The organism is Mesorhizobium sp. M1A.F.Ca.IN.022.06.1.1, from assembly GCF_003952605.1.
Lineage (GTDB): Bacteria > Pseudomonadota > Alphaproteobacteria > Rhizobiales > Rhizobiaceae > Mesorhizobium.
Genome location: NZ_CP034455.1, coordinates 5,527,635 through 5,980,576 on the forward strand (window position 1 = coordinate 5,527,635; position 452,942 = coordinate 5,980,576).

General features: G+C 63.4%; 411 protein-coding genes, 10 tRNA genes, 20 pseudogenes and 2 riboswitches (2 of these 443 cut by a window edge). Of the genes and pseudogenes, 229 read left to right on the forward strand and 212 right to left on the reverse strand.

The window, feature by feature from the left end:
- On the reverse strand, positions 1-643 hold the 5' portion of the coding sequence (gene lipB, locus EJ078_RS26260) for a lipoyl(octanoyl) transferase LipB (protein ID WP_095780840.1). Its footprint begins 101 nt before the window's first position; 643 of the gene's 744 nt are visible here — the first part of the coding sequence; its start codon is at positions 641-643; the stop codon falls past the left edge of the window.
- A gap of 240 nt (positions 644-883) precedes the next feature.
- On the opposite strand from lipB, the gene EJ078_RS26265 reads away from it, so the two are divergent.
- Positions 884-968 (forward strand) — tRNA-Leu (locus EJ078_RS26265).
- A 146-nt stretch (positions 969-1,114) separates the two neighbouring features.
- Here EJ078_RS26265 and EJ078_RS26270 read toward each other — a convergent pair.
- The 8 genes from EJ078_RS26270 to EJ078_RS26300 form a co-directional block, all read right to left on the reverse strand.
- On the reverse strand, positions 1,115-3,436 hold the full coding sequence (locus EJ078_RS26270) for a phosphoenolpyruvate carboxylase (RefSeq protein WP_245458951.1): 2,322 nt from the start codon (positions 3,434-3,436) through the stop codon (positions 1,115-1,117).
- Entirely contained in the window at positions 3,433-3,798 is a 366-nt protein-coding gene (locus EJ078_RS30565) for a hypothetical protein (RefSeq protein WP_245458953.1), read from the reverse strand. The genes EJ078_RS26270 and EJ078_RS30565 overlap by 4 nt, the downstream gene beginning before the upstream one ends.
- Positions 3,799-3,864: 66 nt before the next feature.
- Positions 3,865-4,833 (reverse strand): D-glycerate dehydrogenase, encoded by a 969-nt coding sequence (locus EJ078_RS26275; RefSeq protein ID WP_127216998.1) that lies wholly within the window; start codon positions 4,831-4,833, stop codon positions 3,865-3,867.
- 88 nt (positions 4,834-4,921) lie between these two features.
- Positions 4,922-5,821 carry a succinate--CoA ligase subunit alpha gene (sucD, locus tag EJ078_RS26280; protein ID WP_067001220.1) on the reverse strand — a complete coding sequence of 300 codons (900 nt, stop codon included), beginning with the start codon at positions 5,819-5,821 and terminating at the stop codon, positions 4,922-4,924.
- Between the two features lie 13 nt (positions 5,822-5,834).
- Positions 5,835-7,022, reverse strand: coding sequence for a malate--CoA ligase subunit beta (locus tag EJ078_RS26285; RefSeq protein WP_127403341.1), 1,188 nt, complete (start codon positions 7,020-7,022; stop codon positions 5,835-5,837).
- Positions 7,023-7,039: 17 nt separating this feature from the next.
- Positions 7,040-8,002, reverse strand: coding sequence for a CoA ester lyase (locus tag EJ078_RS26290; protein ID WP_127403342.1), 963 nt, complete (start codon positions 8,000-8,002; stop codon positions 7,040-7,042).
- Between the two features lie 10 nt (positions 8,003-8,012).
- On the reverse strand, positions 8,013-9,203 hold the full coding sequence (locus tag EJ078_RS26295) for an aminotransferase class V-fold PLP-dependent enzyme (protein ID WP_127215868.1): 1,191 nt from the start codon (positions 9,201-9,203) through the stop codon (positions 8,013-8,015).
- A 122-nt stretch (positions 9,204-9,325) separates the two neighbouring features.
- Positions 9,326-9,949, reverse strand: a complete 624-nt coding sequence (locus EJ078_RS26300) for a response regulator transcription factor (RefSeq protein ID WP_067329607.1) — start codon at positions 9,947-9,949, stop codon at positions 9,326-9,328.
- A 385-nt stretch (positions 9,950-10,334) separates the two neighbouring features.
- Here EJ078_RS26300 and mgtE point away from each other — a divergent pair, with 385 nt between their 5' ends.
- Positions 10,335-11,753 (forward strand): magnesium transporter, encoded by a 1,419-nt coding sequence (gene mgtE / locus EJ078_RS26305; RefSeq protein WP_067329211.1) that lies wholly within the window; start codon positions 10,335-10,337, stop codon positions 11,751-11,753.
- Between the two features lie 143 nt (positions 11,754-11,896).
- A complete protein-coding gene (locus EJ078_RS26310) occupies positions 11,897-12,283 on the forward strand; it encodes a MerR family DNA-binding transcriptional regulator (protein ID WP_040969921.1) in 387 nt (128 codons plus the stop codon).
- Between the two features lie 204 nt (positions 12,284-12,487).
- Here EJ078_RS26310 and EJ078_RS26315 read toward each other — a convergent pair whose 3' ends face one another.
- Together EJ078_RS26315 and EJ078_RS26320 are read right to left on the reverse strand one after the other, a co-directional pair.
- Positions 12,488-12,967: an isoprenylcysteine carboxylmethyltransferase family protein gene (locus tag EJ078_RS26315; RefSeq protein ID WP_067329213.1), complete on the reverse strand. Its 480-nt coding sequence runs from the start codon at positions 12,965-12,967 to the stop codon at positions 12,488-12,490.
- Positions 12,964-13,965, reverse strand: coding sequence for a DUF1624 domain-containing protein (locus EJ078_RS26320; RefSeq protein WP_095825698.1), 1,002 nt, complete (start codon positions 13,963-13,965; stop codon positions 12,964-12,966). Before EJ078_RS26320 ends, EJ078_RS26315 begins: the two co-directional genes overlap by 4 nt.
- 226 nt (positions 13,966-14,191) lie before the next feature.
- Between EJ078_RS26320 and EJ078_RS26325 the strand changes: the two genes are divergently transcribed.
- Complete coding sequence (locus EJ078_RS26325) at positions 14,192-15,391, forward strand: MFS transporter (RefSeq protein ID WP_127403343.1); 1,200 nt, start codon at positions 14,192-14,194, stop codon at positions 15,389-15,391.
- On the opposite strand, the gene EJ078_RS26330 is transcribed toward EJ078_RS26325, so the two are convergent.
- Positions 15,360-16,559, reverse strand: a complete 1,200-nt coding sequence (locus tag EJ078_RS26330) for an aromatic ring-hydroxylating dioxygenase subunit alpha (protein WP_127215867.1) — start codon at positions 16,557-16,559, stop codon at positions 15,360-15,362. The two genes, EJ078_RS26325 and EJ078_RS26330, sit on opposite strands and share 32 nt — an antisense overlap.
- A gap of 141 nt (positions 16,560-16,700) precedes the next feature.
- Between EJ078_RS26330 and EJ078_RS26335 the strand changes: the two genes are divergently transcribed.
- The 5 genes from EJ078_RS26335 (at position 16,701) to cobO (ending at position 19,830) form a co-directional block, all read left to right on the forward strand.
- On the forward strand, positions 16,701-17,387 hold the full coding sequence (locus EJ078_RS26335; RefSeq protein WP_095825697.1) for a gamma-glutamylcyclotransferase: 687 nt from the start codon (positions 16,701-16,703) through the stop codon (positions 17,385-17,387).
- Between the two features lie 70 nt (positions 17,388-17,457).
- Positions 17,458-17,656: riboswitch (cobalamin riboswitch) on the forward strand.
- Positions 17,657-17,692: 36 nt separating this feature from the next.
- The gene (locus tag EJ078_RS26340; protein WP_067329221.1) at positions 17,693-17,872 is read left to right on the forward strand and encodes a CbtB domain-containing protein; all 180 of its coding nucleotides are present in this window, start codon (positions 17,693-17,695) and stop codon (positions 17,870-17,872) included.
- A 15-nt stretch (positions 17,873-17,887) separates the two neighbouring features.
- On the forward strand, positions 17,888-18,685 hold the full coding sequence (locus tag EJ078_RS26345) for a CbtA family protein (RefSeq protein ID WP_127215866.1): 798 nt from the start codon (positions 17,888-17,890) through the stop codon (positions 18,683-18,685).
- Positions 18,678-19,199: a bifunctional adenosylcobinamide kinase/adenosylcobinamide-phosphate guanylyltransferase gene (gene cobU / locus EJ078_RS26350; RefSeq protein WP_095829790.1), complete on the forward strand. Its 522-nt coding sequence runs from the start codon at positions 18,678-18,680 to the stop codon at positions 19,197-19,199. Before EJ078_RS26345 ends, cobU begins: the two co-directional genes overlap by 8 nt.
- Position 19,200: 1 nt before the next feature.
- Positions 19,201-19,830, forward strand: coding sequence for a cob(I)yrinic acid a,c-diamide adenosyltransferase (gene cobO, locus EJ078_RS26355; protein WP_066999565.1), 630 nt, complete (start codon positions 19,201-19,203; stop codon positions 19,828-19,830).
- Positions 19,831-19,836: 6 nt separating this feature from the next.
- Here cobO and cbiB read toward each other — a convergent pair.
- A pseudogene (cbiB, locus tag EJ078_RS26360) lies at positions 19,837-20,825 on the reverse strand (adenosylcobinamide-phosphate synthase CbiB).
- Here cbiB and cobD point away from each other — a divergent pair.
- The gene (gene cobD / locus EJ078_RS26365) at positions 20,824-21,873 is read left to right on the forward strand and encodes a threonine-phosphate decarboxylase CobD (RefSeq protein ID WP_127323702.1); all 1,050 of its coding nucleotides are present in this window, start codon (positions 20,824-20,826) and stop codon (positions 21,871-21,873) included. The pseudogene cbiB and the gene cobD overlap by 2 nt on opposite strands.
- 2 nt (positions 21,874-21,875) lie before the next feature.
- Positions 21,876-22,385 carry a tyrosine phosphatase family protein gene (locus EJ078_RS26370; protein ID WP_067329232.1) on the forward strand — a complete coding sequence of 170 codons (510 nt, stop codon included), beginning with the start codon at positions 21,876-21,878 and terminating at the stop codon, positions 22,383-22,385.
- Positions 22,386-22,400: 15 nt separating this feature from the next.
- Here EJ078_RS26370 and EJ078_RS26375 read toward each other — a convergent pair whose 3' ends face one another.
- Positions 22,401-23,198 (reverse strand): creatininase family protein, encoded by a 798-nt coding sequence (locus EJ078_RS26375; protein ID WP_127216887.1) that lies wholly within the window; start codon positions 23,196-23,198, stop codon positions 22,401-22,403.
- Positions 23,199-23,264: 66 nt separating this feature from the next.
- Positions 23,265-23,648, reverse strand: coding sequence for a RidA family protein (locus EJ078_RS26380; RefSeq protein ID WP_067329236.1), 384 nt, complete (start codon positions 23,646-23,648; stop codon positions 23,265-23,267).
- A 254-nt stretch (positions 23,649-23,902) separates the two neighbouring features.
- Between EJ078_RS26380 and EJ078_RS26385 the strand changes: the two genes are divergently transcribed.
- From EJ078_RS26385 to EJ078_RS26415, 7 genes and pseudogenes are all read left to right on the forward strand, one after another.
- Positions 23,903-24,898: an ABC transporter substrate-binding protein gene (locus EJ078_RS26385; RefSeq protein WP_208720950.1), complete on the forward strand. Its 996-nt coding sequence runs from the start codon at positions 23,903-23,905 to the stop codon at positions 24,896-24,898.
- A gap of 23 nt (positions 24,899-24,921) precedes the next feature.
- Positions 24,922-25,740 (forward strand): ABC transporter ATP-binding protein, encoded by an 819-nt coding sequence (locus EJ078_RS26390; protein WP_095801964.1) that lies wholly within the window; start codon positions 24,922-24,924, stop codon positions 25,738-25,740.
- The gene (locus EJ078_RS26395; RefSeq protein ID WP_127216888.1) at positions 25,727-26,578 is read left to right on the forward strand and encodes an ABC transporter permease; all 852 of its coding nucleotides are present in this window, start codon (positions 25,727-25,729) and stop codon (positions 26,576-26,578) included. The genes EJ078_RS26390 and EJ078_RS26395 overlap by 14 nt, the downstream gene beginning before the upstream one ends.
- 12 nt (positions 26,579-26,590) lie before the next feature.
- Positions 26,591-27,889 carry a cytosine deaminase gene (locus EJ078_RS26400; RefSeq protein ID WP_127403346.1) on the forward strand — a complete coding sequence of 433 codons (1,299 nt, stop codon included), beginning with the start codon at positions 26,591-26,593 and terminating at the stop codon, positions 27,887-27,889.
- A gap of 2 nt (positions 27,890-27,891) precedes the next feature.
- A complete protein-coding gene (locus EJ078_RS26405; RefSeq protein WP_095780824.1) occupies positions 27,892-29,289 on the forward strand; it encodes an FAD-binding oxidoreductase in 1,398 nt (465 codons plus the stop codon).
- Between the two features lie 127 nt (positions 29,290-29,416).
- Complete coding sequence (locus tag EJ078_RS26410) at positions 29,417-29,998, forward strand: NAD(P)H-dependent oxidoreductase (RefSeq protein WP_067329247.1); 582 nt, start codon at positions 29,417-29,419, stop codon at positions 29,996-29,998.
- Positions 29,998-30,584: pseudogene (locus tag EJ078_RS26415) on the forward strand (NAD(P)H-dependent oxidoreductase). Before EJ078_RS26410 ends, EJ078_RS26415 begins: the two are co-directional and overlap by 1 nt.
- A 139-nt stretch (positions 30,585-30,723) precedes the next feature.
- Here the strand turns inward: EJ078_RS26415 and EJ078_RS26420 are convergent.
- From EJ078_RS26420 to EJ078_RS26440, 5 genes are all read right to left on the reverse strand, one after another.
- Complete coding sequence (locus EJ078_RS26420) at positions 30,724-33,171, reverse strand: FAD-dependent oxidoreductase (RefSeq protein ID WP_208720952.1); 2,448 nt, start codon at positions 33,169-33,171, stop codon at positions 30,724-30,726.
- Positions 33,168-34,349, reverse strand: a complete 1,182-nt coding sequence (locus tag EJ078_RS26425; protein WP_095801960.1) for a pyridoxal phosphate-dependent aminotransferase — start codon at positions 34,347-34,349, stop codon at positions 33,168-33,170. Before EJ078_RS26425 ends, EJ078_RS26420 begins: the two co-directional genes overlap by 4 nt.
- Positions 34,349-35,248 carry a homocysteine S-methyltransferase family protein gene (locus EJ078_RS26430; RefSeq protein ID WP_127215423.1) on the reverse strand — a complete coding sequence of 300 codons (900 nt, stop codon included), beginning with the start codon at positions 35,246-35,248 and terminating at the stop codon, positions 34,349-34,351. The genes EJ078_RS26425 and EJ078_RS26430 overlap by 1 nt, the downstream gene beginning before the upstream one ends.
- Positions 35,245-37,698, reverse strand: coding sequence for an FAD-dependent oxidoreductase (locus EJ078_RS26435; protein ID WP_127215424.1), 2,454 nt, complete (start codon positions 37,696-37,698; stop codon positions 35,245-35,247). The genes EJ078_RS26430 and EJ078_RS26435 overlap by 4 nt, the downstream gene beginning before the upstream one ends.
- A gap of 106 nt (positions 37,699-37,804) precedes the next feature.
- Positions 37,805-38,392 carry an XRE family transcriptional regulator gene (locus EJ078_RS26440; RefSeq protein WP_189413671.1) on the reverse strand — a complete coding sequence of 196 codons (588 nt, stop codon included), beginning with the start codon at positions 38,390-38,392 and terminating at the stop codon, positions 37,805-37,807.
- Positions 38,393-38,627: 235 nt separating this feature from the next.
- Between EJ078_RS26440 and EJ078_RS26445 the strand changes: the two genes are divergently transcribed.
- The gene (locus EJ078_RS26445; protein ID WP_095801957.1) at positions 38,628-39,332 is read left to right on the forward strand and encodes a nitroreductase; all 705 of its coding nucleotides are present in this window, start codon (positions 38,628-38,630) and stop codon (positions 39,330-39,332) included.
- Between the two features lie 29 nt (positions 39,333-39,361).
- On the opposite strand, the gene EJ078_RS26450 is transcribed toward EJ078_RS26445, so the two are convergent.
- From EJ078_RS26450 to EJ078_RS26470, 5 genes are all read right to left on the reverse strand, one after another.
- Positions 39,362-40,804 (reverse strand): MFS transporter, encoded by a 1,443-nt coding sequence (locus EJ078_RS26450; protein WP_127215425.1) that lies wholly within the window; start codon positions 40,802-40,804, stop codon positions 39,362-39,364.
- Between the two features lie 197 nt (positions 40,805-41,001).
- Positions 41,002-41,589: a sarcosine oxidase subunit gamma gene (locus EJ078_RS26455; protein WP_127215429.1), complete on the reverse strand. Its 588-nt coding sequence runs from the start codon at positions 41,587-41,589 to the stop codon at positions 41,002-41,004.
- A gap of 22 nt (positions 41,590-41,611) precedes the next feature.
- A complete protein-coding gene (locus tag EJ078_RS26460) occupies positions 41,612-44,605 on the reverse strand; it encodes a sarcosine oxidase subunit alpha (RefSeq protein ID WP_127215426.1) in 2,994 nt (997 codons plus the stop codon).
- Entirely contained in the window at positions 44,602-44,895 is a 294-nt protein-coding gene (locus tag EJ078_RS26465; protein ID WP_067329272.1) for a sarcosine oxidase subunit delta, read from the reverse strand. Before EJ078_RS26465 ends, EJ078_RS26460 begins: the two co-directional genes overlap by 4 nt.
- Positions 44,896-44,907: 12 nt before the next feature.
- The gene (locus EJ078_RS26470; protein ID WP_067329275.1) at positions 44,908-46,167 is read right to left on the reverse strand and encodes a sarcosine oxidase subunit beta; all 1,260 of its coding nucleotides are present in this window, start codon (positions 46,165-46,167) and stop codon (positions 44,908-44,910) included.
- A 205-nt stretch (positions 46,168-46,372) separates the two neighbouring features.
- On the opposite strand from EJ078_RS26470, the gene EJ078_RS26475 reads away from it, so the two are divergent.
- From EJ078_RS26475 to EJ078_RS26495, 5 genes are all read left to right on the forward strand, one after another.
- Complete coding sequence (locus EJ078_RS26475; protein ID WP_095801953.1) at positions 46,373-48,862, forward strand: mechanosensitive ion channel family protein; 2,490 nt, start codon at positions 46,373-46,375, stop codon at positions 48,860-48,862.
- Positions 48,863-49,004: 142 nt separating this feature from the next.
- Positions 49,005-49,268 carry a hypothetical protein gene (locus EJ078_RS26480; RefSeq protein WP_066999629.1) on the forward strand — a complete coding sequence of 88 codons (264 nt, stop codon included), beginning with the start codon at positions 49,005-49,007 and terminating at the stop codon, positions 49,266-49,268.
- Positions 49,269-49,589: 321 nt separating this feature from the next.
- The gene (locus tag EJ078_RS26485) at positions 49,590-52,151 is read left to right on the forward strand and encodes an FAD-dependent oxidoreductase (protein ID WP_127403345.1); all 2,562 of its coding nucleotides are present in this window, start codon (positions 49,590-49,592) and stop codon (positions 52,149-52,151) included.
- Between the two features lie 92 nt (positions 52,152-52,243).
- A complete protein-coding gene (locus tag EJ078_RS26490; RefSeq protein WP_067329284.1) occupies positions 52,244-53,092 on the forward strand; it encodes a DUF1194 domain-containing protein in 849 nt (282 codons plus the stop codon).
- Positions 53,093-53,206: 114 nt separating this feature from the next.
- Positions 53,207-53,548: a peptidase inhibitor family I36 protein gene (locus EJ078_RS26495; RefSeq protein ID WP_067000849.1), complete on the forward strand. Its 342-nt coding sequence runs from the start codon at positions 53,207-53,209 to the stop codon at positions 53,546-53,548.
- 143 nt (positions 53,549-53,691) lie between these two features.
- On the opposite strand, the gene EJ078_RS26500 is transcribed toward EJ078_RS26495, so the two are convergent.
- Positions 53,692-54,630: a GlxA family transcriptional regulator gene (locus tag EJ078_RS26500; RefSeq protein ID WP_348626902.1), complete on the reverse strand. Its 939-nt coding sequence runs from the start codon at positions 54,628-54,630 to the stop codon at positions 53,692-53,694.
- Positions 54,631-54,918: 288 nt separating this feature from the next.
- On the opposite strand from EJ078_RS26500, the gene EJ078_RS26505 reads away from it, so the two are divergent.
- Positions 54,919-55,185 carry a hypothetical protein gene (locus EJ078_RS26505; RefSeq protein WP_164746637.1) on the forward strand — a complete coding sequence of 89 codons (267 nt, stop codon included), beginning with the start codon at positions 54,919-54,921 and terminating at the stop codon, positions 55,183-55,185.
- A 254-nt stretch (positions 55,186-55,439) separates the two neighbouring features.
- Here EJ078_RS26505 and EJ078_RS26510 read toward each other — a convergent pair whose 3' ends face one another.
- Positions 55,440-55,625, reverse strand: coding sequence for a hypothetical protein (locus EJ078_RS26510; RefSeq protein WP_066999640.1), 186 nt, complete (start codon positions 55,623-55,625; stop codon positions 55,440-55,442).
- Between the two features lie 220 nt (positions 55,626-55,845).
- Between EJ078_RS26510 and EJ078_RS26515 the strand changes: the two genes are divergently transcribed.
- Positions 55,846-56,745 carry a LysR substrate-binding domain-containing protein gene (locus EJ078_RS26515; RefSeq protein WP_127217173.1) on the forward strand — a complete coding sequence of 300 codons (900 nt, stop codon included), beginning with the start codon at positions 55,846-55,848 and terminating at the stop codon, positions 56,743-56,745.
- A gap of 1 nt (position 56,746) precedes the next feature.
- Here EJ078_RS26515 and EJ078_RS26520 read toward each other — a convergent pair whose 3' ends face one another.
- The 3 genes and pseudogenes from EJ078_RS26520 to EJ078_RS26530 form a co-directional block, all read right to left on the reverse strand.
- Positions 56,747-57,706, reverse strand: coding sequence for an alpha/beta hydrolase (locus EJ078_RS26520; protein WP_127403619.1), 960 nt, complete (start codon positions 57,704-57,706; stop codon positions 56,747-56,749).
- Between the two features lie 231 nt (positions 57,707-57,937).
- Entirely contained in the window at positions 57,938-58,123 is a 186-nt protein-coding gene (locus tag EJ078_RS26525; protein ID WP_067329623.1) for a hypothetical protein, read from the reverse strand.
- Between the two features lie 185 nt (positions 58,124-58,308).
- A pseudogene (locus EJ078_RS26530) lies at positions 58,309-60,371 on the reverse strand (ASKHA domain-containing protein).
- Between the two features lie 89 nt (positions 60,372-60,460).
- On the opposite strand from EJ078_RS26530, the gene EJ078_RS26535 reads away from it, so the two are divergent.
- Positions 60,461-60,676 carry a hypothetical protein gene (locus EJ078_RS26535; RefSeq protein ID WP_245458965.1) on the forward strand — a complete coding sequence of 72 codons (216 nt, stop codon included), beginning with the start codon at positions 60,461-60,463 and terminating at the stop codon, positions 60,674-60,676.
- Between the two features lie 106 nt (positions 60,677-60,782).
- On the opposite strand, the pseudogene EJ078_RS26540 reads toward EJ078_RS26535, so the two are convergent.
- From EJ078_RS26540 to EJ078_RS26570, 7 genes and pseudogenes are all read right to left on the reverse strand, one after another.
- Positions 60,783-61,735: pseudogene (locus tag EJ078_RS26540) on the reverse strand (dihydropteroate synthase).
- A gap of 140 nt (positions 61,736-61,875) precedes the next feature.
- Positions 61,876-62,970 (reverse strand): methylenetetrahydrofolate reductase, encoded by a 1,095-nt coding sequence (locus EJ078_RS26545; protein ID WP_066999665.1) that lies wholly within the window; start codon positions 62,968-62,970, stop codon positions 61,876-61,878.
- Complete coding sequence (locus EJ078_RS26550; protein ID WP_066999668.1) at positions 62,967-63,566, reverse strand: methylenetetrahydrofolate reductase C-terminal domain-containing protein; 600 nt, start codon at positions 63,564-63,566, stop codon at positions 62,967-62,969. Before EJ078_RS26550 ends, EJ078_RS26545 begins: the two co-directional genes overlap by 4 nt.
- Complete coding sequence (locus tag EJ078_RS26555) at positions 63,559-63,861, reverse strand: virulence factor (RefSeq protein ID WP_066999671.1); 303 nt, start codon at positions 63,859-63,861, stop codon at positions 63,559-63,561. Before EJ078_RS26555 ends, EJ078_RS26550 begins: the two co-directional genes overlap by 8 nt.
- A 135-nt stretch (positions 63,862-63,996) precedes the next feature.
- Positions 63,997-64,779: a formyl transferase gene (locus EJ078_RS26560; protein WP_127217432.1), complete on the reverse strand. Its 783-nt coding sequence runs from the start codon at positions 64,777-64,779 to the stop codon at positions 63,997-63,999.
- A gap of 115 nt (positions 64,780-64,894) precedes the next feature.
- Entirely contained in the window at positions 64,895-65,470 is a 576-nt protein-coding gene (locus tag EJ078_RS26565) for a DUF4893 domain-containing protein (RefSeq protein WP_127217431.1), read from the reverse strand.
- 167 nt (positions 65,471-65,637) lie between these two features.
- The gene (locus EJ078_RS26570) at positions 65,638-66,267 is read right to left on the reverse strand and encodes a DUF1638 domain-containing protein (protein ID WP_127217470.1); all 630 of its coding nucleotides are present in this window, start codon (positions 66,265-66,267) and stop codon (positions 65,638-65,640) included.
- Between the two features lie 56 nt (positions 66,268-66,323).
- Here EJ078_RS26570 and EJ078_RS26575 point away from each other — a divergent pair, with 56 nt between their 5' ends.
- Positions 66,324-66,464 (forward strand): entericidin A/B family lipoprotein, encoded by a 141-nt coding sequence (locus EJ078_RS26575; RefSeq protein ID WP_127217471.1) that lies wholly within the window; start codon positions 66,324-66,326, stop codon positions 66,462-66,464.
- A gap of 83 nt (positions 66,465-66,547) precedes the next feature.
- Here the strand turns inward: EJ078_RS26575 and EJ078_RS26580 are convergent, their stop codons facing one another.
- Positions 66,548-67,246 (reverse strand): B12-binding domain-containing protein, encoded by a 699-nt coding sequence (locus EJ078_RS26580; protein ID WP_066999684.1) that lies wholly within the window; start codon positions 67,244-67,246, stop codon positions 66,548-66,550.
- 281 nt (positions 67,247-67,527) lie between these two features.
- Between EJ078_RS26580 and EJ078_RS26585 the strand changes: the two genes are divergently transcribed.
- From EJ078_RS26585 to EJ078_RS26610, 6 genes are all read left to right on the forward strand, one after another.
- A complete protein-coding gene (locus EJ078_RS26585) occupies positions 67,528-69,102 on the forward strand; it encodes a trimethylamine methyltransferase family protein (RefSeq protein WP_067329317.1) in 1,575 nt (524 codons plus the stop codon).
- 89 nt (positions 69,103-69,191) lie between these two features.
- Positions 69,192-69,881 carry a hypothetical protein gene (locus EJ078_RS26590; RefSeq protein ID WP_127214060.1) on the forward strand — a complete coding sequence of 230 codons (690 nt, stop codon included), beginning with the start codon at positions 69,192-69,194 and terminating at the stop codon, positions 69,879-69,881.
- A 104-nt stretch (positions 69,882-69,985) separates the two neighbouring features.
- The gene (locus EJ078_RS26595) at positions 69,986-70,717 is read left to right on the forward strand and encodes a dienelactone hydrolase family protein (RefSeq protein ID WP_127214062.1); all 732 of its coding nucleotides are present in this window, start codon (positions 69,986-69,988) and stop codon (positions 70,715-70,717) included.
- Between the two features lie 73 nt (positions 70,718-70,790).
- A complete protein-coding gene (locus EJ078_RS26600) occupies positions 70,791-71,354 on the forward strand; it encodes an RNA polymerase sigma factor (protein ID WP_067329326.1) in 564 nt (187 codons plus the stop codon).
- A gap of 2 nt (positions 71,355-71,356) precedes the next feature.
- A complete protein-coding gene (locus tag EJ078_RS26605; protein ID WP_127214064.1) occupies positions 71,357-73,525 on the forward strand; it encodes a VWA domain-containing protein in 2,169 nt (722 codons plus the stop codon).
- 14 nt (positions 73,526-73,539) lie between these two features.
- Positions 73,540-73,941 carry a hypothetical protein gene (locus EJ078_RS26610; RefSeq protein WP_245433184.1) on the forward strand — a complete coding sequence of 134 codons (402 nt, stop codon included), beginning with the start codon at positions 73,540-73,542 and terminating at the stop codon, positions 73,939-73,941.
- A 12-nt stretch (positions 73,942-73,953) separates the two neighbouring features.
- Here EJ078_RS26610 and bmt read toward each other — a convergent pair whose 3' ends face one another.
- Together bmt and EJ078_RS26620 are read right to left on the reverse strand one after the other, a co-directional pair.
- Positions 73,954-74,970 carry a betaine--homocysteine S-methyltransferase gene (gene bmt, locus EJ078_RS26615; protein WP_066999705.1) on the reverse strand — a complete coding sequence of 339 codons (1,017 nt, stop codon included), beginning with the start codon at positions 74,968-74,970 and terminating at the stop codon, positions 73,954-73,956.
- A 152-nt stretch (positions 74,971-75,122) separates the two neighbouring features.
- The gene (locus EJ078_RS26620; RefSeq protein WP_067329332.1) at positions 75,123-75,980 is read right to left on the reverse strand and encodes a helix-turn-helix transcriptional regulator; all 858 of its coding nucleotides are present in this window, start codon (positions 75,978-75,980) and stop codon (positions 75,123-75,125) included.
- A gap of 228 nt (positions 75,981-76,208) precedes the next feature.
- Between EJ078_RS26620 and EJ078_RS26625 the strand changes: the two genes are divergently transcribed.
- Both EJ078_RS26625 and EJ078_RS26630 read left to right on the forward strand, forming a co-directional pair.
- Positions 76,209-77,219, forward strand: coding sequence for a fatty acid desaturase (locus EJ078_RS26625; protein ID WP_067329335.1), 1,011 nt, complete (start codon positions 76,209-76,211; stop codon positions 77,217-77,219).
- Between the two features lie 75 nt (positions 77,220-77,294).
- The gene (locus EJ078_RS26630; RefSeq protein WP_067329338.1) at positions 77,295-78,140 is read left to right on the forward strand and encodes a PhnD/SsuA/transferrin family substrate-binding protein; all 846 of its coding nucleotides are present in this window, start codon (positions 77,295-77,297) and stop codon (positions 78,138-78,140) included.
- On the opposite strand, the gene EJ078_RS26635 is transcribed toward EJ078_RS26630, so the two are convergent.
- The 4 genes from EJ078_RS26635 to EJ078_RS26650 all read right to left on the reverse strand — a co-directional run bounded on the left by EJ078_RS26635 (position 78,102) and on the right by EJ078_RS26650 (position 85,268).
- Positions 78,102-79,448: a Xaa-Pro peptidase family protein gene (locus tag EJ078_RS26635; protein ID WP_095825668.1), complete on the reverse strand. Its 1,347-nt coding sequence runs from the start codon at positions 79,446-79,448 to the stop codon at positions 78,102-78,104. The two genes, EJ078_RS26630 and EJ078_RS26635, sit on opposite strands and share 39 nt — an antisense overlap.
- 17 nt (positions 79,449-79,465) lie before the next feature.
- A complete protein-coding gene (locus tag EJ078_RS26640; RefSeq protein ID WP_189413673.1) occupies positions 79,466-80,974 on the reverse strand; it encodes a glycosyltransferase family 39 protein in 1,509 nt (502 codons plus the stop codon).
- A 92-nt stretch (positions 80,975-81,066) separates the two neighbouring features.
- Positions 81,067-83,637: an FAD-dependent oxidoreductase gene (locus tag EJ078_RS26645; RefSeq protein WP_208720954.1), complete on the reverse strand. Its 2,571-nt coding sequence runs from the start codon at positions 83,635-83,637 to the stop codon at positions 81,067-81,069.
- Positions 83,638-83,690: 53 nt separating this feature from the next.
- The gene (locus EJ078_RS26650) at positions 83,691-85,268 is read right to left on the reverse strand and encodes a trimethylamine methyltransferase family protein (protein WP_127214070.1); all 1,578 of its coding nucleotides are present in this window, start codon (positions 85,266-85,268) and stop codon (positions 83,691-83,693) included.
- A gap of 255 nt (positions 85,269-85,523) precedes the next feature.
- On the opposite strand from EJ078_RS26650, the pseudogene EJ078_RS26655 reads away from it, so the two are divergent.
- The 4 genes and pseudogenes from EJ078_RS26655 (at position 85,524) to EJ078_RS26670 (ending at position 90,428) form a co-directional block, all read left to right on the forward strand.
- A pseudogene (locus EJ078_RS26655) lies at positions 85,524-86,684 on the forward strand (MFS transporter).
- Positions 86,685-86,773: 89 nt separating this feature from the next.
- Complete coding sequence (locus tag EJ078_RS26660) at positions 86,774-88,843, forward strand: prolyl oligopeptidase family protein (RefSeq protein WP_208720956.1); 2,070 nt, start codon at positions 86,774-86,776, stop codon at positions 88,841-88,843.
- A 32-nt stretch (positions 88,844-88,875) separates the two neighbouring features.
- A complete protein-coding gene (locus EJ078_RS26665) occupies positions 88,876-88,998 on the forward strand; it encodes a capsid protein (RefSeq protein WP_066999731.1) in 123 nt (40 codons plus the stop codon).
- 50 nt (positions 88,999-89,048) lie between these two features.
- Positions 89,049-90,428, forward strand: a complete 1,380-nt coding sequence (locus EJ078_RS26670) for an aspartate aminotransferase family protein (RefSeq protein WP_127214076.1) — start codon at positions 89,049-89,051, stop codon at positions 90,426-90,428.
- Positions 90,429-90,749: 321 nt separating this feature from the next.
- Here EJ078_RS26670 and mmsB read toward each other — a convergent pair whose 3' ends face one another.
- Positions 90,750-91,634 carry a 3-hydroxyisobutyrate dehydrogenase gene (gene mmsB / locus EJ078_RS26675; RefSeq protein WP_095778484.1) on the reverse strand — a complete coding sequence of 295 codons (885 nt, stop codon included), beginning with the start codon at positions 91,632-91,634 and terminating at the stop codon, positions 90,750-90,752.
- Positions 91,635-91,658: 24 nt separating this feature from the next.
- Positions 91,659-92,825 carry an isobutyryl-CoA dehydrogenase gene (locus EJ078_RS26680; RefSeq protein WP_095825662.1) on the reverse strand — a complete coding sequence of 389 codons (1,167 nt, stop codon included), beginning with the start codon at positions 92,823-92,825 and terminating at the stop codon, positions 91,659-91,661.
- Positions 92,826-92,963: 138 nt separating this feature from the next.
- Here EJ078_RS26680 and EJ078_RS26685 point away from each other — a divergent pair, with 138 nt between their 5' ends.
- A complete protein-coding gene (locus EJ078_RS26685) occupies positions 92,964-93,569 on the forward strand; it encodes a dimethylsulfonioproprionate lyase family protein (protein ID WP_095825661.1) in 606 nt (201 codons plus the stop codon).
- Positions 93,569-95,044, forward strand: coding sequence for a cobyric acid synthase (locus tag EJ078_RS26690; protein WP_127214078.1), 1,476 nt, complete (start codon positions 93,569-93,571; stop codon positions 95,042-95,044). Before EJ078_RS26685 ends, EJ078_RS26690 begins: the two co-directional genes overlap by 1 nt.
- Before the next feature lie 278 nt (positions 95,045-95,322).
- Here EJ078_RS26690 and EJ078_RS26695 read toward each other — a convergent pair.
- The 4 genes and pseudogenes from EJ078_RS26695 to EJ078_RS26710 form a co-directional block, all read right to left on the reverse strand.
- Positions 95,323-95,678: pseudogene (locus EJ078_RS26695) on the reverse strand (VOC family protein).
- A 150-nt stretch (positions 95,679-95,828) separates the two neighbouring features.
- Positions 95,829-96,662: a helix-turn-helix transcriptional regulator gene (locus EJ078_RS26700; RefSeq protein WP_127214080.1), complete on the reverse strand. Its 834-nt coding sequence runs from the start codon at positions 96,660-96,662 to the stop codon at positions 95,829-95,831.
- Between the two features lie 91 nt (positions 96,663-96,753).
- Positions 96,754-96,924 carry a hypothetical protein gene (locus EJ078_RS26705; RefSeq protein WP_082954093.1) on the reverse strand — a complete coding sequence of 57 codons (171 nt, stop codon included), beginning with the start codon at positions 96,922-96,924 and terminating at the stop codon, positions 96,754-96,756.
- A gap of 52 nt (positions 96,925-96,976) precedes the next feature.
- Positions 96,977-97,762 (reverse strand): TSUP family transporter, encoded by a 786-nt coding sequence (locus EJ078_RS26710; protein WP_127214082.1) that lies wholly within the window; start codon positions 97,760-97,762, stop codon positions 96,977-96,979.
- A 112-nt stretch (positions 97,763-97,874) separates the two neighbouring features.
- Between EJ078_RS26710 and EJ078_RS26715 the strand changes: the two genes are divergently transcribed.
- Positions 97,875-98,300, forward strand: coding sequence for a TerB family tellurite resistance protein (locus EJ078_RS26715; protein WP_066999766.1), 426 nt, complete (start codon positions 97,875-97,877; stop codon positions 98,298-98,300).
- Positions 98,301-98,315: 15 nt separating this feature from the next.
- Here the strand turns inward: EJ078_RS26715 and EJ078_RS26720 are convergent, their stop codons facing one another.
- The 5 genes from EJ078_RS26720 to EJ078_RS26740 all read right to left on the reverse strand — a co-directional run bounded on the left by EJ078_RS26720 (position 98,316) and on the right by EJ078_RS26740 (position 104,648).
- Positions 98,316-99,938, reverse strand: coding sequence for a dipeptide ABC transporter ATP-binding protein (locus tag EJ078_RS26720; protein WP_127214084.1), 1,623 nt, complete (start codon positions 99,936-99,938; stop codon positions 98,316-98,318).
- Positions 99,935-100,804 (reverse strand): ABC transporter permease, encoded by an 870-nt coding sequence (locus tag EJ078_RS26725; protein WP_127214086.1) that lies wholly within the window; start codon positions 100,802-100,804, stop codon positions 99,935-99,937. The genes EJ078_RS26720 and EJ078_RS26725 overlap by 4 nt, the downstream gene beginning before the upstream one ends.
- Positions 100,801-101,748: an ABC transporter permease gene (locus EJ078_RS26730; RefSeq protein WP_127214088.1), complete on the reverse strand. Its 948-nt coding sequence runs from the start codon at positions 101,746-101,748 to the stop codon at positions 100,801-100,803. Before EJ078_RS26730 ends, EJ078_RS26725 begins: the two co-directional genes overlap by 4 nt.
- Before the next feature lie 28 nt (positions 101,749-101,776).
- Positions 101,777-103,255 carry an ABC transporter substrate-binding protein gene (locus EJ078_RS26735; protein ID WP_127214090.1) on the reverse strand — a complete coding sequence of 493 codons (1,479 nt, stop codon included), beginning with the start codon at positions 103,253-103,255 and terminating at the stop codon, positions 101,777-101,779.
- Positions 103,256-103,370: 115 nt separating this feature from the next.
- Positions 103,371-104,648 carry an acetylornithine deacetylase/succinyl-diaminopimelate desuccinylase family protein gene (locus EJ078_RS26740; protein WP_095830143.1) on the reverse strand — a complete coding sequence of 426 codons (1,278 nt, stop codon included), beginning with the start codon at positions 104,646-104,648 and terminating at the stop codon, positions 103,371-103,373.
- 255 nt (positions 104,649-104,903) lie between these two features.
- On the opposite strand from EJ078_RS26740, the gene EJ078_RS26745 reads away from it, so the two are divergent.
- Together EJ078_RS26745 and EJ078_RS26750 are read left to right on the forward strand one after the other, a co-directional pair.
- A complete protein-coding gene (locus EJ078_RS26745; RefSeq protein ID WP_066999783.1) occupies positions 104,904-105,335 on the forward strand; it encodes a L,D-transpeptidase in 432 nt (143 codons plus the stop codon).
- A gap of 188 nt (positions 105,336-105,523) precedes the next feature.
- Positions 105,524-106,369: a hypothetical protein gene (locus EJ078_RS26750; protein ID WP_127403574.1), complete on the forward strand. Its 846-nt coding sequence runs from the start codon at positions 105,524-105,526 to the stop codon at positions 106,367-106,369.
- Between the two features lie 141 nt (positions 106,370-106,510).
- Here the strand turns inward: EJ078_RS26750 and EJ078_RS26755 are convergent, their stop codons facing one another.
- From EJ078_RS26755 to EJ078_RS26795, 9 genes are all read right to left on the reverse strand, one after another.
- A complete protein-coding gene (locus EJ078_RS26755; protein WP_127403575.1) occupies positions 106,511-107,497 on the reverse strand; it encodes a lipid A biosynthesis lauroyl acyltransferase in 987 nt (328 codons plus the stop codon).
- Positions 107,498-107,503: 6 nt separating this feature from the next.
- Positions 107,504-108,532: a zinc-binding dehydrogenase gene (locus EJ078_RS26760; protein WP_127217055.1), complete on the reverse strand. Its 1,029-nt coding sequence runs from the start codon at positions 108,530-108,532 to the stop codon at positions 107,504-107,506.
- 38 nt (positions 108,533-108,570) lie between these two features.
- Positions 108,571-109,842, reverse strand: a complete 1,272-nt coding sequence (locus EJ078_RS26765) for a beta-ketoacyl-ACP synthase (protein WP_066999795.1) — start codon at positions 109,840-109,842, stop codon at positions 108,571-108,573.
- Positions 109,843-109,859: 17 nt separating this feature from the next.
- Positions 109,860-111,050: a beta-ketoacyl-ACP synthase gene (locus EJ078_RS26770; protein WP_127217056.1), complete on the reverse strand. Its 1,191-nt coding sequence runs from the start codon at positions 111,048-111,050 to the stop codon at positions 109,860-109,862.
- Positions 111,051-111,096: 46 nt separating this feature from the next.
- Positions 111,097-111,378, reverse strand: coding sequence for an acyl carrier protein (locus EJ078_RS26775; RefSeq protein ID WP_066999801.1), 282 nt, complete (start codon positions 111,376-111,378; stop codon positions 111,097-111,099).
- A gap of 177 nt (positions 111,379-111,555) precedes the next feature.
- Positions 111,556-112,701, reverse strand: coding sequence for a slipin family protein (locus EJ078_RS26780; RefSeq protein WP_127241313.1), 1,146 nt, complete (start codon positions 112,699-112,701; stop codon positions 111,556-111,558).
- 351 nt (positions 112,702-113,052) lie between these two features.
- Positions 113,053-113,121: transfer RNA gene (locus tag EJ078_RS26785), tRNA-Met, on the reverse strand.
- Positions 113,122-113,195: transfer RNA gene (locus EJ078_RS26790), tRNA-OTHER, on the reverse strand.
- Between the two features lie 221 nt (positions 113,196-113,416).
- Positions 113,417-113,965, reverse strand: coding sequence for a histidine phosphatase family protein (locus EJ078_RS26795; RefSeq protein ID WP_127216877.1), 549 nt, complete (start codon positions 113,963-113,965; stop codon positions 113,417-113,419).
- 163 nt (positions 113,966-114,128) lie between these two features.
- Between EJ078_RS26795 and EJ078_RS26800 the strand changes: the two genes are divergently transcribed.
- The 3 genes and pseudogenes from EJ078_RS26800 (at position 114,129) to EJ078_RS26810 (ending at position 117,794) form a co-directional block, all read left to right on the forward strand.
- A complete protein-coding gene (locus tag EJ078_RS26800; RefSeq protein WP_127216878.1) occupies positions 114,129-115,079 on the forward strand; it encodes an AEC family transporter in 951 nt (316 codons plus the stop codon).
- Positions 115,080-115,231: 152 nt separating this feature from the next.
- The gene (locus EJ078_RS26805) at positions 115,232-116,689 is read left to right on the forward strand and encodes an NAD-dependent succinate-semialdehyde dehydrogenase (protein ID WP_127216879.1); all 1,458 of its coding nucleotides are present in this window, start codon (positions 115,232-115,234) and stop codon (positions 116,687-116,689) included.
- Positions 116,690-116,785: 96 nt separating this feature from the next.
- Positions 116,786-117,794: pseudogene (locus EJ078_RS26810) on the forward strand (aldose epimerase family protein).
- Here the strand turns inward: EJ078_RS26810 and EJ078_RS26815 are convergent.
- Positions 117,791-118,711: a sugar kinase gene (locus EJ078_RS26815; RefSeq protein WP_067329424.1), complete on the reverse strand. Its 921-nt coding sequence runs from the start codon at positions 118,709-118,711 to the stop codon at positions 117,791-117,793. The pseudogene EJ078_RS26810 and the gene EJ078_RS26815 overlap by 4 nt on opposite strands.
- Before the next feature lie 154 nt (positions 118,712-118,865).
- Between EJ078_RS26815 and EJ078_RS26820 the strand changes: the two genes are divergently transcribed.
- Both EJ078_RS26820 and EJ078_RS26825 read left to right on the forward strand, forming a co-directional pair.
- The gene (locus EJ078_RS26820) at positions 118,866-119,309 is read left to right on the forward strand and encodes a FixH family protein (RefSeq protein WP_067329635.1); all 444 of its coding nucleotides are present in this window, start codon (positions 118,866-118,868) and stop codon (positions 119,307-119,309) included.
- Between the two features lie 7 nt (positions 119,310-119,316).
- A pseudogene (locus tag EJ078_RS26825) lies at positions 119,317-120,524 on the forward strand (cytochrome c peroxidase).
- 59 nt (positions 120,525-120,583) lie between these two features.
- On the opposite strand, the gene EJ078_RS26830 reads toward EJ078_RS26825, so the two are convergent.
- Positions 120,584-121,036 carry an Lrp/AsnC ligand binding domain-containing protein gene (locus tag EJ078_RS26830; protein ID WP_095778463.1) on the reverse strand — a complete coding sequence of 151 codons (453 nt, stop codon included), beginning with the start codon at positions 121,034-121,036 and terminating at the stop codon, positions 120,584-120,586.
- A 165-nt stretch (positions 121,037-121,201) separates the two neighbouring features.
- Between EJ078_RS26830 and putA the strand changes: the two genes are divergently transcribed.
- Positions 121,202-124,810: a bifunctional proline dehydrogenase/L-glutamate gamma-semialdehyde dehydrogenase PutA gene (gene putA / locus EJ078_RS26835; protein WP_127217018.1), complete on the forward strand. Its 3,609-nt coding sequence runs from the start codon at positions 121,202-121,204 to the stop codon at positions 124,808-124,810.
- Between the two features lie 33 nt (positions 124,811-124,843).
- On the opposite strand, the pseudogene EJ078_RS26840 reads toward putA, so the two are convergent.
- The 4 genes and pseudogenes from EJ078_RS26840 to EJ078_RS26855 all read right to left on the reverse strand — a co-directional run.
- Positions 124,844-124,966 (reverse strand): annotated as a pseudogene (locus tag EJ078_RS26840) (antibiotic biosynthesis monooxygenase); the annotation flags it as partial.
- A 9-nt stretch (positions 124,967-124,975) separates the two neighbouring features.
- The gene (locus EJ078_RS26845) at positions 124,976-125,836 is read right to left on the reverse strand and encodes a TonB family protein (RefSeq protein WP_245458968.1); all 861 of its coding nucleotides are present in this window, start codon (positions 125,834-125,836) and stop codon (positions 124,976-124,978) included.
- Between the two features lie 216 nt (positions 125,837-126,052).
- Positions 126,053-126,446, reverse strand: a pseudogene (locus EJ078_RS26850) (hypothetical protein).
- Positions 126,447-126,496: 50 nt separating this feature from the next.
- Positions 126,497-128,686, reverse strand: a complete 2,190-nt coding sequence (locus EJ078_RS26855; RefSeq protein WP_127404261.1) for a TonB-dependent hemoglobin/transferrin/lactoferrin family receptor — start codon at positions 128,684-128,686, stop codon at positions 126,497-126,499.
- A 203-nt stretch (positions 128,687-128,889) separates the two neighbouring features.
- Between EJ078_RS26855 and hemP the strand changes: the two genes are divergently transcribed.
- Genes hemP through EJ078_RS26880 form a run of 5 tightly spaced genes read left to right on the forward strand, consistent with a single transcriptional unit; the run spans position 128,890 to position 133,016 of the window.
- Positions 128,890-129,096, forward strand: a complete 207-nt coding sequence (hemP, locus tag EJ078_RS26860) for a hemin uptake protein HemP (RefSeq protein ID WP_066999851.1) — start codon at positions 128,890-128,892, stop codon at positions 129,094-129,096.
- A gap of 50 nt (positions 129,097-129,146) precedes the next feature.
- On the forward strand, positions 129,147-130,208 hold the full coding sequence (locus EJ078_RS26865) for a hemin-degrading factor (RefSeq protein ID WP_127216710.1): 1,062 nt from the start codon (positions 129,147-129,149) through the stop codon (positions 130,206-130,208).
- Between the two features lie 11 nt (positions 130,209-130,219).
- The gene (locus EJ078_RS26870) at positions 130,220-131,113 is read left to right on the forward strand and encodes a hemin ABC transporter substrate-binding protein (protein WP_127216711.1); all 894 of its coding nucleotides are present in this window, start codon (positions 130,220-130,222) and stop codon (positions 131,111-131,113) included.
- A 6-nt stretch (positions 131,114-131,119) separates the two neighbouring features.
- Positions 131,120-132,220, forward strand: coding sequence for an iron ABC transporter permease (locus EJ078_RS26875; RefSeq protein WP_127216712.1), 1,101 nt, complete (start codon positions 131,120-131,122; stop codon positions 132,218-132,220).
- A 7-nt stretch (positions 132,221-132,227) separates the two neighbouring features.
- A complete protein-coding gene (locus EJ078_RS26880) occupies positions 132,228-133,016 on the forward strand; it encodes a heme ABC transporter ATP-binding protein (protein ID WP_095801905.1) in 789 nt (262 codons plus the stop codon).
- On the opposite strand, the gene rirA is transcribed toward EJ078_RS26880, so the two are convergent.
- Complete coding sequence (gene rirA, locus EJ078_RS26885; RefSeq protein ID WP_066999863.1) at positions 133,013-133,474, reverse strand: iron-responsive transcriptional regulator RirA; 462 nt, start codon at positions 133,472-133,474, stop codon at positions 133,013-133,015. The two genes, EJ078_RS26880 and rirA, sit on opposite strands and share 4 nt — an antisense overlap.
- A 195-nt stretch (positions 133,475-133,669) precedes the next feature.
- On the opposite strand from rirA, the gene EJ078_RS26890 reads away from it, so the two are divergent.
- The 3 genes from EJ078_RS26890 (at position 133,670) to EJ078_RS26900 (ending at position 136,147) form a co-directional block, all read left to right on the forward strand.
- The gene (locus EJ078_RS26890) at positions 133,670-134,965 is read left to right on the forward strand and encodes a DUF445 domain-containing protein (RefSeq protein ID WP_127216713.1); all 1,296 of its coding nucleotides are present in this window, start codon (positions 133,670-133,672) and stop codon (positions 134,963-134,965) included.
- Between the two features lie 67 nt (positions 134,966-135,032).
- The gene (gene phaP, locus EJ078_RS26895; protein ID WP_066999869.1) at positions 135,033-135,461 is read left to right on the forward strand and encodes a TIGR01841 family phasin; all 429 of its coding nucleotides are present in this window, start codon (positions 135,033-135,035) and stop codon (positions 135,459-135,461) included.
- 188 nt (positions 135,462-135,649) lie between these two features.
- Positions 135,650-136,147, forward strand: coding sequence for a MaoC family dehydratase (locus tag EJ078_RS26900; protein WP_066999871.1), 498 nt, complete (start codon positions 135,650-135,652; stop codon positions 136,145-136,147).
- Here EJ078_RS26900 and EJ078_RS26905 read toward each other — a convergent pair.
- Positions 136,144-137,589 carry a PLP-dependent aminotransferase family protein gene (locus EJ078_RS26905; RefSeq protein ID WP_127217132.1) on the reverse strand — a complete coding sequence of 482 codons (1,446 nt, stop codon included), beginning with the start codon at positions 137,587-137,589 and terminating at the stop codon, positions 136,144-136,146. The two genes, EJ078_RS26900 and EJ078_RS26905, sit on opposite strands and share 4 nt — an antisense overlap.
- 102 nt (positions 137,590-137,691) lie before the next feature.
- Here EJ078_RS26905 and EJ078_RS26910 point away from each other — a divergent pair, with 102 nt between their 5' ends.
- Positions 137,692-138,555: a DMT family transporter gene (locus EJ078_RS26910; protein ID WP_127217133.1), complete on the forward strand. Its 864-nt coding sequence runs from the start codon at positions 137,692-137,694 to the stop codon at positions 138,553-138,555.
- 9 nt (positions 138,556-138,564) lie between these two features.
- Here the strand turns inward: EJ078_RS26910 and EJ078_RS26915 are convergent, their stop codons facing one another.
- Genes EJ078_RS26915 through EJ078_RS26930 form a run of 4 tightly spaced genes read right to left on the reverse strand, consistent with a single transcriptional unit; the run spans position 138,565 to position 141,477 of the window.
- A complete protein-coding gene (locus EJ078_RS26915) occupies positions 138,565-139,605 on the reverse strand; it encodes a zinc-dependent alcohol dehydrogenase family protein (protein ID WP_067329463.1) in 1,041 nt (346 codons plus the stop codon).
- 57 nt (positions 139,606-139,662) lie between these two features.
- On the reverse strand, positions 139,663-140,142 hold the full coding sequence (locus EJ078_RS26920) for a DUF4262 domain-containing protein (RefSeq protein ID WP_127217135.1): 480 nt from the start codon (positions 140,140-140,142) through the stop codon (positions 139,663-139,665).
- Positions 140,132-140,782 (reverse strand): maleylacetoacetate isomerase, encoded by a 651-nt coding sequence (gene maiA / locus EJ078_RS26925; RefSeq protein ID WP_127404049.1) that lies wholly within the window; start codon positions 140,780-140,782, stop codon positions 140,132-140,134. Before maiA ends, EJ078_RS26920 begins: the two co-directional genes overlap by 11 nt.
- Entirely contained in the window at positions 140,779-141,477 is a 699-nt protein-coding gene (locus EJ078_RS26930; protein WP_095825631.1) for a fumarylacetoacetate hydrolase family protein, read from the reverse strand. The genes maiA and EJ078_RS26930 overlap by 4 nt, the downstream gene beginning before the upstream one ends.
- 292 nt (positions 141,478-141,769) lie before the next feature.
- On the opposite strand from EJ078_RS26930, the gene EJ078_RS26935 reads away from it, so the two are divergent.
- A complete protein-coding gene (locus EJ078_RS26935) occupies positions 141,770-142,792 on the forward strand; it encodes an acyltransferase (protein WP_127217542.1) in 1,023 nt (340 codons plus the stop codon).
- Positions 142,793-142,797: 5 nt separating this feature from the next.
- Here EJ078_RS26935 and EJ078_RS26940 read toward each other — a convergent pair whose 3' ends face one another.
- From EJ078_RS26940 to EJ078_RS26955, 4 genes are all read right to left on the reverse strand, one after another.
- Positions 142,798-143,283 (reverse strand): SRPBCC family protein, encoded by a 486-nt coding sequence (locus tag EJ078_RS26940; RefSeq protein ID WP_127404048.1) that lies wholly within the window; start codon positions 143,281-143,283, stop codon positions 142,798-142,800.
- 126 nt (positions 143,284-143,409) lie between these two features.
- Positions 143,410-143,904, reverse strand: a complete 495-nt coding sequence (locus tag EJ078_RS26945; protein ID WP_127217352.1) for a GNAT family N-acetyltransferase — start codon at positions 143,902-143,904, stop codon at positions 143,410-143,412.
- Positions 143,905-143,918: 14 nt separating this feature from the next.
- Positions 143,919-144,680, reverse strand: coding sequence for a copper homeostasis protein CutC (locus EJ078_RS26950; RefSeq protein WP_127217353.1), 762 nt, complete (start codon positions 144,678-144,680; stop codon positions 143,919-143,921).
- A gap of 183 nt (positions 144,681-144,863) precedes the next feature.
- Positions 144,864-145,295: a cupin domain-containing protein gene (locus tag EJ078_RS26955; RefSeq protein ID WP_127217354.1), complete on the reverse strand. Its 432-nt coding sequence runs from the start codon at positions 145,293-145,295 to the stop codon at positions 144,864-144,866.
- A gap of 546 nt (positions 145,296-145,841) precedes the next feature.
- On the opposite strand from EJ078_RS26955, the gene EJ078_RS26960 reads away from it, so the two are divergent.
- Entirely contained in the window at positions 145,842-146,201 is a 360-nt protein-coding gene (locus tag EJ078_RS26960; RefSeq protein WP_127403954.1) for a hypothetical protein, read from the forward strand.
- Between the two features lie 76 nt (positions 146,202-146,277).
- On the opposite strand, the gene EJ078_RS26965 is transcribed toward EJ078_RS26960, so the two are convergent.
- Positions 146,278-148,203: a hypothetical protein gene (locus EJ078_RS26965; RefSeq protein WP_127216447.1), complete on the reverse strand. Its 1,926-nt coding sequence runs from the start codon at positions 148,201-148,203 to the stop codon at positions 146,278-146,280.
- A gap of 728 nt (positions 148,204-148,931) precedes the next feature.
- Positions 148,932-150,020, reverse strand: coding sequence for an isoprenylcysteine carboxylmethyltransferase family protein (locus EJ078_RS30570; RefSeq protein ID WP_245458971.1), 1,089 nt, complete (start codon positions 150,018-150,020; stop codon positions 148,932-148,934).
- Between the two features lie 738 nt (positions 150,021-150,758).
- Between EJ078_RS30570 and EJ078_RS26975 the strand changes: the two genes are divergently transcribed.
- Positions 150,759-151,223, forward strand: coding sequence for a hypothetical protein (locus EJ078_RS26975; protein WP_127403953.1), 465 nt, complete (start codon positions 150,759-150,761; stop codon positions 151,221-151,223).
- A gap of 153 nt (positions 151,224-151,376) precedes the next feature.
- Here EJ078_RS26975 and EJ078_RS26980 read toward each other — a convergent pair whose 3' ends face one another.
- Positions 151,377-152,681, reverse strand: a complete 1,305-nt coding sequence (locus EJ078_RS26980; RefSeq protein WP_245457128.1) for a hypothetical protein — start codon at positions 152,679-152,681, stop codon at positions 151,377-151,379.
- A 442-nt stretch (positions 152,682-153,123) separates the two neighbouring features.
- On the opposite strand from EJ078_RS26980, the gene EJ078_RS26985 reads away from it, so the two are divergent.
- The 4 genes from EJ078_RS26985 (at position 153,124) to EJ078_RS27000 (ending at position 162,101) form a co-directional block, all read left to right on the forward strand.
- Positions 153,124-156,228: an efflux RND transporter permease subunit gene (locus EJ078_RS26985; protein ID WP_127403952.1), complete on the forward strand. Its 3,105-nt coding sequence runs from the start codon at positions 153,124-153,126 to the stop codon at positions 156,226-156,228.
- Positions 156,215-157,093, forward strand: coding sequence for a hypothetical protein (locus EJ078_RS26990; protein WP_127214972.1), 879 nt, complete (start codon positions 156,215-156,217; stop codon positions 157,091-157,093). Before EJ078_RS26985 ends, EJ078_RS26990 begins: the two co-directional genes overlap by 14 nt.
- A 78-nt stretch (positions 157,094-157,171) precedes the next feature.
- On the forward strand, positions 157,172-160,318 hold the full coding sequence (locus EJ078_RS26995) for an efflux RND transporter permease subunit (RefSeq protein ID WP_127403951.1): 3,147 nt from the start codon (positions 157,172-157,174) through the stop codon (positions 160,316-160,318).
- Positions 160,319-161,210: 892 nt separating this feature from the next.
- Positions 161,211-162,101, forward strand: a complete 891-nt coding sequence (locus EJ078_RS27000) for an FHA domain-containing protein (protein ID WP_164757357.1) — start codon at positions 161,211-161,213, stop codon at positions 162,099-162,101.
- Between the two features lie 92 nt (positions 162,102-162,193).
- On the opposite strand, the gene EJ078_RS27005 is transcribed toward EJ078_RS27000, so the two are convergent.
- Positions 162,194-162,268: transfer RNA gene (locus EJ078_RS27005), tRNA-Asn, on the reverse strand.
- Between the two features lie 14 nt (positions 162,269-162,282).
- On the opposite strand from EJ078_RS27005, the gene EJ078_RS27010 reads away from it, so the two are divergent.
- From EJ078_RS27010 to EJ078_RS27060, 11 genes and pseudogenes are all read left to right on the forward strand, one after another.
- Entirely contained in the window at positions 162,283-162,483 is a 201-nt protein-coding gene (locus tag EJ078_RS27010; protein ID WP_127214986.1) for a hypothetical protein, read from the forward strand.
- Complete coding sequence (locus tag EJ078_RS27015) at positions 162,484-162,744, forward strand: hypothetical protein (RefSeq protein WP_066999931.1); 261 nt, start codon at positions 162,484-162,486, stop codon at positions 162,742-162,744.
- 177 nt (positions 162,745-162,921) lie between these two features.
- Positions 162,922-162,995: transfer RNA gene (locus tag EJ078_RS27020), tRNA-Cys, on the forward strand.
- A gap of 126 nt (positions 162,996-163,121) precedes the next feature.
- A complete protein-coding gene (locus EJ078_RS27025; RefSeq protein WP_127847180.1) occupies positions 163,122-163,796 on the forward strand; it encodes a protein-L-isoaspartate O-methyltransferase in 675 nt (224 codons plus the stop codon).
- A 181-nt stretch (positions 163,797-163,977) separates the two neighbouring features.
- Positions 163,978-165,372, forward strand: coding sequence for a TolC family outer membrane protein (locus tag EJ078_RS27030; protein ID WP_127214988.1), 1,395 nt, complete (start codon positions 163,978-163,980; stop codon positions 165,370-165,372).
- A gap of 269 nt (positions 165,373-165,641) precedes the next feature.
- A complete protein-coding gene (locus tag EJ078_RS27035) occupies positions 165,642-166,412 on the forward strand; it encodes a PopZ family protein (protein ID WP_245458973.1) in 771 nt (256 codons plus the stop codon).
- Between the two features lie 220 nt (positions 166,413-166,632).
- Entirely contained in the window at positions 166,633-169,416 is a 2,784-nt protein-coding gene (locus EJ078_RS27040; protein WP_127404196.1) for a valine--tRNA ligase, read from the forward strand.
- Between the two features lie 362 nt (positions 169,417-169,778).
- Positions 169,779-171,026 (forward strand): OmpP1/FadL family transporter, encoded by a 1,248-nt coding sequence (locus EJ078_RS27045; protein WP_127245645.1) that lies wholly within the window; start codon positions 169,779-169,781, stop codon positions 171,024-171,026.
- Between the two features lie 180 nt (positions 171,027-171,206).
- A pseudogene (locus tag EJ078_RS27050) lies at positions 171,207-171,353 on the forward strand (IS5/IS1182 family transposase); the annotation flags it as partial.
- Between the two features lie 368 nt (positions 171,354-171,721).
- Positions 171,722-173,446: a dihydroxy-acid dehydratase gene (ilvD, locus tag EJ078_RS27055; RefSeq protein ID WP_127403805.1), complete on the forward strand. Its 1,725-nt coding sequence runs from the start codon at positions 171,722-171,724 to the stop codon at positions 173,444-173,446.
- The gene (locus EJ078_RS27060; RefSeq protein ID WP_066999951.1) at positions 173,433-174,260 is read left to right on the forward strand and encodes a tetratricopeptide repeat protein; all 828 of its coding nucleotides are present in this window, start codon (positions 173,433-173,435) and stop codon (positions 174,258-174,260) included. Before ilvD ends, EJ078_RS27060 begins: the two co-directional genes overlap by 14 nt.
- 369 nt (positions 174,261-174,629) lie before the next feature.
- Here EJ078_RS27060 and xth read toward each other — a convergent pair whose 3' ends face one another.
- From xth to erpA, 3 genes are read right to left on the reverse strand one after another with little or no spacing between them, the layout of a single operon-like run.
- Positions 174,630-175,424, reverse strand: a complete 795-nt coding sequence (xth, locus tag EJ078_RS27065) for an exodeoxyribonuclease III (protein WP_095825616.1) — start codon at positions 175,422-175,424, stop codon at positions 174,630-174,632.
- 7 nt (positions 175,425-175,431) lie between these two features.
- A complete protein-coding gene (locus EJ078_RS27070; protein ID WP_095778431.1) occupies positions 175,432-175,824 on the reverse strand; it encodes a VOC family protein in 393 nt (130 codons plus the stop codon).
- Between the two features lie 9 nt (positions 175,825-175,833).
- Positions 175,834-176,181: an iron-sulfur cluster insertion protein ErpA gene (gene erpA, locus EJ078_RS27075; RefSeq protein WP_066999964.1), complete on the reverse strand. Its 348-nt coding sequence runs from the start codon at positions 176,179-176,181 to the stop codon at positions 175,834-175,836.
- Between the two features lie 70 nt (positions 176,182-176,251).
- Between erpA and EJ078_RS27080 the strand changes: the two genes are divergently transcribed.
- The 12 genes and pseudogenes from EJ078_RS27080 (at position 176,252) to EJ078_RS27135 (ending at position 191,002) form a co-directional block, all read left to right on the forward strand.
- Positions 176,252-177,469, forward strand: a complete 1,218-nt coding sequence (locus EJ078_RS27080) for a deoxyguanosinetriphosphate triphosphohydrolase (protein ID WP_067329538.1) — start codon at positions 176,252-176,254, stop codon at positions 177,467-177,469.
- A gap of 60 nt (positions 177,470-177,529) precedes the next feature.
- Entirely contained in the window at positions 177,530-179,287 is a 1,758-nt protein-coding gene (argS, locus tag EJ078_RS27085) for an arginine--tRNA ligase (protein ID WP_127216626.1), read from the forward strand.
- Positions 179,288-179,390: 103 nt separating this feature from the next.
- A complete protein-coding gene (locus EJ078_RS27090; RefSeq protein ID WP_208720959.1) occupies positions 179,391-183,218 on the forward strand; it encodes an SPOR domain-containing protein in 3,828 nt (1,275 codons plus the stop codon).
- Between the two features lie 235 nt (positions 183,219-183,453).
- The gene (gene nagZ / locus EJ078_RS27095) at positions 183,454-184,473 is read left to right on the forward strand and encodes a beta-N-acetylhexosaminidase (RefSeq protein ID WP_127216655.1); all 1,020 of its coding nucleotides are present in this window, start codon (positions 183,454-183,456) and stop codon (positions 184,471-184,473) included.
- 63 nt (positions 184,474-184,536) lie between these two features.
- A complete protein-coding gene (locus tag EJ078_RS27100; protein ID WP_127216660.1) occupies positions 184,537-185,337 on the forward strand; it encodes a ScpA family protein in 801 nt (266 codons plus the stop codon).
- A pseudogene (scpB, locus tag EJ078_RS27105) lies at positions 185,334-186,088 on the forward strand (SMC-Scp complex subunit ScpB). Before EJ078_RS27100 ends, scpB begins: the two are co-directional and overlap by 4 nt.
- 179 nt (positions 186,089-186,267) lie before the next feature.
- Positions 186,268-186,486 (forward strand): twin-arginine translocase TatA/TatE family subunit, encoded by a 219-nt coding sequence (locus tag EJ078_RS27110; RefSeq protein WP_066999984.1) that lies wholly within the window; start codon positions 186,268-186,270, stop codon positions 186,484-186,486.
- 83 nt (positions 186,487-186,569) lie between these two features.
- Positions 186,570-187,313 carry a Sec-independent protein translocase protein TatB gene (gene tatB / locus EJ078_RS27115; protein WP_127216657.1) on the forward strand — a complete coding sequence of 248 codons (744 nt, stop codon included), beginning with the start codon at positions 186,570-186,572 and terminating at the stop codon, positions 187,311-187,313.
- Positions 187,310-188,176: a twin-arginine translocase subunit TatC gene (gene tatC / locus EJ078_RS27120; protein ID WP_095801862.1), complete on the forward strand. Its 867-nt coding sequence runs from the start codon at positions 187,310-187,312 to the stop codon at positions 188,174-188,176. The genes tatB and tatC overlap by 4 nt, the downstream gene beginning before the upstream one ends.
- A 108-nt stretch (positions 188,177-188,284) precedes the next feature.
- On the forward strand, positions 188,285-189,589 hold the full coding sequence (gene serS / locus EJ078_RS27125) for a serine--tRNA ligase (protein WP_127216658.1): 1,305 nt from the start codon (positions 188,285-188,287) through the stop codon (positions 189,587-189,589).
- 4 nt (positions 189,590-189,593) lie between these two features.
- Positions 189,594-190,352, forward strand: coding sequence for a 5'/3'-nucleotidase SurE (gene surE, locus EJ078_RS27130; RefSeq protein ID WP_095825609.1), 759 nt, complete (start codon positions 189,594-189,596; stop codon positions 190,350-190,352).
- Entirely contained in the window at positions 190,349-191,002 is a 654-nt protein-coding gene (locus EJ078_RS27135; RefSeq protein WP_127403803.1) for a protein-L-isoaspartate(D-aspartate) O-methyltransferase, read from the forward strand. The genes surE and EJ078_RS27135 overlap by 4 nt, the downstream gene beginning before the upstream one ends.
- 61 nt (positions 191,003-191,063) lie before the next feature.
- Here the strand turns inward: EJ078_RS27135 and EJ078_RS27140 are convergent, their stop codons facing one another.
- Positions 191,064-191,405, reverse strand: a complete 342-nt coding sequence (locus EJ078_RS27140) for an outer membrane beta-barrel protein (protein WP_164750374.1) — start codon at positions 191,403-191,405, stop codon at positions 191,064-191,066.
- Between the two features lie 246 nt (positions 191,406-191,651).
- Here EJ078_RS27140 and EJ078_RS27145 point away from each other — a divergent pair, with 246 nt between their 5' ends.
- Positions 191,652-193,178: a LysM peptidoglycan-binding domain-containing M23 family metallopeptidase gene (locus tag EJ078_RS27145; RefSeq protein ID WP_208720960.1), complete on the forward strand. Its 1,527-nt coding sequence runs from the start codon at positions 191,652-191,654 to the stop codon at positions 193,176-193,178.
- A gap of 103 nt (positions 193,179-193,281) precedes the next feature.
- Here EJ078_RS27145 and EJ078_RS27150 read toward each other — a convergent pair whose 3' ends face one another.
- Positions 193,282-194,154 carry an ATP-binding protein gene (locus EJ078_RS27150; RefSeq protein WP_127214235.1) on the reverse strand — a complete coding sequence of 291 codons (873 nt, stop codon included), beginning with the start codon at positions 194,152-194,154 and terminating at the stop codon, positions 193,282-193,284.
- A gap of 267 nt (positions 194,155-194,421) precedes the next feature.
- On the opposite strand from EJ078_RS27150, the gene yajC reads away from it, so the two are divergent.
- From yajC to EJ078_RS27180, 6 genes are all read left to right on the forward strand, one after another.
- Entirely contained in the window at positions 194,422-194,760 is a 339-nt protein-coding gene (gene yajC / locus EJ078_RS27155) for a preprotein translocase subunit YajC (protein WP_067000009.1), read from the forward strand.
- Positions 194,761-194,815: 55 nt separating this feature from the next.
- Complete coding sequence (gene secDF / locus EJ078_RS27160; RefSeq protein WP_095801856.1) at positions 194,816-197,371, forward strand: protein translocase subunit SecDF; 2,556 nt, start codon at positions 194,816-194,818, stop codon at positions 197,369-197,371.
- Between the two features lie 126 nt (positions 197,372-197,497).
- Positions 197,498-197,887 carry an Mth938-like domain-containing protein gene (locus EJ078_RS27165; RefSeq protein ID WP_067329577.1) on the forward strand — a complete coding sequence of 130 codons (390 nt, stop codon included), beginning with the start codon at positions 197,498-197,500 and terminating at the stop codon, positions 197,885-197,887.
- The gene (locus EJ078_RS27170; protein WP_164750373.1) at positions 197,887-198,735 is read left to right on the forward strand and encodes a phytoene/squalene synthase family protein; all 849 of its coding nucleotides are present in this window, start codon (positions 197,887-197,889) and stop codon (positions 198,733-198,735) included. Before EJ078_RS27165 ends, EJ078_RS27170 begins: the two co-directional genes overlap by 1 nt.
- Before the next feature lie 74 nt (positions 198,736-198,809).
- The gene (locus EJ078_RS27175) at positions 198,810-199,235 is read left to right on the forward strand and encodes a hypothetical protein (protein ID WP_127214234.1); all 426 of its coding nucleotides are present in this window, start codon (positions 198,810-198,812) and stop codon (positions 199,233-199,235) included.
- Positions 199,235-200,185, forward strand: a complete 951-nt coding sequence (locus tag EJ078_RS27180) for a sterol desaturase family protein (protein ID WP_189413676.1) — start codon at positions 199,235-199,237, stop codon at positions 200,183-200,185. The genes EJ078_RS27175 and EJ078_RS27180 overlap by 1 nt, the downstream gene beginning before the upstream one ends.
- Here the strand turns inward: EJ078_RS27180 and trmFO are convergent, their stop codons facing one another.
- The 3 genes from trmFO to EJ078_RS27195 form a co-directional block, all read right to left on the reverse strand.
- Entirely contained in the window at positions 200,186-201,595 is a 1,410-nt protein-coding gene (gene trmFO / locus EJ078_RS27185; RefSeq protein ID WP_127404016.1) for a methylenetetrahydrofolate--tRNA-(uracil(54)-C(5))-methyltransferase (FADH(2)-oxidizing) TrmFO, read from the reverse strand.
- A gap of 348 nt (positions 201,596-201,943) precedes the next feature.
- A complete protein-coding gene (locus EJ078_RS27190) occupies positions 201,944-202,084 on the reverse strand; it encodes a DUF1127 domain-containing protein (protein ID WP_067000031.1) in 141 nt (46 codons plus the stop codon).
- Positions 202,085-202,135: 51 nt separating this feature from the next.
- Entirely contained in the window at positions 202,136-202,276 is a 141-nt protein-coding gene (locus EJ078_RS27195; protein ID WP_006335194.1) for a DUF1127 domain-containing protein, read from the reverse strand.
- A 233-nt stretch (positions 202,277-202,509) separates the two neighbouring features.
- Here EJ078_RS27195 and EJ078_RS27200 point away from each other — a divergent pair, with 233 nt between their 5' ends.
- Complete coding sequence (locus EJ078_RS27200; protein WP_127214228.1) at positions 202,510-203,625, forward strand: DUF2157 domain-containing protein; 1,116 nt, start codon at positions 202,510-202,512, stop codon at positions 203,623-203,625.
- Entirely contained in the window at positions 203,622-204,203 is a 582-nt protein-coding gene (locus EJ078_RS27205; protein ID WP_127404017.1) for a GDYXXLXY domain-containing protein, read from the forward strand. Before EJ078_RS27200 ends, EJ078_RS27205 begins: the two co-directional genes overlap by 4 nt.
- A 52-nt stretch (positions 204,204-204,255) precedes the next feature.
- Here the strand turns inward: EJ078_RS27205 and EJ078_RS27210 are convergent, their stop codons facing one another.
- Together EJ078_RS27210 and EJ078_RS27215 are read right to left on the reverse strand one after the other, a co-directional pair.
- Positions 204,256-205,107 carry a hypothetical protein gene (locus EJ078_RS27210; protein WP_127214224.1) on the reverse strand — a complete coding sequence of 284 codons (852 nt, stop codon included), beginning with the start codon at positions 205,105-205,107 and terminating at the stop codon, positions 204,256-204,258.
- Between the two features lie 406 nt (positions 205,108-205,513).
- Positions 205,514-205,598: transfer RNA gene (locus tag EJ078_RS27215), tRNA-Leu, on the reverse strand.
- 342 nt (positions 205,599-205,940) lie between these two features.
- Here EJ078_RS27215 and tig point away from each other — a divergent pair.
- The 4 genes from tig (at position 205,941) to EJ078_RS27235 (ending at position 210,105) form a co-directional block, all read left to right on the forward strand.
- Complete coding sequence (tig, locus tag EJ078_RS27220; protein ID WP_067329599.1) at positions 205,941-207,425, forward strand: trigger factor; 1,485 nt, start codon at positions 205,941-205,943, stop codon at positions 207,423-207,425.
- A 196-nt stretch (positions 207,426-207,621) separates the two neighbouring features.
- Complete coding sequence (locus tag EJ078_RS27225) at positions 207,622-208,128, forward strand: hypothetical protein (RefSeq protein WP_127214245.1); 507 nt, start codon at positions 207,622-207,624, stop codon at positions 208,126-208,128.
- A gap of 289 nt (positions 208,129-208,417) precedes the next feature.
- Complete coding sequence (locus EJ078_RS27230) at positions 208,418-208,798, forward strand: cytochrome c family protein (RefSeq protein WP_067000047.1); 381 nt, start codon at positions 208,418-208,420, stop codon at positions 208,796-208,798.
- Between the two features lie 485 nt (positions 208,799-209,283).
- Positions 209,284-210,105, forward strand: coding sequence for a DUF2189 domain-containing protein (locus EJ078_RS27235; protein ID WP_067325381.1), 822 nt, complete (start codon positions 209,284-209,286; stop codon positions 210,103-210,105).
- 37 nt (positions 210,106-210,142) lie between these two features.
- Here EJ078_RS27235 and EJ078_RS27240 read toward each other — a convergent pair whose 3' ends face one another.
- From EJ078_RS27240 to EJ078_RS27275, 8 genes and pseudogenes are all read right to left on the reverse strand, one after another.
- Positions 210,143-210,616, reverse strand: coding sequence for an aminoacyl-tRNA deacylase (locus EJ078_RS27240; protein WP_067325364.1), 474 nt, complete (start codon positions 210,614-210,616; stop codon positions 210,143-210,145).
- Between the two features lie 111 nt (positions 210,617-210,727).
- Complete coding sequence (locus EJ078_RS27245) at positions 210,728-211,120, reverse strand: cytochrome C oxidase subunit IV family protein (protein WP_082980618.1); 393 nt, start codon at positions 211,118-211,120, stop codon at positions 210,728-210,730.
- Positions 211,121-211,146: 26 nt separating this feature from the next.
- Positions 211,147-211,866: a heme-copper oxidase subunit III family protein gene (locus EJ078_RS27250; protein ID WP_067000053.1), complete on the reverse strand. Its 720-nt coding sequence runs from the start codon at positions 211,864-211,866 to the stop codon at positions 211,147-211,149.
- A gap of 10 nt (positions 211,867-211,876) precedes the next feature.
- Positions 211,877-212,581, reverse strand: a complete 705-nt coding sequence (locus tag EJ078_RS27255; protein ID WP_127214222.1) for a cytochrome c oxidase subunit 3 — start codon at positions 212,579-212,581, stop codon at positions 211,877-211,879.
- Positions 212,578-214,346 (reverse strand): annotated as a pseudogene (locus EJ078_RS27260) (cbb3-type cytochrome c oxidase subunit I). The gene EJ078_RS27255 and the pseudogene EJ078_RS27260 overlap by 4 nt, the downstream one beginning before the upstream one ends.
- Before the next feature lie 16 nt (positions 214,347-214,362).
- Positions 214,363-215,247, reverse strand: a complete 885-nt coding sequence (locus EJ078_RS27265) for a cytochrome c oxidase subunit II (RefSeq protein ID WP_067000063.1) — start codon at positions 215,245-215,247, stop codon at positions 214,363-214,365.
- 240 nt (positions 215,248-215,487) lie between these two features.
- The gene (locus EJ078_RS27270) at positions 215,488-215,733 is read right to left on the reverse strand and encodes a hypothetical protein (RefSeq protein WP_067000066.1); all 246 of its coding nucleotides are present in this window, start codon (positions 215,731-215,733) and stop codon (positions 215,488-215,490) included.
- Positions 215,734-215,826: 93 nt separating this feature from the next.
- Positions 215,827-216,129, reverse strand: a complete 303-nt coding sequence (locus EJ078_RS27275) for a hypothetical protein (RefSeq protein WP_127214219.1) — start codon at positions 216,127-216,129, stop codon at positions 215,827-215,829.
- 204 nt (positions 216,130-216,333) lie between these two features.
- Between EJ078_RS27275 and EJ078_RS27280 the strand changes: the two genes are divergently transcribed.
- From EJ078_RS27280 to EJ078_RS27315, 8 genes are all read left to right on the forward strand, one after another.
- The gene (locus EJ078_RS27280) at positions 216,334-217,491 is read left to right on the forward strand and encodes a helix-turn-helix domain-containing protein (protein ID WP_245456891.1); all 1,158 of its coding nucleotides are present in this window, start codon (positions 216,334-216,336) and stop codon (positions 217,489-217,491) included.
- Between the two features lie 647 nt (positions 217,492-218,138).
- Positions 218,139-218,753: a DNA ligase gene (locus tag EJ078_RS27285; RefSeq protein WP_127214216.1), complete on the forward strand. Its 615-nt coding sequence runs from the start codon at positions 218,139-218,141 to the stop codon at positions 218,751-218,753.
- A 376-nt stretch (positions 218,754-219,129) separates the two neighbouring features.
- On the forward strand, positions 219,130-220,779 hold the full coding sequence (locus EJ078_RS27290) for an EAL domain-containing protein (protein WP_127214241.1): 1,650 nt from the start codon (positions 219,130-219,132) through the stop codon (positions 220,777-220,779).
- A 155-nt stretch (positions 220,780-220,934) separates the two neighbouring features.
- Positions 220,935-221,456 (forward strand): ubiquinone biosynthesis methyltransferase UbiE, encoded by a 522-nt coding sequence (locus tag EJ078_RS27295; protein WP_095829875.1) that lies wholly within the window; start codon positions 220,935-220,937, stop codon positions 221,454-221,456.
- The gene (locus tag EJ078_RS27300; RefSeq protein WP_127214214.1) at positions 221,453-222,631 is read left to right on the forward strand and encodes a class I SAM-dependent methyltransferase; all 1,179 of its coding nucleotides are present in this window, start codon (positions 221,453-221,455) and stop codon (positions 222,629-222,631) included. Before EJ078_RS27295 ends, EJ078_RS27300 begins: the two co-directional genes overlap by 4 nt.
- Complete coding sequence (locus tag EJ078_RS27305; protein ID WP_127214212.1) at positions 222,628-224,994, forward strand: SpoIIE family protein phosphatase; 2,367 nt, start codon at positions 222,628-222,630, stop codon at positions 224,992-224,994. Before EJ078_RS27300 ends, EJ078_RS27305 begins: the two co-directional genes overlap by 4 nt.
- Before the next feature lies 1 nt (position 224,995).
- Positions 224,996-225,556 (forward strand): ATP-binding protein, encoded by a 561-nt coding sequence (locus EJ078_RS27310; RefSeq protein ID WP_170950193.1) that lies wholly within the window; start codon positions 224,996-224,998, stop codon positions 225,554-225,556.
- Positions 225,557-225,573: 17 nt separating this feature from the next.
- Positions 225,574-225,912, forward strand: a complete 339-nt coding sequence (locus EJ078_RS27315) for a hypothetical protein (RefSeq protein ID WP_067000080.1) — start codon at positions 225,574-225,576, stop codon at positions 225,910-225,912.
- Between the two features lie 76 nt (positions 225,913-225,988).
- Here the strand turns inward: EJ078_RS27315 and radC are convergent, their stop codons facing one another.
- From radC to EJ078_RS27330, 3 genes are all read right to left on the reverse strand, one after another.
- Complete coding sequence (gene radC / locus EJ078_RS27320; protein ID WP_095826131.1) at positions 225,989-226,741, reverse strand: DNA repair protein RadC; 753 nt, start codon at positions 226,739-226,741, stop codon at positions 225,989-225,991.
- Between the two features lie 163 nt (positions 226,742-226,904).
- Positions 226,905-227,795, reverse strand: a complete 891-nt coding sequence (locus EJ078_RS27325; RefSeq protein ID WP_208720962.1) for a DMT family transporter — start codon at positions 227,793-227,795, stop codon at positions 226,905-226,907.
- 36 nt (positions 227,796-227,831) lie between these two features.
- Positions 227,832-228,404 (reverse strand): NAD(P)H-dependent oxidoreductase, encoded by a 573-nt coding sequence (locus EJ078_RS27330; RefSeq protein WP_095826136.1) that lies wholly within the window; start codon positions 228,402-228,404, stop codon positions 227,832-227,834.
- 95 nt (positions 228,405-228,499) lie between these two features.
- Between EJ078_RS27330 and EJ078_RS30575 the strand changes: the two genes are divergently transcribed.
- On the forward strand, positions 228,500-228,889 hold the full coding sequence (locus tag EJ078_RS30575; RefSeq protein ID WP_245457142.1) for a LysR family transcriptional regulator: 390 nt from the start codon (positions 228,500-228,502) through the stop codon (positions 228,887-228,889).
- Positions 228,880-229,428, forward strand: coding sequence for a substrate-binding domain-containing protein (locus tag EJ078_RS30580; RefSeq protein ID WP_245457144.1), 549 nt, complete (start codon positions 228,880-228,882; stop codon positions 229,426-229,428). The genes EJ078_RS30575 and EJ078_RS30580 overlap by 10 nt, the downstream gene beginning before the upstream one ends.
- Before the next feature lie 53 nt (positions 229,429-229,481).
- Here the strand turns inward: EJ078_RS30580 and map are convergent, their stop codons facing one another.
- Positions 229,482-230,309 (reverse strand): type I methionyl aminopeptidase, encoded by an 828-nt coding sequence (gene map / locus EJ078_RS27340; protein WP_127216540.1) that lies wholly within the window; start codon positions 230,307-230,309, stop codon positions 229,482-229,484.
- Between the two features lie 260 nt (positions 230,310-230,569).
- Between map and EJ078_RS27345 the strand changes: the two genes are divergently transcribed.
- Positions 230,570-230,827, forward strand: a complete 258-nt coding sequence (locus tag EJ078_RS27345; RefSeq protein WP_127216541.1) for a hypothetical protein — start codon at positions 230,570-230,572, stop codon at positions 230,825-230,827.
- A 186-nt stretch (positions 230,828-231,013) separates the two neighbouring features.
- Positions 231,014-231,319 (forward strand): DUF982 domain-containing protein, encoded by a 306-nt coding sequence (locus EJ078_RS27350; protein WP_067325334.1) that lies wholly within the window; start codon positions 231,014-231,016, stop codon positions 231,317-231,319.
- A 4-nt stretch (positions 231,320-231,323) separates the two neighbouring features.
- On the opposite strand, the gene EJ078_RS27355 is transcribed toward EJ078_RS27350, so the two are convergent.
- Positions 231,324-232,010 (reverse strand): aspartyl/asparaginyl beta-hydroxylase domain-containing protein, encoded by a 687-nt coding sequence (locus EJ078_RS27355; protein WP_067325331.1) that lies wholly within the window; start codon positions 232,008-232,010, stop codon positions 231,324-231,326.
- A gap of 144 nt (positions 232,011-232,154) precedes the next feature.
- On the opposite strand from EJ078_RS27355, the gene EJ078_RS27360 reads away from it, so the two are divergent.
- The 3 genes from EJ078_RS27360 (at position 232,155) to EJ078_RS27370 (ending at position 234,065) form a co-directional block, all read left to right on the forward strand.
- A complete protein-coding gene (locus tag EJ078_RS27360; protein WP_127216542.1) occupies positions 232,155-232,709 on the forward strand; it encodes a hypothetical protein in 555 nt (184 codons plus the stop codon).
- A gap of 161 nt (positions 232,710-232,870) precedes the next feature.
- On the forward strand, positions 232,871-233,044 hold the full coding sequence (locus tag EJ078_RS27365; protein ID WP_164750586.1) for a hypothetical protein: 174 nt from the start codon (positions 232,871-232,873) through the stop codon (positions 233,042-233,044).
- Between the two features lie 739 nt (positions 233,045-233,783).
- Complete coding sequence (locus EJ078_RS27370; RefSeq protein WP_127216544.1) at positions 233,784-234,065, forward strand: hypothetical protein; 282 nt, start codon at positions 233,784-233,786, stop codon at positions 234,063-234,065.
- A gap of 180 nt (positions 234,066-234,245) precedes the next feature.
- Here the strand turns inward: EJ078_RS27370 and EJ078_RS27375 are convergent.
- The 3 genes from EJ078_RS27375 to phaC form a co-directional block, all read right to left on the reverse strand.
- Positions 234,246-234,320 (reverse strand) — tRNA-Glu (locus EJ078_RS27375).
- A 137-nt stretch (positions 234,321-234,457) separates the two neighbouring features.
- The gene (locus EJ078_RS27380; protein WP_245458975.1) at positions 234,458-235,684 is read right to left on the reverse strand and encodes a YcbK family protein; all 1,227 of its coding nucleotides are present in this window, start codon (positions 235,682-235,684) and stop codon (positions 234,458-234,460) included.
- Positions 235,685-235,949: 265 nt separating this feature from the next.
- Complete coding sequence (gene phaC / locus EJ078_RS27385; protein WP_127240968.1) at positions 235,950-237,791, reverse strand: class I poly(R)-hydroxyalkanoic acid synthase; 1,842 nt, start codon at positions 237,789-237,791, stop codon at positions 235,950-235,952.
- A 97-nt stretch (positions 237,792-237,888) separates the two neighbouring features.
- Between phaC and EJ078_RS27390 the strand changes: the two genes are divergently transcribed.
- The 5 genes from EJ078_RS27390 to recJ all read left to right on the forward strand — a co-directional run bounded on the left by EJ078_RS27390 (position 237,889) and on the right by recJ (position 243,984).
- Positions 237,889-238,299, forward strand: a complete 411-nt coding sequence (locus tag EJ078_RS27390; protein ID WP_164750703.1) for a hypothetical protein — start codon at positions 237,889-237,891, stop codon at positions 238,297-238,299.
- Between the two features lie 49 nt (positions 238,300-238,348).
- Positions 238,349-239,566, forward strand: a complete 1,218-nt coding sequence (locus tag EJ078_RS27395; protein WP_067000132.1) for an LL-diaminopimelate aminotransferase — start codon at positions 238,349-238,351, stop codon at positions 239,564-239,566.
- Positions 239,567-239,613: 47 nt separating this feature from the next.
- Positions 239,614-240,927: a homoserine dehydrogenase gene (locus tag EJ078_RS27400; protein WP_095802163.1), complete on the forward strand. Its 1,314-nt coding sequence runs from the start codon at positions 239,614-239,616 to the stop codon at positions 240,925-240,927.
- A 148-nt stretch (positions 240,928-241,075) separates the two neighbouring features.
- Positions 241,076-242,059, forward strand: a complete 984-nt coding sequence (gene glpX / locus EJ078_RS27405; RefSeq protein WP_127403509.1) for a class II fructose-bisphosphatase — start codon at positions 241,076-241,078, stop codon at positions 242,057-242,059.
- A gap of 140 nt (positions 242,060-242,199) precedes the next feature.
- Positions 242,200-243,984 (forward strand): single-stranded-DNA-specific exonuclease RecJ, encoded by a 1,785-nt coding sequence (gene recJ, locus EJ078_RS27410; RefSeq protein WP_127403508.1) that lies wholly within the window; start codon positions 242,200-242,202, stop codon positions 243,982-243,984.
- Positions 243,985-243,997: 13 nt separating this feature from the next.
- Here the strand turns inward: recJ and EJ078_RS27415 are convergent, their stop codons facing one another.
- From EJ078_RS27415 to folE, 3 genes are all read right to left on the reverse strand, one after another.
- Entirely contained in the window at positions 243,998-244,969 is a 972-nt protein-coding gene (locus EJ078_RS27415; protein WP_067000906.1) for a patatin family protein, read from the reverse strand.
- Between the two features lie 84 nt (positions 244,970-245,053).
- Complete coding sequence (hisI, locus tag EJ078_RS27420; RefSeq protein WP_127217026.1) at positions 245,054-245,512, reverse strand: phosphoribosyl-AMP cyclohydrolase; 459 nt, start codon at positions 245,510-245,512, stop codon at positions 245,054-245,056.
- A 93-nt stretch (positions 245,513-245,605) separates the two neighbouring features.
- Complete coding sequence (gene folE, locus EJ078_RS27425; protein ID WP_067328045.1) at positions 245,606-246,232, reverse strand: GTP cyclohydrolase I FolE; 627 nt, start codon at positions 246,230-246,232, stop codon at positions 245,606-245,608.
- A gap of 236 nt (positions 246,233-246,468) precedes the next feature.
- Here folE and EJ078_RS27430 point away from each other — a divergent pair, with 236 nt between their 5' ends.
- The 5 genes and pseudogenes from EJ078_RS27430 to EJ078_RS27450 all read left to right on the forward strand — a co-directional run bounded on the left by EJ078_RS27430 (position 246,469) and on the right by EJ078_RS27450 (position 251,045).
- On the forward strand, positions 246,469-246,915 hold the full coding sequence (locus EJ078_RS27430; RefSeq protein WP_127403507.1) for an iron-sulfur cluster assembly scaffold protein: 447 nt from the start codon (positions 246,469-246,471) through the stop codon (positions 246,913-246,915).
- A 179-nt stretch (positions 246,916-247,094) separates the two neighbouring features.
- The gene (gene yidD / locus EJ078_RS27435) at positions 247,095-247,469 is read left to right on the forward strand and encodes a membrane protein insertion efficiency factor YidD (protein ID WP_127324127.1); all 375 of its coding nucleotides are present in this window, start codon (positions 247,095-247,097) and stop codon (positions 247,467-247,469) included.
- A gap of 142 nt (positions 247,470-247,611) precedes the next feature.
- A pseudogene (locus EJ078_RS27440) lies at positions 247,612-247,803 on the forward strand (class D beta-lactamase); the annotation flags it as partial.
- 231 nt (positions 247,804-248,034) lie between these two features.
- The gene (gene thrS / locus EJ078_RS27445; protein WP_208721680.1) at positions 248,035-250,008 is read left to right on the forward strand and encodes a threonine--tRNA ligase; all 1,974 of its coding nucleotides are present in this window, start codon (positions 248,035-248,037) and stop codon (positions 250,006-250,008) included.
- A 95-nt stretch (positions 250,009-250,103) separates the two neighbouring features.
- Positions 250,104-251,045 carry a 1-acyl-sn-glycerol-3-phosphate acyltransferase gene (locus tag EJ078_RS27450; protein WP_067328050.1) on the forward strand — a complete coding sequence of 314 codons (942 nt, stop codon included), beginning with the start codon at positions 250,104-250,106 and terminating at the stop codon, positions 251,043-251,045.
- A 5-nt stretch (positions 251,046-251,050) separates the two neighbouring features.
- Here EJ078_RS27450 and EJ078_RS27455 read toward each other — a convergent pair whose 3' ends face one another.
- Entirely contained in the window at positions 251,051-252,016 is a 966-nt protein-coding gene (locus EJ078_RS27455; RefSeq protein ID WP_095802168.1) for a hypothetical protein, read from the reverse strand.
- 162 nt (positions 252,017-252,178) lie between these two features.
- Here EJ078_RS27455 and EJ078_RS27460 point away from each other — a divergent pair, with 162 nt between their 5' ends.
- Positions 252,179-252,763 (forward strand): nitroreductase, encoded by a 585-nt coding sequence (locus tag EJ078_RS27460; RefSeq protein WP_095802169.1) that lies wholly within the window; start codon positions 252,179-252,181, stop codon positions 252,761-252,763.
- 1 nt (position 252,764) lies between these two features.
- Positions 252,765-253,373 carry a flavin reductase family protein gene (locus tag EJ078_RS27465; protein WP_067328053.1) on the forward strand — a complete coding sequence of 203 codons (609 nt, stop codon included), beginning with the start codon at positions 252,765-252,767 and terminating at the stop codon, positions 253,371-253,373.
- A gap of 63 nt (positions 253,374-253,436) precedes the next feature.
- On the opposite strand, the gene EJ078_RS27470 is transcribed toward EJ078_RS27465, so the two are convergent.
- Positions 253,437-254,318: a CoA ester lyase gene (locus tag EJ078_RS27470; RefSeq protein ID WP_127324125.1), complete on the reverse strand. Its 882-nt coding sequence runs from the start codon at positions 254,316-254,318 to the stop codon at positions 253,437-253,439.
- Complete coding sequence (locus tag EJ078_RS27475; protein ID WP_095826116.1) at positions 254,318-254,770, reverse strand: MaoC family dehydratase; 453 nt, start codon at positions 254,768-254,770, stop codon at positions 254,318-254,320. Before EJ078_RS27475 ends, EJ078_RS27470 begins: the two co-directional genes overlap by 1 nt.
- 150 nt (positions 254,771-254,920) lie before the next feature.
- Here EJ078_RS27475 and EJ078_RS27480 point away from each other — a divergent pair, with 150 nt between their 5' ends.
- On the forward strand, positions 254,921-256,042 hold the full coding sequence (locus tag EJ078_RS27480; protein ID WP_127324124.1) for a DUF2336 domain-containing protein: 1,122 nt from the start codon (positions 254,921-254,923) through the stop codon (positions 256,040-256,042).
- Between the two features lie 78 nt (positions 256,043-256,120).
- On the opposite strand, the gene EJ078_RS27485 is transcribed toward EJ078_RS27480, so the two are convergent.
- Together EJ078_RS27485 and parE are read right to left on the reverse strand one after the other, a co-directional pair.
- Positions 256,121-258,187, reverse strand: a complete 2,067-nt coding sequence (locus EJ078_RS27485) for an FUSC family protein (RefSeq protein ID WP_127403506.1) — start codon at positions 258,185-258,187, stop codon at positions 256,121-256,123.
- 43 nt (positions 258,188-258,230) lie between these two features.
- On the reverse strand, positions 258,231-260,285 hold the full coding sequence (parE, locus tag EJ078_RS27490) for a DNA topoisomerase IV subunit B (protein WP_128294529.1): 2,055 nt from the start codon (positions 260,283-260,285) through the stop codon (positions 258,231-258,233).
- Positions 260,286-260,539: 254 nt separating this feature from the next.
- On the opposite strand from parE, the gene cpaB reads away from it, so the two are divergent.
- From cpaB to EJ078_RS27535, 9 genes are all read left to right on the forward strand, one after another.
- The gene (gene cpaB / locus EJ078_RS27495; protein WP_127404309.1) at positions 260,540-261,478 is read left to right on the forward strand and encodes a Flp pilus assembly protein CpaB; all 939 of its coding nucleotides are present in this window, start codon (positions 260,540-260,542) and stop codon (positions 261,476-261,478) included.
- Between the two features lie 81 nt (positions 261,479-261,559).
- Entirely contained in the window at positions 261,560-262,954 is a 1,395-nt protein-coding gene (locus EJ078_RS27500; RefSeq protein ID WP_245322498.1) for a type II and III secretion system protein family protein, read from the forward strand.
- 4 nt (positions 262,955-262,958) lie between these two features.
- Entirely contained in the window at positions 262,959-263,234 is a 276-nt protein-coding gene (locus EJ078_RS27505; protein WP_245457308.1) for a hypothetical protein, read from the forward strand.
- Between the two features lie 13 nt (positions 263,235-263,247).
- Entirely contained in the window at positions 263,248-264,462 is a 1,215-nt protein-coding gene (locus EJ078_RS27510) for a response regulator/pilus assembly protein (RefSeq protein ID WP_095826111.1), read from the forward strand.
- Positions 264,459-265,880: a CpaF family protein gene (locus EJ078_RS27515; protein ID WP_127216319.1), complete on the forward strand. Its 1,422-nt coding sequence runs from the start codon at positions 264,459-264,461 to the stop codon at positions 265,878-265,880. Before EJ078_RS27510 ends, EJ078_RS27515 begins: the two co-directional genes overlap by 4 nt.
- A gap of 3 nt (positions 265,881-265,883) precedes the next feature.
- Positions 265,884-266,849 (forward strand): type II secretion system F family protein, encoded by a 966-nt coding sequence (locus EJ078_RS27520; protein WP_127216320.1) that lies wholly within the window; start codon positions 265,884-265,886, stop codon positions 266,847-266,849.
- A gap of 1 nt (position 266,850) precedes the next feature.
- Positions 266,851-267,813: a type II secretion system F family protein gene (locus EJ078_RS27525; protein WP_127216321.1), complete on the forward strand. Its 963-nt coding sequence runs from the start codon at positions 266,851-266,853 to the stop codon at positions 267,811-267,813.
- 133 nt (positions 267,814-267,946) lie between these two features.
- A complete protein-coding gene (locus tag EJ078_RS27530; RefSeq protein ID WP_127216322.1) occupies positions 267,947-268,420 on the forward strand; it encodes a hypothetical protein in 474 nt (157 codons plus the stop codon).
- Between the two features lie 174 nt (positions 268,421-268,594).
- Complete coding sequence (locus EJ078_RS27535; RefSeq protein ID WP_127216323.1) at positions 268,595-269,767, forward strand: GGDEF domain-containing protein; 1,173 nt, start codon at positions 268,595-268,597, stop codon at positions 269,765-269,767.
- 14 nt (positions 269,768-269,781) lie between these two features.
- Here EJ078_RS27535 and gcvP read toward each other — a convergent pair whose 3' ends face one another.
- The 10 genes from gcvP to EJ078_RS27580 all read right to left on the reverse strand — a co-directional run bounded on the left by gcvP (position 269,782) and on the right by EJ078_RS27580 (position 279,363).
- Positions 269,782-272,592 carry an aminomethyl-transferring glycine dehydrogenase gene (gene gcvP / locus EJ078_RS27540; protein WP_127403558.1) on the reverse strand — a complete coding sequence of 937 codons (2,811 nt, stop codon included), beginning with the start codon at positions 272,590-272,592 and terminating at the stop codon, positions 269,782-269,784.
- 16 nt (positions 272,593-272,608) lie between these two features.
- Complete coding sequence (gene gcvH / locus EJ078_RS27545) at positions 272,609-272,977, reverse strand: glycine cleavage system protein GcvH (protein WP_067000208.1); 369 nt, start codon at positions 272,975-272,977, stop codon at positions 272,609-272,611.
- A 7-nt stretch (positions 272,978-272,984) separates the two neighbouring features.
- Positions 272,985-274,085 (reverse strand): glycine cleavage system aminomethyltransferase GcvT, encoded by a 1,101-nt coding sequence (gcvT, locus tag EJ078_RS27550; protein WP_127216325.1) that lies wholly within the window; start codon positions 274,083-274,085, stop codon positions 272,985-272,987.
- A gap of 149 nt (positions 274,086-274,234) precedes the next feature.
- Positions 274,235-274,321, reverse strand: a riboswitch (glycine riboswitch).
- 139 nt (positions 274,322-274,460) lie between these two features.
- A complete protein-coding gene (locus EJ078_RS30780; RefSeq protein ID WP_259979720.1) occupies positions 274,461-274,589 on the reverse strand; it encodes a hypothetical protein in 129 nt (42 codons plus the stop codon).
- Positions 274,589-275,380, reverse strand: coding sequence for a molybdopterin-binding protein (locus tag EJ078_RS27555; RefSeq protein WP_127324094.1), 792 nt, complete (start codon positions 275,378-275,380; stop codon positions 274,589-274,591). Before EJ078_RS27555 ends, EJ078_RS30780 begins: the two co-directional genes overlap by 1 nt.
- Position 275,381: 1 nt before the next feature.
- Complete coding sequence (locus EJ078_RS27560; protein ID WP_127217568.1) at positions 275,382-276,263, reverse strand: cytochrome b/b6 domain-containing protein; 882 nt, start codon at positions 276,261-276,263, stop codon at positions 275,382-275,384.
- A gap of 103 nt (positions 276,264-276,366) precedes the next feature.
- Entirely contained in the window at positions 276,367-277,044 is a 678-nt protein-coding gene (locus EJ078_RS27565) for a DUF1345 domain-containing protein (protein WP_067000220.1), read from the reverse strand.
- A gap of 24 nt (positions 277,045-277,068) precedes the next feature.
- Positions 277,069-277,536: a YaiI/YqxD family protein gene (locus EJ078_RS27570; RefSeq protein ID WP_127217010.1), complete on the reverse strand. Its 468-nt coding sequence runs from the start codon at positions 277,534-277,536 to the stop codon at positions 277,069-277,071.
- Between the two features lie 62 nt (positions 277,537-277,598).
- Positions 277,599-278,168, reverse strand: a complete 570-nt coding sequence (gene gfa, locus EJ078_RS27575) for an S-(hydroxymethyl)glutathione synthase (protein ID WP_208720963.1) — start codon at positions 278,166-278,168, stop codon at positions 277,599-277,601.
- A gap of 67 nt (positions 278,169-278,235) precedes the next feature.
- Positions 278,236-279,363, reverse strand: a complete 1,128-nt coding sequence (locus tag EJ078_RS27580; RefSeq protein ID WP_127217011.1) for an S-(hydroxymethyl)glutathione dehydrogenase/class III alcohol dehydrogenase — start codon at positions 279,361-279,363, stop codon at positions 278,236-278,238.
- A 266-nt stretch (positions 279,364-279,629) separates the two neighbouring features.
- On the opposite strand from EJ078_RS27580, the gene EJ078_RS27585 reads away from it, so the two are divergent.
- From EJ078_RS27585 to EJ078_RS27610, 6 genes are all read left to right on the forward strand, one after another.
- Positions 279,630-281,642: an acetyl/propionyl/methylcrotonyl-CoA carboxylase subunit alpha gene (locus EJ078_RS27585; RefSeq protein WP_127217012.1), complete on the forward strand. Its 2,013-nt coding sequence runs from the start codon at positions 279,630-279,632 to the stop codon at positions 281,640-281,642.
- Positions 281,643-281,758: 116 nt separating this feature from the next.
- On the forward strand, positions 281,759-285,286 hold the full coding sequence (gene dnaE / locus EJ078_RS27590; RefSeq protein ID WP_127403559.1) for a DNA polymerase III subunit alpha: 3,528 nt from the start codon (positions 281,759-281,761) through the stop codon (positions 285,284-285,286).
- A 339-nt stretch (positions 285,287-285,625) separates the two neighbouring features.
- A complete protein-coding gene (locus EJ078_RS27595; protein WP_245458977.1) occupies positions 285,626-286,585 on the forward strand; it encodes a glycosyltransferase family 2 protein in 960 nt (319 codons plus the stop codon).
- Entirely contained in the window at positions 286,585-288,273 is a 1,689-nt protein-coding gene (locus EJ078_RS27600) for a hypothetical protein (RefSeq protein ID WP_127216758.1), read from the forward strand. The genes EJ078_RS27595 and EJ078_RS27600 overlap by 1 nt, the downstream gene beginning before the upstream one ends.
- 22 nt (positions 288,274-288,295) lie before the next feature.
- Complete coding sequence (locus EJ078_RS27605) at positions 288,296-289,516, forward strand: glycosyltransferase (protein ID WP_245457177.1); 1,221 nt, start codon at positions 288,296-288,298, stop codon at positions 289,514-289,516.
- 41 nt (positions 289,517-289,557) lie between these two features.
- A complete protein-coding gene (locus EJ078_RS27610) occupies positions 289,558-290,235 on the forward strand; it encodes a class I SAM-dependent methyltransferase (RefSeq protein WP_206518437.1) in 678 nt (225 codons plus the stop codon).
- On the opposite strand, the gene EJ078_RS27615 is transcribed toward EJ078_RS27610, so the two are convergent.
- The 4 genes from EJ078_RS27615 to EJ078_RS27630 form a co-directional block, all read right to left on the reverse strand.
- Positions 290,232-291,038 (reverse strand): hypothetical protein, encoded by an 807-nt coding sequence (locus tag EJ078_RS27615; protein ID WP_095802188.1) that lies wholly within the window; start codon positions 291,036-291,038, stop codon positions 290,232-290,234. The genes EJ078_RS27610 and EJ078_RS27615 overlap by 4 nt on opposite strands.
- 107 nt (positions 291,039-291,145) lie before the next feature.
- Positions 291,146-291,964, reverse strand: coding sequence for an FkbM family methyltransferase (locus EJ078_RS27620; RefSeq protein ID WP_095802189.1), 819 nt, complete (start codon positions 291,962-291,964; stop codon positions 291,146-291,148).
- 331 nt (positions 291,965-292,295) lie between these two features.
- Positions 292,296-293,177, reverse strand: coding sequence for a DMT family transporter (locus EJ078_RS27625; RefSeq protein ID WP_127217273.1), 882 nt, complete (start codon positions 293,175-293,177; stop codon positions 292,296-292,298).
- A gap of 80 nt (positions 293,178-293,257) precedes the next feature.
- Positions 293,258-294,058 (reverse strand): IclR family transcriptional regulator, encoded by an 801-nt coding sequence (locus EJ078_RS27630; protein ID WP_127248450.1) that lies wholly within the window; start codon positions 294,056-294,058, stop codon positions 293,258-293,260.
- A gap of 239 nt (positions 294,059-294,297) precedes the next feature.
- Here EJ078_RS27630 and EJ078_RS27635 point away from each other — a divergent pair, with 239 nt between their 5' ends.
- Genes EJ078_RS27635 through EJ078_RS27650 form a run of 4 tightly spaced genes read left to right on the forward strand, consistent with a single transcriptional unit; the run spans position 294,298 to position 298,802 of the window.
- The gene (locus tag EJ078_RS27635) at positions 294,298-295,350 is read left to right on the forward strand and encodes an ABC transporter substrate-binding protein (protein WP_127403560.1); all 1,053 of its coding nucleotides are present in this window, start codon (positions 294,298-294,300) and stop codon (positions 295,348-295,350) included.
- Positions 295,351-295,372: 22 nt separating this feature from the next.
- The gene (locus EJ078_RS27640) at positions 295,373-296,872 is read left to right on the forward strand and encodes a sugar ABC transporter ATP-binding protein (protein WP_127403561.1); all 1,500 of its coding nucleotides are present in this window, start codon (positions 295,373-295,375) and stop codon (positions 296,870-296,872) included.
- Entirely contained in the window at positions 296,869-297,834 is a 966-nt protein-coding gene (locus tag EJ078_RS27645; protein ID WP_127243358.1) for an ABC transporter permease, read from the forward strand. Before EJ078_RS27640 ends, EJ078_RS27645 begins: the two co-directional genes overlap by 4 nt.
- A complete protein-coding gene (locus EJ078_RS27650; RefSeq protein ID WP_127217188.1) occupies positions 297,831-298,802 on the forward strand; it encodes an ABC transporter permease in 972 nt (323 codons plus the stop codon). The genes EJ078_RS27645 and EJ078_RS27650 overlap by 4 nt, the downstream gene beginning before the upstream one ends.
- Here EJ078_RS27650 and EJ078_RS27655 read toward each other — a convergent pair.
- Complete coding sequence (locus EJ078_RS27655; RefSeq protein WP_127217187.1) at positions 298,776-299,717, reverse strand: amidohydrolase family protein; 942 nt, start codon at positions 299,715-299,717, stop codon at positions 298,776-298,778. The two genes, EJ078_RS27650 and EJ078_RS27655, sit on opposite strands and share 27 nt — an antisense overlap.
- Positions 299,718-299,785: 68 nt before the next feature.
- Between EJ078_RS27655 and EJ078_RS27660 the strand changes: the two genes are divergently transcribed.
- From EJ078_RS27660 to EJ078_RS27680, 5 genes are all read left to right on the forward strand, one after another.
- Positions 299,786-301,111: an alanine racemase gene (locus EJ078_RS27660; RefSeq protein WP_127217186.1), complete on the forward strand. Its 1,326-nt coding sequence runs from the start codon at positions 299,786-299,788 to the stop codon at positions 301,109-301,111.
- A 34-nt stretch (positions 301,112-301,145) separates the two neighbouring features.
- A complete protein-coding gene (locus EJ078_RS27665; protein WP_067000282.1) occupies positions 301,146-301,490 on the forward strand; it encodes a RidA family protein in 345 nt (114 codons plus the stop codon).
- A 9-nt stretch (positions 301,491-301,499) separates the two neighbouring features.
- A complete protein-coding gene (locus tag EJ078_RS27670; protein WP_127847169.1) occupies positions 301,500-302,510 on the forward strand; it encodes a succinylglutamate desuccinylase/aspartoacylase family protein in 1,011 nt (336 codons plus the stop codon).
- 36 nt (positions 302,511-302,546) lie between these two features.
- The gene (locus EJ078_RS27675) at positions 302,547-303,725 is read left to right on the forward strand and encodes a hypothetical protein (RefSeq protein WP_127217428.1); all 1,179 of its coding nucleotides are present in this window, start codon (positions 302,547-302,549) and stop codon (positions 303,723-303,725) included.
- Between the two features lie 155 nt (positions 303,726-303,880).
- Complete coding sequence (locus EJ078_RS27680) at positions 303,881-304,384, forward strand: hypothetical protein (protein WP_127404286.1); 504 nt, start codon at positions 303,881-303,883, stop codon at positions 304,382-304,384.
- 28 nt (positions 304,385-304,412) lie between these two features.
- On the opposite strand, the gene EJ078_RS27685 is transcribed toward EJ078_RS27680, so the two are convergent.
- A complete protein-coding gene (locus tag EJ078_RS27685) occupies positions 304,413-305,741 on the reverse strand; it encodes a DNA polymerase IV (RefSeq protein WP_127404287.1) in 1,329 nt (442 codons plus the stop codon).
- 65 nt (positions 305,742-305,806) lie between these two features.
- On the opposite strand from EJ078_RS27685, the gene EJ078_RS27690 reads away from it, so the two are divergent.
- Together EJ078_RS27690 and EJ078_RS27695 are read left to right on the forward strand one after the other, a co-directional pair.
- Positions 305,807-306,382, forward strand: coding sequence for a GNAT family N-acetyltransferase (locus EJ078_RS27690; RefSeq protein ID WP_067328128.1), 576 nt, complete (start codon positions 305,807-305,809; stop codon positions 306,380-306,382).
- A gap of 101 nt (positions 306,383-306,483) precedes the next feature.
- Positions 306,484-308,067, forward strand: a complete 1,584-nt coding sequence (locus EJ078_RS27695; RefSeq protein ID WP_067328131.1) for a DUF2125 domain-containing protein — start codon at positions 306,484-306,486, stop codon at positions 308,065-308,067.
- Positions 308,068-308,076: 9 nt separating this feature from the next.
- On the opposite strand, the gene EJ078_RS27700 is transcribed toward EJ078_RS27695, so the two are convergent.
- Positions 308,077-308,730, reverse strand: a complete 654-nt coding sequence (locus EJ078_RS27700; protein WP_127215993.1) for a hypothetical protein — start codon at positions 308,728-308,730, stop codon at positions 308,077-308,079.
- A complete protein-coding gene (locus EJ078_RS27705; protein WP_067000920.1) occupies positions 308,727-309,026 on the reverse strand; it encodes a DUF3572 domain-containing protein in 300 nt (99 codons plus the stop codon). The genes EJ078_RS27700 and EJ078_RS27705 overlap by 4 nt, the downstream gene beginning before the upstream one ends.
- A 238-nt stretch (positions 309,027-309,264) precedes the next feature.
- On the opposite strand from EJ078_RS27705, the gene EJ078_RS27710 reads away from it, so the two are divergent.
- Positions 309,265-309,636, forward strand: coding sequence for a response regulator (locus EJ078_RS27710; protein WP_208720964.1), 372 nt, complete (start codon positions 309,265-309,267; stop codon positions 309,634-309,636).
- Positions 309,637-309,651: 15 nt separating this feature from the next.
- Positions 309,652-311,025 carry a PleD family two-component system response regulator gene (locus tag EJ078_RS27715; protein ID WP_095802204.1) on the forward strand — a complete coding sequence of 458 codons (1,374 nt, stop codon included), beginning with the start codon at positions 309,652-309,654 and terminating at the stop codon, positions 311,023-311,025.
- Positions 311,026-311,532: 507 nt separating this feature from the next.
- Here the strand turns inward: EJ078_RS27715 and rpmG are convergent.
- The 7 genes from rpmG to topA all read right to left on the reverse strand — a co-directional run bounded on the left by rpmG (position 311,533) and on the right by topA (position 319,856).
- On the reverse strand, positions 311,533-311,700 hold the full coding sequence (gene rpmG, locus EJ078_RS27720; RefSeq protein WP_040995604.1) for a 50S ribosomal protein L33: 168 nt from the start codon (positions 311,698-311,700) through the stop codon (positions 311,533-311,535).
- Between the two features lie 155 nt (positions 311,701-311,855).
- Positions 311,856-312,314, reverse strand: coding sequence for a hypothetical protein (locus EJ078_RS27725; RefSeq protein ID WP_067328140.1), 459 nt, complete (start codon positions 312,312-312,314; stop codon positions 311,856-311,858).
- Positions 312,315-312,412: 98 nt separating this feature from the next.
- Complete coding sequence (locus tag EJ078_RS27730) at positions 312,413-313,588, reverse strand: MFS transporter (protein WP_067328142.1); 1,176 nt, start codon at positions 313,586-313,588, stop codon at positions 312,413-312,415.
- Positions 313,589-313,607: 19 nt separating this feature from the next.
- Positions 313,608-314,348, reverse strand: a complete 741-nt coding sequence (locus tag EJ078_RS27735; RefSeq protein ID WP_127404201.1) for an NUDIX domain-containing protein — start codon at positions 314,346-314,348, stop codon at positions 313,608-313,610.
- Positions 314,349-314,532: 184 nt separating this feature from the next.
- Positions 314,533-314,973 carry a DUF983 domain-containing protein gene (locus EJ078_RS27740; RefSeq protein ID WP_127215995.1) on the reverse strand — a complete coding sequence of 147 codons (441 nt, stop codon included), beginning with the start codon at positions 314,971-314,973 and terminating at the stop codon, positions 314,533-314,535.
- Positions 314,973-317,282 carry a ribonuclease R gene (rnr, locus tag EJ078_RS27745; protein WP_127847168.1) on the reverse strand — a complete coding sequence of 770 codons (2,310 nt, stop codon included), beginning with the start codon at positions 317,280-317,282 and terminating at the stop codon, positions 314,973-314,975. Before rnr ends, EJ078_RS27740 begins: the two co-directional genes overlap by 1 nt.
- 6 nt (positions 317,283-317,288) lie before the next feature.
- Entirely contained in the window at positions 317,289-319,856 is a 2,568-nt protein-coding gene (topA, locus tag EJ078_RS27750; RefSeq protein WP_127215997.1) for a type I DNA topoisomerase, read from the reverse strand.
- Positions 319,857-320,262: 406 nt separating this feature from the next.
- Here topA and EJ078_RS27755 point away from each other — a divergent pair, with 406 nt between their 5' ends.
- The 4 genes from EJ078_RS27755 (at position 320,263) to EJ078_RS27770 (ending at position 325,626) form a co-directional block, all read left to right on the forward strand.
- A complete protein-coding gene (locus EJ078_RS27755) occupies positions 320,263-321,009 on the forward strand; it encodes a cytochrome c biogenesis CcdA family protein (protein ID WP_067000319.1) in 747 nt (248 codons plus the stop codon).
- Between the two features lie 147 nt (positions 321,010-321,156).
- Positions 321,157-322,524, forward strand: a complete 1,368-nt coding sequence (glmU, locus tag EJ078_RS27760; protein ID WP_127847166.1) for a bifunctional UDP-N-acetylglucosamine diphosphorylase/glucosamine-1-phosphate N-acetyltransferase GlmU — start codon at positions 321,157-321,159, stop codon at positions 322,522-322,524.
- Between the two features lie 232 nt (positions 322,525-322,756).
- The gene (gene glmS, locus EJ078_RS27765; RefSeq protein WP_067000325.1) at positions 322,757-324,580 is read left to right on the forward strand and encodes a glutamine--fructose-6-phosphate transaminase (isomerizing); all 1,824 of its coding nucleotides are present in this window, start codon (positions 322,757-322,759) and stop codon (positions 324,578-324,580) included.
- Between the two features lie 290 nt (positions 324,581-324,870).
- Complete coding sequence (locus EJ078_RS27770) at positions 324,871-325,626, forward strand: DUF502 domain-containing protein (RefSeq protein WP_067000327.1); 756 nt, start codon at positions 324,871-324,873, stop codon at positions 325,624-325,626.
- On the opposite strand, the gene recG is transcribed toward EJ078_RS27770, so the two are convergent.
- A complete protein-coding gene (gene recG / locus EJ078_RS27775) occupies positions 325,578-327,686 on the reverse strand; it encodes an ATP-dependent DNA helicase RecG (RefSeq protein WP_067328157.1) in 2,109 nt (702 codons plus the stop codon). The genes EJ078_RS27770 and recG overlap by 49 nt on opposite strands.
- 93 nt (positions 327,687-327,779) lie before the next feature.
- Here recG and EJ078_RS27780 point away from each other — a divergent pair, with 93 nt between their 5' ends.
- From EJ078_RS27780 to EJ078_RS27795, 4 genes are all read left to right on the forward strand, one after another.
- Positions 327,780-328,067 (forward strand): succinate dehydrogenase assembly factor 2, encoded by a 288-nt coding sequence (locus tag EJ078_RS27780; RefSeq protein ID WP_067328436.1) that lies wholly within the window; start codon positions 327,780-327,782, stop codon positions 328,065-328,067.
- Positions 328,068-328,074: 7 nt separating this feature from the next.
- Positions 328,075-331,572 (forward strand): transcription-repair coupling factor, encoded by a 3,498-nt coding sequence (gene mfd / locus EJ078_RS27785; RefSeq protein ID WP_067328159.1) that lies wholly within the window; start codon positions 328,075-328,077, stop codon positions 331,570-331,572.
- A gap of 211 nt (positions 331,573-331,783) precedes the next feature.
- Positions 331,784-333,157 (forward strand): 3-deoxy-7-phosphoheptulonate synthase class II, encoded by a 1,374-nt coding sequence (locus EJ078_RS27790; RefSeq protein ID WP_067328161.1) that lies wholly within the window; start codon positions 331,784-331,786, stop codon positions 333,155-333,157.
- A 187-nt stretch (positions 333,158-333,344) separates the two neighbouring features.
- Entirely contained in the window at positions 333,345-334,049 is a 705-nt protein-coding gene (locus EJ078_RS27795; protein ID WP_127217342.1) for a hypothetical protein, read from the forward strand.
- On the opposite strand, the gene EJ078_RS27800 is transcribed toward EJ078_RS27795, so the two are convergent.
- The 3 genes and pseudogenes from EJ078_RS27800 to EJ078_RS27810 form a co-directional block, all read right to left on the reverse strand.
- Complete coding sequence (locus EJ078_RS27800) at positions 334,050-334,817, reverse strand: RES family NAD+ phosphorylase (protein ID WP_066998946.1); 768 nt, start codon at positions 334,815-334,817, stop codon at positions 334,050-334,052. It abuts the gene before it with no gap.
- Positions 334,777-335,153, reverse strand: a pseudogene (locus EJ078_RS27805) (MbcA/ParS/Xre antitoxin family protein). Before EJ078_RS27805 ends, EJ078_RS27800 begins: the two are co-directional and overlap by 41 nt.
- 72 nt (positions 335,154-335,225) lie before the next feature.
- A complete protein-coding gene (locus EJ078_RS27810; RefSeq protein WP_127404115.1) occupies positions 335,226-336,296 on the reverse strand; it encodes a diguanylate cyclase in 1,071 nt (356 codons plus the stop codon).
- Between the two features lie 322 nt (positions 336,297-336,618).
- On the opposite strand from EJ078_RS27810, the gene EJ078_RS27815 reads away from it, so the two are divergent.
- Entirely contained in the window at positions 336,619-337,038 is a 420-nt protein-coding gene (locus EJ078_RS27815) for a GFA family protein (RefSeq protein WP_127215167.1), read from the forward strand.
- A 76-nt stretch (positions 337,039-337,114) separates the two neighbouring features.
- Positions 337,115-337,474 (forward strand): diacylglycerol kinase, encoded by a 360-nt coding sequence (locus tag EJ078_RS27820; RefSeq protein WP_067328170.1) that lies wholly within the window; start codon positions 337,115-337,117, stop codon positions 337,472-337,474.
- Between the two features lie 23 nt (positions 337,475-337,497).
- On the opposite strand, the gene EJ078_RS27825 is transcribed toward EJ078_RS27820, so the two are convergent.
- A complete protein-coding gene (locus EJ078_RS27825) occupies positions 337,498-338,106 on the reverse strand; it encodes a DedA family protein (RefSeq protein WP_127215168.1) in 609 nt (202 codons plus the stop codon).
- Positions 338,106-338,666 (reverse strand): DUF1003 domain-containing protein, encoded by a 561-nt coding sequence (locus tag EJ078_RS27830; protein ID WP_127215169.1) that lies wholly within the window; start codon positions 338,664-338,666, stop codon positions 338,106-338,108. Before EJ078_RS27830 ends, EJ078_RS27825 begins: the two co-directional genes overlap by 1 nt.
- Positions 338,667-338,863: 197 nt before the next feature.
- On the opposite strand from EJ078_RS27830, the gene EJ078_RS27835 reads away from it, so the two are divergent.
- The 3 genes from EJ078_RS27835 (at position 338,864) to EJ078_RS27845 (ending at position 343,089) form a co-directional block, all read left to right on the forward strand.
- Positions 338,864-339,583: a DNA-3-methyladenine glycosylase I gene (locus EJ078_RS27835; protein ID WP_127215170.1), complete on the forward strand. Its 720-nt coding sequence runs from the start codon at positions 338,864-338,866 to the stop codon at positions 339,581-339,583.
- Between the two features lie 104 nt (positions 339,584-339,687).
- Positions 339,688-341,367, forward strand: a complete 1,680-nt coding sequence (locus tag EJ078_RS27840) for an NAD+ synthase (RefSeq protein ID WP_127215171.1) — start codon at positions 339,688-339,690, stop codon at positions 341,365-341,367.
- 408 nt (positions 341,368-341,775) lie between these two features.
- On the forward strand, positions 341,776-343,089 hold the full coding sequence (locus tag EJ078_RS27845) for an ABC transporter ATP-binding protein/permease (protein WP_164750421.1): 1,314 nt from the start codon (positions 341,776-341,778) through the stop codon (positions 343,087-343,089).
- Positions 343,090-343,140: 51 nt separating this feature from the next.
- Here the strand turns inward: EJ078_RS27845 and EJ078_RS27850 are convergent, their stop codons facing one another.
- From EJ078_RS27850 to EJ078_RS27870, 5 genes are all read right to left on the reverse strand, one after another.
- The gene (locus EJ078_RS27850) at positions 343,141-343,452 is read right to left on the reverse strand and encodes a PilZ domain-containing protein (protein ID WP_127404194.1); all 312 of its coding nucleotides are present in this window, start codon (positions 343,450-343,452) and stop codon (positions 343,141-343,143) included.
- A gap of 115 nt (positions 343,453-343,567) precedes the next feature.
- Positions 343,568-344,056 carry an NUDIX hydrolase gene (locus EJ078_RS27855; RefSeq protein ID WP_127215173.1) on the reverse strand — a complete coding sequence of 163 codons (489 nt, stop codon included), beginning with the start codon at positions 344,054-344,056 and terminating at the stop codon, positions 343,568-343,570.
- Positions 344,057-344,276: 220 nt separating this feature from the next.
- Entirely contained in the window at positions 344,277-344,777 is a 501-nt protein-coding gene (gene gpt / locus EJ078_RS27860) for a xanthine phosphoribosyltransferase (RefSeq protein WP_066998919.1), read from the reverse strand.
- Between the two features lie 211 nt (positions 344,778-344,988).
- Positions 344,989-345,822: a universal stress protein gene (locus tag EJ078_RS27865; RefSeq protein ID WP_067328185.1), complete on the reverse strand. Its 834-nt coding sequence runs from the start codon at positions 345,820-345,822 to the stop codon at positions 344,989-344,991.
- Between the two features lie 103 nt (positions 345,823-345,925).
- Positions 345,926-346,666, reverse strand: coding sequence for a competence/damage-inducible protein A (locus EJ078_RS27870; RefSeq protein ID WP_127215174.1), 741 nt, complete (start codon positions 346,664-346,666; stop codon positions 345,926-345,928).
- Positions 346,667-346,763: 97 nt separating this feature from the next.
- Between EJ078_RS27870 and EJ078_RS27875 the strand changes: the two genes are divergently transcribed.
- Entirely contained in the window at positions 346,764-347,732 is a 969-nt protein-coding gene (locus EJ078_RS27875; protein ID WP_095825227.1) for an alpha/beta fold hydrolase, read from the forward strand.
- 188 nt (positions 347,733-347,920) lie between these two features.
- Positions 347,921-348,202 carry a hypothetical protein gene (locus tag EJ078_RS27880; RefSeq protein WP_127215180.1) on the forward strand — a complete coding sequence of 94 codons (282 nt, stop codon included), beginning with the start codon at positions 347,921-347,923 and terminating at the stop codon, positions 348,200-348,202.
- 70 nt (positions 348,203-348,272) lie between these two features.
- Here the strand turns inward: EJ078_RS27880 and EJ078_RS27885 are convergent, their stop codons facing one another.
- The 3 genes from EJ078_RS27885 to EJ078_RS27895 all read right to left on the reverse strand — a co-directional run bounded on the left by EJ078_RS27885 (position 348,273) and on the right by EJ078_RS27895 (position 350,017).
- A complete protein-coding gene (locus EJ078_RS27885; protein WP_067328195.1) occupies positions 348,273-348,512 on the reverse strand; it encodes a DUF2188 domain-containing protein in 240 nt (79 codons plus the stop codon).
- A 32-nt stretch (positions 348,513-348,544) separates the two neighbouring features.
- Complete coding sequence (locus EJ078_RS27890; protein WP_066998903.1) at positions 348,545-348,823, reverse strand: DUF982 domain-containing protein; 279 nt, start codon at positions 348,821-348,823, stop codon at positions 348,545-348,547.
- Between the two features lie 90 nt (positions 348,824-348,913).
- Positions 348,914-350,017, reverse strand: coding sequence for an NADH:flavin oxidoreductase/NADH oxidase (locus EJ078_RS27895; protein WP_095825228.1), 1,104 nt, complete (start codon positions 350,015-350,017; stop codon positions 348,914-348,916).
- 153 nt (positions 350,018-350,170) lie between these two features.
- Between EJ078_RS27895 and EJ078_RS27900 the strand changes: the two genes are divergently transcribed.
- The gene (locus EJ078_RS27900) at positions 350,171-350,749 is read left to right on the forward strand and encodes an NUDIX domain-containing protein (protein ID WP_095802227.1); all 579 of its coding nucleotides are present in this window, start codon (positions 350,171-350,173) and stop codon (positions 350,747-350,749) included.
- Between the two features lie 32 nt (positions 350,750-350,781).
- On the opposite strand, the gene EJ078_RS27905 is transcribed toward EJ078_RS27900, so the two are convergent.
- The 4 genes from EJ078_RS27905 to EJ078_RS27920 all read right to left on the reverse strand — a co-directional run bounded on the left by EJ078_RS27905 (position 350,782) and on the right by EJ078_RS27920 (position 352,932).
- A tRNA-Leu gene (locus EJ078_RS27905) sits at positions 350,782-350,867 on the reverse strand.
- Between the two features lie 161 nt (positions 350,868-351,028).
- Positions 351,029-351,685: a class I SAM-dependent methyltransferase gene (locus EJ078_RS27910; RefSeq protein WP_067328201.1), complete on the reverse strand. Its 657-nt coding sequence runs from the start codon at positions 351,683-351,685 to the stop codon at positions 351,029-351,031.
- Positions 351,686-351,960: 275 nt separating this feature from the next.
- Positions 351,961-352,629: an outer membrane protein gene (locus EJ078_RS27915; protein ID WP_127215175.1), complete on the reverse strand. Its 669-nt coding sequence runs from the start codon at positions 352,627-352,629 to the stop codon at positions 351,961-351,963.
- 90 nt (positions 352,630-352,719) lie between these two features.
- Complete coding sequence (locus EJ078_RS27920; protein WP_067328203.1) at positions 352,720-352,932, reverse strand: hypothetical protein; 213 nt, start codon at positions 352,930-352,932, stop codon at positions 352,720-352,722.
- A 162-nt stretch (positions 352,933-353,094) separates the two neighbouring features.
- Between EJ078_RS27920 and ade the strand changes: the two genes are divergently transcribed.
- On the forward strand, positions 353,095-354,906 hold the full coding sequence (gene ade, locus EJ078_RS27925; protein WP_127215176.1) for an adenine deaminase: 1,812 nt from the start codon (positions 353,095-353,097) through the stop codon (positions 354,904-354,906).
- A gap of 60 nt (positions 354,907-354,966) precedes the next feature.
- Here ade and EJ078_RS27930 read toward each other — a convergent pair whose 3' ends face one another.
- Complete coding sequence (locus tag EJ078_RS27930; RefSeq protein ID WP_127215177.1) at positions 354,967-356,130, reverse strand: alpha/beta hydrolase; 1,164 nt, start codon at positions 356,128-356,130, stop codon at positions 354,967-354,969.
- A 106-nt stretch (positions 356,131-356,236) separates the two neighbouring features.
- The gene (locus tag EJ078_RS27935; protein WP_179294602.1) at positions 356,237-357,346 is read right to left on the reverse strand and encodes an alpha/beta hydrolase; all 1,110 of its coding nucleotides are present in this window, start codon (positions 357,344-357,346) and stop codon (positions 356,237-356,239) included.
- Positions 357,347-357,562: 216 nt separating this feature from the next.
- Here EJ078_RS27935 and ilvA point away from each other — a divergent pair, with 216 nt between their 5' ends.
- Positions 357,563-358,819 carry a threonine ammonia-lyase IlvA gene (gene ilvA, locus EJ078_RS27940; RefSeq protein WP_127403861.1) on the forward strand — a complete coding sequence of 419 codons (1,257 nt, stop codon included), beginning with the start codon at positions 357,563-357,565 and terminating at the stop codon, positions 358,817-358,819.
- Positions 358,816-359,388 carry a DUF1697 domain-containing protein gene (locus tag EJ078_RS27945; RefSeq protein ID WP_067328214.1) on the forward strand — a complete coding sequence of 191 codons (573 nt, stop codon included), beginning with the start codon at positions 358,816-358,818 and terminating at the stop codon, positions 359,386-359,388. The genes ilvA and EJ078_RS27945 overlap by 4 nt, the downstream gene beginning before the upstream one ends.
- A gap of 12 nt (positions 359,389-359,400) precedes the next feature.
- Here EJ078_RS27945 and EJ078_RS27950 read toward each other — a convergent pair whose 3' ends face one another.
- Complete coding sequence (locus EJ078_RS27950) at positions 359,401-359,688, reverse strand: DUF2218 domain-containing protein (RefSeq protein ID WP_067328442.1); 288 nt, start codon at positions 359,686-359,688, stop codon at positions 359,401-359,403.
- 124 nt (positions 359,689-359,812) lie between these two features.
- A complete protein-coding gene (gloA, locus tag EJ078_RS27955; protein WP_127215139.1) occupies positions 359,813-360,253 on the reverse strand; it encodes a lactoylglutathione lyase in 441 nt (146 codons plus the stop codon).
- A 259-nt stretch (positions 360,254-360,512) separates the two neighbouring features.
- Here gloA and EJ078_RS27960 point away from each other — a divergent pair, with 259 nt between their 5' ends.
- The 3 genes from EJ078_RS27960 to EJ078_RS27970 all read left to right on the forward strand — a co-directional run bounded on the left by EJ078_RS27960 (position 360,513) and on the right by EJ078_RS27970 (position 362,593).
- Complete coding sequence (locus EJ078_RS27960) at positions 360,513-361,106, forward strand: cold-shock protein (RefSeq protein WP_066998870.1); 594 nt, start codon at positions 360,513-360,515, stop codon at positions 361,104-361,106.
- Positions 361,107-361,297: 191 nt separating this feature from the next.
- Positions 361,298-361,810 carry a DUF192 domain-containing protein gene (locus tag EJ078_RS27965; RefSeq protein WP_127215140.1) on the forward strand — a complete coding sequence of 171 codons (513 nt, stop codon included), beginning with the start codon at positions 361,298-361,300 and terminating at the stop codon, positions 361,808-361,810.
- A 15-nt stretch (positions 361,811-361,825) separates the two neighbouring features.
- Positions 361,826-362,593, forward strand: coding sequence for an alpha/beta fold hydrolase (locus EJ078_RS27970; RefSeq protein ID WP_127215141.1), 768 nt, complete (start codon positions 361,826-361,828; stop codon positions 362,591-362,593).
- A 117-nt stretch (positions 362,594-362,710) separates the two neighbouring features.
- Here the strand turns inward: EJ078_RS27970 and speB are convergent, their stop codons facing one another.
- Together speB and EJ078_RS27980 are read right to left on the reverse strand one after the other, a co-directional pair.
- On the reverse strand, positions 362,711-363,676 hold the full coding sequence (gene speB, locus EJ078_RS27975; protein WP_127215142.1) for an agmatinase: 966 nt from the start codon (positions 363,674-363,676) through the stop codon (positions 362,711-362,713).
- A gap of 41 nt (positions 363,677-363,717) precedes the next feature.
- Complete coding sequence (locus EJ078_RS27980) at positions 363,718-364,332, reverse strand: hypothetical protein (protein WP_208720965.1); 615 nt, start codon at positions 364,330-364,332, stop codon at positions 363,718-363,720.
- Between the two features lie 121 nt (positions 364,333-364,453).
- Between EJ078_RS27980 and cysE the strand changes: the two genes are divergently transcribed.
- Positions 364,454-365,302 carry a serine O-acetyltransferase gene (cysE, locus tag EJ078_RS27985; RefSeq protein ID WP_067328223.1) on the forward strand — a complete coding sequence of 283 codons (849 nt, stop codon included), beginning with the start codon at positions 364,454-364,456 and terminating at the stop codon, positions 365,300-365,302.
- 137 nt (positions 365,303-365,439) lie between these two features.
- Positions 365,440-365,643 (forward strand): DUF3126 family protein, encoded by a 204-nt coding sequence (locus tag EJ078_RS27990; RefSeq protein ID WP_040969488.1) that lies wholly within the window; start codon positions 365,440-365,442, stop codon positions 365,641-365,643.
- 64 nt (positions 365,644-365,707) lie between these two features.
- Here the strand turns inward: EJ078_RS27990 and EJ078_RS27995 are convergent, their stop codons facing one another.
- The gene (locus EJ078_RS27995; protein ID WP_127215144.1) at positions 365,708-366,256 is read right to left on the reverse strand and encodes a hypothetical protein; all 549 of its coding nucleotides are present in this window, start codon (positions 366,254-366,256) and stop codon (positions 365,708-365,710) included.
- 432 nt (positions 366,257-366,688) lie between these two features.
- Here EJ078_RS27995 and clpP point away from each other — a divergent pair, with 432 nt between their 5' ends.
- The 4 genes from clpP (at position 366,689) to hupB (ending at position 372,042) form a co-directional block, all read left to right on the forward strand.
- Positions 366,689-367,318, forward strand: a complete 630-nt coding sequence (clpP, locus tag EJ078_RS28000) for an ATP-dependent Clp endopeptidase proteolytic subunit ClpP (protein ID WP_066998854.1) — start codon at positions 366,689-366,691, stop codon at positions 367,316-367,318.
- Positions 367,319-367,613: 295 nt separating this feature from the next.
- Positions 367,614-368,888: an ATP-dependent Clp protease ATP-binding subunit ClpX gene (gene clpX / locus EJ078_RS28005; protein WP_059185169.1), complete on the forward strand. Its 1,275-nt coding sequence runs from the start codon at positions 367,614-367,616 to the stop codon at positions 368,886-368,888.
- Positions 368,889-369,162: 274 nt separating this feature from the next.
- The gene (lon, locus tag EJ078_RS28010; protein ID WP_066998851.1) at positions 369,163-371,574 is read left to right on the forward strand and encodes an endopeptidase La; all 2,412 of its coding nucleotides are present in this window, start codon (positions 369,163-369,165) and stop codon (positions 371,572-371,574) included.
- 195 nt (positions 371,575-371,769) lie between these two features.
- Positions 371,770-372,042, forward strand: coding sequence for a DNA-binding protein HupB (hupB, locus tag EJ078_RS28015; RefSeq protein ID WP_027166452.1), 273 nt, complete (start codon positions 371,770-371,772; stop codon positions 372,040-372,042).
- An 82-nt stretch (positions 372,043-372,124) separates the two neighbouring features.
- Here hupB and EJ078_RS28020 read toward each other — a convergent pair whose 3' ends face one another.
- Positions 372,125-373,147: an aldo/keto reductase gene (locus EJ078_RS28020; protein ID WP_127215145.1), complete on the reverse strand. Its 1,023-nt coding sequence runs from the start codon at positions 373,145-373,147 to the stop codon at positions 372,125-372,127.
- A 186-nt stretch (positions 373,148-373,333) separates the two neighbouring features.
- Here EJ078_RS28020 and EJ078_RS28025 point away from each other — a divergent pair, with 186 nt between their 5' ends.
- On the forward strand, positions 373,334-373,900 hold the full coding sequence (locus tag EJ078_RS28025; protein WP_067328228.1) for an SIS domain-containing protein: 567 nt from the start codon (positions 373,334-373,336) through the stop codon (positions 373,898-373,900).
- A 4-nt stretch (positions 373,901-373,904) separates the two neighbouring features.
- Positions 373,905-374,648: a creatininase family protein gene (locus EJ078_RS28030; protein ID WP_067328230.1), complete on the forward strand. Its 744-nt coding sequence runs from the start codon at positions 373,905-373,907 to the stop codon at positions 374,646-374,648.
- Positions 374,649-374,687: 39 nt separating this feature from the next.
- Here EJ078_RS28030 and EJ078_RS28035 read toward each other — a convergent pair whose 3' ends face one another.
- The 3 genes from EJ078_RS28035 to EJ078_RS28045 all read right to left on the reverse strand — a co-directional run bounded on the left by EJ078_RS28035 (position 374,688) and on the right by EJ078_RS28045 (position 378,552).
- On the reverse strand, positions 374,688-375,605 hold the full coding sequence (locus tag EJ078_RS28035) for a carbohydrate ABC transporter permease (RefSeq protein ID WP_067328232.1): 918 nt from the start codon (positions 375,603-375,605) through the stop codon (positions 374,688-374,690).
- Between the two features lie 8 nt (positions 375,606-375,613).
- Positions 375,614-376,735 carry a sugar ABC transporter permease gene (locus EJ078_RS28040; RefSeq protein ID WP_095802242.1) on the reverse strand — a complete coding sequence of 374 codons (1,122 nt, stop codon included), beginning with the start codon at positions 376,733-376,735 and terminating at the stop codon, positions 375,614-375,616.
- Positions 376,736-376,887: 152 nt separating this feature from the next.
- Complete coding sequence (locus EJ078_RS28045; protein ID WP_067328234.1) at positions 376,888-378,552, reverse strand: sugar ABC transporter substrate-binding protein; 1,665 nt, start codon at positions 378,550-378,552, stop codon at positions 376,888-376,890.
- Positions 378,553-378,830: 278 nt separating this feature from the next.
- Here EJ078_RS28045 and ugpC point away from each other — a divergent pair, with 278 nt between their 5' ends.
- From ugpC to EJ078_RS28065, 4 genes are all read left to right on the forward strand, one after another.
- The gene (ugpC, locus tag EJ078_RS28050; RefSeq protein ID WP_067328236.1) at positions 378,831-379,889 is read left to right on the forward strand and encodes a sn-glycerol-3-phosphate ABC transporter ATP-binding protein UgpC; all 1,059 of its coding nucleotides are present in this window, start codon (positions 378,831-378,833) and stop codon (positions 379,887-379,889) included.
- Between the two features lie 24 nt (positions 379,890-379,913).
- Positions 379,914-380,366 carry an RbsD/FucU family protein gene (locus EJ078_RS28055; RefSeq protein ID WP_066998829.1) on the forward strand — a complete coding sequence of 151 codons (453 nt, stop codon included), beginning with the start codon at positions 379,914-379,916 and terminating at the stop codon, positions 380,364-380,366.
- A gap of 4 nt (positions 380,367-380,370) precedes the next feature.
- On the forward strand, positions 380,371-381,300 hold the full coding sequence (gene rbsK, locus EJ078_RS28060) for a ribokinase (RefSeq protein ID WP_067328238.1): 930 nt from the start codon (positions 380,371-380,373) through the stop codon (positions 381,298-381,300).
- A 293-nt stretch (positions 381,301-381,593) separates the two neighbouring features.
- Positions 381,594-381,845: a hypothetical protein gene (locus EJ078_RS28065; RefSeq protein WP_245322422.1), complete on the forward strand. Its 252-nt coding sequence runs from the start codon at positions 381,594-381,596 to the stop codon at positions 381,843-381,845.
- Positions 381,846-382,297: 452 nt separating this feature from the next.
- On the opposite strand, the gene EJ078_RS28070 is transcribed toward EJ078_RS28065, so the two are convergent.
- Together EJ078_RS28070 and EJ078_RS28075 are read right to left on the reverse strand one after the other, a co-directional pair.
- Positions 382,298-383,644, reverse strand: coding sequence for an FAD-binding oxidoreductase (locus EJ078_RS28070; protein WP_127404191.1), 1,347 nt, complete (start codon positions 383,642-383,644; stop codon positions 382,298-382,300).
- 229 nt (positions 383,645-383,873) lie between these two features.
- Positions 383,874-383,950 (reverse strand) — tRNA-Asp (locus EJ078_RS28075).
- Between the two features lie 219 nt (positions 383,951-384,169).
- Here EJ078_RS28075 and EJ078_RS28080 point away from each other — a divergent pair.
- A tRNA-Val gene (locus EJ078_RS28080) sits at positions 384,170-384,245 on the forward strand.
- A gap of 22 nt (positions 384,246-384,267) precedes the next feature.
- On the opposite strand, the gene EJ078_RS28085 is transcribed toward EJ078_RS28080, so the two are convergent.
- From EJ078_RS28085 to EJ078_RS28145, 14 genes and pseudogenes are all read right to left on the reverse strand, one after another.
- Positions 384,268-385,038 carry an SDR family oxidoreductase gene (locus EJ078_RS28085; RefSeq protein ID WP_127216150.1) on the reverse strand — a complete coding sequence of 257 codons (771 nt, stop codon included), beginning with the start codon at positions 385,036-385,038 and terminating at the stop codon, positions 384,268-384,270.
- 13 nt (positions 385,039-385,051) lie between these two features.
- On the reverse strand, positions 385,052-386,047 hold the full coding sequence (locus EJ078_RS28090; protein WP_127216149.1) for an ABC transporter permease: 996 nt from the start codon (positions 386,045-386,047) through the stop codon (positions 385,052-385,054).
- 97 nt (positions 386,048-386,144) lie between these two features.
- Entirely contained in the window at positions 386,145-387,185 is a 1,041-nt protein-coding gene (locus EJ078_RS28095; protein ID WP_066995049.1) for a sugar ABC transporter substrate-binding protein, read from the reverse strand.
- Positions 387,186-387,225: 40 nt separating this feature from the next.
- A complete protein-coding gene (locus EJ078_RS28100) occupies positions 387,226-387,990 on the reverse strand; it encodes an ATP-binding cassette domain-containing protein (protein ID WP_127216148.1) in 765 nt (254 codons plus the stop codon).
- The gene (locus EJ078_RS28105; RefSeq protein WP_095802248.1) at positions 387,987-389,153 is read right to left on the reverse strand and encodes an ROK family transcriptional regulator; all 1,167 of its coding nucleotides are present in this window, start codon (positions 389,151-389,153) and stop codon (positions 387,987-387,989) included. The genes EJ078_RS28100 and EJ078_RS28105 overlap by 4 nt, the downstream gene beginning before the upstream one ends.
- 139 nt (positions 389,154-389,292) lie before the next feature.
- Positions 389,293-390,048: an ABC transporter permease gene (locus tag EJ078_RS28110; protein ID WP_127216147.1), complete on the reverse strand. Its 756-nt coding sequence runs from the start codon at positions 390,046-390,048 to the stop codon at positions 389,293-389,295.
- Positions 390,045-390,818, reverse strand: coding sequence for an ABC transporter ATP-binding protein (locus EJ078_RS28115; protein WP_127216146.1), 774 nt, complete (start codon positions 390,816-390,818; stop codon positions 390,045-390,047). The genes EJ078_RS28110 and EJ078_RS28115 overlap by 4 nt, the downstream gene beginning before the upstream one ends.
- Positions 390,818-391,870: an ABC transporter substrate-binding protein gene (locus EJ078_RS28120; protein WP_179293649.1), complete on the reverse strand. Its 1,053-nt coding sequence runs from the start codon at positions 391,868-391,870 to the stop codon at positions 390,818-390,820. Before EJ078_RS28120 ends, EJ078_RS28115 begins: the two co-directional genes overlap by 1 nt.
- A 65-nt stretch (positions 391,871-391,935) precedes the next feature.
- Positions 391,936-392,370 carry a VOC family protein gene (locus EJ078_RS28125; protein ID WP_067328264.1) on the reverse strand — a complete coding sequence of 145 codons (435 nt, stop codon included), beginning with the start codon at positions 392,368-392,370 and terminating at the stop codon, positions 391,936-391,938.
- 2 nt (positions 392,371-392,372) lie between these two features.
- Positions 392,373-393,107 (reverse strand): FadR/GntR family transcriptional regulator, encoded by a 735-nt coding sequence (locus EJ078_RS28130; protein ID WP_067328267.1) that lies wholly within the window; start codon positions 393,105-393,107, stop codon positions 392,373-392,375.
- Positions 393,104-393,898: an FAD-binding oxidoreductase gene (locus tag EJ078_RS30585; protein ID WP_245457240.1), complete on the reverse strand. Its 795-nt coding sequence runs from the start codon at positions 393,896-393,898 to the stop codon at positions 393,104-393,106. Before EJ078_RS30585 ends, EJ078_RS28130 begins: the two co-directional genes overlap by 4 nt.
- A 91-nt stretch (positions 393,899-393,989) precedes the next feature.
- Positions 393,990-394,352, reverse strand: a pseudogene (locus tag EJ078_RS30910) (FAD-binding oxidoreductase); the annotation flags it as partial.
- Between the two features lie 135 nt (positions 394,353-394,487).
- Positions 394,488-395,771, reverse strand: coding sequence for a M23 family metallopeptidase (locus EJ078_RS28140; RefSeq protein WP_127217100.1), 1,284 nt, complete (start codon positions 395,769-395,771; stop codon positions 394,488-394,490).
- 165 nt (positions 395,772-395,936) lie between these two features.
- Positions 395,937-396,404: a peroxiredoxin gene (locus EJ078_RS28145; protein ID WP_067328452.1), complete on the reverse strand. Its 468-nt coding sequence runs from the start codon at positions 396,402-396,404 to the stop codon at positions 395,937-395,939.
- Positions 396,405-396,501: 97 nt separating this feature from the next.
- Here EJ078_RS28145 and EJ078_RS28150 point away from each other — a divergent pair, with 97 nt between their 5' ends.
- Positions 396,502-399,912 (forward strand): DUF3971 domain-containing protein, encoded by a 3,411-nt coding sequence (locus EJ078_RS28150; protein ID WP_208720966.1) that lies wholly within the window; start codon positions 396,502-396,504, stop codon positions 399,910-399,912.
- A 9-nt stretch (positions 399,913-399,921) separates the two neighbouring features.
- Here EJ078_RS28150 and tyrS read toward each other — a convergent pair whose 3' ends face one another.
- The gene (gene tyrS, locus EJ078_RS28155; RefSeq protein WP_067328454.1) at positions 399,922-401,175 is read right to left on the reverse strand and encodes a tyrosine--tRNA ligase; all 1,254 of its coding nucleotides are present in this window, start codon (positions 401,173-401,175) and stop codon (positions 399,922-399,924) included.
- Positions 401,176-401,513: 338 nt separating this feature from the next.
- On the opposite strand from tyrS, the pseudogene EJ078_RS30915 reads away from it, so the two are divergent.
- Together EJ078_RS30915 and EJ078_RS28165 are read left to right on the forward strand one after the other, a co-directional pair.
- A pseudogene (locus tag EJ078_RS30915) lies at positions 401,514-403,156 on the forward strand (glycosyltransferase family 39 protein).
- Between the two features lie 6 nt (positions 403,157-403,162).
- On the forward strand, positions 403,163-404,044 hold the full coding sequence (locus EJ078_RS28165; RefSeq protein WP_189413822.1) for a phosphatase PAP2 family protein: 882 nt from the start codon (positions 403,163-403,165) through the stop codon (positions 404,042-404,044).
- Between the two features lie 29 nt (positions 404,045-404,073).
- Here the strand turns inward: EJ078_RS28165 and EJ078_RS28170 are convergent, their stop codons facing one another.
- The gene (locus EJ078_RS28170; RefSeq protein ID WP_066995082.1) at positions 404,074-404,748 is read right to left on the reverse strand and encodes an alpha/beta hydrolase; all 675 of its coding nucleotides are present in this window, start codon (positions 404,746-404,748) and stop codon (positions 404,074-404,076) included.
- Between the two features lie 247 nt (positions 404,749-404,995).
- Between EJ078_RS28170 and EJ078_RS28175 the strand changes: the two genes are divergently transcribed.
- From EJ078_RS28175 to EJ078_RS28210, 8 genes are all read left to right on the forward strand, one after another.
- Positions 404,996-406,156 (forward strand): cysteine desulfurase family protein, encoded by a 1,161-nt coding sequence (locus tag EJ078_RS28175; RefSeq protein WP_127403311.1) that lies wholly within the window; start codon positions 404,996-404,998, stop codon positions 406,154-406,156.
- Between the two features lie 237 nt (positions 406,157-406,393).
- A complete protein-coding gene (gene sufB / locus EJ078_RS28180; protein ID WP_067328280.1) occupies positions 406,394-407,911 on the forward strand; it encodes a Fe-S cluster assembly protein SufB in 1,518 nt (505 codons plus the stop codon).
- Positions 407,912-407,937: 26 nt separating this feature from the next.
- Complete coding sequence (gene sufC, locus EJ078_RS28185; protein ID WP_066995090.1) at positions 407,938-408,693, forward strand: Fe-S cluster assembly ATPase SufC; 756 nt, start codon at positions 407,938-407,940, stop codon at positions 408,691-408,693.
- Between the two features lie 25 nt (positions 408,694-408,718).
- Positions 408,719-409,993, forward strand: coding sequence for a Fe-S cluster assembly protein SufD (gene sufD / locus EJ078_RS28190; protein WP_127216979.1), 1,275 nt, complete (start codon positions 408,719-408,721; stop codon positions 409,991-409,993).
- A gap of 103 nt (positions 409,994-410,096) precedes the next feature.
- Positions 410,097-411,338, forward strand: a complete 1,242-nt coding sequence (locus EJ078_RS28195) for a cysteine desulfurase (protein ID WP_127216980.1) — start codon at positions 410,097-410,099, stop codon at positions 411,336-411,338.
- Positions 411,339-411,343: 5 nt separating this feature from the next.
- Positions 411,344-411,736 carry an SUF system Fe-S cluster assembly protein gene (locus EJ078_RS28200; protein WP_095779637.1) on the forward strand — a complete coding sequence of 131 codons (393 nt, stop codon included), beginning with the start codon at positions 411,344-411,346 and terminating at the stop codon, positions 411,734-411,736.
- 108 nt (positions 411,737-411,844) lie between these two features.
- Positions 411,845-412,231 carry a Fe-S cluster assembly scaffold SufA gene (sufA, locus tag EJ078_RS28205; RefSeq protein ID WP_127403312.1) on the forward strand — a complete coding sequence of 129 codons (387 nt, stop codon included), beginning with the start codon at positions 411,845-411,847 and terminating at the stop codon, positions 412,229-412,231.
- Complete coding sequence (locus EJ078_RS28210; protein WP_127217537.1) at positions 412,232-412,750, forward strand: DUF2199 domain-containing protein; 519 nt, start codon at positions 412,232-412,234, stop codon at positions 412,748-412,750.
- A gap of 8 nt (positions 412,751-412,758) precedes the next feature.
- Here EJ078_RS28210 and EJ078_RS28215 read toward each other — a convergent pair whose 3' ends face one another.
- The gene (locus tag EJ078_RS28215; RefSeq protein WP_127217536.1) at positions 412,759-413,256 is read right to left on the reverse strand and encodes a GFA family protein; all 498 of its coding nucleotides are present in this window, start codon (positions 413,254-413,256) and stop codon (positions 412,759-412,761) included.
- Between the two features lie 89 nt (positions 413,257-413,345).
- On the opposite strand from EJ078_RS28215, the gene EJ078_RS28220 reads away from it, so the two are divergent.
- Entirely contained in the window at positions 413,346-413,669 is a 324-nt protein-coding gene (locus EJ078_RS28220; RefSeq protein WP_127217535.1) for a TfoX/Sxy family protein, read from the forward strand.
- A gap of 3 nt (positions 413,670-413,672) precedes the next feature.
- Here EJ078_RS28220 and EJ078_RS28225 read toward each other — a convergent pair whose 3' ends face one another.
- Complete coding sequence (locus tag EJ078_RS28225) at positions 413,673-414,590, reverse strand: pseudouridine-5'-phosphate glycosidase (RefSeq protein ID WP_127403313.1); 918 nt, start codon at positions 414,588-414,590, stop codon at positions 413,673-413,675.
- Positions 414,591-414,639: 49 nt separating this feature from the next.
- Positions 414,640-415,578 carry a carbohydrate kinase family protein gene (locus tag EJ078_RS28230; protein ID WP_127215727.1) on the reverse strand — a complete coding sequence of 313 codons (939 nt, stop codon included), beginning with the start codon at positions 415,576-415,578 and terminating at the stop codon, positions 414,640-414,642.
- Positions 415,579-415,857: 279 nt separating this feature from the next.
- On the opposite strand from EJ078_RS28230, the gene recA reads away from it, so the two are divergent.
- Both recA and alaS read left to right on the forward strand, forming a co-directional pair.
- Positions 415,858-416,955, forward strand: coding sequence for a recombinase RecA (gene recA, locus EJ078_RS28235; RefSeq protein WP_059185132.1), 1,098 nt, complete (start codon positions 415,858-415,860; stop codon positions 416,953-416,955).
- 270 nt (positions 416,956-417,225) lie between these two features.
- Positions 417,226-419,895: an alanine--tRNA ligase gene (gene alaS / locus EJ078_RS28240; RefSeq protein WP_127215728.1), complete on the forward strand. Its 2,670-nt coding sequence runs from the start codon at positions 417,226-417,228 to the stop codon at positions 419,893-419,895.
- A 236-nt stretch (positions 419,896-420,131) separates the two neighbouring features.
- Here alaS and EJ078_RS28245 read toward each other — a convergent pair whose 3' ends face one another.
- Genes EJ078_RS28245 through EJ078_RS28255 form a run of 3 tightly spaced genes read right to left on the reverse strand, consistent with a single transcriptional unit; the run spans position 420,132 to position 422,712 of the window.
- Positions 420,132-420,758, reverse strand: coding sequence for a glutathione S-transferase family protein (locus tag EJ078_RS28245; RefSeq protein ID WP_127215729.1), 627 nt, complete (start codon positions 420,756-420,758; stop codon positions 420,132-420,134).
- 1 nt (position 420,759) lies between these two features.
- Positions 420,760-421,497 (reverse strand): hypothetical protein, encoded by a 738-nt coding sequence (locus EJ078_RS28250; protein WP_127215730.1) that lies wholly within the window; start codon positions 421,495-421,497, stop codon positions 420,760-420,762.
- 3 nt (positions 421,498-421,500) lie between these two features.
- Positions 421,501-422,712 carry an NADP-dependent isocitrate dehydrogenase gene (locus EJ078_RS28255; protein ID WP_095800849.1) on the reverse strand — a complete coding sequence of 404 codons (1,212 nt, stop codon included), beginning with the start codon at positions 422,710-422,712 and terminating at the stop codon, positions 421,501-421,503.
- 203 nt (positions 422,713-422,915) lie between these two features.
- Between EJ078_RS28255 and EJ078_RS28260 the strand changes: the two genes are divergently transcribed.
- The 8 genes from EJ078_RS28260 to EJ078_RS28295 all read left to right on the forward strand — a co-directional run bounded on the left by EJ078_RS28260 (position 422,916) and on the right by EJ078_RS28295 (position 429,005).
- On the forward strand, positions 422,916-423,755 hold the full coding sequence (locus EJ078_RS28260) for an RNA methyltransferase (protein ID WP_127403314.1): 840 nt from the start codon (positions 422,916-422,918) through the stop codon (positions 423,753-423,755).
- A gap of 79 nt (positions 423,756-423,834) precedes the next feature.
- The gene (locus EJ078_RS28265; protein ID WP_127215732.1) at positions 423,835-424,443 is read left to right on the forward strand and encodes a DUF805 domain-containing protein; all 609 of its coding nucleotides are present in this window, start codon (positions 423,835-423,837) and stop codon (positions 424,441-424,443) included.
- Between the two features lie 106 nt (positions 424,444-424,549).
- Positions 424,550-425,350, forward strand: coding sequence for a glutamate racemase (murI, locus tag EJ078_RS28270; protein WP_127215733.1), 801 nt, complete (start codon positions 424,550-424,552; stop codon positions 425,348-425,350).
- Positions 425,351-425,409: 59 nt separating this feature from the next.
- On the forward strand, positions 425,410-425,592 hold the full coding sequence (locus EJ078_RS28275; RefSeq protein ID WP_066995133.1) for a DUF3008 family protein: 183 nt from the start codon (positions 425,410-425,412) through the stop codon (positions 425,590-425,592).
- Between the two features lie 405 nt (positions 425,593-425,997).
- The gene (rpsD, locus tag EJ078_RS28280; protein ID WP_095825263.1) at positions 425,998-426,615 is read left to right on the forward strand and encodes a 30S ribosomal protein S4; all 618 of its coding nucleotides are present in this window, start codon (positions 425,998-426,000) and stop codon (positions 426,613-426,615) included.
- Positions 426,616-426,802: 187 nt separating this feature from the next.
- Positions 426,803-427,699 carry a tRNA 2-thiocytidine(32) synthetase TtcA gene (ttcA, locus tag EJ078_RS28285; protein ID WP_127215734.1) on the forward strand — a complete coding sequence of 299 codons (897 nt, stop codon included), beginning with the start codon at positions 426,803-426,805 and terminating at the stop codon, positions 427,697-427,699.
- Complete coding sequence (locus EJ078_RS28290) at positions 427,689-428,516, forward strand: inositol monophosphatase family protein (protein WP_127215735.1); 828 nt, start codon at positions 427,689-427,691, stop codon at positions 428,514-428,516. The genes ttcA and EJ078_RS28290 overlap by 11 nt, the downstream gene beginning before the upstream one ends.
- 78 nt (positions 428,517-428,594) lie before the next feature.
- Positions 428,595-429,005 carry a hypothetical protein gene (locus EJ078_RS28295; RefSeq protein ID WP_208720967.1) on the forward strand — a complete coding sequence of 137 codons (411 nt, stop codon included), beginning with the start codon at positions 428,595-428,597 and terminating at the stop codon, positions 429,003-429,005.
- A 23-nt stretch (positions 429,006-429,028) separates the two neighbouring features.
- Here the strand turns inward: EJ078_RS28295 and EJ078_RS28300 are convergent, their stop codons facing one another.
- The gene (locus tag EJ078_RS28300; protein ID WP_164757258.1) at positions 429,029-430,228 is read right to left on the reverse strand and encodes a multidrug effflux MFS transporter; all 1,200 of its coding nucleotides are present in this window, start codon (positions 430,226-430,228) and stop codon (positions 429,029-429,031) included.
- Positions 430,229-430,420: 192 nt separating this feature from the next.
- Complete coding sequence (grxD, locus tag EJ078_RS28305; RefSeq protein ID WP_066995148.1) at positions 430,421-430,756, reverse strand: Grx4 family monothiol glutaredoxin; 336 nt, start codon at positions 430,754-430,756, stop codon at positions 430,421-430,423.
- Between the two features lie 292 nt (positions 430,757-431,048).
- Here grxD and EJ078_RS28310 point away from each other — a divergent pair, with 292 nt between their 5' ends.
- Together EJ078_RS28310 and EJ078_RS28315 are read left to right on the forward strand one after the other, a co-directional pair.
- A complete protein-coding gene (locus EJ078_RS28310) occupies positions 431,049-432,170 on the forward strand; it encodes a multicopper oxidase domain-containing protein (protein ID WP_127403316.1) in 1,122 nt (373 codons plus the stop codon).
- A pseudogene (locus EJ078_RS28315) lies at positions 432,167-433,364 on the forward strand (ZIP family metal transporter). Before EJ078_RS28310 ends, EJ078_RS28315 begins: the two are co-directional and overlap by 4 nt.
- A gap of 19 nt (positions 433,365-433,383) precedes the next feature.
- On the opposite strand, the gene EJ078_RS28320 reads toward EJ078_RS28315, so the two are convergent.
- The 4 genes from EJ078_RS28320 to EJ078_RS28335 form a co-directional block, all read right to left on the reverse strand.
- Positions 433,384-433,617: a BolA family transcriptional regulator gene (locus EJ078_RS28320; RefSeq protein ID WP_023674714.1), complete on the reverse strand. Its 234-nt coding sequence runs from the start codon at positions 433,615-433,617 to the stop codon at positions 433,384-433,386.
- A gap of 107 nt (positions 433,618-433,724) precedes the next feature.
- Positions 433,725-434,249: a hypothetical protein gene (locus EJ078_RS28325; RefSeq protein WP_095825268.1), complete on the reverse strand. Its 525-nt coding sequence runs from the start codon at positions 434,247-434,249 to the stop codon at positions 433,725-433,727.
- The gene (gene purL / locus EJ078_RS28330) at positions 434,246-436,477 is read right to left on the reverse strand and encodes a phosphoribosylformylglycinamidine synthase subunit PurL (protein ID WP_127403318.1); all 2,232 of its coding nucleotides are present in this window, start codon (positions 436,475-436,477) and stop codon (positions 434,246-434,248) included. Before purL ends, EJ078_RS28325 begins: the two co-directional genes overlap by 4 nt.
- Positions 436,478-436,630: 153 nt before the next feature.
- Positions 436,631-438,040 carry a PLP-dependent aminotransferase family protein gene (locus tag EJ078_RS28335; protein ID WP_127403319.1) on the reverse strand — a complete coding sequence of 470 codons (1,410 nt, stop codon included), beginning with the start codon at positions 438,038-438,040 and terminating at the stop codon, positions 436,631-436,633.
- Positions 438,041-438,133: 93 nt separating this feature from the next.
- On the opposite strand from EJ078_RS28335, the gene EJ078_RS28340 reads away from it, so the two are divergent.
- Positions 438,134-438,376, forward strand: coding sequence for a DUF1127 domain-containing protein (locus EJ078_RS28340; RefSeq protein WP_067328464.1), 243 nt, complete (start codon positions 438,134-438,136; stop codon positions 438,374-438,376).
- A 157-nt stretch (positions 438,377-438,533) separates the two neighbouring features.
- Here the strand turns inward: EJ078_RS28340 and EJ078_RS28345 are convergent.
- The 4 genes and pseudogenes from EJ078_RS28345 to purC form a co-directional block, all read right to left on the reverse strand.
- A pseudogene (locus EJ078_RS28345) lies at positions 438,534-438,943 on the reverse strand (hypothetical protein).
- A 55-nt stretch (positions 438,944-438,998) separates the two neighbouring features.
- Positions 438,999-439,667: a phosphoribosylformylglycinamidine synthase subunit PurQ gene (gene purQ / locus EJ078_RS28350; protein ID WP_067328327.1), complete on the reverse strand. Its 669-nt coding sequence runs from the start codon at positions 439,665-439,667 to the stop codon at positions 438,999-439,001.
- 109 nt (positions 439,668-439,776) lie between these two features.
- Positions 439,777-440,016, reverse strand: coding sequence for a phosphoribosylformylglycinamidine synthase subunit PurS (gene purS, locus EJ078_RS28355; RefSeq protein WP_066995172.1), 240 nt, complete (start codon positions 440,014-440,016; stop codon positions 439,777-439,779).
- A gap of 67 nt (positions 440,017-440,083) precedes the next feature.
- Entirely contained in the window at positions 440,084-440,878 is a 795-nt protein-coding gene (purC, locus tag EJ078_RS28360) for a phosphoribosylaminoimidazolesuccinocarboxamide synthase (RefSeq protein ID WP_040969563.1), read from the reverse strand.
- Positions 440,879-441,153: 275 nt separating this feature from the next.
- Between purC and EJ078_RS28365 the strand changes: the two genes are divergently transcribed.
- Both EJ078_RS28365 and EJ078_RS28370 read left to right on the forward strand, forming a co-directional pair.
- The gene (locus tag EJ078_RS28365; protein WP_066995175.1) at positions 441,154-441,474 is read left to right on the forward strand and encodes a DUF1476 domain-containing protein; all 321 of its coding nucleotides are present in this window, start codon (positions 441,154-441,156) and stop codon (positions 441,472-441,474) included.
- Between the two features lie 100 nt (positions 441,475-441,574).
- Positions 441,575-442,348: an HpcH/HpaI aldolase/citrate lyase family protein gene (locus tag EJ078_RS28370; RefSeq protein WP_095779612.1), complete on the forward strand. Its 774-nt coding sequence runs from the start codon at positions 441,575-441,577 to the stop codon at positions 442,346-442,348.
- Positions 442,349-442,360: 12 nt separating this feature from the next.
- On the opposite strand, the gene EJ078_RS28375 is transcribed toward EJ078_RS28370, so the two are convergent.
- Complete coding sequence (locus EJ078_RS28375) at positions 442,361-442,918, reverse strand: alpha/beta hydrolase (RefSeq protein ID WP_067328331.1); 558 nt, start codon at positions 442,916-442,918, stop codon at positions 442,361-442,363.
- A gap of 198 nt (positions 442,919-443,116) precedes the next feature.
- Between EJ078_RS28375 and EJ078_RS28380 the strand changes: the two genes are divergently transcribed.
- Positions 443,117-443,929, forward strand: a complete 813-nt coding sequence (locus EJ078_RS28380; protein WP_095780610.1) for a VOC family protein — start codon at positions 443,117-443,119, stop codon at positions 443,927-443,929.
- Positions 443,930-443,965: 36 nt separating this feature from the next.
- Here the strand turns inward: EJ078_RS28380 and purB are convergent, their stop codons facing one another.
- Together purB and EJ078_RS28390 are read right to left on the reverse strand one after the other, a co-directional pair.
- Complete coding sequence (gene purB / locus EJ078_RS28385; protein ID WP_127216065.1) at positions 443,966-445,273, reverse strand: adenylosuccinate lyase; 1,308 nt, start codon at positions 445,271-445,273, stop codon at positions 443,966-443,968.
- A gap of 60 nt (positions 445,274-445,333) precedes the next feature.
- Positions 445,334-445,753, reverse strand: coding sequence for a hypothetical protein (locus EJ078_RS28390; protein WP_306462671.1), 420 nt, complete (start codon positions 445,751-445,753; stop codon positions 445,334-445,336).
- A gap of 290 nt (positions 445,754-446,043) precedes the next feature.
- On the opposite strand from EJ078_RS28390, the gene EJ078_RS28395 reads away from it, so the two are divergent.
- On the forward strand, positions 446,044-446,301 hold the full coding sequence (locus EJ078_RS28395) for a DUF2171 domain-containing protein (protein WP_095800838.1): 258 nt from the start codon (positions 446,044-446,046) through the stop codon (positions 446,299-446,301).
- Between the two features lie 15 nt (positions 446,302-446,316).
- Here EJ078_RS28395 and EJ078_RS28400 read toward each other — a convergent pair whose 3' ends face one another.
- Positions 446,317-447,333 (reverse strand): P1 family peptidase, encoded by a 1,017-nt coding sequence (locus EJ078_RS28400; RefSeq protein ID WP_127216064.1) that lies wholly within the window; start codon positions 447,331-447,333, stop codon positions 446,317-446,319.
- Complete coding sequence (locus EJ078_RS28405) at positions 447,333-448,397, reverse strand: ABC transporter substrate-binding protein (protein ID WP_127404264.1); 1,065 nt, start codon at positions 448,395-448,397, stop codon at positions 447,333-447,335. Before EJ078_RS28405 ends, EJ078_RS28400 begins: the two co-directional genes overlap by 1 nt.
- 179 nt (positions 448,398-448,576) lie before the next feature.
- On the opposite strand from EJ078_RS28405, the gene EJ078_RS28410 reads away from it, so the two are divergent.
- From EJ078_RS28410 to EJ078_RS28435, 6 genes and pseudogenes are all read left to right on the forward strand, one after another.
- Positions 448,577-449,071, forward strand: coding sequence for a flavin reductase (locus EJ078_RS28410; protein WP_067328468.1), 495 nt, complete (start codon positions 448,577-448,579; stop codon positions 449,069-449,071).
- Positions 449,072-449,074: 3 nt separating this feature from the next.
- Positions 449,075-449,265 (forward strand): annotated as a pseudogene (locus EJ078_RS28415) (VWA domain-containing protein); the annotation flags it as partial.
- 69 nt (positions 449,266-449,334) lie between these two features.
- Positions 449,335-449,673 carry an XdhC family protein gene (locus EJ078_RS28420; RefSeq protein WP_127216063.1) on the forward strand — a complete coding sequence of 113 codons (339 nt, stop codon included), beginning with the start codon at positions 449,335-449,337 and terminating at the stop codon, positions 449,671-449,673.
- A 6-nt stretch (positions 449,674-449,679) separates the two neighbouring features.
- Positions 449,680-450,384 (forward strand): XdhC family protein, encoded by a 705-nt coding sequence (locus tag EJ078_RS28425; RefSeq protein WP_127216062.1) that lies wholly within the window; start codon positions 449,680-449,682, stop codon positions 450,382-450,384.
- Entirely contained in the window at positions 450,381-452,000 is a 1,620-nt protein-coding gene (locus EJ078_RS28430; RefSeq protein ID WP_127216061.1) for a molybdopterin-binding/glycosyltransferase family 2 protein, read from the forward strand. The genes EJ078_RS28425 and EJ078_RS28430 overlap by 4 nt, the downstream gene beginning before the upstream one ends.
- A 32-nt stretch (positions 452,001-452,032) precedes the next feature.
- Complete coding sequence (locus EJ078_RS28435) at positions 452,033-452,923, forward strand: alpha/beta fold hydrolase (protein WP_095800833.1); 891 nt, start codon at positions 452,033-452,035, stop codon at positions 452,921-452,923.
- On the opposite strand, the gene EJ078_RS28440 is transcribed toward EJ078_RS28435, so the two are convergent.
- Positions 452,924-452,942, reverse strand: the end of a protein-coding gene (locus EJ078_RS28440) for a DUF1176 domain-containing protein (RefSeq protein WP_127216060.1). It continues 1,031 nt past the right edge of the window; only the last 19 of its 1,050 coding nucleotides appear in the window; the start codon falls outside the window, past its right edge — the gene reads right to left on this strand; its stop codon occupies positions 452,924-452,926. It abuts the gene before it with no gap.

A 452,942-nucleotide genomic window follows, 5' to 3' on the forward strand; every position in this document is an offset into this window, starting at 1 on the left:
CCGGAAGGCCGAGATCGACGAGGCTGGTCACGCCATGGTCCGAAACGCCGCAGGGCACGATGCCGCCGAAGTGGGAAAGCTCCGGCTCGACATTGATGGCAATGCCGTGAAAGCTCACCCAGCGCCTGAGCCTGATACCGATTGCGGCGATCTTGTCCTCGGCGGGCGTGCCGTCAGGCAGGGCAGGGCGATCCGGCCGCACCACCCAGACGCCGACGCGATCCTCGCGGCGCTCGCCGCGCACGTTGAAGGCGGCAAGCGTGCCGATGATCCACTCTTCGAGCGCGGCAACGAAGGCGCGAACATCCTCGCGCCGGCGCTTCAAGTCGAGCATGACATAGGCGACGCGCTGGCCGGGGCCGTGATAGGTGTATTCGCCGCCGCGTCCCGCGGCAAAGACCGGAAAGCGGTCAGGGTCGATGAGGTCCTCGATACGGGCGCTGGTGCCGGCGGTGTAGAGCGGCGGATGCTCGACCAGCCAGACCATCTCGCCGGCAGCGCCATTGCGGATGGCCTCGGCGCGCGATTCCATGAAGGCGAGCGCGTCGGGATAAGACGTCAGGCCGGGCTCGATGACCCACTCGACCGGCGCCGAACCGGGAAGGGGCAGGAACGACGTGGCGATCTGGCTGCGTTCTGTCATGGAACTTTCTCGATGCTCCCCTCATATGGCGGCAATTGGCTGAAACGTCCAGTTTCGCCCTGCCCGTGTCGAGGCTGTGGAGCATTGCGCCAGGAGCTTTGTCTGAGCATGTCGTTCTCCCAAAAACCGCCACGCACTTTTGGGCGACATGCATTAGCGAATATTCCGCACGGCACCCTTGTTTCGCCGGAAACGATTTGCTACAGGCCCCGGGCCGGACGGTTCCGGCTCCTACCACGTGCGGTCGTGGCGGAATTGGTAGACGCGCAGCGTTGAGGTCGCTGTGGGGCAACCCGTGGAAGTTCGAGTCTTCTCGACCGCACCATTCTCCCCCAAAAAGGCATTGCTTGGATGAGCCCGTGAGGTGGCGCGTCCGACGTCCTGCGGGCCAAAACAAAAGCGGCGCCAGATCCTGAGGACCGCACCGCCGCTTTGGGTTTCAAGCCCTTCAGTTCTGACAAAAAACCGGGCCTATCCCGTCCAGCCAAGGCCCGCCGAGATGCAATTGATCGAGACGAGCAGGGCGTCGGTCGTCCGCCTTCGATCCGCCGTGCCGGGACTGGTCCGAACCTCGCGCAGCAGATCGACCTGCAGGCGGTGGATGTCGTCCATCTGTCGCCGCAGATTGTCGAAACGCCGCTTGAACATCGGAAAGCGCGCGGAAAGATCGCCGCCGGTGAGGTCACCGATCAGGCGTCGCGTCAGCTCGTATTCGGCTCCGATGCGGCCGTAGATTCGCCAAGCTGCATCGGCGTCGGCTACCAGGCCGGCGTAGAGCTGCGCGATCTCCATGTCGGACTGGTAGAGCGTCTTCTCGGCCTCGTCGACGATCAGACGGAAGAAGCGCGAGCGCTCGAACATGCGGGCCAGAAGCTCGCGCCCGGCCTCGCCGCGCACCGTGACGAAGGCGTTCAGCGCGCTGCCGATGCCATACCAGCCGGTCAACAGATGACGGTTCTGGCTCCAGGCGAACACCCATGGAATGGCGCGCAGGTCGGCAATGCCGCTGGCGCCGAAACGGCGATCCGGCCGTGAGCCCATCTTCAGCAGCGCCAGTTCCGCAACGGGGCTCGCCTGGTTGAAATAATCGAGGAAGCCAGGCTCGGCCATCAACCGGGCATAGGATGCCTGCGACATGCCCGCCAGAGCCTCGAGCGCTTCGTCGAACTCCGGCGTTTCCTTCGGCCCGACATCAGCGGGCGATCCGACACTGTGGGCCAGAACGCCGGCGGCGAGAACCTCGAGCTGGTTGAGGCCGGTGCCGCGATTGGCGAATTTCGAAGATACGACCTCGCCCTGCTCGGTTACCCGCATCCTGCCGGCGACAGTGCCCGCCGGCTGCGCCGCGATCGCCCGGCCGGTCGGCGCGCCGCCACGGCTGACGGAGCCGCCGCGACCGTGAAAGAAACTGATCCTGACCTTGTGCTTGCGCCCGATCGCGGCAAGGCGCTTTTGCGCTTTCGCCAGTTCCCAATTGGAGGCGAGGAAGCCGCCGTCCTTGTTGGAATCCGAATAGCCAAGCATGATTTCCTGGCGCGCGCCAAAATCGCGCACAGTCCGCCGCACCAGCGAAACGCCGAGCAAATCATTCAGGACGGCAGGAGCGGCCTGCAGATCGGCGATGGTCTCGAACAATGGCACGATGCGCAGCCTGATCGTGCCGCTACTACCAGGGGCGGTCGAAAGTCCGCAATATTGCGCCAGCAGATAGACCGCGAGCAGGTCGTCGGCCGAGCGGGTCATGCTGAGCACGAACGAGCCAACGGCGTTGGCATCCGCGCCCGAATTGTGCTTGGCGATGACAGAGAATGTCGAAAGCAGTTCGGCCGCCTCAGGCGAGAGCCGGCCTGCGTCGATCTCCGGTTGCTCGCCCTGGCTGAGGCTTGAGCGGAGGTGCGCCGACCATCGCGGCGTGCCGGGTGCGACCGGGTCGGCGGGATCTAGCAGCGCAAGCAGCTCGGCCAGCACCCGGTTGACGACCGTGGAGTTCTGCCGGATGTCGAGCGAGACCGTACGGAAGCCGAAGCTTCCGGCTTGCCAGATGAGAGGCTGGACGAAGCGCCTGGCGACCGCGCGCCCACCGATCGCTTCGAGAACGGAAGACAGTGCGTTGAGATCGGCACGAAACGCTTCCGCCGAGAGATATGCCGCCGTGCCGCCGTCGCGCGTCGCCGCCAGCCGGGCAAGCATGGCCGAAGCGAATTGGCGAAGCGGTTCATCGAGGTTGCGGGCGGCAATCGCTTGCGCCTGCCCGCTTTTGTCAAGCGCGGCTTGCAGCACCGGCTTGAAGCTCGGCGGCAGGTCGATGACGTTGGAGCTGGCGCTGAGCACCGTCACCAGCCGCTGCACCTGCGTCAGATACCAGCCCACGGCAGTATTGCGGTATGCGGCCAGGGCATGAGCGGTGACTGCGGCCGTCACATTCGGATTGCCGTCGCGGTCGCCGCCGATCCACGAGGCATAGCGCATGAAGGACGGGATTCTGATCGGCTCTCCCGGATAGTGGCGCTCGAACGCGCCTTGAAGCTTGCCGTAGAGCTGCGGCGTTGCCTCGAAGATGACCTCGCGAAAGAAGTGCAGGCCCCAGGCGATTTCGCCCTCGACCGTCGGGCGCTCAAGTCGCAGCTCGCCCGTCATCCACAGAAGCTCGATCTCGCTTTCCAGATCGGCGACCAACAGGTCGCGTTCGCGCGGCGCCCAGCGCGGCTGGTCGAGCTCGGTCAACTTGCGATATATGCGGCGATGGATCTCCAGCACCGTGACGCGCTTGGCCTCCGTGGGGTGCGCGGTCATGGTCGGCCCGACACATAGCTCATCGAGCGTGGCCTGGACTTCCCCGCCGAGCGGCCGTTCGCCGCCATCTGCGCGACCACGCTGGCGAAAGACCCGGGCACCTCGTCGGCGCCCGCGCCTTGTTCGAGTTCGCGCCGCGCCCGCATGGCAAGCAACTCGTCGGCAATCGTCAGCAACTGGAACCACACGCCGCTCGCCTGAAGCGCCGGGATGCGCTGTTCCGCGGCGAGAGAGACAAGCGACCGACGCCCGCTCAGAACGGCGGCGACCTCGGGCTCACGAGCGCTTGCGACCTGAAGCAGCAGGCGCAACAGGAGGCTGCGCTCGTCCTCGCGAAATTTGATGCGTCTGCTCTGTTCCAAACCGCTTTCCTCGGCTGCATCGATTGCAACTGCAGCAGCGCCTTGAATGGAGGGCGGCGCCGGCTGTCAGGCGACCCGATCGGGGACGGGGCGGCCCTCGAAGAAGGCGGTCAGGTTCTCCACCACCTTCATGCCCATCGCCACCCGCGTTTCCTCGGTCGCGCTGCCGAGATGCGGCAACAGCACGACGTTCTCCAACTGCTTCAGCGCTTCCGGAACGGCGGGCTCGTCGGCAAAGACGTCGAGACCTGCACCTGCGATCTCGCGCCGTTGCAGTGCACCGATCAGGGCATCCTGGTCGACGACGTCGCCGCGCGCGGTGTTGATCAGGAAGGCGCCGCGTTTCATCAACCCCAGGCTTCGAGCATCGATGAGATGGCGGTTTTCCGCGCCGCCCGGACAGTGCAGCGAGACGAAATCGGATGCCGTAAGCACATCGTCCAAAGTCGGCAACTGCTCCGCGCCCATAGCGCGCGTCTCGTCATCATCGACCGGCGACCGGTTGAAGAATACGATCTTCATGCCGAAGCCGAAATGCGCGCGCCTGGCCGTCGCTTTGCCGATGCGCCCCATGCCGACAATACCCAAGGTCTTGCCCGACACTTTTGCCCCGGCCATGTGGGTCGGCGACCAGCCTCGCCACTCTCCGGCTCGCAGCTGCCGCTCGCCTTCGCCGGTGCGGCGCGCGACGGCCAGCATCAGGCTAAGCGCAAGGTCGGCGGTGCAATCCGTCAGCACGTCAGGCGTGTTGGTCACCACGATGTCGCGGTCGCGGGCTGCCGCGACATCGATATGGCTGAAGCCGACGCCGAAATTGGCGATGATGCGGGTGCGGGCGGCGTTCTCGGGAAATACCGCAACCGGCAAGCGGTCGCTGACCGTCGCCAGGATCGCGTCGAAATGCGCGAAGGCGCAAGTCATTGCGGCAGGGCTCAGCGGCTCGTCGCTGTCGTTGAACGTCGTGTCGAAGCGTTCGGCGAGGATCGCTTCGACGGCCGCCGGCCATCTGCGGGTGACAATCAAACGCGGTTTCATCGAGTTTCCTGCTGATCGACGGGCCGCCGCGACGTTTGCGGCGGCCCAGACTTCACATTTTGTGGACTATGCGGCCGTGGCCCGGCCGTCACGCCGCCTTCTTGGTCCGCGCCAGCGTGTCGGCCACGACCTCGCCGAAGGAGGCAGGCGTCGGCACGATGACGACGCCGGCGTCCTTCAGGATCTCGACCTTTTCCTGCGCCGACTCGCCGAAGGCGGAGATGATGGCGCCGGCATGGCCCATGCGGCGGCCCTTCGGCGCCGAGAGCCCGGCGATGTAGGCGATCAGCGGCTTTCGCATGTTGTCGCGCGCCCAGATCGCGGCCTCGGCTTCCTGTGGTCCGCCGATCTCGCCGATCATCACCACGGCGTCGGTGTCCTCGTCGCGCTCGAAGAGCTGAAGGATATCCTTGAAGGACGAACCATTGATCGGATCGCCGCCGATACCGACGCTGGTCGACACACCGATCCCCAACGCCTTCATCTGCGAGGCGGCCTCGTAGCCCAGCGTGCCCGAGCGCCCGACGATGCCGACGCGTCCGGGGAGATAGATGCTGCCGGGCATGATGCCCATCAGCGCCTGTCCGGGCGTGATGACGCCGGCGCAGTTCGGGCCGACGAGCCGCATGCGGTCTTCGAAGCGGTATCGGCGCATGTAGCGCTTCACCTGCATCATGTCCTGGGAGGGGATGCCGTCGGTGATGCAGACGCAAAGCTTAATGCCGGCGTCCGCCGCCTCCATGATCGAATCGGCGGCGAAGGGCGGCGGCACGAAGACGATGCTCGCCTCGGCGCGGGTCTCGCGCACAGCACCCTTGACGGTGTTGAAGACGGGCAGGCCGAGATGCGTCTGGCCGCCTTTGCCGGGGGTGACGCCGCCGACCAGCTTGGTGCCGTAGCGCTTCATGTCGTCGGCGTGGAAGCTGCCGATCTTGCCGGTGAAACCCTGGACGATGACGCGCGTGCTGCGGTTGAGCAGGATTGCCATTTCTCGACCTCCCTCAGGCTGCTTTCTTGTTCTTGGTGGCTTCGCGCCAGGCGGCGACGGCCTTTTCGGCGGCTTCGGCCAGCGTGTCGGCGACGATCACCGCCTCGCCGGAGTCGGCCAGGATCTTGCGTCCTTCCTCGACCTTGGTGCCGGAGAGGCGCACCACCAGCGGCACGTCGACGCCGACCTCGCGGATCGCCTTGATGACCCCTTCGGCGACCCAGTCACAGCGGTTGATGCCGGCGAAGATGTTGACCAGGATGGTCTCGACATTCTTGTCGCCGAGCACGGCGCGGAAGGATTTCGCCACCCGCTCGGGCGAAGCGCCGCCGCCGATGTCGAGGAAATTGGCCGGTTCGCCGCCGGCGATCTTGATCATGTCCATCGTCGCCATGGCAAGGCCTGCGCCGTTGATGATGCAGCCGATAACGCCGTCCAGCCCGACATAGGAGAGACCGCGATCGCTCGCAAAAGTCTCGCGCGGGTCTTCCTGGCTCTTGTCGCGCAGTTCCGAAATCTCCGGGCGACGGAACAGCGCGTTCTCGTCGAATGACATTTTGGCGTCGAGCGCGACGAGGCTGCCGTCGCGGGTCACCACCAGCGGATTGATCTCCAGCATCGAGGCGTCGTAGTCGCGGAACACCTGATAGCAGCCGAGGATGGTCTCGGTGGCCTTGCCGATCAGGTTGCTTTCAAGTCCGAGGCCGAAGGCGATCTCGCGCGCCTGGAAGCCCTGCATGCCGACGCCCGGATCGACGGCGGCGCGGATGATGGAATCCGGCTTCTTTTCGGAGATGTCCTCGATCTCCATGCCGCCGGCGGCCGATGCCACGATCATGACGCGCTCTTCCTTGCGGTCGAGCACGAAGCCGAGATAGAGCTCCTGCGCGATGTCGACGGCTTCCTCAAGATAGAGGCGCGAGATCAGCTTGCCGCGCGGGCCGGTCTGCTGGGTGACCAGCTTGCGGCCGAGCATTCCCTCAGCGGCGTTGGAGATCTCCTCGTCGTTGGAGCAGAGCTTGATGCCGCCGGCTTTGCCGCGCGCGCCGGAATGGACCTGCGCCTTCAGCACCCATTTCGAGCCGCCGATCTCGCGCGCCCGGTAGGTCGCCTGCTCGGGGCTGTAGGCAAGGCCGCCGCGCGGGACATGCACGCCGTGGCGGGCGAGCAGTTCCTTGGCCTGGTATTCGTGAATGTCCATCTTGTCCTCCCGGTAATCTAATGCGCTGCGCTATGCGCCTGGCTGGCGCGCTCGATCGCCTCGCTCACCACCAGAACATTGCGTGCCATGCGTTCCGAGGCAGCGTCGATCATCTTGCCGTCGAGCGCCGCCGCGCCCTTGCCGAGCGCCTCCGCTTCCTTGAGCACTTCAAGGATGCGGCGAGCGCGGGTGACCTCCTTTTCCGGCGGCGAGAACACGTCGTTGGCCAGAGCGATTTGCGACGGATGGATCGCCCATTTGCCTTCGATGCCGAGTGCGGCGGCGCGCCTGGCGGCTGCTGTGAAACCTTCGGGGTCGGAGAAATCGCCGAACGGTCCGTCGATGCCGCGCAAGCCATAGGCGCGGCAGGCGACAGTCATGCGCGACAGGGCGAAATGCCACTGATCGCCGGGATAGTCAGGGTTGAGGCCGCCGATGTTGACGGTGCGCGCCTTGTTGCTGGCGGCGTAATCGGCGACGCCGAAATGCATCGCTTCGAGCCGGCCGGGCGTGGCGGCGATCGCCTCGACATTGGCCATGCCGAGCGCGGTTTCGATCAGCGCTTCGAGACCGACCCGGGTCTTGAAACCCTTGGCCATCTCGATCTGGTTGACCATGGCCTCGACCATATAGAGGTCCGCCGGCACGCCGACCTTCGGCACTAGGATAGTGTCCAGCCGGTCGCCGGCCTGTTCCATGACGTCGACCACGTCGCGGTACATGTAGTGGGTGTCGAGGCCGTTGATGCGCACCGACACGGTCTTGCCCTTGGCGCGCCAATCGATGTCGTTCAGCGCCTGGATGATGTTCTTGCGCGCGCGCTCCTTGTCGGGCGGCGCCACCGCGTCCTCGATGTCGAGGAAGACGAAGTCGGCGGCGCTGTTCGCCGCCTTGTCGATCATTTCCGGGCTGGAGCCGGGAACCGCCAGCTCGCTGCGCTGGAGCCTGAGCTTCTTGAGGTGGTTGATGGTGTGGCTCATCGTCCGTTCCTCACGCCGCCTCGGCGACCGGCATTGCGGCCGTGCGCCGGAAATGCTCGATCGCAGCCGCCACGCCCGAGCCCGGCGCCAGGCGCACGCCGCAATCAAGCAGCGCCATTTCGGCCGCCGACAGCGAGGCGCAGACCATCACCTCGTTCAGCCAGCCGAGATGGCCGATGCGGAAGACCTTGCCGAAGACCTTGTTGAGGCCGCCGCCGAGCGATGTCTGATAGGTGCGGTAGGCACGCTTGACCACGTCGCCGCTGTCGATGCCTTCCGGCACCAGGATCGCGCTCACCGTATCGGAGTGCCATTGCGGCGCCTTGGCGCACAGCTTCAACCCCCAAGCGTCGACCGCCTTGCGCACGCCTTCGGCGAGGCGATGGTGGCGGGCGAAGATGTTGTCTAGCCCTTCCTCGGCGATCAGGTCGAGCGAGGCGCGCAGGCCGCGCAGCAGCTGCGTGGCGGGTGTGTAGGGGAAATAGCCGGCGTCGTTGGCGCGGATCATGTCATCGAAGGAGAAGTAGCAGCGCCGGTGGGTCGCGACTCGCGACGCCGCCAGCGCCTTCTTGCTGACCGACAGGAAGCCGAGGCCGGCGGGCAGCATGAAACCTTTCTGCGAGCCGCTTACCGCGCAGTCGACGCGCCATTCCTCCTGACGGAAGTCGATCGAGCCGATCGACGAGACGCCGTCGACGAAGAGGAGCGCTGGGTGGTTCACTGCATCGAGCACCGCGCGACAGCCGGCGACGTCGCTGGTAACGCCGGTGGCGGTCTCGTTTTGCGTGCAGAAGACCCCCTTGATCTGGTGCGCCTTGTCCGCCCGCAGCCTTTCGGCATAGAGGTCGAGCGGGACGCCGGTTCCCCATTCACAATCGATGACGTCGACGTCGAAGCCGAGGCGCTCGGCCATGTCGACCCACAGATGCGAGAACTGGCCGAAGCGCGACATAAGCACCCGGTCGCCCGGGTTGAGCACGTTGGTCATCGCCGCCTCCCAGGCGCCGGTGCCGGACGACGGATAGATGAAGACGCGGCCGGTCTCGTTCTTGAAAACCTTCTTGATGTCCTCGAACAGCGGGAGCGTGAGATTGGGGAAGGAGGCGGCGCGCATGTCTTCCATCGGCAGGTTCATCGCCTGCCGGACCTCTTCAGGAATGTTGGTGGGTCCAGGGATGAAAAGATGGGTAAACCCGGCCATGCGCAAACTCCTCCTGCGTTTTTGGGATGCTGGAGGAAGTTTCATGTCGATGGCGCCGAGCGACAACACCTTGCCGGGTAAGTTGTCGCCACGCGTGGGTAGGTCGAGCCTACCCGATCCGCCTACCCGAAAGGCGATTTGGAGCCGCGTCGCTTCTCGTTGGCATAGAGCGCGACAGCCATGGCGCGGTTGCGCACGTCAAGCTTGTCGTAAAGATTTTTGAGATGGTACTTCACCGTGTTCTCGGAGATCCCGGTGCGGGTCGCGATCTGGAGATTGGTCCAGCCATCGGAAAGCACCGCAAGCAATTCGCGCTCGCGCACGGTGAGTTGCGACAGCGGCGTATCGTTGACCTTGTTGATGTCGATGTAAGGGATGCAGATCCGCCCATGCGCGACCGCCAGGATCGTCTCGAATATGATCGAAGGATCGTCGAACTGAAAGCAATAGCCCTGGGCGCCGAGCCGCACGCACTGCTTCAGGATGCCGATGTCATGATCATTGGAAAAGACCGTGATGCGCAGGTCGAGCTTGCGGTTCTGGATTTCCGCCAGGACATCGGCGCCATCCATGTCGGCGAGCTTCCAGCCGATGACGGCGACGTCGAACCTGGTGTTCGCCGCCAATTCCAGGAATTGCTTGCCGCTCGGCACGGAGCTCAACAGCTCGAAACGCCCGTCGCATTCCAGCATCTCGCGAAGCGCAGACACGACAAGCGGATTGCGCTCGGCGACGATAACACGCACGCGCTGCTCGCCAACTGCTTCGTTCGTTTTCCGGGACTTGAGGTTCAAGGCCTGCCGATTGTCCTGTCGATCTTGCCGATCCACCTGGACCTGCATCATGGCAATTCTGCCCCAACAGCAAAAGGGCGCTCTTTCCGCAGCGACATGCGCTGTCGCGGCGGCTGAACCCGCAAATGCGGCGCGACCCGCCTTTACCGGGAGGCGTCGCGGGGACATTTCTCTGAGTATTCCGCGCGCTACGGCTATATTTTCTCAGGACGAATCGTGTCTCGACCCTATCTGCCGCATAAGCATCGGATTTCCCGAAATGCGGTTTCCACTTTTCGGGCTCATGCTCTAGACCTGATTCACACCCTTTCCGGATTGCTGTTGGCGGGAGGCGCTGGTGGAAGGCCAGGACAGAGAGACGACCGGCGCCAGAACCGTCGAGGAAGGCGGCGCCGACATCTATGGCGAGGACGGCGCCGTCCGTTCTGCCTTCCTTGCGCAGATCGGCGCGGCCATCGCCGATCGCGACACGCTCATCTTAAAACGCGAAGTCGACGACCTGCATCAGTCGGAACTCGGCGATCTGCTGGAAGCACTCCATCCCGAGCAGCGCCGCGCGCTGGTCGAATTGCTTGGCTCGGATTTCGACTTTTCGGCGCTGACCGAGGTCGACGAGGCGATCCGGCTCGACATCGTCGACAATTTGCCCAACGAGCAGATCGCGCAGGCGGTGCAGGAACTTGATTCCGACGACGCCGTCTACATCCTGGAAGACCTCGACCAGGAGGACCAGGACGAGATCCTGTCGCAACTGCCGTTCACCGAGCGCATCCGGCTGCGGCGCGCGCTCGACTATCCGGAAGAGACGGCCGGCCGGCGCATGCAGACCGAGTTCGTCGCCGTGCCGCCGTTCTGGACCATCGGCCAGACGATCGACTACATGCGCGAGGACAAGAACCTTCCCGATCGCTTCAGCCAGATCTTCGTCATCGACCCGAGCTTCAAACTGCTCGGTGCCATCGATCTCGATCAGATCCTGCGCACCAAGCGCGCGGTGAAGGTCGAGGAGGTGATGCATGAGACGCGCCATGCCATCCCCGCCACCATGGACCAGGAAGAGGCGGCGCGGGAATTCGAGCAATACGACCTGCTCTCGGCCGCCGTGGTCGACGAGAACGAGCGTCTGGTCGGCGTGCTCACCATCGACGACGTGGTCGACGTCATCCAGCAGGAGGCCGAGGAGGACCTTCTGCGCATGGGCGGTGTCGGCGACGAAGAGCTATCCGACACCGTGCTTGCGACCTCGCGATCGCGCGTGCCGTGGCTGCTCGTCAATCTGGTCACGGCGTTCCTCGCGGCCTCGGTGATTGGCCTGTTCGACCAGACCATCGAGCATATCGTTGCGCTCGCTGTGCTGATGCCGATCGTCGCCGGCATGGGCGGCAATGCCGGCTCCCAGACGATGACCGTCACCGTGCGGGCGCTGGCGACCAGGGATCTGGACATCTACAACGCCGCCCGGATCATCCGCCGTGAGGTGGGAGTGGGCTTCATCAACGGCATCGTCTTTGCGGTGCTGATCGGCATGGTTGCTGGACTGTGGTTCCATGACCCCAACCTGGGGGGAATTATCGCGGCGGCGATGATCATCAACATGTTCGCGGCGGCCCTGGCAGGCATTCTCATCCCGCTGCTGCTCGACCGCTTCAAGATCGACCCGGCGGTAGCCTCCGCCGTCTTCGTCACGACGGTCACCGACTGCGTCGGCTTCTTTGCCTTCCTCGGATTGGCCACGTGGTGGTTTGGCGTTCCCTGAGACAGTGCTATAATTGACTTTTACGTAAATGCCGTGCGAGGTTGCCCTGGGGCCACGTGCCGAATCTGGCATAGACGGGGTTGATTAGAGAAGGGCGACGCTTCTGCGTGGCGATGCCTGGACGTTTGGGCGTGGGAGCGAGAATGCGGGAATATTACACGATCACCGAGCTGACGCGCGAATTCGACGTGTCGACCCGGACGTTGCGGTTCTATGAGGACGAGGGGCTGGTGCAGCCGATCCGGCGCGGGCGCACGCGGCTGTTTCGCCCGTCCGACCGGCATCTGATCCGCCAGATCATGCGCGGCAAGCGGCTCGGCTTCTCGATCGCCGAGATCCGCGAAATCATCCAGATGTACAAGGAACCGCCCGGCGAGGTCGGCCAGCTCAAGCTGATGATCAAGCGCATCGAGGAAAAGCGCGAGGACCTGCGCCAGAAACGGCGCGACCTCGAGGAGACGCTTGCCGAGCTCGACCAGGCCGAGGAGTCCTGCGTGGAGCGGTTGGCGGAGCTGGGCGTGAACACGTAGCCCGCTGACAGCCAAAGAATTCAGCTAGGCTAACCGTCGCAGACGTTCGAGATTGGCCGGAGCTTTCGAACTTCGTCATCCCACGGCGGAGCAGCCGCGAAGCGGCGTCGCGGCTTGCTTCGCCCTAGGATGTCACGGATGCTTCTGCTAATCGCCGAGGTGCGGGCCTGCTCGCACCCAGCAACCTTCATTGTCGATACAGCCTCAGATCCAGCGCCGGACCCGCTTGGCGTAATCGCGGTATTTCTTGCCGAACTTTGCCGCCAGTATCTTTTCCTCCTTTTCGATCGCCATTTTCTGCGTCGCGAAGGCAGCGAGGAAGGCAAACAGCAGGAACCATACGATACCGGTGATGAAGGAGACGCCGATCAACAGCAGCGTATTGGCGAGATACATTGGGTTGCGGGTGATGCCGAAGGGCCCCGATGTCACCAGATGGTCGGGCTCGGCATTGGGATTGAGCGTCGTCCTGGCGCGCACCATCGCGCGGATCGCGGTAACCCAGAGCGCTGCCACGCCAAAGAGCGCTACCCAGCCGGCGCCGACGAGGATAGCGCCGAATATGTCCCCGATCCAGGGCAGCGGGTAGAGCATGCCGAGCACGACGCTCAGTGCGATCGCCACGACATAGATCACAGGTGGCCAGGGGATGATCCCGTGTCCGGGCTTTGCGATGCCTGTCATTGCTGCCCTCCTTCCATCTCGTCCTCGGTCGCGGCGGTACAAGTGCTCGCCAGATCGGCCAGATGCGATTTCCAGGCGCTGGACTGGTCGTTGCTGTAGAGCTTGTCGAGAGACCCTTCGCCCTTCAGCGTGTCCAGCATGCAGCCACAATAGCTGGAACAGAACTTGCTGTCCCGTTGCTGTTCGCACTGCGCCTGGCAAGCCGACAGGAAACCAGCGTCCTTGTCTTGTGGCGCGGCCGGCATGGCCTGCGAGAACAGCCACACCGCGCCGAACAGAAGCGGCTGGTGGATGAGATAGAAGGCGAGGCTGTGCCGGCCGATGAAAGTCAGCGGGGTCGACCAGCGGCCGGGCATCCAGGTCGCCAGCCGGGCGAGAAGCCCGGATGCCGAAGCGAGCTTGACGACCGCGATGCCGGCAAGCACTGCGCCGAACCAGGGAAACAGCGGCACATAGTCGTTCGAGCGCGGGTTGGTCGGCGACAGCCCGACCCACCACAGCGCCGGATGGTCGAAGACTTCCGACCGCAGATAATAAGGCGCCGCAATCACGGCCGCGGCGACGATCGCCGTCAGCAATGTCGGCAGCCTGAGAAAAGCCAGGCCGAGCAGGCTTGCCAGCGCGATCTCGTGCAGGATGCCGAAGAAGATGAAGCCGTCCGGCGTGGCGATATAGGTGACGACCGAGATGGCGATCGCCGCACCCGCAACCATCGCAAAGCGCTTCCAGAAGCCAGGCCAACGGATATGGCGGCCATGTGCGAGGAACAGGCTGACACCGACCAGGAACAGAAAAGTCGAGGCGATGCAGCGGGCGTAGAGCTTCCACCAACCGAAGGCGGTGAGGCCCGGCGAGGTGTAGCCGAAGTTTTCGAGATCCCAGGTGAAATGATAGCTCGCCATCGCGATCAGCGCGATGCCGCGCAGGACGTCGATGGCGACGATGCGGCCGTGTTTCGGCGCGTCTTGAACGGCGACGCCGGTCGTCTGAAGGGTCATTGATCTCGCAATCCGATTCAGTCGTGCCAAACGACTATCACGGTTCGGGCGAACAACAGAGGGTGGATCGGCTGCTGCCATTCAGGCGGCATGGCAAGCCGCTTTAGGCCAGCGGCGGAAAGCCTCTGGCCGGCTTCGCTTTTCGGCCTCTCGGAGTCGGTTTCCTGCTACCGGTCCGCGACTGGTCCGGCCAGATTTGGCGAGCGATTCACTTTTCGGAGGGCCGATGTCCACCCATGTGCGCCATCCGATCTGGCTTCCGGCTCTCAGGCCCGCCGATGCGCGCACCTTCGCTTCGCTCTATGCGGTCGAATCCTTTGCTCGCGCCACCATCTCCAGCGTCATCCCGATCCAGGCCTACGAAATCCTGCACAACGAGCAGATCGTCTCGATCCTCTACACCATCGTGTCGCTGCTCGGGCTGTCGGTGACGCTGTTCATGCCGATGCTGATCCGCCGCTTCGCGCGGCGCTGGGTCTACACGGCCGGCTGCCTGATGCTGGCGATCGGCTCGGTGTTCTTCGTTACCCACACGCTGCCGGGACAACTCGCCGGGATGCTGTGCCGTGTCATGGGGGCGAGCGCGCTGTCCATCACGCTTAACCTCTACATCATGGACCATATCCGCAAGACCGACTTCATGCAGGCGGAATCGCTGCGCATGGCTTGGTCGATGTTCGCCTGGACCGGCGGGCCGACGCTCGGCATTTTCCTCTATACGCGCTTCGGGATTTATGCCGCAAACGGCGCGGTCGTGGCTTTCGCGCTGGCGCTGCTGGCGTTGTTCTGGACCTATCGGCTGGGCGACAACCCTTCGATCCGTCCCGGCAAGAGCCGTCCGATCAACCCGCTCGCCAATATCGGCCGCTTCGTCGCGCAGCCGCGGTTGCGCCTCGCGTGGCTGATCGCCTTCGGGCGCTCGTGTTTCTGGACGACCTTCTTCGTCTATGGCCCGCTGTTCATGGTGATCACGGGCGAGGGCAAGCTTGCCGGCGGGCTGCTGGTTTCGGCCGGCAATGCGCTTCTGTTCATGGCGATCTTCTGGGTCAGGGCGGGAAAGCGCTTCGGCGGCCGTCGGACCATGGCTTTCGCCTATTTCGCCATGGCGGCGATGCTCTTCGTGGCCGGCGGCGTCGGCGCCGCCGCGCCGCTGCTCACCGCCGCCTTCCTGCTCGGCGGCGCCTTGTTCACCATTGCGCTCGACGCGCTGGGCTCGACAGCCTTCATGCGCTCAGTGCGTTCCTATGAACGAGCGCAGATGGCGGCTGTCTACCGAACCTATCTCGATTTCTCCGAGCTGACGCCGCCGCTGGTCTATTCGGTGGTGCTCTCCTTCTTCGGTCTCGGCTCGGTGTTCGTCACGCTCGGCCTGTTGGCCGCCTTCTGTGGCTTCTTCACCTGGCGCTATCTGCCGAAGTCGTTTTGACCGGCTGCAACGCGGCATGGCGCCCACGCACCCACTCGTGGAAGCGGCGCAAATCGTACTCCTCGGGCATCAGCACGCCGGCCTGGTGGCGGATCGAGTGCATGCCCTTCTGGTTGATCTCGCAGATCGCGGCGTCCTCCTCCAGCACCTGCGCGCCGAAGGCGACGATGTTGTCGATATCGGTTTGTGCCAGGGCATCGGGCGCGAACAGCCATTCGGCGGTGAGTTCCGTCTGCTCCGGCCCGAGCGGGGCGAGACGCACCGTGCGGACATAGTCGACATGGCCGACGACGAACATCGAGGGCAGCGAGGTAGCGTAGGTCTGGCCGGCGGCTCGCTCGGCCGGCGTCAGCCCGGCAAAGACCGGCCCATGGACGCGTCCGTCGCGCGACCAGGTCTCGGCGCCGGCGCGTAGGCCGCCGGAAAACTCCGGAGCATCATTATCCGCATAGCGCGCCCATTCCGGATCGTCATGCCTCGCCATCAGGCCGCGCCCATAGATCGGCACCAGCCGCGACAGGTCCTTGTGCACGCCCGGGCAATGCAGGCATTCGTTGAAGTTCTCCCAGAAGATTTTCCAGTTGCAGTTCATCACCTTGGTGAGCCGGTGCCCGGGGACGAGCGTCTCCAGCGGCCAGTTCGAAAGATCGCGGGAGGCGGAGTCGAAGGAGGCTTCCCCCGAGCCATCGGGATCCTCTGCGAGATTGATGAAGACGAAGCCGCGCCACACTGACAGCGCCACCCGGTAGAGCGGATAATTTTCCTTGTCGAAGCCTTCGGGCAGCGATTTCGATGGGACACGGACGAGATCGCCGCGCAGCGAATAGGACCAGGCGTGGTAGGGGCAGGTGAGCAGCCTTGCCTTCAGCCGCCCTTCGCTTTCCAGGCAGAGCTGCGAGCCGCGATGCCGGCAGGTGTTGTGGAAGGCGCGCAAGCTCCCGGCCTCGTCGCGCAGCACGACGACCTCCTGCGAGCCGATACGCGCGGTTCGAAAGGCAAGAGGTTCCGCGAGATCGGCTTCGCGGCAAACCATGAGCCAGCTCCGATACCAGATCGCTTCGAGATCGAGCCGGTAAGCGTCGGCTTCCCGATAGGCGCTTGCAGGCAACGTCGGCTCGAGGCTGGTGAGGCCATTGTAGCGGCTGTGTTCGCTAGGATTTGGCTGCATGAGCGGCTCCCCTTGGCTGATGACAGCCGACACCCGGGCAGGACCGTTGTCAATTGCGCGGCCATTGTCGCTTCCGGGTGCTGCCCTTAAGGTCACTTCGTAATCGCCTGCGGTTTCGCCGGCTGCCCAGGATTGCAAAGTATGCCTGCAAGAACGATGTCGCTGACCGTGGAACTGGTCGCCCGCTGTTTTCGCGCGGTCGATGACCCGGGGCCCGACCCGGATGCCGAGCATCTCGTGGACAGCGACTATGAAGCCATGCTGGATGCATTCGAGGCCGAGCTACCTGCAACCGAGCCTCTCTGGCTGTTCGGCTACGGCTCGCTGATCTGGAAACCGGAAATCGAGCATTTTGAGGAGCGCGTCGCCGTGGCTCGCGGCTGGCATCGCTCCTTCTGCATGAAGATGACGCGCTGGCGCGGCACCAAGCAAAGCCCCGGCCTGATGATGGCGCTGGATCGTGGCGGCCAATGCAAGGGCGTTGCTTTCCGCCTGAACGGTGGTGACCGCCGGCAGGCGCTGGACAGGCTTTTTCGCCGCGAGATGACGCTGAAGCCGACCAGCTACCGGCCGCGCCTGCTGCAACTCGCAACCGACAAGGGGCCGTTGAGAGCGCTTGCCTTCGTCATCAATCGCAAAGGCACGACCTATGCCGGCCCACTCAACGAAGACGAGGTGGTCGAAAGGCTGGCGACCTCGTGCGGCCACTGGGGTTCAGGCGCCGACTATCTCTACAACACGGTGAAGAACCTCGAACAGCGCGGTATTCACGACCGCCATTTGTGGCGATTGCAGAAGCTCGTCGCCGAGCGGATCGCCGGATCTTAGTCCGAAACCGGTGCCGCAATCACGCTGCGGCGTGACGGAATTTGGTTTGCCGGTCGCGACGATTCTGCCTATAGTCGCTGGCGTCGTCGGTTCCGTTTTTGGAGCCAAGAGGGAATGCGGTGAGGGTGGAGTCTTTGCCCTAAGCCGTGGCTGCCCCCGCAACTGTGTGCGGTAGTCCTCTCCATAGACCACTGAGGTTTGTCCTCGGGAAGGTGGGGAAGGGTGCGAATCCGCGAGCCAGGAGACCTGCCGGCGACAGGAAAGTTGACTTCGATGCCCTCGGGTGGAGGGCGAAAGGACAAGACATGAATACCGCTTCCGTCGCCCTCGGCGCCTCCGTCTCCTCGCAGTCGCGCATCATGCAGCTGGCTCTCGCCGCGCTGCTCGGCATTTTCGTCGTCGGTTTCGTCGGCTTCTCGCACATCGATGCGATCCACAACGCTGCCCACGACTATCGTCACTCGATGGCTTTTCCCTGCCACTGACGAAGGCCCGATATCATGAATCTGTTTCGCAACGTCGTGTTCGTCGCGGCGATCGCAGGGCTCGTGGCGGGCATCGCGCTTGCCTGCATGCAGGCCTATGCGACAGTGCCGCTGATCCTCAAAGCGGAAGTCTATGAAAAGGCGGGCGGCGGTCATCACCACGACCATGCCGCCAACACTGGAACTGGCACTGCCATGAGCTCGGCCGAACCGGCGGGCAATGCGATGAGCAGCGCCGCTCCTGCGTCGACGGAAGCGGCGGCTCCGACCGAGGACGAGGGCTGGGCTCCGGCCGACGGCTTCGAGCGCTTCGCCTTCAACGTTGTCGCAAACATCGTCACCGGCATCGGCTTCGCACTGATCCTGGTCGCGGTGTCGGAATTCGCCGGTGGCATCGGCAGCTGGCGCCAGGGCGTGTTCTGGGGCCTTGCCGGTTTTGCGGTTTTCACGCTCGCGCCCGGCCTCGGCCTGCCGCCGGAACTGCCGGCCATGCCGGCGGCGGAACTTCTGCCGCGCCAGATCTGGTGGATTTCGACGGTGGCCGCAACCGCGGTCGGCCTTGGATTGATCGCCTTTCGCAAGTCGCTGCCCTTGGCAATTCTGGCGGTCGTGCTGATCGTCGCTCCGCACGTAGTCGGCGCGCCGCAGCCCGTCAGCTTCGAGACGGCGATTCCCGAGGGGCTGCACCATCAGTTCGTGGTGGCGGTGACCCTCACCGATCTGGTCTTCTGGCTGGTGCTCGGTGCGGCCGTCGGTGTGGTGCGCGGGCGCATCACCGGTACATCGACCAGCCTGCGCGACAGCTTTGCCTGATCGCGCGGACGGCCATCTGACCTTCATCATCGGCGGTGCGCGCTCCGGCAAGAGCGCGCATGCCGAGTGCCTGGTGGCGGCAAGCCCGTCGCCTTGGGCCTATATCGCCACCGCGCAGGCCTATGACGAGGAGATGCGCGAGCGCATCGCGCTGCATCGCTCGCGCCGCGGCAAAGGCTGGGTCACCGTCGATGCGCCGCTCGACCTGGTCGGCGCGCTCGACGCCTTGCCCGATCACCAGCCGGTGCTTATCGATTGCCTGACATTGTGGCTGAGCAATCATATGCTGGCGGACCACGATATCGAGGCCGAGTGCCGGCGGCTCTCGGATGTGCTTTCGCAGCCGCGCGGACCGTGGTTTGTGGTGTCTAACGAAGTCGGGCTCGGCATCGTGCCGGACAATGCGCTGGCGCGCCGGTTCCGCGACGCCGCCGGGCGGCTCAATCAGCAGGTCGCGGCTGTCGCCGACAGCGTGCTGATGATGGTGGCGGGGCTGCCGCTCAAGGTGAAGTGACATGGGCGAGATCAAAGACACGATCATCGACGACAAGGATGCCGAACGCCATCGAGCCAAGATGGCCAAGCGCAAGGCGGTGCAGGATGCCGAGGTGGCCGGCAAGACGATCGAGAAGGGACTGCTGATCGTCAATACGGGGCCGGGCAAGGGCAAGACCACGGCTGCGTTCGGCCTGGCGCTGAGGATGCTCGGCTACGGCAAGCGCGTCGGCGTCGTCCAGTTCATCAAAGGCAAATGGCACACGGGCGAGAAGGATGCCTTCGCCGCCTTTGGCGATCGCGTCGTCTGGCACGCGATGGGCGAGGGCTTCACCTGGGAGACGCAGGACCTGAAGCGCGACATTGCCGCCGCCGAGGCTGCCTGGGCGAGGGCGCTCGAGCTGATTGCCGACCCGTCGATCAGCCTCGTGGTCCTCGACGAGCTCAACATCGCTCTGCGCTACGACTATCTCGAGCTGGAAAAGGTGGTCGCGGCGCTGAAGGCGCGTCGCGAGGGCCTGCATGTCGTCGTCACCGGCCGCAATGCTAAGCCGTTGCTTGTGGAGGCCGCCGATCTCGTCACCGAGATGGGGCTGACCAAGCACCATTTCGCGGCCGGTGTGAAGGCGCAGCAGGGGATTGAATTCTGAGGCGCCTTAGCCGCCGATCAAAATGGTCAGGTAGATCACCGTCGCCGACAGAATCGCGAACAGGCCGATCAGCAGCCCGTCGGCGACGCGATAGAGTTCCAGCGCCTGCCTTATGTCGGTGCTTTCGGCCTCGCGCCTGCCGCCTTCGCCCATGAAGGCATCCTCGACGACCTCGCCGCCATAAGTGCGCGGTCCGGCCAGGGCGAGCCCCAGCGCGCCGGCCATGGCGGCTTCCGGCCAGCCGGCATTGGGCGAACGGTGCTTCTTCGCGTCACGCCGCATGACCTGCCAGGCATTGCGGGGGTCGGCGCCCTTGACGATGAAGGCCGCCAGCACAATCAGCAGGCCGGTGAGCCGCGATGCCGGCAGGTTGACCAGGTCGTCGAAGCGAGCGGCCGCCCGGCCGAAGGCCTCGTATTTCGGCGTGCGGTGGCCGATCATGGAATCGGCGGTGTTGGCGGCCTTGTAGGCAGCACCCCGGCCAAACCACCGACACCGGTCCATATGGCGGGCGCGACGATGCCATCGGAGAAATTCTCGGCCAGGCTTTCGATCGCGGCGCGGGCAACGCCCGCCCTGTCGAGCTTGTCCGGATCGCGGCCGACGATGCGCGAAACGGCGATGCGGCCGAGCGTCAGGCCACCGGTCTCCAGCGCATCGGCGACATCCTCGACATGCTCGGCGAGGCTCTTCTGCGACAGAAGCGAGGAGCTGAGGATGGCCGCGATGACCAGGCCGGACGGAAAGATCAGCCAGAGCAGGACATGCAGCGTCAGGCCGATGGCCGCCGGCACCAGCAGGATGACCAGAAGCGCCTGGACGCCGCGGCGGCGACGCAATTCGTCGGAATCGGTGGCGCGGTTGAGCCTGCGATCGAGAAAGGATATCAGCCTGCCGATCCAGGTTACCGGATGACCGATGGCGTTGAACAGCCAGTCCGGATAGCCAACGGCACGTTCGATGGCGAGTGACAGGAAAGCGATCAGGATCGACATGAAGCTTCTAAGCGGCGCGATTGCAGCGGTTGATCACGGCGGCAGCCTTGGCCGGGCAAGCGCGCTCTTTCCTCATGCGCCGCAGCCTTTCCTTGACCTCTCGACAGGTATCAATCCGCACTCCTATCCGCTTTTCGATCTGCCCGCCACCGCCCTGTCACGATTGCCCGAGCCAGGACGACTGCGCGAATTGGCCGAAATTGCGGCCAAGGCGTATGGCGCGCGGTCGGCGGCGCATGTCGTGGCCGCGCCCGGCACGCAGATTTTGTTGCCGCGGGTCGCTTCGCTGGTGAAGCCAGGCAAGGCACTGGTGCTGGGTCCAACCTATGCCGAGCACGCCAGGGTGGCCGCGATTGCAGGCCACGCGGTTGTGGAGGTGGGCGATTTCGACGCCTTGGCGGACGCGGACCTTGCCGTGCTGGTCAACCCGAACAATCCGGATGGGCGAGTGATCGAAAGGGACCGCCTGGTCGGCCTTGCTGCGCGGCTTCGCGCGAAGGGCGGCCTGCTGGTGGTCGACGAAGCCTTCATGGATGTCGGCCCGGTCCAACACAGTCTGGCCGGCGATGTGGGCCAGGGTGGTATGGTGGTGCTGCGCTCCTTCGGCAAATTCTTCGGCCTTGCCGGCGTCAGGCTTGGTTTCGCGCTGGCCGACCAACTGACCGCCGAGCGGTTGGAGGCGCAGCTTGGGCCATGGGCTGTCGCCGGTCCTGCACTTGAATACGGAATCCGCGCATTGGCGGACGCCGAGTGGCAGGATGACATGCGACAGGGCCTGGCAGCCGATGCCAAGCGCCTCGACGCGCTGCTCAGCCGATTCGGTATCGCGGTCGCCGGCGGCACCAGTTTGTTCCGCTATTTGTCGTTCTCCGATGCTGCCTCCCTGTTCTCCGCTCTTGGCGAACGCGGTATCTTGGTCCGCCATTTTGCCGATCGTCCGCACGCCTTGCGCGTCGGTCTGCCCGGCAGCGAAGAGGAGTGGCAGCGGCTCGAGAGCGCGCTTGCAGCGTGGGCCTCGCGGCGCGACGATGCGCCGAAGGAGTGCTGACGATGATCCATGTCTGTTCGCTGTCGAAGGTGGAGGAGACCGTTGCGAGAACCGGCGCGGAGCGCTTGCTGTCGCTGCTCGCCGACGGCACCGGGATGATCCGTCCGGCCTCGATACTGGCCGAAAACCATCTGCATCTCGTCATGCACGACATCGTCGCCGCGCAGGAAGGCATGACCATGCCGGGCGAGGAGCATGTGCGCGCGCTGCTCGACTTCGCCTATCGCTGGGACAGGGCCAAACCGATGGTCGTGCACTGCTATGCCGGTATCAGCCGATCCACGGCGTCGGCTTATATTATCGCGGCGGCACTGGCGCCCAAACGCGACGAGGCGGAGCTGGCGAAGACGCTGCGCTTTCTCTCGCCGTCAGCGACGCCCAATCCAAGGCTGATTGCCGTTGCGGATATGTTGCTTGGGCGAGAAGGCCGGATGATCGCGGCAGTCGAAGCAATCGGGCGCGGTGCAGATGCCTTTGAAGGGATTCCGTTCGAACTCAGCATTAGAGATTGAGCTCGCACTGTTCCGCTACGCCAGCCAGTCGGCAAGCCTCGCCTTACGCACATCCCTGGCCAGGGTGATGAAGCCATCGGCCTGATGCTCGGCGGTGAGCCGGCCTTTTTCGGCGGTGGCGATGCTGGCGTCGCCGACCACGCCGTTCGGATTGAGGTCGCTGGCGATCCAGGCGAAGGCGTGCGTTCCGGTGTGCCGCAGCAGGGCGAATTCCTTTTCGGCGCGACCGACATTGGAGACGAAGTTGTCGGCCTTGCCCATATCGACGAGATCTGGCCGGAAATGCAGCATCAACGAGGTCTCGACATCGCCGCCATGGATGCCGTGACGGTCCTCGAGCTCGGTATACATGCCGGAGGGACGGCCGAAGCGCTGCCAGCTCGTCTTCACCGCCAGCATCTTTGCGCGCACGCGCAATTCGCGCGTGACAATGCCCATGATCTCCTCGTTGCCGCCATGCGAGTTGACGACGATCAACTTTCTGACCCCGGCGCGGGCGACCGAGAGGCCAAGCTCGGTCCAGGCGTCGACCAGGGTGGTGGCCGGCAAGGTGAGCGTTCCCGGCGCATGCAAATGCTCGTTCGACTTGCCCACCGCCTGCACCGGCAGGATGCGGATGTCGATGTCCTCGGGCAGGCGCGCAATCACCGTCTCCAGCATGCCCATCATGATCGAGGTGTCGGTCGAGACGGGAAGGTGAGGGCCATGCTGCTCGACCGCCGCCACCGGCAGAACGGCAATCGTCGCTTCCGCGTCGATCGAGGCGTATTCGGTCGTCCGATAGTCGCCCCACCACACACGTCTTGTCGTCACTGTCGTCTCCCGATGGTCTGCTGTTCGGCCCGAAGGTCTAAAGCGCCTGGGCATTCCGGGCAACAGCTAGCCTGCTGCCAGAACCTCCACCTCGACCTTGAATTCCGGGCGGGCAAAACCTGAAACGATCATCAGCGTCGAAGCGGGCGCCGGATCGGAAAACAGGCGATTGCGAACGTCCATATAGGCCTGCAGATGCGCGCGATCGGTGACGAAGGCGTTGATGCGCACGACATCGTTCAGCGTCAGCCCGGCTTCGCTTAAGATTGCGGCAATATTCTTGAAGCAAAGCTCGGTCTGCGCGCCGGCATCCTCCGGGACGGCGTCATCCGGCGCGATGCCCAACTGACCCGAACATAGCACAAGGCGCTTTCCCGCTGGAATTTCAACGCCATGGCTATAACGGGCAAAGGGCGGCTTGATCGACTTGGGGGCGAGATAATTGAGCATGGCATTCTCCTGTCGGCAGGCAGACTAAGGCCGGATTCATGAAAGCTTCAAGATGCGGTGCATGCCGCCCGGGCGATTATGGACAGGCGTCCAAAAAATGGGCACGATGCCATTTGTACAGCATGACCCGTCCGGTCTCGGCAATGACTGCCGCGCAAGCAGGCGGCCCAAGGCGGTGGCATGTGTCTTGCTTCTTGAACCAATGGAGTGGAGCCCAGCGCGCAGCGCGCCGGAGCCAAGAGAGGGTGATGTTTATGTACGGAAAAGAAAAAATCCTGGCGGGTGCGATCGCGCTGCTTGCTGCCAGCACGCTGGGCGCTGCGGCCAACGAGAAGGTCACCTTTGGCACCAACTGGCTGGCCGAGCCGGAACATGGCGGCTACTACCAGGCGATCGCCGACGGAACCTACGCCGCCTGCGGCCTCGACGTCACCATCATGCAGGGCGGCCCGCAGGTCAGCGGCCGGCCGATGCTGCTGGCCGGCAAGATCGATTTCTACATGGGCGGCAACCTGCTCTCGGCCTTCGACGCCGTGCAGCAGGGGATTCCGATGCGCGTCGTCGCCGCCGACTTCCAGAAGGACCCGCAGGTCATCATGTCCCATCCGGGCGAAGGGCTGGACAAGTGGGAGGACCTGAAGAACGCCGACCAGTATATCCTCGGCGACGAGGGCGCACAGACCTTCTTCCAGTGGATGGTGACCGATCTCGGCTTCGATGCCGCCAAGCGCGTGCCATACACCTTCAATCCGGCGCCCTTCATCGCCAACAAGAAGTCGATCCAGCAGGGCTATGTCACGTCGGAGCCCTACGCGGTGCAGAAACAGGGCGGCTTCGTGCCGAACCAGTTCCTGCTCGCCGACAATGGCTGGGATACTTATGCCACGACCATCGAAGTGATGCAGGACACCATCGACAAGCGGCCGGAGGTGGTGCAGTGCTTCGTCGATGGCTCGGCCAAGGGCTGGTACAACTACCTCTACGGCGACAACAAGGCCGCCAACGAGATGATCAAGAAGGACAATCCGGACATGACGGATGAGCAGATCGCCTTCTCGATCGAACAGCTGAAGAAGTTCGGCATTGTCGATTCCGGCGATACGGAAAAGCTCGGTATCGGCGGCATGACCGAAGCGCGCATCCAGAGCTTCTACGACAAGATGGTCAAGGCCAAGGTCGCGCAGCCGGGCATCGACATCAAGAAGGCCTATACGCTCGCCTTCATCAACAAGGGGTCGGGCGGGAGCTGAAGAAGTAAGGCGGCCTGCCTGAGATGATCCAGGAGAAAGTGGCGCAGGCAACGGCATCGGGTGAGAGCCCGATGCTGCTTTCCTTACGCAATGTCGGCAAGGTCTTTTCCAACGGCGTCACGGCGCTGAGCAAGGTCGACCTGGCGATCCGCGAAGGCGATTTCCTAAGCCTGCTCGGGCCCTCGGGCTGCGGCAAGTCGACGGCGCTCAGGTTGATCGCCGGCCTGTCGACGCCGACCTCCGGTCAGCTCGACTGGCGCGGCTCGATCGACCGCTCGAATATCGGCTTCGTCTTCCAGGAGCCGACGCTGCTGCCATGGGCCAGCGTCTTCGACAATGTCTGGCTGCCGCTCAGGCTGAAAGGCGTATCGCGCGCGGAGGCCAAGCCCGCGGTGATGGAAATGCTGTCGCGCGTGCACCTCACCGGTTTCGAGAATGCCGTGCCGCGCGAGCTTTCCGGCGGCATGAAGATGCGTGTCTCGATCGCACGGGCTATGGTGACCAAGCCGCGCATTCTTCTGATGGACGAGCCCTTCGCGGCGCTCGACGAGATTACCCGCTTCAAGCTCAACAACGATCTTCTCGAGCTTTGGCAGGACGAGCGGTTTACCGTCGTCTTCGTCACCCACAGCGTCTTCGAAAGCGTGTTCCTCTCCAGCCGTGTCGTCGTCATGGCGGCACGACCGGGCCGCGTCCACGGCGAGCTTGCAATCGAAGCGCCTTACCCGCGCGACGAGGCATTCCGGACTTCGCCCGACTATGCGGCGCTCTGCCGGCAGGCCTCGGACGTGCTGGTCAATGCCATCAACTCAACCGCCGGACCTCATCATGACGGCCATTGAAAACAATGCCCTGAAGCTCGACCCGGAAGAGGCGCGCCGCGTCCGCCAGGAGCGGCTGGAGCGGATCGGCAAATGGGTACTGCCGCTGGCGATCATGGTGCTTGCGATCTGGCTGTGGGATCGCATCTGCGTCTGGAACGGGATCCCGCAATACATCCTGCCGCGCCCGGGCGTGGTCCTGCAGACGCTGCATGACGATGCCGGGCTGTTGTTCTCTTCGCTGCTGGTGACGCTCAGGATCACCTTCCTCAGCCTGCTGCTTGCCGTCATCGGCGGCGTCGGGCTGGCGGTGCTGTTCGCGCAGTCGAAATGGGTGGAGATGTCGTTCTTCCCCTTCGCCATCGTGCTGCAGGTGACGCCGACCGTGGCGATCTTCCCGCTGATCAACATCTACATCAACAACCAGACGACCAAACTCCTGCTCTGTGCCTGGATCGTCGCCTTCTTCCCGATCCTCTCCAACACCACGCTCGGGCTGAACTCGGTCGACCGCAACCTGCGCGATTTGTTCAAGCTCAACGGCGCGACCCGCTGGCAGCAATTGCGCTATCTGCGCCTGCCGGCGGCGATGCCCTATTTCCTCGGTGGGCTGAAGATCGCCGGCGGCCTGTCGCTGATCGGCGCCGTGGTGGCCGAGTTCGTCGCCGGCGCGCAGGGGCAATCGTCCGGGCTTGCCTCGCGCATCATCGAGGCGGGCTACCGGCTCAATGCTCCCAGGCTGTTCGCGGCGCTGATCCTGATCTCGCTCACCGGCATCCTGATCTTCCTCGTGCTGTCGCTGGTGTCGCATCTCATCCTGCGCCGCTGGCACGAGAGCGCGCTGAAGCAGGAGCGCTAGGGTGCCTGAATGTTGATCCCAGCCTCTGGTCGTTACCAACTCGCCAACGTCCGCGTTCATCAATGGCTGACGCCCGGTCTTGCCGCAAGCTTCGATGCCGATGGTTTTGCGCTCGCCGACATTGCCGTCGCCGACGGCAAGATTGCTAGCATCATTGCGCACGGCAAAGCCGAGCCGCCATTCGACGCAATCGACCTTGGCGGCCGCATCGTGCTGCCCTGCTTCGTCGACTGCCATACGCATATCGACAAGGGCCATATCTGGCCGCGCAAGCCAAATCCCGACGGCACCTTCATAGGCGCGCTCAACGCAACTGCCGCCGATCGCACCGCTCGCTGGAGCGCGGAGGACGTGGCGAGGCGCATGGATTTCTCGCTGCGCTCAGCTTACGCGCACGGTACCAGGGCCTTGCGCACGCATCTCGACAGCGTGGCGCCGCAGGAGGAAATTTCCTGGCCGGTGTTCGAGACGATGCGGGAAAAATGGCGAGGCCGGATCGAGCTGCAGGCCGCCTGTCTGCTTGGCATCGAAGGCGTGCGCGACAAGGCCTGGTTCGAGCGTCTGGCAAAACGCGTCGCCGCGGCCAAGGGCGTGCTCGGCGTTGTCACTTACATGGTGCCCGACCTCGAGGAACTGCTCGACAAGGTGTTCGCTGAAGCCCTCAAGCATGGGCTCGACCTCGATTTCCATGCCGACGAGACCGACGATGTCGCGGCGATCTCGCTGAAGAAGATCGCCGAAGCTTCGCTGTGGAACGGTTTTGACGGCAACATCCTGGTCGGCCATTGCTGCTCGCTGGCGCGCCAGCCCGACCTCGAAGTTTTCGACACGCTGGACAAGGTGGCGAAGGCCGGACTGGCGGTCGTGTCGCTGCCGATGTGCAACCTCTATCTGCAGGACCGGCGCAACAACCACACCACGCCGCGCTGGCGCGGCGTGACGCTGCTGCACGAGATGAAGGCACGCGGCATCAAGGTGGCTGTCGCTTCTGACAACACGCGCGACCCGTTCTACGCCTATGGCGACCTCGATATGTTGGAGGTCTACCGCATGTCGACACGCATCCTGCATTTCGATCACCCTGTCGGTGACTGGCCGAAAGCGATAGCGGCGACGCCGGCCGAGGTGATGCGGCTGGAAGGTGTCGGCACTCTCGCCGCCGGCGGCAGCGCGGACTTCATCGTCTTCAAGGGACGCAGCTGGACCGAATTGCTGTCGCGGCCCGAATCGGATCGCATCGTGGTGCGCGAGGGCAGGGCGATCGAGCGCCGGCTGCCCGACTATGCTGAACTCGATGAATTGATGGTGTGATGATGGATATCGCAGCGCTGAAGCGCGATCTCGAAGGCCTCAAGATCGACGACCATCCGGCCATCGTCCAGCAGAAGAGCCGCGACTTCTACTGGTACAGCCCCGTCCTCAAACAACAGCTCGACCACGTCACCGGTGACCTGATCGTGACGCCGAAGAACGAGGACGAGGTGATCCGCGTTTTGGCTGCCTGCCACCGGCACGGCGTTCCAGTCACACCGCGCGGCAGCGGCACCGGGAATTACGGACAGGCGATGCCGCTGTCAGGAGGCGTGGTGCTCAACCTCGCCGAAATGAATGAAGTGAAGGCGATCGCGCCGGGCCGCGTGGTGACCGGGCCCGGAGCGGTTCTGGCCGACATCGATCGCGCCGCGCGGGCGCATTCCGCGCAGGAACTGCGCATGTCGCCCTCCACCTACAACACCGCCTCCATCGGCGGCTTCGTCGCAGGCGGCTCTGGCGGCGTCGGCTCGATCCGCTGGGGCGGATTGCGCGATCTCGGCAATGTCATCCGGCTGCGGACCGTGACGATGGAGGCGGAGCCGCGCGTCATGGACCTCTCGGGCGAGGACGTGCTCAAGGTCATGCATGCCTATGGCACCAACGGCATTATCACCGAGGTTGAGATGCCGCTGACGGCGTCCTACGATTGGGTCGATGTCATCGTCGGCTTCGACGATTTTATGGGTGCCGCGGGCTTCGGCAACGACCTCGCCGAGCAGGACGGCATATTGGCGAAGCTGATCACGCCGATCGCGGCACCCATTCCTTACGATTATTTCAAGCGACACCAGAAGTTCTTCCGGCGCGAGCAGAGCATCGTGGTGTGCATGATCGCGCCGCACGCGATGGATGGGTTCCTCGCGTTCGTCCGGGCCAGCAAAGGCGAAATCGTCTTCCGGGCCGACCAGGAGACCGACCTCAAGGGATTGCCGCCGGCCTACGAGCTGACCTGGAACCACACGACGCTGCGCGCCATCAGGGTCGATCCGACGATCACCTATCTGCAGGCGCGCTATCCGTCGCCGGACCATCTCGCGCACGTCAAGGCGATGGTCGACCGTTTCGGCGACGAGGTGCCGGCGCATCTCGAATTCATCCGCTTCGACGGCGCGATCGGCGCCGCCGGGCTGCCGCTGGTCCGCTTCACCACGGAAGAAAGGCTCGACGAGATCATCCGTATCCACGAAGACAATGGCTGCTGGATCTTCAACCCGCATCGCTACACGCTGGAAGAGGGCGGCATGAAGCAGACCGACGAGGTCCAGCTTGCCTTCAAGCGCGAGACCGATCCGCAAGGATTGCTCAACCCAGGCAAGATGATTGCCTGGGAAAATCCGGGCTACGACTATCGCTCCGGCAAGCCGTTCCTGTTCAAGGGGCTGCAAAGGGCGAGGTGATCGCGATGAGCGCCCGGCGCTGCACCCTCCTCTGGCCTGTCGCCTTTGGCGACATCTCCCGCACAAGGGAGGAGATGTGGCATGGGACAACAGGGATTTGTCGAGCTGACCTGCGGGATCCACTCCCGTGAACATCCTCGTGCTCTACGCACATCCGGTGGAGACCAGCTTCAACGCCGGACTGCATCGGACGATCGTCGAGCGGCTCGGCGCGGCGGGCCACACGATCGACGACTGCGACCTCTATGCCGAGGATTTCGATCCGCGGATGACCCGCGCAGAGCGGCTCGGCTACCACGATCAGCGCGGGCCGAACGAGGCGGTCGCCGGTTACATCGCAAGGCTTCAGAAGGCGGAAGCGTTGGTGCTGTCGTTTCCGGTCTGGAATTACGGCTATCCAGCTATCCTGAAGGGCTTCTTCGATCGCGTCTTCCTGCCCGGCGTATCGTTCAAACTGGTCGACGGCAAGGTTCGGCCGACGCTGCACAACATCCGCAAGCTCGCGGCCATCACCACCTACGGCGGCAGTCGTTTTCGCGCCATGCTGATGGGCGATCCGCCGCGCAAAATGGTGAAGCGCACGCTGCGGGCCACCATCAAGCCAGGCGCCTCCGTCTCTTACCTCGCACACTATTCGATGAACCTTTCGACGGATCAGACGCGCAAGGCCTTCATGGCGAAGGTGGCCGCCAGCATGGATCAATTCTAATGCGCGTGCTGGTGGTATATTGCCATCCGGTGCCGGAGAGCTATTGCGCCGCGATCCGCGACATGGCGATAGAGGTGCTGACGCGACGAGGCTGGGACGTGCGGCTGCTCGATCTCTATGCCGAGAAGTTCAATCCGGTGATGAGCTGCGAAGAGCGGCGCTCCTACAACGAGCGCGCGCCTGAGGATCCCGAGCTCAGGCCGCATTTCGAGCATCTGCAATGGGCCGAGGCGATCCTCTTCATCTACCCCACCTGGTGGTACGGATTGCCGGCGATGCTGAAGGGCTGGTTCGATCGCGTGTGGGCGACCGACATCGCCTTCAAGCTGCCGCGCGGCAGAGGCCGGATCCAATCGCTGATGACCCATGTGACCAAGGTCGGCGTCATCACCACCTGTGGCGCGCCGACGTGGTGGAGCGTCGTTGTCGGCCAGCCCGGCCGCAAGACGATCCTGCGCGGCATGCGCGCCATCTGCGCCCCCGCTGCAAGACATTCTTCCTGGCGCACTACCTGATGGATTCCTCAACGCCGAAGAGCCGGACGGCGTTTCTGGCGAAGGTAAGGGCGAGGCTGGAAAGCTTTTGAGGATAGCTCTCTTCTCCCTGTTAAATGAGGAGAAGACGGCGGCAGCAGATGAGGGGCGGCGTCGCAAAGGTGTGGCGCTGCCCCTCATCCGCCCTTCGGGCACCTTCTCCCCGTTGAACGGGGAGAAGGGAACACTGCGCTACATCCGCACCCGTTCAGCCTTCGGGTCGTACATTGGCCTCAACGATGCTTCCGCGGCGAAACGCTCGCCTGCGATCTCGACCTCGTAGGATGAGCCCAGCACATCAGCCTCGCTCTCGCCCTCGCAGGGCACATAGCCGAGCCCGATCGCGCCGCCGATATGGTGGCCGTAATTGCCCGAGGTGATCGGACCGACGATCATGCCGTCGCGCAGGATTGCTTCGTTGTGGAATAACAGGGGCTGCGGGTCCTTGAGGCGGAACTGCACCAGCCTGCGGCTCAACCCGGCTTCCTTCTTCCTGAGCACCGCGTCACGACCGATGAAGTCGCTCTTGGCCGTCTTCACCGCGAAGCCAAGGCCTGCCTCCAGCACATGGTCCTCGTCGGTGATGTCGTGGCCGAAATGGCGGAAGGCCTTTTCGATGCGGCAGGAATCCAGAGTATGCAGGCCGCAGAGCTTCAGCCCGACATCGGCGCCGGCTTCAATGATCGCCTCGAAGACATGGGCGGCCTGATCGGTCGAGACATAGAGTTCCCAGCCGAGCTCGCCGACATAGGTAACGCGATGGGCACGGGCCAACCCCATGCCGATCTCGATCTCCTGGAAGGTGCCGAACGGATTGGCCTGGTTGGAAAAATCGTTGGGGCTCACCTTCTGGATCAGCTTTCGCGAATCGGGGCCCATCAGGCAGATGACGGCTTCGGCAGCGGTTACGTCGGTAATGACGACGAATTCGTCGGCGACGTGCCGCCTCAGCCAGGCGAGGTCACGCTGCAAGGTGGCGCCCGGCACGACGAGGAAATAGGCGGTCTCGGACAGCCGCGTCACGGTGAGGTCGCTCTCGATGCCGCCTTTGGCGTTGAGCATCTGCGTGTAGACGATCTTGCCCGGTTCCACGTCCATGTCGTTGGCGCAGAGCCGCTGCAGGAAGGCACAAGCGTCGCGGCCTTCAACGCGGATCTTGCCGAACGAGGTCATGTCGAACAGGCCGACGCCGTTGCGCACGGCGAGGTGTTCCTCGCGCTGGTTGTCGAACCAGTTCTGCCGCTTCCAGGAATAGCGGTATTCGCGCTCCTGTCCTTCGCGGGCAAACCAGTTGGCGCGCTCCCAGCCGGCCACCTCGCCGAAGACGGCGCCACGAGCCTTCAGATGCTCGTGCAGAGGCGAGCGGCGCACGCCGCGCGAGGTAGCCATCTGGCGATAGGGGAAATGATCGGCGTAGAGCAGGCCGAGCGTTTCGGAGACGCGTTCCTTGAGGTAGCGACGGTTCTTCTGGAAGGGCTGGGCGCGGCGGATGTCGACCTCCCAGAGGTCGAAAGGCGCCTCGCCGTCATTGATCCACTGCGCCAGGGCCATGCCGGCGCCGCCGGAGGAAACGATGCCGATCGAATTGTAGCCGGTCGCCATCCAGTAGCCGGAGAGTTCCGGCGCCTCGCCGAGATAGTAGCGGTCGTCGGGAGTAAAACTCTCGGGGCCGTTGAAGAAGGTGTGGATGCCGGCCGTGCCCAGCATCGGCATACGGTTGACGCCCATTTCGAGGATCGGCTCGAAATGGTCCATGTCCTCGGGCAACTGGTCGAAGCAGAAATCCTCGCGGATGCCGTCCATGCCCCAGGGTTTCGCCACCGGCTCGAAGGCGCCGAGCATCATCTTGCCGGCGTCTTCCTTGTAGTAGGCGCACTCGTCCGGCACGCGCAGCACCGGCAGGCGGGTGAGGCCGGGGATGGGCTCGGTGACGAGGTAGAAATGCTCGCAGGCGTGCAGCGGGATGGTGACGCCGTTCTGCCGGCCGAGCTCGCGCGCCCAGATACCGGCGCAGTTGACGACGATGTCGGTCTCGATCGTGCCCTGGTCCTCGCCCTGAGCCCAGGAGACACCGGAGACGCGGCCGTTCCTGGTGTGGACCTTGATGACCTTCACGTTTTCGATAACCGTCGCTCCGCGTTGCCGCGCGCCCTTGGCCAGCGCCATGGCGATATTGGCGGGGTCGCACTGGCCGTCGAGAGGCAAATGCACCGCGCCGACCACATCGGAGACGTTGAGATGCGGGTACATCTCCTTGACTTCGGTTGGCGAAATCTCGCGCACGTCGACATCGAAGGCGCGGGCTAGCGAGGCCTGCCTATAAATTTCATGCTTGCGTTCCTCGGTCAGCGCCACGGTGATCGAGCCGACCTGGCGCATGCCGGTGCCGACGTCGGTCTCCGCCTCGAGCTTGACGTAGAGGTCGGCCGAGTATTTCGCCAGCCGGGTCATGTTCTGCGAGCCGCGCAACTGGCCGATCAGGCCGGCGGCGTGCCAGGTCGTGCCGCAGGTGAGCTGCTTGCGCTCAAGCAGCACGATGTCGGTCCAGCCGAGCTTGGCCAGATGATAGGCGACCGAGCAGCCGGAGACGCCGCCGCCGATAATGACCGCGCGAGCTTTGGTTGGAATGGTTCTGGTCATGCGGCCTCGCGGCGGTAGTCGGAAGCGAAGCGGCGCACGCGAAGCGCTGCTTCCTGAAGGACAGGTTCAGGCTGGCAGAGGCTGATGCGGATGTGGCCGGCGGCGGCCTCGCCGAAGCTCGAGCCAGGCATGACGCCGATCTTCTCCTTGTCGAGCAGCGCCCAGGCGAATTTCTCGTCGTCGGGCTCGATGGCCGATATGTCGAGCATGACATACATGCCTCCTTCGGAGCCGCGCACGGTGACTTCATTTGCGCCGCGAATGGCGTCGAGGAAGACGGCGCGGCGCCCGGCGTAACGCTCGGCTATCTCGTCCACGCCGTAGTGGTTTTCAAGCGCCTCGGCGCAAGCGATCGAGATGAAGGCCGGCAGGCCATAGGTGGTCACCAGGTTGAGATCGGTCATCAGCGCGATCATCGCCTTCGGGCCGGTGAGCCAGCCCATGCGCCAGCCGGTCATGCCGTGGCTTTTCGACATGGAATTGATGACCAGCGTGCGCTCGGACATGCCGGGCAGCAAGCGCGGCGAGATGTGCTCGCCGCCGCCGAGCGTCCAGTAGACCTCGTCGGACAGCAGCCAGAGATCGTGCTCCTTGCAGATTTCGGCCAATTGCTCGAGCCGTTCGCGCGAATAGACTGCGCCTGTCGGGTTGTTCGGGGTGTTGATCAGGATGGCGCGCGTGTTGGGCCTGAGCGCCGCGCGGATTCTGTCGGCGCGCGGCTGGAAGCCGTCCTCGGCCGGCGTCTCGACCACGGTGAAGCCGGCGCCGGCGGCGCTGAAGGTGTTGGGGTAGGTGGCATAATAAGGCGCGACGACGATCGCGTGATCGCCAGGGTCGAGCACGCCCTGCACGGCGGCGTAGAGCGCGCCCTGACCTCCGGCCGTGGCGATGACCTCGTCGGGCTCCGTCAGGACGCCGGTGCAGGCGGAGGAGGCCGCCGCCATCGCCTTGCGCAGGCGCGGCAGGCCGGGAAGCGGCGTGTAGTGGTGGTTGCTGCCGCGGACGGCGTTGACGCAGGCCTCGATCGTTTGCGACGGCGTGTCGAAATCATGGTCGCCGACCGAGAGCACGATGATGTCCTCGCCGGCTGCCCTGCGGGTCCAGGCGGCGAAATGGACTTCCCAGCCGTCCTTGCCCGATGGCACGATGCCGGTAATGCGCTTCGATGGTTTTGGCATCAGGCTGCTCCCGAGATGTGATGGCCGGCCTGAATGAGCCGGTCGCGTAGCGCAGCGATGTGCGCCGGCCCGACTTCGCAACAGCCGCCTACAATGCTGGCGCCAGTCTCGACCCAGCCCATCGCCTGGTCGGCATAGGCGTTCGGATCGAGATCATGGCGCGCGTGCAGCACGTCGACCGTGCCGCCATGCTTGAGCGCCTCGACCGAGGTGAAGCCATTGGCATAGGCGCCAACCGGACCGCCGAGGGCCAGCAGTTCCGGCAATGCGGCGGCAATGGCTTCGGGCCGGCAGCAGTTGAGCAGCCGTGCCGCCACCGGCAGATCGCCGAGGGCGCTAGCCGCGGCGGCAACGCTCTCGCCGCTGCGCAGGCGGGGCGTCCCGTGGTCGGCGAGAGTCCAGGATACCCAGACCGGCTTGCCGCTCTCGCATGCCGCGGTAACCGCCGCGCGGGCTTCTTCGGCGGAAGCCATGGTCTCGCACAGGAATAGATCGACGCCTTCTGCCTGCTCGGCGACGATGCGGCGGTAGATGCCGAGCGTCTCCTCGAAGGAGATGGTCAGCGCCGGCGCGTAGCTGCCGAACAGAGGCGAGAGGCAGCCGGCGATGGCGGCTTCACCCGCTTCGTCGCGCGCCTGCCGGGCGAGCTCGATGCCGCGCTTCTGCAGAGGCTTAAACAGCTCTTCCGCGCCCTCGCGCGCCAGGCGCTCGGGCGTGGCCGAATAGGTGTTGATGGTAATGACGCGGGCGCCGGCACGGATGAATTCCGCATGCAGGTCGCGCACCAGTTCCGGTTCGTCGATCAGCACTCTGGCCGACCACAAAGGCGTCGGTTCGGACTGACTGCGACGGACCAGCTCCTGGCCCATGCCGCCATCGGTAAGAATGACGGATGTCATGCTCTCAACCTTTCGTTCTTCGGATCCCACAACGGCTCGTCCTTCTGCACCACCGCCTTGAAACGGTCGCCGAAGATTTCGACCTCGACCGCCGTGCCGGGCTCGGTCAGGTCGGAACGCAGCATGCCGAGCGCGATCGACTTATCGACGCGATGGCCCCAGCCGCCCGACGTCGTCTCGCCGACAATCTTGCCGTCATGCCAGAGCGTCGACATATAGGGCGCGTCGCAATCGCTGGGGCTTTCTACGACCAGCGTGACGAAGCGCTTCTTCACGCCCTGCTGCCTTTCGTTGAGCAGCGCCGCCTTGCCGCGGAAGTCGGGCTTGTCCCATTTGACGAAGCGTTCGAGCCCGCCCTGCAGGATCGAATAGTCGGTCGAGAGGTCGCCTTTCCAGGCGCGGTAGCCTTTTTCCAGCCGAAGCGAATCCAGCGCGTACATGCCGAAGGGCTTTAGGCCATGCCTCTGGCCGGCGGCCCAGACCGCGTCGAAGACGGTAGCCGTGTCCGCGACCTTGGTGTGGATCTCCCAACCGAGCTCGCCGGCGAAGGAGACGCGCACCAGCTTCGCCCAGCGGCCGGCGATGGTCGTCTCCTGATGCGTCAGCCAAGGCAGGGAAAGATCGGCGTCGCAGACGTCAGCAAGAATAGCGCGCGAGTTCGGGCCGGCGAGAATCTGGGTTGAGTATTCCTCCGTGCGATCGGTCAGCCTGAAGGCCGCATCGGCCGGCATGCGCGACTTCAACCATTCGAAGTCGTGCCACTGCGCGACGGCCGCGGTGATTAGCGTCATCTGGTCCTCGCCATGGCGCACGACCGACATTTCGGTAACGATGCGGCCCTTATCGTCCGCGAAATAAACCAGGCCGATGCGGCCGGGCTTCGGCACGAGGCCGGTGACCTGCAGGGCCAGCCATTCGGCGGCGCCCGGACCTTCGAGGTTGAAACGCGAGAAGCCGGGCAGGTCGAGGATGCCGGCTGCATCGCGCACAGCCAGGCATTCCTCGCGAACGCGCTGCTGCCATGGCCCGTCGCGGCGGAAAGTCAGCGTTGATTCTTCCGAAATGTCGTCGCCCGGTTGCGCGTACCAGGTGGCGCGCTCCCAGCCGTTATAAGCGTCGAACTGGCCACCCCGCGCTTTGACGCGCTCATGCAGCGGCGAGTGCTTGCGGTCGCGGCCGGCCGGCCAGGCGTGGCGCGGGAACTGGATGGCGTATTCGTTGCCGTAGATCTCCATGCCCTTGGCAACGCAATAGTCGGGTGCCGAAGCAAAGGCGGTGAAGCGGCGCGGATCGCAGGACCACATGTCCCATTCGGTCTGGCCCTCGGTCACCCATTCGGCCAGCACCTTGCCGGCGCCGCCACCTTGCGCAATGCCGAAGGTGAAGACGCAGGCCTCGAAAGCATTCGGCACGCCGGGCATCGGACCGATCAGCGGATTGCCATCCGGCGCGTAAGGTATCGGCCCGTTGATCACCTTGGAAAGGCCTGCGGTGCCGAGGATCGGCACACGGGCAACGGCGTCGGCAAGGTAATGCTCGAGACGGTCGAGATCGTCCGGGAAAAGCTGGAAGGAAAAATCCTCCGGCATCGGATCGTTGTGGCCGACCCAATGCGCGCGGCAATTGCGCTCATAGGGACCGAGATTCATGCCGGTCTTTTCCTGGCGCAGGTAGTAGGAGGTGTCGACGTCGCGCAGCAACGGCAGTTTCTTGCCCTGTTCCTTGGTCCATGCGGCCAGCTCGGGGATTTCCTCGAACAGGATATATTGATGGCTCATCACCATCATCGGCACTTCGCGGCCGAACATTTTTCCAACTTCGGCGGCGCGATAGCCGGCGGCATTGATCACGATCTCGCAGCGGATCTCGCCCTGCGGCGTCGCCACCACCCATTCGCCGTTTTCGCGGCGAACGCCGGTGACCGGGCAGAAGCGGATGATTTTCGCGCCCATGTCGCGCGCACCCTTGGCAAGCGCCTGCGTCAATTGCGCGGGATCGATGTCGCCGTCGCTCGGGTCGTAGAGCGCGCCTTTCAGCTCATGCGTCTCGATGAAGGGGTAACGGCGCTTGATCTCGTCGAGGCCGACGAGGTCGATGTCCATGCCTTGATAGCGGCCCATGCCTTTGGCGCGCTGGAACTCCTGCATGCGCTCCTTGGTGTGGGCGAGCCGCAACGAGCCGGTGACATGGTAGTTCATCGGATAGTCGACCGCGTCGGCGAGGCCCCGGTAGAGCTCGGTAGAATAGCGCTGCATGTTCATCAGCGACCAGGACGACGAGAAGGTCGGCACGTTGCCGGCCGCGTGCCAAGTCGAGCCGGAGGTCAGCTCGTTCTTTTCCAAGAGCACGCAGTCGGTCCAGCCCGCCTTGCAAAGGTGGTAAAGTGAGGAGGCGCCAACGACGCCGCCTCCGATGATCACCACGCGTGCCGTGGTCGGCAAACCGGCCATGTTCTCCTCCAACGTCCAAAGCGCGTCAGGACGCGCTTTTGATTCTTTGTTTCATGCAGGCCTTGTCCCAAAAACCGCGGCACAGTTTTGGGCGGCATGCATTGGTTCAGTACACCGGTGGCGAAACCACCCAGATGACGACCGCCGGGTCGGCGCCAGGATTGCGCCAGCGGAACGGCTTGCCTTCGAAGCGGAACGAGTCGCCTTCGCTGAGCCGATGCCAGACGCCGCCGATCTCGAGCTCGAAAGTGCCCGACGCGACGTAGCCCGCTTCCTCGGTCGGGCGGCGCCCTTCGGTCTTCAATTCCGCGCCCGGCGCGAAGACCGAGCGCAGCATCTCGAAGCTACCGCCAAGATCGGGCGACAGAAGCTCCTCCACGAGGCCCGATTCGCTTGTGCCAAGCGAGCGGCGGCTGCCGGCGCGCACAACCACGCCGCGCTCCTCTTCGGCAGGCACGTCATGGCTGAAGAACAGGCTGAGCGGCACGCCGAAGAGTTCGGCGAAGGCCCGCAGGTCACCAAGCGAAGGGATCGACAAGCCGCGCTCGACCTGGCTGACCCAGCCTACCGAGCGGTCGAGCTTCAGAGCAATCTCGGCAAGCGTCAACCCGCGGGCCTTGCGCAGCGCACGAATGTCGCCGGCCAGCAGCCGCTCGCCATTGTCCTGCTCCGATCTGATGGCGGTCGAGGTCACCCGCTCCTCGTGAAAAAATCTGCTCAAATTTCATGAGAAAGCAAGTGCATGAAAAAATCAAGTGAATTTTCATGCAACGCAAGATTTGCTTGCGCCATTTTGGCGGTTGATGCAAAGCCTCGCCATCGAATCGCGAGTGGGGCGTCCGGTCGAGGACCAGTTAGTTATTTGTGTCTGCCTATGGTCGTTGCGGGAATCGGGTTGCCGGGTCCAGCCGTGCGTGAAGGGACGGCCCATGCTGGAGAAGAATGACCGGAGCACGCTCGACGCAGCGATCGTCGATGAGGCGATCATGTCGCGCCGGTCGGTGCGCGCGTTTTTGCCCGACATGGTCGACGACAGCACAATCCGCGCCATCCTGACGGTCGCGGCAAGGGCACCCTCGGGCACCAACATGCAGCCCTGGCGTGTCTATGTGACCAAGGGCGAGGTGAAGCGGCGCATCAGCGACGCCATCCTCAATTCGGGCATCCGCGCCGAAAAGGCCGAATGGGACGAGTACCGTTACTATCCCGACCAGTTCTTCGAGCCCTATCTCAGCCGGCGTCGCGCCAACGGTTTCGGTCTCTACGGCGCGATCGGCATCGGCCGGCGCGAAGTCGACAGGATGCGGGCGCAGCACGACCGCAACTTCGTCTTCTTCGACGCGCCGGTCGGCCTGATCTTCACGGTCGACCGGCGGCTGAACAAGGGCTCGTGGATCGACTACGGCATGTTTCTGCAGAACATCATGGTCGCGGCACGGGGCAGGGGCCTGCATACCTGTCCGCAGGCGGCTTTCGCGCCCTATCACCGGCAGATCCGCCCGGTGCTCGACATACCAGACGAGGAGATCGTGGTCTGCGGCATGGCGCTTGGTTATGAGGACACGTCCAAGCCCGAGAACGAATTCCGCACCGACCGCGCGCCGCTCGAAGACTGGGTGACGTTCGCGACATAGCTCTCCGGCGCGGATCGCAGCCCGATGTGCTAATCCGTGCCGATATGCCCGCCATGGCCGCTGACATGGGCACCGTCCTGCGGGGTGAGCCTGAAATAGGCGAGCAGCGCGCAAAGCGTGATCAAGCCTTCGACGACGAACAGGAGCCGGTAGTCGTTGACGCTCGCCTGGCCGCCGCCGGCGAGCAGCGAGAGCATGGCAGCGGCCAGACCGACGCTGATTGCCACCGCCAGCTGCCAAAGGATGTAGTACAGGGCGCTGAAGCGCGAGAGCTGCTCGGGCGCGATGTCCGAGTAGGCGAGGTTGCCGGTCGAGGCCCACTGCACCGAACGGAAAAGGCCGAAGGCGAAGATGTAGGCAAGCACGATGCAGGTAGGCGTGCTTTCCTGCATCAAGGCAAAACCGGCGACCAGCAGGGCGGCGATCGGCGTGTTGACGATCAGAACCCGCTTGAAGCCGAAGCGGTTCAAGATGCGCGGCATGAAGAAGCGCATCAGCAGCGAGCCGATCGCCGCGACGAAGGTCAGCGATCCGGCCTGCACCGCGCTCATGCCGAAGCCGAGCTGGAACATCAGCGGCAGCAGGAAGACAACGGAGCTTAGCCCTATCGTGTCGAGCCCGCCGCCGGTCAGAAAGCTGATGCGGAAGGTGCGGATGCGCAGCAGATTGAGGTCGAGCAACGGATTGCGGGCCCCCAGACAATAGAAGGCCGCGACAGTGAGGATGGCGATTGCCAGGCCGAGCTCGACGCCGATGATGCTGGCGGCGACGTCCTTCGCGGCAAGCGAATCCATGCCGAAGACGAGCAGCGCCATGCCGCCGCCGACTAGCAGGAAGCCGGGAAAATCGAAGGGCGTGCGGACCGGCTTGGTGGTCGTGGGGAACAGCGAGGCCGCGAGCAACGCGGCCGTCAGCGCGATCGGTATGTTGATGTAGAAGATCCACCGCCACGAGACGTAAGTGGTCAGCGCGCCACCGACGAGGGGCCCGACCAGCGGGCCGGACTGGCCGGCGAGCGAAATATACATGTTGATCCTGAGCGTGCGGTCGCGCGGAAAGCTCGACAGGATTACGACCTGACCGAGGGTGCCCATCAGCGCACCGCCGAAGCCCTGCAGCGCGCGCGAGCCGACCAGCATCCAGATGTTTTCCGACAGGCCGCACAGGGCCGAGGCGCTGGCGAAGACCAGCAGCGCAAAGCAATAGACGTTGCGCAGGCCGAAGCGGTCGGCCAGCCAGCCGCCGAGCGGCATCGTGACGATGAGGCTCGCGACATAGACGGTGATCAAAAGCCCGAGCTGGCTCGGCGGGCGGCCCAGGCTTTCGCCGATGCCGGGCAGCGCGGTCACAATGACATTCTGGTCGAGGCTGGTCATGAACACGCCGAAGGCGACGGTCGCCGGCAACAGCAGCGACGGGTCACCCGCCGGAGCAAAGCGGGTCGTGGCTGTCGCCGTAGTCTCTGCGGTCATGGAAGGATGTTGTCGAACCGGTTGCCTGAGGGCTCCGAGAGCCGCGTTCCTTATCTATCGTCTTCGCTGGCCCAAGGCTCAAGCGGCAGTTGTGGCCGTCGATAGTGCCACGCGCCGGCTGAACCAATCCCCGAGTGCTGCCTGCTTAGAGGCAAATTCGGCACGGAAAACCGCCGCGCAGTTTCCTGGAATTGCGCTTAGTGCACCTCGTAGCCGACTTCCTCGCTCGCGTGGCACAAGGCCTTCCAAAAGGAGCGCGCGAAGGAGCGGAACACATAGATGTCGAATTGGTCGCCACCGGTGCGCTGGATCTGTGCAAAGACATCGTGGTGGTTGGTCGAGCGGCCGGCGCCGAGCGGGAAGGCCGGCAAGGCGAAGTCGATAGCGAAGAGTTTCGCCATCACCCACTCCGCTTTGGGCCCAGAAATGCGAATCGCGGTACGGCCATGCGAGAGATCGGTAATCGTGCCGATGGAGGGCGTGATGAGGCCCGTGAACGCGGAAGCCAAGCCCTCGGCCTCGTCAACCACCGTGAATTTGCCCGGCGCGAATCCGAACGCGGCTTTCGCGCCGTTGACGACGCCGCCGCCGGCTCCATCCGGCAGGGCAAGGCCTGTCACCTTGTATATGCCGGACATCAGCCGCTTCTCCTCGCCCGGCCATGCTGCGAGCTGCAGGATCGAGCCCGGCCGCGTTTCGGACAGGATAACGTCAACGCCATGCTCGAAATGGCCGTGCGAGCCTGGATGATAGACCGGTTCAAGCGGCGACAGGCGCTCAGGCAATTGCCGCTCGGGAAGTTGTCGTTCAACCATGCATGCGGCTCCCGTCCGGATCGTAGAAATGGTTGGAGACGATCTCGACCGGCCCGAACCGGTTGCGCAGCGGATCGGAGACGAAGGCGCGCGTGCCGTGGCGCCCCTTGCCGCCTTTGACCAGCGCAAGCGCTATGTATTTGCCGAGCGCCGGCGAATAGCAGCAGGCGGTGATATGGCCGATCGAATCGTGCGGGTTCGCTTCGTCGAGTTCCTCGACGATATGTCCGCCACCGTTGAGCGCGCGGTTGTCGAGAGCGATCAAGCCGACAAGTTCCAGCCGGTCCGGGGCGATCAGGCCTTCGCGATCCATCATGGCGGAACCGATGAAGGGCTTCTTCTTCGACAGCATCCAGTCGAGATGCAGGTCGCGCGCCGTGGTGCGGCCGTCGATCTCCGCGCCGGTGACGTGGCCCTTCTCGATGCGCATGGTGCCAAGCGCCTCGAGCCCGTAGGCGACCAGGCCGAAAGGCTTGCCGGCCTCGATGAGAGCCTCCCAAACGCGCGTTCCATAGCCGGCGCCGGAATAGACTTCGAAAGCCATCTCGCCGGAGAAGGAGAGGCGGCAGATCATCACCGGCACGCCGGCGATCTCACCGTGCACAATGCCCATGAAGGGAATCGCGGCGTTGTCGACGGCCGTGCCCTTCACGCAGGCAGCGAGGATCGCCCTGGCTTTCGGTCCGCCGATCGCGGCCCCCGCCCACTCGTCGGTGACGGAGGTGACGGTGACCTTCAGTTCCGGCCAGATCACGTCGAGGAAATACTCCAGATGCTGCATCACCTTGCCGGCATTGGCGGTGGTGGTGGTCATCAGGAAATCCTGTTCGCCAAGCCGCCATGTGGTGCCGTCGTCGAAGGCAAGCCCATCCTCGCGCAGCATCAGACCGTAGCGGGCCTTGCCGACCGCGAGGGTGGAAAACATGTTCGTGTAAACGCGGTCGAGGAATTCCGCCGCATCCGGGCCCTGAACGGCGATCTTCCCAAGCGTCGAGACATCGACGATGCCGGCGCTCTCACGCGTTGCCGCGGCCTCGCGGACATAGGCCTGCTCGACCGTCTCGCCGGCGAGACCGTAGATCATCGGGCGGTACCAGAGACCGGCCGCATACATGGTCGCGCCGTTGTCGATGTGCCAGTCGTGCATCGGCGTCAGCCGCTCGGGCTTCAGGTCGCCGAAGCGCTCGGCCGCCAGCGAGCCGATCGACACGGCCGTGTAGGGCGGCCGGAACCGCGTCGTACCGACTTCGGGGATCGGCTTGCCCAGCGCCTCGGCCATGATGGCGAGGCCCGGCACGTTGGAGTTTTTGCCCTGGTCGGTCGCCATGCCGAGCGTGGTGTAGCGCTTCAGATGCTCGACCGAGACGAAGCCCTCGCGGTGCGCGAGCCGCACATCCTCGGCGGTCACGTCGTGCTGGAAATCGACGAAGCTTTTGCCCTTGGCCTTGATCTCGAAGACCGGTGCCGGATCCGGTTCGCCGGGGACGGCCTCCACGACGAGTAGCGGAGCGGAGGACGCGCTTCCGCCGGCGGCCTGAAGGCCAGCCGCGCGGCCTTCGGCAATGGCTTCCGCGGTCGTGAAACTGCCGGTGAAGGCGCCGGCGCCGATCCAGCGCTGCGTCGGCTGCGGCGGCAGGAAGGCCTGCCTGGCAGGGTTCCATATGGCCCTGGCTCCAGCCTGGCTGGCGAGATGGATCGTCGGTGACCAGCCGCCCGACATCAACAGGCAGTCGGCATGGATGCTGCGCTCATCGCCGCTCAGCGCGCCGTTCATCAATTCGAAGCGCCGCACCTTGAGACCGGTGAGCGCCTTGCCGCCTTCGGTCGCAACCACGGCATGGCCGGCAAGCAGCTCTGCTTCGGCCTGGCTCGCCAGCCTGCTCATCTCGTTCGACACGTCGCTGCGGACATCGACGATGGCGACGACGGCGGCCCCGGCCTTCTTCAGTGCAACGGCGGAACGATAGGCGCTGTCATTGTTGGTGAACAGTGCGATGCGTTCACCGGGCAGCACGCCATATTCATTGGCGTAGCGTTCGGCCGCATGCGCCAGCATGACGCCCGGACGATCGTTGCCGGGGAATACCAGCGGACGCTCGAAGGAGCCGGTGGCGAGAACCACCGTTTTGGCGCGGATCGCCCAGTAGCGCTGGCGCGGCTCGCCCTTGGCCGGAACTTCCTTGTGGTCCGTCACCCGTTCGAGCGCGGCCAGCGTGTTGCCGTCGTAATAGCCCCACACCGTCGTGCGCGGCAGAAGGCGGACATTGTCATTGCCTTCGAGCTGGCCGACGATGCGCGCCGCCCAGTCGGCTGCCGACGCCCCGTCGATGGTTTCGCCCGACCAGTTGGCGGAGCCGCCGAACTTTGCCTCGAGCTCGGCCAGGATCACGCGGGCGCCCTGGTCGGCCGCGGCCTTCGCCGCCATCAGCCCGGCCGGGCCGGAACCGACGACCAGCACGTCGCAGAAGGCGTTCATGCGCTCGTAGCGCGAGGTATCGGGCGCGGTGCCGGCTCTGCCGAGGCCGGCGGCGCGGCGGATGAAATGCTCGCAGAACATCCAGAAGCGCGTGCCTTTCAACGGGCCGATCACCGGTCCCATGAAGGTCTTGTAATAGAAGCCGGCCGACAGGAGCTTGCCGCCGAGCTGGTTGAGCGCGCCGATATCCCAGGCGAGCGAGGGGGAGCGGTTCTGGCTGACCGCGACGAGCCCGTCATAGATCTCGACCATGGTGGCGGGAATGTTGGGCTCGCGCACCTCGCCGCGCAGCACCGTCACCAGAGCGTTCGGTTCCTCGACGCCGGCGGCGAGCAGGCCGCGCGGGCGATGGTATTTGAACGAACGGCCGAACAGCGTCACGCCGTTGGCGAGCAGCGCCGAAGCGAGCGTGTCGCCGGCGTGTCCGGTATAGCGCGCGCCGTCGAAGGTGAAGCGGATGGTGCGCAGCCGGTCGATGCGGCCGCCGGTTTCTGTGCGGCGAGGGCTCACTGGTGGCCTCCCGCTTTGTGGCCCGCGGACTTGTGTCCGCCACGGGCAAAGGCAGTGCTCAAGATTTCATGGGTTAAGGTGTTTCGCACCACCCGCAGATGCGCGCGGCAGCCGCCGGAATGCTGCCAGATCTCATTGTGGTCGCCGGCCGGGTTCAGCCGGTCGTAGACATAGGCATTCCAGGCGTCGAGATCCTGCGAGGCAGGCTGCGGCCGCTCGCGGTTGCCGTCGCCCTGGTAGGTGAACTCAATGACATCGCGCGGGCCGCAATAGGGACAAGTGATCAGCATATGATTCGAAACCTAATGCAGCCGCGGCGTCGCGCCCTGGCCTTTGTCGTCGATGATGAGGCCGCGATAGAAACGGTCGAGCGTGAAGGGCGCGTTGAACTCGTGCGGCTCGTCCTTGGCGATGGTCCAGGCAAAGCACCATCCTGAGGCTGGCGTTGCCTTGAAGCCGCCATAACACCAGCCGCAATTGAGATACATGCCGGGCAGCGGGCCGGTGGTGATGATCGGCGAACCGTCCATCGTCATGTCACAAAGCCCGCCCCAGGAGCGCAGCATGCGCACCCGCGCCAGGCCCGGGAAGAGTGCCAGCATCTCGCTCATCACCTCGTCGACGACGGGCAGGCTGCCGCGCTGGGCATAGCTGTTGTAGCCGTCGAGGTCCCCACCATAGACGAGGCCGCCCTTGTCGGATTGCGAGATGTAGAAGTGGCCCATGCCGAAGGTGAGAACGGTGCCGATGATCGGCTTCAGCGATTCCGAGACGAAGGCCTGCAGAACGTGGCTTTCGATCGGCATATGCGAAATGCCGGCAAGCTGCATGACTTGGCCGGTGCTGCCGGCCACCGCAAGCGCCACCTTCTTGGCGCGGATATCGCCGCGCGTCGTCGTCACACCGGTGATGCGGTCGCCGTCGCGCAGGAAGCCGGTTACCTCGCAATTCTCGATGATGTCGACGCCGCGCCGGTCGGCGCCGCGCGCATAGCCCCAGGCGACGGCGTCGTGGCGCGCGGTTCCGGCACGCGGCTGCATCAGCCCGCCAAGGATTGGAAATCGCGCCGAGCCCGAAACGTCCAGGGCCGGAACAAGGCGCTTGATCTCTTTGACGCTCATCAGTTCGGCGTCGACGCCGAGATGGCGCATGGCATTGCCGCGCCTTGCGTAGTCGTCGACCTGAGCCGGTGTGTGCGCGAGGTTAAGGCAGCCCCGCTGCGAAAACATGACGTTGTAGTTGAGGTCATGCGACAGGTTCTCCCACAGCTTCATCGAATGCTCGTAGAAGCGGGTGTTCTGCGGCAAAAGATAGTTGGAGCGCACTGCCGTGGTGTTGCGGCCGACATTGCCCGAGCCCAGCCAGCCTTTTTCCAGCACAGCGACATTGGTGATGCCGTGCTCCTTGGCGAGGTAATAGGCGGTCGAGAGCCCATGGCCGCCGCCGCCGATGACGATCACATCATAGGACGCCTTGGGGTCCGGCTTGCGCCAGGCCGGTTTCCAGTCCTGGTTGCCGTTGAGCGCGTTCTTGAGGAGCGAAAAGGCTGAGTATTCCGCCATTCTTCCTGTCGTCCTTTTGGTGCGAGCCGGCAGACTATAGAGCAGGCGAGAAGCGCAAAGCCAAGATTGCGCCATCGCTTTTCGACAGGCCGACTTCGATCCGCGCCGAGGCCCGCGGATGGAGACGTCTTGCCGCCTGATAGGCCGGTCTTTATCAAGGGCAGGATTTTCGAAGATTTTTCGGCCGTGAGTCGCCCGTCACGTCATGATTTTCCGACTGCTCCGCCTGATCCTGATCGCCATTGTCGCCGTCGCGGCGCAGCCCTCGCCCGGCGCGATGGCGCAGGCGATCGGCCAGGGCTCCACGCAGCTCATCGCCGACCAGACCAAGGCCATCCAGGATCTGACGGCCAAGACCGACGGACTGGAGAAGAAGTTAAGCGCCCCAGACCAGGACGACGCCGGCCTTGTCGATATCCGCTTGCAGCTCGAGGATATTTCACGGGCGGCGCTGAACAGCGCGCTCGCGTTCCGTTCACGCCTCAACGACATCAACGCGCGCATCGCGGTATTAGGGCCGCCGCCGGCCCAGGGGCAGCCGCCGGAGCCGGCGATCGTCGCCAACGAGCGCGCGGCGCTTACGGCCGAGAAGGCCGAGATCAATGCCGTGGTCGCCAGCGCGCAGAACCTGTCCATCCGCATCAGCGGGCTGGTCGACAGGATCGCCACGCTACGCAGTCAGCTTTTCCGCAGCGTTCTGACGAAACGCTACGAGTTGAGCGATGCGCTGAGCCCGCAGGCCTTTTCCGACGCGCACGACCAGTTCACCGGCCTCTATAAGGCGGTGGCGTCCTGGCTCACCTTCGCATTGAAGTTCAAGTTCCAGGCGATGCTTGCGGCGACGCTGATGGCGCTGGCGCTGGCGGCCGTGCTGCTGATCGGGGGCAGGCGTCTCTTCGGCCGCATCTTCGAGGCCGATCCTTCGGTCGAAGAGCCGTCGTACCTGAGCCGGCTTTCGGTGGCGTTCTGGTCGACGCTGCTGCCGACCGTGGCGCTCGGCGCGTTCCTCGCCTCGACCGTGTTCTTCTTCAACTATTACAACGTCCTGCGCGGCGACATCGGCGAATTCCTCAACGCGCTGCTCTCGGTCGTCGCGGTGGCGTTCTGCGTCAACCGGCTGACCAATGCCGCCCTAGAGCCGCGGCTGCCGAACTGGCGGCTTATTCCAGTCGCAACCGGACCAGCGCGTTGGCTGGTGCGGCTGGCCACCGCCATGGCCGTGGTCCTCGGCTTCAACTACTTCCTGTCCGTCGTCAACGAGAAGATGGGCTCGCCGCTGTCGCTGACGATCGCCAGGAGCTTCGTTGCCACCGTCATCGTGGGCGTCATCCTGATCCTGATGGGTGTGCTGAAGCCCTTCAGGGCGAAGGACGGCTCGTGGCGTCCGTGGCCGGCTTGGCTTCGCTTCATTGCCATCGGGCTCGGCGTCTCCACAATCGCCGCGGCACTGCTCGGCTATATCGGTCTTGCGCTTTTCGTCTCTATTCAGGTCGTCGTCACCGGCACCACGCTGATCACCGCCTATATCGGCTTTCTGTCGGCGCGGGCGATCGGCGAGGAGGGCGGCTTCGCCGACACTTCGGTCGGGCGCTGGCTGTCAGCCAATTCCAGCTATGAGGACACCGCGCTCGACCAGCTCGGCCTGGTGGTCAGCATCGCCATCAACCTGATGATCGTGCTGGTGTTCCTGCCGCTGATCCTCTTGATGTGGGGCTTCCAGCCCGGCGATATCGAAACCTGGGCCTTTAAGCTCGCAACGGGCGTGACCATCGGGTCGGTGACCATCTCGGTGCTCGGCATCCTCACCGGCATCGTCGTTTTCGCCATCGGCTATTTTCTCACGCGTTGGTTCCAGGGTTGGCTCGACGGCTCGGTCATGGCGCGCGGCAAGGTCGACACCGGCGTGCGCAATTCGATCCGGCTGGCGGTTGGCTATGCCGGCGTCGCGCTTGCAGCGCTGGTCGGCATATCGGCGGCGGGCATCGATCTTTCCAATCTGGCGCTGGTCGCCGGCGCACTTTCGCTGGGTATCGGCTTCGGCTTGCAGAACGTCGTCTCGAACTTCGTCTCCGGGCTGATCCTGCTTGCCGAGCGACCGTTCAAAGTCGGGGACTGGATCGTCGCCGGCGACATCAGCGGCACGGTCAGAAAGATAAGCGTGCGCGCCACCGAGATCGAGACGTTCCAGCGCCAGTCGGTGATCCTGCCGAACTCGAACCTCATCAACAATGCGGTCGGCAACTGGACGCACCGCAACAAGCTTGGCCGCGTCGACATCAAGGTGGGCGTCGCCTATGGCAGCGACGTCAAGCGCGTCCACGCCGTCCTGCTCGGCATTGCCCGCGCCCATCCGATGGTGCTCAAGAACCCCGAGCCCTTTGTGCTATTTGCCAATTTCGGCCCGGCTGCACTGGAATTCGAGATCCGCGTGTTCGTGGCCGACGTGTTGAACGGCAGCATCGTCCAGAACGACATCCGATTCGCGATCTTCGACATCTTCGAAGACGAGCACATCGAGATCCCGTCGGCGCCCCGCGCCGTGGTCGAGAGCAAGAAGCATGAGCCATGGCCGATCGACGACGACAAGATCGAGGCCGAATTCGCCGAACGCGAGCGGCTGGAAGCGGAGGCCGCGGCCGAGCAGGCGCGTCTGGCTAAAACCAAGAGAAGAGGCCGCAAGCCCGACCCCGACTAGCTTTGGCGGCCGCCGAAGCCGATTGTGGCATGAATGCGGCATTCAGTTGCGGTTCACGTTCCATCTCATATAAGCTCTCACGCAAAGTGCGAGAATGCCTTGCGAAATTGAACAGAGGCGGTGTGGAAACACCGGAATTGCAATGTGGAAGTCTGTCGTTGCCGCCGTCGCTTTCCTGGCCCTTAGCGGTTCGGCTTTTGCCGCCAGCGCGGTCAACAAGGACGCCCAGACGCGGACGTTGATCGTGACCGAAGGCGGCGGCAAGACCGAGCTGGCGCTGGCCGCCGGCGAGACGGTGGAGTTCTGCCCGAATGGCTGCTTCGTCACTCTGCCCAATGGTGATCTCGAAGCGCTGACCGGTTCGGAAACGGTCGAGATCTCCGGCGGCGTCGCGCGGATCAAGTAAGAACTCCTTGAATATGATCGGCAAGGCCGGGCGTTTGTCCGGCCTTTTATCGTTCCGGTAGCCGCTGCTTAACGGTAACGCCGGAAGTGTTCCCGTCGTGGTTAAGCTCAAGACTGCCAGCTGCCAGGTCGGCTTCCAGGCCGAGGACTTCGGGGCTTTCGCCTGAGCGAAATCGCATGTGGAGCCGAGCTGGCGCGCCGGGTCGCGCGGCATCCGCGACGTGTCGCAAACAGGCGGTAGCTCAATCCGCGTCCTCTGCATATTGTGGCGCAATTCGTACGGGCGCCGGCGCGCCCGCTTTAGCACTTTGGAGTCGCGGGCATGGCAGAGTTTCCGAAAAAGGCGAAGGTCGTCATCGTCGGTCTTGGCGGTATTGTCGGCGCGTCGGTCGCCCATCACCTAATCGAGCGCGGCTGGGACGACATCGTGGGCATCGACAAGTCCGGCATCCCAACCGATATCGGCTCAACCGCGCATGCCTCGGACTTCTGCTACACGACCAGCCACGATTTTCTCTCCTGCTGGACGACGCTCTATTCCATCGATTTCTACGAGAAGATGGGGCATTACGCGCGCATCGGCGGCCTCGAAGTCGCGCGCGTCGGCGACGACGGCCGCATGGACGAGATCAAGCGCAAGATTGCTTCCGCCAAGGCATTCGGCACCCGCGCGCGCCTGATCGAGCCGGCCGAGATCAAGCAGAAGTTCCCGCTGATCGAGGAGCATCTTGTGCAGGGCGGGTTGTGGGACCCCGACGCCGGTCTCGTCATCCCGCGCTCGCAGACGGTGGCCGGCAAGCTCGTCGACCAGGGTGTCGCTTCCGGCAAACTCCAGGCTTTCGCCAACACCTCGGCCAAGGACCTGATCGTCGAGAACGGCCGCATCAAGGGCGTCGCGACCGAGCGCGGCACGATCGAAGCCGATTATGTGGTCGTCTGCACCGGCATCTGGGGCCGGCTGACCGCGGCACTGGTCGGCGAAGACCTGCCGGTCATGCCGATCGACCACCCGCTGACCTTCTTCGGCCCGTATAACGAGTTCGCCGGCACCGGCAAGGAGATCGGCTGGCCGCTGCTGCGCGACCAGGGCAACTCGGCCTATATGCGCGACACCGGGGATCCCAAGACCGCGGAGGGCGGGCAGATCGAATGGGGCTATTACGAGGAGACCAATCCGCGCCTTTGCCATCCGCGCGACCTGCTGGAAAAAGACCAGGCGCGGCTCTCGCCCTCGCAGCGTGACCTCGACATGGAGCAGATCATGGCGCCACTGGAGCGCGCCATGGAACTGACGCCGATCCTCGGCGAGCTCGGTTACAATGAAGGCCATTCCTTCAACGGCCTGCTGCAGGTCACCACCGACGGCGGCCCGTCCATGGGCGAAAGCCAGAAGGTGAGGGGCCTCTGGTACGCCGTCGCCATCTGGGTCAAGGACGGCCCGGGCATGGGCAAGCTGATCGCCGACTGGATGACCGACGGCCGCACCGCGATCGATCATCACGCCATCGACTATGCGCGCTTCTACCCGCACCAGACGAAGGAAGAGTTCATCTGGGATCGCTGCACCGAGACGGCGATGAAGGTCTACAATCCGGCGGTGCATCCGCGCGAGCCGTTCTCCAAGGGCCGCAACATCCGCCGCTCGCCGTTCTGGGAGCGCGAGAAGGAACTCGGCGGCTACTTCATGGAGCTGGGCGGCTGGGAGCGCGCCCATGGCTATGCCGCCAACGAGCATCTCCTGGAAAAATACGCCAACCGCGTCCCGGTGCGCGAGAATGAGTGGGACAACCGCCATTTCTGGCGCGTCTCCAATGCCGAGCATCTGGCGATGAGCGAGGATTGCGGCATCGTCAACCTCTCGCATTTTTCGATGTACGACGTGGAGGGGCCGGACCATGTCGCGCTGCTGGAATGGCTGTGCGCGGCCAAGATCGGCGGCGACAACAATATCGGCAAGGGCATCTACACCCACTTCCTCGACGAGGAGGGCATGGTGCGCGCCGACTTCACCGTGATCCGCATGGCCGATCGCTGCCGCGTCATCGACGGCGCCGACGCCGGGCCGCGCGACTTCCGCTACATGCAGCGCACCGCGCAGGACAAAGGTTTCGATGTCACTGTCACCGATGTCACCGAAAAATACGTCACCATCGGCATCTGGGGACCTAATGCTCGCACGACGCTGCAGAAGGTGGTCGAGGACCCGAACGGGCTGACGCCGGACAATTTCCCGTTCGCGGCGATCAAGCCGATCAGGATCGGCGGAAAGGACGTCATGGCCTTCCGCATCTCCTATGTCGGCGAGCAGGGCTGGGAACTGCATATGCGCTATGAGGACGGGCTCGCCGTCTGGGACGCGCTGCGCTCGACCGGTGTGATGCCGTTCGGCGTCGAGACCTACGCCAACACGCGCCGCATGGAGAAGAGCCTGCGGCTGCAGAACGCCGACCTCTTGACCGAATACAATCTGCTCGAGGCAGATCTTGCCCGCCCGAAGGTCAAGGAGAACGACTTCTGCGGCAAGGCCAAGCACCTGGAATATCGCGCCCGCGAGCATCAGCCGGCTATGCTCTGCACGCTGGTGATGACCGAGAACACCGATTCCAAGGGCGTCGCGCGCTATCCGGTCGGCATCATGCCGGTGCAGGATCCCGCGACCGGCGAGACGCTGGTCGACGAGCTCGGCCGGCGCTCCTTCACCACGTCGGTCGCCTACGGCCCGACCATCGGCAAGAACATCGCGCTCGCCTATCTGCCCTGGGCCTACTGCCAGGAAGGTCGCAAGCTGCAGGTGGAGTATTTCGGCGAGACCTATCCGGTCGAGGTGGCCGGCGTCGGCTACAAGCCGCTTTACGACCCGGAGAATCTCAAGCCGCGCAGCTAAGCGAGCGCGCGTTCGTCCGGATTGGTGGAAGGCCCGGTCGACGCCGGGCCTTTTTGCTTTGTTCATGCGCGATTATCGCTTACCGTTGCGTCATGTCCGCTTTGGGCCGAACAAGGCATTGGCTTTCCGGCGCCGCCGCGCTGGCGCTGCTCCTCGGCCCGCCCACGCGATCGAGTGCGATAGAGCCGGTAGATGTCGAGCTGGTGCTCGCAGTCGATGTTTCGCTCTCCATGTCGCCGGCCGAACTCGAGATCCAGCGCCGTGGCTATGCGGCGGCACTGACGGATGACAACGTGCTCAAGGCCATCGCCGACGGCGTCCACGGCAAGATCGCGGTCACCTATGTCGAGTGGGCCGGCACCAGATGGCAGCGGGTCGTCGTACCGTGGACAGCGATTGCCAATCGCGCCGACGCCGAACGGGTGGTTGCGCAGATGAACGCGCGTCCGCCGGACAGCGCGCGACGTACTTCGATCTCCGGCGCACTTGCCTTCGGCAGCGACCTTTTCGCCGAAAGCGGCTTTCAGGGGACCAAGCGCGTCATCGACGTTTCGGGCGACGGACCCAACAACCAGGGCGCGCCGGTCGACATCACGCGCGACGAGGTGGTGAGGCAGGGCATCACCATCAACGGACTGCCGCTGATGACAAGGGGCGGGTACGGCGGCGCCTTCGACGTCGCCAATCTCGACCGCTACTACAGCGACTGCGTGATCGGCGGGCCGGGCGCCTTCATGATCCCGGTCAACGACTGGACGCAATTCCCGGAAGCGATCCGCCGCAAGCTGGTGCTCGAGCTCGCCGGCCCGGCCTCGCGGCAATGGGCGGCAGAAGAGGCGGCTCACCCGCCGGTCGTGCTTGCCGACGACAGGCCGGCCGCCGATTGCCTGGCCGGTGAGAAGATGTGGCGCAACCGCGGCTGGATGATGGATAGCCGGTGACGGTCGGCAAGCTCCGCCGGAGCGGGGTTCGGACTTGCTTCCTCGTGTGGCACAATGGCAAAATGTGATCGGGCCCGCGCCATCGCGCAACGCGATGAAATGAGGAAATATTGCATGAAACGTTTGGTCATCCTGGCGGCGCTTGCGTCGACAATATTTGCCGGAAGCGCCAGCGCCCAATTTTACGGCGAGGCCGCCTGCGTGCTGTTCGAGAATGCGAACTTCCGCGGACGCTCGCTTGCAATGGGTCCTGACGACGCCGTCAATTTCCGGGGCGGCTTCTGGAACGACCGCGTTTCCTCGGTGCTGGTGCGGCGGGGCTGTACGCTCGTCGCCTATGAGAATGCAGGAAGGCGCGGCCGCTCGATCGAGCTCAACCGCAGGGTCCGCGATTTCGGAGGTTCCGGCTGGAACGACCGCATCTCGTCCGCGGAGTGCTATTGCGACCGATATTGAGCTGGTCGAACCTGCCAGCGGTCATAACGCAACGCTCAAAAACAGCCCGGAATTCTCGGCGCTGAAGGCGCAGTTGACCGAAGACATCCGCATTGAGGCGATACGGACCGCACAGCCGCCGTAGGTTTTCGTAGCCTTGTCGCTTAGGCGGCCAGCAACTGCTTGCGGTCTACGCGCTCCTGCTGCGGCGAGCGGGCATAGAGCTCGCGGTAGCATTTGGAGAAGTGCGAGGCCGAGACGAAACCGCAGGCGACAGCCACTTCCACCACGGGCAGCGACGACTGGATGAGCAAATGCCTGGCGCGGTCGAGCCGGATCTCGAGATAATAGCGGGCAGGCGAGCGGCCCATCTCGGTGCGGAAGAGGCGCTCGATCTGCCGGCGCGACAGATCGACATGGTCGGCGATCTCGATCAGCGACAGCGGCTCGGAGAGGTTCGCCTCCATCAATTCAATGATGGTCAGCACCTTGGAATTCTGCACACCGAGACGGGCGCGCAGCGGCAGGCGCTGGCGATCCGTCGGGCTGCGCACGCGGTCGGTCAGCACCTGCTCGCAGACGCGGTTGACGAGGCTTTCGTCGAAGTCGTCGCCGATCAGCTTCAGCATCATGTCGAGCGCCGCGGTGCCGCCTGCGCAGGTGTAGACATTCTGGTCGATCTCGAAGAGGTCGGCGAAGACATTGGCCTTGGGAAAGGCCTCCGAGAAGCCCGGCAGGTTTTCCCAATGGATGGCGCAGCGCTTGTTGGAGAGCAGGCCCGCAGCCGCCAGGATGTGCGCGCCGGTGCACAGGCCGCCCACGGCGACGCCACGGTTGTATTCCTCGCGCAGCCAGGCGAAGGCCGACTTGTTATGATAGCGCTCGACATTCATGCCGCTGCAAACGATCGCCATGTTCGGGCGGTCCGGCCCGGCCATCTTCCTGCGCTCTTCCTCGAGCGAGGTGTTGACGGCGCATTCGACGCCGTTCGAGGCGCGCACGGGCTTGCCGTCGATACTGGTCAGGCGCCAGCTATAGGCCTCGTAGCCGAGCATCCGGTTGGCCGAGCGGAGCGGGTCGAGCGCCGTTGCGAAGGCGATCATGGTGAAGTCGGGGATGAGGAAGAACACAAACGATCTCTTGATCGGGTGCTTGACGGCATTCACGGGAAACCTCACGCGGCCATGACGCGAACAGAATGTCGCTAATAGCATAGCGACATCAGGAAAAATCATTCCTGTCAATCGGCTAGACGGCTAAGCGACGATTAAATTTGCGACACGGGTCGCAAATGGGCAATCGTCGATGGCGCGAGACCGAAGGTTGCTACTTCAGGTTCCAACGAATGCGCCGTCAGAAGAAAAACGCCGCCACGGCGGAGCCGGGCGACGTTGAATTTCATTCAGCGCGACGGCAACCAGGTGCCGTTCGAAACTGCTGTGTCAGGCAACGAAGCCGAGGCGAGCGGCAGCCATGGCGCCGGTCTGGCCGGGCATGGTCTTGGCAAGACGCTGACGCTCAAGAGCGGTCGTCATGTTCATTTCGCGACGGGGGAACAGGCGGGCAAACAGCTTCATCATCATCTCCATTTGGTTGCTCAGACGGGTCGCCTTCGCTTAATGGAGTGGGGCAGCTCGTTTTTGCTGGCGGTGATATAAGCCTGCTCCAGCCAAAACTAAATCGCAAAAACGAAGCGCTTGTTATGAAAAGCGACATCCCATGCGACTTTTTTGAGCTCTGCGCTCGAAATTTACTATTAGTTACAGCGCTTTAATTCGAAACGGACGTCGCTATGCGAGTGCTTCATATGCGTCATGCGACGGCCGCATGGCTGGAAAAGTCATTTGAGTACAAACAAAAGGGCCTGCCGGTCTGACACGCGGCAGGCCCTTAGCACGTGATGCACACTTATTTACTTGGCTCCGGCCCAGGTTCCCACGCCGTAGCGCAATCCAGTCTTGGCATCGGCGGCTTCCGGCCAGCCGATATCCTTCTGCAGTTCGATCGGCAGCGCATGGATTGCGCGTTCGGTCTGGTAGCGAGCGCGGGCGGCACTGAATTCGGTCGCGAGCCGACCGATAGACGACAGGATAGACATTTTCTTTCTCCTCGATTCGGGCAGGGAGGCGCCCGGCAATTGGTTACGTCAGGTCTGTTTCAGCTTCATTTCATGTCGAGTGCAGGCCTGTATCATGGTCGTTCGATGGCTGCTTTTGGCAGCATCCTGCATCGATCGAGTTGACTATGCGCTCGAAGTGATGTTCAATCAAACGAAATGGAATGATCATTTGCATCAGAAAAATTGAAGGCAAGCTCCGATGAACGCCCCACTCAACCATCCTTTGCCGCTGCTCGATCTCGACGTGCTGCGCACCTTCGTGGCGATCGCCGAGACCGGTAGCTTCACCACCGCCGCGAATGCGGTCTTCCGCACCCCCTCGGCCGTCTCCATGCAGATCAAGAAGCTCGAAGACGTTCTCGGCCGTTCCGTCTTCGCGCGCGACGCGCGCTCGGTGACGCTGACCACGGACGGCGAGATGCTTCTCGGCTATGCCCGGCGGCTTTTGTCGATCAACCGCGAAGTGGTGTCGAAGTTCATCATTCCCGACATTGTCGGTGTGGTCAGGCTTGGCTCCCCGGACGACTATGGCGAGCGCGTGCTGCCCCACGTGTTGAAGCGCTTCGCGCAATCGCATCCGTCGATCGCCGTCGACGTCACCATCGACCAGAGCGTCAATCTGCGCCGCCGCATGGACGACCGTGCGCTCGACATCACGTTGCTCACCAATTCCTACAAGACCAGCGCGGTCGGCGCCGAGGTGCTGCTAACCGAGCCGATCGTCTGGGCCGGCGCCAAGGGCGGCTGCGCGCATCTGCGCGAACCGCTGCCGGTTTCGCTTTGGGAAGAAGGCTGCGCCTGGCGGGCCGGCGCCCTGGAAGCGCTCGGCCGGGAAGGCCGCAACTACCGCATCGCCTATATGAGCGCTCATACCGCCGGCCAGCGCGCCGCCATCATGGCCGACCTTGCCGTCGCGCCGCTGCCGAAGTCCTTCCTCGGCGACGAGATGGTTTCGCTGGGCGCGAAGGACGGCATGCCCGATATCGGCACCTACAATCTCGCCATGGTGGTGGCACCCGATGCCAGCGCGCCGGTGAAGGCGGTTGCCGACCACATCCGCGCGACCTTCGAACTGTTCCGGGAAACCGGCAAGTTCTGAGCTATTCGGCCGCCGGCGCAGGTCGCGCCGCATAAGTGGTTCGGCGTGATGCATGGGCTCGCTGCGGTAGGATCTCGGCTGTGAGGAAGTCGACGATGCTGTCACGTGCGCGCCGCGCTTCCGGCATATCGATCAGCGGCCAGACGTGGAACATGCCTTCCTCGTAGACGACCTCGACCTCGATTCCTGCGGCGCGCGCCCGTTCGGCGAAGATCAGATTGTCGGGGCTGAGCAGGTCGCGCGAGCCGGTGAGCAGCAGCGTCTTCGGCAGCACCGAGAGATCGCCGTAGAGCGGGCTGATGTGCCAGTCGGAGCGGTCGATGCCGGCGCTGTAGAGCCGGATCGCCTCGAGCCCGCCGGGGATGCCCAGCCAGGGGTCGTTGCGTTCGGCTTCGAACACTTCCGGATTGGACAAGGACATATCGAGGCCGGGCGAGATCAGCACGTGGCGCGCCGGCGAGGGCAGGCCTTCCTCGGCGGCTATCATGGTGAGCACGACTGCCATGTTGCCGCCGGCGGAATCGCCCATGAAGACGATGTTCTCGGCATTGGTCTCTTGCAGCATGCGCCGGTATACGTCGCCGACCATGCCGAACATGTCATGGAAATTGTACTCCGGCGCGATCGGATAGATCGGCACGGTGATGCCGAAGCCCAGCCGCTCCGCCATCTCGGCAATCAGCACCCAGTGATAGGACGTGATCTGAAAGACGAAGGCGCCGCCATGCAAATAGAGGATACGCCGGCGCTCGCCCGATTTCGGTGCGATTTCATAGACGGGGAAACCATCGACGCTGGTCTCGGCGATATCCAGCCGAGCCTTCAGAAGAGCCGGCGGATGATAGTCTTCGGTCTTGCGGGCGTAGGCGATCCAGCGCTGCAGATTCTCGGGACTGGAAAAGGCCTTCTTGCGGCTGTGCCTGAGAATGAACGAAACGACGTGGCTTTTCAAACTGGGCATACGGAACACGGATCGGTCGAGCCGACTAAGAGAAATTCCCCCTGCTATGCGAAGATTGTAGTTAGGTTGAAAATGTCAAGGTTCGCAGCGGGCACATCGGCGTGATGCGACGGCGGTCGCGTCAACGGCGCCCTGGCAGCAGCGCGGCGCGCAACTTGTTGTCGCCGATCGCCGAGGCCGCTTGCCGGCCTCGGCGCTTGCCGAGCAGCTTACATTTGTCGGCGAAGGTCATCAGCGGGCGGTTCCCAGGAGCAGCGCGTGCAGGGCTGCCTGCGGGTCGCTCGGCGGCGAAGCCGGCCAGCCGATATCCTTCTGCACATGCACGGGCAGGTCGTTGAGCGCGCGGATCGCCTTGCTCCGGGCATGAGCCTGCCTGATGGTCACGCCGAAGCGGCCGAGGTTATCGAACATCGACATAGTGGGTTCCTCCGGAAGGTCGCGCCAGCTCGAAGACATTTCGCGCCAGCCCTTCGATGGCGGGCTAAATGCGCCCGGCATGTTTCCGGCGGATTTCACGAAAACAGCGTTCCGGTTTCCGGATCGATGGATCCGGAAACATTTGCATGCATACGAACTAAAGAGAGGCGTCGGGCGAAGGGGACCTATTCGCGCCCACGCCGCCGCCCTTCGCGCGAGCGCCGGCGCGGGTGGCGTCGCCTGCGGCGCCGTCCTCGCCGACCGTCTTGCGCGGCGGCAGCTTCACTGCGGCCGCGAGCTTCGGGAAAGGGTCGACCTTGTTCGGCAGCGCCATGGCGTAGACGAAGTGCTCCTGGAATTTTGGCTCCAGCGCGGTTTCGATCTTTTCGATCCTGCTCACCGTCTCCTCGATCTCACGGCGGTAGCCGCGATTGAGGAGCGCCATGCGCGCGCCGGCGCCGGCGGCGTTGCCGACGGCCAAGACCTTGTCGAGATCGCAATCGGGAATGAGCCCCAGCACCATGGCGTATTTCGGGTCGATGAAAGAACCGAAGGCACCGGCGAAATGGATGCGGTCGACATGGTCGGTGTGCTGCTTTTCCATCAATAGCTTGGTGCCGGCGTAGAGCGCCGCCTTGGCGAGCTGGATGGCGCGCACGTCGTTCTGGGTGATGGTGATCTTCGGCTCGCCGTCCTTCAGCACATAGGAGAAGGTGCGGCCGTTGGCGACGATGCGCGGCGAGCGCGCGCCAAGCGATCCGTCGACGACGCCGTCCTCGGAGATTATACCGGCGAGATACATCTCGGCCACCACTTCGATGATGCCGGACCCGCAAATGCCAGTGACGCCGGTCGCCTGCACGCTTTCGGCAAAGCCCGGCTGATCCGACCAGAGTTCCGAACCGATGACCCGGTAGCGCGGCTCAAGCGTGTCGGGATCGATGCGCACGCGCTCGATGGCGCCGGGCGCCGCGCGCTGGCCGCCGGAAATCTCGGCGCCCTCGAAGGCCGGGCCGGTGGGAGAGGAGGCCGCAACGACGCGCGTGCTGTTGCCGAGCACGATCTCGGCATTGGTGCCGACGTCGACGATCAGCATCATCTCGTCCTGGCGGTGCGGACCCTCGGAGAGCGTGACCGCGGCTGCGTCGGCGCCGACATGGCCGGCGATACAAGGGAGCATATAAAGGCGCGCGCCCTGGTTCAGTTTCAAGCCGAGATCGGAGGCCTTGATGCGCACGGCGCCGGAAACGGCGAGCGCGAACGGCGCGCCACCGAGCTCGGTCGGATCGATGCCGAGAAACAGATGATGCATTATCGGATTGCCGACGAACACCGCGTCGAGGATGTCGTTGCGCTGGACATTGCCTTCCGCACAGACCTTGTCGACCAGGCCGGAAACGGCCTCGCGCACGGCGACCGTCATGCCCTCGCGGCCGTCCGGGTTCATCATCACGTAGGAGACGCGGCTCATCAGATCCTCGCCGAAGCGGATCTGCGGATTGGAGGTGCCGGAAGAGGCGGCGACGCGGCCCGACAGCAGCGACACGAGATGCATGGCAATGGTCGTCGAGCCGATGTCGCAGGCGAGCCCGTAGGCCTCGTTCTTCAGGCCCGGCCACAGCGCGATGACGCGCGCGATGTCGCTGTCCGCATCCTTGTGGATGGCGGCGGTGGCGGTCCAATTGCCCTTGCGCAGAATGCCCTGCACCTGCGGCATGAGATAGAAGTCGAACTCGACATTCTTGAACCCCCAGTCCTTCATCAAGGCGATCTTGAGTCGGTCGAGGTCGCCGAGCGGCTTGTGCATGTCGGGCTCTTCAATCTCGACATAGCACATGCGGATTGCCGTATCGCGAGCGATCACCCTGGTGTCGGCTGCCTTGCGGATGGTCTGGGCGTTGATGACCGTGTCCTGCGGCACGTCAATGACGAGGTCGCCGAGTACCTGCGCTGAGCAGGAGAGGCGGCGGCGCTCGGGCAGGCCGCGCACGCGCTCGTAGCGCTCTTCCTTGGCGCCCTTGGGCGAGATGTGGTCGTTGGCAGAGACGATCTTGTGCTTGGCGAAATTGCCTTCCTGCACCTCGATCTGGCAGCGCCCGCAAGTGGCGCGGCCGCCGCACACGCTCTCGACATAGACGCCGAGCTGGCGCGCGGCGTCCAGCACCGGCGTGCCAACGGGAAACCGCCCGCGCTTGCCTGACGGCATGAACAGCACAAGCGGATCGGTGATGTTGGGCGGGGGATTCATGCTGGCACGCGTCTCGATGGCAATTGCCGATACCGTTTAACGGATCGTTTTACTGTTGGGTGGAGTGTACGTTGGTCCAGGGGCCAAACATGTCGGATATTCTGCTGCCCGCCATCTTCACCGCTTTCACCATGGTGCGCGTGCTCAAAGGCCCATGGCTGCGCAATCCGCAATATCTGGCCTCCGGAATTCTCGGCGCGATCGTCGGAGCGCTCCTGCTCTACGCATTCTGGCCCGCCTACGACGATGATGTCATCGTCGGCGGCGGCACAGGCATCTTCGGATCCTGGGCTGGAATGGCGTAGTTCGACGCCATATTGGGCGTCGCCTGACCGCAAAGCAGACTTCTCCGACCGCATCGACGATGCGACCGGATCAGGGCTGTTTGCAATGCGGCTCACGATTGCGCGCTTACCCCCTGGCCATGCGGGCTTCACGACCGCCGCGGCGACGCCCGCCGGCAGCGGCGGCGCCATCGCCGGGGGCGGTGACCGCGACCGGAGACGCGACCGCATGGCCGCCTTCGGCCGGCTTGTAGTCCTTGTAGGTGCGGATCCAGTTGGTGCAGTTCTCGTCGGTGCCGTTCAGCACGTTGGCGCCGCGCACGGCCTCCATCTCCTGCGGGCGGACCGGGTTCATGATGGCGCTCGTCATGCCGGCGCCGATCACCATCGGGATGAAGGCGGCGTTGATGCCGTGGCGATGCGGCAGGCCAAACGAGATGTTGGAAAGGCCGCAAGTGGTGTTGACCTTGAGTTCCTCGCGCAGCCGGCGCAGCAGTGCGAACACCTGGCGGCCGGCATCGCCCAGCGCGCCGATCGGCATCACCAGCGGATCGACGACGACGTCATGCGCGGGAATGCCGTGATCGGCGCAGCGCTCGACGATCTTCTTGGCCACCGCGAAGCGGACGTCCGGATCCATCGAGATGCCGGTCTCGTCATTGGAGATGGCGACGACCGGAACGTTGTATTTCTTGACCAGCGGCAGGATGGCTTCGAGCTTCTCTTCCTCCCCGGTGACGGAGTTGACCAGCGGGCGCCCCTTGGCGACCTTCAGCGCCGCCTCGATCGCGGCGGTCACCGAAGAGTCGATAGACAGCGGCAGATCGACCAAGTTCTGCACGATCTCCAGCGTCTGCACCAAAAGCGCCGGCCGTCGCATCGACCGTGACGGCATTGACGTCGGCTGTCCGCCGCAGCGCTGTTCCAGCGCATCCTGATGACGGTCTCGAGTGCCGGCCACCATCTCGGCGGCCAGCTTCTTGCGGCCCGTCGGGTTGATGCGCTCGCCGATCACGCAGAAGGCTGATCGAAGCCGATGACGATTTCTCGGGTCGCCGAGGCGACGATGGTGCGGGTCATGCAATCTCTCCGTCGGGATATAAAGAGTTCTTTATATCGTTATCTGGTCTTGTTCAAGCGGACGGGTGCCGGCCGCGCGTTGGATTTTAAGTTCATGTATGTCGTTGTCCCAAACCGGTTCCCACTTTGGGCGACATACATCAATGCGCGGTCTTCACCATGTCGACCTGGGTTTCGGTAATCTCGTCGTGCAGTATGTGGTCGAGCCGCTCGGCCACGATCTGGTCGTCGCGGCGGATCTCCCGCTTCCAGGGTTGGCGGCCTTTCAGCACGCCGGATTCATCGACGATCTCGGCGACATACTCTTCCTGGCGGTAGGCCATCACATGGACGCCGGCGACGCCCGGAATTTCCTTCACCTCGTTGATGATGTCGATGCAGAGCTGCTTGCCTTCCTTCTTCTGGTCCTGCGCGCCTTCGAGCCGCTTGATCACCGCATCGGGGATATGGATGCCCGGCACGTTGGAGCGGATCCATTTGGCGGTCTTGGCAGAGGCGAGCGGCCCGACGCCGCACAGGATGAAGACTTTTTCGGTGTGGCCGAGGTCGCGCGCCTTTTGCATGAAGGTTCGGAACATCGGCACATCGAAGCAATATTGCGTCTGCACGAATTGCGCGCCGGCGGCGATCTTCTTGCCGAGATGGATGGGACGGAAATCGTAAGGCGGCGCGAAGGGGTTTACGGCAGCACCGAGGAAGATCTGCGGCGGCGTCGTCAGCTTGCGGCCGGACAGGAACTTGCCGTTGTCGCGCATGATGCGGATGGTTTCGAGCAGCGACATGGAATCGAGGTCGAAGACCGGCTTGGCGCCCGGCTGATCGCCGGCCTGCACGCCGTCGCCGGTGAGGCAGAGCATGTTGGCGACGCCCATTGCCGCCCCGCCCAGCACGTCGCCCTGAATGGCGATGCGGTTCTTGTCGCGGCACGCGATCTGCATGATCGGGGCGTAGCCCATGCGGGTCAAAAGCGCGCAGATGCCGACCGACGACATGTGGCAGTTGGCGCCGGAGGCGTCGACCGCGTTGATGGCGTCGACCCAACCGTCGAAGATCTTGGCTCGGTTGTAGACGTCTTCAGGGTCGGCGCTGTCGGGCGGGTTGAGCTCGGTCGTCACCGCGAACTCGCCGCGGCGCAGCACGCGCTCCAACCGACCGCGCGACGAATGGCCGGGCAGGGGATCGAGCGGCAGGTGAACGCCGGCCGGGTTCTCGTCGCGCTGGTGGCGGATGCTCATGCTGAAGCTCCGGGGTTCTGCGGGTTCTGGGCGGCTTCACGCGCCGCGGCCGCCTGTGCGGTCACCCTGAGCCAGGCCGAGGTTTCGCGCAGCGACTGATCGACCGGCTTCTGCACGGTGAGGATTTTGTCGCCATGCTTCATGTTGCGGGAGCCTTCCCAGGCCTTGACCCAGACGCAGGGCATGTCCGGCTCGACCTCGCAATTGCCGTTGGCGCGCACGCCGCCGCAGGGGCCGTTGCGCAGCTGCTTCGGGCAGTTCATCGGGCACGACATGCCAGTGGAGGAGAGCACGCACTGGCCGCACATACGGCAGTCGAACATGAAGCCCTTGACGCGTTTCTCGACGAATTTCACCGGCGCTTCGACGCGGCCGTAGCCGATGCCCTTCCACAAAGGATGCAAGAGCAGGAAGACATCGGCGAACCTGCCATAAAACCATTCGAGCAGTCGCGAATGGCGGATGGACCACAACCTCACGGCAAAAGTGCGCTGAACGCGGCGTTGCGGCGACACGTCCGCAGGCTTGTAGTCGGACTTCGGCGCCGCCTTCTTGACCAGGGTGGCCTGGGTGACCGCCGGCTGCTTCTCAGACATTTTCTTTCCCGCCAGCCTTGACCAGAGCGACCAGCCGCTCGCGGTCATATTTCGTATCGAGTTCCTGGTAGGCCTTCTCGACCTCGGCTTCGATGTCGTCGCCGACCGGAACCGGATCGGCCTTACGCCATTCGGCGAGGTAATCGTCGGTGCCGCCGGCGCCCGTGCGCATGGCGCACATGTCGATCGCCTCGGTGAAGCGCAGCGGCAGCTCGCGCTTGGCGTTCTGCCGGCCTTTCTTGACGATGACCTGCGCAGGGATATCGCGCCAATAGACGACGATCAGATCGGCCATGAATTCTCAACTCCTCGATGTTGGGAGCATTGCCGCATGCGCCCTTGTGCCGCTTGTTATGGGACGACGCGCGCGCCTTCAAAAGCGACGCTGGCGATGACGCAAAGCGAGTGCTGAATTTCCGACGCCGGCAGATTACCAGACGCGCTTCGTCAGGCCGGTCCAGAGGTAGGACCAAATCGTCGGGTGAAACCACTGTTTCGAGGGCAGGCCGGGATCGATCGTCGTAAGTTTTCCCGCCAGCGCCTCGGCCACTGCCTGGACGCAGATGTCGCGGGAAAATGCCGCCTGCCGCAGCGCGTAGCTGGCGATGGTGTCGCCGCGTTTCGACTTGCCGCGCGCCTGCTTCAGCACTCCGCCGGTGTCGACGCCGGCATCGACCAGATGCACAGTGGTGCCGAAATTCCCTCGATCACCGGAGGCCAGCGCCCAGTAGCCGCCATTCATGCCACGATATTTCGGGGCAATGCCGGCGTGATAGTTGAGCACCGGGCAACGCATCTTCGCGAGCATATTCCTCGACAGCAGCCGGCAGCCGGCGAGGAGCACGACGCCCGGCCCGATCTTCTCAATCGCCTGAAGGCATTCCGGACCGTTGGCGGAAGGCACATGGATGATCGTCTGGGTCGGGCGAGGTTCTGTCTCGAGCTTTTCCTCGGCAATCAGCCGTGCAGCATGGCCGGCAAAGAACCGCTTGCCAAGCCTGGTCAGCAGCATCGTGCCGAGCTGGCCAATGGCCGAGGTCCAGCCCTGGCGGCGGGCGCGGCCGAGCAGCAAACGCTTTTTTGATTCAGGGGTTTCGAGGATGACACTGACAGGGCCGACGCGATCGGCGATGGCGTTGACGATGGCCCAGATATGCGGACCGCCTTCGGTGACGACCACAATCCGTCGCGGACTGGATTCCGACGTTGCCATGGCAAGCACCCGCTCTCAAAGTCGGGCGCATGCTAGGGCGAGCGGGTTAACCCTTAGTGAGCCGATGGTCGACGCATGATCCTGGTCCGAAAACTCTGCAACTTTTCGGGCTCAGTCAGCGCTTGAATTCCATGATGTCGAGCTTCGATTCATAATAGGGCGCGGGGAATTCGATGCGCCACTCGGTGGCACTGTTGCGGAAGGCATAGCCCACTTGGTCGCTTTCGGCGCCGCTGCCATAGGGCTTGGCCTTGTCGTCATTGACCGAAAACGAGCCGAGATAGATGGCCCGCTTCTCACCGTCGTCGAAGAACCGACCGGTGGTGCGCTGGGAGCCGCTGATCTTCTGCAGCCGCCAGCCCGAGCCGTCCTCGGTGACCTTGCATTTGAACCAGCCATAGATGACGAGCGGGCTCAAGCCGCCGGCCTTGATGGTGCGACATTTCCAATTGCCGGTCAGATCCTTGTCGGAGAAAGCGACCAGCGGCTTGGCGACCAGCGCATCGAGTTGCTTGACCTCGGCCGGATCGCCGGCCTTTGCCTCTTCGAGAGCCGCCTTGCGCGTTTCGCCATATTTATCCAGTCGCGCCTTGTCTGCGGCGGTGATCAGCTTCTGCAACTCGCCGTCGGCATAGGCGGGCAGGGCGAAGCCGATAAGGCAAAGGGCGGCAAGCAGCAGGCGAGGGATCATGGGCGTTTCCCGAGTCGGTGGCTGGAATAGCTGTTTGGTCTGCTTGGGGCACAACTTACCCGTTCGCAGGCCGCTGTCATCCGGCTTGCCAGCGGCGGCGAGGGGGCTTCGTCTGCAAGTCGATCGTCCGACCCGCTGGCCGCCGTTGAAGCAGCCCTGCTCGAGCCTCAAGCGTTGGCTGCCGCCCGCGCCAGGTCGCTCGTGAGATCGCCATAGCCGGTCGAGCGGCGCTCGTAGGCGAGGCCGAGCATGGCGGCGGCTTTCTCGGCAACCTTGTCGAGATCCGGATCGTCGGTTTGCGCGAGATAGATCAGCTTCTCGTAATTGCCGAAATAGTCCTTGATAAGCTCGGGATGCCTGTCGAGCCCGAGCGGCTTGATGAAGAAGGCGTCGAACTGGCGACAGAGGAAGTCGGTCATGTAGAACGACATCATGTCGCCGTCGGCGACCTTCGCATAGGCGTCCATGCCCTGGTAGAAGGCGAAGCAATGCGGGCCGGCCATGCGCTCCACGCCATGCTTCTCGATCACGTGGTCGAGCATGCCGCCGGTGCCGCAATCGGCATAGCCGACGAAGATGTGGTTGTAGCCTTCCGCTTTGGCCTTTTCGATGGCCTTGTCCATGGCCGGCGCGATGCGGTCCGGATAGAAGTGGAACTCGGCCGGCAGGCAGGTCAACTCAAGGTGATCGAGCTTTAGCTGTTGCTTGACGGCCAAAACTTCGCGCGCAATCATCCCGCAGGCGATGACGAGCAGCCTGTCTGTTTGATTCGGTTTCGTTTTTTGCGTTTTGACCATGAACCAGTCGAGCCGGTTTTCGCTGCGGGGCTAATTATCTGTTGAGGGAGACACCCATGAAACTGCTGCTACGCATCGCGCCGATTGCCATCCTTGCCTGCGCGCTTGCACTCACCGCCTGCGCCAACACCATTCGAGGCGTCGGCAAGGACGTCAAATCGACGGCGAGGGCGGTCAAAGACACTGTCGCCAACTGATCGTTCAGCCTCATCATCATCTGGGAACAAAAAAGCCGCGCTGCAAGGCGCGGCTTTTTTCGATCCATCCTGATGCCCTGGGATCAGGCGGAAGCGCGAACGTTGTGCTTGCGCTTCATGAAGTCCTTGGCGGTCTCGACCGCCACCGCGGCATCGCGGCAATAAGCGTCGGCGCCGACGGCCTTGCCGAATTCCTCGTTGAGCGGCGCACCGCCGACCAGCACGACGTAATCGTCGCGAATGCCCTTTTCCTTCATCGTGTCGATGACGACCTTCATATAGGGCATGGTCGTGGTGAGCAGCGCCGACATGCCGATGATGTCAGGCTGATGCTGCTCGATCGCTTCCAGATATTTCTCGACCGCATTGTTGATGCCGAGGTCGATGACATCGAAGCCGGCGCCTTCCATCATCATGCCGACGAGGTTCTTGCCGATGTCGTGGATGTCGCCCTTGACGGTGCCGATCACCATCTTGCCCTGCTTGGGCGCGCCGGTGGCGGCAAGCAGCGGGCGCAGGATGGCCATGCCGGCCTTCATGGCATTGGCCGAGAGCAGCACTTCCGGCACGAACAGGATGCCGTCGCGGAAATCTTCGCCGACGATGCGCATGCCTTCGACCAGCGCCTCGGTCAGCACCGTGTAGGGCTGCCAGCCGCGCTCAAGAAGGATATGCGTGCCTTCCTCGATCTCTTCCTTCAGCCCGTCATAAAGGTCGTCATGCATCTGCTGCACGAGTTCCTCGTCGGAAAGCTCGGAAAGGATGATCTCGTCGTCGGACATTTTTTCCTCGGGCTCCTTGCTGCTCGGAATGCTTGCTGCAGCTCAAAAATCGATGCGCCAATACCTAACCCGCGAGGGCAAGGTAGCCATAGCTGATTTGCGACTTCCCGCAAAAGGAAAGCGACTGAAAAGTTGGCGGTTTTCTTGTCGATTTTGCGACAGGCGTTGGCGCTGGCGGGCCGTTTCCAATAGGGTGCATGGCTACGATCCGGAAAGAAGCGGCGGCGAACCGGCCGCCAGCCAATTCAGGCCCAAATCTAAAATCTATAGGAAGAACGATCATGAGCGATAACGCGGCAGTCGAGCAGGAAGCGTCGGGCGGACGACGCGGACGCGGCGCCAGCGGCGGCGCGGCGGCCAGGCGCGCGGCGCGCGCAGGCGGCGGTCCGGGCACCCAGCTCACCTATATCAAGCGCAAGATCAACGTCTACGAGGTCCTCGACGAGGAAGGCCTGGCGCTGATCGAGAAGAACACAGACACGGTGCTGGAAGAGATCGGCATCATCTTCCGCGACGACGCCGAGGCGCTCGCGCTGTGGAAAGAGGCCGGCGCCGATGTGAAAGGCGAGCGCGTGCATTTTCCCAAGGGGCTTTGCCGCTCGCTGCTCAAGACCGCGCCTTCGATCTACACCCAGCATGCGCGCAATCCGGAGCGTTCGGTGCAGATCGGGGGCAAGGGAACAGTGTTCGCGCCGGTCTACGGCCCGCCCTTCGTGCGCGACCTCGACGGCAACCGCCGCTACGCAACGCTTGAGGATTTCCAGAATTTCGTGAAGCTCGCCTATATGGCGCCGTCGATCCACCATTCGGGCGGCACGGTATGCGAGCCGGTCGACGTGCCGGTCAATAAGCGCCATCTGGACATGATCTATTCGCATATCCGCTATTCGGACAAACCGTTCATGGGCTCGGTGACGGCGCCGGAGCGGGCCGAGGACACGGTGGCGATGGCCAAGATCGTGTTCGGCGAGGATTTCGTCGAGAACAACACGGTGCTGACCAGCCTGATCAACGCCAACTCGCCGATGGTGTTCGACGAGACCATGCTCGGTGCGCTGAAAGTCTATTCGCGCCACAACCAGGCCTGCATTGTCACGCCGTTCATCCTGGCCGGCGCGATGAGCCCGGTGACGGTTGCCGGAACGCTGACGCAGATCCTGGCCGAGGTGCTTGCCGGCGCCTCGTTCACGCAGCTGATCAGGCCCGGCGCGCCGGTGCTGTTCGGCACTTTCGCTTCGTCGATCTCGATGCAGTCGGGCGCGCCGACTTTCGGCACGCCGGAACCGTCGCTGGTCTCCTATGGCGCAGCGCAGCTCGCTCGCCGGCTAGGCCTGCCGTTCCGCACCGGCGGCTCGCTCTGCGCCTCGAAGGTCCCGGATGCGCAGGCGGCCTATGAGAGCGCCAACACGCTGAACTCGACCATCCTTGCCGGCACCAACTTCGTGCTGCATTCGGCCGGCTGGCTCGAGGGCGGACTGGCGTCCTGCTACGAGAAATTCATGATGGACATCGACCAGCTCGGCATGACTCAGAAATTCGCCGAGGGCGTCGACCTGTCGGAGAACGGCCAGGCGATGGACGCCATCCGCCAGGTCGGTCCGGGCAGCCACTATCTCGGCTGCGACCACACGCAGGCGAATTTCCAGACCGCCTTCTACCGCTCCAACATCGCCGACAACAATTCCTACGAGCAGTGGCTGGCCGAAGGCGAAAAGACAGCGCCGCAGCGCGCCAACGAGCTCGCCCGCCGCTGGCTGGAAAGCTACGAAGCACCGCATCTCGATCCGGCGATCGACGAGGCACTGAAGGATTTCATCGACAGGAAGAAGGCCTCGATGGCCGACGCCTTCACTTGAAAGGAGCCCGAGTCAGGCCGGGCTAAAGTCGCCAACATCATCCATAAGGAAGTCTGGCGGAGCGCGTTCTCCGACCCGGACAAGAAGGGATGATCTTTTCGCGCGGCACGATCGAAGGGACCGCGGCCGCGCTTGCCGCCCACGGCCTGATCCTTCGGGGCGGCTTTCGCTTCGCCAGTGATGAAACGGCGCCTGCGGGGCTTTCAGGCGCGCCTGCCAAGTCCGCCCTCCTGGTCGGGCAGGCCGGCGTCGCACTCTGGCCGCACTTCCAGCGCTGGCTCGGGCAGCGGGCCAGCGGGATCGTCAACCCGCTCGACACCTGGTCGCGGGAGGTGATCGGCGCGGTGGCGCAAGCGTTCGGCGCTCGCGCCGTGTCGCCCTCCGACAGGCCCTATCTGCCGTTCCAGCAATGGGCGATGCGGGCGGAAGGGTTGAAGCCGTCGCCGCTCGGCATCCTCATGCATCCGCAGTATGGGTTGTGGCATGCCTATCGCGGCGCGCTGCTGTTCGAGGAAGAGATTTTCCTCCCCGAACCTCGAGAAGCGATTCATCTCTGCGACACGTGCGTCGAAAAACCCTGCATGAATTCCTGTCCGGTCGATGCCTATTCCGAGCAGGGTTTTGCCCATGAAGCCTGTCTTGGGCATGTGCGCGGCCCCGGAGGCGGCCTGTGCCGCACGAGCGGCTGCCTCGACCGCAACGCATGTCCCTACGGGGCGGACTATCGCTATCCGCCAGAGGTGCAGGCCTTTCATATGGCGGCCTTTGCTCGGCTGTAAGATGAAGGCCAACCGCACGAAATCTTGAACGCCAGGCTCCGGGATTGTCTTGCCGGGCCGCTCCAGCCGGATATCTATCGCGCGGACAGACGACGGAGAGCAGCATGGCCAAGCAAGAGATCGAGATCGAAACCCGGGACGGGAAGGCCAAGGCCGGGCTGTTCCGACCGGCGGCGGCGGCCAGGGCCGGCGTCATCCTCTACATGGATATTTTCGGCCCGCGGCCGACGCTCGACCAGATGGCCGAACGCCTCGCAGGGCATGGCTATGCCGTGCTGTTGCCCGATCTGTTCTATCGCAGCGTGCCCTATGGACCGTTCGACCCTAAGACTGCGTTTGCTGAGGATAAGACCAGGGCTCAACTGACGGCGCTGAGCGGTGGCACCACGCAAGAGATGACCATCCGCGACAGCGCGGCCTTCCTCGATGCGCTCACTGCCGAAGGCCTGGACGGGCCGGTCGGCGTCGTCGGCTATTGCATGGGCGGCGCTCGGGCTCTCAATGCCGCCGCGGCCTATCCCGACCGCATTGCTGCCGCGGCCAGCTTCCACGGCGGCAATCTGGCAAGCGATGCGCCCGACAGCCCGCACCGGAAGGCGGCGTCGATGAAGGCACGCATCTACGTCGGGGTCGCCGGCGTGGACCGCAGCTTTCCGCCGGAGCAATCAGCCCGGCTGGCAGAGGCGCTCAGGGTCGCCGAAGTCGACCACACGATCGAGAACTATGTCGGCGTCGGTCATGGCTGGTGCGTCAAGGACCACAGCGTCTATGACGAAGCGGGCGCCGAGCGCCATTGGAAGCGGCTCATCACGCTGTTCGCCGAAACCTTGGGGTAGGGTGCGGAGGCTGCCGCAAAAAAATCTTTCCATCGCCCCAAGGAATCGCCATTAGCCTTCGTCCAACAGGCAAATGACGGCGATGATGCTGGACGACAGCGAAGCCTCCGATGCCGAATTGATCGGGCGGGCGAGGGGCGGAGACCGGGGGGCTTTCGGCAAACTGCTCGAAAGGCACTATGGCTTCGTCTATCGCGCCGCCTATCGCTGGTGCGGCCGCAAGGCCGATGCCGAAGACATCGCCCAGGATGTCTGCGTGCGGCTCGGCCGGGCAATCCGCGACTATCAGGGCAATGGCGCGTTCACGACCTGGCTCTACGCCATGACACTGAACGCTTCGCGCGACATGATGCGCAAGCGCGCCCGCGACAGCGCCAAGACCGAGGCCTTCGGCACGTATGCGCTGATCGCGGGGGAGGGCTCGGCGGAAGCCCAGGACCCGGCCGAGGCGCTGTGGGCGGCGGTGCGCATGCTGCCGGACAAGCAGCGCGACGCGGTGCTGCTCGTCTATGGCGAAGGGTTGAGCCACGCGGCTGCGGCCGAGGTGATGGCGATCTCGGAGGCGACGGTTTCCTGGCACATCCATGAAGCGAAGAAACGGCTGAAGCTGCTCATGCGCTCAGCCGGGGAAGTGTGACCATGGTCGACGACAACGAACTCGAAAGGCTGCGCAATCTGGCAGTTCCGGCGCCGGACAGCGAAGCGCAAACGCGTGCGTTGGCCGCCGCGATGCACGCCTTCGACTTGAACGAAAAAATTTCGACCGCCCCCCAAGGATCGCCGGCAGGTCTTCGTCTCACGGAGCGAGCACAAAGGCTCTGGAGAGAGATCATGCAACGGAAACTCATTGCCACCCCGGCCCTGACCGCGCTGGTCGCGCTGCCTATCGCCGGCTATGCCGCTTTTGAGATGCTGAGGGAGCAGCCGCCCGTTATTTCAAGCGGGAAGGTCACCGAAACGGTGGCCGACAAGCCGGTTGCGCAGAAGCCGATACCCAACCAGCCCGCGATCAGCGAGCCGCTGGCCGCCGCGCCTGCCAAGGAGAAGAAGACCGGCGCCGACAGCGAGAGGCGTGTCGAAGACGAGGCGCAGGTCGCACCGGCATCGCCGCCGAAAACTGAATTGAGCCGATCCGATGATCGGACCAGGCAGGAATACGGGGCGTTGAAGGACTTTGCCAAGCAAGTACCACAGGCGCTGCCTGCGCCGCCGCCTGCACCTGCGGAGGTTGACCAGCTGGCCGCCGGCGGACGCGCGAATGCCCAGGCGCCGGCAACCGCCATGCAGCCTGCAGAGATGCCGGCTGGCGCCGTCGCTGGTTTCGGGCCGATGGTTCAGCCGGCGCCCATGCCGGCCGATCAAATGCAGCCGCAAGAGCAAAACCGCGACCGCATCGAGACCTTCAAGACCAATCCGGTGCACCAAGCTGCCCAGGATCCGGTGTCGACCTTCTCGATCGATGTCGACACGGCGTCCTATTCCTTCGTCCGCCGCTCGCTAAAGGAAGGTATTCTGCCCGACCCAGGCACGGTCCGGGTCGAAGAGATGATCAACTACTTCCCTTATGACTGGAAGGGGCCAGACTCGGCCGCGACGCCGTTCAATTCGACTGTCACCGTCATGCCGACGCCCTGGAACGAGCGCACCAAGCTGATGCATGTTGCGATCAAGGGTTTTGACGTGAAGCCGGTCGAGGCGCCGAAGGCAAACCTGGTGTTCCTGATCGATGTTTCGGGTTCGATGGACGAGCCGGACAAGCTGCCGCTCTTGAAGTCGGCGTTCCGGTTGCTGGTCAGCAAGCTCAAGGCCGACGACACCGTCTCCATCGTCACCTATGCCGGCAATGCCGGCACGGTGCTGATGCCGACAAAGGCCGCGGAAAGGCAGAAGATTCTTGCAGCGATAGACAATCTGGAGCCAGGCGGTTCGACCGCCGGCGAGGCAGGCATCAAGGAAGCCTACAAACTTGCGCAGCAGTCTTTCGTCAAGGACGGCATCAACCGCGTGATGCTTGCCACCGACGGCGATTTCAACGTCGGCCAGACCGATGACGACGACCTCAAACGGTTGATCGAGAAGGAGCGCAAGACCGGCGTGTTTCTCTCGGTGTTCGGCTTCGGCCGCGGAAATCTCAACGACCAGATGATGCAGACCATCGCCCAGAACGGCAATGGCACGGCCGCCTATATCGACACGCTTGCCGAGGCCGAGAAGGTGCTGGTCGAGGACGCGTCCTCGACGCTGTTCACCATTGCCAAGGATGTGAAAATCCAAGTCGAGTTCAACCCGGCCAAGATCTCGGAATACCGGCTGGTCGGCTATGAGACGCGGGCGCTCAAGCGCGAGGATTTCAACAATGACCGCGTCGACGCCGGCGATATCGGTTCCGGCCATTCGGTGACGGCGATCTACGAGGTCACGCCCAAGGGAAGCGGCGCCGAGCAGGTCGATCCGTTGCGCTATGGCGAGGCGAAGGTCGACAATGGCGGCGTTGCCAATGCGGGCGAATATGCCTTCGTAAAAATCCGCTACAAGCTGCCGAACGAGAATGTCTCGAAACTGATCACGACACCGGTGACCGCGGCCAACGAGGTGCCGTCCTTCGATGAAGCCGGCGTCGACCAGCGCTTTTCGGTCGCGGTCGCGGCTTTCGGGCAGAAGCTGCGCGACGCGGATCAGACGGCGAATTTCGGCTACGACCGGATCCTGGAGATCGCCAACGCCGCGCGCGGCGCTGATCCGTTCGGCTACAGGGCGGAATTCCTGTCGCTGGTGCGGCTAGCCTCGTCGCTGGGCACCAACAGATAGGGCGGGTGCCGTCCATGGAACAAAAAGCCGGCGGAGGACCTGCCGGCTTTTGCCGATCGTTAAATTGCGCGGCTTTTCCGGAACTTGATCGCAATGCCCTCCTGTTAGTCAAAGCTGATAGAAGTGAGGGGCTGGAATTGCATATCACCGGCAACGTGACGCCGACTGCGGGCAATCTTCAGACGCGAGCACCGTCCGCTCCGTCGGCGGAATCCGCGCGGATCAGGAATAATGTCGATGCGGCCCGCGACACGGCGCTCTCTGCGCTCAACAACGACCGCTTTCGCGTGATGCTGGAGCAGATCAGCGACCCGCGCGCGTCCGGCGCGTTGATGACGATGGGCGGCGACGGCAAGAACAGCGCCGCCACCGATCTCGGTACGGCGCTGTCGCGCTACGCTGAAAACAGCGAATAGAGCAGGCCAACTTCAGGCGCGGCTGCGCCGGCGTTCGCGACGGCCTTCGCCTGCCTCGGCAGCGCTCGCTATCTTGTTGCGCATCGGCCCGATGCGCTCGACGATGGACTCGACCGTCGGACGCGCCGACTTGGTGTGCGCGTCGAGCGCCTTGCGCATCGCGGCAAGGTGAGCGAACGAGGTGCCGCAGCAGCCGCCGACGATCTTGGCGCCCGCATCGACTGCCAGCCGGACATAGTCGGCCATCAGTTCGGGCGTGCCGGAATAGTGGATCTCGCTGCCGCGGAATTCCGGAATGCCGCAATTGCCCTTGACGATCACGGTGGCTTCCGGCTTCGCGTCGGTCATGTCGAGCAGCGAGGCCAGGATGTCGGCTGCGCCGACGCCGCAATTGGCGCCCACCCCAAGCGGAGCCTGCGACAGTCCATCCGCAACGCCGTGGATATCCTTGGGCAACAGCCCCATCATGGTGCGGCCGGCCGTATCGAAGGAACCGGTATAGGTGTAGGGCAGGCCGACGCGGATCGCGGCTTCGGCCGCGGCGCGGATCTCATCCGGCGCCGACATGGTCTCGATCCATGCGACTTCGGCTCCGCCGGCCTTCAAGCCCTCGATCTGCTCGGCAAAGGCATCGACCGCTTCCTCATAGGACATAGCGCCGAGCGGCACCAAAAGCTCGCCGGTCGGGCCGACGGAGCCGGCAACGATCACCTTGCGGCCTGCCTTGTCGGACACCGAACGGGCAATTTCGGCGGCGCGCTTGTTCAAGTCATGCACGCGGTCCTGAGCGTGATGCAGCTTCAGCCGATGACGGGTGCCGCCGAACGAATTGGTCAGGATGATGTCGGCGCCGGCATCGACAAAATTCTGATGCAGCGCGGCGATGGTGTCGGGCGCCGTCTCGTTGAGCAGCTCGGGGGCTTCGCCGGCCTCAAGTCCCATCGCGAATAAATTGGTGCCGGTGGCGCCGTCGGCCAGCAGCACGCCTTTTTCGGCAAGCAATGCGTCGATCGGATTGGTGGCGGTCATGGCTCTGGCTTTCGTATCCTGAATTCAAATAACGATATAAAGAAGTCTTTATATCTAGTCAACGAATATGAGGCCCGCTCTTGCGTGAGTTTCCTAAAACGACGGTCGGCCAGGTTGGTCGCCGCATGCCAGCATTGCGATAGCGGCCGCGTTCAGACAAAGCCTGAGGTGAAGGAGATGCCGGCCAGTTTCTGCGTGAAGCTCGCAGCCTCATGCGCGTTGACATCGGCGGCTCGGATCAGATTGTCGAAGTGGCTGGTCAGGGTACGGACCGGCTGGGTGGCGTTCAACACCAGATACATATCGCCGACATAGATTGCGGCGCGGTACGGCCCGAAGATCGTATAAGGGATCGAATAGCGCATGCGGCCGTCATAGAGGAACAGGCGGAAGGTCGGGTAAAGGTCGTCGAGGAGCGTTGCCATGTGCAGCAATTGCCGGCGGCGCTCGGCTTCCGGGAACCGGTCCCAGACGCCGAGCCCGCGTGCGAAAATCTCCAGCGTATGGCGCGGCATGCAGACCTCCATGTCGGTCTCGGGCCGCCTGTTGTAGTCGATGCGGTATTGCGTTTCGCCGGCCTGCGCCTCGCGGCTCTTGTTGGTAATGCCGGCCTCGTATTCGACAAGGGCCTCGGTGCGCAGGAGGTCCGGAATGCCCGCCGGCACGTAGCGGATCTTGGTGCCGACCGCCTCGGCGTGCCATTTGGCAAGTAGCGTGCGGTCAAAGCCGTCCGGCGCCTCCTCGATCTCGAGGCTTTCGCGAATCTCGCCGGTGACGCCTTCGTCCTGGCTAAGGCCCAGCAGCCAGTCGAGCGATACCTTGAACTCGGCGGCAATGTTGAGAAGCGTCTCGGCGCGGGGCAGGCGCGTCGAGGCGCCCGACAGGAGTTGCGACAGCGCCGAACGATCGATGCCGACGGCGCTCGCGAAGGCCGACTGGTTCAAGTCCGAGCGTGTCAAGAGCAATTTCAGGCGCTCTCGGAAGACCGTCGACAGATCACGCTTGTCCATCACGCCGCTCCTTTCCAGTGGAGGAAAAATTTGCGCCCAGGCCTGCTGGTTAGGTGCTCAGGCGCAAATGAATCCCCAAATCTGTTTACAATATATAACATCTGCAGCTAAAAATGCGCATTCGCAACAGATTGTTCACTTTGTCGCGTTGCGACAACGACAGGCTCCTGACACAATGCTGTCAGGAATCAAAGTGGTTCCGGCGACTGGAAGGCAGTGGTCGATAGCATGACTGGCATACGCAAGAGACATAGCAGCACACCGGCCGTGGAATGGCCGACAGTATTCCTCACACTGTTCTGTTATGGCGCCTGGCTTGCCACCGGCTTCCTGCTTTGGCCTTCCTATCCGCTGCTGGCCCTTGTCGCCTTGGCCTTGATACTGGCCCTGCAATCCTCGCTGATGCACGAAGTGCTGCATGGCCATCCGACCCGCAACGCCAACATCAACGAGGCCTTCGTCATCCTGCCGATCGGGCTGGTCTGGCCGTTCCGCCGTTTCAAGGCGATCCATCTTCGCCACCACGCCGACGAGCGGCTGACCGACCCGCTCGACGATCCGGAAAGCTATTACCAGGCGCTCTGGATGCATGCGGAAATGCCGCCAGCGATGAAGGTCCTGCTCAAGATCAACAACACAATGGTCGGCCGCTTCGTTCTCGGACCTTGGCTGTCGTCGATCGGCTTCTTCCTCGAAGACGCCAGACAGATGGCCGCCGGGGACAAGGCGATCCGCAAAGCCTGGCTGCTGCATGCGGTCGGACTTGCAGTGGTCGTGCCGATCGTGACCTTCGGCTTCGGCATCCCGCTCTGGCTCTACATACTGGGGCCGGTGTGGCTCGGCCAGTCCCTGATTTCGGTGCGCACCTATGCCGAGCATCAGTGGTCGGAACACCCGGAGGGCCGCACGATCATCGTCGAGCGGTCGCCGCTCTCCTTCCTGTTCCTCAACAACAACCTGCATTTCGTGCACCACAAGAGCCCGACCGTCGCCTGGTACAGACTGCCGAAGATGTTTCGCGATCGCCGCGAAGAATGGCTGCGGATGAACAACGGCTACGTCTATCCGAATTATTTCGCGCTGATCAAATCATTTGCCTTCAAGGCCAAGGAGCCGGTGGTGCATCCGGTGCTGCGCCGCGCGCCCGAACCCGGCCGTGCCTTCAAGCCGCGCATCAGAGCGCGTAATGTGAGTGGACTTGGCACGGCTCCGGTGCCGGCTGAGCCGCCGAAAGAGTAATTTCGAACTTTCGCGACTGCTTTATCGCCGCGGAATTCAGGCGCCGATGACCGCCTGTTTTGAAAGCTGTTCGTCATGAGCAAGTTGATTGCGGCTCTGCCGATGTATGACTGGCCGGAAGTTCGCGGCGAGATCGACGCGCAATGGGCGCAGCTCCGCGACGCTTTTCGACGGAGGGGTATCGACGCGCCGGAAAGAATGGCGCGCAGCAATCGCGACCTGCCGCCGGTGTCCGGCGGCATCCAAGACGGCGCCGGGAAGCTGATAGCTCCCGACCCCGCGACATTGCCCCCGGACGAGTTCGATTTTCACCAGCTCTGGCTGAGCCCGGCGCTGCTTTTCGGACAGACCTGCTGGGGGCCGATGGAGCTCGGCCTTGCCAGGCATGTGCAGGTGGTCGCTCAGCCAAGCTATGACGCCTTCGAGGGCGGGCAGGGCGAGCTCTATTCCAGCGCGCTGGTGATGCCGGCTGATGGCGGGACGTCGGTTGGCTCGCCCGAGGATGGCAAGGCCGTCATCCCGCTCGATCTCATCCGCGGCAAGCGCTTCATCTTCAACAATCCGGATTCGATGTCCGGGCTGCTCGGGCTGACGCGCGACCTGGAGGCGATCGGCGAAAGTCTGGGCGTCTTCGCCTCGTGCGGCGAAAGCGGCGGCCACCGGTCGTCGATCGTCGCCATCGCCGAGGGCAGGGCCGATATCGCCGCCATCGACTGCCAGAGCTGGGCATTGGCGCAGCGATTCGAGCCGGCGGCGCGGCGCGTGAAAGTGGTCGGCTGGACGACCAGGCGGAAGGGATTGCCGTTTATCTCGGCCAGGGCCACATCGGCGGACGTCGTTGCGTCCATGCGCGAGGCCATCGCCGAGCTTGGCTTGGACGGGTCAGTTGCCAAGCAGCTTTTCGTCGAGCGGGTAGGCTGAGAGTTTTTCGTTGCCGGTCTCGGTGATGAGGATCTGCTCCTCGATCTTGACGCCCTCGCGGCCGCCGAGCCTGCCGATATAGCTTTCCACGCACAGCACCATACCGGGTTCCAGGACGCCATCCGGCGTGTCGTCCGTCCAGTCGCTGGCATGCGGCAGGGTCGGATATTCGTCCGCCAGACCGACGCCGTGGTAGAGCACGCCGTAGCGCGCCGGGAAGCAGTCTCCCGGCGGCACGGCGGAGCGTTCGACGAGATCGCGAAAGGAAATGCCCGGCCGCATCAATACCGTGTTGTGGGCGATCTGGTCGGCGGCGATGCGGAACAGGTCATGCTGCTCGTCGGAGGGCCGGCCATCGCCGCAGAGCCAGGTGCGCGAGAGGTCGGCGCAAAATCCATAGGGACCGATGAGGTCGGTGTCGAAGGCGACGAGATCGCCGTCCTCGACGATGCGCGACGAGCATTCCTGGAACCAGGGGTTGGTGCGCGGCCCGGACGACAGAAGCCGGGTCTCGATCCATTCGCCCCCGCGCGCGATGTTGCCGCGATGCAGTTCCGCCCAGAGCTCGTTCTCGGAAATGCCAGGCTTCAGCGCCCCTTCCATCTCGCCCATCGCCGCCTCGCAGGCGACAATGGCGCGGCGCATGGCGAGGATCTCGTCGGGCGACTTTATGAGGCGCGCATTCTCCATCACCGCCTCGCCATTGCCGACCGTGATGCCGCGGCGGGCAAGCTCTTCGACACCTTCCGGATTAATGTGGTCGACGGCGATCCGCCTACTGCCGCCGCCGTGCTCGGCAAGGAGCTCGGCGATGCCGGCTGCCCAGCGACGGACCTTCTTGTCGGTCAGCTCGCCGCTATAAAGATACATCCACGACACCGCCGGTCGCACCTCGTCGACGACGCCGGCGTGATCCGACAAATGCTCGCAGGAGAAATAGTCGAACAGCACCACAGGGCCTTCTGTGGCGACGAAACAGTGGCGGGTCGGGTTGTGCGCGACCCAGAGCTGCATGTTGGTCGAATCCGTCGCGTAGCGGATGTTGACCGGGTCGTAGAGCAGGGCGCCGGCATAGTCGCGGCGCCTGAGCTCGGCGCGGATGCGCTCGAGCCGATAGCTTCGCATGGCAGGCAGGTCTGGAGCGGCGATGCCTGCCGCCGCCCATTCGGCTTCGGCTACCGCGCCATAGCCCAGAGCGTGCTGGTTGAGCGCGGCAGCCTTCTCGCGGGAGGCGGCGCGCAGCGCCTCGACGGAGCCGGGTTCGAACGGCATGATCTTGCGGTGGCGGCCGAAACGTTGTGTGTCCATGCGGTCCCCCTGGCTGTCTATTGCGGCGTCATCTTGTGCAGCCTGGTGATCGTGACCTGGCGCGGGGCGTTCCCCAACTGCGGCACCGCGATGCGCCGATGGACGGTGTCCATCACATAGCCGGCCTCGGTGATCCTCTTGAAGATGACGGAAGCCGGCTCCTCGTCATCCGCGAGCACAAGCACCGCGGGCTCGCGGATCGATTTGGCGAAATCGGGTATCTCGTCGTCGAGCACGATGAGATCGGGATCGACGAGGCGGAGATTGCCGATCCAGAACCAGCTTGAGACCACAGTGCCGACCGGTCCGTCGACTGTCAGCTGACGATGGAGCGAAGCGTAGTCCATGCGCACGATGCTGCCGCGGTTGTCGCCGCCGTGGACCTGCATGTACCAGCTTACCGGAAGCACCAGGATGGCCATCACGGCGCCGACGAAGACGATTGTAGCCTGCGTCTTCCTGCCCCTTTCCCCCATCGCGTCCAGCTGCATGGCAATGGCGACCGGCAACAGCACGAATACGGGCAGCATCCAGCGATCGCGAAACTGTGTGATGCCTCCCGCCAGCACCACCACGAGCGTGATCAGCAAGGCGAAGCCTATCGCTCGCCAGACCAGCGTCTCTGGCCACGGTGCGGCCTCGGGCGGTGGTGCGGATTGCTTGCGCGCCAGGAAAAACGCGACAGCAAAGATCGTGGCCGGCAGCCCGGCGAAATTGAGTATCGCATTGCCCAAGCCGCGGATGCCGCGAGACAGGGTCTTTGCCGCGCTGCCCCCCTCGGCGACGCCCAGGCCACCGCTGTGCGCCAGCAGGTCTCCCAGATGCGTGAGGCTCCAGTAGAATGTGGGCAGGCAGGCGAGGATCGCCACAACCACACTGATCAGGAAACGGCGATCGAAGATCGCCTCACGTGTTTCGCGGACGGACAGCGCCGCAAGGAACAGCGCAGCGAGAAAGATCACCTCATTGTATTTCGACAGCATTGCGGCGGCGGTCGCCAAGCCAAGCAGCACATACGCGGTAGTCGAGCGCCGTTTCTGCAACTCGGCGACTGCCAGGAGCAGCAGCGATGAAAAGCAAAAAACCGCGACCGAGTGGGTGAGGGCATGCTGCATCTCCCATACGATCTGTGGAAACAGCAGCAGGCCGAACATGGCGGCGGTCGCCGCGCGGGCTGAGTAGCCCAGGCGGCGCACTGTGGCGAAGGACGCGACCAATCCACCGGCCAGCAGCGTGTATTTGACGATCTTGAGCGCGAGAATGCTGGTTCCAACCAGCGAGGCCGTGAGGATGCCGAACCAGGTGTATAAAGGCGGCTGCGAGCCGCCATAGCCGGCCGCGAGGAAGCGCATCGCCATCAACTGTTCGGCGTCGTCGACGCCGACGCCGGTGCCCACGAAATGGGACGAGAGCGGCATAACCACGATCTGGACCAGGCAATAGGCAAGTGCAAACGCGATTGCGGCACTGAAAGGGCCGACCCGTTCATCGCAGAGCCAGTCGGTCCATTTCTCCAGCTGCCGCAAGGGTCGTCTTCTCATCTGATGCGTTGGTGGCCGGTTGCTATATAGCCGGCCACCAACACGATCCGAAAGCGGTACATTGCGGCTTCCTGGAATCAGGTGCGCATCTTCTCGCCGCTCGGGTCGAAGGGCGGTTCGACGTTGATGCGGGCCGGGCGGCGGTGGCCGAGGATCTCGATCTCGAACAGGCCGGCGCTCTCGTCCTCGGCAAGGGCCGCCGGCACATAGCCCTGCGCCATCGACTTTTGCACGTAGTGCGCATAGCCGCCCGAGGTCACCCAGCCGACAACGCGCCACTCGCCATCGACGATGCCGCGCACGGCCGAAGCGCCTTCGGCGGCTTCGGAGCCGCGCACTTCCTTGCCCGTCTCGTCGAAGCGCGGCGCGCCGTAGCCATGCGGTTTCTCCACCGTGCCATAATCCTTGCTGACCTTGGCCCAGATCGGCTCGTCGCCCATCACGTCGGCGTCCGCAGCATCGACGATGAAGGAGACGCGGCGCAGCTTCGGCCCTTGCGCCTGCTCCCTGGCAGCCGCCTCGCGGCCAATGAAGTCGTTCTTCTCCAGCCTGATGAAGCGGTCCATCGAGCCTTCGAACGGCCCGTAGATCGGACGCAACTCGCGGAACCAGGTTGGGAAGTTCTTTTCGAGACGCATCGACAGCAGCGCGCGCATGCCGAAATCGACGAGGCCGAATTCCTCGCCTGCTTCCTTGATCGCCTTGTAGACGAGGCGCTGATAGGCGGGGGCCATCCAGATCTCGTAGCCGAGGTCGCCGGTATAGGTGATGCGGTTGACCATGCAGGGCGCGCCGCCGACCGCCATCTCGCGGAAGTCCATGAAGCGGAAGGCCTTGGTCGAGACGTCGACGTCCACGAGTTTCTGCAGCAAATCCCGCGCGCTCGGTCCGGCGATGGACAGGCCGACCAGCGTCTGGTCGAAGCGGTGGATGCGCACAGAACCATCCTTGGGCAGGTGCTTCTCGAACCAGCGCATATGGTATTTCTGCGCGGCCGAAGAGCCCCAGATCATGAAACGGTCCTCACCGGTCTTGGCGATGGTGAAGTCGCCGATCAGCCTGCCGAACTCGTTGACCATCGGGGTGAGCACAATGCGGCCGGTCTTCGGCATCCGGTTGGTCATCAGCCGGTTGAGGAAATCCTCGGCGCCCGGCCCGGAAACTTCGTACTTGGCAAAGTTGGCGATCTCGGTGACGCCGACCCGTTCGCGCGTCGCGCGAACTTCCTCGCCGATCGGGCCGAAATCGTTGGAGCGGTGGAAGGAGACGATGTCCTTTGGCTCGGTGCCCTTTGGCGCGAACCAGAGCGGGGTTTCCAGTCCCCACGAGTCGCCCATGACCGCATTGTTGGCGAGCATCGTGTCGTAGAGCGGCGTCGTCTGCGCCGGCCGGGCGGCCGGCAGTTCCTCGTTCGGGAAGCGGATCGAGAAGCGCCGCGAATAATTCTCGCGCACCTTGGCGTTGGTGTAGCGCAGCGTCGCCCATTCGCCGAAGCGGGCGACATCCATGCCCCAGACGTCGAAGCCCGGATCGCCGTGCACCATCCAGTTGGACAGCGCCAGGCCGACGCCGCCGCCCTGGCTGAAGCCGGCCATGACGGCGCAGGCACACCAGAAGTTGGTCAGGCCCTGGACTGGGCCGACCAGCGGGTTGCCGTCGAGCGCGAAGGTGAAGGGGCCGTTGATGATCTGTTTGACGCCGGCCTTCTCGATGCCGGGGAAATGCTTGAAGCCGATCTCCAGCGACGGCGCGATGCGGTCGATGTCGGGTGGCAGGAGTTCATGACCGAAATCCCAGGGCGTGTTGACCGGCGACCATGGCTTGCAGGCTTTTTCATAGGTGCCGAGCAGGATGCCGTTGCGCTCCTGGCGGGTGTAAATCTCGCCCTTGAAGTCGAGCACGCCGATCATCTCGCGGCCGGTCGATCTGTTGAATTCCTCGACCTCCGGCATCGGCTCGGTGAGCAGGTACATGTGCTCCATCGCCAGCACCGGCAGCTCGACGCCGACCATGCGGCCGATCTCGCGCGCCCACAGCCCGCCGCAATTGACGACATGCTCGGCTTTCACCGTGCCTTGCTCGGTGACGACGTTCCAGGTGCCGTCGGCTTCCTGCGTCAGCTCGACGACGCGGTTGCGCAGCACGATCTCAGCGCCGAGTTTTCGCGCGGCCTTGGCGTAGGCGTGGGTCGTGCCGGAGGGGTCGAGATGGCCTTCGACGGGATCCCACATGGCGCCGACGAAATTCTTCTCGTCCATCAGCGGGAACATCGCCTTGGCTTCGGACGGCGTGATCAGCTCGGTATCCATGCCGAGATAGCGGCCCTTGGCGTGGGCGAGCCGCAGGAAATCCATGCGCTCGGGGGTATCGGCCATCATCACGCCGCCGGTCAGATGCAGCGAGCAGGACTGGCCGGAAAGCTCCTCGATCTCCTTGTAGAGCTGGACGGTATAAGCCTGCAGCTTGGCGACGTTCGGGTCGCCGTTCAGGGTGTGGAAGCCGCCCGCCGCGTGCCAGGACGAGCCGGAGGTCAGCTCCGAGCGCTCGATCAGCATGATGTCGGTCCAGCCGGCCTTGGCGAGGTGGTAGAGCACCGAGCAGCCGACGACACCGCCGCCGATGACAACCGCTTTAACATGGGATTTCATGAAGATAGGTCCGTTTTTGCAGAGACTGAATCGAGTGAGCGGGGCGTGAAAGATCAAAAATCGGTCGGCGCGCCGCCTTCGGCGCGGCGCTTCTCGACGAAGTCGTTGAGCTCCTCGCGGATGGCCGGGTCCATATACGGCTCTTCGTAGGCTGCGAGGCGCTCCTTCCATACCTTGTTGGTGCGTTCCAGCGCCGTCGGCGAACCCGCCTCGGTCCAGGTCTCGAAATTGCGCCAGTCGGAGACGATCGGCGAGTAGAAGGCTGTCTTGTAGCGCTCCTGCGTGTGCTGGGTGCCGAAGAAATGGCCGCCCGGGCCGACCGACTGGATGGCGTCGAAGCCGAGCGCGTCTTCGGAGAGATCGAGCGGGGTGAGAAATTCGGCCACCATCTGCAGGAGGTCGATGTCGAGGATGGTCTTTTCGTAGGAGCAGCGCAGGCCGCCTTCCAGCCAGCCGGCGCCGTGCATCATCAGATTGCCGCCGCCCTGGATGGCGCCCCACAGCGAAAAGACGCTTTCATAGGCGGCCTGCGCGTCGACCGTGTTGGCGGCGCAGGTGTTTGAGGTGCGGTAGGGGATATTGTAACGGCGGGCGAGCTGGCCGCCGGCGAGCTGCGCCTTCATGTATTCGGGCGTGCCGAAGGCCGGTGCGCCCGACTTCATGTCGACATTGGAGGTGAAGCCGCCATAGCCGACCGGCGCGCCCTTCTTCACCATCTGGGCAAAGGCGATGCCGGAGAGCGCCTCGGCATTCTGCTGCACCAGCGCGCCGGCGATGGTGACGGGCGCCATGGCGCCGGAGAGCGTGAACGGCGTGACGATCACCGCCTGGCCCATGCTGGCCATTTGGATGATGCCTTCCATCATCGGCACGTCGAGCTTGAGCGGCGAATTGGTGTTGATGATGGTGAAGACCGACGGCTCCTCCATCAGCTGCTCGCGGCTGACGCCGCGCGCGATGCGGGCGATCTCGATGCCGTCGACATTGCGTTCCTTGCCGAGCGAATAGATGTGGAAGACCTTGTCGGTCAGCGTGGCGAGGTCGCGGATGCATTCGAGATGCCGGACCGAGGGATGGATGTCGATCGGCTCGACCGGATAGCCGCCGGTGCACTGCAGGATGTTGTGCATCTGCGCCAGGCGCAGGAAATTGCGGTAGTCGACCTGGTTGCCGGGGCGGCGGCCGCGGTCGAGGTCGGAGCAGTTCGGCGCCGAGGCCATCATCGACAGGATGACGTTGTTGCCGCCGAAGTGCAGATTGTGCGCCGGGTTGCGGGCGTGCAGCGTGAACTCCGGCGGACAGTACGCGATGAGCTCGAGGATCATGTCGCTGTCGAAGCGAACGCGCTCGCTGCCTTCGCGAACGTCGGCGCCATGCGCCTTCATGATGCGGCGGGCTTCGTCATGCAGCACGTCGATGCCGATCTCCTTCAAAACGCGCAGCGAGGCGAGGTGGATCGATTCCAGTTCGTCGTCGGACACCAGCCTGGTGGGCACCAGCGGGTTCTTAAGCTGCCGGAACGGCGGCTGCTCGAAGGCTGCCGATCCGCCGGCGCGTTTGCCAGCACGGCCGCCGCGGCGGGCGCGATCTGTTGCCAATGCCGGTTCGGCGGGATGAAGGGCGGCAGTCATGAGAGGCCTCGTGGGGATGCGAAAGTGGTCGGCATAATGGACCGGCGGCAATGCTGCCGGTAAGGAGGCGGCGACCACTAGGGCGAGGGAAGCGACATGACGGAAGGGCAGATTGGCCCGCCGAATTGCCGCCGCCAAAGCATTCCCTGCCGGCGTCCCTGACAAGGATTGGCTGGAACATGCGCCCTTGCCGTCAGTTGGCCCTTACGGCTGTCGCCGGCAGCGGCTAAGCCTCCGTTGAATGGAGCAGGAATGATGGCTCTGGTGAAATCGGAGACCGGCGAGACGGTGCAGTGGGCCGCGATTACCGGCGTGATCGCGACCGTGTCGGTGTTCGCCATCGCGCAGGGGCTTTCCTATCCGCTGCTGAGCTTCATCCTGCAGCGTCAGGGCGTGTCGCCGGCGGTGATCGGCCTGTCGGCCGCGATGACGCCGGTCGGTTTCATCCTGTCCTCGCCGCTGATCCCGGGGCTGGCGCGCCGGTTCGGAGCGGGGCGGACTGCGCTCATCTGCGCCGGGCTCTCGGCCCTGGTGCTGGCGCTGATCGGCTGGACCCAGGACGTCTATTTGTGGTTCCCACTGCGCTTCCTGGTCGGCGCGGTCACCAATCCGCTTTATGTGCTCAGCGAAATCTGGGTGATCGCGCTGGCGCCGCCGTCGCGGCGCGGGCGCGTCATGGGCATCTATTCGACCATCATCTCGGCTGGGTTCGCGGCCGGACCGCTCTGCCTGCTGGCGGTCGGCACGGAGGGTTGGCCGCCTTTTCTGGTCGGCATCTTTGCTTTTCTTTTCTGCGGCGCCTGCCTGGCGGTCGTGGTGAAACGTCTGCCTAGGGTCGACGAGGCAGGTGAAAAAGTTTCTGTGCTGGGCTTCATGCCGCTCGCCTGGCTGCTCCTGTCGGCGGTCGTCGCCGCCGCCGGTTTCGAGCAGTCGGTGCTGGCGCTGCTTCCCGTCTATGGCACCCACTTCGACATTCCCGAGACGCGCATGTCGGCGCTGCTGTCGACGATGATCGCCGGCAACATCGCCATGTAGGTGCCGCTCGGCCTGCTCGCCGAAAGACTGACGGCGCGCCTCGTGCGATTCGGCTGTGTCTCGGTGACGGTTCTTGGCTGCGCGCTCTTGCCGGCGCTCATCGAGACGCCGCTGATCTGGCCTTGCGTCTTCATCTGGGGCGCGGTGTCCTACGGGATCTATACGATGTCGATCATCGAGCTCGGCGAGCGTTTTACCGGCTCGGCGCTGGTCGCGGGCAATGCCTCCTTCTCCTTGATGTGGGGCGTCGGTGGCATCCTCGTGCCGCCGCTGACCGGCGGTGTGATGGACCTGATCGGCGCCGCAGGGCTTCCGGTGACGCTCGGCGCGATCTGCGCGGCGCTGGCTGTAGCCACCGTCATTCGCCGGCGGGTGATGTAGGGCCGGCTGGCTGAGCGCAGGCAGCGCTGCTCTTGAATGTTGGCACGGCGAACGCGATGTAGGCAGGGCCGCCAGACCCGGAGACCAGCATGACCAGCCCGATGACCCAAACCCAGCCTGAATTGCCGGTCGTGGATCCTTTCCTGTGGCTGGAGGATCGCAACGGCAAGGAAGCGCTTGAGTGGGTCCATCGCCAGAATGCGACGACTGTCGCCGAACTGCAGGGCGATCCATCCTATCAGGCGGCATTCGAGACCGCGCTCGACCTGATGACGGCCGAGGACAATATCCCGGTCGGATCGGCGCTCGCCGGTTACGTCTACAATTTTTGGCAGGACAAGACCAACGCGCTGGGCTTGTGGCGCCGCGCGACAGTCGCCTCCTACAAGACCGACAAGCCGGATTGGGAAACGATCCTCGATTTCGATCAGCTCTCGGCCAAGGAAGGCGTGAAATGGGTGTTCGGCGGCGCGAGCCGGCTCTATCCCGATTTCGACCGCTGCCTGCTGTTCATGTCGCCGGACGGCGGCGACGCCAGCGAGATGCGCGAGTTCGACATTGCGAAGAAATCCTTCGTCGAGGACGGGTTTCGGGCACCGGCTTCGAAGTCGGGGTTTTCCTGGCTGGACAGGGATACGGTGATCGTCTCGGCGGCTTTCGAGGACGAGGACAAAACTCAGTCAGGCTATCCGCGGGTGATCAAGCTCTGGCGGCGTGGCACGAAGCTGGAGGAGGCGACGCCGATCTTCGAGGGCGAAAAAAATCATCTCGCGGTCGGCGGCGGCGTGGAGTTCGATGGCGACAAGAAACATGTCATGCTCGGCAAGACCATCGACTTCTTCACCTCGCACAGTTTCCTTCGGCTGGCTTCGGGCGAGAACCGGCGCATCCCGCTGCCCGACGACGCGACCGACACCGCGATCTTCAAGGGACAGCTGGTCTTTGGCGTCCGCAGTCCGTGGACGGCGCCGGACGGCACGCGCTGCCTGCCGGATGGGCTCTATTCCGTGGATTTCGACCGCTGGATTGAAACCGGTTCGTTCGAACCGGTCGAGACGCTGCTCAAACCGGAGCCCCGCGTTTCAATCGCAGGTCTCGCGAGGACGCAGGACCGGCTGTTCATCAACCTGATGGACAATGTGCGCGGCAAGGTCGTCGTTTGCGACCGCACCGGCAATGGCTGGTCGGTGAAGCCGGTCGACCTGCCCGACAAGGGCAATGTCGGCATCAGCCATGCCGAGCATTTCGGCTCCAGCGTCTCCTTCTCCTTCACCGATTTCCTGACGCCGAGCTCGATCATATGGTCGGACGACAATGGCGACACACTTCAAACCGTGAAATCGCAGCCGGCGCGCTTCGATGCATCGCCCTATACTTCGGAGCAGTTCGAGGCGCGCTCGAAGGACGGCACGATGATCCCGTATTTCGTCGTCAGGCGGCGCGACCAGACGGGACCGGTGCCGGCGCTGCTCTATGGCTATGGCGGCTTCGAAGTACCGCTCTTGCCCGGCTATGCCGGTATCCGCGGCAGGCTCTGGCTGGACAAGGGCAATGCCTATGTGCAGGCCAATATCCGCGGCGGCGGCGAGTTCGGCCCGGCGTGGCATCAGGCGGCGCTCAAGGGCAAGCGCCAGAAAGCGTTCGATGATTTCGCCGCGGTCGCCGAGGATGTGGTCAGGCGCGGCATCACCACGGCGGCACAACTCGGCATCCAGGGCGGCTCGAATGGCGGCCTGCTGACCGGCGTCTCGCTGACGCAGCGTCCGGAGCTGTTCGGCGCCGTCATCATCGACGTGCCGCTGCTCGACATGCTGCGCTACACCGAACTGCCGCCCGGTGCCTCGTGGATGGCGGAATATGGCGATCCGTCAAAGCCGGAGGAGGCTGCATGGCTCGCCGCCTATTCACCCTATCAGCGTGTGGCGACCAGTGCCGTTTATCCGCCGGTGCTGCTGATGACCTCGACCGCGGACGACCGCGTCCATCCGGGGCATGCGCGCAAGATGGCGGCGCGGCTCCAGGCCGCCGGTCACGGCAAGACGCTGTTCTTCGAGGAGACCGAAGGCGGCCATGGCGGGCGCGGCGATCGCCGGCCCCAGGCCGCGCAAACGGCGATGCGCTACGTCTTTCTGCAGCGCACGCTTGCCGGTCCAGCTTGAATTGCTGGCCGTTGGCGGCTTAAGGTGCCGCCATGGTCCGCATCAGCACATCAGGCGCCTTCGGGGTCGCGGTGACGCCGTCACCGCGCACGCTGCGCGCCGAGCTTTTGCGGCTGTGCGCCCGCATCGGCTATTCGCCGCCCCGTTTCCTCTGACGAATCCGCCCCGGCCACCGCCGGATTGATTCAAGAGGAAAGACTAACCCATGACCTATCAGAACTATTCGCTGAAGCAGCTTCAGCAGATCGATGCCGCGCATCACCTTCATCCCTTCACCGACCATAAGGAATTGCGTGAAGCGGGCTCTCGCATCATCACCCACGCCAAAGGGCCGTTCATCTATGATTCCGACGGAACGGAAATCCTCGACGGCATGGCGGGCCTCTGGTGCGTCAATGTCGGCTACGGCCGCGACGAACTGGCGGAGGCCGCCTACGCCCAGATGAAGGAGCTGCCCTACTACAACTCCTTCTTCAAGTGTTCGACGCCTACACCGGTGCTGCTGTCGCAGAAGCTGGCGGAACTGGCGCCGGAGCATGTCGGTCAGGTCTTCTACGGCTCGTCCGGCTCCGAGGCCAACGACACAGCGCTGCGGCTCGTGCGCCACTATTGGGCGCTCGAAGGCAAGCCTGAGAAGAACCGGATCATCTCGCGCAAGATGGCCTATCACGGCTCGACGATCGCCGGCACCTCGCTCGGCGGCATGGAGCCCATGCACAAGCAGCTCGGCGGCGCGGTGCCGAACATCGTCCATGTGATGATGCCCTATGCCTATGAGCTCGCGCTGCCCGGCGAAAGCGACCACGATTTCGGCCTGCGCGCCGCCAAGGCCGTCGAGGACGCCATCCTCGAAGTCGGCGCCGACAAGGTCGCCGCCTTTATCGGCGAGCCGGTGATGGGTGCGGGCGGTGTGAAAATCCCGCCGATCAGCTACTGGCCGGAGGTGCAGCGCATCTGCCGCAAATACGATGTGCTCTTGATGCTCGACGAGGTGATTACCGGCTATGGCCGCACCGGCGAATGGTTCGCGGCGCAGACCTTTGACGTCCAGCCCGACACCATCACCACCGCCAAGGCGCTGACCTCCGGCTACCAGCCGCTGTCGGCGCTCCTGGTCGGCGACCGCATCAGCAGGACGCTCGTCGAAAAGGGCGGCGAGTTCTACCACGGCTACACCTATTCCGGTCACCCGGTCGCGTGCGCGGTGGCCCTGAAGAACCTCGAGATCATTGAACGGGAAGGTCTGGTCGAGCGCGTCAGGACCGACACCGGTCCCTATTTCGCGCAAGCGCTGCAGGAGCGCATCGCCGGCCACAGGCTGGTCGGCGAGGTGCGCTCGATCGGTCTTATGGGTGCGATAGAGATCGTCAAGGACAAGGCGACCAAGGAACGATACCTGCCGTCGGGAAGTGCGGCGGTCGTCGTGCGCGATCACGCGATCTCGCAGGGCATGATGCTGCGCGCCACCGGCGACACGATGATACTGTCGCCGCCGCTGATCTGGACGCGCGACACCATCGACATGGCCTGCGAGCGCATCGCCAAGGCGCTCGACCTTGCGGAGGCGGATTTGCGGAAGCGCTGAGAAAACACAGCCGGGCGCCCTTGCTGGAGGGTGCCCGGCGACCCGAATCTGCAGCGAAGCCTTGCCCAGACGCAAAAACCGCGTCCCAGAAGGGAACGCGGCTTTGCCAGATACGCATGGCGTTTCGCTACTCGAGACCTGCGAAACTTACGGGCTCCGGTACGCGAGACCTGATCCGGAGCGCCGGGCGGTTGCGATGTCCGCCTCGCAGTCCGTTTTAAAGGCACATCGTTACCGGTGAGTTAGCGAGACCTTAAGCAAATCTAAATTTGCCGGATTTCTGTCGAAAAAATTTGCTAATAACCCTTTGCAAGCAGCTGCTTAGGTTTGATCGCCGCGCAGGAAATTTATGATGCCGGAAAAGTCGGCGCCTGCGTTGCCCTGCGCATTGAACAGAGCGTAGAGCTGCGTCGCCTCGGCGCCCAGGGGCGTCACGGCGCCGGCGCTTTGCGCGGCTTCCTGCGACAATTTCAGGTCCTTGAGCATGAGGGCGGCAGCAAAACCCGGCTTGTAGTCGCGGTTGGCGGGCGACGCCGGAACAGGGCCGGGCACCGGGCAGTAAGTGGTCAGTGACCAGCACTGGCCGGAGGAGGTGGAGGCGACGTCGAACAGCGCCTGGTGCGACAGGCCGAGTTTCTCGGCGAGCACAAAGGCTTCGGCGACGCCGATCATCGAAATGCCGAGAATCATGTTGTTGCAGATCTTGGCGGCCTGGCCGGCGCCGTCACCGCCGCAATGAACGATGCGGCCGGCCATCGGCTTCAGGATCGGCTCGGCAGAGGCGAATGCTGCATCCGACCCGCCGGCCATGAAAGTGAGCGTGCCGGCGGTGGCGCCGCCGGTGCCGCCGGACACAGGCGCGTCGATCGAAGGCAAGCCGTGCCTGGCGGCAATGGCGTGAGCCTTGCGTGCCGATTCGACATCGATGGTCGAGGAATCGATCAGCAAGGCACCTTTCTTCGCCTTGGGCGCGATGTCCTCGTAGACCGACAACACATGCTTGCCGGCGGGAAGCATGGTGATCACCACGTCGGCGTCCTTCACCGCGGCGACGGCATTGGCCATGACGGTGACGCCATGCTCTTTTGCGATCGTGAGGTTCTCCGGCACGAGGTCGAAGCCTTGCACCGCATACCCCGCCTTTACGAGGTTGGCAGCCATTGGGTTGCCCATATTGCCAAGGCCGATGAAGGCGATCGTTGCCATCGTTGTCTCCCGAAATTTGCTGCTTCAGCGGCCGATCAGCGTTCGCGCGATGATGACGCGCATGATCTCGTTGGTGCCTTCGAGGATCTGGTGGACGCGCAGATCACGCACCAGCTTCTCGATGCCGTAATCGTGCAGATAGCCGTAGCCGCCATGCAACTGCAGCGCCTCGTTGGCGATGTCGAAGCCGATGTCGGTGACGAAGCGCTTGGCCATCGCCGACCATTTGCCGGCATCCGGCGCCTTGCGATCGAGCTTCGAGGCGGCGGCATAGAGGAAGATGCGGGCCGCCTGCAGCTCCGTCTCCATGTCGGCCAGCCTGAACTGCAGGGCCTGGAACTGGTTGATCTTCGATCCGAAGGCCTTGCGCTCGCTCGTGTAGGCGAGCGCCTTGTCGAGCGCCGACTGCGCGCCGCCCAGCGAGCAGGCGGCGATGTTGAGCCGGCCGCCGTCGAGCCCGGCCATGGCGATGCCGAAGCCCGCGCCTTCGGTGGCAAGCAGGTTCTCGGCCGGCACCTTGCAATCCTCGAAGATGACCTGGCGGGTCGACTGCATATGCCAACCCATCTTGTGCTCATTGGCGCCGAAGGAGAGGCCGGGCGCATCCTTGGGCACCACCAGGGTCGAAATGCCTTTGGGCCCGTCGCCGCCGGTGCGCGCCATGACGACATAGACGTCGCTGTCGCCAGCGCCGGAGATGAACTGCTTGGCGCCGTTCAAGACATAGTCGCCGCCGCTCCTCACCGCTCTCGTCTTCAAGGCGGCGGCATCGGAGCCGGAGCCGGGCTCGGTCAGGCAATAGCTCGCCAGCCATTCCATGGAGGTCAGCTTCGGCAGGAAGCGCCGGCGTTGCTCGTCGCTGCCGAAGCGGTCGATCATTGATGCCGCCATGTTGTGGATGGAGATGAAGGAGGAGAAGGCCGGATCGGCATGCGCCAGCGCCTCGAAGATCAGCACCGCATCCAGCCGACCTAGCGCCGAGCCGCCGACATCGTCGCGGACATAGATGCCGCCCAGGCCGAGCGGTCCGGTCTCGCGGATCACGTCGGCCGGAAAGTGCTTTGCCCGGTCCCAGTCGAGCGCGTTCGGCGCGACCCGATCGGCCGCGAAGGCCTCAGCCATCTCCTTCATGGCGCGCTGTTGCTCGGTGAGTTCGAATTGGCCAGTGCCCGCATCGACTGCCGCGTCCATGGCGTGCTCCCTGTCGTTTCAGGCCTTGTGGCCTGTCGTTTTTGGCTTTGCGCAGCGATCAATCTAGACCAATGATGCCGCCGCGCAACCCAGCCCGCCGCGGACCGGCTGTGCATGGATTGATCAACGGAGTCTTGCGTGCCGACAATTTTCGATCAGCTGCTGGACAGGTTCCACTTCTATCTCGCCGGCATCGACAGCGATCTGGTTGCGGACGCCGTCGCGCGCATCGATTGGCACATGCCCTCTCGTTCGCGCGAACCACGTGCGCTTCGTTGCCTTCGCCATCTCGATCGGATTGCGGAGCTTGCGCCGCGGGACGCCGGGCCGCTGACGCGGTTCATCGCGGACCATCGCAATGAGCTGTGCTGGGGCCAGACTTATACCGCTGCCGATTTCGGACAGCTCTTCATCGACAATTACGGCTGGCTGGAGGTGTTCGGCACGCGGGGGCATTTCGCCAATGACGAGGTCGCGGGCGGCCTGCTGATCCTCGGGCCCGACAGTGTCTACCCAGACCACCACCACACCGCCGAGGAGATCTACATTCCGCTGACCGGCAGCACCGAGTGGCGCATGGGCGGGGCCGGCTTTCGGGTTCGAGCGGCGGGCGAAATCATCCACCATGCGTCCAACGTCAATCACGCCATGCGTACCGGCAAGGAGCCACTGATGGCGCTCTATATCTGGCGAGGTGGACCGCTCGCGCAGAAATCGATCATCGGCGCGGAGGGCAGGGGCTGATGGCCAGGGCGATCATGCTGCAAGGCACCGGCTCGGATGTCGGCAAGACGGTGCTGGTGGCGGGGCTCTGCCGGGCAGCAAAAAAACGCGGACTGAAGGTCAGGCCGTTCAAGCCGCAGAACATGTCCAACAACGCCGCCGTCGCCGACATCCCCGGCAACAACAAGACCGGCGGCGGCGAGATCGGCCGCGGGCAGTGGCTGCAGGCGCTGGCCTGCGGGGTGAGGCCGACCGTGCACATGAACCCGGTGCTGCTCAAGCCGCAAAGCGACATCGGCTCGCAAGTGGTGGTGCAGGGCAAGGTTTTTGGCGAGGCGCGGGCGCGCGACTATCAGGCGATGAAGGCCAGGCTGATGGATGCGGTGCTCGATTCCTGGGCGAAGGTCGGCGAGGACGCCGACCTCGTCATCGTCGAGGGCGCCGGCTCGCCGGCCGAGATCAACCTTAGAAGCCGCGACATCGCCAATATGGGCTTTGCCACGCGTACCAACGTCCCGGTGGTGCTTATCGGCGACATCGACCGCGGCGGCGTCATTGCTTCCGTCGCCGGCACGCATCTGATCCTGCCGGAGGAAGACCGGCGCATGATCGCCGGCTATCTCATCAACAAGTTCCGCGGCGATGTCTCGCTGTTCGACGATGGGGTCAGCGCCATCGGCAAGTTTACCGGCTGGCGCTGTTTCGGCCTCGTGCCCTGGCTGAAGTCCGCGGCAAGGCTGCCGTCCGAAGATTCGGTTGTGCTCGAGCGACTTGCCTCGGGCGAAAGGCGGGCGCTGAAGGTGGCGGTGCCCATGCTGGCGCGGATCGCCAACTTCGACGATCTCGATCCGCTCAAGGCCGAGCCGCAGGTCGAGGTGGTGTTCGTGCCGCCGGGAAAGCCGCTCCCGGAAGATGCCGGGCTGGTGGTCATTCCGGGCTCGAAATCGACCATCGGCGATCTGATAAAATTCCGCGAGAATGGCTGGGATCGCGACCTTGCCGCGCACCGCAAACGCGGCGGCCATGTCGTCGGCATCTGCGGCGGATATCAGATGCTCGGCCGCAAGGTTCGCGACCCCGATGGCATCGAAGGCAGCGTCATCGAGACGGAGGGCCTTGGCCTGCTCGACATCGAGACGGTGATGGAACCGGAAAAGACGGTGCGCAACTCCAGCGCTCATTCGGTGCAATTCGGCCTGCCGCTCGAAGGCTACGAGATCCATCTCGGCCGCACCACCGGCCCGGACGCCGCGCGGCCTTCGGCGATCATCAACGGCCTCGAGGACGGCGCGGTCTCCGCCGATGGCAAGGTTATCGGTACCTATCTGCATGGGCTGTTTGCAGCGGACGCTTTTCGCGCGGCCTACCTTGCGAGCCTCGGGGTCAAGGATGGGGGCATCGACTATCGCGCCGAGGTCGAGAAGGCGCTGGACGAGGTCGCGGCCGAGCTGGAGAAGCATCTCGACTGCGATGCGATTTTCGGGCTGGCGCGGTAGGTCCTCCCCTCGATGCGCATACGCTTGCCATTAGCGAAAGCTTCCGCCGCATCGTCATCCACGGGCGGAGCAAGGAGCGAAGCGACGCGGCGCAGACCCGAGGATCCATTCCGTGACGGTAAGGCGTTGCTACCGTGCAGAATTCTGCTCCTCTGCGCCCTTCGATCGAGGTCACGGAATGGATCCTCGGGTCTTCGCGTCCGCTTCGCTCCCGCTCCGCCCGTGGATGACGAAGTTCAGGCGTTTTCGCCAGCCGCAAATGCCGGCGCGGATAGCAACTACGCCTTCTCGCCCGCCTTCGGCCAGTAGGTGCCGAAGGACCAGAATTGCCTTCGGGGTCGAGGCAGATGAACTCGCGACTGCCATAGTCGCGGTCGACCAGTTCCTGGGTGATCCTGGCGCCGGCCTTCTTCGCCTTGGCATAGGCGGCATCGGCGTCATCGACGGCAATGTAGATGGACTTGCCGCCGCCACCGCCGGGCTCGCCGACCATCTTGCCGTAATCGTCGTCGCGCGCGGTGCCCAGCATGATCATCGAGGACCGAAAGGTCAGTTCCGCGTGGTGAACGATGTCGCCATCGCCATAACGGGCGCGCAGTTCGAAGCCGAAGGCCTCGCTGAGCCAGTCGATCATCCTAGCGGCGTTCCTGTATCGCAGGGCTGGATAGAGACGGGGGTGCTTCGTTTGTTGCTGGCATGACAATATCCCTGTGCTGGTTGAATGGATGCCAGTCTGTGCGAAGGCGGTTTCCACGTCTTGAAGAAATGTTACCTCGCCTGAAGCTTAGATCCACGTGGCGAGCCCGGATGGCGTTTCGCCGGCAAGCTGACGGAATTCGCGCACCAGATGCGCCTGGTCGGCGTAGCCGCAATCGGCGGCAATGCCGGCCCAGTTGTCGTCCTGCCGCTTCGACAGCGACAGCGCGCGGTTGAAGCGCACGATGCGTGACAATGTCTTCGGGCCGATGCCGGTCGCGTCGGTGAATTTCGCCGCCAGATGCTTGCGGCTCCAGCCGATCTCCCTGGCGAGCGCCGAAATGCGGGTGCGGCCGCCCGATGCGATGACCGTCCGGTAGGCCCAGGCGATTTCGGGCGAAAGCGCATGCGCGTCCGCGAGTCGGCCTGCGATGAAACCCTCGGCAATGTCGAAGCGCTTGTCCCAATCCGACGCTTCGCCGAGCTGTTCGCGCAGCGCGATGCCATCAAAGCCCATCGCATCGTCCAACCCGACCATGCGGTCGCGCAACTCACTCATCGGCAGGCCGAAGAATTGCCTGGCGCCAAGCGGCGTGAAATTGACCTGGACACAGCAGGCGGCGCCGAAGGATTCGATCATGACCGGGCCGGCATAGAGACCGGCGGCGAAGCTGGCGTAGCGATCGTTGTCGCCCGGGCTGCGGCCGAGCCCGATGGCGAAGGCTTCGGCGAAGCTGATCACCAGGGGTACGGTCAGCGAGGCATATTCGACCATGCGGAAATGGCCGGGCAATATTTCCCGATAGCCGCAGATATCCGTGACGATGCCTGCGAGCGGGGCGGCGGGTTTGCGCCGCACCATCTCGGAATGGAGGGCGGGAGAGCGAGTATCCTCCCGATGGCGCTCCGTCTCGTCGGACATGCCGCGAGCCTAGCAGAACACGCTCGCAAAAATCAAAAGCGCCCGGCAGGGCCGGGCGCTCCGAGTTGCTCCACACTTTTCCTGGATTGCTTTAGGCGCCGCGCATCAGGCAGCCGCCGGCGAGCACGACATAGGCGATGAGCATGATCCACACCGACGCGAGAGGAATGAACGCAAGAAGGCCGAGAGCGGCGAGAAGGCCGATGGCGGCGATGACCAACGAAATAATGAACACGATCTGCGTGGGCGCACTAAGATTCATGTCTGGTCCCTCCAACATGATTCGCAACACCCGAATTCTACCAGCAGGACAGTCACACACCAATGAGTTGGCGTAGGGGATTGGCCGGGTCGGCAAGCAGCTTCACCGCCAGCGCTACACACACGATCACCAGCAGCGGCTTGATCAGTCTTGCGCCGATTTTGATGGCGAGGCCTGCGCCGAGGCGGGCGCCCAGAAACTGGGCGACACCCATCATCAGACCGATCTTCCAGTCGATGACGCCGACGGCGGCGAAGACGACGAAGCCGCCGATGTTAGAGGCGAAATTGAGCAGCTTGGTGTGCGCGGTCGCCTTGAGCAGACCATAGCCGGCAAGGCTGACGAAGGCGAGCATAAGGAACGAGCCCGTGCCTGGGCCGAACAGACCGTCGTACAAGCCGATGGCAGGCACAATCGTTAGGCCGAAGAGGAGCGGCGACAGACGTTCTGCGCGGTCAACGTCGTTCATGTTGGGTTTGAACGCGAAGTAGAGAGCGATCGCGATCAGGAGAACCGGCAAAAGGGCACGCAGGAAGTCGCCGGGCACGATCGTCGCCAGCAGGGCGCCGATGGCGCCGCCAACAAGGGCCAGCAGCGCGGAAGGCAATTGTCGGCGCAGATCGACCTGGCCGTTCGCGGCATAGTGGATCGTGGCCGAGCCGGACCCGAACATGCCCTGCAGCTTGTTGGTGCCGAGCGCTGCCACCGGAGAGAAGCCCGCCAGAAGCAGCGCCGGGATGGTGATCAGGCCGCCGCCGCCGGCGATCGAATCGACGAAGCCCGCCGCGAAGGCGGCAGCGGTGAGCATGAAGACAGTCTGCAAGGTAAGGTCGATCATCGGGCTGTGGGTCAAGGTGGGGGACGGCTGCTTCCATCATGCTTACACAGTTTGCGCAAGACCGATTCCACGCTAACAATTTCAACGGAATTGCAAGGGGAGGCTTACGGCGATGGCGCTGCTCGACCAGATACGCTCGATCTTCGACGGCGACCCCGGCGTGCGCAAGGTAGCGGACGATCCGGTGCTGTCGGCCGAGCTTCTGATGCTGTTCCGGATGATCCTGGCCGACGGCGCGGTGTCGGAGAGCGAGATGGTCGCCTTCCGGCACATCTGCAAGGAAGCCTTCGGCATTCCCGAAGCCTCGATCGACAGCGTCGTCGAATATCTCAACGACTACGGCTACGAGACCAACGGCTCGCAAGCGATCGCGCTGTTCCGCGACCTCGATGTCGAGCGGCGAAAGCTGCTTGCGCGTCACATGGCCGAGATCGCGAAGGCGGATTCCAAGCTTGCCGAGAGCGAGGTGAAGCTGCTGCGTCGCACGCTCGACCTACTCGACATCAGCCCGGTGGATTTGGTCAAACCGGAGGGCTGAGCTCGGGCTCGCCGCTTACCCTTGTTCCTGCATGCGTCGCGCGATCGCACGGTGAAGGTCCGGCGCCGCCGCGACCAGCGCCTGCGCGGCTTCCGAGCGCGGGCTGTCGAGCACATCGGCCGTCCTGCCGCGCTCGACTATCTTGCCCTCATGCATGACCAGCACCTCGTCCGACATGGCGCGGGCAACCGTCAGGTCATGGGTGATGAACAGATAGGCGATGCCGAGCTTCTGGTTAAGCTCGGCGAAGAGGTCGAGGATCTGGGCGCGGATCGACACATCCAGCGCCGAGACCGGCTCGTCGGCGACGACCAGTTTCGGGCGGGTGATAATGGCGCGGGCGATCGACAGGCGCTGGCGCTGGCCGCCCGAGAATTCATGCGGGTATTTGTCCATGTCGCGCGGGCCGAGTCCGACCTCATGCAGCGCATGCGCGACCATCTCGCGCCGCTCGGCTTTCAACGGCTGGGTCTCCAGGAGATGCAACGGCTCGGCGACCAGCTTCTCGACCTTCTGGCGTGGATCGAAGGAGCCGTAAGGGTCCTGGAAGACCACCTGCATGTCGCGCCTGGCCGGCTTCAGCTCGGCCTCTGACTTGCCGGTGATGGTCTCGCCGCGAAAGCGGATTGAGCCCGCCGTCGACTTGTCCAATGCCAGGATCATGCGGGCGAGCGTGGATTTGCCGCAGCCGGAACGGCCAACGAGGGCTACCGACTGGGCCGGCTCGATGGTTAGCGATACATCGTCGACGGCGCGGATCGGCTCTGCCGCCCGGAACAGGGATTTGCGCCGACCCGGATAGTCGCGGCTCAGGCCTTCGACTTCGAGCAGCGGCTTTGCCGAACCGGCAAGGTGTTTTTTGGGCCGCGCCGGCACATGCATGGAAGCCAGCGCCAGCTCGCGCGTGTAGGGGTGGTGTTGTGCCGACAGCGTGCGCGCGGTGTCGCCGGCTTCCATCACTTCGCCACCGCGCAGGATGGTCAGGCGGTCGGCCATCTCGGTCACTACCGCAAGGTCGTGCGAGATGAGCAGCAGGCCCATGCGGTTTTCGCTGACCAGATCGCGCAGCAGGTCGAGGATCTGCGCCTGCAGCACCACATCGAGCGCCGTGGTCGGCTCGTCGGCAATCAGCAGTTTTGGCTTCAGCGCGCAGGCGATGGCGATGACGACGCGCTGGCGCTGCCCGCCGGAGAGCTCATGCGGGTAGCGCGACAGTGGGAACTTGGCTTCTGGAAGGCCGACACGGTCGAGCATTTTTCGCGCGCGATCCTCGGCCTCGGCGCGGCCCGCCCTGGTGTGCCAGCGAATGCCCTCGGCCACCTGCTCGCCGATGGTCTTGACTGGATTGAGCGCCGTCATCGGCTCCTGGAAAACCATGCCGATGTCGTCGCCGCGCAGCGCGCACATCTGGTCCTCGCTCGCTGCAAGGAGGTCGATGCCGTCGAAAGTGACGCGTCCGCGGGCTTGAGCTAGATGCGGCAGCAGGCTCATGATCGTCAGCGCCGTCATCGATTTGCCGGAACCGGATTCGCCGACCAGGCCGACCACCTCGCCGGGCGCAATCGCAAGCTCGACCTCCTTCAGGATCGGCGTTCCGCCGATGACAAGCGACAGGTTCTCGATCTGGAGCAGGCTCATCGCCGCCGCCGCGATTTCGGATCGAGGATGTCGGCGATGCCGTCGCCGAGCAGGTTGAGCCCAAGCACGGTCACGATGATCGCCATGCCGGGAAAGATCGCCATCCACGGCGCCGTCACCATCCGTGTCTGCGCGTCGAACAGCATGCGGCCCCAACTCGGCATTGGCGGCTGCGCGCCCAGTCCCACATAGGAAAGCCCCGCTTCGGCGAGGATGCCCAGCGCAAACTGGATCGTGCCCTGTACCAGCAGCAGCGTGGCGATGTTGGGCAGGATGTGCTCGACAGAAATCTGCGTCATGCCCTTGCCGGCAGCCCGTGCGGCGAGGATGAATTCGCGCGGCCAGATCGCCAAGGCGCCGGCGCGGGCGACGCGCGCGAAGACCGGGATGTTGAAGATGCCGATGGCGATGATGGCGTTGACGGCGCCCGGGCCGAAAATGGCCGTGATCATGATCGCCGACAGCAGCGCCGGGAAGGCGAAGACGAGATCGTTGATGCGCATCAGCGCCTCGTCCGCAAGGCCGCCCCGCGCCGCCGCGAAGGCGCCAAGCGGCACGCCGATGCACATGCCGATGCCGACAGCCACCAGCGCCACCGCGATCGAGTTGCGTGCGCCGACCATGATCATCGACAGGATGTCGCGACCGAAATGGTCGGTGCCGAACCAATGCGTCAACGAGGGCGCCTGCGTCTTGTCTGCGATTACCAGTTTGGTGACGTCGTAGGGCGTCCATACAAAGGAGAGCAGCGCGATCGCGGCCACCAGCAGCGTGATGGCGAAGCCGATCAGAAATGAGCGGTTGCCGAAGGCTTTGGCCAAAACCCCGGCAAGCGTTTCCTCGGGCAGGTCGACGCGCACCGTCATTGCCGGCCCCTGAGCCGCGGATCGACAACGGCGTAGGAGAAGTCGACCAGCAGATTGACGGCGATCACGGCGGCGACCAGCAGCATGACGACGCTCTCGACGACGATCAGGTCGCGCTGGGTGATGGCTTGGAAAACCAGCCGTCCAAGCCCCGGCAGATAGAAGACATTCTCGATGATGATGGTGCCGGCAAGCAGGAACGCGAATTGCAGGCCGAGAATGGTGAGCACCGGGATCATGGCGTTGCGCAGCGCGTGGCGCCAGAGCACGGCGCGGTAGGGCAGGCCTTTGGCGCGGGCGGTGCGGATATAGTCTTCGTTGAGCACCTCGATCAGCGCCGAGCGGGCGACGCGCGCCAGGATCGCTGCCTGCGGCAGCGCCAGCGCGATGGCCGGTAGCAGCAGCGATTTCACCGCCGGCCAGATCCCGGCGCCCCAGCCAGGAAACCCACCCGCCGGCACCAGCCGCAGCCAGACGGCGAAGAGATAGATCAGCATCAGCGCGAACCAGAAATTCGGCACGGCAACGCCGAGTTGGGCAGCGCCCATGGCGAATGTGTCGCCGGCCCGGCCCTGGCGGCCGGCGGAAAACACCCCGACCGGAATGGCTATGACGGTCGACAGCGCCAGCGCGATTAGCGCCAGCGGCAGGGAAACGACGACGCGCTCACCCACGAGGTCTATGACGGGAACCGAATAGGTGTAGGAGCGACCGAAATCGAGGCTGAGCAACCCGCCCGCCCAGTGCAGGTAGCGCAGGACAAGCGGCGCGTTCAGGCCCATCTGGTTGCGCAACAGCTCGACCTGATCGGCGCTGGCGTTGAAGCCCAGCATCAGGCGCGCCGGGTCGCCAGGCAGGATTTCCATCACCGCAAACACCACCATCGAGGCCAGCACCAGCGTGATGGTCGCGATGATGAGGCGCTTGAGGAGATAGGTGGCCATGGGAGGCGATCAGGCGACCGCGCCGGCGTCAATCCGTCCACTTCACCTTGGTAAGGTCATTGGCCTGAATCGGTGCATTCTCCCACAGGCCCTGCAGCTTCGCGTCCCAGACCCCGACCTTCGGCAGCTCGTAAAGGAAGCCGACCACGGCGTCGTCGGCGAGGATCTTCTGCGCCTCTGCCAGCAGTTCCTTCCGCTTCGCCTCGTCCGAGGTCAGGTTGAGCTTGGCGATGATGGCATCGAAGGCCGGGTTGTCGTAGTTGAAGTAATAGTCCTTGCGCGAATAGATATCGATGTCGTTCGGCTCGGTGTGGGAGACGATGGTGAGGTCGTAGTCCTTCTTGGTGAAGACCTGATCCAGCCATTGCGCCCATTCGACGGGGATGATCTCCAGATCGATGCCGACATCGCGCAGATCGGACGCGATGATCTCGCCGCCAAGCCGCGCATAGGACGGCGGCGGCAGCTTCAGCGTCGCCTTGAAGCCTTTTTCTAGGCCGGCTTCCTTCAGCAGTTCCTTGGCCTTGTCGACATTGTGCGGATAGAGGCCGGTGAGGTCGACATAGTCTTTGTTGGCGGGCGACATATGCGAGCCGATCGGCACTCCCAGGCCCGCCGAGGCGCCGTCGATGATCGCCTTGCGGTCGAGCGCGAAGGAGATGGCCTGGCGCACCTGGAGCTTGTCGAAGGGCGGCTTCTTGTTGTTTATCGAAAGAATCGTCTCGCCTTCGGTGGAGCCGATCACCACCTTGAAACGCGGGTCGTCCTTGATCTGAGAGACGCTGTCGGGATCGAAGAAGGGGAAGGCCTGGATGTCGCCGGAAAGCAGCGCCGGCACGGCGGCGGCGGCGTCGGGTACGATGCGGAACTCGACCTTGTCGAGCGCAACCGGGGCGCCCCAGTAATTATCCGACTTCACAAGCGTGATCGACGAGCCCTTGGCCCAGTTCTGGAACTTGAAGGGGCCGGTGCCGACCGGCTTTTCCTTGTTGGTGTCGGCCGATTTCGGCGACACCATCACCGCGTCGCCCCAGCCCATATTGTACAGGAAGGAGCCTTGCGGGTTTTTCAGCGTGACCTTCACCGTCGCCGGATCGACGACATCGACCTTGTCGATCTGCGCGAACAGCCCCTTTTGGGCGTTGACCGAATTGTCGGCCCGCGCACGGTCGAGAGAGAATTTCACGTCGTCGGCGCTGAAATCGCTGCCGTCGTGGAATTTCACGCCGGTGTGCAGCTTGAAAGTGTAGATCTTGCCGTCATCCGAGATGGTCCAGCTTTCGGCAAGGTCGGGGATCACCTCGCCGTTCGGACCGATGCGGGTGAGACCTTCGAAGACATTGGCGTAGAGCACCTCGTCGATGGCGGCGGCGGCGCCCGCGGTCGGATCGAGATGCGGGGGTTCGAGCGGAATGCCGATGACGAGGTCGGTGCGGGCCGAAAATGCCGACGTGGCGGCCGCGAAAGTAAGCACAGCGGCGGCCAAAATGGTCTTCCACAATCTCATTGCCGAACTCCCATGCGGTCAAACGGACAAGCCCAGCGGATAGAAGCGTGATTTGGCCTGTGAGTAAATTGCGTTTCGTGCTGCCGGGTGGCGCCAAGCGAAATGTTTTTCCCGATCAGCCGGTCGTACCGCGCAGCAGCACGTCGAGGCCGATCGCCATCACCTTGGCCGCGTCCACCATGTCGGCGATGCCCACCCATTCGTCCGGCCGATGCGCGAGATCGAGGATGCCGGGGCCATAAGCGATGCAGTCGTAGATCTGGCCAATGCGGGCAACATGCTTCTGGTCGTAGGTACCGGGCGAAATGACGTATTCCGGCTCGCGGTCGAAGATTTCCATGATGCCCTTGGCGACGGCTTTCACCACCGGCGCGTCGCGCTCGGTCATCAGCGGCAGCACCTCCATCAGGTCGCGGATCTCGTAGTCGAACTTTTCTCGCTCGCGCTTCAGCCGGTCGAGGATGCCGGTGACTTCACCCTTGACGGTGGTGAGGTCTTCCTCGAGCAGGAAGCGGCGGTCGATGGTCAGCCGGCAGGAATCCGGCACGTTGGGCGAGGGCAGTCCCGGCCGGAAATCCTCGGTCTGGCCGCCATGGACGGAATTGATGTTCATGGTCGAGCGCCGGGCGCCCTCGGGCACCACCGGCATGCGCGTCACCTTGCGGTCGAGCGCCGGGAAAAGCTCGTCCTCGAAGGCCTGCACGACGGCACCCATATGGCGCACCGCGTTGTCGCCGAGGAACGGCATCGAGCCATGCGCGATCTCGCCCTTGGTCTCGATCTCGGCCCACCAGACCCCGCGATGGCCAAGGCAGATGCGGTCCTTGTTCAGCGGCTCGGGGATGATGACGTGGTCGACCTTCGGCTTCGAGAAATAGCCGAGCTTCGCCAGATGGGCGACGCCGCCGAACCCGCCGGATTCCTCGTCGACCGTGCCGGATATCTCTATGGCGCCGGGAAAGTCGGGATAGACCTCCATGAAGGCTTCGGCGGCAATGACAGAAGCCGCCAGCCCGCCTTTCATGTCGCAGGCGCCGCGGCCGTAGACCCTACCTTCCTTCACCAGGCCGGCGAAAGGATCGACGGTCCAGCCTTCGCCGGCCTCGACCACGTCGATATGCGAGTTGAAATGGACGCAGGCACCGGGCGAGCGGCCGTCGAAGCGGGCGACGACATTGACGCGCGGGTAGCGGTCGGTGTCGCCGGGCGTGCCTTCTGCGCGAATGAATTCGGTTTCGAAGCCGAGCTTCTTGAGGCGTGCGCCAAGATACTCGGCACATGGCCGGTAGGCCTCGCCGGGCGGATTGACGGTCGGAAAGCGGATGAGCTCGGCGGTCAGCGCGATCAGGTCGTCGACCCGGTCATCGACGGCCCGGAGGAGTCGTTCATTCATCCTGCTGATTGAAGAAGCAACGCGGCGCTTTTGCAAGCTGCCTTTCGCGGTTGCCGGACAATGATTGAGGGCAGGCTCGCGCTTAAACCGTTGAGAGTGGGTGGCGGCCCAGCAACTATGACGGGAAATCATTCAAATTCGCGAAATCGAATTGGCGAATTTGTCAAGGAGTGTGTGGTACTTAACGCACCTGCCGGCGAAAATGATGGAAAAGAGACCACGTGATGGCAGGGGGCAATCGAAGGGGTTCATCGCATGAAAAAATCCAGCCTCATGGCGGCCGTGCTGGCAACCACGTTGCTCGGCACGTCGATCGCAAGCCGGGCGGCTTCGCTGGTCGCCAATATCGACGTCTCGACGCAGACAATGACCGTCAGCAGATACGGCCAGGTGCTGTATCGCTGGAATGTATCGACGGCCCGAAGGGGCTACTTCACACCGCGCGGCAGCTACCGGCCGCAATGGACCGCGCGGATGTGGTACTCGCGCAAGTATGACAATTCGCCGATGCCGTATTCGGTGTTCTTCCGCGGCGGCTACGCCATTCACGGCACCGGCGCCGTGAAGTATCTCGGGCGTCCGGCCTCGCATGGCTGCGTGCGCCTGCATACGGCCAATGCCGCGACTTTCTATTCGATGGTGAAGGAAGCCGGCTACGGCAACACGCGAATCGTCGTCACCGATTGAAACGGGCCGGAGAGGGCTGCCTAGGCCGCAGGCAGCATTTGATGGCTGCGCCTGCTCGGAGCGTTGCAGCAATGCCGCACATGCTTCGAAAACAAACAGCTTATACTAGCGTGAGCATCGCCGAAGCTGGTTTGCATGACGGCGCAGTGGTAAGTACGAAGCGTTGTTCTGGCTGCTTGGAGACTTTAATGTATCGATTTCTATTGAGCGCTGCGATCGCGGCAACCGCAACCTCGGCTTTTGCTGCCGATGCACCCGTTCTTCTGGACCAGGAACTCGCGCAGCCGCATATATCAGGTTATGGCGAAATCTATCTCGGAGGTCTCTATTTCGCGACCCCCGGGGACGACTCGGATGGCACGACTGCCGGCGGCGCCGTTCGGGTGAATTTCCCGATCGACGCCCGCTGGAACATCCAGACCGACGCGGTGATCGATTCGCTTTGGGTCGAAGGCACGAACATCTACAGCTACGGCGGTGCGATCCACGGTTACTGGCGCGATCCGAGCTCATATGCGCTGGGTGGATTTGCTACGATAAACGGATTTGGCGGCGATAACGGCATCGGTGACGCAGACCTTTACACTTTCACCGTCGGCCCGGAGGCACAGGCCTATTTCGGCAACGTGACGATCTACGGCCAAATTTATTATGGCCAGTTGCGGGCCAGCGGCTTTTCGGAGCATTTGGACAACTGGGGCGGCCGTGGAGTGGTGCGCTTCTTCGCCCAGGACAATCTCCGTTTCGATGGCGAACTCGGGTTCTCGAGGCTTTCCGCGGATGGTGGCCACCTCGATACTGTCACAGCCGCCTTGCAGGCTACATACAGGTTCGATGGGACGCCGTGGTCGGTATTCGGGCGCTACCAGTTGGATCACCTGACCATCTCGGAGGCTTCAGGCAGCGTGAACATCCACAAATACGTGGTTGGCCTGCGGGCAAGCTTCGGCTCGGACACACTGCTTTCCGAGGATCGCAACGGTGCCACGATGGATACGTTCCGGCCGAACTTCACCATCCCCGCTCCGCTTTGAGACAGCAGAACCTGGAGCCGCGTGGACTTAGTCCTCGCGGCCCTTCGTTGCGCATGGCACGCAACACGGCTAGCAGAAAGTTATCTCCTAGCGGTTTAGCGTTTGATCCAGACGAAAGCGATCTGAACGTTCTGGGCCGCTTTAGCTGATCTTGGCCCGCTCACGCCGCTTACGTCGCCGGCCGCTCATCTCCCAGCGCTTGTGGAACCACATCCACTGTCCGGGATCCTCGCGCACCCAGCGCTCAACGACGTCGGCGAGCAGCTGCGTGGTGGCGTGAACATCGACGCTGCCGGTTTCGGTGCGCGGCAAGTCGAGCTTGTCTTCGATTTCCAATCGGAAACGGTTTCCCGGCAGCCTGACGCATCGCGCCGGATAGACATCGCAGTCATAGTGGCGGGCGAGCATCCCCAGCACGGGATTGCTCTGGCAGGGGCGACCAAAGAAGGTCGTCTCGACGCCGTTCGTGAATTTCTGATCGACCAGCACGCCGATATTGCCGCCGTTTTCCAGGATGGCGGCAAGGGCGAACGATGCGCCGGTCGAGGACGGCAGCAGGCCTCCCATGCTCGAGCGGCGTGTCGAGTGGATGTAGTCGGCAAGGTAGGGATTGTTGGGCGGGCGGAACAGTGCCGTGATGTTCATGCCGAAGGTGGCGGCGGCGACCGGCAAAAGCTCGAAATTGCCGAGATGGCCGGTGAACAGGATGTGCGGCTTCTTTTCGCCTGCGATTTCGACGAAATGCTCGATGCCGCTGACCTCGACCCGGCCCGGCTTGGCGGCATTCGGGTCGAAATCGAAGAGGGCATCGAGGAAGATGTATTCGGCGGCAAGCCGGGCCATGTTGCCCCACATGTCGGACGCGATGGCCTCGATTTCGGCATCGCTCTTTTGCGGATAGGCAAGGCGCAGATTGTTGACGGCCACCCGGTGCCGTCCGACCATCGGCCCGATGCGGCGGGCGACGCGGTCGGCGAAGTTGAGCGCGCTGTCAGGCGGCAAAAGGCGCAGCAGGCCGATGACCGCCATGGCAAGCCGCGCCACCAGCCAGTGCTCCATTTGGCGTAGCCGCCGGCCATAGCGGAACATGAAGTCCCGGCGGGCTTTCTTGAGCACCTTGCCGACCATCTTGTCTTAGGAAACGCGAAGAATGATCTTGCCGAAGACGTCGCGGCCTTCCATGCGCTTCAGCGCGGCGTCGATGTCGTCGAAGCCGACTTCGGTGTCGATCACGGGCGCGACGAGACCGGCCGCCATCTTCTGCATGGCATCGGCCATGTTCTCCATGCGGCAGCCGAAGGAGCCGAGCAGCTTCAGCTGTTGCTGGAAAAGCTGCATCAGGTTGACCTGCGTCGAGACGCCGGAGGTCGAGCCGCAGGTGACGAGGCGGCCGCCGCGCCTCAGGCATAGCATCGAACCTGCAAAAGTGTCGGCGCCGACATGTTCGAACACGACATCGACGCCCTTTTTCTTCGTCAGCTTGCGCACCACGCCTTCGAAGCGATCCTCGCGATAGTTGATGACATGGTCGGCGCCAAGCGCCTTCGCCTTGTCGATCTTGTCGTTCGAGCCGACCGTAGTGATGACCGTGCAGCCCATGCGCTTCGCCAATTGGATGGCTGCGGTGCCGATGCCGGAGCCGCCGGCATGGACGAGGATGGTTTCACCGGGCTCCAGTTTCGCGTTGTCGAACAGCATATGCTCGACCGTGCCGAAGGTGACGGGTGCGACGGCAGCGCCGATCTCTGAGACACCGGGCGGCGCAGGCACCAGGAGACGGGCAGGCAGGTTGATCTTTTCCTGCGCGAAGCCGTCGAGATGAAAACCGTGGACGCCGGAGACGTGCTCGCAAAGATTGTCGCGGCCCTCGCGGCAGGCACGGCAGAGCCCGCAGGTTCGCGCGCCGTAGATCGACACCAGTTGCCCCGGCAGGAGGGTGGAGACGCCTGGCCCGACAGCCTCGACCTCGCCCGAGGCTTCGGCGCCGACGACCAGCGGCAGCTTGCGCTTGGCGAAGGCCATGCCGCGCCAGCCCCAGACGTCGATATGGTTGAGCGCCACCGCCTTGATGCGGAGCGTCACTTCACCTTGCGAAGGCGGCGGGGGAGGCGGAAGGTCCACCGTTTCAAGGCGGCGGTCCTCGATAAGTTGCAATGCGCGCATTTGGCCTGTCGGTACTTTGGAAGCGGGAAAACGTCCGCTTAGACCGGTTCCCGCGCCATGACAAGGCAGGTGTTCTGGCCGCCGAAGCCGAAGGAATTCGACAGAACCGTGCCGACCTCTGCGTTGCGCTTCTTGTTTGGCACCACGTCGAGCACGATTGCCGGATCAGGATTGTCGTAATTGATGGTCGGCGGGATGACGCTTTCGCGCATGGTCATCAGCGAGAACGCGGCCTCGACCGCGCCGGCGGCGGACAGCGTGTGGCCGATCATCGACTTGTTCGACGAGATCGGCATCGAGCCGATCCGCTCGCCGAACACGGTCGACAGCGACAGATGCTCCATCTTGTCGTTTTCCGGCGTCGAGGTGCCGTGCGCGTTGACGTAGTCGATCTCGTCCTCGCTCAAGCCGGCATCCGCAAGGGCGGCGCGTACCGCGGCGATGGCCGGCGAACCGTCAGGCTTGGAGCGGGTGCGGTGGAAGTCGTCGGCGCGCTCGCCGCAGCCGCGCATGATGCCGAGGATGGTGGCTCCCCGGGTAAGTGCCGCCTCCAGCGATTCCAGCACCAGCGCGCCGGAACCTTCGGCAAGGACAAAACCGTCGCGGTCCTTGGAGAAGGGTTTCGAGGCCTTTTCGGGAATGTCGTTGTGGGTGGAAAGCGCCGAGAGCAGCGAGAAGCGGATCAGGGCTTCGGCCGTGGCGGAGCCGTCGGCGCCGATCGACAGCGCCTTGTCGCATTCGCCGCGGCGGATCGCCTCGACACCGAGCTGGATGGCGGTGGCGCCTGACGCGCAGGCTGTCGACAGCGTGATCGGCAGGCCGCGCGTGCCAAAACGATCGGCCAGGCGATCGGCGATCGAGCCGAACTGGGTGGTCTCGAAAATGCCGAGCTCCTTCAGTCCGCGCGCCACGCGCAGCAATCTCTCGGAACCGCTTTCCTTCTTGTCGGAATTGTAGAGCGAGAAGCGGTCGGCCCAATCGAGCTCGACCGGCGGCGAGGCGAGAAAGAGCGGGCCGCCGAAATCGCCGGAATCGAGGCCGGCCTCCGACACCGCTTCCTGGGCGGCCGTCTCGGCCAGCTCGTAGGTGAGGGGACTGGCACCCTTGGAGCTCGACGGCAGGAAATCGACCATGCCGGAGATGCGGGTGTTCAGATGATCGACGGGAAAACGGGTGATCGGATGGATGCCGGATTTGCCTGAGGTCAGCGCCGCCCAGTTGTCGGCCTTGCCGACGCCAAGCGAAGTCACCACGCCGATGCCGGTCACGGCGACGATAGGCCTGCCCATGTGATCGCGGAGATTGGCCATGTTCTGTCTGTCTCGCTCTAAGCGGCCTTGATCAGCCCCAGGCCCTCGAATTGGTGATAGCCGATCGCCGTTGCAAGGACGGAGCTGGGGGCGCCTTCGAATGGTTGCTCCACTGTGGCATCGAAGACAGGGTAGGGGGCCTTGCGGTCGACGGCGAGCGCGGCAAGCGCCACGGCGAAGGGGAACTGCGCTTCTTTCATGTGGCCGGTGAGCGTCGAGAAGGCGCGCACTGCAAGCGCCGGGTTGGCATCGAGTGCCGCCTTTTCGGCCGCCGTGGCGGCATGGGCGCCGGAGGCACCGGAAATGGTCAGCAATTCGCCGGCGGGCAGCGCCGCCTGCTTCAGCAAAGCGGCGATTTCGGCATTCAGCTCGCCGCGCCGGCGCCTCGCCCGGCCGGAAACCACAGGACCGAGCTCAGCATAGATCTTGCGCCCCCGGCTCTGCGCATGCTCGCGCTGTTCGAGCACCAAGAAAGCGCCGCCCGAGCCCGTCACCACGCCGCCGCCTTCCGCGCCCTGTCTTTGCCAGACCGGTCTCCACGGGCCGCGATGCAGATAACCGGCGAGCTCATAGCCGAGCAGCATGTCTGAGTGCTCGGTCTGGAAGGCGCCGCCGACCAGCACATGGGTCGACTGCCCGGAGCGGATGCGCGCGGCGGCCGTCTCAACAGCCGAGACGCCGGCGCCTTCCTCGCCCATGAAGGTGCGAGACGAGCCGGTGACCTTGTGCACGATGGAGATGTTGCCGGCGAGCAGATTGGAAAGCTGGGCGAGGAAAAGCGTCGGCCGCAACTCCGTGGTCAGCTTCTCGTTGAGCAGCACGTCGCGGTCGTTGCGGCTCTCGGATGCTGCGAGTATCGCGCTGTCCACGGCCTCGTCGCGCTCGCCGCCGCCGGCCGCCACAACCATGTCCATGGTCGCGCAAAGCTCGTCATTGCCCTTGATGCCGGCGTCGTCCAGCGCCAGGCCGGCGACATAGGTGCCGAGCCGCTGCCAGGTCTCCATCTGGCGCTGGTCGCCGCGCTTGGCGATCTGCAGGTTCCAGTCGATCTCGGGCAGGGGATGAATTGTGTAGGGCGCAAAGCGCGTCGCATCGAGCACCGGCTCAACGCCCGGCCGGGTCAGCTTCTGCCAATGCGCGTCCGGTCCTTCTCCCAGCGAAGAGACAAGGCCGATGCCGGTGATGACGACGTCGCGCGGGCTGCTCATGAGCGGCTTTGCTGGTCAGGCTGGAGGCGGGGCAAGGTCGCGCTCGTCAGGCGGCCTTGGCCGCGACCAGCGCGTCGATCTTGGCGCACAGGTTCTGCATGACGAAGTAGTCGTCGGTCGAAGCCTTGCCGTCATTGACCTCTTGCGTCCACTTCTCGAGCGGCACCTTGATGCCGAATTCCTTGTCGATGGCAAAGACGATGTCGAGGAAATCGAGGCTGTCGATGCCGAGATCGTCGATGGTATGGCTTTCGGGCGTGATGGTGTCGATATCGATCTCGCTGGTGTCGGCAATGATCTTGGCGACTTTCTCGAACGTGGTGGACAAGGGCTCTTCCTTCGGTTGCGGGCGGAATCTGTCCGCATCTTGTTTTGGCGCTGTCTAATCGGTTTTTCCGGGCAGGAAAAGGCCTGACACGCCGGGCGCAGATGGGATGCCGGCTTTGTGGACGCAAGAAGGGCCGCCGGGCAACCGGCGGCCCTTCCCATTTTACGTGGCGTAAGCTCAGCCTTCGCGGAGCTTGACCAGATCGTTGAGCAGCCCGCCCGTCCCGTTGTGGACAGTCAGGCGCTCGACCTTGCCGGCGATGGCCTCGAGAGCCTCGAGTTCCTTCAGCCGCAGCATCACCGGATTCTCGGCCATCACCTTGGCCGTGTTGAGCAGCGAACGCGTGGCGTTCGTCTCCTCGCGGCGGCGGATGACGTTGGCCTCGGCCTGCTTCTCGGCCGAAACCACCTGGTTGAGGATCTCGCGCATCTCGCCCGGCAGGATCACATCCTTAAGCGCGATATCGCTGACCTCGAGGCCGATCGCGGCCATGTCGGAACGCACCTTGGCGGCTGCCTCCTCATCGACCGTGATCTTCTTGTCGAGGATCTGGTCGAGGGTGAGCGCGCCGAGCGTCTTGCGGAAGGCGTACTGCAGGGCGCGGTAGAGGGCTTCCGAGAAGTCCTTCACCGTGCTCACCGCCGTCACCGGATCGACGACCCGGTATTCGACGGCGATGTTGACGCGGATCGTCACGCGATCCTTGGTCAGCACTTCCTGACCGGCGACATCAAGCGACTGCCGCTTGAGGTCGACGACCTTCACCTGGACCATGCGCCCGACATTCCAGAAGGCGTGCACCCCCGCGGCAAGCGTGCGGGTGTAGACGCCGTCCACGAACAGCAGACCGACCTGACCGTCCACGACCGGATGCAGGAACATGTGTTCCGTCTTTCGGGCCTGGCCGATCCGGCGCATCAAGGCCGGATCGACGGCCAGATCGGCCGCCGTGTCGACGGAGGTCACCGCCCACGGGCCGGCATCCGTCCACAGCACGAGCTTGCGATCCGGAGCGAGAACGGCATGAAGGGCGCCGTCGCGCTCGATCACGGCAATGTCGGTGCGCCCGGTGCGAACCACGGTGAAGTGACGCGCGGCCACATCCGGGAGCTTGTCGAACAATGCCTTCTCGTAGGCCGAAACGAATTCCGGGTTCTTCAGGTCGTGCCTGGAGATTTCCAGGTTTCCGCGCCGGTTGTCGAGCCAATGTTCGCCCGGCATCAGGACAGCCTGGATCTCGCCCTTGTAGAGGGCAACGGCACGTTCATTTTCCTTCACGAGGACGCGCTGGCGTCCCAGAACCTTTTCGAGAATGGTCTTCATTGTCTTTGCTCCTGTCGGGCATGGCCCCATGTGAGGCGTCACGTCATGCGTCGATCGTCCTTTCGTTTCTCGTTTCGTTTCCCGGCACGAATGATCCGGAGACCGGTGGCATCGCCAGGCGGCGGGCCTTCGGGAGCGGATCGCGGGGCGGCAAGGCGGGCGCCGGCGCCCGAAGGCTCCTTTGCCGGCATTGCCGCGCCTTGATCGTCACCGCGAGCCTGGCCGCGACCCGATGGCATCGGACCGTTCGATACGGCCTCGGCCGAAGGCTTAGCCGTCCGTCAGGTCTTCTGCATTCCGGTCCCCGGACCGTTTTGGATAACACCACCCGGAGGTCGGCTTAACAGGCCGTTGGAGAAGGAATCGAACCTTCGACAATCAGATTATGAGTCTGACGCTCTAACCAAACTGAGCTATCCGTGGTGCTGATGAAGGGACTCGAACCCCTGACCTCCGGACCCAAATCCGGCGCTCTTCCTCTGAGCTACATCGGCGATCCCAACGCTCCGAAACGGCGCCGTACACAGCGCGGCAAAGCCGGCTGCGCGGGCGGAGACGAAAGCTCCAACCGTTGTGCTCGCTTCGGTTTTCGTGACCGGGAGCGCGCCTATAGACCCTGCGACGGCTTGTCGCAAGCGGCATTATCGCGGGCGCTTGCGGCTTCTTGCGGCTGTGGCATTTCGGCCACAGTGCTGAGCTGGACAGACCTATGCCGTCAGAAGGTGACGCGGCCGAGCACTTTGAGGCCGTCTCCATTAGGCGCCACGACCACGGCCTCGCCCTCGCGCGGCGAGACGCCGGTGAGCGCCTGGATGTTTTCCAGATGCGTGACCAGCACCAGATTGTCAGAGCCGGAATAGCCCCGGATCTCCTTCATCACCGCCTCCATCTGAGCGGCCTTCTCAGCCGAATCGGTCTTGAGCAAGTCGAGCGGCGCAAATGGTTTCGGTTCGGCCTCGAAAGCGATGCGGGCGGTGTCAAGGCAGCGGCAGTAGCGGCTGGAGAGCACACGCTCGATGGGCGCTGCGCGCGCCGCAAACAGCGCCCCGATGCGGCTTGACTGCTGCTTGCCGCGCTCGGACAGGTTGAGCTGGGTGGCGCAATTGCCGATGTCGAAATTCGCCGGATCGGTGGTCCCGGTGACGAAGGCATGCCTAAGCAGGACGATATGGCCGCCATCGCGCAGCAGCGCCCAGCCGGCGTCGGTTGCGTGGGCGAGGATGGGAACGGCAAGCAGGAAAAGCGCCAGGGCAAGTCGCAGCATGTGAAGTCCTTATGGCGGCCGGAGAGGCCGGGGCCATGATCGGCATATAGGGACCGCAAAGCCGGCTGAAAAACAAGCAGAGGACCAACGGTCGGCCGGAGAACGGCCGATTGCACGGCGCTCGGGGCTTGCCTATCACGGGAAAGATGTCTCCGCCCGAACAATGACGCCGCTCACCGAAACCGTCCTCTTCGTCTTCAGTCTCGTTGCGCTCGGCTATTTCGCCGGCCTTACCGGCTATCTGAAGCCGGTGAGTGGTGAGGGCATATCCGAGTTCGCCGTCAACGTGGCTATGCCGCTGCTCTTGTTCCAGACGATGGTGAACTCCGATTTCCATGGCGTGGCGCCGTGGTCGCTGTGGAGCGCCTATTTTGCGGCGGTTGCCGTCACCTGGTCCGCCGGGCACCTGGTCATGACGCGCCTCTTCGGCCGCGATGCCCGCGCCGGCATCGTCGGCGGCGTGTCCTCGGCCTATTCCAATGTCGTGCTGCTTGGCGCGCCCTTCATCCTCGGCATATTCGGCACCAGCGGCTTCGAGGTGCTGTCGCTGCTGGTCTCGATTCACCTGCCTGTCATGATGATGGCGTCAATCGTGCTGTTCGAGATGTTCGGCCGTCACGGCGAAGAGTCCGTGCATCCGCTGCGCGTCATCCGGAATTTCCTCAGGCGGCTGTTCGTCAACCCGCTCATCATTGGCATTCTCGCGGGGCTCGCCTGGCGCTTCACCGGCGCGCCGCTGCCGCCGCTGATCGAGCGGCTGGTCGACGCGCTGGCCGATACGGCCGGGCCGGTGGCGCTGTTTGCGATGGGGCTCAGCCTGCGCCGCTTCGGCATTTCCGGGAACGTGCGCCCAGCGCTCGCGCTGTCGGCGCTGAAACTTTTCCTGATGCCGGCCTTGGTGCTGCTCGCGGTCTGGCTGCTCGGCCTGCCGCCGCTGACGGCAAAGGTCGCCGTGGTCGTGGCGGCGCTGCCTTCCGGCATCAATTCCTATCTCATCGCCGTTCAGTTCAACACCGGCCAGGCGCTGGCGTCCAACCAGATGACGATCGCCACGGCCAGCGCGGTGCTCACCACATCCTTCTGGCTGACGGTGGTCCTGCACGTGTTCGGCTAGCGCTCGTTTTTACTGGCCCAACCCCTATATGCCATCTTGTGATTGCTTGCCGGGCTTTCCCTAGGTAAGAGCAATGCGCCGGCGTGCAGCCTTGCACGCCCCCGAATATCCAGAAAAACGGCCGATCAGCGCGCCGAAACGGAGGCCAGACCATGCTTCAGAAAACCAGTCATTTCATGCGCCAGGCCAATCTCATCAACGGCGAATGGGTGCAGGCCGACAGCGGCCAGACCATCGACGTCAACAATCCGGCGACCGGCCTGAAGATCGGCACTGTGCCGAAGGCCGGCAAGGCCGAAACCCGCCGCGCCATCGAGGCCGCCGATGAAGCCTTCAAGAGCTGGCGCAAGACCACCGCGCTCGAGCGCTCGAAGCTTCTGCGCAAGCTGCACGACGCAATGATGGACAATCAGGACGTGCTGGCCGAGTTGCTCACCATCGAGCAGGGCAAGTCGCTGTTCGAATCCAAGGGCGAGATCGGCTCGGCCGCGAGCTATATCCTCTGGTTCGCCGAGGAAGGCCGCCGCACCTATGGCGACATCGTGCCGTCGCCCTGGGGCGACCGCCGCATCCTGGTGACGAAGGAGCCGGTCGGCGTCATTGCCGCCATCACGCCATGGAACTTCCCGTCCTCGATGCTCGCCCGCAAGCTTGGACCGGCGCTGGCCGCGGGCTGCACCGCCGTGGTCAAACCGGCCTCGCAGACGCCCTATTCGGGCCTCGCCTGGGGCGCGCTCGCCGAAGAGGTCGGCTTCCCCAAGGGCGTCATCAACATCCTGACCGGTTCGGCCGGCGAGATCGGCGACGAGATCTGCGCCAACCCGCTGGTCAAGAAGATAACCTTCACCGGCTCGACCGAGGTCGGCAAGATCCTGATTCAGAAGTCGTCGACGACGGTCAAGAAAGTGTCGATGGAACTCGGCGGCAATGCTCCGTTCCTGGTCTTCGACGATGCCGACATCGATCGCGCCGTCACCGGCGCCATCACCGCGAAGTACCGCAATTCCGGCCAGACCTGCGTCTGCACCAACCGCTTCCTCGTCCAGGCGGGTATCTATGACAAGTTCGTCGAGAAGCTCGCCGCTGCCAGCAACAATCTGAAGGTCGGCTCCGGCCTGGAAGAAGGCGTGCAGCAGGGGCCGCTGATCGACGAGAAAGCGGTCGAGAAGGTCGAGGAACTGATCGCCGATGCCACCTCGAAGGGCGGCAAGGTCGTTGCCGGCGGCAATCGCCATGCGCTCGGCGGCTCGTTCTTCCAGCCGACGGTCATCGCCGACGCCACGCCCAAGATGCGCTTCATGAAGGAAGAGATCTTCGGGCCGGTCGCCCCCGTGTTCAAGTTCGAGACCGAGGAAGAAGCAATCGCATTGGCCAACGACACCGAGTTCGGCCTCGCCTGCTATTTCTACACCGGCGATCTCGGCCGCGCCTTCCGCGTCATGGAAGGGCTGAAATACGGCATGGTCGGCGTCAATGAAGGCCTGATCACCACGCCCGAGGCGCCGTTCGGCGGCGTCAAGGAATCGGGCCTCGGCAAGGAAGGCGGACATCAGGGCATCGAGGACTATCTCGACACCAAATATGTCTGCCTCGGCGGCCTCGGCCTCTGACACCGCTCGACTGGTGAGGCAGGCATCAGGCCTGCCCTTGCCGGAGACGGCCGGCGTAGTCCACAGATCAATGAACTGACGTTTTCGGGCACAGCGATGAAGGACGGCGAGGTCTTCGGCACGACGCAGGCGGGCGAGGCTGTTCGCCGCTTCACCATCCGTGGCGGTGGTCTCACGGCCAACATCATCGGGCTTGGCGCGATCATCCAGGATCTGCGGCTCGCCGGCCATGATGCGCCGCTGGTGTTGGGCTACGACCAGTTCGAGCCCTATGAGACCGACCGCGCCTATTTCGGCGCCGTCGTCGGCCGCTTCGCCGAGGTCGCTTCACCATCGCCGGCAAGCGCTACCAGACCGAGCGCAATTTTCTAGGGAACACACGCTGCATGGCGGCTCGCAGGGCTATTTCCACCGGCCATGGTCGGTCTCGCTGCACGGGCGCGATTTCGTGACGCTGACACTGCACGATCCCGACGGCACGATGGGCTTTCCAGGCGCGCTGGACGTCACCTGCACCTATCGGCTGAAGATCCCCGGCACGCTCAGCATGGAACTGACCGCCACATGCGAGGAGCCGACGCTCTGTAATCTTGCGCAGCACTCCTACTTCAATCTCGACGACGGGGGCGCGGGCGACACTCTCGACCACCGGCTGATGCTCAATGCCGGCGCTTATACGCCCGTCGACGCAGAGATGATCCCGACCGGCGCGGTGAAGCCCGTCGACGGCACGCCCTATGACTTCCGCCAGGCGCGGCCGCTGCGCATGGAATCGGAAGGCGAGCAGCTTCCCTACGATCTGAATTACTGCCTCGCCTCCAGCCGTGGACCGCTGCACCAGGCAGCCTGGGTGCAGGGCGCCAGTTCCGGCGTCGAAATGGAAGTCTGGACCACCGAGCCCGGCCTGCAGCTCTATATCGGCCAGTATGTCGCGCCGTCCTCCCCTGGGCTGGACGGGCGCGGCTACAAAGCCTTTTCAGGCTTCTGCCTCGAAGCTCAGACCTGGCCCGACGCGCCGAACCGGCCCTATTTCCCACAGGCCACGCTTTGGCCGGGCCAGATCTACCATCAGGTGACGGAATACAGGTTCCGGCTCCCTAGCTAGATCCCAAAGGCTGTTCTTAGAATCTCGAACGGCGCGAGCGCGCCGCGCACCTGTACGACGGCCGCAGCCACCCGATGCGCGCGCCGAACCGCGTCGACTGGGGCGTGACCGGCAAGCCGGGCGGCGAGATAGCCGCCGTTGAAGGAATCGCCGGCGCCGGTTGTATCGACAGGCGAGGCGACATGCACTGCCTCGATTGTTTCCGAGGCGCCGTCCATGGCAATCAATGCCGGCTGCTCGCCGTTCTTGACGACAACCTCGCCGACCACTCCTCCGAGACGCCTGGCAGTTGTTTCCGGCGCCTCATCGCCAAACAGCATCTGCTCATCCGGAAAAGTGGGCAATGCGATATCCGCGACGGCGAGCGCTTCCAAGATCGCAGCCTGCGCGGTTTCACGGCTCGGCCACAGCCTGGGACGGTAATTCGGGTCAAAGGCGACCAGCGAACCCGCCGCGCGTGCTGTCGCGACGGCCGAAAGCAGGGTTTTGCGCGCGGCATCATCCAGAATTGCCAAAGTGATTCCGGAAAAATAGACAAGCGCCTGGTTTTCAAGACTTTTCGCCAGTGCCGCTGCATCGGAGGCAAGCTGGCGCGCGGCAGCATCGCTTCGCCAGTAAGTGAAGGCGCGCTCGGCTCCAGTGAGCGTGATGGCGTAAAGGCCCGGTCTTGCGCCGGCAATGACCGGGCTGCTGCCGATACCGATGCCGTTCTGGGCTAAGAACGCGATCTGATCGCGGGAAAAAGGGTCGTCGCCGAAGGCCGAGACATAGGTCGCGGGCCGGCCGGGGCTGAGCGCATGCAGCGCCCATAGCGTATTGAAGGTGTCGCCGGCAAAGCCCATACGCCAGTTCGGTCCTGCCTGGCCCGACAGTTCGAGCATGCATTCGCCGATCGACGCGACACCATTGGCTTCCATATGACTTGTCCTCCTAAAGCTTTGGTGCTGTAGCTTTTTGCAGCCAGCAGCGCCATGCTTGGCGCAGGCCGATTTTTGCGCCAGAAGCGATTTCCCACAGGCGGGAGGGATGCTGCGCGCAGCCCGTGACGTTATCAGCCGAAAAGGAGCCGGTTTGGCATCGATATGGCGTTACATTCTTGCGGGTCTCGGTCTTGCTGCCCTGCTGGTCGGCATTCTGACTGTCGTCTACCTGACGGCGCCGCATTCGGCACCGGGCCCCGATACGTCGCGTTCGAAAAAGACGGCGAGCGGCCTGTTCGTTGCGAGCTTCGAGCCGGAGCGCGGCGTCATCCGGCAGGGCGAGCTGCAATCCTGGCTGCTGACGCTGAAGACCTCCGCCGGCGCTCCGGTGGAGGGGGCCGCGATCACCGTTTCCGGCGGCATGCCGCAGCACAATCACGGCCTGCCGACCAGCCCGCAGGCGACCGACTATATGGGGGCGGGACGCTACCGCATCGACGGCGTGAAATTCACCATGACCGGGTGGTGGCAATTGCGCTTCGCGATCTCGGCGGCGGCGGGTTCCGATTCCGTCGTCTTCAACATCGTGTTGTGAGCGGCCGATGAAGCGTCTTCTCCGCCTCGCAAACCTGTCCGCTCTGGCTGCGCTCGCTTGGCTTGGCGGTTGCGGCGAGCCCGAGTTCAGCGACGCCGAGAAGAAGACCGTCGCCTCGCTGGCGTTGAACACGCTGCCGGCGCTCAAAGCGGACATGACGAACCAGTATGCCGATGTGCCGGCCGCTGCGGCGCTCGGATCGACGCTGTTCTTCGATGTCGGCATGAGCCGCGACGGCACGGTGTCCTGCTCGACCTGCCACAAGATCGACCGTCAGTTCCAGGACGACCTGCCGCGGGCGGTCGGCGTCGGCCACACCAATCGCCGAACCATGCCGCTGGCCGGCGTGGCGCGCGATCCTTGGTTCTTCTGGGACGGACGGCGCGACAGTTTGTGGGCGCAAGCGCTGACGCCGCTCGAAAACCCGCTGGAGCAGGCCGGCAACCGCGCGGCCTTCGCGCATTACATCAAGGACCGGTTCGGCGAGCGCTATGAGCGCATTTTCGGGCCGCTGCCCGATCTTTCCACCGTGCCGGCCAATGCCAGCCCGCTCGGCACCGAGGCCGAAAAGGCGGCATGGAACGCCATGCCCGCCAGGCAGGCCGAAGACGTCAACCGCGTCTTTGCCAATATCGGCAAGGCAATCGCGGCCTTCGAGCGCTCGATCGAACCTGGGCAGACGCGTTTCGACCGCTTCGCGATCGACCTCGCGACCGGCACCAAGCCGCAAGGCGATGCTGCCTTCTCGCCGGAAGAGATCCTCGGGCTGAAGCTGTTCATCGGCAAGGCCAATTGCGTGACCTGCCATAACGGGCCGCGCTTCACCGACAGTTCGTTCCACAACACCGGCGTGCCGCCGGTCAAAGATCTGCCACCCGACCGCGGCCGGGTCGATGCCGTGGCTCAAGTGCAGGCGGACCCGTTCAACTGCTTCGGCAAGTTCCGCGACGGCGATGAAAGCGCCTGCCGCGAATTGCGCTTCATGGTGAAGGACGGGCAGCAACTCGTGCGCGCCTACAAGACGCCGTCGCTCAGGGGGCAGCTACGCGTGCGCCCTACATGCATGCCGGGCAGTTCTCGACCCTCGACGAGGTGGTGGCGCATTATTCGAAAGCGGCGTCCAGCGTTGAAGGCGTTTCGGAGATCCACCCGCTCGAGCTCTCCGATCGCGAGCGCGCCGCTCTGGTGGCGTTTCTGAAGACTCTGTCGGAGTAGAGTCTTAATTTTGCGCGATTCCGGACGGAAAACGGCTGCGCACCTTTCCTGGAATTGCGCTAGCGATCCTTCACCGTTTCCATCGCCACGAAGGTGGAAGTCTGTGCCACGTGGGGAAGGGCCGAAATGCGCTCGCCGAGCACGCGGCGGTAGGCGGCGATATCGGTGGTGCGGACCTTCAGGAGATAGTCGAAGCTCGACGCCATCATATGGCACTGCTCGATCTCCGGCACGCCCTGCACCGCGCGGTTGAACGCGTCGAGCGCCGCCGAGCGCGTATCCGACAGCTTCACCTGGACGAAGGCGACATGTCCTTCGCCCATGCGCTCCCGGTCGATAATCGCGCGATAGCCTCTGATGTAGCCCTCCTTCTCAAGACGCTTCACACGGGCCTGCACCGGGGTCTTCGACAGCCCGACCTTCAAAGCCAGCTCGGACATTGAAAGCCGGCCGTCGCGCCCGAGCGCGGCCAGGATGTTGCGGTCAATGCGGTCCAATTGGTCTTCGCTCATCGGTCTTACGGTCAAAATGGCGGGAGCTAAGCCTATACGATAGCTCGAATGGACTGTCTCGTCGATTTCTTTGGACCGACCTGGGCTCCCAGCTGTGCTAGCTTGCGCCAATCGGTCCGGCGACCGCCAGACCTGCTCGCTAACGCTTGCTCTCATGGATCCGACATGCCGCTCGATGCCATCCGCCAGCAGATCCGCGCCAACTATTTGCCCGACGAAGACGAGGCGGTGAGGCGACTGTCCGCGGCTGCCGGGCTTTCGGCGGAAGAGCGCAAGGCGATCTCGGCGCGTGCGGCCGATCTGGTGCGCGCGGTGCGCGGCTCGAGCGACCCTCGGCTGATGGAGGTTTTTCTTTCGGCTTATGGCCTGTCGACCAAGGAAGGCGTGGCGCTGATGTGCCTCGCCGAGGCGCTGCTGCGCGTTCCCGATGCCGAGACGATGGACGATCTCATCGCCGACAAGATCGCGCCCCATGACTGGTCGGCGCATTCGGGCAGCTCGAGTTCCATTTTCGTCAACGCCTCGACCTGGGCGCTGATGCTGACGGGCCGCGTGCTCGATGAAGGCGAGGGCGGTATCGAAGGCACGCTGCGCGCCATGGTGCGCAGGCTCGGCGAGCCGGTCATCCGCAAGGCCGTGGCGGCGGCGATGCGCGAAATGGGCGAGCAGTTCGTGCTCGGCCGCACCATCGCCGAAGCGGTCAAGCGCGGCCGTCCGATGACGCAGAAGGGCTATCTCTATTCCTTCGACATGCTGGGTGAGGCGGCCCGCACCGAGGCTGATGCGCTGCGCTATCACCGCGCCTATGCGGATGCGATTTCCTCGCTCGACGCGGGGTCCAATGGCCCGGACATTCGCTACAACCACGGCATTTCGGTCAAGCTTTCGGCACTGCATCCGCGCTATGAGGTGGCGCAGAAGGAGAAGATGCTGCCGGTAATGGCCGAGCGGCTGTTGTCGCTGGCGCTTGCCGCGCGGCATTCGCGCATGGGCCTCAACATCGATGCCGAAGAGGCCGACCGGCTCGATCTGTCGCTCGACGTCATCGAACGCGTGCTCGCCGAACCGGAGCTTGCCGGTTGGGATGGTTTCGGCGTCGTCGTCCAGGCCTATGGCCCGCGCGCGGCCTTCGTCATCGACTGGCTCTATGCGCTTGCCAAAAAATACGACCGCAAGATCATGGTGCGGCTGGTGAAGGGCGCCTATTGGGACACCGAGATCAAGCGGGCACAGACGCTTGGGCTTGCCGGCTATCCGGTCTTCACCCGCAAGACCAACACCGACGTCTCGTATCTGGCCTGCGCGCGAAAACTGCTGTCGATGACCGACCGCATCTACCCGCAATTCGCCACCCACAACGCGCACACGGTGGCTGCCATCCTGTCGATGGCGAAGGATCGCGACTCCTTCGAATTCCAGCGTCTGCACGGCATGGGCGAATCGCTGCACGAGACGGTGCGCAAGGCCGAAAGGACGCGCTGCCGCATCTACGCGCCGGTCGGTGCGCATTCCGACCTGCTCGCCTATCTGGTGCGGCGGCTCTTGGAAAACGGCGCCAACTCCTCTTTCGTCCACCAGTTGACCGACGAGGAGGTCGAGCCGGAAGAAATCGCCCGCGACCCGCTGGAGGCTGTAGAGAAACAAGGCCCCGCCGCCAATCCGGCGATCGCGCGGCCCGCCGCGATCTTCGGCGCCCACCGGCGCAATTCAAAAGGGTTCGACATCAGTGATGCGGTGACTCTTGCAGCCATCGACAGGGCACGGGCGGAATTCGCGGGAGCGGATCGCTGGCATGCCAAGCCGATCACGCCCGCCGCCGGCTACGGCAAGCCGCGCCAGATCGTCAACCCGGCCAAGCCCGATGAGGTCGTCGGCACAGTGCATGAGGCGGCGGCCAAGCAGGTCGCGACCGCCGTGCGTATCGCTGTGGAGGCGCAGCCGGCCTGGGCAAAACGCCCGGTTGCCGAGCGCGCCGCGATCCTCAACCGCGCCGCCGACCTCTACGAGGCCAATGCCGCCGAGTTCTTCGCTTTGGCCACTCGAGAGGCCGGCAAGTCGTTGGCCGACGGCGTCGCCGAAGTGCGCGAGGCGGTCGATTTCCTGCGTTACTATGCGGCCGAGGCGGCGAATGCCGAAGCGGGCACTGAAGCCCGTGGCGCAATCGTCTGCATCTCGCCGTGGAATTTCCCGCTGGCCATCTTCACCGGCCAGATCGCGGCGGCGCTCGTCACCGGCAATTCGGTGATCGCGAAGCCCGCCGAGCAGACGCCGCTGATCGCCTTCCGCGCCGTCGAGATGCTGCGCGAGGCCGGCGTGCCGGAGGATATCATCCAGCTTCTGCCGGGTGACGGTGCGTCGGTCGGAGCGCCGCTCACCGCCGACCCGCGCATCGCAGGTGTCTGCTTTACCGGCTCGACCGAGGTCGCCAAGCTGATCGAAAAACAGCTGGCCGAAACGGCGGCGCCCGATGCCATGCTGATTGCCGAGACGGGTGGGCTGAACGCCATGATCGTCGATTCCACGGCGCTTCCCGAGCAGGCGGTGCGCGACATCCTCGCCTCCGCCTTCCAGAGCGCCGGGCAGCGCTGCTCGGCGCTGCGCGTGCTCTACGTGCAGAAGGATGTCGAGAAGAAGATGCTGGCCATGCTGAAGGGCGCGATGGAAGCCCTCAATGTCGGCGATCCGTGGCTGATCTCGACCGATGTCGGCCCGGTCATCGACGATGAGGCGCAGGCCTCGATCGGCGACTACTGCAAGAAAAAGGGGCTGGAGGGGCGCCTCATCGCCAAGCTCGAAGCGCCGGCTGCCGGCCGCTTCGTCGCGCCGCATGTCTTTCGGGTCAAAGGCATCGAGGAGATGGAGCGCGAAGTGTTCGGTCCGGTGCTGCATGTCGCCACCTTCGACGCCGACGACATCGACGCGGTGATTGCCGGCATCAACCGCAAGGGCTACGGCCTGACCTTCGGCCTGCACACCCGCATCGAGGGCCGCGTCCAGCATTTCGTCGACGGCATCCATGCCGGCAACATCTATGTCAACCGAAACCAGATCGGCGCCGTCGTCGGCTCGCAGCCCTTCGGCGGCGAGGGTCTGTCCGGCACCGGGCCGAAGGCCGGCGGGCCACATTATCTGCGCCGCTTCCGCAAGGGCCCGCAAGCCGGAACGGAAGTCGGCGACGGCCACAAGGTGACGGCGACGGAACTCGCGGACAATCTGCCGGACCCGACGCTTGGCGGTTGGTCGACGCGACCCGATCGCGTGGCGATTCTGAGAAAACATCTGCGCGGCAAGGGGGCTGCGGCCATCGCCGCCGCAGCGGGCCTCGATTTCGGGCAGGTCGACCTGCCGGGCCCGACCGGCGAGGCCAACACGCTGTCGCTGGCGCCGCGCGGACGGGTGCTCTGCCTCGGGCCGGATGCCGAGACGCTGCTTGCGCAGACAATCCAGGCTTTAGCCGCCGGCAATGCCGTTCTGGCAGTGGCGCCAGGCGCGCCGGCGGCGCTGTCGGCGCTGACCGGCAAGGGCCTGCCACTGGCGGCGATCGACGGTCGGCCGGACCCGGTCGAGGCGCGCTCGCTGCGCGTCGACGTCGTTGCCTTCTCCGGCACGCCGGAAGCGGCGCGCATCGTGCGCAAGGTGGTTGCCGAGCGCGCCGGGCCGATCGTGCCGCTGGTCAGCGAAGTGCTTAATCCGGCGGCTTATGCGCATGAGCGCGCGGTCTGCGTTGACACGACGGCGGCCGGCGGCAATGCCAGCCTGCTCGCGGCAGCCTAATCAGGTGCGGGAAGGCCGCCGCGTTAGCGGCGGTCAGGCGCCCTCGACGACCAAAAACCCTTCGAACTCGGGGTGGCCAAGATAATGCACCTTGGCGGTGCCGGCGTTGCGATGGGCGGCGCGGAAGTTCTCCGACTTCGTCCAGGCGATGAAATCGCGGAGGCTTTAAAAAGGGCCGATCCGCGCCTTGAACACCCAACTTGATTTGCCGGTCTCGGGTGGAATGGGAGGGAACGGGGCTTGCTTGCGCACTAGCGTCAAAGCGAACTGATCGAGCTCGGCGGACCCTGAACTTTCAGTGAGCTGCAGGTCGCTGACGCTGCCGTCGGCCGCGACGACGAAAACCACCCTGGCGTTGTTGCGAGCCTTGGCCTGGATCGATTTCGAAACGCGACGGTTGGCGCGCGCAAGTTTCTTCTGGATTTCACCGCTGTAGTGGGATTCCAGGGCATTGCCGGCAGCGACCTGTTTCTTGCCTTTGCTGGCGGCAACAGGCGCGTCGCGTGTATCGCCATCCGCCGTGCCGCCGGTTGCATTGGTCTGGTCTGCCGCTGCCGATGGGGCTGGGCCGCTCGATGTCGCACTGGGGACCGGTGGCTGTTGAGGCTCGGCAAGGGGCGCTTCAGCGCTTTGCAGTTCGGTCGCGGGCGTAGGTTTGCTGTCGTCGGGGACAGTCTGGTCATCCTGGCGTGGGCTGGTGGCCGCCACGATATCCGGCGCGGAAGCGGCTTCCTTGACGGCTTGCGGCGGAAGCTGAGGCGTCGAGGGTTCGCTTGCTGGTTCCTGCGCTTCGACCGGCGGTGCGGGCTGCGCGGCCTGGCGTTTCACCGGCTGCAGTTCGGGCACCAAGGTGACATCCACGGCGCCGGACGACTGGTCGTCCAGGGCGCTGCCGGTGACGTTGGCGCCGGACTGATCTGTGCCCTCGGCCCGAATCGCGTCCATGGAGTCGAATATCCCGGCAGGCGCGAACAGGAACGCGGCCGCCGCAGCGCCATGGAGCAGGCCGGAAGCGATGATCGCCACCGGCCATTTGCGATGCCCGGCCGAGTGCCGCGGCTGCATGAGCGGCTCGGCCGGCGTGATCGCCGGTTCGCTGCCTGCATCGGAGGAGTGATTGATGTCCTGCATGTCTCGCGCCGAGACCTGCTGTACGCGATAAGAAATTGTCAAATCAAGATCGGTTGCCGCCTATGGCCCACGCCATGGCATCTCCTGGCGGGCCGGATGCAATCCCCACCTCTATACGCCGAAGGCGATGGCGGTTTTAGTCGAGGTCTTCAGGTCGCGCATGCAGGCCGTCGGCTCGACGCCGGTTCCAGCGCATTCCGTCGCGCTGTTGATCAGCACGCGGCCGAGCTTGCCGCAGTCGGCGCCCGCGAAATCGAAGCGCGTGACTTTCGTCTTGCCGACCGGCAGGTCCTTGAAATCGAGCACGGTGAGGCGGTCGACAACGCCGGACTCATTGAACAGCGCGATTTCGAAAGCGGACTTCGACAGGTCGGCGCCGAGCGCGTTGTTGACGACGAAGGTCAGCCGGCAGCCCTTGTCCGAAGGCTGCACGGCGTTGAGTTCGAGATTAAGGGCCGGCGCTGGCGCGGACTGGCCGCGCGCCGGCACCGGGCCGAGCCGACATCGCCAGCGCCGAGGTCAAGAGACAGAGCGATGTCGTCAAGTTCATGGTTCTCAGCCTCCAAAGCGCATGGTTGCCGCAAGCTTCAGCGTGACGCCCGGTTCATAGAGGACGGCAGTCGTGCTTGCGTTGAGCGGATTGGTGTATTTGACATCGAACAGATTGTCGGCGCGGACGTCGAGCTTGAGGTTGTCGGTCGCCTGGTAACTGGCAAAGGCATTGACCAGCGTATAGTCCTTGGCCACCGGATTGCCCTTGGGCTTGCCGTTATATTGCACTTCACCGCCGACGGTGAGCCTGTCCTCGAGGAAGCGAAGGCCGAGCTGCGCCGTCACCTGCGAGGAGGGAATGGTGGCAAGGTCGGCCCGCTCGCCCTCATACGAGATGGTGTGGCCGTTGATGATCGAGGCCGAGAAGCCCGCATAGCCCCAGCCGGCGTCATAGACGCTTTCCAGTTCAAAACCGTTGATCTTGGCCTTGGCGAAGTTCTGATACTGGAAGCAGATCGGGATGCCGGGGCCGAACGGGCAGCCGCTGGTCGGGTCGAAGGCCGACAGCGTGACGCCGTCGATATAGTCTTCGACATTGTTGTTGAAATAGGCGGCCTTGAGCCGCAGAGCGTCGCCGCCTTCGAAAATGTCGTTCTGCTTGTAGTTGACGCCGAACTCGACGGTCTTGCCGGTCTCAGGCTTGAGATTTGGATTGGGCAGGAAGGGGAAGGTGACGCCGGCCGGATGGTTACCGCTGATCAGCGTCTCCGTCAGCGAGGGTGAGCGGTAGCCTTCCGCATAGGTGCCGTAAAACTGCAGGCCGGCGAGGTCAGCGCTTTCGAAGGGCGATACGCCGACGGTGATGCGCGGCGACAGCCGGTCGCCTGATGTCTCGTGCTCGGAGTCCTTCAGGCTGTACCTGTCGTAGCGCAGGCCGGTGATGACCTCCAGCCATTCCCAGGTCAGCTTGTCCTGGACATAGGCGCCGGAGACGTTGCGCTTACCTGACGGCGTGTAGAAGCTGTCGCCGCCGGCTGTGCCCCCGGTTTCGACGTCGTCGCCGACCCAGTCACCGCCGTAAGTCAACTCATGCGCAATGCCGGCGGTCTCGAATCGCGACGTGTTCCATATGTCGATGCCGGTCGTCCCGACATCGAAAGTCGAGAGCGACCCGGCGGGCAGCACCACGGGCAGGCCGGTCGTCGGATCGAAACGGTTCTGCGGGACGAGCGTCGTCAGATCGAGAAGCGTCTTGTTGTAAGAGGCGTTGATGTGGAGATCGAGCCAGCTTTTGGCATCGTCGGTGATGTTGTAGCGGGCGGTGAAGGTATTCGATTTCAGATCGACATCGTTGGCCGGAATGCCGCCACTGGTCTCTGTCCACCCGTCCTTCGAGCCGACCCAGCCGAGCTTCAACTCGCTGTTCTCGGTCGGGCGAATGGTGGTCTTGAGCAGGCCGCTCAGCACGTCGAAGCCGGTGCCGGCAACGGTGTCGCCGCCACCGTTCTTGTAGTCGCCGTAGTCGCGGTAGACGATGTTACCCAAAACGTCCCAGTTCTCGTTGAAGCGATAGGCGCCGCTAGCGCTGGTGGTCCAGCCCTTGCCATTCGTTTCATAGCGACCGGTGGCGGAAGCCGCCCAGCTTTCCTCCGGCTTGAGGAAATCTCCGGCGTCCTTGGTTTCGAAGAACACCACTCCGCCGATGGCGCCGGAGCCATAGGTGTTGGCGACCGGGCCGCGGATCACGTCGACGGATTTGATGAGCTCGGGATCGACATAGAAGGTCGACTGCGTGCCGTGGTCGGAGCGCTGGAAATCCTGCCTGGCGCCGTCGACGATCACCGCCACGCGGCCGAAATCCTGCAGGCCGCGGATGTTGATGCTGGAGCTGACGCGTCGCGCGTCGGCCTGCACTGCAACTCCCGGCACGCCAAGCAGCATCTCGTTCGGCGTCGTCGCCATGCGGCGCTCAAGCTGTTCCTTGTCGACATGGCTGGCCGAGGCCAGCGACTGGATCGCCGTCTCGCCGGTGCGGCTGATGACGAGGATCTTGTCGAGCAGCGTCGAGTCGCCTGCACTTTTCTGGTCAGTCTTCTTTGTCTGGTCGCTCTGCTGGTCAGCCGCCGGCTGGGTGGCCTGTTGCGCTTTGGCCGCCGGCATACAGAGCGCGATTGCCGCCGCGCCAGCCAGCAAGGCCGCCATTTCCTTCGCCATCGGCCGATCTGTCGGCCGTCCCCAATTCACCAACCCCATGCCCCAACTCCAGATTCTCAGGCTCGATGCTGGCTGGCGCGGGGCTCGCTCGCATTTTTGATCGCGTCCGGCGTCTTAAATGTTGACTCATTTAGTCCGGTAATGCACGACTAGTAAACATGAGAAATCGAGTCAAGAATTTAATCGGCATTTGACGAGGCGACCGGCCCGGTGGCCGGCACAGGAAAAAGGGACCGAATGAGATGAACAGCCATAACCCAAGCGACTTTCGCTACCGCGGCCGCCGCTCCGACGACGTGCCCGCGCGTTTTGACCGCGTGGCGATGTCAGTGCGCACGCTCTCCAGCAACGCGCTGTTCCAGGGCGAGCATGAGATCGGCATCGAACATCATGGTGCTCTCTACCGTCTGAAGATCACCCGCCAGGGCAAGCTGATCCTCAACAAGTAAGCACGATCGGCAGACGAACAGGGCAGACAAAAAGTGGGCAGGTGGACGATATGGACCAACGCGTGAAGCCGTCGCCGGACGAGATCCGGGGTTCGCGGGAAGACAATCCGAAGATGCGCGAGCGCGATTTGGCGGCCCAACTCGGCATTTCGGAAGCAGAGCTGGTCGCGGCACATTGCGGCCATGGCGCCGTGCGCGTCGAGCCGCGCGTCAATGACTTGCTGAGCGGCCTCGAAGCGGTCGGCGAAGTGATGGCGCTGACCCGCAACGAAAGCGCCGTGCACGAAAAGATCGGCGTCTACGACAAGGTCGTCACTGGCAATCACAACGCCATGGTGCTCGGCGAGAACATCGACCTGCGCATCTTCCCGAAAGTGTGGGCACATGGCTTTGCCGTCGAGAAACGCGACGGGGGCGAGATCCGCCGCAGCCTGCAGTTCTTCGATGCGGCCGGCGAGGCCGTTCACAAGGTGCATCTGCGGGCAGCCTCGAACCTCTATGCTTACCAGAAGCTGATGGCGAGCCTTGAATCGTCGAACCAGGAGCCGACGATCGCAATCGCCTCAAGCGCGCCGGAGGACGAAGTGGAGGTGCAAGCCTTGGTAGCCAGCATCGACGACCTCCGCGACCGCTGGAGCCGGATGACCGACGTGCATCAGTTCTTCGGCATGCTGAAGACCCTGAAGCTCAGCCGCCGTGAGGCGGTGCGCATGGTCGGCCAGGACTATGCATGGCTGCTCGACAATGATGCCGTCAGCGCCATGTTTCACCACGCGGCGGAAGGCGAGATGCCGATCATGTGCTTCGTCGGCAACCGCGGCTGCATCCAGATCCATTCCGGCCCGATCAAGTCGGTCAAGCCGATGGGACCATGGATTAACGTGCTCGACGAGACCTTCCACCTGCATCTGAGGACCGATCACATCCATGAAGTCTGGGCGGTGCGCAAGCCGACCAAGGATGGCCATGTCACCTCGCTCGAGGCTTACGACGCCAAGGGGGGCATGATCATCCAGTTCTTCGGCAAGCGCCATGAAGGCGAGGGCGAGCGCGACGACTGGCGCTTCCTGGCCGAGAACCTGCCCCGCATCCCCAGCCCGACCGCTGCATGAGGCGAGACTCGATGCGTGTCGTTCACCGTTTCCGCTCTGGGCTTGCGCTGCTGGTCGCCGTTCTGCTTGCCGCCGCCGCTATGCCTGCCGGAGCCGATGAAGGTAGGGCCGTCTTCTCCGACACCTCGCGGATTGCCGCCATCGGCGGCTCGATCACCGAGATCGTCTATGCGCTCGGCGAGGAAGGTCATCTCGTCGCCCGTGATTCGACCAGCTCTTTCCCGCAAGCCGCGCAGAAATTGCCTGATGTTGGCTATATGCGCGCGCTGTCGCCGGAGGGCGTTCTGTCGGTCAATCCATCGGGGATTCTAGCCCTGCATGGCAGCGGCCCGAAGGAAACCGTCGACGTGTTGAAGAAATCGAGCGTGCCCTTTGTCGAGGTGCCGGAGCGCTACAGCCATGAAGGCATCCTCGAAAAGATCCGCACCGTCGGGAGGGCGCTGGGGGTCGAGGCTAAGGCGGAGCAGCTCGCTGCGGAGACGGACGCGAAGCTGAAGTCGGCCGAAAAGCAGACGGCCGCGATCAAGGAGCGCAAGCGCGTGCTGTTCGTGCTGTCGATGCAGGGCGGCAAGATCCTGGCCGCGGGCAGCGATACGGCCGGCGACGGCATCATCAGGCTTGCCGGCGCCGTCAACGCGGTCGAGGGTTTTTCGGGCTACAAGCAGCTGTCCGACGAGGCGATCGTCACCGCAAGGCCGGATGTGCTCCTGACCATGAAAAACGCCGGTCCACCGATCTCGGAAGATGAGCTGTTCGCCAATCCATCGATCGCTTCGACGCCCGCGGGAGCTGCCCGCAAGCTGATCAGCATGGATGGCGGCTACCTGCTGGGCTTCGGGCCGCGCACGGCCGCGGCCATCCACGACCTCGCCGTCTCGCTTTACGGCAATCAGGTCACGGACTGAGCGGTGATGGCCGAACAGTCGATTGCGGGGCCGGCGGGCAGGGTGAGGGCATCCGATGGCGACCGCTCGGCGCGGGCAAGGATCGTCATCCTGCTTTTGTCTGTCGCGCTTGCGCTGTCCATATTCCTGTCGCTGACCTCGGGCGCTTCGGACGCGTCCGCCGTTCGCGTCCTCCGCGACTGGCTGACCGGAGGCGTGCCGGCCGATACGGCGCTCGCCGCGCGCCACCGGCTGATCGTCTATGACATCCGCATGCCGCGCGTGCTGCTCGGCGTGCTGATCGGCGCCGCGCTCGCCGTCTCCGGCGCGGTGATGCAAGGACTGTTCCGCAACCCGCTCGCCGATCCCGGCCTGATCGGCGTTTCGGCCGGCTCGAGCCTTGGCGCGGTGGCAATCATCGTGCTCGGCACAACCTGGCTTGCGCCTGTCACGCTCGCCCTTGGCACGCTCGCCCTGCCGCTGGCAGCCTTCCTCGGCGGCCTGGCGGTGACGCTGCTGCTCTATGCCATTGCGACGCGCCACGGCCGGACGTCAGTCGCCACGATGCTGCTCGCCGGCCTGGCGATCGCCGCCCTTGCCATGGCGCTGACCGGCATACTGGTCTTCGTGGCCGACGACAGGCAATTGCGCGACCTCACCTTCTGGCAGCTCGGCTCGCTTGGCGGCGCCACTTGGCCGAAAATCGGCACGGTCGGACCGGTGATCTTGCTGGCACTGGCGACGATGCCGTTTCTGTCGCGCGGCCTCGATGCGCTGGCGCTCGGCGAGGCGACCGCCGGCCATCTCGGCATTCCGGTCCAGCGGCTGAAATACACGGCCATCGTCGGCGTGTCGGCGGCGGTCGGTGCGTCGGTCGCCGTCAGCGGAGGCATCGGCTTCATCGGCATCGTCGTGCCGCATCTGTTGCGCCTCGCCATCGGTCCGGAAAACCGCTACCTGTTGCCGGCCTCGGCCTTGCTCGGCGCCTCGCTGCTTCTGCTTGCCGACGCGGTCGCCCGCACCATCGTCGCTCCGGCCGAACTGCCGATCGGCATCGTCACGGCAGTGGCCGGCGCGCCGTTCTTCCTGTGGATCCTGCTGCGCAAGCGCGGCGTCATTGATCTGTGAGCAGCCGATGATCGAAGCCCGGGACATCTCCGTAGCGATCGGCTCCAGGCGCATCGTGTCGCATGTCGATTTCACGGCGCGGCCGGGCGAGGTAACGGCAATCGTCGGGCCCAATGGCTCGGGCAAGACGACGCTGCTCAAGGCGCTGACGGGCGAGCTCTCCTATACCGGCACTGTCATCCTCAATGGCCGAGACCTGGTTTCCATGAAGCCGGTGGAGGCAGCGACGCATCGCGCCGTGCTGCCGCAGTCCACCACGCTGTCCTTTCCCTTCACGGTGCTAGAGGTCGTTCGTCTCGGCCTGATCGGCGGGCGTTCCGGGGTGCTGCCCGGCGAGGATGCGCGCTTGCCCGAGCGGGCGCTGGCGCGTGTCGATCTCGACGGCTTTGCCGGCCGCTTCTACCAGGAGCTTTCAGGCGGCGAGCAGCAGCGCGTCCAGCTTGCCCGCGTGCTTTGCCAGGTCTGGGCGCCGGTGCTCGAGGGCAGGCCGCGCTACCTCTTCCTCGACGAGCCTGTCTCCAGCCTCGACGTCAAGCACCAACTGATCATCATGAATATTGCGCGCGATTTCGCCCGGCGCGGCGGCGGCGTGGTGGCGATCCTGCACGACCTCAATTTGACGGCCATGTATGCCGACCGGATTTTCGTGCTCTCTCGTGGCCAGCTGGCTGCCGCCGGCTCGCCGCAAGACGTGCTCAATGACGAGCTGATCGAAAAGGTGTTCGACTGCCGGCTCAAGGTCGGCGCACTGCCTGCTGGAAGCGTTCCGTTCGTGTTGCCGCAATCGGCAGCTTAGGCAGCCGGGGCGCGCTGCTCCAGGAGATCGATGCCAAGCAGGTGGCGCACATTCGGGCGCGCGGCGACGAGGTCGGCGATCGTGTAGCGGGAGAGCACGGCGAAGAAGGCATTGAGCGCTTCGCGCAGTGCCGAATTCAAGGCGCAGCTGTCGACCAGCGGGCATTCGGCGGCGTCGTTCTCGAAGCACTCGGCCATGGCGAAGCTCTCTTCGGTGACGCGCACGACGTCGAACAGGCTGATCTGCTCCGCCGGGCGGCCGAGCCTGACGCCGCCATTGCGGCCGCGCACCGTCTCGACCAGGCCGGCCTCGACCAGCGGCTGCAGGATCTTGAACAAAAACAGCTCCGAAACCGAATAGGCGGTGGCGATCTCGGGGATGCGGCTCAGCCGGTCGCTGTTCGCGGCGCAATACATCAGTATGCGCATCGCATAGTTCGTCTGGCGCGTGAGCCGCATGGTATCCTCGCGAAATGAGCTTGGGCCGAATATGGCCCATAGTTTGGAACAATTCCAGACTGGACCGCTACATAGCTGAATAAACTTATCAACTTTTTGTGCGTGTCCGCCGCATCGCGCCGCAATGCGCTTTGAGCGAGCGTTTCCCCGGCGCAGGCCCTAGATAAGTCCGGGTGCAATAGGGAAGGCCTTTCCATGTCACAATCAGCTCAGGCCCTCGCGCCGGTTCGATTCGACGCCGATGCGCAGGCAAAGCTCTCGGCATTGCGGCGGACCAAGTTCGTCGCCGCCGCAGCGCTTGGCCTGTGCATCCTTGTCTTCGCGCTCGCCAAGTCTTTAGAGATCACCCATCCGTGGCTCGGCTTTGTTGCCGCGTTCGCCGAGGCGGCGATCATTGGCGGGCTGGCCGACTGGTATGCGGTCGTGGCGTTGTTCAGGCGCCCGCTCGGCCTGCCGATCCCGCACACTGCCATCATTCCTGAGAACCAGCACCGCATCGCCGACAATCTCGGCCGGTTCATCGAGGCCAATTTCCTTGCGCCGGAGCCCGTGCGGGAAAAGCTCGCCGAGGTCGACTTTGCCGCCCTCGTCGCCGACTGGCTGGCCGACGCCGAACGCGCCGCCGACCTGTCGCGATTCGTCGCCCGCCTGGTGCCGCAGACGCTGACCGCCGTGGAGCAGTCCGGGCTGCGCGACTTCGTCACCAGCCGCTTGCTGGAGCAGATCGAAAAAGTGCCGCTGGCGCCTTTAGCCGCGGAGCTGTTGTCGGCGCTCACCGACGACCGGCGCCACCAGAAACTGTTCGACGAGTTCACCAGGGTGGTCGGGCGCTTCCTGAACGACGAGAAGGCGCTGGCGACGATGCGCGAAAAGATCCGTGAGGAACTGCCGTCGCTGTTCAACCTGTTTCGCGCCGACGCCTATCTGCTCAAGAAGATTGTCGCTTCCGCCGGGTTGCTGCTGGAGGAGGTGCGGGCCGATCCCGATCATCCGGCGCGCGCTGAGTTCGACCGTTTCGTACTTGGCTTCGTCGAGCGGCTCAGGACCTCGAAGCAATATGCAAGACGCGCCGAAAGGCTGAAGCGCGATTTCCTGGGCCGTCCGGAAGTCAGGGCTCTCGCCGGCGAGACTTGGGCAAGCCTGCGCTTGTTCATCGAGCAGGACGCCAACGCGGCCAATTCGACGATCCGCGAGCACCTCGCCAACCTGTTCGTCGAGGTCGGCCGGCATTTGGCCGACGATGCCCAGATCAGGGCCGACATGAACCAGGGTTTTGTTGTGGCGCTCGCCTCCTTCGTCGAAAGCCAGAAGAGCGGCGTGTCGAAATTCATCGCCGATCAGGTCAAGCGCTGGGATCTGGCCCAGCTGACGCGGCTGATCGAGATCAATATCGGCAAGGACCTGCAGTATATCCGCTTCAACGGCATGGTAATCGGCGGTCTGGCCGGCTTGGCACTCTATTCGGCGGAGCGGCTGCTTCTCCTCAATTGACGCGGACCGGGCGCGCACTATTCTCCCTAGTGGGCGCTGTAAGAGCGGCAGATCGGGAGGCGACGACATGGCAAGACAACCGGAATCCGACTCTTTTCTGGACATCTTCAGCAGGTTCGGCCGCGACTTGAAGCTGCCGAAGGTCGACATCCAGGCGATCCTCGATCACCACCGCAGGAATCTCGAGGCTCTGGAGAAGTCGGCCAGGGCAAGCGCCGCCGGCGCGTCATCCATTCTGTCGAGACAGCACGAAATGGTGCAGGAGGCGCTCGGCGAAATTACCCGGATGGCACGCAACTACCAGCCTCCGGGCAATCCGCAGGAGTTGATGACGAAGCAGGTGGATTTCGCCAGGAAATCCTTCGAGACAACGCTGAAGAATGCCGGCGAGGTCGCCGACCTGGTTCGGAAATCCGGCACCGAATCGGTCGAAATCCTGCGCGACAGGATCAAGGACGCGATGGCGGAAATCCGGGCCGGCTACGACGGGAAGTGAGCAATCCAGGGCGCCTATTCGGGTTTTCCGGATCGGGTTCAGGCGGCTGAGCAATCGGCGCGTGCGGCTGCGCGTTCGCGGCTTGCCGTAAAACCGTCAAGTCTGAGGGTGAAATCGAGGCGCCGCGAATTGACAGGAGCCGCCGGTTCATGGTCGGGAGATTGGCAGAAGCCAGCAGGAAAGCAGGAATGACGGAAAATCGGCCGAGGACGCCGCCGACCTTCGAACAGTTGCGGACAATGGCCGGCCAGGAGATCGGCGTGTCGGACTGGACGACGGTCGACCAGCAGCGCATCGACCAGTTCGCCCAATGCACGGGCGACCACCAGTGGATACATGTCGATCCGGAGCGCGCGAAGCGGCAGAGCCCGTTCCGCACTACGATCGCGCATGGCTATCTGACGCTGTCGATCATCGGCGCGCTGGCGCTGGAGATGGGCATCGTGCCGGAAAACACGCAAGCCGCCTTCAACTATGGCTTCGACAAAGTGCGCTTCCTGGCGCCGGTGAAGTCCGGCGCACGTATCCGGCTGCGCACGACGCTGCTCACCATGGAAGACCGCGGCCCCGGCCAATATCTGATGAAGGCCGCGAACACCGTCGAGATCGAGGGCGAGCAGAAGCCGGCGCTGACTGCCGAGACGCTGGTGATGATGTATGAGCGCCGCAAGCGGGCAGGCGCCTAAGCTCTGCCGCTGCCGGGCTGCGACGCGCCTTTGCGGCGGGACGCGGCCATTGCCCTTTCAAGCACTCTGAAGTTGCGCTTATCGGCGCATTGGGCGACGTTGAAACGCATGAAGCGGCCGGCGGAGTGCGACAGGCTGAAGGCGTTGCCGGGCGCCAGCACGACATTATCCGCCAGCGCATGGCGGGCGACATCGGCGGCGTCGATGGCGTCGGGCAGGCGGCACCACAGGAACATGCCGGCCCCCTGATCGATCCAGGGCATAACGTCCATTGCTTTCAGCCTGCCGGCTGTTTCGGCCATTGCGCGCGACAGGCGGGTGCGCAACTGCTCGACATGCTTGCGGTAGCTGCCGTCCTTCAGCAGAGTCAGCACCAGTTCCGAGGAGAGCCTCCCGCCGCCGAAAGTCGTGGCGATCTTGAGGTCAATCAGCCGTTCCATCCAGTCGCGGGGCGCGGCGATGAAGCCGCATCGCACCGAAGCCGACAGCGTCTTGGAGAAGGAACCGATCTGGACGACGCGGCCGAGGCCATCGAAGGCCGCCAGCCGCGGCGCCGGCGCGTGCTCGAAATCGGCGAAGATGTCATCCTCGACGATGGCGAGATCCGATTGATCGGCAAGCTTGAGCAGCCGGTGCGCTATAACCGGCGAGAGCACCGCGCCGGTCGGGTTGTGAAGCGCGGAATTGGTGATGTAGAGGCGCGGCTTGTGCTCGGCGAGCGCTTGCGCGAAGAGGTCGATATCGGGCCCCGAGGGTGTCATCGCGACACCGACCACTTTGGCGCGATGCGCGCGCAGCAGCGCATGGAAGTTGAAATAGCAGGGATCGTCGACCAGCACCGCATCGCCCGGCTCGAGGAGCAAGCGGCACAGCAGGTCGATCGCCTGCGTCCCGGACTCGGTGAGCATGATCTGGTCCGGCGAAGCCTCGACGCCGTGCGCCGACAGGCGGCGGGCAAGCAGCTGCCGCAGTGCCGGCAGGCCAAGCGGCGTGCCGTAGTCGGCAAGCGTCGCATCGTCGGCTCGGGCGGCGCCGCGCAGTGCTTGCCGCAACGCGGCCTGAGGCATCCAGGAAGCCGGCAGCCAGCCGCAGCCCGGTTTCAGCATATCGTCGCCTGCCTCCAGCGCTTGCCGCGAGACCCAGAGCGGGTCGACGGCGCGGTCGAGCCGCGGGCCGATCTCGGCCAGCGACAGCGGCGCAAGCGGACCGGCAGCAAAGAAGCCGGAGCCCGGCCGCGAGCGGATCGTGCCTTCCGCCGCAAGCCGCTCATAGGCCTCGACCACGGTAGACTTCGACACCTGCATCGTGCCGGCGAAGGCGCGGATCGAAGGCAAGCGCGCGCCCGGCGTCAGGATGCGCGCGGCGATCCGCTGCCGGATTGCCGACATGACGGCTTCGACGAGCGTTCCGGCATTCGTCGCCTTCGGGTCGGGCGTGTCCATCTGTACTTCCCTGTCGACCAATACAGTTTTGCGGAATTGTACCCCATTGTCTCTGGCAATGCCATGCGCTCTGCCGGTACAGAAGCGCAAACGGAGCGGATGATGGATAAGAGTTTCAACGGCTGGCTCAACGGCTTCATCGGCGTGCTGATCTTCAGCGGCTCGCTGCCGGCGACGCGCGTGGCCGTGGTCGATTTCGACCCGACCTTCCTGACGTCGGCCCGTGCGGCGATCGCCGGCCTGCTCGGCATCGCGGTGCTGTTCCTGTTCCGCGAGAAGCGCCCGGATCGCGGCGATCTGGTCTCGCTGGTCGTCGTTGCGCTAGGCGTCGTGGTCGGCTTTCCCCTGCTGACGGCGCTGGCGCTCAAACATGTCACGGCGGCGCATTCCATCATCTTTGTCGGCCTGCTGCCGCTGGCGACGGCGATCTTCGGTGTGCTGCGCGGCGGCGACCGTCCGCGCCCGGCCTTCTGGCTGTTTTCCTGCCTGGGCAGCACGCTAGTCGCGGGTTTCTCGCTGTCGCAAGGCGTGACCGCCTCACCGGTCGGCGACGGCTTGATGCTCGCCGCCATCATCGCTTGCGGGCTGGGCTATGCGGAAGGTGCGGCGCTGTCGCGCAAGCTCGGCGGCTGGCAGGTGATCTGCTGGGCCTTGGCGCTGTCGCTGCCGGTCATGTTAGCGCTGAGCTTTGCGACCCTGCCGCCGTCTTTTGCCGCTGTCGGCTCCGGCGCATGGATCGGCCTCGGCTATGTCTCGCTGTTCAGCATGCTGATCGGCTTCGTGTTCTGGTATCGCGGCCTGGCGCAGGGCGGCATCGCCGCGGTCGGGCAATTGCAACTGCTGCAGCCCTTCTTCGGCCTGGCGCTCGCGGCGAGTCTGCTGCACGAGCAGGTCAGCCCGCTGATGGTGGTGGTCACGCTCGGCGTGGTGGCCTGCGTGTTCGGGGCGAAGAAGTTCGCCAGGTAGGGAGCCTACTCAAAACTTCGTCACCACGCCGATGCCGATGCCCTCGAAGCCGCCCATCGCCATCAATGCGGCTGGCGCCTCATCGAGGCTGATCCTTTTGCCGACCAACAGTTCGGGCTTCAGCTTGCCGGTGCGAATCATGTCCATCATGGCGGAATAGCGGTAGGCCTGCATGCCGTGGCTGCCGAGGATTTCGAGCTCGAAGGCGATGACCTTGTCCATCGGCACTTGCGGGCGGGCATGGTCGCCCAGCATCAGCCCGACCTGAACATGGCGACCGCGCCGGCGCAGATTGGCGATCGAGTTGAAGCACGTGGTTGGATGGCCGAGCGCGTCCATCGACATATGCGCGCCGCCGTTGGTGATCTGCTTGACGGCCTTGACGACATTGGGCGTGGTCGAAGCGTTGATGGTCGCGACCGCCCCGATCCTTTTCGCAAACTCCAGCTTCTCGTCGGTGAGGTCGATGGCGATGACATTGGCGCCCATGGCGCTGGCGATCATGATCGCCGAGAGACCGACACCGCCGCAGCCATGCACCGCCACCCACTCGCCGGGCGTCACCCGGCCCTGGTCGACGATGGCGCGGAAGGAGGTGACGAAGCGGCAGCCGAGGCTGGCGGCAGTGGCGAACTCCATCTCGTCCGGCAGGCGTACGAGATTGGTGTCGGCATGCTCGATGCCGACATATTCGGCGAACGAGCCCCAGCCCGTGAAGCCAGGTTGGGTCTGGTGCTCGCAGACCTGATGGTTGCCGGAGTTGCATTCGAAGCAGCGGCCGCAGCCGACGGCGAAAGGCACGGTGACGCGGTCGCCGGCCTTCCAGCGGCTCACCTGCTTGCCGGCGGCGACGACGACGCCCGCCAGTTCATGGCCGGGGACATGCGGCAGCGTGATGCCGTCGTCATGACCCATCCAGCCATGCCAGTCGCTGCGGCAAAGACCGGTCGCCTCGACCTTGATGACGACGCCATCCCCCGCCGGCTTGGGGTCAGGCACGGTCTGGATCGTGGGAGCTTCGCCGAATTTTTCGAAGACGACAGCTTTCATGGGAGTGCTTTCTATCCAGTTCAAAGGGCAGGGCGATTTTGGGTAATAGGTCCCAAGCTAAGTCGGCCATGGTGGTTGGTCGAGCAATGGTTGCCGCTTGCAAAACCACTCGGCGGCTTCGGCATCCCAGGGCCAAACACCGGAGGTTGTCGGAAAGATAAGCTGCAGAATCCGGAAAACGGGCCCGTTGTAAAACCATAGGTCCCAACCGAAATATTCAGGGTAGTGGGCGGGATGGACCGCAACGAATTGACAGTCGAAGCCACCTCCCAGGAAACCCGACGCCCGCTCTCCAACCTTGAACCTCTCGCCGCTGCGCACTCGTCGGCAATACTCGTTGATGATGGTCTGCGAAAGCTCCGGCTTGAGCCCGATGACGACCAGCTCAGGGGCTTTGAAATTGTACTCTATCCCCACCGAGTAAGCGAATGGCGGGTGCTCGTCGTCCTCCAGCACGTAGAGAATATGACAGCCATACTCCTCGATATCGGCGAGCGTCTTAGCCTCGTCGGGATCCCTTGCTTCCCTATTCGGCATCGATCTGGTTCTGCGGCGCAGCCTTCTGGAACGCCGGCAGCGCCATGCAGGCGGCGTGGATGCGCGAGATCACCGGATAGGCCGCCATGTCGACGCCGAAGCGGGCATTGTTGGTGACCTGCGCGGCGAGGCAGATATCGGCGAGCCCCGGTGTATCGCCATGGCAGAACCTGCCGGTCTCGGGCGAGGCGGCCAGAATCTTTTCAAGCGGCTGGAAACCTTCATTCACCCAATGCCGGAACCAGTTGACGACATCCTCGTCGCCGGCGCCGAACAAGGTGCGCAGCGAGGTGAGCACGCGCAGATTGTTCACCGGATGGATGTCGCAGGCGATCATCTGCGCCAGCATCCGGACCCTGGCGCGTCCCAGCGCATCCTTGGGCAACAACGGCGGCTCGGGCTCGATCTCGTCGAGATATTCGATGATCGCCAGCGACTGGGTTAAAAGCGTTCCGTCGTCGAGCACCAGCGCCGGCACCAACCCTTGCGGATTGACCGCGAGATAGGCGGGCTCGAGATGCTCGCCATGGCGCAGATGGTGGGGCACATAGGTGTAGGCACGCCCCTTCATCTCCAGCGCGATCCGCACCCGGTATGAGGTGGAGGATCGATAATAGTTATGGAGGATGAGGTCGCTCATCGCCTCGGCTGCCCGATGGTGACCTCGACGGCGCCGATGCCGTCGACGCCACCAGTGATCTTGTCGCCCGCCTGAACCGCGCCAACGCCGGCCGGCGTGCCGGTGAAGATCAGGTCGCCGGGCTGGAGCTCGACCGACTCGCTGCAGATCGAGACGACATCGGCGACGGGCCAGATCAGCTCGGCGAGGTCGCCGTCCTGTTTTACGTCACCGTTTACAGCGAGCCAGATGCGACCCGTTTCGGGATGGCCAGACCTTGCGACCGGAAGCAGCGGGCCGCAAGGCGCGGAGAAGTCGAAGGCCTTCGACCAGTCCCAGGGGCGGGCCGCTTTCTTCGCTTGGTCCTGCAGGTCGCGGCGAGTGAGGTCCACGCCGACGCCATAGCCCCAGACATGCGCGAGCGCCTCGGTGCGAGGGATGCGGAAGCCGGCCTTGCCGATCGCCACGACCAGCTCGATCTCGTGGTGGAGATTGCCAGTCAGCGGCGGGTAGGGGATCTCGGCGCCGCTGTCGACCACGGCGTCGGCCGGCTTGGTGAAGAAGAAGGGCGGATCGCGCTCGTCATTGCCGAGTTCTCGCGCATGCGCCGCGTAGTTGCGGCCAACGCAGAAGATGCGGCGCACGGCAAACCGTTCCGCCGAGCCGGTCACCGCGACCGAAGCGATCGCCGGCGGAGGGAGGACGAAGTCTGCCATAGGCGGTCTCTGCGTTGGAAATGAATCTATCCGCACATTCGGCCGATTTCGGCAGGCGGGCAAGGCATGAGGCCACGAAACATTGCCGACCATGGCGGGTTCACCAAGCGGCGGCAGGACCCGCCGCGGCCCCTTTTTCTTTTGTGTTCGCAATCGGTTGGCAGGAACTGCCTGTGAATTCGCTGCTTCGCACTTGCACAAGATTATCCCGCACTGCAAAATAACTGCGGCGGGGAAAACGAAGCGGTTCCAGGCACGGCTATGCCGGGACCTCGAGTTGCGAGGGACGGGCATGACCGACATCTCCGCGACGGCCGGCGTCCTGCCGCGGGCCGCAGCCGACAAGGCGGCACGGGCAAGGCTGGCCTATCTCGACGGCTGGCGCGGCCTGTCGATCGCCTTCGTGCTGATCGGCCATTTCTTTCCGATTCGCGGCATCAATCTCGGCGTGCTCGGCGTCGAGTTCTTCTTCGTGCTGAGCGGCCGGCTGATGGGGGAAATCCTGTTCGTCGAGCGCTTTCCGCTGAAGAAGTTCTTCAAGCGCCGGTTCGCCCGCGTCTATCCAGCCCTGCTGGTGTTCGTGGTTGCCGTCATGATCGGGCTCTCCGGCACCTTCATTGCCTTCAAATGGAAGGCGGCGCTTACCGCGCTGACATTCACCTACAACTATGCCGGCATTCTCATCAATCGCGCGGGCGCGCTCGACCATATCTGGTCGCTTGCCATCGAGGAGCATTCTTATGTCATCCTGGCGCTGATCAGCGTGGCGGTTTCCAGGCGCGCGAATGTCGTGCGCCTGCTTGTCATGCTGTCGCTGCTCGCTATGGCCAACGGCGCTATTTCCTACTGGGCCTTCGGCATGGACTACGAAACCAGCTATTGGCGAACCGACGTGCATATCGCCTCGATCCTGCTGTCGGCGGCGATCTGCCTGCTCAAGGCCGATGGACACCTGCCGGCATTCCTCAGGAACCGGCATCTGGCGCTGGGGGCCGCGGTCGGGGGAATCTTGCTGTTCCTCGATCCGGTGCCGACGCCCTTGCACTATCTGCTGGGCGTGCCGCTGGTGGCGCTCGCCGTCAACACGCTCGACTTCGCCGGCGGCTATCTGACCGGTCTACTGTCATCGCGGCCGATGGTGATGCTGGGGCTGTGGTCCTACTCGCTCTATCTGTGGCAGCAGCCCTTCTACAAATTCGTCCATGACCGCGACGTGGCGCCGATCCCGATGCTGGCCGCGGTCTTCGCCTGCGCCCTGGCGAGCTACTACATCGTCGAGAAACCGACGCGCGGCTGGCTCAACCGCAATTGGTGAGGAGGTCAGGCCTTGCCGGTTTTTTGTGCGGCGAGATAGCGTCGAAGCCCGGCTTCGCCGCGAGGTGTGGTCCAGCGGTGATTCCACGCAAAAGCCGGTCTGAGCAAGGGTGCCAGGAGTTTGAGGATCGGCCTCTCCACGATGACCTGCCAAGTGAGCTTCACATGCGTTCCGCTTCCGGCTGGCGACAGTTCGGCCCGCCACAGGCCGTCGAAATCGCCGAAGGTCTTGACCACCACCAGCCGGCCAGGCTCGAGCTCCGCCGCCTCGATGATGAAGTTCAGCTCGTAGGGCAGGGCGCCTCGCGCCCTGGCTCTTGCCCGTGACCCGACGACGGCCTTGCCTTTCTTGTCGAGCGGCTCGACTTCCTTGTAGACGTCGCCCCACCAGAGCGGCAGCAACTCGGCGTCGGACAGAACATCCCACACTTCCTGCGGCGTGGCATCGGGAATGTTCCAACTCTCGTCGAAGCGGAAGACGTTGCTCGGCATGATGTCACGCCCCCGGCACGCGAAGACGATACATTAGCTGCAGCTTCTGTTTGTGGCCAGTGCGGCGGGCCGCATGAGACCTTGTTTGGCTCATGGTTGAAAGCCTCTGGCTTCCAGGGCCATGCGCTAGTCGATCGGCTTGGCGTAGTAGCGCACCGACTTCCTGCCGCCGTGGATCACGGCATCGCCGACCTCGCCAAAGCCGAGCGCCGCGTGAAAGGCATCCGATGTGGGGTTCGGGGGATCGGCATTGACCTCGCAGGTTACGATCGTGTGGCATGCGCGCCTGACATGCTCGAACAGATCCTCGTAGAGACGGCGGGCATGGCCGCGGCCGCGCGCTTCGGCCGCGACCACCACCCGGTCGACATAGACGAAGCGGGGGTAGCGCTCACTAAACCAGAGGAAGTTCGGGCTTTCGTAGCTGGCATCCTGATCGAAGCACATGATGAAGGCTTCGAGCGCCCCGATGCGGCGCGTGTAGAAAGCCTGCCCGATCAGGAATGACAGGCGCTCCGGCTCAAGCCAGGACAACTCGGCGGCATGCTCGTTGTTGAGAGCGAGAATGGCGGCCTCGTCGGCAGGCGAAACGCGTTCGATCGGCGAGCGATCTTTCGACATCGTCACTTCCCGCATCAGACCCTCGCGGCCGCGATCGTTGCCGCCGCCAAGTCCTGGTCGGTCACCGTGTTGCGGTACTCGCGATCGAGATCGGTGCCGCCCATGCCGACATGCGGGTTGCGGTGGCGCATGGCGCTCGGCACGTCGGCAAGCGCGGCGAAATGCATCTCGGTCAGTCCGGTTTGCCGGCGAACCTCGCCGATATTGTCGGGCGCCAGCCCGCCGCAGCCGAGGATGATGATGCGTGCGCCGGCCTGGCGAACCAAGCGCGCGAGCAGATCGACGCCCTCCAGCGCCGTGTCGCGTTGCCCGCTGGTCAGCACGCGGCCGACCTTGCAGCGGATCAGCGCTTCGAGCGCCTCGGCCGGGTCACGCGTCATGTCGAAGGCGCGGTGGCAGGTGACATTGAGGGGACCGGCGGCGCGCACCAGTTCGCTCATTCTCGCTTCATCGATTGCGCCGTCAGCGGTCAGGCAGCCGACGACGATGCCGGCCACGCCGAGATCGCGCAGCGCGCCGATATCGGCCAGCATCGATTGGTATTCCGCCTCGCTGTAGAGAAAATCGCCGCCGCGCGGGCGCACGATAACATGAAACGGGATGGTCGCACGTTCGAGGGCTACGCGCACCGTGCCGAGGCTCGGCGTAATGCCGCCTTCGACGAGGCTGGCGCAAAGCTCGACCCGGTCGGCGCCGGCGGCCTGCGCGGCAAGCAGCCCGTCAATGCCTTCGACGCAGAGTTCGATCAGGGGCCTTTGAGCGTCGGTCACCATCATCCATCCATGTTGAAGAGAAAGCGCAGCCCTAGCATCGTGGCGATCGAGGCGAAAGCCGCATCAATCGGTCCAGCAAGCGAAAGCGTCACTTTGCACTTTCGGTTTTGTTCGGCGCAAAGTTATTGATTGCTCAAGCCTTGGAGCGCCGCCCCGACCGCGTAACAGCTGAGCCCCGTTGCCTCGCTACTGCTGCAGGATTGTGTTCTTGGCGCCTTGTTCGACCTGGTCGATCACCAGCAGCTTCACCGGGTCGCTGCCGATATTAGTCGCCTGATGCCACTGGCCGATCATCTCGACGATGAAATCGCCGGTCTTGTAGGTGTTGCTGTTGCCGGTCTCGACGTTGGTGACCTTGAGGGTGCCTGCCTCGACATAGGCATAGCGCGGGAAGGGATGTTTGTGCACCGGCAGCGTCGCGCCGGGCGCGATCTGATAGGCCGAGACCTGGACCTCGACATTCTTCTGCGGCAGCTTGATCGGCTGGCCGGATGCCGTGGTCGTCTTCGACGCCAATGGCGTCACGACAACAGGTGTGGCCGAACTGTCCAGAGCGTCGGCGGTGGTTGCATAAAAAGCGGCCGCCAGCAGCAGCGCCGATGCCGGAATGTTTCGCACGATTTCCTCCCGAAATGATCGGCAAAATCGCCTAAGCGCTGTCGACTCGCAAGGAGAAAGGATTTTGGGGCTTCCCGGGCTGTATGAACTATCAGCTGCCAGGTCCTTCAAATCTGCCCCGCACTTGGGTGCTGCCGCACCCAGTCCCTTGATAGACCGGAATCATCCCCTAGTTAGTTTCCCTGGCGTAGTCGCGAGTTGCCTGGGGGTGCTGCGCCGTTCTGACGGCATGCGGCGGAAGGACGGCCGGCCGAAGCGCCTTTGGAGGGTGCCGTGCGTCAATATCTGGGATCCAGCTTGGCCCATCTCGCGTTCGCGTGCTCTGTCGCGATAGCTTGCGCGGGAGCCGCGGCCGGCGGCGAGCGCGGCCAAGGTCATAACGCTGGTGGCGATCACGGGAATAGCGGCGGTCATGGCGCTGGCAGCAACAACGGTCAGCACAACGGAACTAGCGGCGATCCCGGTGGCTCCGGCGGCAGTCCGCCGTCTGACCCACCGTCCCCACCGTCTAACGATGACGGAAGCAGCCCCACCACAACCGGGTCAGTGACGTCAAGGGCGGGCGTAGCCGGCAACGGCGGAAGGTCGCTCGACCTTCCGCCCGCCCTGCTGCCCTTCGAAGACAGCGCTATTCCACTGGCAGTCCATCCAATTGAAGTGCTGCCGGGTGTCCCGGACAACATCGTTCGTGCCTGCCGTGAGGCAATCGAGCAGGCCGCAGCTCAGTTTGGCGCGACCAGTGTGCGCGTCAGCAGTGCAGGTTCCGTACGGCGGGTGAGCCGACAGAGGATATCGGCTCCCGTCCAGGTCAGCATCGACTACGGATATCAAGGCGGCGTCGAGACGCGCCAGGCGCCGGTCGGCTGCGAATTGAACGCGAAAGGCAGCGTGATCGGGCTGACATAGCGCACAGTGGGAGCCCTCGCCGTAGACGTCGAGTTCAGGCTGCCCAGCCCCGATTTTCCAGGGCAGTCGTTCCAGCTCAGTCCAACGTCGAATGGCTTGGCCGGAGGGAAAACGGAAGCGTGATGGCACGCACACGGATTTCGCGCGACGGTTTGCGAACCTTGCTGGACGTAGTCTTCTTTTGGCTGACAGCTTTCGTCTGGCCTGCGCCGGCCGATGCGCGGCCAGTGCGCGGCTTCAGCGGCGGCTCTATCTGAGCGTCGCGGCGCTGAGCCCGAAGCTTATCATTATCGGCACGCGCGGCGGCCAGCTCGCGGGCGAAAGAAACCGTCGCTTCACGTTGCTTGTCCAGAGCCTCCTTCAGCCTCATGGCGGCCTGTCCCAAAAGTTGGCGGGCTGTGTCACGCTCGAGGCGGGCTTTGTTGAGGTTCTCTCCGACCGACACTGCTGAAGCGCGTTCTCGTTGCAGAGCCTGCGCCGTCTCGGCAGCACTCTGCTCCGCGCGCTCTTTCGCTGCGACCGCCTTGGTGCGCTCCTGTAACGCCGCGTCGCGCTCCAACCGGGCCTTGTCAAGGCCCTCCCGGGTCGCGACTGCCGAAGCGCGTTCGCGCTCCAGCGCCTGCGCCGTCTCGCTAGCAGTCTGCTCCGCACGTTCTCTCGCCGCGACAGCCCTGTCTCGCTCCTGCAACGCCGCGTCGCGCTCCAGCCGGGCTTTGTCGAGGTCCTCACGGGCCGCGACTGCCGAAGCGCGTTCGCGCTCCAGCGCCTGCGCTGTTTCAGTGGCAGCCTGCTCGGCATGCACTTTCGCCGAGACAGCCTTCGCTCGCTCCTGCTCAGCCGCGTCGCGCTCGAGGCGGGCTCTGGTGACGTCCTCTTGGGCCGATATTGCTGAAGCGCGTTCGCGTTCCAGAGCCTGCGCCGTCTCGGCGGCAGTCCGCTCGGCACGCTCTTTTGCTAAGACGGCCTTGACTCGCTCCTGTTCGGCCGCGTCGCGCTCGAGCCGGGCTTTGTCGAGGTCCGCACGGTTCGCGACTGCTGAAGCCTGTTCCCGTGCCAATGCCTGCGCCGTCTCGGCGGCAGTCTGCTCAACCCTTGCTCGCGTCGCAGCGGCACCGGTCCGTTCCCGCTCAGCCGTGTCCGCGATCGCGGCCTTGGACTGCTCCATTTCAGCGATGTCGCCACGAAGGTCCTCCGACTTCCGGCGCTCCTCGTCAAGCATTCCGCTCGCTTGCGCCAGCGAAGCCTCGGCTTTGGCGCGATCCCCGGCGGCTTTGGCTTCCAGCTGTTCAATTTGCGCTCGCGCTTGCGCTAGGTCGCGCGCCATCCGTTCGGTTCGCTCCCGTTCGAGGCGAGCAGCGGGCATCTGTATAAAGACATGGTCGATGGTTTCGCTGATCCGCGCGCGGACATCTTGCGCAATCCACCGCAATGCCTCGAGCGTGCGGGCTGCCACACGTTCGTTGCGCAAACGCTCCTCGCTGGCGTCGGCGGCGGCTGCCATGCTTGTCTTCAGCACCTCGATCTGCTTGCGCGTCTCAGCGAGCGCACTCTCCAGAGAGGCACTCCTGGCGCGCTCCTCCTCCATCGCTCGGTGCTCTTGGCCAGCCAATTCCGTTGCAGCTGCTGCCTGAGCACGAGCTGCCTCGACCTGTGCTTCGGCAGCGTTGAGATCCGGTTTGGGCAATTCGCCGTTCGTGGGTGCGTCGGTTGATGCCGTGCTGGCAGGAATCTCCAAAGGGCGTGAAAGATCGGGAAGGGAGTAGCTATCGGCCCGCGAAACAGCGGGGGCGCTTTCGACCGGCTTTTGTTTCGTCAACGCATAGCCAAGCGGCACGGCCAGACAAATTGCGGCGACGCTCAAGCGTAACAAGGGGCTCGTCGGCCTGCGAACACGGGGAGGTAAGGCCATGGCGAAGCTTGTCGCCGGAGCGAAAGCATCGGGCAGGTCCTCGCGCGAGTTCTCGCCCGCTTCGGGCGTCGTGTTGAGATAATCCTTTCGCACCCCGGACTTACCGGAGTTTAGACCCTGAACATCCGGGGCCGGGGGCACGGCGGCCCGGGAAGAAGCCGCCTTGGCTGCAAGATTGCGTGGGCGATCCCAGGCCCAAGAAGCCTCATCGAGGGGAATAGGCGTGCTTTCGCTCAGGTAGCCATACTGGTGACGCCGTCTCGCTGCGATGAGGATACGCCGGACCACAAGAAAGAAGCCTACCAACACAAATATTGTCATCCCGCCCAGGAGAGCGAGACCTGTGTCGTCTGCGTAAAACCCGGCAAGATCTGACATCGCCGTACCTGCGCGGTTTCCGATGTAACTTTAAGCTCGTGAAGCGGTGTGTGGCTCCTCGCCCTGGCTAACTTTGCTGCCTGCCTTCGAAGCTGTCACCGCTTCGGCCCCAGTACTGGGGGAATTTTGTCGATGCATGGCTGGGCGCCGGTCGAAAGCCAGCTCGCGCCTCTCCATCCTCAACGTCCCGGGGAGTTCTCCCACGGTGCGCGCCATGCCACCATTTCGGAGTCTGGACGCTCCATCGTAAAGCTAGGTCACAGACCTCGGTGGTCAACCATCCTGGGCGACAGTTCGGCCATGCAAAATGGCCATCGCGGTGCCCGGCACGAGCGCCAAGACTCCCGCGGCTACTTCATCAAACTCGACGAACTGGTGACGATGCCGAAATCGGCAGGCCATTTGGTCCTGCTGCCGAGAGAGGATCTGGCACTTGGCGGATCTCAGTAGATCGTCATGAGGATCGGGAGGTAACTGCCTGCTCGCAATTGTTCGATTGCTTCAATGGCGGGATAGGCTGCGGGGAAGTACAGTCCATCCTGGAAGTTGCGTTTGAGCGCTTTCGGGGAGAAGACAACTTCGGCAGAGTCCGTATATTGGGACAGTTTCGGCCAGAACAGCGGCGTACAGCGCGCATAGGAATCGTATTGCGAGCCGAAGATCGTCTTCAGGTGTTCGGCCTCCTTGGCTGCCGTGATGACCAAGATCCAATAGCTGAAAAATCCCAGCGCCAGAGCGACGGCGATCGATCCATGGATCAATCCGATCCCAGCTGCTCCAAGCGTAGAAAAGAGATAGAGCGGGTTTCTGGTCAACGAGTAGGGGCCGGAGGTAATCAACTCCAGATTCTTCTTTGAACCGATATAGAGAATGCTCCACATCCTGCCAATGAAGCAGGTGAGGACCAGGCCGAGACCCGCCATCTGGATCAGTTCATGTACGCGCCCACCCAATCCGGGGTGCGAAAACAGGATAACAGTTGCAGCAACCAGCCCCGCTGCCCGAGCGGCGTTTATTCGCATCCTTTGATTGACTGGTTGAACTCTCATCGAGGCCCCCTTGAATGAAGGGGCCGCGTTTCTGGGCTCCGCATTTTGAGCGCACCCCCCGATATGCGGCTCGCCTGCGCTTGCCAGGCTTTGCTGGCCGTGCGGTTGAACAGGAGGGGTATCGATCATTGGATCGTCTCCTCGGTAAGCTGAACGCAGACGTCTTGGAGCTGCCCCCCCTTCGGCCTCGAAGGCGAGGATGGGCATCTCGGCGCGGATCAGGACATTCGGGATCTCATTGTTGAGACGGCGGCTTGGAGGTGTTTTCGTCGGATCAAGAAGCTCGACGCGCAGCCGGCCCGTGTCTCCGTTGACGAAATGTCCCGTGCTAGGCTGCAGAATGGTCGTCGGGATGCTGATGGAGGTCGCTTCTGTGTCGATCGTTCCCCCTGCGGGCTGGCCAGGTTCTTGGCTTTCTCGGCCCAAATGGCCTGGGCAGAACGCCTTTCGTGACCCGTAGGACTTGTTAAGGTCTTCGGCCACCAGGACGTGAGCAGATGAGCTGGGCGCTACGGCGACACTTCCGCGAGACATTCAGTGCAGGCTCCCTCGTGCCTGCGAGCACGTTTCAGGTTGACGCGCATATGTATTGCAGCAGTCGTCAGGCTTTACGATTCGGCAGTTGAGCTGACTCGCTTGCGACGGGATTACCCCTTTTTTGCGAAGGGTTTCTTCCGTGTTGTCCGAAATCAACGCCAGAGTGGGCTTAACTGAGAGAGCGGGATTTCGGCTCATTGTAGCGCTTGAAGGAAGTCGTCGCCGAGCAGGCGCCGGAGCTGCGGCTGCAAAAGAGCATGCTCGCGACGGGAGCGACGACCGGAACGGCGCCACCTCCCGCTGGGGGCGTCCGGAACCTCGGGTGAGCCGCTACGGCTTTCGGTTAGGCCGGCAAAGCCGTTTTGGGCTATCGGTCCGCCGGCGCGCTTTGTCCTATCTTGGGTTTCCAACGTCGGGCAACGGTCGCGCTGGGTCCCTTAGCCAAGCCTACGGTCCGCTGGCTAGCGCGGCGGGTCGGTTGCGCAACACTTGTCAACTTGGTGGGTCGCATTGCTGCAGGCGAAGCTCGCGCAAGTACGTACAGCCGCACACCGCCGCAGAGCCATTAGGAGTAAGCGAACTCGGCGCCGCGGCAGAGGCGGCAAAGCGGCACTGCGTGCTTGTCTGGTCGAGTCCAGTGTTGGTGCTCCGAAAGCCGATGAAATCATATGAAGGAGGTCCCCCATGAAACCTGTTCGTTACTGCCTGGCGCCCGGCGCGTTCGTCCTCGTGCTTGCCGGGGCGACCGGCGCGTCGGCCGCGGAACAGCCGATAGCCTGCAAGAAGGTGCCGTTGGTGGTGCGGGACATGTTCCACAAGGATTTCCCCGTCGCCAAGGTCAAGGCATGCGCCCGCGAGGTCGAGAACGGAGAACTGGTTTTCGAGATAGCAAGCGTCGAGGGCGCAATGACGCGCGATGTGCTCTACCATAAAGACGGCAAGGTCATCGTCGTCGAGGAATCAATTCCGATGGAAGCGGTGCCTCAATCGGTGCGTGCGGCCGTTGATACGAAATTCGCAGGTGGAAAGATCAAGCTTGCGGAGAAGCTGATGCGCGACGGCAAGGTGAGTTACGAGTTCCAGATAAGCTACAAGGGCAAGAACGTTCAGCCCGTCTTCGATCCGGATGGAAAGGAAGTGAAGGGCTGATGGGCGAAACTCTTGCACTGAAGGGTCGCTGACATAGCTTCAATCAGCCTGAGAGAAGAAACAAGTCCGGCGCAGGCAGACGGGCTTGCGGACCTCACTCGAGTTCAGCAGAAGGCAGCCGTCAACAAGCGCCGGACATCCGGGCGATCGAACCTACCTGCCTAACTTCACGTGTCCGCCGAATTGGAGCGTCGCGCGCACACTGAAGGTGTGCGTTCTCTCGTCCTCAGCATTCTCCGCGAATGTGTAGGCGGCGCCGAGGTTCCATTTCGCCGCGCCGGACGGCGCGTCTTCTTCTTCCCCAGACGCATAAATCACTTCGAAATCCGCCAATTGCTCGCGGGTGTCCGGACCGTCGGCGACAAAGTTCCGCTGATGCGTGTAGGTGGCTATGTAGGTCATAGGTTGCACTTCCAGCGCGACAGATCCGGTGAGAAGCAGAGCGTCGTCCGGACCGCCATCGAAATGCTTAAGGTAGGCCGATTCGCCGAGAAGCCTCAGTGTGTTCCCGTTGAGGTCGAAGCTTCCAGTGGCGGCAGCAAGGTAGGCCAATTCATTGCCGGTCCCCGGCAGCGGTTCCTCTTCTTCTTCCTCCTCCTCCCCTGTGTCGGCGGAGAGCCCGGGCTTCTGGTATCGGATGCCAAGGCGATAGCCAAATTCACCGTCCTTGTAACAATCGCCCTTTTCTGCGCCTTTGCAGCCATCAAGGGTAACCGAGAATGAGGATAAACCGGTGGTGTTGCCGGCACCGCCATCCGCCAGCGTGAGCCGTCCACGGTTGGTAAAGAGCGACTCGCTGAGGAACGTCCGGTCGGTCGTGAATACCGTCGCGGCCAGGGCATGGTTCAGCCCAAAGCCCTCGAAGCCAACAACAGCTTCGCCACCCAGACGTTCGTCAGCGTCAAAAACAGACGCCAGATCCGGGGCGTGTATCCCCGGCAGGGCTTCGCTGGCCAGGCTGAACACCGTGTCGAACTTTCCGGCCCTCACGGTCAGGGGATCGACCTTAGCGAGGGCGTAGAGCTCACCGACATAGGTGCCGATCCCTTGAAAGGCCGCATCCTCCCCGGGTTCCGGGTCGACCACGGGCTCGGTAATGATGGCGCTCACGAACCGAAGATAATCCGTCGGCGCGTAGAAAAGATCGAGCTCCAACTTCGGAAAGAACACATCGGATCTCAGGAAAGACGGATGTGCGCCAAATATCCAGTCGTTCTGCAGCTCCGCGGTAGCCTCGTACCCCGCGCAGGGCGCAGCGCATTCTTCGGCCAGAGCCGGTATCGTTTCTTCGGCCAGAGCCCGCTCGTGCTCCTCCGCCAGTGCCGAAGCCGAAGAGTACAGCAGCCCTATGCCACTAAGTGCTAAGATAAAAAGGCGAATGACCGGCGAGCCCCCATGAGATGCACCACGCGTCGATGATATCCGATGGTTCCACTGTGGCAACTGCGATTTCGTCATTTTGTCCCTTACAAACGCGACTTGTCTCATACAAACGCAAACGTGTCGCATCTCTACAACACTGCTTCGCTGTTCCGCGCCCGGTACGCTCCCCCGAGGACCGCCGGCGCAGCAAATTGGCGGTCCCGCTTCGCCTTCCTCGAATCAATATTCGGGCACTCCCCGACCGAGGCAAATTGCGCCAGAGCACGTCCAGCCTTTCGCTGGAAACAGACACACGCGCATGCAACCGACGCGAGCACTCACGGCGTGAGTGGCTATCCTAATAAATTTGTATGAACTATTTCTCTACTCCAAAAGTTAGAGACCCGCCGGATATACGGTAATAGCGCCTTGCAATATTGATTAATTATGCGGCGCCCTCCCGCATGATACGCTTTGGGACTGTCTCTGATCTGTCGCAGGCGCGCTTTCGCGCGCCGCGGAATCGCGGGGGGTTGCCGTGCTGCAAACGCTCGTCAAGCTGAGTCTCGAATTTCGGCATCTGGTCCTAGCAGCCGCGCTACTCTTGGTAGCGGCGGGTGCCGTTCTGCTTCCCAAAGCCAAAACCGATGCTCTTCCCGAGTTCGGGGCGCCGGTCGTGGAGGTGCAGACCGAGGCGCTCGGCTTGTCGACAGGCGAAGTGGAAAGCCTGGTGACCATCAATCTCGAAGAGATTCTGACCGCGACGCCGTTCCTCAAATCAATTCATTCCAAGTCGGTGCCGGGGATGGCTTCGGTGTTGCTCACCTTCGAGCCCGACATGGATCCGATGAAAGCCCGACAAATGGTGCAGGAGCGTCTTACGATGGCTTGGGCCCTGCCCAATGTCTCGAAGCCGCCCACCATGCTGCAGCCGAAGTCGGCGGCAGGCCGCGCCATGATCGTCGGACTGTCGTCCAAGACCGTGTCGCTGATCGACATGTCGGTGCTGGCCCGGTGGACGATGACGCCGAAGCTGCTCAGCGTGCCGGGCGTCGCCAACGTCGCGATCTGGGGCCAGCGCGCTCGCCAGCTTCAGGTGCAAATCGAACCTCAGCGCCTCGAATCGGCAGGCGTCTCGCTCGATGAAGCCGTAGAGAGCGCCGGGGATTCGCTCTGGGTCTCGCCGCTCAGTTATCTGGAAGCGTCAGTACTCGGAAGCGGAGGCTGGATCGACACGCCGAACCAGAGGCTCGGCATCCAGCATGTGCAACCGATCAGCAAGGCCAGCGACCTGACGAAGGTTGCTGTCCCGTCTTCCGCGCTCAGGCTAGGAGACGTGGCCGAGGTCGTCGAAGGCCATCCGCCGCTGATCGGCGATGCGATGATCAACGGACAGCCTGGCCTCATCCTCGTCGTCGAGAAGCTTCCCAACGTCGACACCAAAGCGGTCGTAGCGGGGGTCGAAGCTGCGCTCGCGGAGTTGAGCCAAGGCATGCCGGGCATCGACATCGACGCCTCCCTCTACCGCGCCTCCGACTATGTCGACAGCGCCTTGGCCAATCTGGTCCGGATGGTGATCGCCGCCATGGTGGTCGTGTCCGTAGCCCTCTTCCTGTCCTTGACGCCGGTCGGCACGGCGAGCGTCGCCGTCGTCGCGATCGTCCTGTCGTATGTCGCGGCACTTGTCGCTCTCTATTTCAGCAGCCCGATCTTCAACCTGATCCACCTGGCCGGCCTCGCGGCCGCGCTTTCCCTCGTGGTCGACACTGCGGTAGTGGCTGCCGAGGCCCTCGGGCGACGCCTTCGTGCCGGTGGCGGCCGTCCGCTCGCCGCGCCTCTATTCGATGCGATCGGCGAAATCGGCAAGCCAATGATCTATGCAGCGGTGATCGGTCTGCTGGCGGTCGCTCCGATACTCGGACTCGACGGCGAAACCGCGGCATTCTTCCGGCCGCTGGCTCAGGCCTATGGCGTCACGGTGGCCGCTGCCATGGTCGTCGTGCTCTTGGCGGCGCCCGCCCTCGCGATGGTTTTTTTCCGTTCGGGCAGCGCAGCAGGAAACAGGTCCGAACCTGTGGTGGCGCGGCTGTTCGGTGCGGCCTATGGGCGGCTGCTGGGGAGGTTCTCGGCGACGACCGGTCCTGCCTATGCGATCGTGGGTCTCGGAGTGTTGGCGCTACTCGCGGCGACGCCCGCCCTGAAGTGGTCGCCGTCGCCGTCCTTTGACGAAGGCACCGTCCGCGTTTCGTTCAAGGCCGCGCCGGGTGCATCCTTGCCCGCCATGATCCGCACGATGGCGCGACTGGAATCCGAAGTCCGCGCAATCGATGGAGTCAGCTCTGTCGCTGGCCATCTCGGCAGGGCCATCACGGGCGACCAGGTCACCGGCATCGAATCCGGGCAGCTCTGGATTGGGCTCGACGAGCGGGGGAACCGAGCCGCCGCACTGTCGCAAATTCGCGACACGATGGAAGGCTTCGCGGACCTCGAGGTGAAGGTTGAAGGCTATCTGGCCAGTACGGCCGGGCGGATCTTCGCCGACGCCGGCGAACCAGTGGTGGTCCGCATCGAAGGGGCCGAGACGGCCGTGCTTGAAGAGCAGGCAAAGCTCGTCGCGGCGAGAATCGCCGCCGTTGACGGCATCAACTCCGTACGCATCGACAAGAACGCTTTCTCGCCCGAAATCGAGGTCAAGGTCGACGTTGCGGAGGCTGCCGCACGTGGACTGAAACCGGGAGACATCCGGCGCGCGGCAGCGACGGTCTTCGCCGGGCTCGAGGTTGGCAATCTGTTCGAGCAGCAAAAGGTCTTCGAAGTGGTCGTTTGGGGGGCTCCCAACGCACGAAGCAGCATCGCCGACGTCGAGAATCTTCTGATCGAAACGCCTGATCGCCCGCATACACGCCTTGGCGATATCGCCGAGGTGCGGATGGTGCCGCAGTTGAGCACCATCGAGCGTGACGGCGTCACGCGCAGCATGGACGTTCACGCCAGCGTCGCAGGCCGCAGCGTCACGGCAGTGGCGGAAGACGTGGCGGCAGAGCTCAAGAAGGTGCAGCTCCCCTTCGAATACCATGCCTACGTTCGGGGCGAGTATGCCGAGAGCCGTGCAGCCATGCTGCAGGTGACGCTCTTCGCAGCGTCGGCGGCAGTGCTGATCTTCTTCCTGCTGCAGGCGGCGCTGCAAAGCTGGCGACTGGCGACCGGCATGTTCCTTTCGCTGGTGGCAGTGTCGGGTGGCGTCGCGGCGATCCTCGTGGCGGTAACGGGCACCGTTTCGGTTGGGGCGCTTGCCGGACTTCTCGCCGTCCTCGGGCTTGCACTCCGCAACGGTCTGGTTCTGGCCAGCCGCGTCGATCAGACCGGGGAGGATGACGAATCCTGGCCGGACCGTGTCGCGGCGGCCGCGCGCGAGCGCTTTGCGCCTATGCTGACGAGCACGCTGGTCACCTGCCTCGCCTTCCTTCCCGCAGTGGTCATGGGCAGCGCCGCCGGTCTGGAGATTTTGCATCCAATGGGATGGGTCGTGATCGCAGGCGCAGTCATTTCAGTCCTGATCAATCTGTTCGTCCTACCGGCCATGATGCTCCATTCCGGCCCGGTTTCACGACGCCTTGGAGGAGTTGCACATGCTTCGCAATAGGCTTTTTCTTAAGTCATCCCTCGTCGCCGGTGTGGCTTTCGTCGTGGTTGCCACGGGACCCCTCGCGGTCGCGGAGTCGCCCGCAGGCGCGCCTGCCAAGCTGGTAGAGGTCGCAGGTTCGCCATTTCCACGCGTGGTTCTGACCGAACAGGCTGCCAAACGACTGAGCATCCAGACCGAAGCGCTGCGGGAGGAGACGGCCAAGCGGTGGATGATGATGAACGCCCAGGTCGAGATTGCGAGCGGTGAACCGTCGGTGAATGCAATTACGGAGACGGCTTCCATCGCGCCGGCCGGTGAAAGCGGCCAAGCACGGCAATCCCTGATCAAGGTGCCTGTGGACGCGGCGAGCCAGATGTTGATCGCGGTTGTCGACGACGAGGATGACGAGGACGAGACCGGCGACCACGACGAGTTTGCCGAGATTTTCGGCGTCGCCAACCCGGCGGACGAGGATAAGGACGGTCTAGTGGTCGTGCTGCTGACCGGCCAAGGCCGCTCCGGTAAATATTACACGGCGCGGCCGGTGGCGGTGAAGGACCGGGACGACGGGCGGTTCTTTGAATTCCTCGAGGCAAGCAGCGGCGTCAAGCCAGGCGATCATGCGTTCGTGGCGATGAAGGCGCCGGAGAGCGGCAGCATGGCGAAGATCGTGCCCTACTCGTCGGTTGTCTATGACGAGCACGGGGACAGCTGGCTCTACTCCAATCCGGAGCCGCTCGTCTTCGTCCGCCAAAAAGTGGCTGTCGAGCGCGTCCTTGGCGACATAGCAGTGCTGTCGGACGGACCAGCGCGCGGCACGCCGGTCGTGTCGGTCGGCGCGGTCGAGCTGATGGGGGTTGAATTGAAGTTTGGCGGCCACTGAGCGGGCGTGAAAGACATTCCGTCGCTTGCGAACGCCTGAGTTAGCCGGCGTCCAATCATCCGAACAAAGGACAGGGCCATGTTCCGCTGGATCATCGGCACGAATCTGAAATACCGGTATCTGGTACTGGCCGCGGCAGCGCTGATGGTGCTGCTGGGTCTGGACGTGTTCCGCAAGATGCCCGTGGACGTCTTCCCCGAATTCTCCCCGCCGCTGGTGGAGATTCAGACCGAGGGTATCGGCATGTCGACCGCCGAGGTCGAGGAGCTGATCACCATTCCCCTCGAGGATGCACTGCGCGGCACACCGGAACTCGACGTCATCCGCTCGAAGAGCGTGATGTCGCTGTCCTCCATTGTCATGATCTTCAAGCGGGGAACCGACATCATGCACGCCCGGCAGCTCGTCCAGGAGCGAGTGCAGCTTGCGTCGGCCAGACTGCCGTTCGGCTCGAGCCCGCCCGTCATGCTGCAGCCCTTGTCGTCGACCAGCAGGACCATGAAGATCGGCCTTTCGTCGAAGGAGCTCACTCAGCTCGACCTGTCGATGACCGCCTATTGGAAGATTCGCTTCCGCCTGCTGCGCGTGCCCGGCGTCGCCAACGTGGCGATGTGGGGCGAAAAGCTCAAACAGCTGCAGATCCAGGTCGATCCCGCACGCATGCTGAAACACGGCGTGACGCTGAACGAGGTCATGGAGGCTTCGGCCGATGCGCTGGACTTCGGCCTGCTGCCGATGTCGAGCTCAGCCAAGAGCCAGACCGTAGGCTTCATCGACACCGACAACCAGCGATTGTATGTCGGCGCCGACATAGCGTCCAGCGTGAAGCTGGAGGACGTCAAGAGAATTCCGGTCGAGTCAAAAGCCGGCGAGCGACTGGTACTGGCGGACTTTGCCGACGTCACCTGGGGGGAACCGCTGCCGATCGGCGACGCTGTGATCAATGACGGTCCCGGCATGATGCTGATCGTCGAGAAGTTCCCGTGGGCGAATACGCTGGAGGTCACGCGCGGCGTCGAGGCCGCCTTCGCCGAAATGAGGGACGGCCTCAAGGGCATCGACGTCGACCTGCAGATCTTCCGCCCGGCGACGTTCATCGAGCTCTCGATCCATAATCTGACAATGGCCTTGCTGGTGGGATCGGTCCTGGTGGTCTGCGTTCTCGGCGCCTTCCTTTTCGAGTGGCGGGTGGCGCTCATCAGCCTGCTGGCGATTCCGCTCTCCCTGGTCGCGGCGGGACTTGTTCTCTACTGGCTCGGAACGACCATCAACACGATGGTGCTGGCCGGCTTCGTCGTGGCGGTGGGATCGGTGGTGGACGACGCTATCATCGACGTTGAAAACATCACGCGGCGATTGCGCGAGAATCGCCGCAGCGGCGCTGGCAAATCGGTGGCATCAGTTATCCTGGAAGCATCGCTCGAGATCCGCAGCCCGATCGTCGCCGCGACCCTCATCATCGTCATCTCGGTCGTCCCTGTGTTCTTCATGGGTGGTCTGTCGGGCACTTTCTTCGTACCGCTGGCGACGTCCTATTCCATCGCGCTCCTCGCTTCGATGGCCGTGGCGCTGACGGTGACGCCGGCACTCTGCCTTATCCTGCTTCAAGGAGCGCCGATCGAGCGCGTCTCGCCGCTTGTCGGGCGGTTGCAGCGAGGCTATGCCGCCATGCTGTCGCGGATCATCGCGGCTCCTCGCACGATCTTTGGGATCACCGCGTTCGTCGTGGTCGCGGGATTGGGCGTTTGGCCGCTGCTCGGAACCTCGCTCCTGCCCTCCTTCAAGGAACGTGACTTCCTCATGCACTGGCTGACGCCGCCCGGGACATCGCATGCAGAGATGTACCGGATGACGGTGGCTGCCAGCAAAGAACTGAGATCCATTCCCGGGGTGCGCAACTTCGGCGCTCACATCGGCCGGGCGCTGGTGGCCGACGAGGTGGTGGGCATCGACTTCACGGAGAACTGGATCAGCGTCGATCCGAAGGTCGATTATGACGAGACCCTGAAAGCGGTTCAGGACACGGTCGGCGGCTATCCCGGTATCTATCGCGACGTCCAGACCTACCTTCGCGAGCGCGTGAAGGAAGTGCTCACCGGGTCGGGCGAGTCGATAGTGGTTCGGATTTTCGGGCCTGACGCGGCGATGTTGCGCGAGCAGGCGGTGAGGGTCCGCGACGCCCTGACCGGCATCGAGGGCCTGATTGACCTACACGAGGAGCCGCAGAAGACGGTACCGCAAATTCAGGTCACCGTGGATATCGCCAAGGCGGCTTCCAGGGGTCTCAAGCCCGGCGATGTTCGTCGCGCTGCTGCCGTGATCTTCGCCGGTCACGAGGTGAGCGACGTTCATCGCATCGGCAAGGTGTATGACGTCATGGTATGGTCGACGCCCAAATCGCGGCGCGGCCTTGACGACGTACAGAACGTTCTCCTGGATACCCCCGACGGCGGTCAGGTCCGCCTCGGCGACGTTGCCGAAGTCAAGATTGCCCCGGTGGCCAGCACCATAAAACGTGAGAACGCCTCGCGCCGCCATGACGTGCATGCCAACGTGCGCGACCGCGACCTGGGCTCGGTCGTCCATGAGGTTGAGGAGCGCCTGGCCAAGTTCGAGTTTCCGCTCGGCTATCATGCCCAGCTGCTGGGCGAGGCGGCGGAACGCAGGGCTGCGCAAAGCAGGCTCGTCTATGCCTCTGTCGTCGCCGCGGTCGTAATCTTCATGCTGCTGCAGGCCTCCTTGAGAAGCTGGAGGCTCGCTGCCCTGGTTTTCCTGTCACTGCCGGCCGCTATGGTCGGCGGGGTCATCGCCGCGTATCTGGGCGACGGCATCATCTCGCTAGGCGGCCTCGTGGGGTTCCTGACGGTGTTGGGCATCGCGGCCCGCAACGGGGTGCTTCTGATCCACCATTTCCTGCATCTGGAGCGCGAGGAGGGCGAGCCCTTCGGACCGGAACTTGTCCTGCGCGGCGCGCGTGAACGCCTTTCGCCCATTCTCATGACGACGCTGGCGACCGGTCTTGCGCTCGTCCCCCTGGTTGTCACCGGCAACATTCCCGGGCAGGAAATCGAACATCCGATGGCCATCATCATTCTGGGCGGGCTGATCACGTCAACGCTTCTGAACCTCTTCGTCGTGCCTGCCATCTATCTCAGACTCGGTTCGCTGCAGGCGCGATCGCCGGCGCGGACCACAGGTCTCGGCCTGGAACCATCTCCCCTTTGATACAAGGCCCGAGACCTAGAGCAGAACGTTCGTGACTCTACCGCATCCAATCCACCGGCTATACCGTTGGCGATCTCGATCGCGCAGCGAAACAGCATGACAACTTACAAAACTCGGAGGACTTGAAGCAGCAAGGAACGCGTCCGTGATTTCGTCTTCACAAAGCGGGCAGGCCAACAGGGCTGGGCCTAGCCGGCGGGCCTAGGAAACGAAATACGGCACCGGCTATACGCTCCTGCCGCTATGATGGGGCACGCATCCATAAGTGAAGCAACGTCGCTAATTCCCGCGCGGTCTGGGTTTTGGTCCTGGAAGGCTTTCGCACGGATTTGCGGCCAATCTGGCCATTCGCGGATCTCTTAGCCAGAGAGTCTTCTTTCTTCTTTCTAGAATCTCGTTGCGGCCCACATCGACGGCCGATTGGCCTTTCGCGGCAAAGGCATAGTCGGCTCGGTTCGTGCGATAGTCTTCCTTTTGGATGGACATCTTTTTCCTCCCGGTCCGCGGCTCCCTCCACTAGCCTGGACGGAGAACACTAGCTGCCGATGCATGGCAGGAGTCTACAAATTGAGGATTGTATTAAAATGATACACTCCACCCGCTCGTCTCACGGGCGCCGCTCAGCATTACCCTGAACCGGCCCGTATGCCGCGCCTATTCGTCGCTATCCTCTCGTCGCTTTCGGAATGCTGTTCCGGACCGCATCGTCCGCTTGCGCTTCAACGTGCGCTTGGCAGCCTTGGTCATAGCCGTGGAAAGTCTTGTGCAGTTGCCAGGGCGGCAACAAGGCCGGGTTGTCCGTGCAAGGTGGTCTCGCCACAGCACCCGGCTCCCAGGCGGGCAAGGAGGGCGACTTATGCTATACGTTGCGTTCTTGGTCGGATACGAGCCGATGGATCAGGAAAGACTTCTGGCCGCAGTCCTCCTAGCTGATGTCGTGGGCAGCACGCCGCTCTATGAGCGCATCGGCGATGATGCAGCTCTGCAGCAGATCTCGGATTGCCTCGACGCGATACGCGAGATCGTCGCCCGGCACGGCGGTGACTTCATTTACTCGAAGGGCGATGACGTGCTCAGCCTGTTCGACAGTTCGGAGGCGGCGCTGAGGGCCGTCTTCCAAATCAGCAGCGAACTGACGAAAGGGCCGTTGCACGCCCGGATCGGATTGCATTTCGGGGCGGTCATTCGCGCGCGGGGCGCGGTATTCGGAGACGTTATCAATGTCACCGCAAGGTTGTCCACCACGGCCAACCCCGGGGAGGTGCTGATCAGCCAGAGCTTCTTCGAAGCCCTTTGCGCGGATAGCCGCAGTGCCCTGCGGCTCCTCGACAAAATGGCTTTCAAGGGAAAGCAAGAACTCTTCGATGTCTATACCCTGGGGAGCGAGGATCGGGCCCTCAGTACGCAAATCGTCAGCCGGGGCACGGTTATCGAGAGACGCTCCGCCCCGCCGCGGCAGATCAATCTGGTCATCCGCTATGGAGATCAGTTGCGATCCTGCCGAAACAACGAGTTGGTGACGATCGGCCGATCCCCGGAATGCAACATCGTCATCCAGCGGCCCTGGGTCTCAAGGCACCACGCGACCTTCACCATTTCGAATGGCAAGGCCGTGCTTATCGAGCGAAGCTCGTCGGGCACCTTTGTGTCGATGGGACCCGACCATGAGGTATTCGTGCGCCGCGAAGATATTCTTCTCTTCGGCTCCGGCGTCATCTCGCCTGGACGGAGATCGTCCCTCGGCGACGCCGAAATCCTTCACTACGAAATTATCTCAGACTGACCCGGCCGGGCTTGACCGTTGCCGCATGCTGCCGGATCCAGCGCCGCGCGCTTGTAGAATCGGAAGTTTATTCAGTGAAATTCAATGGCGATTGGCTCCCCGGGCCGGATTCGAACCAGCGACCAACCGGTTAACAGCCGGTTGCTCTACCACTGAGCTACCGGGGAACGGAGGCTCTGACGTGAGTGGCGCAGCCTATAGCAAACACCTTTCGGCTTTGCAAAGCAGCAATTCGCAATTTTTCTGCAGTTTTTCGTGCGGCGATTTGTGGCATCGTCTCGGCGTGCCCACATATGAGCGGCTTGACACCGGCATGGAACAATGCGGCTGGTCGTCCTTTGGTATTTATGACATCGGCCGCGCAGATGGGATCTGGCTTTGAATGACGGCAACTGACGACGATAACCCACCGGCGCGCAAGATCACGGTCTTCGGCCGCGACTTCTCCATGCCGCGCTCGCGGGGATTGCGGATCGCGATCGGCGTGCTGCTCACAATCGGCGGGATTCTGGGCTTTCTGCCGATTCTCGGTTTCTGGATGGTTCCGATCGGCCTGCTGGTCCTGTCCTACGAATTCGCATTGGTGCGTCGTCACAGGCGCCGCTTCGTCGTCTGGTGGGAACGCCGCCGCCGGCCGGATTGAGCGCTTTGCAGGTAGAAGGTCCGGCAGGTGCCGGCGACGCCATCGGGATCGGCCGCAAGCAATCGGCAACCACTGCCTTCGATGACGGATGGGAAAGCATCGGGAATGACTTGCCGGTGCTTGACGACCTTTCACCGCCAACATATTGAGTTGCCCCGGAACGCCGGGAGCATGGAAGGCCTCGTGGCGGAGTGGTTACGCAGAGGACTGCAAATCCTTGCACCCCGGTTCGATTCCGGGCGAGGCCTCCAATGCCCGGGCTCCGGCGCTGTCGCGCCGGGGCGCTAGGTTCCGGTCGAATTGGCCCGCGTCATTTGCCTGGAAATCGGATCGGGCGCGGGCAGCGAATTGGGCGCGGGAAGCGGGTTGGTTGGGACATGAACGCTGATTTCTCCGAACGCCGCGTGAAGATGGTCGATGGCCAGATCCGCACCACCGATGTGACCAGCGCGCCGCTGATCGAAGCGATGCTTTCCGTGCCGCGCGAGGCTTTTGTCGGCGCCGGGCAGCGGGACCTAGCCTATATCGACGAGGACATCCGCATCACCGATGGCGTCAGTGGCGGCGGTGCCCGCTATCTGATGGAACCGTCACCGCTCGCCAAGCTTTTGCAACTGGCCGAAATCAGCGACACCGATTCGGTGCTCGATGTCGGCTGCGGCACCGGCTATTCGGCCGCGCTGCTTTCCCGAATCGCAAAATCGGTGGTTGCGCTCGAAAGCGACCCGGCGCTTGCCGAAGCCGCGAAGTCGACCCTTTCGGCACTGAATTGCCAGAACACCACAGTAGTGACCGGGCCGTTACCGGAGGGTCATGCCGCCGCGGCGCCCTATGACGTAATCTTCATCGGCGGCAGCGTCGAGGAGGTGCCCGCGGCATTGCTCGGCCAACTCGCCGAGGACGGCCGGCTGGTTGTGGTCGAGGGGCAGGGCAACTCCGGCGTTGCGCGTCTTTTTGTCAAGGCCGGGGGGGTTGTAACCGGCAGACGCGCATTTAATGCGGCAATTAAGCCACTACCGGGGTTCGAACGTGCTCATGCGTTCGAATTTTGAGCGGTTTTGCCTTGCAGCGAAGGCGCTGTCATGATCGCTTGCGCTTGAACAATCGTTGCTGATTTGCTTCACGTGCATTTTCGGGGGCTGTCAGCGGGGGACGATAAACACGCGGCGCTAGCTGATCCGGAAGGAAAAGGTGCGCGGCGTGGTTCCCATGCAAACGAATGAGGGATAATACGTGCCGCCCCTACACAAGACTTTTCTATCAGCCATACTTGTTTCGGCGACCGCGCTTTCGCCGCTGGCAGCATCCGCCGAAACCATCACCGGCGCGCTCGCCAAAGCCTATCAATACAATTCCCAGCTGAATTCCGCCCGCGCGGGCACCCGTGTCACCGACGAGGGCGTGGCCATCGCCAAGTCCGGCTACCGCCCGACGATCAGGGGATCGGCTAGCATCGACTACACGAGCAGCCGCAACAACAACCTTGGTCAAACCTTAAATATCACTACGGGCAATTTCGGGGTTGAGATCGACCAGACGCTGTTCGACGGCTTTCAAACCAAGAACAATGTCGCCGCCGCCGAAGCGCAGGTCAGGGCCTCGCAAGAAAGTCTCCGCAACACCGAAGAGAACATCCTGTTCAACGCGGCAAGCGCCTACATGGATGTGATCCGCGATCGCCAGATCGCGGTCCTGACCGCACAGAACCTGCAATTCCTGACCGAGCAGGCGCGCGCCGCGCGGTCGCGCTTCGAGGTCGGAGAGGGCACCCGCACCGACGTCGCACAGGCCGATGCCTCGCGGGCGACCGCGGTGGCGCAACTCGCCAGCGCTCGCGCGACGGCGCTGGCAAGCGCTGCGACCTACCACCAGATCATCGGCGACGAGCCGGGCAAGCTCAGGGCTGCCGCGCCGGTTGGAAAGCTGCTGCCGGGAAGCCTCGATTCGGCCTTCGCCATCGCCGCCGCGGAGCATCCGGCCATCCTTGCCACCGAGCATCTCGTCGACGCCGCGGCCTTTTCGGTTAAGTCGGCCGAAGGGGCGCTATTGCCGCAACTTTCCGCCAGTGCCGGGATTTCGAGCCAGTATCGCAACACCTCGCCCGGCGTTTTTGCATCGGCGGGTTCCGAAGGAACGACCAATTCGGCCAATATCGGTGCAACGCTTACCGTGCCGATCTATTCGGGCGGGCGCACCTCTGCGCTGGTCCGCCAATCGAAGGAATCGCTCAGCCAGGCCCGCATCGAGGTCGACGTCAGTCGCGACCAGGTGCGCCAGGCCGTGGCTTCGGCGTGGACGCAATACACCGCCGCGCGCGAAAGCGTGGATGCCAACAGGCAGGTGATCGCCGCCGCGCAACTGGCGCTCAACGGCGTCATCGAGGAACGCAATGTCGGCCAGCGCACCACGCTCGACGTGCTCAACGCGCAGAACGCCGTCATCACCGCCAAGATCAACCAGGCGAGCTCCGAGCGCGATGTCGTCGTGGCGAGCTACGCCATCCTGTCGGCGATCGGCCGCCTGTCCGCCGGCCAACTCGGCCTGGCGGTCACGAAATACAACCCGGAAGAGCACTACAACGCCGTCAAGGACAAGTGGATCGGGCTGCGCACGCCGGACGGCCGCTGAACCTTTGGCATTTCCAGAAGCGCCGCGTGTCCAATGGATGCGCGGCGCTTTTGCATTGGAACCAGACGGTCGGCTGCCGGCGGCGTAGCGAGCTAATCTGTTGAAATCCAACGTCTCCTCAGATTGGGGATTCTCGGATGACGATCGGTCGGTTACGCTGTTCGCATTGATTCGAATTCCGGTCTTGCCGGAATGGAAATCTTGAACAAGTCACAAAGGCGGCGGATGTGACGATGGCGACAGCGAGCAGCGCGCAGCGAGAACCTTCCATGGAAGAGATACTTGCTTCCATCCGAAGGATCATCGAGGACAGCGATACCGGCCGCAAGCAACCGGCGGCGGACAACGGTGACGTTCGCCAGGACCTCCGGCCGACGCCGGCGGCGCAGACGGCCGACCTTGATGCCTTCCGTTCCGAGCTCAACGTCGGATCCGCTCCCAGCAAGCCGGTGAGTCTGGCGGAAATACAGGCCCAGCTTGCGGCGTCCGATCCGACGATCGCCGAGACGAGCCCTGAACCGGTGAAGACCGCGCCTGCTCCCTCCACCCTGGCGGAAGTCGGGGCCAGGGTAGCCGCGGAGCCGGACACCCCGGCGGTTGCGGGGAGCGCGGCGAGCGTGCCGCAAAGTGCCGATACCATCGTCGCCGATTGGCGGCGCGAGATCGCCGCCGTTGGCGGAAGTTCCGTCAAGGCGAAGGTAGCAACTCCGGAAGTGGCGCCCGAAGTCGAGATCGACGAGGAGGATCTTGCGGCGCCAACGGCCGAAACCGCGGCGCCTGGCAACGTTCCGGCGCCATCCTCGTCCGACCTGCCGCCAGCCCGGCCGGCAATCCTGTCCGAGCATGCGGGCCGTCAGGTCGCGGCGGCCTTCGGCGAGCTTTCCGATGCCTTCGCCAGCCGCAGCAAGAAGAGCTTCGACGAGATGGCCGAGGAGATGCTGCGACCGATGCTGCAGGACTGGCTCGACAACAACCTGCCGACACTGGTCGAACGGCTGGTGCGCGAGGAAATCGAGCGCGTGGCGCGCGGCGCGCAGTGATTTCGTCTGAGCTTTCAGTGTAAAAGGGGCCGCCGTCGGGCGGTGCTTTTTATTTCCGCGAAAATGCGGCCGCGCGATTTGTCTTGCGATGAGTAATGGGCTTGCCGCTGATCGCCGCAAGCCTATCTGGGCAAGGCGGGCTCATCCTTCTCGCGGTTGACTCGGCCAAGAGCTTCCGATTTACACCGGACGCTTGTTCCCGACAGTTCGGACTTCCTCCATGCTTGATAAAACCTACGACGCCAAGACCGTCGAGCCGAAGATCGCCAAAATCTGGGAAGAGGCCGATGCGTTCCGCGCCGGCGCCGGCGCGGAGGAAGGGGCGGAAGCCTTCACCATCGTCATCCCGCCGCCGAACGTTACGGGCTCGCTGCATATGGGGCACGCGCTCAACAACACGCTGCAGGATATCCTGGTGCGGTTCGAGCGCATGCGTGGCAAGAATGTGCTGTGGCAGCCGGGCATGGATCATGCCGGCATCGCCACGCAGATGGTGGTCGAGCGGCAGCTGATGGAGAGGCAGATCCATCGCCGCGACCTGTCGCGCGAGGAGTTCATCGAAAAGGTCTGGGAGTGGAAAGCCGAATCCGGCGGCGCCATCTTCAATCAACTGAGGCGGCTCGGTGCCTCGGCCGACTGGAGCCGAGAGCGCTTCACTATGGACGAGGGTCTGTCCAAGGCGGTGCTGGAGGTGTTCGTCACCCTCTACAAACAGGGGCTGATCTACAAGGACAAGCGCCTTGTGAACTGGGATCCGAAGCTGTTGACGGCTATTTCCGACCTCGAGGTCGAACAGCATGAGGTCAACGGCAATCTCTGGCATTTCCGCTACCCGGTCGAAGGCCTCGCGTTCGATCCCGAGAATCCGAAGACGTTCATCACCGTCGCCACGACACGCCCGGAAACCATGCTGGGCGACACGGCGGTGGCGGTTCACCCCGACGACGAGCGGTTTCGCGACCTGGTCGGCGGGAACGTCATCCTGCCGATCGTCGGCCGCAGGATACCGGTTGTTGCGGATGAGTATTCGGATCCGGAAAAGGGTTCCGGCGCGGTCAAGATCACCCCGGCGCATGACTTCAACGACTTTGAGGTCGGCAAGCGCCACAAGCTGCCGGCGATCAACATCCTGACCGTCGAAGCCTACATCAAGCTCAAGGATAACGAGGAGTTCCTTGCAGGTCTTGAAGTGACGCCGCAGCGCCAGGCCGTCTGGGATGAGCTCGACGGGCTGGATCGCTTCGTGGCGCGCAAGAAGATCGTCGAGCTGATGGAAGCGGGCGGCTTCCTGGAAAAGGTCGAGCCGCATCGCCACACCGTGCCGCATGGCGATCGCGGCGGCGTGCCGATCGAGCCGTTCCTCACCGACCAGTGGTACGTCAACGCGGCGGAGCTCGCCAAGCCGGCCATTGCCTCTGTGCGCGAGGGCCGCACGAACTTCGTGCCGAAGAACTGGGAGAAGACCTATTACGACTGGATGGAGAACATCCAGCCCTGGTGCATCTCGCGGCAGCTGTGGTGGGGGCACCAGATTCCGGCCTGGTACGGACCGGACGGACGCGTCTTCGTCGAGAAGACCGAAGAGGAGGCGCTGGCTGCGGCGGTCGAATATTATTTGGCGCTGGAAGGCCCGTGGAAGGCCTGGGTCGAGGACAAGCTTGAAAATTTCAAGCCGGGCGAGATCCTGACGCGCGACGAGGACGTTCTCGACACCTGGTTCTCCTCGGCGCTGTGGCCGTTCTCGACGCTCGGGTGGCCTGACCAGACGCCGGAGCTGAAGACCTACTACCAGACCGACGTGCTGGTGACCGGCTTCGACATCATCTTCTTCTGGGTGGCCCGGATGATGATGATGGGCCTGCATTTCATGAACGAGGAGCCGTTTCACACGGTCTATGTTCATGCGCTGGTGCGCGACAAGAACGGGCAGAAGATGTCGAAGTCGAAAGGCAACGTCATCGACCCGCTCGACCTGATCGACGAGTATGGCGCCGACGCGCTGCGCTTCACCTTGACGGTGATGGCGGCGCAGGGGCGCGACGTGAAGCTCGACCCGGCGCGTATCGCCGGATACCGCAATTTCGGGACCAAGCTCTGGAACGCCACGCGCTTCGCCGAAATGAACGAGGTCGCCAGGAACGACGATTTCTGGCTGCACGACGCCAAGCTCGCGGTCAACCGCTGGATCCTGACCGAGCTGACGCGGGCGGCGCGGGCGATCACGGAGGGCATCACCATCTACCGCTTCAACGAGGCGGCCGGCGCCGCCTATCGCTTCGTCTGGAACTTGTTCTGCGACTGGTATCTCGAACTGCTCAAGCCGGTGTTCATGGGCACGGACGAGGCGGCCAAGGCGGAGAGCCGGGCCTGTGTCGCCTTCGTGCTGGACGAGATCTACAAGCTGCTGCACCCGATGATGCCGTTCATGACCGAGGAGCTGTGGGCGCAGACCGCGGGCGAGGGGAAGGTACGCACCTCCCTGCTTTGCCACGCCGCCTGGCCCGCGCCCGATTTCGAGGATGACGAGGCTGCCGCCGACATCAACTGGCTGGTCGAGCTCGTCTCCGGTATTCGCTCGGTGCGCTCGGAAATGAACGTCCCGCCGGCGGCGATCGCGCCGCTGACGGTGATCGGCGCCAATGCCCTTACGCAGGAAAGGCTGGAGCGCCACGCCCAGGCCATTAAGCGGCTGGCGCGCGTCGGCGACATCGCGCTGGTCGATGCGCCGCCGAAAGGCTCGGCCCAGATTGTTCTCGACGAAGCGACCGTGTGTTTGCCGCTCGGCAGCCTGATCGACCTTCAGGCCGAAGCAACGCGGCTGCAGAAGGAACTGGCCAAGGTGACCGAGGAGATCGCGCGCCTGCACAAGAAGCTTTCCAACGAGAAGTTCGTCGCCAACGCGCCGCAGGAGGTGGTCGAGGCAGAGCGCGAAAAGCTCGCCGAATATCGCGAGGCGCAGGAGAAGCTTTCAGTCGCCTTGACCAGGGTCCGAGACGCCGGGTGAACGGCAAGATTCGGCTCCGCTGGAGGGCGCTTTACGAAGCGTCACTACACTCGGATACGGGCCTGCCGTTGGGTTAATTTTGACGTAAACGGAAAGTTTTGGCCTCATTGTTGCCGTAATGTAACAATGGGGGCCCAGTCCGATCAAAATGGCCCGTTTTTGAGCTGTTTCGGACCGTTTTTGCAATTTTTGCTCTCAGTCCGATGCCGAGTGGGCCGCTTTTAAGGCTCAATGGGCGGTCGATGACCATGGCGAAAATACGAGCTGTCAAGGTGTACATGTACAGCTCACGAATTCGTTGTTGCGCCGTTAACCTGAATTGGTTCTAGCTTGCCCCACTTCGTGTTTCGGGAGAGATTTCCATGAACGTTTTGCGGCTCAAAGCACTGCTGGGGGCAGGGTGCTTTTCGCTGGCTTTGATCGGATCGGCGATGCACCCGGCGCATGCCGGCGGCATCGAGCGCGGCGGCTATGACATCGACCTGCTGTTCGATCCGGCGCCGTTCGCGACGGAAGCGGAAGCAACTTATGTAATGCCCAACCGCAAGCTCAAGAACGCGGTGGATACCGACCCGAGCGACGGCAATGTGACCGCGCTTGGCAGTACTGCGAAGGACAGCGAGGACTATTGGGTGCCGCGCATCGGCGTCAAGGCACAGCTTGTCCCTGGCGTCGACTGCATGGTCGACTATTCGCAGCCGTGGGGAGCGCATACCGCTCCGGGCCTCTGGGCTGGTGCCCAATCCAACATGGAAACCGACATCAAGAGCAACAACTACGCGGGTACGTGCTCTTACAAGATGGACGTCGGTAAGGGCCAGCTTCGCTTCATTGGCGGCGTCTTTTACCAGGAAGTCTATGGCTTCAAAGAGAGCTTGGTGTCGCCACTGGTTCCCGATTTCCAGGGCACCGGCCGTGTTGATCTGGATAGCAGCGGCTGGGGTTGGCGCGCCGGTATCGCTTACGAAATTCCGGAAATCGCCCTACGCGCCAGCCTCGTCTACAATTCCAAGGTCAAGCTCGACAATATCTCGGGTACGCTTGACCTGACCAATCTCGGGCAGGGCACCACAGCAATCTATGCCCCCACGCAATACATGCCGGATACGGTGGAATTGAAGTTGCAATCGGGCATTGCACCCGGTTGGCTGGCCTTCGGCTCGATCAAGTGGGTCAACTGGAGCCTACTGCAGAGCATTCCGATCTGTTCGCAAGCCTCGCAGGGACTTGCCGCCTGCACCACTGTTTCGCCGTTTCCGATCCGGCTGACGTCTCTTGACCTTATGTATCGCGACGGCTGGACAATTTCTGGGGGTATCGGTCACAAGTTCAACGATCAGTGGGCCGCGGCCGGCCAACTGACCTGGGACCGTGGCACCTCCCACGGCTACGGCTCGCAGACCGACACCTGGACCCTTGGCGGCGGCGTTGCCTATACCCCGAAGCCGAACATCGAGATTCGCCTGGCAGGTGCTATCGGCGTCATGACGAGCGGTCACTCCGGTACGTTGACCGATGAGAATGGCTATGTGGCCGGTACGGACGTCAGCTACGACTTCGGCAACGATCTGGTCACAGCGATCTCGGGTGGCATAAAGATCAAGTTCTAAGTCGCTCCCGCAATTCCGCGAAGAAGGCCGGGCACCGCCGGGTCAGACTGCTGACAAACCCCTGGCGTTTGCCGGGGGTTTTTGATTCACTGGGTCATGTTGAAGCGACCCGCCCCTGAACAGACCGCGCTTGAGATGGTGACGTTGGATCAGCTGGTTCCGGCCGATCATCTGTTGCGCGGTCAGAAGCCGCTGAAGCAGAAAGAGCGCAAGCCGCCGGTCAAGCAGACCAAGGTCTCGCGCGCCGATCCGGAGGCCGGCTACATGGTGCGCGAGGGCAAGCCCAAGGGCTTCTTCTATCTCGATCACCGCACGGTGGACGGTCGTTGCGGCATTGACATCCGCTCCCGCCACCAATTTCCCAAGCGCAATCAATCTGCAAAACAAAACCCCGCCGAAAATCGACGGGGTTCGTCAGCAGTCTGAGGCCGGGCACCGCCCGGCCTTTCTCTATCGGGCAATCAACGGCCTGGGCTGGTTGGCCGATCCTGTGTTGCAAATTAGCTGCACAGCCGGCGCTTCAGACGATTGTGACGTTTCAGCAACAGTTTATGAACAACCCCGAAGCTAAAAGGCTAGCCGAGGGAACTGCCCATTTCCCGCCATAAACCCGGAGCAACTCGAATAGATCTCGGGATGCGTGCCAGGTTGGCTCGGCGATGGGACCGGCCGCGGGGTGTGCGGCAAGGACGACGATGGACGCCAAGGCAATCTCCAAGGCCAAGCTGCCCAGCCGCTACGTGACCGAAGGTCCGGCGCGCGCACCACATCGTTCATACCTTTACGCCATGGGACTGTCGGCGGCCGAGATCGCGCAGCCGCTGGTCGGCGTCGCCAGCTGCTGGAACGAGGCCGCTCCCTGCAACATCTCCCTGATGCGCCAGGCGCAGGTGGTGAAGAAGGGCGTCGCGGCCGCCAATGGCACGCCGCGCGAATTCTGCACCATCACCGTCACGGACGGTATCGCCATGGGCCACCAGGGCATGAAGTCGTCCCTGGTGTCGCGCGAGGTGATCGCCGATTCAGTCGAGCTCACCATGCGCGGCCATTGCTATGACGCGCTGGTCGGGCTTGCCGGCTGCGACAAATCGCTGCCCGGCATGATGATGGCGATGGTGCGGCTCAACGTGCCGTCGATCTTCATTTATGGCGGTTCGATTCTGCCCGGCAGCTACCGCGGAAGGCAGATCACCGTGCAGGATGTGTTCGAGGCGGTCGGGCAGCATTCGGTCGGCACGATCTCCGATGCCGAGCTGCTCGAGATCGAGCAGGCAGCCTGTCCGTCGGCAGGGTCGTGCGGCGCCCAGTTCACCGCCAACACCATGGCGACGGTCGCCGAGGCGATCGGGCTGGCCTTGCCCTATTCCTGCGGCGCGCCTGCGCCCTACGAAATGCGCGACCGGTTCAATTTCGCCTCCGGCGAAAAGGTCATGGAGCTGATCGCGAAAAACATCCGGCCGCGCGACATCGTTACCCGCAAGGCGTTGGAGAATGCTGCGACGGTCGTGTCGGCCACCGGCGGCTCGACCAATGCGGCGCTGCATCTGCCGGCGATCGCGCATGAGGCGGGTCTCAAGTTCGACCTCTTCGACGTGGCGGCGATCTTCGAAAAGACGCCCTATATCGCCGACCTCAAGCCCGGCGGCAAATATGTCGCCAAGGACATGTTCGAGGCCGGCGGCATTCCGCTCTTGATGAAGACGCTGCTCGACCACGGCTATCTGCATGGCGACTGCATGACGGTCACTGGCCGCACTTTGGCCGAAAACATGGAGCACGTTGCCTGGAATGAGAGCCAGGAAGTTGTGCGTCCCGCCAATCGGCCAATCACCAAGACAGGCGGCGTTGTGGGCTTGAAGGGCAACCTCGCCCCCGAAGGCGCGATCGTGAAGATCGCCGGCATGTCGGAGCTGAAATTCTCAGGCCCGGCGCGCTGCTTCGATTCGGAAGAGGAGTGCTTCGAAGCGGTCACGCAGCGCAATTACCGGGAGGGCGAGGTCCTCGTCATCCGCTACGAGGGGCCGCGCGGCGGTCCGGGCATGCGCGAGATGCTGTCGACGACGGCAGCGCTCTACGGCCAGGGCATGGGCGGCAAAGTGGCGCTGATCACCGACGGGCGTTTTTCCGGTGCTACACGTGGTTTCTGCATCGGCCATGTCGGGCCGGAGGCGGCGGTCGGCGGGCCGATCGGGCTCATCAAGAATGGCGACGTGATCTCTATCGACGCCGTGAGTGGCACGATCGAGGTGGCGCTGTCGGATGCCGAGCTGGCGGCCCGGGCAAAGAAATGGAAGGCGCGCAAGACCGACTATCAGTCCGGCGCGATCTGGAAATATGCGCAGACCGTAGGGTCGGCCCGCGACGGCGCGGTCACCCATCCGGGCGGTGCAAAAGAAACACACTGCTATGCGGACATTTGAGGTGTTGAGGTCATTTGTCTTGCCGGCACTGGTCGCGGTGGCGACCTTGGGCGCCGTCGGGCAGGTCATGGCCTTCGACGACAAGGTGTTCGACGACAAGACCGGGGTCAAGCCGCAGTCGAGCCCGTGGGCGGTGTTCCAGTTCGGCTTCTCCGCCTACAAGAACGGCCACAAGGATCAAGCGGTCGAGGCCTATAAATATGCCGCCGAGAACGGCCAGATCGGGGCCACCTGGAAACTTGCGCGCATGTATGCCCAGGGCGACGGCGTGGCCCGCGACGACTATGCGGCCTTCAAGTTCTTCTCGGAGATCGTCGACCAGGATGTCGAGCCCGGCTCGCCCGAGGAAAGCTATGTCTCCGACGCGCTTGTCGCGCTCGGCGACTATCTGCGCAAAGGTATCCCCGGCAGCCCGGTCGAGGAGAACGAGGTTGCGGCGCAGGAATACTACATGCGCGCCGCCGCCAACTACCGCAACCCGAACGCCCAGTTCGAGATCGGTCAGATGTTCCTCAAAGGCGAGGGCGGCGTGAAGGCCAGCGTCAAACAGGCTGGGCGCTGGCTGCAACTCGCGGCCGAAAAAGGCCATGCCGGTGCGCAGGCGACGCTCGGCAACCTGTTGTTCCAGAGCGGCAAGATCGTGCGCGGCCTGGCGATGATGACGGCTGCCTTGGAGCGTGCCCCGCCGGCGGATCAGCCCTGGATCCGCAGCATGCAGGAAGAGGCCTTCGCCGCGGCGGGCGAAGCCGACCGTCGCACGGCGATTTCGCTCGCCGACGACATCCTGACCAAGGGCAACAACGGCGACCAGTAGGCCGCAGCTTCGGCTTCAATTTTCGGTAGGTTCCGTCGGCGCCGTGATCGAGGTCGGGTGCAGTTTCGGCGCCTGATTCTCGCCGGGGCAGTCGTCCTGGACGAAGTCCAGGACGTGTTGTTGAGAACCATGTCGCAGCGGGCGAGGTGACTTTCGCCGGCAATGGTCAGGCAGGCCGTCTCACCGAGCTTGAACGATTTGCCGTTGGCAAGACACTCCGGGGCCGCGAGCGCCGGCGCGGCAAATGCCAGCGCAAGGCCGACCGGGCAAAGAACAAATCGGATCGCCATCGAACCCCGCAACAATCCCGCATCAGACACACGATTTGTGGCGACATCAGGGTTCGGCAAGAGTCCGCAAGCAGCGCCTTCAGGCCGGCTGCAAGCGCAGATCGATGGCCACCGGCACGTGGTCGGAAGGTTTTTCCCAGGCGCGGACGTGCTTTTCCACCGAGGCCGACGAGAAGCGGTTGGCGGCTTCGGGAGACAGCAATAGATGGTCGATGCGGATGCCGTTGTTCTTCTGCCAGGCCCCGGCCTGATAGTCCCAGAAAGTATAGACATCGGGCGAATCGGTCACGGCGCGCACGGCTTCCGTGAACCCGAGATTCTTCAGGCGCCGGAAGGCCTGCCGCGTCTGAGGCTGGAATAGCGCGTCACTACGCCAGTTTTCGGGGAACCTGGCGTCGGCGGGCTCGGGGATGACGTTGTAGTCCCCGGCCAGCACCAGCGCTTCCTCGAGCCTCAGCCGCTCTTCCGCCCAGCGCTCTAGCCTCGCCATCCATGACAGCTTGTAGGAAAACTTCCGCTCGTCCTCGACTGGGTTGCCGTTTGGCAGATAGAGGGAGGCGACCCGCAGCGCGCCCTTATCGGTCGAGAAGACGCCTTCGATGAAGCGCGCGTGGTCGTCGGCATCGTCGCCAGGCAAACCGCGATTGACCTCGTCGAAGGGCAGCTTCGACAGGAGAGCGACGCCGTTGAAGCTCTTCTGCCCGTTGGTCTCGACATTATAGCCCAGCGCCTCGATCTCGGCGCGCGGGAACTGGTCGTCGACCGTCTTGATCTCCTGCAGGCACACGATGTCCGGCGCGCTCTCGGTCAGCCAGTGGGTGAGGTTGCCGATGCGGGCGCGAACGCCGTTGATGTTCCAGGTGACGATCTTCATGCGGACCTCAATGTTCTTCCGGCGCAAGGCGCTCGACGAGGCCGATCGTATTGCCTGCCGGATCCTTTAGAAAGGCCATCCATTCGCTTTCCCCCGCCGGACCGAACCGGCCCTCGGTGTCGCGATGGACCAGCGCCGGCGACGCGGTGAAAGGAACACCGGCGGCTTTCGCCTCAGCATGGAAGGCCTCGAGGCCGGCAATATCGAGATAGACGGTGCCGGGGGGCACGCCGTCGCCAAAAAACAGCCGCACGCCGCCCGCGATGATGAAGGCGATGCCCGGCGGATCGTAGCGCGCATGCACGCTCATGCCGAGCACATCGTGCCAGAAAGCCAGCGTTCTATCGAGATCGCGCCCGGCCGACAGCGCGACCTGACGGACCGCGCCGACCGTGGGCATGGCGGCCCGCTAGACGGAGAAGCTGGTGCCGCAGCCGCAGGAGGCGACGGCGTTCGGGTTTCGGATCTGGAAAGACTGACCCATAAGGTCATCGACGAAATCGATCACCGAGCCGCCCATATAGACCAGCGAGAGGTCGTCGATAAGGATCGTGGCGCCATCCTTCTCGATGGCTACGTCGTCGTCGTTGCGACTATCGACGAGATCGAACTTGTAGGAGAAGCCGGAGCAGCCGCCGCCTTCGACGGAAACGCGCAAGGCATTCTTGCCCGGCTCGCCGGCCAGAATCCTGGCGATCCGCTTCGCGGCCGCTTCGGTCATTTCGACCTTCATGGCAGTCTTGGCATCCGCGCCCATCGGCGTCACCTTGCTTTCGGTTTCCCATGATAGGTATGAAGCGGACGGGGGCAAGTCAACTGGTGGGCGAATGGGCAAGGATGCTCTCGGTGAGATCGGTTTCGGCTACCGGCCGCGCGCCGTTTACGCGAGCGATCCGGCGCGCTCGCGCGGCCGCCTGTTCGATGAGCCGGAAAGTCCGACCCGGACGCCATTCCAGCGTGACCGCGACCGCATCATCCATTCCACCGCCTTCCGCCGGCTGAAGCACAAGACGCAGGTGTTCATTGCGCATGAGGGCGATCACTACCGCACCCGGCTGACGCATTCGATCGAGGTGGCGCAGATTGCCCGCGCCCTGGCACGCGCGCTGCGCGGCGACGAGGATCTGGCGGAGGCAGTGGCCTTGGTGCACGATTTCGGTCACACGCCTTTCGGCCATACCGGCGAGGAGGCGCTGAACGAAAAGATGGCCGGCTGGGGCGGCTTCGACCATAACGCGCAGTCGTTGCGCGTCGTCACCCGGCTCGAGCGGCGCTACGCCGAGTTCGACGGGTTGAACCTCAGCTGGGAGACGCTGGAAGGGCTGGTCAAGCATAACGGGCCGCTTACCGATGCAAGCGGGAAGGGGCTCAAGGGCCCCGTGCCGCAGGCGATCCGCGACTATTCCGCACTGCACGACCTCGAGCTCGACCGCTTCGCCGGCATCGAGGCGCAGTGCGCCGCGATCGCCGACGATATCGCCTACAACACGCATGACATCGACGACGGCCTGCGTGCCGGCCTGCTGACGCTGGACATGCTGGAAGACATCGGCCTGCCGGGCTCGATCCTGAGTGGCGTGCGCGCCCGCTACCCACAACTCGACGACGTTCGCACCGGCCACGAGCTGATGCGGCGGCAGATCACGCTGATGGTGGAGGATGTTATTGCTGCCGCTACCGACAATATCGAGCGCCTCAAGCCGGACAGCGCCGATGCGGTGAGGGCCGCGGGTGAGACGATGGTCACCTTCTCGGCCGAAATGGCGGCAGCCGAAAAGGAGCTGAAGGCCTTTCTTTACAAGCATCTCTACCGGCATGCCGAAGTGATGCGCGTGCGGGCCGACGCCGAGCAGATCGTCCGCGACCTGTTCGATGTCTATTTCGCCGACCCGCGCGCCATGCCGGACGGCTGGCGCGAAGGGCTCGACAGGGCGCAGGATCGCATCAAGGCGCGCAGCGTCGCCGATTTCCTGGCCGGAATGACCGATACCTATGCGCTCAAGGAGCACAGGCGATTGTTTGACCATACGCCGGATTTGGGCTAGGGCGAGCCACGATTTTGTCGGCCAAGCAGCCGGTCCCTCTTAAAGCCCAGAGCATACCCGATGAATATCTTCGCCGATTTCAACGCGCGGATCGTAAGAGCCGTCGAAGCCCTTGATCTGAAGGACAAGGATGGCGGAGCGCTGGATCTGTCGCGCATCGCGGTCGAGCCGCCGCGCGACGCCAGTCATGGCGACCTTGCCACCAATGCGGCGATGGTGCTGGCAAAGCCCACCGGCCAGAACCCGCGCGCGCTGGCCGAGCAGCTGACCGCAGCGCTGCGCAGCGATGCCGACATCGCTTCCGCCGATGTTGCCGGCCCGGGCTTCGTCAATCTCCGGCTGAAGGACGGCTTCTGGCAGGCGCATTTGGCAGTGCTGCTCGGCGAGGGCCGCAACTATGGCCGCTCCAAAATCGGCGGCGGCCGCAAGGCCAACGTCGAGTATGTCTCGGCCAATCCGACCGGCCCGATGCATGTCGGCCATTGCCGGGGCGCCGTCGTCGGCGACACTTTAGCCAACCTGATGGCCTTCGCCGGCTACGATGTGACCAAGGAATATGTCATCAACGATGCCGGCTCGCAGATCGACGTGCTTGGACGCTCGACCATGCTGCGCTATCGCGAGGCGCTCGGCGAAGCAGTCGGCGAGATTCCGCCAGGCCTTTATCCAGGCGACTATCTGATACCCGTCGGGCAGGCGCTGGCCGAACAGTTCGGCCTCGGCCTGCTGGAGATGCCGGAAGACGAGGCGCTGGCGATCGTCAAGGATCGCACGGTCGACGCGATGATGGCGATGATCCGCGAGGATCTGGCGCTGCTCAACGTGCATCATGACGTGTTCTTCTCCGAACGCACGCTGCATGCCGACAACGCCAAGAAGATCCGCGCGGCAATCGCCGACCTGACGCTGAAGGGTCATATCTACAAGGGCAAGCTGCCGCCGCCCAAGGGCGAGAAGCCGGACGACTGGGAAGACCGCGAGCAGACGCTGTTCCGCTCGACCGCGGTCGGCGACGACATGGACCGGGCGCTGGTGAAGTCGGATGGCTCGTTCACCTATTTCGCCGCCGACGTCGCCTATCTCAAGGACAAGGTCGAGCGCGGCTTCGTCGATCTCATCTATGTACTCGGCGCCGACCATGGCGGTTACGTCAAGCGGCTCGAAGCGCTGGCGCGCGCGGTCGCCGGCGACACGGTCAAGCTCACGGTGCTGCTCTGCCAACTGGTGAAGCTGTTCCGCGACGGCGAGCCGGTCCGGATGTCGAAGCGGTCAGGGGATTTCGTCACGCTGCGCGACGTGGTGGAGGAGGTCGGCCGCGACCCGATCCGCTTCATGATGCTCTACCGCAAGAATGATGCGCCGCTCGATTTCGACTTCGCCAAGGTCACCGAGCAGTCCAAGGACAATCCGGTGTTCTACGTGCAATACGCTTCGGCGCGCTGCCACTCGGTGTTCCGGCAGGCGAGCGAGCAATTGGGCGAAGCGAATTTCGACCGCGACCGGCTTGTGGCCTCGGTTGCGTCGCTGACGGACGAGGGCGAAATCGGCCTGATCCGGAAACTGGCTGAATATCCACGGCTAATCGAATCCGCGGCGCTTGCGCTGGAGCCGCACCGGCTGGCATTCTACCTCTACGATCTGGCGTCGAGCTTCCACGCACACTGGAATCGGGGCACCGACAACCCAGACTTACGTTTTGTTAAGGTTAACGACCCACAATTGACGTATGCCAGACTGGGGCTGGTGCAGGCTGTTTTGGATGTTTTGACCTCCGGCCTGACGCTGATAGGAGCTGATGCGCCTACCGAAATGCGTTAGGTTTGACTAAAAAGCCTGTCACCTTTTGCCCACATTGCGCTGGTAAGGGCCAACCCTGCGCGACGTCCATGGCGTCCGACTGTGTGCGAGTTCGGGAACAATAATGGCAGACAGAACCCAGCTGAAAGTAGCCGCAAGCAATCACATCGCCGACGACGATCCGTTCGCCGAACTGACCCGCATCATGGGTTTCGATCCGCGTCAGCCGGTCAGGCCGCAGTCGCCGGCGGCCGCAAAGGCTGCGTCCGCGAACCAGGCTGCCGATGGGGCCGACTTCGACATCGACCTCGAAAAGGAGCTGATGGGCGACTTCGACATTGCCGAGGAAAGCGAGCCGGTGGCGCAGCAGGCTGCCCAGGCTGCGCCGGCTTACTGGGCTGCCACTCTCAGCGACGACGAGCTCGCCGCTTCTCTCGAACGGGAATTCGTCTTTGACGATGCGGCGGATCACGCCCATTTTGCCACGCCCGCTGTTGCCACGCCCCCTGCGCCGGAGCCGGCCGCCGACACGGCATTCGACGATGATTTCGACAAGGCGGTCGCGCGTTCGTTGGAAGTCTCGCCCGTGCAGGACGACCTTTCCGTCGACCAGGAAATGGCGGCCTCGCTGGATGAGGGCTTCTGGATCGACGACCAGCCTGACACGGACGAGAGCGCCGCCGCGGCCGCCGAGCCTGCGGCTGTCGAGCCTGCTGTCCTTGAGCCTGCGGACGAGACGGCGTTCGACGCCGATTTCGACACTGCGGTCCAGATGTCGCTCGAGGACGAGTTGGCCTTCGATGACCGTGATATTGAGCCCGAAGGCGCCGACGTGCAGCCGATCGAGGCTCACGCCGCTGTCGACCAGCCGATCGCCGCTGAAGACTACGAGAGTGGGTCCGATCAGGCCGAGTTCGTTCGGGCCGCAGTTGATCAGGCCCATTTCGATCAGGCCCAATCTGATCAGGCCCAATTTGAGCAGGCGACGGCTGATATCGCCATGGATATCGATCAGCCGCAGCACCTGATCCTGGAGCAGGAACTGTCGGTCGATGGCGAGCCATCGCCGGCTCTCGAGGCGCCTGTTGAGGCCGAGCATTTCGCCGCCGATCCCGAGCCCGCCTTCGATCCCCAACCCGATCACGGAGCTGTAGCCGATCAGGTCTTCGAAGACGATTTCGAGCTCAGCTTCCGTGACGCGCTTGCCGAGGAGCCGGAAGGCCCGGCTGTCGATCCTGAACCGGTCGCCGGTCACGAGGCTGCGGCTGAAGAGGTCTTCGGAGACGATTTCGAACTCAATTTCGACAACGTGCCGTCTGGGGAATCGGAAGCGCCGGCTGCCGAGCCCGTCGCCGCGGCGGAGCCGCCATTTGCCGAGCCTGCTCCTTCTGCATCGGCACCGGTTCCGCCGATTGCGGCAGTCGACCCGGCTAAGCCGGCCGCAGGCGAGCGCAGCCTGGAAGACGAACTCAATGCGCTGCTTGGCGCCATGACGGCGCGGCCAATTCCGGTTGCGCCGGTCCCGGTTGCTCCTGTTCCGGCCGCCGCATCGGCACCGCGGTCGGTCGTTCAGCCGGCTGGCGACACCGACCAGAAGGCTGGCGTGGGCGATGAGCTCGATTGGGACCTCGACGCACGCAACGAGCCCGCCTACGGCACGCAGATCGCCCAGTCCGCCGATGCCGATCTCGATAGGCTGCTCGCCGGCGAACTCGACCGGCAGGGCTTCGAAGGCGCGGCTTCCGAACAGGATGCCGAACCCAGCATAGATTTCGATGACGAGGCTTTCGACGCCGCCTTCGCCAAGGGCATCGAGATGGACGCGCCTGTCGCGCCTGCCGGACCGCCAAAGTCGTGGAGCCGCGTGACCCCGGTCGCAGCGCCGGTGCACGCCTCTTATGCCACGCAGCCTGCGGCTACGGCGCCGCAAACCGCGGCCCCTGCCTACGAACCGGTGAAGGATTATTCCGCATACGCCAAGCCGGCGCCGCAGATGCCGACGCCTGCCTATCGTGCGGAGCCGGCGAAGGACTATGCCGGTTACGCCACGCCGGCCCCGGCGCCGCAGATGTCGGCGCCTGCCGATCGTGAGGAGCCGGCGAAGGACTATGCCGGTTACGCCACGCCGGCCCCGGCGCCGCAGATGTCGGCGCCTGCCTATCGTGAGGAGCCGGCGAGGGACTATTCCGCTTACGCCAAGCCAGCCGCGGCGCCGCAGTCTCGCCAGCAGGAGGAAATGCCCGATGTCGAGACGGTCGACGTGCCGGAGCGCGTGGTGGCGTTGGCCGACGACCTCGACATTCCGGAGCTCAGCTTCGAGGAGGATCAGCCTGCGGCGCCTGCCTATGACGATCTCGATGCCGAGTTTGCCGGCCTGCTTAGCGAGATGAACGCAACCGAGATCGCTCAGGCGCCTGTGCAGAGCCGGGGCTATGAGGACGACTCCCACAATGCCGGACTCAAGACCGGCTACGACCGCCGCGAGTTGCGGGCCGAGACGGCCGCTGCACCGGCGACCCTGTCCTATGCCGCAGCTGCAAGCCAATTCGATGCAGACGATTTGCCCGGCAGCCGGCCGGTCTCGCAGGCGGACGACTTCGCCGTCGACGAACTTGACTACGATCCTGAGCTCGACGAAGCGATGACTGTGCCCGGCTTTGCCGAGCGCGAAGCCGCGAAGCCGCGAAGCCGTGGCATGATGCTTGCCGCGCTCGTCGGCGCCGTTGTGGTCGCGGGCGGTCTCGGCGCTCTCGCCTTCTCCTTTGGCGGCAAGGGCGGCAGCGAAGCGCCCGTGATCGTGAAGGCGGACAATTCGCCGATCAAGGTCAAGCCGCAAAACCCGGGCGGCACCGTGGTGCCGAACCAGGACAACAAAGTCTATGACGCCGTGGCCAAGGGTGGGGCGGCCAAGCCCGCCGAACCGGCGCAGCAGAAACTGGTGACCAACACCGAGGAACCTATCGACGTGGCGTCGAAGGAACCCCCGCAGAGCCGGATCGTCGACCTTTCGCCTGACGACACCGACGCCGCGCCTGCCACCAACTCAGCCGGCAATGCGGCCGCGGCAGCGCCGGTTCCGGACACAGCAGCTCCGGCCGCAGCCGCGCCGGCACCGGCCGAAGCAGCGCCGGCTCCGGAAGCCGCAGCGCCGGCACCGGAGGCCGCAGCGCCCGCACCGGACGCAGCAGCGCCGGCTGACGCCCAGGCCGCCGCCCCCGCAACCCCACAGCAGGCCGCTCCGGCGCCGAAATCGGAAGACCGCATCGCCCAGGTTCTGCAGGAGGCAGACAAGGGGACCAACAACGATGTCGTCGCCGTGGCGCCGCGCAAGGTGAAGACCATGATGGTGAAGCCTGACGGCTCGCTGGTTCCGCGCGAGGATCCGGCTCCCGCGCCGCAGGTCGCGGCAACCGAACCGACCGATCCGGCGCCGCAGCACGTCGCTTCCGCCGGGCAGGGCGATGCCCAGCCGACAGGCGCCGTCACGCCGGCAACCGATCAGGCTGCCGACCAGGGCGGTGATGACCAAAGCGCTGCCGCCGCGGTGAAGCCAGCCGCCGCGGCGAAGACCGAAGCCAGGGTCCAGTCCGCCAACACGCCGGCGAAGGTGCCGGTGGCGCCGCCGCGTCCGTCCGATCAGCCGGTCGATATCGTCGGCGAGGTCAAGCCCGACCAGGTCGCCTCCATCGATCCGGCGGCGGCAGGCGGCGGCTCGTGGTCGATGCAGATCGCTTCGCAGCCGACGGTTGAAAGCGCCCAGTCCACCTACCAGGACCTGCAGCGCCGTTACGGAAGTGTGCTCGCCGGACGCACAGCCAACATCGTCAAGGCGCAGATCGCCGGCAAGGGCACTTTCTACCGAGTCCGGGTCCCGGCCCAGTCGCGCAACGACGCGATCAATCTGTGCACCAACTACAAGGCGGCCGGCGGCACCTGCTTCGTGTCGCGCTGATCATTTACCACCGTTCAGAGCCGGCGTCGCCGCGAGGCCGCGCCGGCTTTTTCGTTGTGGACGGCTGTCGTCATTCATGCGGCACCGGTCAGGGGTGATTCCCCTTTGGTTCGCAAAATCTTAGAGCGGTTCAGCGCCGGCAGAATCACCGAACCCGCATAACTCCTTGTTTTTACGGAATTCCGGACGCAAAACCGTTACACACTTTTCCTGGAATTGCTCTAAGCTTCGATCCATGACCGAATCAAAATCCATGATCCTCGGCTGCGCCGGGAAATCCCTCACTGAAGATGAAATCCGCTTCTACGGCGACGAACGTCCTTGGGGCTTCATCCTGTTCGCGCGCAATGTCGGCGAGACCGAGCAGATCCGCGACCTGGTCGCCTCGATGCGCGAGAGCGTCGGACGCCCGGATGCCCCGGTCTTCATCGACCAGGAGGGCGGCAGGGTGCAGCGCCTGCGACCGCCGCTGGCGCCGAACTATCCTGCAGGCGGAGCGCTCGGCGCGCTTTGGCGCGACGATCGCGAGGCCGGCCGCCGTGCCGCGTGGCTGCTCGCGCGGCTTCACGCCTTCGATCTGCTGCGCCACGGCATCACCGCCGACTGCCTGCCGGTGCTCGACGTCCCCATTGCGGGCGCCAGCGATGTCATCGGCGCGCGCGCGTATGGTATGGAGCCCAATGCCGTGATCGAGCTTGGCCGGGCTTCGGCCGAGGGTCTGATGTCGGGTGGCGTCCTGCCGGTCATGAAGCATATTCCCGGCCACGGCCGCGCCTTTGCCGATACGCATTTCGCGCTGCCGACGGTCGACACGCCCCTCGCCGAGTTGCGGCAACATGATTTCGCCCCGTTCAAGGCGCTCAACCACCTGCCGATGGCGATGACGGCGCATGTCGTCTACAGCGCGATCGACCCGGACAATCCGGCGACGACCTCGGCCAAGGTCGTCAACGAGGTGATCCGTGGCGAGATCGGCTTCGACGGGCTCCTGATGAGCGACGACACCTCGATGAAGGCACTTTCTGGGGATTTCCCGACAAAGGCGGCCGCGATCCTTGCGGCGGGCTGCGATCTCGTCCTTCACTGCAACGGCGTTTTCGAGGAAATGTCGGGGATCGCGTCGCGTACGACGATGCTCGAAGGCAAGTCCTTGGCGAGAGCGGAGCGGGCGCTGGCCTATATAAAGGACCGCGACGTCGCGGACGAAAGCACCATACGCGCGGAATTCGCCACCTATTTCGACGCGGTGGCCTGAACCGAAGGGAAAGCAAGGCAAGTGGCGGAAACATTGGACAGCAAGGCCGCGAAGGCCGCACCGATGGACCGTCTGTGGGCCGAGAACGACAAGTCACGTCTGACCAGCGACCCGTCGCTGGTGGTCGATGTCGCCGGCTTCGAGGGCCCGCTCGATCTTCTGCTGCATCTGGCGCGCAACCAGAAGGTCGATCTCGCCCGCATCTCGATCCTGGCGCTCGCCGAGCAATATCTGGCCTTCATCGAGAAGGTGAGGGCGCTGAGATTGGAACTCGCGGCCGACTATCTGGTCATGGCGGCATGGCTTGCCTTCCTCAAGTCGAAGCTGTTGATCCCGAAACAGCCGGGCGAAGAGGGCGAGAGCGGCGAGGAACTGGCAGCGGTGCTGCAGTTCCGGCTGAAGCGGCTGGAGGCGATGCGTGATGCCGCTGCGCGGCTGGTCAACCGCAACCGGCTCGGCCGCGACGTCTTCGCGCGCGGCATGCCGGAAATGGTGATCGTCGAGAAGCGCAATGCCTATTCGGCCTCGCTCTACGATCTGCTGACCGCCTATGCGCAGCAGCGCCAGCGGCAGGCGATCAGCAACGTGACGATCGCCAGGCGCGCCGTATGGTCGCTGAAGGACGCACGCGACGTGCTGGCACGGCTGGTCGGAACAATTGGCGACTGGACGGCGCTCGACAGCTTCCTGATCCAGTATCTGGCTGCGCCGGAAGAAAGGCGCACGGCAGTCGCCAGTTCGTTCGCCGCGACACTCGAAATGGTGCGCGAGGGCAGGCTGGAAGTGCGGCAGGATCAGGTCTTCGCGCCGATCTATCTGCGCGGCCGTGCACAAGGGGTCAAGGCAGTCGAGGTGGCATCATGAGTGAACGCGCCAACGCTTCGGTCATCCCGTTCAAGGTCGAGGACGAACCGGAAGACGAGATGGCCGAACAGGGTTCTATCGAGAACCCCGCCGAGCGGCTGCAATTGTCGGAAGCCGTCCGCATGGCCGAGGCGATCATCTTCGCCAGTGCCGAGCCGGTTAGCGAAAGGCAACTGGCGGCGCGTTTGCCCGAGGGCGTGAACATCGCGGCGGCAATGGCCGATCTGCAGGAAATCTACGCCAAGCGCGGGGTCAACCTGGTGCGGGTCGGAGACGCCTGGGCGTTCCGCACCGCCGGCGATCTGGCTTTCCTGATGAGCCGGGACTCGGTCCAGCAGAGAAAGCTCTCCCGCGCGGCGCTCGAAGTGCTGGCGATCATCGCCTATCATCAGCCGGTCACCCGCGCCGAGATCGAGGATATCAGGGGGTCGAGACCTCGAAGGGCACGCTGGACACGCTGCTGGAGACGGAGTGGGTCAGGATGCGCGGCCGCCGCCGCACGCCCGGCCGTCCCGTGACCTACGGCACGACCGACGCTTTCCTCGATCACTTCGCGCTGGAGGAGATCCGCGACCTGCCCGGCATGGAAGAGCTGAAGGGCGCCGGATTGCTTTCGACGCGCATGCCGTCCAATTTCTCGATGCCGGTGCCACCGGCCGATCCGGACGCGCTGGCCGAGGACGAGGATGCGCTGACCGATATCGACCTCGAGGAGCTCGGATTGCTCACGCCGCGCGTTACCGAAGAGTGAGTGCGAAACCGACGCGAATGGTCTATTAGCAGGGGCTGCGCGGATTCGTAGCAAGGCGCTCACGCCGAAAGTGCGTGACATCCGCTAGCCATTTTACCAACTTCATTGCGGTTGTGTTTGAATCCCCGAGCGAAAACGCATAGATCATCGCCGAGGGAAAACATTCGAGAGAGATTGTTATGGGTTCACTATCGATATGGCACTGGCTGATCGTTCTAGTCATCGTGCTGCTCCTGTTCGGCCGCGGCAAGCTGCCGGAGCTGATGGGCGACATGGCCAAGGGCATCAAGAGCTTCAAGAAGGGCATGGCTGAGGACGATACCGACGACAAGCGGACCGTCGAGCACCGCGCCGACGAGACCGTATCGCCGGGCAAGGAAAAGGTCAGCAAGAGCTGAGTCCGGTAGTTGCTTTGAGCATGTCGTTGTCCCAGAACCGTTTCGTGTTTTTGGGCGACAGGCTCTCGTTGGAATAGTTTGCCATGTTCGAAGTCGGCTGGAGCGAACTGCTGGTGATCGCGGTCGTCATGATCGTGGTCGTCGGGCCGAAGGATTTGCCCAATATGCTGCGCACGTTTGGCCGCACCGCGGCCAAATTGCGCGCCATGGCGGGCGACTTCCAGAAGCAGTTCAACGACGCCCTGAAGGAAGCCGAGCTTGACGATGTCAAGAACTCGGTCGACAGCCTTCGTGGCCTCAGCCCGATCAACGAAATCCGCAAGCAGCTCAATCCGTTCGAGCAGGCGGCGGCCGACGTGCGGGCCGGCGTCGATACGATGATGAAGCCCAAGCCGGCTTCCGATCAGGCGTCCTCGGATGCAACGACCCCGCAGCCTGCCGAGCCGCTGAAGAACGGCGCGACGGAGATCCCAGGCATCAACGGAACTGAGGTCGCCCCGGCCGTGCCGATGTCCCCGCCAGCTGCGCCGATCTCCCCGGCCTTGACTGAGGCCTCTGTGACCACGCCCATTGCGGAGACCGCCGGGTCCGCCCAGCCGGCGAAAAAAGTGGCCGCGTCGAAGGCGAAAGCCGCCGGTGCAGCGGCGAAAGCCGCATCGGCCAAGGCTCCGGCGACTAAAGCCCCGGCGAAATCTGCGCCGGCGGCGGCAAAGGTCGCAGCGCCTGCTAAGGAAGCGGCATCCAAGGTTGAGGCCAATCCCGCGGCGAAGAAGCCGGCCGTGAAAAAGGCCGCCGATGCCAAGAAGACGGCAGGAGCCGCCAAGTGAGCGTCTCGGACAAGGAGAGGGAAGAGATCGAGAAATCCTCGGCGCCGCTGATCGAGCACCTTGTCGAGCTGCGCCGGCGGCTGATCTGGTCGCTGGGCGGCTTCTTCATCGCCTTCCTCGCCTGCTTCTTCTTCGCCAAGCGCCTGTTCAACCTTCTGGTCGTCCCGTTCAAATGGGCGACGCAATGGGCTGGGCTCGACCCGCACAAGGTCGAGCTGATCTACACGGCGCCGCAGGAGTTCTTCTTCACCCAGGTGAAGCTCGCCATGTTCGGCGGCATGGTCATCGCTTTCCCGCTGATCGCCACGCAGATCTATAAATTCATCGCGCCGGGTCTCTACAAGAACGAACGCAGCGCCTTCCTGCCGTTCCTGATTGCGTCGCCCATCCTGTTCCTGATGGGCGCCTCGCTGGTCTATTTCTTCTTCACCCCGATGGTGATGTGGTTCTTCCTCGCCATGCAGCAGGTCGGCACCAACGACCAGGTGCAGATCTCCTTGCTGCCGAAGGTGTCGGAATATCTCAGCCTGATCATGACGCTGATCTTCTCCTTCGGCCTGGTGTTCCAACTGCCGGTGGTGACCAGCCTGCTGACGCGCGTCGGCCTTCTGTCGTCGCAAGCGCTGGCCGAGAAGCGCAAATGGGCGATCGTCATTGCCTTCGTCGTCGCCGCGGTGTTGACCCCGCCAGATCCGATGAGCCAGATCGGCCTCGCTCTTCCGACCATCGTGCTCTACGAGGTCGCGATCTTCACTTCGCGCCTGATCGAGCGCAGCCGGGAGCGCGACCGTCTGGCGCGCGACAGGCAGGAAGAGGCAGACAGCACTGTCGCCGGAAAGACGCCGGACGCGCCGTCAACCTAGCGCTAAACCTGGTCCCAGGCCTGAAAAACACGGCTGCCGGCTGCTGCTGTCTTGCATCGATCAGGGATGCGGTTTACGCCCTCGAACCTTACTCGAGGACGGAAAGCCATGCTTGACATCAAATGGATTCGCGACAACCCGAAGGCCCTTATCGAAGCGCTGGTGAAGCGCTCGTGGTCGGCTGAAGACGCCCAGTCCGCCGTCGAGGATCTGATCGCCAGGGACGAGGAGCGCCGCACCCATCTCAGCGAATTGCAGGTCAAGCAGGAGCGCCGCAATGCCGCTTCGAAGGAAATCGGCAATGCCATGCGCTCGGGCGAGGCCGTACTTGCTGAAAAGCTCAAGGCCGAGGTCGGCGAGATCAAGGCGTTCATCCAGAACGGCGAGGCGCGCGAGCGCGAGCTCGACCAGGCGCTGAACGACGCGCTTGCGGTCCTGCCCAACGTGCCGCTCGACGACGTGCCGGTCGGCAAGGACGAGCACGACAATGTTGTCAAGCGCGTCGTCGGCGATGTGCCGACCCGCCCGAACTGGGTGAAGGAGCATTTCGAGATCGGCGAAGCGCTCGGCATGATGGATTTCGAGCGTGCGGCGAAGCTGTCCGGCTCGCGCTTCACGGTGCTGAAGAGCCAACTGGCGCGCATGGAGCGCGCGCTCGGCCAGTTCATGATAGACCTGCACACGACAGAGCACGGTTATGAGGAGATCCAGCCGCCGCTGATGGTGCGCGACGAGGTTCTCTTCGGCACCAACCAGCTGCCGAAATTCGAACTGGACCTGTTCTTCACCCCGCATGGGGACGGACGGCTGGGCCTGATCCCTACGGCGGAAGTGCCGCTCACCAACCTAGTGCGCGAGGAGATCACGCCGCATGAGAAGCTGCCGCTGCGCTACACGGCGCTGACGCCGTGCTTCCGCTCGGAAGCGGGCTCGGCCGGCCGCGACACACGCGGCATGCTCCGCCAGCATCAGTTCTACAAGGTCGAGCTGGTGTCGATCACCGACCAGGAAAGCTCGCTCGCCGAGCATGAGCGCATGACGCAATGCGCCGAGGAGGTGCTGAAGCGGCTCGGCCTGCCGTTCCGCACGGTGACGCTCTGCACCGGCGACATGGGCTTTGGCGCACGCAAGACCTACGACATCGAGGTCTGGCTGCCGGGCCAGAACGCCTATCGCGAAATCTCGTCGTGCTCGGTCTGCGGCGACTTCCAGGCGAGGCGCATGGATGCCCGCTACAAGGACAAGGACGGCAAGGGCAACCGGTTCGTGCACACGTTGAACGGCTCCGGCACTGCGGTCGGCCGCGCTCTCATCGCCGTCATCGAAAACTACCAGAATGAGGACGGCAGCGTAACCATTCCTGAAGTGCTGCGGCCTTACATGGGTGGTCTCGCCAAGATCGAATCGAAATGAGTTCATGCGCATCCTGCTGACCAATGATGACGGCATCCACGCCGAAGGCCTTGCGTCGCTCGAGCGCATCGCCCGAACGCTCTCGGATGACGTCTGGGTGGTGGCGCCCGAGCAGGACCAGTCCGGCTACGCGCATTCGCTTTCGATTTCGGAACCGCTCAGGCTGAGGAAGGTCGGCGAGAAGCATTTCGCAGTGCGCGGCACCCCCACCGACTGCGTCATCATGGGCACGAAAAAGATCCTCCCCGGGCCGCCTGACCTCATCCTTTCGGGGGTCAACTCCGGCGCCAACATCGCCGACGACGTTACTTATTCGGGCACGGTGGCCGGCGCAATGGAGGGGGCGCTGCTCGGTATCCGTTCGATCGCGGTCAGCCAGGCCTATTCCTATCTCGGCGAGGACCGCGTCGTCCCTTACGAGACGACCGAAGCGCTGGCGCCGGCGCTGCTCGAAAGGCTGATCGCAACGCCGCTGCCGGAAGGCGTGCTGCTCAACGTCAATTTCCCGAACTGCGCACCCGACGAAATCGAGGGCACGGTCGTCACCGCGCAGGGCAAGCTCGTGCATAGTCTTTGGGTCGACGAGCGCCGCGACGGCCGCGGTCTGCCTTATTACTGGCTGCGCTTCGGCCGAGAGCCGGTCGAAGGCAAAAAGGGCACCGATCTTTACGCGTTGCGCAACCGGCTGGTGTCGGTGACGCCGCTGCAGCTCGACCTGACCGCCCATGAACTCCGCGACCAGCTGACCAAGGCGCTGTCATGACCATGGCTATCGACGACCGTGAAGGTTTCGCCGCTTTCCTGCTGCGGCTGCGCGGCAGAGGCACGGCGCCGAAGGCACTGGTCGCTGCTTTCGAGGCGACTCCGCGGCGCGGCTTCCTATCCGCGCAGTTCCATTCGATGGCCTGGTCGGAAGGCATGCTGCCGATCGAATGCGGCGAGGCGATCGAGGGCGCGGACCTTCAGGCGGCGGTGATTGCGGCTTTGGCCATCGAGCCGGGCAACCGCGTGCTCGAGATCGGCACCGGGTCGGGTTATACGGCAGCCGTGATGTCCAGGCTCGCCGCGCGCGTCGTCAGCGTCGACCGCTACAAAACCTTGACCGAGCAGGCAAAGCAGCGTTTCGAGGCGCTCGGCATCAGCAATGTCATCGTACGCCAGGCCGACGGCTCCAACGGCCTGCCCAACGAAGGGCCGTTCGACCGCATCATCGCCTGGGCGGCCTTCGACAGTCTTCCGCGCTTCCTGCTCGATCAATTGTCGAGCGGTGGCGTCGTCATCGCGCCGATCGGCCCGGAGGAGGGCGAGCAGGTGCTGGCCAAGCTCACCAAGGTCGGCAGCCGTTTCGAGCGCGAGGACATCGGCCTGGTCAGGCTGCAGCCGGTCCTGCGCAGCGTCGCCGCGGTGATCTAGCGCGCCAGCCCTGCGATCGACGGCTAACCACGCCGAACGCGCCTGCAGACCATCACTCCAGTCAGCCGCCGCAGCGGTAGTTCAGGTGCAAACCAACGAGATCGACATCCTGATCGATGCGCTCGGTGCTGAAGAGGCCTCCCGGCGCGCCAACGACCGTGAAGGTGGTGGTCTTGTCGGGCATGAACAGGTGATCGTATTCGATCGCGAGTGACCAATTCGGAGCAAAGCCATATTTAAGACCGGCACCCAAGGCACCGCCCCAGCGGGTCTGATCGTCTGTCTCGCCGGCGGGCGTGTCGGGGGAAAAGAGAACATCGAAACGGTCGTGAGTCACGGCCGCGCCTCCCTTGACGTAGAAGAGGGCGTTGTCGACGCTGTACCCGACTTGGGCGGTCAGCAAGCCAAACCAAGCGAAGGCGTGGTCGTGTGAGGGTGGTGCCGCTGCTCGCCCGGTCTCATTTCGTGCGATTCGCCGGTTCCCGAGACGTCCGTCTCGTCTCGGCCGGCACGATCTGTCCGGACTTCGTCGCGCCTGTCGAAAAATGTTTTAAGAAAATTTCGGCGGATTCTAATGGGTTAACCGGCCAGTAACATTAACGCGCTTTAATCATGACCAGTTTGTACCGGGTCTGTGCGGGTTAGTGCGATGCAATTCAATGGTTTGAAGGCAAACGGACGCAATCTGGCGCGCGGCTGCGCCGTCCTCATGATCGCCGGTGCCGCGGCAGGCTGCAGCTCCCAGGCGATGCGCTTCAATGGTGTCGACGACGTCTTCACATCGTCCACCAACAATCAGCGCGCCATCATCAACAAGCAGAATGTCGACCAGCCCTATCCGGGCGATACGGTCGCGCCGGCCCCAGTCGACGGCAGTCACACCCAGTCGGTGAGCCGCTCCAGTCTCGAACCGGTGACGTCCCAGCAATTGCCGCCGCCCTCGGCGCCGGCCGCCGCCAAGCCGATGCGCACCGCCTCGGCCCCGGCACTCGCGCCGGCCCCCGCCGCGCCGCATCTGGACAGGACGGCCACCAACACAGTCGCCCCGGCCGCGAAGCCGTTCAAGACCGCCGAGCCCGACGCGGTGCGCAACGCAAGCGCGGCGCCGCACGCGACCGAGATCGTGGTGAGGGAAGGCGAGACGATTTCCGGTCTCGCTCGGCAATATCATGTGCCGGCCGATGCGATCATCAAGGTCAACGGGCTCGATGCCAACAAGGGCATCAGAACCGGCCAGAAGATCGTCATTCCGGCCTATGCCTATTCGAGCAAGGGCGGGCCGAAGGTTGCCGACAGCACCAAGCCCGCCAACACACCGAAGCAGCCCGCCGGCGCGCCGGAGAAGGTTGCCGTGCTGCCGCAGCAGCCAAAACTCAAGGACGGCAAATCCGCCGCGCAGGTCGATGCATCGGCGGCGGCCAGCGGTTCGAAGAGCGCCACGCCCGCCCAGATGGCCGAGGCAAAGCCGGCCGGCGCCGGCGGTACCTACACCGTTCAGCAGGGCGATTCCCTGTCTTCGATCGCCCGCAAGACCGGCGTCGGCGTCACGGCGCTCAAGCAGGCCAACGGCATGAAGGACGGCCTCTTGAAGATCGGCCAGACGCTCAAGGTTCCGGCCGGCGGCACCGTTGCCGTCGCTGCCGCGAAGCCTGTCGCGACCAAGGCGACCGTCGATCCGGTGACGACGGCAACCACGCAGCCGCCGGCAAAGACCACACCGTCGGAGACGCTCGCCTCCTACACGCCGCCGAAGAAGGACGCCAAGGTCATCCAGCAGGCCGAGGACGACGATGCAGTGGCGCCGGATGCGACCGGCATCGGCAAGATGCGCTGGCCGGTGCGCGGCCGCGTCATCTCCGGCTTCGGCTCCGGCAAGGACGGCGTCGACATCGCGGTGCCGGAAGGGACGCCGATCAAGGCGGCCGAAAACGGTGTCGTCATCTATGCCGGCGACGGCCTCAAGGAGTTCGGCAACACGGTGCTGGTGCGCCACGAGAACGGCCTGGTCACCGTCTACGGCCACGCCAGCTCGATCGAGGTGCAGCGCGGCCAGAAGGTCAAGCGCGGCCAGGAGATCGCGCTGTCCGGCATGAGCGGCACCACGGACTCGCCGAAGCTGCACTTCGAGGTGCGCAAGAACTCTGCCCCGGTCGATCCGAGCGGCTATCTCGAATAGAACAAGAACAAATTGCGGGCCGCCTGACCTCCAGTCCGGCCCGCCGGCTTCAGCCCGCTCCGCCAGGAGCGGGCTTTTTCAGTGCAGCCGGTGATATGGGCTATCAGTCCTTGAGCGGCTTGCCGAGCCGTCCGGCAAGATCCTGGGTGAACTGCCAGGCGACGCGGCCGGAGCGGCTGCCGCGCGTCGTTGCCCATTCCAAGGCTTCCGCGCGCAACGTCTCGGGATCAATCGCGAGGGCATGGTAACGGACATAGCCGTCGATCATGTCGAGATATTCGTCCTGCGAGCATTTGTGGAAGCCGAGCCATAGGCCGAAGCGGTCGGAGAGCGAGACTTTCTCCTCCACCGCTTCCGACGGGTTGATCGCGGTCGAGCGCTCATTGTCGATCATATCGCGCGGCAACAGATGGCGCCGGTTCGACGTGGCGTAGAAGATGACATTGGCCGGGCGGCCCTCGACGCCGCCTTCGAGCGCTGCCTTGAGCGACTTGTAGGAAGTGTCGTCATGGTCGAAGGAAAGATCGTCGCAAAACAGGATGAAGTGGTAGGGCGCCGCCTTCAAAAGGCTCATCAGCTTGGGCAGGGTGTCGATGTCCTCGCGATGGATCTCGATCAGCTTCAGCGGCCGGTCGAGCTTGTCCGAGGCATTGACCTTGGCGTGCACGGCCTTGACCAGCGACGACTTGCCCATGCCGCGCGCGCCCCAGAGCAGCACATTGTTGGCGGCGAAGCCGGACGCGAAGCGCTCGGTGTTGTCGAGCAGGATGTCGCGGACCCGGTCGACGCCGCGGATCAGGCCGATGTCGACGCGATTGACCTTGTGGACCGGCTCCAGGTAGCCGGGATCGGCCTGCCAGACGAAGCAATCGGCCACGCCGAGGTCGGTCTCGGGAACCGGTGGCGGGGCGAGACGGGAGACCGCGTCGATCAGGCGGTCGAGCTTTTTGTTCAGGGCATCCAGGCTATCGGTCATTTCCGGTCTTTTTAACTTGGCAGTCACGGAACGTGAAACGGATCCGCGGCTGCGCACCAAGAACCAACTGCAAGCTTCTGTTGTAGCACGATCTTTTCGGCCGGCTCCAACCGGCTTCCGGCTGCGACGCTCTAGCACGCGCCAAACGGCTGGAAAAGCAACGGATTCGGCGGGTCGCGCAGTTGCATTGGCAACTTTACCGACTATATTCCGGCCAAAATTTCGCGGGGCCGTCCCGGCGGTATTTCACCATCCAGGAGTTTCTTGATGTTCGTCACACCGGCATACGCCCAAGGCGTCGGCACCTCGCCCGATATGTTCATCAGCATTTTGCCGTTTGTCCTGATTTTCGTGATCATGTATTTTCTGATCATCAGGCCGCAGCGCACGCAGCTGAAGAAGCGCCAGGAAATGCTGGCCGCAGTGCGCCGCGGCGATACGGTGGTGACCGGCGGCGGTTTCGTCGGCAAGGTGACCAAGGTGATCGACGACAATGAACTGGAGATCGACCTTGGCGGCGGGACCAAGGTGACGGCGCTGCGCTCGACGATCTCCGACGTGCGCGTCAAGGGCGAGCCGGTGGCGAACCAGAACGCCAAGAAGTAATCACCACCTCGATGGCGGAACGCTGCCGCTTGTACGCCTGAACGGATAAGAACTAATGCTTTATTTCTCGCGCCTGAAGATGATCCTGATCTGGCTGGCCGTGGCCGTGACAGTGGTCCTCGCCGCGCCCAACCTGTTTCCGGCAAGCATGCTGGCGCAACTGCCGAGCTGGGTGCCGAAGCGGCAGATGACGCTCGGCCTCGACCTTCAGGGCGGCTCGCACATCCTGCTTGAAATGAATCAGAACGATCTGATCAAGGATAGGATGGAGACGACGCGCGACGAGATCAGGACGCTGCTGCGCGAGGCCAATCCCAAGATCAACTACACCGGCCTTTCCGGTTCCGGCCGCACCGTGCAGGTTCGCATCACGGACCAGGCTCAACTCGACCAGGCCAAGAAGGTCCTGAAACCGCTGACCGATCCGGTGGCGGCGGGACTGTTCAGCGGCGGCTCCATCCAGGAAATGTCGCTGGATGACTCCGAGCCCGGCCTGCTCAAATTCACGGTCACCGACGCCGGCCTGAAATACCGCACCTCAACGGCTCTGTCGCAGTCGATCGAAGTGGTCGAGCGCCGCGTCAACGAGCTCGGCACGACCGAGCCGATCGTGCAGCGGCAGGGCGACGACCGCATCCTTGTCCAGGTGCCGGGCCTGCAGGATCCGCAGCGGCTGAAGGAGATCCTCGGACAGACCGCCAAGCTGACCTTCCAGATGGTCGACCAGTCGATGCCTGTGCAGGATGCGCTGAAGGGCCGTCCGCCCGCAGGCTCTTCCGTCCTCTACTCGCAAGACGATCCGCCGGTCCCCTATCTCATCGAAAACCGCGTCATCGTTTCCGGCGAAAATCTGGTCGACGCGCAGGCGACCTACAATTCGCAGACCAACGAGCCGGTGGTTTCATTCCGTTTCGATTCCAAGGGAGCGACACGGTTCGGCCAGGCGACGGCGCAGAATGTCGGCAAGCTGTTCGCCATCGTCCTCGACAACCAAGTGATTTCGGCGCCGCAGATCCGTGAGCCGATCCTGGGCGGTACCGGGCAGATTTCCGGCAATTTCACCCCGCAGAGCGCCAATGACCTTGCCGTGCTGCTGCGCGCCGGCGCGCTGCCGGCAACGCTGACGGTCATCGAAGAGCGAACGGTCGGTCCAGGCCTCGGCCAGGATTCCATCCATGCCGGCAAGGTGGCGGGCGTGATCGGTTCGATCCTCGTCGTCGCCTTCATGTTCGTCGCATACGGCTTCCTCGGCTTCCTCGCCAACATCGCGCTGGCCGTCCACGTGGCGATGATCGTTGCGCTGCTGTCGCTGCTGGGCGCCACGCTCACTTTGCCCGGCATCGCCGGCATCGTGCTCACCATCGGCATGGCGGTGGACTCCAACGTTCTGATCTATGAACGCATTCGAGAGGAGCGGCGACTTGGCCGCTCGGTGATCCAGTCGATCGACACCGGCTTCGCCAAGGCGCTGGCAACGATCGTCGACTCCAATGTCACGTCGCTGATTGCCACCGTGGTGCTGTTCTGGCTGGGCACAGGACCGGTCAAGGGTTTCGCCATCACCTATGCGATCGGCATTCTGACCACCGTTTTCACCGCCTTCACCTTCACCCGCATGCTGGTGTCGATCTGGCTGCGCCGCGCCCGTCCGAAGGAATTGCCGCGCGCGCCGGTCACCTTCATTCCGCCCGGCACCAGGATCCCGTTCATGGGTATCCGCCGCTGGACGTTCGCTTTGTCCAGCATCTTGTCGATCCTGTCAGTTGTCGGGTTCCTCACCATCGACATCAATTACGGCATCGACTTCAAGGGCGGCTCGATGATCGAGGTGCAGTCCAAGCAGGGCGACGCCGATCTCGGTGACATCCGCAACAGGCTCTCCGAGCTCAACATCGGCGAGATCCAGGTGCAGCAGTTCGGCGCGCCGAACGACGTTCTGATCCGCGTCGGCACGCAGGACGCCGGCGAGAATGCCGAGCAGACCGTCATCGACAAGGTGCGCGGCGAACTGCAGGACCAGTATGACTTCCGCCGCGTGGAGGTGGTCGGACCGACGGTCTCCGGCGAGCTCGCCAAGCAAGGCACGATCGCCATGCTCATCGCGCTGGTCGGCATCCTGCTCTATGTGTGGTTCCGCTTCGAGTGGCAGTTCGCCGTCGGCGCCATCATCGCCACGGTGCACGATGTGGTGATGACCATCGGCTTCTTCGTCATAACCGGACTGGAATTCAACCAGTCGTCGCTCGCGGCGATCCTGACCATCATCGGCTACTCACTCAACGACACCATCGTCGTCTATGACCGCGTCCGCGAAGACTTAAGAAAATACAAAAAGATGCCGTTGCCGCAGCTGTTGAACAACGCCATCAACGAGACGCTGTCCAGAACCACGCTGACCTCGGTGACCACCATCCTTGCGCTGTTGGCACTGGTGCTGTTCGGCGGCGAGGTGATCCGCTCCTTCACGCTGGCGATGCTGTTCGGCGTGGTGTTCGGCACCTATTCGTCGATCTTCATCGCCGCGCCGCTGCTGATCCTCTTCAAGCTCAGGCCGCAGGCCGCAGCCGCCGAAGAGACCAAGCCGGCGAACGGCAAGGCCGTGGCGACCTGAAGCCGTCAGAGCCGGATGATCTCAGGTCGAGTCGAACTGAGATCTGAATCCGCTCTAAATCAAAGAGATAGAGCATAATGTCGTCCGAAAACCGCTCCACCCTTTTCGGCATCATGCTCTAGCCCCATGGCCAAAGGCATCGTCATCCGAGAGGCGCATTTCCCGGGCAGGGCGCCGGTCGAGGCCTATGGCAATGGCGGGTTCCGCTTTGCCGACATGTCGCATCGAGGCTCGCTGCTGTGCCTGCCGTCCGGTATCCATGGCTGGGAGCCGGCCGATCCGCTGGCGCTAAAAGCTTCGGACTTCGACAAGCTGTTCGCCCAGGCCGACAAGGTAGAAATCCTGCTGGTCGGCACCGGCAAGGATCTGCGGCCGCTGCCGGCTGCACTCCGCTCCGCGCTGAAAGAGGCCGGCATTTCGGCCGACCCGATGTCGACGGGCGCGGCCGTGCGCACCTACAACGTGCTGCTGGCCGAGGACCGTGCCGTGGCCGCAGCGCTCATTGCCGTCGATTGATGGCCGACATGTCCAACATCGTCATGGATGCGGTGCGTGCCGCAGACCATGATCGCTATCTGTCCGCGCTTTACGCGCCCGCCGAGAGGCGTGACGCGTTGCTTGCGCTCTATGCCTTCAATGCCGAGGTCGCCAGCGTTCGCGACCGCATCCACGAGCCGCTGCCGGGCGAGGTCCGGCTGCAATGGTGGCGCGATGTCATCTTGGCCGAGGGCGAGGCGGAGACAGGTCATCCTACCGCCGACGCGCTGAGGGGGGCGATCGCCGCCAACCATCTACCGAAGGCCGCTTTCGAGAACATGCTCGAAGCGCGTATCTTCGATCTCTACAACGATCCGATGCCATCGCGGACCGACCTTGAGGGTTATTGCGGCGAGACGGCCGCGGCGATCATCCAGCTTGCGGCCATGGTGCTCGATCCGAATGCCGCGCCACGCTTTGCCGAACTGGCGGGCAGGGCGGGCTGCGCGCAGGCCATCACCGGCTTGCTGCTTTTGTTGCCGCTGCACCGTCGCCGTGGACAGTGCTTTATCCCCTCCGATATCCTCGCAGCCGCCGGCACCTCGCCTGAAGAGTTCGTCAAGGGCGACGGCGATGCTGCCGCGGAGCGCGCGGTCGCGGCGATGATCGCGCTGGCGCGAGAGCATCTCGGCGCTTTCGAGAAGGGCGCGTCGGCTCTCCCCGCGTCGCTGCGCCCCGCCTTCCTGCCGCTGGCGCTCACACATGCCTATCTCGACAGGATGGAAAAGCCGGGTCGGTCTCCACTCGGGGGCACTTCGACCCTCTCGACCCTGCGCCAGCACTGGCTGCTCTTGCGTCATGCCATGCGCGGCTGGACGCCCCTTTGACGTAAACGTATGCTAGGGGTTCTGCGCGTGGACTCGCATCAGAGAAATGCGAGCCAGCGGAGGACCGCCTTTCCATGAGCCTGCCAGTTTTGGTCGTCCTTGTCGTGTTCGGCATCGCGCTGTCGGTGGCGGCCGTGCATTTCACCGGCGGTACGACGACCGCGACGCTTGCCGGGGCTGAACACGCGCTCGCGCGTTTTGCCGAAGATTTTCCAGACGAAAAGCCTCGGGCGGTCAGGCTGACATCGGACAGGCAAGCCGCCGTCCTGGAACTCGACCCGCAACGCTGCGGCATCGTCCAGAGCATCGGCGACCGTTTCCTAACCCGCATCGTCACGCCGCGGGATGTGCTCGCCCTGGTACGGCAAGGGAATGTCTTGTCGCTGCGAATGGATGATTTCACCTGGAAGGGCGGGCGGTTTGCCTTCGCCGACGAGGCAGACGCGCTGACCGTGGCGGCGGTGCTGCTGAAGCACGATCAGATCCGAGAGGCGGCGTGATGGACGATTACAATTTCCCGCAGGTCACCCAGCTTGCCATACCGTTCTTCGTCACGGCGATCCTGATCGAGCTCTGGCTGGTACGCACCGGCCGCGCCAAGGGATCGTTCGAGACGCGCGACACGCTGGCCAGCCTGATGATGGGGACGGGCAATGTCGTCGCCGGCCTGCTGCTCGGTGTCGTATCCTACTGGGCGCTGCTGTGGCTCTGGCAGTTCCGTTTCTTCAATCTCGGCCTGTCGATCTGGGTGTTTGTCGCCGCCTTCCTGCTCGATGATTTGCGTTACTATGTCTACCACCGCATCGCGCATCGGGTGCGCTGGGTTTGGGCCGAGCACGTCAACCATCATTCCAGCCAGCATTACAATCTCTCGACGGCGCTCCGGCAAAGCTGGACCGGTCTCTTCACCTTCATGTTCGTGCTGCAGGCGCCGCTGGTGCTGCTCGGCTTCCATCCGGCCGTCATTGCGTTCGTCTTCGGCTTCAACCTCGTCTGGCAGTTCTGGATCCACACCGAAACGATCGGCAAGATGTGGGGCTGGTTCGAATTCGTCTTCAACACGCCCTCGCACCACCGCGTCCACCACGCCACCAATCCGCGCTATCTGGACGCCAACTATGCCGGCACGCTGATCATCTGGGACCGCATGTTCGGCACTTTCGTTGCGGAACTGGACGAGGCCCGGCCGCGCTACGGCATTGTCAAGAACATCGGCACCTTCAACCCGCTGAAGGTCGCCTTCCATGAATGGATCGGCATGTTTAAGGATGCGATGATGCCGGGACTGACGCTCGGCCAGCGTCTCAGCTATCTGATCCGGCCGCCAGGCTGGAGCCATGACGGCTCGCGCGATACGTCGGAGACGTTGAAGGCGGCCTATGTGCGGAGGAATCCGTCCGAAGCAGGAAAGCCGGGATTGCCGGCGGCGAGTGCCGAGCCGGCGGAGTAGCTATTCCGCTGCCTGCGCCTGCGAAGGCAGGCCCAGCCACACGCGACAATCGGCCAATGCGCGCGCCGTGATCGCGCGGCGCTTGGCAACGGTCTTGTCCTTGCCGCGCAGGCGCTTGCCTTCAGACTTTGGAGCCTCGACCGGCGGGAACAGGCCGAAATTGACGTTCATCGGCTGGAAGGAGCGCTTGCCCGGCTCGTCGTCGGAGACGATGTGGCCGCCGGTAATATGGTTGAGCAGCGCGCCGAAGGCCGTGGTCGACGGCGGCAGTGAGGCCGCCCGGCCGAGCCGTTCGGCCGCGGCGAAGCGGCCGGCGAGCAGGCCGATCGCGGCGCTTTCGACATAGCCTTCGCAACCGGTGATCTGGCCGGCAAAACGCAGGCCGGGGCGCGACTTCAGCTGCAGCGACGGATCGAGCAGCGTCGGCGAGTTGATATAAGTGTTGCGGTGCAGGCCGCCGAGGCGGGCGAATTCGGCATTCTCCAGTCCGGGAATGGTGCGGAAGATGCGGACCTGCTCGGCATGCTTCAGCTTGGTCTGGAAACCGACCATGTTGTAGAGCGTGCCCAGCGCATTGTCCTGGCGAAGCTGCACCACTGCATAGGCTTTGGCCGACGGATTGTGGACGTTGGTCAGCCCCATCGGCTTCATCGGCCCGTAGCGCAGCGTCTCGACGCCGCGCTCGGCCATCACCTCGATCGGCAGGCAGCCGTCGAAATAGGGCGTGCCTTCCCACTGCTTGAACTCGGTCTTTTGGCCCTCCAGCAACGCCGCCACGAAGGCGAGATATTGCTCCTTGTCCATCGGGCAGTTGATGTAGTCCTTACCGGTGCCGCCGGGGCCAACTTTGTCGTAGCGCGACTGGTACCAGCAGGTGTTCATGTCGATGGTGTCGAAATGGACGATCGGCGCGATGGCGTCGAAAAAGGCGAGCGCATCGGCGCCGGTTGCTTCGGCAATCGACTGCGCAAGCGAAGGCGCGGTCAGCGGACCGGTGGCGATGATCGCTTGGTCCCAATCCGCCGGCGGAAGTCCAGGCACTTCCTCGCGCTGGATGGCAATCAGCGGATGCGCTTCGATTTTTGCGGTTACTGCCTCGGAAAAACCGTCGCGGTCGACGGCTAAAGCGCCGCCGGCCGGGACTTGGTGCGCGTCGCCGGCGCTCATGATCAGCGAGCCGGCGAGCCGCATTTCGGCATGGAGCAAGCCAACTGCATTGGTCTCGGCGTCGTCCGAGCGGAACGAGTTGGAGCAGACGAGCTCGGCGAGCCCGTCGGTCTTGTGCGCGTCGGTGCCGCGCACCGGGCGCATCTCGTGCAGCACGACCGGCACGCCGGCTTCTGCGATCTGCCATGTGGCTTCGGAGCCGGCGAGGCCGCCGCCGATGACGTGAACGGGATCTTTGCTCATGAGCGCCGAGATAGTCGCTTGGCGCGGCGAATGCAATTGCCGGCTTCGACGGGCCGACTACCTCCAAAACAACAACACCCGCCGGGGGAGGAGGTCCGGCGGGTGTCGTTTTGGGGGTCGATCCTCGGGAGGAGGTGAAGATCGACCATATTCGTCATTGCCGGGGAGGAGGTCGGCTTTGACGAAATTCCTTCCGCCAGTTGAAGGGGCGGATCCTTTCGGAGAACAACGCCCGCCGGGGGAGGAGGTCCGGCGGGCGCCGTTTCGGTGGTCAACCTTCGGGAGGAGGTAAAGGCTGACCGTATCCGTCAGGGTCGGGGAGGAGGTCGACCCTGGCGAGATTCCTTGTCAAACCGCCTTGCGGGCGATCATCTTGATCTCGTCGCGAACGATGCCGAGATCATTGAGCTGGCGGTTCGAAAGCCGACCCAGCTCAGAAACCGTCTCGCGATAAACGCGCCAGTTACGGTAGCTGCGGATCAGGTTCATTGTCTTGCTCTTCTCAAAAACTGGTTCGGACCATTCGCGGTCCGAAGCGGATTAGACCGCCTTGCGAGCGACGTAGTGAATGTCGCTGCGGCTGATGCCGAGGTCGGTCAGTTCACGGTTCGACAGGCGGCTCAGCTCGGAAACGGTGTCCCGGTAGCGGCGCCAGTTGCGGTAGTTGCGGATCAGGTTCATGGTAGTGCTCGTTTCGTCTTTGGTTCGGATCATTCCGTTTGTGTACGAACGGAAAATAGGCAGGGTCATATCGGTTTAAAAGTGCCATTGGTGCATGGCAGCAATGCAAATTGTGCAATGCAACATTAACGGCGATTCACGCTTGCGCCATAAGGAAGACCGAATCGGAAAATGCCGTTGCGTCAACGATTTGCGGCGCGAGGTAGTAAAAATGGCCAAGCTCGGGGGAACGGATGGCGGGCTATGGGACGAAGGTGAGGGCCGATATCGCCCGCTGGCGGGCGGCGGGCCTGATCGACGCGCCGACGGCGGACGCATTGACGCGTGACGTTGCCGCCAACGATCGCGCCTCGCTGAGCTTCGGCTCTATCCTGGCGATGATGGCGGCGTTACTGTTCGGTGCCGCGATCCTGATCTTCGTCGCCGCCAACTGGGAAGCCATTCCGCGCCTGGCGCGCGTGACGGCGCTGTTTGCTGTCATCCTCGGCGGTTATGTCGCTGGCGCCGTTCTGAAGACACGCGACCATGCGGCGATCGGTGAGGCGCTATGGATCATCGCCGCCGCGGCCTTTGGCGGGTCAATCGCGCTGATCGGTCAGATGTATCATCTGTCGGGCGACGAGGCTTCGGCATTGCTGACGTGGTGCGCCGGCACGGCGCTGGCGGCGGTCGCATTGCGCTCGAACCCGCTCACCGTCGCCTCCGTCGGCATCGCCGATGCCTGGCTGTTCCTTAAATGGGGAGGATTTTTCCGCCGGGCCGAGTTCCCGCATCTCTTCGCCGCTATCGTGCTGGTGCTGTTCGCCATTTCATTCTGGACACGCAGCCAGGCGGCGCGGCACGTCGTCATCCTTTCGATCGTATTCTATCTCCTGCTGCTGGCGATCGACCACAACACGCTCCAGGTCGCGATTCCACTCGTGCTCGTCTCGATGCTGCTGTTCGCGGCAGCGATCTTTGTCGCCGAACCCGTCGACAGCGTCGTGCAACTCGGCGGCAGGCTGCCATTGCATGCGCTCATCGGCTTTCTTGCCGGCCTCGCAATGGTCCAGTTCGAACTGGCCGATGAGGCGAGCTACAACAGCGGCTTTGCCATTGCCTCGGCAGCCGCGCTTGCGGGCATCGTCGCGGCGATCATGCTCGGCGGCCGTGAAAGCAGAGGCTTGCGCTGGGTTGCCTATGCCGGCTTTGCCTTCGAGCTCGCCATTATCTATGTGGTGATGTTGCAGTCGATGCTCGACACGGCTGGCTTCTTCCTGTCCGCGGCCGTGCTGCTGGGGATACTGGCGCTGGTCATCATCCGCGTTGAAAAACGAATGAATACGCCCGCCGGAGGAGCAGCGGCATGAGCGGCAAAAGACTGATCATCGCGGCGCTGGTGACGGCGCTTGTCCAAATCGGCTTGCTGGGCTGGATCATCGCCGGACGCGCGGCGATCCTGCGCAACGGCAAGGAGGTCCTGCTCAAGGTCGAGCCCGTTGACCCGCGCGATCTTCTGCGCGGCGATTACATCTCGCTTGGCTATGACATCTCGCGCATCCCGGTGAAGCTTATCGCCAACATTCCGCCGGGCAAGATCACCAGCAACGACTCCGAGTTCGTCGTCAGGTTGAAGAAGGCTGTCGACGGCTACTGGCAGCCGAGCGCGGCATGGTTCGATCAGGCGCCGGCGCCTGCCGCTTCCGATGAGGCCGACATTGTCGGGCATGTAGCGGATGGCTGGGATCTGCGCTCACCCGACATGACGATCACGCCGGAATACGGGATCGAGCGTTTCTACCTGCCGGAGGGCAAGGGGATGGCGATCCAGAACGACATGCGCGTGCGGCCGTTCGGCGTCAAGCTGGCGCTCTCCGCCAATGGCAAGGCGCAGATCAAGGCGCTCATGGACGGCGACAAGACGCTGTTCGAGGAGCCGCTTTATTAGTGTGTTCGGGCCTGGGCGTCAGCGCGACGGTCCGCGTTAACGACGGTCCTGGTTATGGCCGGACATCGCCCGTCTCGGCGATGATTTTGGGATAGGGACCGATCGATATCGTATAGCTGAAGTCCGCTACGCCTTTCTCCTGCTTGTGTGTCGAGGGGCTGCGCACAATCCAGTCGTAGATGCCTGAGACCTTGCAGCGATCGTTGGCGCAGCTGACCGCAATGCTGTCATTGCGGACGTTGTATCCGCGTTCAGGCCATCGCTGGTAATAGCTCCTCTTGTCCTCAATGATCGAACTTAGGTTCGTCAACTTGCCATGATAGTCGACCGTGGGAGCGTAGGACGCCTGAGCCTGAGCAAGAGCGAAATCGTTGTTATCGCCATGATGCTCGATGAGGTCCTTGACAAACCCGACCGCAACGCTTTCCGGCTGTTGCCTGGCGTCGGGCGCAGGAGCGCACACGGACGCAGGATCCGGCGTCGTTGATATCTGCAATGCATTCGCTGGCGATTGGTCCGCTGCGGCATTGGTCACACGCAACTCTGCCATTTCGCTGGCCGACAGGTACCGCATTTCATGCTTGTCATAGCTCGAAGCCAATTCCATCAGCTTGGGATCCGCTCCCATCTCGATCACATAGGATATGATTGCGGCCGTGCCGAACTGGAAACGGGCCTCCGCGTCTTCATTTGACATCCCGTCGGCCGGTTTGAGGGACGGCCGATGAACGCCGATGGAACCTGGTTCGGCAACGCGGTGGACGCCGCCCAGGAAGGCCAGTGAGCAGGCTGAAGCGCACTGCAATTGGCGAAGCTGAAAAGTATCCAACCCCGCCGCGCGGATCATTCTCCCCAAGCGAATCGCACTGCCGACGTTGCCGCCGGGGGAGTTGAAGACGATCATCCTGGCCCTGCTGCTCGCGACCGCGTTGCTGAAGGCGTTCAGGGGTTCATTTGCGCCAAACTCACCGGATACAAGAAGCATTGGCTGCTGGCCCGGAGAGGAAACCGAAGTGTACTCTAAGGCCTCAACGTGACACGTCGCTGCCGCGACAGCCGACCCAACCGCCAGGACCAGAGAAACTACGCGCACAACCTGACAGAGCCCCAACCTGCCTGTTGCTGCGACTAAGAACCTGTCGACGGGCTATTTCAAGGGCATTGGACACGAAAAAGCGGATTGTCTGCTCGAGCCTTGCGTGCGCCGCCAGAAGTTGATGGCTCCGATCCTTCCTGCCAAAGGTTCGGAGGACACGCTTCCCTCTGACGACCATGGGGTGCCTACCACCAGAAGCTCGCCAGGCGAAGGGTGGTGCGGATGAAGGGACTCGAACCCCCACGCCTTTCGGCACTGGAACCTAAATCCAGGGCGTCTACCAATTCCGCCACATCCGCGTTCCCCGGCAATCCCATGTAGCCATCATTCTGTCAATGTCGGGGTCCAAGTCACCGTCATTCTCGTAATCGCGAAGATGGTTGAAAATTAGCCTAGCCTGTGACAAAAGGCGTGTCGAATGTGACGGGACGCGACTATCCGCTTCTGCCGAATGCAAGAAGAAGTAGGAAAAACAAAGACTTCTTCACATTTTGGAAGCGCAGTTCAGGAGAGTTTGAGCCGCATTGGCGGTCAAATCACCAGGTTCCGTACCAAAGCCATTTCCGGCAAGATTATACCGGCAGGCTGTGAACGGCTAAGGACCGTTTGGCAGCCTCGTTGGTGAAAACAAAGGTTTTAGGATGCAGGTCACCGAAACGCTCAACTCCGGTCTCAAGCGCGAGATCAAGATCACCGTGCCGGCCGGTGACATGGAAGCCAAGCTGATGGCGCGGCTGAACGACGCCCGCGGCAAGGTGCGGATCAACGGTTTCCGCCCGGGCAAGGTGCCGGTACAGCACCTGCGCAAGATGTACGGCAAGTCGTTCATGGCCGAGGTGGTCAACGAGATCCTCAACGACTCGACCCGCTCGATCATCTCGGGCCGCGGCGAAAAGGCCGCCATGCAGCCTGAAGTCATCATGACCGAGGACGAGAAGGAGGCGGAGAAGATCCTGGCCGGCGGCGCCGACTTCGAGTTCCGCCTCAATTACGAGGTCATCCCGGCCATCGAGGTCAAGGATTTCTCCGACATCAAGGTGACGCGTCAGGTTTACGACGTGCCGGAATCGGAGGTCGACGACCAGGTGAAGCGGGTCGCTGAATCGGCTCGCAGCTACGAGCCCAAGGAGGGCAAGGCCGCCGAAGGCGATCGCGTGAGCATCGATTATGTCGGCAAGATCGGCGGCGAGGCGTTCGCCGGCGGCGCCGGCACCGACCAGCCGCTGGTGCTGGGCTCGAAAGAGTTCATCCCGGGCTTCGAGGACCAACTGGTCGGCACCAAGGCGGGCGATGAGAAGCAGGTCACGGTGACCTTCCCGGAGAACTACCAGGCAGCGCATCTGGCCGGCAAGGAAGCCACCTTCGACGTCACCGTCAAGGAAGTGGCCAAGCCCGGCGCGCTCGAGATCAATGACGAGACGGCCAAGAACCTTGGCCTGGAATCGCTGGAGCGCCTGCGCGAGATCGTGCGCGGCCAGATCGAGAACCAGTTCGGTTCCATGACCCGCCAGAAGGTGAAGCGCCAGCTGCTCGACCAGCTCGATGCCGCCTATTCCTTCGAGGCACCGTCGAAGCTCGTCGAGGCCGAGTTCAACAACATCTGGGCGCAGGTCAACCGCGACCTCGAAGCCGCCGGCCGTACCTTTGCCGACGAAGAAACGACGGAGGAAGAGGCGCGCGCCGAATATATGCGCCTGGCCGAACGTCGCGTGCGTCTCGGCTTGGTTCTTGCCGAGATCGGCGAGAAGGCCGGGGTCACCGTGTCGGACGATGAACTGCAGCGCGGCCTGTTCGAGCAGGTTCGCCGCTTCCCGGCCAACCAGCAGCAGGAAGCTTTCGAGTTCTACCGCAGCAACCCCGAGGCGATTAATTCGCTCCGCGCGCCGATGTTCGAGGAAAAGGTCGTCGACTATTTGCTGGGCCAGATTTCGGTCGAGGACGTGAAGGTCAGCAAGGAAGAGCTGATGGCGGACGACGAGGAGGCCGAGAGCGCCAGCAAGGCGAAGCCGGCGAAGAAGGCTTCCTCCAAGAAAGCCGAGGCCAAGGCCGGCGAAGCAGCCGGTGAGGCGGAAGAGCCCAAGAAGAAGGCCGCGCCGAAGAAGAAGGCCGCCAAGGACGCCGAGTAAAACCGGCGATAAGCTGATTTCGAAAGGCCGCCCACGAGGCGGCCTTTTTCGTTCATGTTCTCTGTTGTTGCTGCGGGGCAACACCACCCGCTTCAGATGAATGCACGCTGCTGGCGATACCGAACATTGATGATTATCTGCTCGATATCACATTGCGCAGGGTCGTTTGGAGGCGTCGGTGGGTGTGGCATTCACGATGAGGGGCGTGGTCGTTACCGCGGCGCTCTTGCTTGCCGCGGCCGGTGTGGCAGAGGCCGGACCCGATCTCGGCAACTGGCGCGTCGACGCCGGCAACGACGGCCAGGTCACTGCGTCGCTATACGCCACCAACAAGCTGATCACCGGCGGCGGCGCGCTGGGCTACAGTCCGGTGCTGACGCTGGCTTGTCGACCGGGCGGCGAACCGCGTTGGAGCGAATGGCTGCAACTCAACGATTCAGTCTCCGCCAGCCGCAAGATCACCATGTCGGTCATGGTCGATGGCGGCGGCAAGTTCGATGAAAGCTGGTCTATCGGCCCACGCGGTAAAATGCTGGTCAGGGACGGAGCCGATGGCATCAAGCGGCTGGTTTCGGCGAGCCGGCTGTTGCTGTCATGGCGCTTCGGCCTGCTGTCGGGACGCGGCGAGGCCGATTTTGAACTCGCCGGACTGTCCGAGGCGATCGGACAGATGGCTGCAAGCTGCAATACCGATCCGCCGTGAGTCTCAGTACACGGCCTAAAGGGCGTCGCGAGGAGCCGGACTCAGGCGACGCGCTTTAGGTCCGTGTTTTGATGCATGTCGTTCTGCCAGAACCGCTAAGCAGCTTGGGCGACGTGCACCTTCGCACAAATTGCCGTTTCTACCCATTGGCGTGATACTGTGGTATGTAGATGCCGCAATTCCATTGGTGGGACCACGGATATTCCGCTGTACCGTGCAGGCCGCCCCAGCGCAGCTGGCGTGGTGCGGATCGTCCGGCGCAGATGACGATCGATCAGGGAGGAATGCCATGCGCGCAATCGCACTTTTCATCGCCTCGGCGGCCACGATCTTCATTGCAAGCCCTTCGCGGGCGCAGGATGCAGCCGCAGGCGAGAAGGTCTTCACCAAGTGCAAGGTCTGCCACATTGCAGACCAGGACCAGAACAAGGTCGGCCCATCTCTGCACGGCGTCATCGGGCGCACGGCGGGCACGCATCCCGGTTTCACTTTTTCCCCTGCTATGATCGAGGCCGGAAAATCCGGCATCAAATGGGATGAGCCCACGCTGACGAAGTATCTTCAAGACCCCAGGGGCATGATCAAAGGGACGAAGATGGTGTTTCCCGGCCTCAAGAACGATCAGGACGTAGCCAACGTCATCGCTTACCTGAAACAGTTTTCGAAGTAAGCGGGCCCTTCCAGGCCCCTTTCGGTGGCGCCGGCTCGCCCCGACCGAAGGCGGCCGGCATGACGCTGCTGAAGTGTGGCCGCCGGCGCCGTCATGCAGGCAGCGCAAAAAATCCCAGCACCAACAGAATGGCTATGCCAAGGCCGAGTATGAGAAGCGTTCGCGTGTCCATGACGTTCGCCTTCGACCAGGCGCATGACCCGGAAATCGGGAAAGGATCACGGGCCAATCAAAGTGATCCAGCCTCCTTTGCGCGTACCGGAGGCACTGCGTTGTAGTTGTATAAGAATACCGCAAAAAAACCTCTCGAACCAGCGTGGAGCTCTGGCCGGCCACCGCACCCTCGTTCCAATGAAAAGAGACAAATCGGGCGCAATGGAGTATGTTGGCTGCCGGTGCAGGTCGCGGTTTTGCGTGGCCAACCATGCAGAGCGGTAGCACCGCGAATCCGCGACCTTGCCGGACCCTGGTCTGGAGGAATGGTCATGGCAAGCTTTCACGTCATTGCAGGCGCTAGCGAAACGCTCGAGCATACCAGAGTGAGAAAGATCGGCCTTTCCGATCTTTTCGACGCGCTCAGGCGCGGGGTCGACGATTTCATGGTGAAACCCTCGCATATCGTGTTTCTGTGCATGATCTATCCGCTCGTCGGCGTGGTGCTTGCTACCTGGACATCGGGAGCGAACGCGCTGCCACTGCTGTTTCCGCTGGTGTCCGGTTTTGCGCTGATCGGCCCATTCGCGGCGATCGGTCTTTACGAGATCAGCCGCAGACGGGAAGCCGGGCTCGATGCATCCTGGCGCCATGCCTTCGAGGTCAGGAACTCCCCGGCGCTGCCGGCCATCGCCGCGGTCGGGATCATGCTGTTCGCGATCTTCATAGCGTGGCTTTTGACCGCCAAAATCTTCTACGAGCAGCTGTTCGGTCCCGCGCCCCCGGCATCGCTGTCCAGCTTCATCGCTGAGATATTCGCCACCGGGCGCGGTTGGACCCTGATCGTGCTGGGTCACGCCATCGGATTCGTCTTCGCCGTGGTCGTGTTGTGCACCACCGTGGTGGCTTTTCCGCTGCTGCTTGATCGCGATGTCGGCGCCTACGAAGCCATTCACACTTCGGTACGCGTAGTGCTGGCGAACCCCATCGTAATGGCCGTCTGGGGACTGATCGTCGCCGTTGGGCTGATCGTCGGTTCGCTGCCGGTGTTCGCGGGGCTGGCGGTTGTGCTGCCAGTCCTCGGCCATGCCACCTGGCACGTGTATCGTAAGGTCGTGGAAGCGCCGGCCGCCGCCCCAAGACCGGCGAACTAGCAAACCCTGTCGAGCACGGGCTGGAGTGCCGGTGCTCTCACAGGGCCGGGTGGCTGAAGCGTGCCCGACGCGCGCCTGTGGTCAGGTCGCGGAAATCCTTGCCGCTGACATGCACAAGGGTCTTGTGGTCGCCGCCCTCGAAGTAGATATCGGCGGCGTCGCCGAGGCTTTCGTCCAAAATGACCGGCACGTCATAGGCCGCGCCGATCGGCGGTACGGCGCCGATATCGCAATCGTCGAAGAGCGAGACCACCTCGTCCTCGGAAGCGAGCCCGAGGCGCTTGTCCATGACGTCCTGGAGCTTGGCGAGTTCGATCCTGTGGGTGCTTGGGACCACGGCCAGCGCATAGCCGAGCTCGTGGTGAACGACCACGGACTTGGCCATCATGCTGCCGGGCACGTGGGCGGCAATGGCGGCCTGCCTGCTGGTTGCAGTCCGATGATGCGCGACGGTGTCGTACGGGATTCCCTTGCCGTCTATGAAATTCCTCAGTCTGTTCGCTATCGTCATTTTCCGCGTCCTTTGCTTGAGTTCACGACGCATATCAAAACCAAACCGCCGGTTGTTTCGAGGCACCGGCCATTTCGGGCTGATTAGGCTGCGGTTTATCCGAACCGCGCGTCAGGGGCCGGGCCCGAAAAACGCGATGCGGGTCAGCAGCGTATAGTCGGCCTCGAAGACCATCATCGCCACGAAGACCAGCACCAATATCGGCGGCAGGATGATCGCATACATCATCGCCAACCGTTCCCAGGCCATGTGCATGAAGACGGCCACGATCAGTCCTGCCTTGAGCATCATGAAGATCAGGATCAGCGACCATCTGAGATAGCCGTGCAGGCCGAAATAGTCGACCATATAGGAGCAGGCGCTGAGTATGAACAGCCACACCCAGACCACCAGATAGAGCTTGATCGGGTGTTCCTGGTGCGTGTCCGATTTGCCGGCGGTCGCTGCATCGTGGGTGGAGTGCAGCGCCTGTTGTCCGAGACCGTTTGCGGTTGCTTCAGCCATTTCGTCCTCTCAGCAAAGCCTGCCTCTCACCAAAGATAGAAGAAGGCGAAGATGAACACCCAGACCAGGTCGACGAAGTGCCAGTAGAGTCCCATGATCTCGACATTCTCGTAGTGGCCCCGGCGACTGGTGAAAAACCCCGGACGCCCGATGTCGTAATCGCCGCGCCAGACTTTTCGCGCCACGATGATCAGGAAGATGACCCCGATCGTGACGTGCGTGCCGTGGAAGCCGGTGATCATGAAAAAGCATGAGCCGAATTGCGCGGCTCCCCAGGGATTGCCCCAGGGCCGCACTCCTTCGGTGATGAGCTTGGTCCATTCGAAGGCTTGCATGCCGACGAAGGTTGCGCCGAGCGCGGCGGTCAAAAGCATCAGGATCGCGGTTTTGCGGCGATCGCGGCGGTAGCCGAAATTGACCGCCATGGCCATGGTGCCGCTGCTGGAGATCAGCACGAAGGTCATGATGGCGATCAGGATCAGCGGGACCTCCGACCCGCCGATGTGCAGCGCGAAGACCTTGCTTGGGTTGGGCCACGGCACGCGCGTCGACATGCGGGCGGTCATGTAGGAGAGCAGGAAGCAGCCGAAGATGAAGGTGTCGCTGAGCAGGAAGATCCACATCATGGCCTTGCCCCAGGACACGTTCTTGAACGCGCGCTGATCCGAGGCCCAGTCGGCGGCAATCCCGCGCCAGCCCTGGGGGCGATCCAACTGGCTGCTATCCGTCAGTGTCGTCTCGGCCATCGCCAGTCTCCTAGGTCAGCAGCCGTTGGCAAATGCTCACGAATGTCGCCGCCCAGCCGGCCAGGACGGCGAAGATGCCGAGCCAGACGAAAAGCAGGAAATGCCAGTACATCGCGCAGAGCTCGATCCCGAGGCGAAGCCGCTGCGGCCGGGCGCCCGTCCAGGCGCCGATGCTCGTCCTGCCAAGGCCGACCAGCCCGCCCAGTATGTGCAGGCCGTGCATGGCGGTGATCAGATAGAAGAAGCTGTTGGCCGGGTTGGAGTCCAGCAGGTAGCCGTCATCGGTCAACTGCCGCCACGCGATCAGTTGGCCGATGAGGAAGGCGAGGGCGGTCAGCCCGGCCGTCGCAAGACCGAGGCTGACCATGTCCGTCTGGCCTCTGCGCGCCGCGATCACGGCGCATTGCAGCGCGACGCTGCTCAGCACCAGCACGCCGGTGTTCAGCCAGAGCAGGCGCGGCAGCGGCAGAGGCCGCCAGTCCGGCAGACCCATGCGCATGAAATAGGCGCTGGTGAACAGCGAAAACAGACAGCCGACAACCGCGAGGAAGACACCGAGGCCGATCTTGGCGGTGGGCAGGGCCGATCGCTCTAGGCCGACGAAATCCCCGGCCAAGCCTTGCTCGAGCCACGGCTTCGCGGTCAGCCGCTGGTGCGAAAGCCACCATCCGGCAAAGCCGGCGATCACCAGCAGGAAGACCAGGATGACGCTCATGCCGGCTCCCTCGATGGGATGAAGGAGCCCGGCACGTTCTGCGGAATGAAATCCTCCTTCGCGCCCGGCACGCTGTAGTCATAGGCCCAACGATAGACGATCGGCAGTTCCTTGCCGAAATTGCCGTGCGCCGGCGGCGTCTGCGGCGTCTGCCACTCGAGCGTCGTTGCCCGCCACGGATTGCCGCCGGCCTCACGGCCGTGACGGATGCTCCAGATCAGGTTGAACAGGAACACCATCTGGGCGAAGCCGACCAAGAAGGCCATGATGCTGATGAACGAATTCAGATGATGGGCCGACTCCGTCATGATCGTCATGTCTGTCAGTTCGGCGTAGCGGCGCGGTACACCAATCAGGCCGATATAGTGCATGGGGAAGAAGATCAGGTAGGCGCCGAGGAAGGTGACCCAGAAGTGAAACTGGCCGAGCGCCTCGTCCAGCATCCGTCCGGTGACCTTCGGATACCAGTGATAGATCGCGCCGAAGATCACCAGGATCGGGGCGACACCCATCACCATGTGGAAATGGGCAACGACGAACATCGTGTCCGACAGGGGAACGTCGACGACGACATTGCCGAGGAACAGCCCCGTCAACCCGCCATTGACGAAGGTGACGATGAAGGCGAGCGCGAAAAGCATTGGTATCGAGAGGTGGATGTCGCCGCGCCACAGGGTCAGCACCCAGTTATAGACCTTGATGGCGGTCGGAACGGCTATGATCAACGTCGTCGTGGCGAAGAAGAAGCCGAAATAGGGGTGCATGCCGCTGACATACATGTGGTGCGCCCAGACCACGAAGCTCAGGGCGCCGATCGCGATGATCGCCCAGACCATCATTCGGTAGCCGAAGATGTTCTTGCGCGCGTGCGTGCTGATGAGGTCGGACACGATGCCGAAGGCCGGCAGGGCCACGATGTAGACTTCCGGATGGCCGAAGAACCAGAACAGATGCTGAAACAGGATCGGGCTGCCGCCACTGTGCTGCAACTGTTGGCCCATCTCGACGATCGCCGGCATGAAGAAGGAGGTGCCGAGCGCGCGGTCGAGCAGCATCATCACACAAGCAACGAACAGCGCCGGGAAGGCGAGCAGAGCCATGACGGTGGCGGTGAAGATGCCCCATACGGTGAGCGGCAGGCGCATCAAGGTCATACCCCGCGTGCGGCCCTGCAGCACCGTCACAACATAGTTCAAGCCACCCATGGTGAAGCCGATGATGAACAGGATGAGCGAAGAGAGCATCAGGATGATGCCCCAGTCCTGGCCACCCGGCGTGCCGGTCATGATCGCCTGCGGCGGGTAGAGCGTCCAGCCGGCGCCGGTCGGTCCGCCGGGCGCAAAGAAGCTTGCGACGAGAACGAGCACCGCCAACAGGTAGACCCAGTAGCTCAGCATGTTGACATAGGGGAAGACCATGTCGCGGGCGCCGACCATCAGCGGGATGAGATAGTTGCCGAAGCCGCCGAGGAAGAGTGCGGTGAGCAGGTAGATCACCATGATCATGCCGTGCATGGTGATGAACTGGTAGTAGGCCTCCGGAGTAATGAAATCGAACGTGCCGGGGAAGCCGAGCTGCAGGCGCATCAGCCAGGACAGGAACAGCGCTACAAAGCCGATCGCCGTTGCCGTTGCCGAATACTGGATCGCTATGACCTTGGCGTCCTGCGAGAAGACGTATTTCGTCCACCAACTGTGCGGATGGTACAGTTCCATTTCCCCGACTTCGGCGGGGGAACGGCATCTGCGGGTGTGACGTCGACCATGGGAGCACCTCCCTGTTCAGCGGGCCTCGACAGTTTCGACTTTTGCCCCGACGTCCAAAGCGGACGCCATTGTCTTTCCTGGCAGCGGGTTCGCCGAGCCCGTTTGCTGAGGCGCCGACAGTTGCGCAAAAGTCTGCTGCTGCCCGAGCCAGGTCAGGTAATCCTGCTCGGTGTCGACCATCACCATGCCATGCATCAGCGGATGTCCCTGGCCGCAGAGCTCGGCGCACAGGACCTGGAAGGTTCCGGTCCTTGTTGGAGTGAACCAGAAATAGGTGACCGATCCCGGGATCATGTCCATCTTGGCGCGGAATTCCGGGATGTAGAAATCATGCAGCACGTCGATCGAACGCAGCAGCATCTTGACCGGTTTGCCGACCGGCAAGTGCAGGTCCGCCGCCTCGACCACGACGTCGTCCTGGCCGTTGGGATCCTTTGGGGCGATGCCTAGCGGGTTCTCAGCGGCTACTTCACGGGTGTCCGAAGTGCCGAGCTTGCCGTCCTTGCCTGGCAGGCGATAGCTCCACTGCCATTGCTGAGCAACGACCTCGATTTCGGTCGCATCGCTCGGCACGTTGACGAAGCGGCTCCAGACGAACAGGCCGGGAACGAGCAAGGCGGTGACGCCGATCGCAGTGACGATCGTCAGCCACCATTCGAGACGCTTGTTCTCCGGTTCGTATACCGCGCGATTGCCTTCGCGATGGCGAAAGCGGAACACGCAATACGCCATGAAGAGAACAACGGCGGCAAAAACGACGCCGGTGATCCAGAAGCTGATGATGATGGTGTGGTCGATATAGTCCCAGTTCGAGGCAATCGGCGTCCACCACCATGGGCTCAGGAAGTGGAACAACACCGAGCCCACGACGATCAAAACGAGTACAAGCGCGATGGCCATGTCCCGTCCTCCGGTATTTCATGGGAGCGCGAAGCATCCAACGCCAATACCAAGCCGCATCATGCTCGATTTCCGGTTGAAATTCCAGAGCCGACTAGCTGATGTGCAAAACGTTGCTGCGCGCCCGGACCTTTTGGGGCGGGGGCCTTGGCGCAGCGGGCCCTTCGTCGAAGCATTGCCCTTACGGACGATGTGCAGAGGGCTGAATGGCCGGCTTGATGCCGCTGGCGGGTAGATCAACTAGTTCATTTTAGGCGTGCGGACGGCTGCCCTGGCCTTTTGCCGGCGAGATTTGACCGCCTCCAGCAGTTCGCGTTCGCTGGTGTGAGCATTTCGAAAGATGGCCACAACCAATACCGCTAGAATTTCCGCGTCCGGGTCCAAAGGATCGAGCTGTTCATCTGCGCAGACCTGATTGAACACGCGTTCGCAAACGGCCAGATCTAGAGGGCTAAGGCAGGTGCGATTGAAACGCCGACGCAGCATTTGAGCGAACCTTTCAGCGCCCGCCGCCCGTGCTTTGCGGCGGGGCCTTGTCACCGAGGCTTGAAAAGATGTTGTCCCCAGCTTCTAGTAACGTTACTCCATGCTCGGCGATTGTGTTGTCAATAATCCCAAAATCTGTGCGCAGTCCCGAGATCTATATTGGCCGACCCGCATGAGCTGGTAATAGTCTTGCCGTTTGTTGTCGGGTATACGGAAGCCGCGTCGAAAGTCAGCCGCCTCTTTCGGGGCGCGAGTGCAGCCAAGTTTGCTGGCGCTGACTTTCAAACTCGCCAGTGAGCATCCGAGCTTTGCCGCAATGTCTTTCAATGGCTCGTTGTTGACATATCCATCAAGAATTATCTTGCGGCGAGCTTCTCCTTTGACTTTTTCATTCATTACCTGGTCTCCTCAACGTCGCTTTCACGATGTCGGAATCTATAGGCGCCGGTCTGAAGTGTGTCGTTAGCCTCGTATCCAGAAACTTATCTCGGGATGCATTTCTTATTGTAACCCAGCGTGATCGACGATGCGGTCCACAGGCTTGCCAGATCCCGGGATACACCACATGATTGCGGGGGCATGGGCATACCGGAATCGGATATGGCACCACGCGCGATGGACGCTAAGGAGCAAGACGAGGCGCATACCGGGCCTGTACCGGAGCGCGAGCGACGGCGTTGGCCTCGCGACGTTCAACCCGACAATGAGGCGGCTCGGCCAATCGCGCCGGCACTGGAACCGCTGTCCTTTTCAACACTCGAACTGGCAGCAGAGGATCAATTCCCCGCTTGGCAAGCGCATGTGGCACCGCTTGTCGAGGTCAGGCTGCCGGATGACAAATCGTTGGACGACGGCTTCCTCGCAGCGCACAAGGCTTGGAATCTCGGCGGCATGCTGATCGTTGAACAGCGGACGCCGGCGCACAGTTATATCCGTTCCGCCGCAAAGCTTCGGTCCAGCTCGATCGATCATTGGTATGTCGTCTTGCCACATACCGGCCGGTCGTGGACGGAGGTCAATCGCCGTGTCGCGGAGGGCCAGCCGGGCAAACTTGAGATCAGGTCGCTGGGCTACCCGTTTCGCGGGAGGATGACCGAATCCGAAAGTCTCGTTCTATATTTGCCGCGTGATTTGTTCGCCGACGCGGCGGCAACCCTCGACGCAAACAACAACTCAATTCTTTCCGGCAATTTTGCAAACCTTTTGATCGACTATGTCGACGGCATCGTATCAAGGCTGCGCAGTCTCACCGCTGACGACCTGCCTCGCATCGTACACGCAACCCGCAGCATGATCATTGCGTGCCTCGCGCCGCCGGCCGAACATGCGGCTGCGGCCGAACAACTGGCGAGTGTCGCGCTGATGGAGCGGGCCCGTCGATACGTCCAAAACAACCTGGAAGCGGCTCATCTGACGCCGGATTCAATGTGCCGGGCGCTCGGTGTTTCGCGATCTCGTCTCTACCAGCTGTTCGAACCGAGCGGTGGGGTGCTCCATTACATTCAAAGTCGCCGACTTCTAGCGGCCCATGTTGCGCTCAGCGATCCGGCGGACAGACGGCGCATCGTTCAAATTGCGGAGGCCTTCGGGTTCAGTTCAGCGGCAAATTTCAGCCGGGCGTTCAGCAAGGAGTTCGGTTACAGCCCCCGCGAAGGGCGCAGGACGACGGTGTTGCCGCGCCCCGCCCACTCTGTTTCGCTTGGCGAGCACGAGAAGACCTCCTCGTTTGAAGGATGGCTCAAGGCGCTTGGAAGCTGATCATAGCATCCGCGGCGGGCGTTTCATCAGTATGCCCGGAGTGATACTGGATCCGGCGACAATCCTTGCCGGGCAAGCGATCCTTGGCTGGCGGTACCCCATTGGCAAAATCCCTGGCGAGAGATGCCGTGCCGATCGAGATATGTACGCCCGGATAAGTATCTGGATGCGCAGCTAACGACAGCGCGGCCTTATTCGTAGATGTTCGCTGTGACTTAGCGGGGGGCTCGGCACAGGCGGCAGGTTTCCAAGTTGGGGGGAATATCGCACCGCCTGTGCCGACCGCGCCGCCGCAAACCGTCAAAGGCGTAAGTGAGTTAGCGTGCCAAGGCCGAGGCGGCCGGTTGGTGTTCATTCCGCCGCAGAATGGGTTAGTGGGGGCTCGATGGCTTAGTGGGGGCTCGGCACAGGCGGCAGATGTCCAAGTTGGGGGGACATCGGATCGCCTGTGCCGCTCGCGCTACCGCTATCCGTCGAAGGTGTGGCGTAGTTGAGTAAGCGTGCCAATGGCCGGGGGCGGCTGGCCGGTGTTCATTCCGTCGCAGAATGGCTTAGTGGGGGCAAGGCACAGGCGGCAGGTGTCCAAATGGATACCAGATCGCCTGTGCCGCTCGCGCCACCGCTATCCGGCAAAGATGGTGGCCTAGTTGAGTCAGCGTGACAAGGTCGACGGCGAACGGCTGGAGTTCATTCCGCCGCAGATACCAACTCTTGTCGAGCGGCCGCCCGAAGATGAAGGGTGGGTCCACGAGGCCAAATTCGACGGCTACCGCACACAAATCATCATCGAAAAGGGCGGCGCGCGTCTTTACAACAAGAACGGGCGCGACTGGACGACGAAATACTGGCCCATCGCGCTGGCGGTCGACCTGCCATGCCGGGCTGCCATTCTCGACGGCGAGGTGATTGTCTCGGGCGGGCGGGGCTCGCCCGGTTCTCCTGCGCTGGAAGCCGCGATCTGGAACGAGCCGAGCCGGCTGGTGTTCGTCGCTTTCGACATCCTCCATCTCGACGGCCGCAATCTTATCCCCTTACCCTTGCTGCAGCGCAAGCAAGCGCTGTGGCGACTGGTTGAGCCTGGCCTCGGCAAGATCCAATACAGCGAGCATTTTGAGGGCGACGCGCTCGCGATCTTTCGCGCCACCGAGAAAACAGAGCTCAACGGCGTCATCTCGAAACGCGCCGATAGCCCCTACCAGAGCGGACCGTCGAAAACGTGGCTGAAAACCAAATTTTTGAGAAAGCCGATCTCGAAACACTAGGTCTGTGATCGAGCCCAGGCCGCGAATTCCGCTCTGTCCTGTGGATCGCAATATTTCGAATCACGCCTGGCGCGACGCCGATTATCTGTCGATTCGCGATTTATTAACAATGAATGAACGTCCATCGTGGAATAACCTGCCCGCCAATCACAGCGGAGGATCCATTGCAATTACAGCGCATGCACCGCTTGTTGAAATAGCGAGTTGAAAGTTTGCCAAGCTTGTTACTTATGCTATTTCTAAACTGGGGGACGCTAATTTTCTCCGCCTACGGAGGTGGCTTTTGCGTTCAGAGGCATCAGGCGTCGGCACGCAGAATGAGGAGTCGTCCTCAAGCGATGGTTCACGTGCCGGCGAAGCGCTTCTCGCTAACCTGTTGGCGAATACGACCGAACTTCTATCGTTCTATGATAGCGACTTCCGCCTAACTCACTACGCCGCCAGGCTTAAACGTCTGTACGGAGGTGCGGTGGTGCCAGGCGCAGCCATTTGGGAGATCTATCCAAGCTTCCTCGATACGAGGTGCCGCGACGAATTTCTTCGGGTGTTCCAGGGCGGCTCTGCGGCAAGCATTGACCTGCCGCGATCATCGGGCGAAGCGCCCCGCTCCGTTTTCGTCTTCGGCACTGCAGATGGTGTGGGAATCATCGAATCCCGGGAGCAGGGGGAGCGCAGCGCGGCGCAGGAGCAGGAGCATATGATTCTGCTCCATCAAGCGACGCACGACGTGCTGACCGGACTGCAGAATCGGCGGCGATTCGGCGAGCGGCTGCAGCAAGCGCTGGCGGCCATCGGCGGATCTCAGCCAAAAGCCGCCCTGCTGCAAATCGATCTTGACGATTTCAAAGCGGTCAACGACACGCTCGGCCATGGGGCAGGCGACACGCTTCTGCAACTCGCGGCAGGTCGAATCCGCGACGCGCTGGAGGACGGCGAATCTGCGTACCGGTATGCCGGCGACGAGTTCGCCGTCATCCAATTGGGCAAGGAGCAGCCCGCGGAAGCCGAGCGCCTCGCAACCTCGCTGGTCAACTCGTTCAAGGACCCTTTCGTCATCAACGGCATTCCCGTCTTCGTCGGTTCAAGTATCGGAATCGCTTTCGGGCCGGAGCACGGGACCGATGGCGAGCAGCTGATGAAAGCCGCAGATATTGCTCTTTACGCAGCCAAGACGGATGGTCGCGGCTGCGCTCGAACGTTCAATCGCTCGATGCTGTTGTTGCTCGAGCAACGCGAAAATCTGAGGCGCAGCCTTCGAACCGCGCTGGAGCGGGGCGAGCTTTACCTGGACTATCAGCCGCTCATCAGGCCTCCTTCGTCGGTGATTGGTTTCGAAGCGCTGCTGCGGTGGCGGCACCCCGAGATAGGAATCATTCCGCCCGGCGTGTTCATTCCGATCGCCGAAGCGGACGGTCTGATGGACGAAATTGGACGATGGGTGCTCGAGCAAGCTTGTCGCCAGGCATTGGCGTGGCCTTCCGCGCTGACAGTCGCAGTCAACCTGTCGCCGGCTCAGTTCCTAAGCGGTTCGCTGACGGACACGGTCGCTCAGATCATCGACGCAGTTGGAATCCGAGCTGAAAGGCTTGAACTCGAGATAACCGAAACGGTTCTTCTTGAGAAGACTATCGACAATATAGATACTTTGAATACGTTGAACGTCCTGGGAATACGAATCTCGCTCGACGATTTTGGAACATACTATTCATCCTTGAGCTACCTTAAGAATTTTCCGTTCGATACCTTGAAGATAGATCAATACTTCATCGCGGACCTGGAGACGGATCTGAAGAGTCAAACGATTGTGCGATCGATCATAAGTCTGGCGCACGGCCTGGGAATTAGCGTCACCGCCGAGGGGGTCGAGACGTCGGCGCAGGCACGGTGGCTGATCAAGGAAAATTGCGATTACCTGCAAGGCAATTTCATGGGACGGCCGCTCGGATCCGAGGCAACCGGCGATTTCATCAGGCGGTCGCCGCCGAACGGGCTGGTAGCGATGGAGGAATCAAATCGGGCGCGCTAGCCACTTGCACCGTTTGTAAATCGGAGGGCTGTAAAAACGATCGAGCTAGATGCCGCGCAATGCGGGACTGGCTCATCACGAGGCGGTCAAACTTCCGTCCCGGAGTTCATCGCGTCACCTGGGCTCAAATACGGATGGAATAGGAGAGGATGCGGATGGGATCTGTTCATCATGACCCGGTTGGCGAACCGACTTTTGAGCCGATGATCCAGATCGACATGGAAATCAAGACTTTTGTCTCCGCTTGGAAACACTGCGATTATGTCTCGACGTACATCGCCCGGATGATCAGTCAAAACAGATCAGACTCGGTGCGGCATTCGAATCTCTTTTCCTCTGCCTTCAACGAATTACTGGAAGTCGCCTTTCGTACCCGCCACGCCGACGGCGAACTGGCATGCAGGGTGTCTCGCTATGGCGCGACGGACAGGATCGAACTGACATTTCCCTGCATGCCGGAGGAGCGCCAATTCTACGAAGAAGCCGTTTCGCAAGTCGCGGGATTTGAGGCCAAGGAGCGATATCTCAATTCTGTGTCTGGGGATCTGGCGCCCAGCCGGGAGGTGGTACTCCTGGAACTGGCTGTCGACTACAACGCGGCACTCAGGGTCGAGGAAGCCGACGGCGATGCGATCACGCTCGTCGTGGATCTTCCGCTTGAGGGCCTGCAACATTGAGCCCTTACAACCTGCACGCGCGCTTCAAGGCGCAGTACGATGCGAACAACCAGGAGTTCTCAATATCTGGGGTGGTCCGGCCTCAGGCGATCGATGAGCTTGGGCCTAGCCTGGCATTGCTTCGCGATGCGATCGGCCGAGTACGCGGCGTTCTCTACGTCAATGTCAGGCGCTTGGCGCAGATGAACAACGCTGCATTTTACGCCTTTTCGAGAATCATCATCGATGCCTGTCGCGCTCGACCCGATCTCAAATTTGTTGTCATCACGTCGAGCGTCGTCGGATGGACCTCGCGAAAATTCGGTCGGCTGAGCGGAATCGAACCGAACATCACGGTCGAGGAGTATGACAGCGAATTCTATCCAGGGCAGGGCTTCCTCGAGGAAGGCGGGTTCGTTCCAATCCTGCGCACGCAGACAAAGATGACCTGGCGCCACGAGCGTGCAATCCTGCCGCGACATGGCATGAGACCCGGGATCGTTATGGCCGACATCTGTTGCGGGATCGGCGATTTCGCCGTGCTCGTGCAGAAAGAGTTCCAGCCGTCGCGGATTGTCGCCCTCGACCACTCCATATCAAGCCTGGACTACGCCCGACGCGTGATGCGGGAGTTCGATATCCGGGGCATCGAATATACTTATGGCGATGCCTCGGAAATGCTGCTCGACGAGGAGCAGTTCGACTTGGTCACCTGCCGACATTCGCTTCAAATCTTCAATCGACCGGAACTCATCCTCAAGGAACTCTACCGCATATGCAAGCCAGGCGGGCGGGTCTACATCACCAACGAGAAGAATTCGCATTGCCTCGGCGAGCCGCGCGCCGAAAGCATCCGTTGGACATACAATGAAGTGGCGAAGCTGTTCGCGCATTTCGAAATGGACGTCGAGCTCGGGCCCAAGAGTCGGCGATATCTGATCGAAGCCGGATTCGACGACATACGTGTCGAGACCTTCACCGTCACCAACTTGGACGGAGATCCGCAGGACTTCGCCGATGTCATTGTCGCCTGGGCCGATGTCTATGCCGGCGAGATGGCCATCAAACGCGGCGACGGGCCGGAGTTCGTTGCACGGTTCCGGCAGGGCTTCCAGGATCACATATTCGCTGCGCTACACCCCAAGGGTTATGCGGGTTGGCCGATCTGGGTCGCATCGGGGCGAAGGCCGCAATGAAAGCCGACGATCAGCCTACACCGCGCTTCGGACTGCGCTCCTTCCGGGCGAAATTCGTATTGGTCGTTGGCGGCGCCGTGCTGTTCGATCTCTTGCTGAGCGGCGGCCTGGCGCTCTGGAACGTGCAAAAGCTGTCGCGCGACGCAACGTCGGAAGTCGGTGAGGGCCTGACCACCGCAAACCAGGAATACATTCGCTCCTACGCCGATTCGACGGCGTTAAGCGTCGACCTCCTGCTCGATCGAGTTCATGGGGAGGTGAAGGCGCTGGCCGGCGTTCTGCAGGCCCAGACCGACCATCCGAGCCGGCAGCGACAGGTCGGAGCAACCCTTTCGCAGGAGGCACCCGGCTCGGTGAAGGTCGTCTATGACGCGAAGGGCGATTGGGCGCAGAACCTGCCGGGCGCGCCTTCCGTGATTAGCGTCTGGGGCTACCTGCTGGGCGCCGACCACACGCCGTTGCCGAGCGTTGAGCAGGAAATCGAAGACAGTACCGTTCTGGATCTCGTCGCGCCGACCCTTATGGCCAGCGGATCGCCAAAACTGCAGATGTACTATATTGGTCCGAAGGAACGGCCGATCTTCAGGACGGTACCGTATACGGACCAGGCACAGACCTTCGACCGGCTCTATCCAGGCCACAACAAGGCGGAGTTCTGGGAGTTCTTCTTTCCGGGGATCTATGGGTCATGGCAGCAATGGGCGAAGGATCCAGCCTCACGTCCAGTCCCCGACGATATCACTCAGACAGCGCCCTACACCGATGCGATCACGGGAAAGCTGATCGTCAGTTTTTTCCACCCGCTGTGGACGCGCGACCGTACCGGTATCGCCGGTGTAGCGGGTGCAGACATCACTCTCGATCAACTCGCGGAAGTCGTCGAGCGCGTCAAGATCGCCGAAACCGGGTTCGGCTTCCTCACGATGTCGACCGGCAATGTAGTGGCGATCAATCCATCGGGCGAGGCGATCATCGGCCTGACTTCATCCAACGATGCGGGCACGCAGGGCGTCACCGGCCTGGAGAGGTCCCTGCGGGGAAGCACGCAGCCGGCCATCGCGTCGCTGCCGCTCGACCAGAACAATGACGGTGTCATTCAGCATATCATGCTCGACAACAAGGGCGAACACGTACCCTACATAGTTGTCCTCAAAAGATTGAAGCCGACCAATCTGTGGAGCTCGGGACCGATCAAGTCTGAAACGATGTCGGTCGGAATCGTCGTTCCAGAACGCGAAATCTATGCGTCCCTGGTCGCCGCGCAAAAGAGTATTTCTCGCGCGACCAATCGTATTCTGCTCTTTCAGGTTGCCGCCATCGTCGTTTCGCTTCTGATTGTATTTGCGGCAGTGCTCGGCATCTCGAAGCGGATCACGGCCGGCCTCAGGGCGCTTGCCAGCGCCGCCCAGAGGCTACAGTCCAAAGACTATTCGGTCCGTGTTCGCGTTCCAACGCGCGACGAGGTTGAAGCGGTCGGGGTCGCCTTCAACCGCATGGCCGAGCAGATCAGCTTTCACACAGAAAACCTCGAGCAACTCGTCGACGAACGCACCAGGGAACTCGGCGACGCAAATCAGGAGATTTCCGCGCTCAACGAAAAGCTGCGGGACGAGAACGTCCGTCTCGGCGCCGAACTCGCGGTCGCCAGGCAAATCCAGATGATGGTCCTGCCGAAACCGTTCGAACTCGAAGCGATTCCGGGGCTGGAGATCGCGGCCTACATGCGGCCGGCCGACGAGGTGGGCGGGGACTACTACGACGTCCTGCAGAACGGATCACGGGTCAAGATAGGCATCGGCGACGTGACCGGTCATGGTCTCGAGAGCGGCGTGCTGATGCTGATGGTCCAATCCGTTGCACGCGCGCTGCAGGAGGCCAACGAAGGCGATCCGCATCAGTTTCTGGTTCGTCTGAACAGGGCCATCTACAAGAACATCGAGCGGACGAACACCGACAAGCATCTCTCGCTGGCCTTTCTTGACTTTGAGGACGGGCGGGTAACGCTATCCGGCCAGCACGAGGACATTCTCGTCGTGCGTGCGGATGGGGACGTCGAACGTATCGACACGCTTGATCTGGGTCTGCCCGTTGGCCTGGAGAACGACATCTCGCAGTTCGTTGACACGCGAGACATCGTGTTCGGGAGCGGCGACGTAATCGTGTTGCACACCGACGGTGTGACCGAGGCGGAAGATGAAGACAGAAGACTGTTCGGGTTCGATCGCCTCTGCAAGAGCGTGCAAAAGCGCCATGGCAGGAGCGCCGAGGACATCAAGACCGGGATCATCGAGGATTTGATGGCTCATATCGGAATCCAGAAGATCCACGACGACATCACACTCGTGATCATAAGGCATACGTAGGATGACAGCGCTGTTCGGTACGCCTGACATTGCAATAGGGATGAAGGGGAGCGTCAGTCGCGTGCGGCTGTTCGACGGACCTCTCGACTTGAGTTGGCGTCATTGCGCCACGACCTCGGACTTCATTGCCGATCTTTTCGCGTTGCGCTTTCAGTCGTCGCGCAATGACTACATGGAGGTGCGGCATAGCATCGGATATCTGGTCAACGAACTCATCGAAAACGCCGTCAAGTTCCGCGCACCAGGCGAAATCGTGGTTGAGGCGTCGATGGATTCGGAGTGCTTCAAGCTCAAGGTGTCGAATGACGTCGATGGTGAAATCGCGTCCGAGTTCCAAAGCCTGCTGGCGGACATCACGGTTGGCGACCCAAAGGACCTGCTGATACAGCGGATTGAGGCGAATGCCGCGAACCCCGACGTGGGGAGCTCCGGGCTTGGATTGCTGACGTTGATGAGCGACTATGGCGCACGTCTGGCCTGGATATTCAGCCCGGCCGATGAAAACGACCGTATTTGCCTGGAAACATATGCCTCCATTCCGATCTCGCAAACTCACAACTAGATGAAACGAAGCCAGATATGGAAATCAAGACAGACGACTACCGCGTGTGGACTGAGGGAAGCGATATCTTTTTCGACGGTGCAATGCGGCTTGCCAGTTCCGAGGCGGGTGCGCCGATCACGGCTTTGGCGACCAGTGTTCTTGCCTCAAATCCCGCTTCCATCACACTCAATTTGAAGGACCTTCACTTTCTCAACTCTTCCGGCATCAACCTGCTGGCGAAATTTACCATCGAGGTGCGCAAGCATCCCGATGTTCGACTTGTCGTGCGCGGAACGCCCGACATACCCTGGCAATCGAAATCACTGCCGAACCTGAAGAAGCTGCATCCCGCTCTGGTGCTTTTGATGAACTAACGTCAACGCGTCTCGATCGAGCCATTGCCCGCGAGGTGCCCGCCGTCGGATGATTTCCAGCTGATATTCGGGACTGTCAGATCAGCAGCAGGCCCTTCATCGAGGCATTGCCCTTGCGGCCGATGATGATGTGGTCGTGCACGGCGATGCCGAGCGGCTTGGCCGTCTCAATGATCTGCTTGGTCATGTCGATGTCGGCGCGCGAGGGCGTCGGGTCGCCGGACGGATGGTTATGCACCAGAATGATCGCGCTGGCGGAAAGTTCGAGCGCGCGCTTGACCACCTCGCGCGGATAGACAGGCGTATGGTCGACCGTGCCGGTCTGCTGCACCTCGTCGGCGATCAGCCCGTTCTTCTTGTCGAGGAAGAGAATGCGGAACTGCTCGCGGGCCTCGAAGGCCATGGCCGAGCGGCAATAATCGAGAAGCTGCGTCCAGTTCGACAGAACCTCGCGGCCGCGCACTTCGCCGCGCGCCATGCGCTGCGCCGTGGCGGCGATGACCTTGAGATCGGTCGCCACCGTCGGCCCGATGCCCTTCACTTCCTCGAGCAGGGACGCCGGCGCGCCGAGCACTTCGGCAAGCGAACCAAAGCGCGCGATCAGCGCCTTGGCGATCGGCTTGGTGTCGACGCGCGGGATCAGCCGGAAGAGAAGCAGCTCAAGCAGTTCATAGTCGGGCAGGGCGTCCGCACCGCCGGCCAAGAAGCGTTCGCGCAGACGATCACGATGGCCGTGGTAGTGCGGCTTCTCAACAGGCGCCACCTCTTTCTTCGGCGGCTCTACCCAGGCTTCAGAGAAAAACGCCCGCTCGTCCTCGACTTTTCCCATCGCCCGCCCACATCGCTGATCGAAAGAAGACCTTGCCAGAGACTAAAGCATGATTCTGAAACGCGAAACGGGTTCTCGATCATTTCAAGAAAGTAGCCGGGAGCGTTGCTGGGACATATCAAGACGCCGTGACGATGAGGGCTGCATCGCCTATTGGCGAGCGTTAAACATGGGCACCCTCGGCAGCCTGCTTCTTCACCGTTCTTGCCCCGCTGACCGAAACAGCGATGCCGAGGACGACAAGGGCAGTTCCGAGAATGTGGATCGTCGTGATGGTCTCGCCGAGAAGAAGAAACGAGAGCGCGAGTGCCGCGACCGGCAGCACTGCCATGAACACGCCAGCCTCTCCGCCGCTGGCGCGCGCGGCTCCTGAATACCAGAGCCAGAAGCCGATCACGGTGGGAAAAATGCTGATATAGACTGTCGCCAATAGGGCGGCAGGTGCTGCTGCAACGGTGCTAAACGCGACAAGGGCAGCGGCGAGCGGCAAGGTCAGCACCAGTGAAATGCTGCTCATCAGCGCCGCGAGATAGAGCGGCGCCAGCGGCTTGCTGATTCTCTTGTTCAGGATAGCAAACAGTGCTTCGCCGGAAACAGCGAGGACCACCAGCAAGTTACCCGCCAGCAGCTTCAGATCGAGGCCAAAGCCCTTGGCAGAGGCGACATTGACAAGAAGTGCGCCTGCCGTGACAGCGCCGACGGCGATCCATAGCTTGGCGCCAAGCCTCTCCTTCAAGGCCAGCGTTGCAACGAGGGCAGCCAATACAGGCAAAAGACCGTGGATGACGCTGGCATTGGCACTCGTCGTCAAGGTCAAGGCGAGGATCATTAGAATGCTATAGCCGGCGCTGCCCGCGGCCGCCTGAATCATCACAATCATATATTCCTTTGCCAAGAGCCGCGACCGCGGCGTGCTTGTCAGGAAGACGAGTCCCCAGAGGATCGGCGTCGAAATCAGGAAACGGAGGGGAACGGCGAGGAAAGGGTGCATGCCGCCGGCAATGATTTTTGAGGCCGCCACGCCGGATCCGACCAGCGTCATGGCTATGGTCATGAGGGCGCATGCAATGATGCGTTGCGAATCCATGTGTCAGCCTACGGTATAGGGGGCGCGCGAACGCGCCTCCTTCAGTGCAAGAGCCCACCACTTGAGTTGGTGGAGCATGGTTTTGACAGCGCCGGAGCTGCGCTTCGGATCGAGCGGGCCCGCACCATCGGCAAAATGCTCCCACACCCCGTGAAAGCTTACTGCGTCCCGGACGGTGACGGCGTGGAGCTCGGCAAATACCTGCCGAAGATGTTCGACGGCCCTCAACCCGCCGGAAACGCCACCGTATGAAACGAAGCCGACCGGCTTGGCGTGCCACTCTTCAGTAGCCTGGTCGATAGCGTGCTTAAGATGACCGGGCATGCTGTGATTGTATTCGGGGGTGACGACAACGAAGGCGTCTGCCTTGGCGAGCTTACTCGTGAATGCCTTCATCGCCGGTGTCGGCTCCGCCAAGTGCCGGCTGGGCAGATCAATGTCTGCAACATCGATGAGGGAAAGCTCGAAATCGCCCAGTCTCTGCGCCTCCTGGGCAAACCAGTGTCCGACCTTGTCGCCATAGCGTCGTTCCCGCGTGCTGCCGATCAGCGCTGCGAGCTTGAGCCGTTCAGTCACTTCGCTCTCCTGTCTCAGGCCAGGAAACTGATGACACATCGGGACGATCGATGGGATTGCTAAAAGTTGGCGCTTTCTGATCTAATTGATCGATCATGCTCGACGCGCTCACTCTCGATCAGATGCGGATGTTCCTAACCGTGGCGGACGCGGGTAGCTTTCGCCTGGCCTCCATGCGGCTCGGTCGCGCCCAGTCGGCGGTAAGCCACGCGATTGCCAATCTGGAGACCGAACTCAAGACGGTCCTGTTCGACCGGTCGACTCGTCGGCCGACCTTGACCTCGGACGGACGGGCCCTGCTGGACGACTGTCGCTCGCTGGTTCTACGCGCCGATCTGCTGCGCGCGAAGGCGCAGGGTATGGGCAGCGGCATTGAAATCGAGCTTGCGCTGATGGTGGACACGCTTGTTCCATTGCCGGCCGTCGGCAGGCTCTTGAAGCCCTCCACGCCACCTATCCGACGGTTGGCGTCCGGTTGCAGATAGGTACCCTTGGGGAACCGATCGATTGCCTCCTGCAAGGCACGGTCGACCTCGCGATATCGGTGGGCGAAGACCTGCGCGATCCGCGCCTGGAATTCGATTCCCTTGCGCCGCTGTCGATGGCGGCGGTCGTCGGTGCTGGGCACGCTCTGGCCTTGATAGCGAAGAAAGGCCGGGTGAGTACGCCAGAGCTGGCCGATCACATCCAGATCGTGCTGATGGACGCTTCTCCTCGCTCCCATGGCCGCGACTATGGCGTGCTCTCCCAGCGCAAGTGGCGGGTGGGTAGCCAGGAGGCGAAACTGGCGTTGATCAGAGCAGGCATCGGCTGGGGGCGGCTTCCACTTTGGTTGATCGCGCAGGATCTTGTCGAAGAGCGGCTCGTGCAGCTTTCAGCCGCTGCGCTTGGTGAAAATGGGACGACGAAGAGCTGGATCTATCTTGCCCGACGGCTCGACAAACCCTTGTTGCCGGCAGCCATGTGCCTCAGGTCCGCACTTCTGACCGGAGCCGGGCTTGGTGATGTTGCCGGGCTTCGATAGCCTAAGTGGCCTTGCCAAATAGGGAATCCTGCCGATGCCGTGCCTGCGGCAGACTAATCCGGCAAACCGGGGCGGTCGAGCTTCTTTGGCGACAGCGTGAAGATCTCGCAGCCGCTATCGGTGACGCCGATCGTATGCTCGTACTGTGCCGACAGCGAACGGTCGCGCGTCACCGCCGTCCAGCCGTCAGAGAGCACCTTCACATGCGGGCGGCCGAGATTGATCATCGGCTCGACGGTGAAGATCATGCCGGACCGCATCTCGACGCCTTCGCCGGCGGTGCCGTAATGCAGGATGTTCGGCGCGTCATGGAAAAGCTGGCCGACGCCGTGGCCACAGAAGTCGCGCACCACCGAGCAGCGCTCGGCCTCGGCATAGGTTTGGATAGCGGCGCCGATCGCGCCGGTGCGAGCGCCCGGCCTGATTGCGGCGATGCCGCGCATCAGGCATTCGTAAGTCACCTCGAGCAGGCGCTCGGCGGCGCGCTTGATCGTGCCGACCGGATACATGCGCGAGGAATCGCCGTGCCAGCCGTCGAGGATGTAGGTGACGTCGATGTTGACGATGTCGCCGTCCTTGAGCGGCTTGTTGTCGGGAATGCCGTGGCAGACCACGTGATTGATCGAAGTGCAGGACGATTTGGTGTAGCCGCGATAGTTGAGCGTGGCCGGCAACGCGCCGTGATCCATGCCGAACTCGAAGACGAAACGGTCGATGGTCTCGGTGGTGACGCCGGGCTTCACCATCGACACAAGCTCGTCGAGACAGCGCGCGGTGAGATCGCAGGCCTTGCGCATGCCCGCAAACCCTTCCTCGCCATAGAGGCGGATCTGGCCGGTGTTTCTCAAGGGGGCCGTTGCGGCGTCGAGATAGGTAACCATTCTTGTCCGTTCGCGGGTTGGCTCCTGACGCGAGCCGGTGCGGAAATTTTCTCCAGATTTGGCACTGGAAGCCGCAAGGTTCAAGGACGAAGTGCCTGCAACCGGTTTGCCGAGGGAATATTCGCTGGGCGGGCGCGTCTGGGTGTCGCGAAGCTTTCCTTGCACCATCCCTTGAGGTAGCCGGGTCAGGATTCAGGAGATTTACGCCCGTTGACGGCACCGGAACGCGCAAGATCGACGCTGCTGCCAAGCAGGACCGCGTGCTCGGCCCTGATGGCGCTGCTTGCGCTTGCGCTGGTGAGCTTCGCCAGGCCGAGGTCTCCGCCTCGACAGCGTCTGCCCCGGGCGGCGCCGGCATCAGCGCGATGCGGCAGGGCGAAACGCTTGCCTGGCTGAGGATCGCCGGCAAGGCGCAGGCCCTCGTGCTCGGCGTCATCTTCGCCGTGCCGTCCGACTATCTGCTGGTGGTGGTCTCGCGCATGGCCTATGAGGCGGAGACGGACCAGCCGAACCAGTAGACGCAACCTCGACAGGGCGATGCCGGTTGCATCGCCCGGTCGAACGATGTGGCTAGGGCGCCGATTTGCAGTGGCAGTCGCCGGGCCCGCACCCCACTGAGGTCACATTCCTGCGTCAAAAGCCGGTCAAAGAACTTTTCAGAACGAACGGGCGTTGCTCCGCTGCGCCAGTTCGGGAGACAGGGAATGGACAGACTGCAATTCGAGGTGCCGGTGCGCATCACGCCCGCGCCCGGCCTGCCGGTCGAGGAAATTTACAGCGTCGAGCAGGCGCTCGATTTCCTGCAGAACTGGCCGAAGCGCCGGCAGGGCAAGCTTTATGACGCCGCGTTTAACGCCTGCTTCGGCGCGACCGTCGATGTGGCGAGCGCCGAGGAGGCGTGCCGGGCCTTCATGGTCTTCTGCCGGGTCAGCGGTTTGCTCGCAAGGGACATGATGTTGCCGCTGAAGCGCGGCGGCAGCGCAAGAGGGTTTCGGGAAGCGAGGGCGTGACGCTTCACCCGGCGAAAGATACTCCTCTGTAGTGCATTCCCAACTGCACGCCGCGAACGATCAACCTGGACAGGACCTCCATGTCCAGCGGCATCTCCGGGCGCCACACATCAAGCAACAAGGCGATACGCGCTTGATCGGCGCTGTTCATGACCTCGTGCTCGAAAGTGTCGTCCCACAGCAGGCATTCGCCGTCGGCGATCCGCTTTTCCTCATGGTTGATCATCATGATCGTTGCCGGGCGGCCGTCCGCCAGTTTCGGAATGACAAGGCCGAGATGAAACCTCATGATGCCGCGAAAGGGGCCGCGGTGGGGCGGGATGTGCTTGCGCGGCGCCAGGAATGAAACAGCCGCCGATTTGACCTCGGGGCATTCCGACAGCAACCGGCTCAGGGTAGGCATCTTCCCAAGGTTTTCCGGGATCGTCATGTCGTAGGCCTTAAGCACGAACATGCGCCAATCGAGGCCGTCATTGGCCGAAATCTCGGCCTGTTCCGGCATGATGTCGTGAAAACGCGGCACCCGGTTCAGTTGCACCGACAGCGCTTCATCGCGAATACTCTGCCAGACGGCCGCGAACTTTGTCGCGTTGGGAAAATGCGTGGAGGCATCAAGAATCGCCGGTGCATCTATGCGTTTTTCATAGATACGACGCACCAGATCGCTTCCAAGATCGTAGACGTTCGACATCGCATCGCCTCGACCATGTTATAATATAGTGCACGATTGCTTTCAGCTATGGATCACGGAGATTTGTTCCGAAGCGTCAGGCAGAGGTTCGGTTTTGTATCACTGCGTCTTGGATGTCATCTGCGGACCAGTCGTGACGCCTCGATGACTTCGGGCGTCGTGCTGTCGATCGTGGCGTCTCAGCGCCAGCGGCTAGGTCGGCTGCAGCCGCCGTCGTGCAGTTCAGGACACACCGGGGGCGATTGGGCCGCTGCGCGGCGTCCTGTGATCAAAGAGGTTGCCAGAACGCACAAAAGCCCCGCCGGCTACTTGCCGGCGAGGCATTTATCAGAACCCGATCGTCAATCAGTGGCGATCGTGTCCGCGGCCGCCGCTCTCGTGGCCGTTGTTTGCGGCACCCAGGCACTGGTTCCAGTAGCCATCGTGATTGCTGCAAGAAGTGATGGTCTGCTGCTGAGCATAAGCCGCACCGGCCAAGCTGAAAACCGCGACAGTAGCCAGAATTGCATTACGAACGATGTTGGTCATTTGAGTTTCCCTTTGCTCTCATTTCCGGCAGTGCCGGTCGACGCCGTTTTTGCAGCGATCATGTTTCGATCTGATGGTGTGCAATTTCGGCTTTGTTTCGAGGAGGCAACGGCACACGCTCCCTGTGCGTGGGATGCCTGGGACAACTCCGATCACCTCAAAACCTTCTGACCAGCTTGGTTGTGTGCGAGCGTTTCAGGGGCAGCTGTTTGGTTACAGCCCGTGAGCTTGCGTGCGACGCGGCGGAAACAATCATCGACCATCTAGTACCGATCGAAAGCAGCCGAAGATCGCTCGCGGGACGGCTTCGGCACATGGAAGGATGATGAGCCATGTCGATCTTAAAAACGCTCAACCGCATGGGAGCGGCCCTGAAATATGCGCATGATGCCCAAAAAGCGACGCGGATGCTGAACGGCCCGCCACGCGAAATGCAAATGGATTTCGGCTGGGCAGTTATGCCGACCACCAAGTATCTTTCTTCCAACACTTGGGACGGTATCTGACGAAATTTCAGCGTAGAGCCGGCTCAAGCCGCCTGTTGGGCAGGAAGGACAAATCCGCAGCGTGCTGATGTCATCACCGACCGAGCCGCAGAGGTCAAGGCGAAGCTGGCCCAAGTCGATCTTGCTGCGCGATTCCTAGCCCACCCGATAGAAACCCTGCACGGCGATCCCTACCGGATTGATATCGACCACTCCACTGCTTCGTCTTGGCTCGGGAGGAGAATGTTTGGCGGCGGAAATAGACGGGCTGCTGATCGATACTCTTCGGACGAGGCTCGGCTGCTTAGGTGGCCCGGCTATTCCTTGTGCGGAACAATATACCTGACAACGCTCTCGCCGCGCGAAACCGTAACTGTCGTATAGCCGGCTGGCAAAGAGCCCGTGATGGTCGGATCGACCACCTGGCATCGGCCGACCATTCTTCCGCTAGGAGCGCCGGCGAGTTCATCTGCCAATGAGGCACGGCATTCGTTGAGGGAGGCGAAAACCCGAGGCGCCGTATTAAGCGGTTTGCAGATCGAAGCCTCGCCTGGGCTGCACGAAAGCAAAACCATCACCGCTGCCGTAGCCGGGTCCATCGTCGAAGCTCCTTTGTGGAGCTTTAAACGCTCGCGAAATCCCTTTGTTTCAGATGTTGCTAAAATACGAGGCAATTCCCGGCGACCTCGGTGGCCGGGCCTGTCGATCCTCGGGAACAAGACGCGTTAGTTCGCTGTTATTATTAGCAGAGGCTAATACGATGCCTTTTAGCGTCACCAGTGCGACTTCGGATGCTGTTCTCGAAGCCAGGAACACTGACGCTGAGATCCTTGGAGTCGTCGACCTCGCCAACAAGACTGATGCCAAGATCGGCACCATGCGCCTGGGGGAAGCTATCCAGTTCGTTGCGAATGCATCCGTGCTTGGATACGGAGTTCGCGGAGCGATGGTGTTTTACGGAAAAGCAGGAACACCGAGCCTCAGGGCGAGAGAATGTGAGCAGTTGTGGGCGCTATATGGTTTCGCACTGCTTGAGCCATAATGTCTGACTCGAGGAGCGCTGGAAGGCGTTCACGTTATGAAAAGCGCCACCGGATGACACGAGCCGCTACGGATTCGCAGAGCGGGCCTATTTCGCGGTCACCGTCGGCCGAAATACGCAGTCGCTATTTGACGTTATGGATGATTTGCCGGGAGAGGGTGCTAAGTCGCTGACATCTGCTGGTACGCCCAAGGGGAATCGAACCCCTGTTACCGCCGTGAAAGGGCGGTGTCCTAACCGCTAGACGATGGGCGCGCTCAGACGAAGCGGCTTATAATTGCGTTGTTCGCAACCGGCAACCCATCTGCCGCCACATGCGACAACTTTTTTCGCGAGCCTGCAAAACGCATGTTTGGCAACCGGAAACAGTTCGACCGAAGCAGGTAAGCCGCTCAGTTGTCGCCACCGCCGCCGCGTCGGCGGCAGCGCCAGTTCCAGTCGCGCTCGGGGCCGACGTCGACATGGACGGATTCGGTGTGGCAGTAGGTTCCGACGCCGCCGCGGCCGGGCATCGACCGCACATAGCTCGCCAGCTCCCACTTGGAGACGCCGGGCGCCTGGATGTCAGCGGCGGCGCAGTACATGTGCAGCGAGTTCTTGGCGCCGTTGGCGCGGCGGTTGCGGGCAGGGTCGCGATAGCCGGAGGTGACGATCATCTTGCGGCCGAAATGACCCTCGATCGTCTTCAGCACGCGCACCAGCGAAGGCTTCAGGCAGGCGACGTCGACACTTTCGTTCTGTCTCAAGAGGCCGTTGGGCGCGAGCCTTGCCATACCGGCGGCCGACGCCACCTGGTAGGAGCCGCCGCCTTCGTCCTCGTTGAGATCGACGTCGCTCTCGTCGTCGATGCCGGACTTGCGCTTGATCTCGAACAGCGCCGTCTGGCGCACGCCGGGCAAGGCATCGGCGCCGGTGATGTGGTTGCTGCTGTCGTCACCGAGGGAAGCCAGTTGCACCGGCTTGTCGCCCGGGGTCGCGGAGGCGAGGGTGACGATCGGCTTTGTCGCCGGCGACGTGGTCTTGGCCTGGGCGGCGGGCTGGTCGCTGGAGCGCGTGTTGATCAGCGGGGCAGGCGCGGCCGAGGCCGGCGTGGTGCTGAACAGAGAAGCAAACAGCCCCTTCTTCGGCGCGGCGATCGGCTGCTGCTGGGGCTCGCCCGCTGTCACGTAGACGCCTTTGCTCATCGCCTGCACGGTCGCCTGCGCTTGCGATGCGACCGCGGCGGCATCGCCGGCAGCGACTTTGTCGGCGGCCGCTTTCGTCTCCTCTGCCGTCTGCGGCGGATGTACCAGCGGTTGCGGCGTGTTGCCGGCGATCGAGCCGGCGTCAGCAGGAACCGCTACCGCGGGGAAGGCTGCTCCGGGCCGGGTTTCCGGCACATAGGCAACTTTTTCAGGCAACGGTTTGTCGTCTTCGCCCATCACGGTCGATGCCGCCTCTGGGGATGCCGGGGAGGTCGACGCCGCCTGCGAGGTCGAATCGGCCGACGCCGCGGACTGGGCGCTGGAAGCCGCGCTCATCTCTGTGGCGGTTGAATTGTAGGCGGGCGTGACGACCGACGTCGTCGGGTCGCCGGTCGAGGTGCAGGAGGCCAGAAGCACGGATAAAAGCGCTGCCACGATGCTGCGGCTTTCCCTTCGTGCGAGGCGCCAACCTGCTGATTTCAAAATAAAATTCCCCCTCGGCATCCGGTTGTCGTCGCCGCGGCGCTCCAGTGCCTCTGGCGGCGACCTCCTGTTCCCGAACCGGAAACGGGATCTGTATCGATCTGCAAAGCCTCGGATTTATTGTTTGTCTGCAGGCGGACTGAGGCTACGAAAACGATTAACATCACCATTTCGCCCTGTTTGGGCGGCCCGTCAACTCACCAGACATTACAGCCGGTTACACACGCACCTTGACATAGGTGCCCGGCGCGTCCCCCAAGGTTTTCATACGCTTGCCCGGTTTGCGGGCGGGCACATGGATGTTGTCCTGGCTTTCGATCCAGTGCTGCCAGTGCGTCCACCATGAGCCGGCATGCTCGTGCGCGCCGGCGAACCAGGTGCTGAAATCCCCCACCGGCTTGCCGCCGGTCCAGTACTGGTACTTGTGCGCCGCCGGCGGATTGACGACGCCGGCGATGTGGCCGGAGCCCGCGATGACATATTCGACGTCGCCACCGAAATAGCGCGAGCCGAGGAACACCGAGAGCGCCGGCGCGATGTGGTCTTCCTTCGTGGCGAGGTTGTAGACGGGGATCGTGATGTCGGCCAGCGAGACGGTGCGGCCGGCAAGCTCCATCGTGCCGCGGGAGAGATTGTTCTCGAGATAGCAATTGCGCAGATAGAAGGAATGGTTGGCCGCCGCCATGCGGGTCGAATCGGCATTCCAGTAGAGCAGGTCGAAGGGCAGCGGGTCCTTGCCGCGCATATAGTTGTTGATGACATAAGGCCAGATCAGGTCGCCCGAGCGCAGCATGTTGAAGGCGGTCGCCATCTTGGTGCCGTCGAGATAGCCCTTTTCGTTCATCGATCGCTCGACCGCGGCAACCTGGTCCTCGTCGACGAAGACCTTGAGATCGCCGGCATAGGTGAAGTCGACCTGGGTGGTGAAGAAGGTCGCCGACCTGATGCGGTGGTCGCCTTCCTGCGCCAACAGCGCGAGCGCCGCGGCCAATAGCGTGCCGCCGACGCAATAGCCGATAGCGTTGACCTCCTTCTCGCCGGTCGCCTTCTCGACCATGTCGAGGCCATATTGCAGGCCCTCGCGGATATAGGCCTCCCAGCCTTTGGCGCCGTGGCGCTCGTCCGGGTTGATCCAGGAGATGACGAAGACCGTGTGGCCCTGCTCGATGGCCCAGCGGATGAAGGACTTCTGCGGGTTGAGGTCGAGGATATAGTATTTATTGATCCAGGGCGGGCAAATGAGCAGGGGGCGCTTCAGCACCGTCTCCGTCGTCGGATCGTATTGGATGATCTCGGCGACATCGCTGCGGCCGATCACCTTGCCGGGTGTCGTGGCGATGTTCTTGCCGATCTCGAACGGCGCGTAGTCCGCCTGGCGCAGCTTCAGGTCGCCCCTGCCGGCGGCGATGTCCTCGGCCAGCATCTTCATGCCGCGCACCAAATTCTCGCCGTTGGAGGCGACGGTCTCGCGAAACAGCTCGGGATTGGTCAGAATGAAATTCGACGGCGCGATGGCGTTGGACACTTGCTTGACGTAGAAGCTCGCCTTGTGGCGGGTGTGCTCGTCCAGGCCCTCGGCATGATCGACGAGATCGGAGGCCCAGCGCGAGGTGACGAGATAGGCCTGTTTCAGGAAGTCGAAGAAGGCATTGCGGCCCCATTCCGGATCCTGGAAGCGCTTGTCGCCGCGCTCGGGCTTGACCGCGTCCTCGGGGGCTTCGGCGTTGGGGCTGGGGCTGACCTTCTGAATGGCGTTCGCCCAGACCGTCATGTAGCCGGCGAACAGACGCGTCTGCGCTTCAAGCGCGCGCTGCGGGTCGGCCAGCCAGTATTCCGAGAGCTTGGAGAAGGTCTTGACCATGTCGACCACGGGTTCGGCGACGTGGTCGCGCACTTCACCCTTTTCGCGCGGCTCGGCCCAGGCGGAGGCCGCCTTGCCGGCCTGCTCGATCATGCGCGCCATGTTCAACGCGAAGCGTTCGGGATCTTTCACCAGATATTGTTCGACGGTCGAAGGTCCGCCATTTTCCGCTTTGTCCGAATCGGGCGCTTTGGACATGGTTCGCGGGGTTCCTCCCGGAGCGTTTTCTTGACATATTACCATGGGACATCTGACCGGGTCCAACACGCTCTAACCCGGCTGCCAGGAAAACAATATGACGATTAATGTTGGCGGGACTTATTTTCTCGGCGCCGGTTCGATTTGCCGCATCGCCACCGCAGCCGCGGTGCTGTGCACGCCGTTGCTCGCGGGCGGCTGCGAGACCAGCAGCAACGCCAGCAATGCGAGGCCGACCGCGGTGACCGAGGGGCCGAAGGACACCGGCTCCTATCCGAACCTTAACATTCCGCCGCCGGTAGCCGCCAAGCAACTGACGAAGGAAGAGACTGCCGCCAAGCTTGCCCAGCTCAAGGCCGAGCAGCAGGCGCAGCTTGCCAAGGGCGGCCGCGCGAAGCCAGCCGCCAATACGGCGGCGCTGAACACGCTCGCCAGGACGCATGGGGACGATGCGCTGAAGCAGATCGAAGGCAAATGCGATCCCGCCCTCGACCCTAACTGCAATTAGGTCTATATCGCGCGCCGAAAAGCGCCCCCTTTGATCGTCTGGAACTCCAATGGAAGAATTTCACAAGGTCCGCCGGCTTCCGCCTTACGTGTTCGAGCAGGTCAATCGGCTGAAGGCCAGCGCCCGCTCGCGCGGTGCCGACATTATCGACCTTGGCATGGGCAATCCGGACCTGCCGACGCCGAAGGCCATCGTCGACAAATTATGCGAAGTGGTGCGCGATCCGCGCACGCATCGCTATTCGTCCTCGCGCGGCATTCCGGGCCTCCGCCGCGCCCAGGCGAACTACTATGCCCGCCGCTTCGGCGTGAAGCTCAATCCCGACACGCAAGTGGTGGCGACGCTCGGCTCGAAGGAGGGCTTTGCCAACATGGCGCAGGCGATCACCGCGCCCGGCGACGTCATCCTGTGCCCCAATCCGACCTATCCGATCCACGCCTTCGGCTTCATCATGTCGGGCGGCGTCATCCGGTCGCTGCAGGTGGAACCGGATGACGGCTTCATCCCGGCGGTCGAGCGCGGCATCCGCCACTCGATTCCGAGGCCGCTGGCGCTGATCCTCAACTATCCGTCGAACCCGACGGCGCTTGTCGCCTCGCTCGATTTCTACAAGGACGTGGTCGCCTTCGCGAAGAAGAACGACATCATCATCCTGTCGGACCTTGCCTATTCCGAGATCTATTTCGACGGCAATCCGCCGCCTTCGGTGCTCCAGGTTCCAGGGGCGATGGATGTCTGCGTCGAGTTCACCTCGATGTCGAAGACTTTTTCCATGCCCGGCTGGCGCATGGGCTTCGCGGTCGGCAACGAGCGGCTGATCGCGGCGCTGACGCGCGTCAAATCCTATCTCGACTACGGCGCCTTCACGCCGATCCAGGTGGCGGCGGCGCATGCGCTCAACGGCGACGGTGCCGACATCGCCGAGGTGCGCGAGGTCTATCACAAGCGGCGCGATGTGATGGTCGATTCCTTCGGCCGTGCCGGCTGGACCATTCCGGCGCCGGCGGCCTCGATGTTCGCCTGGGCGCCGATCCCGGAACAGTTCCGCCAGCTCGGCTCGCTCGAATTCTCCAAGCTGCTCATCGAGCACGCCGACGTGGCGGTGGCGCCGGGCATCGGCTTCGGTGAGCACGGCGACGATTTCGTTCGTGTGGCGCTGGTCGAGAACGAGCACCGGATCCGCCAGGCGGCGCGCAACATCAAGCGCTTCCTGGCCTCGACCGCCAAGCAGCCCAACAATGTTGTGCCGCTCACCGCCCGCCGCTGAATTCACCGCACATCACACCGACCAATCTTTGAGGGGCGTCGCCGGACATGGCTGAAGCGTTGCGTGTTGGAATTGCCGGCCTTGGCACGGTGGGCGCCTCGGTGGCGCGCGTGCTCAACGACAAGGCCGCCGAGCTCACCCGCCAGTGCGGTCGCGACATTGTCGTCACAGCGGTTTCGGCGCGCGATCCGAAGCGGGACCGCGGTGTCGATCTGGGCGACACCAAATGGTTCGACGATGCCGCGAAGATGGCCGAGAAGGCCGACATTGATGTCTTCGTCGAGCTGATCGGCGGCGACGAAGGGCCAGCGCGTGCATCGGTGAAGGCGGCGCTCGAGGCCGGCCGCCATGTCGTGACGGCCAACAAGGCGCTGTTGGCCAAGCACGGCGTGCAACTCGCCGAGATCGCCGAGAAGAAGGGCGTGCTGCTCAACTACGAGGCTGCGGTGGCCGGCGGCATCCCGGTCATCAAGACGATGCGCGAGGCGATGGCCGGCAACCAGGTCACCCGCGTCTTCGGTATCCTCAACGGCACCTGCAACTACATTCTGACCCGCATGGAGGCCGAAGGCATCTCTTTCGATGCCTGCCTCAAGGACGCGCAGCGCCTCGGCTATGCCGAAGCGGACCCGACCTTCGACATCGAAGGCCATGACACGGCGCACAAGCTGTCGATCCTGACCAGCCTTGCGTTCGGCACGAAGATCGCCGCCAACGACATTTACATGGAGGGCATCTCCAACATCACCCAGGCCGACATTCGCGCCGCAGCCGAGCTCGGCTATCGCATCAAGCTGCTCGGCGTCGCGCAGCGCACCGACAGCGGCATCGAGCAGCGCGTGCATCCGACCATGGTGCCGACGGCCTCGGTCATCGCGCAGGTGCATGGCGTCACCAATGCCGTGGCGATCGAGACCGACATCCTGGGCGAGCTTTTGCTCTCCGGCCCCGGCGCCGGCGGCAATGCCACCGCCTCGGCGGTGGTCGGCGACATTGCCGATATCGCCAAGAGCCGGCCGGGCTTCCAGCACGGGCCGGTCTTCGGCTGGCCGGCGAAGGAATTGAAGCCCTACAGGAAAGCGCAGATGCGCAGCCATGCCGGCGGCTATTTCATCCGGCTCACCGTGCACGACCGCATCGGCGTCTTCGCCGCGATCGCCAAGCGCATGGCCGACAACGATATTTCCCTGGAATCGATCGTCCAGCAGGCGGCCGGGCCGGCTACCGAAGCGCAGAAGACCGTCATCCTCGTCACCCACGAGACAACGGAAGCGGCGGTGCGCAAGGCGGTCGAAGGCGTCACCAAGGACGGCCATCTCACCGACAAGCCGCAGGTGATCCGTATCGAGCGGGCGGAATAGTTCGAGTCATACTTAACCTTTAATCGATTGATATTGCTGCCATTTCAAAAAGTGACTTGGCAAGTCTTGCCGTTGTCATGGAGCTTTGCCAGAAGAAGCGCGCCTCTGGCGGGAGGCAAAGCGCAGTTTCAACGAGGAATGCCCATCCATGAACATGGCCCAAAACATCGCAGCCGGCCTCGATCGTATCCTCACCATGGAAGTGGTGCGTGTGACCGAAAGGGCCGCGGTCGCCGCTGCCAGGCTGCGCGGTCGCGGCGATGAGAAGGCGGCCGACCAGGTCGCGGTCGATGCGATGCGCCAGGAACTCAACCGGTTGCCCATCAAGGGAACCGTGGTCATCGGCGAGGGCGAGCGCGACGAGGCGCCGATGCTCTATATCGGCGAAGAGGTCGGCACCGGCAAAGGCCCGGTGGTCGACATCGCGCTCGATCCGCTCGAAGGCACGACGATCTGCGCCAAGAACCTGCCCAACGCGCTTGCCGTCATCGCCATCGCGGAAAAGGGCAGCCTGCTGTTCGCGCCCGACGTCTACATGGACAAGATCGCCATCGGGCCGGGATACCCGGACAGCCTGATCGACATCGACGCGCCGCCGGCCGAGAACATCGCCAATCTCGCCAAGGCCAAGGGCGTGGCGGTGCCCGACATCACCGCCTGCATCCTCGACCGGCCGCGCCATGCCAAGCTGATCGACGCGGTGCGGGCCACGGGCGCCGCCATCCGGCTGATCGGCGACGGCGACGTCGCCGGCGTCATCCACACCACCGATCCGGAAGAGACCGGCATCGACATCTATCTCGGTACCGGCGGCGCGCCGGAAGGGGTGCTGGCCGCGGCGGCGCTTCGCTGCACGGGCGGACAGATGCAGGGCCGGCTGATCCTCGACACGCCGGAGAAGATTGCACGGGCCGAAAAGATGGGCATTTCGGATCCGAAGCGGGTCTATCGCGCGCAGGACATGGCGCGCGGCGACGTGCTGTTCGCGGCGACCGGCGTCACCGACGGCAATCTGCTCGGCGGGGTGAAGTTCGGGCGCACCTTCATCACCACTCACACCATCGTGCTGCGCTCGTCCTCGCGCACAGTGCGCGAGATCAAGGCTCGTCACCAGGATCTGGAAAAGTTCTGATTTCGTCCTTGTAGACACTTTCGCGCAATTACGGCCGGAGCGCCCTTCCACAGTTTTCCGGGGTGGTTCGCTTTCCCGCAATTGCTAGGGCTGTCGCATCTTGATATCTGCCGAAAGATGGTGTGCAGACGGCGCGTCTCATGATGGGCGAGAGACGCTTCTTCCTCGATGTCAGGCAGTCGGCGACTGGTGTTTCCTGGGAGCACCGGCTGACCGAGCGGCAGGACATGGCCGCTTTGGCCATCGCGCAGGGTCATGGCGTGCCGGACATCGTCGCAAGGGTGCTGGCTGGGCGCGGCGTGACGGTCGAGCAGACCGAGCGCTTCCTCGATCCGACCATTCGCGAGCTTTTGCCGAACCCGGCCTCGCTGACCGACATGGAGAAGGCGGCGGCGCGCATCGCGGATGCGGTCGTGGCCGGCGAGAAGGTGGCGATCTTCGGCGACTATGATGTCGACGGCGCCGCGTCGTCGGCGCTGCTGAAGCGCTTCCTGGCGCATTTTTCGGTGCCGTCCGAGATCTATATCCCCGACCGCATCTTCGAAGGCTACGGCCCGAATCCGGAAGCCATGCGCGAACTGATCTCGCGCGGCGCGAAGCTGATCGTCACCGTCGACTGCGGCACTAACAGCGCCGTGTCGATCGAGGCGGCGAAAGATGCCGGCGCCGATGTCGTGGTGCTCGACCATCACCAGGTCGGCGGACCGCTGCCGGCGGCGGACGCGGTGGTCAATCCGAATCGGGAGGACGACCTTTCGGGGCAGGGGCATCTCTGCGCCGCCGGTGTGGTCTTCCTGTGCCTGGTCCAGACGGCGAGGGTGCTTCGCGAACGGTTGCCGAACGCCGCGCCGGTCGATCTGCTTTCGCTGCTCGACCTTGCCGCGCTGGCGACCGTTTGCGACGTGGTGCCGCTCACCGGCGTCAACCGCGCTTTCGTAGTCAAGGGGCTGCAGGCGGCGCGCCAGCAGAAGAATGAGGGGCTGGCGGCGCTTGCGCGGGTCTCGCGCATCGGCGAGCCGATAAACACCTTCCATCTCGCCTATCTGATCGGGCCGCGCATCAATGCCGGCGGGCGCATCGGCGATGCCGCGCTCGGCAGCAGGCTGCTTGCCACCGAGGATCCTGTTGAAGCCGCAAGCATTGCCGAGACGCTCGACCGGCTGAACCAGGAACGGCAGCAGATGGAACTGGAGATGCTGGCGCAGGCGCGCGCCGAGGCCGATGCGGAGCTTGCCGGCGGCACCGGCCCTGGCATCGTCGTGACCGCCAGCAACAGCTGGCATCCCGGCATCGTCGGGCTGCTGGCCTCGCGGCTCAAGGAACATGCGCGCCGTCCCGCTTTCGCCATCGCCTTCAATGCCAATGGGATCGGCACCGGCTCGGGGCGCTCGGTCTCCGGTTTCGATCTCGGCCGGCTGGTGCGCGAGGCGGCGCAGGCCGGCTTGATCGCCAAGGGCGGCGGTCACGGCATGGCGGCAGGCATCACCGTGGAACGTGCCAAGCTCGGCGCGCTTCGGGCTTTCTTCGAGGAGCGCGCTGCGGCGGATGTGTTCCGGCTGCAGAGCGAGGAAAGCCTCGCGATTGACGGCGCCTTAGCCGCCGAGGGCGCGACGCTGGCGCTTCTCGACGCGCTGGAGAAAGCCGGCCCGTTCGGCGCCGGACACATCGCGCCGGTGTTTGTGCTGCCGCGCCACCGACTTATCGATGCGCGGCCGATCGGCACCAACCACATCCGCGCCGACCTGCAGTCGCAAAGCGGCGGCAACCTCCAGGCGATCGCGTTCCGCGCCGTCGACACCGCGCTCGGCGAATTCCTGTTCAAGAACAGGGGCAAGACCGTGCACATAGCCGGTTCGCTGTCGGGCAATTACTGGAACGGCAACCGCTCAGTGCAATTTCGCATCACAGATGCCGCGATTGCTTGACTGACGCTTCGGATCAGGCGAGCACCGTCTGCAGCCGCCGCAATTCGCTGATCTGGGACATGGTCGCCTGATAGCCGATGCGGATCGCCTCGTCGGCGCGGTGGAACTCGGTCAGTCCGATATGGCTGAGCTTCGGCTGCAGCGACATGTCGGGCGGATCGCCGGCGAGCCTGGCGCGCGAAATCCGGTCCTGGATGATGTTGAAGGCCTCGACCATGACGCCGGTGATGCCGAGGCGGGTCTGGTGCGGCGGGTGCTGGGGATTGACCTGACCGGGACGCGGCGCGTCGTTCTCGATGACGAGTTCGCCCGCGCTGTGCTTGATCACGGCGGCACGCCCAAACAGATCGTAGTGGAGGTTGACGGCAACGACCAGCGGCTGCTCGTAAGCACGGCAGACCGAGACCGGCACCGGATTGACCAGCGCGCCGTCGACCAGCACGCGCCCGTTGCAGTTCACGGGCTCGAAGACGCCGGGCAACGCGTAGGACGCGCGCATGGCGGTGATGAGCGAACCTTTCGACAGCCAGATTTCGTGGCCGGTGCGGATTTCGGAAGCGACGGCGACGAAGGGCTTCGACAGTTCCTCAAAACGGATACCGTCGACATGTTCGCGCAGCCGCGCATCGAGCTTCATGCCGCCGAACAGGCCGCTGCCGCGCAGATTGAGATCGAGCAGTCCGAAGAGGCGCCGCTTGGTCAGGCTTCTGGCGAACTCTTCCAGTTCGTCCAATTTGCCGGCAAGATAGCAGCCGCCGACCAGCGCGCCGATCGACGTGCCTGCGATCATCGAAACTTCGATGCCCGCTTCGTCCAGCGCGCGCAGCACGCCGATATGGGCCCAGCCACGCGCACAGCCGCCGCCGAGCGCCAGCGAGATGCCCATCTTCTTCGCCGATTTCGGATCGAGCACGCCGCCGGACGATGCAAGGCCGTTGGCCTCCTGAACGTCAGGTCTGCTGCGCAATGACGCCCATTCGAGCATCATGATCTCCCTTGTCCCGTGTCCCTTCTATCACAAGGATGTTTGAGAATAGTGAATATGAGTGGTTTGTGAATATCGAATGGTTCACACCGGCTTCCGATACGTTTCTTGCGCATCGAACAGCGGCTTGCTGCCATCGTCGGCAAGCACCGCCTTGCCGTCGCTGAGCCCCACCGTCCGATAAAAGCAGGAACGCCTACCGGTGTGACAAGTTGCGTCCTGGCCCAATACTTTGACGCTCAACCAAATCGCGTCCTGGTCACAATCCGTGCGCATCTCGACGACGCGCTGGACGTTGCCCGACGTCTCGCCCTTTTTCCACAGCGCGTTGCGGGAACGCGACCAGTAGTGGGCGATGCCGGTTTCGAGCGTCAGCGCCAGCGCCTCGGCATTCATATGCGCGACCATCAAAACCATACCGTCGCCGGCGTCGGTGACGACGACGGTCACGAGGCCGGCAGCCTCGAAGCGCGGAGAAAGGACGGTGCCTTCCTCCAGCGCCTTCTTGTCTGCCGGGGCTTTGGGAAATTGCAGTGCCGACATTGCCGGTTCGACTTTTTGTTGGACCATGATCTTATCCGAAAACCGGGTCCCGCTTTTCGGGACCATGGTCTGAAGGCCGGCAGCAGGCGGCGATCAGGCACGCACCATGGTGACGAAGCGCACCTGTTCCTCGGGCGTGTCCTTGAAGACGCCGGTGAAGGTCGAGGTGAGCGTGGTCGAGTCCTGCTTGCGGATGCCGCGCATGGCCATGCACATATGCTCGGCCTCGATCATGACGGCGACGCCGCGCGGGTTGAGCACGTCCTGGATGACGCCTGCGATCTGCGCCGTCATCGCTTCCTGCGTCTGCAGGCGATGGGCGAAGATGTCGACGACGCGTGCGATCTTGGACAGACCCACGACCTTGCCGTCCGGCAGGTAGCCGACATGCGCCTTGCCGATGATCGGCACCATGTGGTGCTCGCAATGGGAGTGGAACTTGATGTCCCTGACGATGACGAGATCGTCATAGCCGGCCACTTCCTCGAAAGTGCGGCCAAGCTCCTCGGCCGGGCACATGTCATAGCCGTTGAACATCTCGCGAAAAGCCTTGGTGACGCGCTTCGGCGTGTCGACTAGGCCCTCGCGATCAGGATTGTCGCCGGTCCAGCGCAAAAGCGTGCGCACGGCGGCTTCGACCTCGGCCTCGCTTGGGCGATCGGTGACAGGCTTCTCCATATAGGAGGAAGGGGGCATGAGTTTCTTGATGACGGCATCCATAAAGGCGTCTCCCGTAGTCCCACTCAGAGGTGGGACGAGTTGAACGGACCACGACCTTTCGGGTGAAACTCGCCCGGTTTCCAGCCCGTAAGCGGCGTGAACAGATGAGCAATGACAATGGCTTGAGTTTGCCTTGTCGATGCCCGGCTGCCATCATTATATATGGTCGTGCACAGCGAAAGGAAGACGCAACAACGGCAAAGCCTGTTCGCTTGGCGGCGACGGATTGGAAAAAAATGATCGACGACGTCTACAATGCGAAAATCCTGAGCTTCGCCGGAAACATCGCCAAGATCGGCCGGCTCGACCACCCCGATGCGACCGCCAGAGCGCATTCCAAACTGTGCGGCTCGACCGTCACCGTCGACCTCAAAATGGATGGCGACGTGGTGACCGATTTCGCTCATGACGTGAAGGCCTGCGCGCTTGGTCAGGCATCCTCCTCGATCATGGCCCGGCATGTCATCGGCGCAAACGCCGACGAGCTGCGCGCCGTGCGCGAGACCATGCTGAAGATGCTCAAGGAAAACGGCGCGCCGCCGGAAGGCCGGTTCGCCGATCTGAAATATCTGGAGCCGGTGCGCGACTACAAGGCACGTCACGCCTCGACCATGCTGACCTTCGATGCAGTGGTCGACGCGATCGGCCAGATCGAGAAGAAGCGCGCCAGCGAGGCGGCTTGAGGGCGATCTCCTGGCTGCTTGCCTGTTATGGCGAACTCGCTTGGTATCCCGGCGCCATGTCGAGTGGACCGACCGGCGTCCCGTCCGGCCTTCCCCGCGATGACCGATAAAAGGTCGTTGCGTTCCCGGCTCGAAACCCACATCTAACGCACAAGGAAGCTGGCTGCGGAGAAGTGCGGATGGGAGACCATCCAGGACATATCCATGGTGTCCGGCCGGTCCGGCATGGGCGAAACTGGCAGGGACCCTGGCGCAAGACGCCGGGCCGCGTCCTCGGCACGTCGCTCGTGCGCCTCTACCAGTTGACGCTTTCCGGCTTCGTCGGCAATAGCTGCCGGCATCTGCCGACCTGTTCCGAATACGCGCATGAGGCAATCGCCCGCCATGGATTGTGGACCGGGGGCTGGCTGGCGCTGTTCCGGGTCTCGCGTTGTGGGCCGTTCGGGACGCATGGCATCGACCGCGTGCCGGAGACGCTTGCGCCGCGCTATGTCTGGTTCATGCCGTGGCGCTATTGGCAGATCGGCAGGAAGCACGGCGACGCAGATGGCTGACTATGTCAGCGCTTCGCAGCCCGTGTTTACGATCCGGTAGGGTTAACGTCAGCCTGCACAAACACTGCCAATTTGAGACAAAATCGAGACAAGAGGCCTCGCTAAGCCGCTCCGCGTAATCCCTTTCCCGGAGTGAGCTTCGATGCGCCATATGGACCGCTATCCGTTCTTCATTGCCATTATTCTGTTCCTGCTGGCCTGGATTCTCGGCCTGCCGATGCGGGCGCAGTCAGCGCCGCTCAAAGACATCCACTGCACTTTGATCGAGGACTCGGCGAGCGGCTCGACGCTTTGCCAGGATGGCTTCCGCGACGAGCGCGTCAGCCCGGCTTCGATCTTGCCGAAGGGGCTCGCGACGCGGGCGGCTTCCTGAACGATCTTCCCGGGCTCATCAAATAGAACGGCTTGCGGCTTTACGGCGGCGGAAACTCCTCATAAAAGACTGCCGCCCGCCAGCGTCCAAGTGATTGGCGCCTCCGGCCAACCCTGCATGCTCCAGCACATTCCTGCGACATGCATCTACCACCCGCGCTCGTTTGCGGGACTGGATAGGACAACTCTGATGATGCTGAATTCCGTCTCCCTGACATTTCCCGATGGTTCCGTCCGCGAGTACGACGCCGCGATGACCGGCGCCGCCCTTGCCGAATCGATCTCCAAATCGCTGGCGAAAAAGGCTGTTGCCTATAGCCTCGACGGCACCCTCCGCGATCTTTCCGATCCGCTCGGCGGGTCCGGCAAGGTCGAGATCATCACCCGCGAGGATCCGCGCGCGCTGGAACTCATCCGCCACGACGCGGCGCACGTGCTGGCCGAGGCGGTGCAGGAACTTTGGCCAGGAACGCAGGTGACCATCGGGCCGGTGATCGAGAACGGGTTCTATTACGACTTCGCGCGCAACGAGCCGTTCACCCCGGACGATTTCCCGCTGATCGAGAAGAAGATGCGCGAGATCATCGCCCGCAACAGGCCGTTCACCAAGGAAGTGTGGTCGCGCGAGAAGGCGAAGAAGGTCTTTGCCGACAAGGGCGAGCGCTACAAGGTCGAGCTGATCGACGCTATCCCCGAGGATCAGGATATCAAGATCTACGCGCAGGGCGACTGGTTCGATCTCTGCCGCGGTCCGCACATGGCTTCGACCGGGCAGATCGGCAACGCCTTCAAGTTGATGAAGGTGGCGGGCGCCTATTGGCGCGGCGATTCCAACAACCCGATGCTGACGCGCATCTACGGTACCGCCTTTGCCGACCAGGCGCAGCTCGAGGCATACCAGATGCTGCTGGAGGAAGCCGAGAAGCGCGATCATCGCAAGCTCGGCCGCGAGATGGATTTGTTCCATTTTCAGGAGGAGGGACCGGGCGTCGTCTTCTGGCACGCCAAGGGCTGGAAGATGTTCCAGAACCTGGTCAACTACATGCGCCGCCGCATCGACGAGCACGGCTACCAGGAAGTCAACGCGCCGCAGGTGCTGGACAAGAGCCTGTGGGAGACGTCCGGCCACTGGGGCTGGTATCGCGACGCGATGTTCAAGGTGACGGTTGCCGGTGACGACACCGACGACGACCGCGTCTTCGCGCTGAAGCCGATGAACTGCCCCGGCCATGTGCAGATCTTCAAGCATGGGTTGAAGTCTTACCGTGAACTGCCCGTAAAGCTTGCGGAGTTCGGCAATGTGCACCGCTACGAACCGTCGGGCGCGCTGCATGGGCTGATGCGTGTGCGCGGCTTCACTCAGGACGATGCGCATATCTTCTGCACCGAGGAGCAACTCGCCGCGGAATGCCTGCGCATCAACGATCTAATCTTGTCGACCTATGCCGATTTCGGCTTCGACGAGGTCGCGGTGAAGCTGTCGACGCGGCCCGACAAGCGCGTCGGCACAGACGAGGCCTGGGATCATGCCGAGGCGATCATGAGCAATGTGCTGGAGACGATCCGCACGCGCTCCGGCAATCGCATCAAGACCTCGGTCAATCCGGGCGAGGGTGCCTTCTACGGGCCGAAGTTCGAATATGTGCTGAAGGACGCCATCGGCCGCGAATGGCAGTGCGGCACCACCCAGGTCGACTTCAACCTGCCGGAACGCTTCGGCGCCTTCTATATCGGCTCGGATTCGGAGAAGAAGCAGCCGGTCATGGTGCATCGCGCGGTGTGCGGCTCGATGGAACGCTTCCTCGGCATCCTGATCGAGAACTATTCCGGCCATTTCCCGCTGTGGTTCGCGCCGCTGCAGGTGGTGGTGGCGACGATCACCTCCGACGCGGATGAGTATGCCACGAAAGTGGTCGAGCGGCTGAAGGCTGCGGGGCTGCTCGCCGAAACCGATCTGCGCAACGAGAAGATCAACTACAAGGTGCGCGAGCACAGCCTGGCCAAGGTTCCGGTCATTCTCGTTTGCGGCAAGCGGGAGGCGGAAGAGGAAACCGTCAATGTCCGCCGTCTCGGCTCCCGCGACCAGGAATCGCTGAAGCTCGGCGACGCCGTGAAATTGCTGGCGGACGAGGCCGTCTCTCCGGACCGCAAGCGCCGCGCGGCCTAAAATCGTTAATCTCCAATCGCTTCTCGAATGGCGGTGGCACATAGTCCACCGCCATCTTCACACGCCTGTCACGCCAACCTTGTAACCGAGCCGCCATGCTCAAGCTGAAACCGCGGGGAAGGCCGTTTCCCGAGCTCTCCTACGCCAACCGGCATCAGCCGGCGCTGACGCGGTGGTTCATCCATTCCGTCGAAGGCCTGTCGGGCCGCGACCGCTTTGCCGTGCTCTACGACTTGTGGCGGCGCCAGGTCGCTCCAACGGGCGAACGTGTGTTCAGCCGCATGCTGGACTTGATCGACGTCAGGGTGCACCACGCCGGCCGTTGGCCGCCGGCAAATGTGCCGGCTAGTCCGCTGGTGATCGTCGCCAACCATCCCTTCGGCATCGGCGACGGCATTGCAGTGCTGTCGCTCGCCGAGCAGCTCGGCCGTCCGTTCCGGGTCATGATCCACAAGGACCTGCTCAGGATCCGCGAGATGGAAGCCTATTCGCTGCCGATCGATTTTTCCGAGACCAAGGAAGCGCTGAAGAACAACATGGCCGTGCGCCACGAGGCGGTGCGGCTGTTGAAGGCAGGCGTCACCATCGTCGTTTTTCCGGCCGGCGGCGTCGCCACGGCGCCGAAGGGGTTCGGCCGGGCGATCGACCTGCCGTGGAAGATGTTTCCGGCCAAGCTCATCCAGGAGGCCAAGGCCTCGGTCATCCCTTTGCATTTCTCCGGCCAGAACGGCCGTCTGTTCCATCTCGTCAGTGGGCCGATGAACATGGCCGAGCGCGACAACCGCGTGGCGAAATTCGTCGGCAAGGCGTCGCTGACGCTGCGCACCTCCCTATTAATCCGCGAATTCGCCCGGCTGTCGGGCAAGGCGATCGAGGTGCGCATCGGCGATGTGCTGAAGTGGAGCGAGCTCGAACCGTTGCGCGACCGCAAGGCGCTGCTCGACAGGCTCTACCAAGCGGTTTTCGATCTCGCTCCGGCGGCGGCGCGGCGCGGACGCACGCCGTTTCTAACCAAGCGGATGCGCAAAGCCGCCTGAGCAGCTTAGTCCGCGCCCTCCTCGGGATCGATGGCGGACGATTCGTTGGCCACGACCTCGATTTCCTGGTTCTGGCCGGCCACGACGGTGAAATCCTTCTGGTAGATGCGGTCGCGGTTCTTGGCGATGATGGTGTATTGGCCTTCGGCCAGCACCATCGAGGCGAAGGCGCCGACGGCTTCCTTGATCGGATCGCCGGATTCATTGAGCAGCGACCAGGAGGTGTCGGCAATGGCTTCGCCGCCGGGCTCGCGCACCAGCTTCATCGTCATCTCGGCCGCGCGGTGCTCGACGGTGGCCTCGGTCAGCTTGCCGGCCTCGACGCGGATATCGGAGCGGATCACGGCGTTGACCGCGCCATAGGTGGAGACGACATGGTAGGTGCCTGCATTCAGCCGCACCACCGTGTTCGGCTCGACATCGGGGGCGATCAGCGCGCGGTCGCCATTGGCCTCGGCCTGGCCCTCATAGATCGCGAAGCGGAGCTTCTTTGGCGCGATGTGCGCGCCGCCGGACGTCACCGCATCGAGCTTCAAGCCGCCGGCATCGAGAACGAGGCTCTCTCGCTTTGCGTCCTTGCCGACGGTGATGCGCTTGGTGGCGCCGGCCCGTCCGTAAGAGGCGTGGACCAGGTAGCTGCCGGGGTCGAGCTGGAACACCGCCGTGCCGCCATGCGCGGACGCGACCATCGGCAGCTTGCCGTCGCTGGCCGGTTCCGGCTTGAAGACGCGCCAGACGATGCCGCGGGTGATGTCGGCGCCCTTGTCGGTCAGTTGCGCAGAAAGGGTGATCGCTCCGCCGCTGCCAAGCGCCAGCGACCGCTCGCTCTTCGGCGTCGCATAGCTCGAAATGCCCGGCAACTTGATATTGCCGACATCGTTGGCGTTCTGGGCCAGCGCGAACGAAACCGGCACCGCAAGCAACGCGGCGATGAGCCCGACCACGAAAAGGCGCAGAGTCCCCTCAAACATGCCTTGCGTTGAAGCCCAAGGCGGTGGCAATTTCAAGGCTCAAGAGCCTGCCGCCCTCCGCCAGGGCTCTTTATCCGGCGTATAATTGCGCCATTGCCCGAGCCGCCCGATCTCCCGATGGCGCGCTTCAGCTCAAAATCGAATGCTAGGAGACTTGCGCCCATGGCGTCGCCGATCATCGACTTCCTGCTGACCCGCAGTTCAGCGCCGATTCCGGACCTCAAGGAGCCGGCGCCGAGCGATGCGGAAATCGCCACGATGATCGCCGCGGCATCGCGGGTACCAGACCATGGCCGCCTCGAGCCCTGGCGGTTTATCGTCTACCGCGGCGAGGCGCGGGTCGAGATCGGCAAGAAGCTCGCGGTGCTTGCCGAGCAGCGCGAAGGACCGTTGCCGGAGGGGCGCCGCAACCAGGAACTGGCGCGCTTCTCGCGCGCCCCGCTGGTGATCGGCGTCGTCTCCGTGCCGCGGGAGAACCCAAAGATCCCGCAATGGGAGATGTTCCTGTCGGGTGGAATGGCGGCTATGAATCTGATGATCGCGGCCAACGCGCTGGGCTATGGCACCAACATGATCAGCAACTGGTATTCCGACGTTGCGGAGGGCAGGGCGATCCTCGGGCTGTCGCCGCAGGAGCGCGTCATCGGCTTCGTCCATATCGGCTCGTACCAGGGACCGGCGCCGGAGCGGCCGCGGCCCGATCCGGCGAAGCTCTATGCCGATTATGCCGGGCCGTGGGCCGGCTGAGATGTTCTACGAGCCATCCAAGGGGCACGGCCTGCCGCACGATCCGTCGAAGGCGATCGTTGCACCCCGCCCGATCGGATGGATCTCGACATTGAACAAGGCCGGTGAGATCAACCTGGCGCCCTATTCCTTCTTCAATGCCTTTTCGACGCGGCCTTTCATCGTCTGGTTCTCATCCGAAGGCGCGAAGGACAGCGCCACCTTCGCTGAAGAAACCGGCGAATTCGTCGCCAATCTCGTCAGCCGCGAGCTTGCCGAGAAGATGAACCGCACCGCCGTCGATGCGCCGCGCGGCGTCAGCGAGTTCGCCTATGCCGATCTCGCCATGGCGCCGTCGCGCCTCGTCGCGCCGCCGCGCGTGGCGGAAGCGCCCGCCGCCCTCGAATGCAAGGTGACCGAGATATTTCGGCCGCGGGCACTGGATGGCGCCGAGACCAGCGCCATCGTCGTCGCCGGCGAGGTCGTCGGGGTCCACATCGACGATGCTTATCTCAGGGACGGCCTGTTCGACATCGTCAGGGCCGGCAATGTCGCCCGGCTCGGCTATATGGACTATGCCAGCGTGAACGAGATTTTCTCGATGCGGCGGCCGCGCTGGAGCAAGGATTAACCGAAAGGGCTACACGGCTCACGTCCGCTACAAACTGATCCCCATGGTCTGGCAATTGGCGGTTCAGGCTGAAAGTCCCGCCGCTCTCGCTCGTGCCAGCAGCCGCTCCGCAAGCCGCAGGTGCGGCCGATCATACATCTTGCCGTCGATGCCGACGACGCCCGGATTTCCCGCCGCCGCGAAGGCGTCGACGATCGCCCGCGATCGTTCGACCGCTTCCGGCGACGGCGTGAAAGCGGCGTTGATGACCGGCACCTGCGCCGGATGGATCGCCATCTTGCCGGTAAAGCCGTCGCGCTCGGCTTCTCTGCATTCGGCTTCGAAAGCGGCCATGTCGCGGAAATCCGGAAAGACGGTATCGATCGCGGCGATTTCCGCCGCTCCGGCGGCCAGGATGGTCGTCGCGCGCGCCAGGCGGAAGACGTCGGTGTAGCGGCCGCTCTCGTCGCGCGCCGAACGCGCGCCGATTGCGGCCGACAGATCTTCTGCGCCCCAGGTAAGTCCGGCAAGCCGGCTGCTTGCTCCGGCGTAGCTCGCGGCAGCCAGCAGGCCGGATGCGGTTTCGGTGATGATCGGCAGGATCTTTATGCCGCCATCCGGCAAGCCGCTTTCGGCCTCGTGCACCCGAAGCTTGGCCGCGAGCTGCTGGACATCCTGTCCGCTGTTCGACTTCGGCAGCATGATGCCGTCGGGTTTCACCGGGACGAGCGCCGCAAGATCATCGTCGGTCAGGCCGGTCGACAGATCGTTGACGCGTACGTAGATGTCGGAGCTGGTCTGCTGTCGGTGGCCGGCGATGAGGTTCGCCGCGACTTTGCGGGCGGCCGCCTTGTTGCCGGCGGCGACCGAATCCTCAAGGTCGACGATGACCACGTCGGCGCCGGCGCCAAAGCCCTTTTCCAGCTTGCGCTCGGAATCGCCCGGCACGAAGAGCAGCGAGCGCATCAGGACGCCTTCTTCATCATCATCGCCTGCCTCGTGCATTTGGCGACAAGAACATCGTTCTGATTATAGGCGCGGTGCTCGAATTCGACGATGCCGCGATCGGGCTTCGACCTGGACTCGCGCACCGAAACGACCGTCGTCTCGACGCGAATGGTGTCGCCGTGGAAAACCGGGTGCGGGAAGACGGTCTCCTTCATGCCGAGATTGGCGACAGTGGTGCCGACGGTGATATCGTTCACCGAGATGCCGATCATCAGGCCGAGCGTGAACAGCGAATTGACCAAGGGCTTGCCCCATTCGCTCTTCGCGGCGAAGTCGAAGTCGATGTGGAGCGGCTGCGGGTTCAGCGTCATCACCGAGAACAGCATGTTGTCGCTTTCGGTGACGGTCTTGCGCAGCGTGTGCCGGAAGACGCGGCCGGCGACGAACTCCTCCAGATAAAGCCCGGCCATGGTCGATCTCCTCCGCTATTCCTGTTTGATAGGCGTTGGTTGCAAAGCCATCAAGCCGGTTAAGAAACATGGTGAACCGTTCGTAAACCATTTTCAGCTTACCGTTCCCAACGGGGCCGAAACGTTTCGGCAAGGGCGTAGCTGATCGGCATGGTTGTTTCGCATTTTCTAAAGTGGATCGATAAGGCAAGGGTTTCCGAGCGCGCCGCCGCCGCGAGCGCGCTGGCCCGCGCCTACATCAATTCCGACCTGCCGTTCGAGGATCGCTGCGCCGCCGAGGCGGCGCTCACGCTGCTGCTCGACGACGTTTCCGCCAAGGTCCGGCAGGCGCTCGCCGAAGCGCTGTCGATGAGCCATCACGCCCCGCCGCAGGTGATCGCAGCACTCGCTTCCGACCAGCCGGAAGTGGCGGCGCTGGTGCTGGCGCGTTCGCCTTTGCTTACCGATGCCGATCTCATCGACCGCGTCGCCTGCGGCCAGAAGGCCACCCAAAAGCTGATAGCCAACCGTCCCGTCGTCTCGATGTCGCTGGCGGCAGCCATCGCCGAGATCGGCGAGCCGGAAGCCTGCGCCACGCTGATCGCCAACAGCGGCGCCGATATTGCATCGCTGAGTTTCCGCCGGATGGCCGAACGGCACGGCCACCTGCCGCTCGTGCGTGAGGCGCTGATCGCCGACGCGCGGCTTCCCGCCGACTGCCGGCACATGCTTCTGGTCAAGCTCGGCGAGACGCTGAAGGGATCGCCGCTGGTGCTGGCACTGATGGGAGCGGCACGGGCAGACCGCGTGATGCGCGACGCCTGCGTGAAGGCTTCGGTGACGCTGATCGAGGGCACCCGCGCCGGGGAGCACGCCGCGCTGATCGAGCATCTCAGACTGCGCGGCGATCTCACCGCGAGCTTCATCATCCGCACCGTCGCGCATGGCAAGGTCGACTTCTTCGGCTCGGCCCTGGTGGCGCTTGCCCAACAATCCGAGCAGCGGGTGAGGGCGTTGCTGGCCGGCGGGCACGACGTTGCGCTGCAGGCGCTGTTCCGCAGCGCAGGCCTCGCCGCCGTCACGCACGGCATCATCCTGTGCGCGCTCAAGATCTGGCGCGAGGTCGCCAACGGCAAGCGTGTCGCCGGCGTGCAGGAGGTGAGCTGGCTGATGTTGAAGGAACTCGGCGGGCAATCGGCCGAGGGCGATCTCGCCGGACTGGTGAAGTCGATCCATCTCGACGCGCTGCGTGAGAACGCGCGCGGGCATGCGCTGGCAATTGCCGCCGCCTAGCGCATGTCGGTATCAGGTGTGGCCGGACTGCAAATGGCAGCTTCCTGCTCGATGCTCACGTATCCCGGCCCGGCCCGTCTAAGGGTGCCCCTTCGCGAAAAAATCCGGATAATCCTGCATCGCGGCAGCGATGATGCGCAGTGAGGCCGCAACCTGAAGCATTTCCGGCCGGTCGCTGCGACCGGCGATGCTCGCCGCATATTCCCGCGCCACGGCGATGGTCGAGGTCTGCGGCTCGCCATGCCTCCTGAACAGCAATTCCCGCGCCAGGCCGCGCAGGAAGTTGCCGATCGACTCCACCGTCTCGCGTGGCACGGCGGAGTTCAGTTGCGCCTGGCGCAGCCGGAGCACTTCGAGGCCGACGGTCACGGCGGCAATGCTGCCGCCAAGAATAGGGTCGCCTTTCCTCCCGGTCTGCTGCAGTTGCGGCATCAACTGGTTGATCCGGTCATAGGCCAAGCTTTCGAAGGCCGAACGCCTGGGGACGCGCTCATGCAGGCAAAGGCGCGCCAGGTCCTCGCGCATCGCCTTCGAGATGCGCTCAACAGTGGCCCAGGGATTGGCCGGCAGAACGACGATGAAGACGCCGATGGCGATCAGGATGCCGACCAGGATCGATGCCGATCCGGCGAAGAACGGGCCGGGATCATAGGTCATCATCTGGTGCGGGCTGAGGAAAGCCAGGAAATTGATGGCGAAGGCGGTCGCCACGCCGACATGCCGCGGATTGGCCATGCCGAGCGCTGCCGGCACCAGGATCGGCACGACAAAGAGGGTGAACCAGCCGAAGCCGGGCAGCGCCGGCATTGCGATCTGGCCGACGAGGAAAGCGAAAGGCAAAGCGAGGAGCGTTCCGGTGAAGAAGCCCCAGGCCGACTGAACCGGATCGGGACGTGCCGCGAACAGGCTGGAGACGACGGCGACGAGAATGACGGTGCCCGCCGCCTCCGACCATTTGGTGGTCAGCCAGAAGGCGGCCACCAGAAGCGTGGCGAGCGCGGCGCGCACCGCATTGCGCCAGGCCGCATGATAGTCGCGGTGCACGACCAGGGCCGGCTGCTGCCGCTCACGAGACGTTCGGGAAACCGGCGAGCGAAGCGCATCCAAGCCGCGCATCACCTGCTTCAGCGCCTCCGCGAAATCGGCGGCAATGGTGAGGCGGGTGATGGTGCCGACCTTGTCTTCACCGGGATCGGTGGCCACCGGCGCCGTTTCTCTTGCCCTGATCGCGATTGCCTCGAGCCGGGGCACCCATGGGCCGGTGTCGTCCAACGCGTCGCGCGTCGTAGCGAGTTCCCCGACGATTGCCTTCAACTCGCTGCGAACAGGGATGAGCGTCGCATTCTCCGGCGCGGCATGGGTATGCAGCGCGCGGGCCGCCGAGAGCGCCCACAGGAGCTGTCCGATCGTGCGCCGGACCGGATGGGCGCGGGTCGCGAAGCTCGGCGCTTCGAGGCGCGCATAGGTGCGCATTTCGGCAAGTGTCTGGGCATCGGTGATCAGCTTGCGCTGGAGAGCGGCAAGACCGGCCGGATCGCCGTCGGAAAAGGCGCCTGAGGCGTAGTCGGCGAGATCGAGAATGCTGCGTTTCAGCCTGGAGATGATGGCGTCCGCCGCGAGCTTCGGCAGGATCAGCCGGCTGGTGACGCCGGCGCAGACGATGCCGAGCACAATTTCGGCGCAGCGCGCGACAGCGAGATCGACGACGAGATGCGCCTGCCCGAATGCCGGCAGGCTGATGATCATCGCTGTATAGCCGGCAAGGGCGGCGCCATAGGCTTCCGGATTGCGCAGCAGCGAGGAAACGAGGGTGCTGACGCCGATCCATAGTGCCAGCACCGTCACCAAGAGCCAGGGATTGGTGCCGAACAGCGATGTGATGCCGATCGCCGCCAGGCCGCCGGCCAGCGTACCGAGCAGGCGGTAGAAGCCTTTCGCCAGCACCATGCCGGCGACCGGCTGCGCGACGATGAACACGGTCATCATCGCCCACTGCGGATGATCGAGCTTCAAGGCGTAAGCGGCAAGCAGCGCGATCAGCCCGGCAGAAACCGTTCGCAGGGCGAAGATCCAGTCCGAGCGCGTCGGCTGGGTCAGCTCACTTAACGGTGTCCCGGCTAGATCCTTCAGCCGCGTCCAGGTCACATGCAAGTCTCCGTCCCGGAGCCTGTTATGGACCAGTCCGCGTTCAGATATCCAGCACGTCGGCCTCGGCGAATTCGGCACGTTCCTGGATGAAGCGGAAGCGGGCCTCGGGCTTGGTGCCCATCAGCGCGTCGACGGCGTCCTTGGTCGCCTGCTCGGCATCGATCACGTCGACCCTGAGAAGCGTGCGCTTCCTCGGGTCCATCGTGGTTTCCTTGAGCTGCGAGGCCATCATCTCGCCAAGGCCCTTGAAGCGGCCGATCTCGACCTTGCCGCGCCCGGTGAATTCGGTGCGCAGCAATTCGTCCTTGTGCGCGTCGTCACGCGCATAGGCCACCTTACCGCCCTGACGGATCGAATAGAGCGGCGGCACAGCCATATAGAGGTGGCCACCGCGGATCAGGTTCGGCATCTCCTGGTAGAAGAAGGTGATCAAAAGCGAAGCGATATGCGCGCCGTCGACGTCGGCGTCGGTCATGATGATCACGCGGTCGTAGCGCAGGTCCTCGTCGCGATATTTCGAGCGCGTGCCGCAGCCGAGCGCCTGGATCAGGTCGGAAATCTGCTGGTTGGCGGCAAGCTTGTCGTTGCCGGCGCTGGCGACGTTGAGGATCTTGCCGCGCAGCGGCAGCACCGCCTGGCTGGCGCGGTCGCGTGCCTGCTTGGCCGAGCCTCCGGCCGAGTCGCCCTCGACGATGAAGATCTCGGCGCCGGCCGCGGCGTTCTGCGTGCAGTCGGCGAGCTTGCCCGGCAGGCGCAGCTTGCGTACCGCGCTCTTGCGCGAGACTTCCTTTTCCTGGCGCCGGCGCACACGCTCGTCGGCGCGCGCGATCACCCATTCGAGAAGCTTCGAGGCTTCCTGCGGGTTGTCGGCCAGCCAGTGGTCGAACGGGTCGCGGATGGCGGTTTCGACGATGCGCATCGCCTCGATGGTGGCCAGCCTGTCCTTGGTCTGGCCGACGAATTCCGGCTCTCGGATGAATACCGATAGCATGCCGGCGGCCGAGATCATGACGTCCTCGGTCGTGACGATCGAGGCGCGCTTGTTGCCGATGAGGTCGGCATAAGCGCGAAGCCCGCGCGTCAGCACGTTGCGGAAGCCCGCCTCATGCGTGCCGCCCTCGGGAGTGGGAATCGTATTGCAGTAGGAGTTGAGGAAGCCGTCGCCGCCGAACCAGGTCACCGCCCATTCCAGCGAGCCGTGGCCGCCCTGCTTGTCGCTTTTGCCCGCGAAGACTTCGCGCGTGACATGGAATTCGTCGCCGAGGGTGGCCTTGAGGTAGTCTTTCAGGCCGCCCGGGAAATGGAACTCGGCTTTGGCCGGAGTTTGATCCTTTTCCTTGATCAGCGAGGGATCGCAGGTCCAGCGGATCTCGACGCCGCCGAACAGATAGGCCTTCGAGCGCGTCATGCGGTAGAGCCGGGCCGGCTCGAAGGCGGCGCCTTTGCCGAAGATCTGCTCGTCGGGATGGAAGCGGGTCCTGGTGCCGCGGCGGTTGTGCACCTCGCCGAGGTGCTCCAGCCCGCTCACCGGAACGCCGCGCGAGAAGCGCTGGCGATAGAGCTGGCGCCCGCGCGCGACCTCGACCTCGAGGTGGTCGGACAGCGCGTTGACTACGGATACGCCGACGCCGTGCAGACCGCCGGAGGTCTCGTAGACCTTGGAGTCGAACTTGCCGCCCGAATGCAGCGTCGTCATGATGACTTCGAGCGCCGGCTTCTTGAACTTCGGATGCGGGTCGATCGGAATGCCGCGGCCATTGTCGGTGACGGTAAGAAATCCGTCCGCCGAAAGCTCGACGTCGATGAAGGTCGCGTGGCCGGCCACCGCCTCGTCCATCGAATTGTCGATCACCTCGGCGAAGAGGTGATGCATCGCCTTGTCGTCGGTGCCGCCGATATACATGCCTGGGCGGCGGCGCACCGGCTCCAGCCCCTCAAGCACCTCGATGTCGGCGGCGCTGTAGCTCTCGCTGCCGTCGCGGGCGGCGGCCGAGCGCTTCGCGGCCTGCACCAGCGGATCGGCCGGCCGCGAGGGCGCGCGTACTTGCTGGGGCTGCTTTTCCGGGTTGCCGAAAAGATCGCTGGTGTCGTCCATGCTAGCCATTAAGTCCGGTACTGCGAATCACTCCTCGATACTGCCACGCTTTTGGCGGGCGAACGAGTTCCTGTTCCGTTCAGGGATCAAACTGTCTCTTATTCCAAAACCATTCGATAACCAAGCCGCCGGAAATAGGGCGGGCTCCACCCCTTCGGATTCCTGATTCTTTAACATTAACGCCTAGCGTGAGCCTCAACGGCAAAAGACCACGGGGCGTCAGGGGTTTCGTTGTGAAGGGCAGGGCCATAACCATGATCGGCATCGCAGCCGTTTTCGGCGCGATCTCGATCTTTGCCGCGGACTTCTGGGTCAAAAGCCAGGCGAGGGCCCAGTCCGAGCAGAAGACGGCATCGATCGTGGTGCCGCACGAGCCCAAAGTCGAGTTCAAGACCATCGTCGTGGCGAATGCGCCGCTGCGCTACGGCATGCAGCTCGACCGGTCGCAACTCACCGAAATTCCGTGGCCGCAGGATTCTCTGCCGCAAGGCGCCTTCCCGACCGTCGACAAGCTGCTGGCCGAAGGCAGCCGCGTCGTGCTGTCGCCGATCGAGGTCAACGAGCCGGTGCTGCTCGCCAAGCTGTCGGGACCGAATGGCCGCGCCACACTTTCCAACATGCTGTCGCCGGGCATGCGGGCAGTCACCATCCGCACCGACGAGATCGCCGGCGTCGGCGGCTTCATCACGCCGGGCGACCGGGTCGACGTCGTGCTGACGCGCGATGCCGGCGAAATCCAGGAAGTGTCCAAGAACGCGCAAGGGGCAGCCGGCTCGACGGTCACGTCCGAAATCGTCGTCTCCGACGCCAAGGTGCTTTCGGTCGGGCAGGGCGCGGACGAGCGCAAGACCGAGCCGCAGGTCGCCAATTCCGTCACCCTCGAGGTCACGAACGAAGGGGCGCAGAAGGTAGCGCTCGCCCGCACCGTCGGCTCCTTGTCGCTGTCTTTGCGGTCCGCCGCCGATGCCAGCGCCAGCGGCAACGGGCTTACCACCATCTCTTCCTTTGGCGGTTCGGTTGCCGCGAGCGCCGAGGCAAGCGCCGCCTCGCTGGTCAAGGCGGTGGCGAAGGATCCGGAGGAGCCGAAATTCAAGACGGTGATCGTGTCCCGTGGCACGAAGGTGGAGGAATACAAGGTTCCCTCCAAGCCCGCCGAGGGAGACGTCGTTCCTTCCAAGGAACAAGAACAATAGCCGGTGGGGACCGGCGGGAACGGGACAATGCATGTGTTGAACAAAGAACGGACGACGAGAGGGCTGCGCCTTCTGCGTGCAATGGCGGCGGGCGCCTTTCTGGCAGCCGCCGGAATGCTGGCCTTTGGGGCGCCGGCCCAGGCAAACAACGACGTCGTATACGTCTCGGCGACCAAGAACGCCTCGATCAAAGTCGCCAAGGGCAAGCCCAAGACGATCATGACGAACGCGGCCTTCTATCAGATCGTCATCGGCGATCCGGAGATCGCCAACGTCAATCCGCTGACCGACAAGTCCTTCTATGTGTTGGGCAACAATCTCGGCACCACCGGCATCGCGCTGTTCGATCAGAACAAGCAGCTCGTCGGCACCATCGACATCGAGGTGACGCTGGACACCGACCAACTCGCGAACACCATCCGCGCCAGCGTGCCGGATGCCAAGATCAAGGTCGGTTCGGCCAACGGCCGCGTGGTGCTTTCGGGCGAGGCGGAAGACGCGGTCGCGGCCGACAAGGCGAGCAAGATCGCGTCGCGCTTCTCCGGCAATGAGGAAGTGATCAACTCGGTCAACATCTCGTCCTCGCAGCAGGTTCAGCTCAATGTCCGTTTCGTCGAGATCAACCGGCAGGCGGGACAGGATCTCGGCGCCAAATACGGGGCCAACTTTGCCTTCGGCGTCGGCGGTCGCGACGTCATCATCGACCCGGGCACGGTACCGACCGCCGGGACCGGCGAGATCATCGGCCGGTTGCTTTCCAACGGGGTTTCGATCGACATCGCCATCAAGGCGCTGGAAGAGCGCGGTCTCGCCCGGCGGCTGGCCGAGCCGAACCTGATCGCCCGCTCGGGCCAGACGGCGAGCTTTCTTGCCGGCGGCGAGTTCCCGATCCCGGTGTCCGAGGACAACGGCAAGATCAGCGTCAGCTATAAGAAATACGGCGTCGGTCTGGATTTCACGCCGACCGTGCTCAAGGGTGGACTGGTCAGCCTCGATATCGCGCCGGAAGTTTCGTCGATCGATCCCTCCGCGTCGATCGAAGTCAGCAGCGGCATTTCCATTCCCGCCTTCATCGTGCGTCGCGCCAAGACGTCGGTCGACTTGAAAAACGGCCAGAGCTTCATGATCGCGGGCCTTCTGCAGTCGCAGAACGACATCACCACCTCGCGCCTGCCGGGGCTCGGCAAGCTGCCGGTTCTCGGTCCGCTGTTCTCCTCGAAATCCTATCAGCGGCGCGAGACCGATCTGGTGATCATCGTCACGCCCTACCTGGTCAAACCGGTTGACCCGTCGAAGAAGATGGTCGAGCCCACCGACGGAACGCGGCCGCCAAGCAATGCCGACTACTTCCTGAACAACACCGAGGAAGTCGACGCTTCCGCTCCCAAGCGCCCCTTGGCACTGGCCGACGGCAGCGGGGCCCGTCCGGTGGCGGCCACGACGTCGGGCCATTTCCTCGATCTGCCGAAGGACTGAAGCCATGCGTCTGGTTCCTTGCATAGCTCTGCTGCTCGCCAGCGCGCTCTCCGGCTGCACCAGCGACGACTATGTGCGCACCGAAGGCGTGACGCCGGCCGCCGGCAATGCGCAGGCGTCCAACACGGCCATGCAGATGGTCGATCCCTGGCAGTACGGCGTCCAGAACACCAGGCTTCTGGTGCCGGCTCCGAGCGCGAACTCCACGGCCACTGCCGCGGGCGCGAAGGGCGGCGCGGCGTCGGCTTCAACGACATCGGTATCAACGACAGCAGACTGATGAGCTGACGACCATGGCATCGGGCACCAAGACCAAGAAGATCCTGCTCGTTTCGACCGATCGGGCGTTTTCGCAGGACACGCGGACGGCTTTCGCTGCATCCGAGGTCATCGAGCTTCTGACGGTCGAGAAAAGCGTCAACGAACTGCGCGGCGAGGTCCAGGAGACCGATTTCGGCGCCGTCATTGTCGACATGGACGCGGCCAAGCTCGAAGAGATCGAGTCGCTGCAGCGCATCATGCGCCGGATCGAAGGCCGCGTGCCCGTGGTCGTCGTCACGCAGGAATTCAATGCGGCGGCGGTGCGCATCCTGGTTCAGCTCCAAGTCGCCGACTTCCTGGTAAAGCCGATCACCACCGCCGATCTGGTGCGTTCCGTCATTCGCGCGCTTCAAGGGCCGGGGCGGGAGGAAAACAGCGAATCGCAAATCTACACCTTCATGCCGGCCGCCGGCGGTGTCGGCACCACCACGCTTGCCCTGCAGACCGCCTTCCAGCTGCACCATTCGGTGACGCGAGGCGCCTCGACCTGCGTGGTCGACCTCAATTTCCAGCAGGGCGCCTGCGCCGAATATCTCGACCTCGAGCCGCGCTTCGACATCACCGAAATCGAGAACCAGCCCGAACGTCTCGACCGGCAGCTGCTGGACGTCATGCTGTCCAAGCATGCAAGCGGGCTCTGCGTGCTGGCGGCGCCGACGCGCCCTTCCGAAATGCGCTCGTTCAAGACCGATGTCGTGGTGCGCATGCTCGACCTCGTCTCGGCCTATTTCGACAATGTCGTCATCGACATGCCGCGCACCTGGTTCCCGTGGACCGAGACGGTGCTGCTCGGCTCCAACAAGCTCTATATCGTGGCCGAGATGACGGTACCTTGCCTGCGCCACACGCAGCGTCTCATCCAGGCCATCTACGAGACGGCCGGCAGGGAAGTGAAGCCGAACGTCATCGTCAACCGTTTCGAGCAGAAGATGTTCGACAGCGGCATCAAGCAGGCTGACGTCCAGGATATCCTTGGCGAGCACTTCGTCGGCGGCATCTCCAACAACTACCGGCTGGTGCGCGAGGCCGTCGACCGCGGCGTGCCGCTGCACGACATCGATCCGAACGCCAATGTCGTCAATGACCTGAAGAAAATCATCCTGCCCGAGGAGGCCGTGGCGACGACGGCAAAATCGAAGTCGCTGTTCGGCCTCGGCAAGGGCCTCTTGAAGAGGAAAGCAGGATGAGCAGTCGCTTCTCCAACCTGCAGAATCGCGATGTCCGTCCGCTGCGGGCGCCCGAACCCGCGCCCGTTGCGCATCACGCCGTGGTCATTCCGACGACCCGCAAGCCGGCGCCGCCGAAGCTGGAAGCAGCACCCGCAAAGAGCGCCAACAAGGTGCTCGACGCGCGCGTGCGCATCCACCGCATGCTGCTCGAAGAAATCAACCTCGTCGCTCTGGAGCGGCTGCCCAAGGACGAAATGCGCCGCCAGGTGCATGAATTCGTCTCGGAAAAGACCCGTCAGGAGCGAATGGCGATCAACACCGCCGAGCTGGACGCGCTGGTGGACGACATCGTCGACGAGATGGTGGGCCTCGGCCCGCTGGAGCCGCTGCTCAAGGATCCGGAGATCAACGATATCCTGATCAACGGCCATCAGAACTGCTTCGTCGAAAAGCGAGGCAAGCTGCAGCAGGTCCATATCCCGTTCAAGGACGAGGCGCATCTGCTTCGGATCATTAATAAAATCGTCGCGGCCGTCGGCCGCCGCGTCGATGAATCGCAGCCGATGGTCGACGCCCGCATGCTCGACGGATCGCGTTTCAACGCCGCGATCAGGCCGGTCGGCGTCGACGGGCCGCTGGTATCGATCCGCAAATTCTCCAAGAACAAGCTCGGCCTGCACAAACTGGTAGAGTTCGGCGCCATCACCCAGAACATGGCCGAGGTGCTGGCGGCGGCCGTGCATGCGCGCAAGACGACGATCATCTCCGGCGGCACCGGCACCGGCAAGACGACGATGCTCAATGCCTTGTCGGCCTTCATTCCCGAGGACGAGCGCCTGATCACCATCGAGGACGCCGCCGAATTGCAGCTGCAGCAGCCGCATGTCGCGCGCATGGAAACGCGCCCGGCAAACATCGAGGGTCATGGCGAGCTGAAGCAGCGCGATCTGGTCAAGAACGCGCTGCGCATGCGGCCCGACCGCGTCATCCTTGGCGAGTGCCGTGGCGAGGAAGCCTTCGACATGCTGCAGGCTATGAACACCGGCCATGAAGGGTCGATGGCGACCATCCACGCCAACACGCCGCGCGACGCAATATCGCGCCTCGAACAAATGCTCGGCATGACCGGCATGCCGATGACGGTGCAGTCGATCCGCAGCCAGATTGCGAGCGCCATCGACATCATCGTGCAGCTGACACGCCTGTCCGACGGCAAGCGCAAGGTGACCAGCGTCGCCGAGGTGACGGGCATGGAAGGCGACGTCATCCAGATGCAGGAGATCTTCCGCTTCGTGCGCACCGGCATGGAGGCGGACGGCAAGATCGTCGGCCATTTCGAGGCAACGGGCATCCGACCGCGCTTCCTCGAGGACCTGCGCAACATGGGCATTGAATTTCCGGGCAAGTATTTCGAACCCGTCCGGCCGCAGGAGTAGCCGGTGCTCGAGGGATTCAGCCCGATCTATGCCGTCTACGCGGCGGCGGCGCTCACCGGCATCATGATCGCCGAAGGCTGCTACCTGCTCTATGCCGGCCGCAGCGACAAGCGCACGGCGATCAATCGCCGCATGAAGCTGGCGGAGAACAAGATCAGCCAGGAGCAGGTGCTGATCCAGCTGCGCAAGGAGCGCGGCATGGAAGCGGGCACGCCCCTCCTTTCTTTCGATCGCTTTCGCGCCTTGCGCACGCAGTCCGGCATGATCATGCCGATGCCCAAATTCCTCACGATCACGTCGGGGACAGCGTTCACTCTGGCGCTTTTCGCCGTCTGGTACGGCCTGCCTTTGCTGTTCGGGCTGGTCCTGCTTCCTGTGCTGGTGCCGGTCTTGCCGGTTATGGCGATGCGTTTTCTGCGCAAGCGCCGGCTTAAGCGCTTCGGCATGCAATTGCCGGAAGCGCTGGAGCTGATCACGCGCGGCCTCAAGGCCGGCCACCCGGTGCCGGTGGCGATCGCGATGGTGGCGCGCGAGATGGCCGATCCGATCGGCACCGAGTTCGGCGTCGTGGCCGACGAAGTGACTTATGGCTCGGACCTGGTTTCAGCGCTCAACAACCTGTTCGATCGCGTCGGCCATGAGGACCTGCCGCTGTTCGTCACCGCAGTCTCGATCCAGAGCAGCTCCGGCGGCAATCTGCGCGAGATCCTCGACGGCCTGTCGTCGACCATCCGCGAGCGCGGCAAGCTGCGGCGCAAGGTGCGCGCCATTTCGACCGAAGGCCGCATGTCGGCCTATATCCTGACCGCCGTGCCGGTGCTTCTGTTCACCGCCATCATGGTGCTGATGCCGCAATTCTACCGCGAGGTGTGGGGGATACCGAAGACCTGGTACATGCTGGGCGGCTCAATCCTGTGGCTCCTGCTCGGCAATACCATCATGTTCAAGATGTCGAATTTCAGGTTCTGAAATGGACGAGGTCATCCGCTTCCTTGCCTCGCTAACGCCGACATCGCTGATGCCGGTGGCTGTGCTGCTGCTGGTGATGGGCGGCGGCGCGGTGGCCTGGCCGCTGGTCGTCGCGCAGGGCGACCGCAACGAGGTCAAGCGCCGGCTGAAGGTCGAGGCGGCGCAGCCGATCGAGCAGCACGAGCCGGCACCCAGGAAAAACGCGAACGCCGTGCGCGAGAAGGCGGTGAGGCGGGCGCAGGAATTCTATGCCAAGAGCGATCCGGAGAATGTCGCGCGACTGCGCATGAAGCTCATCCAGGCCGGTTACATGGAGCCGCGCGCCGTCGGTACGTTCTTCCTGATCCGTTTTGCCGCGCTGGTCGGAATGGCGCTTGGGGCGTTCCTGGTCAACCATTGGGCGGCCAGCGCCGAATCGACCGTGACCAGCCGCTGGACCTTCATCATCCTGTCGGGAGCGGCCGGCTATTTCCTGCCCGGCCTGGTGCTGACGCAGAAGGTGCGGGAAAAGATGCGCGAATACCGCAATGGCTTTCCCGACTTCATGGATTTGATGATCATCTGCTCCGACGCGGGCATGAGCATGGAGGCCGGCATTGAGCGGGTCTCGAAGGAACTCGCCAGGACCTATCCGTCGCTCAGCCAAAACCTGCAGCTGGTGTCGCTGGAGTTGAGGGCCGGCCGCAGCCTCGACGATGCACTAAAGGCGCTCGCCGATCGCCTCAGCCTCGACGAAGTGCGCTCCTTCGCGACGCTCCTGCAGCAGTCCAAGGAGCTCGGCACCAGCCTGTCGGGAGCGCTGCGTGTCTTTTCCGACGAAATGCGCCACAAGCGCATGTCGCTTGCCGAGGAGAAGGCGCATGCCTTGCCGGCCAAGATGTCGGTGCCGGTGACGGTGTGCATCCTGCCGGTGGTGCTGATGGTCGCCATCATCCCGATCGTGGTAAGGCTGACGTCGCACTGAGGCCGGCGGTGCTGGTTAACGCATCCTTTGCAAGCAACTGAAATTTAGGCGCATTTCGGCACCGAAGCTTAATCGCTCTCCTGTATGGTCCTTGCTGAAGAACGACCCGGCAAATCGGGCGACGGGGCAGGGCATGCGTCACAGACTTTCCACGGCAGCGGCGGTATTGGCGGCCGTCTTGATGATCACCGGCTGTACTACGAACAGCAGCGTCGACACGACCAAGACCACCGCAATCCAGGCGACGGCCAAGGATATCAGCGCCGCCGACCTGACGGAGGGCAAGGCGCAATTCCGGGAGGCGAATTTCGGTCTTGCAGAACAGCATTTCCGCAAAGCGGTGGAGCTCAAGGCAGACAATGCCGAAGCCTGGATGGGGCTTGCCGCCTCCTATGACGAGCTCGGCCGCTTCGACTTCGCCGACCGCGCCTATACGCAATTGCTGAGGGTCGCCGGGCGCAAGCCGCAGATCGTCAACAATATGGGCTATTCGCAGCTCCTGCGCGGCAACAAGAAAAAGGCAAGGGCGCTGCTGCTCGAAGCCAAGGCCGGTCTCGCCGACCAGACCGTGGTCAACGCCAACCTAGCGCTGCTCGACAAGAGCTGATCCGCTTCCGGCTCGTCCCGCCGCGGAACCGGGCCGTAGTTTCAGCGGACATGTCGACGCTTTGTAAACCCTTTGTCGAGCGAGCAGCGGACACCGGCCGAAAAGGGTTTGCGCCACGCCTCTACAACCTACATTGAGGAAGCAACGAGTCTCCCCAACGGCAGATCTTCAGAGATGTTGGATTTCAGCTCGCTCCTGCTCGCGGCGGCGCTGTCGGGCACATGCCTCAGCGTCACGATGCTCGCGATCTGGCTCACCGCGCCGCAGGCGCGTTTCGTGCTTACGGTCGCCTGCGGCATACTCGTGCTCGTTGCCCATGTCGTCCTGTTCTGGCGCTATACCAAGGACGCCAACCCGTGGCTCTGCCAGATGGTGCTTGCCCTGCTCAGCCTGGGGTTCCTCGTCATCTGTTTGTCGGCGATGCAGTATCTCGGCATCCGCAGTTATCGCCGCGCCATCGTGCCGGCGCTGGCAGCGATGGCGGCTTGCGCCCTCGTCACCTATTTCGGCTTCGATGGCGTCGGCTTTCTGATCACCTATTCGACGGTGACGGCGCTGCTCGGCGCGATCGGAACGATGTTCTGGATGAAGGGCGATCACGACCGCCGGATACTGCTCGTCGTTTCGTTTCTCAGCGGCGCCTGCGGGATATCCTTCGCGCTGTGCGGCCTGGTGCTGCTGGTGCAAGGGCAATGGGTCCTAGGCGCCGCGCCCGACAACTGGGCGGAGCGGTTGAACTCCGTCGTCGCGGTCGCCTGCATGACCGGCTTCGGCGCGCTGACGCTTTCGCTGCACCATCTGCAGGCGCAGATCGAGCTCAAGGCCGCGACGATGACCGATCCGCTGACCGGCCTGATGAACCGCAGGGCGCTCAACGAGCTTTACGGCGGTCGCAGCTTCGGTCCGTTCATGGCGATCGCGATGTTCGACCTCGACCATTTCAAGACCACAAATGATGTCTTCGGCCATCCCGTCGGCGATCAGGTGCTTTGCCGCTTCGCGGCGGTGATCAAGAAATATGGCAGGGCCGGGGTCGATGCCTTCCGGCTAGGCGGTGAGGAGTTCGCGCTCGTCCTATCGCGCATGACGCCGGAAAAGGCGTACGATATGGCAAGCAGGATCGGGGTCGCTTTCGGCACCGAAATCGTTCCGACTCAACGTGGTCCGTTGCGCAGCAGCGTCAGCGGCGGCATGGGATTTGGCGCCCCCGATGGCCGGACCCTGGACGAGGTGCTGGCTGAGGCGGACGCCGCGCTCTACGCCGCAAAGCGCGCCGGGCGAAACCGCGTGATCGCCCAACGCCAGGAGGACCAGCCCGATAGCGGGCCAGCCCTGCGCTCGGCCTAACTTGCCCTGACCGTCTACTCTGCGGCGCCGAGATATTCCGACAGCGGCGGGCAGGAGCAGACCAGGTTGCGGTCGCCGGCGACATTGTCGATGCGCGAAACCGGCGGCCAGTATTTTGCTGCCAGATCGACGTCATCCGCTGGGTAGGCTGCTTCCATCCGCGAGTATGGATGCGGCCATGCGCCTGCCAATGCCTCGGCGGCAGTGTGCGGGGCGTTGACCAGCGGGTTGTCGTCGAGCGGCCATTCGCCCTTCGCCACCTTCGCCGCCTCGCCGGCGATCGCAATCATCGCCTCGCAGAATCGGTCGAGTTCGCGCTTGGGTTCGGATTCCGTCGGCTCGACCATCAGCGTGCCGACAACCGGGAACGACATGGTCGGGGCGTGGAAGCCGTAGTCAATGAGGCGCTTGGCGATGTCGTCGACGCTGATGCCGGCGCTCTCCTTGAGCACGCGCGTGTCGAGAATGCACTCATGGGCGATGCGATCGCTCCTGCCCTTGTAGAGGAGGGGGAAATGCGGCGCGAGCCGCGTCGCCACATAGTTGGCCGAAACGATCGCCGTCTCGGTGGCCTGCTTCAGCCCGGAGCCGCCCATCATGCGGATATACATCCAGGTGATCGGCAGGATCGAAGCGCTGCCGAAGGGCGCGGCGGCGACGGCATGCGCCGAACCTTCCGTGACATGGCCCGGCAGATAGGGTTTCAGATGCGCCCTGACGCCGATCGGGCCGACGCCCGGGCCACCGCCGCCATGCGGGATGCAGAACGTCTTGTGCAGGTTCATGTGGCAGACGTCGGCGCCGATATCGCCGGGGCGGGCGAGACCGACCAGGGCGTTGAGGTTGGCGCCGTCGAAATAGACCTGGCCGCCATGCTCGTGGATGAGGGCGCAGAGATGGCGCGCGCCTTCCTCGTAGACGCCATGCGTCGAGGGATAGGTGAACATCAGCGCCGCGAGGTTCTTGGAATGCTCGTTGGCCTTGGCCCGCATGTCATCCATGTCGATGCTGCCGTCCTCGGCGCAGCGCACGACGACGACGCTCATTCCCGCCATCGCCGCGCTCGCCGGATTGGTGCCATGCGCGGAGGACGGGATAAGGCACACGGTGCGGTGGCCTTCGCCGCGCGCGCGGTGATAGGCGCGGATGGCGAGCAGGCCGGCATATTCGCCCTGGCTGCCGGCATTGGGCTGCAGGCTGACCGCGTCGAAACCGGTGATCTCCGACAGCCAGGCCTCCAGGTCGCCGACCATGGCCCGATAGCCGGCCGAATGGCTGGCCGGCGCGAAGGGATGCAGGTTGGCGACATTCACCCAACTCACGGGCATCATCTCGGCGGCGGCGTTGAGCTTCATGGTGCAGGATCCGAGCGGGATCATGGCGCGGTCCAGCGCGAGGTCCTTGTCGGCCAGCCGCCGCAGGAAGCGCATCATCTCGGTCTCGGAGTGGTTCTCGTGGAAAACCGGCTGGGTGAGGAACTCCTTGCCGCGCCGCTTACCGGGCATCGAGCCGGCTGCCACCGTGCCGGGCTTGGCGCCGAATAGCGCCGCGATCGCTTCGAGGTCGGCTTCGGTCGAGGTCTCGTCGAAGGCGATGCCGACGTGGTCGGCATCGATGACGCGCAGCAGCCGGCCGGTCTTCTCGGCGGCGGCGGCTATTGCCGCTGCCTTGCCCTTCACTTCCGCCGTCACAGTGTCGAAGCGATGTGCTCCGAGAACGGCCACGCCCGCTGTCTTCAGTCCCGCCGCAAGGCGGTTGGCGAGAGTGTGGACGCGCTCCGCGATCGCTTGCAAACCGGCGGGACCGTGCCAGATCGCATAGGCCGTCGCCATGTTGGCGAGCAGCGCCTGCGCGGTGCAGATATTGGAGGTCGCCTTGTCGCGGCGGATGTGCTGCTCGCGCGTCTGCAGCGCCAGGCGATAGCCTGGGCGGCCCTTGCTGTCGGTCGACTGGCCGACGAGGCGGCCGGGCATCAGACGGGTGAGCTTGTCGGAGACGGCGCAATAGGCCGCGTGCGGGCCGCCAAAGCCCATCGGCACGCCGAAGCGCTGCATCGGACCGACGGCGATGTCGGCACCGAGCTTGGCCGGCGCATCCGTCAACGTAAGCGCGAGCGGGTCGGCGATGAAGACGACCAGAGCGCCAGCGGCGCGGGCTTTCTCGATCGCCGCCTTGTGGTCGCCATAGACGCCGAAAGTGTCCGGCCATGAGACGAGCAGGGCGGCGGTGTTGTCGTCGATGGTCTCGCCGTCGACTTCGGTGCCGAGCGGTTCGGCGCGGGTGCGCACGACATCGAGCGTCTGCGGATGCGGCGTGCCGGCAAGCGCCACCTTGGTGCGCTTGTCGCGATGATAGCGCAGTGCGATGCCGACCGCTTCGGCAACGGCGGTGGCCTCGTCGAGCAGCGATGCCGACGCCACCGGCAGGCCGGTCAGCTCGGCAACCAGGGTCTGGAAATTGAACAGCATCTCCAGCCGGCCCTGACTGATCTCGGCTTGGTAAGGCGTGTAGGCCGTGTACCAGGCCGGGTTCTCGAACATGTTGCGCTGGATGACCGGCGGCACATGGACGCCGTGATAACCGGCGCCGATGAAGCTCTTCAGCACCGTGTTCTTCGCCATCATCGCCGACAATTCGGCCAGTGCTTCGGCCTCGCTGGCCGGAGTGGGCAGGTTGAGCGGCAGGTCGAGGCGGATCGATCTCGGCACGGCCTGGCTGATCAGCGTTTCGACGGACGGAACGCCGATGGTGGCAAGCATGGCCCTGACATCGTTGACGCTGGGGCCGATGTGACGGGCCGAGAAAGGAATGGGTGCTGCTGTCATTTCCAAGATCCTGGTATCAGCCGATATGGGCTTTGTAGGCGGCCTCGTCCATGAGGCTGTCGAGTTGGCTTGCGTTGGAAAGCTTCATCTTCCAGAGCCAGCCATCGCCGGTCGCCGCCGAATTGACCAATGAAGGGTCCGACGACAGTGCTGTGTTGGCTTCGGTGATCTCGCCGTCGACCGGCGCGTAGACGTCAGAGGCCGCCTTGACGGATTCGACGACTACTGCAGTGTCGCCCTTCGCGAGCTTGCGGCCGATTTCCGGCAGTTCGACGAAGACGAGATCGCCGAGCTGCTCCTGCGCATAGTCGGTGATGCCGACGGTGGCGACGCCGCCTTCGACGCGCAGCCATTCATGATCCTCGGTGAAATAGGTATTTGCCATCGGAATATCATCCTTTGCGGTAGCGATGTGGCGTGAAGGGCAGCGAAGTGACGTCGATCGGGATCCTGGTCCCGCGGACGTCGGCGAACAGTCTGTTGCCGGGCTTGGCCAGCGCATTGTCGACATAGCCCATGGCGACCGGGTGGCCCGTCGACGGCCCGAAGCCGCCCGAGGTCACGTGACCTGCCGCATTGCCGTCGGCATCGACAAGCGCGGCGCCGGCGCGCACCGGCTGACGACCATCGGGTTTTAGGCCAACGCGCTTCTGAGACGGCCCACGCTCGAGGATCGAGCGCAGCGCGTCGGCGCCGATGAAGTGACCGGAAGCGCGGAGCTCCTTAGGGATCGCCCACATCAAAGCGGCGCTCGCCGGATCGGTCTCGGGTGTCAGATCCTGGCCATGCAGGCAGAGCCCTGCCTCAAGCCGCAGGCTGTCGCGGGCGGCAAGGCCGATCCATTGCACGCGCTCGTCCTGCAGCAGGTTGCCGACGAGATCGCGGGCATCCGCTTCCGGCAGCCCGATCTCGAATCCATCCTCGCCGGTATAGCCGGAGCGGCTCATGAACCAGTGTTGCCGGGGCTCGACACCATGCATGAACAGCAGCGAGCCCGTTTCGATACCGGCTCGCGAAAGGGCCGCCCAGGCATCCGGGCCCTGGATCGCCAGGAAGACGCGGTCGAGCGGCTCGACCTTGGCATCGAAATCCGCGGCCAACGCACGCAGATGCCTTTCATCCTCGGCCGCATTGCCGGCGTTGGCCACCACCATGAATCGGCCATCGTCAAGACGCGTGACGATCAAGTCGTCGATGACGCCGGCGGCCTCGTTCAGGAAGAAGGTATATTTGGATTGGGCAATTTCCATCGCGCCGGCGTCGAGCGGGCAGGCGCGGTTGAGTAGGGCGGCGACGCCCGGGCCGCCGAGCTCGAACAGCTTCATATGCGAGATGTCGAACAGGCCGGCATGCTCGCGCGTGTGGAGGTGCTCCTTCATCACGCCGGCCGGATAGGTCAGCGGCATCGACCAGCCGGCAAAAGCGCCGAAACGCGCGCCCGCGGCGCTATGCAAATCCTCGAGGGGTAGATGTTTGGTGTCTTCGCCGGTCATGTCTTCTCCAGAGTCGCACGCAATCGACCGCCATTAGCGGTCTAGTCCGTGCCCCTCTGTCTGAAGCCTGAGAGACTCGCGCCCCGTAACTCTGTCGGCAGCGCTTACACCTTCGGCGCGGGAAGATTCCCGACTTTCCAGAGTTGTCTTTCCCGTCCACGGTTCTTTTGCCTGAGAGATTTCGGGCGATTTCCCCTTCGGCGACAGCTTGCGCTGTTCTCTCCCGCAAACAGGTAGGACTCAGTCACCTGAGCCCTCGACGCGCCATCCATAGCCCGTCGGCGACACCTTGTCACCTCCCAGCGACATATCTCTCGGCAGCCGACGCCGATGACAACACCCGATCTGGTCTGAACGGCGGCCCAGCAAGGCGGCCTAGTCGCCCGAGGCCATCGTCTTGCAAAGGATGATGTTGGAATGGCCGATTGTCGCCGTGAGGCTTTTCTCAATCGCGTTGAACTCGGCTGACGCAAGATCGTGCTCGGCCTGCAGGCGAAGCGCCATCAAATACCGGCATACCAGTCGTAGCCATTGTCTTCCCAATAGCCGCCGCGACCGCCGCCGACATTGGCGAAGCCGTCGACCAGCTCGATCTTGTAGAGATATTTCGGCATCTTGTAGCCGAGCTGGCGCTCGACCCGCACCCGCAGCGGCGCGCCGTTCTCGACCGGCAGCGGCTTGCCGTTCAAGCCGTAGGCCAGGATCGTTTGCGGATGGCGGGCATCGATCAGGTCGATGCTGCCGTAATATTTGATGTCGCCAGACAGGCTTTGCTCGATCGTGTCGAGGCAATGGAACATGACGTAGCGCGCCTGCGGCTTGACGATGGCCTGATCGAGCACCAGCGACAAAGGTGTGCCGGTCCATTTGGCGATGCAGCTCCAGCCTTCAACGCAGTCGTGGCGGGTGATCTGGGTGCGGCTCGGCATGTTCTGCAACTGCTCGCGGGTGAGCGACAGCGGTTTTTCGACGAGGCCGGTCACCTCCAGGCGCCAGTCGGCGAAATTGTTGGCGAGAAGACCCCTATAGGTGTCGTCGTCAGGCGCGGTGACGCCGTTCGGCCGCTGCGGCTGGCGGATGTCGGCCTCGCTGAATTCCGGTGCCAGCGCGTCCCGGCCGGCAAGCAGGCGCTGCGCGCGGTATGTCAGCCCGTTGGCGTTTTCGAGGAAGCTGCGCAGCCCGCTGCCGACGCCCAGACCGCTGTCGAAGGCATCGCAGCCGGACAGCGCGATGCCTGACAGACCGAGGCTGGCGGAGGTCAAGAACTTCCGGCGGCTAATCGGGAATTTTGCCATGTCAGGCGCTCCTCTCGGTTGCCTGGTCGTGCTTTGCGGGCGGGTCGGTGCGATACCAGCCGGTGATGATCGAGCGCAGCTCGTTGATCGGACCGGCAGCCACGATCATCAGCATATGGACGACGAAGAAGAGCACGAGCAACACCATGACAATGAAGTGGATGGTGCGAGCCGTCTGCCGACCGCCCAGGATTTCATTGAGCCAGGGAAGCACCGAGTTCATGCTCGGCGACATCGCAAGCCCGGTGATGATCATCAGCGGCAACAGCACGAAGAGCACGCCGCCATAGGTCATTTTCTGCAGCGTGTTGTACTCGCGCGCATGGTGGAATTTCAGCCTCGCATGGTCGAGAATGTCGCGCGGCAGCTTGCGCAAGTCATCCAGGCGAGGGGCAAGATCGCGGCGGATATGGCCGTTAATCAGGCTCGCGATCAGCCAAATGAGCAGGGTTGCGCTCAGCACCCAGGCGAAGAAGAAATGCACGACGCGGGCCGTGCCGAGGTCGTAGTAGGACGGGATCGTCGCCCAGGACGGAAAGGCGCGCGGCGTTTCCTGTCCGGGAGGGCCGGACCAGCCGAGCACGCCGGTGGTGTCGAAGCGATGCCCGAAGATTTTGGTAAAGCCGCGCGGTCCGCCGTCTGTGTTTTCGGCGCCGATCTCGAGGATCGTATTGTTGTATTGGAAGCCCGATTCCTTGCCGATGTAGAGTTGCGGGCGCGCGTTGAAGATCTGCAGGCCCGAAAGCAGCATGAAGAACAGCGAGAACGCCCAGAGCCAATGGGTCAGGCGCGTCCAGCGCGATTGCCGGTAAATCAGCGTCGGGTCCTTCGGCGCGGATGCTTCCACCTCGGCGGAGGGTTCGCTTCTGGCGACGGTCTCCATATCTTGGTGTCCTCCCGGCTCGCTCGTCTGCGGCCTCTCAGAGCCTTGTTCTCCTCCCAATACGTCTCCGGCCCAAGCGTTGTTTCATCCGATCACGGATTTATTATGGACTGCCCAGGCTGACCGCGAGATTGACCGCGGCGGCGACGATCACCGTGTTGAAGAAAAAGCTCAGGATCGAATGGACGAGCACGACCTGGCGCATGCGCGAGGTCGTGATCCCAGTGTCGGCGGTTTGCGCAGTCATGCCGATGACGGTCGCGAAATACAGGAAATCCCAGCCTTCCGGGCGTTTGCCGCCGGGAAAATCGAGGCCGCCGACCGGATTCTTCTTCCTGGTTTTCTCGTCGATCTCGTCGCCGTCCATCCAGTAGACATGCGCATAATGCAGCGCCGCCATGGCATGGATTGTGAACCAGCCAAGCGGGATCGACAGCATCGCGAACAGAACCTCCAGCGGATGCGCGGCAGCCTTTTGGTTGATGAGTTGAAACAGCGAGCCGATGGCGAGGCCGACGACCAGGAGCGTGACCGCAAAAATCAGCAGCACCGGCAGGTCCGTGGCACGCGCGTTCTTGCTCAGGTAACGGACGGTGAGCCTCGGCATCGCGACCAGCACCAGAAGAGTGTAAGCGGCGAAGAAGAGGTTGGCGCCGATGGAGTAGGGCAGCGGCGCCCCCAGCATCAGGGCGAGAAGCAGCGCGACAATGCCGATGGCCGCAGCCAAAGCGAACTGCACGTGCCGGTGGATCGGCGTGTTGAGGGATATGTCGTCGCCCATGGCCGGTTCTCAAAGGGCTTCGGGTCAGCCGGGTGTGGCGGATTTGAGCGCCCGCCGCAAGATGCGGTCGAGCTCGCCGAGAAAGTTTGACCTGTCCTTCGCCGTGAAGGCGGCGTTCAAGCCGCGGCTTTCGCCGGTCTCGCGCAGATGCTGCTTCAAATCCCGCATCGCCACCGCCATGCCGATGGTCTCGGGCGTGAGGGGACGGCCCGTGGGTCCCAGCACATGCGCGCCGAGCGCCACCGTGCGCGCGGCAAGCGGGATATCGGCCGTCACCACGACATCGTTGAGTTTGGCGTTCTCGACGATCCAGTCGTCCGCAGCGTCCGCGCCCTTGGAGACTACGACATTGCGGATCATCGGATCGCGCGACGGGCGCAGGCCGCCATTGGAGACATAGGTAACCACGACGCCGTGCCGCTCCGCCACCTTCTCGACCTCGGCCTTCACCGGACAGGCATCGGCATCGACATAGATGATGGGTGCTGGCATCGTCTCTCCAAATGTGCAAAGGGCCGGCGTTGGCCGGCCCTTTACCAGAAATCCCGCAATCGTCAGGCCGCCAAGGCTCCCGACTTCTTCGCCGTCCAGGTGGCGATGTAGTCCATCAGGGCGGGGTTGAGGCAGTCATAGGGTTCGAGCCCAATCGACTTCAGCTGGCCGCGGATGCCGTCCATGCGGCTCGGGTCGACGCCGGCTTCGATGATGGAGGAGACAAAGGCGGCAAAGCCGGGCGGCGACCAGCCGTCCTCCTCGAAACGCTCGGCATGGATGAAGGACAGACCCTTGAAGGGATGGTCGCGCTCGACCGGGCCGTACATGTGCACGCCGCAGCTGGTGCAGGCATGGCGCTGGATCAGCGCTGCCGGGTCGACCACCTTCAGCTTGTCGCCATTCTCGGCCACAGTGACGTCGCCGGTGCCGGCAACGGCCACGACCGAGAACACCGCGCCTTCCGGCTTCCAGCATTTGGTGCAGCCGCAGGCATGGTTGTGGGCGATCTGGCCCTTGACCTTCACCTTCACCGGGTTGCTGGTGCAGAGACAGACCAGCGTGCCGCCGGAAAAGGCAGCACTTTCCTTCGGCAGCCCGTTGTCGATCTTCGGATGCAATTTTTCCGCCATTCGTCCTTCCTCCCATGTTGAGCCGCAAAGGTTGCGGGCTCCAGCCCACGACCGATGCGGCATTGCTTCAGTAAACCACGACGCTGCGGATCGACTTGCCCTCATGCATGAGGTCAAAACCCTTGTTGATGTCGTCGAGCGTCAGCGTATGGGTGATCATCGGATCGATCTGGATCTTTTTCTCCATGTACCAGTCGACGATCTTCGGCACGTCGGTGCGGCCGCGCGCGCCGCCGAAGGCGGTGCCCATCCAGGTGCGGCCGGTGACCAGTTGGAAGGGCCGCGTCGCAATCTCCTGGCCGGCGCCGGCAACGCCAATGATGACCGACTTGCCCCAGCCGCGATGCGAGGCTTCCAGCGCCTGGCGCATCACCTTGGTGTTGCCGGTGCAGTCGAAAGTGTAGTCGGCGCCGCCGATCTGGTCGGCGCCGCGCTTGGTCAGGTTGACCAGGTAAGGCACGATGTCGCCGTCGATCTCCTGCGGATTGACGAAATGCGTCATGCCGAACTTCTCGCCCCAGGCCTTCTTGTCGTTGTTCAAGTCGACGCCGATGATCATGTCGGCGCCGGCCAGGCGAAGGCCCTGGATGACGTTGAGGCCAATGCCGCCGAGGCCGAAGACGACGGCCGTAGCGCCCTGCTCGACCTTGGCGGTGTTGATGACAGCGCCGATGCCGGTGGTCACGCCGCAGCCGATATAGCAGATCTTGTCGAAGGGGGCGTCGGGATTGACCTTGGCGACCGCGATCTCCGGCAGCACGGTGAAGTTGGAGAAGGTCGAGCAGCCCATATAGTGGAACAGCTTTTCACCGCCGACCGAAAAGCGCGAGGTGCCGTCGGGCATCAGGCCCTTTCCCTGCGTGGCGCGGATGGCGGTGCAGAGATTGGTCTTGCGCGACAGGCAGGACGGGCACTGCCGGCATTCGGGCGTGTAGAGCGGGATGACATGGTCGCCCTTCCTGACCGAGGTCACGCCCTTGCCGACATCGACGACGATGCCGGCGCCCTCATGGCCGAGGATCGCCGGAAAGATGCCTTCCGGATCGGCGCCCGAGAGCGTGAACTCGTCGGTGTGGCAGATGCCGGTCGCCTTGACCTCGACCAGCACCTCGCCCTCGCGCGGCCCCTCAAGATCCACCTCCATGATCTCCAGCGGCTTTCCGGCACCAACGGCAACTGCGGCACGCGTTTTCATGAGGCATTCCTCCCAAGGCAATCTTAAAAGTCTCAGCTTTATGGCAGGCCGTCGAGCCTGCCCGGCGAGGCGAATACCGCCTGCCATTTTCTTGCGCTCGCCACCACCTTACCGGGTTCGAAGGTGGCGGCCAACGTCTGTTGCGACGTTTTTCGACGCCGCTTCTGCAAAAGCATCGAGCGCCGAAGGGCAGGGGCTGCAGACACTTGAGGCGCGTCGGGATTGTCCATAGAACTGGACGGCTTCGCCGGAGGAACGACATCCGAATGTTCAAGAAGATCCTGATCGCCAATCGCGGCGAGATCGCCTGCCGCGTGATCAAGACGGCGCGCAAGATGGGGATCGCCACGGTCGCGGTTTATTCGGATGCCGACCGCGACGCCGTGCATGTCGAAATGGCCGACGAGGCCGTGCATATCGGCCCGTCGCCGGCCACGCAGAGCTATCTAGTGCCTGAGAAGATCATCGCCGCCTGCAAGGAAACCGGCGCCGAAGCGGTGCATCCGGGTTATGGCTTCCTGTCGGAACGCGCCTCTTTCTGCGAAGCGCTGGAAAAGGAAGGCATCATCTTCATCGGACCGAAGCCCAAGGCGATCCGCGCAATGGGCGACAAGATCGAATCGAAGAAGTTCGCCAGCCAGGCCAAGGTTTCGACCGTGCCCGGCTGGCTGGGCGTCATCGAAAATGCCGACCACGCCGAAAGGATTGCCGGCAAGATCGGCTATCCGGTGATGATCAAGGCCTCGGCCGGCGGCGGCGGCAAGGGCATGCGCATCGCCTGGAGCAGCGCGGAAGTGCGCGACGGCTTCGAGCGCGCGCGTTCGGAAGCGAAAAGCTCCTTCGGCGATGACCGCGTCTTCATCGAGAAATTCGTCGTTGACCCGCGCCATATCGAGATCCAGGTGCTGGCCGACGCGCATGGCAATGCGCTCTATCTGGGTGAGCGCGAATGCTCGATCCAGCGCCGCAACCAGAAGGTGGTCGAGGAAGCACCGTCGCCGTTCCTCGACGCCAAGACGCGCAAGGCCATGGGCGAGCAGGCTGTGGCGTTGGCGAAAGCCGTCGATTACCAGAGCGCCGGCACGGTCGAGTTCATCGTCGACAAGGACAGGAACTTCTATTTCCTTGAAATGAACACGCGATTGCAGGTCGAGCATCCGGTGACGGAGCTCGTCACCGGCATCGATCTGGTCGAGCAGATGATCCGCATCGCCGCCGGCGAAAAGCTCGGCATCAGGCAAAGCGAGGTGAAGCTGAACGGCTGGGCGGTGGAAAGCCGTCTCTATGCCGAGGACCCGTTCCGCAATTTCCTGCCCTCGATCGGCCGGCTAACGCGCTACCGGCCGCCGCAAGAGGGCACATTCGGCGATGTGGTGATCCGCAACGACACCGGCGTCGCCGAAGGGGCCGAGATATCGATGTTCTACGATCCGATGGTGGCAAAGCTCTGCACCTGGGCGCCGACGCGGCTCGAGGCTATCGATGCCATGTCCGAAGCGCTGGACGGTTTTGTCGTCGACGGCATAGAGCACAACATTCCGTTCCTCGCTGCGCTGATGCAGCATCCGCGTTGGCGCGAGGGGCGGCTTTCCACCGGCTTCATCGCCGAGGAGTATCCGGACGGTTTCGCGCCGGTCGAACCGGACGGCGAGGAGAGGGCGGTGTTCGCCGCGATCGCCACCGCGATCGAACTGCTGCGACGGGACCGGCTCGACCGGCTCAGCGGCCGGTTGGCACCGCATTCGGGCCATCTCAAGCGCGACTGGGTGGTGAAGATCGGCGCGGACTATCTTTGCGCCGGCATCCTGGACGGCATGGTCTCCATCCCGATGGAGATCGATCTGTCGATCAATGGCAGCGAGCCGCTGACGGTCGCCTCCGACTGGCGGCCGGGCGACGCGATCTGGCGCGGCACGGTCGGCGGCAACCGGATCGCGGCGCAGGTCCGGCCAGTGCTGAACGGCCTTTGTATCGCCTGGAAGGGCATGTCGGTGACGGCTCAAGCCATGCTGCCGCGGACGGCGGAGCTGGAAAGGCTGATGCCGGAAAAGCTGCCGCCGGATACCTCGAAAATGCTGCTTTGCCCGATGCCAGGACTGGTGGTGTCGATCGCCGTCGCCGAGGGCCAAGACGTCAAGGCCGGCGAGACGCTGGCCGTGGTCGAGGCGATGAAGATGGAGAACGTGCTGCGCGCGGAGCGCGACCTCACCGTGGCGAAGCTTAACGCCAAACCGGGCGACAGCCTCGCGGTCGACGCTGTGATCATGGAGTTCGCCTGACCCAGGGCGACATAGGCCGCAAGCTTGTGGTTCGCGGTCGATTGTACTGGACTGGCATCGCGGCGTCCGGGACAATACATCTGCACGGATGAGTCCTTGAGATAGCGCGAAAAAACATGGCGGATGAACGACTTCCACGCGACCCTTTGCAGCGCGAAGCTGTCGTGAAGGCTACGCAGCCGGAGACGCCTGCGCGGAGGTTCATCCATCTGCGCGTGCATTCAGCCTATTCGCTGCTCGAGGGCGCCCTGCAGCTAGGCGCCATCGTCGGCCACGCGGTCAAGGATGAAGCGCCGGCGATCGCAGTGACCGACACCAACAATCTGTTCGGCGCGCTCGAATTCGCCCAGAAAGCGGTCAAGGACGGTATCCAGCCGATCATCGGCTGCCAGGTCGATCTGGTCTTTTCCGGCGAAACGAGCGACGCCCAACGCGACCCCCGCCGGCACGGTCCCGAGATGTCGCCGATCGTGCTGATCGCCGCCAGCGAGGCCGGCTATGCCAATCTGGTCCGGCTGATCAGCAAGGTTTATCTGGAAACGCCGCCCGGCGAGCCGGTGCACATGACCAGCGCCATGCTGGAGAGCCATCGCGATGGCCTGCTATGCCTGACCGGCGGCCCGCGCGGCCCCATCGGCAGCGCGCTGAAGGCGGACCGCCGCGACCTGGCCGAACAGCGGCTGCTGGTCCTCAAAGAGCTTTTCGGCGACCGTCTCTATGTCGAGCTGGAACGGGTCGCCGGCTATGACCGCATGGTCGAAAAGTCGACGCTCGACCTTGCCTATACCCACGAACTGCCGCTGGTCGCGACGAACGAGGCCTTCTTCTCCAAGCGCGAAGACTATGAGGCGCATGACGCGCTGATTGCGATCGCCGAAGGCTCGGTGGTGGCCGCCGACAATCGCCGGCGGCTTTCGCCCGACAATTTCCTGCGCGGCCAGGCCGAGATGGCACGGCTGTTCTCCGACCTGCCGGAAGCGATCGACAACACGGTCGAGATCGCCATGCGCTGCTCCTACTATCCGAAGAACCGCAGCCCGATCCTGCCGCGTTTCACCGGCGCCGACTCCGCCGACAAGGACGCCGCCGAGAAGGCGGAAGCCGCCGAGCTCGCGCGCCAGGCGCGCGAGGGCCTGGAGGCGCGGCTTGCCGCGCACGGACCGACGCCAGGCTACACGGTCGAGCAATATCGCGAGCGGCTCGAATTCGAGCTCGGCATCATCGAGAAGATGAAGTTTCCCGGCTACTTCCTGATCGTTGCCGACTTCATCAAATGGGCGAAAGCGCAAGGCATCCCGGTCGGACCGGGGCGCGGTTCGGGCGCCGGCTCGCTTGTCGCCTATTCGACCACCATCACCGACATCGACCCACTGCGCTTCTCGCTGCTGTTCGAGCGCTTCCTCAACCCGGACCGCGTCTCGATGCCGGACTTCGACATCGACTTCTGCCAGGACCGGCGCGAGGAGGTCATCCGCTACGTCCAGCAGAAATACGGCCGCGACCAGGTCGGGCAGATCATCACCTTCGGAACGCTGCAGGCGCGTGCGGTGCTGCGCGACGTCGGCCGCGTCCTGCAGATGCCGTATGGCCAGGTCGACAAGCTCTCCAAGATGGTGCCGCAGAACCCGGCCAACCCGGTCAAGCTGGCGGACGCTGTCGCCAACGAGCCGCGCTTCGCCGAGGAGGCGGAAAAGGAGCCGATCGTGCAGACGCTGCTCGACACCGCGCAGAAGCTCGAGGGCCTCTACCGCCATGCCTCGACGCATGCCGCCGGCATCGTCATCGGCGACCGGCCGTTGTCGGAATTGGTCCCGATGTACCGCGATCCGCGCTCGGACATGCCGGTCACCCAGTTCAACATGAAATATGTGGAGCAGGCCGGGCTGGTGAAATTCGACTTCCTCGGCCTGAAGACGCTGACGGTGCTGGAAACGGCGGTGAAGCTGATCCGGCGGCGCGGTGTGGATATCGATCTTGCCCGCATCCCGCTCGACGACCCCGAGACTTACGCCATGCTGTCGCGCGGCGAGGTGGTCGGCGTGTTCCAGGTTGAAAGCGCGGGCATGCGCAAGGCGCTGATCGGCATGCGGCCGGACTGCATCGAGGACATCATCGCGCTGGTCGCGCTCTATCGCCCAGGCCCGATGGAGAACATCCCGACCTACAACGCCAGAAAGCATGGCGAGGAGGAGATGGCCTCGATCCACCCCAAGATCGACCACCTTGTGAAGGAAACTCAAGGCGTCATCGTTTACCAGGAACAGGTGATGCAGATCGCGCAGGAGCTTGCCGGCTATTCGCTCGGCGAAGCCGATCTTCTGCGCCGCGCCATGGGCAAGAAGATCCGCGCCGAGATGGACAAGCAGCGCGAGCGCTTCGTCACCGGCGCCGTCGAGCGCGGCGTCGGCAAGGCGCAGGCCGATTTCATCTTCGATCTGCTGGCGAAATTCGCCGACTACGGCTTCAACAAGTCGCACGCCGCGGCTTATGCGGTCGTTTCCTACCAGACCGCCTACCTCAAGGCGCACTATCCGGTCGAGTTCCTGGCGGCGTCGATGACGCTCGACATGAGCAACACCGACAAACTGGCGGATTTCCGCCAGGACGCGCTACGCCTCGGCATCGAGGTGGTGGCGCCGTCGGTGATGACCAGCTTCCGACCGTTCGAGGTCGGCGAGAACAAGATCTTCTACTCGCTGGCGGCGCTCAAAGGCGTCGGCGACGCCGCGGTCGAGCACATCGTCGAGAAGCGCGGTGAGAGGCCGTTCAAGAGCCTAGCCGACTTCTGCGAGCGCGTGGATCCGAAGATCGTCGGCAAGCGCGTCTTCGAAAGCCTGATCATGGCGGGGGCCCTGGACTGCTTCGGGCATGACCGCGCCGTGATGATGGCCGGCGTGGAGCGGATGATGGGGCTCGCGTCGCTGGCGCAGCAGAATGCCATCTCGGGCCAGACGGATATTTTCGGCGCCTCGCTCGGCGCGCAATCGCAGGCGCTCAACCTGCCGGCGGCCGAGCCATGGCTTGCCGCCGACCGGCTGCACCGCGAGTTCCAGGTGGTCGGCTTCTATCTCTCTGCGCATCCGCTCGACGAATACAAGGCGGCGCTGCAGAAGATGCGGGTGCAGAACTGGGCGGAATTCTCCGCCGCGGTCAAACGCGGCGCTGCGGCCGGCCGGCTCGCCGGCACCGTCACCACGAAGCAGGAGCGCAAGACCCGCACCGGCAACAAGATGGGCGTCGTGCAGTTTTCCGACACCACCGGCCAGTACGAGGCGGTGCTGTTCTCCGAAGGCCTGGCGCAGTATCGCGACATGCTGGAGCCTGGCCGTTCGGTGGTGATCACCGTCTCGGCCGAAGACCGGCCGGAGGGGATCAATCTGCGCATCCAGACGGTGCAGTCGCTGGAGGACGAAGCAAGCCGCATCCAAAAGGCGCTGCGCATCTTCGTGCGCGATGCTCAACCGATCAACATCCTTGCCAACCAGCTTGCCGTGAAGGGCGAGGGGCAGGTGAGCTTCGTGCTGATCAAGGAAGCCGGCCAGGGCGAGGTGGAGATCGAACTGCCCAACCGCTATCGTATCTCGCCGCAGGTCGCGTCGGCCATGCGCGCGGTGCCGGGTGTCGTCGAAGTGGAACTGGTGTAAGCGTTCCAACGACTTGTTTTCGCGCAACTCCGAACAGAAACCGGCTAGCGCTTTCCTTGAATGCTTTGGCGCGAGGCGTGGCCACCAGTTCAAGCCCCGCCACGATCACCCGTACTGGCCAAACCACGTCATTCGCTCAACGACGTATGGTTCTGTATATCTTTGCCTAACTTGTTCTTGCTAATGATGGCGTGAGCGGCAAACCAAGCTGACAATCTGGCACTCAAAAGTCGCCCGGCAAGAAACCGTGACCCTGGGAGGCCTTTGTGTTTCGGTAACCAAAGGTAACCAAAAATAAAGTAGTTGGCTTATGATGTTACAGGGCGTGGGGAGACGATCTTGGCACTGAAGCTGGTTATCCAGATTCCCTGTTACAATGAGGCAGCGAGTCTTGGAGCCACCGTTACGGCAATACCGCGCAAGATCGAGGGGATAGATAACGTCGACATTCTTGTGATCGATGATGGTAGCAGTGATGGGACTGCCGACGTTGCGAGAAGCCTCAATGTGGATCACGTGGTTAGCCATCGCCGCAATCGCGGCTTGGCGGCTGCGTTCCAGACGGGGATAGACGCCAGCCTTCGCGCGGGAGCCGATATCATTGTCAATACCGACGCCGACAACCAATACAACGCGTCGGACATAGAGCTGCTTGTCGGGCCTATTCTGCGTGGGGAAGCCGACATCGTCATTGGCGACCGCCAAGTGGGTAAAAATTTCCATTTCTCGTCAGGCAAGCAGATCCTGCAGCGCGTCGGGACCCGCGTCGTTCGTCATTTGGCGGGGATAGACGTTCCCGATGCAGTCAGTGGATTTCGCGCAATAAGTCGCGATGCCGCGATGCAGATCAACATTGTGTCGCGCTTTTCCTATACAACGGAAATGCTGATCGTCGCTGGCAAGAGGCGATTGGCGGTGGCGTCGGTTCCCATTCGAACCAATGCGCCCATGCGGCGGTCTCGTTTATTTAAAAGCATACCTCATTTTATTTTCAACACCGGCATCACAATTGTACGCTCCTATGCCCTTTACAATCCACTTAACGCGTTTCTGCTCATCGGTGGCGTAATTTGTTTCGCTGGCTCGTTGCCGATACTTCGTTTTCTGTGGTTGTCTTTGGTAGGCGACAATAGGGGCCACATTCAATCGCTGATCCTTGGCGGCGTGTTGATCATCGTAGGTTTTATCACTTTGCTTTTCGCACTTCTCGCCGACCTAATTGGGCGCAACCGGCAAATGCTCGAGATGACGCTTTTCAAGCTACGGAAAATCGAAGAGCAGATGGATCGGGTCGAATAATGACGAGTTTGGCCGGATTCTTCGATGCGAGGTCTGAAGCTCCTGTCAGGGTCGGTCGATGGACAATTCTTATTCTGTTCGGCGCTATCGCAGTACTGGAATTGACAACGGCGCTCTTTCGGGAAGTTAACTGGGACGAATTCCATTTCCTATCACTGATTTTCGAATACAAGCGGGCTTCGCTTAGTCTTGCCTTGCAAACGTTTCACGTCCATCTATTTTCGTGGCTGACATTGCTGCCCACCGACGAGATAGGCACGATCGTCATTGCGCGCTGCCTGATGTGGCTTCTTCACCTGGCCACGCTCTGGTTCCTCTTCAAAACGGCCGAGAACCTCGTTTCCATTCGCGGGGCTTTATGGGCGACGGTGCTTTACGCCACACTGGGTTTTGTGATGCGGAACGCGACGAGCTTCCGTGCCGACCCGATCATCACGACACTTCTGATGGGTGCACTATTCGGGCTGACGCGCGACCGCCTTCCGCTCAGGCTGCTTATCCTTTCTGCGCTGGCGGTGACGGTTGCGGGCCTGATCTCGATAAAATCGGTCTTTTATGTCCCGGCCATAACAATGGTCGCCACCCTGCAACTGGCACGCACCCACGATAAGGTATTGCTCCGGAATATGGCCGTCGCACTCGTGATTGCCGCCACGGCGTTCGTCGGCCTATTTCTTTGTCACTCGGCAAGCTTGGCGCAGGCCGTATCTCAGGCCGGGAATACGCTGACCTCCGTTTACAACAAGCAGCTGGTTGATAGCAGCCTCTTCTACGGGGCGAGATTTCTGGCGTATTCGCTGGCGGTGAACGCGCTGCAATGGTCGGTGATCTGCGTCGGAATGGGCCTGGCTGTAGCTCGGACAATCAACAATAGCGGCGCGGAGAGGCTCCGCGCATTGACTATACTTAGCTTCGCCTCGCCGTTGTTATGCATTGCCTTCTATCGAAACAGCTTTCCCTACTTCTATGTGTTCATGATGGCACCCGTGGCGATGGTCGGGGCGTTGGCCGCAGATAAGCTCTCTTCCCTGTCAAAAATTTCGGGGGCAATCCCCGTGATATTCGTCGCCCTGGCGGTGGGGCATGCGATTCCAGAATTTCAGCGAGACCAATCGGCTCAGCGATCACTGATTTCCGCCGTGCATCAGATCTTTCCGAACCCGGTACCTTATATCGCTCAAACGGGCATGGTTGCATCCTATCCCCACGCAGGATTTTTGATGAGCACCTGGGGAATCGAGGAATATCGCGATCGAGGAGAACCGGTGCTTCTGCATGCGATCGAGAAAGAAAGACCGCCCTTCGTCATCGTCTCGGGCCCGGCGCTTTCGGCTGCGCTGGAACCCGGCACTGTATCGACCGATGCGGGCGAAGGATTGCTCCCTGCCGACATAGAGGCTCTGAAAGAGAACTATGTGCGCCATTGGGGTCCAATCTGGATCGCGGGAAAGCAGCTACCCGCCACAGGCGGGGTTGAAGCCACATTCGCGGTTCACATTCCTGGACCCTACACTATGACGGCCGATGCACCGGTTGAAATTGACCGGCGATCGATCCTGCCGGGCGATGTTGTCGAGCTAACTGAGGGAACGCATAGCTTTCGGGGCGGACTTGCCACGTTGCGCCATGGGCGAAACCCGCCTGTTCCCGCGCGCGAGCCGCCAATGGCGATCTTCACCGGGTTCTAGGCGAGGGCCTGCTGGTTTGCGCGTGCTGATTTCCACGTCCACTTTTCCTCGCTTTCATGGCGACAACGTCTCCCCCTTTATGTCCGATCTGATTTTCGCGCTCGCGGCCAGAGGAATAGAACTGGACGTGTTGGCCCCCCATTCGCCTGGCAGCAAGACGGTCGAGGATCTGGGCAACGGTGTCACCGTTCATCGGTTTCGCTATGCTTGGCCTGAAAAGCTGGAAAACGTCTTCTATGGCGCAGGAGCGCTCGAAAATATCAAGGCGAAGCCATCAAAAGCGATAAAGCTGCCACTCATCGCGGTCGCGCAAGCTGCTGCTACCTATCAGCTAGCCAAGTCGCGTCGCCATCATCTGATCCATGCACATTGGGTGGTCCCGCAAGGAATCACTGCATTGCCTTCCTGTCTCGGTCGAACGGCTCTCGTCGTGAGTGCGCATGGCAGTGACGTTCTCGGTTTGCAGGGACGTCTACCGATGTGGGCGAAACAGCTTGCCGCGCGGCACGCATCATTCCTGACGGCCAACTCTGTCGCGACGGCGGCTGCGCTACGCAGGTTGGGCGCAAACCCCGATCGGGTCGAGATCGTTCCGATCGGAGCATCTTCTCGAACTCGTGAGGAAACGGTCCCGTCTTGGGAGTGTGGATTCGCCGACGAAGCAAACCCTCTCTTGCTGTTCGTCGGAAGGCTAATTGACTGCAAGGGAGCGGAGGATGCAGTCGCCGCTCTCGCATTGCTGCAAAGCCGTCTGCCAGGCGCACGACTCGTTGTCGTGGGCGATGGGCCGGACCGGCAAACCCTCGAGGCGAAGGCCGCGTCTCTCGAGGTGCGCGACCGCATATTGTTTACGGATTGGCTGCAGCCGGAAAAGGTTAGCCAGTGGATGCGCAGAAGCGATGTTCTGGTCATTCCCTCTCGCCGTGCGGCAGATGGCACAATGGAAGCGCAGGGCGTCGTGCCGCTCGAAGCGATGCTCCACGACCTGCCCGTGATTGCGTCGCGATGCGGTGGTCTCGTCGACATCATTCGCCATGAGGAGACAGGGCTTCTGGTCGCCGAGCGATCTCCAGGAGAAATCGCCGAGGCGGTGGAGAGAATGGTTACAAATAAACGCTTTGCAATCGGCCTTGCCGCCAATGCCAAGGAATGGGTTCTGTCCGAGGGCACGATCGCCAAGACCGCTGAACGATTCCACGAAATTTATCACCGCGTTTTATCGGCCGAGACACGAACCCATTGATGCCTCACAAGTTGCCGGTCGAAAGAAGGGCGTCCAGAATTATGTCGTTGAAGAAATGGGCGAAGAAGAGTTGGTTTGCGGGGCCGCTCGTCCGAGAGGTATATTTTGCCTTGGCCGCGCTGAATTTTCGAAATTCTGCTGACTATTGGGAAAGGCGCTACAGGGATGGCGGCACGTCGGGTGCCGGTTCAGCCGACCGTCTCGCGCGGTTTAAGGCCGATTTTCTCAATCGCTTTGTAGAAAGTCACGAAATTCAGTCGGTAGTTGAGTTCGGCTGCGGCGACGGGATGCAACTGGCCCTTGCAGAATATCCAAAATACTTAGGGCTCGACAATGCACCTTCGGCGGTAGCCCAGTGTCGAAAGCGGTTCGCGAATGATCCGACCAAACAATTCGAGCTTGTCGACAACGATCCGGGTGGTCGGCATGATCTCGCGCTGTCATTGGACGTGGTATATCACCTGGTGGAAGACACCGTATTTGATACGTATATGCGGAACTTGTTCTCTTCTTCAGAGCGGTTTGTCATTGTGTATTCAAGCAATTCAGCTGAATCGACCCCGGAACCGCACGTCAAGCATCGCATGTTTACGAAATGGATCGAGGTCAATCGACCGGATTGGAAACTTTGTTCGGTGACTCCGAACGCTTATCCGCTTGATCCGCGCGATCCCGACAACACGTCCTTTGCCGATTTCTACGTATACAGCCGGAATTAATCAGATAGGGATCTCAATCGCCTTGTCCCTACAAGAATGACCGCCAGCAAGAGCAAACCCAGCACTACGGCAATTCGGTTGGTTCCAGCAATCAGGAAACCTGCGACAGAATCGATATTGGCAAGCGGCGAGAGTAATGCCGTGATCGCCTCCGTGATCCCCAAGCCTGCCGGAACGAGAGAGGTTAGTGTTCCGATTATGGAGGCTATCGAAAAGGTTGAAGCCTGATTGAAGCCGAGGCCGATCCCGAGCGCGTTTGCCGCGAGGCAGAGCCGAAAGGCTTCGAGGATCAAGCCAGCGAGCTTTATGGCCAGCGCCGAAACAACCAGTCTCCAGCCGGATCGGAGGCGAACCAGGAAGACAATGCTGGCGCCAGTGCACAGCAATCCGACAGTGGCAAAACCTGCACCGATTTTGATGTGGCCGAGCGCAAGAAGGAATAGGCCCGAATAACCAAACGCTGCCCCAAACCACAACGCCATGAAAAAAAGAATCAGGCTGCCTCCAAAGCGCAGTCCGACTCCATGTGCCCGTAGCGCCGCAGCGCGCGACAAAAGGCCAGCCGGCAAAAACAGCATATTGGCGGCACTTGAAAAGACGCCGATTTCGAATGCGTTTGCCCAAGCCATGTTCTTCTTCGCCATTGCTGCCATGATCTGGAGCTCGAGCGCATTCAGCGCCGCCGTGGCCGGCACTGCGACCATGACGAGGAAGACAAAGGGAGTTGCGTTAAGCCGTTCAAACAGGCCAGGCATGCTTTGGATAGCCAACAGCAGGCCGCCAGCAAAAATCGAAATCGCCACTGTGAGCCCAAGATTGCGAATGGGCGCACGGTGGGAATGTCCCCAGTTAAAAACCTGGTCGCCCAGGACGGTTAGGCGGGACACCACAAATCTTGCTTTAGCCGAATTCAAACGCCGTCGCCCCGTACTGCCACAATATGATGGCTGCGCGAATGATCCGATGGCGATCTATCCGGGATTCGGGTCACCTGATAACCAGCTTCTGTCAGCGATTTCATGGCCCGTTTCACTTCCTCGGGCGCAAAATCATGCATCTCGCAGATCACGACCGGATGTGTTTGCAACGTTGTCGCGGCCCCCTGCAGCGCGTCTGCCTCGCCTCCTTCGATATCAATCTTTATCACATCAGGGCGTGGATAGCCTTCAGCTATGAGGCTGTCGATGCACCTAACTTGCACGCTCACGGGAGCGACGGCATTTTCCCCGGGGCCAACCAGCTTCCCCGACATTGCGCCACCCCTGAGGTCGAACACCCTCACTTCGTCGGCAGCACCAATCGCGAATTCGTGCAGCGATACGTTGGGGATCCTGTTTTCCAGAGTCCGGCGGAAATACTTAAGGTTGATCTCACCGGGCTCGAATGCAAGCACTCGTCCCGTTGGGCCCACAATCTTCGACGCGATCAGCGAATGCAACCCGATATTGGCGCCAATGTCATAGAAAATGGCCCCTGGTTTTAAATAGCGGTGGAGCAGGGCGGTGACTTCTGGCTCGTGATTTTTTGGGTTGGTTGCATTCCAGTGTAGCATCGGGTTGAAGAAGAGGTCATAGCCGTTTGGCAGTTTGACCTGATCGATGCTCCCCTTGGACGCCCGCTGCAAAATCTTGCCCAATCCAAGCCTATCCAGCAAAAAGCGCCTGCCGGCATGGGGAACTATATTGCCAAGAACGTTCACTAAATGAAATGCATGCTTCATAGTATTCATCGAGGCCCTCCGGAGAACTCGTTCACGCCCGTTCAGACTGGAAAATTACGGACAGCGAAGGCAGTGGCGCTGTCAAATTAAAACGGCATTGCCTTTTTTTTAGTGAAGCCGACAAAAGGCGCTTTGCTGATCGCAAGGAGGGGGTGAGAGCGGGTGCCCCCATGCCAATGAGCGGCTGGCTGAAGGCTGGTTGCCCCGGCCTAGGCAGCAATGGCGTAGTTGGCGGTGTTATGCGCTCCACCCGTGCTGATGAAATGCCCCATGGGCCCGGTGTCGACGCCAGCCAGCTTGTCGGGTCGCAGGCAACCCAACCGGGCGTCTGACCTGGCAGCTAGGAGGTCGCGACTTCGGCAGGCTGAGGCGCCTTGCGCTGCAGGTTGAGCAGATTGCCGGTCAGGATCAGCAAGGCGCCCCCGGCGGTGAAGACATCGATCTGCTCGTTGTAAAGCAGCCATCCGATCAGCGCAGACAGCGGCACGCGCAGGAAGTCCATCGGCGAAATGACGGTCGCATCGGCGTGGCTGAGCGCGCGGGCCATGCAGAAATGGGAGGACATGCCGGTGAAGGCGACCACCAATATCGACGGCCACAGTTCGACTGCCGGGTTGCGCCAGACATAGAGCGCCGGGACGAGGCCGACCACGGACTGAATGATCAGCATCCAGAAGATGATGCGTACGACGCTGTCGGTTCGCGTCAGCGACTTGACCATGACCACCGAGACGCCGAAGCACATTGCGGCTCCCAGCACGACGAGATGCCCGGGATCGACCGAGCCGACGCCGGGACGCACGATTATCACCACGCCGATCAGCCCCAGCACGATTGCCGTCAGCCTGGCCCGCGACAGCCTTTCGCCGAGAAAGCTCACCGCCAGGATCGCCGTCCAGATCGGGGTCGTGAACTCGATCGAGATCAGCACGGCCAGCGGAATCAAGGTCAGCGCATAGAGCCAGGCGGCCTGGCCGGCATAATGGACCACGTTGCGGGCAATGTGGGCGAGCGGGCGCTGGGTGCGCATCGCCCTAAAGCCGCCGCCCATCAGCACCAGCGGCAGCAGGATGAAGAAGCCGATCACCGAGCGCAGCTCCAGCACCTGGAAGACATTGAGCGCGGCCGTCGCGGTACGGCCAGCGACCGACATCGCCAGGAACGAGGCGATCGACAGCGCCATCCAGAGCGCGGCCTCGGTGATCGAGGGAGCGGGTGCCATTGGCGCTATGTCGCAAGACCGTCGTTGTGCCGCAACCGGTAGTCGCGGCATTCGACTGGGCCAGACGGCCGCATTCCGGCTCAGCTTCCGGCGAGCGACAGTGCGCGGGCGCGCTCGCGCAGCAGCTCAAGCAACTGGTTGCGACGCGGCTCCGGCGTATCGACCGGCAGCACAAAGCAAAGCGTCGTGTTGATGGCGCCGTGGCTGTCGCGGATGGGAGCCGCCATGCACCAGGTGAAACGGTCGGCGAGCGCCGAGGTCTCGCTGAAGCCCTGCCGGCGAGCCAGGTCGACGTCGGCGAAGAATTCGTCGGGAGCAATGACCCGACCGTCGGGGAGTTCGTAGTCGGCGGCAGGAATGAAATCCTTGAGTTCCGTCTCCTGCATATGGCCGACCAGCAGCCGCCCCGACGCCGTCCAGGGGATCGGCACCTCGACGCCGACAGCGCTCGAGATGCGGAAAGGGCCAGGGGAATCCCGGCAATCGAGAACGACATATTTGTTGCCGCGCAGACCACAGAGCTGAACGGTCTCGCCGGTCTCGGCCGCCATCCTGTCCAGCGTTTCAAGGATGCGGCGATAGTGTGCGTTGTGATGCGAGTACGCCCATCCGAACAAGTGCATCGCCCGCCCGAAATAGACGTAGCCCTCGGACCCGACATTTTCGAGCATCTCGGCTCCGAGCAGGCTGTTGACGATCTCATAGGTCGTCGAACGGGGTGCGTTGATCATCTTTGCGATGTCGCCGATGCGCATCGGCGCGCGATGCTTCAGCAGGGCCTCGAGCAGCATGATGACGCGGTCGATGCCGCGGCGGCGCTCACCGGCCTGCGGTTGCACCCCGGCGCCTGCCTCGATCAAACCAGTTGCGCCTTCGCTCATGCCAGCCGCCCAAAAATCATTTTCGGCTCTCGTCTCAAGACGCTTGAAAGATGTCAAGGCTCAGTCTAGCATCCAGTTTGTCCGATATACAGACACGTTGTCTGGAATATCGGACAAACTAACGAGCCGGGCAGAAGAAGTCCAGACGACGAACAAGCGGTTTCCGCGACGCGGCGACCGCGGTGTTTCGCCGTCCCGACTCCGCGCGTCCGGACAAGAGCTACAGAAGGGGAACCGTCATGAAGAAGTCATCGTTTTTCGTATCCGCCAGCGCCTTTTGCCTCGGTCTCGTCCTGGCCGTGGGTGTCGGCTCGCAGGCCGATGCGGCCGCGAAGTGCATCAAGGGCGACCGCAAGGCGCCGTATACGATCGGCTGGGCCAACATCTATTCCGTGCCGACCTGGATGAAGCAGACCCAGGGCACGATCGAAGCCGAGGTCGAGGCGCTCAAGAAGCAGGGGCTGGTCGACAAGCTGGTCGTGACCGACGCCCAGGGCGACGCCAATGTGCAGATCCAGCAGATCCAGTCGATGATCGATTCCAATGTCGACGCCATCATCCTGATCGCCGGTTCCTCGACCGCTCCGGCGCGTGTGATCGCGGATGCCTGCGCCAAGGGCATTGCGATCATCAACTTCGACAGCCTGGTCGATACCGACCAGGTGACGGCCAAGGTCAACACGGATTCCTCGCAGTGGGGCGACCAGGCTGCGAAGTTCCTGATCGACGCCATCGGCGGCAAGGGCAAGATCCTCATCCTCAACGGCCCGGCCGGCGTTTCGGTCAGCGACGACCGCCGCAAGGGCGCCGATGCCGAGCTCAAGGCCCACCCCGACGTGAAAATCCTCGCCGAGACCAACACGCCGTACAATGTCGCGCCGGCCCAGGAAGCCGTCACCAGTCTGCTGTTCGCCAATCCCGAGATCGACGGCATCCTGTCGCTCGGCGGCGCGCTCTCGGCCGGTGCGGTGCTCGCGCTCGACAAGCAGGGCCGCGACCAGGTGCCGATCACCGGCGAGAATGCGCGCCAGTTCCTCGAGCTGTGGAAGGAAAAGGGCCTGAAGAGCTGGGCGACCATGCAGCCGAACTGGCTCGGCGCCTTTGCCACTTACACCGCGGTCCAGGCGCTGGAGGGCAAGGACGTGCCGGCCTTCGTCAAGATTCCGCTGCCGGTCATCGACAATTCCAACATCGATCAATACCTCGCCCGGGCGAAAGATTTCCCGGCTGACGGTTACATCTATTCGCCCTACGATGAGGAGCTGTTCAAGAAGCTGCTGGCGCAGAAGTAGGCGAAGGGTCGCAGCATTGACCATGGCTCCGCTCCTTGCCGCGCGGGGGGTGTCGAAGGCGTTCTTCGGCAACCCCGTCCTGCGCGACGTTTCCATCGCTCTCCAGCCGGGCCGCGTGCATGCGCTGCTCGGCGAGAACGGCGCCGGAAAGTCGACCTTGATCAACCTCCTGTCGGGCGCCTTGCGCCCGGACAGCGGGACCATTGAGGTCGATGGGCGTGCCGTGGCACGCATGACGCCAGCGCTCGCGCGACAGGCCGGCATCGCCGTCGTGCAGCAAGAGCTCAGCCTGACGGCCAGCCTTTCGATAGCCGAGAACATCGGCATCGGCGCCTATCCCAAGCGCTTCGGGCTAGTCGATTACAAGGAGCTTGCCGCGCGGGCGAAGGCGGCATGCAAACTTGTCGGCCTCGACGAGCCGCTGTCGACACCAGTTGGGAATCTATCCCTCGGGCGACGGCAGATGGTGGAGATCGCCAAGGCTCTCTATCGCCGGCCGCGCGTGCTCATCCTCGACGAGCCGACCTCGTCGCTCTCGGCGACGGAAACAAAAATCCTGACCGACCTGTTGGGACGGCTGCGTGGAGAAGGCGTCGCCATTCTCTACATCTCGCACCGGCTCAACGAGGTGATGGCGCTCTGCCAGCATGTGACGGTGCTGAAGGACGGCACCTGCACGGCCGACCGGCCGCTGGAGGGAACCGATGCGACTGGATTGGTGCGCCTGATGGTCGGTCGCGACCCCGGCGATCTCTTTCCGAAATGGCAGCCGTCGGTATCGCCCGGCGCCGCCGTCTCGATCCGCGGCTTCTCGGCCGGCCTGATGCACGACGTCGACCTCGACATCGGGACCGGCGAGGTGCTGGGCATAGGCGGCCTGGTCGGTCAGGGGCAGGAGGATCTGCTGCTCGGTCTTTATGGGGCCATCCCGGCGAGGACGGTTTCGGCGACGGTAAACGGCGTGTCGGGCCTGCCGGGTAATGTGCCGAAAGCCAACGCGCTGGGGCTCGCCTATGTGCCAGCCGACCGTAAGCGCGAGGGCCTCCACCTTATTCATCCGATCATCACCAACATGATGTTGCCTTCCCTCGCAAGACTTTCGTCGTTGAAGCTGCGCAGCCGCAAGGCTGAACGCCAGAAGGGAAGGGATCTCGCCGCCCAGCTTTCCATCAAGGGCGACCTGCAGCGTCCGGCGCAGGCCTTGTCGGGCGGTAATCAGCAGAAGGTCGCGCTGGCGAAGTGGATGCCGCACGATCCGCTGGTGCTGCTGCTCAACGATCCGACGCGTGGCGTCGACGTCGAGACCAAGCGCGAAATCTATCTGATGCTTCGCGCCTTCGCCGCCGCTGGCAAGGCGGTCGTGCTGCTCAGTTCCGATACGCCGGAACTGGTGCATCTATGCGACCGCGTCGCGGTGGTTCGTGAAGGCCGGGTCGCCAGGATGCTCGAGCGTGCCGCGCTGAGCGAGGAAGCCATCGTGTCGGCGGCGATGGGTGCAGAGAGGCGGAAGGTGGCGGCATGAGCATCATTCCATCCGCGAGAGCCGACGGCGCGCTCTACTGGCAGGTGCAGGCGCGCCGCAACATCGGCGTTCGCAGCCTCTTCCTGGTGGTGCTGGCGTTTCTCATCGCCTATGCCGTGCTTTTTCCGGGCCTGTTCACGGTCTCCGGCTTTGCCAAGTTCACCCAGAGCTGGTTCCCGCTAGCGCTGGTGGCGATGGCGCAGGCGATCCTCATGCTCACCGGCGGCATCAGCCTTGCGATCGGCGCGACCGTCAGCCTCGGCGCGGTCATTGCCGCGACCACCATGGGCGGACAGCTGGGCGTCGCCGGCGGCGCGGCCGCCGTGGCGCTTGCCGGGCTCGGCATTGGCGCCGCGACCGGCTTCATCGTGGTCAGGCTGCGCCTGCCGGCGATCGTGGTGACGCTCGCCGGCTCGTTCATCATCGGCGGCGCCGCACTGCTGATCCTGCCGAGACCTGGCGGCTCCATCCCGGCTTGGCTGTCCGACCTGCTTGCCGGCGACACGCCAGCGGCGTTCGTGCTGCTGGTGGTGATCGTCCTGCTATGGAAGCTCTATCTCGCCACGCCGCTTGGATTGAGCCTCTATGCCGCCGGCGAGAATCCGGTCGGGGCTTACCGTTCCGGTGTGCCGGTCGACGCGGCGCGTGTGGCCGCCTATGCGATCAGCGGCCTCTTGTCGACCGGCGCCGGGCTGTTCGTCGCCGCGCAAACGGGCTCTGGCGATCCGGTCATCGGCTCCGCCTTCACGCTCAATTCCATTGCCGCTGCCGTGCTTGGCGGCATTGGCTTTCTCGGCGGGCAGGGCACCATGCGAGGCGCGCTCGCCGGCAGCCTGCTGCTCAGCCTGATGATTAGCGTGATGTTCTTCCTCGGCTTCACCCCGGTAGCGCAGTATGTCGCGCAAGGGCTGATCATCATCGGCGCGGTCGCCATCCCGCAATTCCGCAAGGTGCAGCAATGACAGCGTGGACCGACAGCCCCGGCGGCAGACGCGCCAGGGCGATCCTCACCAGCCGACCGTTCCTCACCCTTGCCATCGTCGTCGCAGTCTGGATTGCGGCGAGCATCGCATCGCCCGGCTTCGGCGCCTACGGACATCTGCGCTACCTGGTAGAACTTGGCGCGGTGATCGGCCTCGTGGCGGCCGGGCAGACCTTCGTGGTGATCGCCGGCGGGATCGATCTCTCGGTGGCAGCGATCGTCACCGTCAGCGCCATCAGCCTGCCGCTGCTGTCATGGCAGGCCGATCCGACCGGCCTTGCCTCCGTGCTCGCGGTGCTTGCGCTGACCACAGCTATCGGCGTGGTCAACGGGTTAGGGGTGGCGCTGCTGCGCGTCCATCCGATGATCATGACGCTGGCCATGGCGACATTCCTGCAGGGTCTGCTGATCATCATTGCCGGCGGCAGTGCCGTCACCGCCGAGAACCCGCTGGTTCATTGGCTTGGCAATGCGCGGCCGGCCGGCATCCCGGCTGGCATCCTGCTGTGGATCGCGGTTTCCGTGCTCGTGCTGACGCTGATGCATGCAACGCCTTTCGGCGCCCGCATCTTCGCCATGGGCGCCAATCCGCTTGCGGCGTCGCTGTCGGGCGTGCCGATCATTTCCACGACATTGGCTGTCTATGGCATCAGCGGATTCACGGCGGGGCTCGCGGGCGTGCTGGTGCTCGGCATGAACGGGCAGGGCTATGTCGGGATCGGCGATCCTTATCTGCTTGCCTCGATCGCCGCAGTGGTGCTTGGCGGCACCTCGATCCTCGGCGGGCTCGGCACCTATGCCGGCACCATCCCGGGAGCCATCCTGCTGGTGACGATCACTGCGCTGATCACCGTGGTCAATGCATCGCCCGGCTGGCGCAGCATCCTGTTCGGTTCGCTCATCCTCGGGCTGCTGCTGCTCTCAGGCAGGGAGCAAGCCCGGCGATGACCCGGCGTCCAGGCGATAGATGCGAGCGGCGTTGCCAAAGAACAGCGCCGCCTGCTCATCCCGGGAAAGATCGGCGGTGATGACCTTGAAGCTGTCATATACCTCATCGAACGAGGCGTGCAGGCCGGCGACCGGGAAGTCGGAGCCGAACATGGCGCGCTTCATGCCGAAGCAGTCGATGCAATGCAGAACGATCGGCCGCAGACTTTCGAGCGTCCAGTCATGATCGTAAGCGACCAGGTCGGAGATCTTGATGGCGACGTTGTCGCGCTCGGCCAGCCGCCGCAGCCCGTCTCGCCATCTCTGCAAGCCTTCGGGATCACGGTCGATCGGGCTGCCGCAATGGTTGAGGACGAATTGCTGGTCGGGAAAGGCCGCGGCGAGGTGCGCTGCCTCGGCCAGTTGGCGTGGAAACACCATCAGGTCGAAGGAGAGCCCGTACCGGGCGAGCGAGCCAAGGCCGGCGCGCCAGGCGGGATCGTCCATTATGCCGTCGCGAGCGGCGAAGCGCCGGGCGGGATCAGGGTCCCAGCTCAGAATGTCGCGTATGCCGATGACGCGGTCGAACGCGGCCTGCGCCTCGATCAACTCCGCCGCGTTGTGGCTCGCCAACGGCACATGGACGACGTAGCGCGCCGCTACGCCGCACGACTTGTCGAGCGTCTCGAGCCAGCGGGTCTCGCCGACGCTGTCGTCGCTCGCCCAGCCGGCTTCGACATGGACGCTGGCGACGACATTGTGCCGGGCGGCGTCGCGCAGATAATCCTCGGGCAGATAGTTGCGGCGCAAGGCATCAAGCTCGCCGAGGCCGCCGCGTTCGCCGGCAGAGGCGGTCAGCCAGGGATGGCGGCCGAGGCTGAGATCCCAGAGATGGTGATGGGCGTCGATGATGGGTCCGGAGTAGGGATTTGGCACGCGGTTCCCTCAGGCCTTGGCCGGCAATCGGTTGAGCCATTGTTCGGCGACGGAAGGGTTAGCATCGGATGAGCGAGAACACACCGGCCCAATCGCTTGTCGTGCATGAAAATTTCATGCTCGACGATCGTATCCGTGGCGTGCCCCCCGGCACGTCCGGATTGGATTCCAGCCTGGCCGGACAGCAAGGCTGGCATCCGGCCGATGGCCGCATGTCGCTGCCGCTGCTCACCCTTGACGAAGCGGCCTTCGCCTCAAATCGCGACTTGTTCCTGCGTTATGCGCTCGAGCAGGGCGCTGCGGTCGCGCCGCATGCCAAGACGCCGATGGCGCCGGATCTCGCCCATTCGCTGGTCAAGGCCGGTGCCTGGGGCACGACGGTCGCCGATATAAGGCAGGCAACGGTGATGCTGAAGGCGGGTCTCTCGAGACTGATCATTGCCAACGAGGTCGGCGGCGCCGGTGGTGCAGGCCGGCTCGCGAAACTGACTGGCGCGTGGCCGGATGCCGAGCTCTATGTCTTCGCCGACTCGGTCGCGGCCGTGCGGGCACTGGCGGATGCGTGGCGGGCAGCTGCCGATCTCCCGCCGTTGCGTGTCCTGGTCGAGCTCGGCGCGGCGAGGGCCGGCGCACGAACCACGGCCGAGGCCGAAGCAATCGCCGATGCCGTCGCTGCGACCGGCGGACGGCTGCGCATTGCCGGCGTCGGCACCTATGAAGGTGCTGCCGCTCAGCCTGATTCGCTGCGCACCGATGAAGCGGTCTCTGCGCTGCTGGCATCGGTGGGCGACATGTTCCTCAGGCTCCGCGCTCGCCTCGGCGGCGAGGCTCCCCTGGTCGTGACGGCCGGCGGGTCGGTCTTCTTCGACAGGGTGGTGGCGGCGCTTTCGCCGCTGGTCGAACAGGACGGCAAGGCGACGCTGGTGCTGCGCAGCGGTGCCATCTTCTTCCACGACCACGGCGTCTATGACCGATCGCTTGGCGCGGTCGACAGCCGCAGCGGTTTCGAGCTCGGCGGCGCCACCGCCTCGGCGCGCAATTCTTTCCGTCCGGTCCTGCGTGTCTGGGCCGAAGTGCTTTCGCGGCCGGAACCTGATCTCGTCATTTGCGGCATGGGCATGCGCGACGTCTCCTTCGACCAGGGTTTTCCCAAGCCGCTCAGGGTGTATCGTTCGGGCGAGCCGCTGCCGGCTTCACCTGAGAAATCGCAGGTAGTCAAGCTCAACGATCAGCATGCCTTCCTGGCTCTCCAGCCTGGCGACGACATCGCGGTCGGCGACGTCATCGAATTCGGCATTTCGCATCCCTGCACCTGCCTCGACCGCTATCGCGTTATTTTCGGTGTGGATGAGACCGGTCGTGTGGCCCATGCCATTCCGACTTATTTCGGCTGACCAGGCCTCCAAAAAGAACTCGAAAGGATCCGAGATGATCAAATACTTCCAGTCCGGCTCTCGCATGTCGCAGGCGGTGGTGTATGGCGGCATGGTGCATATAGCCGGCCAGGTCGCCAACGACCGCAAGGGGGGCATCGAAGCGCAGACCAGCGATGTTCTGGCCAAAGTCGAGGCGCTGCTGCATGAGGCCGGCAGCAGCAAGTCGAAGCTCGTGGCGGTCAACATCTTCTTGCCGCAGATCGGCGATTTCGACGCGATGAACAAGATCTACGATGCCTGGGTGGATCCCGAGCGCCTGCCGGCACGCGCCTGCGTCGAAGCGCGTCTGGCCGACCCGGACCTGCGCATCGAAGTCACCGCCGTCGCGGCCGTCTGAGAGGACAGCATGCATACCGGCCTTGTCCACACGCTCGGTTTCGACCGCGAAGGCAAAACGCACGGCTATCTCAGCATTCCGTTCTCGGTCGACCGCTCACCCTATTTCCAGGTCAAGGTACCGATCTGCACCATTCGCAACGGGAAGGGTCCCTCACTGCTGCTGATGGCTGGCAACCACGGCGACGAGTATGAGGGCGAGCTGTCGCTGGCCAAGCTGATCCGCCGGCTCGATCCGGCCGCAATCAGCGGTCGCATCACAATCCTGCCGATGGCGAATACGCCGGCGGTTATGGCCGCCAAGCGCTGCTCGCCGCTGGACGGCGGCAACCTCAACCGCGCGTTCCCGGGCGATCCGACGGGCACGCCGACCAGTCGGCTCGCCCATTTCCTGGAAACGGAACTGTTTCCCCGTCACGATGTCGTCTTCGACATCCATTCGGGCGGCACCTCGATGGAGCATCTGCCGACGGCGCTGGTCGAGCGCAATGCCGATGCCGAGCGCCATCGGCGGGGTGTCGAGCTAATGCGCGCGCTCGGGATGCCGTTCGGCTTCGTCGCAGACAACGGCCAGGCCTCGCCGACCTCGATGGGTGCCGCGCGCCGGGCTGGCGCCATCGGCGTCAGCGGCGAATTCGGCGGCGGCGGAACCGCTACCGTCGATTCGATGACGCTTACCGCTCGCGCGCTCGATCGCCTGATGGTCGAGCTGGGCGTGGTCGCGGCGCCGGTGCTCACATCGGACGCAGAGCCGGCGAAGCCGACGCGGTTGCTTTCGCTGTCGAGGCACAGCCAGGGCATCTACTCGACGCGGCGCGGCTGGTTCGAGCCTGCGGTCCGCCTCGGCGACAGCGTCAGTGCTGGCCAGCTGGCGGGATGGTATCACGATCTCGAACGGCTGGAGCTTGCCGAGGAGGCGATGCGTTTCTCCGAAAGCGGCATCGTGCTGTCGCGCCGGCTGCACACCATGTGCGAGGCGGGCGACTGCCTGATGCAAGTGGCCGAGCCGGTCGAAGGCTGACGCCGGCCCGGAAGGGACGAAGAACCGAGGATGAGCATGCAGCTTTCGATGTGGACCTATCCCTGGGACATTCAGGATCTCGGCCTGGAGACGGTCGAGCGCGATATTGTCCAGCGCGCCGACCTCAACATGATCAGCCTGGCCACCTCCTATCATGCCGGTCGCTTCCTGCAGCCGCGTAGCCCGCGGCGAAAAGCCTATTTTCCAGAGGATGGCACCATCTATTTCAAGCCGTCAGCGGCGCGATGGGCCGACCTCGCCATCCAGCCCAAGGTCGCGGATGTGATCAGCGAAGGCGGCGACGTGCTTGGCCAACTCGTCCGCCGGCGGGAACAGGGCGGCCCCGGGGTCTCTTGCTGGACGGTGTGCCTGCACAACACCCGCCTCGGCATGCTTCATCCCGAGGCGGTCACTCGCAACGCCTTCGGCGATCCCAACTATTACAATCTCTGTCCCTCGCATCCCGACGCGCGCGCCTATGTCCGGGCGCTGGTTGCGGACATCTCGCACGGCTACAAACCGGACAGGATCGAACTCGAAAGCCCTTCCTTCATGGGATTTGCCCATGAGTACCATCACGAAAAGGACGGCGTCGGCCTGACGCCCGAGGAGGATTTCCTGCTGTCGCTGTGCTTCTGTCCCTCCTGTGTCGATCGCGCAGCCAAAGCCGGGGTCAACGCCGAACCGGCGCGAGCGCTCGTCCGGCAATGGATTGTCGAGACCTGCGAGCGCGCAGTGCCGGAGCGGCGCTTCCCCAGCTTTCCAGCGAGCGGACTCGAGGTTTTCGGGCCATGGCCGGAGCTACACGCCTATCTGGTCTGGCGCTTCGAGCCGGTGACCAGTCTGATCGCCGAGCTGCGCGAGGTGGCGCATCCGGTCACCGAGGTCCTCATCATCGACCTCAAGGAAGGCTGGCTGGGTGGCTGCGATCTGGCGGCTGTCGGCAAGGTCTGCGACGGGGCGATCCTGTGCGCCTATGACATGCAGGCCGAGGATGTCGCAAGCCTGGTGACGGACGGCCGCGCCGCGCTCGGCGCCGGCAAATTTCTCGGCACCGGCTACCGGCTTTTTTACCCGGAAATGGCGGGTCCGCAGTTGCTAGCGGCGAAGGTCAGCCCGGCGCGGAAAACTGATGTCGATGGCATCAATTTCTATAATTACGGGCTGGTGCCGGCAGCGCGGCTGGATTGGGTGAAGGCCGCGCTCTCGGCCTGAGCCGCCGCCGGCTTAAAATACCCTCACGCCAACCGACATTGTTGCAAAACGGTGATATCGGCAGGGGAACCTGCCAAGATCGCTTGCGTTCCTGAGTCTGTTTGCGCCTTCCGAGGCCAGGAGGCGCGTTTCGGCTCCAACGGGGGAGAATTTCGATGAGACCAGTGGTTCCGCTCGTTCTCGCCGGCTGCCTGATGACTGCCGCGAGCGCCTACGCCGACGATGCAGATTTCCTGCGCTCGTTCCAGGGCAGCTTCGCCGGCAACGGCACCTTCAAGGTGAGCGCGAATGCGCCGACGGTGAATATCTCCTGCGACTTCAAATCCGGCGCTACCTCGACCTCGCTGTCGCTCGACGGCAAATGCCGCGGGCTGATCTTGATGACGCGGGAGATCAGCGCGGATCTGAAGGCCACCGGCAGGGGCTATAGCGGCGTCTATATCGGCTCACGTACCGGGCCGGCGCAATTGAACGGCAGCCGCTCGGGCAACGCGCTCAATCTCGGCATCCGTTGGGCAAAGGAGGTCAATGGCGACCGCAAAGCGCAGTTGACCGTCGAAAAGACCGGCAGCGACAGCATGCGGCTGACGGTGACCGACACGGATCCAGAAACTGGCAAGACCATGGTGACGAGCCGGATCGACCTGCAGCGCACCTGATCAAGCCGCCCATGAATGCCAGCCGGTCTCAGTCCTCGAGCGGCTCGGGCGGGTTGGCAGCACGGCCCTTGCCGAAGGTGTAACCGGTCTCGACGGCCTTCCTGCCGAATTTGTCGCGCAGCTCGTCGATCGCGGTTTCGGCCATCGCGCGCTTGCGCGACTGGACGTCGACCAGATCCGGCGGATCGGCCTTCCCGTCGTCGGAAAGATCGCTGACGCCGATGCCGAGCAGGCGGAATTTCGTGCCGTCGGTCTCGCGACGCAACAAATCGAGCCCGGTTTGGAAGATGCGATCGGCCAGCCGTGTCGGATCGCCAAGCTGGCGGTTGCGTGTGCGCAGCTTGAAATCCTGCGTCTTCAGCTTCAGCACCACGGTGCGCCCGGCAATGCCGGATTTCTTCAGCCGCGCCGAGACTTTTTCCGACAGGCCGCGCAGCACCGGCACCAATTCTGCCAGCGAGCCGATGTCGTTGTCGAAGGTGGTTTCGGCCGACACGCTCTTGGCATCGCCGTCGGGGTCGACGCGGCGGTCGTCCTCGCCGCGCGAAAGCCGGTAGAGCCGGTCGCCCATGACACCGTAGCGCCGCATCAGTTCGCCGCGCTCCATGCGCTGCAGCTGGGCAATGGTGCGGATGCCGTCGCGCTCGAGCGTCGCGGCCAAGGCCTTGCCGACGCCCCAGATCAGCGTGACCGGCTGCCCGGCAAGAAAGCTTGGCGCTTCCGCTTCGCCGATGACCGAAAAGCCGCGCGGCTTGCGGAAGTCCGACGCGATCTTGGCGAGGAACTTGCAGTAAGAGAGACCGGCGGAAACGGTGATGCCGAGTTCCTTCTCGACGGTCTGTGCGAAGCGGGCCAGCACAAGCGCCGGCGGCATGCCATGCAGCCGCTCGGTACCGGCGAGGTCGAGAAAAGCTTCGTCGATCGACAGCGGCTCGACCAGCGGCGTCAGCGCCTGCATCAGCGCGCGCACCTCGCGGCCGACGCGGACATATTTTTCCATGTTCGGCGGAATCACCACGGCCTCGGGACAGGCCTCGAGCGCCTTGAACATCGGCATCGCCGAGCGCACGCCCTGGATGCGGGCGATGTAGCAGGCAGTGGAGACGACGCCGCGCCTGCCGCCGCCGACGATCAGCGGCTTGTCCTTCAGCGCCGGATTGTCGCGCTTTTCGATGGCGGCATAGAAAGCGTCGCAGTCGATGTGAGCGATGTCCAGCCGGTAGAGTTCCGGATGACGGACAAGGCGCGGGCTGCCGCAGCGCTCGCAACGGCGCGTCTCGCTGCGCTGAGAAGCCAGGCAGTCGCGACAAAAGCCGTGTTCGGGATTGTTGACAGGAGCCGTCATCGCTGCGAACATAAAGAGAACAACCGCAATGGTACGACAGTGCAGGGCCGGCAACAAGCTTGGCCTGGGGAGAACGTATGAGCACGACCATAGTACCGCTGAGTCCTGAGCGTTGGACCGATTTCGAGGATCTCTTCGGCAAGCAGGGCGCCTGTTACGGCTGCTGGTGCACGCATTTCCGGCTGACCCCGGCGGAGCGGCGGGCGAGCGACCGCGAGCGCAACAAGGATCACATCAAGGCGCGCATCGAAGCCGGCCCGCCGCCCGGGCTTCTGGCTTTCGAGGACGGCAAGGCCGTCGGCTGGATGCAGGTCGGCCCGCGCGCCGACGTGCCCGAATGGAACAATCAAGGCCGGGGCTCGGCGCCTGTCGATCCCGCGGATGCCCAAGACCCGAACGTCTGGGCGATCTCCTGCTTTTTCATTCGCGCCAAGGCGCGGGGCAGGGGCATCACTCATCGACTTGTCGACGGCGGCATCGCCTTTGCCCGCGAAAATGGCGCCAGGCTGCTGGAAGCCTGCCCGATCGATCTGTCGCGCGATTCGCGTTCGATCGGGCTGTTCGTCGGCTCGTCGCGCGTGTTCGAGAAGGCCGGGTTCGAGAGGCTTCTGGAGCGCAAGCCCGGTAGGCCGCTGATGCGGCTGGTGCTTTAGCCGCTTGAGGATTTGGCTTACAGTCATCGTCTTGCGGCTGTAATGCTTCTTTTCTACGAGAAGACGAAACGATTTGCCTTCCGAGACCGACGGAGACTGACGTGAAGCGTGTTTTGCCACTTGTTTTCATTCTTGCTTTCAGCGCGCCGGCCGTTGCACAGACCGTCGACAGCCAGGGCGCCAAACAGCTTTCGGACAATCTGGCGCGCTATTTCGGCAAGCAGGCGTTCGAGAAGGGCGTGCTCAAGGTCTCGGTCGAAGGCGACGCCTACAAGATCGCAGTGGACGTCAAGGCCCTGGTCAGCGCCCTGCCGGAGCAGAAGCCGTTCAAGATCGACCTCGCGCCCTATGCCTTGTTGGTGAAGCCGCGCAGCGATGGATTCTGGGACGTCACCTCGGATTTTTCCCACACCATGTCCTTCGAATTCAACGGACCCGAAGGCCCGCAAAGCATGCAAGTTTCGGTCAAGGACGGCAAGGGCTCCGCCGTCTACGATCCGAACCTGGCGGCGTTCACCAGCGGCGCCAGCTCGATGGCCGGCATGACGTTGACGTCTCGGGAAGCCAAGCAGCAGGCGGACGTCACCGCCGGTGCCGGCACCGCGACGATTGCCGCCACCAAGTCGGTCAATGGCGGCGTTGACTTCAAGGCAACGCAAAAGGTCTCGAGCTTCGTCGAGACGATCAAGATCGACGATCCCAACAGCGGAATGAATTTTCCGGTCACCCTGAAAACGCCCGAACTTTCCGTTGATGCGAATGGCAAGGGCGTACGGACGAAGCCGTTGCTCGACCTTCTTGCCTTTGCCGTCGCCAATGAGGACGAAGCCAAGCTCAAGGCTAACCAGGCGGAGCTCAAATCGCTCCTGTTGGCCGCGCTGCCCGTCTGGGAAAGGATCGACGGCAACTACAGCTTCAAGGATTTCGAGGTGGAGAGCCCCGTCGGCAAATTCGCGGCGAAGCAGTTCAGCACCGCGTTCGGGATGGACGGAATCTCACCGAACGGCAGAGTCGACTACGCGATCAAGGCCTCCGGCCTGACGATCCCGCAGCAAGCGCTGCCCGCCTGGAGCGTCGCGTTGCTGCCGACGGATATTGACCTCAACTTCGGTGGCGCCAATATTGATCTCGATACGATGGCAAGGAAGACGATCGAAGCCTTTGATCTCAATAAGAATCCGTCGCTGCCGGATGCATTCGGCAAGGCTTTGGTCGAGGATTTCAAGGCCAAGAAGCCCAAGATCGTGTTCGGGCACTCGACAGTGAAGAATGGCGATATCGAAGTCGCCGTGGAAGGCGAGGTGTATTTCCCGGATAGCAAGAAACCCGATGGGAGCGTGACCATCGACGTCGCCGGCTACGACAGGATCGTCGATGCCCTGAAGGAAGCGGCAAAGAGCGATGAGCAAATGGTGCAGGCCTTCCCGTTCGCGCTTGCCGTCAAGGGTTTTGGCAAGACACTGCCTGACGGTCGCCTGGAGTGGGTGATCAACACCAAGGCCGATGGGTCCATCGTCGTCAACGGCGCCATGCTGAAGGGCCCGGATAAAGTCCAGGACGACAGCGCGGGGCAGGACGACAATTCGAGCGGCGATGACGGCGCGAACGGAACGGACAATTCAACCGGCGGGGCCGATTCGGACGGCGGCGACAATGGCGGGGCTGGAGCGAAGCTGCAGCCCTGAGCGCCTGAATTATAGCCCGAGCGCGCCCGCAATCCTCGGCGCCGCCTCGCGCCAGTTGTCGACCGAGATGATGTCGTCCGGCGTCGGCGGCAGGAAAGCGCGCAGCGTGTTGTCGGCCATCAGGTGGAAGAGGTGCGCGTCGACGACAGAGCTGCGCGCCGACAGCAGGTTGGAGGGCTGGTCGTCGACGAAGGCGACGGGCCGGCCCTTGGCGCCGCGCAGCTTGGCGATGGCTGGGCCCTTTGCCATTTCCGTGGTCAGCAGCGGGTAGTTCATGCCCAGCACGTCGAGATGCGCCCGGCGCACGGCGCGGTGCTTGTGCGGCATCGCGGTCAGGAGCACGATCTCGGCGCGCTGTCCGAGCGACGCCAGCGCCTCCGCGGCGCCGTCGGTGATGCTTTGCCAATCGGCCTGGGCATCGAAGAAATCGCCGAGAAGCGCCGTCACTTCCGCCTGCTCGATCAGCCGGCCGGACGCCATCTCGGCGATGTTGCCGGTGAGCCGGAAGGAGGCGAGAGTCAGCCCGAAGCCGCGCGACTTCAGGTAGCGCGGGAAGGGTCGGATGAATTCGAGCACGACATCATCGACATCGAGCACCAGCAGCGGCCGGTCGTCGGCCGCCAACTCCTCGATCTGGCGCGCGGTCTCGGGATCGTCGCTCATGTCGAGCGCTCATGATCGTCGTTGCCGAGCGGCAGCGCCCGCAAAGCCTTGCCGACGGCAGCCGGTGGCGTGCCCGTTTCCTCGGCAAAGCGCAAAAGCGTCGGCTCGTGGGCGAGGATGAACTGCAGCACGCCGGCAAGGAAGCCCGGCTCCGCGGCAGCGTGGCGGATCGACCGCGCCTCGATGCCGGTTATCGCCAGGAAGCGAGGCAACAGCTCCGGATCGCCGGCGACGAAGCCAAGCGCCCTGACGGCAAGGGTTTCCGCCTCCTCGCGCATTGACGCTGCGTTCGTCATCATTACCTTTTGCCGATGTGCATGTTGAGTCTTTCTTCCGCAGTAATGGCAAGCGTCGCTTGCGGCAAGTCTCAGCCGCTTCAGCCCTGCAGCCGCAAGTGGAATGGGTGTGCTTTTCCAACGGCAGGTTTGCGTTTCGTCAATCATATTGACGTAGGGTACAGGCGGGTTGGGTGCGATCCGGCAAGGACGCATGACGGCGGTCTTCGGCTCAGGGGACCGTCGGGACGGGAAATTGATGGCTAAGAAGGTCATGATCGTCGAGGACAATGAGCTCAACATGAAGCTCTTTCGGGACCTCATCGAAGCCAGCGGTTACGAAACGGTCCGCACGCGCAACGGCCTGGAGGCACTGGATCTCGCGCGCCAGCACCGGCCGGACCTGATCCTGATGGACATCCAACTGCCCGAGGTTTCTGGCCTGGAAGTGACCAAGTGGCTGAAGGAAGACGACGAATTGCACTCGATCCCGGTCATCGCCGTCACCGCCTTCGCGATGAAGGGCGACGAGGAGCGCATCCGCCAGGGTGGCTGTGAGGCCTATATTTCCAAACCGATCTCGGTGCCGCGCTTCATGGAAACGATCAAATCCTATCTGGGCGATGCCTGAGCCGGAGCCTTTGAGATGACCGCGCGGATCCTCGTCGTCGATGACATCCCCGCCAATGTGCGGCTGCTGGAGGTGCGGCTGCTGGCCGAATATTTCGAGGTGCTGACGGCCGGCAACGGCCCGGATGCGATCGAGACCTGCGAAAACGGCAAGGTCGATGTCGTGCTGCTCGACGTGATGATGCCGGGCATGGACGGCTTCGAGGTCTGCAAGCGGCTGAAGAGCGACCCGGCGACCTCGCATATTCCGGTGGTCATGATCACCGCGCTCGACCAGGTATCGGACCGGGTGCGCGGCCTTGAGGCGGGCGCCGACGATTTCCTCACCAAGCCGGTCAATGATCTGCAACTGATGACGCGGGTGAAGAGCCTGGTCAGGCTGAAGTCGCTGACCGACGAATTGCGGCTGCGCGCCTCGACCACGCGCAACATCGGCATCGAAGAGCTGCTCAGCCGCAACTTCGCGACGGAAGACACCAAGCCCAAGGTGCTTCTGGTGGACGAGCGCAAGTCGTCTATCGAGCGTATCCAGAAGATGCTTCGCGGCAGCGCCGATCTCGACGTCGCCACCGATCCGAATGCCGGATTCTTCCAGGCCGCCGAGACCGCCTATGAATGCGTGCTGATCTCGACGGCCTTCGCCGATTTCGATGCGCTCCGGCTTTGCTCGCAACTGCGCTCGCTCGACCGCACCCGCTTCCTGCCGATCATGCTCTTGGCCGATGAGGGCGAGGAGGGCCGCATCATCCGCGGCCTCGAACTCGGCATCAACGACTATCTGACGCGGCCGATCGATCAGCACGAGCTGACGGCGCGCCTGCGCACGCAGGTGCGGCGCAAGCGCTATAACGATCAACTGCGCGCCAGCGTCACCCAGACCATCGAGATGGCGGTGACCGACGCGCTGACCGGCCTGCACAACCGCCGCTACCTGGACAGCCATCTTGAGACGCTGTTCGACCGCGCCGTGGCGCGGCGGCGGCCGCTCTCGGTGATGATCACCGACCTCGACCGTTTCAAATCCATCAATGACGCGCATGGCCACGACGGCGGCGACGACGTCCTGCGCGAATTCGCCAGGCGGCTGCGCAAGAACGTGCGCGGCATCGATCTCGCCTGCCGCTTCGGCGGCGAGGAGTTCGTCGTGGTCATGCCGGATACCGACGGGCCCATCGCCGAGAAGGTGGCCGAGCGTATCCGCGCCGAGATCGCGCAGGCGCCCTTCGCAATCGGAAGCAGTGGCAAGACGATCGAGGTGACGGTCAGCGTCGGCGTGTCATCGGTGCTGAGGGGAGCCGATACGGTCGCGGGGTTGATGAAGCGAGCCGACCTTGCGCTCTACGAGGCCAAGAGCGGCGGCCGCAACCGGGTTGTCGCCAAGGCCGCCTAATCCATGCCACCCGACAGTGCGCAGCAGTTTTGGCGCATCGATGGACAAGACTAGAAGACTTAAGCGCGTTGCCTGAAATCGTTGCGCCGCGCTGCGGTTACCCACGGAAGCCCCAATTCCGCGTCAACCCGATAGGGTTAGGAATTTACCTTAATCCAAGCGATTCGGGAGCCGTGGTTAAGAAATGGTTGATTTTCATAAGTTCTTGAGCAAATCTGCTTGGCATAGAACGAAGACGAAGCCGGCACGAGGGTAGACTGCCCGGCTCGATCCAAAAAATACCCCATGATGCTCAGGTCCGCCGCATCTCCTGGGTCCGTGGGGTCGGCCGGCCGGCGCTGGCACATAGTGGCCTCCTCGTACCGCTGCCAACCGCCGACCGGCCCCCTTTTTCTCATGCATGATTCAGCGTCAGGCAGCCGCGGGCTTTCTTGCTCGAGCGTCCGCCCGCTGAAAACAAAAACGCCGCCCCAAGGGGCGGCGTTCGGCATTTCAGGATAAACCGGATCACTTGATCTTGGTTTCCTTGAACTCGACGTGCTTCTTGGCGATCGGGTCGTATTTACGGAACGACAGCTTGTCCGTCTTGGTGCGGCTGTTCTTGCTGGTCACGTAGAAGAAACCGGTGTCGGCGGTCGACAGAAGCTTGATCTTGATGTTTGCGGCTTTGGCCATGATGTTCGTCCGTTAATGTTCGTGGAGTTTTGGCCGCTGGAGCACGGGGAAAACACCCGGACGCGGGAAACTTGGCGCGACACATAAAGAACGCGCCCGGAAAGTCAAGCCCAAGCGCCTTCTTGCCCCGTTTTGACGCGGCGGAACTCGCCGCGTCAGGCGTTCTCCCTGACCTGCAGATCGGCCTTCTTCCAGTCGCCGGTCGTGTTCCACCAGCGGTTCGGATTGGTATGGTCGTCGAGTCCCTTGGAACGGCTGGTCAGCAGCGGCTGAATGCGGATCACAGGCTCCTGGTAGGAATGGGCCTGGAATATCGCTTCGGCGACACGGGCGGCGAGCGCCTGATCGTCGGGCAGTTCGAACGACACCTCGACCGTGCCCGGCCGCCTGCGCAACTCGATCTCGGCGCCCGCGGCAGCGCCTTCGAGCGTCCGGTAGCGCTCTATTCCTTGCGCCGACTGGTAGGCATTGCCGTCATACTTGCCCATGCGCAGCGGCGTGATCGCCACCACCGCCTCCATGATGCGCTCGACATCGGCCGCCGGCGCCTGGAAGGTGACGAGCAGAAGCAGTTCCATCCTGAGGGACTTGGTTTCAAAGCCGCTGTCGATCATCGCTATATCCTCGTTCTTCCTGGATCGGAGCGAGGGTATAGCAGGGGGCCTGCTGACACGGTGATGTCAGCATGCCCCGGTGCCGGGCGACATTTTCACTAGAGGATCTTTCGCACCAACCTGACGAGAACCAGGAGCATGTACGCGGCAAAGAACAGCGCCAGCGACCAGCCGAAGCCCGAAGGGCCGAAGGCGTCCATGCCGATGCCGATCGCCTGCGGGCCGATCACCATGCCGACCCCATAGCAGAGCACGAAGGCGGCGTTGGCAGAGGCGAGCTCATGGCCGGAAAGCTGAGAACCCAGATGCGCAAGGCCGATCGTGTACATGGCCGCGACCACACCGCCCCAGACGAACAGAAGCGCCGCCATCAGGTGCCAGTCCTTGGCGAAGAAAGGCATGAACACGGTTCCGATGAGGCCGACCGTGGCGCAGGCCAGAAGCAGGTAGCGGCGGTCCGAGACTCGGTCGCTGATCATCCCGATCGGTATCTGCAGCAGAACGTTGCCGAGGCCGATCATCGTCAGCAACAGCGCAGCGTCGGCCTCGGAGTAGCCGATGCGGCTGCCATAGACCGGGAACAGTGAAAAGCCGCCGGTCTCGACGGCGCCGAACACCAGCACGGCGAAGGTTGCTGTGGGCACCATCCAGATATAGCGCAGGAAATGGCTGGTTTCGCCGTCGGCGACGATCGCCGGGCTCTCGTTACGAGCCGCCAGCACCGGAATGGCAGCAAGCGTTACCAACGCAATGGTGACGCCGAACGGCAGGAACCCACCGGAGCCGACATGGGCGAACAGCCACGGCCCGGCGGCGAAGCCCAGAGAGAGCACCGTAGCGTAGATGCCAAGCACAAGGCCGCGACGATGCGGGGGCGCCGAGGTGCTGATCCAGAATTCCGACAGAATGAAGAGCACTGTCAGCGAGATGTGCAGCGCGACGCGGAGCGGAAACCACATCCAGAAGGCCGGCGCGAAATGAAAGCCGACAAAAGCGAGCGCGCCAACGGCGATCATCAAAAGCATGGTCTGGGCGACGCCGAGGCGCATGGCCAGCGGCGTGGCGAGCGGCGCGCCGGCGATCGAGGCGAGCCCGGCGACCGCCGTGTTGAGGCCGATCATCGAGGCCGAGTGGCCGCGCGATTCGAGGATGACGCTGAGCAGCGGCATGCCGAGGCCGATGGCAATGCCGACCACGCTGATCGAGGAGATCGCCGCAGTCATCGGCAGCCAGTGTACGCGTTCGTCGCCCTGTTGCTGGGTATCGACCGTCATCGATGGGGATGCTCTGCTTCTAAAGGACTTCGCGAACGAAGCGGTTTCGGATGAGGCGGAAGAACGGCACTGCGCCGCCCGGACGCAGCAACGGATCGCGGGCGAGGCGCCTTTCCAGTTCTTCCAGGATCATGCGGGTGATGTCGGGTGTGTCGGCCTTGCGGGCGTCGCCAAGCGGCAGCCAGACGAGCTCCTCCAACTCGTTGGTTGGACCACCGTCGGGCAATTCGACGGCGACATCCTCACGCCAGGCGCTGAAGAAGCGGGTATCGAAGCGGCGCACGCGGTTGGGCGGCGTGATGGCGCGCGCAATAAAGCGCAGGGCGTCCAGCGACGGTGCGACGCTGTGTACGACGAAACCCTGCCAATCGCGCTTGGCGGTCGCGAACGGGCCTTTACGGCCGATCAGCAGGCCGGCTTCCTCGTAAGTCTCACGAATTGCCGACATGGCGATGGCGCGCGCCCGTGCGGCGCTCGCGCGGCCGGGGCCGCTCACAAGCCTTGCCTCTTCCTCACGATGCAGCGGGGCAGCCACCGGAACGCGGCTGTCGGCGGGATCGGTGCGGCCGCCGGGGAAGACGATTTTTCCCGGCATGAAGGCGTGGCCGGCATGGCGCCGGCCCATCAGCACCAGAACGTCGCTGGCTCTCCTGTCGAGCAGGATCAAGGTTGCGGCATCGCGCGGGCGAAGCGGCCGACCGCCGTGCACGGCCAAGCCTTTATCGAGCTTGTCGACATCCGCCTTGGTCATTCCTTCCATGCGCTCGACCTAGCGGAAACTTCTCGAACGCGAAAGTGGCTTACGTGTTCGGGCCTTTGCACCAGCCCCGGACCAAACGTCGCTGCCGGAGCAATTCCAGGAAAAACGCGCAGCGGTTCTCGATCTGGAATTCCACTGCTCGGAGATGGTCGTTGTTTGTCTCAAGGGCAGAACCGCTGCAGGCTTAGGGATGCGGCTCGAACTCGTCCTTCTCGCCGCCGAAGCCGTGCATATAGAGCGCCCATTGCAGGCCGATGACGGCGCCTTTGACCGGCTGCAACAGCGCGATAGCCACAATAATGGTCAGCGGCACCCAGATCAGCGCGTGCTGCCAGGTCGAAAGCGTGGTGGCGGCCTCCACAGTCATGAAGGCGCCAACCACAATGTGGCCGACGATGACGATCACCAGATAGGCGGGAAGGTCGTCGGCGCGATGGTGATGAAGCTCCTCGCCGCAGACGCCGCATTTGTCGACGGGCTTTGTGAAGGCGCCGAACACCTTGCCTTCGCCGCAATGCGGGCACCAGCCAAGCATGCCGCGCTTGATTGCCGTCCACAGCGGACGCGCGACGCGGCCCGAATGGTGCTCGCCGCCGATAACCTGTTCTTCCATGCCCTTCGACATCATCTTCTCCTGCCGCGGGGACCCATGCGCGACTGCGACGCGCGGGCGCGGCCCTTGGTCTTGTGGAACGACCGTCGCGAGCCTGGCAGCGGCTTCGGGTCGCTCAGCATTTCGAAACGCATCGCGCCCGCCATCGGCGCAACCTCGAGCAGCCGCACCTCGACGCGGTCGGCTAGCTGGTAGCCCTTGCCGGTGCGCTCTCCGACCAGCGATCGAGCGGTTTCATCGTAGATATAGTAATCGCCGTCCAAACTTGACACCGGGATGAAACCATCGGCGCCATACTGCGGCAATTGGACAAAGAGTCCCGCCTTGGCGACGCCGGAGATGCGAGCGTCGAAGGTGTCGTTGATGCGCTCGGCGAGATAGGCCGCGATCAGCCGGTCGACCGTGTCGCGTTCGGCCGCCATGGCGCGGCGTTCGGTGGCCGAGATCAGCGCGCCGACCTCTTCCAGGCGATCCGCTTCCTGCTGCGTCAGGCCGCCGGGACCGAGGCCGAGCGCGGCAATCAGTCCGCGATGCACGATGAGATCCGCATAGCGCCGGATCGGCGAGGTGAAATGCGCGTAGCGTCTCAGGTTGAGACCGAAATGGCCGATGTTCTTCGGCGAGTATTCGGCCTGGCTCTGTGAGCGCAGCACCACTTCATTGACCAGCGCCTCGTTGTCGGCGCCGCGCACCCGCTCCAGAATGCCGTTGAACTGCCCGGGCCGCATCTGCGCGCCGCGCGCCAGCGACAGGCCAAGCGTGTGCAGGAACTCGCGCAGCGATTCCTGTTTCGCCAGCGACGGCGCGTCGTGGATGCGGTAGACGAGCGGCTCTTTCTTGCCTTCAAGCGTCTCCGCGGCCGCGACATTGGCCTGGATCATGAACTCCTCGATCAGCTTGTGGGCGTCGAGGCGCTCCGGCACGACGACCCGGTCGACGGTGCCGTCGGGCTTGAGCAGGATCTTGCGTTCCGGCAGCTCCAGTTCGAGCGGCTGGCGGCTGTCGCGGCCGCGCTTGAGCACGGCATAGGCATCCCAGAGGGGCTTCAGAACGCCTTCGAGGATCGGCCCCGTCTTGTCGTCGGGCACGCCATCGATCCCCGCCTGCGCCTGCGGGTAGGCGAGCTTGGCCGCCGATTTCATCATGATGCGGTGGAACGAGTGCCTGAGCTTGCGGCCTTCCGCCGAAAAGGTCATGCGCACGGCGATCGCCGGGCGGTCCTCCGCTTCGCGCAGCGAGCAGAGGTCGTTGGAGATGCGCTCGGGCAGCATCGGCACGACGCGGTCCGGGAAATAGACCGAATTGCCACGCTTCAGCGCCTCGCGGTCGAGCGGCGTGCCGTAGCGGACATAGGCCGCGACATCGGCGATTGCCACGGTGACGATGACGCCGCCGGGATTCTTCTTATCCGTATCGGGCGTGGCGAACACCGCGTCGTCATGGTCCTTGGCGTCGGCCGGATCGATGGTAACCAGCGGCAGATCGCGCCAGTCCTCGCGCCCGGCAAGCGAAACCGGCTTCACGGCGTCGGCTTCGGCGATCACATGGGCCGGAAAGACGTGGGGTATGTCGTGGGCGTGGATGGCGATCATCGAGACCGCCTTCTCGCTAGTCAGCGAGCCCAGCACCGCCAGCACCTTGGCCCGCGGCAGGCCGTAGCGCGAAGCGCGCGCCGGCTCGACCTCGACCAGATCGCCATTTTTGGCGCCGTTCTGGAATTCCTTGTCGACGATCAGCTCGGGCTGGCGGCGTTCCACCGGCTCGATGCGAAAGGTGCCGTCCTTCAGCACGCGGAAGACGCCGAGCACGGCTTCGCTGCGCTTCTCGAAAATCTTCATGACCCGCCCGGTATAGGCGGGGCCTGAGGGATCGTCGGTCGGGAAGGTCTTGGCGAGGACGCGGGCGCCGATGCCCGGAACCGGGCCGCTGGCGCCGCGCGAAATGCGGATGGCGATCACGGGCGGCGAGCCCGGGCCGGTGTATTCGCTCGGATGCGCCAGAAGCACACCATCGTTATCGCGGCCGAAAATGTCGAGCACGGCGACATGGGGCAGGGAGCCGGCGCGGGTGAGCCGCTTGCGGTTCCTGGTCAGCAGGCCCTCATCCTGCAGGTCGCGCAGCAGATCCTTGAGCCAGATGCGGTCGTCGCCGCGCAGCGCGAACGCCTTGGCGATGTCGCGTTTTCCGGAGCGGTCGGGGTTCTCAGCGATGTAGCGCAGGATTTCGTCGCGCGAGGGCCGGTAGTCATCCTTGACCACCTTCGCCCTGGTGTCGGCGCTGCGCGGATCGCCGTGACTTCTTCCGGAGATCCTGCGCGCCACGTCGTGCTATCCTTTCTTTGCCGCCCGGCGGAACGGCTTCTTGCCGCCTCCGCCCTTGGCTTCCTTCTCGGCAATCAGGGCGATTGCCTCGTCCATCGTCACCGATTGCGGATCCTTGCCCTTGGGCAGCGTGGCATTGACCTTGCCGTAATTGACGTAGGGTCCGTAGCGGCCGTCGCGCACGACGATCTTGCCGCCGCCGTCGGGATGCTCGCCCAGTTCCTTCAACGCAGCCGGCGTGCTCCCGTTGCGGCCGCCCTTGCCCTTCTGCTGCTTCTCGGCGATCACCGAAACGGCGCGGTTCAGGCCGATCGAGAACACGTCCTCGATGCTTTCGAGATTGGCGTAGGTGCCGTCGTGCAGCACGAAGGGTCCGTACCGCCCAAGACCGGCCGAGATCATCTTGCCGGTTTCCGGATGCTTACCGACATCGCGCGGCAATGCCAGCAGCGCCAGCGCCTTCTCATGGTCGATCGACTCGGCGGTCCAGCCCTTGGGCAGGCTCGAGCGCTTGGCGTCCTTGCCTTCGCCGCGCTGGATGTAGGGGCCGAAGCGGCCGCTCCTGAGGGTGATCTCCTCGGCGGTGTATGGATCCTTGCCGAGCAGCTTGACGCCGTCCTCGCCATTGCCGTTCTCGCCGTTGGGATTGGCGGCGTCGCCAAGCTGGCGGGTATAGGAGCATTCCGGATAATTCGAGCAGCCGACAAAGGCGCCGAACTTACCGAGCTTCAGCGACAGGTTGCCGGTGCCGCATTTCGGGCAGACGCGCGGGTTTGAGCCGTCCTCCCGCGCGGGGAACACCAGCGGCGCCAACTCGTCATTGAGGGCGTCAAGCACGTCGGAGACGCGCAGTTCCTTGATGTCGTCGACGGCGCCCGAAAAATCCTTCCAGAAGTCGCGCAGCACGTCCTTCCAGGCGAGCTTGCCGTCGGAGATCTCGTCGAGCTTTTCCTCGAGCGAGGCTGTGAAGTCATATTCGACATAGCGCTCGAAGAAGCTTTCGAGGAAGGCCGACAGCAGCCGGCCCTTGGCCTGCGGCACCAGCTTGCGCCGGTCGATGGCGACGTAGTCGCGGTCCTCGAGCGTCTTCAGAATCGCCGTGTAGGTCGACGGCCGGCCGATGCCGAGCTCTTCCAGCTTCTTGATCAGCGACGCCTCGGAATAGCGCGGCGGCGGCTCGGTCGTGTGCTGGGTGGCGTTGATCGCCTCACGGGCAAGCTGCTCGCCGGCGCGGATCTCGGGCAGGCGGCGGCTTTCCTCGTCCTCCGCGTCCTCGTCCTTCTGGTCGGTGTAGGCGGCGATGAAGCCGTCGAAGCGGATGACCGAGCCGACCGCGCGAAGCTCGGCGGTGCGGGCGCCGTTGACCGCCTCGATCTCGACCGTGGTGCGCTCGATCTCGGCCGGCTGCATCTGGCTGGCGATCGCGCGCTTCCAGATCAGCTCATAGAGGCGCGCCTGATCGGCATCGAGATATTGCCTGACCGATGCCGGCGTGCGCTTGAAATCGGTAGGGCGGATCGCCTCATGCGCTTCCTGGGCGTTCTTGGCCTTGACCGAATAATAGCGTGGGTTTTCGGGCAGGTATTTCGCGCCGAACTCGCTGGCGATGGCATCGCGCGCCGCGGTGATCGCCTCCGGCGCCATCTGCACGCCGTCGGTTCGCATATAGGTGATGAGGCCGGCGGTCTCGCCGCCGACATCCATGCCTTCGTAAAGCTTCTGCGCCACCTGCATGGTGCGGTTGGCCGAGAAGCCGAGCCGCGAGGAGGCGGCCTGCTGCAGCGTCGAGGTGGTGAAGGGCGGGCCCGGATTGCGCTTGGTGGGCTTGGCTTCGACCGACAGCGCCTTGAAGGTCGCACCTTCGAGCATCGCCTTGATGTCGTCGGCCTGGGCCTTGTTGGCGATGTCGAGCTTCTGCAGCTTCTTGCCGGCATAGGCGGTCAGCCGCGCCTCGAAACTGTCGTTGCGCGGCGTGTTGAGGATGGCGGCGATCTGCCAGTATTCCTCGCGGACGAAGCGCTCGATCTCGGATTCGCGGTCGCAGACCAGCCGCAGCGCCACCGACTGGACGCGCCCGGCGGAACGGGCGCCCGGCAGCTTGCGCCACAGCACCGGCGAGAGGGTGAAGCCGACGAGATAGTCGAGCGCGCGGCGCGCGAGATAGGCGTCCACCAGCGGCGCATCGATCTGGCGCGGATTGGCCATGGCCTCCATTACCGAGGTCTTTGTTATGGCGTTGAAGACGACGCGGCTGACCGGCTTGTCCTTCAGCGCGCGCTTCTGCCTCAGCACTTCCAGCACATGCCAGGAAATCGCCTCGCCCTCGCGATCCGGGTCGGTGGCGAGGATCAGCCCGTCGGCGTCCTTGACCGCCTTGGCGATGTCGGCGAGGCGCTTGCCGGAGGCGGTGTCTACCGACCAGGACATGGCGAAGTCCTCGTCCGGGCGCACCGAGCCGTCCTTGGCCGGCAGATCGCGGACATGGCCGAACGAGGCCAGGACCTTATAGTTCTTGCCCAGATATTTGTTGATTGTCTTCGCCTTGGCCGGCGATTCGACGACGACGACGTCCATGAGGTCTCTTATCAGCTGTGAGGCGGCGGAAGAGCTCCGCGGCGCACGACGAAATCCCACTCTTTTCGTCGCTCACATGGCCGTGCTTTTGCAATCGGTCAAGGGGACAGGCCCAATTTGCGAACTGGCCGACAGCGATACACTCTTAGAGTGTATGGCGGAGAACACATTTTTTGGCGCACCGACGGATCGTGTCTTGGTTCGGTCTTTTACCGAGGGGAGTCGCCGACAGAACCAGCATCGGCCCGGCGGTACGCGGACGGCACGCGGCACTGGCGCGCCATCCATTGAACGCGCAGCGGCCGCCGCTTCTTCCTCGGCTAGCGACCACGCGCCACACAATGGTGATTGGCACGAGGGCGCCGGCATCGCTATATCGGCGCCAGCACAACCGGGGCATCGTGAAATGGCATTGGACATCGGCTATGTCAGCGCGGTCGGAGCAGGGGCGATCTCGTTCCTGTCGCCGTGCGTGCTGCCGCTGGTGCCGCCTTATCTTTGCTACATGGCCGGCGTTTCGGTCGACGATTTCCGCGGCAACGCCGGCGCGACGGCGCGCGAAGGCGCACGTGGCGCGCTGCTCTATGCCTCTGTTGCCTTCGTGCTCGGCTTCTCGACCGTCTTCGTCGCGCTTGGCGCCGGCGCCTCGACGATCGGCCGGCTGCTGCGCGTCTGGCAGGAACCGCTGGCGATGGTGGCCGGCGCGCTGATCATCATCATGGGCCTGAATTTCCTCGGCATCGTGCGCATCCCGCTCTTGTCGCGCGAGGCGCGCTTCCAGTCGCAGGGCAAGCCGGCCAGCATGATCGCCGCCTATGTCATGGGGCTGGCCTTTGCCTTCGGCTGGACGCCCTGCATCGGCCCGGTGCTGGGGCCGATCCTGACTTTAGCCGGCGGCCGCGAGACGGTGGGCGAGGGCGCGCTGCTGCTCGCCGCCTATTCGCTCGGGCTCGGCATCCCCTTCCTGATCGCGGCGCTGTTTTCCGGCGCCTTCATGCGCTTCTTGGGAAAATTCCGCGTCCATCTCGGTCGCGTGGAAAAAGCGATCGGCGCGCTGCTCGTCGTCGCCGGCGTGTTTTTTCTCACCGGTGGCGTGCAGAGCGCATCCTACTGGCTGCTGGAAAACTTCCCGGCGCTCGGGCGGCTCGGGTGATCTGCCACTTCGTGCACAGGATCGAATTGTGGACCCGCCGATCAAGAGTCCAGGTGATCCGCTGTCTCACCGGAATTTAACCGCATTGGTGCAGCATCACGCCGCTGCTAGCATGCGATGATTTGAATCCTTTCATACGGTTGCCCTATGAGCCAGAGATCCTGCCTGTCCGTCATCCTCGCCGCCGGCGAAGGTACGCGCATGAAGAGCGCGATGCCCAAGGTGCTGCACGCCATTGCCGGCCTGCCGATGGTGGCTCATGTGGTGAAGGCCGCTGAGGCCGCCGGGGCAACGGGTCTGGCGCTGGTGATCGGCCACGGCGCCGACGAGATGCGGAAGGCGGTGCAGAAATTCGCGCCGAAAGCCGAGACCTTCGTGCAGGAGAAGCGGCTCGGCACGGCCCATGCGGTGCTTGCCGCGCGCGAAGCGATAGCGAAGGGCTACGACGACATCCTCGTCATGTTCGGCGACACGCCGCTGATCGATGCGGCAGCGCTGGCTGCCGCGCGGCAGAAGCTGGCGGAGGGTGCTGCCGTTGCGGTGATCGGCTTCCGCCCGCCCAATCCGACGGGATACGGCCGGCTGATCGAGAAGGGCGGGCGTCTCGTCGCCATCAGGGAGGAGAAGGACTGCTCCGAGGCGGAAAAAAAGCTCGGCTTCTGCAATGCCGGGATGATGGCGGTGGCCGGCAACCAGGCGCTTCGGCTGCTCGACAAGGTCGGCAACAACAATGCCAAGGGCGAGTTCTATCTCACCGACATCGTCGAGCTCGCCGGCGCGGACGGGCTCGATGTGGTGGCCACGGAGGCGAGCTTCGAAAGCGCGCTCGGCATCAACAACCGGGCCGAGCTCGCCGAGGCGGAAGCTATCTGGCAGGCGCGCCAGCGGCGCGAGGCGATGCTTGCCGGCGTGACGCTGATCGCGCCTGAAACCGTCTACTTCTCGCACGACACCGAGATCGGTGCCGATACGATTGTCGAGCCGCATGTCTGGTTCGGCCCGGGCGTCAAGATCGCTTCAGGGGCAAAAATCCACGCCTTCAGCCATATCGAAGGCGCCACGATCGCTTCCAATTGCGATGTCGGGCCGTTCGCGCGGCTGCGGCCGGGCGCCGATCTGCGGCAAAAGGCCAAGGTCGGCAATTTCTGCGAGGTCAAGCAGGCAACGATCGAGGAAGGCGCCAAGGTCAACCACCTGACTTATATCGGCGACGCGCGGGTCGGTGCTGGGGCGAATATCGGCGCTGGCACCATCACCTGCAACTATGACGGCTTTTCCAAATTCTTCACCGATATCGGCGAGGGCGCGTTCGTCGGCTCCAACTCCGCGCTGGTGGCGCCGGTCACGATCGGCAAGGGTGGCTACATCGCTTCGGGCAGCGTGATCACCGAGAGCGTGCCCGACGATGCGCTGGCCTTCGGCCGCGCCCGACAGAAGACGCTGCCCGGAAAAGGCAAGGAGTTGCGCGAGCGCTTCGCCTCGGCGGCCGCGGCGAAGAGGAGAGCAGCGGAATGATCGTCAAAGGACGTTTGCTGGGCCGGCGCCGCTGGCGCCAACCATAAATGATCGAGCACCGCGCCGCGAAAAACCAACCATTTGCAGTAACCGGATTGCAAGCGCGGCGTGTCATGGTGCATCAGTCGCAAAACCGTTCCGGGTGACACCGAACGAAACGCAAAGTGACTTTCGCGGCAGGCCGGCCATCCGTAAATAGCGCTGGGTTTTCGCGGGGAATCGGGGGCAGCGTATGTGCGGTATCGTTGGAATTGTCGGCCATTCACAGGTCGCGCCGCTGATCGTCGATGCGCTGAAGCGGCTCGAATATCGCGGCTATGACTCGGCCGGCGTCGCCACCATCGAGAATGGCACGCTCGGCCGCCGCCGCGCCGAAGGCAAGCTCATCAATCTCGAACGCCGGCTGAAAGAAGATCCGTTGGAAGGCACGATCGGCATCGGCCATACCCGCTGGGCGACCCATGGCGTGCCGAACGAGACCAATGCGCATCCGCATTTTTCCGAAGGCGTCGCGATTGTCCACAACGGCATCATCGAGAACTTCGCCGAGCTGCGCGACGAGCTCTCCCGCGATGGCTACAAATTCGCCTCTCAGACCGATACCGAGGTCGTCGCGCATCTGGTCGCGCGGGAGCTCGCCAAGGGGCTGAAGCCGGTCCAGGCAGCGCACCAGGCGCTGAAGCGGCTCTCGGGCGCGTTTGCGCTGGCGATCATGTTCAAGGGCGACGAGGATCTGATCGTCGGCGCCCGCAACGGTCCGCCGCTTGCCGTCGGCCATGGCGACGGCGAGATGTTTTTGGGCTCGGACGCGATCGCGCTGGCGCCTTTCACCAACGCAGTCACCTATCTCGAAGATGGCGACTGGGCGGAAGTGCGTCGCAACAGCGTCACCATCTATGACGCCGACGGCAACAAGGTCGACCGCAAGCGCCAGCAGTCGCTCTCGACCAGCTTCATGGTCGACAAGGGCAACCGCCGCCATTTCATGGAAAAGGAAATCCATGAGCAGCCGGAGGTGATCTCGCACACGCTGGCGCATTATGTCGATTTCGTCTCCGGCGTGTCGAGGCCGCTCGATCTGCCCTTCGACTTTGCCAAGATCGGCCGGTTGGCGCTCTCGGCCTGCGGCACCGCCTATCTGGCCGGGCTGATCAGCAAATACTGGTTCGAGCGCTATGCGCGGCTGCCGGTCGACATCGACGTCGCCTCGGAATTCCGTTACCGCGAGATGCCGTTGTCCGGGAACGACGCGGCGTTCTTCATATCGCAGTCGGGCGAGACCGCCGACACGCTGGCTTCCCTGCGCTACTGCCGCCAGGCCGGCATGAAGATCGGCGCGGTCGTCAATGTGCGCGAATCGACCATGGCGCGCGAATCCGACGTCGTGCTGCCGACGCTTGCCGGGCCGGAGATCGGAGTCGCCTCGACGAAGGCTTTCACCTGCCAGCTCTCCGTGCTGGCCTCGCTCGCAGTGCGGGCCGGCGTGGCGCGCGGGACGATCTCGCGCGATGAGGAGAAGCGGCTGGTGCGCGAGCTTTCCGAGGCGCCGCGCTTTGCCACACAGGTGCTGAAGCTCGACGAGCAGATCGAACGCATCTCGCGTGAGCTGTCCCGCTACAAGGATGTGCTCTATCTCGGCCGCGACACCAATTTTCCACTAGCCATGGAAGGGGCGCTGAAGCTCAAGGAAATCTCCTACATCCACGCCGAAGGCTATGCCGGCGGCGAGCTGAAGCACGGACCGATCGCGCTGATCGACGAAAACATGCCGGTTATCGTGATCGCGCCGCATGACCGCATCTTCGAAAAGACGGTTTCCAACATGCAGGAAGTCGCGGCGCGCGGCGGCAAGATCATCCTGATCACCGACGCCAAGGGCGCGGCCCAGGCCGGCATCAAGTCGATGGAGACGATCATCCTGCCCGAAGTACCTGAGATCATCGCGCCGATCATCTACGCGCTGCCGATCCAGATGCTCGCCTATTTCACCGCAGTGTTCATGGGCACCGATGTCGACCAGCCGCGCAATCTGGCGAAATCGGTCACGGTGGAATAGCACTGTCACTGCTTCTTTTGGGCACCGTAGTTCGAAGTATGGCTTGCCGATGGCCCTTTCACTCCTCGAGGGGCGTCGCGGAATGGATCCTGGGTCTACGCCGCGTCGCTTCGCTCCTTGCTCCGCGCGTGATGACGAAGGGAGGGGTGTTGCAGCCAGTCGCGAACGCAGGAGCTTCCATTTGGAACGCTGAAAGCCGCTTCATAGAGAGCGCTCTTTAAAAACTTCGCAGTTCCAAACCGAATTGCGGTTCACTAAAGTTCAACCGCAATCTGCGCCGCGGTGATCCTATGTCCGACGCCCTGAAGACCTCTGGCATGACCCGGCTCAGGAATTACTTCCTGACGGGCTTCATCGTCTGCGCGCCGCTGGCGATCACCGCCTATATCGCCTGGTCGCTCATCGGCTGGGTCGATTCCTGGGTGAAACCCTACATTCCCGCCCGCTACAATCCGGACACCTATCTGCCGTTTCCGGTCCCCGGCTTCGGGCTGATCGTGGCGCTGGTGCTGATCACGTTCATCGGTTTCATGACGGCCAACATCGTCGGCCGCGCAATCGTCAATTTCGGCGAGCGGCTGCTTGGCCGCATGCCGCTGGTGCGCGGTATCTACCGCTCCCTGAAGCAGATTTTCGAGACGGTGCTGTCAAACAAGGGCGACATGTTCCGCCAGGTCGGGCTGGTCGAATATCCGCGCAAGGGAGTCTGGTCGCTGGTCTTCGTCGCCAGCGAGAAGGAAACCGAGATCAACCAGAAGCTCGACCAGGAAGGCGATCCGTTGATCGCGGTGTTCATGCCCTGCACGCCGAACCCGACCACAGGCTTCCTGATGTATGTTTATAAATCCGAGATCGTGCTGCTCGACATGACGATCGAGGACGGCGCCAAGCTGATCGTTTCGGCCGGCATGGTGGCGCCGGAGGTCAAGGCCAAGCTGGTGACGCTGAACGGCGAGCCGATCGAAGGGCCGCTTGCCAATCCGGCGCTGGGCGCGGCTCAGCCGGCGCGCAGCAGCCGCACCGCCTCGTCGCGCCCGAACAGGTAGAGCAACAGCCTAAGCGCCTCGCCGCGCCCAGACTGCAATTCGGGGTCGCGCGACAGGATCAGCCGTGCGTCGTCGCGGGCGGCTTCGAGCAGGTCGGCATGGAACTCGATGCGCGCGACCTGGAAACCTGGCGTGCCGGACTGACGGGTGCCCAGCAGTTCGCCTTCGCCGCGCAGCTTCAGATCCTCCTCGGCTATGCGGAAGCCGTCCTCCGTCTCGCGCATCACTGACAGCCGGCGCTTCGCCGTCTCACCGAGCGGATCCTTGTAGAGCAGCACGCAGGACGAGGGCTTGTCGCCGCGCCCGACCCGGCCGCGCAACTGATGCAACTGGGCAAGGCCGAAGCGCTCGGCATGCTCGATGACGATGATCGTGGCGTCCGGCACGTCGACGCCGACCTCGATGACGGTGGTGGCGATCAATATGCGCGTTTCGCCCTGCTTGAAGGCGCGCATCGCATCGTCCTTCTCTGCCCCTTTCATGCGGCCATGGACGAGGCCGATCTGTTCGCCGAAGAGCGGCTTCAGCGAAGCGAAGCGGTCTTCCGCCGACATCAGCTTGATCTCTTCGGATTCCTCGACCAGCGGACAGATCCAGTAGATCTTCTGACCCTCGGCGACGGCGTCGACCATGCGCCCGACCAACTCGTCCAGCCGCTCCATTGGCAAAGTGACGGTGCGTATCGGCTGGCGGCCCGCCGGCTTTTCGGTGAGCTTCGAGACATCCATGTCGCCGAAGGCGGTCAGCACCAGCGTGCGCGGAATGGGCGTCGCCGTCATCACCAGCATATCGGGCGCGTCGCCTTTGGCGGTGATGGCGAGACGCTGGTGGACACCGAAGCGGTGCTGCTCGTCGACGACGGCAAGCACGAGGTCGTGGAAGGTCACCGTCTCCTGGAACAGCGCGTGCGTGCCGACGACGATGTCGATCGCACCGCTGGCGAGGCCTTCCAGTGTTTCGGCGCGTTCGCGGCCCTTCTCGCGGCCGGTAAGGACGGCGACGCTGAGGCCGGCTTTTTCCGCCAGCGGGGCGATGGTCGCCAGATGCTGCCGCGCCAGGATTTCGGTCGGCGCCATCAGCGCAGCCTGGCCGCCTGCCTCGACCGCGCGCCCCATGGCAAGCAGCGCGACCACCGTCTTGCCGGAGCCGACATCGCCCTGCAGCAGACGCAGCATGCGTTCGGGGTCGGCCAGGTCGGCGTTGATTTCGCCGAGCGCGAATTCCTGGCTGAGGGTGAGCTTGTAGGGCAGGGCAGCGCGCAGTTTCTCGACAACGCGCCCGTCGCCGACCAGCGGCCGGCCCGAAAGGCGGCGGATTCTGGCGCGCACCAGCGCCAGCGACACCTGCCCTGCCAGGAGCTCGTCATAGGCCAGGCGCCGCCAGGCCGCACCCTCGACGGCAACGTCGATCGGGTCCTTGGGATAGTGGATGCGGGTCAGCGCATCGCCGAAGGACGGAAAGGTGTGGCGGCGCATGAAGGCGTCGTCCTGCCATTCCGGCAGTTCCGGCAAGCGGCCGAGCGCCTGTCCGATGGCGCGGCGCAGCACTTTTGCGGACAGGCCGGCGGTTAGCGGATAGACGGGCTCGACCAGCGGCAGGCCCTCGGCCTCGTCGAGCGGCGCGATATGGTCGGGATGAACCATGGTCGGGCGGCCGTTGAACCATTCCATGCGGCCGGAGATTACGACGCGCTCGCCCTCAGGCAGCATCTTCTGCAGATAGGCGGCATGGGCATGGAAGAAGGTCAAGGCGATCTCGCCGGTGTCGTCATGGGCGTAGATCCGGTAGGGCACGGACCTGTTGCCGCGCGGCGGCGGCTGGTGGCGGTCGACCCGCACCTCGAGTGTTACGATCTGGCCTTCGGCCGCTAGCGCGATGCCAGGCCGGTTGCGGCGGTCGATAACCGTGTTGGGCAGCACGAACAGAAGATCGGCGGCGCGCGCGGCGCGGTCGCCGAGATCGGCCGGCACGACACGTTCGATCATGGTCCCGACCTTCTGGCCGACGCCGGCGAGCGAGGTGATCGGGACGAACAGGGGATCGAGGATGGAAGGACGCATCTCGTCAGCTTATGTCGCGGAGGCCGCAGCGCAAAGGCTGACACCAATCGCTATCCACGCTATATGCGCCGCTTCGAACAGGGATGCAGCGCGATGACCGGAACACAGCGATCAAGCGAGGGACTGGACGTCCGCCGCCGCAAGCTGCTGTTCCGCTCCTGGCATCGCGGCATGCGCGAGATGGATCTCATCCTGGGATCCTTCGCCGATGCCGAGATCGGCGCCTTGACCGCCGACGAAATCGACCAATATGAAAAGCTCCTCGAAATCTCCGACACCGAATTCCTGCCGATGATCACCGGCGAGCGCCCGGTTCCGCCCGATATCGATTGCGCGGTGCTGCAGAAGATCCTGGCGTCGCGCCGGACCATGACATTTTGAAAGAAGCATGAGTCTCATTCCCTCCATTGGCCTGCCGAAGGGCCGCGCCGGCCAGTTCATCGTCGATGGCGTCGCCGACGGTTACGAAGCTTTCGCGCTGGCGCGGACGGCGCAGGAGATCGCGCCCGACAAGCCGGTGCTGTTCGTCGCGCGCGACGGCCAGCGGCTGCCGGCGATCATCGATGCGCTCGCCTTTGCCGCTCCCGGCCTGCCGGTTCTGGAACTGCCTGCCTGGGACTGCCTGCCTTACGATCGTGTCTCGCCGGGCGCGGATGCCGCCGCGCGGCGCCTCGACGCGCTCTCCGCAATCGTTGCGCTGGCGAAAAAGCCGCACCGCGCCGTTATCCTCACGACGGCCAATGCGCTCTTGCAGCGCATTCCGCCGGCCGAACTGATCGAGGCGCAGACCTTCCACGCCAAGCCCGGCAACCAGATCGACATGAACGTGCTGATCGCGCGGCTGGAGAATTCCGGTTTCGAGCGCGTGCCGACGGTGCGCGACGTCGGCGAGTTCGCGGTGCGCGGCGGCATTCTCGACCTCTTCGCGCCCGGCTGGAGCGAGGCGCTGAGGCTCGACTTCTTCGGCGACACGCTGGAATCGATCCGCGTCTTCGACGTGGCGACCCAGCGCACGACCGGCCAGCGCAAGTCGATGGCGCTGCAGGCGATGAGCGAGGTGGCGCTGACGCCGGAAACGATCAGCCGCTTCCGCCGCTCCTATATCGAAGCCTTCGGCGCGCCGTCGCGCGACGATGCGCTCTATGCAGCCGTCAGCGAAGGACGGCGCTTTGCCGGCATGGAGCACTGGCTGCCTTTCTTCTACGAGCAACTGGAGACGGTGTTCGACTATCTGCCGGACGCGCCTGTCATCTTCGATCATCTCGCGCATGAGGCGCTGGCCGAGCGCCATACGCTGATCCTCGATCACTATGAGGCGCGGCGGAAGCAGGCTGACGGCGCGCTGAAAGATGCCGTGCCCTACAAGCCGGTGGCGCCGGATCTGCTCTATCTCTCGCCGGAAAATCTCAAAGCCTCGCTCGGACCGCGCGAGGACATTGATTTCACCGTCTTCGACGCACCCGATGTCGGCGGCAAGAAGGTCTTCCATGCGGGCTCGCGGCAAGGCCGCAGCTTCGCCGAGGAGCGCGCCGACCCGAACAGCAATGTCTTCGACGTGGTGGTGAAGCATATTGCCGACGAGCGCGCCGCGCGCCGCCGCGTCATCGTCGCCGGCTGGACCGAGGGCTCGCTCGACCGCCTCGGCCAGATCCTCGCCGAGCATCATCTCGGCAACCTGAAACCGGTGGCGACTCTTTCCGAGGTCGAAAAGCTCGAGCCGGGGCAGGCCGGTCTTGCCGTGCTGCCGCTCGAATCCGGCTTCGAGACCGACGGGATGGTCGTCGTCGCCGAACAGGACATTCTAGGCGACAGGCTGATCCGCCGCTCCAAGCGCAAAAAGCGTGCCTCCGACTTCATTGCCGAAGCATCGTCGCTGTCATCCGGCGACATCGTCGTTCACGCGGACCACGGCATCGGCCGATTCATTGGTCTGCGCACCATCGAAGCGGTCGGCGCACCGCATGACTGTCTCGAAATCCACTATGCCGGCGACGACCGGCTGTTCCTGCCGGTCGAAAACATCGAGCTCCTCTCACGCTACGGATCGGATTCGGCGGAAGCGCCACTCGACAAGCTCGGCGGCGGCGCCTGGCAGGCGCGCAAAGCGCGGCTGAAGAAGCGGCTGCTCGACATGGCCGGGCAATTGATCCGCATCGCCGCCGAGCGGCAGATGCGCGCAGCACCCGCCATGATTCCGGCCGACGGCCTTTATGGCGAGTTCGCGGCGCGCTTTCCCTATGAAGAAACCGACGACCAGCAGACGGCAATCGATTCCGTCATGGACGATCTCGGCGCCGGCAAGCCGATGGATCGGCTGGTTTGCGGCGACGTCGGCTTCGGCAAGACGGAAGTGGCGCTGCGCGCCGCCTTCATCGCGGCGATGGAAGGGTTCCAGGTCGCCGTCGTGGTGCCGACGACGCTGCTGTCGCGGCAGCATTTCAAGACCTTCTCGCAACGCTTTTCCGGCCTGCCGATCCGCGTCGCGCAGGCATCGCGCCTGGTCGGCTCCAAGGAACTGGCCGAGACCAAGAAGGGCGTCGCCGACGGCACGGTCGACATCGTCGTCGGCACGCACGCGCTGCTCGGTAGCTCGATCTCCTTCAAAAATCTCGGCCTGCTGATCATCGACGAGGAGCAGCATTTCGGCGTCAAGCACAAGGAGCGGCTGAAGGAGCTCAAGAACGACGTGCATGTGCTGACACTTTCGGCGACGCCGATTCCGCGCACGCTGCAGTTGGCGCTGACCGGTGTTCGCGAGCTGTCGCTGATCGCCACCCCTCCGGTCGACCGCATGGCGGTGCGCACTTTCATCTCGCCCTTCGATCCGCTGGTCATCCGCGAGACGCTGCTGCGCGAGCGCTACCGCGGCGGCCATTCCTTCTATGTCGTGCCACGTATCAGCGATCTTGCCGAAATCCATGATTTCCTGAGAGAATCCGTGCCGGAGCTGAAAGTAGCGGTCGCCCACGGCCAGATGCCGGCCGGTGAACTCGACGACATCATGAATGCCTTCTATGACGGCCAGTACGACGTGCTTCTGTCGACGACCATCGTCGAATCCGGCCTCGACATTCCGACCGCCAACACGCTGATCATCCACCGAGCCGATATGTTCGGTCTGGCCCAACTCTATCAGTTGCGCGGCCGCGTCGGCCGCTCGAAGGTGCGAGCCTATGCGCTGTTCACGCTGCCGGCCAACCGCAAGCTCACCGATACGGCCGAGCGCAGGCTCAAGGTGCTGCAGTCGCTCGATACGCTCGGCGCTGGTTTCCAACTTGCCAGCCACGACCTCGATATCCGCGGCGCAGGCAATCTCCTCGGCGAGGAACAATCCGGCCACATCAAGGAGGTCGGTTTCGAGCTCTACCAGCAGATGCTGGAGGAAGCGGTGGCCGAAGTGAAGGATTCCGGCGAAGTGCTGGATGGCGGCTGGTCGCCGCAGATCGCGGTGGGCACCGCGGTGATGATCCCGGAGAGCTATGTGCCGGACCTGCAGCTCAGGATGGCGCTCTACCGCCGCCTTGGCGACTTGGAGACCACCGAGGAGATCGACGGCTTCGGCGCCGAGCTGATCGACCGCTTCGGGCCGCTGCCGGAAGAAGTGACGCATCTATTGAAGATCGTCTTCATCAAGGCGCTTTGCCGCAAGGCCAATGTCGAGAAGCTCGATGCCGGCCCCAAGGGCGTCGTCATCCACTTCCGCAAGCGCGAATTCCCCAATCCGGTCGGACTGGTCAAATTCATCGGCGAGCAGGGCTCGCTGGCCAAGATCAGGGCCGACCACAGCGTCGTCTTCATGCGTGATTGGCCGAATGCGGAGAAGCGGCTGGCCGGCTCGGCTGTTGTCATGACTCAATTGGCGCGGCTGGTCGACAAAGCTGCCTGACGGCTTCACACTGGCATCCGAGCAGTTCAAGGCATTCGCCGCTGCTGAAATTCCCGGCTAGAATAGAAAATCGGCTTCGTGTAAGGAGCCGCGACCTCTGATTGGGGCGGGAATGGCGGGCGAGACCGCTCGCCAGTTTGTTTTGACGCAATTCCGGACTAAACCGTTCACAGTTTTCCTGGAATTGCTCTGAAGAGTTTTGGGTGCAGCGATGACAAAATGGTCGCCGAATTCGTGGAGAGCAAAGCCGATCAAGCAGGTTCCGGCCTATCCGGACCTTGCGGCGCTGGAGGCCACGGAAGCCCGGCTCACCACCTATCCGCCGCTGGTGTTTGCCGGTGAAGCGCGCAAGCTGAAGAAGCAACTGGCGGCGGTCGCCGCCGGCGAGGCCTTCCTGCTCCAGGGCGGCGACTGCGCCGAGAGCTTTGCCGAGCATGGCGCCGACAACATCCGCGACTTCTTCCGCGTCTTCCTGCAGATGTCGGTGGTGCTCACCTTCGCCGGCGCGCAGCCGGTGGTGAAGGTCGGCCGCGTCGCCGGCCAGTTCGCCAAGCCGCGCTCCTCCGACAGCGAGACCAAGGCCGGCGTGACGCTGCCGAGCTATCGCGGCGACATCATCAACGGCATCGAGTTCGACGCCGCGTCGCGCATCCCGGATCCCGCAAGGCAGGAGATGGCGTATCGCCAGTCGGCGGCGACCCTCAATCTCCTGCGCGCCTTCGCGCAAGGCGGCTATGCCAGCCTGGAGAACGTGCATCGCTGGATGCTGGGCTTCGTTGCCGACAGCCCGCAGGGCGAGAAATACGAATCGCTCGCCAACCGCATCACCGAGACGATGGATTTCATGCGCGCGGTGGGCATCACGTCGGAAACCAATTTCGCGCTGCGCGAGACCGATTTCTACACCAGCCACGAGGCGCTGCTGCTCGGCTACGAGGAGGCGCTGACCCGCGTCGATTCGACTTCCGGCGATTGGTACGCGACTTCGGGCCATATGATCTGGATCGGCGACCGCACCCGCCAGCCCGACCATGCGCATGTCGAATATTGCCGCGGCATCGAGAATCCGCTCGGCCTGAAATGCGGTCCGTCGCTGACGCCGGACGGCCTGCTGGAGCTTATCGACCTGCTCAACCCCGAGAATGAGCCCGGACGGCTGACGCTCATCGCGCGGTTCGGCTCCGACAAGGTCGCCGAGCATCTGCCGAAGCTGGTGCGGGCGGTGAAGAAGGAGGGCCGCAACGTGGTGTGGTCTTCCGACCCGATGCATGGCAACACGATCGAGGCGGCCGGCTACAAGACGCGGCCGTTCGACCGTATCCTGAAGGAAGTGCAGACCTTCTTCGAGGTGCACCGCGCCGAAGGCACGCATCCGGGCGGCATCCATGTCGAGATGACCGGCAAGAACGTCACCGAGTGCACCGGCGGCGCCCGGGCCATCACGGCGGAAGACCTGCAGGACCGCTATCACACCCATTGCGATCCGCGCCTCAATGCCGACCAGGCGATCGAACTGGCCTTCCTGGTCTCGGATCTGCTCAAGAAAAGCCATACGATCCAGCACAAGCAAGCCGCCAACGCCTAAGCCGCTTGCCAGCGATCGAACCGGGGCGTCGGACAAAGTCCGACGCCTTTTTCGTTTGGGCCGATCCTGCGAGCCGCCGGCCGCCGAAACCTTACGAAAATTTATAGTTACGCGACCATCGCAAGACCAAGATTGAGGTGGAGATGTCGCCCGCGGTCGAAAACCGCGCACACGACACAGGTCCCCCATGCGCCACGAGCATGCCATCGTTCATCACCGCGCGATCGACTTCTGGTCGGCGCGGGCGGCGGTGCTTGTCGTCATCTGCCTGCAGCTTCTGGTCATCAACGACCTGTCCTTCGGTCCGCGCTGGCTCGCGCCCGCGATCGAGGCGGCGCTGCTCGTGCCTTTGTCGATCGCAACGGCCTGGACGCAAATGGCGACTCAGAAGGCCGTCGATCACGAGCATTGGTATGCGATCGGCCGGTTTCGCGTCTTCATCCGCCGTACCGCCTTGGTCATGACCGGCGTCATCAGCATCATGAATTGCGGCTCGCTGGTCTTTCTGGTCCAGAAGCTGCTGGCAGGCCATGCCGGCGCCGGCACGACGCTGCTTGTCGACGCGCTCAACATCTGGGTCACCAACGTCATCGTCTTCGCGCTGTGGTTCTGGAGCACCGACCGCGGCGGCCCGCCGACCTGCGGCCTGGTCAAGCGCGCGCATGCCGATTTCCTGTTCCCGCAGATGACGCTGGCCGATCGCGAGATCCGCGACTGGCTGCCCGGCTTTGTCGATTACGCGTTCCTGGCCTTCACCAATGCGACGGCGTTCTCGCCGACCGACACATTGCCGCTCACTCAGCGCGCCAAGCTCCTGATGATGGCCGAGGCAATGATCTCGCTGCTGACGATCGCGCTGGTCGCCGCGCGTGCGGTCAACATTCTGGCTTAACTAGCGCCCGCGCTCCCAGCGCATATTCGCCAGCCTCGGATCGACAAAGCTCGTCCTTGAGAATTCCAGCCGCCTGTCTGGAAATTCGCAGATTGCCTGGACCCCGAACGAGCCGATGCGGATGCGCCAGGTATGAGGCTCCAGCGGCTTGGCCTTGGCAAAACCGCTGCACGTCAAGAGCGCGATGTTGGCGCCCTTCGGATCGCGCGCCGAGCGGTAGCGGATGGCCTGCATCCCCGCCTCGCGCGCCACGTCGGCGATGGCCTGGCAGGCGGCATAGTCAGTCGGATCCGTCCACGCCTTCTCGTCGCGGTCGAGCGGCGGCCGCGTGAGGTCGACGGCCTTCTCGCATCTGATGGCCGCGGCAAAGGCGGTATATTCGGCCGCGTCGTTCGGCCATTGCGTTTGCGGCGATTCCGCAAAGAACAGCAAGCGGTAGAAGGCCATTTCCGCCACTGCCGTCAGCACCGTCTCGGCGGCGTAATAGACGCCCTTGGTCTTGCCGGCGCGGCGGAAGCGCGAGCCGTACGGATAAATCGAGCCGTAGCGGAATGGCGTCGCCAGAAGATAGTGAAGGTGGCGGCATTCCAGCGGGATCCGCGGCTTGCTTTCCTCGATGAGGTCTTCGAGCAGGCCCTGCTCGTCGAGCCTGTCGACCAGCTTCAGGGTCGAGACGCGATGCTGCGCCTCGACCATCCGCCAATATTTGCCTTCGAGCCTGACGGCCTCAGACGAGAGCGCGTCGGGAATCCAGGTAGGCAATGACATCGACAAGTCCGGCAATGGTCAGGATTTTTCGAGCGGCGTGCCGTCGAGCGCCGTGTTCGGGTTCTTCAGCCATGCCCGGGCGACCGTCTCGTCGCCGCCGACGATGGCGTCGAGCGAGCGGAACAGCCGCACGAACAGCACCGCAAGCTCGAACGGCTTGGTGCCGCGCTCGAGCAGGAACTCCTGCTTGCGCATGCGCGAGACCGTCGCCTCAGAGACGCCGATGACCAGAGCAAGCGTTCGCGCCGTGATCTCGAGCAGGTCGGCCGCGCGCAGCGTGGCCTTGGTGATGACGGCATTTTCTGCCGCCGTCGCGGCAGCGACTGGACGTGGCATGAGCGCACCCTTTCATTTCCGTGGAAAATATAGTCCACAGAAATTCATTTGGAAAGGGTATCCAATGTGCCCTCAGTCCTTCTTGTAGAGCAGCCAGCCCTTGCCGGCACGGCCGGCCATTGTGGAATGCCTGGTGACGCGGTTGCGGCCGCCGATCTTGGAGCGGTAGAGCGCGCGGTCGGCCTTGGTGTAGAGGTCTACGGGGGTGTCGGCCTCGGAAGCCATGCAAATGCCCATCGAGACAGTCACCGTGCCATAGTTCATCCCGGTCTGGCTGCTTGTGAACGGCGTCTGTTCGATCAGCACGCGGATGCGCTCGGCGATTTCATAGGTGGTGTCCTCGCTGGCGCCTTCGACGATCAGCGCGAACTCCTCGCCGCCGGTGCGCGCCACGAACATGTCGGCGCGGATGCTGGACTGGAAGATGTCGGCGATGATCTGGATGATCCTGTCGCCGACCGGATGGCCGTAACGGTCGTTGATTTCCTTGAAGCGATCGATGTCGGCAAGGATGAGCGCGTTGAAGAGGATACCGCGGTTGCTGTTGTAGATGCGCGTGATTTCCTTGTCGAAGGCGCGGCGATTCCAGATCTGCGTCAGCGGATCGGTATTGGCGAGCCGCTTGTATTCCTCCAACTTCGATTTGACGCTCTCGAGCTCGGCCGTCTTTTCGCTGAGCGTGCTCGCGATCTGGCGGTTGTGATCCAGCGTCGAGCTGGTGGCGGCAGACATCGCGCCGGCGATCTTTTGCAGCAGATCCTGGGAAAGCAGGCTGCGATTGCTCAGGCCGCTCGACGTCTCGTCGAGGATGCGGCCGTACTTTTCGATATGGCTGCGCTCGCTGCGCAGCAGCGCGGCGACGTCCTCAAGCTCCTTGGCGACCACCTCGCGGGCGTGTTCGACGATCGCAGGCCCGTGGTGCTGCGGGAAGAAGGTGCGTCCGATGCGATCGAGATCCTCTTGCGTCGGCCGGTTGCTCAACGAGACGACAGCAAGGCTGAGCTCGTGATTGCTGCCGCTCAGCGCTTCATAGAAGATTTCGTAGTTGCGCGGCAGGCCGAGCAGGCCGAGCTGGCGCATGGTCGCCACAACGGTGCTGGCGATGTCGCCATTTCTGTCGCTCGGGACGGCTGCCGGCTGCATACTCTGTTCACTACCCCCTTCAGTGCGCGACCGGAGACCGGCCACCGCCGGGAGCCGCCAATATGGGGATCGAATCAGAATTGCGATGCTAGGCCGTGTCCCCAACACGACCATCGCCTGCAGGAACCATAAATGCAGCTGCGCTAAAGTTTCCTTAATGGCGGGCGTTTCCAGACCGTTTTCGCTGCTTCAGGTTGCACTGCGGTGCCGGCGCAGCTTTTGAAACGCGCCGCTTCGGTGTCGCATTTGCCTGCGCCGGACGAGCGCAAAACTGGAATCTTGTCCGGCGCGCTTGAGGTGAATCGCGTTGAAGGAGGCCGGGATGGGCGAAAATCACACTGGATCGTGCCTGTGCGGAGCGGTGCGCTTCACGACGAGAGGAGCGCTGCGCGGAGTGGTCTATTGCCACTGCTCGCAGTGCCGCAAGCAAACCGGCCATTTCGTTGCAGCGACTTCTTCGAGGGACGCCGACATCGACATCGAGGGGGCCGACGCGCTTGCTTGGTACGGCGCGTCCGACATTGCGAAACGCGGCTTTTGCCGCAGCTGCGGCTCGGTGCTGTTCTGGAAGCACAACGAGCTCGACACGATCTCCATCATGGCCGGCTCGTTCGACAAGCCGACCGGGCTTTCGGCCGAAAGCCACATCTTCGTCAGCGACAAGGGCGACTATTATGCAATCGACGACGGCCTGCCGCAGTTCGACAAGTCGACGCCGTCGATAAAGGTCGCGGACGAGTGACTTTGGGCCGCCTGCCTTATTCCCTTGACCCGGCTGTTGCGATATCCCCTCACGGTGATTCGAAACGGGGCTGGGCATGCAGCGGCTGATCGACGCTTTCATCAACTCGGTGCGGGCTTTCCGCAAGCTGGCTGCTCACGAAAAGGCGTTCCAGCAGGAGTTGATGCTGCTTGCGCTCGCTCTGCCGGCCGGCTGGTTCATCTCGGTATCCTGGCGCGGCTACGCCTTGCTGATCGGCGCGGTTCTGCTGATGATTCTGGTCGAGGTGCTCAACACAGGCATCGAGGCTGCGTGCGACGCGATCTCCCGCGAGTTCCACATCGACATCCAGCTCGCCAAGGACTGCGGCTCGCTGGCGGTGCTGATTTCGATCGTGATCGCGGGGGGCGTCTGGGGCATTGCCATCATCGAGCGCATCATCGGCGCGCCGATCTGACCGGGAGGCATCGGTCCGACAGCTTAGGATTCGGCCTGATCCTCTTTTGCGTCCTTTGCGCGCTCCCTTCCGGCAAAATGGCGGGCAACCAGTCCGGCCAGGACGGCCACAGCGATGCCGACGGCGAGGGCTACGAGCACGCGCTCATGGCGGGCAAATGCCTGGCCGACCATGCGCTCCGCTCCCAGCCCGAAGACATAGCCGACCGTGCCGAAGAGGGCTGCCCAGACTGCCGACGAGATGGCGTTCAGGATGACGAAGCGCGGCACCGACACGGTCGACAGCCCGGCGGCGATGCCGCCGACAAGCCGCATTCCGTAGATGTAGCGGTTCGTCAGCACGAAGATGTTGGGATGGGTGTTGAGCAGCCGGTAGGCGCGGCGAAAACCCGGCCGCCTGCGCAGCCTGACGACATAGGGATGATCGGCAAAGCTGCGGCCGAGGGTGAAGAAAGCCGCGTCGCCGGCGAAGGCGCCGAGAAACGCGGCCAGGAAAGCCTGCCAGAGCACGAATATGTGCTGATGGGCGAAGAAGCCGCCGAGGATGGCAGCGCTTTCGCCCTCGGCGACGCAGCCAAGGAAGACCGCGATCAGCCCGTATTGCTCGATGAGACGATGGATGGCCTCGGTCATCAGCCCGCCGACCGCGCCGACAGCTTCTCGTCGATCCGCCTGATCTGCTCGGCCATGCGCAGGATCTCGTCGCGCATGCCGATGAGCTCACTGTGGCGCAGTTCGTCGAGCTTCTCATGCAGCGCCATGATCTCGATCTCGGCCTTCAGGTTGACCTCATAGTCATGGGCGGCGTCGATGCGGTCACGCTCGGTCTGGCGGTTCTGCGACATCATGATCACCGGTGCTTGCAAGGCGGCGACCATCGAGAGCACGAGGTTGAGGAAGATGAAGGGATAGGGATCGAAGGCGTTCCGCGACAAGAGCCAGACATTGCCAAAGGTCCACAGCACCAGAAAGGCGATGAAGCCCAGAATGAAGGACCATGAGCCCCCGATACGGGCGATCGTGTCGGCAACGCGATCGCCATAGCTCTGATGGAAGGCGACTGCCTCGTTGGTGTCCCTGGTGATGGTGGTGCGTTCCAGCGTCGACTTGAGCACGCGGCTCTCGAGAGGAGAGAGACCGTCCGGCTGTCGCTTCAGCCAGCGGTTCGACAGATCCTCGACCGTCTTGTTCATCGTCCTCTCCGTCGTCAGGCCCGCGTTTCCAAGAATCCGGATGGTAACCGCTGCGCGTTTTTCCTGAGATTGCTCACTTACCTCACGCAATTCCGGACGGAAAACCGCTGCGCACTTTTCCTGGAATTGCTTATAGAGGTAGAGGCTACCGAGCCTGACGGGAAGTGATAGATTGGTCGGAACAGGCGAGGGCGGAAATGGCCGACTTCCAGCAAATTCGTGCCCGGGCGGCAAAACGCAAGGGCGGTGAAGAGGCGCTGGCGTCGCTGCTCGGACCCATGCCCGACAACACTGCCGTGGCGAAGGTTCATGACGACCGCATCCTCTCCACCATGGCCGAGCGCATCTTTGCCGCCGGTTTCGTCTGGCGGGTGATCGAGCAGAAATGGCCTGGTTTCGAGGAGGCGTTCCTTGGCTTCGAGCCGAAGCGGCTCCTGTTCCAGCCGGACGACTTCTGGCACGAGCTGGCGTCCGACAAGCGCATCGTGCGCAACCCGCAAAAGATCAAATCCGTGCGCGACAACGCGGCTTTCGTCGACCGCGTCTCGAAGGAACATGGCGGCTTCGGCAAGTTCCTGGCCGACTGGCCGGCCGACGACCAGGTCGGGCTGACCGCCTATCTCGGCAAGCATGGCAGCCGGCTCGGCGGCAACACCGGCCAGTATTTTCTGCGCTGGCTGGAGTGGGACACCTTCATTGTTTCCGCCGACATGGCGGCGGCGCTGCGCGACGCCGGTCTCGACATCGCCGAAAGCCCGACCTCGAAGCGGGACCTCGACAAGATCCAGGCGCAGATCAACCGATGGTCCGCCGAGACCGAGCTGCCGCGCCGGCACATCTCGCGCATTCTGGCGATGTCGATCGGCGAGAACCATTCGCCGGAGACGCTGCGCGAATATATGGGCGAGCAGGCCTGATCGCCTGCGGCTGCAGCGGGACTTGACCGGCATTCGCCGGCCAGTCCTGGGTGGCACAAGCAATCGCCATTGCCCGGCGATTGCCGCCACGCTAAATCCAATTCATGACCCAGACCGCTCCCGACCTACTGCGCATTGCCGTCGCCCAGCTCAACCCGACCGTCGGCGACGTCGCCGGCAATCTCGCCAAGGCGCGCGAGGCAAGGGCGGTTGCGGCCCGCCAGGGCGCCGATCTGGTGCTCTACACCGAGCTCTTCCTCGCCGGCTATCCGCCGGAAGACCTGGTGTTGAAGCCGGCCTTCCTGAAGGCTTGCGAAAAGGCAGCGCAGGATTTCGCCGGCGACACTGCCGATGGCGGTCCTGGCGTCATCATCGGCACGCCGCTGAAGCGCAAGAGCGGCACGCATAACTCCATCGTCTTCGCCGATCGCGGCAAGATCATCGCCGAGCGCTACAAGCTCGACCTGCCGAACTATGGCGAGTTCGACGAGAAGCGCGTTTTCCAGGCCGGGCCGGAGCTGCAAGGGCCGGTGAATTTTCGCGGGGTGCGCATCGGTGTCCCGATCTGCGAGGACATCTGGGGCGACATCGCCGTCTGCGAGACGCTGGCCGAGAGCGGCGCCGAGATCCTGCTTGTGCCGAACGGCTCGCCCTACTACCGCGCCAAGATCGACGTCCGCCACCAGGTGGTGATCCGTCAGGTCATCGAATGCGGATTGCCGATGATCTACGCCAATCAGCTTGGTGGCCAAGACGAACTCATCTTCGACGGCGCCTCCTTCGCCATTGGCGCGGACAAGACGCTTGCTTTCCAGATGAGCCAGTTCGAGGAGACCGTCGACGTCACCACCTGGAAGCGAAGGGATGGCATCTGGGTCTGTTCCGAAGGCCCAATGTCGAAGATTCCGGAGCGGGAGGAGGCCGACTACCGGGCCTGCATGCTGGGCCTGCGCGACTACGTGAACAAGAACGGCTTCAAGAACGTGGTGCTCGGCCTCTCCGGCGGCATCGACTCCGCGATCTGCGCTGCACTGGCGGTCGACGCGCTTGGCGAGGAGCGGCTGCGCACCGTCATGATGCCCTATCGCTATACCTCGAAGGACTCGCTGAAGGACGCCGAGGATTGCGCCCGCGCGCTCGGCTGCCGTTACGACATCGTGCCGATCTCCGAGCCGGTCGAAGGTTTCCGGCATGCGCTGACCCAGCTCTTCGAGGGCACTCAGGAAGGTATCACCGAGGAAAACCTGCAGAGCCGTGCGCGCGGCACGATCCTGATGGCGATCTCGAACAAGTTCGGTTCGATGGTCGTCACCACCGGCAACAAGAGTGAGATGTCGGTCGGCTACGCCACCCTCTATGGCGACATGAATGGCGGCTTCAACCCGATCAAGGACCTCTACAAGATGCAGGTCTATGCGCTGGCGCGCTGGCGCAACGCGCATGTGCCGCCTGGGGCGCTCGGCCCATCGGGCGAGGTCATTCCGAAGAACATCATCGATAAGGCGCCGTCGGCGGAGCTGCGCGAAAACCAGACCGACCAGGATTCGCTGCCGCCTTACCCGGTGCTGGACGACATTCTCGAATGCCTGGTCGAGCACGAGATGGGCGTTGACGACATCGTCGCGCGCGGCCACGACCGGGCGACGGTGACGCGCGTCGAGCATCTGCTCTACATTGCTGAGTACAAGCGCCGGCAGGCGGCCCCAGGCGTGAAGATCACGAAGAAGAATTTCGGCCGCGACCGCCGCTACCCGATCACCAATCGGTTCCGGGATCGCCGCTAGTCCGCTGAAACGCAAAGCTGTTCGCCTGAACCGGCGCTGTTCGCAGCGCAATCCACCATTGTTGCAAAATCGTCTCAGTGGCCGGACAAGAAGCCCTCCTGGCGCCGCCCTGCCTTGGCGAGATGGTGAGCCGCGTCTATAAGAGCGCTTCCGCGATTCCCTTTCGGGAGGACCGTATGGCAGGATTTGACATCGTTATGCGAGGCCGCGAAGCCTAGATCTGCACCGGCCGTCCGAACTCCGTTCGGAAGGCCATCCGCAGGCAGGCATCTGGCTCTGCCGGTCGCCACCGAGGGCGCGCGACCAGCCATACTGAACCTCCCCGTTTCAAGGGCGCCATAGGGCGCCGGCGCGGGTTTTCCAATTTGATTTTAGCGGGACCGGGCCTCTGTGCGCCCGGATGACATCATGGTTTTCAGAATAGATCTGCGCGCCAGCGCCTTTCGCAGCGTACTCGGCTTCACGCTTGGCCACTGGCGCCGCCAGCCGTGGCGCCTGTCGCTCATCATGGGCGCATTCCTGCTCTCGACGCTGGCCGACGTGCTGACGCCGCTCTATTCCGGCCGGCTGGTCGACGCGGTCGCTAGCAGCGCCGGCGCCGACGAGGTTGCGTGGCACGCCGCAATGACGGCGTTCTCCATCCTGATGGCGCTGGCGTTGGCGGCTGTGGTGCTGCGCAACGCCGCCTTCATGGGGATTGTCGAACTGACGCTGAAGATGATGTCGGACATCGCCGCCGACGCGTTTCACCGCGTCCAGCGCTTCTCGACGGACTGGCACGCCAACAGCTTCGCCGGCTCGACGGTGCGCAAGATAACGCGTGGCATGTGGGCGCTCGACCTGCTCAACGACACGATCCTGATCGCGCTGCTGCCGTCGTTCGTCATGCTGGTCGGCTCGACGCTGCTGCTCGGCTGGTTCTGGCCGATGATGGGGTTGGTGGTCGCGATCGGCTCGGTGCTGTTCATCGCCGTCACCGGCATGCTGTCGCTTGGCTACGTCGCGCCGGCGGCACGCCTCGCCAACAGCTGGGATACACGCCTCGGCGGCGCGCTGGCCGACGCGGTGAGCTGCAATGCCGTGGTCAAGGGTTTTGGCGCCGAGGCGCGCGAGGAAGCGCGGCTTGCCCGCGTGGTCGCCAAATGGCGTCTGCGCACGGGCCGTACCTGGGTGCGCGGCACGTTCAACGGCACGTTGCGCAGCCAGATCGCCATCGTGCAGCAGGAGCCGATCCTGTTTCACCGGTCGCTGGCCGAGAACATCGCCTATGCCAGGCCGGGCGCAACGCAGGCCGAGATCGAGCATGCCGCGAAGCTCGCCAGCGCGCACGACTTCATTGCCGATCTGCCCAAGGGTTACGGAACCCTGGTCGGCGAGCGCGGCGTGAAACTGTCGGGCGGCGAGCGCCAGCGCGTGGCGATCGCGCGCGCCTTCCTGGCCGATGCGCGCATCCTGATCCTGGACGAGGCGACATCGAGCCTGGATTCCGCATCGGAGGTGCTCATCCAGAAGGCGATGGAGCGGCTGATGGTCGGGCGCACGACATTGGTCATCGCACACCGGCTTTCGACCGTGCGGGCACTCGACCGGCTGCTGGTTTTCGACCGCGGCCGCATCATCGAGGAAGGCTCGCATGACGAGCTTATCCGGCTGAACGGTGGTATCTACCGTCGGCTGTTCGAGCGCCAGGCGCTCGAACTCACCAAAGGCCTGGTCGCCTGAGGAAAGGCATCCGGCTTCGGCCGGGTGCCTTCCCGCCTTGCGGACCGACCGTCAGCCGTAGTGCAACTTGGGCTTGGCCTCGGTACCGGTGAACTTGACGCCCACGCGGTTGTTGCGGCGCCAGCGGACTTCCGCGCGATAAGCCACGCCATCGAGCGGGACGTAGAGCAGGAAACGATCGGGAACGCGTGATTCCGGTGCGACTTTCAGCTCGGCGCCACCGGCATTCTGATTGCGCAACGTGCAACTGACCTCGGAATTCTGGATACCGGTGATGATCGTCCCGCCCTTGAGCACGCGCTGGCGGTGCTCGCGCCGGTGTTCGCCGGAGTTTTCTTCAAGTGGTTGCGCGGAGTTCGTCATTGATCGACGCCATTAGCCGAATCGGCACTGCATTAACCACACAAAGCACCGATGTTCGCGCACCGCAACGTGCGGCATGCTCGTCGGGTCACATATGCGTTATTTGAGCGATGACTCAGGCGAATCTATGCGGATCGGCGCAGAAATAGGCAATGATCTGGCAAAGATCGGGCTCGTTGACCATGCCGGCGGCCTCGGCGGAGCCGACCCATCTGCGAGTGCGGGCGCGCTTTTCCTTCCAGCGGTCCGCGACGCGGTCGACCTTGAGCGGGAACACCAGGACCTCGCAAGGCACTTCCTCGCCGGATGCCAGGACCTTGCCGTAGAAATAGCGGCCGGCTTCGAGATGCGAGACCGTGCCGTGCAAGCCCGCTTCCTCGCCCGCTTCGCGGGCGGCAGCTACGCAAAGCGGCTCCCTGGCTTCCGGCCAGCCTTTCGGCAGCACCCAGCGCCCGGTATCGCGGCTGGTGATCAGCATGATCTCGACGCCGTTTTCGTTCTCACGCCAAGGCAGGGCTGCAACCTGCAGGCGGCAAGGCACTGAGCCGAAGAGTCGTCGGACTCTTTCGGCCATCTGGTTGTGCGTCGTTGGCCTCGTCAACATCGTAGAAGCTGCCCCGAGCCTCTAGAATCATTTGCCATCAAACGAATCTTACGACGTATTGTGGACGATAAAAGTAAAAAACTTCACTCGGGTTGGTTAACCCGGACAGGGCAGGCAATTGCGAAATCATCGCCCCCGAGAGCCTTCTCCCCGAGAGCCTTCTCTATACAGCAAACAGTGATTTGGGCGGGCGCTGGACGGAAACAGCAGCTTCCAACGATCAGCCGGCGTGATCGTCGGCAATCGGCTTCTGATAGGTGAAGCCCATGTCCCACGGGAAGTAGATCCAGGTGTCCTGGCTGACCTCGGTGACGAATGTATCGACCAGAGGCCTTCCCTTCGGCTTGGCATAGACGGTGGCGAAATGCGCCTTCGGCATCATGGCGCGCACGATGCCGGCCGTCTTGCCGGTATCGGTGAGGTCGTCGATGATGAGCACACCCGCGCCGTCATCGGCAAGAAGCGAAGGCGAGATCTCCTTCAGCACCTGCAACTGACCCTGGCTCGTGTAGTCGTGATAGGAGGCGACGCAGACCGTTTCGATGACGCGGATGCCAAGCTCGCGCGAAATGATCGCGGCGGGCACCAGTCCTCCTCGGGTGATGCAGACGATCGCCTTCCACTGGCCTTTGTTGGTGCCGGAAAGCCGCCAGGCGAGCGCGCGGGCATCGCGGTGGAACTGGTCCCAGGAGACCGGAAAGGCTTTTTCGGGAAGGGACATGGTTCGTGCACTCCGCAAGCGCGCGCCGCAGCGCGCAGATACGATGGAATGCAGCCGGAATTAGCCGGAAAGCGCCGGCCTTGGCAAGGTGGCCGCCAGGGATGGCTGTGTACTTATACCGCGTCGCGCTGTTCAGGCGACGCGGTGCAAGTTCCCTGTTTGATACATGTCCTTGTCCCCCGAACCCGATTCCCACTTCGCGGAGACAGGCTTATCTCGACAGGAAGGCTGCCACGTTTGCCGTGCGCAGCACGGTGCGGGTGACGCCGCCGAACAGGAGCTGTCGCAGCCAGGAGTGGCTGTAGGCGCCGAGCACCAGCAGATCGGCGCCGGATTCGGCGATCCTCTCCTGGATGATGTCGTCGACCGAGCTTGCCCCCGATTTCTGCACGGAAACGCTGACATTGGCGCCGTGGCGTGACAAGGCAGCCGCGATCTCGGCGCCCGCCGCCTCGGGAGCCTCGTCGAGCGTTTCCGGCGGATCGATGACGAGAATGTCGGTCTTGTCCGCCTCGCTGATGAAGGGCAAGGCATCGAATGCTGCACGAGCCGCTTCCTTACTGCCGTTCCAGGCCAGCAGTACACGCCTGAAGGTGGTGACGAGCGGCCCGGCATGCGGAACGACAAGCACCGGCCGGCCTGCATCGTAGACCAGCGTATCGACATCGGCGCCCGGATCGCCCCCGGTGTCGCGCTGCGCGGCGATAATCAGGTCAGCCGCCCGCACGCTCGAAATGCCGGTCAGCGCGCTGTCGCCGGAGAAGCTTTCGAGGCTCCGCCACTCGAAGGACAGGTCGGAATCCTCGACGCGCCTGAGAAAGACCGCCTGCAGCTTCTCGGCGCGCTCCTTGTTCATCTCGGCCGAGACCTGCAGGAATTCGGTGTCGGGGAAACCTGTTGCCGACGTATAGGGGACGGGAAGCGCTTCGGCGTGGATGCCGACGAGGTGGCTTTCGAATCGCTCGGCAAGCGGGATGGCGCAATCGAGCACGCGCTCGGCGTCCTGTTCGTTCTGCAGAATGGCGACGATCGTCTTGAAGCGCATGGCAGATCCCTCAAATTTATCGGCGCAAGATCGCCACCGGCATCAATGGCCGCAACGAAAGTGCCGTGCCAGAAACGTCGGCGCGCGCCTTCTGGTTCCGGGGTCAGCTCGCGACCGACAGGCCCGCCACCATGGCCGCAACATCCTTGCGCGCGGCCTCTAGCGCCGCTTCGTCGCGGGCGCGCACGACGAGCTCGGTCCAGAATTTGCCCTCGCCATATTTCGGGTAGGAGCCGATAATGGTGTCGGGATGCGCTTTTTGGATGTCGGCCAGCGGTCCGCCGATCAGGCCTTCGCCGAACGGGCAGTGCACGGTGGCCGACAGCATCCTGATGCCGGTCTTCAGCGTCGGCACGACATTGTCGAGCATCGCCTGGAAGATCGACGGCACACCGGCCATCACGTGAACGTTGCCGATACGGAAGCCTGGCGCGATCGATACCGGATTATCGATGTGGTCGGCGCCGCGCGGCATGCGCGCCATGCGCTTGCGCGCCTCGGTGAATTCGATACCGCGCTCGGCATAGCTTGCCTCCAACATGGCGTAAGCCCTGGCATCGTATTCGCAAGGCACGCCGAAGGCCTTGGCTATCGAATCGGCGGTGATGTCGTCATGCGTGGGGCCGATGCCGCCGGTGGTGAAGACATAAGTATAGCGGGCGCGCAGCGCGTTGGCGGCGGCGACAATCTCGTCCTCCTCGTCGGGAACGATGCGCACTTCCTTCAGGTCGATGCCGATCGCGGTCATGATATCGGCGAGATGGCCGATATTCTTGTCCTTGGTCCTGCCGGAGAGGATCTCGTCGCCGATGACGAGCATGGCGGCGGTGACGATTTCGGGCATGGCTCAGCGGACAGCCGGCCGCAATGCGCACGCGAGGCGGGGCTCTTGTGGCAGACACGGTTGCGAGTAAGGTGCGTCGGTACGGCTCGGGTGCAAGATGCTGATATCGATTTTGCCATGGCTGATCGGTGGTCTGCTCGTTGCGGCGGCCGCCGTCGTGCTCGGCTTCATGCTCGCAACATCGTGGATCGCGACCAAGGCCGAGAGGCTGGTACCGGCGTGCGGCAAGTTCATCGAGATCGGCGGCAGCCGCATCCACTATGTCGAAACAGGCGAGGGCAGGCCGATCGTGTTCCTGCACGGGCTCGGCGCGCAACTCCATCATTTCCGGCACACGCTGTTCGGCCGCTTCGGCGCCGGCTACCGGCTGATCGCTCTCGACCGGCCGGGCTCGGGATACTCGGTGCGGGCGGGCGGGGCGAGCGGCCGTCTGCCCGAACAGGCGGAAGTGGTGCGGCGCTTCATCGAGGAGCTTGGGCTCGAACGGCCTTTGATCGTCGGTCATTCGCTGGGCGGCGCCATCGCGCTTGCACTTGCGATCGAGCATCCGACGGCGATTTCCGGCATCGCGCTCATCGCGCCGCTGACGCATCTGGAGGCGAGGGTGCGCCAGAAATTCGACCTGCTCTATGTTCCCTCGCGCCTGAAGCGCTGGATCTTGGCCCATACTTTAGCGATACCGTACAGCCTGAAATATGCGGAGCCGACGATGAAGTTCATCTTTGCGCCGCAAGCCGTGCCGGGGGACTACATGATCGCCGGAGGTGGTTGGCTCGGGTTGCGGCCCGCCCATTTCCAGGCGACCTCCACCGATATCGTGGCGGTGGAAGAGGATCTCGGCCGCCTCGAACAGCGCTATGGCGAGATCCTGATGCCGGCCGGCATTCTGTTCGGCGCGGATGACCGGGTGATCGGCATCGCGGCTCATGGCGAACCGATGCCGGGCAGGATCAGAGAGCTCGATTTCGAACGCGTCCAAGGGCTCGGGCACATGCCGCAATTCGTGGAACCGGAACGCGTCGTAGCCTTTATCGAGCGCATCGCCGCGCGCGCATTCCCAGCGTGAGGATCCCGTTCGAGTCAAAGGCCGAGAGGGATCGCGTCCGTTCACGAACCGTCACACAAAAGTGTCGGACATTCCGCCTCACCTACACTTGCAACGGGAACTTCGGCTCCAACCCTCGGTTTTAATCCGTGTCGGCTGGCGAATTTCCGGCCAGCAAGAATGCGGCAATTCACCAGATGGAGACCAATATGCTTACGAAGATTTTTGCAGCCTCGGCGCTTGTCCTTGGCATGGGCACCTCGGCTATGGCACAATCGTCGGACGCTTGGTGGTGGTGGCATCGTGATCGCCCGGTCCATAGCGAGCAAGCGCCGGTTGATCCCTACACCACGGGCAGCATTTATTCCGATCGCGACGCCAGCGCGCTAAACAGCTTCGGCAACGGTGCCGTCGGCCCATGCGCCTCGGATACGGCCGGCCCCGATGCGAATGCCGGCCCGAACGTCAACGACCAGTATTGCGGCAAGTAGTCCGTTCGCCAGCGAGCGACCGACGTGAAGCTTTTACAGCGTCGGTCGCAGCAAGGTCGAGCGACGGAAATTAATCTGAGACTTCGGTCTGCGGCCGGTCGCGGCCATCGGCCAGTTCGTCATGCCAGACACCCTCGGAATCCTCATACTGGATGCCATCCGTGGTGCCGGCGACCTGCTGCTCGGCCGAAGCAATTTCAGCCGCGCGCAGCGCGTCCTGGCGGGTGGGAAATGTTTCTGAAAAAGTCGAGCCGACCATGTAGGCCCAGCCGCCGTCATGCTCGACGATCTTGTAGGTCAGTTTCGCCATGGAATCCTCCGGTCGAGAAGCCCTTTGCCTGCTCAATGCAGCTTTCCGTCGGACAGCCTTTCTTCGGGAACCAGCACTTCAGATTCCTCGGCTGCCTCGATCAGCGCGCGGCGCGCGTCCGCCGTCGAACGATACCCCTCCAGCGCTTTCAGGCAAGTATCGAGAGCATCACGATGCCGCTGGCCGCGATTGAGCGGCCATACGGTCATCAGGCACTCGGCCGCTTCGCGGGTGCTGCTTATTTGGCGATATTTGCCGACATGGCCGAGTTCGACCACCACCGGCTTCTCAAATGGCTTGCTGTCTGTCATGGCCGCCAACGTAAAACGGCCAATTTGGTTGCAATGGTGGCGGAAGGCTGCGCCCAAAGGTCTCAGCCAATCGTCACCTGTGCAAGCCGTTCAGCCCGCGGCCTTCATCCAGTGCTGCATCGTCGTGACCGAGCGTGCCAACTGCGGCGCCGGACGGATTTCCTCGCTGAACGTCGCCGCCGCGCGCCAGCCCCAGCGCGGATCGGCAAGGAAGGCGCGCGCCAGAGCCACCATGTCGGCGCGGCCGTCGGCCACGATCGCCTCGGCCTGCTGCGGATCGTCGATCAGGCCGACGGCGCGCGTCGGAATGCCGGCGCCCTTGCGCACAGCCTCGGCCAGATGCACCTGGTAGCCGGGGCCGCTGGGCAGCTTCTGCAACGGCGAATTGCCGCCGCTGGAACAGCACAGATAGGCGACGCCTTCCGCCTTTAGCGCCTTGGCCACTTCGATTGCCTCCTCGATCTCGAAGCCGCCGTCGACCCATTCCTTCACCGAAAGGCGGGCCCCCAGCATCAGGCCCGGCGCTGCCTTCTTCACCGCCCTGGCGATCTCCACGGCGAAGCGCATGCGGTTTTCCAGCGAGCCACCCCAGCGGTCGGTGCGCTGGTTGGAAAGTGGCGACAGGAACTGGAAGATCAGATAGCCGTGAGCGGCGTGCAGCTCGATGAAGTCGAAGCCGGCGCGCTCGGCCCGCTTGGCCGCATCGGCGAAATGTTGGATGACTTGCCGGATCTCTTCCTCGCCCAATGCGTGCGGTATATTCCACCCTGTGTCATAGGCGATGGCCGAAGCCGAAACGGTCTGCCAGGGATCCTCGCCCGCTTGCAGGGGGCCGCCGCCTTCCCAAGGCCTTCTGTTGGATGCCTTGCGGCCGGCATGGGCGAGCTGGACGCCGAATTTGGTGCCGGGCGCAGCGACGCGCCTGGCCGCATCGAGCGTGCGCTTGGCCGCCGCCTCGTTGTCGTCGGAGTAGAGGCCAAGGCAGCCATGCGAGATGCGGCCGCGCCGCTCGACGTCGGTCATCTCGACGGTCACCATGCCGGCGCCGGACATGGCCAGGTTCATCCAGTGGTGCAGATGCCAGTCGCTGGCGGAACCGTCCTCGGCCGAATACTGGCACATCGGCGCTACCGCAATACGGTTTGGAAAGGTCAGGCCGCCGAGGGTGATCGGCTGGAAAAGCGATGATGTCATGGAAACGGCTCCTGGGAGAGATATCGCTATCTAGGCAGCCGCGGCACTTCGCGCCAGACAACAGCTGGTGAAAGTCTCGCTGGACCAGTCGCTTTCCAGGATTGCGCCCGCGCCTGTTCGCCGATAACGCTTGCCGACAGCACGGAGCCAATCATGGAAGATCGCGTCCGCATCCAGTCTGAAGAAGTCCTGTCCGACGATTGGGCGGTGCTCAAGAAGACGGTGCTCGACTATCGCCGCCGTGATGGGCGCTGGGAGACGCAGATCCGCCAAACCTACGATCGCGGCGACGGCGCGGTGATCCTGCCTTTCGATCCGCAGCGCTCGACGGTGCTGCTGGTGCGGCAGTTCCGCTATCCGGCCTATGTCACCGGTCATCGCGAGCCGCTGATCGAGGCCTGTGCCGGTCTGCTCGACGAAAACGATCCGGAAACCTGCATCCGCAAGGAAGCGGAAGAGGAGCTCGGCTATCATTTGAAGAACGTTGAGCGGCTGTTCGCGCCCTATATGAGCCCCGGGAGCGTGACGGAACGGCTCTGGTTCTTTACCGCGCGCTATTCGCCGGCCGACCGTATTTCCGACGGCGGCGGAGCTCCGGAAGAGGGCGAAGACATCGAGGTGCTGGAAATGCCGCTCGACGAGGCGCTGGCCGGCATCGCCGACGGCCGTATCGTCGACGCCAAGACCATCATTTTGATCCAGCACCTGAAGCTCAATCCGATCAAGGGTTGAGTGGCCTGCCACCCGAAGCGAGGAGCGAAGGGTGGTGCGGACGACGGGAATCGAACCCGTACGATCAGAGATCGAGGGATTTTAAGTCCCTTGCGTCTACCAATTCCGCCACGTCCGCGCGCCGCGATTTCAAGCACTTGGGCCGACACGAGTCCAGCCTTGTGGGCGGGATGGCACCGTATTGCCACCGAATATTGCTCTTCCGCATCGGTTCTCATCGCAACTGGACCGGCTATGGCTCGCCTTCCGGGCCGCAGAAGACCAGCGCAGGGCGCGCTGTTAACCCTTCTCCACGACGGTGAGAGCGTCAGTCTCGCTGTTCCCGTTCCACGGGAACGTCTGCTGTTCGATGACGGTCAGCCCTGCACGCGCGCTGACATGCTCGACAAATCCCTTTGGCATGAAATTCCGCCAATCGGGATTTTCCTTGAAGGATGCGGTTGGATTATCCGAGTAGTTCGAATGATGAAGGAGAGCTCGTCCCCCCGGTTTCAAGACGGAGGCGACTTCCATGATGTAGGACGCCACGGTCAGCGGTTCGAAATGAACCATCGAGTCGTAGCTGAAAACGGAGGAAAAGCGCCCCTTTTCAAACGGTAGACTCTTGCCGTCCGGTGAAAGCGTCACGGTCACATGAGAAGCGCTTGAAAACCGTTTCCTAGCCAATGCAGTGGCATCGACCGAAGTATCGATCAACGTCAGTCGCCTGCAACGGCCGACGATCTGCGCCGAATGACGTCCGGCACCGCTGGCTATTTCGAGCACATCATCCAAGTTCAAATATCGCTCAAAAGCTTTGCGAAAGCGGCTCGCCGGTGCCCAAAACCAAGCCACCAACTCAGGGTTTTCGTATTTCTCAAAGTACTCATAATCAGAGGCGCCAAAACTACGCCACGTATCGACGATTGCTTCGTGCGCAGCGTCAGGCTCAGTCATAAGCCTTCCCCCCTCTTTCTTCTTGGCCGCACATTTTAGAGGGATTGGCCGTCAAAGGCAAAGGAGGCGCACGCAAGCTGGCTTGCCAAGGGGAGCAGCTATCCGCTTCATGGCTTCCGCAGTTCTCACCCCGGCACCGCCGCCGTACTCGGGAATGAAGTCGGCGCCGGCCGCTTCGAGAGCTGCTTATAGGGCGGACATCAAATAACCCGGTGGGTCGACTCTGTTTTGATCCCGCGGTCGCCGGCCACCTTCGTTCCGTGCTGCTCCGCAAATCAGAATTTGTAGCTGAAGCTTACGCCCAGGGTATGGAGCTTCAGGTCCTGATCACGATCGGAGAAGTCGTCCGGGACGTCGAAATGCTCCTTGCCGAAATCGTAGTAACGGTATTGGGCGCCGACGACGATGTTGCTGCTCAGCGCATAGTCGACCCCGGCGCCGATCGTCCAGCCGGTGCCGGTGCGTGTCTTGGCGAAGCCGCTGCCGCCGACGTCTTGCGAGGTCTCGATACCGGCGAAGGCGACGCCCCCGACGCCATAGATCAGCCAGCGATCGACCGCCAAGCCGGCTTCGGCATTGATCGATCCCAGCCATTTGACCTCGGTGCCGACGGCATTGCCAGGGTCGAGCAAGGCCGAAGCGTCGATCGAGGCATAGTTGAGCTCAGCGCGCGCGCCGATCACCGCCTGATTGAACTGCCAGAGGCCGGCGACATGGCCGCCGACGAAGCCGCCGTCGACATCGGGAGAAGCGGCGAACGGCTCGCCTTCCGTGCCGGAGATGTCAGATGAGCCCCAGCCATAGCCGGCCTGCAGGCCGGCATAATAGCCTGTCCAATCGAAGCCCGGCGCAGTCATGGGCAGGTCGGCGATCGCGTCCGCGGCCAAGGCCGGCCCGGACAGCAGGGCGAAAAAGCCGGCACTGGCAAGTGTCAGGCGACCCATCGAGCGCTCCGAAATGGCGGTTTCGAAAACTTCTCGGTGCAACCTAGCGTTATTCGCCCGAAAACGGAATTGTATTCCTGCAACAGTGGTTTACTTCGGCGGGTTGCGCACGCGATCCTCCAGGTCGCGCTGGTTCTCCTCGGGAGTGGCCAGCCGCGTGAAAGCATATTCGGCTAGTAACGAACCGGCGATGAAGATGGCGATCGGCGCGGCCCATGCCCAGAATGAATGCAAGGTGAAGAAGGCCAGGCCGGCGCTACATGCCGACAGCATGAAAATTGCGAACCGGATCGTTTTTGCCATCTCTTCTGCAACCCAAATAGCCGGAGATCCAGTCTAGGCGAGATTTCGCCCTGCTGCCGGAGAGATCTGTCGGGAACCGGTCCTGCCTTAAAAACAAAGCAGTTTTGCCAACTGGTCAAAACCGCGCCAGCTTGGCACAGTCGGGCAAACAGGAGTTTCTTCATGGCGAGCCGCACCAATCCGACGAAACCCAAGCCCTGGACCGAAGTGGCGACGCAACTGGTCGACGTCGCGATGGGGCGCCGGGCTGCCGATCTCGTGATCCGCAACGGGCGCTGGGTGAATGTCCATTCGGGCGAGATCATTCCGGGCACCGACATCGCCGTCGCGGCCGGACGTTTCGCCTATTGCGGGCCGAATGCCGGCCACACGATCGGGCAGGGGACCAAGGTGGTCGATGCGGGCGGCCGCTATCTGGTGCCCGGCCTCTGCGATGCGCACATGCACGTCGAAAGCGGCATGGTCACGGTGACGGAATTCTGCCGCGCGGTGATCCCGCACGGCACCACCTCGATGTTCATCGATCCGCACGAGATCGCCAATGTTCTGGGCCTGCCGGGCGTTCGGCTGATGCATGACGAGGCGGTCGCGATGCCGATCAACGTCCATGTGCAAATGCCGTCCTGCGTGCCTTCGGCGCCCGGCCTGGAGCATGCCGGCGCGGAGCTTACGGTCGCAGACGTCGCCGAGGCGATGACCTGGGAGAATATCATCGGCCTTGGCGAAGTGATGAATTTCCCGGGAGTCGCCGCCAACGATCCGGTGATGTCGGGCGAGATCGCCGAGACGGTGAAGGCCGGGAAAACCGTCGGCGGCCACTATGCCTCGCGCGATCTCGGGTTGCCATTCCACGGCTATGCCGCCGGCGGCGCCGAGGATGACCATGAGGGCACGCGCGCCGAGGATGCGATCGCCCGCGTGCGCCAGGGCATGAAGGCGATGCTGAGGCTGGGGTCCGCCTGGTACGACGTCGCTGCGCAGATCAAGGCGGTCACCGAAGGCGGCATCGACCCGCGCAACTTCATCCTGTGCACCGACGACAGCCATTCCGGCACGCTGGTGCATGAGGGTCATATTGATCGGGTGGTGCGGCACGCCATCAGCCAGGGCCTGAAGCCGGTGACGGCGATCCAGATGGCGACGCTCAACACCGCCCAGCATTTCAGGCTGGAACGCGAGGTCGGTTCGATCGCGCCGGGGCGGCTGGCGGATCTTTTGATCGTCTCCGATCTTGCCCAGATGGCGATAGACGAGGTCTATGGCCGCGGCGTCAGACTGGCGAAAGCCGGCAAGCTCGAGATCGACATTCCGGCCTATGATTATCCCGGGACGGCGAAAAACACGGTCAAGCTCGGCAAAAGGCTCAAGGCGTCTGACTTTGACATCGCCGCGCCACAGGGTGCCAACGAGGTGCGGGCGCGGGTGATCGGCGTGATCGAGAACCAGGCGCCGACCAGAGCGCTCGAGGCCGACCTGCCCGTCGAGGACGGGCTGGTCGCCATGGATCGCCGCAACGACATTTGCCAGATCGCCCTGGTCGAACGCCACAGGGGCACGGGCGGCGTCACCAACGCCTTCGTGTCGGGCTTCGGCTATGTGGAAGACTGCGCGATGGCCTCGAGCGTGGCGCATGATGCGCACCACATCATCGCCGTCGGAACCAACAAGGAGGACATGGCTTTAGCCGTCAACCGGCTGAGCGAGGTCGGCGGCGGCGTCGTGCTTTACTCCAAGGGCAAGGAACTGGCGCTGGTGGAAATGCCGATCGCTGGGCTGATGTCGGACGAGCGCGCCGAGATCGTCGCGGCCAAAGCCGAGCAGTTGACGGAAGCGATGCGCAAGGTCGGCTGTTCGCTCAACAACGCCTACATGCAGCATTCGCTGCTGGCGCTGGTCGTCATCCCGGAACTCAGGATTTCCGATGTCGGCCTTGTCGACGTGACGTCGTTCCAGAAGGTCAATCTGTTCATCTAGCATGTGCCGATGTTCGGGTGAGGTCAGCCTGACCGAACCTCGACACGCCCTAACCGGTGCTCAGCCGCCGGTGGCGATCGTCAGCACCCTGAACGGCGTGGTGATGACCACCTCGGCGACCGAGCCGACCGCCTTGCCGAGACCCTGGCCGATATTGTTGAGCTGCGTCGGGTCCGGTTCATCGGAGGCAAGACCGGCAGGCGTGCGCAGTCGATTGCCGAGCAACTGCACCAGGATCGGATTGTCGGCGAATTTAGCATGGTTCAACCGGTCTCCGCCCTTGGTTCGGGTCAGATCGACCACCGTCACGCCGTAGTTGGCGAGATCTGCCGCGTTGTCGTAATCGCCGACGCGCGGCTTTTCGCCGGAAATGAAGCTGGACAGCTTGAGCGCCCGGTCGTCGCCCGAGAGAAGGATGGCGAAAGGCTTGTCGGGCTTGCCGTAGCGGATCATCTGCTTCTTGAAGACATCGACGTCGATGTCAGGCGAGGCGAGGATGACGTAGCCGAGCTTGCCGTTGAGATCGCGGTCGCCGGTGATGGCGAGCTGGCGCAAAGCTTCCATCGTCAGCCAGGTCCCCATCGAATGGGCAATGATGTCAATGCTTTTGGCGCGGGACTTGGCAAGCATCCTCAGTGTCGCTTCCAGGTCGTCGCGCGCGGCGGTGGAGCTGTCCTTGTCATAAATGTAGCCGGTCGTCTTGCCGCTCGACGCCCACGAGAACAGCACCGGTGTGCCCGGATAATTCGTGTCGTGCGCGATCTGCGTCAGGCGGTAAACGCCATCGTCGAAGCCGTTGTTGAAGCCGTGCACGAAGACCAGGGCGCGGTCGCCGCGTATGGCAATATCGGTGCCGACCGCCTTGGCGAATTGCGAGGCGTTCCCATAGTGGACGACATCGGTTGCGGTGAACTGCCTGGCCGGAATGCTGTCGGCCGAACCCTTGGCTCGCTCGATCGCGCCAACCTGGTGGATCTTTGGAACCGTGACATCGACGCGGGCGTAGCTGGTGGTCAGCGAACGGTCGCCGTCGAAAACCTGCCGCGGGTCCTTGGTCGCCTGTTGCCGGGTCGTGGCGACGAAGATCTCGTGCTTGGCGGCAATGTCCGATGCAGGCGCGGTAACGGCCTTCCGATTGAGCAGGTCATGCGCGTTCTGCCCAGCGCAGCCCGTCAGGGCAAGCGTGATGGCAAGGCCAAGGACGATCTTCGAACGCACGATCACCCGGGATCCCCCAAGGGCGGCAAACCTCTCGGGCTCCTTCGATAAAGCCAGCGAGCGGTCTGGTCCAGTTCAAAGTCCGTGCAGGGCGGCAACCGCGTGAACACGGTTATTGAGTGGCGAGCTGGCTGATCCGGTCGGTGACGTCGCGGTCGCTGGCAAAGCCGTCGTCCTGGCGCAGCCGCTGGCCGATCATCTTCACCAGCATCGGGTTGTCGGCGAATTTGGTGTGGTTGAAGCTGTCGTTGCCCTTCACCTTGGAGAGGTCGACCACCGTGACGCCGTAGGAGGCGAGGTCGGCCGCGTCCCTGTAGTCGCCGACGCGCGGCCGTGCACCGGCAATCAGGCCGGAGAGCCGGAGAGCGCGGTCGTCGTCCGACAGGAGCAGGATGAACGGCTTGTCGGGCTTGCCGTAGCGGCGCATCTGGCTCTTGAAGACATCGACGTCGATGTCGGGCGAGGCCAGGAGAACATCGCCGAGCTTGCCGCCGAGGTCGCGGTCACCGGTGATGGCGAGCTGTCGCAGTGTTTCCATCGTCACCCACGTCCCCATCGAATGGGCGACGATGTCGATGCGGCGCGCACCGGTCTGCGCCAGCATTCTCAGCGTCACTTCCAACTGGTCGCGGGCGGCGGCGGCACTTTCCTTGTCATAGACATAGTCGGTGGTCTTGGCGCCCGAAGCCCATGAAAAAAGCACCGGCGTGCCGGGATAGCCGGAATCGTGAACGATCTGGGTCAGACGGTAGACGGCATCGTCGAAACCGGTGTTGTAGCCGTGGACGAAGACCATGACGCGGCCGCCGCGGGCGTCGATGTCGGCATTGAGCGCGCTGGAGAATTTCGGCTGCGTGTCGTAGCCGACGACCTCGGAAGCCATGAAATATTTGGTCGGATCGTTCGACGTCCCGCGCGAGCGGCGCTCGATCTGACCAGTCTCATGAACCGGCGGGACGGTGACGTTGACGCGGGCGTAATTGAGCGTCGCCGAGCGCTCGCCGTCGAAAACCTTGTTCGGGTCGTCGGAGCGCTTGCGGGTGGTGGCGATGAAGATCGAATGGTTGCCGGCGATCTCGGTCGCCGTCGTCGGCACCACGACGCTGCCCAGGATTTCCTGTGACGGTCGTCCCGCGCAGCCTGCAACCAGCAAGGCCAGGGCAATGATGCAAATCGTCTTCAAATGCACGTCGAAACTTCCATTCCGGCCGCAATTGGCCATCCGCCTCCGCGAAATCCTCCCGGACAGGGGAAGTGCGGCGGAAGTAAGTCGTGTCCAGCGGAAATTTGATCGGCAGGTGCCAACCGCCTCGGCACTGTTGCGCGAAAACCAAAGTGGCGGCAGGAGGGCGGCGAGCGGCTGCATCGGTGGCCGCGAAAACCAAACTATGCAATAGGCTTGGGCTGCGAACCACATGGTCTCGGAGCCGGTTGCCTCATGAACAGTTTTTCTTCCCGCGTCGCAGCCGCCGCGGAGGCGATCCGCGGGATCTTTCCGGAAACGCCGCTGCAGGAGAACGACTATCTGTCGAAAAAGACCGGCGCCCGCATCCTCCTGAAGCGCGAGGACCTGACGCCGGTCCGCTCCTACAAGATCAGGGGCGCCTTCAACTTCTTCCGCAAGGCGCTCGCCGCCGGCAACAATGCCGAGCTGTTCGTCTGCGCCTCGGCGGGCAACCACGCGCAGGGCTTTGCCTTCGTCTGCCGCCATTTCGGCAAAAAGGGCGTGGTGTTCATGCCCGTGACGACGCCGCAGCAAAAGATCGACAAGACGCGCCTTTTCGGCGGCGATTTCGTCGAGATCAGGCTGGTCGGCGACTTCTTCGACGATTGCTATCGCGCCGCCTTCGAGTTCACCGAAGCCGCCGGCGCGCATATGGTGCCGCCCTTCGACCACAAGGACATCATCGAGGGGCAGGCGACCGTTGCCTATGAGATCGCAGCCCAGATGCCGGGCGGACGCATGCCCGACATCGTCATGCTGCCTGTGGGCGGAGGCGGCCTGGCTGCAGGCGTCACCCACTATTTCGCCGACCAGCAGCGTGAATTGCGCTTCGTATTCTGCGAGCCGGCGGGCGCGCCTAGCCTTAGCGAGAGTCTCGCCGGCGGCAAGCGGATCAGGCTCGCCAAGGTCGACAACTTCGTCGATGGGGCGGCGGTGGCTGAAATCGGCCGCGAGCCGCTGCGCCATCTCAAGGAATTCACCGCCGACGCGGTGCGCCTTGTCCCGGAAAACCGGCTTTGCGCGACGATGATCGAGATGCTCAATGTCGAGGGCGTGGTGCTGGAGCCAGCCGGCGCATTGGCGATCGACGCGCTCAAGGATTTTTCGCGCAAGGAGAGGAGGGGCAAGACCATCGTCGCGATCGTCTCGGGGGGCAATTTCGATTTCGAGCGCCTGCCGGACGTCAAGGAACGAGCGCTGCGTTTCGAAGGGCTAAAGAAGTACTTCATCATCCGCTTCCCGCAGCGGCCGGGCGCATTGCGCGATTTCCTCGAAATGCTCGGCCCGGACGACGACATCACGCGCTTCGAGTATCTCAAGAAGTCGGCGCGCAATTTCGGCTCGGTGCTGATCGGCATCGAGACCAAGGACCGGCGCAATTTCGATCTGCTGAAGGCCAATTTCGACGCCGAGGGCGTGCAGTATCAGGACATCACCGACAACGAGACGCTCGCGGGGTTCATCATATGAGCGGGCCAAAAACGGGCGACAAAGGAACGGTGTTCGTAGCCCTGTTTTCCGGCATCAATGTCGGTGGCAACCGCATCGTCAAGATGGCGGAGCTGAGGTCGTTCTTCGAAGACCTCGGCTTCACCGATGTATCGACCTACGTGCAAAGCGGCAACGTCGTGTTTCGTGCCAACAACAACGACGCTGCGGCGCTGACCAAAGCACTCGAAGCGGCCTTCGAGAAGAAATGGGAGTTCAATTCCCGCATCATGGTGCGCAATGCCGGCTGGTTCGAGCGCCTGGTGAAGGACAATCCCTATCCGGAGGTTGCCGGCGAGCCGACCAAGCTGCATGCCTATGCGCTGGAGCGAGAGCCGACCGCGGAAGAGGCGAAGCGGCTGGCGGAAAAGTGTGCCGGCCCGGAGCGCTTCGAGATCAAAGGCGACGTGCTTTACCTGCATGCGCCGGAAGGGCTTGGCAAATCGGTGTTTGCCAATCTTATTGGGCGAACGCTCAAGGTGCCGGGCACGGCGCGCAACTGGCGCAGCGTGCTTGCGCTGCTCGAAATGGCCAGCAAGGCCGCCGGCTGACGCTCAATACTTTCAGGCAGCCTTCTGCCAATCGAAAGTCAGCTCCTCGCGGAAGGCGAAGCGCTTGATGTGGTCGGCGACCACGGTTTCCAGCCGCTCGAGCGAGGCGGCGTCGTCAGCGGCGACCGCGATGTGGAGAGCCTTGTCGTCTGCATCCATCACGGTGCGGCCGAGCGAGAGCTGGATGGCGCCGTGATGCGGGTCGAATTCGACCGGGAACTTGTGCGCCCAGTGCTTGCAGAGCTGCTGCAGATAGCGGCTGGCGTTTTCAGTGGCGACGTCGGCGCGGCTGGTCGGCATGAAATTCTCCCGGCGATCAAGAAAAGCGCCAGCCTGATCTGGCTGGCGCCACAAGCGCTTAGATAGGCGCGATCCGGCAAAACGCCATAGACCGGCCGGTCAAATCCCCGGGAGGGGCAGGCGCCTACCAGCTTCCCGTATTCGACATCGAGGCCCATGGCTCCGCCTTTGCCTTGGCCGGGCCTTTCTGCAGCAGCTCGATGGAGATGCCGTCCGGCGAGCGGATGAAGGCCATGTTGCCGTCGCGCGGCGGCCGGTTGATGGTCACGCCATTGTCCATCAGCTTCTGGCAGGTGGCGTAGATGTCGTCGACCTCATAGGCGAGGTGGCCGAAGTTGCGGCCGCCTTTGTACTCCTCCGGATCCCAATTGTAGGTCAGTTCGACCAGCGGCGCCTTCTCGGCAATGCCGCTTTGCTCGTCATCGGGCGCGGCGAGGAAGATCAGCGTGTAGCGTCCCTGCTCGTTCTCGTCGCGACGCACTTCCTTGAGGCCGAGCTTGTTGCAGTAGAAATCGAGCGATTGATCGATGTCGGCGACGCGGACCATTGTGTGAAGATAGCGCATATCGGATTCCTCGCGGCGTTACGTTTGCGGCGCACCATAGGAGCCGCTCCGCCAAAGGGCAATCGTCCGACAAAACCGATAAGGTGATCGATTTCAGCCGCCCCTTTGCGCTTCAGGCCGCGCCGGTAAACAACAATTGAGGCTTTCCGGTGCTCAACGGTGAAAAAAGGCACGTCAGGTCTTGCACACCCCGGAAGCCGCAGTGTTAATCTGATGGCAAGAATCACTAGCGGTTGCAGTTGGAAAAGGGGGCGTTCTTATGGGGGAAAAAGCCTCTTTTACGAGGCGGGACGGAAGCCTTGACGACGCCTTGACGCGAGACAGTGGCGGCGACTCCGCCGGGCTTGTCGAAATCGCCGGCGCTATCAAATGGTTCGACGTGGCCAAGGGCTACGGCTTCATTCTTCCGGACGACGGCGTCTCGGGTGATATTCTCCTCCATGTGACATGTCTTCGAAGAGACGGTTTTCAGACCGCGCTGGAAGGCGCGCGCGTCGTCTGTCTGGTCAAGCAGGGCGAGCGTGGCCTGCAGGCGTTCCGGGTTCTTTCCATGGACGCCTCGACAGCGGTGCATCCGGCCGAGCAGGAGCAGCGCACGCATGTCACCGTGACTGCCGAGAGCGGGCTCGAGCGGGCGCTGGTGAAGTGGTTCAACCGCACCAAGGGCTTCGGCTTCCTGACCCGGGGCGAGGGCACCGAGGACATCTTCGTCCATATGGAGACGCTGCGCCGCTATGGCATCACCGAGCTGAGGCCCGGCCAGGTCGTACTGGTTCGCTTCGGACGCGGCGACAAAGGCCTTATGGCCGCCGAAATACACCCCGATATGGGCACCTTGCCGGTCTCGCATTAAAGCGCGGCCCGACGCACTTTATTTTTTGCTTGATGCAGGTTCGCCAAAACCGCTTGGCAGTTTTGGGCGACATGCATCGGGCCCTCTCGATACGATCGGGATGCCCTGCCCGGTGCAAGGCCGTTCCTGTCCAAAAACCAGTTCCACTCGCTCGGATCATGGTCTAGGACAGGGCCTGTACGAGGTATCACATGGCTCATCGCAACTGGCTGACCGCAGGCGCGCTTTGCGCCGCCATCGCTCTGGCCGCCATTTTCAGCGCCTTGAGACCGAGTTCGGCGGACGGTCAGGCGATGATGCTGCCTGCCGATCCGACGCCGCTCGTCGCGATCACCGGCTCCGGCAAGCATTCCTTCTCAATCGAGATCGCCGACAGCTCGGAAGAACGCGAGGCCGGGCTGATGTACCGCAAGGACATGGCCGACGATCACGGCATGCTGTTCGTGTTCGAGCGGCCCGCTGAGGTGAATTTCTGGATGAAGAATACACCGATGCCACTCGACCTGGTCTTTATCGGCCAGGACGGCAGGATCAAGGCCGTCAAGCGTGGCGAACCGGAGTCGGAGGCGATCATCTCGCCCGGACAGCCGGTAAGCTTCGTGCTTGAGCTGAAGGCGGGAACGGCCGCCAAGGACGGTCTGAAGGACGGCGATCTCCTGCGTCATCCAGCGATCGATAAGGCCTCGGGCGCCGGCTCCAACTGACCGCGGCTGCGCCAGATGCAATATTTTTCCCATGACGGCTTCGAACTCGCTTACCTCGACCGCCGGCCGGCGTCCGGTCAGGGCGATCCGGTGCTGATGATCCACGGCTTCGCCTCCAGCCACTACGTCAATTGGGTCTCGCCGGGCTGGTTCAAGACGCTGAACGACGCGGGGTACCGCGCCATCGCCCTCGACAATCGCGGCCACGGTTCTTCGACGAAGAGCTACCAGGAGGCCGACTACACGCCGGCCAAGATGGCCGCGGACGCGGCCGCGCTGCTCGATCACCTCGGCATCGAGCACGCCCATGTGATGGGCTACTCGATGGGCGCGCGGGTATCCGCCTTCATGGCGTTGTCCAATCCGGACAAGGTGGCGACGCTGGTGTTCGGCGGCCTCGGCATCGGTCTTGTCGACGGCGTCGGCGACTGGGATCCAATCGCCGATGCGCTTCTGGCCGAGGATCCCGGTACGATCAGCCATGCGCGCGGCCGCTCGTTTCGCGCCTTCGCCGACCAGACGCGCAGCGACCGCCGGGCGCTGGCCGTCTGCATCGTCGGCTCACGCGCGTCAATGAGCGAGGACGATGTCGCGCGGATCGCCCAGCCGACCCTGATTGCCGTCGGGACCAAGGACGACATCGCCGGCTCGCCCGACCAGCTTGCCGCGCTGATGCCCGACGCAGAGGCTTTTCGCATCGAGGGCCGCGACCACATGCTTGCCGTCGGCGACAAGAGCTTCAAGCAGCGCGTGCTGGAGTTCTACGCCGAAAATCCGCTCTGACCCATACCGTCCGCTGCGGGCGACGACGCGTCTAAAGCAGGTTGCGCGAAACGCGACCTGCTTTTGACCTTTGCGATGTCCTTTTCCCGAAACTGGAAGCACTTCGGGGAGAATGCTTTAGCCGCGCGTTCTCCTGTCGGCGATGGATTTCGCCATGACGCAAAGCAGCTCGAACATCATGGTCGCGCCGGCAAGCGCCGTCATGCCGCCAATATCAAAAGGAGGCGCGACCTCGACGACGTCGGCTCCGGCGAAATTCAATCCGTCGAGCAATCGAACCAGCTCCTGCACCTCGCGGGTGGTGAAGCCGCCGAGCTCCGGCGTGCCGGTGCCAGGGGCCATCGACGGATCGATGCAATCGATGTCGAAGGTCACGTAAGTGAGGCTGTCGCCGACAAGATCGCGTGCTTCCTGCATGACGGAAGCGGTGCCGCGTTTGACGAACTCTTCCATATATACGATGCGCACGCCCTGAGCGGTCGCCCAGTCGTGTTCGCCCGGCTCATAGATCGAGCCTCGAATTCCGATCTGGATAACCCGCTTCGGGTCGAGCAGCCCTTCCTCGATCGCGCGGCGAAAGGGCGTTCCGTGCGTATAGGGATTGTCGCCGAAGTAGCGGTCGTTCGTGTCGGAATGCGCGTCGAAGTGGATCATGCCGACGGGTTCCTTGCGGGCGATGGCGCGCAGCACCGGCAATGTCGTCAGATGATCGCCGCCGGCGGCCAAAGGGAGAGCGCCGTCAGCAACGATCGCGGCGATGCCGTCCTCGATGCGTTTCAAGCCGTCGAGCAAGTTGATGGGATTGACCGAGAGGTCTCCCACATCGGCGACATTGGCAATGCTGAACGGCTCGGTTCCCGACACGTGGTGGACGCGGCGCATCAGGCTCGACTGGTTCCTGATTTCGCGCGGACCATGGCGGGCGCCGGCCCGATTGGTCGTGCCGCCATCCCAAGGAATCCCGACAAGGGCAATATCGAGCCCCTTCGCGTTCGGCACCGCCGGCAGCCGCATGAAGGTGGAAAGCCCGGCAAATCGCGGCACCTGGGCGGCGTCGACGGGTTGGAAGAAGTTGTTTTCCATGGTTTCGGTCATCCCAGAGGCGTTCACGTTCGGCGTGGCGATCAGGTCTGTTGAGACTGGTCTTGCAGGACCTGCAGCGATCGGACCAGATTTTCCCTGGCCCGAGCCTCGAACCGATCGCGAAACGATTGTGTGTTGAAAATATGCGGACGGGCCAGGAAGCTCGTCAGGACAGCCGCGCGGCCGGCGCGCCAGATCGGTTCCTCGACCCAGCCATATTCGCGCCGGACCGCCTTCTCGTAGGCGTCGAAGCGGTTCGGGTCGGCACCGAGGATCGCGAGGTCCATGTCGAGGAAAAGGGCGGCATCACTCGCGGCACGCTCATCTTCGAGCGGCGACAACTGGTGCGTGGCGGTGGCGCTGATCATGGCCAGAGTCCGGGCAAGCCGGGCCGGGTCGGTGCGGCCGGAGAGCTTCCTTTCTGCCAGCACGGCGCTCTTTGCCTCGTTGTCCTTGGCGCGGCTGTCATAGACCGCGTCATGGAACCAGATCGCCGCTTCGACTGCTTCTGGATCGTCAAGAAGGTGCCGGTGTTCGGCTGCCAACGCCAGCATTGCTTCGATGTGAGGCAAGCCGTGGTAGTGGCGATCCGCGCTCTGATAGAGCGCGGCAAGCTCGCTTTTCAGCGCATCGTCGATCAAGGGTTCGTTTTCCATCGCCGCTTGAATCTCGGTGAACCAAGTCCATTTGACAAAGCACTAAGGAAAATTGAGTTCAACCGTGTTATGATCTGGCCTATATGTGCCGCCGGATGAATGAGCAGGCCGGAGACCGTCGATGAACAGCGTTACGATAGCCCGCCCCAGCATGGTGCAGCCGGTCGACCCGATCTGGCGCGCGATCAGGGATGAGGCGATGGAAGCGGTAAACCGCGATCCGTTGCTGGCTGCTTTCCTCTATTCCACCATCCTCAACCAGGAGAGCCTGGAAGAAGCGGTCATTCACCGCCTGGCAGAGCGCCTGGCGCATCAGGATATCGGCTCCGACCTCATCCGGCAGACCTTCAAGGCCATGCTTGCCGACGATCCGGAGTGGAGCACGACGGTTCGCGTCGACATCCAAGCCTACTACGATCGCGACCCGGCCTGCGACCGCTTCATCATGCCGGTGCTTTATTTCAAGGGTTTTCATGCCATCCAGACGCACCGTTTGGCGCACTGGCTGTGGAACCAGGGCCGTAGAGACTTCGCGCTCTACCTGCAGAGCCGCTCGTCCTCGGTGTTCCAGACCGATATCAACCCGGCCGCCCGCATCGGCAAGGGCATTTTTCTCGATCACGCCACCGGCCTAGTGGTCGGCCAGACCGCCGTCATCGAGGACGATGTCTCGATCCTGCACGGCGTGACGCTGGGCGGCACCGGCAAGGCCAGCGGCGACCGCCATCCGAAGATCCGCCGCGGCGTGCTGATCGGCGCCGGCGCCAAGATCCTCGGCAACATAGAGATCGGCCATTGCTCGAAGATCGCGGCCGGTTCGGTGGTGCTTTCGCCCGTGCCGCATAACAAGACGGTTGCCGGCGTGCCGGCGCGTGTCGTCGGAGAGACCGGCTGCGACCAGCCCTCGCGACAGATGGACCAGCTCCTGCCCTCGCAGACGATGGACCACGTCGTCAGCTTCGACATCTGATTCTGCGGTCATCGCCAGTGGCCGGAGTCCGGTCGCCACTCAAGGCTCGGTTGTAATGCTGCCGGCTTGCCTTTACATCGCCATCGTCGGCGTGTCAGAAGCGCGTTCCAACGAACAGCCGCATTCGGAGAAGACTTTTGAAGCCAGACGAAATCAGAAAGCTGGACGCCTACTTCAAGCGCGTCTTCCAGAATCCCAAGCTGCAGGTGAAGGCGCGCCCGCGCAAGGAAGACTCTGCCGAGGTCTATGTCGGTGACGAATTCCTCGGCATCGTCTTCAAGGACGAGGACGACGGCGACTATAATTTCTCGATGGCGATCCTCGACGTCGACCTGGCCTAAGCCGGCTTTCCGGCCGGGCTCGCCATGCCGCCCCGGTCGGAAACACCCCTGCGTGATTTTCCGGCTAGTCCACGCAGTGCCGCGGGATATGCACCCGCCGCCAGTCGGTCGAGCCTTCCCGCACCACCACCCGCCGCGCTACCCTCCGGTATGAGGGCGCGATTTCCGTGATGCGCCGCTCTCCTGGCCGCACCAGCACCTCGCGGGCGACGCCTTCGTATTCGGCCGGAAGGACGACGCGCCGGACGCGCTCCGGCTCGACGATGACCGTTTTGGCAACCCGCGCGTAGCGCGCCTCACGCCACACCTTGCACAGCACCTTGCGGCCGTGGATGACCCGCCATTCCCAGGCATAGCCGCCGTCATCCACCTTGACCGTGTGATAGACGGTGCGCGTCACGGCCGGCACGACTTCATAGCTGATGCGAGGCGTGGCGATCTGTTCGATGCTCTCGGTCGTGCCGTAGATCGGCGGGTCATAGTGGACGAGCTGGCCGCCGGGGCTCACCATCACGTCTTCATAGACCGTGTCGTAGATCGCCGGCCGTTGCACCGGCTCGTAGCATTCGAGCGTGCGGCCGCCGGCCGCGGCCTGCGACACGGCCGCAAGCATTGCGAGGCTGGTCGAGGCGAGCGATGCGGCACCCTTGCGAAGGGAGCTCTTGCAAAAGGAACTCGTGCAAAAGGAACTCTGGCTAAACATGACGTTCACCCGTTGAAAAAAGGACGCCGGTTCAACGCGGGAGCGTATCGGAAGGTCCGCCATGGACGGGGATTTCACGGCTTGTCGTTAAGCAGCGCGGTTAAGAAACTGCTACCGTGGCGGCCGGGTAGCGCCCTCGCATTTTGGGCAAAGGGCCATCTCCGGCGCAACCTGCAGCATTTCCTTGGGCCGAGCCGCTTGCTTCGACTTAACCAGATGGCTAGGAGGGGCGGCCTTGCGCTAGGGTGAGCCGGCATCCTATTTAGGATTCAACGATCCAGAACCGATTCCGCCCGATTGCTCAGGTCTACGGCGCCGGAATCCATCCAACAAGGGTAGTCCATGAAGAACCCCGTCGAAACCTACATGAACCTCGTTCCGATGGTGGTCGAGCAGACCAATCGCGGCGAGCGTGCCTACGACATCTTCTCCCGCCTGTTGAAGGAACGCATCATCTTCATCACCGGCCCGGTCGAGGACGGGATGGCGACGCTGGTTTGTGCACAGCTTTTGTTCCTCGAGGCGGAGAACCCCAAGAAGGAAATCAACCTGTACATCAACTCGCCGGGCGGTGTGGTGACATCGGGCATGGCGATCTACGACACCATGCAGTTCATCAAGCCGGCGGTATCGACGCTCTGCATCGGCCAGGCAGCCTCGATGGGCTCGTTGCTGCTTTGCGCCGGCCACAAGGATATGCGGTTTGCCACGCCGAACGCCCGTGTCATGGTCCATCAGCCGTCCGGTGGCTTCCAGGGCCAGGCGTCGGACATCGAACGTCATGCGCAGGACATCATCAAGCTGAAGCGCCGCTTGAACGAGGTCTATGTGAAGCACACCGGCAAGAGCTATGACGAGATCGAGCGGACGCTCGACCGCGACCATTTCATGACCGCCGACGAAGCCAAGGAGTTTGGTTTGATCGACAAGGTCATCACGACGCGCGAACTTGGCGAAACCCCCGCCGCATAGGCTCTGATTGGGGGCTGAATGGCGGGATAACGCGCTTTTGGCGCGGCTTGCGGCATTTCGGCCACAATTGCCTGTTCCCTCAAGGTTCGGGATTGCCTACGTTAAGGCTATGTTGATTTTCGACGGCTTAGCTTTGCATGGGGTTGCTGCGAATCATTGTCGCGTTTTCTGATTGTGTTTCGGACGGAATGCGCTGTGTGAGCCGGGACACTGGCGCCGGCGGATTCCTGCGATAGATTGATGAGACGCCAATGCGGCCAGACCATCGGCTGGCAGGCGGTGAAAGGACAGAAAAATGAGCAAAGTTAGCAACAACGGCGGCGATTCAAAGAACACGCTCTATTGCTCGTTTTGCGGCAAAAGCCAGCACGAAGTGCGCAAGCTGATCGCCGGTCCGACCGTCTTCATCTGCGACGAGTGCGTCGAACTCTGCATGGACATCATCCGCGAGGAGAACAAGACCTCGATGGTGAAGTCGCGCGAGGGCGTGCCGACCCCGCAAGAGATCCTCAAGGTTCTCGACGACTATGTCATCGGCCAGCCCTACGCCAAGCGGGTGCTGTCGGTGGCCGTCCACAACCACTACAAGCGCCTCGCGCATGCCGGCAAGAACAACGACGTCGAATTGGCAAAGTCGAACATCCTGCTGATCGGGCCGACCGGCTGCGGCAAGACGCTGCTTGCCCAGACGCTCGCCCGCATCATCGACGTGCCGTTCACCATGGCCGACGCCACGACGCTGACCGAAGCCGGTTACGTCGGCGAGGACGTCGAAAACATCATCCTGAAGCTCTTGCAGTCGGCCGACTACAATGTCGAACGTGCCCAGCGCGGCATCGTCTATATCGATGAGATCGACAAGATCTCGCGCAAGTCGGACAACCCGTCGATCACCCGCGACGTCTCGGGCGAGGGCGTGCAGCAGGCGCTGTTGAAGATCATGGAAGGCACGGTGGCCTCCGTGCCGCCGCAGGGCGGCCGCAAGCACCCGCAGCAGGAATTCCTGCAGGTCGACACCGCCAACATCCTGTTCATCTGCGGCGGCGCCTTTGCCGGACTGGACAAGATCATCTCGGATCGCGGCCGCAAGACCTCGATCGGCTTCGGCGCAACCGTGGCGTCCCCCGAGGATCGCCGCACCGGCGACCTGTTCCGCCAGGTCGAGCCGGAGGATCTTTTGAAATTCGGGCTGATCCCGGAATTCGTCGGCCGTCTGCCGGTTCTGGCGACGCTCGAGGACCTCGACGAGCCGGCGCTGATCCAGATCCTGACGGAACCGAAAAACGCGCTGGTCAAGCAGTATCAACGGCTGTTCGAGATGGAGAATGTGGATCTCACCTTCCACGAGAACGCGCTGTCGGCGATCGCCAAGCGCGCCATCGAGCGCAAGACCGGCGCGCGCGGCCTGCGTTCCATCATGGAAGCGATCCTGCTCGACACGATGTTCGAGCTTCCGGCGCTGGAAGGCGTGCGCGAGGTGGTGATCTCGGAAGAGGTGGTCTCGGGTAACGCCCGGCCGCTTTACATCTATTCCGAGCAGAAGGAAAAGAAGGGCAATGTCAGCGCCTGAAATGGCACTGATCCGGCAAATTTTCATGGAACGGCGCCCGTGTGGCGCCGTTTTGCTGTGAGGGGCTTACCTGTAGGTGATGGAGTGGCTGATCAAAGCATGCTAACCCTTGATCTTTGCACCGCCCGCATCCACCTAACAGCGGAAGGCCGAGGGCCTGAATTCTGCGCTGTAAAATTCCCGTCACAAACGGTGGTAGGCGGAACGACGCTCGGTCGTTAATATAAGATTCGCGGTTGGCTCAATTAGCGGCCGCGACATGAAAGGTTGGACAATGGCCAAAATATCCAGGGCTTCCGGCGACGGCGTGTTTGCAGTCCTCCCACTGCGCGACATCGTCGTGTTCCCGCACATGATCGTCCCGCTCTTTGTCGGGCGTGAAAAGTCGATCAAGGCGCTGGAAGAAGTGATGGGTCAGGAAAAGCAGATCCTGCTGGCCACCCAGATGAACGCAGCCGACGATGATCCTGAACCCGATGCGATTTTCGACATCGGCACGCTCGCCAATGTGCTGCAGCTCCTGAAGCTTCCCGATGGCACTGTGAAGGTGCTGGTCGAGGGCGCCTCGCGCGCCAAGATCGTCTCGTTCACCGATCGTGCCGACTTCCACGAGGCCCGCGCGACCGCGTTGGTCGAGCCGGAGGAGGAAGAGGTCGAAATCGAGGCGCTGGCCCGCTCGGTCGTCACCGACTTCGAAAACTACGTCAAGCTGAACAAGAAGATTTCGCCCGAAGTGGTAGGTGCCGCCAGTCAGATCGACGACTATTCCAAGCTCGCCGACACCGTTGCCTCGCACCTGGCCATCAAGATCCCCGAGAAGCAGGAGATGCTCGCCACGCTCTCCGTCAAGGAGCGTCTCGAGAAGGCGATGGGCTTCATGGAAGCCGAGATTTCCGTGCTGCAAGTGGAGAAGCGCATCCGCAGCAGAGTCAAGCGCCAGATGGAGAAGACGCAGCGCGAGTACTACCTCAACGAGCAGATGAAGGCGATCCAGAAGGAGCTCGGCGAGGGCGAGGACGGCCGCGACGAGGCTGCCGAGATCGAGGCGCGCATCAAGAAGACCAAGCTTTCCAAGGAAGCCCGCGAGAAGGCGGAAGCCGAGTTGAAGAAGCTGCGGTCGATGTCGCCGATGTCGGCTGAATCGACGGTCGTGCGCAACTATCTCGACTGGCTGCTGTCGATCCCGTGGGGCAAGAACTCCAAGGTCAAGCAGGATCTCGGCTACGCCCAGGACGTGCTCGACGCCGATCACTTCGGCCTCGACAAGGTCAAGGAGCGCATCGTCGAGTATCTCGCCGTGCAGAGCCGTCAGAAGAAGATCAAGGGTCCGATCCTGTGCCTCGTCGGCCCGCCCGGCGTCGGCAAAACCTCGCTCGGCAAGTCGATTGCCAAGGCCACGGGGCGTGAGTTCATCCGAATGGCGCTCGGCGGCGTGCGCGACGAGGCCGAGATCCGCGGTCACAGACGGACCTATATCGGCTCGATGCCCGGCAAGGTCATCCAGTCGATGAAGAAGGCCAAGAAGTCCAACCCCCTCTTCCTGCTCGACGAAATCGACAAGATGGGCCAGGACTTCCGCGGCGATCCGTCGTCAGCCCTGCTCGAGGTGCTCGATCCGGAGCAGAACTCGACGTTCATGGACCATTACCTCGAAGTCGAATACGACCTGTCGAGCGTGATGTTCGTGACGACGGCGAACACGCTGAACATCCCAGCGCCCCTGATGGACCGCATGGAGATCATCCGCATCGCCGGCTACACCGAGGACGAGAAGATCGAGATCGCCAAGCGGCACCTGATGCCGAAGGTGATCCGCGATCACGCGCTGCAGCCGAACGAGTTCTCGGTCGGCGAGGACGCGATCCGCGGCATCATCCAGACCTACACCCGTGAAGCGGGCGTCAGAAGCCTCGAGCGCGAGCTGATGAAGCTCGGGCGCAAGGCGGTGACCGAGATCCTGAAGACGAAGAAGAAGACGGTGAAGATCACGGCCGACAACCTCGCCGATTATCTCGGCGTGCCGCGCTTCCGCTTCGGTCAGGTCGAGGCCGACGATCAGGTCGGCGTCGTCACGGGTCTTGCCTGGACGGAAGTCGGCGGCGAGCTGCTCACCGTCGAGGGCGTCATGATGCCGGGCAAGGGACGCATGACGGTGACCGGCAACCTGCGCGACGTGATGAAGGAATCGATCTCTGCGGCGGCCTCTTACGTCCGCTCGCGGGCCATCGATTTCGGCATCGAGCCGCCGCTGTTCGACAAGCGCGACATCCACGTCCACGTGCCGGAGGGCGCGACCCCCAAGGACGGCCCGTCGGCGGGTGTGGCGATGGTGACGGCGATCGTGTCCGTGCTCACCGGCATTCCGGTCCGCGCCGATGTGGCAATGACCGGCGAGGTGACGCTGCGGGGCAGGGTGCTGCCGATCGGCGGCCTGAAGGAGAAGCTGCTTGCCGCGCTGCGCGGCGGCATCAAGAAGGTGCTGATCCCGGAAGACAATGCCAAGGACCTGGCGGAGATCCCGGACAATGTGAAGAACAACATGGAGATCATTCCGGTGTCGCGGGTCGGCGAGGTGCTGAGGCACGCGCTGGTCAGGATGCCGGAGCCGATCGAATGGGTCGAGCCGGTCAATCCGCCGGCCGGCGCGGACGCCGGCGACGACGCCGGCAAGTCGCTTGCGCATTAGTTTCTTCTAAGGTTGCAATGCACAAAGTGAGAGCCGGGCTTTCAGCCCGGCTTTTTCATGTGAAAAATCTCCGAAAAAGTGGAAAAAAGCCCGGAATTCTGCGGTTTTCGGCTTGGGTTCCGGAACGCTTCTTTCTAAAGTCCGTTTCCTGCCGGATGAGTCGTAGTTCCGGTTTTCTCATGGAAGGGAATTTTTATGAACAAGAACGAACTGGTGTCCGCCGTCGCCGACTCCGCAAGCATTTCGAAGGCTGATGCGCAGTCCGCCGTCGATGCGGTGTTCTCTGTGATCACTGGCGAACTGAAGAAGGGCGGCGATGTCCGGCTTGTCGGCTTCGGAAATTTCACCGTGTCAAAACGTGCTGCTTCGACCGGCCGCAACCCGCAGACCGGCGCGGAAGTGAAGATTCCGGCGCGCACCGTGCCGAAGTTCTCGGCCGGCAAGGGCCTCAAGGACGCGGTCAACTAAGACCTTTTCTTTTTAAGATCAGATGAGCCGGGCTTGCCCGGCTCTTCTTTTTGTGACCCGCGCCAGGGGCACATGTGTGGCATCAGCCGGTAGGCGCGTCGGCGCGCATCAGGCCTTCTTGCTTGAGATCCGCCCACAAAGCTGCCGGGATCTTCACGTCGAGCAGTGCACGGTTGCTTTCGACTTCGGCCGGCCGTTGGCCGCCGGGTATTACCGACATGACGGAAGGGTGCCGCAGCGGGAACTGCAACGCCGCCTCGATCAGCCGCACGCCATGGCGCTTGCAGACCGCCTCGATGCGTGCCACGCGATCGAGCACGTCTTTTGGCGCCTCTGTGTAGTTGTAGAAGGCGCCGGGCTTCGGCCCTGTCGCCAGGATGCCGGAATTGTAGGGCCCGCCAAGAACGATGCCGATGCCGCGCTTCTCGCAGAGCGGCAGGAAGCTCGCAAGCGCATCCTGCTCGAGCAGCGTGTAGCGGCCGGCGAGCAGAAAGAGGTCGAAATCGCCGCGCTCGGCGAGCGTCTGGCAAACCTGCCACTCGTTGATACCGCCTCCGAAGGCCTTGATCACGCCCTGGTCACGCAGCGCGAGCAGCGCGTAATAGCCCGAAGACATGAACTCCTCGATGCGCCGGTCGGAAGCCTCCTTACTGCCATGGGTGAAGATGTCGACATCGTGCACATAAAGGATGTCGATGCGGTCGACGCCGAGACGCTCCAGCGAGGCCTCGAAGGAACGCATCACGCCATCGTAACTGTAATCGTAAACTTCCCGGCGCGAGGGCGTGTCGAAGAACTTGCCGATGCCGGTTCGCTGGTCGGGCGCAGAGACGCGCATGAGGCGGCCGACCTTGCTCGACAGCACATAGTCGTCGCGTTTCTTGCCGCGCAGGAAGGGGTTGAGCCGGGTTTCGGAAAGGCCAAGGCCATAGAGCGGAGCGGTGTCGAAATAGCGGCAGCCGGTTTTCCATGCCGCCTCCAGCGTGGCATTGGCATCCTCGTCCGAGACGGCGCGGTAGAGATTGCCGAGCGGCGCGGTGCCGAAACCAAGCTCGGTGAAGGTGATGCCGCCATTGCCGATGCGGTCGAAATGCCGTGTCTTCATATCCGCACGATGTCCTGGATTGATTTGTGACATGACACTATCACGCCGGTGGCACAGCAAAAGCGCCGAGGCTCGTTGGACACGAATTTTCGCGGTGATAGCATGAACGAAAACAAGCGTTTCGCGCCGAACGCGACCGCAAAGCCGCATGCCTATCAAGACATCGGCAGACAGGATTAGGCAGCCATGACGCAAGCCGGATCGGAGTTGTTTGCGACAGCGCTGGGCGAGCTCGGCGCCGTGTTGGGGCGCATCGATGACGGTCGGGTTGACGCCGCCTGCGCAATGCTCGCCGGCGCTGGCAAGATCGTCGTCTATGGCTGCGGCCGCGAAGCGCTGCAGGTCAAGGGTTTCGCAATGCGGCTCTTCCATCTCGGCCTGCCGGTTTCGGTGGTCGGCGATATGACCACGCCGCCACTCGGCCAGGGCGATGTATTCCTGGCGAGTTCCGGACCGGGCGAGACCGCCACCGTTCTCACCTTGATGCGCGTGGCCAGGGCGGCCGGCACCAAGGTGGTGTTGCTCACGGCCGAACCGGCGGGCAGCGCGGCAAAGCTTTCGGACTTCACGCTGCTCGTTCCGGCCCAGACCATGGCGAGCGACCAAGGCGCCGCCAGAAGCTCGGTGCTGCCGATGGGCTCGCTGTTCGAGGCAGCGCTTTTCCTGTTGTTCGAGGTGATGGTGCTGAAACTCGAGGCGCTCACCGGCGCAACGCCGGAGACGATGCGCGCCCGGCACACCAACATGGAGTAGGGGCATGCGCTACGAACTGATGCTGCCGCACCAGATCCGCAAGGCGATCGAGGAGAACTGGCCGGTCGCGCTGCCGCTCGGCGTGCTCGAATACCATGGCGAGCACATGGCGGTCGGCATGGACACGCTGGCCGTCATCAAGACGCTCGAGCTTATCGAGAAGGAGCGGGACATCGTCATCCTGCCGCCCTTCTATTATGGCGCGGCGAGTTATGCCGTGGCGCCGCCGGAAGGCAGCGGCTCGGTGCAGGTCGGCGGTCCGGTGCTGGCGCCCTTTGCGGAGGAATTGTTCTACGGCCTGCTGCGCATCGGCTTCCGCAACATCCACGCCATCATCCATCACCAGACCGAGAATTTCGTTGCCGGCATGCCGACCGATCTCGCCTTCAAGACCGCCGGCCGGCAGGCAATTTTCCGCTTCCTGGAGAAGGAACGCGGCGAGGGCTGGTGGGGCTCGGACACGATGGTCGATTACTATGCCGGCCATGCCCAGGGCGAGAACGTCTTCAACTGGGTGCAGGTGCACCCGCTGATGCCGGCCACAATGACCGGCAAATATCCGTTCGACCATGCCGGCATCGGCGAGACATCGCTGATGCAGGCGCTATGTCCCGAAGCGGTGGATGCCGGTCATTTCGCGGACAATACCGGCTGGTACACAAAAGGCGCATCGGATGCGTCGGCCGAGCTGGGCCGGAAGGGTGTGGCGATGATCCTCGAGCATTTGCGGGCGATATTGCGGGTCTAGCTCAACTTCTCCCCACAAGAAGGGGGAAGGGCACGGCGCCTACTTCACCGAACCGGCCGTCATGCCCATGATCAGATAGCGTTCGAGCGCGATGCCGATGATCGCCAGCGGCGTGATGGCTGCCGTCGCCAGGGCTGCCATCGACCACCAGTTGATACCTTGCGAGCCGGTCTGGCTCGCCACCATCACGGGGATGGTCTTGGCATCCGTCGACGTCAGAAGGGCGGCGAAGAAATATTCGTTCCAGCAGAGCACCATCGCCAGGATGAAGGCGGCGACCATGCCGGGGAGCGCGATCGGCATGACAATGCGGAAGAAGGCGCCCCAGATCGACAGGCCGTCGACGAGTGCCGCCTCCTCGAGCTCGACGGGAATGGAGTTGAACTGGTCGCGCATGATCCAGATGACGATCGGCAGCACCATCAGCGTGTAGAGGAGCACAAGGCCGATGCGGGTGTCGAGCAGGGCCACTTCGCGGTAAAGCACCAGGAAGGGCAGCGCCAGCACCACGGGCGGCAGGATCAGCTGCGAGAGGAAGAAGAAGGAGATATCCTCGTTCTTGAACCAGGCGAACTTGTAGCGGTAACGCGTCAGGCCATAGGCGGCCAGGCTGCCGATAATGATGGCGAGGCTCGACGCGCCGACAGAGGTAATGACCGAGTTCATGAAGCGTTTCAGGAACTCGTCGCGCACCGTCGAGGTCTGGACGATCGAATCCGGCGACAGGCCGAGTGAGCGCCAGCCCTTCCAGTCTGGCTGGAAGTCGACGAAGGGGATGAGGTGCCCCTGCGTGACATCGACCGCCGACTTGAACGAAGTGGTGATCGTCCAATAGATCGGGAACAGGCAGACGAAGGACCAGAACACCAGGGCGCCATAGATGAAGACGCGGCTGGCGAGGAAGGCCGCCGGGGAGCGGATTTCGGAAACGGTATATTCGGTGGTCTGGACGCTCATATGGACGCTCAGTTGACGTTGCGCACGAAGCGACTGGCGAGCTTCAGCAGCCAGGTGACAAACACGACGATGATGATCAGATAGACCATGGCGAGCATGGTGCCGTAGCCGACATTCGAACGGTCGCGATATTCGCGGTAGATGAAGCTCGAAACGGAATCGGTCGCGCCGCCGGGCCCGCCGGACGTCACCGTAATAATGATGTCGGCGAGCTTCAGCTTGAAGATGATGCGCAGGATCACCGCCGTCACGGACACCGGCAGCATCAGCGGGAAGGTAACCTGCCAGAAGGTCTGCCATGTCGTCGCGCCGTCGACGCGCGCCGCCTCGATCACCTCACGCGACATGGCCTGCAGGCCGGCGAGCAGCATGATCATCATGAACGGAATGAAGGTCCAGGCGTCGAGCACCATGATCGAGATGCGCGCGATGATCGGGTCGGAGAAGAAGGCGGGATTGTCCCAGCCGAGATGGCGCGCCAGCGTCGATGCCGGTCCGAACCGGTATTCCATCAGCGACTTGCCAACCATCCAGGAGACCGCCACCGGCGACAGCATGAGCGGCAGCAGGAAGACCACACGGAAGAATTTTCTGGCGCGGATCTGCGCGTTGAGCAGCAGCGCCAGTCCGAAGGCGATGACATATTCGACCAGCACCGCCAGCACATAGAGGACCATGTTGAAGAGCGCGTTGCGGTAGTAGGGGTCGGCCAGCATCTGCCAGAAATTGTCGAGACCGTTGAACCTGCGGCCAGCGAAGGAGCTGAGGTTCCAGTCGGTCAGCGCGATATAGAAGCCGAACAGCGTCGGGAAGATCACCATGGCGACGGTGAAGAGCAGCGCCGGCAGCAGGAACAGCGCGCGCTGGCCGTCCTCGCCGCGCGTCAGCACTTGCCAGGCGCCGAGCGCCACGCCCCACAGCACATAGGCGTAGACCACCGGACGCCAGGTATAGAAGCCGATCGTGTCGACCTCAGTCTTGTAAAGGATCTGCATGACGATCGTCGCCAGCAGCACGAGCGTCGCGGCGATCATCAGGGCCCAGCCGAGGCGCTTGCGGCCGGGAGGGATCAGATCGGCCGCTGCGGAGTTAGCCGGCCATGCATTGGCGGTTGAAGTCTGCTCAGCCACGCCTCTCGCCTCTACCTTGCTTTGATGCAATTCCGGAGGAAAACCGCTTCACGCTTTTCCTGGAATTGCTGGAAGTCCAAATGACCGGCCATTGCCGGTCAACATGCGGCCCGGCGACGAGGTCGCCGGGCCGCGACTTCTCACGGGACAGCCTACATGCCGAGCGAGGCTTTGTAGAGCTTGATTTGGTTCTCGCGGCCGATCTGGTCGGTCAGCTTCTCCCAGGCGGCGGCGATGGCATCCGCACCTTCCTGCGCCTTCATCTTGCCGGCGAAGGTGTTGGCCAGGATGTCCTCGGCGGCGCTGTAGTACTGGAAGATGCCGGGGATGCGCGGCTCGATCGCGGCGTTCGGATGGTTGTAGGAGTCGCCCTCCGACTTCAGATAGGAGGTGATGAAGGCCTCGTCATAGCCGGCCGCCACCCATTCCGGAATGTTGAAATGGGAGTTGCGGTAGGGCTGGAAGCCGGAAGGATAGGCCGCGCACCACAGCGACAGATCCTTGCCGCCGAGATGGGCCGCCGCCGACCACGCCGCCTTCTTCTTCTTCTCGTCGCTGTCGACGCGGGCCATGACATAGACGCCCCAGCCGAGATAGGCGCAGTTCGGCGCATAGTTCGGGCCGCTGGCCAGCTTGTCCCACTTGCCGGTCTTCGAATTGTAGACGTCGTCCGAGCCCGGCAGGATCGAGAAGCCGGTGACGTCGCCGATGACCGAGGAGTCGTTGGTCTTGACGTTGGAGCCGATATCGCCCCACCACGGGATCATCGAGCCAGTGCCGGCCAGGAACTGCTGGAAGCCGGTGGTGTTCGGATCGGCGTTGATCTGATCCGGCGGCTCCGAGGGCAGGGCGTCGATGACGTCCTGGATGGCCCGCACCCAAGCCGGGTTGTTGATGCGCGGCTTCATCGTATCCGGATCGAACAGCCAGGCCTTGTCGTCGGGGTGCTTGGCATAGGCAGAGGCGCGGCTGCCGAGGAAGTAGAAACCGAAGCCGCCCCAGGGCTTGGGCGCGTCGAGATAGCCATAGACGTCCTGGCCCTTGAACTGCTTGCCCTTGAGGAACTTGGTGACGGCCTGCACTTCCTGCCAAGTCTTGGGCACGCCCCATTCGGTCGTCGCGCCGCTCTCCTTCCAGGCCTTGGCGAGGTCGGGATCGGAGAATACGTCGGTGCGGTAGTTGAAGTTGTGCGTATCGCCGTCGATGGTCACGCGATACTGCTTGCCGTCCCAGGTGCCGACCGGCGGCTTGAGGTAGTTGACGAGATCGTCCATGTCGATCTGCTTCTTGACCCAGTCGGGCATCTCCGAGGTGAGGCCCTTGCCGCAGACGTCGCCCTCGAAGGGCGCACCCATCTCGATGATGTCGAAGTCGACGGTTTTGGTCGCGATCGACTGTTGCAGACGGGCGTTGTAGTCGGCCTGGGCGAGGTCGATCCAGCTGATCTTGGCGCCGGTATAGGCCTCCCACGGCTTCAGGAAGCCGCGGAACAGCACGTTGTGCAGGTTCTGGTTGTTGAGGCCCATGAAGGTGAGCTCGACACCGGCGAACTCGCCTTGCTTGACGTTGGCCTTGGTCGCTTCCAGGCAGAGCTCACCGACTTTCTGGAAGTCGGCGTCCGTCGGCTGGCCTTTGCCGACGCCGGGTATCTGCAGGATTTTCGCGCGCAGGTCGTCGGCGGCAGCCGCCGGCCTAGTCAGCGCGCCAAGCCCCGTGCCGGACGCCGCTGCGAGCGCCGCCATGCTGGCCGCGCCCTTCAGCAAATCGCGGCGGGTGGCCCCGGCACGCACCAGTTTTTCGTAAAGATCGACTCTCATCTCAAGGTTCCTCCCAGAACTTCAGTCGTGAATTGATTCTGCCAATCTCTCGACGTCGAAACGTCTGCGGTTCTCCTATACCATAGGGCAGCGTGGGACCCCACCCTGCGTCGCCTGGAGATCCGATTTTCGGGACAAGGACCGGCATTCGGATTGGCACTCGTCACTATTCGCGTAATCGATTACCTTGTCAACAAGATTGGCTTTTTATCTATAAGATACCGACTTGCCCTTGCCGTTGGCAATGGCTAGCTTCACCGAAAAAGATAGGGGAGACAATGGCTCAAGTCGCGATCGCCAATGTGGCCAAGGCTTTCGGAACCGTCAAGGTTCTACATGAGGTCAGCGTCGATATCGCCGACGGTCAATTCGTCGTCCTGGTCGGCCCTTCGGGCTGCGGCAAGTCCACGCTGCTGCGGATGGTGGCGGGGCTGGAAACGGTTTCCGGCGGAACGATTTCGATCGGCGACCGCATCGTCAACAACCTGCCGCCGGCCAAGCGCGACATCGCCATGGTGTTCCAGAACTACGCGCTCTATCCGCACAAGACGGTGGAGCAGAACATGGCTTTCGCGCTGAAGCTGCGCGGCACCGATCCGGCCATCGTCGCCGAGCGGGTGAAGCGTGCGGCCGACATCCTCGACCTCAATCCCTATCTCAAGCGCTATCCGCGCCAGCTTTCCGGCGGCCAGCGCCAGCGCGTCGCCATGGGCCGCGCGATCGTGCGCAACCCGCAGGTGTTTCTGTTCGACGAGCCGCTCTCAAACCTCGATGCCAAGCTGCGCGTGCAGATGCGCACCGAGATCAAGGAACTGCATCAGCGGCTGAAGACCACCACCATCTACGTCACACACGACCAGATCGAGGCCATGACCATGGCCGACAAGATCGTGGTGATGCGCGACGGCCGCATCGAGCAGATCGGCGCGCCGCTGCAACTGTTCGACCGGCCGGCCAACCTGTTCGTCGCGGGCTTCATCGGCTCGCCGGCGATGAACCTGCTCAAGGGCACGGTGAAGAAGGGTGAAAGGTCCGAGGTCGACATAGCAGGCTCGGCCTTTCCGATGCCTGCCAGCATCGCCGCGGCGGACGGCCAGGCCGTCGTCTATGGCGTCCGTCCCGAGCATCTGGAGATCCATCCCGACGGTGTGGCGTCCACGATTTCGGTGGTCGAGCCGACCGGCTCGGAAACGCTGGTGTTCGTGCGCTTCGGCGAGGGCGAGATGGTGGCGCTGTTCCGCGAGCGTCACGACTTCAAGCCTGGCGATACGCTGAAGCTCAGGCCGCGGCTCGACCATGTCCATCTCTTCGACGCAGGGACCGGCAAGCGTCTCTGACCGCAAACACACATCGAGGAAACCATGCTCAAAGGGATCAATCCGCTGCTCAACGCCGACGTGCTCCAGGCACTGCGGGCGATGGGGCACGGCGACGACCTGATCATCGCGGACACCAATTTCCCATCCGACTCCGTCGCCAAGCAGACGGTGCTCGGCAAGCTGCTGCGCATCGATGCGCCGGCGGCCGAAGTGGTGAAGGCGGTGCTGTCGCTCTATCCGCTGGACAGCTTCGTCAACGACGCGGCCGCGCGCATGGAGATCGTCGGCAAGCCGAACGAGATCCCGCCGGTGCAGAAGGAGGTGCAGCAGGAAATCGACGCGGCCGAGGGCAAACCCTGGCCGATGATCTCGATCGAGCGCTACGCCTTCTACGAGCGGGCGAAGAAGGCGTATTGCGTCATCCAGACCGGTGAGCGCCGCTTCTATGGCTGCTTTGCCTTCCGCAAGGGCGTCATTCCGCCGGATGCGGAGTAAGGAGATGTCCGCCAGCAAGCCAGTCGTCATCCTGGGTGTCTTCGTCGCCGACACCGCCTATCGCGCCGACCGCCAGCCGCGCATGGGCGAGACGATCCTCGGCAATTCGTTCAAGCTCGGACCCGGCGGCAAGGGCTCGAACCAGGCGGTCGCAGCCGGCAAACTCGGCGCCGACATCACCTTCCTGACCCGGCTCGGCATCGATGCCTTCGCCGACATGGCCAAGCAGACGTGGAAGGATGCGGGCGTCAAGAGCGCGGTCATCGACACGCCGGACAGCTACACCGGGGCGGCTTATATCTTTGTCGAGGAGGGCAGCGGCAACAACGCCATCATCGTGAGCCCGGGTGCTGCGATGCTGATCTCGTCCGCTGACATCGAGGCGCATGCTGACCTGATCCGCTCGGCGGGCGTCTTTGTCACCCAGCTCGAGCAGCCGATTGACGCGGCGCTGAAAGCTTTGCAAATCGCGCGCGGGGCAGGGGTGACTACCATTCTTAACCCGGCGCCGGCCGCCACCCTGCCGGACAGCATCTACGCGCTTTGCGACTACGTCACACCCAACGAGTCCGAGGCCGAGGGGCTGACCGGCATCGCCGTCTCTTCGGTCGACGATGCCCGCCGCGCCGCCGACAGCCTGCTGGCAAAGGGCGTCGGCGCCGTTATCGTGACGCTTGGCGAGAAGGGCGCGCTGCTGCACACCAGGGAGCGATCCGATCACGTCGGCGCCGTCACTGCCGGCCCTGTAATCGAAACCACGGGGGCGGGCGACGCCTTCAATGGCGGACTGGCGGCAGCGCTTGCCAAGGGCGTCGAGCCGCTGGAGGCGGTGCGCTTCGCCTGTGCCGTCGCAGGCATTTCGGTGACCCGGCCGGGTACCGCGCCTTCGATGCCGACGCTCCAGGAAGTCGAGGCGCTGCTGGCGCGCGGTTGAAGCCGCCAAATCTCGCGTGGCGTTTCAGCGGCGCTAGCCGGCCATCGGCTTGACCACAACTCACAGAAGTTGGTCTCTCACGGCCCCCAGGGTTGCATATTAGCCACGGTTAATATTAATCGGCGCCAACGCCTTGCATCAACGGCATAGGTGTCCCGTAATGGGCCACCGTGTCTGGCATCGCAATTGCACTGTCAGCAATGCCGGGGTGGACCGTGCCTCGGTAGCCGGGGGGCTATTTTGGGGGCCCGCCGCTCCGCGATGGAGCGGCGGCGCTTTAAGGGTCGAGGGTAATGGCGATGTATTTTCCGCAATTTCTGGTGGGCATGTTCGCGACGTCGTTCACCGTCGCAATCTGGGTCGGGTTGCAAACCGGCTCCGCCTGGAAGGCGCTCGGCTGCGCTATGCTTGCAATGATCATTCTCCAGATTGGATATGCCGGACTGGTCATGCGGCTCATCTACAAGCGGGGATCGCAAGGCACTGGAGCTGACTTTATATCGGCAAATGCGGCGCCACCGGTGCAGCGAGCGCGTCCACACTAGAGGGCTCACCCTCCCGAGCGAGTGCAGACCGTAAACCCTTGGCGACGACCAAACCGTCCCGCCCTTCTCGTGGAACTGCGCGACCGGGCAGCAGTTCGAGCCGACAAGGCTTTCAAGACCTGGGTTTTCGGAAACGTAAAGCCGTTGCGATTACGTGCCATGGCTTGATGACCGGGGCCGGCCAAGGCTGGCTCAACCCGCCAAACGCGCCTGCGGAACGCAAGCAGTGCCAGCGCGTTCACCGTCTTGACCAGCACAGGCAGCCTGGTTTCCCGGAACGGTGAGATGAAAAACCGCTATAAAAAGCCCACGCTTGTAAAGCGCGAGAAGCTCACCGCCCGAACCGCGCAGATTGTCGCCTCCGGTGTGATATTGGGCGAGTGAATAGGGGCGCCGAAGCGCAGCTGAAGAATTTTGCTGCTCAGAGCAGGCTGGCCGGTCGGTGACTTGCTCTAGAGGGCCGGGCCCGGCCGAATGGCGCTTCCGTCAGAAAAGCGCGACAGGCGAAAGCGGGTGAGATCGTGCCCGATCTGGTTTCCCTGGATCATGTCGGCGACGACGCGGCCGATTCCGGGTCCGATACCGAAGCCGTGGCCGCTCATGCCGGTTGCGACAACGAGGCCAGCTATCGCCTGCACTTTGTCCACAATGGGAACGACGTCCGGCATCGCGTCGATCATGCCAGCCCAGCATGCCTTTAGGCGCACCGCGTCGAGCTGTGGGAACAGGCGACTGAAATTGCGCTCGATGGAACGCAGACCAGAGCGTTCGGGAGCCGGATTTAGCACCCGCATTGTTTCGAAAGGACTTTGCGAATCCGGCGCCCAGTGACGCGGCGTCGACCAGCCATCCGGGTAGCCCGCCGGCGCAGCCGGCGAATAGCGTGAGCCGAAAGGATTGGCCATAAGCGCGGGAAGGTATTTCTTCGCATGCCGGAATGCGTCTGGGCCAAGGTGAAGCAAATGACTGCCTCCGGCAGCGAGCGTGTATCCGCCATCCTGTCGGCGTCTGAAAGCGATATGCTCTCCTGCCGCGGCTCCTGCATAGACTTCAGGCATCGCCTCGGTTGCCGCGACGGTCGACCTTACACTGAGCTGGGGAATGGAAACGCCATGTCTTCTCAGGAACAGAGAAGACCACGCACCGCCGGCGAGCAGAACGCTCGACGTCTCGATGTGACCCGCCTCTGTCCACACTCCCCTGATCCTCCCGGCCGAGATTTCCAGGGCTCGCGCCGCGCAATTCTCCACAATCTTGACGCCCTTGCGGGCGGCAAGCCGGGCGAGTGCGGGCACGGCCAGCCAAGGCTCCGCCCGCATGTCGGAAGGCGTTGTCATCGCGCCCTTGAAACTGCGCGACATGCCTTTGATGAGACCGGCGGTTTCCCGTGCGTTCAGCAGGCGCGTGTCGATCTCATGGGCGGCAGCGATCTTCAGGAATTTTTCGAAGCGGGCCATTTCGCGGTCGGAGCCTGCCAGGTAAGTCACGCCGGTCTGCTTCAAGCCGATGTCTTCGCCGCATTCCTCGGCCAGTTGCCGCCAATGACGCGACGCCTCGATCACGATCGGCAGTTCGTCCGCATCGCGTCCCTGTTTGCGGATCCATCCCCAATTGCGGGAGGACTGTTCGGCGGCGATGCGTCCCTTTTCCAACAGCGTCACCGAGATGTTGCGCCGCGCAAGAAAAAGCGCTGTCGCAACGCCGATAACGCCGCCGCCGATAATGACCACGTCAGCGCTTTTTGGAGGCGGGCCGGGAAATTGAATCGGATCTGCTTCGGAGAACGGGAAAGTAGGCAAGGGGAGAATCCTGAAAAGGCTGCGTCAGCTATGGCCCACCGGCAGCCAACCTTTCTTGAGGCAGTTCTGGGGAAGGTGGAGCACAGGCGCCTGACGAGCGGCTCCCGTAGTCGCCAATTCAGACGCGGTGGATCGCGAATGTTGGCCGCAGCGAATACAAAAAGTTGAAACTCTCCGGAAAATGAAAGTTCAAGCTTTTGAAGAGCAGGGCCTAAACCCTTGAAAAGACTGGCGCGAGTGACGGGGCTCGAACCCGCGACCTCCGGCGTGACAGGCCGGCACTCTAACCGACTGAGCTACACCCGCGCACTGACGAGCACGTGTCAGGCGTGTTCGTCGTTGGGGCGCTGGATAAGGGGTTCGTTTGCGGGTGTCAAGCGCGGCATGTGAGCATAACAGCAATCAGCAGAAGGTTTTTTGACAAGTGCGCCGGCATTGGCGAAATCCCGTCCGATAGCGGGTGCGCCGGCTGTTCATTGGGCCTTGCGAATAGAGCTCTAACTGCTTAAAGGTCCGGCCCGGAGCGGGCGATTAGCTCAGTTGGTAGAGCGCTTCGTTTACACCGAAGATGTCGGCGGTTCGAGCCCGTCATCGCCCACCAGTTTCCCGGCACAATCAAGAACTCACGGCGGCGTCAGGCGGAAATCCTGGCCTTCGGGCAGGAGCTGGCCGCCATCAACGACGATCGTCGTGCCGGTGATGTAGCTGGCGTCATCGGAGGCCAGGAACAGGAAGGCGTTGGCGACGTCGCGCGGCGTGCCGAGACGTCCGAGCGGCACGGCGTCCTCCATGCTCTTAATGAAGGCGGCATCGCGGTGAAGCTTCATGCCCTCGGTCAGGATGTTGCCCGGCTCGACGCCGTTGACGGTGATGCCATAGCCGGAAAACTCCAGCGCCGCCGCGCGGATGAAGCCGTTGATGCCGGCCTTGCTTGCCGAATAATGGCCGTGGCCGGGGCTGCTCACCTGCGGGCCGGTAATAGAAGAGGTGAAGAGCATGCGACCGCTGCCCTGAGCCTTCATCGGTGGAAGCGCTGCCCGGGCGGCGTTGAAGCTGCCGCGCAGATTGACCGCCATGACCCGGTCCCAATCTTCCGGGCTGGTGTTCTCGATCAGTTGCCAGGGATAGATGCCGGCGTTCTGGACGATGATGTCGAGGCGGCCGTGACGCTGCAGCGCCAATGCCACCACCGCTTCGGCGTCGGACATCTTGGAAATATCGGTGCGGATGAAGGCGGCACCAAGTTCGTCGGCGCTCGCTCTGCCGGCTTCGGCTTCACTGTCGGCCAGCACAAGGCTGGCGCCTTCCTCGGTGAAGCGCTGGGCTATGCCCCTGCCGATGCCACGCGCGGCCCCGACGATCACCGCCACCTTGCCTTCGATGCTTCCGGTCATGCCAGCCGTCCTGTCATGCGAGCCTTTGGCGAATGGTTTGCTTGAAAGCGTCGAGAAGCACGGCCGCCAGCACCAGCAAGCCGTGGATGACCTGGGTGAAGTTGGCCGGCAGGGCCATGAGGTTGATGGCGGTGTTGATGGCCGACAGAAGCAGCACGCCGGCATAGACGCCGGGCAGGGTGCCGACGCCGCCTTTCAGGCTGACGCCGCCAATGACGACGGCGGCGAAGGCGTTGAAGAGCAGGCCGACGCCGAGATTGGCGGTGGCGCCGGAGGTGCGGATGGCGAGCAGCCAGCCGGCGAGGCCGGCGATGGCGCCGGCAAGCACGAAGGCGATGATCAGGTTGCGGTTGACGCGGATGCCGGCGCGGAAGGTCGCGGTCTCGTTGCCGCCGATCATCACCAGATGCCGGCCGAACGGCGTCTTGGCGAGAATCAGCGAGAAGGCGACGAAGCAGCCGACAGCGATCCAGGCAGTGAGCGGCAGGCCGGCGAGCCGCTGGATACCGAACCAGCGGATGGTCGGCGCCAAATCCTGCGCCGAGCGTCCGCCTGAAACGACAAGCACCAGGCCGCGCACCCAGATATAGGAGGCAAGCGTGATGATGAAGGCGCTCATCTGCAGCCTGACGATGAGGAAACCGTTGATGACGCCGATAATGGCTCCCACCGCCAGGGCTACGGCGAGCGAGACCGGCACCATCAGCCAGTCCGGATGCAACTGCAGGCCGAGGCCGATGCCTGACGAGCAGAACATGATGCCGACTGCCATGGCGCTGAGCGCCGCGACCGATTCAACCGACAGGTCCATGTGACCGGCAATGATGACCAGCGCCAGGCCGATCGACATCACGCCCAGCACGCTCGATGCCTCGACGATGTTGGCGAAGATGCCGAGCTGGAAGAAGTTCGGAATGAGGGTCGAGAACACGGCCAGCACGAAGACCAGCATGAACCAGACGAGATTGTCGAGCACAAGCTCGAGACTGTGGCGGGTGCGTGGGCTCATCGGCCGATCCGGTTAGCGTCGAATTTGAATATGCGGCTGCCGCGGGGCGGGCCCGCGAGGCTCCGGGCCGGGAGGCCCGGAGCTCGATGGAAAAGGCCTACTCGACGGGCTTAACGGTATCCGTCGGCGGCTTCAGGTTGCCCCAGAAAGCGGGGTTGTCGACATTCTCCTTGGTGATCGCCGCGCCTGGGATCTTGATGTTCGGGCCCCAGGCTTCTTTGGTCACCACCGACTTCAGGCCGAGCACGTCGTACTCGCCGGGCTTGATCTCCTGCTTGTTGACGACCTTGTCCATGAACATGGCGACGGCCGCGGCCTGGGCGTAGAGCGGCTGTTCGACTTCGACGTTGAGCCAACCCTTGCGGATCAGGTCGAGGCCGACCGGCGCGCCGTTCGAGCTCATCATCATCACATCGCCCGGCTTCTTACCGGCGGCCTCCAGCGAGGCAACGCCCGCGACCGAAAGATGCGCAGCGTGGCTGAAGATCAGGTCGATGTCGGGATTGGCCAAGATCTGGTCGGCGACGATGGTGCCGGCGTTGCTCGCCTCCCACTGCATGGCGGGCAGCGAGATGATCTTGACGTCCGGAAACGCCTTCATCTTCTCCTCGAAACCCTTCTGGATGTCGAGCGTGTAGGGATCGCCGGGATCGCCGAGCACCTGCAGGATCTTGCCCTTGACCGAGCCATGCTTGGCCTTCAGCAGCGCTTCGGCCTGCTCCGCCGCAATGTGGCCGATCTCGACCGTGCCGGCGACCGATGTGAAGTCGGACGGCGTGGCGGTGATTTGGCGGTCGAACTCGACCACAGGGATGCCGGCCGCGCGGGCGGCTTCAACGGATGGCTTCAACGCATTGAAATCGACCGCGGCGAGGATGATCGCCTTCGGCTTAAGCGCAATCACGTCGTTCATCTGCGATTGCTGAGCGTCGGTCTTGTTGTCGGCGTTCAGCGTCTTCATCTCGTAGCCGACCTGTTTCAGAAACAGTTCCAGCGCGCTCACCGAGCCGGTCTGGAATTCGTCGAGCAAGGTCGGCACCAGGTAGTAGACGGTACCCTTGGACTGGGCGAATGCCGGCGTGAGCGTGGCAATGGCCAGGGCCAGGATACCGAAGACAGAAAGTAGCATTCGCTTCATGTCGTTCGCTCCTCTTTTCGCCGGACCCCTCATTTGTCCCTCAGCCCGCCGGTCCGGCACCGGCGAGCGTTTCCCCGGTGATCATGTTGATCACCGCATCGGGACTTGTCTTGTTGCGGGCAACGTCGCCCGCCACGACGCCCTGGCGGATCACCACGATCCGGTCGGCGACCTGGAAGGCCTGCTGCATGATGTGGGTGATGATGACGACGCCGATGCCTTGGCTCGCCACCTTGCGGATCATGTCGAGGCCGCGGCGCGTCTGCTCGACGCCGAGCGCGGCGAAGGGCTCGTCGAGCAGCACCAGCTTGCCGCCCCAATGAACGAAACGGTTGAGCTCGATCGCCTGCCGCTGGCCGCCCGAGAGGTGCTCGACCTTGGTGCGCAGCGAGGGAATGCGGGTGCCGGCATTGGCCAGCGCCTTCGCCACTACTGACTCCATGGCGCGCTCGTCGAGCACCGGAACGCCCAGCACCTTGCGGGTGATCTCGCGGCCCATGAAGAAGTTGGCCACCACGTCGACATTGGTGCAGAGCGAGAGGTCCTGGTAGACGGTCTCGATGCCGGCCGCCTTGGCCTCGGCGGGGGTTCTGGCGAGGAACTCCTTGCCTTCGAACAGCATGCGGCCCGACGTCGGCTCGAGTCCGCCGGCGATGATCTTGACCAGCGTCGACTTGCCGGCGCCGTTGTCGCCGAGCAGCGCCACCACCTCGCCGCGCGCGATCGAGAAGCTGATGCCCCTCAGTGCCCGGATGGCGCCGTAATTCTTGGTGACGTTGTCGAGGACCAGCAGGGGTTCGCTCATGCCGCGATGTCTCCGCCGTTCAGAAGGTCGCCTTCGCGCTGCCGCTTGGCGGTGAAGATCTGGCCGAAGCGCGGCGAAAGCACGCCGGAAACGGCAAGTGCCGCGGCGCCGCGCAACACGGCATGCTGCCCACCCTGCGCCACAAGGATGCGCGGCGCGGCGCGATCCTTGCGAGCCGAAACCGAATTGTGCAGCGGCTCCGCCAATGCAGCCAGGCGTTCGAGCAACTGAGGCGAGGCGAGGCCCCCAAGCACGATCGTCTCGGGATCGAAAAGATTTTCAATCACGGCGATGGCATTGCGGAAGATCGGAGCGACTTCGGCCACCCATCCGGCGTCGTTGCCGTTCCAGCGGCCGCGCGCCTCGAGCGACAGATAGCGTTCGAGGCAGCCCCGGTTGCCGCAGGGGCAAAGCTCGCCTTCCGGAACGACGGGGATGTGTCCGATCTCGCCGGCATTGCCCCAGGCCCCGCGCAGCACGCCGCCGTCATGCACCATGGCGCCGCCAAGCCCGACGCTGAAGTAGAGATAGTAGTAGTCGGAACGCTGGAGGCCGAGGCCGTAGAGGCGTTCCCCCATGGCCGCCGCCGCCATATCGGTCTCGAAGAAGGCGGGCAGGCCGGTCGCGGCGGCAAGGCGCTCGCGCAACGGCACGCCTTTCCAGCCGGCCATTGTGGTCGGTCCGACGAAGCTCATGGACTCGACGCCGAACGGGCCGGGAAGCGCCATGCCGACGCCGATGACCCGTCCTCCGGCCCGGCGCCCGGTCAGATCGACAACCATGGCGCCGATCGTCTCGAAGGCGAGATCGGGCGTCGGGCTCGGCGCTTCGCGATGGACGCTCTCGATCACGTCGCCGCTCAGGTTGATGAGTGCGGCGTCTATCCCCAGCGGGGTGAGGTGGATGCCGACGGCATAGCCGCCTTCCGGGTTGATGCGCAGCGTGGCCGGCGGCTGGCCGCGGCCCTTCGGTTCCTCGCGGACCGACAGTATGTAACCCTGTTCCTCCAACTCGCGCACGATAGTCGAGACCGTCTGAACGGTGAGCCCGACGTGCTGCGCGATGTCGCCGCGGGCGATCGGACCGAAGCGGCGGATGGATTCGAGCACGATGCGCCGGTTGTATGGCCGCCCGAACTCCTGATTGGTTCCCCGCAACGCCATGGCTTGCGCTCCTGACGGACACAAGGTTCGCAGAGAAGATTTATTCAGTCAAATGGAATTCAAAAATAATTTGCCCGGTTCCCGACCGGAGCATTCCCTGCGGTCCCCAGCGCTTGCGACCCGGGCAATGTGCGGAAAGCTAGTATCTGATGACGCGACGCTCGATCAGCACGACGATGCAGAAAAGGGCGATCGACAGCGACGAGGACAGCACGATCGCGGCGTATAGCCGGTCGGATTGATAGTTGAACGTCGCCTGGATGATCAGCGCGCCGAGGCCTTTGTCCGAGCCGATCCATTCGCCGACGATGGCGCCGATTACCGCAGTGGCCGAGGCGATGCGCAGCGAGGAGAACAGCATCGGCAAGGCGCGGGGCAGGCGCAGAGCCCAGAAGATCTCCGAGCGTGTCGCCGACAGCACGCGGAACAGCTCGTGTTCGTTGTCGCTTGCCGAATCCAGGCCTCGGATCATGTTCACCAGGGTCGGGAAGAAGCAGATCACGGCGGCGATGACGATCTTTGGCGTCATGCCGAGGCCGAAGATCAGGATGATGATCGGCGACAGCGCCAGGATCGGAATGGTGTTGAAGAATAGCACGATCGGGAAATATGCGGCCTGGAGGATGCGGCTGTGCACGAAGACCACGGCAAGCAGCACGGCGGCGAAATTGCCCATGACGAAGCCCGCCAGCGCCTCGATCAGCGTCGGTCTGAGGTTGTCGATGAGCAGGGCGAAATTCTTCTGGAAGACGCCGAAGATCGCCGTCGGCGTCGGCACGATATAGGCCGGCACGCCGAGCAGCGGCAGGAGATACTGCCAGGCAATCAGGATCGACGCCGCGCCCAGAACCGGAAGCGCAATCGCCATTTGCGGGGCAAGCGGCGCCGGTCTCACGATGCGCGCTCCAGCGCTGCACGCAACTCGGCCATAGCGCCGACGATCGCCGCATCCTCGCGCTTGCAGCGGTTGCCTTCCTGCTTGAAGGGCCGCAGGTCGAGGTCCTTCACCACCCGTCCCGGATTGGCAGCCAGCACAATGACGCGCTCGCCGAGATAGGCGGCTTCGGCGATCGAATGGGTGACGAAAAGGATCGTTGTGCCGGTGCGCCGCCAGAGCGTCAGCAATTCGTCGTTGAGGCGATCGCGCGTGATCTCGTCCAGCGCGCCGAACGGCTCGTCCATCAGAAGCAGCCTGGGCTCGCCAAGCAGGGCGCGCGCGATGGCGACGCGCTGGCGCTGGCCCCCCGAAAGCTGATGCGGCAGGCGTTCACCGAGTCCGCCAAGCCCCATCAGCTCCAGCAGTTCGCTGCTGCGGTCATCGATCTTGCGTGTGAGGCTGCGCTGGCCGACGCCGAGCGGCAGGCGCACATTGTCGCGCACCGTGCGCCAGGGCAGCAGGGTGGAATCCTGGAAGACGAAGCCGACGTCGCGGCGCGAGCGCACCGCGTGCGGTGTGGCCCCAAGCACGCTGATCGTGCCGTCCAGCGGGTCGAGCAGGTCCGCCACCACGCGAAGTAAGGTCGACTTGCCGCAGCCCGACGGGCCGAGGATCGACAGGAAGGAGCCGGCCGCGACCGTGAGGTCGAGGCCGGACAGCACTTTGACGGCCTTCTGCCGGCCGCCATAGCCGACATCGAGCTTTTGCGCTTCGATCGCGTTCGGCATCAGGCCGCGGGCGCATCGAGCTTGGGCCGGTCCGCGGCCGAAAGCTCCAGGATCTTCGTGGTGTAGACATCTTTGGCGGCCGGGCGTCCGTTCGGGTACTGGCCGACCTTGTCGAGCAGCGTCAATTGCTCCTCGATGGAGGCAGGGTCGAACGTGCCCCAGCCATCTTTGGCGGTCGCGCCGTCGAAGGAGAGTTTCAGAACCAGGTTGACGGTCTTCTCTTCCCAGCCGAGATCCATCTCCGGATACGCGGCGACCATCTTCTTCACCGCTTCCTGGGGGTTGGCGTGAACCCAGCCCCAGCCCTTGCCGACCGCGCCGACGAACTTCGCCAGTGTGTCGGGGTCCTTCTCGATCGCCGCGTCGGTCGCGAAATAGACGTCGGCGTAGGAAGCGAGGCCGAGGTCGCGCACCAGGAGATCGATGCGGTCCTCGCCGACCACGCTCAGCGCCTGGGTGTTGGTGATCCAGCCGCCGATGGCGTCGACGTCGCCGCGCACCAGAGGCGCCTTGTCGAAGCCGACATTGACGATGGTGACTTCCGAGGGGTCGATACCGTTCTTGGCCAGGATCTCATCGATGACGAAGCGCGCGGTCGGCTGGATGCCGATCTTCTTGCCCTTGAGGTCGGCAACATTGCGGATTGGCTTTCCCGGTTTCGAGGTCAGCGCATAGGGGCCGGTGCGGAAGCCGCAGGCGATGATTCTGATCGGCACGCCGCTGGCGCGCGCCGCATAAAGCTGCGGCGTTTCCGAGAACTGGCCGAGCTGCGCGGCGCCGGAGATCACCGGCGGCACGGTCGAGGCATTGGGGCCGCCAGGGCTGAACTCCACCTCGAGCCCGGCATCCTTGAAATAGCCGTTGGCGACGGCCGCGATGTCACCGATCTGGCCATTGGACATCAGCCAGTCATACTGGATGACGACCTTGCCGGCGGCCCTGGCGCCCGGCGTCAACACCAATTGCATACCGGCTGACGCGGCTGCGACCGCTGCGAGGCCGCCCTTCACGAAAGCGCGGCGGTTCAATTCGTAGTCTTGGCTCCCACTCATTTTTCGCTCCTGTTGCAGACTTCTTGTCTCTTCTTTCCAAGCGCCGCTCCCTCGGCGCGGCGTCGCTACGGCTGTTGGTCGTGGTAGTCGCCAGGGCCGCCGTCGAGCCAGGCGTAAAGCTCCCAAAGCGTGTCGTCCGGATCGGTGAAATAGGCGCAGCGCGCATTCCAGACGTAGTTTTCGGGCGGTCCATAGAAGGGCACGCCCTTGGCGCTCAATTCGCCGTGCAGCCGGTCGATCTCGGCCGGCGATCCGAGCTGGACGGCGACGCAAACCTTGTGCGCTTGGCGCGGCGATCTCTGGTTCGAGACGCCGGTGTGTCGGTTGATGTGGTCGAGCTCCCAGGCGGCGAGCGTCACGCCCTCGCCATGGAAATCGGCAAAGCCTTCGGCACGCCGACGCAGCCGGAAGCCGAGTTTCCCGACATAGAAGTCGACCGTACGCTCGATATTTTCCACCAGCAGGCAGACGTCGGAGATGCGGGTGAGGTTGGCCGGCATGATTATTTCGTCCCGCCGGTCTTGGAGAGTGGCAGCTTCACGCCGACGCGGTTCGCAGCGCCGATGATGTGCGTACGCATTGCTGCTTCTGCCGCCGCCGGATCGCCCGCCACTAGCGCCTCATAGATGCGCACATGTTCGCCGACATTGATCTCGACGAGATCGTGCAGCGGGTTGGTTAAGCGGGCATAGTGGATCGACTGGCGGATCTGCTCGCAGACAAAAGAGATGAAGGTGTGGATGTAGCTGTTGCCGGTCGCCCGCGCGATCTCGCGGTGGAATAGCAGGTCGGCGTCGATGCTGCCTTCTTCCCAGCGCTCCTCGCCGCCCATGCGGTCGAGCGCCGCCTTGATCGAATCGAGATGCTCCTGCCCGCGCCGCGCCGCGGCGAGCGCCGCCGACTCGGCCTCGAGGATGCAACGCAGCTCGAACAGCCGCTCCATATTGTGGGTGTCCTTGAGCGCCTCGCGGTCGATGCGGATCGCCGCCCTTTGCTGGGGCGCCAGCACGAAGGCGCCGATGCCTTGCCGCGCCTCGATCATGCCGTCCGCCCTCAACTGGGCAATCGCCTCGCGCACCACATTGCGGCTGACGCCGAACTTCTCGGAAAGCTCCTGCTCGGTCGGCAGCCGCGCGCCGGGATTCAACTCGCCGGATTCGATCTCGCGGCTGAGGAAGGCCGCGACCCGGTGCGGCAGGGTCTCGACGGTGCCGATGGCGGCCAGTCTCTGCTTCATAAAAAACGCTCCGTCGAGGGCAGCAGGCAGCCGGGGTTCATCACCCCTTTAGGGTCGAGCGCAGTCTTCAGCGCGGCAGCCATGCGGCGATGCGCCGGCGAAAGCCCGGCCCAGAATTCTCGGGCACGGCTGCGGCCGATGCCGTGCTCGGCGCTGATCGAGCCGCCGAGCCTGACGGCGATGTCGTAGAGTCCCGCCGTGATTTCCTCGCCGCGCGCCCGGGCTTCGCCATCAGCGAGATCGAGCGGCGGCAGCACATTGAAATGGATGTTGCCGTCGCCGGCATGGCCATAGGCCAGTGCAATCCAGCCCGGATGTTCGGTGGCGACGAAGCGGCGGGCGCGCTCGACAAGGGCAGGGATATCGGAAATGCGCACCGAGAGATCGGTGCGCACGTGGTAGCCGCGCTTCGCCTGGCCCTCGACCAGTCCCTCGCGGATCGCCCAGAAGGCCTTAGCCTGCGCGTTGCTGGTCGCGAGGACTGCGTCGGCTACCAGGCCGCCTTCGAGCGCATCGGTTAGAAAACTGGCGAGCACGCCGTTGAGGTCGATGGTCGGTCCGGAGGACAATTCGATCAGCGCATGGACGGGTGCTGCGACAGGCGCCGTCATTCCAGGATCGACCAGCCGGGCCAAATCGATGCATTCCGAGCCGATGATCTCGAAGGCGGAAATCAGATCGGAGCAGGCGCGTCGTGCTCGGTTGAAGAGGCCGATGGCCGCTTCGAACGAGATGAGGCCGAGATAGGCGGTCTCGACACGGGCAGGCTTCGGGAACAGCTTGACCTCCACACCGGTAATGATGCCGAGCGTGCCCTCCTTGTGCGCCGAGCGCCAGTGGGAACAGGCAATCTTCGGCCTCGCTTGCCTCTTTGATCGTCTGCAGCACGCAGCCTGCGTCCGCCTGAAGTGTGAAGTTCGCGCGATCGATCCGGCGGATGGCGTTCAGCCGCTCCAGGCTGACGACTATAACGCCGGCGCTGGTGTCATCGATGGCGCCCGAAACCAAGCCGGTGTTGCCGCCCTGTGGAATGACGCCGAGCCCCAACTCGCCGCACAGACGCATCAGCGCCTGCACCTCCGCCACCGACGCGGGGCGCAGCACGGCCAGCGCGCTGCCTCGATAGTCGCCGGCCCAATCGCCGAGATACTTCGCCATTCCAGCAGTGTCGGCGGTGAGACCGCTCGGCCCCACTGCGTCTTCGAGGACGCTGAGGATTTGCGGTGAGAGGCTGCGAATGGTCATCAGCGGCGCAATCGATGAGGCGATAGGGTGATGTATATCATCCTACAACTTCGATTGAGTCAATCCAAAGCGAGCGCTGCCAAGCAAAACGGTGGATAAATCTGGAGGGACCTCGGGTCGGCCGCGAGGCGTGCGCTAAAGGTACTGCGCGACCTTCTTGCCGACGGCGAGGAAGCGCAGCGGATCGACCGCCTCGCCGTTGTGGCGCACTTCGTAGTGGAGATGCGGACCGGTCGAGCGGCCGCTGCTGCCGGTCTTGCCGATCACGTCGCCGGCGGCGAGCTTCTGGCCAACCGTCACGTCGATCTCGCTGAGGTGGCCATAGCGCGTCGCAAAGCCGTTGCCGTGGTCGACCTCGACCATGCGGCCGTAGCCGCCGTTCCAGCCGGCCTTGGTGACGATCCCGGCAGCGGTGACCTTCGCCGGCATGCCGATCGGCGCCCTGAAATCCATTCCCGTATGCAGGGCGGCCGTGCCGAGGATCGGGTCGGTGCGCACCCCGAACGGGCTGGTCACAGTATGGCCCGGCGCGGGATTGCTGAGCGGCAGCTTGCGCGCCTCTTTCTTGACTTGATCCAGCGCATCAAGAGCTTCATCCAGCTCTTTGACTTTGCTGTCGAAGATCATCGAAGAATTGAGCGGCACCAGCGGTCCGCCGACATCGTTCTTGTCGAGCTCCGTGTCGGCCGGCAGCCCGGCGGCTTGCAGCGCCTGCGAGATCGCGTCGGCGTTGCGGTAGGCATTATCCGCAAGCGTGGTGATACGGGTGAGCTGCTGGTTCTCGATGGCCTTGAGCGAAGCGTTGATCGACACGAAGAGCTTGTCGGCACGATCCGCCGCCGTTTCGTTGTCTAGCGGGTCGGAGCGTGTCGACCACAGGGAGAATGGCCTCGTGTCGCCGGCGCCCAACGACGCGACGGAGTAGGTCGGGACCTGCGAAAGACCGCCGGTGATCTCGGCGCGCTCGTCGGGTTTAGTCGCGGTGGCATTGGCTGCGGCGGGCACATCGCCGACCTCGCTCTCGGCGCGTTCGAGGATCGGCCCGAGCCGGCCGTGGCGCTGGCTGAGCTGGGTCTGCCTGGCCAGCAACTCGCTGACCTTGGTCTCCATGAGCTGCTGGTCGAGAAGCTGGCGGCTGGTGATGCGATCGACCTGGGCGCGAAGCGCGGAGATGCGATCCTCATAGGCCTGCTGCATGCGCACCTGCCTGGCCGTGGTGGCGCCGATCAGGTCATCGCGCAGCACCAGGTAGGAGGTGGCGAGCAGATAGCCGATGGCGATCGCCGCCAGCGCCGACCCGACGAAGGCGGCAAGCCACGGACGGATGGTGAAATGCCGGATCTCGTTCCCCCGCGCGATAATGACCGTATGGGGCTCCTTGCGCCTGCCGAAGACCGCTGACTGACCGTTTGGATTCACGGGACCAAGCTTTCGTTACGACTCCAACGACAGCTCGATTACACATTATTAGGGTTAACAAAGCTTTGCTGGCCGCGATGTCGGCTTAACCAATTCCCGCAGCGCGGGTGGCAGGTTGCAGGGAAGGAGGCCAGCAAATCGCGGAAGCTTTGGGTCTGCCCCGCTTCAGAGCGCGCGCACCGCCTCCAGCACCTCTTCGGCATGGCCCTTGACGCGCACCTTGCGCCAGATGCGGGCGATGCGTCCGTCCTGGCCGATCAGGAAGGTGGCGCGCTCGACACCCATGTACTTGCGGCCGTACATCGTCTTCTCGACCCACAGATGATAGGCCTCGATCGCCTTGCGCTGCTCGTCGGCGACGAGATCGAGGGTGAGATCGTATTTCGCCTTGAATTTGTCGTGTTTCTTGACGCTATCGGGGGACAGCCCGATGACCACGGCGCCGGCCTTCTCGAATTCCGGCTTCAGCTGCGAGAAGCCGATCGCCTCGTTGGTGCAGCTTGTGGTGTCGTCCTGCGGATAAAAGTAGAGTACGACAGGTTTTCCCCGGATCGCGGCGAGGCTGAGGGAGCCGCCGCCGTCGCGCGGAAGATCGAATTGCGGCGCAACGTCGCCCACGTCGAGTTCAGCCATGTCGATGCCCTTGTTTGCGGTTACGCGCGGATCGAGCATCGATATAACGTGAGGCGGGGATTCGTCCACGACGAGTACGTTTACAACGGAATATTGCTTGGATCAGGAGCAACCGCAGCACGAGAAGATCAGGTTCAGGCGGGACGAGATCACCGACCTGGGAGCTTTTCCGTCCGCTTGCAGCGTGCCGCCGCTCGGCCGTGCTTCGGTGCGCCGGCGCTTCCGCATCCTCGGTCGGGTGTTCGCCGGGCTCTGCGCGTTGGTGCTTCTGGCGGCAATTGGCGTCTATGTGCTTGGCACGTCAGGCATCGGCACCGAGCGACTTCGCGCCGAAGCCGAGACGGCCATCGAGAAGCTCGCAGGCGTCGATCTCAACGTCACCGTTGGGCCGGCGCGGTTGACGCTCGATGGGTCGAGCTTCGTCGCTCTGCAGGTCAGCGACGTCAGCTTGAAGACGGCCGACGGCAAGCCGATGGCCGATGTCGGGCGCGTCCGCTTCGGCATGCGCCTGCTGCCGCTGCTATCCGGCGAGGTCAAGCTCACCAGCGCCCGCTTCTCCGACGCTCGCATCATGGTCGCCGCCATGCCGTCCGGGAGCGGTGATTGGACTGCGGCTTTGCGCAACGAGGATGGCCTGGTCGATCCGGAGAAAGTATCGGCGGCGGTGTTTGGCGGCGTCAACGCGGCGCTGGATGCGGTGCGCGCGGAATCGATGCGCCAGATCGACCTCCGCAACGTCGAGTTCGAATTGCCGCCGGGCGGATCGGTCAGGCGTCTGACCGTCGCCCAGGCCACGGTTGGGCAGACGGGCACAGGCAGCATGGAACTGTCTTCAAAAGCCGATGTCGACGGCCGGCATGTAAGCCTGAGCGCCTCCGCGGCGCGCGATCCGAGCGCCAGGCGGATCGCATCGCTGGACGCCGCCGTCGCGATAGCGGACGTCGGCGTAACGCCCGCTCAGGGAAGCTCCAGCGGCGGGAACTTCGCCGCCCAGGGCGGCAAGCTTGGTTCTGTTGCGCTGAAGCTTTCGGGCGTCGAGGCGTCCGGCGACACGCCGTCGCGGCTGACGGCGTCGCTGTCGCTCGGCGGCTCGGTGCTCGATCTCGGCTCGCGCGGGCTGCTGCCAGCCGACGTCGATGCCAGGGCGACATTGGTCGCGGGATCAAACAAGGTCTCGGTCGACAAATTGCTGATCAGGACCGGCCGCTCGACATTCGATTTCTCAGGCTCGGTCGGGCCGAAACCGGCAGCCGCGGGCGAGGAGCCGTCCTACCGCTATGACCTTGTCAGCGACGGCTCGACGCTCGCGCCTTCGGAATCGCCGGAGCCGGCGCTTCAGTTTCTTGCCCGGGTCGCCGGCGTCTACCAGACCAAGAGCCGCAAGCTCGTCGCCGAGCAGATCGGCGTCCGCTCCGGGGGTTCGAGCGACGTGCTGGGCACGGCGTCGCTCGCCTTCATCGACAATGGCCCGCCGGGTGTGTCGCTGTCGCTCAATGTACACGACATGCCGGTTTCGCATGTGAAGCAATTGTGGCCCTGGTTCTCCGCCCGCAACGCGCGGCTTTGGGTGCTAGACAACCTGTTCGGCGGCCGTGTGGTCGACGCCAACCTGCAGTTCCAGGTCGTTCCTGGGCGGCTCGGCAACGGCGTTCCGCTTTCCGGCGACGAGGTGTTCGGCCGCTTCCAGGTCGAGGGCTCGCGCTTCGATACCGCGGGGCGCATTCCGCCGATCCGCGATGCGGTCGGTGTCGTTGCCTTCCACGGCAACGATGTCGATATCACGCTGTCCTCGGGCAGCGTTTTTTTGCCGAGCGGCCGCACCGTGGCGGCAAGCGGGGGCACACTGACGATCAAGCAGGCGAATGTTTCGCCCGTGATCGGCTCTCTCGACATCGATGTCGCTGGCGAAGCCACGGCGATCGCCGAACTCGCCTCCTTTGAGCCGATCAACGCCATGCGCCATGTCGGGCTTGCGCCTGAGGATTTGAGCGGCACCGTCACCGGGCATGTGCGGGCCGACATTCCGCTGACTTCCGGCGTCGATACCTCGAGGCTCGACTGGCTGGTGGCGCTGGACTACCAGGATCTTTCCTTAGCCAAGCCGTTCGAGGACCAGATGGTGACCGAGGCCGACGGGTCGATCACCGTGAGCCCCGACCGTGCGGTGATATCGGCGAAGGCGAAGCTGAACGGCATTCCAGCCGAGCTCGACCTGGTCGAGCCGCTCGAGGACAGCGGCCCGCCGCGCAGCCGTAAGGTCGCGCTGGTGATCGACGACAAGACGCGCGCTGCAGCAATGCCCGGCCTGTCGCCGCTGCTTTCCGGAACCATCAAGGTGGCGATCGACAAGAGCGGCGAGGGCGTCCAGAACGTGTCGGCCGACCTGACCAACGCAAGGCTCGACATCCCCTGGGCAGGATGGAGCAAGGGTGCCGGCATTCCGGCCAAGGTCACCTTCACGATGGCAAAGTCCGGCAGCACGACCACGCTGTCCGACTTCGATCTCGATGGGAAGAGCTTTTCGATCGACGGCGATGTGACACTGGTCAACGGGGCGCTGTCCTCGGCCCGGTTCTGCAAGGTCGCGCTCAACAGAGGAGACGACGTCGCGGTCTCGGTCAAACGGTCGGGCAAAAGCTATGCGGTCAACGTCAGCGGCGACTCTCTCGACGCCCGCTCGCTGATCAAACAGTTCACCTCAGACGTCGATACAGCCACAAAAGGCGCCGGCGCCGACGCGATCTCGGTCAGCGCCGACGTGAAGTCGCTGACCGGCTTTCACGACGAGGTGCTGTCGAACCTCAAGCTGAATTACAGCGCTGCCGGCTCCCGGGTGAATGGTCTCGATGTCAGCGCGACGGCGAGTTCGGGTGCCGCCATTGCCGTCCGAAACACCACCGGCGACGGCGGCCGGTCCCTCAGGATGAAATCGGCCGATGCCGGCGCTATCCTGCGGTTCCTCAACATTTACGAGCATATGGAGGGCGGGGCTATCACGCTGTCGCTGGCGGGCGACGCCGACGGGCCAATGAAGGGCCAGGTCGACGCCAGCAATTTCTATGTCGTCAACGAGCCGAAGCTTGCGTCGATCGTGTCGACCAGGCCGGCCGGCGATACGCGCAGCCTCAACCAGGCGGTCAAGGCCAACATCGACACCTCAAGGGTGCAGTTCGAGCGCGGCTATGCCGAGATCGACAAAGGCTCCGGCTATCTCAGACTGGCAAACGGTCTGTTGCGCGGTCCGCGCATCGGCACCACCTTCCAGGGCACGCTCTACGACCAGGACAACAATATGGACATGACCGGCACCTTCATGCCGGTCTATGGGCTGAATCGCATCTTCGGCGAACTGCCGCTGTTCGGCCCGCTGCTCGGCAACGGCCGCGACCGCGGCCTGATCGGCGTCACCTACCGGCTGCGCGGCAACGCCAACAAGCCGACGCTCAACATCAATCCGCTGTCGGTGGTGGCGCCGGGAATTTTTCGCTCAATCTTCGAATATCGGTGATCAGCCCGACTAAATCGGCCGCACCAGAACGTGCTTCTTCCTGCCGAACGAGAGCTTCACCACACCTTCCGCGCCCAGGTCCTCAAGCGTCACCACGCGCCGGTCGTCGGTCACCACCTGGTCGTTGAGGCGCACGGCACCGCCCTGGACATGCCGGCGCGCTTCGCCATTGGAGCCGGCGAGCCCGGCGGTGACGAACAGCGACAGGATGCCGATGCCGGCCTCGAGATCAGCCTTGGCGACGTCGATGCTGGGCAGCGTGTCGGCGAGCGCGCCTTCCTCGAAAGTCTTGCGCGCGGTCTCTGCAGCCGTTTCGGCCGCCTCGCGGCCATGCAGCATGGCGGTGATCTCGGTGGCGAGAATCTTCTTCGCCTCGTTGATCTCCGAGCCGCCGAGCTTTTCGAGCCGCGCGACCTCGGCGAGCGGCAGTGTCGTGTAGAGCTTCAGGAAGCGCCCGACATCGGCATCCTCGGTGTTGCGCCAGTACTGCCAGAACTCGTAAGGCGACAGCATATCGCCGTCGAGCCAGACAGCGCCGGAGGCCGACTTGCCCATCTTGGCGCCCGACGAGGTGGTGAGCAGCGGCGTCGTCATCGCAAACAGCTGCACGCCTTCCATGCGATGACCGAGATCGATGCCGTTGACGATGTTGCCCCACTGGTCGGAGCCGCCCATCTGCAGCCGGCAGCCGACGCGCTTGTAGAGCTCGACGAAGTCGTAAGCCTGCAGGATCATGTAGTTGAATTCGAGGAACGACAGCGACTGCTCGCGGTCGAGCCTGAGCTTCACGGAATCGAAGGCCAGCATGCGGTTTACGGAGAAATGCCGGCCGACATCGCGCAGGAAACTGACGTAGTTGATCTCCATCAGCCAATCGGCATTGTTAACCATCACCGCGTCGCCCGCGCCGCTGCCGAATTTGAGATAAGGCGCGAAATTGCGGCGGATGCCGACGAGATTGCTCTCAATGTCCCCAGGCGTCAGCAGCTTGCGCGCCTCGTCCTTGAAAGAAGGATCGCCGATCATCGAGGTGCCGCCGCCCATCAGCGCGATCGGCCGGTGGCCGGCCTGCTGCAGCCAGTGAAGCATCATGATCTGGATCAGCGATCCGGCATGCAGGCTCTTCGCCGTCGCATCGAAGCCGATATAAGCGCTCACCGTTTCCTTGGCGAAAAGCTGGTCGAGGCCGGTTTCATCCGAAATCTGGTGGATGAAGCCGCGCTCGCTCATGATGCGCAGGAAATCGGACTTGAAGGCGGACATCTTTTCTTCCCGGAGATCGCACGGCATTTGGCCGAGCTTGACGTGAAGGGGCGCGTTTAGCATCCAAGCGCGATCAGCAAAAGTGGTTTCCGGTTTTGCGTAGGATCGCGCTTCAATAGGCAAACAGGTGATCAGCAAAAGTGGTTTCCGGTTTGCGTGGGATCGCGCTTCAACGGGCAAATGGGCGATCAGCAAAAGTGGCTTGGGGCTTTGCCTGCTATCGCCGCATCCTTGCTTCGCCTCTTTTGCTGGCGTAATGAGGCGCCCGCGCAAGGGCAGCACGCCCCGACACGCCGCGACGGGGCTATCCCGCAGATCAGATCGGACAAGCTCCCGCGATGAACAGGAACTATCTCCTCCTCTTTCTGTTCAGCATCCTGATGACCGTCAGCGGGCTGGCAAGCCTGCCGCCGATCGACCGCGACGAATCCCGCTTCGTCCAGTCGACCAAGCAGATGGTCGAGACCGGCGACTACATCGACATCCGCCTGCAGGATGTGACGCGCTACAAGAAACCGATCGGCATCTATTGGCTGCAATCGGCGGCTGTCGCATTGAGCGGTGAGGGGGCCGAAGCGCCGATCTGGGTTTATCGACTGGTTTCGATGCTCGGCATCGCGCTCGCCGTCGTGAGCATCGGCTGGACCGGTACAAAACTCTTCGGCGCCAATGCCGGCCTTGCCGCCGGCCTGATGATGGCCGCCATCTTCGCCACCGCCTTCGAAGGCCGCGACGCCAAGACCGACGCCATGTTGCTCGCCTGCTGCGTGGCCGCGCAAGGCGCGCTGGCGCAGGTCTATCTGGCCGCGCGCCGCAAGGAGCCGGTTGCCGGCCACCTGCCATGGATCTTCTGGATCGCCCAGGGTCTGGGTATTCTGATCAAGGGTCCGGTCGCTCCGCTGTTGTCGCTGCTGACGGCCGGCGCGCTGTTCGCCTTCGAACGCGACTGGCGCTGGCTTTTGAAGCTGAAGCTGGTGCGCGGCGTCGCAATCGTGCTCGTCATCGTGCTGCCCTGGATCATCCTCATCAGCTGGAAGAGCGGCGGCGCCTTCTTCCAGGAGGCGGTCGGCAAGGACATGCTGAACAAGGTGGCGCAAGGCGAGGAATCGCATGGCCTGCCGCCGGGCTTCTATATGCTCACCTATTCGCTGTTCATGTGGCCTTTCGGCCTGATCGCGGTCGGTGCCGGGCTGCAGGCCATCAACCGCTTCTGGGACGACCCGCGCCTGCGCTTCTGTCTCGCCTGGTATATCCCTTCTGGCTGGTGTTCGAGGCGATCCCGACCAAGCTGCCGCATTATGTGCTGCCGGCCTATCCCGGCATGGCGCTGCTGATCGGCTGGCTGCTCACCTTGCCGGAGGACAAGGCCAATGCGCCGCTCAAGCGCTGGCAGAACTGGCTGTGGTGGTCGACCGCCTTCGGCGTCGTCGTCGTGTCGATCGGGCTAGCCGCAGTATGCATAGGCGCGCCGCTCTATCTCGCAAAAGCCTTTTCCTGGTGGAGCATTCCGGCGGCAATCGCCGCGCTCGTGACCGGCTATCTGTCTTTCCCGCGCCAATTGCAGGTGCCGCTCGAACGCATCGCGGCGATCGCGATCGGCGCGGGCGTAACGTTCAGCCTGCTGTTCGGCGTGATTGCGCCGTCGCTGAAGCCGATCTGGCTGAGCCCGGCCATCAGGGCAGCCGTCGATGCCAACCGTCCTTGCGACACCACGGTGCTCGCCTCGTCCCCCTATCACGAGCCGAGCCTGGTGTTCCTGGTCGGGACCAAGACCGTGCTGACCGACGTCGATGGCGTGGCAAAGCACCTGCTGGCCGATCCGACCTGTGCGCTGGGACTGGCGCTGGTCAAGGAGGAGCAAAAGCTCAACGAGCTGCTTGCCGGGCAGGGCAAGTCGGCGAAGCGACTGACCGAGATCGACGGGCTCAACTATTCGTCAGGAGACAAGCTGGCGCTCGGCCTTTATCGAGTGGCCCAGTGAGGAATAATGTCGGAGCTCGAAGACCCCTATAGAGCCATGTCCGCCGTTTCTCTTTACCGCCGTTCGCTCGGCAACTTCCTCGACACGACGCGCATCGTGCAGCGGCGTTTTGCAGTGCGTCCCGCGCGCTATCCCGAGATTCCCTGGCTCGTCTGGGTCTCTGCATGGCTTCTGCTGGCCATAGCCATTGGCCTCACCCTGGACAGCGCCGCCGGCAGGATGCGCGGCGGGTGGACGCCAGGCTTCGTCCGTTTCACCGACTTCTTAACGGATTTCGGCCTGGGCGGCTGGTATCTCATCCCCGCGGTTCTCTGCCTCGTCGCCGCCAACCTGACGGACTGGCGACGGCTTTCCAGGTCGTCGCGTCTGCTCGTCTACAATTGGACCTGCTTCGCTTTCCTGGTGCTTTGCGCGGTTGGTCTTTCCGGGCTGGCCGTCAACTTACTGAAATACGGCATCGGCCGGGCCCGGCCGCTCTATTTCAACGATTACGGGGTGCTGTCGCTGCATCCCTTCGCCATGGATGCGCGCTTCGCCGGCTTTCCGTCCGGCCATGCCACGACGATGGGGGCGGTGTTCGGCGTCCTCTTGCTGCTGTTTCCAAGGCGCTGGCGCATCGCGCTTGCGGCCTCGGCCTTGATCGCTTCGACGCGCGTCTTCGTCGGCGCGCATTATCCGAGCGACACAGTGGCCGGCTTTGGGCTCGGCCTTGCCTTTGCGATCGCCGCAGGGCTGGTCTTCGCGCGGCTCGGTTTCATCTTCCGACGGCCGTCGTCGACCAGACCCGTGCCCAAGCGCACGTTCCGGCTGCTGTCTTCCAGCGGATCCAAGGGCAAAACATCGCTGGCGAGGCGGAGCCGCGAGCAATTGTCGGCTGACCGCCCGTAGAGCTATTTGGTCTAAGGATCGCCCGAAATCTACCTCAGCCGCTTCGGCCGTGGATCGGCGAGCTCGCCGGCCAGACGCCGGTCCAGGTAGTCGGCGCATTCGTCGATCAGCAGTTCGGCGTGGTTGGCGAAGAAATGGTTGGCGCCGGAGATAGTCTTCTGCGTGATGGTTATGCCCTTTTGCGTGTGCAGCTTGTCGACCAGCGTCTGCACGTCCTTGGGCGGCGCCACCTTATCGGCATCGCCATGGATGATGAGGCCGGACGACGGGCAGGGTGCCAGGAACGAAAAATCGTAGGTGTTGGGCTGCGGGGCGACCGAGATGAAGCCCTCGATCTCGGGCCGGCGCATGAGCAGCTGCATGCCGATCCATGAGCCGAACGAATAGCCCGCGACCCAGCAGCTCTTGGAATCCGGATGCAGCGACTGCACCCAGTCGAGCGCAGCGGCCGCGTCCGACAATTCGCCGGTACCGTGGTCGAACTCGCCCTGGCTGCGGCCGATGCCGCGGAAATTGAAGCGAAGCGTGGTGAAATCGCGCTTCTGGAACATGTAGAAGAGGTCGTAGACGATCTTGTTGTTCATCGTGCCGCCGAATTGCGGGTGCGGATGCAGCACGATGGCGATCGGCGCGCTCTTTTCCTTGGAAGGCTGGTAACGGCCCTCCAGGCGACCAGCCGGACCGGCGAAAATGACCTCAGGCATAAAATACTCCACGTGGCATACGAAGGCGCGGGCCCGGACTCTTCCTTTGGCCCATTCTGTGGCCTTGACGCCGGGCAAGCGTCTTCCTAGAAGCTAGTTTAGAATTGTTCAAAACTGGGTGCCGAGAACGCATTTTCTCGGCCGCCCGCGCCGCAAGCCGGGTAAATAGGACGGCTCGCCTTGCAATTTCAAGGAAATAACGCGCTGTCCTCGCGGAATGACTGCTGACAGGATCGACTGAAGGAAAATGGCCGCAACTCGCGCCTATCTCGACTACAACGCCAGCGCACCTCTCATTGCAGAGGCGCGGTCGGCGATGGTCGCGGCGCTCGATGCCGCTAATCCGTCGTCGGTTCACAGTGAGGGCCGCGCGGCGCGGCGGCTGATCGAGGATGCCAGGCGTGACGTGGCAAGACTGGTCAATGCCAGGCCCGAGCACGTCGTGTTCACCTCCGGCGCGACGGAGGCCGCATCGACGATGCTTACTCCCGACTGGCAGATGGGGCGCGGCTCTGTCCGCATCAGCCACTTCTATGTCTCGGCTGCCGACCATCCCTGCATTCTGAATGGCGGGCGGTTCTCGGCGGCGCAGGTGACGAGGATCGGCGTCGATCGAGACGGCATTGCCGATCTCGAGACGCTGACTACGGCGCTCTCCGCGCATGACAAGGCTGCCGGCCTGCCGCTGGTGGCGATCCATGCCGCCAACAACGAGACGGGGGTGATCCAGCCGATCGGACGCATCGCCGAGGTCGTCAAGGAAGCGGGCGGCGTGCTGGTCGTCGACGCCGTGCAGGCGGCAGGGCGGATTCCGATCGACATGTCAGCCGGTTATGCCGATTATCTGATCCTGTCCTCGCACAAGATCGGCGGCCCGAAGGGCGTCGGCGCCATCGTCGCCCGGGCCGATCTGATGATGCCGAAGCCGCTGATCAATGGCGGCGGCCAGGAAAAGGGCCATCGCGCCGGCACCGAGAATCTTCCCGGCATTGCTGGTTTCGGTGCCGCGGCGCGGGCAGCACTCGCCGGCCTGGAAGACATGGAAGCGGTCGCGCGCCGTCGCGACGAGGTCGAGGCAATCGTGCGGGAGCTCGTCCCTGATACGGAAATCTTTGGAGCGGCCGCGCCAAGGCTTGCCAACACGACGTTCTTCGCTATTCCCGGCGTCAAGGCCGAGACGGCGCAGATCGCCTTCGATCTCGCCGGTGTAGCCCTGTCGGCCGGTTCCGCCTGCTCGTCGGGGAAAGTCGGGCCAAGCCAGGTGCTGAAGGCGATGGGCCACGGCGAGAGCCTTGGCGCCTTGCGCGTCTCGATTGGCCGCGCCACCGGCGCCGAGGAGATCGAGGCGTTCCGGGCGGCTCTGGCGGGCATAGCCGCGCGTCGGGCTGGAAAAGAGAAGGCTGCCTGACGGCGGCAAGGCATCGGACGAGAGATCCCCGGCGGTTCTCCAAATCCGGTGTTCGAAAGACGAATTCAGGCCATCCGGCCTGGTAGAGCCGTGCGTTTCGTTTGGACGGGTGAATTTCCGGCCGGAACGCACTATATGGAGCTTACTCCGCAGCCGAGTCCTTCCTGGGGCGCGTTTCTGCGGTGCCATAGTTTGAAAACTGCCGGGCCTTGACCCCGGCGTGGATGGAGAACGCTTATGCCTGCTGTGCAGGAGACGATCGATCGAGTCCGAAAGATCGACGTCGACCAGTATAAATACGGATTCCAGACAGAGATCGAGATGGATAAGGCCCCCAAGGGCCTGAGCGAAGACATCATTCGCTTGATCTCCGAGAAGAAGGGCGAGCCGGACTGGATGCTGGAATGGCGTCTGGGCGCCTATAGGCGCTGGCTGACGCTGGAAGAGCCGACGTGGGCGCGCGTCCACTATCCGAAGATCGATTTCCAGGACATCCACTATTACGCGGCGCCGAAGAGCACGCCGGGACCGAAATCGCTGGACGAGGTCGATCCCGAATTGCTCAAGGTCTACGAGAAGCTTGGCATTCCTTTGAAGGAGCAGGAGATCCTCGCCGGCGTGCAGAAGACCGACGCTTCGGAGCTGGAGGAGGCCAACGACAACGTCTACAAGTCCGGCCGCGTCGCGGTCGACGCCGTGTTCGATTCCGTCTCTGTCGTCACCACCTTCAAGAAGGAGCTGGCTCAGGCCGGCGTTATCTTCTGCTCGATCTCGGAAGCGATCCGCGAGCACCCTGAGCTGGTGCAGAAATATCTGGGCTCGGTCGTGCCCACTTCCGACAATTTCTACGCCACGCTGAACTCGGCCGTGTTCACCGACGGCTCCTTCGTCTTCGTGCCGAAGGGCGTGCGCTGCCCGATGGAGCTGTCGACCTATTTCCGCATCAACGAGAAGAATACGGGCCAGTTCGAGCGCACGCTGATCATCGCCGAGGAGGGGGCCTATGTCTCCTATCTCGAAGGCTGCACGGCTCCCCAGCGCGACGAGAACCAGCTGCATGCCGCGGTGGTCGAGCTGATTGCGCTCGACGATGCCGAGATCAAATATTCGACGGTGCAGAACTGGTATCCGGGCGACGCCGAGGGCAAGGGCGGCATCTATAATTTCGTCACCAAGCGCGGCGACTGCCGCGGCCATCGTTCGAAGATTTCGTGGACGCAGGTCGAGACCGGCTCGGCGATCACCTGGAAATATCCGAGCTGCATCCTTCGCGGCGACGATTCCAGTGGCGAGTTCTATTCGATCGCGGTGTCGAACGGCTATCAGCAGGTCGACAGCGGCACCAAGATGATCCATCTCGGCAAGAACACGTCGAGCCGCATCATCTCCAAGGGTATTGCCGCCGGCTTCTCGCAGAACACCTATCGCGGCCAGGTCTCGGCGCACCGCAAGGCGACCAACGCCCGCAACTTCACCAACTGCGATTCGCTGCTGATCGGCGACCAGTGCGGCGCGCACACCGTGCCCTACATGGAAGCCAAGAACGCGACGGCGAAGTTCGAGCACGAGGCGACGACGTCGAAGATATCCGAGGACCAGAAGTTCTACGTGATGCAGCGCGGGATTCCCGAGGAAGAGGCGATCGCGCTGATCGTCAACGGCTTCGTCAAGGACGTCATCCAACAGCTGCCGATGGAGTTCGCTGTAGAGGCGCAGAAGCTGATCGGCATCAGCCTCGAGGGTTCGGTCGGCTGACCGCAGAAGATATTCAGGAAAAAAATATGCTTGAGATCAAGAATTTGCATGCCCGCATCGTCGAGGACGGCACGGAGATCATCCGTGGCCTGAACCTGACGGTCAAAGCCGGCGAGGTCGCCGCCATCATGGGCCCGAACGGTTCGGGCAAGTCGACGCTGTCCTACATCCTTGCCGGCCGCGAGGACTACGAGGTCACCGAAGGCGACATCCTCTACAACGGCCAGTCGATCCTCGAAATGGATCCGGCCGAACGTGCCACCGCCGGCATCTTCCTTGCCTTCCAGTATCCGATGGAGATACCGGGCGTGGCGACCATGGAATTCCTGAAAGTCGCGATGAACGAGCAGCGCAAAGCGCGCGGCGAGGAGCCCCTGAAGGTTCCGGAATTCCTGAAGCGCGTGAAGGACGCCGCCGCTTCGCTCAACATGGACATGAACATGCTGAAGCGGCCGCTCAATGTCGGCTTCTCCGGCGGCGAGAAGAAGCGCGCCGAGATCCTGCAGATGAAGCTGCTCGAGCCGAAGCTCTGCGTGCTCGACGAGACCGATTCAGGCCTCGACATCGACGCGCTCAAGATCGTCGCGGATGGCGTCAACGCGCTGCGCTCGCCTGAACGCGCGATCGTCGTCATCACGCACTATCAGCGCCTGCTCGAGCATATCGTGCCGGACAGCGTGCACGTGCTCTACAAGGGCCAGGTGATCAAGTCGGGCGACAAGTCGCTGGCGCTCGATCTTGAAACCAACGGCTATGCCGGCGTGATCGGGCAAGCCGCGTGAGATGGGGCCAAGTGAGGCAAGAGCAATGAACATGCACGCACAGCCCCAGCGGACATTGGCCGAAACGGCGCTGATCGACGCCTTCGGCGAGCGGCTGTCGCTGCTGCCCGGCGACGGCGCGGTGATGGTCAAGCGCGACGACGCGATCGAGGCGATCAAGCACGGCCTGCCGACGCGCCGCGTCGAATCCTGGCATTATACGGACCTGCGCCGGCTGCTGACCTCGGTGCCGGTCTTCGAGGCCGGGGACATCGCAAAGGCGCTCGATCCGGTCCTCGACGGTTCGGCCGTTCTGCCGGTGCTGAACGGCGTTTCGAGCGCCAAGGCTCCCGAGATCGAAGGCGTCACGGTGCAGCGCCTGTCGGAGAAGCTCACCGACGGCAGTGTCGCGCCGGGGCTCGATCGCTATGGCGCCGATGACGCAATCGGCGCGCTGAACACGGCCTTCGTCGCCGACGGCTATTTCGTCGATATCGCCGACGGCACCGAGCTGGAAAAGCCGATCGAGCTGCAGAACCTGCAGGGCGGCGGCCAGACGCATGTGCGGCTCCTGGCACGTGTCGGTGCCGGCGCCAAGGCAATCATCGTCGAGCGCCAGACGGGCGAGGGCGGCGAAGCCGCGCTCGTCAGTTCGGTCAGCCAGCTCGTGGTCGGCGACGGCGCCGAGGTGACCTGGCTGATCGTGCAGGAGCAGCCGGACACGGCGACGCACCTTGCTCAGTTCAAGGCGCATATTGGGAAGGACGCGAAGCTGACCCTGTTCGTGATGAACGCCGGCGGCAAGCTGGTGCGCCAGGAAGTCGTGGTCAGGACGACTGGTGAGGGCGCCGATTTCAAGCTGCGCGGCATCAACCTTCTGGCCGGCGACACGCATACCGACACCACCATGGTGCTCGACCATGCCGTGCCGCACACCGCTTCGACCGAAGTGATCCGCAACGTTGTGACCGGCAAGGCGCGGGGTGTCTTCCAGGGTCGCATCAACGTCCACCAATACGCGCAGAAGACCAACGCTAAGATGGCGTGCAACACGCTGCTCCTGTCGGACGAGGGTGAGTTCTCGACCAAGCCGGAACTGGAAATCTTCGCCGACGACGTCGTCTGCGGTCACGGCGCGACGGTCACCGAGATCGACCACAACCATCTGTTCTATCTGATGGCGCGCGGCATTGACGAGAAAGCGGCTCGCGGCCTTCTGGTGAAGGCTTTCGTCGCCGAAGTGATCGAGGAACTGGACGACGAGGCGCTAGTCGATGCGCTCGAAGCGCGGCTCGACGCCTGGTTTTCGACGCACGGGTAGCGCTTTCCCCTTCTCCTACTTGGGAGAAGGTGGATTGGCGCGGAGCGCCATGACGGATGAGGGGTGCTGGACGGAGTGAGGCGAAGCCTCGAAAGACCTTGTGATGGACCAGAAGATCGAAACCACTCCGTACGACGTCGAGGCGATCCGCCGCGACTTCCCGATCCTGTCGCGGCAGGTCTACGGCAAGCCGCTGGTCTATCTCGACAACGGCGCCTCGGCGCAGAAGCCGCAGGTGGTGCTCGACACGATCCAGCACGCCTATTCCCAGGACTACGCCAATGTCCATCGCGGCCTGCATTTTCTGTCGAATGCCGCGACCGATGCTTATGAGAAAGCACGCGAGACGGTACGCCGCTTCCTCAATGCGCCGAGCACCGACAACATCGTCTTCACCTCCAACACCACCTCGGCGATCAACACGGTCGCCTATGGCTACGGCATGCCGAGGATCGGCGAGGGCGACGAGATCGTGCTCTCGATCATGGAACACCACTCCAACATCGTGCCGTGGCATTTCATCCGCGAGCGGCAGGCTGCGAAGCTGGTCTGGGTGCCGGTCGACGATCTCGGCGCCTTCCATATCGAGGAATTCGAGAAGCGGCTGACGAACAGCACAAAACTCGTCGCCATCACCCATATGTCGAACGCGCTGGGCACGGTGACGCCGATCAAGGAGATCGTGCGCATCGCGCATTCGCGTGGAATTCCCGTGCTCGTCGACGGCAGCCAGAGCGCCGTGCATATGCCGATCGACGTGCAGGAGCTGGATTGCGACTTCTTCGTCTTCACCGGCCACAAGGTCTACGGTCCGTCCGGCATCGGCGTGCTCTACGGCAAGAAGCACATGCTGGAAGAGATGCGGCCCTTCATGGGCGGCGGCGAAATGATCGAGGAGGTGACGGAAGACATCGTCACCTACAACGAGCCGCCGCACCGTTTCGAGGCCGGCACGCCGCCGATCGTGCAGGCGATCGGGCTGGGCGCCGCGCTCGAATATATGGAAAAGGTCGGCCGCGAGCGCATCGCGGCGCATGAGGCGGACCTCAAGAATTACGCCCACGAGCGGCTGCGCGCCATCAATTCGCTGCGCATCTTCGGCGACGCGCCCGGCAAGGGCGCCATCATCTCGTTCGAATTGCAGGGCATCCACGCTCATGACGTGTCGATGCTTATCGACAGGCAAGGCGTCGCGGTCCGCGCCGGCACGCACTGCGCCCAGCCGCTGTTGAAACGCTTCGGCGTGACCTCCACATGCAGGGCATCGTTCGGCATGTATAACACCAAGGCCGAAGTCGACGCTTTGGCCGATGCGCTGGAAAAGGCGCGAAAGTTCTTCGGATGACGATGATGGACGATGTGACCACCACCGCAGAGACCGCGCCGGAAACGGCCGGTAACGGCCTCGTCTCAGCCTCGGCGATCCCCGCCGATGAGCTAGCGAGGCTGACCGACGATATCGTCTCGGCGCTGAAGACTGTCTACGATCCGGAAATCCCGGCCGACATCTACGAGCTCGGCCTCGTCTACAGGATCGACATCGAGGACGACCGGACGGTCAAGATCGACATGACGCTGACCGCGCCGGGCTGCCCGGTGGCCGGCGAAATGCCGGGCTGGGTCGAGAACGCCGTCGGCGCCGTGGAGGGGGTTTCGGGCGTCGAGGTCAACATGGTGTTCGACCCGCCGTGGACACCCGACCGGATGTCGGAAGAGGCGCAGGTCGCGGTTGGATGGTACTAGCCAGCGACCCCACTAAGGTTGGCTGGCTTGCAGCAAAGGTGAAACTTCACCATCTTAAAGGCAGACTCATTCCGCGGGCCTTGAACCCGCGCGAACGTGGAGAATGACATGGGACGCTTCGCCGTCATCACGATGACCGACAAGGCCGCGGACCGCGTGCGTGAGATCGTCGCTACGCGCGACAACGCGCATGGGATCCGTCTTGGCATCAAGAAGGGCGGCTGCGCCGGGATGGAATACACGGTCGATCTGGTCACCGAGCCGAACCCCAAGGACGATCATATCGAGCGCGACGGCGCGCACGTCTATGTCGCGCCGGAAGCGGCGCTTTTCCTGCTCGGAACCGAGATGGATTTCGAGCAGACGACGCTGCGAACCGGCTTCACCTTCAGGAACCCGAACCAGAGCTCGGCCTGCGGCTGCGGCGAATCCGTCGAGCTGAAGCCGGCCGATCTCAAGGCGCTGGCGGAGGTGCGCGCTTCAAGCGCTGCTTAGGTGAGCGCCGAGGCATATCGCTGGCGATGTGCCTGCTGTGACCAGGAGTTGACCGGACTTCCCACCGATATAGCCTTTGGCGCACCGGTGAATCCAGACGCGCTTGACGAGGTAGCTCGGTCGACTTTCCGCAAGAACGACGATTTTTGCGTGGTGAGTTACGCCACGGGGCAAACAGACCGCTTCATTCGTTGCCTGCTGCCCTTGCCGGTACCTCAGTTGGCTGAAGAGTTCTGTTTCGGTGTTTGGATGTCCGTCTCGGAAAGAAGCTGGAATGTGTATCGAGCCGGGTATGATAGCGGCCAATATGAGGACGAGCTCTGCTTCGGGTATTTGATGCACGACATTCCTGAGTATCCGAGCTCGATGCACCTGCATGCCAATGTTGTGTTTCAGCCCGGCAATCTGCGTCCCAGGGTTTTTCTGCATGATGCAGACCACCCCTTGGTCGCCGCGCAGCGCGAAGGGGTGGATGTGAGGCAGATCGAGCGCTGGGTTGCGCTAACCCATCGCTCTTAGATTCAGGCTTAGTCCACCCACGAGCTGGTGCGCTTGTGCCAGTCGGCGATCGATTCTTCGGGATAGAGCTCGAACACCTTGTCGTTCTTGCCGATCGCCGGTTCGACCCAGCTCGCCTTGTATTTCAGCATCAGATGCACCTTTTCCGGCGGCTTCGGCAGGTCGCTGTCGATCGCCGAGGCGAAGGGATGGACGAGGTCCGGCCAAGTCGGGTCGTAGAGCCAGAGCGCGGCGCCGCATGTCTTGCAGAAATTGCGCTCGCCGGTCGAGACCTCGCAGTGCGGATGCTCGTCGTCCTCGATCTCAGCGCGGTAGACGCCGAGATTGGGCTTGCCGGTGACCTTGAGCGTTTCGTTGTCGGCGCCGAGATTGATGGCAAAACCGCCGCCGCCCTGCTGCTTGCGGCAGATCGAGCAGTAGCAGAGCATGAACGGCACGGGCGTGTGACTTTCCACCTCGAAGCGGACGGCGCCGCAGCGGCAGGAGCCTTTGAGCAGGACAGGCATGGCGCGAAACTCCATTTCATGTCTCAACCTGTCAGCATGCTGTTGGTTGCTGCGATGACAAGGCCCATGCCGGATGAGATGATTGCGGCATGGACAATGACCGCCTCGAAGAATTGTTCGAGAGCCTGGGGCCGATCAGCATCCGAAAACTGTTCGGCGGCAAGGGCATCTATTGCGACGGCGTCATCGTCGCGGTGGTCGTGCGCGGCGAACTGATGCTGAAGGCCGACGAGGAGACGATCCCCGAATTCGAAGCCGCCGGCTGTAGCCAATGGACCTATACCGGCTCGCGGCACGGCAAGGAGGTGGCGATGCCCTATTGGAGCGTTCCCGACAGCGCCTTCGACGATCCCGACGAAATGGCGGTCTGGGCGCGGCGCGCTTGTGAAGCGGGGCGGCGCGCGGGCAGATAAGGCCTACAGCGCCTTCGCGATCTCCGCAGCCAGCCGCGCATTGTTCTCGACCAGCGCGATGTTGGTCTTGAGGCTGCGGCCGCCGGTGATCTCCAAGATCCTCGACAAAAGGAACGGCGTTACCGCCTTGCCGGTGATGTTCTGCGCTTCGGCCGCCTTCTGCGCGGAATGGATGTAGCCGTCCATCTCGGCTGCCGGGATCTCATCGTTCTGCGGCACCGGATTGGCGACCAGTATGCCGCCGCCGAGGCCGAGCGCCTGCCGGATATGATAGAAATGCGCGATATCTTCAGGCGCATGCAACGTCAGCGGCGCGCGGAAGGGCGATTGCCTGGACCAGAAGGCCGGCATGGTCTCGCAGCCATGGCCGATGACTGGCACGCCGCGCGTCTCCAGCACTTCCAGCGTCTTTTCGATGTCGAGGATCGCCTTGGCGCCGGCCGAGACGACGACGACCGGCGTGCGCGCCAGCTCGTCGAGGTCGGCCGAGATGTCAAAACTCTTTTCGGCGCCCTTGTGGACGCCGCCGATGCCGCCGGTGGCGAAGACCTTTATGCCGGCCATGTGCGCGGCGATCATGGTGGCGGCCACGGTGGTGCCGCCGGTGCGCTTTTGGGCGACGGCAAAGCCGATATCGGCACGCGACAGCTTCATGGCGTCGCCGGTCATGGCAAGCGATTCGCGCTCGCCATCGGAAAGGCCAATCTTGATGCGTCCATCGACCACGGCGATCGTCGCCGGCACGGCGCCGCTCTCGGCGATGATCTGCTCGACCTTGGCGGCCATCGCGCCATTGTCGGGGTATGGCATACCGTGGGTAATGATGGTGCTTTCCAGCGCCACCACAGGCCGCCCGGCGGCAAGCGCCTCCGCCACTGGCGGATGAATGTCGATGAAGGGGCGGGCGGTTTCGGGCGTCATGTCCGTTCTCCACTCCGGAGAAAACACTCCGGCAAGATAGTTTGTGGCCCTATGCCACCACCCGTGCCTCGGGCACAAGGGCAAGCGCCTGGCCAAAACTGCCGGCGGTGAAAGACGGTACCGCCTCGGCGCTCTCGATGGCGAGCATCGCCGCGGCAACACCTTCGCGCAGTGCCCTCCGCAAAGGCAGCCCGCGCAGCAGCGCGGCAACCGTTGCTCCGGTCAGGGCGTCGCCGGCGCCGGTTACGTCGGCAACTCGTCGCGGGGAGGGCGGGTCGATGGCGAAGACGCCCGATCGGTCGAAGCCGAGCACCGGAGCACTGCCGGCCGTGATCACGCCTGCCGTCAAGCTCAGCCGCCTGAGTTCCCCGACAAGATCGCGGCCGGAAATATCCGCACCAGCTAGCGCCGCCGCCTCTCGGCGGTTCATGAACAGCAGCGAAAGATTGCCGAGCAGCGGCGCTAGCCGCACCACCTTGGCTGGCGAGACGGCGATGGCGAAAACCGGCCTGTCGCCGGCTTGCGCAACCAGGCGCTCGAGGGCCGCCGTCGGCAGGTTCGCGTCGCAGAGGATCGCGTCTGCCTCGGCGATCGCCTCGCGCACCTTGGCGCGGCGGATCTGCTTGGGGAAGGCGAGGTCGTAAAGGCCCATATCGGCAAAGCCGACGATCAACTCCCCCTCGCTGTCGATCAGCGCAGTGTAGCTCGGCGTCGTGCGGTCGAGGAACACCGCCGAAAGGTCGGCGATGCCGGCCTCGTCGATCGCCGATGCGACCGCCTCACCCGCCGCATCGCCGCCCCGCACCGAAAGCAGCGAGGCCGAGACGCCGCGCTTCACAATGCTGCGCAGCGCGTTGAAAACGCCGCCGCCGACATCCTCGCGCATGATGCCGGGATTGGATGCGGCGGGCACGTAAGGGCCCGAGACCTTGCCGCGCCGGTCGATATGGGCGCCGCCCAGCGCCAGGATGTTTGGGGATGTCGGCATGCCGCGGAGGTGACCTCGTTGATTGTTTGCGTGGGCACACTAGGTTTCCGCGCATCGCCCCGCAATCGGGTCGCGATTCGGGCCGCCGGGTAACGAGATCTCGCTTGGATCAGCAGCACTGCTTCACGCCATCTCTAGTGAGACAAAAATAGAACAAATCCAGATATTGTTTGTTTTCCAGCCATTTGCTGCCTCTTGCCAGATGAGAACAAAAAAGGTACAAACTGGCAGGGATCACGGATTGTCCGGCCTTCATTGACGACCAAGGGGTGATGTATCATGGCTCAGAATAGTTTGCGGCTTGTAGAGGATAAGGCAGTGGACAAATCAAAGGCTCTGGATGCGGCGCTGTCGCAAATCGAGCGCGCTTTCGGCAAGGGCTCGATCATGCGGCTCGGCGCCAATGAGCAGGTGGTCGAGATCGAAACCGTGCCGACGGGATCGCTCGGGCTCGACATCGCGCTCGGCGTCGGCGGATTGCCGCGCGGCCGCATCATCGAAATCTACGGGCCGGAAAGCTCGGGCAAGACGACGCTGGCGCTGCACACGGTTGCGGAAGCCCAGAAGAAGGGCGGTATCTGCGCCTTCGTCGATGCCGAGCACGCGCTCGATCCGGTCTATGCCCGCAAGCTCGGCGTAGACCTCGAAAACCTCCTGATCTCGCAGCCCGACACGGGTGAGCAGGCGCTGGAGATCTGCGACACGCTGGTGCGCTCCGGCGCCATCGACGTTCTGGTGGTCGATTCGGTGGCGGCACTGACGCCGCGCGCCGAAATCGAGGGCGAGATGGGCGATGCGCTGCCCGGCCTGCAGGCCCGTCTGATGAGCCAGGCGCTGCGCAAGCTGACCGCATCGATCTCGCGCTCCAACACCATGGTCATCTTCATCAACCAGATCCGTATGAAGATCGGCGTCATGTTCGGCTCGCCGGAAACCACGACCGGCGGCAACGCGCTGAAATTCTATGCCTCGGTGCGCCTCGACATCCGCCGCATCGGCTCGGTCAAGGATCGTGACGAAGTGGTCGGCAACCAGACCCGCGTCAAGGTGGTGAAGAACAAGCTGGCTCCGCCCTTCAAGGTGGTCGAGTTCGACATCATGTATGGCGAGGGCGTGTCGAAGACCGGCGAGCTCGTCGATCTCGGGGTCAAGGCCGGCGTGGTCGAGAAGTCGGGCGCCTGGTTTTCCTATAATTCGCAGCGACTCGGCCAGGGCCGCGAGAACGCCAAGCTTTTCCTGCGCGACAATCCGGACACGGCGCGCGAGATCGAGCTGGCGCTGAGGCAGAATGCCGGGCTGATCGCGGAAAAATTCCTCGAGAACGGCGGCTCCGAAGGCGGTGACGACGGCTTCGAGGACGAGGCTGGAGCGATGTAGACAACTGCCGGAGTTCGGCCATAATCCGGATCCATTATCTAAAGCTGATGTAATCGAGTTCCCCAGTACTGCGTTCGAACCGCCGGCCTTCGTGCCGGCGGTTTGCGTTTGGGGGCGAGGACACAGGCCGCCCAGCCAGGAGGACTGGGCCTGGTTCCGTGTTTCTGGACAGGGTCAAGAGCTACGGCTAAAAGGCCAATCTATCTTCTGACACACGAAAGCCCATTTGCCGCCGGCCTGGCCGGCGGTTTTCGCGAAAAGGCAGTATCCATGAGTGGCGTGAACGAGATCCGGTCGACATTCCTCGACTACTTCCGCAAGGAGGGTCATGAGATCGTTGCCTCCAGCCCGCTGGTGCCGCGCAACGATCCGACGCTGATGTTCACCAACGCCGGCATGGTGCAATTCAAGAACGTGTTCACCGGCCTGGAGAAGCGGTCCTATTCGCGCGCCGCGACCGCGCAGAAGAGCGTGCGCGCCGGCGGCAAGCACAACGATCTCGACAATGTCGGCTACACCGCGCGCCATCTCACCTTCTTCGAGATGCTCGGCAATTTCTCGTTCGGCGATTATTTCAAGGAGCGCGCGATCGAGCTTGCCTGGAACCTGATCACCAAGGAATTCGGCCTGCCGAAGGACAAGCTTCTGGTCACCGTCTATCACACAGACGACGAGGCGGCCGGCTATTGGAAGAAGATCGCCGGCTTCTCGGACGATCGCATCATCCGCATTCCGACCTCTGACAATTTCTGGGCGATGGGCGACACCGGTCCCTGTGGTCCGTGCTCGGAGATATTCATCGATCGCGGCGAGCATATCTGGGGCGGTCCGCCCGGCAGCCCGGAAGAGGACGGCGACCGGTTCCTCGAATTCTGGAACCTGGTGTTCATGCAATATGAGCAGGTGACGAAAGACGAGCGCATCGACCTGCCGCGCCCGTCGATCGACACCGGCATGGGCCTGGAGCGCATGGCTTCGATCCTTCAGGGAGTGGAGAGCGTCTTTGAGACCGACCTGTTCCGGCATTTGATCGATGCGGCATGCTCGGCGCTCGGGCACGGTCACAACCAGGAGAATGCAGCATCGTTCCGCGTGATCGCGGATCATTTGCGCTCGTCATCCTTCCTGGTGGCCGACGGCGTGCTGCCCTCCAATGAAGGCCGCGGCTATGTGCTGCGTCGCATCATGCGTCGTGCCATGCGCCATGCGCAACTGCTCGGCGCCAAGGAGCCCCTGATGTGGAAGCTGGTGCCGGCGCTGGTACGCGAGATGGGCCAGGCCTATCCGGAACTGGTGCGTGGCGAAGCGCTGATCACCGAGACGCTGAAGCTCGAGGAGACGCGCTTCCGCAAGACGCTGGTCCGCGGTCTCGGCCTGCTTTCGGAGGCGACGGAACAGCTGCACGCCGGCGACATGCTGGATGGCGAGACGGCCTTCAAACTCTACGACACCTATGGCTTCCCGCTCGACCTGACGCAGGATGCGCTGCGCCAACGCGACATCTCGGTCGATCTTGCCGGCTTCACCGCTGCGATGGAGCGGCAGAAGGCGGAAGCGCGCGCGCACTGGGCGGGGTCGGGCGAAGCGGCGACCGAGACGGTCTGGTTCCCGGTGCGCGAGCAGACCGGCGCCACCGATTTCCTCGGTTACGAGACGGAAGAGGCGGAAGGCCTGATCCAGGCCTTGGTCAAGGATGGCAAGATTGTCGACAGCGCAGGGCAGGGCGACGCGATTGCCGTCGTCGTCAACCAGACGCCGTTCTATGGCGAATCCGGTGGCCAGATGGGCGATAGCGGCATGATTTCCGGCGACGGCTTCTCGATCGAGGTCACCGACACGCAAAAGAAGGCCGACGGGCTTTTCGTGCATTTGGGCAAGGTGACGCGCGGCACGATCAAGACCGGTGCTGCCGTGGAGCTAAAAGTCGATCACGCGCGCCGTTCGAAGCTGCGCGCCAATCACTCCGCGACGCATCTCATCCACGAGGCGCTGCGCGAGGTGCTGGGCACCCATGTCGCGCAGAAGGGTTCGCTGGTCGCGCCTGATCGCCTCCGCTTCGACATCTCGCACAACAAGCCGATCTCGGCTGAGGAGCTCGAGGATGTCGAGTGCATGGCGAACGAGATCGTCGTGCAGAACAGCCCAGTCACGACGCGGCTGATGTCGGTGGACGATGCTATTGCCGAGGGCGCGATGGCGCTGTTCGGCGAGAAATACGGCGACGAGGTGCGCGTCGTTTCGATGGGCACCGGCCTGCACGGCGCCAAGGCCAACCGTCCCTATTCGGTCGAGCTCTGCGGCGGCACGCATGTCAGGTCGACCGGCGATATCGGCCTTGTGCGGATCCTGTCGGACAGCGCGGTCGCCGCCGGCGTGCGCCGCATCGAGGCGCTGACCGGCGAGGCGGCGCGCAAGCATCTCGACGAGCAGGACAAGCGCCTGAAGGCAGCCGCGGCGACCTTGAGGATCTCGCCGGCCGACGTTCCGGCGCGTGTCGAGACTTTGCTCGAGGAGCGCAAGAAACTCGAGAAAGAGCTCACCGAGGCGCGCAAGAAACTGGCCCTTGGCGGCGGCGCGGCCGTTGCCGATGCTCCGGCCACCAACGAGACGGTTGCGGGTGTCGGCTTCCTCGGCAAAGCGGTCAGCGGTGTCGCGCCGAAGGACCTGAAGCCGCTTGCGGATGCCGGTAAGAAGACGCTGGGCTCCGGCGTGGTCGTCTTTATCGGTGCCGGCGAGGACAACAAGGCGAGCGTGGTGGTCGGCGTCACCGACGACCTGACCGGCCGCTTCAGCGCTGTCGATCTCGTCCGTGTTGCGTCCGCCGCGCTTGGCGGGCAGGGCGGCGGCGGGCGTCCCGATATGGCGCAAGCCGGCGGCCCCGACGCCTCCAAGGCGGACGACGCCATCGCGGCGGTAAAGGCGGCGCTCGAAGCCGCGTAAGCCAGCTACAGGGCTTCAATTTAAGCCAGTTCCACCTTCTCCGAGGGTAGCGCTGCCCCTCATCTGGCAGCCGCCATCTTCTCCCCGTCGAACGGGGAGAAGGGCGCTGTCACCGCGATTTTCGCCAATCGCCGGCGTCGCGCCCAGCCTCTTTCTCCCCATTTAGGCCCGTTTACGGGGAGAAGTGCCCGGCAGGGCAATGAGGGGCACGCCGGCATCGAGGACGTTCACTCGAATCAGGCGGCTTTCTCGGTTCGCGCAAAGCTCGGGCGAACGGCAACGCGCCCATTCCAATTCCGGATTTCTGGAAACCGCGCAAGCAGCTTTCGCCCTTCGGCGACCTTGAGGAAATAGCCGATAATCGACGCCGCGTGCAGATCGGCCAGGGTCAACTGATCGCCGAGCAGCCAGGGGCCCGGGGTGCTCAATGAAACAAGCGTCCGCAGCACCGTCTCCGCCTGCGAAATCCCCCGCGCGATCAAGGCTTCGTCCGGCGCCGCCTTTTCCAGCCGCTCGACGGCGACATTCCAGACCATGGCCCGGTAAGCGTAGGCATCGAGCATGCCGATGATCTGGTTCATCCGCGCCCGACAGCGCGTATCGCTGGGCTGCAGGGCCGGACCGGCGAAGGCCTCGTCGATGTAGCGTGCGATCGCACCGGTCTCGAAGAGCCGAAAACCGTCATGCTCGAAGGCCGGAATGCGGGCGAACGGATGATGCTCCAGATACCAGGGCGGTATGCCTTCCGCCGTGAAGATGTCGAGAGGGATGAGTTCGTAGTCGACGCCCTTTTCCTCCAGCGCCATTCGCGCGATGCGGACATAGACGCTGTAGTGGGCACCGTAGAGAAGAGGCTTTGCCACTTCAGTCCTCTTTGGCTTGGCTGTCCCGTATCCAGACGCGCAGCGTGCCGGTGGTCTGAAAGCCGCAGTCCAGTGCGTCATCCAGCTCGCCGCCGCGTTCATACCCGACCAGCGCGCGACCTTCAGCAAACGTATTGGCTGCGGCTCGCACAGCATCTCGATAGGTCGGATTGCCATCCGTGGCAAAGACATTTGACAACCCGATCACGAGCTCGGATCTATTGGCTATGCAGCCGGCGGTGAAGCCGTCGGCCGTCCGTCGGCCAAGGATGGCGATGGCGGGGTCGGCCAGAACTGCGGTCGGAAAGACACGGCCGCTGGAGGAACCTGCGCCATCCGTCCAGGCAAGTTCCCACATCTCCAAGCTGGCTGCGTCCCCAACACGTTCCCAACCGGAGGGGGTCGTCGTTGGACGCCTTAGGTCCATCCAGATCCAGCTTGCTTCGAAGAGTTGGCTGAACCCGAGCGGTCGGAGATCCAGACGGCAGAAGCCATCCTTGACCGAAAAGCTGGTGGCAAGAACAGATGTCAGTCTGGCTATTTCTGCAAGTTGGATCGGTACGGCATCGGCATCCAAAGTGGCGGCATTGGGGTAGTAAGGAGGTGCTTGCTCATCGCTGGACCAGACGGAGCGGCTCCTCCGGCCGCTTAGCCCGTGCACCTTGAAAATAGCCTGGCAGAGGTCGGCATTGTTGCCAGCGCAAAGGCGGACCCTTTCGCCGGCAACAAGGCTCGGCACTTCTTACCCCATCGCCTTCTGCAGGTTCTCGTCGATCTTGTCGAGAAAGCCGGTGGTCGACAGCCAGGGCTGGTCGGGGCCGATCAGCAGCGACAGGTCCTTGGTCATGAAGCCGCCCTCGACGGTCTGGATGCAGACCTTTTCCAGCGTCTCGGCAAAGCGCTTGAGCTCGGCATTGCCGTCGAGCTTGGCGCGGTGGGCCAACCCACGCGTCCAGGCGAAGATCGAGGCGATCGAGTTGGTCGAGGTTTCCTCGCCCTTCTGATGCTGGCGGTAGTGGCGGGTGACGGTGCCGTGGGCGGCTTCCGCTTCCACGGTCTTGCCGTCCGGCGTCATCAGCACCGAGGTCATCAGGCCGAGCGAGCCGAAGCCTTGCGCCACGGTGTCGGATTGCACGTCGCCGTCATAATTCTTGCAGGCCCAGACATAGCCGCCCGACCATTTCAGGCTGGAGGCGACCATGTCGTCAATCAGGCGGTGCTCGTACCAGAGTTTTCTCGCCTTGAACTCGGCCTCGAATTCCTTCTCGTAGACTTCCTGGAAGATGTCCTTGAAGCGCCCGTCATAGGCTTTGAGAATGGTATTCTTGGTCGAGAGATAGACCGGGAAGTTGCGCAGCAGGCCATAGTTCAGCGAGGCGCGAGCGAATTCGCGGATCGACTCGTCGAGATTGTACATGGCCATGGCGACGCCGGCGCCCGGCGCATCGAAGACGTCATGCTCGATCACCTGGCCGTCCTCGCCGACGAATTTGATTGTCAGCTTCCCCTTGCCCGGGAAGCGGAAGTCGGTGGCGCGGTATTGGTCGCCGAAGGCGTGACGGCCGACGACGATCGGCTTGGTCCAGCCGGGCACCAGGCGCGGCACGTTCTTCATGATGATCGGCTCGCGAAAGATGGTGCCGCCGAGGATGTTGCGGATGGTGCCGTTGGGCGACTTCCACATTTTCTTCAGCTTGAATTCCTCGACGCGCTGCTCGTCGGGCGTGATCGTCGCGCATTTCACGCCGACGCCGTATTTCTTGATTGCGTTGGCCGAGTCGACGGTCACCTGGTCATTGGTGGCGTCCCGGTTCTCGATCCCTAGATCGAAATAGTCCAGCTTGATGTCGAGATAGGGGTGGATCAGCTTGTCCTTGATGAACTGCCAGATGATGCGGGTCATCTCGTCGCCGTCGAGCTCGACGACCGGGTTCGCCACCTTGATCTTCGCCATGGAAAAATGCCTCGTTGCTGGGGATCTGAACGGCCTTGCCCGTGGCTTCGGCCGAGGTTGGGCAGCGTATATCAAAGCCTTTTTGAGCGCGCAAACTTCGATCAGCCGATCGCAGACCGGTGTCGCGCTTGTGAATGCTTCATTTTCAGGCCCGGATGTGGCAGGGGACGCCGAAACGCCGCAAACCCCATGTACGGAGAGCCATGCGAGCCGCAAACGACACCGCCAAGACCGCCGGACCGGCGATCATCCTTGTCGAGCCGCAGCTCGGCGAGAATATCGGCATGGTCGCGCGCGCCATGGCGAATTTCGGCCTTTCGGAGCTGCGCCTGGTCAATCCGCGCGACGGCTGGCCGAGCGAGAAGGCGCGTGCCGCCGCCAGCCGCGCCGACCACGTCATCGATGCGACAACGGTGTTCGACGACCTTGCCTCGGCAGTGGCCGACCTCAACTTCGTCTTCGCCACCACCGCCCGCGAGCGTGACGGCTTCAAGCCGGTGCGCGGTCCGGTGGATGCGGGCAGGGCGCTCCGGGCCCGCGAGCAGGCGGGGCTGCGCACCGGAATTCTGTTCGGCCGTGAACGTTTTGGCCTCTACAATGAAGAGGTTGGTCTGGCTGACGAGATCGTCACCTTTCCCGTCGATCCCGGCTTCTCCTCGCTCAACATCGCACAGGCCGTGCTTTTGATGTCCTATGAATGGATGAAATCCGGCCTTGCCGAAGAGACCGCGACCAACTTCGCCGGACCGGAGCTCGTTCCGGCGACCAAGGAACAGCTGCACAGCCTGTTCACCTATCTCGAAGGCGCTCTCGAGGCGCGCGGCTATTTCCGCCCGGAAGAGAAGAGGCCTAAGATGGTCGACAATCTGCGCGCCGTGCTGACGCGGGCGGGATTCGCTGAGCCCGAGTTGAAGGTGCTGCGCGGCATCATCTCGTCGCTCGACAGGTTTTCGCCGGCAATGCCGCGCGGCGACGGCTCACCGGGGGATGATCCGAGGCGGGCGCCGGCTACGCGCAAGCGAACAACGGACAAAGAAAGTTAAAATCCGTAAGCTCCGAACCTTCAAGGTAACCGAATATTATGCGGTTTGGTTCATCGTTCTCGAAACGATGGGGCAGCAGATGTTTACGTCCAATATTGGCCGTCTGCATTTCTTCTTCTATTCGCTAGGTCTGTTCATAGCGGAAGCGGTAACGATCGTGCTCTGCATTGCCGCAACGACCGGCTTCGCGGGATTGATCAATTCGATGCCGGGTCCGTCGCGGCAAAGCCTGGCCGGCGCCGCGCTTGTTGTGTCGCTCGTCTTCGTCGCGCTGCGCTGCAACATCGCATGGCGCCGCAGCCGCGATGCCGATGGTTCAGGCTGGATTCTCTGGTCCTATATCGCCTTTTCCGGCATCTATGGATTGCTGCAGGCCGGAACGCTTCTGGTCATCGATTTCGGCAATCCTGAGAGCGCGCCCGGTGGCCTGAACCTGCTCGGCCTTGCCATATTCGGCCTCTGGTGCACGATCCTGTGGGCAAAGCCTGTGGCCGGCAGCAACATCGATGAGCTGACCGAGGCTTTCGACTTTGAAGGCTCGTTGCCGGCGGAGGCGCTCCCCGCGAGGGCGACAGCGAGCGTCGCTCCAGCTGCGCCACGGACTGCTGCGCAACCCGCGCGTCCGGCGCCGGCGCCGCAGCCGTTTGGCCGGGCGCGACCCGCCGGCTTCGGCAAGCGGGGGCTCTGAGTTGCGCAAAAGCTGCTGGCATCTGCCACTTCAAGACCATGATCGTTCAGGATAGAAGCGCGATTGGCCAAATCTCGGGTCAGCTTCTTCCTGTAGTCGGATGACAATGAACGATCGATCAAACCAGCGTCCGATCCTGATGCTCGATTCCGGTGTCGGCGGACTGACGGTGCTGCGCGAGGCGCGCGTCCTGATGCCGGATCGGCGCTTCGTCTATGTCGCCGACGACGCGGCTTTTCCTTACGGCGCATGGGAAGAGCCGGCGCTCAAGGAGCACATACTCGCCCTGTTCGGCAAATTGCTCGACCGTCTGCAGCCGGCGATCTCAGTGATCGCCTGCAACACCGCCTCGACCCTGGTGATCGATGCGCTGCGGGAAAAATTTCCCGGTCATCTGTTTGTCGGAACGGTGCCCGCGATCAAGCCGGCGGCCGAGCGCACGCGGTCCGGCCTGGTTTCGGTGCTGGCGACCCCGGGCACGGTTAAGCGTCAGTACACGCGTGACCTGATCAGCAAATGGGCGCAGAAATGCCATGTCCGGCTCGTCGGCAGCGACAGGCTTGCCGCATTGGCCGAGATCTATATGCGCGAAGGTTTTGTCGACGAGGAAGCCGTGCGCGCCGAGATCGCGCCCTGCTTCATCGAGCACGACGGGCAGCGCACCGACATCGTCGTGCTCGCCTGCACGCATTATCCGTTCCTGGCCAACCGCATGCGCAAGACCGCTCCGTGGCCGGTCGACTGGATCGATCCGGCGGAAGCCATTGCCCGGCGCGCCATGTCGCTGCTGCAGCCTATCGGCGAACCGTCGGGCGAGACCGAGCCCGATATCGCCCTCTTCACCTCTGGTAAGGTGGATTTCGCCACGCGCAGGCTCATCCAGGGCTTTGGGCTGACCTCGCGCTAGCTGGAACTGCGATAGCGCCGCAGCGTTTCTCTTCCCACTACCGCACAGGGAGAAATCGCATGCCAGCCAAATCGCAAGCCCAACAGAAGGCAGCCGGCGCAGCCCTTTCGGCCAAGCGCGGCGAGACCAAGAAAACCGAGCTTAAGGGTGCTTCGCGCGAGATGTACGAGTCCATGAGCGAGAAGCAACTCGAGGAGTTCGCCGAGACCAAACGCAAGGGACTGCCTAGCAAGAAGTCATGAACTCCTGCCTGGCTCTCAAGTTGGTGCCTGGATAGGAAACCGCGGCATGCCATGACGTGGCGGATCTGCTTTCGGCCATGCCAGTGCCTTCGCCGGGCTGCGGCTTTCTGACGGCAGAATAGTGGAGCCGGTGCGTCGCCGATCACGAGCTTGACACCGGTTAAATCTCTGTTTAACAGGGCCACCAACACCGGGCGGCGACGTCCGGTGGTTTCTTTTGCATGGGCAAGACCTCACCGGAAGCCAGTCTGTCGGCGGTCTTGTTCGAACTGACGTGTCCCGTGGGTTTTCCGTCGCGTTGCGTGGGAAATCCTGTCAGGCCTCGAAAACGGAGGCCAGAGGAGGGCGCGTTTCCTTCACCCGGAGCCAAGGGGTTCCGGGTATATCGTTTTGAAAGGGAATGCGATGAGCAAGCGCGAATCCGCGAAATACAAGATCGACCGCCGTCTCGGCGAAAATATCTGGGGCCGTCCGAAGTCCCCGGTCAACAAGCGCGAATACGGTCCCGGCCAGCATGGCCAGCGCCGCAAGGGCAAGCTTTCCGACTTCGGCCTGCAGTTGCGCGCCAAGCAGAAGCTCAAGGGCCACTATGGCGACGTTTCGGAAAAGCAGTTCCGCAAGGTCTATGAGGAGGCCAACCGCCGCAAGGGCGACACCTCCGAGAACCTGATCGGCCTGCTCGAGTCGCGTCTCGACGCGATTGTCTATCGCGCCAAGTTCGTGCCGACCATCTTCGCGGCCCGCCAGTTCGTCAACCATGGCCACGTCAACGTCAACGGCAGGCGCACCAATATCGGTTCGTACCGCTGCAAGCCGGGCGACGTCATCGAGGTGCGCGAGAAGTCGAAGCAGCTCGTCATCGTGCTGGAATCGGTAGGCTTGGCCGAGCGTGACGTGCCGGACTATATCGAGGCCGATCACAACAAGATGACCGCGACCTACAACCGCGTTCCCGGCCTGGCGGATGTTCCGTTCGCCGTCCAGATGGAACCGAACCTGGTCGTCGAATTCTATTCGCGCTGATCCGACCAATCGGCGACACCCATCCAAGGCCGCCCTCGAGGCGGCCTTTTCTTTGTCTGTCGCGTCGGCCAGGGCGGCAATTCCACCCTGGTCATTTTTTTAGCCGCAATTCCGCGACGGCTAGTGATTCCACTTGGCTGCAAAATGCTCTAAGCGAAGCGGCAACAGAACCGTGGGCACCTGCGCCATGAATATGCTGCCAAACGTCAAATCGCTTGAGCCGATCGCCGACGAGCCGGACGGCGGATTCCATCCGCTGTTCCGCGACGTGCCATCCTCGGTCGAGTTCAACAAGCTGCGCAAGCGGCTGCTGCGGCTCACGCGCCAGGCGATCGAAGACTTCGCCATGGTGAAACCCGGCGAGCGCTGGCTGGTGGCGCTCTCCGGGGGCAAGGATTCTTATGGCCTGCTTGCCTTGCTGCTCGATCTCAAATGGCGCGGGCTGCTGCCGGTCGAGCTGCTTGCCTGCAATCTCGACCAAGGTCAGCCGAATTTCCCGAAGCATATCCTGCCGGACTATCTCGGCGGCAACGGCATTGCGCATCGCATCGAGTACCAGGACACCTATTCGGTGGTCACCGACAAGCTGCCCGAGGGCAGCACCTATTGCTCGCTCTGCTCGCGGCTGAGGCGCGGCCACCTCTATCGCATCGCGCGCGAGGAGGGTTGCACCGCGCTTGTGCTCGGCCACCACCGGGAGGACATCCTCGAAACCTTTTTCATGAACCTCTTCCATGGCGGGCGTCTCGCCGCCATGCCGCCGAAGCTTCTCAATGACGAGGGCGACGTCATGGTTCTGCGCCCGCTCGCCTATTGCGCCGAGGCGGATCTCGAGAAATTCGCCAATGCACTGAAGTTCCCAATCATCCCGTGCGATCTCTGCGGCAGCCAGGAAGGGCTGCAGCGCAACGCCATGAAGGCGATGCTCGACGATATCGAGAAGCGTATGCCTGGCCGCAAGGACACGATGATCCGCGCGATGACCAATGTGCGACCCTCGCATCTGCTCGACCGAAAACTGTTCGACTTCGCCGCGCTCGATGCGCGCCTTACCATGGGAAAAGACATTTCCGATGACGTTTGACATGCAAGCGATCGACTGGCTGGCCGAGCTTCTAGCTGACGCAGCCAAGGCCGAAATCATGCCGCGCTTCCGCCGATTGGGCGAGGGCGATGTTCGCCAGAAGACTTCGGCCGCCGATCTGGTGACGGAGGCGGACGTCGACGCCGAAAGGCTGATCACTGCCAGGCTGCGCGAGCGTTACCCTTCAGCGATGATCCTCGGCGAGGAGGCCTGTTCCGACAATCCGGCCTTGCTCAAAGGGCTCGGCGATGCCGAACTCGCCTTCGTCATCGATCCGGTCGACGGCACCTTCAACTTCGCCTCCGGCGTGCCGCTGTTCGGCGTCATGCTCGGCGTCGTGGTCAACGGCGAGACGGTTGCCGGCATCATCCACGACCCGATCGGGAAGGACTGGCTGATCGGCGCCAGGGGGGCGGGCAGCCATATCCGCCACGCACATGGCGCGCTGGACAGGGTGCGGGTCGCCGAGCCGGTGCCGATCTCCGAGATGACCGGCGCGATCTCGTGGCAGTATCTGAAGGAACCGGAGCGCTCGCGGCTCGCTCGCAACCACACAAAGGCGCTGTCGCAGTTCGGCTATCGTTGCGCCGCGCACGAATACCGGCTGCTGGCGAGCGGCCATGCGCATTTCGTCGTCTACAACAAGCTGATGCCGTGGGACCATCTGGCCGGCGTGCTGATCCATCAGGAGGCCGGTGGTTATGCGGCGCGGATCGACGGCGATGCCTATCTGCCGTCGCATGTCGACGGCGGGTTGTTGGTTGCGCCAGACAAGGATAGCTGGAACGAACTGCGGCGCGAGCTCTGGGCGGAATAGGATCGATTGCGCTGACGAGGGCCAGCCCGTCGGCTGGAAGGTGTCGATCTACACCCTCACGCAAATCCGGAGATGTGAATGAGCACCCGGTCCGCGATGGTCGCTCTGGCTCTCGCCCTCGCCGTGACGATCACCGGTGCTGACGAAGCAGCGGCACGGGAGCGCGCCTGCGGCAGTCGCGATCCCGTAAACTCCATAGTGGAAATGTCGGCTGCCATTTACGCCTGCTGGCGGCCGCCCCGCGGAACTGCCGGCCTGTCCTTGACCCTGCGGTTCTCGCTCCGCCGAGACGGAACGCTCATTGGCAAGCCGCGCGCGACCTTCTCCGTACTCGGATCGAACGATGCATTGAACAGAGCCTTCGTTACCTCAGTCCTCGAGGCTCTCGATAAGGCCCTGCCGTTACCCTTTACCGAGAGCATGGGCGAGGCGATCGCAGGGCGCATACTTTCGCCCCGCTTCACGGTTGCGCTTGAACGAAAATCCTGAGCGGGTGGCCGTAGGCGAGGGTCTCACACCGGCGGATTGTGGGGCTGGAACAGCCTTCCGCGCTCGGCGATCAGGATCATCAGCAGGGCGGCGAGGGAAACGCTGCAGAAGCCGGCGGCCAATGGCGTGACCGTGCCGTTATAGGCCTGGCCTATCAGCGTTCCGAGCAGGCCGCCGAGAAAGGTCTGCATGAAGCCGAGGATGGAGGACGCCGTGCCGGCAAGCTCGCCGAGCGGCTCCATCGCAAGCGCGTTGAAATTCGCGCCGAGACAGCCAAATGGAACCATCGCGCCGGCAAAGAAGGCGATGAACAGCCAGAGCGGCATCTCGATCTCGAGCGAGACGACGAGCCAGACCAGGCTGATGGCGAGGAAGAGCAGCAGCGCGCTCTGCGACAGGCGCCGCATGCCGACCTTGCCGACGAGCCGCGCGTTGAGGAAGTTCGAGAAGGCGAGCACGCCCGCGACGCCGGCGAAGATCAGCGGAAACAGCTCGCCGACATGGAAGACTTCGAGATAGATCTGCTGCGCGGAATTGATGAAGCCGAACATGGCGCCGAAGATGAAGGTGCTGGCAAAGGCATAGCAAAGCGCGATGCGGTTGGTGAGCACGATGCGGAAACCGCCGACGATGGCGTTGACGGTTAAGGGCCGCCGGTATTCCGGATGCAGCGTCTCCGGCAAGCGCAACAGCGACCATGCCGACACGATGAGCGCGCCGACGGCCATGGTGACGAAGATCCAGTGCCAGGTGGCGAAGAGCATGATGAACTGGCCGATGCCGGGCGCGACGACCGGTATCGCCATGAACACCATGAAGATCAGCGACATGACCTCGGCCATGCGGCGGCCCTCGAAGGTGTCGCGCACGATGGAGACGGCGATGACGCGGGTGGCCGCCGCGCCGATGCCTTGCACGACACGGCAGGCGAGAAGGGTGGCAAAGGTCGGAGCAACAGCAGCGGCCGCTACCGCCGCCACGTAGATGATCAGGCCGGCGACCAGCGGCGCACGGCGGCCGAAACGATCGGAAACCGGACCGAAGAAGAGCTGACCGGTGCCGAAGCCAAGAATGTAGGCTGTGATCACATACTGGCGGTGGTTTTCATTCTCGACGCCGAGCGAGGCGCCGATCTGCTGCAGTGCCGGCAGCATGATGTCGATGGCGAGCGAATTGAGCGCCATCAGCGCCGCGCAGAGCGCAATGAATTCCCAGCGCGGAATGGGTAAGCTTTTTGCCGACTGCTGCGCTAGTGCCTGATTGTCCACGGCAAAATCCGATCAATCAAACGAACACGCGCCGGTCGACCGGCGCATCAATTCGTCTCGTTCTCGAGTTCGAAAGCCAAAGTGCCGAGGTGGGGCGGCCCCGGATGTCATGGCGCAGCCGGCTGGGCCGGCCAGCGCGAGCTCAAATCAGGCGGCGCCTTTGACGCTGACGCCTTTTTCGACCAGGAAATCCTGCAGCTCGCCGGCCTGGAACATCTCGCGCACGATGTCGCAACCGCCGACGAACTCGCCCTTGACGTAGAGCTGCGGAATGGTCGGCCAGTTGGAATAGTCCTTGATGCCCTGGCGCAGCTCGGCCGAGGTCAGCACGTTCACGCCTTTGTAGTCGACCCCGACATAGTCGAGGATCTGCACCACCTGGCCGGAGAACCCGCACTGCGGGAAGCCGGGGGTGCCCTTCATGAAGAGCACGACGTCGTTGCTCTTCACTTCGCTGTCGATGTAGTCGTTGATGCCGCTCATGGGGAATCCTTTCACGCCTGTGGGGGTCAGGCTCGAAGCATGTCCATCAAATAAACCCATAGGTTGGCTGAAACAAGACGTTAGCCGCGACGCACCCGAAATGGCGCAAAGCTTTGGTCCGCCATTGGGCCAAATCCGCCAGCCGGAACTCTTCCCACAAGCGGGCCGGCAGGCCGGTTCTCTTGTCCCGGTGCCGCTGACGGTTTCCCAGGTGCGCACGCGCCAGAATTATAGCTATAGCTAAATCTTGAAGCATGCGCTATCCTTGCCAGTGCCTTGGAGGAACGCGGATATGCGCGAAACGAAATCGCTGCTGGAACAAAAGCTCGATCGAAGGCTGCTTCTGGCCGGTGGCCTGGCGGCCGGCGGCACGGCGGTGATGGCGACCGCGGCGCGCGGGCAGACCGACCACGCCGGTCACGGAACGCCAGGGGCGGCCGAACCGCAGCCGGCGCACCTGTCCGCGCATGGGGCGATGATCACCGTCGGCGAGGTCGATGATAGCCGCAACGGATTCGATCCAGTGAAGCTGCTGAGCGACTGGGAGACCGGGACGGTGTCGACGCTGCCGGACGGGCGGACACTGCGCAGCTTCGAGGTCACGGCCGAGGACAAGGAAATCGAGATCGCGCCCGGCATCCTGTTCCCCGCCTGGACCTACAATGGCCGCGTGCCGGGGCCGACGCTGCGGGCCACCGAAGGCGATCGCTTGAAGATCGTCTTCCGCAACAACGGCTCGCATCCGCATTCCATGCATTTCCACGGCATTCATGCAGCACGGATGGACGGCGTTCCCGGCGCCGGTCTGATCGGGCCGGGCGAGGAGTTCGTGTACGAGTTCGACGCCCGGCCGTTCGGCTGCCACCTCTATCATTGCCATGCGCTGCCGCTGAAGCGGCACATCCAGAAAGGTATGTACGGCGCCTTCATCATCGATCCCGATCCCGCCAGGCATCCGGAGCACGAGGCGGTCGCCCGCTCGCGCCTGCTCGGCACGCCGGAGAATGCCGGCTGGCAGGAATTCGTAATGGTGATGAACGCCTTCGACACCAATTTCGACAACGAGAACGAGGTCTATGCCGTCAACACCGTCGCCCATGCCTACGCGAAGAAGCCGATACGGGTGCTGAAGGACAAGCCTGTCCGGATCTATCTCGTCAACGTGGTCGAGTTCGACCCGATCAACTCCTTCCATCTGCATGCCAATTTCTTCGACTACTACAATCAGGGCACGACGCTGACGCCGACACTCAGGACCGTCGATCTGATCACCCAGTGCCAGGCCGAGCGCGGTATCCTCGAGTTCCATTTCAGGGAGCACGAGCCAGGCCTCTACATGTTCCATCCCCACCAGTCGGAGTTTACGGAACTCGGCTGGTCGGGCATGTTCGACGTCGTGGAGGCCTTGTCGTGACCGATGTGAGTCGGACCTCCCGGGATACACAGGCCGGTCGGCCGCGCTGGCTCTCTCTGCTCTGGATCGTTCTGCCGCTTGCCGTGCTCGGGCTCGCGGTTGCGTGGATGGTCTCTTCCGACCCGTTGGCCAGCTTTCGCAACGGCGCGCCGCCGGTCGAGAACCTGACCTTCGAGCGGACAATTATCGGAAACGACGGCATTCGAATCCTCGTGCGGGCCGGTGGGTCGGAACCGATGACGATCGCACAGGTCCAGGTCGACGACGCTTACTGGCAGTTCACGCAGGATCCGCCGGGGCCGATCCCGCGCGGCGCAACGGCATGGATCAGTCTGCCATACCCCTGGGTGCTGGGGAGGCGCATGCGATCAATGTCGTAACCAGTACCGGGACAACATTCGGGCACGATATCGCCGTCGCCGTACCCACGCCGACGCGCAGTTCACCTAGCTTTGCCGCGCAAGCGGTGCTCGGCGGCTTTGTCGGCATCCTGCCCGTGGCGATCGGCCTGATGTTCTATCCGGCACTACGCGGGTCGGGCGGAACGGCATGGACTTTCTCCTGTCGATGACCGTCGGTCTGCTCGCCTTCCTTTTCGTCGACACGCTCGAGGACGCGTTCGAACTGGCCGGCGAAGCAGCCGCCCTGTTCCAGGGGTCGACCATGATCGTACTCGCAGCCACCGCCAGTTTCCTTCTGCTCATGGCGGCAGGCCGGCGCAGCGGGACACCGACCGGGCTGGCGCTTGCCACCTTCATCGCACTCGGCATCGGCCTGCACAATCTCGGCGAGGGGCTGGCGATCGGCGCCGCCTTCGTCTCGGGCGCAGCCGGGCTCGGCACGTTCCTGGTGCTTGGCTTCACCTTGCACAACATCACCGAAGGCATCGGCATCGCAGCCCCGATCCTGAAGCAGCGACCGCCGCTCAGGACCTTCGCCATGTTGACGCTGCTCGCGGGAGGTCCCGCCGTCGTCGGCCTATGGATCGGCAGCCTCGCCTATGCGCCGCAATGGTCGGCGCTGGCGCTGGCGATCGGCGCCGGAGCGATCCTGCAAGTGATCGTCGAGATGGTTTCGCTGCAGCTTCGCCAGCGCCCCGATGGCTCGCGCGCCTTGCTCGCACCGGCTGCGATGGCCGGGCTGACAGCCGGGGTCGGCTTCATGTACCTCACGGCGATGCTGGTAAAGATCTGAGCAACGGCGGCGTCAACACTCAGTCCGGAACGCTGGTCTGCAGGGCGAGCGCATGCAGCACGCCGCCCATATTGCCTTTCAGCGCGTCATAGACCATCTGGTGCTGCTGGACGCGGCTTTTGCCGCGGAAGCTCTCGGCCACCACTTCGGCAGCGTAGTGGTCGCCGTCACCAGCCAGATCGCGAATTGTCACCTTGGCGTCCGGAATGCCTTCCTTGATCAGTCGTTCGATGTCGTGCGCATCCATTGCCATGGCAGAAATCCTGTTTTCGAGCGGGCGCAGCCCGTGCGATGAGAGTCGGGGATAAGCGTAGAGCCTTTCCGGTCCGGATTGAAGCGGTTCCATCCGTGACCGAAGCTTCACGGGACATTCCGATCCGGCTGAGCCGCGTCGCCGGCGGACACATCCTCGTGCGTCGAGTAGGCGCGACCGAGGCTGAAGGTCAGCACGTAGAGCGGCACGTTTATCGCGATGCCGACCATCGGCAAGTAGCTCGTCCACTGCCAGACCGGGGAGAAAAACGGCCGGCCGTAGCCATCGCACATAAGCGAAGAACCATACGCCCAAAGCGCTCCGATGGCGGTTGCAATGGCGAAGAGCTTGACGCAAGTGACGATATGCCTTGCCCGAGCCGGCTCCGGCAAAAGGCGCTGCCACAGCACCAGGCACAAAACAGGAATGGCGTAGACGAGGTCCTGAGCGGCCAGCAACGGGATTGCGCCGTTCGCCGCAGCAAGGAACTCGGCTCGCGTTTCGAGCCTTGGACAGACCTCGCTCGAGGTCGTCGACAGCAGCAGAAAGACGAACGGGCCGAGGAACCAGAAAAAGAACAGCGACGGCCAGAAAACCGCTGCAAGCAGCGCCCGGACCGCCAGCCTGGTCAAATGGCCTGATCCATGAAGCGCGGGAACCAGCCCTCATGGGCGGCGGTCAATTCGCTGACCGGAACGGCACGCGCCTCGCCGAGCTTCAGCATGTCGCCACCGGTCGTGCCGATCCACGGCGCGAAGATGCCGAGCTTGCCCTGCTCCGCGCGGATCCTGTCCCATTCGCCGCTTTGCGGGTCGATCGACAAGGTCAGGAGATAACGTCCTTGGTCCTCGCCGAACCAGACCGGGATCGGAGCGGTGCCGGTGAGACCGGGAATGGTGGCGCCGATGCCGGATGCCATCGCCATTTCGGCCAGCGCCACGGCAAGGCCGCCGTCGGAGACATCGTGCGCGGCAGTCACGATGCCGGAAGCGATCAGCGCGCGCACATGGTCGCCGACGCGCTTTTCATGTTCGAGGTCGACGGGCGGCGGCGAACCGTCGGCGCGGCCGTGGATGTCGCGCATATAGACCGACTGGCCGAGATGGCTGCCCCATGTCGGCGGCGCGCCGACCAGCACGATCATCTGGCCCTCGGCGGCAAAGCCGATGCGGGCCATCTTCGACCAATCGGCGATCAGCCCGACGCCGCCGATGGTCGGCGTCGGCAGGATGCCGCGGCCATTGGTTTCGTTGTAGAGCGAGACATTGCCGGAGACGATCGGGAAGCCGAGCGCGCGACAGGCATCGCCGATACCCTTAACCGCTCCGACAAACTGGCCCATGATCTCCGGCCGCTCCGGATTGCCGAAATTTAGATTGTCGGTGGCGGCAAGCGGCAGGGCGCCCGTTGCCGTCAGGTTGCGCCAGCATTCGGCGACGGCCTGCTTGCCGCCCTCATACGGGTCGGCCTCGCAATAGCGCGGCGTGACGTCGGAAGAGAAGGCGAGCGCCTTGGTTGGATGGCCTTCGACGCGCACCACGCCGGCATCGCCGCCTGGGAGCTGCAGCGAATTGCCCTGAATCAGCGTGTCGTACTGCTCCCACACCCAACGGCGCGAAGAGAGGTCCGGTCCGCCCAGCATCTTGAGCAACGCGTCGGCGACGTCGGCCTTGGGCGCGTCGTTCGCTGCAAGCGGCGCCGGCTTCTTCGTTTCGACCCAGGGGCGATCATATTCCGGCGCCTGGTCGCCCAGTTCCTTGATCGGCAGGTTGGCGACCTCGTCGCCGTGGTGCAGCACGCGGAAGCGCAGGTCGTCGGTGGTCGTCCCGACGATGGCGAAGTCGAGGCCCCATTTGCGGAAGATCGCCTCGGCTTCCTCCTCTTTCTCGGGGCGCAGCACCATCAACATGCGCTCCTGGCTTTCCGACAGCATCATCTCGTAGGCGCTCATGCGCTCCTCGCGCACCGGCACCTTGTCGAGGTCGAGCTCGATGCCGAGATCGCCCTTGGCGCCCATCTCGACCGCCGAGCAGGTGAGCCCGGCCGCACCCATGTCCTGGATGGCGATGACCGCGCCCGACGCCATCAGCTCGAGGCAGGCCTCCAGCAGGCACTTTTCGGTGAAAGGGTCGCCAACCTGTACGGTCGGCCGCTTCTCCTCGATCTTGTCGTCGAACTCGGCCGAGGCCATGGTGGCGCCGCCGACGCCGTCGCGCCCGGTCTTGGCGCCGAGATAGACGACCGGCAGGCCGACGCCCTTGGCCTGCGACAGGAAGATGGCGTTGGTTTTGGCGAGGCCGGCCGCGAAGGCGTTGACCAAGATGTTGCCGTTGTAGCGGGCGTCGAAATTGACCTCGCCGCCGACGGTCGGCACGCCGAAGGAATTGCCGTAGCCGCCGACGCCGGAAACGACTCCAGCGACCAGGTGCCGGGTCTTGGGGTGGTCAGGCGCGCCGAAGCGCAGCGCGTTCATCGCCGCAACCGGTCGCGCGCCCATGGTGAAGACATCGCGCAGGATGCCGCCGACGCCGGTCGCGGCTCCCTGATAGGGCTCGATATAGGAGGGGTGGTTGTGGCTCTCCATCTTGAAGACGACGCAGTCGCCGTCGCCGATGTCGACCACGCCGGCATTCTCGCCCGGCCCCTGGATCACCCGCGGGCCGCTGGTGGGCAGCGTGCGCAGCCATTTCTTGGAAGACTTGTAGGAGCAGTGCTCGTTCCACATCGCCGAGAAGATGCCGAGCTCGGTGAAGCTCGGCTCGCGGCCAACCAGATCGAGGATGCGCTGGTATTCGTCGGGCTTCAGCCCATGCGCGGCGACGAGCTCGGGGGTGATCGGCACGGAATTGGATATGGTCATGAGCGGCGATTGGTATCCGTGGGAGAGGGGGCTTTTCTGAGTCTCCTCTTATCGCAAGCTTTCGAGCGATACACCCCCAAAGCACGACGAAAACGCCGCAAAACCGCTGCGCCGGCACCGGCCGGTAGCGCGAGGCGCTTAGGAAAGGACAGGTCAGGAAAAACTGTCGTAGCCGGCGCGGCCCTCGTCGAGCAGGCGGCGGATGACCGCGACGCCACCGGCGACGTCCTTACTTTGCCGGGGTTGCGAAACACCGAAGCGGACGCCGTGGAAGACTTGCTCGGAACGACCGGCCTTGAACTCGTCCTCGTCGTCGATGAGCACGCCCTGCGCAAGGCAGGCATTCTTGAAGGTGCCTGAGAGCCAAGGATCCGGCAAGGTGAGCCAGACGAAGGGCACATTGTCCCGCGCCTTGAAGTCAAAGCCAGCCAGCGTCTCGCGCACGACATGGAGACGAGCTTGGATCTCGGCAATGCAGCGCTTGCGGATATCGTTGGCCTGGCCCGACATCACCAGCCTTGTTCCGACCTCCGCCAGCAGAAAGGGCAGCCCGCCGGTCATCATCTTGTGCGCCACGCGGATGCGGTGGCGGTAGGCGGGCGGGCAGGACAGCCAGCCGCCGCGCACGCCGGCCGCGACCGACTTCGACAGGCCGCCGGCTACGATCGTGCGCTCAGAGGCGTATTCGGCGAGCAGTGGCGTCGGATCGTCGGTCAATTCGCCATAAAGATCATCCTCGATCAGGACGACATTGTACTCGCGCGCTATGCGCGCGATCGCCTGGCGCCGCTCCGCCGACAGCGTAACCAGCGTCGGGTTCTTCGCCGTCGGCATCACGAACATCATCTTCGGGTGTTTCTGCGCGCAGACGCGTTCGAAATCGTCGGGATCGAGACCTTCATCGTCCGCCGAGACCAGCGCGGTACGGCGCCCGATCAGACCGGCGCTGCGCGAGATCTGCGAATAGGTGAGATGCTCGAAGACGATCGTGTCGCCAGGCGTGGTGAGCGCCGCGATCGCCGCCATCACCGCCGCATGGGTGCCAAGCGTCGGCACGATCGAATCGGGCGAGGGGTGAAAGGAATTGCGCTTGAGCCAAAGGCCGCCGGCCTCGAACCAGCGATCCGGGAAATCCCTGGTATAGCTTGAAATGTCGTGGGGGTGCTCCTCCGCCGTCCGCGCCAGCAGTTCGGCAATCAATGCGCCTTGTCCGACATCGGGGGCGGCGGTGCTGTCGAAGCGCAGCTTGCCGCTGGGCGCATCGATGAGCCGCGTTCCGAGCGCGGCGGGCTGCAGCTCGGGCTTGGGGCTCTCCGCGCGTTGCGCGAGCACATAGGTGCCGCGCCCGACCTCCCCACTCACCAGCCCGCGCTCGCGCAGCAACTGATAGGCCCGGCCGACCGTGCCGACCGTAGTGCCAATGTCGTAGGCGAGGTCGCGCTGCGGCGGCAGTTTTGCACCCGCATCGATGACGCCCTTGTCGATATCTGACTCAATGCTGTCAGCAAGGCGCTGATAGAGAGGGCCGGAACCGGAAGCGAGGTCTGGGAGCCAATTTGTCATGGTGACAATTTTTATATTGCATCGCGAGACGAGTCAATCGATATGAGAACGCGGGTAGCTAGATTACAATTGATAGAATTGGTTGATCGCAAGATGAATACAATTGATACATTCCGTTATGACAGCGCCGAGTTGCACGGCCGCCCGTCGGGGCGCCGCAGGTTCGTTGACCGGGTCGTATTCGTGCTTCGTGCCATCGCCAGGCAAATCGACCGAATGCTGGAACGCCGTCGCGGACGCCTTGCGCTCTTGGAGATGACCGACGAGCAGCTCAAGGACATCGGCATTTCGCGCTGCGACGCCCATCGCGAAGGTATCAGGCCGTTCTGGGACTAAGCGCGTCGCGACGCCCTTGATTGTTGCGATGCATGTCAAATCGCTGCGCGGTTTGGGCATACATCGACCGCGAACAGAGCTTCGATGGTATGTTGATTGACGAGCGCGAAAAGCCGACCGTCAATCCTGCATTTGCAGGAAGTGGGCTACGGCCGAGTCACGCGGCAGCGGCGCAGGATGAATTGCCGGCCTGCCAGCGCGCGATGTCGGAGCCTATGCGCGCGCCCAGCGGTTCGGCCATCAACGGCCCGAACACGTCCACTTTGCGGGAATTGCCTTGTGCTTGCACGACCAGCAGCGGCTTGCCGCCATAGTGCTTGGCGGGCACCAGCAGGAAGCGCGGCGTGCCGCTGTAGGAGTTGAGCTCGTTGGCCATCTGATAGGGCTTGAAGGCCGGGTCCTTGCTGGCGATCCAGCACTTGTGAGCGGCGATGGCGACCTGCTCCATGGCAAGCAGGGAAGCGCTCTTGCCAGAGGGGGCGGCGTGGTCTTCGAGCCGGACTGGCAAGAGGCAAGCGCAAATCCGGCGGCGGCCAGGAGAGCAAGGCGAGCAATCGTCAGTCTCATGGTCAGGCCGCCCCGTTGGTCTGAAAGAATGGTCTGAAGGAATCGTCTGAAAGGATCAAGCGGCGATGCCAAGCGCGCCTTCGAACAGCGCCCGGCCGTCGCTGCCGCCGTGTGCCGCCTCGATCAGGTTCTCCGGGTGCGGCATCAGACCGAGCACATTGCCCTTCTCGCTGACGATGCCGGCGATGTCGTTGATCGAGCCGTTGGGATTGGTGCCTTCGGCATAGCGGAACACCACCTGGCCTTCGCCTTCGAGGCGGGCCAGCGTTTCGGCGTCGGCGAAATAGTTGCCGTCGTGATGCGCGACCGGTGAGCGAATGATCTGGCCGGGCTGATAGCCGCGGGTAAACATCGTGTTGGCGTTGGCGATCTCGAGCTTCACGTGCCGGCAGACGAATTTCAGCGAGGCGTTGCGCATCAGGGCGCCGGGCAGCAGCCCCGCTTCGACCAGGATCTGGAAGCCGTTGCAGACGCCGATGACCATGACCCCCTTGGCCGCCTTTTCGGCCACTGCCCGCATCACCGGCATGCGCGCGGCGATCGCCCCGCAGCGCAGATAGTCGCCGAAGGAGAAGCCGCCGGGAATGGCGATCAGGTCGACGTCCGGGATTTCGGTATCGGTCTGCCAGACGGTCGCCGGCGCCTGACCGGAAATCTTGGTCAGAGCCGCGATCATGTCGCGGTCACGGTTGAGCCCAGGCAGGAGGACGACGGCTGATTTCATTTCGGTCGTAGGGCCTCTGGTTTTCGGCGAGTTCGCTGGTGATGCACGCGCTTCAGGAGCCTGTACATCAAATCGCTGGTGGCTTCAGGCATAACCTCTGCGCTGCAACTCAGGTAATAGCCACACTGTAATTCTCAATCACCGTGTTCGCCAGAAGCTTGTCGCACATGGCCTTGAGGTCGGCTTCGGCCTTGGCTTTGTCGGTTCCGGTGAGCTCGATGTCGAAGACCTTGCCCTGCCGCACCTGGCCGACGCCGTCGAAGCCCAGTCCTGAGAGGGCGTGCTCGATCGCCTTGCCCTGCGGGTCGAGAACTCCGTTCTTGAGGGTGACGGTGACGCGGGCTTTCATCGATACTCCTGAGTGATCGGTAGTGCGGAGGGCGGGCACGCCGTTTCCGGCAGGCCCGCGCTGGCAGTCAGTGCTTCGTGCTCTTCGAGGGCTCGGAAGAGGCAACGAGCACCGGGCCTGTCGGGCGCGGCGGCTCGTTCTCGTTCATGATGCCGAGGCGGCGGGCAACTTCCTGGTAGGCCTCGACCAGCCCGCCCATGTCGCGGCGAAAGCGGTCCTTGTCGAGCTTGTCCTGAGTGGCGACGTCCCACAGCCGGCAGGAATCCGGCGAGATCTCGTCGGCGACGACGATGCGCATCATGTCGCCCTCGAACAGGCGCCCGCACTCGATCTTGAAGTCGACAAGCTGGATGCCGACGCCCAGGAACAGGCCGGAGAGGAAGTCATTGACGCGGATAGCCAGCGCCATGATGTCGTCGATCTCCTGCGGGCTCGCCCAGCCGAAGGCGGTGATGTGCTCTTCCGACACCATCGGGTCGTCCAGCGCATCTGCCTTGTAGTAGAATTCGATGATCGAGCGCGGCAGAACCGTGCCTTCCTCGATGCCCAGGCGCTTTGCGAGCGAGCCGGCGGCGACGTTGCGCACCACCACCTCGAGCGGGATGATCTCGACTTCCTTGATCAGCTGCTCGCGCATGTTCAGCCGGCGGATGAAATGGGTCGGGATGCCCATACGATTGAGGTGATTGAAAATGTGCTCGGAGATGCGGTTGTTGAGCACGCCCTTGCCGTCGACCACCTCATGTTTCTTCTTGTTGAAGGCGGTGGCGTCATCCTTGAAGAACTGGATCAGCGTCCCGGGCTCAGGTCCTTCATAGAGGATCTTGGCCTTGCCTTCGTAAATGCGGCGGCGATTTTTCATCTGATTTTTTCTCTGGATTGGCGGGCAGGCGGCAAGCGACCAGTTCCTGTCCGTCTGCCTAAATTAGTTGTGGCGACGGGTGCGTTCAATGCCGGTGTCTATAGCAATCGTAATGTTTGCTCAATCGGCAAATCCAGCCGATCAACCGCTTTCGGAACCGAAATGCCGCAGCGCAGCATGGGACGTTGCATATTGACCGGCCCGCGACCTTTTGGTTTGTGCTGGGTAAGCACACATATTCATAGCCAAGCGAATCGATTTGATCGGAGGGACGCATGAGCAGCATGAAAGACCGCGAAGAGGGCTTCGAGCGCAAATTCGTCTTCGACGAGGAGCTCCGCTTCAAGGCCTCGGCGCGCCGCAACAGAGCGCTCGGCCTGTGGGCCGCCGAAAAGCTGGGCAAGAGCGGAGCCGATGCCGAGGCCTATGCCAAAGCAGTAGTCGTCTCCGACATCGAGGAGGCCGGCGACCATGACGTCTTCCGCAAGATCCGCGAGGACTTCGACGCCGCGGGCGTCAACCAGTCGGACCATCAGATCCGCCGCACCATGGACGAGCTGATGGCGCAGGCGATCGAGCAGGTCAAGAACACGTAAAAATCGTTGGACCAATCGACCGCCCGGCTCAGCCGGGCGGTTTTCTTTGCCTTGCCGCCGTTTCCGGCTGAGACTGCGGATCGTTACCAAGGAAGTTCCGATGTCGCTCAAGTCCCGCCTGGCCGCCGACGAAACGCTGTTCACCGCCTGGTCCGGCGTGCCGGACGCGCTGACGGTAGAGATCATCGCCAAGCAGGGCTTTGATGCCGTTACCCTCGACATGCAGCATGGCGGCCACCACGAGGACAGCGTTCTGCGCGGCCTGGTGCCGGTGCTTGCCGCCAACAAGCCGGCGCTGGTGCGCATCCCGGTCGGGCGCTTCGACATGGCGAGCCGGGCGCTCGATTTCGGCGCAGAGGCGGTGATCGCGCCGATGGTCAATTCCGTTGACGACGCCAGGCAGTTCGCCGCAGCGATGAAGTACCCGCCGATGGGCGAGCGTTCTTGGGGCCCGACCTATGCCTTCCCGCGCCATGGGAAGGGCGACCATGCCGAGTGGCTGCGCGACTCGAACCAGCGCACCATGGCCTTTGCCATGGTCGAGACGCGTGCGGCGTTCGAGGCGCTGGACGGCATCCTCGAGACGCCCGGCATCGATGGCATCTTCGTCGGGCCGTCGGATTTCTCGATCGCCTGGTCGAATGGCACCACCGTCAATTCGACGCTGGAAAGCATGATGGAGACGGTCGCCTCGATCGCCGAGCGGACGCGCAAGGCAGGGAAGCACGCCGCGATCTATGTCATCGAACCGGCCGTTGCCGGCCGCGTCGTGTCGATGGGCTATCGGCTGCTCGCCATGGGTTCTGACCACACGCTGATCTCGCTCGGAGCCAGGACGCTGCTGAAGAGCATGCGGGATTCGATCGGCGCCTGAGGCGCCGGCGTTTCAAGGCTCCTTCAGTTCCGTCAGGAACTTGGCGAAAGTCATCGATCCCTCCGGCCAGGGGCCGAAGCCCGCGTCTTGGTTGAGATGGCCGGCGTCGCCGGCGTCGATGAACAGCGAACCCCAGGCGGCGGCGATGTCCTCGGCAACCTCAAAGGCGCAGAACGGGTCGTTGCGGCTGGCGATCACGATCGACGGAAAGGGCAGGGGATCGCGCGAATAGGGCCCGAAGGTCATCAGGTGCCTCGGCCTGATCTCCGGATTGGCGACATCAGGGGGCGCCACGAAGAAGGCGCCCGCGACCGGCTTCTGGAATTGCGGGATCGCCTGCACCGCAGCCGCCACACCCAGCGAATGCGCGACGATGACCACCGGCCGCTCGGCCTCGTTGACAGCTTTCGCTACACTTGCCGTCCAGTCCTCGCGCACGGGTTTCGTCCACTCGGCCTGTTCGACCCTGCGTGCCGTCGACAATTTCGATTGCCACCGGGTCTGCCAGTGTTCGGGCCCGGAATTGGTGTAGCCCGGTATGATGAGAATATCGGCGTCCTTGACTTTCATGGCGCCGATGTAGCGAGCGCCCCTGTCTGATGCAACCGGCCGGTGGAATGCAGTGGCATCACAAAGGTGAACAACGTGTTCGATTCTTTCAACCTTGTGTGAACGATGGTGATGAACGATCTGGAGAGGGAACAGGAATGACTAATAAACGTCGGAGCGACTGCCCATCGTGAGATCGGCGCCCGAACGGAGAGTGTGATGAGCGAACTGCCTTTTGCCGCGACCACCCCGGTCAGCGTCGCGCGTGTCGGGTTGAAGGCGCGCGATGCCGAAAACCTTGCCGCCTATTATCGTGCCGTCGTCGGCCTGCAGGAGTTGAGCCGCGCCGATGGCGCGATCACCCTCGGCGCCGCGGGCCGCCCGCTGCTGGTGCTGGAGCAGGATGCCTCGGCCAAGCCTGACGACCCGCGCAGCGCCGGCCTGTTCCATACTGCGTTCCTGCTGCCATCGCGCGCCGATCTCGGCCGGTGGATCAGCCATGCCGCCGCCAACCGGATCGGCATCGAAGGCGCCTCGGACCATCTGGTCAGCGAGGCGCTCTACCTCACCGACCCTGAAGGCAACGGCATCGAGATCTACGCCGATCGCCGTCCGCAGGATTGGAAATGGAACGGCGACAAGATCGCAATGTCGACCGAGCGGCTGAATCTCCCCGCGGTCGTCGCCAGCGTGCCCGTCGGTGACGCCGGCTGGCAGGGAGCGCCGGAAAACACCATTGTCGGCCATGTCCACCTGCGCGTCGGGCGTCCGGAAGACGCCGAAGCGTGGTGGCATGACGAATTCGGCTTCGACACGGTCGCCAAATATGGCGGTCAGGCGGTGTTCCTGTCCTCCGGCCACTACCACCACCATATCGGTGCCAATTCCTGGCGCAGCGCCGGCGCCGGCCGCCGCGATCCCTCCCGCTCGGGCCTCGCCTGGGTCGAAATGCGCTCGGATAACGTGAAGGCCGAGACGACGCGTGAAGATCCCTGGGGCACGGTGATCAGGACGGTGCCTGGCAAGGCCTGATTAGGCTGCGCCACGCTAGCGGGCCTTCCCCCGGACTCAGGCCTGTCCAAACACCCGCTTGAAGATCGTGTCGACATGCTTGGTGTGATAGCCGAGGTCGAACTTCTCGCGGATCTCGGCCTCGGGCAGTGCCGCTGTTACGTCCTTGTCGGCAAGCAGTTCCTCAAGGAAATCAGCGCCTTGCTCCCATACCTTCATGGCGTTGCGCTGCACCAGGCGATAGGCATCCTCGCGTGACACGCCAGCCTGCGTCAACGCCAGCAGCACGCGCTGCGAATGCACCAGGCCGCGGAACTTGTTGAGGTTCTTCTCCATGTTCTCGGGGTAAACGAGCAGCTTATCGACGACGCCGGTCAGGCGTGCCAAGGCGAAGTCGAGCGTCACCGTCGCGTCCGGTCCGATCATGCGCTCCACCGAGGAGTGCGAGATATCGCGCTCGTGCCACAGCGCCACATCCTCCATGGCCGGTATGGCGTAGGAGCGGACCATGCGGGCAAGGCCGGTGAGATTCTCGGTCAACACCGGGTTGCGCTTGTGCGGCATCGCCGACGAGCCCTTTTGTCCCGGCGAGAAATATTCTTCCGCTTCCAGCACCTCGGTGCGCTGCAGATGCCGGATCTCGACGGCCAGGCGCTCGACCGACGAGGCGATCACGCCGAGCGTAGCGAAGAACATCGCATGGCGGTCTCGCGGGATGACCTGAGTCGAGACCGGTTCCGGCTTCAGGCCGAGTTTCTTCGCCACATGCTCTTCGACGCAGGGATCGATGTTGGCGAAGGTGCCGACCGCGCCCGAGATGGCGCAGGTGGCGATGTCTTCGCGCGCGTGCAGCAACCGCTCGCGGCAACGCGAAAATTCGGCATAGGCCAGCGCCAGCTTGACGCCGAAGGTGGTCGGCTCGGCATGGATGCCGTGGCTGCGGCCGATGGTGATGGTATCCTTGTGCTCGAAGGCGCGGCGCTTCAGGGCCACAAGCAGCGCGTCAATGTCGGCAAGCAGAATGTCGCTGGCGCGTGTCAATTGCACCGCAAGACACGTGTCGAGAACGTCCGACGAGGTCATGCCCTGGTGAATGAAGCGGGCGTCCGGTCCGACGAATTCGGCGAGATGGGTCAGGAATGCAATCACGTCATGCTTGGTGACGCGCTCGATCTCGTCAATTTTGCCAACGTCGAATTTCGCCGCGCCGCCCTTCTCCCAAATCGTCTTCGCGGCTTCCTTCGGGATGACGCCGAGCTCGGCCAGCGCATCGCAGGCATAAGCCTCGATCTCGAACCAGATGCGGAACCGGGTTTCGGGCGACCAGATGGCGACCATTTCCGGCCGGGAATAGCGAGGGATCATGGTTTCTTAGTCCTGCTGGGAGAAGCTTTGGCCGCGTCCTAACAGAGGCCGGCTCAATGCTCAACGCCGCCGGCGTGCAAACCAGATGCTGGCGGCGGCAAGTACGGCAAAGCCGAACGGAAAATAGAGCCGGACGCCCAGGACGACGAACTGGTAGAGCGCGGCGAGGACCGTGAACGCGAACTCAGACGCCCAGGTCCGCGTGAAGGCCGGCTCGTGCCACTCGGCGTAGTAAGAACGGTATTGCAGGGCAAACAGCCCGCCGGTGAAAGCGAGCGTCGCGCCAAGCAGGCATACGAAAGCTGCGGCGAGCGCGGTTTCCCAGTGGCGGCCGCGCGATACCAGTGCGGCGAACGTCAGCCCGACCGAAAAAGCAAGCGCGCCGCCGAGCGCATAAAGCAGCACGACGAAGCGGGCGCTGTCCGGCGTCTCCCAATAATACAGATTGAGGAAATGCTCGCCGCCATCGCAAGCCCCCACAGCAGGGCGCCGACAATTGCCGTGCTTGCCGATGGCAGAGCGTCGCGCAGGCGGTTTGCCAGGCGCAGACGCAAGGAGGCCGGCTGCAGCGACGTTACGGTCACTGGGCCACGTTCCGCGGCGAAAAGCGGTTCGCCTTGCGTGGTGTTGGCAATGCTCCCTGTCTCATTGGCATCATGGCTATCACGCCATGGTGAACAAGACATGCCGCTCGATGCATCCAATCCGGCGGCCGTTTGTTATTGTGGGCGGCCGACAGGGACGGGCGGCCACCCACCGGAGGGACCAGCATGACCGTCGATCTTAGTAAGATACGCGAGCATATGGAAGTAGTCGGCGCCGATGGCGTCCATGTCGGTACCGTCGACAAGGTCGAGGGGCAGCGCATCAAGCTGACCAAGGCCGACAGCGGCATGGGCTCGCACAAAGGCCACCACCATTATGTTCCGCTGGCTCTGGTCGCGGAGATCGAAGGAAAGAAGGTCTGGCTCTCGGCGAATTCGGAAGTCGCGGTGACGTTCGAGGAAGAGAAGTCCGACCCGACCTGACCGGCGTCCAGAACTCTAGCGGGACGACCAGACCGGAAAGAGATCGCCGTCGGCCGGCGTCGCCGCGTGGACGCCGCGGCTGATGGCGCGGGCCATCGTAGACCCCGCTGCGGTATAGAGATCGATCGCTGCATCGGCGCTGAGTTCGATGCCGCTCCTGCCGGTCGCGAGCGCAAAGACGAGATCGCCGTCGGCCGGTGTGTGCGTCGGCCAGATGGCGCGGGCAAATCCGTCATGCGCCGAAATCGCCAGCCGTTTGGCGGCCGACTTGGAAAGCACGGCATCGGTGGCAATGACGGCAATCGTCGTGCTGGCGCCCTCTGGGTGTTCCCCTGCGCGCCTGTCGCGGTACTTCAAAAGTATCTTCCTGGCGTCTTCCGGTATCGGGTCGGGATAACCCAAGCCGCCGAATTCATCGCCGATCTCGAAGGGAGCGGCCCAGAAATGGCGGCTGCGTCCGACCGTCACCGAACCGGTCGGGTTGACGGCGGCGAGCGCGCCGATGGTGACGCCGCTGTCGAGCATCGTCGAGGCCGAACCCAGCCCGCCCTTCAGACCGGAAGTCAGCGCGCCGGTACCGGCGCCGACCGTACCGAGCGGGAAATCGGTCGTTGTCGCCTGAGCCGCCTCGTAGCCAAGCTCGCGATAGGGCGGATAGCGGCCCCAATCCTTGTCGCCGCCATTGCGCAGGTCGAAGAGGATCGCGGCCGGCACGATCGGCACGCGAAAACCACCCACCTCGACGCCGATGTTTTTCTCCCGCAGCGCCGCCTGGACGCCGGAAGCGGCATCGAGGCCGAAGGCCGAGCCGCCGGACAGCACGACTGCGTGAATGGTCGCGATCGAGTTTTGCGGCTCGAGCAGGTCGGTCTCACGCGTGCCCGGTGCGCCACCCAGCACCTGGACTCCGGCCACCGCCGGCTCCTCGCAAAGCACTACCGTGACGCCGGACTTCAGCCTGGCGTCAGCAGCATTGCCGACGGTGAGTCCGGCGACGTCGGTGATCAGGTTGCGTGGACCGGTGCGGAACATCAGTTTTCCTCCAGCGGCACGAAATGGGTGCCGTCGAAGCGGAAGGCGCGGAATGGGTTTTGGCTGAGATCGCCCTTTTCGTCGAAGCGGACGGTGCCGATAGCGGTCGCGAAATCATGGTCGGTCAGCGTCTTGGCGAGCGGCTTGCCGGAGCTTTCTGCGTCGACCGCTGCCGCCTTGGCGACCTCCACCGCGGCATAAGCCGGCAGCGTGTAGCCGTCGGTCACGATCTTCCTTTCGCCAAAGGCCTGCACGACCTTGGGGTCCGCGACTTCTGCCCACTCCGGCAGCGCGATCATCAGTGTGCCGGCCGCATAGGGCACATCGCCGGGTGTCGTGCGCAGCGTCTCGCCGCCGGCGAAGGTGATGCCGGCATTGAGCGAGGCAGCGTCGCGCCCCATGATGGCGATGTCGTCGCCGTCGCCGCCGGCAAACACTTTCGTAGCCCCCGCTTTTTTCAGGCGGCCGATCAGCCCGATCTGGTTGTCGAGCTGCGGCCGGAACGTGTCGACGAAGACCGGTTTCAGCGCCGCCTGCTCGGCGGCCGCGCGGAAAGTCTCTGCGATCTCTCGGCCATAGATGGTGCCGTCATCGATAACGGCGAACAATTCGTTCTGCCAGAGCCGAGTGAGGATCGTGGCCACCGCATTGCGTTCGTCGTCGCCGCGCGGGCCAAGCCGGTAGACCGGCCAGCCGGTCTTGGCGCGGCGGTCGGTCAGACTCTCGGTGCGCACGCCGATCGCGATGACCGGAATGTTGGCATCCTTCAGGATCGGCAGCGCCGCCTCGATCGCCTCGGTGCACAGAAAACCGACAACGATGTTGACCTTGGCATCCACGAACTGCCTGGCAGCCGCTGCACCGCCGTCGGCCGTGCAGGCGTCGTCAACGGTTCGGACCGCGACGCCTTCGGCGTCCGCCGCCAGCGCGGTCCCCGCCTCGATCTGCTTGCCGAGGATCGCCGACGGCCCGGACAGCGGTGCGGCGACGCCAACCAGCGTCTCGGCATGGACGCTCGCGCCCAGCCAAAGCAGCGCGGCTAAAGTCGTCGTGAGAAGGCGCATTCGGGCGAAGAGGTCCTCCGTGCCGGGAGTATTGTTCCGGCACTATTCCAGCAAAGACCTAAAGGCTGCCTAATCCCGGTGCAACACGCGAATTCAGGATTGCGCTCAAGCACTTCGCTTGTGTCATACAATATGCAGCCATATATAACGAGCTTCCGTTTTGGCAGGTGGATCATCGGGTGCTGAAGATTAATGACATCGGGCCGCAAGCCTATCGCGATGCGATGGCGCATTTTGCCGGCCATGTGCATGTGGTGACCACGGACGGCCCGGCCGGGAGACGGGGCGCAACGGTGATTGCCGCCTGCTCGGTCTCGGATACGCCGCCCGCCGTGCTTGTCTGCCTCAACCGCGAAAATCCCAAGAACGAGGCCTTCATCCGGAACGGCAATTTCGCGCTGAACACGCTCGCCTCGGACCAGGAGGCGCTGTCGGTCGGCTTTTCCGGCATCACCGGCCTGCCGTCCGAGGAGCGCTTCGCGCTCGGCGAATGGGACGTGATCTCGACCGGCGCGCCGACGCTGAAAGGCGCGCTCGCCGTCTTCGATTGTCAGATCATCGATACCAAGGATTTGGCCACCCACCGTGTGCTTTTTGGCAAGGTGACGGGCCTGCGCATCGGCGATAATTTGCGGCCGCTGATCTACCACAACCGCGACTACCACGTTCTGTGAAAACCGCTCTTGCGCTTTGATGGGTCGAGGCGCGCACCCGTGGCGGGAAGGCGATGCTGCCGCGTGTCGACGAGTTCCGCGCCGTGCACAATCTCGACGCGCTGGCCGCTCCTTGCGCCTCGCTCGACCAGCGGCCGGCCGCAGCGGTTGACCCGCGGCCCTGGCTGCGAACTGGCGACAGGCGGGCCGCGTAGCCATATGTTTCGCAGCGATATATTCCTCTGGGACGTTCCCCGAGAAAACAGACTTTGCGAGAAGCGACGATGGACGAGAGCATTTATCTCGACGAGGCCCGCGATCCCCTGATCATCGCGGAAGGCTGGATGAAGAACGGTAAGAATGTCGCCATCGCGACCGTGGTCGAAACCTGGGGTTCGGCGCCGCGCCCGGCCGGCAGCCATCTGGTTATCGACGCCGAAGGCAATTTCCACGGCTCGGTGTCGGGCGGCTGTGTCGAGGGCGCGGTGGTGACCGAGGCGATCGACGTGATCGGCTCGGGCAAGCCGAGGATGCTGGAGTTCGGCGTCGCCGACGAAACCGCCTGGCAGGTGGGGCTGTCCTGCGGCGGCCGCATCAAGGTCTATGTCGAGCGGCTGGGTTGACTGCGGATGGATCCGTATGTTCTCAAAACATTGAACGAAGAGCGCCGCGCCAGGCGCGCCGCGGTGCTGGTCACCGACCTCGGTGACGGCCGCGACCGCATCGTGCGTGAAGGCGACCGCGTCGCGGGCGAGCTCGGCGCGGCGATCGCCAGTGCGTTCCGCACCGGCATCTCTCGATCGGTGGAAGCGGAAGGGCGGACTTTCTTTCTCAATGCGCATCTGCCGCGCCCGCGCCTGGTGGTGGTCGGAGCGGTGCATATCAGCCAGGCGCTGGCGCCGATGGCCAGAATCGCCGGCTATCCCGTCGAGATCATCGATCCGCGCACCGCCTTCGCCACGCCGGAGCGCTTCCACGATGTGGCGCTGCATGCCGAATGGCCGGAAGATGTGCTGAAGCGCCAGCCGCTCGACAGCTACACCGCGCTTGCCGCCGTCACTCACGATCCCAAGATCGACGATTTCGCGCTGAAGGCGGCGCTCGACGCCAGGTGCTTCTATGTTGGGGCGCTTGGCAGCAGGAAGACTCACGCCAAGCGGGTCGAGCGTCTGCTGGCGCTCGGCGCCAGCGCCGACCAGATCGCCCGCATCCATGCACCGATCGGGCTGGACATCGGCGCCGCGAGCCCGGCCGAGATCGCCGTCGCGGTGCTGGCACAGACCATCCACGCCTTCCGCTCGCGCGGCCTGGAAAGCAAAGGCGCGGTGGCGTGAAGTTCGGCCCGATCGCGATCTATGAGGCCGAAGGCGCGGTGCTGGCGCATGCGACCACTGCCGGCGAGCGGCGATTCCGCAAGGCGCATCGGCTGAACGGCGAGGACGTTGCTGCGCTGAAGGCGGCCGGCATCAGCGAAGTCGTCGTGGCCGTTCTCTCTTCCGATGACCTCGGCGAGGATGCCGCGGCCGAAAAGATCGCGTTGAACATGTCCCATCGCAACGTCGAGACGAAGCCCGCTGCAACGGGACGCGTGAACTTGCATGCCGAAACTGCAGGCGTCTTCACCGTCGACGCCCAGATGATCGACGCCATCAATGCCATCGACCCGGCGATCACCATCGCCACCCTGGCGCAGCACGCGCCTGTCGAGGCGGGCCAGATGGTGGCGACGGTGAAGATCATTCCGTTTGCCGTCGCTGCGAGCCTGGTCGATGCGGTGGCCAGGATTTGCGCCGGCGGCGAAATCTTCGCCGTCAACGCCTATCGCCCGGTCAACGTCGGCGTCATCCAGACGACGCTGCCCGGCTTGAAGCCGAGCGTGCTCGACAAGACGCTGCGGGTCACCGAGGCGCGGCTGGCGCGCTCCGGCGGCCGGCTGACTGCGGAGCGGCGCACGCCGCATGACGTGACGCTTGTTGCGGAAGCAGCAAGCGCGCTGGCGCGCGACAACGACATGGTGGTGATCTTCGGCGCCTCGGCGCTGGCCGATTTCGCCGATGTCATCCCTGCCGCGATCGAGAAGGCGGGCGGCAAAGTCATTCGAGCCGGCATGCCGGTCGATCCCGGCAATCTGCTGGTGCTCGGAACGCTCGACGGCAAGCGCGTCATCGGCGCGCCCGGCTGTGCCCGCAGCCCGAAGGAAAACGGTTTCGACTGGGTGCTGGACCGGCTGATCGCCGGGCTTGACGTGACGGCGGGCGACATTGCCGGCATGGGCGTCGGAGGCCTGTTGATGGAAATCCCGTCCAGGCCGCAGCCGCGCGAGCCGCTGCCGTCGCGGTCGGCAAAAGCGGAGCCGAGGGTCGACATCGTGCTTCTCGCCGCCGGGCGCTCCAGCCGCATGGGCGGGCCGAACAAACTGCTGGCGCTGTTCGACGGCAAGCCGCTGGTGCGGCGCACCGCCGAGCGGGCGCTGGGATCGAAGGCGGCCAACGCCATCGTCGTCACCGGCCATCAGCGCGAGCGGGTGCGCTCGGCGCTCTCAGGTCTCGATATCACGCTTGCCCACAATCCGGACTTCGCCGACGGGTTGGCCTCGTCGCTTAAGGCGGGCATCGCGCGGGTCGCGCCCGACGCGGCCGGCGCCATCATCGTGCTCGGCGACATGCCTGGTATCTCGTCTAAGGATCTCGATAGCCTGATCGATGCGTTCCGCCGATCCGGGGGCCGCGCGGTGGTGCGCGCGGCGCATCACGGCAAACGCGGCAACCCGGTGCTGCTGCCGCGGTCGCTGTTTGCCGCCGTCGCGCAGCTCGAAGGCGATACTGGCGCGCGCCATCTGGTCGAGGCCGAAGGGCTCGACGTCATCGATGTCGAAATCGGGCAGGGCGCTTCGATCGACGTCGATACACGCGAGGCGCTGGAAGGCGCGGGCGGCGTGCTGCAGGATTGACAAACCGAAGCCGAATTTCGCATGGCTTCGCAATGTCTTTGCGCTGCCGAACTCTGCTCACTTTGCTCGCCGCAACAGCTTGTTCGCTCTCTGCCGCCGAGGGCCAGACGTTGTCGCTGAAACCCTTCAAGGACGAGCTTTTCGCTTACCCGGCGACGCTGTCGAGCGGCGACAACGGTGCCTATACGGTGCTCGACTATCGCGAGATGCGCGACATCAATCAGCGCGACGAGGTGCCTGAAAGGCGTGTGCATGCCCAATATATCGACCCCGGCGTGCGCAAGATGCAGCAGGACTTGATGCTGAAGACCGATGTCGGCGATGTCCGGCATGTCGCAGTCGGCAAGACGCAAGGTGCCGCCATCATCGTCCTTTACCTGCACGGGCAGGGCGGCAGCCGCAAGCAGGGCGTCGACGACTTCACCTTTGGCGGCAATTTCAACCGCCTGAAGAATCTGATGGCCGAAAATGGCGGTCTTTATCTTTCGCCGGACTTTCCCGATTTCGGCGACAAGGGCGCCGCCCAAGTCGCGGCTTTGATCGACCACTATGCAGAGACATCGCCCGGCGCGAAAATCTTCGTCGCCTGCGGCTCGATGGGCGGCATTCTCTGCTGGAAGCTGGCCGACCGCAAGGATATTGGCGCCCGCGTCAGTGGGCTCCTGCTGCTCGGCTCGCTCTGGGACGAAAGCTTCTTGACCAGCCCGGCGTTCAAGCGCCGCGTGCCGGTGTTCTTCGGCCAGGGCAGCCGTGACGTGGTTTTCCAGGTTGAGAAGCAGGAAGCGTTCTTCCGCTCGATCCTCGCCAAATCGAAGACCTATCCGGCCCGCTTCGTGCGGTTCGAGACCGGCACGCATGGCACGCCGATCCGCATGGTCGATTGGCGCGGCACACTGAACTGGATGCTGACGAAAGCGCCCTGATCAAGGCGGCGTGTTGTAG

Excerpts from the sequence above, each read along its gene's own strand:
- EJ078_RS26270 (WP_245458951.1), bottom strand. The coding sequence starts at position 3,436 with ATGACCGCGCACCCCACGGAGGCCAAGCGCGTCACGGTGCTGGAGATC.
- EJ078_RS26275 (WP_127216998.1), bottom strand. The coding sequence starts at position 4,833 with ATGAAACCGCGTTTGATTGTCACCCGCAGATGGCCGGCGGCCGTCGAA.
- sucD (WP_067001220.1), bottom strand. The coding sequence starts at position 5,821 with ATGGCAATCCTGCTCAACCGCAGCACGCGCGTCATCGTCCAGGGTTTC.
- EJ078_RS26285 (WP_127403341.1), bottom strand. The coding sequence starts at position 7,022 with ATGGACATTCACGAATACCAGGCCAAGGAACTGCTCGCCCGCCACGGC.
- EJ078_RS26290 (WP_127403342.1), bottom strand. The coding sequence starts at position 8,002 with ATGAGCCACACCATCAACCACCTCAAGAAGCTCAGGCTCCAGCGCAGC.
- EJ078_RS26295 (WP_127215868.1), bottom strand. The coding sequence starts at position 9,203 with ATGGCCGGGTTTACCCATCTTTTCATCCCTGGACCCACCAACATTCCT.
- EJ078_RS26310 (WP_040969921.1), top strand. The coding sequence starts at position 11,897 with ATGCGGGAATATTACACGATCACCGAGCTGACGCGCGAATTCGACGTG.
- EJ078_RS26315 (WP_067329213.1), bottom strand. The coding sequence starts at position 12,967 with ATGACAGGCATCGCAAAGCCCGGACACGGGATCATCCCCTGGCCACCT.
- EJ078_RS26320 (WP_095825698.1), bottom strand. The coding sequence starts at position 13,965 with ATGACCCTTCAGACGACCGGCGTCGCCGTTCAAGACGCGCCGAAACAC.
- EJ078_RS26325 (WP_127403343.1), top strand. The coding sequence starts at position 14,192 with ATGTCCACCCATGTGCGCCATCCGATCTGGCTTCCGGCTCTCAGGCCC.
- EJ078_RS26330 (WP_127215867.1), bottom strand. The coding sequence starts at position 16,559 with ATGCAGCCAAATCCTAGCGAACACAGCCGCTACAATGGCCTCACCAGC.
- EJ078_RS26335 (WP_095825697.1), top strand. The coding sequence starts at position 16,701 with ATGCCTGCAAGAACGATGTCGCTGACCGTGGAACTGGTCGCCCGCTGT.
- EJ078_RS26340 (WP_067329221.1), top strand. The coding sequence starts at position 17,693 with ATGAATACCGCTTCCGTCGCCCTCGGCGCCTCCGTCTCCTCGCAGTCG.
- EJ078_RS26345 (WP_127215866.1), top strand. The coding sequence starts at position 17,888 with ATGAATCTGTTTCGCAACGTCGTGTTCGTCGCGGCGATCGCAGGGCTC.
- cobO (WP_066999565.1), top strand. The coding sequence starts at position 19,201 with ATGGGCGAGATCAAAGACACGATCATCGACGACAAGGATGCCGAACGC.
- cobD (WP_127323702.1), top strand. The coding sequence starts at position 20,824 with ATGAAGCTTCTAAGCGGCGCGATTGCAGCGGTTGATCACGGCGGCAGC.
- EJ078_RS26370 (WP_067329232.1), top strand. The coding sequence starts at position 21,876 with ATGATCCATGTCTGTTCGCTGTCGAAGGTGGAGGAGACCGTTGCGAGA.
- EJ078_RS26380 (WP_067329236.1), bottom strand. The coding sequence starts at position 23,648 with ATGCTCAATTATCTCGCCCCCAAGTCGATCAAGCCGCCCTTTGCCCGT.
- EJ078_RS26385 (WP_208720950.1), top strand. The coding sequence starts at position 23,903 with ATGTACGGAAAAGAAAAAATCCTGGCGGGTGCGATCGCGCTGCTTGCT.
- EJ078_RS26390 (WP_095801964.1), top strand. The coding sequence starts at position 24,922 with ATGATCCAGGAGAAAGTGGCGCAGGCAACGGCATCGGGTGAGAGCCCG.
- EJ078_RS26395 (WP_127216888.1), top strand. The coding sequence starts at position 25,727 with ATGACGGCCATTGAAAACAATGCCCTGAAGCTCGACCCGGAAGAGGCG.
- EJ078_RS26405 (WP_095780824.1), top strand. The coding sequence starts at position 27,892 with ATGGATATCGCAGCGCTGAAGCGCGATCTCGAAGGCCTCAAGATCGAC.
- EJ078_RS26420 (WP_208720952.1), bottom strand. The coding sequence starts at position 33,171 with ATGACCAGAACCATTCCAACCAAAGCTCGCGCGGTCATTATCGGCGGC.
- EJ078_RS26425 (WP_095801960.1), bottom strand. The coding sequence starts at position 34,349 with ATGCCAAAACCATCGAAGCGCATTACCGGCATCGTGCCATCGGGCAAG.
- EJ078_RS26430 (WP_127215423.1), bottom strand. The coding sequence starts at position 35,248 with ATGACATCCGTCATTCTTACCGATGGCGGCATGGGCCAGGAGCTGGTC.
- EJ078_RS26435 (WP_127215424.1), bottom strand. The coding sequence starts at position 37,698 with ATGGCCGGTTTGCCGACCACGGCACGCGTGGTGATCATCGGAGGCGGC.
- EJ078_RS26445 (WP_095801957.1), top strand. The coding sequence starts at position 38,628 with ATGCTGGAGAAGAATGACCGGAGCACGCTCGACGCAGCGATCGTCGAT.
- EJ078_RS26450 (WP_127215425.1), bottom strand. The coding sequence starts at position 40,804 with ATGACCGCAGAGACTACGGCGACAGCCACGACCCGCTTTGCTCCGGCG.
- EJ078_RS26465 (WP_067329272.1), bottom strand. The coding sequence starts at position 44,895 with ATGCTGATCACTTGTCCCTATTGCGGCCCGCGCGATGTCATTGAGTTC.
- EJ078_RS26470 (WP_067329275.1), bottom strand. The coding sequence starts at position 46,167 with ATGGCGGAATACTCAGCCTTTTCGCTCCTCAAGAACGCGCTCAACGGC.
- EJ078_RS26475 (WP_095801953.1), top strand. The coding sequence starts at position 46,373 with ATGATTTTCCGACTGCTCCGCCTGATCCTGATCGCCATTGTCGCCGTC.
- EJ078_RS26480 (WP_066999629.1), top strand. The coding sequence starts at position 49,005 with ATGTGGAAGTCTGTCGTTGCCGCCGTCGCTTTCCTGGCCCTTAGCGGT.
- EJ078_RS26485 (WP_127403345.1), top strand. The coding sequence starts at position 49,590 with ATGGCAGAGTTTCCGAAAAAGGCGAAGGTCGTCATCGTCGGTCTTGGC.
- EJ078_RS26490 (WP_067329284.1), top strand. The coding sequence starts at position 52,244 with ATGTCCGCTTTGGGCCGAACAAGGCATTGGCTTTCCGGCGCCGCCGCG.
- EJ078_RS26495 (WP_067000849.1), top strand. The coding sequence starts at position 53,207 with ATGAAACGTTTGGTCATCCTGGCGGCGCTTGCGTCGACAATATTTGCC.
- EJ078_RS26500 (WP_348626902.1), bottom strand. The coding sequence starts at position 54,630 with ATGATCGCCTTCGCAACGGCGCTCGACCCGCTCCGCTCGGCCAACCGG.
- EJ078_RS26510 (WP_066999640.1), bottom strand. The coding sequence starts at position 55,625 with ATGTCTATCCTGTCGTCTATCGGTCGGCTCGCGACCGAATTCAGTGCC.
- EJ078_RS26515 (WP_127217173.1), top strand. The coding sequence starts at position 55,846 with ATGAACGCCCCACTCAACCATCCTTTGCCGCTGCTCGATCTCGACGTG.
- EJ078_RS26520 (WP_127403619.1), bottom strand. The coding sequence starts at position 57,706 with ATGCCCAGTTTGAAAAGCCACGTCGTTTCGTTCATTCTCAGGCACAGC.
- EJ078_RS26525 (WP_067329623.1), bottom strand. The coding sequence starts at position 58,123 with ATGTCGATGTTCGATAACCTCGGCCGCTTCGGCGTGACCATCAGGCAG.
- EJ078_RS26535 (WP_245458965.1), top strand. The coding sequence starts at position 60,461 with ATGTCGGATATTCTGCTGCCCGCCATCTTCACCGCTTTCACCATGGTG.
- EJ078_RS26545 (WP_066999665.1), bottom strand. The coding sequence starts at position 62,970 with ATGAGCATCCGCCACCAGCGCGACGAGAACCCGGCCGGCGTTCACCTG.
- EJ078_RS26550 (WP_066999668.1), bottom strand. The coding sequence starts at position 63,566 with ATGTCTGAGAAGCAGCCGGCGGTCACCCAGGCCACCCTGGTCAAGAAG.
- EJ078_RS26555 (WP_066999671.1), bottom strand. The coding sequence starts at position 63,861 with ATGGCCGATCTGATCGTCGTCTATTGGCGCGATATCCCTGCGCAGGTC.
- EJ078_RS26560 (WP_127217432.1), bottom strand. The coding sequence starts at position 64,779 with ATGGCAACGTCGGAATCCAGTCCGCGACGGATTGTGGTCGTCACCGAA.
- EJ078_RS26565 (WP_127217431.1), bottom strand. The coding sequence starts at position 65,470 with ATGATCCCTCGCCTGCTGCTTGCCGCCCTTTGCCTTATCGGCTTCGCC.
- EJ078_RS26570 (WP_127217470.1), bottom strand. The coding sequence starts at position 66,267 with ATGGTCAAAACGCAAAAAACGAAACCGAATCAAACAGACAGGCTGCTC.
- EJ078_RS26575 (WP_127217471.1), top strand. The coding sequence starts at position 66,324 with ATGAAACTGCTGCTACGCATCGCGCCGATTGCCATCCTTGCCTGCGCG.
- EJ078_RS26580 (WP_066999684.1), bottom strand. The coding sequence starts at position 67,246 with ATGTCCGACGACGAGATCATCCTTTCCGAGCTTTCCGACGAGGAACTC.
- EJ078_RS26585 (WP_067329317.1), top strand. The coding sequence starts at position 67,528 with ATGAGCGATAACGCGGCAGTCGAGCAGGAAGCGTCGGGCGGACGACGC.
- EJ078_RS26590 (WP_127214060.1), top strand. The coding sequence starts at position 69,192 with ATGATCTTTTCGCGCGGCACGATCGAAGGGACCGCGGCCGCGCTTGCC.
- EJ078_RS26595 (WP_127214062.1), top strand. The coding sequence starts at position 69,986 with ATGGCCAAGCAAGAGATCGAGATCGAAACCCGGGACGGGAAGGCCAAG.
- EJ078_RS26600 (WP_067329326.1), top strand. The coding sequence starts at position 70,791 with ATGACGGCGATGATGCTGGACGACAGCGAAGCCTCCGATGCCGAATTG.
- EJ078_RS26605 (WP_127214064.1), top strand. The coding sequence starts at position 71,357 with ATGGTCGACGACAACGAACTCGAAAGGCTGCGCAATCTGGCAGTTCCG.
- EJ078_RS26610 (WP_245433184.1), top strand. The coding sequence starts at position 73,540 with ATGGAACAAAAAGCCGGCGGAGGACCTGCCGGCTTTTGCCGATCGTTA.
- bmt (WP_066999705.1), bottom strand. The coding sequence starts at position 74,970 with ATGACCGCCACCAATCCGATCGACGCATTGCTTGCCGAAAAAGGCGTG.
- EJ078_RS26620 (WP_067329332.1), bottom strand. The coding sequence starts at position 75,980 with ATGGACAAGCGTGATCTGTCGACGGTCTTCCGAGAGCGCCTGAAATTG.
- EJ078_RS26625 (WP_067329335.1), top strand. The coding sequence starts at position 76,209 with ATGACTGGCATACGCAAGAGACATAGCAGCACACCGGCCGTGGAATGG.
- EJ078_RS26630 (WP_067329338.1), top strand. The coding sequence starts at position 77,295 with ATGAGCAAGTTGATTGCGGCTCTGCCGATGTATGACTGGCCGGAAGTT.
- EJ078_RS26635 (WP_095825668.1), bottom strand. The coding sequence starts at position 79,448 with ATGGACACACAACGTTTCGGCCGCCACCGCAAGATCATGCCGTTCGAA.
- EJ078_RS26645 (WP_208720954.1), bottom strand. The coding sequence starts at position 83,637 with ATGAAATCCCATGTTAAAGCGGTTGTCATCGGCGGCGGTGTCGTCGGC.
- EJ078_RS26650 (WP_127214070.1), bottom strand. The coding sequence starts at position 85,268 with ATGACTGCCGCCCTTCATCCCGCCGAACCGGCATTGGCAACAGATCGC.
- EJ078_RS26660 (WP_208720956.1), top strand. The coding sequence starts at position 86,774 with ATGACCAGCCCGATGACCCAAACCCAGCCTGAATTGCCGGTCGTGGAT.
- EJ078_RS26665 (WP_066999731.1), top strand. The coding sequence starts at position 88,876 with ATGGTCCGCATCAGCACATCAGGCGCCTTCGGGGTCGCGGTGACGCCG.
- EJ078_RS26670 (WP_127214076.1), top strand. The coding sequence starts at position 89,049 with ATGACCTATCAGAACTATTCGCTGAAGCAGCTTCAGCAGATCGATGCC.
- mmsB (WP_095778484.1), bottom strand. The coding sequence starts at position 91,634 with ATGGCAACGATCGCCTTCATCGGCCTTGGCAATATGGGCAACCCAATG.
- EJ078_RS26680 (WP_095825662.1), bottom strand. The coding sequence starts at position 92,825 with ATGGACGCGGCAGTCGATGCGGGCACTGGCCAATTCGAACTCACCGAG.
- EJ078_RS26690 (WP_127214078.1), top strand. The coding sequence starts at position 93,569 with ATGGCCAGGGCGATCATGCTGCAAGGCACCGGCTCGGATGTCGGCAAG.
- EJ078_RS26700 (WP_127214080.1), bottom strand. The coding sequence starts at position 96,662 with ATGTCCGACGAGACGGAGCGCCATCGGGAGGATACTCGCTCTCCCGCC.
- EJ078_RS26705 (WP_082954093.1), bottom strand. The coding sequence starts at position 96,924 with ATGAATCTTAGTGCGCCCACGCAGATCGTGTTCATTATTTCGTTGGTC.
- EJ078_RS26710 (WP_127214082.1), bottom strand. The coding sequence starts at position 97,762 with ATGATCGACCTTACCTTGCAGACTGTCTTCATGCTCACCGCTGCCGCC.
- EJ078_RS26715 (WP_066999766.1), top strand. The coding sequence starts at position 97,875 with ATGGCGCTGCTCGACCAGATACGCTCGATCTTCGACGGCGACCCCGGC.
- EJ078_RS26720 (WP_127214084.1), bottom strand. The coding sequence starts at position 99,938 with ATGAGCCTGCTCCAGATCGAGAACCTGTCGCTTGTCATCGGCGGAACG.
- EJ078_RS26725 (WP_127214086.1), bottom strand. The coding sequence starts at position 100,804 with ATGACGGTGCGCGTCGACCTGCCCGAGGAAACGCTTGCCGGGGTTTTG.
- EJ078_RS26730 (WP_127214088.1), bottom strand. The coding sequence starts at position 101,748 with ATGGCCACCTATCTCCTCAAGCGCCTCATCATCGCGACCATCACGCTG.
- EJ078_RS26735 (WP_127214090.1), bottom strand. The coding sequence starts at position 103,255 with ATGAGATTGTGGAAGACCATTTTGGCCGCCGCTGTGCTTACTTTCGCG.
- EJ078_RS26740 (WP_095830143.1), bottom strand. The coding sequence starts at position 104,648 with ATGAATGAACGACTCCTCCGGGCCGTCGATGACCGGGTCGACGACCTG.
- EJ078_RS26745 (WP_066999783.1), top strand. The coding sequence starts at position 104,904 with ATGAAAAAATCCAGCCTCATGGCGGCCGTGCTGGCAACCACGTTGCTC.
- EJ078_RS26750 (WP_127403574.1), top strand. The coding sequence starts at position 105,524 with ATGTATCGATTTCTATTGAGCGCTGCGATCGCGGCAACCGCAACCTCG.
- EJ078_RS26755 (WP_127403575.1), bottom strand. The coding sequence starts at position 107,497 with ATGGTCGGCAAGGTGCTCAAGAAAGCCCGCCGGGACTTCATGTTCCGC.
- EJ078_RS26760 (WP_127217055.1), bottom strand. The coding sequence starts at position 108,532 with ATGCGCGCATTGCAACTTATCGAGGACCGCCGCCTTGAAACGGTGGAC.
- EJ078_RS26765 (WP_066999795.1), bottom strand. The coding sequence starts at position 109,842 with ATGGCCAATCTCCGCGATCACATGGGCAGGCCTATCGTCGCCGTGACC.
- EJ078_RS26770 (WP_127217056.1), bottom strand. The coding sequence starts at position 111,050 with ATGAGCAGCCCGCGCGACGTCGTCATCACCGGCATCGGCCTTGTCTCT.
- EJ078_RS26780 (WP_127241313.1), bottom strand. The coding sequence starts at position 112,701 with ATGAAGACCATTCTCGAAAAGGTTCTGGGACGCCAGCGCGTCCTCGTG.
- EJ078_RS26795 (WP_127216877.1), bottom strand. The coding sequence starts at position 113,965 with ATGCTGCGACTTGCCCTGGCGCTTTTCCTGCTTGCCGTTCCCATCCTC.
- EJ078_RS26800 (WP_127216878.1), top strand. The coding sequence starts at position 114,129 with ATGACGCCGCTCACCGAAACCGTCCTCTTCGTCTTCAGTCTCGTTGCG.
- EJ078_RS26805 (WP_127216879.1), top strand. The coding sequence starts at position 115,232 with ATGCTTCAGAAAACCAGTCATTTCATGCGCCAGGCCAATCTCATCAAC.
- EJ078_RS26815 (WP_067329424.1), bottom strand. The coding sequence starts at position 118,711 with ATGGAAGCCAATGGTGTCGCGTCGATCGGCGAATGCATGCTCGAACTG.
- EJ078_RS26830 (WP_095778463.1), bottom strand. The coding sequence starts at position 121,036 with ATGAGCGAAGACCAATTGGACCGCATTGACCGCAACATCCTGGCCGCG.
- putA (WP_127217018.1), top strand. The coding sequence starts at position 121,202 with ATGCCGCTCGATGCCATCCGCCAGCAGATCCGCGCCAACTATTTGCCC.
- EJ078_RS26855 (WP_127404261.1), bottom strand. The coding sequence starts at position 128,686 with ATGGGGTTGGTGAATTGGGGACGGCCGACAGATCGGCCGATGGCGAAG.
- hemP (WP_066999851.1), top strand. The coding sequence starts at position 128,890 with ATGAACAGCCATAACCCAAGCGACTTTCGCTACCGCGGCCGCCGCTCC.
- EJ078_RS26865 (WP_127216710.1), top strand. The coding sequence starts at position 129,147 with ATGGACCAACGCGTGAAGCCGTCGCCGGACGAGATCCGGGGTTCGCGG.
- EJ078_RS26870 (WP_127216711.1), top strand. The coding sequence starts at position 130,220 with ATGCGTGTCGTTCACCGTTTCCGCTCTGGGCTTGCGCTGCTGGTCGCC.
- EJ078_RS26875 (WP_127216712.1), top strand. The coding sequence starts at position 131,120 with ATGGCCGAACAGTCGATTGCGGGGCCGGCGGGCAGGGTGAGGGCATCC.
- EJ078_RS26880 (WP_095801905.1), top strand. The coding sequence starts at position 132,228 with ATGATCGAAGCCCGGGACATCTCCGTAGCGATCGGCTCCAGGCGCATC.
- rirA (WP_066999863.1), bottom strand. The coding sequence starts at position 133,474 with ATGCGGCTCACGCGCCAGACGAACTATGCGATGCGCATACTGATGTAT.
- EJ078_RS26890 (WP_127216713.1), top strand. The coding sequence starts at position 133,670 with ATGTCACAATCAGCTCAGGCCCTCGCGCCGGTTCGATTCGACGCCGAT.
- phaP (WP_066999869.1), top strand. The coding sequence starts at position 135,033 with ATGGCAAGACAACCGGAATCCGACTCTTTTCTGGACATCTTCAGCAGG.
- EJ078_RS26900 (WP_066999871.1), top strand. The coding sequence starts at position 135,650 with ATGACGGAAAATCGGCCGAGGACGCCGCCGACCTTCGAACAGTTGCGG.
- EJ078_RS26905 (WP_127217132.1), bottom strand. The coding sequence starts at position 137,589 with ATGGACACGCCCGACCCGAAGGCGACGAATGCCGGAACGCTCGTCGAA.
- EJ078_RS26910 (WP_127217133.1), top strand. The coding sequence starts at position 137,692 with ATGGATAAGAGTTTCAACGGCTGGCTCAACGGCTTCATCGGCGTGCTG.
- EJ078_RS26915 (WP_067329463.1), bottom strand. The coding sequence starts at position 139,605 with ATGAAAGCTGTCGTCTTCGAAAAATTCGGCGAAGCTCCCACGATCCAG.
- EJ078_RS26920 (WP_127217135.1), bottom strand. The coding sequence starts at position 140,142 with ATGCCGAATAGGGAAGCAAGGGATCCCGACGAGGCTAAGACGCTCGCC.
- maiA (WP_127404049.1), bottom strand. The coding sequence starts at position 140,782 with ATGAGCGACCTCATCCTCCATAACTATTATCGATCCTCCACCTCATAC.
- EJ078_RS26930 (WP_095825631.1), bottom strand. The coding sequence starts at position 141,477 with ATGGCAGACTTCGTCCTCCCTCCGCCGGCGATCGCTTCGGTCGCGGTG.
- EJ078_RS26935 (WP_127217542.1), top strand. The coding sequence starts at position 141,770 with ATGACCGACATCTCCGCGACGGCCGGCGTCCTGCCGCGGGCCGCAGCC.
- EJ078_RS26940 (WP_127404048.1), bottom strand. The coding sequence starts at position 143,283 with ATGCCGAGCAACGTCTTCCGCTTCGACGAGAGTTGGAACATTCCCGAT.
- EJ078_RS26945 (WP_127217352.1), bottom strand. The coding sequence starts at position 143,904 with ATGTCGAAAGATCGCTCGCCGATCGAACGCGTTTCGCCTGCCGACGAG.
- EJ078_RS26950 (WP_127217353.1), bottom strand. The coding sequence starts at position 144,680 with ATGATGGTGACCGACGCTCAAAGGCCCCTGATCGAACTCTGCGTCGAA.
- EJ078_RS26975 (WP_127403953.1), top strand. The coding sequence starts at position 150,759 with ATGAAACCTGTTCGTTACTGCCTGGCGCCCGGCGCGTTCGTCCTCGTG.
- EJ078_RS26980 (WP_245457128.1), bottom strand. The coding sequence starts at position 152,681 with ATGACGAAATCGCAGTTGCCACAGTGGAACCATCGGATATCATCGACG.
- EJ078_RS26990 (WP_127214972.1), top strand. The coding sequence starts at position 156,215 with ATGCTTCGCAATAGGCTTTTTCTTAAGTCATCCCTCGTCGCCGGTGTG.
- EJ078_RS26995 (WP_127403951.1), top strand. The coding sequence starts at position 157,172 with ATGTTCCGCTGGATCATCGGCACGAATCTGAAATACCGGTATCTGGTA.
- EJ078_RS27000 (WP_164757357.1), top strand. The coding sequence starts at position 161,211 with ATGGATCAGGAAAGACTTCTGGCCGCAGTCCTCCTAGCTGATGTCGTG.
- EJ078_RS27015 (WP_066999931.1), top strand. The coding sequence starts at position 162,484 with ATGACGGCAACTGACGACGATAACCCACCGGCGCGCAAGATCACGGTC.
- EJ078_RS27025 (WP_127847180.1), top strand. The coding sequence starts at position 163,122 with ATGAACGCTGATTTCTCCGAACGCCGCGTGAAGATGGTCGATGGCCAG.
- EJ078_RS27035 (WP_245458973.1), top strand. The coding sequence starts at position 165,642 with ATGGAAGAGATACTTGCTTCCATCCGAAGGATCATCGAGGACAGCGAT.
- EJ078_RS27040 (WP_127404196.1), top strand. The coding sequence starts at position 166,633 with ATGCTTGATAAAACCTACGACGCCAAGACCGTCGAGCCGAAGATCGCC.
- EJ078_RS27045 (WP_127245645.1), top strand. The coding sequence starts at position 169,779 with ATGAACGTTTTGCGGCTCAAAGCACTGCTGGGGGCAGGGTGCTTTTCG.
- ilvD (WP_127403805.1), top strand. The coding sequence starts at position 171,722 with ATGGACGCCAAGGCAATCTCCAAGGCCAAGCTGCCCAGCCGCTACGTG.
- EJ078_RS27060 (WP_066999951.1), top strand. The coding sequence starts at position 173,433 with ATGCGGACATTTGAGGTGTTGAGGTCATTTGTCTTGCCGGCACTGGTC.
- xth (WP_095825616.1), bottom strand. The coding sequence starts at position 175,424 with ATGAAGATCGTCACCTGGAACATCAACGGCGTTCGCGCCCGCATCGGC.
- EJ078_RS27070 (WP_095778431.1), bottom strand. The coding sequence starts at position 175,824 with ATGCCCACGGTCGGCGCGGTCCGTCAGGTCGCGCTGTCGGCCGGGCGC.
- erpA (WP_066999964.1), bottom strand. The coding sequence starts at position 176,181 with ATGGGCGCGGATGCCAAGACTGCCATGAAGGTCGAAATGACCGAAGCG.
- EJ078_RS27080 (WP_067329538.1), top strand. The coding sequence starts at position 176,252 with ATGGGCAAGGATGCTCTCGGTGAGATCGGTTTCGGCTACCGGCCGCGC.
- argS (WP_127216626.1), top strand. The coding sequence starts at position 177,530 with ATGAATATCTTCGCCGATTTCAACGCGCGGATCGTAAGAGCCGTCGAA.
- EJ078_RS27090 (WP_208720959.1), top strand. The coding sequence starts at position 179,391 with ATGGCAGACAGAACCCAGCTGAAAGTAGCCGCAAGCAATCACATCGCC.
- nagZ (WP_127216655.1), top strand. The coding sequence starts at position 183,454 with ATGACCGAATCAAAATCCATGATCCTCGGCTGCGCCGGGAAATCCCTC.
- EJ078_RS27100 (WP_127216660.1), top strand. The coding sequence starts at position 184,537 with ATGGACCGTCTGTGGGCCGAGAACGACAAGTCACGTCTGACCAGCGAC.
- EJ078_RS27110 (WP_066999984.1), top strand. The coding sequence starts at position 186,268 with ATGGGTTCACTATCGATATGGCACTGGCTGATCGTTCTAGTCATCGTG.
- tatB (WP_127216657.1), top strand. The coding sequence starts at position 186,570 with ATGTTCGAAGTCGGCTGGAGCGAACTGCTGGTGATCGCGGTCGTCATG.
- serS (WP_127216658.1), top strand. The coding sequence starts at position 188,285 with ATGCTTGACATCAAATGGATTCGCGACAACCCGAAGGCCCTTATCGAA.
- surE (WP_095825609.1), top strand. The coding sequence starts at position 189,594 with ATGCGCATCCTGCTGACCAATGATGACGGCATCCACGCCGAAGGCCTT.
- EJ078_RS27135 (WP_127403803.1), top strand. The coding sequence starts at position 190,349 with ATGACCATGGCTATCGACGACCGTGAAGGTTTCGCCGCTTTCCTGCTG.
- EJ078_RS27145 (WP_208720960.1), top strand. The coding sequence starts at position 191,652 with ATGCAATTCAATGGTTTGAAGGCAAACGGACGCAATCTGGCGCGCGGC.
- EJ078_RS27150 (WP_127214235.1), bottom strand. The coding sequence starts at position 194,154 with ATGACCGATAGCCTGGATGCCCTGAACAAAAAGCTCGACCGCCTGATC.
- yajC (WP_067000009.1), top strand. The coding sequence starts at position 194,422 with ATGTTCGTCACACCGGCATACGCCCAAGGCGTCGGCACCTCGCCCGAT.
- secDF (WP_095801856.1), top strand. The coding sequence starts at position 194,816 with ATGCTTTATTTCTCGCGCCTGAAGATGATCCTGATCTGGCTGGCCGTG.
- EJ078_RS27165 (WP_067329577.1), top strand. The coding sequence starts at position 197,498 with ATGGCCAAAGGCATCGTCATCCGAGAGGCGCATTTCCCGGGCAGGGCG.
- EJ078_RS27170 (WP_164750373.1), top strand. The coding sequence starts at position 197,887 with ATGGCCGACATGTCCAACATCGTCATGGATGCGGTGCGTGCCGCAGAC.
- EJ078_RS27175 (WP_127214234.1), top strand. The coding sequence starts at position 198,810 with ATGAGCCTGCCAGTTTTGGTCGTCCTTGTCGTGTTCGGCATCGCGCTG.
- EJ078_RS27180 (WP_189413676.1), top strand. The coding sequence starts at position 199,235 with ATGGACGATTACAATTTCCCGCAGGTCACCCAGCTTGCCATACCGTTC.
- trmFO (WP_127404016.1), bottom strand. The coding sequence starts at position 201,595 with ATGAGCAAAGATCCCGTTCACGTCATCGGCGGCGGCCTCGCCGGCTCC.
- EJ078_RS27190 (WP_067000031.1), bottom strand. The coding sequence starts at position 202,084 with ATGAACCTGATCCGCAGCTACCGTAACTGGCGCGTTTATCGCGAGACG.
- EJ078_RS27195 (WP_006335194.1), bottom strand. The coding sequence starts at position 202,276 with ATGAACCTGATCCGCAACTACCGCAACTGGCGCCGCTACCGGGACACC.
- EJ078_RS27200 (WP_127214228.1), top strand. The coding sequence starts at position 202,510 with ATGGCGGGCTATGGGACGAAGGTGAGGGCCGATATCGCCCGCTGGCGG.
- EJ078_RS27205 (WP_127404017.1), top strand. The coding sequence starts at position 203,622 with ATGAGCGGCAAAAGACTGATCATCGCGGCGCTGGTGACGGCGCTTGTC.
- EJ078_RS27210 (WP_127214224.1), bottom strand. The coding sequence starts at position 205,107 with ATGATCGTCTTCAACTCCCCCGGCGGCAACGTCGGCAGTGCGATTCGC.
- tig (WP_067329599.1), top strand. The coding sequence starts at position 205,941 with ATGCAGGTCACCGAAACGCTCAACTCCGGTCTCAAGCGCGAGATCAAG.
- EJ078_RS27225 (WP_127214245.1), top strand. The coding sequence starts at position 207,622 with ATGAGGGGCGTGGTCGTTACCGCGGCGCTCTTGCTTGCCGCGGCCGGT.
- EJ078_RS27230 (WP_067000047.1), top strand. The coding sequence starts at position 208,418 with ATGCGCGCAATCGCACTTTTCATCGCCTCGGCGGCCACGATCTTCATT.
- EJ078_RS27235 (WP_067325381.1), top strand. The coding sequence starts at position 209,284 with ATGGCAAGCTTTCACGTCATTGCAGGCGCTAGCGAAACGCTCGAGCAT.
- EJ078_RS27240 (WP_067325364.1), bottom strand. The coding sequence starts at position 210,616 with ATGACGATAGCGAACAGACTGAGGAATTTCATAGACGGCAAGGGAATC.
- EJ078_RS27245 (WP_082980618.1), bottom strand. The coding sequence starts at position 211,120 with ATGGCTGAAGCAACCGCAAACGGTCTCGGACAACAGGCGCTGCACTCC.
- EJ078_RS27250 (WP_067000053.1), bottom strand. The coding sequence starts at position 211,866 with ATGGCCGAGACGACACTGACGGATAGCAGCCAGTTGGATCGCCCCCAG.
- EJ078_RS27255 (WP_127214222.1), bottom strand. The coding sequence starts at position 212,581 with ATGAGCGTCATCCTGGTCTTCCTGCTGGTGATCGCCGGCTTTGCCGGA.
- EJ078_RS27265 (WP_067000063.1), bottom strand. The coding sequence starts at position 215,247 with ATGGCCATCGCGCTTGTACTCGTTTTGATCGTCGTGGGCTCGGTGTTG.
- EJ078_RS27270 (WP_067000066.1), bottom strand. The coding sequence starts at position 215,733 with ATGCTGCGTCGGCGTTTCAATCGCACCTGCCTTAGCCCTCTAGATCTG.
- EJ078_RS27275 (WP_127214219.1), bottom strand. The coding sequence starts at position 216,129 with ATGAATGAAAAAGTCAAAGGAGAAGCTCGCCGCAAGATAATTCTTGAT.
- EJ078_RS27280 (WP_245456891.1), top strand. The coding sequence starts at position 216,334 with ATGGCACCACGCGCGATGGACGCTAAGGAGCAAGACGAGGCGCATACC.
- EJ078_RS27295 (WP_095829875.1), top strand. The coding sequence starts at position 220,935 with ATGGGATCTGTTCATCATGACCCGGTTGGCGAACCGACTTTTGAGCCG.
- EJ078_RS27305 (WP_127214212.1), top strand. The coding sequence starts at position 222,628 with ATGAAAGCCGACGATCAGCCTACACCGCGCTTCGGACTGCGCTCCTTC.
- EJ078_RS27310 (WP_170950193.1), top strand. The coding sequence starts at position 224,996 with ATGACAGCGCTGTTCGGTACGCCTGACATTGCAATAGGGATGAAGGGG.
- EJ078_RS27315 (WP_067000080.1), top strand. The coding sequence starts at position 225,574 with ATGGAAATCAAGACAGACGACTACCGCGTGTGGACTGAGGGAAGCGAT.
- radC (WP_095826131.1), bottom strand. The coding sequence starts at position 226,741 with ATGGGAAAAGTCGAGGACGAGCGGGCGTTTTTCTCTGAAGCCTGGGTA.
- EJ078_RS27325 (WP_208720962.1), bottom strand. The coding sequence starts at position 227,795 with ATGACCATAGCCATGACGCTGGTCGGATCCGGCGTGGCGGCCTCAAAA.
- EJ078_RS30575 (WP_245457142.1), top strand. The coding sequence starts at position 228,500 with ATGCTCGACGCGCTCACTCTCGATCAGATGCGGATGTTCCTAACCGTG.
- map (WP_127216540.1), bottom strand. The coding sequence starts at position 230,309 with ATGGTTACCTATCTCGACGCCGCAACGGCCCCCTTGAGAAACACCGGC.
- EJ078_RS27350 (WP_067325334.1), top strand. The coding sequence starts at position 231,014 with ATGGACAGACTGCAATTCGAGGTGCCGGTGCGCATCACGCCCGCGCCC.
- EJ078_RS27355 (WP_067325331.1), bottom strand. The coding sequence starts at position 232,010 with ATGTCGAACGTCTACGATCTTGGAAGCGATCTGGTGCGTCGTATCTAT.
- EJ078_RS27360 (WP_127216542.1), top strand. The coding sequence starts at position 232,155 with ATGACTTCGGGCGTCGTGCTGTCGATCGTGGCGTCTCAGCGCCAGCGG.
- EJ078_RS27365 (WP_164750586.1), top strand. The coding sequence starts at position 232,871 with ATGTCGATCTTAAAAACGCTCAACCGCATGGGAGCGGCCCTGAAATAT.
- EJ078_RS27370 (WP_127216544.1), top strand. The coding sequence starts at position 233,784 with ATGCCTTTTAGCGTCACCAGTGCGACTTCGGATGCTGTTCTCGAAGCC.
- phaC (WP_127240968.1), bottom strand. The coding sequence starts at position 237,791 with ATGTCCAAAGCGCCCGATTCGGACAAAGCGGAAAATGGCGGACCTTCG.
- EJ078_RS27390 (WP_164750703.1), top strand. The coding sequence starts at position 237,889 with ATGACGATTAATGTTGGCGGGACTTATTTTCTCGGCGCCGGTTCGATT.
- EJ078_RS27395 (WP_067000132.1), top strand. The coding sequence starts at position 238,349 with ATGGAAGAATTTCACAAGGTCCGCCGGCTTCCGCCTTACGTGTTCGAG.
- EJ078_RS27400 (WP_095802163.1), top strand. The coding sequence starts at position 239,614 with ATGGCTGAAGCGTTGCGTGTTGGAATTGCCGGCCTTGGCACGGTGGGC.
- glpX (WP_127403509.1), top strand. The coding sequence starts at position 241,076 with ATGAACATGGCCCAAAACATCGCAGCCGGCCTCGATCGTATCCTCACC.
- recJ (WP_127403508.1), top strand. The coding sequence starts at position 242,200 with ATGATGGGCGAGAGACGCTTCTTCCTCGATGTCAGGCAGTCGGCGACT.
- EJ078_RS27415 (WP_067000906.1), bottom strand. The coding sequence starts at position 244,969 with ATGCTCGAATGGGCGTCATTGCGCAGCAGACCTGACGTTCAGGAGGCC.
- hisI (WP_127217026.1), bottom strand. The coding sequence starts at position 245,512 with ATGTCGGCACTGCAATTTCCCAAAGCCCCGGCAGACAAGAAGGCGCTG.
- folE (WP_067328045.1), bottom strand. The coding sequence starts at position 246,232 with ATGGATGCCGTCATCAAGAAACTCATGCCCCCTTCCTCCTATATGGAG.
- EJ078_RS27430 (WP_127403507.1), top strand. The coding sequence starts at position 246,469 with ATGATCGACGACGTCTACAATGCGAAAATCCTGAGCTTCGCCGGAAAC.
- yidD (WP_127324127.1), top strand. The coding sequence starts at position 247,095 with ATGGGAGACCATCCAGGACATATCCATGGTGTCCGGCCGGTCCGGCAT.
- thrS (WP_208721680.1), top strand. The coding sequence starts at position 248,035 with ATGCTGAATTCCGTCTCCCTGACATTTCCCGATGGTTCCGTCCGCGAG.
- EJ078_RS27450 (WP_067328050.1), top strand. The coding sequence starts at position 250,104 with ATGCTCAAGCTGAAACCGCGGGGAAGGCCGTTTCCCGAGCTCTCCTAC.
- EJ078_RS27455 (WP_095802168.1), bottom strand. The coding sequence starts at position 252,016 with ATGTTTGAGGGGACTCTGCGCCTTTTCGTGGTCGGGCTCATCGCCGCG.
- EJ078_RS27460 (WP_095802169.1), top strand. The coding sequence starts at position 252,179 with ATGGCGTCGCCGATCATCGACTTCCTGCTGACCCGCAGTTCAGCGCCG.
- EJ078_RS27465 (WP_067328053.1), top strand. The coding sequence starts at position 252,765 with ATGTTCTACGAGCCATCCAAGGGGCACGGCCTGCCGCACGATCCGTCG.
- EJ078_RS27470 (WP_127324125.1), bottom strand. The coding sequence starts at position 254,318 with ATGCGCTCGCTGCTCTTCGTGCCGGGCGATTCCGAGCGCAAGCTGGAA.
- EJ078_RS27475 (WP_095826116.1), bottom strand. The coding sequence starts at position 254,770 with ATGGCCGGGCTTTATCTGGAGGAGTTCGTCGCCGGCCGCGTCTTCCGG.
- EJ078_RS27480 (WP_127324124.1), top strand. The coding sequence starts at position 254,921 with ATGGTTGTTTCGCATTTTCTAAAGTGGATCGATAAGGCAAGGGTTTCC.
- parE (WP_128294529.1), bottom strand. The coding sequence starts at position 260,285 with ATGGACGACACCAGCGATCTTTTCGGCAACCCGGAAAAGCAGCCCCAG.
- cpaB (WP_127404309.1), top strand. The coding sequence starts at position 260,540 with ATGATCGGCATCGCAGCCGTTTTCGGCGCGATCTCGATCTTTGCCGCG.
- EJ078_RS27500 (WP_245322498.1), top strand. The coding sequence starts at position 261,560 with ATGGCGGCGGGCGCCTTTCTGGCAGCCGCCGGAATGCTGGCCTTTGGG.
- EJ078_RS27505 (WP_245457308.1), top strand. The coding sequence starts at position 262,959 with ATGCGTCTGGTTCCTTGCATAGCTCTGCTGCTCGCCAGCGCGCTCTCC.
- EJ078_RS27510 (WP_095826111.1), top strand. The coding sequence starts at position 263,248 with ATGGCATCGGGCACCAAGACCAAGAAGATCCTGCTCGTTTCGACCGAT.
- EJ078_RS27515 (WP_127216319.1), top strand. The coding sequence starts at position 264,459 with ATGAGCAGTCGCTTCTCCAACCTGCAGAATCGCGATGTCCGTCCGCTG.
- EJ078_RS27525 (WP_127216321.1), top strand. The coding sequence starts at position 266,851 with ATGGACGAGGTCATCCGCTTCCTTGCCTCGCTAACGCCGACATCGCTG.
- EJ078_RS27530 (WP_127216322.1), top strand. The coding sequence starts at position 267,947 with ATGCGTCACAGACTTTCCACGGCAGCGGCGGTATTGGCGGCCGTCTTG.
- EJ078_RS27535 (WP_127216323.1), top strand. The coding sequence starts at position 268,595 with ATGTTGGATTTCAGCTCGCTCCTGCTCGCGGCGGCGCTGTCGGGCACA.
- gcvP (WP_127403558.1), bottom strand. The coding sequence starts at position 272,592 with ATGACAGCAGCACCCATTCCTTTCTCGGCCCGTCACATCGGCCCCAGC.
- gcvH (WP_067000208.1), bottom strand. The coding sequence starts at position 272,977 with ATGGCAAATACCTATTTCACCGAGGATCATGAATGGCTGCGCGTCGAA.
- gcvT (WP_127216325.1), bottom strand. The coding sequence starts at position 274,085 with ATGACCGGCGAAGACACCAAACATCTACCCCTCGAGGATTTGCATAGC.
- EJ078_RS30780 (WP_259979720.1), bottom strand. The coding sequence starts at position 274,589 with ATGGCGCTTCGCCTGCAGGCCGAGCACGATCTTGCGTCAGCCGAGTTC.
- EJ078_RS27555 (WP_127324094.1), bottom strand. The coding sequence starts at position 275,380 with ATGGCAAAATTCCCGATTAGCCGCCGGAAGTTCTTGACCTCCGCCAGC.
- EJ078_RS27560 (WP_127217568.1), bottom strand. The coding sequence starts at position 276,263 with ATGGAGACCGTCGCCAGAAGCGAACCCTCCGCCGAGGTGGAAGCATCC.
- EJ078_RS27565 (WP_067000220.1), bottom strand. The coding sequence starts at position 277,044 with ATGGGCGACGACATATCCCTCAACACGCCGATCCACCGGCACGTGCAG.
- EJ078_RS27570 (WP_127217010.1), bottom strand. The coding sequence starts at position 277,536 with ATGCCAGCACCCATCATCTATGTCGATGCCGATGCCTGTCCGGTGAAG.
- gfa (WP_208720963.1), bottom strand. The coding sequence starts at position 278,168 with ATGGCGGAAAAATTGCATCCGAAGATCGACAACGGGCTGCCGAAGGAA.
- EJ078_RS27580 (WP_127217011.1), bottom strand. The coding sequence starts at position 279,363 with ATGAAAACGCGTGCCGCAGTTGCCGTTGGTGCCGGAAAGCCGCTGGAG.
- EJ078_RS27585 (WP_127217012.1), top strand. The coding sequence starts at position 279,630 with ATGTTCAAGAAGATCCTGATCGCCAATCGCGGCGAGATCGCCTGCCGC.
- dnaE (WP_127403559.1), top strand. The coding sequence starts at position 281,759 with ATGGCGGATGAACGACTTCCACGCGACCCTTTGCAGCGCGAAGCTGTC.
- EJ078_RS27600 (WP_127216758.1), top strand. The coding sequence starts at position 286,585 with ATGACGAGTTTGGCCGGATTCTTCGATGCGAGGTCTGAAGCTCCTGTC.
- EJ078_RS27610 (WP_206518437.1), top strand. The coding sequence starts at position 289,558 with ATGTCGTTGAAGAAATGGGCGAAGAAGAGTTGGTTTGCGGGGCCGCTC.
- EJ078_RS27620 (WP_095802189.1), bottom strand. The coding sequence starts at position 291,964 with ATGAATACTATGAAGCATGCATTTCATTTAGTGAACGTTCTTGGCAAT.
- EJ078_RS27625 (WP_127217273.1), bottom strand. The coding sequence starts at position 293,177 with ATGGCACCCGCTCCCTCGATCACCGAGGCCGCGCTCTGGATGGCGCTG.
- EJ078_RS27630 (WP_127248450.1), bottom strand. The coding sequence starts at position 294,058 with ATGAGCGAAGGCGCAACTGGTTTGATCGAGGCAGGCGCCGGGGTGCAA.
- EJ078_RS27635 (WP_127403560.1), top strand. The coding sequence starts at position 294,298 with ATGAAGAAGTCATCGTTTTTCGTATCCGCCAGCGCCTTTTGCCTCGGT.
- EJ078_RS27640 (WP_127403561.1), top strand. The coding sequence starts at position 295,373 with ATGGCTCCGCTCCTTGCCGCGCGGGGGGTGTCGAAGGCGTTCTTCGGC.
- EJ078_RS27645 (WP_127243358.1), top strand. The coding sequence starts at position 296,869 with ATGAGCATCATTCCATCCGCGAGAGCCGACGGCGCGCTCTACTGGCAG.
- EJ078_RS27650 (WP_127217188.1), top strand. The coding sequence starts at position 297,831 with ATGACAGCGTGGACCGACAGCCCCGGCGGCAGACGCGCCAGGGCGATC.
- EJ078_RS27660 (WP_127217186.1), top strand. The coding sequence starts at position 299,786 with ATGAGCGAGAACACACCGGCCCAATCGCTTGTCGTGCATGAAAATTTC.
- EJ078_RS27665 (WP_067000282.1), top strand. The coding sequence starts at position 301,146 with ATGATCAAATACTTCCAGTCCGGCTCTCGCATGTCGCAGGCGGTGGTG.
- EJ078_RS27670 (WP_127847169.1), top strand. The coding sequence starts at position 301,500 with ATGCATACCGGCCTTGTCCACACGCTCGGTTTCGACCGCGAAGGCAAA.
- EJ078_RS27675 (WP_127217428.1), top strand. The coding sequence starts at position 302,547 with ATGCAGCTTTCGATGTGGACCTATCCCTGGGACATTCAGGATCTCGGC.
- EJ078_RS27680 (WP_127404286.1), top strand. The coding sequence starts at position 303,881 with ATGAGACCAGTGGTTCCGCTCGTTCTCGCCGGCTGCCTGATGACTGCC.
- EJ078_RS27685 (WP_127404287.1), bottom strand. The coding sequence starts at position 305,741 with ATGTTCGCAGCGATGACGGCTCCTGTCAACAATCCCGAACACGGCTTT.
- EJ078_RS27690 (WP_067328128.1), top strand. The coding sequence starts at position 305,807 with ATGAGCACGACCATAGTACCGCTGAGTCCTGAGCGTTGGACCGATTTC.
- EJ078_RS27700 (WP_127215993.1), bottom strand. The coding sequence starts at position 308,730 with ATGAGCGACGATCCCGAGACCGCGCGCCAGATCGAGGAGTTGGCGGCC.
- EJ078_RS27705 (WP_067000920.1), bottom strand. The coding sequence starts at position 309,026 with ATGACGAACGCAGCGTCAATGCGCGAGGAGGCGGAAACCCTTGCCGTC.
- EJ078_RS27710 (WP_208720964.1), top strand. The coding sequence starts at position 309,265 with ATGGCTAAGAAGGTCATGATCGTCGAGGACAATGAGCTCAACATGAAG.
- EJ078_RS27715 (WP_095802204.1), top strand. The coding sequence starts at position 309,652 with ATGACCGCGCGGATCCTCGTCGTCGATGACATCCCCGCCAATGTGCGG.
- rpmG (WP_040995604.1), bottom strand. The coding sequence starts at position 311,700 with ATGGCCAAAGCCGCAAACATCAAGATCAAGCTTCTGTCGACCGCCGAC.
- EJ078_RS27725 (WP_067328140.1), bottom strand. The coding sequence starts at position 312,314 with ATGATCGACAGCGGCTTTGAAACCAAGTCCCTCAGGATGGAACTGCTT.
- EJ078_RS27730 (WP_067328142.1), bottom strand. The coding sequence starts at position 313,588 with ATGACGGTCGATACCCAGCAACAGGGCGACGAACGCGTACACTGGCTG.
- EJ078_RS27735 (WP_127404201.1), bottom strand. The coding sequence starts at position 314,348 with ATGGAAGGAATGACCAAGGCGGATGTCGACAAGCTCGATAAAGGCTTG.
- EJ078_RS27740 (WP_127215995.1), bottom strand. The coding sequence starts at position 314,973 with ATGTCGAAGGGCATGGAAGAACAGGTTATCGGCGGCGAGCACCATTCG.
- topA (WP_127215997.1), bottom strand. The coding sequence starts at position 319,856 with ATGGACGTCGTCGTCGTCGAATCGCCGGCCAAGGCGAAGACAATCAAC.
- EJ078_RS27755 (WP_067000319.1), top strand. The coding sequence starts at position 320,263 with ATGGCATTGGACATCGGCTATGTCAGCGCGGTCGGAGCAGGGGCGATC.
- glmU (WP_127847166.1), top strand. The coding sequence starts at position 321,157 with ATGAGCCAGAGATCCTGCCTGTCCGTCATCCTCGCCGCCGGCGAAGGT.
- glmS (WP_067000325.1), top strand. The coding sequence starts at position 322,757 with ATGTGCGGTATCGTTGGAATTGTCGGCCATTCACAGGTCGCGCCGCTG.
- EJ078_RS27770 (WP_067000327.1), top strand. The coding sequence starts at position 324,871 with ATGTCCGACGCCCTGAAGACCTCTGGCATGACCCGGCTCAGGAATTAC.
- recG (WP_067328157.1), bottom strand. The coding sequence starts at position 327,686 with ATGCGTCCTTCCATCCTCGATCCCCTGTTCGTCCCGATCACCTCGCTC.
- EJ078_RS27780 (WP_067328436.1), top strand. The coding sequence starts at position 327,780 with ATGACCGGAACACAGCGATCAAGCGAGGGACTGGACGTCCGCCGCCGC.
- mfd (WP_067328159.1), top strand. The coding sequence starts at position 328,075 with ATGAGTCTCATTCCCTCCATTGGCCTGCCGAAGGGCCGCGCCGGCCAG.
- EJ078_RS27790 (WP_067328161.1), top strand. The coding sequence starts at position 331,784 with ATGACAAAATGGTCGCCGAATTCGTGGAGAGCAAAGCCGATCAAGCAG.
- EJ078_RS27795 (WP_127217342.1), top strand. The coding sequence starts at position 333,345 with ATGCGCCACGAGCATGCCATCGTTCATCACCGCGCGATCGACTTCTGG.
- EJ078_RS27800 (WP_066998946.1), bottom strand. The coding sequence starts at position 334,817 with ATGTCATTGCCTACCTGGATTCCCGACGCGCTCTCGTCTGAGGCCGTC.
- EJ078_RS27810 (WP_127404115.1), bottom strand. The coding sequence starts at position 336,296 with ATGCAGCCGGCAGCCGTCCCGAGCGACAGAAATGGCGACATCGCCAGC.
- EJ078_RS27815 (WP_127215167.1), top strand. The coding sequence starts at position 336,619 with ATGGGCGAAAATCACACTGGATCGTGCCTGTGCGGAGCGGTGCGCTTC.
- EJ078_RS27820 (WP_067328170.1), top strand. The coding sequence starts at position 337,115 with ATGCAGCGGCTGATCGACGCTTTCATCAACTCGGTGCGGGCTTTCCGC.
- EJ078_RS27825 (WP_127215168.1), bottom strand. The coding sequence starts at position 338,106 with ATGACCGAGGCCATCCATCGTCTCATCGAGCAATACGGGCTGATCGCG.
- EJ078_RS27830 (WP_127215169.1), bottom strand. The coding sequence starts at position 338,666 with ATGAACAAGACGGTCGAGGATCTGTCGAACCGCTGGCTGAAGCGACAG.
- EJ078_RS27835 (WP_127215170.1), top strand. The coding sequence starts at position 338,864 with ATGGCCGACTTCCAGCAAATTCGTGCCCGGGCGGCAAAACGCAAGGGC.
- EJ078_RS27840 (WP_127215171.1), top strand. The coding sequence starts at position 339,688 with ATGACCCAGACCGCTCCCGACCTACTGCGCATTGCCGTCGCCCAGCTC.
- EJ078_RS27845 (WP_164750421.1), top strand. The coding sequence starts at position 341,776 with ATGGTTTTCAGAATAGATCTGCGCGCCAGCGCCTTTCGCAGCGTACTC.
- EJ078_RS27850 (WP_127404194.1), bottom strand. The coding sequence starts at position 343,452 with ATGACGAACTCCGCGCAACCACTTGAAGAAAACTCCGGCGAACACCGG.
- EJ078_RS27855 (WP_127215173.1), bottom strand. The coding sequence starts at position 344,056 with ATGTTGACGAGGCCAACGACGCACAACCAGATGGCCGAAAGAGTCCGA.
- gpt (WP_066998919.1), bottom strand. The coding sequence starts at position 344,777 with ATGTCCCTTCCCGAAAAAGCCTTTCCGGTCTCCTGGGACCAGTTCCAC.
- EJ078_RS27865 (WP_067328185.1), bottom strand. The coding sequence starts at position 345,822 with ATGCGCTTCAAGACGATCGTCGCCATTCTGCAGAACGAACAGGACGCC.
- EJ078_RS27870 (WP_127215174.1), bottom strand. The coding sequence starts at position 346,666 with ATGCCCGAAATCGTCACCGCCGCCATGCTCGTCATCGGCGACGAGATC.
- EJ078_RS27875 (WP_095825227.1), top strand. The coding sequence starts at position 346,764 with ATGCTGATATCGATTTTGCCATGGCTGATCGGTGGTCTGCTCGTTGCG.
- EJ078_RS27880 (WP_127215180.1), top strand. The coding sequence starts at position 347,921 with ATGCTTACGAAGATTTTTGCAGCCTCGGCGCTTGTCCTTGGCATGGGC.
- EJ078_RS27885 (WP_067328195.1), bottom strand. The coding sequence starts at position 348,512 with ATGGCGAAACTGACCTACAAGATCGTCGAGCATGACGGCGGCTGGGCC.
- EJ078_RS27890 (WP_066998903.1), bottom strand. The coding sequence starts at position 348,823 with ATGACAGACAGCAAGCCATTTGAGAAGCCGGTGGTGGTCGAACTCGGC.
- EJ078_RS27895 (WP_095825228.1), bottom strand. The coding sequence starts at position 350,017 with ATGACATCATCGCTTTTCCAGCCGATCACCCTCGGCGGCCTGACCTTT.
- EJ078_RS27900 (WP_095802227.1), top strand. The coding sequence starts at position 350,171 with ATGGAAGATCGCGTCCGCATCCAGTCTGAAGAAGTCCTGTCCGACGAT.
- EJ078_RS27910 (WP_067328201.1), bottom strand. The coding sequence starts at position 351,685 with ATGACTGAGCCTGACGCTGCGCACGAAGCAATCGTCGATACGTGGCGT.
- EJ078_RS27915 (WP_127215175.1), bottom strand. The coding sequence starts at position 352,629 with ATGGGTCGCCTGACACTTGCCAGTGCCGGCTTTTTCGCCCTGCTGTCC.
- EJ078_RS27920 (WP_067328203.1), bottom strand. The coding sequence starts at position 352,932 with ATGGCAAAAACGATCCGGTTCGCAATTTTCATGCTGTCGGCATGTAGC.
- ade (WP_127215176.1), top strand. The coding sequence starts at position 353,095 with ATGGCGAGCCGCACCAATCCGACGAAACCCAAGCCCTGGACCGAAGTG.
- EJ078_RS27935 (WP_179294602.1), bottom strand. The coding sequence starts at position 357,346 with ATGGCCAATTGCGGCCGGAATGGAAGTTTCGACGTGCATTTGAAGACG.
- ilvA (WP_127403861.1), top strand. The coding sequence starts at position 357,563 with ATGAACAGTTTTTCTTCCCGCGTCGCAGCCGCCGCGGAGGCGATCCGC.
- EJ078_RS27945 (WP_067328214.1), top strand. The coding sequence starts at position 358,816 with ATGAGCGGGCCAAAAACGGGCGACAAAGGAACGGTGTTCGTAGCCCTG.
- EJ078_RS27950 (WP_067328442.1), bottom strand. The coding sequence starts at position 359,688 with ATGCCGACCAGCCGCGCCGACGTCGCCACTGAAAACGCCAGCCGCTAT.
- gloA (WP_127215139.1), bottom strand. The coding sequence starts at position 360,253 with ATGCGCTATCTTCACACAATGGTCCGCGTCGCCGACATCGATCAATCG.
- EJ078_RS27960 (WP_066998870.1), top strand. The coding sequence starts at position 360,513 with ATGGGGGAAAAAGCCTCTTTTACGAGGCGGGACGGAAGCCTTGACGAC.
- EJ078_RS27965 (WP_127215140.1), top strand. The coding sequence starts at position 361,298 with ATGGCTCATCGCAACTGGCTGACCGCAGGCGCGCTTTGCGCCGCCATC.
- EJ078_RS27970 (WP_127215141.1), top strand. The coding sequence starts at position 361,826 with ATGCAATATTTTTCCCATGACGGCTTCGAACTCGCTTACCTCGACCGC.
- speB (WP_127215142.1), bottom strand. The coding sequence starts at position 363,676 with ATGGAAAACAACTTCTTCCAACCCGTCGACGCCGCCCAGGTGCCGCGA.
- EJ078_RS27980 (WP_208720965.1), bottom strand. The coding sequence starts at position 364,332 with ATGGAAAACGAACCCTTGATCGACGATGCGCTGAAAAGCGAGCTTGCC.
- cysE (WP_067328223.1), top strand. The coding sequence starts at position 364,454 with ATGAACAGCGTTACGATAGCCCGCCCCAGCATGGTGCAGCCGGTCGAC.
- EJ078_RS27995 (WP_127215144.1), bottom strand. The coding sequence starts at position 366,256 with ATGCTTGCGGCCGTGTCGCAGGCCGCGGCCGGCGGCCGCACGCTCGAA.
- clpP (WP_066998854.1), top strand. The coding sequence starts at position 366,689 with ATGAAGAACCCCGTCGAAACCTACATGAACCTCGTTCCGATGGTGGTC.
- clpX (WP_059185169.1), top strand. The coding sequence starts at position 367,614 with ATGAGCAAAGTTAGCAACAACGGCGGCGATTCAAAGAACACGCTCTAT.
- lon (WP_066998851.1), top strand. The coding sequence starts at position 369,163 with ATGGCCAAAATATCCAGGGCTTCCGGCGACGGCGTGTTTGCAGTCCTC.
- hupB (WP_027166452.1), top strand. The coding sequence starts at position 371,770 with ATGAACAAGAACGAACTGGTGTCCGCCGTCGCCGACTCCGCAAGCATT.
- EJ078_RS28020 (WP_127215145.1), bottom strand. The coding sequence starts at position 373,147 with ATGAAGACACGGCATTTCGACCGCATCGGCAATGGCGGCATCACCTTC.
- EJ078_RS28025 (WP_067328228.1), top strand. The coding sequence starts at position 373,334 with ATGACGCAAGCCGGATCGGAGTTGTTTGCGACAGCGCTGGGCGAGCTC.
- EJ078_RS28030 (WP_067328230.1), top strand. The coding sequence starts at position 373,905 with ATGCGCTACGAACTGATGCTGCCGCACCAGATCCGCAAGGCGATCGAG.
- EJ078_RS28035 (WP_067328232.1), bottom strand. The coding sequence starts at position 375,605 with ATGAGCGTCCAGACCACCGAATATACCGTTTCCGAAATCCGCTCCCCG.
- EJ078_RS28045 (WP_067328234.1), bottom strand. The coding sequence starts at position 378,552 with ATGAGAGTCGATCTTTACGAAAAACTGGTGCGTGCCGGGGCCACCCGC.
- ugpC (WP_067328236.1), top strand. The coding sequence starts at position 378,831 with ATGGCTCAAGTCGCGATCGCCAATGTGGCCAAGGCTTTCGGAACCGTC.
- EJ078_RS28055 (WP_066998829.1), top strand. The coding sequence starts at position 379,914 with ATGCTCAAAGGGATCAATCCGCTGCTCAACGCCGACGTGCTCCAGGCA.
- rbsK (WP_067328238.1), top strand. The coding sequence starts at position 380,371 with ATGTCCGCCAGCAAGCCAGTCGTCATCCTGGGTGTCTTCGTCGCCGAC.
- EJ078_RS28065 (WP_245322422.1), top strand. The coding sequence starts at position 381,594 with ATGGCGATGTATTTTCCGCAATTTCTGGTGGGCATGTTCGCGACGTCG.
- EJ078_RS28085 (WP_127216150.1), bottom strand. The coding sequence starts at position 385,038 with ATGACCGGAAGCATCGAAGGCAAGGTGGCGGTGATCGTCGGGGCCGCG.
- EJ078_RS28090 (WP_127216149.1), bottom strand. The coding sequence starts at position 386,047 with ATGAGCCCACGCACCCGCCACAGTCTCGAGCTTGTGCTCGACAATCTC.
- EJ078_RS28095 (WP_066995049.1), bottom strand. The coding sequence starts at position 387,185 with ATGAAGCGAATGCTACTTTCTGTCTTCGGTATCCTGGCCCTGGCCATT.
- EJ078_RS28100 (WP_127216148.1), bottom strand. The coding sequence starts at position 387,990 with ATGAGCGAACCCCTGCTGGTCCTCGACAACGTCACCAAGAATTACGGC.
- EJ078_RS28105 (WP_095802248.1), bottom strand. The coding sequence starts at position 389,153 with ATGGCGTTGCGGGGAACCAATCAGGAGTTCGGGCGGCCATACAACCGG.
- EJ078_RS28115 (WP_127216146.1), bottom strand. The coding sequence starts at position 390,818 with ATGCCGAACGCGATCGAAGCGCAAAAGCTCGATGTCGGCTATGGCGGC.
- EJ078_RS28120 (WP_179293649.1), bottom strand. The coding sequence starts at position 391,870 with ATGAGTGGGAGCCAAGACTACGAATTGAACCGCCGCGCTTTCGTGAAG.
- EJ078_RS28125 (WP_067328264.1), bottom strand. The coding sequence starts at position 392,370 with ATGCCGGCCAACCTCACCCGCATCTCCGACGTCTGCCTGCTGGTGGAA.
- EJ078_RS28130 (WP_067328267.1), bottom strand. The coding sequence starts at position 393,107 with ATGAAGCAGAGACTGGCCGCCATCGGCACCGTCGAGACCCTGCCGCAC.
- EJ078_RS28145 (WP_067328452.1), bottom strand. The coding sequence starts at position 396,404 with ATGGCTGAACTCGACGTGGGCGACGTTGCGCCGCAATTCGATCTTCCG.
- tyrS (WP_067328454.1), bottom strand. The coding sequence starts at position 401,175 with ATGTCCGCCTTCAAGTCCGATTTCCTGCGCATCATGAGCGAGCGCGGC.
- EJ078_RS28165 (WP_189413822.1), top strand. The coding sequence starts at position 403,163 with ATGTCGGAGCTCGAAGACCCCTATAGAGCCATGTCCGCCGTTTCTCTT.
- EJ078_RS28170 (WP_066995082.1), bottom strand. The coding sequence starts at position 404,748 with ATGCCTGAGGTCATTTTCGCCGGTCCGGCTGGTCGCCTGGAGGGCCGT.
- EJ078_RS28175 (WP_127403311.1), top strand. The coding sequence starts at position 404,996 with ATGGCCGCAACTCGCGCCTATCTCGACTACAACGCCAGCGCACCTCTC.
- sufB (WP_067328280.1), top strand. The coding sequence starts at position 406,394 with ATGCCTGCTGTGCAGGAGACGATCGATCGAGTCCGAAAGATCGACGTC.
- sufC (WP_066995090.1), top strand. The coding sequence starts at position 407,938 with ATGCTTGAGATCAAGAATTTGCATGCCCGCATCGTCGAGGACGGCACG.
- sufD (WP_127216979.1), top strand. The coding sequence starts at position 408,719 with ATGAACATGCACGCACAGCCCCAGCGGACATTGGCCGAAACGGCGCTG.
- EJ078_RS28195 (WP_127216980.1), top strand. The coding sequence starts at position 410,097 with ATGGACCAGAAGATCGAAACCACTCCGTACGACGTCGAGGCGATCCGC.
- EJ078_RS28200 (WP_095779637.1), top strand. The coding sequence starts at position 411,344 with ATGGACGATGTGACCACCACCGCAGAGACCGCGCCGGAAACGGCCGGT.
- sufA (WP_127403312.1), top strand. The coding sequence starts at position 411,845 with ATGGGACGCTTCGCCGTCATCACGATGACCGACAAGGCCGCGGACCGC.
- EJ078_RS28215 (WP_127217536.1), bottom strand. The coding sequence starts at position 413,256 with ATGCCTGTCCTGCTCAAAGGCTCCTGCCGCTGCGGCGCCGTCCGCTTC.
- EJ078_RS28220 (WP_127217535.1), top strand. The coding sequence starts at position 413,346 with ATGGACAATGACCGCCTCGAAGAATTGTTCGAGAGCCTGGGGCCGATC.
- EJ078_RS28225 (WP_127403313.1), bottom strand. The coding sequence starts at position 414,590 with ATGACGCCCGAAACCGCCCGCCCCTTCATCGACATTCATCCGCCAGTG.
- EJ078_RS28230 (WP_127215727.1), bottom strand. The coding sequence starts at position 415,578 with ATGCCGACATCCCCAAACATCCTGGCGCTGGGCGGCGCCCATATCGAC.
- recA (WP_059185132.1), top strand. The coding sequence starts at position 415,858 with ATGGCTCAGAATAGTTTGCGGCTTGTAGAGGATAAGGCAGTGGACAAA.
- alaS (WP_127215728.1), top strand. The coding sequence starts at position 417,226 with ATGAGTGGCGTGAACGAGATCCGGTCGACATTCCTCGACTACTTCCGC.
- EJ078_RS28255 (WP_095800849.1), bottom strand. The coding sequence starts at position 422,712 with ATGGCGAAGATCAAGGTGGCGAACCCGGTCGTCGAGCTCGACGGCGAC.
- EJ078_RS28260 (WP_127403314.1), top strand. The coding sequence starts at position 422,916 with ATGCGAGCCGCAAACGACACCGCCAAGACCGCCGGACCGGCGATCATC.
- EJ078_RS28265 (WP_127215732.1), top strand. The coding sequence starts at position 423,835 with ATGTTTACGTCCAATATTGGCCGTCTGCATTTCTTCTTCTATTCGCTA.
- murI (WP_127215733.1), top strand. The coding sequence starts at position 424,550 with ATGAACGATCGATCAAACCAGCGTCCGATCCTGATGCTCGATTCCGGT.
- EJ078_RS28275 (WP_066995133.1), top strand. The coding sequence starts at position 425,410 with ATGCCAGCCAAATCGCAAGCCCAACAGAAGGCAGCCGGCGCAGCCCTT.
- rpsD (WP_095825263.1), top strand. The coding sequence starts at position 425,998 with ATGAGCAAGCGCGAATCCGCGAAATACAAGATCGACCGCCGTCTCGGC.
- ttcA (WP_127215734.1), top strand. The coding sequence starts at position 426,803 with ATGAATATGCTGCCAAACGTCAAATCGCTTGAGCCGATCGCCGACGAG.
- EJ078_RS28290 (WP_127215735.1), top strand. The coding sequence starts at position 427,689 with ATGACGTTTGACATGCAAGCGATCGACTGGCTGGCCGAGCTTCTAGCT.
- EJ078_RS28295 (WP_208720967.1), top strand. The coding sequence starts at position 428,595 with ATGAGCACCCGGTCCGCGATGGTCGCTCTGGCTCTCGCCCTCGCCGTG.
- grxD (WP_066995148.1), bottom strand. The coding sequence starts at position 430,756 with ATGAGCGGCATCAACGACTACATCGACAGCGAAGTGAAGAGCAACGAC.
- EJ078_RS28310 (WP_127403316.1), top strand. The coding sequence starts at position 431,049 with ATGCGCGAAACGAAATCGCTGCTGGAACAAAAGCTCGATCGAAGGCTG.
- EJ078_RS28320 (WP_023674714.1), bottom strand. The coding sequence starts at position 433,617 with ATGGCAATGGATGCGCACGACATCGAACGACTGATCAAGGAAGGCATT.
- purL (WP_127403318.1), bottom strand. The coding sequence starts at position 436,477 with ATGACCATATCCAATTCCGTGCCGATCACCCCCGAGCTCGTCGCCGCG.
- EJ078_RS28335 (WP_127403319.1), bottom strand. The coding sequence starts at position 438,040 with ATGACAAATTGGCTCCCAGACCTCGCTTCCGGTTCCGGCCCTCTCTAT.
- EJ078_RS28340 (WP_067328464.1), top strand. The coding sequence starts at position 438,134 with ATGAATACAATTGATACATTCCGTTATGACAGCGCCGAGTTGCACGGC.
- purQ (WP_067328327.1), bottom strand. The coding sequence starts at position 439,667 with ATGAAATCAGCCGTCGTCCTCCTGCCTGGGCTCAACCGTGACCGCGAC.
- purS (WP_066995172.1), bottom strand. The coding sequence starts at position 440,016 with ATGAAAGCCCGCGTCACCGTCACCCTCAAGAACGGAGTTCTCGACCCG.
- purC (WP_040969563.1), bottom strand. The coding sequence starts at position 440,878 with ATGAAAAATCGCCGCCGCATTTACGAAGGCAAGGCCAAGATCCTCTAT.
- EJ078_RS28365 (WP_066995175.1), top strand. The coding sequence starts at position 441,154 with ATGAGCAGCATGAAAGACCGCGAAGAGGGCTTCGAGCGCAAATTCGTC.
- EJ078_RS28370 (WP_095779612.1), top strand. The coding sequence starts at position 441,575 with ATGTCGCTCAAGTCCCGCCTGGCCGCCGACGAAACGCTGTTCACCGCC.
- EJ078_RS28375 (WP_067328331.1), bottom strand. The coding sequence starts at position 442,918 with ATGAAAGTCAAGGACGCCGATATTCTCATCATACCGGGCTACACCAAT.
- EJ078_RS28380 (WP_095780610.1), top strand. The coding sequence starts at position 443,117 with ATGAGCGAACTGCCTTTTGCCGCGACCACCCCGGTCAGCGTCGCGCGT.
- purB (WP_127216065.1), bottom strand. The coding sequence starts at position 445,273 with ATGATCCCTCGCTATTCCCGGCCGGAAATGGTCGCCATCTGGTCGCCC.
- EJ078_RS28395 (WP_095800838.1), top strand. The coding sequence starts at position 446,044 with ATGACCGTCGATCTTAGTAAGATACGCGAGCATATGGAAGTAGTCGGC.
- EJ078_RS28400 (WP_127216064.1), bottom strand. The coding sequence starts at position 447,333 with ATGTTCCGCACCGGTCCACGCAACCTGATCACCGACGTCGCCGGACTC.
- EJ078_RS28405 (WP_127404264.1), bottom strand. The coding sequence starts at position 448,397 with ATGCGCCTTCTCACGACGACTTTAGCCGCGCTGCTTTGGCTGGGCGCG.
- EJ078_RS28420 (WP_127216063.1), top strand. The coding sequence starts at position 449,335 with ATGGACGAGAGCATTTATCTCGACGAGGCCCGCGATCCCCTGATCATC.
- EJ078_RS28425 (WP_127216062.1), top strand. The coding sequence starts at position 449,680 with ATGGATCCGTATGTTCTCAAAACATTGAACGAAGAGCGCCGCGCCAGG.
- EJ078_RS28435 (WP_095800833.1), top strand. The coding sequence starts at position 452,033 with ATGTCTTTGCGCTGCCGAACTCTGCTCACTTTGCTCGCCGCAACAGCT.